Annotated in this window: 322 protein-coding genes, 3 tRNA genes and 4 pseudogenes (1 of these 329 only partly in view); 169 read left to right on the forward strand and 160 right to left on the reverse strand. The window is 62.6% G+C overall.

Annotation, left to right across the window (positions count from 1 at the left end):
- From NKJ88_RS01150 to NKJ88_RS01180, 7 genes are all read right to left on the reverse strand, one after another.
- Nucleotides 1-796: the 5' portion of an ABC transporter substrate-binding protein gene (locus tag NKJ88_RS01150; protein WP_352443391.1), read on the reverse strand. The gene continues 320 nt to the left of window position 1, outside the view; 796 of the gene's 1,116 nt are visible here — the first part of the coding sequence; its start codon is at nt 794-796; the stop codon falls past the left edge of the window.
- Between the two features lie 73 nt (nt 797-869).
- On the reverse strand, nt 870-1,805 hold the full coding sequence (locus tag NKJ88_RS01155; protein WP_352443392.1) for an SMP-30/gluconolactonase/LRE family protein: 936 nt from the start codon (nt 1,803-1,805) through the stop codon (nt 870-872).
- A gap of 25 nt (nt 1,806-1,830) precedes the next feature.
- Nucleotides 1,831-2,898, reverse strand: a complete 1,068-nt coding sequence (locus NKJ88_RS01160; RefSeq protein WP_352443393.1) for an ABC transporter permease — start codon at nt 2,896-2,898, stop codon at nt 1,831-1,833.
- A gap of 19 nt (nt 2,899-2,917) precedes the next feature.
- Entirely contained in the window at nt 2,918-4,414 is a 1,497-nt protein-coding gene (locus NKJ88_RS01165; protein ID WP_352443394.1) for a sugar ABC transporter ATP-binding protein, read from the reverse strand.
- Between the two features lie 79 nt (nt 4,415-4,493).
- On the reverse strand, nt 4,494-5,378 hold the full coding sequence (locus NKJ88_RS01170; RefSeq protein WP_352443395.1) for an NAD(P)-dependent oxidoreductase: 885 nt from the start codon (nt 5,376-5,378) through the stop codon (nt 4,494-4,496).
- Entirely contained in the window at nt 5,375-5,953 is a 579-nt protein-coding gene (locus NKJ88_RS01175) for a gluconokinase (protein ID WP_352443396.1), read from the reverse strand. The genes NKJ88_RS01170 and NKJ88_RS01175 overlap by 4 nt, the downstream gene beginning before the upstream one ends.
- A complete protein-coding gene (locus NKJ88_RS01180) occupies nt 5,922-6,659 on the reverse strand; it encodes an SDR family oxidoreductase (protein WP_352443537.1) in 738 nt (245 codons plus the stop codon). The genes NKJ88_RS01175 and NKJ88_RS01180 overlap by 32 nt, the downstream gene beginning before the upstream one ends.
- 169 nt (nt 6,660-6,828) lie before the next feature.
- On the opposite strand from NKJ88_RS01180, the gene NKJ88_RS01185 reads away from it, so the two are divergent.
- The gene (locus NKJ88_RS01185; protein ID WP_352443538.1) at nt 6,829-7,749 is read left to right on the forward strand and encodes a 2-hydroxyacid dehydrogenase; all 921 of its coding nucleotides are present in this window, start codon (nt 6,829-6,831) and stop codon (nt 7,747-7,749) included.
- A gap of 14 nt (nt 7,750-7,763) precedes the next feature.
- Nucleotides 7,764-8,795, forward strand: a complete 1,032-nt coding sequence (locus NKJ88_RS01190) for an L-idonate 5-dehydrogenase (RefSeq protein ID WP_352443397.1) — start codon at nt 7,764-7,766, stop codon at nt 8,793-8,795.
- Between the two features lie 40 nt (nt 8,796-8,835).
- On the opposite strand, the gene NKJ88_RS01195 is transcribed toward NKJ88_RS01190, so the two are convergent.
- Both NKJ88_RS01195 and NKJ88_RS01200 read right to left on the reverse strand, forming a co-directional pair.
- Nucleotides 8,836-9,246 (reverse strand): heme-binding protein, encoded by a 411-nt coding sequence (locus NKJ88_RS01195; protein ID WP_352443398.1) that lies wholly within the window; start codon nt 9,244-9,246, stop codon nt 8,836-8,838.
- A gap of 44 nt (nt 9,247-9,290) precedes the next feature.
- Nucleotides 9,291-10,331: a LacI family DNA-binding transcriptional regulator gene (locus NKJ88_RS01200; RefSeq protein ID WP_023763031.1), complete on the reverse strand. Its 1,041-nt coding sequence runs from the start codon at nt 10,329-10,331 to the stop codon at nt 9,291-9,293.
- Between the two features lie 593 nt (nt 10,332-10,924).
- Here NKJ88_RS01200 and NKJ88_RS01205 point away from each other — a divergent pair.
- Nucleotides 10,925-12,112, forward strand: a complete 1,188-nt coding sequence (locus NKJ88_RS01205; protein WP_352443399.1) for an acyltransferase family protein — start codon at nt 10,925-10,927, stop codon at nt 12,110-12,112.
- A 783-nt stretch (nt 12,113-12,895) separates the two neighbouring features.
- Here NKJ88_RS01205 and NKJ88_RS01210 read toward each other — a convergent pair.
- The 5 genes from NKJ88_RS01210 to NKJ88_RS01230 all read right to left on the reverse strand — a co-directional run bounded on the left by NKJ88_RS01210 (nt 12,896) and on the right by NKJ88_RS01230 (nt 17,410).
- Nucleotides 12,896-13,597 carry an IclR family transcriptional regulator gene (locus tag NKJ88_RS01210; protein ID WP_023833417.1) on the reverse strand — a complete coding sequence of 234 codons (702 nt, stop codon included), beginning with the start codon at nt 13,595-13,597 and terminating at the stop codon, nt 12,896-12,898.
- A 196-nt stretch (nt 13,598-13,793) separates the two neighbouring features.
- Nucleotides 13,794-15,266, reverse strand: a complete 1,473-nt coding sequence (locus tag NKJ88_RS01215) for an aldehyde dehydrogenase family protein (protein ID WP_352443400.1) — start codon at nt 15,264-15,266, stop codon at nt 13,794-13,796.
- A 25-nt stretch (nt 15,267-15,291) separates the two neighbouring features.
- Nucleotides 15,292-16,071, reverse strand: a complete 780-nt coding sequence (locus tag NKJ88_RS01220) for a MoaF C-terminal domain-containing protein (RefSeq protein WP_352443401.1) — start codon at nt 16,069-16,071, stop codon at nt 15,292-15,294.
- On the reverse strand, nt 16,068-16,481 hold the full coding sequence (locus NKJ88_RS01225; RefSeq protein ID WP_352443402.1) for a carboxymuconolactone decarboxylase family protein: 414 nt from the start codon (nt 16,479-16,481) through the stop codon (nt 16,068-16,070). Before NKJ88_RS01225 ends, NKJ88_RS01220 begins: the two co-directional genes overlap by 4 nt.
- The gene (locus NKJ88_RS01230) at nt 16,478-17,410 is read right to left on the reverse strand and encodes a fumarylacetoacetate hydrolase family protein (protein ID WP_352443403.1); all 933 of its coding nucleotides are present in this window, start codon (nt 17,408-17,410) and stop codon (nt 16,478-16,480) included. Before NKJ88_RS01230 ends, NKJ88_RS01225 begins: the two co-directional genes overlap by 4 nt.
- A gap of 320 nt (nt 17,411-17,730) precedes the next feature.
- Here NKJ88_RS01230 and NKJ88_RS01235 point away from each other — a divergent pair, with 320 nt between their 5' ends.
- The 9 genes from NKJ88_RS01235 (at nt 17,731) to gabD (ending at nt 26,883) form a co-directional block, all read left to right on the forward strand.
- Nucleotides 17,731-18,291 carry a VOC family protein gene (locus NKJ88_RS01235; protein WP_352443404.1) on the forward strand — a complete coding sequence of 187 codons (561 nt, stop codon included), beginning with the start codon at nt 17,731-17,733 and terminating at the stop codon, nt 18,289-18,291.
- Nucleotides 18,292-18,350: 59 nt separating this feature from the next.
- Nucleotides 18,351-19,181 (forward strand): MoaF C-terminal domain-containing protein, encoded by an 831-nt coding sequence (locus tag NKJ88_RS01240; RefSeq protein ID WP_352443405.1) that lies wholly within the window; start codon nt 18,351-18,353, stop codon nt 19,179-19,181.
- Nucleotides 19,182-19,279: 98 nt separating this feature from the next.
- A complete protein-coding gene (locus NKJ88_RS01245) occupies nt 19,280-20,392 on the forward strand; it encodes an ABC transporter ATP-binding protein (RefSeq protein ID WP_352443406.1) in 1,113 nt (370 codons plus the stop codon).
- A 47-nt stretch (nt 20,393-20,439) separates the two neighbouring features.
- Nucleotides 20,440-21,489: an ABC transporter substrate-binding protein gene (locus tag NKJ88_RS01250; RefSeq protein WP_031239689.1), complete on the forward strand. Its 1,050-nt coding sequence runs from the start codon at nt 20,440-20,442 to the stop codon at nt 21,487-21,489.
- A gap of 55 nt (nt 21,490-21,544) precedes the next feature.
- Nucleotides 21,545-22,729 carry an ABC transporter permease gene (locus tag NKJ88_RS01255; RefSeq protein ID WP_352443407.1) on the forward strand — a complete coding sequence of 395 codons (1,185 nt, stop codon included), beginning with the start codon at nt 21,545-21,547 and terminating at the stop codon, nt 22,727-22,729.
- Between the two features lies 1 nt (nt 22,730).
- Nucleotides 22,731-23,525, forward strand: coding sequence for an ABC transporter permease (locus NKJ88_RS01260; RefSeq protein ID WP_352443408.1), 795 nt, complete (start codon nt 22,731-22,733; stop codon nt 23,523-23,525).
- A gap of 29 nt (nt 23,526-23,554) precedes the next feature.
- A complete protein-coding gene (locus NKJ88_RS01265) occupies nt 23,555-24,676 on the forward strand; it encodes an ABC transporter substrate-binding protein (RefSeq protein WP_352443409.1) in 1,122 nt (373 codons plus the stop codon).
- A gap of 74 nt (nt 24,677-24,750) precedes the next feature.
- On the forward strand, nt 24,751-25,338 hold the full coding sequence (locus NKJ88_RS01270; protein ID WP_352443410.1) for an NADPH-dependent FMN reductase: 588 nt from the start codon (nt 24,751-24,753) through the stop codon (nt 25,336-25,338).
- Between the two features lie 90 nt (nt 25,339-25,428).
- On the forward strand, nt 25,429-26,883 hold the full coding sequence (gene gabD, locus NKJ88_RS01275) for an NADP-dependent succinate-semialdehyde dehydrogenase (RefSeq protein ID WP_352443411.1): 1,455 nt from the start codon (nt 25,429-25,431) through the stop codon (nt 26,881-26,883).
- Nucleotides 26,884-27,332: 449 nt separating this feature from the next.
- Here gabD and NKJ88_RS01280 read toward each other — a convergent pair whose 3' ends face one another.
- Complete coding sequence (locus tag NKJ88_RS01280) at nt 27,333-27,548, reverse strand: helix-turn-helix transcriptional regulator (RefSeq protein ID WP_032998854.1); 216 nt, start codon at nt 27,546-27,548, stop codon at nt 27,333-27,335.
- 129 nt (nt 27,549-27,677) lie between these two features.
- Nucleotides 27,678-30,725: a Ti-type conjugative transfer relaxase TraA gene (traA, locus tag NKJ88_RS01285; RefSeq protein WP_352443412.1), complete on the reverse strand. Its 3,048-nt coding sequence runs from the start codon at nt 30,723-30,725 to the stop codon at nt 27,678-27,680.
- Nucleotides 30,726-30,897: 172 nt separating this feature from the next.
- On the opposite strand from traA, the pseudogene NKJ88_RS01290 reads away from it, so the two are divergent.
- From NKJ88_RS01290 to NKJ88_RS01300, 3 genes and pseudogenes are all read left to right on the forward strand, one after another.
- Nucleotides 30,898-31,224 (forward strand): annotated as a pseudogene (locus NKJ88_RS01290) (conjugal transfer protein TraD).
- 1 nt (nt 31,225) lies between these two features.
- Nucleotides 31,226-31,474 carry a conjugal transfer protein TraD gene (locus NKJ88_RS01295; protein ID WP_352443413.1) on the forward strand — a complete coding sequence of 83 codons (249 nt, stop codon included), beginning with the start codon at nt 31,226-31,228 and terminating at the stop codon, nt 31,472-31,474.
- A gap of 363 nt (nt 31,475-31,837) precedes the next feature.
- Nucleotides 31,838-32,284, forward strand: a pseudogene (locus NKJ88_RS01300) (Ros/MucR family transcriptional regulator); the annotation flags it as partial.
- Between the two features lie 172 nt (nt 32,285-32,456).
- Here NKJ88_RS01300 and NKJ88_RS01305 read toward each other — a convergent pair.
- Nucleotides 32,457-32,768 carry a DUF736 domain-containing protein gene (locus NKJ88_RS01305; RefSeq protein WP_352443414.1) on the reverse strand — a complete coding sequence of 104 codons (312 nt, stop codon included), beginning with the start codon at nt 32,766-32,768 and terminating at the stop codon, nt 32,457-32,459.
- Between the two features lie 588 nt (nt 32,769-33,356).
- On the opposite strand from NKJ88_RS01305, the gene NKJ88_RS01310 reads away from it, so the two are divergent.
- Both NKJ88_RS01310 and NKJ88_RS01315 read left to right on the forward strand, forming a co-directional pair.
- A complete protein-coding gene (locus NKJ88_RS01310) occupies nt 33,357-33,590 on the forward strand; it encodes a thermonuclease family protein (RefSeq protein ID WP_352443415.1) in 234 nt (77 codons plus the stop codon).
- On the forward strand, nt 33,532-34,038 hold the full coding sequence (locus tag NKJ88_RS01315; RefSeq protein ID WP_352443416.1) for a thermonuclease family protein: 507 nt from the start codon (nt 33,532-33,534) through the stop codon (nt 34,036-34,038). Before NKJ88_RS01310 ends, NKJ88_RS01315 begins: the two co-directional genes overlap by 59 nt.
- Here the strand turns inward: NKJ88_RS01315 and NKJ88_RS01320 are convergent.
- Nucleotides 34,035-35,360, reverse strand: a complete 1,326-nt coding sequence (locus NKJ88_RS01320; protein ID WP_352443417.1) for a S8 family peptidase — start codon at nt 35,358-35,360, stop codon at nt 34,035-34,037. The genes NKJ88_RS01315 and NKJ88_RS01320 overlap by 4 nt on opposite strands.
- Nucleotides 35,361-35,431: 71 nt before the next feature.
- On the opposite strand from NKJ88_RS01320, the gene NKJ88_RS01325 reads away from it, so the two are divergent.
- From NKJ88_RS01325 to NKJ88_RS01340, 4 genes are all read left to right on the forward strand, one after another.
- Nucleotides 35,432-40,669: an nSTAND1 domain-containing NTPase gene (locus NKJ88_RS01325; protein ID WP_352443418.1), complete on the forward strand. Its 5,238-nt coding sequence runs from the start codon at nt 35,432-35,434 to the stop codon at nt 40,667-40,669.
- A gap of 40 nt (nt 40,670-40,709) precedes the next feature.
- Nucleotides 40,710-41,303 carry a hypothetical protein gene (locus tag NKJ88_RS01330; RefSeq protein WP_352443419.1) on the forward strand — a complete coding sequence of 198 codons (594 nt, stop codon included), beginning with the start codon at nt 40,710-40,712 and terminating at the stop codon, nt 41,301-41,303.
- Nucleotides 41,304-41,623: 320 nt separating this feature from the next.
- Entirely contained in the window at nt 41,624-41,947 is a 324-nt protein-coding gene (locus NKJ88_RS01335) for a hypothetical protein (RefSeq protein ID WP_352443546.1), read from the forward strand.
- Nucleotides 41,848-42,678, forward strand: coding sequence for an adenylate/guanylate cyclase domain-containing protein (locus NKJ88_RS01340; protein WP_352443420.1), 831 nt, complete (start codon nt 41,848-41,850; stop codon nt 42,676-42,678). Before NKJ88_RS01335 ends, NKJ88_RS01340 begins: the two co-directional genes overlap by 100 nt.
- A gap of 100 nt (nt 42,679-42,778) precedes the next feature.
- On the opposite strand, the pseudogene NKJ88_RS01345 reads toward NKJ88_RS01340, so the two are convergent.
- The 9 genes and pseudogenes from NKJ88_RS01345 to NKJ88_RS01390 all read right to left on the reverse strand — a co-directional run.
- Nucleotides 42,779-43,429 (reverse strand): annotated as a pseudogene (locus NKJ88_RS01345) (nSTAND1 domain-containing NTPase); the annotation flags it as partial.
- 25 nt (nt 43,430-43,454) lie between these two features.
- Nucleotides 43,455-43,940: a S1 family serine peptidase gene (locus NKJ88_RS01350; RefSeq protein WP_352443421.1), complete on the reverse strand. Its 486-nt coding sequence runs from the start codon at nt 43,938-43,940 to the stop codon at nt 43,455-43,457.
- 594 nt (nt 43,941-44,534) lie between these two features.
- Entirely contained in the window at nt 44,535-45,809 is a 1,275-nt protein-coding gene (locus tag NKJ88_RS01360; protein WP_352443422.1) for a S8 family serine peptidase, read from the reverse strand.
- Between the two features lie 45 nt (nt 45,810-45,854).
- A complete protein-coding gene (locus NKJ88_RS01365) occupies nt 45,855-49,076 on the reverse strand; it encodes a hypothetical protein (RefSeq protein WP_352443423.1) in 3,222 nt (1,073 codons plus the stop codon).
- A complete protein-coding gene (locus tag NKJ88_RS01370) occupies nt 49,076-52,099 on the reverse strand; it encodes a hypothetical protein (RefSeq protein ID WP_352443424.1) in 3,024 nt (1,007 codons plus the stop codon). Before NKJ88_RS01370 ends, NKJ88_RS01365 begins: the two co-directional genes overlap by 1 nt.
- Before the next feature lie 5 nt (nt 52,100-52,104).
- Nucleotides 52,105-53,199, reverse strand: a complete 1,095-nt coding sequence (locus NKJ88_RS01375) for an AAA family ATPase (protein ID WP_352443425.1) — start codon at nt 53,197-53,199, stop codon at nt 52,105-52,107.
- Nucleotides 53,200-53,211: 12 nt separating this feature from the next.
- Complete coding sequence (locus NKJ88_RS01380; RefSeq protein ID WP_352443426.1) at nt 53,212-54,813, reverse strand: trypsin-like serine peptidase; 1,602 nt, start codon at nt 54,811-54,813, stop codon at nt 53,212-53,214.
- 275 nt (nt 54,814-55,088) lie between these two features.
- Nucleotides 55,089-56,183, reverse strand: coding sequence for a hypothetical protein (locus NKJ88_RS01385; protein WP_352443427.1), 1,095 nt, complete (start codon nt 56,181-56,183; stop codon nt 55,089-55,091).
- Nucleotides 56,184-56,189: 6 nt separating this feature from the next.
- Complete coding sequence (locus NKJ88_RS01390; protein ID WP_352443428.1) at nt 56,190-58,424, reverse strand: DNA/RNA non-specific endonuclease; 2,235 nt, start codon at nt 58,422-58,424, stop codon at nt 56,190-56,192.
- A gap of 391 nt (nt 58,425-58,815) precedes the next feature.
- Here NKJ88_RS01390 and NKJ88_RS01395 point away from each other — a divergent pair, with 391 nt between their 5' ends.
- Nucleotides 58,816-59,901 (forward strand): peptidoglycan recognition protein family protein, encoded by a 1,086-nt coding sequence (locus NKJ88_RS01395; RefSeq protein WP_352443429.1) that lies wholly within the window; start codon nt 58,816-58,818, stop codon nt 59,899-59,901.
- Between the two features lie 88 nt (nt 59,902-59,989).
- On the forward strand, nt 59,990-60,286 hold the full coding sequence (locus tag NKJ88_RS01400) for a helix-turn-helix domain-containing protein (protein ID WP_352443430.1): 297 nt from the start codon (nt 59,990-59,992) through the stop codon (nt 60,284-60,286).
- 586 nt (nt 60,287-60,872) lie between these two features.
- Here the strand turns inward: NKJ88_RS01400 and NKJ88_RS01405 are convergent.
- The 3 genes from NKJ88_RS01405 to NKJ88_RS01415 are packed head-to-tail and all read right to left on the reverse strand — an operon-like array spanning nt 60,873 to nt 66,731.
- Entirely contained in the window at nt 60,873-64,634 is a 3,762-nt protein-coding gene (locus NKJ88_RS01405; protein ID WP_352443431.1) for an AAA family ATPase, read from the reverse strand.
- Complete coding sequence (locus tag NKJ88_RS01410) at nt 64,631-65,674, reverse strand: hypothetical protein (RefSeq protein WP_352443432.1); 1,044 nt, start codon at nt 65,672-65,674, stop codon at nt 64,631-64,633. Before NKJ88_RS01410 ends, NKJ88_RS01405 begins: the two co-directional genes overlap by 4 nt.
- Before the next feature lie 10 nt (nt 65,675-65,684).
- A complete protein-coding gene (locus NKJ88_RS01415; RefSeq protein ID WP_352443433.1) occupies nt 65,685-66,731 on the reverse strand; it encodes a trypsin-like peptidase domain-containing protein in 1,047 nt (348 codons plus the stop codon).
- 537 nt (nt 66,732-67,268) lie between these two features.
- Between NKJ88_RS01415 and NKJ88_RS01420 the strand changes: the two genes are divergently transcribed.
- The 7 genes from NKJ88_RS01420 to NKJ88_RS01450 all read left to right on the forward strand — a co-directional run bounded on the left by NKJ88_RS01420 (nt 67,269) and on the right by NKJ88_RS01450 (nt 72,021).
- Complete coding sequence (locus tag NKJ88_RS01420; RefSeq protein WP_352443434.1) at nt 67,269-67,604, forward strand: lysozyme family protein; 336 nt, start codon at nt 67,269-67,271, stop codon at nt 67,602-67,604.
- Nucleotides 67,605-67,608: 4 nt separating this feature from the next.
- A complete protein-coding gene (locus tag NKJ88_RS01425) occupies nt 67,609-67,815 on the forward strand; it encodes a lysozyme family protein (protein ID WP_352443435.1) in 207 nt (68 codons plus the stop codon).
- Nucleotides 67,816-67,853: 38 nt separating this feature from the next.
- Nucleotides 67,854-69,302 carry a GDSL-type esterase/lipase family protein gene (locus tag NKJ88_RS01430; protein WP_352443436.1) on the forward strand — a complete coding sequence of 483 codons (1,449 nt, stop codon included), beginning with the start codon at nt 67,854-67,856 and terminating at the stop codon, nt 69,300-69,302.
- A 37-nt stretch (nt 69,303-69,339) separates the two neighbouring features.
- Nucleotides 69,340-69,690, forward strand: coding sequence for a hypothetical protein (locus NKJ88_RS01435; RefSeq protein WP_352443437.1), 351 nt, complete (start codon nt 69,340-69,342; stop codon nt 69,688-69,690).
- Nucleotides 69,691-70,623: 933 nt separating this feature from the next.
- Nucleotides 70,624-71,022 carry a hypothetical protein gene (locus NKJ88_RS01440; protein ID WP_352443438.1) on the forward strand — a complete coding sequence of 133 codons (399 nt, stop codon included), beginning with the start codon at nt 70,624-70,626 and terminating at the stop codon, nt 71,020-71,022.
- Between the two features lie 2 nt (nt 71,023-71,024).
- On the forward strand, nt 71,025-71,405 hold the full coding sequence (locus NKJ88_RS01445) for a hypothetical protein (protein WP_352443439.1): 381 nt from the start codon (nt 71,025-71,027) through the stop codon (nt 71,403-71,405).
- Nucleotides 71,406-71,748: 343 nt separating this feature from the next.
- On the forward strand, nt 71,749-72,021 hold the full coding sequence (locus NKJ88_RS01450) for a pyocin activator PrtN family protein (RefSeq protein WP_502904717.1): 273 nt from the start codon (nt 71,749-71,751) through the stop codon (nt 72,019-72,021).
- Between the two features lie 314 nt (nt 72,022-72,335).
- On the opposite strand, the gene NKJ88_RS01455 is transcribed toward NKJ88_RS01450, so the two are convergent.
- The 7 genes from NKJ88_RS01455 to NKJ88_RS01485 form a co-directional block, all read right to left on the reverse strand.
- Complete coding sequence (locus NKJ88_RS01455; protein ID WP_352443440.1) at nt 72,336-72,566, reverse strand: type IV toxin-antitoxin system AbiEi family antitoxin domain-containing protein; 231 nt, start codon at nt 72,564-72,566, stop codon at nt 72,336-72,338.
- A gap of 76 nt (nt 72,567-72,642) precedes the next feature.
- Entirely contained in the window at nt 72,643-74,094 is a 1,452-nt protein-coding gene (locus NKJ88_RS01460) for an SMODS domain-containing nucleotidyltransferase (RefSeq protein WP_352443441.1), read from the reverse strand.
- Nucleotides 74,091-74,951: a hypothetical protein gene (locus NKJ88_RS01465; RefSeq protein WP_352443442.1), complete on the reverse strand. Its 861-nt coding sequence runs from the start codon at nt 74,949-74,951 to the stop codon at nt 74,091-74,093. The genes NKJ88_RS01460 and NKJ88_RS01465 overlap by 4 nt, the downstream gene beginning before the upstream one ends.
- 404 nt (nt 74,952-75,355) lie before the next feature.
- Nucleotides 75,356-75,853 (reverse strand): hypothetical protein, encoded by a 498-nt coding sequence (locus tag NKJ88_RS01470; protein WP_352443443.1) that lies wholly within the window; start codon nt 75,851-75,853, stop codon nt 75,356-75,358.
- 755 nt (nt 75,854-76,608) lie between these two features.
- Nucleotides 76,609-77,763: a GNAT family N-acetyltransferase gene (locus tag NKJ88_RS01475; protein ID WP_352443444.1), complete on the reverse strand. Its 1,155-nt coding sequence runs from the start codon at nt 77,761-77,763 to the stop codon at nt 76,609-76,611.
- Nucleotides 77,760-78,752: a sterol desaturase family protein gene (locus NKJ88_RS01480; protein WP_023691685.1), complete on the reverse strand. Its 993-nt coding sequence runs from the start codon at nt 78,750-78,752 to the stop codon at nt 77,760-77,762. The genes NKJ88_RS01475 and NKJ88_RS01480 overlap by 4 nt, the downstream gene beginning before the upstream one ends.
- Before the next feature lie 203 nt (nt 78,753-78,955).
- Nucleotides 78,956-80,962 carry a heparinase II/III family protein gene (locus NKJ88_RS01485; protein WP_352443445.1) on the reverse strand — a complete coding sequence of 669 codons (2,007 nt, stop codon included), beginning with the start codon at nt 80,960-80,962 and terminating at the stop codon, nt 78,956-78,958.
- Between the two features lie 16 nt (nt 80,963-80,978).
- Between NKJ88_RS01485 and NKJ88_RS01490 the strand changes: the two genes are divergently transcribed.
- Together NKJ88_RS01490 and asnB (NKJ88_RS01495) are read left to right on the forward strand one after the other, a co-directional pair.
- A complete protein-coding gene (locus NKJ88_RS01490) occupies nt 80,979-82,220 on the forward strand; it encodes a glycoside hydrolase family 5 protein (RefSeq protein WP_352443446.1) in 1,242 nt (413 codons plus the stop codon).
- Between the two features lie 223 nt (nt 82,221-82,443).
- Complete coding sequence (gene asnB / locus NKJ88_RS01495; RefSeq protein WP_352443447.1) at nt 82,444-84,333, forward strand: asparagine synthase (glutamine-hydrolyzing); 1,890 nt, start codon at nt 82,444-82,446, stop codon at nt 84,331-84,333.
- Between the two features lie 18 nt (nt 84,334-84,351).
- Here the strand turns inward: asnB (NKJ88_RS01495) and NKJ88_RS01500 are convergent, their stop codons facing one another.
- The gene (locus NKJ88_RS01500; RefSeq protein ID WP_352443448.1) at nt 84,352-85,470 is read right to left on the reverse strand and encodes a glycosyltransferase family 4 protein; all 1,119 of its coding nucleotides are present in this window, start codon (nt 85,468-85,470) and stop codon (nt 84,352-84,354) included.
- Nucleotides 85,471-85,638: 168 nt separating this feature from the next.
- Here NKJ88_RS01500 and NKJ88_RS01505 point away from each other — a divergent pair, with 168 nt between their 5' ends.
- Entirely contained in the window at nt 85,639-87,078 is a 1,440-nt protein-coding gene (locus NKJ88_RS01505; protein ID WP_352443449.1) for a lipopolysaccharide biosynthesis protein, read from the forward strand.
- A 40-nt stretch (nt 87,079-87,118) separates the two neighbouring features.
- Here NKJ88_RS01505 and NKJ88_RS01510 read toward each other — a convergent pair whose 3' ends face one another.
- The 3 genes from NKJ88_RS01510 to wecB are packed head-to-tail and all read right to left on the reverse strand — an operon-like array spanning nt 87,119 to nt 90,403.
- Nucleotides 87,119-87,922 carry a WecB/TagA/CpsF family glycosyltransferase gene (locus NKJ88_RS01510; RefSeq protein ID WP_023725122.1) on the reverse strand — a complete coding sequence of 268 codons (804 nt, stop codon included), beginning with the start codon at nt 87,920-87,922 and terminating at the stop codon, nt 87,119-87,121.
- Nucleotides 87,919-89,256: a UDP-N-acetyl-D-mannosamine dehydrogenase gene (wecC, locus tag NKJ88_RS01515; RefSeq protein ID WP_352443450.1), complete on the reverse strand. Its 1,338-nt coding sequence runs from the start codon at nt 89,254-89,256 to the stop codon at nt 87,919-87,921. Before wecC ends, NKJ88_RS01510 begins: the two co-directional genes overlap by 4 nt.
- The gene (gene wecB, locus NKJ88_RS01520; RefSeq protein ID WP_023737705.1) at nt 89,249-90,403 is read right to left on the reverse strand and encodes a non-hydrolyzing UDP-N-acetylglucosamine 2-epimerase; all 1,155 of its coding nucleotides are present in this window, start codon (nt 90,401-90,403) and stop codon (nt 89,249-89,251) included. The genes wecC and wecB overlap by 8 nt, the downstream gene beginning before the upstream one ends.
- 609 nt (nt 90,404-91,012) lie before the next feature.
- On the opposite strand from wecB, the gene NKJ88_RS01525 reads away from it, so the two are divergent.
- Nucleotides 91,013-92,053, forward strand: a complete 1,041-nt coding sequence (locus NKJ88_RS01525; RefSeq protein WP_023686303.1) for a glucosamine inositolphosphorylceramide transferase family protein — start codon at nt 91,013-91,015, stop codon at nt 92,051-92,053.
- Between the two features lie 42 nt (nt 92,054-92,095).
- On the opposite strand, the gene NKJ88_RS01530 is transcribed toward NKJ88_RS01525, so the two are convergent.
- Nucleotides 92,096-93,199 carry an acyltransferase family protein gene (locus tag NKJ88_RS01530; protein WP_352443451.1) on the reverse strand — a complete coding sequence of 368 codons (1,104 nt, stop codon included), beginning with the start codon at nt 93,197-93,199 and terminating at the stop codon, nt 92,096-92,098.
- Between the two features lie 160 nt (nt 93,200-93,359).
- On the opposite strand from NKJ88_RS01530, the gene NKJ88_RS01535 reads away from it, so the two are divergent.
- The 5 genes from NKJ88_RS01535 (at nt 93,360) to NKJ88_RS01555 (ending at nt 99,650) form a co-directional block, all read left to right on the forward strand.
- Nucleotides 93,360-94,715, forward strand: coding sequence for a VpsF family polysaccharide biosynthesis protein (locus NKJ88_RS01535; protein ID WP_210164146.1), 1,356 nt, complete (start codon nt 93,360-93,362; stop codon nt 94,713-94,715).
- Nucleotides 94,716-94,933: 218 nt separating this feature from the next.
- A complete protein-coding gene (locus NKJ88_RS01540) occupies nt 94,934-96,532 on the forward strand; it encodes a GumC family protein (protein ID WP_352443452.1) in 1,599 nt (532 codons plus the stop codon).
- Between the two features lies 1 nt (nt 96,533).
- A complete protein-coding gene (locus NKJ88_RS01545) occupies nt 96,534-97,640 on the forward strand; it encodes a glycosyltransferase (protein ID WP_023671792.1) in 1,107 nt (368 codons plus the stop codon).
- Between the two features lie 169 nt (nt 97,641-97,809).
- Nucleotides 97,810-98,538, forward strand: a complete 729-nt coding sequence (locus NKJ88_RS01550) for a N5-glutamine methyltransferase family protein (protein ID WP_502904718.1) — start codon at nt 97,810-97,812, stop codon at nt 98,536-98,538.
- Nucleotides 98,535-99,650: a hypothetical protein gene (locus NKJ88_RS01555; RefSeq protein ID WP_023671790.1), complete on the forward strand. Its 1,116-nt coding sequence runs from the start codon at nt 98,535-98,537 to the stop codon at nt 99,648-99,650. The genes NKJ88_RS01550 and NKJ88_RS01555 overlap by 4 nt, the downstream gene beginning before the upstream one ends.
- A gap of 134 nt (nt 99,651-99,784) precedes the next feature.
- On the opposite strand, the gene nadE is transcribed toward NKJ88_RS01555, so the two are convergent.
- The 4 genes from nadE to asnB (NKJ88_RS01575) are packed head-to-tail and all read right to left on the reverse strand — an operon-like array spanning nt 99,785 to nt 104,580.
- Complete coding sequence (gene nadE, locus NKJ88_RS01560) at nt 99,785-100,789, reverse strand: NAD(+) synthase (protein ID WP_023751291.1); 1,005 nt, start codon at nt 100,787-100,789, stop codon at nt 99,785-99,787.
- The gene (locus tag NKJ88_RS01565; protein WP_023683447.1) at nt 100,786-102,333 is read right to left on the reverse strand and encodes a class I adenylate-forming enzyme family protein; all 1,548 of its coding nucleotides are present in this window, start codon (nt 102,331-102,333) and stop codon (nt 100,786-100,788) included. Before NKJ88_RS01565 ends, nadE begins: the two co-directional genes overlap by 4 nt.
- Nucleotides 102,334-102,356: 23 nt before the next feature.
- Entirely contained in the window at nt 102,357-102,620 is a 264-nt protein-coding gene (locus tag NKJ88_RS01570) for an acyl carrier protein (RefSeq protein ID WP_023671787.1), read from the reverse strand.
- 22 nt (nt 102,621-102,642) lie between these two features.
- Nucleotides 102,643-104,580 carry an asparagine synthase (glutamine-hydrolyzing) gene (gene asnB, locus NKJ88_RS01575; protein ID WP_023725130.1) on the reverse strand — a complete coding sequence of 646 codons (1,938 nt, stop codon included), beginning with the start codon at nt 104,578-104,580 and terminating at the stop codon, nt 102,643-102,645.
- A 631-nt stretch (nt 104,581-105,211) separates the two neighbouring features.
- Between asnB (NKJ88_RS01575) and NKJ88_RS01580 the strand changes: the two genes are divergently transcribed.
- Nucleotides 105,212-106,081 (forward strand): hypothetical protein, encoded by an 870-nt coding sequence (locus NKJ88_RS01580; protein ID WP_023671785.1) that lies wholly within the window; start codon nt 105,212-105,214, stop codon nt 106,079-106,081.
- Between the two features lie 207 nt (nt 106,082-106,288).
- Here the strand turns inward: NKJ88_RS01580 and amaB are convergent, their stop codons facing one another.
- The 12 genes from amaB to NKJ88_RS01640 form a co-directional block, all read right to left on the reverse strand.
- A complete protein-coding gene (gene amaB / locus NKJ88_RS01585) occupies nt 106,289-107,803 on the reverse strand; it encodes an L-piperidine-6-carboxylate dehydrogenase (RefSeq protein WP_352443454.1) in 1,515 nt (504 codons plus the stop codon).
- Nucleotides 107,804-107,978: 175 nt separating this feature from the next.
- On the reverse strand, nt 107,979-109,253 hold the full coding sequence (locus tag NKJ88_RS01590) for an RNA polymerase sigma factor (protein WP_023707663.1): 1,275 nt from the start codon (nt 109,251-109,253) through the stop codon (nt 107,979-107,981).
- Entirely contained in the window at nt 109,250-109,624 is a 375-nt protein-coding gene (locus tag NKJ88_RS01595) for a YciI family protein (RefSeq protein WP_023671781.1), read from the reverse strand. The genes NKJ88_RS01590 and NKJ88_RS01595 overlap by 4 nt, the downstream gene beginning before the upstream one ends.
- 82 nt (nt 109,625-109,706) lie before the next feature.
- Nucleotides 109,707-110,807 carry a DNA topoisomerase IB gene (locus NKJ88_RS01600; RefSeq protein ID WP_023686314.1) on the reverse strand — a complete coding sequence of 367 codons (1,101 nt, stop codon included), beginning with the start codon at nt 110,805-110,807 and terminating at the stop codon, nt 109,707-109,709.
- A 238-nt stretch (nt 110,808-111,045) separates the two neighbouring features.
- Nucleotides 111,046-111,633 (reverse strand): hypothetical protein, encoded by a 588-nt coding sequence (locus NKJ88_RS01605; protein ID WP_023823339.1) that lies wholly within the window; start codon nt 111,631-111,633, stop codon nt 111,046-111,048.
- The gene (locus tag NKJ88_RS01610; protein ID WP_023823338.1) at nt 111,630-112,328 is read right to left on the reverse strand and encodes a glycosyltransferase family 2 protein; all 699 of its coding nucleotides are present in this window, start codon (nt 112,326-112,328) and stop codon (nt 111,630-111,632) included. The genes NKJ88_RS01605 and NKJ88_RS01610 overlap by 4 nt, the downstream gene beginning before the upstream one ends.
- Entirely contained in the window at nt 112,325-112,507 is a 183-nt protein-coding gene (locus NKJ88_RS01615; protein WP_023823337.1) for a glycosyltransferase, read from the reverse strand. The genes NKJ88_RS01610 and NKJ88_RS01615 overlap by 4 nt, the downstream gene beginning before the upstream one ends.
- Entirely contained in the window at nt 112,500-113,435 is a 936-nt protein-coding gene (locus NKJ88_RS01620; RefSeq protein ID WP_352443455.1) for a glycosyltransferase family 2 protein, read from the reverse strand. The genes NKJ88_RS01615 and NKJ88_RS01620 overlap by 8 nt, the downstream gene beginning before the upstream one ends.
- Before the next feature lie 101 nt (nt 113,436-113,536).
- Entirely contained in the window at nt 113,537-114,421 is an 885-nt protein-coding gene (locus NKJ88_RS01625; RefSeq protein ID WP_023725136.1) for a transglutaminase family protein, read from the reverse strand.
- A gap of 1 nt (nt 114,422) precedes the next feature.
- A complete protein-coding gene (locus NKJ88_RS01630) occupies nt 114,423-116,834 on the reverse strand; it encodes a circularly permuted type 2 ATP-grasp protein (protein ID WP_023725137.1) in 2,412 nt (803 codons plus the stop codon).
- Nucleotides 116,835-116,840: 6 nt separating this feature from the next.
- Nucleotides 116,841-120,200: a transglutaminase family protein gene (locus NKJ88_RS01635; RefSeq protein WP_352443456.1), complete on the reverse strand. Its 3,360-nt coding sequence runs from the start codon at nt 120,198-120,200 to the stop codon at nt 116,841-116,843.
- A gap of 248 nt (nt 120,201-120,448) precedes the next feature.
- Nucleotides 120,449-121,645: an acyl-CoA dehydrogenase gene (locus NKJ88_RS01640; RefSeq protein WP_027049851.1), complete on the reverse strand. Its 1,197-nt coding sequence runs from the start codon at nt 121,643-121,645 to the stop codon at nt 120,449-120,451.
- 106 nt (nt 121,646-121,751) lie between these two features.
- On the opposite strand from NKJ88_RS01640, the gene NKJ88_RS01645 reads away from it, so the two are divergent.
- On the forward strand, nt 121,752-122,663 hold the full coding sequence (locus NKJ88_RS01645; RefSeq protein WP_352443457.1) for a LysR family transcriptional regulator: 912 nt from the start codon (nt 121,752-121,754) through the stop codon (nt 122,661-122,663).
- Between the two features lie 11 nt (nt 122,664-122,674).
- On the opposite strand, the gene NKJ88_RS01650 is transcribed toward NKJ88_RS01645, so the two are convergent.
- The 9 genes from NKJ88_RS01650 to NKJ88_RS01690 form a co-directional block, all read right to left on the reverse strand.
- A complete protein-coding gene (locus NKJ88_RS01650; protein ID WP_023820690.1) occupies nt 122,675-122,857 on the reverse strand; it encodes a hypothetical protein in 183 nt (60 codons plus the stop codon).
- A gap of 65 nt (nt 122,858-122,922) precedes the next feature.
- Complete coding sequence (locus tag NKJ88_RS01655; RefSeq protein WP_352443458.1) at nt 122,923-125,244, reverse strand: Tex family protein; 2,322 nt, start codon at nt 125,242-125,244, stop codon at nt 122,923-122,925.
- 114 nt (nt 125,245-125,358) lie between these two features.
- Nucleotides 125,359-126,540 (reverse strand): serine hydrolase domain-containing protein, encoded by a 1,182-nt coding sequence (locus NKJ88_RS01660; RefSeq protein ID WP_352443459.1) that lies wholly within the window; start codon nt 126,538-126,540, stop codon nt 125,359-125,361.
- Nucleotides 126,541-126,573: 33 nt separating this feature from the next.
- A complete protein-coding gene (locus tag NKJ88_RS01665) occupies nt 126,574-127,770 on the reverse strand; it encodes a serine hydrolase domain-containing protein (protein ID WP_352443460.1) in 1,197 nt (398 codons plus the stop codon).
- 62 nt (nt 127,771-127,832) lie between these two features.
- Entirely contained in the window at nt 127,833-128,867 is a 1,035-nt protein-coding gene (locus tag NKJ88_RS01670; RefSeq protein WP_023671767.1) for an ABC transporter substrate-binding protein, read from the reverse strand.
- A gap of 23 nt (nt 128,868-128,890) precedes the next feature.
- The gene (locus NKJ88_RS01675) at nt 128,891-129,691 is read right to left on the reverse strand and encodes an ABC transporter permease (protein ID WP_023671766.1); all 801 of its coding nucleotides are present in this window, start codon (nt 129,689-129,691) and stop codon (nt 128,891-128,893) included.
- Nucleotides 129,684-130,604: an ABC transporter permease gene (locus tag NKJ88_RS01680; RefSeq protein WP_023696888.1), complete on the reverse strand. Its 921-nt coding sequence runs from the start codon at nt 130,602-130,604 to the stop codon at nt 129,684-129,686. Before NKJ88_RS01680 ends, NKJ88_RS01675 begins: the two co-directional genes overlap by 8 nt.
- A 2-nt stretch (nt 130,605-130,606) precedes the next feature.
- Nucleotides 130,607-131,707 (reverse strand): ABC transporter ATP-binding protein, encoded by a 1,101-nt coding sequence (locus tag NKJ88_RS01685; RefSeq protein ID WP_352443461.1) that lies wholly within the window; start codon nt 131,705-131,707, stop codon nt 130,607-130,609.
- Nucleotides 131,708-131,863: 156 nt separating this feature from the next.
- On the reverse strand, nt 131,864-133,543 hold the full coding sequence (locus NKJ88_RS01690; protein WP_352443462.1) for an amidohydrolase: 1,680 nt from the start codon (nt 133,541-133,543) through the stop codon (nt 131,864-131,866).
- Nucleotides 133,544-133,820: 277 nt separating this feature from the next.
- Between NKJ88_RS01690 and NKJ88_RS01695 the strand changes: the two genes are divergently transcribed.
- Together NKJ88_RS01695 and NKJ88_RS01700 are read left to right on the forward strand one after the other, a co-directional pair.
- Nucleotides 133,821-134,474: a TetR/AcrR family transcriptional regulator gene (locus NKJ88_RS01695; protein WP_023804754.1), complete on the forward strand. Its 654-nt coding sequence runs from the start codon at nt 133,821-133,823 to the stop codon at nt 134,472-134,474.
- Between the two features lie 24 nt (nt 134,475-134,498).
- A complete protein-coding gene (locus NKJ88_RS01700; protein WP_352443463.1) occupies nt 134,499-135,530 on the forward strand; it encodes a histone deacetylase family protein in 1,032 nt (343 codons plus the stop codon).
- Between the two features lie 87 nt (nt 135,531-135,617).
- Here the strand turns inward: NKJ88_RS01700 and NKJ88_RS01705 are convergent, their stop codons facing one another.
- Both NKJ88_RS01705 and NKJ88_RS01710 read right to left on the reverse strand, forming a co-directional pair.
- A complete protein-coding gene (locus NKJ88_RS01705; RefSeq protein ID WP_352443464.1) occupies nt 135,618-136,811 on the reverse strand; it encodes a TMEM43 family protein in 1,194 nt (397 codons plus the stop codon).
- A 64-nt stretch (nt 136,812-136,875) separates the two neighbouring features.
- Nucleotides 136,876-139,782, reverse strand: coding sequence for a M16 family metallopeptidase (locus NKJ88_RS01710; RefSeq protein ID WP_352443465.1), 2,907 nt, complete (start codon nt 139,780-139,782; stop codon nt 136,876-136,878).
- Between the two features lie 507 nt (nt 139,783-140,289).
- On the opposite strand from NKJ88_RS01710, the gene NKJ88_RS01715 reads away from it, so the two are divergent.
- Complete coding sequence (locus tag NKJ88_RS01715; protein ID WP_023683473.1) at nt 140,290-141,000, forward strand: helix-turn-helix transcriptional regulator; 711 nt, start codon at nt 140,290-140,292, stop codon at nt 140,998-141,000.
- Nucleotides 140,997-141,767 carry a helix-turn-helix transcriptional regulator gene (locus tag NKJ88_RS01720; protein ID WP_023728367.1) on the forward strand — a complete coding sequence of 257 codons (771 nt, stop codon included), beginning with the start codon at nt 140,997-140,999 and terminating at the stop codon, nt 141,765-141,767. The genes NKJ88_RS01715 and NKJ88_RS01720 overlap by 4 nt, the downstream gene beginning before the upstream one ends.
- Nucleotides 141,768-141,804: 37 nt before the next feature.
- Here NKJ88_RS01720 and NKJ88_RS01725 read toward each other — a convergent pair whose 3' ends face one another.
- Genes NKJ88_RS01725 through motA form a run of 6 tightly spaced genes read right to left on the reverse strand, consistent with a single transcriptional unit; the run spans nt 141,805 to nt 146,656 of the window.
- Complete coding sequence (locus NKJ88_RS01725; protein ID WP_023671756.1) at nt 141,805-142,242, reverse strand: BspJ family T4SS effector nucleomodulin; 438 nt, start codon at nt 142,240-142,242, stop codon at nt 141,805-141,807.
- Entirely contained in the window at nt 142,239-143,321 is a 1,083-nt protein-coding gene (gene flhB / locus NKJ88_RS01730; RefSeq protein ID WP_023683475.1) for a flagellar biosynthesis protein FlhB, read from the reverse strand. The genes NKJ88_RS01725 and flhB overlap by 4 nt, the downstream gene beginning before the upstream one ends.
- 13 nt (nt 143,322-143,334) lie before the next feature.
- The gene (locus NKJ88_RS01735) at nt 143,335-144,351 is read right to left on the reverse strand and encodes a flagellar motor switch protein FliG (protein WP_023725152.1); all 1,017 of its coding nucleotides are present in this window, start codon (nt 144,349-144,351) and stop codon (nt 143,335-143,337) included.
- A gap of 38 nt (nt 144,352-144,389) precedes the next feature.
- On the reverse strand, nt 144,390-144,779 hold the full coding sequence (gene fliN / locus NKJ88_RS01740; RefSeq protein ID WP_023714014.1) for a flagellar motor switch protein FliN: 390 nt from the start codon (nt 144,777-144,779) through the stop codon (nt 144,390-144,392).
- A 33-nt stretch (nt 144,780-144,812) separates the two neighbouring features.
- Nucleotides 144,813-145,745, reverse strand: coding sequence for a FliM/FliN family flagellar motor switch protein (locus tag NKJ88_RS01745; protein WP_023714015.1), 933 nt, complete (start codon nt 145,743-145,745; stop codon nt 144,813-144,815).
- 35 nt (nt 145,746-145,780) lie between these two features.
- Complete coding sequence (gene motA, locus NKJ88_RS01750; RefSeq protein WP_023671751.1) at nt 145,781-146,656, reverse strand: flagellar motor stator protein MotA; 876 nt, start codon at nt 146,654-146,656, stop codon at nt 145,781-145,783.
- A gap of 144 nt (nt 146,657-146,800) precedes the next feature.
- On the opposite strand from motA, the gene NKJ88_RS01755 reads away from it, so the two are divergent.
- The 32 genes from NKJ88_RS01755 to NKJ88_RS01910 all read left to right on the forward strand — a co-directional run bounded on the left by NKJ88_RS01755 (nt 146,801) and on the right by NKJ88_RS01910 (nt 177,611).
- Nucleotides 146,801-148,612 carry a DUF1217 domain-containing protein gene (locus NKJ88_RS01755; protein ID WP_023686338.1) on the forward strand — a complete coding sequence of 604 codons (1,812 nt, stop codon included), beginning with the start codon at nt 146,801-146,803 and terminating at the stop codon, nt 148,610-148,612.
- Nucleotides 148,613-148,619: 7 nt separating this feature from the next.
- The gene (gene flgF, locus NKJ88_RS01760) at nt 148,620-149,345 is read left to right on the forward strand and encodes a flagellar basal-body rod protein FlgF (protein ID WP_023671749.1); all 726 of its coding nucleotides are present in this window, start codon (nt 148,620-148,622) and stop codon (nt 149,343-149,345) included.
- 4 nt (nt 149,346-149,349) lie between these two features.
- A complete protein-coding gene (gene fliI / locus NKJ88_RS01765) occupies nt 149,350-150,771 on the forward strand; it encodes a flagellar protein export ATPase FliI (RefSeq protein WP_352443466.1) in 1,422 nt (473 codons plus the stop codon).
- Nucleotides 150,758-151,624, forward strand: a complete 867-nt coding sequence (locus NKJ88_RS01770; protein ID WP_023673646.1) for a hypothetical protein — start codon at nt 150,758-150,760, stop codon at nt 151,622-151,624. The genes fliI and NKJ88_RS01770 overlap by 14 nt, the downstream gene beginning before the upstream one ends.
- A gap of 85 nt (nt 151,625-151,709) precedes the next feature.
- Entirely contained in the window at nt 151,710-152,090 is a 381-nt protein-coding gene (gene flgB / locus NKJ88_RS01775; protein ID WP_023683310.1) for a flagellar basal body rod protein FlgB, read from the forward strand.
- Nucleotides 152,091-152,092: 2 nt separating this feature from the next.
- Nucleotides 152,093-152,509 carry a flagellar basal body rod protein FlgC gene (flgC, locus tag NKJ88_RS01780; protein ID WP_023686341.1) on the forward strand — a complete coding sequence of 139 codons (417 nt, stop codon included), beginning with the start codon at nt 152,093-152,095 and terminating at the stop codon, nt 152,507-152,509.
- Nucleotides 152,509-152,844 carry a flagellar hook-basal body complex protein FliE gene (gene fliE, locus NKJ88_RS01785; protein WP_023686342.1) on the forward strand — a complete coding sequence of 112 codons (336 nt, stop codon included), beginning with the start codon at nt 152,509-152,511 and terminating at the stop codon, nt 152,842-152,844. The genes flgC and fliE overlap by 1 nt, the downstream gene beginning before the upstream one ends.
- An 11-nt stretch (nt 152,845-152,855) precedes the next feature.
- A complete protein-coding gene (gene flgG, locus NKJ88_RS01790) occupies nt 152,856-153,644 on the forward strand; it encodes a flagellar basal-body rod protein FlgG (RefSeq protein WP_023686343.1) in 789 nt (262 codons plus the stop codon).
- Between the two features lie 6 nt (nt 153,645-153,650).
- The gene (flgA, locus tag NKJ88_RS01795) at nt 153,651-154,178 is read left to right on the forward strand and encodes a flagellar basal body P-ring formation chaperone FlgA (RefSeq protein ID WP_023686344.1); all 528 of its coding nucleotides are present in this window, start codon (nt 153,651-153,653) and stop codon (nt 154,176-154,178) included.
- Entirely contained in the window at nt 154,175-155,416 is a 1,242-nt protein-coding gene (locus tag NKJ88_RS01800; protein ID WP_023683306.1) for a flagellar basal body P-ring protein FlgI, read from the forward strand. Before flgA ends, NKJ88_RS01800 begins: the two co-directional genes overlap by 4 nt.
- A 3-nt stretch (nt 155,417-155,419) precedes the next feature.
- The gene (locus NKJ88_RS01805; protein ID WP_027049841.1) at nt 155,420-156,001 is read left to right on the forward strand and encodes a MotE family protein; all 582 of its coding nucleotides are present in this window, start codon (nt 155,420-155,422) and stop codon (nt 155,999-156,001) included.
- Nucleotides 155,998-156,702, forward strand: a complete 705-nt coding sequence (gene flgH / locus NKJ88_RS01810) for a flagellar basal body L-ring protein FlgH (RefSeq protein ID WP_023691727.1) — start codon at nt 155,998-156,000, stop codon at nt 156,700-156,702. The genes NKJ88_RS01805 and flgH overlap by 4 nt, the downstream gene beginning before the upstream one ends.
- Before the next feature lie 17 nt (nt 156,703-156,719).
- The gene (locus NKJ88_RS01815; protein WP_023673655.1) at nt 156,720-157,220 is read left to right on the forward strand and encodes a flagellar basal body-associated FliL family protein; all 501 of its coding nucleotides are present in this window, start codon (nt 156,720-156,722) and stop codon (nt 157,218-157,220) included.
- On the forward strand, nt 157,217-157,948 hold the full coding sequence (fliP, locus tag NKJ88_RS01820) for a flagellar type III secretion system pore protein FliP (RefSeq protein ID WP_023686348.1): 732 nt from the start codon (nt 157,217-157,219) through the stop codon (nt 157,946-157,948). The genes NKJ88_RS01815 and fliP overlap by 4 nt, the downstream gene beginning before the upstream one ends.
- A gap of 210 nt (nt 157,949-158,158) precedes the next feature.
- Nucleotides 158,159-159,043, forward strand: coding sequence for a flagellin N-terminal helical domain-containing protein (locus tag NKJ88_RS01825; RefSeq protein ID WP_023683303.1), 885 nt, complete (start codon nt 158,159-158,161; stop codon nt 159,041-159,043).
- 281 nt (nt 159,044-159,324) lie between these two features.
- The gene (locus tag NKJ88_RS01830; protein WP_023683302.1) at nt 159,325-160,209 is read left to right on the forward strand and encodes a flagellin N-terminal helical domain-containing protein; all 885 of its coding nucleotides are present in this window, start codon (nt 159,325-159,327) and stop codon (nt 160,207-160,209) included.
- Between the two features lie 189 nt (nt 160,210-160,398).
- The gene (gene fliF / locus NKJ88_RS01835) at nt 160,399-162,039 is read left to right on the forward strand and encodes a flagellar basal-body MS-ring/collar protein FliF (protein ID WP_023686350.1); all 1,641 of its coding nucleotides are present in this window, start codon (nt 160,399-160,401) and stop codon (nt 162,037-162,039) included.
- A 3-nt stretch (nt 162,040-162,042) separates the two neighbouring features.
- On the forward strand, nt 162,043-162,669 hold the full coding sequence (locus tag NKJ88_RS01840; protein ID WP_023686351.1) for a hypothetical protein: 627 nt from the start codon (nt 162,043-162,045) through the stop codon (nt 162,667-162,669).
- Nucleotides 162,670-162,700: 31 nt separating this feature from the next.
- A complete protein-coding gene (locus NKJ88_RS01845) occupies nt 162,701-164,047 on the forward strand; it encodes a MotB family protein (RefSeq protein WP_023686352.1) in 1,347 nt (448 codons plus the stop codon).
- Nucleotides 164,044-165,474 carry a MotC family chemotaxis protein gene (locus NKJ88_RS01850; RefSeq protein ID WP_352443467.1) on the forward strand — a complete coding sequence of 477 codons (1,431 nt, stop codon included), beginning with the start codon at nt 164,044-164,046 and terminating at the stop codon, nt 165,472-165,474. The genes NKJ88_RS01845 and NKJ88_RS01850 overlap by 4 nt, the downstream gene beginning before the upstream one ends.
- Nucleotides 165,471-166,856, forward strand: coding sequence for a flagellar hook-length control protein FliK (gene fliK, locus NKJ88_RS01855; protein ID WP_352443468.1), 1,386 nt, complete (start codon nt 165,471-165,473; stop codon nt 166,854-166,856). The genes NKJ88_RS01850 and fliK overlap by 4 nt, the downstream gene beginning before the upstream one ends.
- Complete coding sequence (locus NKJ88_RS01860) at nt 166,789-167,376, forward strand: transglycosylase SLT domain-containing protein (protein WP_502904721.1); 588 nt, start codon at nt 166,789-166,791, stop codon at nt 167,374-167,376. Before fliK ends, NKJ88_RS01860 begins: the two co-directional genes overlap by 68 nt.
- A 220-nt stretch (nt 167,377-167,596) precedes the next feature.
- Nucleotides 167,597-168,265 carry a response regulator transcription factor gene (locus NKJ88_RS01865; protein ID WP_023683295.1) on the forward strand — a complete coding sequence of 223 codons (669 nt, stop codon included), beginning with the start codon at nt 167,597-167,599 and terminating at the stop codon, nt 168,263-168,265.
- Nucleotides 168,266-168,356: 91 nt separating this feature from the next.
- Nucleotides 168,357-169,610, forward strand: a complete 1,254-nt coding sequence (locus NKJ88_RS01870) for a flagellar hook protein FlgE (RefSeq protein ID WP_023671890.1) — start codon at nt 168,357-168,359, stop codon at nt 169,608-169,610.
- 176 nt (nt 169,611-169,786) lie between these two features.
- Nucleotides 169,787-171,241 carry a flagellar hook-associated protein FlgK gene (gene flgK, locus NKJ88_RS01875; RefSeq protein ID WP_352443470.1) on the forward strand — a complete coding sequence of 485 codons (1,455 nt, stop codon included), beginning with the start codon at nt 169,787-169,789 and terminating at the stop codon, nt 171,239-171,241.
- A 3-nt stretch (nt 171,242-171,244) separates the two neighbouring features.
- Complete coding sequence (locus tag NKJ88_RS01880; protein ID WP_352443471.1) at nt 171,245-172,288, forward strand: flagellar hook-associated family protein; 1,044 nt, start codon at nt 171,245-171,247, stop codon at nt 172,286-172,288.
- Nucleotides 172,289-172,318: 30 nt separating this feature from the next.
- Nucleotides 172,319-172,666 carry a flagellar biosynthesis regulator FlaF gene (gene flaF, locus NKJ88_RS01885; protein WP_023671893.1) on the forward strand — a complete coding sequence of 116 codons (348 nt, stop codon included), beginning with the start codon at nt 172,319-172,321 and terminating at the stop codon, nt 172,664-172,666.
- Nucleotides 172,663-173,106 (forward strand): flagellar biosynthesis repressor FlbT, encoded by a 444-nt coding sequence (gene flbT / locus NKJ88_RS01890; RefSeq protein WP_023683290.1) that lies wholly within the window; start codon nt 172,663-172,665, stop codon nt 173,104-173,106. Before flaF ends, flbT begins: the two co-directional genes overlap by 4 nt.
- Complete coding sequence (gene flgD, locus NKJ88_RS01895; RefSeq protein WP_023683289.1) at nt 173,106-173,513, forward strand: flagellar hook assembly protein FlgD; 408 nt, start codon at nt 173,106-173,108, stop codon at nt 173,511-173,513. Before flbT ends, flgD begins: the two co-directional genes overlap by 1 nt.
- Before the next feature lie 24 nt (nt 173,514-173,537).
- Nucleotides 173,538-173,804: a flagellar biosynthesis protein FliQ gene (gene fliQ, locus NKJ88_RS01900; RefSeq protein WP_023671896.1), complete on the forward strand. Its 267-nt coding sequence runs from the start codon at nt 173,538-173,540 to the stop codon at nt 173,802-173,804.
- 71 nt (nt 173,805-173,875) lie between these two features.
- On the forward strand, nt 173,876-175,744 hold the full coding sequence (gene asnB / locus NKJ88_RS01905; protein ID WP_352443472.1) for an asparagine synthase (glutamine-hydrolyzing): 1,869 nt from the start codon (nt 173,876-173,878) through the stop codon (nt 175,742-175,744).
- Between the two features lie 223 nt (nt 175,745-175,967).
- Entirely contained in the window at nt 175,968-177,611 is a 1,644-nt protein-coding gene (locus NKJ88_RS01910) for an MFS transporter (protein WP_023804741.1), read from the forward strand.
- A 23-nt stretch (nt 177,612-177,634) separates the two neighbouring features.
- On the opposite strand, the gene NKJ88_RS01915 is transcribed toward NKJ88_RS01910, so the two are convergent.
- From NKJ88_RS01915 to NKJ88_RS01950, 8 genes are read right to left on the reverse strand one after another with little or no spacing between them, the layout of a single operon-like run.
- A complete protein-coding gene (locus tag NKJ88_RS01915; RefSeq protein ID WP_081726812.1) occupies nt 177,635-178,003 on the reverse strand; it encodes a cupin domain-containing protein in 369 nt (122 codons plus the stop codon).
- Nucleotides 178,004-178,061: 58 nt separating this feature from the next.
- Nucleotides 178,062-179,447 carry an NAD(P)/FAD-dependent oxidoreductase gene (locus tag NKJ88_RS01920; RefSeq protein ID WP_352443473.1) on the reverse strand — a complete coding sequence of 462 codons (1,386 nt, stop codon included), beginning with the start codon at nt 179,445-179,447 and terminating at the stop codon, nt 178,062-178,064.
- A 50-nt stretch (nt 179,448-179,497) separates the two neighbouring features.
- The gene (locus tag NKJ88_RS01925; protein ID WP_352443474.1) at nt 179,498-180,613 is read right to left on the reverse strand and encodes an ABC transporter ATP-binding protein; all 1,116 of its coding nucleotides are present in this window, start codon (nt 180,611-180,613) and stop codon (nt 179,498-179,500) included.
- Nucleotides 180,610-181,407, reverse strand: coding sequence for an ABC transporter permease (locus NKJ88_RS01930; protein WP_023710963.1), 798 nt, complete (start codon nt 181,405-181,407; stop codon nt 180,610-180,612). The genes NKJ88_RS01925 and NKJ88_RS01930 overlap by 4 nt, the downstream gene beginning before the upstream one ends.
- The gene (locus NKJ88_RS01935) at nt 181,407-182,279 is read right to left on the reverse strand and encodes an ABC transporter permease (protein WP_023710962.1); all 873 of its coding nucleotides are present in this window, start codon (nt 182,277-182,279) and stop codon (nt 181,407-181,409) included. The genes NKJ88_RS01930 and NKJ88_RS01935 overlap by 1 nt, the downstream gene beginning before the upstream one ends.
- A 22-nt stretch (nt 182,280-182,301) precedes the next feature.
- On the reverse strand, nt 182,302-183,378 hold the full coding sequence (locus tag NKJ88_RS01940; protein ID WP_023686368.1) for an extracellular solute-binding protein: 1,077 nt from the start codon (nt 183,376-183,378) through the stop codon (nt 182,302-182,304).
- A gap of 37 nt (nt 183,379-183,415) precedes the next feature.
- Nucleotides 183,416-184,069: a helix-turn-helix domain-containing protein gene (locus NKJ88_RS01945; RefSeq protein WP_027049833.1), complete on the reverse strand. Its 654-nt coding sequence runs from the start codon at nt 184,067-184,069 to the stop codon at nt 183,416-183,418.
- Nucleotides 184,066-184,422: a hypothetical protein gene (locus tag NKJ88_RS01950; RefSeq protein WP_245260023.1), complete on the reverse strand. Its 357-nt coding sequence runs from the start codon at nt 184,420-184,422 to the stop codon at nt 184,066-184,068. The genes NKJ88_RS01945 and NKJ88_RS01950 overlap by 4 nt, the downstream gene beginning before the upstream one ends.
- Before the next feature lie 170 nt (nt 184,423-184,592).
- On the opposite strand from NKJ88_RS01950, the gene NKJ88_RS01955 reads away from it, so the two are divergent.
- A complete protein-coding gene (locus tag NKJ88_RS01955) occupies nt 184,593-184,907 on the forward strand; it encodes a hypothetical protein (protein ID WP_156033727.1) in 315 nt (104 codons plus the stop codon).
- Between the two features lie 39 nt (nt 184,908-184,946).
- Here the strand turns inward: NKJ88_RS01955 and NKJ88_RS01960 are convergent, their stop codons facing one another.
- Nucleotides 184,947-185,246 (reverse strand): putative quinol monooxygenase, encoded by a 300-nt coding sequence (locus NKJ88_RS01960; RefSeq protein WP_023683279.1) that lies wholly within the window; start codon nt 185,244-185,246, stop codon nt 184,947-184,949.
- Nucleotides 185,247-185,369: 123 nt separating this feature from the next.
- On the opposite strand from NKJ88_RS01960, the gene flhA reads away from it, so the two are divergent.
- Genes flhA through NKJ88_RS01975 form a run of 3 tightly spaced genes read left to right on the forward strand, consistent with a single transcriptional unit; the run spans nt 185,370 to nt 188,591 of the window.
- A complete protein-coding gene (flhA, locus tag NKJ88_RS01965; protein ID WP_023671908.1) occupies nt 185,370-187,457 on the forward strand; it encodes a flagellar biosynthesis protein FlhA in 2,088 nt (695 codons plus the stop codon).
- The gene (fliR, locus tag NKJ88_RS01970) at nt 187,454-188,206 is read left to right on the forward strand and encodes a flagellar biosynthetic protein FliR (RefSeq protein WP_023710960.1); all 753 of its coding nucleotides are present in this window, start codon (nt 187,454-187,456) and stop codon (nt 188,204-188,206) included. Before flhA ends, fliR begins: the two co-directional genes overlap by 4 nt.
- Before the next feature lies 1 nt (nt 188,207).
- A complete protein-coding gene (locus NKJ88_RS01975) occupies nt 188,208-188,591 on the forward strand; it encodes a hypothetical protein (protein ID WP_352443475.1) in 384 nt (127 codons plus the stop codon).
- A 141-nt stretch (nt 188,592-188,732) separates the two neighbouring features.
- Here the strand turns inward: NKJ88_RS01975 and NKJ88_RS01980 are convergent, their stop codons facing one another.
- The gene (locus NKJ88_RS01980; RefSeq protein WP_023671911.1) at nt 188,733-189,497 is read right to left on the reverse strand and encodes a Stf0 family sulfotransferase; all 765 of its coding nucleotides are present in this window, start codon (nt 189,495-189,497) and stop codon (nt 188,733-188,735) included.
- 230 nt (nt 189,498-189,727) lie between these two features.
- Here NKJ88_RS01980 and NKJ88_RS01985 point away from each other — a divergent pair, with 230 nt between their 5' ends.
- Nucleotides 189,728-190,687 carry a glycosyltransferase family 2 protein gene (locus tag NKJ88_RS01985; protein WP_023823311.1) on the forward strand — a complete coding sequence of 320 codons (960 nt, stop codon included), beginning with the start codon at nt 189,728-189,730 and terminating at the stop codon, nt 190,685-190,687.
- On the opposite strand, the gene NKJ88_RS01990 is transcribed toward NKJ88_RS01985, so the two are convergent.
- The 3 genes from NKJ88_RS01990 to NKJ88_RS02000 form a co-directional block, all read right to left on the reverse strand.
- Nucleotides 190,617-191,294, reverse strand: a complete 678-nt coding sequence (locus tag NKJ88_RS01990) for a polysaccharide deacetylase family protein (protein ID WP_023823310.1) — start codon at nt 191,292-191,294, stop codon at nt 190,617-190,619. The genes NKJ88_RS01985 and NKJ88_RS01990 overlap by 71 nt on opposite strands.
- An 82-nt stretch (nt 191,295-191,376) precedes the next feature.
- Nucleotides 191,377-192,480, reverse strand: coding sequence for a glycosyltransferase family 4 protein (locus NKJ88_RS01995; RefSeq protein ID WP_023823309.1), 1,104 nt, complete (start codon nt 192,478-192,480; stop codon nt 191,377-191,379).
- A gap of 203 nt (nt 192,481-192,683) precedes the next feature.
- Nucleotides 192,684-194,024: a glycosyltransferase gene (locus NKJ88_RS02000; RefSeq protein ID WP_352443476.1), complete on the reverse strand. Its 1,341-nt coding sequence runs from the start codon at nt 194,022-194,024 to the stop codon at nt 192,684-192,686.
- 236 nt (nt 194,025-194,260) lie between these two features.
- Between NKJ88_RS02000 and NKJ88_RS02005 the strand changes: the two genes are divergently transcribed.
- Entirely contained in the window at nt 194,261-195,343 is a 1,083-nt protein-coding gene (locus NKJ88_RS02005; RefSeq protein WP_023671916.1) for a glycosyltransferase, read from the forward strand.
- On the opposite strand, the gene NKJ88_RS02010 is transcribed toward NKJ88_RS02005, so the two are convergent.
- Nucleotides 195,285-196,535: a glycosyltransferase family 4 protein gene (locus NKJ88_RS02010; RefSeq protein ID WP_081726809.1), complete on the reverse strand. Its 1,251-nt coding sequence runs from the start codon at nt 196,533-196,535 to the stop codon at nt 195,285-195,287. The two genes, NKJ88_RS02005 and NKJ88_RS02010, sit on opposite strands and share 59 nt — an antisense overlap.
- A gap of 282 nt (nt 196,536-196,817) precedes the next feature.
- On the opposite strand from NKJ88_RS02010, the gene NKJ88_RS02015 reads away from it, so the two are divergent.
- The 4 genes from NKJ88_RS02015 (at nt 196,818) to NKJ88_RS02030 (ending at nt 198,877) form a co-directional block, all read left to right on the forward strand.
- Nucleotides 196,818-197,390, forward strand: a complete 573-nt coding sequence (locus NKJ88_RS02015; RefSeq protein WP_023671918.1) for a rod-binding protein — start codon at nt 196,818-196,820, stop codon at nt 197,388-197,390.
- A gap of 13 nt (nt 197,391-197,403) precedes the next feature.
- Nucleotides 197,404-197,820, forward strand: coding sequence for a hypothetical protein (locus NKJ88_RS02020; protein WP_023671919.1), 417 nt, complete (start codon nt 197,404-197,406; stop codon nt 197,818-197,820).
- Nucleotides 197,821-197,848: 28 nt separating this feature from the next.
- A complete protein-coding gene (locus NKJ88_RS02025; protein ID WP_352443477.1) occupies nt 197,849-198,397 on the forward strand; it encodes a hypothetical protein in 549 nt (182 codons plus the stop codon).
- A gap of 195 nt (nt 198,398-198,592) precedes the next feature.
- The gene (locus NKJ88_RS02030; protein ID WP_023683274.1) at nt 198,593-198,877 is read left to right on the forward strand and encodes an SCP2 sterol-binding domain-containing protein; all 285 of its coding nucleotides are present in this window, start codon (nt 198,593-198,595) and stop codon (nt 198,875-198,877) included.
- Between the two features lie 69 nt (nt 198,878-198,946).
- On the opposite strand, the gene NKJ88_RS02035 is transcribed toward NKJ88_RS02030, so the two are convergent.
- On the reverse strand, nt 198,947-199,489 hold the full coding sequence (locus NKJ88_RS02035) for a GNAT family N-acetyltransferase (protein ID WP_352443540.1): 543 nt from the start codon (nt 199,487-199,489) through the stop codon (nt 198,947-198,949).
- A 144-nt stretch (nt 199,490-199,633) separates the two neighbouring features.
- Complete coding sequence (gene odc2, locus NKJ88_RS02040) at nt 199,634-200,767, reverse strand: ornithine/lysine decarboxylase (protein ID WP_023747155.1); 1,134 nt, start codon at nt 200,765-200,767, stop codon at nt 199,634-199,636.
- Between the two features lie 540 nt (nt 200,768-201,307).
- Between odc2 and NKJ88_RS02045 the strand changes: the two genes are divergently transcribed.
- The 4 genes from NKJ88_RS02045 (at nt 201,308) to NKJ88_RS02060 (ending at nt 205,348) form a co-directional block, all read left to right on the forward strand.
- Nucleotides 201,308-202,507, forward strand: coding sequence for an amidase (locus tag NKJ88_RS02045; RefSeq protein WP_352443478.1), 1,200 nt, complete (start codon nt 201,308-201,310; stop codon nt 202,505-202,507).
- A 2-nt stretch (nt 202,508-202,509) separates the two neighbouring features.
- A complete protein-coding gene (locus tag NKJ88_RS02050; protein ID WP_023686387.1) occupies nt 202,510-203,409 on the forward strand; it encodes a LysR family transcriptional regulator in 900 nt (299 codons plus the stop codon).
- An 89-nt stretch (nt 203,410-203,498) separates the two neighbouring features.
- Nucleotides 203,499-204,167 carry a DUF1007 family protein gene (locus tag NKJ88_RS02055; RefSeq protein WP_352443479.1) on the forward strand — a complete coding sequence of 223 codons (669 nt, stop codon included), beginning with the start codon at nt 203,499-203,501 and terminating at the stop codon, nt 204,165-204,167.
- Between the two features lie 8 nt (nt 204,168-204,175).
- Nucleotides 204,176-205,348, forward strand: a complete 1,173-nt coding sequence (locus tag NKJ88_RS02060) for a nickel/cobalt transporter (RefSeq protein ID WP_502904722.1) — start codon at nt 204,176-204,178, stop codon at nt 205,346-205,348.
- 10 nt (nt 205,349-205,358) lie between these two features.
- On the opposite strand, the gene denD is transcribed toward NKJ88_RS02060, so the two are convergent.
- From denD to NKJ88_RS02080, 4 genes are read right to left on the reverse strand one after another with little or no spacing between them, the layout of a single operon-like run.
- On the reverse strand, nt 205,359-206,342 hold the full coding sequence (denD, locus tag NKJ88_RS02065; protein ID WP_352443480.1) for a D-erythronate dehydrogenase: 984 nt from the start codon (nt 206,340-206,342) through the stop codon (nt 205,359-205,361).
- Between the two features lie 11 nt (nt 206,343-206,353).
- Nucleotides 206,354-206,560 carry a hypothetical protein gene (locus NKJ88_RS02070; protein WP_023686390.1) on the reverse strand — a complete coding sequence of 69 codons (207 nt, stop codon included), beginning with the start codon at nt 206,558-206,560 and terminating at the stop codon, nt 206,354-206,356.
- A gap of 58 nt (nt 206,561-206,618) precedes the next feature.
- A complete protein-coding gene (locus NKJ88_RS02075; protein ID WP_023744207.1) occupies nt 206,619-207,590 on the reverse strand; it encodes a cation diffusion facilitator family transporter in 972 nt (323 codons plus the stop codon).
- 15 nt (nt 207,591-207,605) lie between these two features.
- Nucleotides 207,606-208,292, reverse strand: a complete 687-nt coding sequence (locus NKJ88_RS02080) for a GNAT family N-acetyltransferase (protein ID WP_352443481.1) — start codon at nt 208,290-208,292, stop codon at nt 207,606-207,608.
- An 83-nt stretch (nt 208,293-208,375) separates the two neighbouring features.
- Between NKJ88_RS02080 and NKJ88_RS02085 the strand changes: the two genes are divergently transcribed.
- On the forward strand, nt 208,376-209,560 hold the full coding sequence (locus NKJ88_RS02085) for a pyridoxal phosphate-dependent aminotransferase (protein WP_023823300.1): 1,185 nt from the start codon (nt 208,376-208,378) through the stop codon (nt 209,558-209,560).
- A gap of 12 nt (nt 209,561-209,572) precedes the next feature.
- Here the strand turns inward: NKJ88_RS02085 and NKJ88_RS02090 are convergent, their stop codons facing one another.
- Nucleotides 209,573-210,334, reverse strand: coding sequence for an SDR family oxidoreductase (locus tag NKJ88_RS02090; RefSeq protein ID WP_023823299.1), 762 nt, complete (start codon nt 210,332-210,334; stop codon nt 209,573-209,575).
- Nucleotides 210,335-210,688: 354 nt separating this feature from the next.
- A complete protein-coding gene (locus NKJ88_RS02095) occupies nt 210,689-211,426 on the reverse strand; it encodes a tellurite resistance TerB family protein (RefSeq protein ID WP_023671935.1) in 738 nt (245 codons plus the stop codon).
- A gap of 204 nt (nt 211,427-211,630) precedes the next feature.
- Between NKJ88_RS02095 and NKJ88_RS02100 the strand changes: the two genes are divergently transcribed.
- Entirely contained in the window at nt 211,631-211,993 is a 363-nt protein-coding gene (locus tag NKJ88_RS02100; protein WP_023701047.1) for a YybH family protein, read from the forward strand.
- A gap of 23 nt (nt 211,994-212,016) precedes the next feature.
- On the opposite strand, the gene trhO is transcribed toward NKJ88_RS02100, so the two are convergent.
- Nucleotides 212,017-212,943, reverse strand: coding sequence for an oxygen-dependent tRNA uridine(34) hydroxylase TrhO (gene trhO / locus NKJ88_RS02105; protein WP_023686394.1), 927 nt, complete (start codon nt 212,941-212,943; stop codon nt 212,017-212,019).
- Nucleotides 212,944-213,117: 174 nt separating this feature from the next.
- On the opposite strand from trhO, the gene NKJ88_RS02110 reads away from it, so the two are divergent.
- Complete coding sequence (locus NKJ88_RS02110) at nt 213,118-213,756, forward strand: 2-dehydro-3-deoxy-phosphogluconate aldolase (RefSeq protein ID WP_023747148.1); 639 nt, start codon at nt 213,118-213,120, stop codon at nt 213,754-213,756.
- A 138-nt stretch (nt 213,757-213,894) separates the two neighbouring features.
- Here NKJ88_RS02110 and NKJ88_RS02115 read toward each other — a convergent pair.
- The 3 genes from NKJ88_RS02115 to NKJ88_RS02125 all read right to left on the reverse strand — a co-directional run bounded on the left by NKJ88_RS02115 (nt 213,895) and on the right by NKJ88_RS02125 (nt 217,843).
- Nucleotides 213,895-213,968 (reverse strand) — tRNA-Gln (locus NKJ88_RS02115).
- A 120-nt stretch (nt 213,969-214,088) separates the two neighbouring features.
- The gene (gene mepK / locus NKJ88_RS02120; RefSeq protein ID WP_023817275.1) at nt 214,089-215,915 is read right to left on the reverse strand and encodes a peptidoglycan L,D-endopeptidase MepK; all 1,827 of its coding nucleotides are present in this window, start codon (nt 215,913-215,915) and stop codon (nt 214,089-214,091) included.
- Nucleotides 215,916-216,304: 389 nt separating this feature from the next.
- Nucleotides 216,305-217,843, reverse strand: a complete 1,539-nt coding sequence (locus NKJ88_RS02125) for a sigma-54-dependent transcriptional regulator (protein WP_023825450.1) — start codon at nt 217,841-217,843, stop codon at nt 216,305-216,307.
- Between the two features lie 145 nt (nt 217,844-217,988).
- Here NKJ88_RS02125 and NKJ88_RS02130 point away from each other — a divergent pair, with 145 nt between their 5' ends.
- From NKJ88_RS02130 to NKJ88_RS02185, 12 genes are all read left to right on the forward strand, one after another.
- Nucleotides 217,989-219,827, forward strand: a complete 1,839-nt coding sequence (locus NKJ88_RS02130; protein ID WP_023671941.1) for a M3 family oligoendopeptidase — start codon at nt 217,989-217,991, stop codon at nt 219,825-219,827.
- A 412-nt stretch (nt 219,828-220,239) separates the two neighbouring features.
- On the forward strand, nt 220,240-220,956 hold the full coding sequence (locus tag NKJ88_RS02135) for a helix-hairpin-helix domain-containing protein (RefSeq protein WP_023671943.1): 717 nt from the start codon (nt 220,240-220,242) through the stop codon (nt 220,954-220,956).
- A gap of 163 nt (nt 220,957-221,119) precedes the next feature.
- Nucleotides 221,120-222,265, forward strand: coding sequence for an aminodeoxychorismate synthase component I (locus NKJ88_RS02140; RefSeq protein WP_023671944.1), 1,146 nt, complete (start codon nt 221,120-221,122; stop codon nt 222,263-222,265).
- Nucleotides 222,214-222,876, forward strand: a complete 663-nt coding sequence (locus tag NKJ88_RS02145; protein ID WP_352443482.1) for an aminotransferase class IV family protein — start codon at nt 222,214-222,216, stop codon at nt 222,874-222,876. Before NKJ88_RS02140 ends, NKJ88_RS02145 begins: the two co-directional genes overlap by 52 nt.
- A 52-nt stretch (nt 222,877-222,928) precedes the next feature.
- Nucleotides 222,929-223,852, forward strand: a complete 924-nt coding sequence (locus NKJ88_RS02150; protein WP_023671946.1) for a heme-dependent oxidative N-demethylase family protein — start codon at nt 222,929-222,931, stop codon at nt 223,850-223,852.
- Nucleotides 223,853-223,854: 2 nt separating this feature from the next.
- The gene (locus NKJ88_RS02155) at nt 223,855-225,093 is read left to right on the forward strand and encodes a hypothetical protein (RefSeq protein WP_023671947.1); all 1,239 of its coding nucleotides are present in this window, start codon (nt 223,855-223,857) and stop codon (nt 225,091-225,093) included.
- A gap of 127 nt (nt 225,094-225,220) precedes the next feature.
- Nucleotides 225,221-226,666, forward strand: a complete 1,446-nt coding sequence (locus NKJ88_RS02160) for a homospermidine synthase (protein ID WP_352443483.1) — start codon at nt 225,221-225,223, stop codon at nt 226,664-226,666.
- Nucleotides 226,667-226,854: 188 nt separating this feature from the next.
- Nucleotides 226,855-227,232, forward strand: a complete 378-nt coding sequence (locus NKJ88_RS02165; RefSeq protein WP_023671949.1) for an Omp10 family outer membrane lipoprotein — start codon at nt 226,855-226,857, stop codon at nt 227,230-227,232.
- Nucleotides 227,233-227,429: 197 nt separating this feature from the next.
- A complete protein-coding gene (locus NKJ88_RS02170; RefSeq protein ID WP_352443484.1) occupies nt 227,430-229,457 on the forward strand; it encodes a 5'-nucleotidase C-terminal domain-containing protein in 2,028 nt (675 codons plus the stop codon).
- Nucleotides 229,458-229,612: 155 nt separating this feature from the next.
- Complete coding sequence (gene hemH, locus NKJ88_RS02175; protein ID WP_352443485.1) at nt 229,613-230,677, forward strand: ferrochelatase; 1,065 nt, start codon at nt 229,613-229,615, stop codon at nt 230,675-230,677.
- Nucleotides 230,678-230,835: 158 nt separating this feature from the next.
- Nucleotides 230,836-231,786, forward strand: coding sequence for an SPFH domain-containing protein (locus NKJ88_RS02180; RefSeq protein WP_023671952.1), 951 nt, complete (start codon nt 230,836-230,838; stop codon nt 231,784-231,786).
- 37 nt (nt 231,787-231,823) lie between these two features.
- Nucleotides 231,824-232,288 carry an NfeD family protein gene (locus NKJ88_RS02185; RefSeq protein WP_023671953.1) on the forward strand — a complete coding sequence of 155 codons (465 nt, stop codon included), beginning with the start codon at nt 231,824-231,826 and terminating at the stop codon, nt 232,286-232,288.
- A gap of 87 nt (nt 232,289-232,375) precedes the next feature.
- Here NKJ88_RS02185 and NKJ88_RS02190 read toward each other — a convergent pair whose 3' ends face one another.
- Nucleotides 232,376-233,371: a KpsF/GutQ family sugar-phosphate isomerase gene (locus NKJ88_RS02190; RefSeq protein ID WP_352443486.1), complete on the reverse strand. Its 996-nt coding sequence runs from the start codon at nt 233,369-233,371 to the stop codon at nt 232,376-232,378.
- 150 nt (nt 233,372-233,521) lie between these two features.
- Between NKJ88_RS02190 and NKJ88_RS02195 the strand changes: the two genes are divergently transcribed.
- Nucleotides 233,522-235,306 carry an outer membrane beta-barrel protein gene (locus NKJ88_RS02195; protein WP_352443487.1) on the forward strand — a complete coding sequence of 595 codons (1,785 nt, stop codon included), beginning with the start codon at nt 233,522-233,524 and terminating at the stop codon, nt 235,304-235,306.
- Here NKJ88_RS02195 and galU read toward each other — a convergent pair whose 3' ends face one another.
- Nucleotides 235,307-236,212: a UTP--glucose-1-phosphate uridylyltransferase GalU gene (gene galU / locus NKJ88_RS02200; protein ID WP_023671956.1), complete on the reverse strand. Its 906-nt coding sequence runs from the start codon at nt 236,210-236,212 to the stop codon at nt 235,307-235,309. It abuts the gene before it with no gap.
- A 207-nt stretch (nt 236,213-236,419) separates the two neighbouring features.
- Here galU and NKJ88_RS02205 point away from each other — a divergent pair, with 207 nt between their 5' ends.
- Both NKJ88_RS02205 and NKJ88_RS02210 read left to right on the forward strand, forming a co-directional pair.
- Nucleotides 236,420-237,643, forward strand: coding sequence for a lytic murein transglycosylase (locus NKJ88_RS02205; RefSeq protein WP_023686412.1), 1,224 nt, complete (start codon nt 236,420-236,422; stop codon nt 237,641-237,643).
- A gap of 104 nt (nt 237,644-237,747) precedes the next feature.
- Nucleotides 237,748-238,953 (forward strand): SGNH/GDSL hydrolase family protein, encoded by a 1,206-nt coding sequence (locus NKJ88_RS02210; protein ID WP_023755025.1) that lies wholly within the window; start codon nt 237,748-237,750, stop codon nt 238,951-238,953.
- Here the strand turns inward: NKJ88_RS02210 and NKJ88_RS02215 are convergent.
- Together NKJ88_RS02215 and gltB are read right to left on the reverse strand one after the other, a co-directional pair.
- Nucleotides 238,950-240,404 (reverse strand): glutamate synthase subunit beta, encoded by a 1,455-nt coding sequence (locus NKJ88_RS02215; RefSeq protein WP_023686414.1) that lies wholly within the window; start codon nt 240,402-240,404, stop codon nt 238,950-238,952. The two genes, NKJ88_RS02210 and NKJ88_RS02215, sit on opposite strands and share 4 nt — an antisense overlap.
- Before the next feature lie 140 nt (nt 240,405-240,544).
- A complete protein-coding gene (gene gltB, locus NKJ88_RS02220) occupies nt 240,545-245,296 on the reverse strand; it encodes a glutamate synthase large subunit (protein WP_352443488.1) in 4,752 nt (1,583 codons plus the stop codon).
- 509 nt (nt 245,297-245,805) lie between these two features.
- Between gltB and NKJ88_RS02225 the strand changes: the two genes are divergently transcribed.
- Nucleotides 245,806-246,855, forward strand: a complete 1,050-nt coding sequence (locus NKJ88_RS02225; RefSeq protein WP_023695704.1) for a threonine aldolase family protein — start codon at nt 245,806-245,808, stop codon at nt 246,853-246,855.
- Between the two features lie 17 nt (nt 246,856-246,872).
- The gene (locus NKJ88_RS02230; protein ID WP_352443489.1) at nt 246,873-247,769 is read left to right on the forward strand and encodes an MBL fold metallo-hydrolase; all 897 of its coding nucleotides are present in this window, start codon (nt 246,873-246,875) and stop codon (nt 247,767-247,769) included.
- Here the strand turns inward: NKJ88_RS02230 and NKJ88_RS02235 are convergent.
- Nucleotides 247,766-248,530 (reverse strand): sulfite exporter TauE/SafE family protein, encoded by a 765-nt coding sequence (locus tag NKJ88_RS02235; protein ID WP_352443490.1) that lies wholly within the window; start codon nt 248,528-248,530, stop codon nt 247,766-247,768. The two genes, NKJ88_RS02230 and NKJ88_RS02235, sit on opposite strands and share 4 nt — an antisense overlap.
- A 157-nt stretch (nt 248,531-248,687) precedes the next feature.
- Nucleotides 248,688-249,155, reverse strand: coding sequence for an Hsp20 family protein (locus NKJ88_RS02240; RefSeq protein WP_352443491.1), 468 nt, complete (start codon nt 249,153-249,155; stop codon nt 248,688-248,690).
- Between the two features lie 458 nt (nt 249,156-249,613).
- Here NKJ88_RS02240 and NKJ88_RS02245 point away from each other — a divergent pair, with 458 nt between their 5' ends.
- The 4 genes from NKJ88_RS02245 (at nt 249,614) to NKJ88_RS02260 (ending at nt 252,095) form a co-directional block, all read left to right on the forward strand.
- A complete protein-coding gene (locus tag NKJ88_RS02245) occupies nt 249,614-250,573 on the forward strand; it encodes an alpha/beta fold hydrolase (RefSeq protein ID WP_352443492.1) in 960 nt (319 codons plus the stop codon).
- 167 nt (nt 250,574-250,740) lie between these two features.
- Nucleotides 250,741-250,902 (forward strand): hypothetical protein, encoded by a 162-nt coding sequence (locus NKJ88_RS02250; protein ID WP_023695699.1) that lies wholly within the window; start codon nt 250,741-250,743, stop codon nt 250,900-250,902.
- A 3-nt stretch (nt 250,903-250,905) separates the two neighbouring features.
- Nucleotides 250,906-251,139: a DUF1127 domain-containing protein gene (locus NKJ88_RS02255; RefSeq protein ID WP_023671199.1), complete on the forward strand. Its 234-nt coding sequence runs from the start codon at nt 250,906-250,908 to the stop codon at nt 251,137-251,139.
- A 125-nt stretch (nt 251,140-251,264) separates the two neighbouring features.
- Nucleotides 251,265-252,095 (forward strand): helix-turn-helix domain-containing protein, encoded by an 831-nt coding sequence (locus NKJ88_RS02260; protein ID WP_352443542.1) that lies wholly within the window; start codon nt 251,265-251,267, stop codon nt 252,093-252,095.
- Nucleotides 252,096-252,107: 12 nt separating this feature from the next.
- Here the strand turns inward: NKJ88_RS02260 and hisN are convergent, their stop codons facing one another.
- Both hisN and NKJ88_RS02270 read right to left on the reverse strand, forming a co-directional pair.
- Nucleotides 252,108-252,881 (reverse strand): histidinol-phosphatase, encoded by a 774-nt coding sequence (gene hisN / locus NKJ88_RS02265; RefSeq protein ID WP_352443493.1) that lies wholly within the window; start codon nt 252,879-252,881, stop codon nt 252,108-252,110.
- 336 nt (nt 252,882-253,217) lie between these two features.
- Entirely contained in the window at nt 253,218-254,159 is a 942-nt protein-coding gene (locus NKJ88_RS02270) for an N-formylglutamate amidohydrolase (RefSeq protein WP_023671196.1), read from the reverse strand.
- 164 nt (nt 254,160-254,323) lie between these two features.
- Between NKJ88_RS02270 and cpdR the strand changes: the two genes are divergently transcribed.
- Both cpdR and NKJ88_RS02280 read left to right on the forward strand, forming a co-directional pair.
- Nucleotides 254,324-254,686: a cell cycle two-component system response regulator CpdR gene (gene cpdR / locus NKJ88_RS02275; protein ID WP_023671195.1), complete on the forward strand. Its 363-nt coding sequence runs from the start codon at nt 254,324-254,326 to the stop codon at nt 254,684-254,686.
- 114 nt (nt 254,687-254,800) lie between these two features.
- A tRNA-Val gene (locus tag NKJ88_RS02280) sits at nt 254,801-254,875 on the forward strand.
- A gap of 207 nt (nt 254,876-255,082) precedes the next feature.
- Here NKJ88_RS02280 and NKJ88_RS02285 read toward each other — a convergent pair.
- The 7 genes from NKJ88_RS02285 to NKJ88_RS02315 all read right to left on the reverse strand — a co-directional run bounded on the left by NKJ88_RS02285 (nt 255,083) and on the right by NKJ88_RS02315 (nt 260,400).
- Entirely contained in the window at nt 255,083-255,370 is a 288-nt protein-coding gene (locus tag NKJ88_RS02285; RefSeq protein WP_352443494.1) for a DUF982 domain-containing protein, read from the reverse strand.
- A 75-nt stretch (nt 255,371-255,445) separates the two neighbouring features.
- On the reverse strand, nt 255,446-255,868 hold the full coding sequence (locus NKJ88_RS02290) for a DUF982 domain-containing protein (protein WP_352443495.1): 423 nt from the start codon (nt 255,866-255,868) through the stop codon (nt 255,446-255,448).
- A 65-nt stretch (nt 255,869-255,933) separates the two neighbouring features.
- On the reverse strand, nt 255,934-256,398 hold the full coding sequence (locus NKJ88_RS02295; protein ID WP_023671192.1) for an Hsp20 family protein: 465 nt from the start codon (nt 256,396-256,398) through the stop codon (nt 255,934-255,936).
- Nucleotides 256,399-256,804: 406 nt separating this feature from the next.
- The gene (locus tag NKJ88_RS02300; protein ID WP_023710933.1) at nt 256,805-257,011 is read right to left on the reverse strand and encodes a hypothetical protein; all 207 of its coding nucleotides are present in this window, start codon (nt 257,009-257,011) and stop codon (nt 256,805-256,807) included.
- 81 nt (nt 257,012-257,092) lie between these two features.
- Nucleotides 257,093-258,061, reverse strand: coding sequence for a GDP-L-fucose synthase (gene fcl / locus NKJ88_RS02305; protein WP_352443496.1), 969 nt, complete (start codon nt 258,059-258,061; stop codon nt 257,093-257,095).
- Nucleotides 258,062-258,070: 9 nt separating this feature from the next.
- Nucleotides 258,071-259,141: a GDP-mannose 4,6-dehydratase gene (gene gmd, locus NKJ88_RS02310; RefSeq protein WP_352443497.1), complete on the reverse strand. Its 1,071-nt coding sequence runs from the start codon at nt 259,139-259,141 to the stop codon at nt 258,071-258,073.
- Between the two features lie 104 nt (nt 259,142-259,245).
- Entirely contained in the window at nt 259,246-260,400 is a 1,155-nt protein-coding gene (locus tag NKJ88_RS02315; protein ID WP_352443498.1) for a dihydrodipicolinate synthase family protein, read from the reverse strand.
- A gap of 229 nt (nt 260,401-260,629) precedes the next feature.
- Between NKJ88_RS02315 and NKJ88_RS02320 the strand changes: the two genes are divergently transcribed.
- From NKJ88_RS02320 to NKJ88_RS02385, 14 genes are all read left to right on the forward strand, one after another.
- The gene (locus tag NKJ88_RS02320) at nt 260,630-261,688 is read left to right on the forward strand and encodes a LacI family DNA-binding transcriptional regulator (protein ID WP_023740951.1); all 1,059 of its coding nucleotides are present in this window, start codon (nt 260,630-260,632) and stop codon (nt 261,686-261,688) included.
- Nucleotides 261,685-262,695 (forward strand): Gfo/Idh/MocA family protein, encoded by a 1,011-nt coding sequence (locus NKJ88_RS02325; protein ID WP_023828235.1) that lies wholly within the window; start codon nt 261,685-261,687, stop codon nt 262,693-262,695. Before NKJ88_RS02320 ends, NKJ88_RS02325 begins: the two co-directional genes overlap by 4 nt.
- Nucleotides 262,692-264,293 (forward strand): acyl CoA:acetate/3-ketoacid CoA transferase, encoded by a 1,602-nt coding sequence (locus NKJ88_RS02330; protein WP_352443499.1) that lies wholly within the window; start codon nt 262,692-262,694, stop codon nt 264,291-264,293. The genes NKJ88_RS02325 and NKJ88_RS02330 overlap by 4 nt, the downstream gene beginning before the upstream one ends.
- Nucleotides 264,286-265,062 (forward strand): enoyl-CoA hydratase/isomerase family protein, encoded by a 777-nt coding sequence (locus NKJ88_RS02335; protein WP_023828237.1) that lies wholly within the window; start codon nt 264,286-264,288, stop codon nt 265,060-265,062. Before NKJ88_RS02330 ends, NKJ88_RS02335 begins: the two co-directional genes overlap by 8 nt.
- A gap of 10 nt (nt 265,063-265,072) precedes the next feature.
- The gene (locus tag NKJ88_RS02340; protein WP_352443543.1) at nt 265,073-266,584 is read left to right on the forward strand and encodes an aldehyde dehydrogenase family protein; all 1,512 of its coding nucleotides are present in this window, start codon (nt 265,073-265,075) and stop codon (nt 266,582-266,584) included.
- Between the two features lie 58 nt (nt 266,585-266,642).
- Nucleotides 266,643-267,896 carry an ABC transporter substrate-binding protein gene (locus NKJ88_RS02345; RefSeq protein ID WP_027049809.1) on the forward strand — a complete coding sequence of 418 codons (1,254 nt, stop codon included), beginning with the start codon at nt 266,643-266,645 and terminating at the stop codon, nt 267,894-267,896.
- A 253-nt stretch (nt 267,897-268,149) separates the two neighbouring features.
- Nucleotides 268,150-269,100, forward strand: coding sequence for a carbohydrate ABC transporter permease (locus tag NKJ88_RS02350; protein ID WP_023683220.1), 951 nt, complete (start codon nt 268,150-268,152; stop codon nt 269,098-269,100).
- Nucleotides 269,097-270,056, forward strand: coding sequence for a carbohydrate ABC transporter permease (locus NKJ88_RS02355; protein WP_023671181.1), 960 nt, complete (start codon nt 269,097-269,099; stop codon nt 270,054-270,056). The genes NKJ88_RS02350 and NKJ88_RS02355 overlap by 4 nt, the downstream gene beginning before the upstream one ends.
- Nucleotides 270,057-270,076: 20 nt before the next feature.
- The gene (locus NKJ88_RS02360) at nt 270,077-271,192 is read left to right on the forward strand and encodes an ABC transporter ATP-binding protein (RefSeq protein ID WP_023671180.1); all 1,116 of its coding nucleotides are present in this window, start codon (nt 270,077-270,079) and stop codon (nt 271,190-271,192) included.
- Between the two features lie 5 nt (nt 271,193-271,197).
- Complete coding sequence (locus tag NKJ88_RS02365) at nt 271,198-272,700, forward strand: GMC oxidoreductase (protein WP_023671179.1); 1,503 nt, start codon at nt 271,198-271,200, stop codon at nt 272,698-272,700.
- Nucleotides 272,697-273,458, forward strand: a complete 762-nt coding sequence (locus NKJ88_RS02370) for a 3-ketoacyl-ACP reductase (protein ID WP_023671178.1) — start codon at nt 272,697-272,699, stop codon at nt 273,456-273,458. The genes NKJ88_RS02365 and NKJ88_RS02370 overlap by 4 nt, the downstream gene beginning before the upstream one ends.
- Before the next feature lie 12 nt (nt 273,459-273,470).
- Nucleotides 273,471-275,099 carry a GMC family oxidoreductase gene (locus NKJ88_RS02375; RefSeq protein WP_023671177.1) on the forward strand — a complete coding sequence of 543 codons (1,629 nt, stop codon included), beginning with the start codon at nt 273,471-273,473 and terminating at the stop codon, nt 275,097-275,099.
- Between the two features lie 20 nt (nt 275,100-275,119).
- On the forward strand, nt 275,120-275,437 hold the full coding sequence (locus NKJ88_RS02380; protein WP_023683219.1) for a Dabb family protein: 318 nt from the start codon (nt 275,120-275,122) through the stop codon (nt 275,435-275,437).
- An 89-nt stretch (nt 275,438-275,526) separates the two neighbouring features.
- On the forward strand, nt 275,527-275,907 hold the full coding sequence (locus tag NKJ88_RS02385) for an MFS transporter (protein WP_023683218.1): 381 nt from the start codon (nt 275,527-275,529) through the stop codon (nt 275,905-275,907).
- Nucleotides 275,908-275,936: 29 nt separating this feature from the next.
- Here NKJ88_RS02385 and NKJ88_RS02390 read toward each other — a convergent pair whose 3' ends face one another.
- The 14 genes from NKJ88_RS02390 to NKJ88_RS02455 form a co-directional block, all read right to left on the reverse strand.
- Nucleotides 275,937-276,782: an EamA family transporter gene (locus tag NKJ88_RS02390; protein WP_023683217.1), complete on the reverse strand. Its 846-nt coding sequence runs from the start codon at nt 276,780-276,782 to the stop codon at nt 275,937-275,939.
- A gap of 7 nt (nt 276,783-276,789) precedes the next feature.
- The gene (locus NKJ88_RS02395; RefSeq protein WP_352443500.1) at nt 276,790-277,698 is read right to left on the reverse strand and encodes an endonuclease/exonuclease/phosphatase family protein; all 909 of its coding nucleotides are present in this window, start codon (nt 277,696-277,698) and stop codon (nt 276,790-276,792) included.
- Between the two features lie 88 nt (nt 277,699-277,786).
- A complete protein-coding gene (locus NKJ88_RS02400; protein WP_023814633.1) occupies nt 277,787-279,340 on the reverse strand; it encodes a cation:proton antiporter in 1,554 nt (517 codons plus the stop codon).
- Nucleotides 279,341-279,488: 148 nt separating this feature from the next.
- Nucleotides 279,489-280,553 carry an ABC transporter ATP-binding protein gene (locus tag NKJ88_RS02405; RefSeq protein WP_023686439.1) on the reverse strand — a complete coding sequence of 355 codons (1,065 nt, stop codon included), beginning with the start codon at nt 280,551-280,553 and terminating at the stop codon, nt 279,489-279,491.
- Nucleotides 280,554-280,583: 30 nt separating this feature from the next.
- Entirely contained in the window at nt 280,584-281,375 is a 792-nt protein-coding gene (locus NKJ88_RS02410) for an ABC transporter permease (RefSeq protein ID WP_023671171.1), read from the reverse strand.
- The gene (locus NKJ88_RS02415; RefSeq protein ID WP_023825180.1) at nt 281,372-282,286 is read right to left on the reverse strand and encodes an ABC transporter permease; all 915 of its coding nucleotides are present in this window, start codon (nt 282,284-282,286) and stop codon (nt 281,372-281,374) included. Before NKJ88_RS02415 ends, NKJ88_RS02410 begins: the two co-directional genes overlap by 4 nt.
- Before the next feature lie 63 nt (nt 282,287-282,349).
- Nucleotides 282,350-283,456, reverse strand: a complete 1,107-nt coding sequence (locus NKJ88_RS02420; protein ID WP_023671169.1) for an ABC transporter substrate-binding protein — start codon at nt 283,454-283,456, stop codon at nt 282,350-282,352.
- A gap of 239 nt (nt 283,457-283,695) precedes the next feature.
- The gene (locus tag NKJ88_RS02425) at nt 283,696-284,868 is read right to left on the reverse strand and encodes an iron-containing alcohol dehydrogenase (protein WP_023683212.1); all 1,173 of its coding nucleotides are present in this window, start codon (nt 284,866-284,868) and stop codon (nt 283,696-283,698) included.
- Between the two features lie 18 nt (nt 284,869-284,886).
- Nucleotides 284,887-286,272, reverse strand: coding sequence for an aldehyde dehydrogenase family protein (locus NKJ88_RS02430; RefSeq protein ID WP_352443501.1), 1,386 nt, complete (start codon nt 286,270-286,272; stop codon nt 284,887-284,889).
- A 13-nt stretch (nt 286,273-286,285) separates the two neighbouring features.
- Nucleotides 286,286-286,705: a type II toxin-antitoxin system VapC family toxin gene (locus tag NKJ88_RS02435; protein ID WP_031196520.1), complete on the reverse strand. Its 420-nt coding sequence runs from the start codon at nt 286,703-286,705 to the stop codon at nt 286,286-286,288.
- Nucleotides 286,702-287,157, reverse strand: a complete 456-nt coding sequence (locus tag NKJ88_RS02440; RefSeq protein WP_352443502.1) for a DUF7662 domain-containing protein — start codon at nt 287,155-287,157, stop codon at nt 286,702-286,704. Before NKJ88_RS02440 ends, NKJ88_RS02435 begins: the two co-directional genes overlap by 4 nt.
- A gap of 90 nt (nt 287,158-287,247) precedes the next feature.
- Nucleotides 287,248-288,618: a glutamine synthetase family protein gene (locus NKJ88_RS02445; protein ID WP_023671164.1), complete on the reverse strand. Its 1,371-nt coding sequence runs from the start codon at nt 288,616-288,618 to the stop codon at nt 287,248-287,250.
- A gap of 90 nt (nt 288,619-288,708) precedes the next feature.
- Complete coding sequence (locus NKJ88_RS02450; RefSeq protein ID WP_023825178.1) at nt 288,709-290,316, reverse strand: amino acid permease; 1,608 nt, start codon at nt 290,314-290,316, stop codon at nt 288,709-288,711.
- A 23-nt stretch (nt 290,317-290,339) separates the two neighbouring features.
- Nucleotides 290,340-291,158 (reverse strand): N-formylglutamate amidohydrolase, encoded by an 819-nt coding sequence (locus NKJ88_RS02455; protein ID WP_352443503.1) that lies wholly within the window; start codon nt 291,156-291,158, stop codon nt 290,340-290,342.
- Nucleotides 291,159-291,305: 147 nt separating this feature from the next.
- Here NKJ88_RS02455 and NKJ88_RS02460 point away from each other — a divergent pair, with 147 nt between their 5' ends.
- From NKJ88_RS02460 to NKJ88_RS02470, 3 genes are all read left to right on the forward strand, one after another.
- Nucleotides 291,306-292,133, forward strand: a complete 828-nt coding sequence (locus NKJ88_RS02460; protein ID WP_023832906.1) for a MurR/RpiR family transcriptional regulator — start codon at nt 291,306-291,308, stop codon at nt 292,131-292,133.
- A 170-nt stretch (nt 292,134-292,303) separates the two neighbouring features.
- The gene (locus NKJ88_RS02465; RefSeq protein WP_352443504.1) at nt 292,304-293,467 is read left to right on the forward strand and encodes an efflux RND transporter periplasmic adaptor subunit; all 1,164 of its coding nucleotides are present in this window, start codon (nt 292,304-292,306) and stop codon (nt 293,465-293,467) included.
- Nucleotides 293,464-296,595, forward strand: coding sequence for an efflux RND transporter permease subunit (locus tag NKJ88_RS02470; protein ID WP_023704042.1), 3,132 nt, complete (start codon nt 293,464-293,466; stop codon nt 296,593-296,595). The genes NKJ88_RS02465 and NKJ88_RS02470 overlap by 4 nt, the downstream gene beginning before the upstream one ends.
- Nucleotides 296,596-296,775: 180 nt before the next feature.
- Here the strand turns inward: NKJ88_RS02470 and NKJ88_RS02475 are convergent, their stop codons facing one another.
- Genes NKJ88_RS02475 through NKJ88_RS02485 form a run of 3 tightly spaced genes read right to left on the reverse strand, consistent with a single transcriptional unit; the run spans nt 296,776 to nt 299,271 of the window.
- Complete coding sequence (locus tag NKJ88_RS02475; protein ID WP_023825174.1) at nt 296,776-297,813, reverse strand: zinc-binding dehydrogenase; 1,038 nt, start codon at nt 297,811-297,813, stop codon at nt 296,776-296,778.
- 11 nt (nt 297,814-297,824) lie between these two features.
- The gene (locus NKJ88_RS02480) at nt 297,825-298,109 is read right to left on the reverse strand and encodes a zinc-binding dehydrogenase (protein WP_196813644.1); all 285 of its coding nucleotides are present in this window, start codon (nt 298,107-298,109) and stop codon (nt 297,825-297,827) included.
- A complete protein-coding gene (locus tag NKJ88_RS02485) occupies nt 298,030-299,271 on the reverse strand; it encodes an acyl-CoA dehydrogenase family protein (RefSeq protein ID WP_352443505.1) in 1,242 nt (413 codons plus the stop codon). Before NKJ88_RS02485 ends, NKJ88_RS02480 begins: the two co-directional genes overlap by 80 nt.
- A gap of 127 nt (nt 299,272-299,398) precedes the next feature.
- Here NKJ88_RS02485 and NKJ88_RS02490 point away from each other — a divergent pair, with 127 nt between their 5' ends.
- The 4 genes from NKJ88_RS02490 (at nt 299,399) to NKJ88_RS02505 (ending at nt 301,997) form a co-directional block, all read left to right on the forward strand.
- Nucleotides 299,399-300,214: an SDR family oxidoreductase gene (locus NKJ88_RS02490; RefSeq protein WP_023710918.1), complete on the forward strand. Its 816-nt coding sequence runs from the start codon at nt 299,399-299,401 to the stop codon at nt 300,212-300,214.
- Entirely contained in the window at nt 300,211-300,726 is a 516-nt protein-coding gene (locus NKJ88_RS02495) for a MaoC family dehydratase (protein WP_280940371.1), read from the forward strand. The genes NKJ88_RS02490 and NKJ88_RS02495 overlap by 4 nt, the downstream gene beginning before the upstream one ends.
- The gene (locus NKJ88_RS02500) at nt 300,723-301,757 is read left to right on the forward strand and encodes a phosphotransferase family protein (protein WP_352443506.1); all 1,035 of its coding nucleotides are present in this window, start codon (nt 300,723-300,725) and stop codon (nt 301,755-301,757) included. Before NKJ88_RS02495 ends, NKJ88_RS02500 begins: the two co-directional genes overlap by 4 nt.
- 81 nt (nt 301,758-301,838) lie before the next feature.
- Nucleotides 301,839-301,997, forward strand: a complete 159-nt coding sequence (locus tag NKJ88_RS02505; RefSeq protein WP_352443507.1) for a hypothetical protein — start codon at nt 301,839-301,841, stop codon at nt 301,995-301,997.
- Nucleotides 301,998-302,008: 11 nt separating this feature from the next.
- Here the strand turns inward: NKJ88_RS02505 and NKJ88_RS02510 are convergent, their stop codons facing one another.
- Nucleotides 302,009-302,845 carry a hypothetical protein gene (locus tag NKJ88_RS02510; protein WP_352443508.1) on the reverse strand — a complete coding sequence of 279 codons (837 nt, stop codon included), beginning with the start codon at nt 302,843-302,845 and terminating at the stop codon, nt 302,009-302,011.
- A 112-nt stretch (nt 302,846-302,957) separates the two neighbouring features.
- Here NKJ88_RS02510 and NKJ88_RS02515 point away from each other — a divergent pair, with 112 nt between their 5' ends.
- Together NKJ88_RS02515 and NKJ88_RS02520 are read left to right on the forward strand one after the other, a co-directional pair.
- The gene (locus tag NKJ88_RS02515) at nt 302,958-303,602 is read left to right on the forward strand and encodes a TetR/AcrR family transcriptional regulator (protein WP_023671149.1); all 645 of its coding nucleotides are present in this window, start codon (nt 302,958-302,960) and stop codon (nt 303,600-303,602) included.
- A gap of 186 nt (nt 303,603-303,788) precedes the next feature.
- Entirely contained in the window at nt 303,789-304,022 is a 234-nt protein-coding gene (locus NKJ88_RS02520) for a DUF680 domain-containing protein (protein WP_023671148.1), read from the forward strand.
- 123 nt (nt 304,023-304,145) lie between these two features.
- On the opposite strand, the gene NKJ88_RS02525 is transcribed toward NKJ88_RS02520, so the two are convergent.
- From NKJ88_RS02525 to NKJ88_RS02550, 6 genes are read right to left on the reverse strand one after another with little or no spacing between them, the layout of a single operon-like run.
- Nucleotides 304,146-304,373, reverse strand: a complete 228-nt coding sequence (locus NKJ88_RS02525) for a hypothetical protein (RefSeq protein WP_023671147.1) — start codon at nt 304,371-304,373, stop codon at nt 304,146-304,148.
- Between the two features lie 52 nt (nt 304,374-304,425).
- Complete coding sequence (locus NKJ88_RS02530) at nt 304,426-305,010, reverse strand: sarcosine oxidase subunit gamma (RefSeq protein WP_352443509.1); 585 nt, start codon at nt 305,008-305,010, stop codon at nt 304,426-304,428.
- Nucleotides 305,003-307,996: a sarcosine oxidase subunit alpha gene (locus NKJ88_RS02535; RefSeq protein WP_352443510.1), complete on the reverse strand. Its 2,994-nt coding sequence runs from the start codon at nt 307,994-307,996 to the stop codon at nt 305,003-305,005. The genes NKJ88_RS02530 and NKJ88_RS02535 overlap by 8 nt, the downstream gene beginning before the upstream one ends.
- Complete coding sequence (locus NKJ88_RS02540) at nt 307,993-308,304, reverse strand: sarcosine oxidase subunit delta (RefSeq protein ID WP_352443511.1); 312 nt, start codon at nt 308,302-308,304, stop codon at nt 307,993-307,995. The genes NKJ88_RS02535 and NKJ88_RS02540 overlap by 4 nt, the downstream gene beginning before the upstream one ends.
- 12 nt (nt 308,305-308,316) lie before the next feature.
- Entirely contained in the window at nt 308,317-308,739 is a 423-nt protein-coding gene (locus tag NKJ88_RS02545) for a hypothetical protein (protein WP_023817240.1), read from the reverse strand.
- Nucleotides 308,739-309,992 carry a sarcosine oxidase subunit beta gene (locus NKJ88_RS02550; RefSeq protein ID WP_023817239.1) on the reverse strand — a complete coding sequence of 418 codons (1,254 nt, stop codon included), beginning with the start codon at nt 309,990-309,992 and terminating at the stop codon, nt 308,739-308,741. Before NKJ88_RS02550 ends, NKJ88_RS02545 begins: the two co-directional genes overlap by 1 nt.
- A 202-nt stretch (nt 309,993-310,194) precedes the next feature.
- Here NKJ88_RS02550 and NKJ88_RS02555 point away from each other — a divergent pair, with 202 nt between their 5' ends.
- The 8 genes from NKJ88_RS02555 (at nt 310,195) to NKJ88_RS02590 (ending at nt 316,393) form a co-directional block, all read left to right on the forward strand.
- A complete protein-coding gene (locus NKJ88_RS02555) occupies nt 310,195-310,563 on the forward strand; it encodes a YrdB family protein (RefSeq protein WP_352443512.1) in 369 nt (122 codons plus the stop codon).
- Between the two features lie 134 nt (nt 310,564-310,697).
- A complete protein-coding gene (locus NKJ88_RS02560; RefSeq protein ID WP_352443513.1) occupies nt 310,698-311,456 on the forward strand; it encodes an SDR family oxidoreductase in 759 nt (252 codons plus the stop codon).
- 105 nt (nt 311,457-311,561) lie between these two features.
- Nucleotides 311,562-311,948, forward strand: coding sequence for an SET domain-containing protein (locus tag NKJ88_RS02565; protein ID WP_352443514.1), 387 nt, complete (start codon nt 311,562-311,564; stop codon nt 311,946-311,948).
- A gap of 176 nt (nt 311,949-312,124) precedes the next feature.
- A complete protein-coding gene (rpsU, locus tag NKJ88_RS02570) occupies nt 312,125-312,403 on the forward strand; it encodes a 30S ribosomal protein S21 (protein ID WP_023671138.1) in 279 nt (92 codons plus the stop codon).
- 203 nt (nt 312,404-312,606) lie between these two features.
- Nucleotides 312,607-313,461 (forward strand): tetratricopeptide repeat protein, encoded by an 855-nt coding sequence (locus NKJ88_RS02575; protein ID WP_352443515.1) that lies wholly within the window; start codon nt 312,607-312,609, stop codon nt 313,459-313,461.
- A gap of 259 nt (nt 313,462-313,720) precedes the next feature.
- A complete protein-coding gene (locus tag NKJ88_RS02580; protein WP_352443516.1) occupies nt 313,721-314,194 on the forward strand; it encodes a DUF992 domain-containing protein in 474 nt (157 codons plus the stop codon).
- A gap of 89 nt (nt 314,195-314,283) precedes the next feature.
- The gene (locus tag NKJ88_RS02585; RefSeq protein WP_352443517.1) at nt 314,284-314,763 is read left to right on the forward strand and encodes a DUF992 domain-containing protein; all 480 of its coding nucleotides are present in this window, start codon (nt 314,284-314,286) and stop codon (nt 314,761-314,763) included.
- Nucleotides 314,764-314,956: 193 nt separating this feature from the next.
- On the forward strand, nt 314,957-316,393 hold the full coding sequence (locus NKJ88_RS02590; RefSeq protein WP_352443518.1) for an MFS transporter: 1,437 nt from the start codon (nt 314,957-314,959) through the stop codon (nt 316,391-316,393).
- 120 nt (nt 316,394-316,513) lie between these two features.
- Here the strand turns inward: NKJ88_RS02590 and coaBC are convergent, their stop codons facing one another.
- The 3 genes from coaBC to ubiE form a co-directional block, all read right to left on the reverse strand.
- Complete coding sequence (gene coaBC, locus NKJ88_RS02595) at nt 316,514-317,980, reverse strand: bifunctional phosphopantothenoylcysteine decarboxylase/phosphopantothenate--cysteine ligase CoaBC (protein ID WP_023744160.1); 1,467 nt, start codon at nt 317,978-317,980, stop codon at nt 316,514-316,516.
- A gap of 67 nt (nt 317,981-318,047) precedes the next feature.
- Nucleotides 318,048-319,622 carry a 2-polyprenylphenol 6-hydroxylase gene (gene ubiB, locus NKJ88_RS02600; protein ID WP_023825169.1) on the reverse strand — a complete coding sequence of 525 codons (1,575 nt, stop codon included), beginning with the start codon at nt 319,620-319,622 and terminating at the stop codon, nt 318,048-318,050.
- Nucleotides 319,623-319,653: 31 nt separating this feature from the next.
- Nucleotides 319,654-320,430: a bifunctional demethylmenaquinone methyltransferase/2-methoxy-6-polyprenyl-1,4-benzoquinol methylase UbiE gene (gene ubiE, locus NKJ88_RS02605; RefSeq protein WP_023691856.1), complete on the reverse strand. Its 777-nt coding sequence runs from the start codon at nt 320,428-320,430 to the stop codon at nt 319,654-319,656.
- A 134-nt stretch (nt 320,431-320,564) separates the two neighbouring features.
- On the opposite strand from ubiE, the gene NKJ88_RS02610 reads away from it, so the two are divergent.
- The 3 genes from NKJ88_RS02610 to NKJ88_RS02620 all read left to right on the forward strand — a co-directional run bounded on the left by NKJ88_RS02610 (nt 320,565) and on the right by NKJ88_RS02620 (nt 322,980).
- Entirely contained in the window at nt 320,565-321,536 is a 972-nt protein-coding gene (locus NKJ88_RS02610; RefSeq protein ID WP_023825167.1) for an adenosine deaminase, read from the forward strand.
- A gap of 121 nt (nt 321,537-321,657) precedes the next feature.
- On the forward strand, nt 321,658-322,287 hold the full coding sequence (gene upp / locus NKJ88_RS02615; protein ID WP_352443519.1) for a uracil phosphoribosyltransferase: 630 nt from the start codon (nt 321,658-321,660) through the stop codon (nt 322,285-322,287).
- Between the two features lie 129 nt (nt 322,288-322,416).
- The gene (locus NKJ88_RS02620) at nt 322,417-322,980 is read left to right on the forward strand and encodes a TIGR02281 family clan AA aspartic protease (protein WP_023695614.1); all 564 of its coding nucleotides are present in this window, start codon (nt 322,417-322,419) and stop codon (nt 322,978-322,980) included.
- Between the two features lie 9 nt (nt 322,981-322,989).
- Here the strand turns inward: NKJ88_RS02620 and deoA are convergent, their stop codons facing one another.
- The 6 genes from deoA to NKJ88_RS02650 form a co-directional block, all read right to left on the reverse strand.
- A complete protein-coding gene (gene deoA, locus NKJ88_RS02625) occupies nt 322,990-324,309 on the reverse strand; it encodes a thymidine phosphorylase (protein WP_023683185.1) in 1,320 nt (439 codons plus the stop codon).
- Nucleotides 324,309-325,127, reverse strand: a complete 819-nt coding sequence (locus NKJ88_RS02630; RefSeq protein ID WP_023686468.1) for a purine-nucleoside phosphorylase — start codon at nt 325,125-325,127, stop codon at nt 324,309-324,311. Before NKJ88_RS02630 ends, deoA begins: the two co-directional genes overlap by 1 nt.
- 12 nt (nt 325,128-325,139) lie before the next feature.
- A complete protein-coding gene (cdd, locus tag NKJ88_RS02635) occupies nt 325,140-325,532 on the reverse strand; it encodes a cytidine deaminase (RefSeq protein WP_352443520.1) in 393 nt (130 codons plus the stop codon).
- 107 nt (nt 325,533-325,639) lie between these two features.
- On the reverse strand, nt 325,640-326,611 hold the full coding sequence (locus NKJ88_RS02640; RefSeq protein ID WP_023683182.1) for an ABC transporter permease: 972 nt from the start codon (nt 326,609-326,611) through the stop codon (nt 325,640-325,642).
- Nucleotide 326,612: 1 nt separating this feature from the next.
- A complete protein-coding gene (locus NKJ88_RS02645) occupies nt 326,613-327,752 on the reverse strand; it encodes an ABC transporter permease (RefSeq protein WP_352443521.1) in 1,140 nt (379 codons plus the stop codon).
- Nucleotides 327,749-329,281 (reverse strand): ABC transporter ATP-binding protein, encoded by a 1,533-nt coding sequence (locus NKJ88_RS02650; protein ID WP_352443522.1) that lies wholly within the window; start codon nt 329,279-329,281, stop codon nt 327,749-327,751. Before NKJ88_RS02650 ends, NKJ88_RS02645 begins: the two co-directional genes overlap by 4 nt.
- 218 nt (nt 329,282-329,499) lie before the next feature.
- On the opposite strand from NKJ88_RS02650, the gene NKJ88_RS02655 reads away from it, so the two are divergent.
- Nucleotides 329,500-329,706 (forward strand): SlyX family protein, encoded by a 207-nt coding sequence (locus tag NKJ88_RS02655; RefSeq protein WP_196813645.1) that lies wholly within the window; start codon nt 329,500-329,502, stop codon nt 329,704-329,706.
- A 13-nt stretch (nt 329,707-329,719) separates the two neighbouring features.
- Entirely contained in the window at nt 329,720-330,130 is a 411-nt protein-coding gene (locus NKJ88_RS02660) for a hypothetical protein (RefSeq protein WP_352443523.1), read from the forward strand.
- Between the two features lie 318 nt (nt 330,131-330,448).
- Here NKJ88_RS02660 and NKJ88_RS02665 read toward each other — a convergent pair whose 3' ends face one another.
- The 3 genes from NKJ88_RS02665 to NKJ88_RS02675 all read right to left on the reverse strand — a co-directional run bounded on the left by NKJ88_RS02665 (nt 330,449) and on the right by NKJ88_RS02675 (nt 332,876).
- A complete protein-coding gene (locus NKJ88_RS02665; protein ID WP_023683177.1) occupies nt 330,449-331,438 on the reverse strand; it encodes a BMP family lipoprotein in 990 nt (329 codons plus the stop codon).
- A gap of 251 nt (nt 331,439-331,689) precedes the next feature.
- Nucleotides 331,690-332,013, reverse strand: coding sequence for a hypothetical protein (locus NKJ88_RS02670; RefSeq protein WP_023683176.1), 324 nt, complete (start codon nt 332,011-332,013; stop codon nt 331,690-331,692).
- Between the two features lie 116 nt (nt 332,014-332,129).
- Complete coding sequence (locus tag NKJ88_RS02675; RefSeq protein WP_352443524.1) at nt 332,130-332,876, reverse strand: DUF2569 family protein; 747 nt, start codon at nt 332,874-332,876, stop codon at nt 332,130-332,132.
- 360 nt (nt 332,877-333,236) lie between these two features.
- Here NKJ88_RS02675 and NKJ88_RS02680 point away from each other — a divergent pair.
- From NKJ88_RS02680 to NKJ88_RS02705, 6 genes are all read left to right on the forward strand, one after another.
- Nucleotides 333,237-333,326, forward strand: a tRNA-Ser gene (locus NKJ88_RS02680).
- A 282-nt stretch (nt 333,327-333,608) separates the two neighbouring features.
- Entirely contained in the window at nt 333,609-334,568 is a 960-nt protein-coding gene (locus tag NKJ88_RS02685; protein ID WP_352443525.1) for a LysR family transcriptional regulator, read from the forward strand.
- 163 nt (nt 334,569-334,731) lie between these two features.
- Nucleotides 334,732-335,745 (forward strand): amino acid ABC transporter substrate-binding protein, encoded by a 1,014-nt coding sequence (locus NKJ88_RS02690; RefSeq protein WP_023671115.1) that lies wholly within the window; start codon nt 334,732-334,734, stop codon nt 335,743-335,745.
- 171 nt (nt 335,746-335,916) lie between these two features.
- A complete protein-coding gene (locus NKJ88_RS02695) occupies nt 335,917-337,104 on the forward strand; it encodes an amino acid ABC transporter permease (RefSeq protein WP_352443526.1) in 1,188 nt (395 codons plus the stop codon).
- A gap of 18 nt (nt 337,105-337,122) precedes the next feature.
- The gene (locus NKJ88_RS02700) at nt 337,123-338,247 is read left to right on the forward strand and encodes an amino acid ABC transporter permease (protein ID WP_502904723.1); all 1,125 of its coding nucleotides are present in this window, start codon (nt 337,123-337,125) and stop codon (nt 338,245-338,247) included.
- A 49-nt stretch (nt 338,248-338,296) separates the two neighbouring features.
- Complete coding sequence (locus NKJ88_RS02705) at nt 338,297-339,529, forward strand: MalY/PatB family protein (protein ID WP_352443527.1); 1,233 nt, start codon at nt 338,297-338,299, stop codon at nt 339,527-339,529.
- A 161-nt stretch (nt 339,530-339,690) separates the two neighbouring features.
- Here NKJ88_RS02705 and NKJ88_RS02710 read toward each other — a convergent pair whose 3' ends face one another.
- The 4 genes from NKJ88_RS02710 to NKJ88_RS02725 all read right to left on the reverse strand — a co-directional run bounded on the left by NKJ88_RS02710 (nt 339,691) and on the right by NKJ88_RS02725 (nt 347,338).
- Entirely contained in the window at nt 339,691-344,217 is a 4,527-nt protein-coding gene (locus NKJ88_RS02710) for an autotransporter outer membrane beta-barrel domain-containing protein (RefSeq protein WP_352443528.1), read from the reverse strand.
- Between the two features lie 215 nt (nt 344,218-344,432).
- Entirely contained in the window at nt 344,433-344,588 is a 156-nt protein-coding gene (locus NKJ88_RS02715) for a hypothetical protein (protein WP_156940817.1), read from the reverse strand.
- 470 nt (nt 344,589-345,058) lie between these two features.
- Nucleotides 345,059-345,352 (reverse strand): hypothetical protein, encoded by a 294-nt coding sequence (locus tag NKJ88_RS02720; RefSeq protein WP_023704064.1) that lies wholly within the window; start codon nt 345,350-345,352, stop codon nt 345,059-345,061.
- A 192-nt stretch (nt 345,353-345,544) separates the two neighbouring features.
- A complete protein-coding gene (locus NKJ88_RS02725; RefSeq protein WP_032996227.1) occupies nt 345,545-347,338 on the reverse strand; it encodes a PAS domain S-box protein in 1,794 nt (597 codons plus the stop codon).
- A 155-nt stretch (nt 347,339-347,493) separates the two neighbouring features.
- Between NKJ88_RS02725 and NKJ88_RS02730 the strand changes: the two genes are divergently transcribed.
- Entirely contained in the window at nt 347,494-347,862 is a 369-nt protein-coding gene (locus NKJ88_RS02730; RefSeq protein WP_023726520.1) for a response regulator, read from the forward strand.
- A gap of 428 nt (nt 347,863-348,290) precedes the next feature.
- Here NKJ88_RS02730 and NKJ88_RS02735 read toward each other — a convergent pair whose 3' ends face one another.
- Nucleotides 348,291-348,449, reverse strand: coding sequence for a hypothetical protein (locus NKJ88_RS02735; RefSeq protein WP_023726519.1), 159 nt, complete (start codon nt 348,447-348,449; stop codon nt 348,291-348,293).
- A 130-nt stretch (nt 348,450-348,579) separates the two neighbouring features.
- Nucleotides 348,580-350,580, reverse strand: coding sequence for an AI-2E family transporter (locus NKJ88_RS02740; protein WP_023726518.1), 2,001 nt, complete (start codon nt 350,578-350,580; stop codon nt 348,580-348,582).
- A gap of 185 nt (nt 350,581-350,765) precedes the next feature.
- Between NKJ88_RS02740 and NKJ88_RS02745 the strand changes: the two genes are divergently transcribed.
- Nucleotides 350,766-350,999, forward strand: coding sequence for a hypothetical protein (locus tag NKJ88_RS02745; protein WP_023671105.1), 234 nt, complete (start codon nt 350,766-350,768; stop codon nt 350,997-350,999).
- 237 nt (nt 351,000-351,236) lie between these two features.
- Nucleotides 351,237-352,277, forward strand: coding sequence for an aminopeptidase (locus NKJ88_RS02750; protein ID WP_502904724.1), 1,041 nt, complete (start codon nt 351,237-351,239; stop codon nt 352,275-352,277).
- Nucleotides 352,278-352,306: 29 nt separating this feature from the next.
- On the opposite strand, the gene NKJ88_RS02755 is transcribed toward NKJ88_RS02750, so the two are convergent.
- Nucleotides 352,307-353,512 carry an ROK family transcriptional regulator gene (locus NKJ88_RS02755; protein WP_352443530.1) on the reverse strand — a complete coding sequence of 402 codons (1,206 nt, stop codon included), beginning with the start codon at nt 353,510-353,512 and terminating at the stop codon, nt 352,307-352,309.
- Between the two features lie 145 nt (nt 353,513-353,657).
- Here NKJ88_RS02755 and NKJ88_RS02760 point away from each other — a divergent pair, with 145 nt between their 5' ends.
- The 7 genes from NKJ88_RS02760 to NKJ88_RS02790 all read left to right on the forward strand — a co-directional run bounded on the left by NKJ88_RS02760 (nt 353,658) and on the right by NKJ88_RS02790 (nt 360,668).
- Nucleotides 353,658-354,923 (forward strand): ABC transporter substrate-binding protein, encoded by a 1,266-nt coding sequence (locus NKJ88_RS02760; RefSeq protein WP_352443531.1) that lies wholly within the window; start codon nt 353,658-353,660, stop codon nt 354,921-354,923.
- Between the two features lie 93 nt (nt 354,924-355,016).
- A complete protein-coding gene (locus NKJ88_RS02765; protein WP_023700958.1) occupies nt 355,017-355,952 on the forward strand; it encodes a carbohydrate ABC transporter permease in 936 nt (311 codons plus the stop codon).
- A complete protein-coding gene (locus NKJ88_RS02770; RefSeq protein ID WP_023671100.1) occupies nt 355,945-356,850 on the forward strand; it encodes a carbohydrate ABC transporter permease in 906 nt (301 codons plus the stop codon). Before NKJ88_RS02765 ends, NKJ88_RS02770 begins: the two co-directional genes overlap by 8 nt.
- Nucleotides 356,851-356,932: 82 nt before the next feature.
- Nucleotides 356,933-358,039, forward strand: coding sequence for an ABC transporter ATP-binding protein (locus NKJ88_RS02775; RefSeq protein ID WP_023691879.1), 1,107 nt, complete (start codon nt 356,933-356,935; stop codon nt 358,037-358,039).
- Between the two features lie 39 nt (nt 358,040-358,078).
- The gene (locus NKJ88_RS02780) at nt 358,079-358,843 is read left to right on the forward strand and encodes an SDR family NAD(P)-dependent oxidoreductase (RefSeq protein WP_352443532.1); all 765 of its coding nucleotides are present in this window, start codon (nt 358,079-358,081) and stop codon (nt 358,841-358,843) included.
- Between the two features lie 26 nt (nt 358,844-358,869).
- The gene (locus NKJ88_RS02785; RefSeq protein WP_352443533.1) at nt 358,870-359,856 is read left to right on the forward strand and encodes a sugar phosphate isomerase/epimerase family protein; all 987 of its coding nucleotides are present in this window, start codon (nt 358,870-358,872) and stop codon (nt 359,854-359,856) included.
- Nucleotides 359,856-360,668 (forward strand): SDR family NAD(P)-dependent oxidoreductase, encoded by an 813-nt coding sequence (locus NKJ88_RS02790; protein ID WP_023737593.1) that lies wholly within the window; start codon nt 359,856-359,858, stop codon nt 360,666-360,668. The genes NKJ88_RS02785 and NKJ88_RS02790 overlap by 1 nt, the downstream gene beginning before the upstream one ends.
- A 308-nt stretch (nt 360,669-360,976) precedes the next feature.
- Here NKJ88_RS02790 and NKJ88_RS02795 read toward each other — a convergent pair.
- Nucleotides 360,977-361,163 (reverse strand): annotated as a pseudogene (locus tag NKJ88_RS02795) (hypothetical protein); the annotation flags it as partial.

The following is a 361,163-nucleotide window of genomic DNA, read 5'->3' on the forward strand; positions in this document are numbered from 1 at the left end:
CCATGAAGTCGAAATAAAGATCGTTGATCGCCAGTGAATGCGTCCAGGCATCGCCGTACTTCTGCAGCAGCGAAGTGGTCAGCTGCGGCATGCGCTGAGAGGTCTCGGCGATCGGCGTGTCGACATATTCGAGCACCTTGCCGCCCAACCGCTCGATCTCCGCCTTCATCTTGTCGGCTTTGGCGATGGCGATGGCGTAGGTCGAATCGGTGAAGATAACCACGCCGGGCTTGCCCTTGGCATCGGCATAGGCCCAGTCGGCCGCCGCCGTGGAGACTTGCATGGCGTCGGTCGACACGTTTGCGAACACGCCGCTTTTCTCGTCGGGCCCGATCACCGGTCCGGCATGCCAGGAGACCAACGGGATACCTGCGGCCTCGGCCTGTTCCAGCGCCGGCGCCTGTTCGACCGCGTCAAAACCGTTTATGACGATGCCATTCGGCTTCAACGCCATGGCCTGGCCGAAGGCAGCGGTGCGGCCGCCGATCGAGCCGGCGCCGTCAATCACCTTGACCTCCCAGCCGATCGCCTTGGCCGCTTCCTCGACGCCGTTGGTAACGCCGAGAATGCCGCCGTTCTTGAGGTCGCCGGCGAGCACGACGATCGTCTTGCCTTGCTGCGCCTTAGGACCGGTGGTCGGGCCATCCCAGGTCGTCACTTTCTGTGCATATTTCCGGACGACCGCGATCGCGTCGGCCATCGCGTCCGCCCGAGCCTGGCCCGCCAACAGGGCCGGAGCAGCGATCGCGATCGCCATCAAGGCGACGGATGATTTCAGGAATGTTCTGCGTTGCATGTTGGTACCTCCCTTGGTTTCAAGAAACTGCATGGTCTTTCAAAACTCGGTTTTCGAATGGAGTTGCGGCATTTCACCGGCTGATGTCACCCGCCACCGGACCAACGCCAGCCGGATGTGCGTTGACGTAGATGGCGTAGAGGGATGTCTGCGCGGTGATGTAGAGGCGGTTGCGCTTGGGGCCGCCGAAACAGACATTGGAAACGAGCTCGGGAACCAGGATACGGCCGATCAGGGTTCCGTCCGGTGCATGGACGCGCACCGAGTCGGCGCTGGAGGCCCAGATGTTGCCGTCGCGATCGACGCGGAAGCCATCGAAGAGGCCTGCCCCACACTCGGCGAAGATGCCGCCTGCGCGCGCCGACCGGCCATCGGCGGCAAGGTGATAGGCCTTGATTGCGCGCGGCAGGCCGGGCACGTGGCTGGCGCCACTGTCGGAGACATAGAGGGTCATCTCGTCAGGCGCGAATGCCAGGCCGTTCGGCTGCACCATATCGGTGATAACGGCGCTCACCTCACCCGAAAGCTCATCAAACCGGTAGACATGGGAGCCGCCGATCTCCGCTTTGGCGATCTCGCCCTCGTAGTGGCTTTCGATGCCGTAGACCGGGTCGGTGAACCAGATCGTCCCATCGGATTTGATCACCACATCGTTTGGCGAATTGAACCGCTTGCCGTCGATGGCTTCGACCAGCGGCTGCCAGCGCCCGTCATGTTCGAGCCGGGAGACGCGCCGGCCGCGATGCTCGCAGGCTACGACGCGGCCTTCGCCATCAAGCGTGTGGCCGTTCTGGTTGTTACAAGGGGTTTCGAAGACGCTGACCGAGCCGTCGCTTTCGTCGTAGCGCAATAACCGGTCGTTGGGGATGTCGGACCACAGCAAATGCCTTGCCGAGGGAACATAGACCGGCCCTTCGGCCCAGCGGCTGCCGGTCCACAGCCGTTCGAGCTTGGCATGCCCGATCGTCAGCTTTCGGAAGCGATCGTCCAGAATTTCGTAGTCGCTCATGTCGTGATCCCCTAGGCTCGACTTGTCACTTCGAGGACTGCGCTACGGCCTTGGTCCTGGTCCTGGTCCTGGCCCTGTGCGCGGCGCCGCGCTTGCGCTGGGCGTAGCCGGCAATGCCGATGGCGACGAGCAGCGTGACGCCGTTGAACAGCGGTTCGACGAAGAACGAGCCGCCGAACTGCTGAATGCCGGAAATGCCGACCGCCAGGATGATGACGCCCGTCATCGTGCCCCAGACATTGACGCGCCCGGGCTTGATCGTGGTCGAGCCGAGAAAAGCGCCGACGAGTGCCGGCAGCAGATATTCCAGCCCGACGCTGGCCTGGCCGATGCGCAGCTTGGACGCCAGCAGCACGCCTGTCAGCGCCGTCAGGAAGCCCGACGAGATGAAGGCGCCAATGACGAAGCGGCGCACCGGAATGCCGTTGAGCGCAGCCGCCTTCGGATTGGCGCCGATGGCATAGACGTAGCGGCCGATCGGCAGATATTCGAGGATGATCCACAGCGCGACGGCGATGGCCAGGACATAGAGGCCGGTAATCGGCAGGCCGAACACCATCGTGCCGTTGAGCGCGTAGAAGCCGTCGGGCAGCACGCCGACCACTTGCCGGCCGCCAGTGTGCCAGAGTGCGAGCGCATAGAGCACGGTGCCGGTGCCGAGCGTGGCGATGAAGGAGTCGATGCGGGCGACTTCCACCAGCAGGCCGTTGAGGAAGCCGGTCGCAGCACCGAGAAGCAGCACGATGATCACCGCCAGCGGCCACGGAACGCCGAACATGGTCTGCAGGCTGATGGCGAGGATGTGCCAAAGCACGATGCCGTAGCCGACGGTGAGGTCGATGCGACCCGACGCCATCGGGATCATCGCCGCCAGCGACAGCAGCGCGATGATTGCCTTGTCGGAGATGATCGAGCGCAAATTGAGCAGCGTCGGAAAGGTGTTCGGCAGCAGGATCGAAAACAAAAGGATCAGCAGCGCCGTCAGGATCACCAGCCCGTAGACCGGCAGCAGCCGGATGATCTTCTGCCCCAACGGCAAGCCCGCCATTTCGCCACGGGTTGGTTCGAGTGCGCTGGATTCGATCGATTGCATGAGTTCGCTCCCAGAAAGATCAGGCGGCTTCGGAAGCCGATGCCGCAATGATCACGGCGGATGTGGTCAGGTCGCTGCCGGTGAGTTCGCGCACGATATGGCCGCGCGAAAACACCAGGGCACGGTGGCAGATATGGGCGATCTCCTCGAAGTCGGTCGAAACCACGACGACGGCGAGGCCGGCTTCAAGCGCGCGTCCGATCAGCCGGTAGATCTCGGCCTTGGCGCCGACATCGACGCCGGCGGTCGGATCTTCGGCGATCAGCAATGCGCGGCCGGTGTGGAGCCAGCGCCCGACGACCACCTTTTGCTGGTTGCCGCCGGAAAGCGCCTCGATCGGCAGGTTCGGATCGTTGGGGCGCAACCCGACCGAGCCGCCGATCACTTGCGCTAGCGCAGCCTCCTTGTGAGGCGCCAGGAACGAGAACAGGCCGCGCTTGCCGGCGCCGGGATTGAGAAAACTGTTTTCGCGGATCGACAAGGAGGCCGCAATGGACTCCTCGGTCCGATCGCGAGCGATGAGCCCAACGCCGGCCGCCATCGCCGCGATCGGGCTCGACAGGTCGGGCGTAGCGCCATTGATCGTCACCGAGCCCGAAAAGGCCTGGCAGCCGAACAGCGTGCGGCCGACCAGTTCCTGTCCGGCGCCGCGCAATCCGACCAGACCGAGCAGCTCTCCCTTGCGCACGTCGAACGACACCGGACCTGCGCCGGCGCAGACCAGGTCGCGAACAGCGCACACCGTCTCGCCGGCCTGCGTCTCAGCCTTGGTGAAAACCTGGCTTACCGGACGGCCGACGATCATCTCGACCAGCTCGTCCGGCTTGGTCTCGGCGACCTTCTTCTGGCCGACCAGTCTGCCGTCGCGCAGCACGGCGACGCGGTCGGCGATGCGGAAAATTTCATCGAGGCGATGTGAGACATAGATCATGCCGACGCCACGCTGCTTGAGCGGACGGATGGCGTCGAACAGGCGATCGACCTCGTCGGCCGGGAGACTGGCTGTCGGCTCGTCGAGCACGAGCACATCGGCCTCGGTGGCCAAAGCGCGAGCGATGGCGACCAGCGATTTTTCGGTGCGCGTCAGATCCTGGACGCGCGTCGTCGGATCGAAATCGCAGCCGACCAGCTTCAACGCCTCGTGGGCCCGGTTTTCGGTGGAGTGCCAGTCGATGAGACCGGAGCGCAGCGAAAATCCCTGCGCCAGGCCGACATTTTCACCGACCGTCATCCATTCGATCAGGCCGAGATCCTGATGAATGAAGGCGACCGACTGACGCTGGTTCGGCCGTGGCGGGCGGTGGTGATAGGGCTCGCCACGAAACAAGATGCTGCCGCCATCGGGACGGTAGATGCCGGCAAGCGTCTTGATCAGCGTCGACTTGCCGGCGCCGTTCTCGCCGAGCAGTGCCAGGATCTCGCCCTTGTGCAGATCGAGCGACACGTCGGAGAGCGCGCGGGTGCCGCCGAACTCCTTGGTAATCGACTTGAACTCGATCAATTTTTCCTCAGACACAAGCGTTCCTCCCAAGATCGCCAAATGATGTTATCGATAACATTTCTGAGCGTCAAGCGACAAAATCAGGCCTAGCCGCTTAGCTGGTCTTGCCGTCGAGCAGGCGCATCATTTCGGCCGAATCCCTGGGTCCGAGGCCGGCGGCGCAGAGCAAGCGGTGGATCTCAACCACCTGCCCGGTCATCGGCATCGGCGTCCTGGTCTTCAACGCAAAGGCCTGCAGCGAATCCAGGTCCTTGAGCATGTTGTCGATGCGGCCGGTGGCTGAATAATCGCGGGCGGCAAACTTTGCCATGAACTCCTGCATGATACTGGAATCGGCGCGTCCGCCCTTGAGCGCCGCCGGGATGGCCTTCGGATCGACACCGCCGGCCTCGGCAAGTTTCACCGCCTCTGCGACGGCCTGGAACAGCACCGCGCAGAACAGCTGATTGATCAGTTTGGTGGTCTGCCCTGCCCCGCTCGGGCCCATCAGCGTGTAGTTGGCGCAGAGATGCTGCATCACCGAGCGCGCCTGTTCGAAGTCTGCCGCCTCGCCGCCGGCCATGACGGTCAGCCGGCCAGCCAGCGCACCGGGAACGCCGCCCGAAAGCGGGCAGTCGAGCCATTTCATGCCGGTCTCGGCCGCGAGCTTCTTGGCCATTTGCGCAGTGTCAGCCGGGTCGATCGACGACATGTCGATCAAAAGCTTTTCCAGCGACGCAGCAGCCGCGACACCGGCATCGCCGAATACCACCGAACGCACTATATCGGCGTGGTTGAGACTGAGGATGACGAAGTCGCTCGCCCGCACTGCCTCGGCGACCGACGCCGCGCCAGCCGCACCCTTCGAGGTCAGGGCGGCGACCTTGGCCTTGTCCAGATCGAACACAGTGACCGCCTGCTTGACCTCGATCAGGCGGGTGGCGATCGCCGTTCCCATGATGCCGGCGCCGACAACGGCGACTTTTGTTGGTTGCGTCATTTCAACGTGCCTTTTTCCTTGATCCCGGCAGGGTCGACCCAAAGTGCACCCAGGCCCTGCAACACTCTATCGGCAATCGTGTCGACAGGCGCGTCGATGTCCACCGTGACCACCAGCGGCTCGTCGCCTGGATGCTCCAGTGTGGCGAACTGGCTGTCGAGCAGCGCCGGTGGAAAGAAGTGGCCGCGGCGCGCGGCTAGCCTGGCTTGCAGCAGCGAATGCGACCCCTCCAGGAATACGAAAACCAGCGACTCGCCCGCCGCATCGCGAAGCCTATCGCGATGGGGTTTCTTCAACGCGGAACAGCTGACGACTAGCCCGCGACCCTCCTCACGCGCCTGGCGCAAGGCTGCGCCGACCAGATCCAGCCAAGGCAATCGATCGCAGTCGGCAAGCGGTATGCCCGCCGACATCTTTTCGACATTGCTGCGCGGATGCAGCGTATCGCCTTCAACGAAGGCAAGGCCAAGCCGCGCGGCGATCTCGACGCCAACTTTGGTCTTGCCGCAGCCGCTGACACCCATCACGACGATGAGCGCGGGTTCAAAGGCAGGTCGTGATGCCACCGTCGACATAGAGCGTTTGTCCATTGACAAAGGATGAGGCCGGTCCCGCCAGAAAGATCGCCGCGCCGACCAGTTCGCCGACATCGCCCCAACGACCCGCCGGTGTGCGGTTGGTCAGCCACGCCGAAAATTCGGGATTGTCGACCAACGCCTGGTTGAGCGGTGTCTTGAAGTAGCCCGGCGCGATGGAATTGACCTGCAAGCCATGCTTGGCCCAGTCGGCGCACATGCCGCGCGTCAGGTTGCGCACCGCGCCTTTCGTGGCCGTATAGGGCGCTATGTTGCTCCGTGCCAGCTCGCTCTGCACCGAGGCGATGTTGATGATCTTGCCACGCTTGCGCGGGATCATGTGCCGCGCCACCGCTTGCCCGACGAAGAAGACGCTGGAGATGTTGGTGCGCAGCAACTCGTCCCATTTGTCGGCGGGAAAATCCTCGAGCGCCGCGCGGAACTGCATGCCGGCATTGTTGATGAGGATGTCGATGGCGCCGATCGTCGTCTCGGTCTCGGCAACGCCATTCGCCACCGCCGCATGATCGGTGACGTCGAAGACGGCGCTATGGACCTTGTACCCCTTGGCCGCCAGCGCATCCGCGGCAGTTTTGATCTTTTCGGCGCTGCGGCCGTTGAGGACGATTTCGGCGCCGTGCTGCGCCAGCCCCTCCGCCAAGGCAAGGCCGATCCCTTGCCCCGAACCCGTGACCAGCGCCCGCATGCCGGCCAAATCGAACAACGAACTGCCCAAACGCTCCTCCTGAGCAATGTTTCCTGGAGCGGCCACGATTTCCAACGTACCTGCCGCCAGTCCATATTGACATGAATGTTATCGATAACATAGTCAATTGGAAAAATGCACAGGAGATGACGCCGTGACCGACATTTTGATGACAGGTCCCTATCCGGATTGGGACATGGCAGATCTTGAGGCGAAATATCGCGTCCACAAACTTTGGCGGGCCGAGGACAAGGACGCACTGTTCTCAAGCCACTCCGGCGCGATCCGCGCGATCGCTACGCGCGGCGAGCTTGGCGCAAGTGCTGCGCTGATGGCGAAGCTGCCGCAGCTCGAAATCGTTTCCTGCTACGGCGTCGGCACCGACGCCATCGACCTTGCGTACGCCAGGGCGAACGGCATTCGTGTCACCAATACACCTGATGTTCTAACCGAGGACGTAGCCGATATCGGCATCGGGCTGCTGCTCGCCGTGGCGCGAAAAATCCCGCAGGCCGATGCCTATGTACGCGATGGAAGCTGGCGCAAGGGCAATATGGGGCTGGTCACGCGTGTCTGTGGGAAAAGGCTGGGCATTGTCGGCATGGGCCGCGTCGGTGCGGCGGTGGCGAAGCGCGCCGCTGCCTTCGACTGTACAATTTCCTATTTCGACACCCGCAAGCGCGACGACCTTCCTTACAGGTTCGTCGGCGATCTGCTTGAACTGGCGCGCGACAGCCAATTTCTGATCGTAACGCTCGCCGGCGGCGAAAGCACGAAACACATGATTAATGCGTCGATCCTGGCAGCGCTCGGAGCGGACGGTATCGTCATAAACATTTCGCGCGGCAGCACGATTGACGAGACGGCGTTGCTCGCGGCCCTGGAATCCAGCGCCATAAAGGGTGCCGGGCTCGACGTGTTCTGGAACGAGCCAACCATCGACGAGCGCTTCCTGAAGCTTACCAATGTCGTGCTGCAACCGCACCACGCCAGCGGCACGGTGGAGACCCGCGAGGCCATGGGTCAGCTCGTCCGCGATAATCTCGCCGCCCATTTCGGTGGACAGACCTTGCTGACACCGGTCGTCTGAGAAAGGATCCCATCATGAAGTCGATCGTCATCCATGCGGCAAAAGACCTGCGGGTCGAGGAGACCGATCCGGGCTCCCCTGGCTACGGACAGGTCGAGATCGCGGTGGAAGCCGGCGGCATCTGCGGCTCGGACCTGCACTACTACAATCATGGCGGCTTCGGCGCGATCCGCCTGCGCGAACCGATGATCCTCGGCCACGAAGTTGCCGGCACAGTGAAGGCCATCGGCGGCGGTGTTTCGACACTTGTTGTCGGCGATCGCGTCGCGATCTCGCCCAGCCGACCATGCAATGCCTGCCGCTACTGCCTGCAAGGCATGCAGAACCAATGCCTCAACATGCGCTTCTATGGCAGCGCCATGCCGATGCCGCACATCCAGGGTGCGTTCCGCCAGCGCCTGATCGCCGAGGCGTGGCAGTGCCACAAAATAGCCGACCACGTTTCCATCAATGAAGCCGCTTTCGCCGAGCCTTTTGCGGTGACCCTGCATGGCATGAATCGCGCCGGCTCGCTGCTCGGCAAGCGGGTTCTGGTCACCGGCAGCGGGCCGATCGGCGCGCTTTGCATCCTCGCCGCACGGGCCCACGGTGCGCGCGAAATCGTCGCCACCGATGTCATGGAGGGCGTGCTGGCGAAGGCCCTGGAGATCGGCGCCGATCGCACCATCAACGTCGCGACCAACAGCGAAAAGCTAGCCGCCTACAATGTCGACAAGGGTAGTTTCGACATCATGTTCGAGGCATCCGGCAATGAACGCGCGGTGCGTGCAGGGCTCGATGTCCTGAAGCCGCGCGGCGTGCTCGTGCAGCTCGGTCTCGGCGGCGATCTGTCGATCCCGCAGAACCTCATCGTCGCGAAAGAGATCGAGATGCGGGGCACTTTCCGTTTCCACGAGGAGTTTGCGCTCGCCGTCGACCTGATCAATCGCAGCCGGGTGGATGTCAAACCGCTACTGACGGGCATCTATCCTCTCGACGAGGCGGTCGCGGCTTTCGACATCGCCGGTGACCGAAGCAAATCCATGAAGGTTCAGATCGCGTTCTGAATATGCTTCGGTTGCGCCGGAGGCGCATCGGCACATTGCCTTAAATCGCGTCGGCGCCGATCGCCGCCAGCGCGGCGCGTGCCACGTCGAAATCCTGCTCGCCGGTTCCCGAACCGACACCAATGCCGCCCGCAAGGCGGCCATCGAAGCGGATCGGCAGGCCGCCAGGCAGATTGGTGACGCCGCCTTGTGAAGCGATCCCGGCCAAGGTTGCTGCTTCGGGCGCCATGTCGCCGGTGGCAGCGTTAATCGACGCCGCCGTGCGCGCCTTGGCCCACGCGGTGTGCAGGCTCAGGAACCGTGCGCCGTCCATATGCAGGCTGGCGAGGTCTCGCCGCTCGCATCGACGACCACAAGACATTGCGGCACGCCCATCGTCACAGCGCGCGGCCCCGGCAGCGACGGCTTTCAAGGCGCCGTCATGTGTGAGGCTGATGGTCTCGCGAAACATCGCTATTGGGCTGCCCTTCGCTGCGTTTGAATCGATGAAAGAACTCAGGTGCTTTCGCGCTCGACGACGCGATAGCCGGTGAGCACGATTTCTTGGCCGTGTCGTTTCTCGTCGCCTCGGATCACCTGGATCAATCTGCGGGCGGCCTGTTGCCCGATCCCGTAGCAGTCGACATTCACGGTGGTGATGCCGGGATGGCAAAAGGCGGCTACCTCGTAGTCGCCGAAGCCGGCAATTGCGATGTCCTGCGGGATCCGCATGCCCCGGCGCTTGCATTCCATCAGTGCGCCGAAGGCCGAAAGGTCCGAAACGCAGAGTACGGCTTGCGTGTCCGGCCAACGCTCCAGCATGCTGACGACGGCCTGGCCGCCCTGCTCGATGGATATCGGCGGCACGCCAAAGGAAACGAGGCGCCCGGTCGGCAGGCCGAGCTCCTCGATGGCTCTGACAAAGCCTTCGCGCCGCTGGCTGCCGCGCGTGTCGCGCGAGGTCGTGCCACCGATGTAACCGAATTTTCGGTAACCCTTCCTGGCGAGCGTCTTGACGAGAAGCCCCATCGCCTCCTCGTTGGAGAAACCAACCACTTGATCGATCGGCTTTACCGGCAACTCCCAGGTTTCGACCACTGGAATGCCGGCGCTTTTCAAAAGGCGGCGGGCGCGATCCGTGTGAGCGCCGCCGGTCAGGATGATGCCTTCCGGCCGCCGACGGAGCATCGCTTCGATGAGCTTTTCCTCCTTCTCGACCGTATAGTCGGTGTAGCCGAGGAGAAGCTGGAGCCCCGTGCTCTCCAGTTCATCCGTAATGCCGCGCGCCGTGTCGGCGAAGTTGGAGTTGTTGAGTGACGGAACCATCGCGGCAACAAATCCAGTCTTGCGCGAGGAAAGGCTGCCGGCCGACTGGTCAAGCACATAGCCGAGGTCGTTGACCGCGACCATGATCTTTTCCCGCGTCGCCTTGGAAACGCGACCGCCTTCCTTCAGGGCCCGCGAAACCGTCATGGTCGACACACCCGCCCGCAGCGCCACGTCGACCATCGTCGGAGCGTAGCTCTCGCTCGGTTTCGATGAGGCTGCCTTGGCCATCAGCGCTCTCTATCGGCCGGCCGCGCCGGCCTGACAGAGGTAAGCGCCAGACACTCAGTCACGGGGTTTGTCTGGCGTCCGGCCGCGTCCATGCACCACCTCTCAGAATCGGGTCGACTTCGAGATGTTATCGATATCACCGCGAGCTGGCAACAGCCGTCATGTCCGCCTTGGGTTTCGGCCTCTGGAGATTTCCCTCCCAATTCCAGACTGCCATTTATGCGACTTTCGAAGCACAAATCATGAACATAGGATGATGGGGTATTCGGTTCAAATTCGCCGGTGGCGTCAGCTTCGCGCCTCAGATAGGTCTTTGAGCTGGCCCCAGCGGAATCCCAAAAGCAGAGCGCTCAAATAGGACCCTGGCTAACGGAGAGCCGTCCAAACACGGCTCACAAGCTGTCGAGCAGCAGTGCGCCCAATTGTCGCCGTTTGGCGCGGCTGACCGTCCCGGCCTTCAGGGCCACGTGGCCTCGTCCGAAACCCACTTATGGAGCGCGGCGATACGAGGGTCGGTCCAGCACTCGTAACCGCAATTCGTCATCGCTCACCGGGTTGACAATCGCTCCTCAGGCGCCATGCTGCAGTGCAACATGGCTAGCTACGAAACCAGCATCATCAAGTCTTCGCGCATCGAATGCCTGGACGGGCTTCGCGCGCTTGCGGCGATCTGGGTGCTGGTCGGGCACTGCATGCTTTTGACCGGCTGGCAAATTCCGATCGTCGGCGAGCCGGATCTCGGCGTCGACCTGTTCATCATGCTGTCCGGCTTCCTGATGGTGTTCCACTATCAGCTGCGCCAGGAAAAGGAGCCTTGGCAAAGACCGGAAACCTGGCTGAAATTCTGGACGCGCCGCTATTTCAGGATCGCGCCGCTGTTCTATGTCATGCTTTTCCTGGCGCTGGCGCTTGGCCCCTATCTCTACGATTGCAGGATCATCATCGACGATTTCCTCTCCAGATCGCACCAGGCGCCGGAACGCTACCTCGACGGCAGCCTGAAGAACATCGTCGCTCATCTCACGTTCCTGTTTGGGCTGGTGCCGAACCTCGCCTATCGCACGCCGCTGCCTGACTGGAGCCTGGGGCTGGAGATGCAGTTCTATGCCGTGTTCCCGGCCGTCATGCTGCTGGTGCGCAGGCTGGACTGGATCAGGAGCGCCCTTGTGGTCGCGGCGGCCGGCTGCGTCATCGTGTTTGCGATGCGGCTGTTGTCGATCCATTTTCCGATGCCGTCCTTTCTGCCGCTGAAGGTGCAGATATTCCTGTGCGGGATGCTGCTGGCCGGAGTCGTGCATCAAACCCGACCGAGGCCGTTCCGCTATCTGGCATTGGCCATGCTTTTGGCGGCGCTGCCCTTTGGCGGCGACCAGGGGCTGGGCAAGCTTCTGGTGCGCGAAGCGCTGGTGGCGGGCTTCTTTGCGCTGGTTCTCTACCGCATGCTGCCTGGAAGGGCGGGAACACTGGCGCGAGCGATCGCCGTGACGCTCAGCAACCGGTTCTTCCACCTGATGGGCGAGCTTTCCTTCAGCATCTACCTGATCCATCTGCTGGTGCTGCAGCCCGTCGCGGCGTTCGTCATCAGTGAGTTCGGCCACGAACTGTCGCCGCCGCTGCGCTTCGCCATCGTCGTTGCCGTTGTGCTGCCGACGGTGACGTTGCTGTCCTGGATCACCTACACTCTGATCGAGGTCCCCGGCCAGAAGGCGGGCCGCTTCGTCGTCCAGCGCTTTGGCCGAAAGAGCGGCGCGCCGGCGCTGGAGAAGACCCCGGCGGAGTAGGGCGCAAAGCCAGCCAGTTCCCTAGATTGAATTTCACCTACGACTGTGTCGCGCCCTCTTGTGTGCGGCGAGTTGAAAGCCGATGCCGCAGCAGGGACCGGATATTCTTGTGTAGATCTAATTGGCGACAAGCGCGAGGCCACGAGAACGAGACAGGGCCAGATCAGCTTATCGTCAACTGTCGCTGTGACGAAATTTTTCCGAAGTTCAGCTTAAGACAGTGCGCCGACTCAGCCAGAACGGGCAGGCAAACCCTTACCCTGCGCTGGCGCAATGTCGCGGCGCTTCCCTGTTGTGGTCGATAAGGCAACCGAACCGATGGTCAAGATGAACATAGGGGCTGACCAGGCTAAGCGCTGGCGAGATGAAGCGGTACGCGGGAAGAAAGGCGCTTGTCGCCCGCAACCTCTTCATGGGCAGTGATCTTGGCGGTGATAATCATCTTGGCTGGTCTGATCGCGCACAAGGCGCACATCCTGCTGTAGCCTTCTGATCAATGGATTGCGCCAGCCCTCGACCGGGTCCTGGCATCTGCAAAGCAAAAGCCCGCCGCGTCTGGGTGGAGAGCGGCCGGCCTTCGTATTGCCGAGAGTTGAGCGCTCCTGTGACATGCAACTTTCGCGTTGGTGGACCAGTGCGGGCACGTTCGACGAAAGGCAGCGATGCGCCCAATGCCGGCCATTCCCACCGGTGCTTGCGAATTCCCGTAAGCGGTCAAAGGACGCCTGCCCGAACGGTCGTGTTCGAGTAGTTGAACGCGGTTCAACGGTGTAGCTGCGGGAACTACAAGTGGCTGGTAACATTGGCGGCTAGTTCAAGAAGCTTTGGCGTCAGGGCCGGTAGCGTGTCGGCCCTGGTGCTCGGCACCAATATGCCTAGGCTGGCGTTGCAGCGGCCGTCCGGCTCGATCAGCGGGGCCGCGACGCCATGCACCCCCATCTGGAGTTCGTCATGCGAAATCGCGTAGCCGTCGCGCCGGGTCTGCTCGATACGTTCCAGGGCGACAACGGGATCGGCGGCTTTCTTGACGATGCGGGCAATCGTCTTCTGATCTTGGAAGGCGAGCATCGCCCAACCGCTGGCGCCAAGGTGGAGCGGGTGACGCGAGCCCGGAACGTGCTGCACACGAACGAGATGCCTGTTGCCCAGCGCTTGCTCGGTCACCACTGCCTCGTCCTTGTTGAGGAAATGCAGCACCACCGTTTCGCCAACGGCATTTGCCAATGTGCCCATCAGCGGCCGGGCTATGGCTGAAATGTCGCGGTCGAGCTGGCGGACCAGCTCGTTGACCGCGCTGCCCAGCATGTAGCCGTCATGGCCGCGGCGGACGTAAGCCCGCTGCTCGAGCGTGACGAGTAGCCGATAGGCCACGGTCCGGTTGATGTCGCAGCCACGCGCGACATCGGCCGCGCTGACGGGACCCTTCTTCGCGACGGCTTCGAGGACTGTGAGCATCTGGTCGCCGGTCAGCGATATCTCAGCCAAGGGGGGTACTCCAATCGTCCGGGGCAAATCATGTGTCGGTCACGTCCATCGTCGCGCCACGGCGCCGAGCCGCGATCGCTTGCAACAGACTCATGTATTATCGGACTACGATCGTCCGATAATCGAGACTAGTCTGAACCTCGAAAGCCTTCAATATGCCACTCGTCGCGCTCACTCGCGGCGGTGGCGCGCCGCCTCATGAAATGACCGACACCGTTTTCTCGACCGTATTGGCGAGAACGCCGGACCAACCGAGCTCCGACCCAAGCCCGCTGGTCTTGACGCCAAGCCAAGGCAGGGCCGGGTGCGGCGGACCCCAGGCGTTGACCCAGACCGAGCCCGTTTTGAGCTGCCGCGCAAACCGGTTGGCGGTAGCAAGGTCTCGCGTCCAGACGACCGAGGTCAGGCCGTAATCCGTCTGATTGGCGAGCTGCAGGGCCTCTTCATTGTCGCGGAAGCGGATGATGGTCCCAACCGGCCCGAATATCTCCTCGCGCGCGATGGTCAGGTCGTTGTCGCCGGCAAACAGAGTGGGCGCGTAGAAAGAGCCGGGACGGTCAATGCGGCTGCCGCCGGTCAGCAGGCGGGCGCCTTCGGCCTTGCCCTTCCTCACATACCCATCGACCCGTTCGAGTTGCCTTTCGCTGACAAGTGATCCCATCTGCGTGTCCAGCGCGAAAGGATCGCCGACGACGACGCTCTGCGCCGCCGCGACCAGTCGCTCGGTCACTTCGTCGGCGATCGCCTCGTGGACAAGCACACGGCTCCCAGATGCGCAGGTCTGCCCCTGATTGGCGAACATCGAGATCGACGCGCCTGGGATGACACGATCGAGATCGGCGTCACGGCACACGATCTGGGGCGACTTGCCGCCGAGTTCGAGCGTGACTTTTTTCAGGGCTTCCGAGGCGATTGCGGCGATCCGCCGGCCGACGCCGGGGCTGCCTGTGAAGGAGATCTTGTCTATGCCGGGATGCCGCACCAGCGCGTCGCCGGCGACCGCACCGCTGCCGGTCACCAGATTGACGACACCAGCCGGGAAGCCCGCCTCTTCGATCAATTCGACCAGCCGGATGGTGCTCAGCGAAGCATCCTCGGCCGGCTTGATGACCACGGTGTTGCCGGCGGCGAGCGCCGGCCCCAGCTTCCACGACGCGATCATCGTCGGCGCATTCCAGGGCGTGATCGCGCCGACCACGCCGATCGGCTGGCGCAGCGTGTAGGAATGGCGCTGCCGGCCATCGAAGTCAGGCAGGTCGAAGGTGCTGCCGCCGATCTTGTCGGCCCAGCCGGCGAAATGACGGAAGGTGTCGGCGGCGAGTGGGATCTCAAACATGAACGGCTCGAAATAGGGACGCCCGATGTCGATGGCTTCCAAATAAGCGAGGTTCTCGCGGTTGGCCTCGACAAGGTCGGCCAGCCGCCACAGCAATCTGCCGCGATCGGCTCCCGACAGCCGAGACCACGCGCCTGTCTCGAACTGCGTGCGCGCCGCGACCACGGCGGCGGATACGTCAACCGACGTGGCCATGCTCAGGGCTCCGAGCGGCTGGCCGTTGCCGGGATTGATGATGGGGTGAACCGCGCCATCCGCCGCCGCCCGCCACCGTCCACCGATATGGAGTTCGGTACGCGGCAACCGCCTCGCCGTTTCACTTAGTCCGCTCATGCGCTTCCTCCCGGCAACGGCGACGTCAATACATGGTCTCGTTGACCAAGACGCCGGTGGCGCCGACGATGACCTGGCTGATGAGACGTGTGTCAGCATCCCAGCCGACCAGCCGGCCGGCCGATTTCGGTGCCGCGTTGAGGTCGATCACCAGGGCGCCGTTGAAAGGCGTGGCGCGGTCGGACCAGGTGAACAGATAGAGTTTTTCGGCGATCTTGCGCACGGAAGTCGGTTCCACCGCGCCCATTCCGGCCTCCGGCCCGATGATGCCGTGCCAGACATAGAGTTCCGGTTCGATATAGATATGCTCGAAGAAATGGGTCGGGCCGTAGGTCCAGTGGATGCGCTTGCCGACCAACTCCTTGGTCGGCTCGAAGCGCTCGCCGATCTCGCCGTCGATGCCGGCCTCGATGATGAGGCTGCGTTCGGCCACCGTTGAGGTGCCTGCCATCATCACCGAGTGAACGATCACCGCGCGTTTGCCGGCAAGATCGAAAACGACCATGTCGTTGGAGTTGCTCTGCGGATGATTGATCGTCGCAGCCAGCAACCCTTGCCGCACTTCGATCGCTTCGTAGCTCGCCTCGCCGACCGGATAGGCGACGTTGGCGGCCGGCTCTGACGTCCAGCGCACGGTCTTCTCGTCGAAGCTCATCGAGAGCGGCGGCCGGTCGGCGAAATGCAGAACCTGCGTCGTTCCGACGAGCGACTGCGTCGCGTCGAGCCGCAGTGCATCATGGCCCGGAAACAGTTTGTCCGGTGTGACGGTGTCGAGGCGTTTGTAGTTCTCGGCGATCTGGCTCATGGCTTTTGACCTTTCGAAGGTGCGTTGGGGTGGGTTTCGGGGCTCTCCAGGACCTCCTGCGCGATGCGGAAGGATTCCACGCCGGCAGGAACGCCGGCGTAGATCGCGAGCTGGAACAGGGCGTCGCGGATCTCATCTGGGGTGACGCCGTTACGCAGAGCGCCACGCAGGTGCAGCGCAAGCTCGGCGTTGCGGCCGAGCATGCCGAGCATAACGATGTTGAGCAGGCTGCGGTCGCGCCGGCTGAGCGCCTCTCGCCCCCAGGATGCGCCCCAGCAATATTCGGTGACCAGTTCCTGGAACTCGCGGCCGAATTCGCCCGCTTTGTCGAAGGCGCGCTGCACATAGTCCGCGCCGACAACTTCCCTGCGGATCTTCAGCCCCTTGTCGAACAGCGCCGATTTGCTCATGCCGGCGTCCTTTCATCGACGACCGGGTTGCTGAGCGTGCCGAGGCCCTCGATCTCGACGGAGATGACATCTCCATGGGTGAGAAAACGCGGCGGCTTGCGGGTGAACCCCACGCCGGCCGGCGTTCCCATTGGGATGACGTCGCCGGGCTCCAGGTCGATGAATTCGGAAAGGTGTTCGATGATCGCAGGGATATCGAACAGCATTTCACTGGTATTACCCGACTGCACCACCTCACCGTTGAGCGTCGTGGTGATCTGCAGCGCATGCGGGTCGGTGATCTCGTCGCGCAAGGCGAGATAGGGACCAAACGGTCCGCTATGGGCGAAGTTCTTGCCCGCCGTGTATTGCGAGATGCGGAACTGGTAGTCGCGCACGGTCACATCGTTGAAGATCGAATAGCCGGCGACGTGGTCGAGCGCGTCCTGTCGCGAAATATAGCGGCCGCTCTTGCCGATGATGACGGCGAGCTCGCCCTCCCAATCGAGTTGATGGGAGACACGCGGCACCACCACCTTGCCGCCGGGGGCAACGAGTGTCTTGGCGAAACGGGCGAAGATGATCGGGATTTCGGAGATGGGGCGCCCGGCCTCCTCGGCATGCTTGCCGTAGTTGCGGCCGACGCAGATGATCTTGGGCGGGAAGGGGATCGGCGGCAGCAGGCTGACGGAAGCCGCCTGAACCAGGATCGCGTTTCGGCGCGCATCCGTTTCGGCCAATCCCGACACGGTCTCGACGAGACGGCCCAGGGCCGTCAACGCCGCCTCGCCGGCCTCCAGAAAGCCGATGCTGTCCAGCGCCCAGCGCTCACCCGAAGGCACGTCCTGGGGAAAGGCGCTATTTGCCTGGGCGAGATCGATGATCAGGTCGCCATGGACCGCGCCGAGGTGTGGCCGGTCGCCTGATGTGTATGTGACGAGCTTTGTCATTGCGCTCCCTGTGGTTTGCCGGAATGACGACGAAAGTATTCCGAATATCGGACATTTGTGGTTCGATATTCGGTACCATAGGGAGCTTTGTGGAAGCGGTCAAGGTGCGGCGCAAGCTTGGCCGTGAACATGCCTCACCCCTGCTGACAGCAGGCCGACAGACCTCTGAGGCCTTGTTTTCCTCGGCTTTCAGGGCTTTTCCGCCTCCCCGGTCGTTCGGCGAGCAAGCCCCCTTGACGTCAGGCCGAAGCTAATCTAGTTTTCGAATAACGAACACAAATCGTCCGATTATCGGAACACATTATAGGAGAGGAAGCACAATGACTTTGCGCGTTGGTCGGCTCGGACATGTGGGGATCGCTGTCCGGGATATGGAGCGGTCGGTGAGCTTCTATACGGAGGTTCTGGGAATGCAGCTGACCGAGCAGTTCAACTACGGAATGGATGAGGTCGGGCACGGCGTGGCGGTGCTGTCGGGATCTTTCGTCAGAAACGACTCCACGCATCACTGCCTTTCGATCTTCACGCTGAGGAATGCAGTCGAGCCACCCGCCCAGCATGCTTTCGGCCTGCACCACATTGCCTTTGAGATGAATAGCTCGGACGATCTGCTGGCGCTGTACCGCCGTTTCGAGGAACGCGGGATCGCCATCGTCAATGCGCGCAAGGGTGGCCCCGGCAATCAGCCGCGCTTCTACGGACGCGATCCCGATGGCAACCTGCTAGAATTCTACTGGAGCATCGACCAGATCGGCTGGGACGGGATTCCTCGTCCGTATCCGCCTATCGAGGAGATCGAACTGGAGAGCTTCGATTTCGAGGCTTTCGAGCGCGATCGCGAGCGTATGGCCGCAGCCGCCAGGGCCGCAAATAAAGCCTGAAAAAAGGACAGCGCGAGCGGCCGAGAGGCGGCGCCGTGCATTGAGAATGGGGAAGACCGATGGTCACCAGTGCCGTTTCATCCGCCGCCGCCCATTGGCCGCAGATCGGAGACATCCTGCAGAACCATTCCGGCGGCAGGCCGGACCCGACATCCGATCTCGCCGGCAAATCCTTTGGGATTTCCCTCAATGATGGTGGTAGGCTCGACCTTGCTTTCAGCACGGCGGAATTCCTGTCCTGGAGCGCCGCGGGCGCTGGCGGGCATGAGCGGCAGCCCTATCAGGCCTTCCGTGTCCGCGATGGCATGTATTTCGTCGACTTCATCGATGCCAACGACGAGATGAGATCGATCAGCCTCTGGCTGGACCTGGCGCGCAATGCCGCCCTCCTGATCGAAGGCTCGGTATCCGATCGCACGGCCGAAGACATGAATCTTCTCACCCGCGTCGAGAAGACCGGCGCGCAGAGCGTGCCGACGCTGACCTATCGTTCAGGCGGAATAGGGCGGTCCCTTCCGGATTTCCCGCGCACCGAGAAGCTGTTCGGAAAGTTCTTTCGGTACGAGTACAGTGATACGCACGTCTACGACCACTACTACGTGAACCCAAAATACTATTTCTGGTACTGCTGGCATGGTCCGGATGCCGGTATCGGCGAATTCGACGAGGCCGATTACTTCGAGCTGGCCGACGATGTCTATCTGATCTGCTGGCGCGAGAAATTCCTGCCCTGCCTTGCCGTCACTATCGAGGACCTCAGCACGATGCGGTCCATCGGCAAGGTCTTCGGCGCCGATTCTCATACATGGCGGACCGGGAACAGCACCGTGGGCGCGACGATGAGCATCATCGCGGCCATCCCGCCCGGTCCTGCGGGGTCTCCTGCCTAGCACGCCGGCCTTGAGGCGCGCTGCAGGAAAGGCGGAGCGAGCGACGAGAAACGGCAAGGCCGTTTTCGCGTTATGAACCTTGGAAAGAATCGCTGGAGATGACTCAGTCCGACACGACAACAACAGGGCCGTCGCCGCCGCCGATCGTGCGCTTCAGCGGCGTCTCGAAACACTACGGCGCATTCCGGGCTCTGCATGACATCGACCTGGAGATCCAGCGCGGCGAGTTTTTGACCCTGCTTGGACCATCGGGTTCGGGTAAGACGACCTCGCTGATGCTGTTGGCGGGCTTCGACACCCCGACATCAGGCACGATCGCGATGGACGGCACGCGCATCGAAGGCTTGCCGGCGCACAGGCGCGACATTGGCGTGGTGTTCCAGAACTACGCGCTGTTCCCGCATCTCACAGTGGCCGAGAACCTGGCGTTTCCGCTCTCCGTGCGCCGCGTGCCGAAGGCGGAAATCGGCGAGCGGGTCGAGAAGGCCCTGAGCCTTGTCCATCTCGACGGCATGGGCGGGCGCAAGCCGTCGCAATTGTCGGGCGGACAGCAGCAGCGCGTCGCGCTCGCCCGCGCCATCATTTTCAAGCCCCGGCTTATCCTGCTGGACGAGCCGCTCGGCGCCCTGGACAAGAACCTTCGCGAGCATATGCAGGCGGAGCTGAAGCACCTGCACCGGCAACTCGGCATCACCATGGTGTTCGTCACCCACGATCAATCCGAGGCCCTCAACCTCTCGGACCGGGTCGCGGTCTTCAACAAGGGCCGGCTCGAACAGATCGACGCTCCGGAGCTGCTGTACGAACGGCCGTGCACGCCCTTCGTCGCTTCCTTCATTGGCGAGAACAACCTGCTCGACGGGCGGATCGAGGCGCTTGCCGCCGGCCAGGCCGCGATTCGGCTGGATCGAGGGACCGTCCTCACCATGAAAGTCGCGGGACAGTCGGCCATCGGCGATCGCGTCAAGGTCGGCATCCGGCCCGAGCATGTGAAGGTCGGCGGCGGCGAAGGCGCATTCGCCGCGACGGTTGCCGAGATCTCCTACCTCGGCGACGCACGCCGCGTCGCCGTCGAATGCGACGGCATAGGGCGCATGGCGCTGAAACTTCCAACAGGGGCCGAAGCCGGCCAAATCGGCATCGGCGACGAAATCCGGGTCGTCATACCGGAGACGCTTTGCAGGGCACTGCCCGTTACAGGCGGCGAATGACGCTCGCGATGCATTTGAAAACCACCAACCAAGAAAGGGGACTGATCATGAAAACAAGAACCAAAATCCTTCATGCGGCACTTCTGGCATCATTCATTGCGCTGCCCGGCATCGCCGTAGCACGCGATCTTACCGTCGTGTCGGCGGGCGGCATCTTCCAGGATGCGCAACGCGAGGTGTATTTCGATCCCTTCCGCAAGGAGACCAGCATTCCGCTCGCGGAAGACAGCTGGGATGGCGGCATCGGCGTTCTGCGCACCAAGGTCGGCGCCGGCGAAGCCAACAACTGGGACGTGGTTGAGGTGGAAGCCGAGGAGGAAGCACTCGGCTGTGAGGAAGGTCTCTTCGAGACCATCGATCCGGCCACGGTTGGCGGCGTCGATCGCTACATCGCCGGAAGCGTCACCGAATGCGGCGTTCCCGCCAACGTCTTCAGTATCGTGCTCGCCTATGATGGCGCGGTGTTCAAGGATGGCCCGAAAACATGGGCTGACGTATGGGACACCAAGAAGTATCCAGGCAAGCGCGCCTTCCGCAACGGACCGAAGTTCACCCTCGAGGCCGCGCTGATGGCCGATGGCGTCGCACCGACCGATGTTTACAAGACGCTGCGCACCAAGGAAGGCGTGGACAAGGCTTTCAAGAAGCTCGACGAACTCAAGCCCAATATCGTCTGGTGGTCGTCGGGCAACCAGCCGATGCAGTTGCTGGGTTCGGGCGAGGTGGCGATGACCACCTCGTACAATGGCCGCATCCGGGGCGCCAACGCCGAGAACAAGCGCGACTTCAAGATCATGTGGAGCGGCAACGTCCTCAACATGGATTCCTGGGTCATCCTCAAGGGCTCGCCCAACAAGGACAACGCCGTCAAGCTGCTGGAGTATCTCGGCCGCACCGACCGCCAGGTCGAATGGCCAGCCAAGCTAGGCTACGGCGTCGGCTCCGTCGCGGCGCAGGCCGCCCTGCCGGCCGATGTGGCGACGACGCTGCCGACATCGCCGGAGCACATTGCCGCCGGCCTCACCGTCGACGCCAATTTCTGGGTGCAGAACATCGACGCCCTGAATGAACGGTTCACCGCCTGGGCGGCGAAGTAACGGCAAGCATGGCGGCGGACTCCCTGTCCGCCGCCGGCCCGCGGAGGTAAAGATCATGGCCATCGAGAAAACAAGGCGGCGACGGGCGCTCGGTGCGAATGCCGTGGGCATTGCCCTGGTTGCCCCGCTGGCGCTGTTTCTCCTTGCCGCGTTCTTCATCCCGCTCGCCGGTATGCTGTTTCTGTCGGTTGACGACCGCGAACTTGCCGCGGTGATGCCCAGAACGGTCGCGGTATTGGCAGATTGGGACGGCGCCGACCTTCCGCCGGCGGCCGTGTTCGAGGCGGCGGGCAGGGATCTGGTCGATGCGCGCACCGCAAAGGTCGCCGGAACCGCCGCTCGCCGTCTCGGCTACGAGTCAGGCGAGTGGCGAACGATCGTCCAATCGACCGCGCGTGCCCTGCCGCGCGACAGCGCTGCCGTTTCCGATTGGAAATCCGCATTGACTACAGCCGATGCCGCATGGGGCAAGCCAGATATCTGGCATGCGCTTGCGCGGGCCAAGGGGCCGCTCACCGGTCTCTACCTCAAATCTGCCCTGGGCCTGCAGGGCGGGCCGGACAGCGCAATCTATGTCAATGTGCTGGCGCGGACCTTCGGGATCGCCCTGTCGGCAACGGCGATCTGCATCGTCCTCGCGCTGCCTGCCGCCTACCTCTTGGCCAGTGTCGGTCAGGTGACGGCCAATTTCCTGATGCTGGCGCTGCTGTTGCCATTGTGGACGTCGGTTCTGGTGCGCTCGACGTCCTGGCTGGTCATCCTGCAGAAGAACGGCATCTTCAACCAGGTGCTGATGGGGCTCGGGATCATCGATGCCCCGCTCGAGCTCGTCTACAACCGCGTCGGCGTGCTGATCGCGCTGACCCATATCCTGCTGCCATACGCGGTGCTGCCGCTCTACGCCTCGATGAAGGCGCTGCCGCGCTCGCAGATGCAGGCGGCGCGATCTCTAGGCGCCGGTCCGCTCAACTCGTTCTTCCGGATTTACCTGCCGCAGATCCTCCCGGGCATATCAGCCGGCGGGCTGCTCGTCTTCATCCTGGCGCTGGGATACTACGTCACGCCGCTGCTGCTTGGCGGTCAGGGCGACCAGATGCTGCCCTTCTACATCGCCTACAACACGCTGCAGGCGCTCAACTGGGGGCTGGCGGCCGCACTCGCCAGCATTCTGCTGTTCGCGACGGTGGTCCTGTATTCGTTCTACGTGCGGCTTGTCGGCGTGCAGCGGGTGGGGATCTGACATGCTCGACAGTACGCGCATCTGGCTGTGGGGTGCCCGGCTCGCCGGCGTGCTGGTGCTGGGATTCCTGCTTTTGCCGATTTTCGCCATCGTGCCGCTCTCCTTCAATGGCGGCTCGATTCTGGCCTATCCGCTCCAGGGCCTGTCGCTGAAATGGTACGCAGCCGTCATCTCGACGCCACGCTGGGTCCATGCGGTGGGTAATTCCCTGATCGTGGCAGTGTCGACGGTCGCCATCGCAACGCCGCTCGGCACCCTTGCCGCGCTTGGTCTCGACCGGATCAACCTGCCTGGCAAATCCCTGCTGATGGCGCTGTTGATCTCGCCTATGATCGTGCCGGTCATCATCACCGCCGTGGGGGTCTATTTCTTCTTCGCGCCGCTCGGACTTGCCAACAGCCTGACCGGCCTGGTGCTGGCCCATTCCGTCATCGCTGTCCCGCTTGTGCTGGTTACCGTCAACGCTTCGGTGAGCCAGTTGGACAAAGGCTTGCTGCGGGCCGCGCAAAGCCTTGGGGCGCCGCCCATAACGACCTTCCGCCGGATCACCATTCCGCTCATCCTGCCCGGCATCGTCTCCGGTACCATCTTTGCCTTTGCCGCTTCCTTCGACGAGGTGGTGATTGCCCTCATGATCACCGGGCCTGGCCAGAAGACCCTGCCGCGAGAGCTGCTGAGCGGCACGCGCGAAAACCTCGATCCGACCGTGCTCGCGGTCGCCACCATATTGATCGCCATATCGGCGGGCCTGCTTCTGCTGCTGAACTTCGTTCAACACCGGTCGGCCAAGCATTGAACCTGAGTTAAACCTGGAAGGAAGATTGCATGAACATGAACCGAAGAACGGCCCTGGGCCTGGCGGCGAGCGCGAGTCTGCTGGCAACTGCCGGCAACGCACTGGCCGCCGGCGTCTATCCCGAGAGCCGCAGCCTGGATCAGCTCTACAAGGCAGCGCTTGCCGAGGGCGGACGCGTCATCGTCTATGCCGGAGGCGACACGCCCGGCCAGCAGGACGGCACCAAAAAGGCGTTTGAGCAGAAGTTCCCGGGTGTGACGCTCGACGTCATCGTGGACTATTCCAAGTTTCACGAAGCCCGCATCGACAACCAGATCGCCACCAAGACACTGGTCCCCGACATCGTTCAGATCCAGACGCTGCAGAACTTTCCGCGTTGGAAGAAGGAGGGCGTTCTCCAGCCCTACAAGCCGATAGGCTGGGACAAGGTCTTCCGCGCCTTCAAGGATGCGGACGGCGCCTATACAGGCGTCTTCGTCGACGCGTTCTCCAACCTCGTCAACTCGAAGCTGCTCCCGGATCAGGCGACATGGCCGCGAGAGGCGAAAGACTATCTGCGCCCTGAATTCAAGGGCAAGATCGTGCTGACCTATCCGACCGACGACGATGCCGTGCTGTTCTGGTTCAAGCAGGTCGTCGACAAATACGGCTGGGACTACGTGGCGCAACTCGCCACGCAGGAGCCGATCTATGTGCGCGGCACGCAAGCGCCGACGGACATGGTGGAAGGCGGCCAGGCCACCGTCACCTTCTCGACCGATGGCGGGCTGGTGCCGTTCCCCGGCACGGTCTCCCGCTTCGTCCTGCCAAAGGAGGATCCGTTCGTCGCCTGGCCACAGCAGGCCGCCATCCTCAAGGGGGCAAAACACCCCGAGGCCGCCAAGCTCTATCTGAGCTGGTTGCTCGACAAGGAGACGCAGAAGAACGTCTGGTACATGTGGTCGGTGCGCACCGATGTTGCGCCGCCGGACGGCTACAAGCCGATCTGGGAGTACAAGAACGGCGATCCGACGGCTTTCGGAAAATTTCTTGCCGACCGTGCCGCCGTCGAAAGCTTCCGGTCCCAGATAGCACTCTACCTCGGCGAGCCAAAAGGCGAACCCTCGCCAGGGCACCCCGGACTGCATCCCGACAAGGCGCTGCCGCACTAGAGGCCGTCAGGGTATCGGGTGGACGGGCCGGTGGCGGACCTCCGCCCCGGCCCCACGTTTGCAACAGGTGAGCCATGAATATCGTCGTCATCTGCGGGAGCCTGCGTAAGGCCTCGTTCAATATGATGCTTGCGCGGAACCTCGCTGCACTGGCGCCAAGCGACATGCGGCTCACGCTGCTCGATGGCCTGGAACGCTTTCCGCCCTACTGCGCCGATATCGCGCAAACCCCTGAGATCGTCACGAGATGGGCTGACGCCATCGCAGCCGCTGATGGCGTCATCGTGGTGTCGCCCGAATACAACCACTCCGTCCCGGGCACGCTCAAGAATGCGCTCGACTGGCTTTCCCGAGATACTAACAACCCTTTCGCCAGGAAGCCCGTTGCCCTCCAATCGGCTTCAACGGGGATGCTCGGCGGCGCGCGCATGCAGTACCACCTCCGTCAGATCATGGTCTTCTTCGATGCGCGCTTGCTGAACAAACCTGAATTTTTCGTCAGCCACGCCGCCTCCAGGTTCGCCGCCGACGGAACCCTTCGCGACGAAAACACCGCTGAAGCAATAGCCGGGCATTTGGCCGCTTTTCGGCTGTTCGTGCGCGACCATCAATCTGAAAGACCGTGGGGCTCCAATGACGTTCAACAGGCGGGCGCCGGCTAACCGAACGTCTGCGAGGCTGGAGGACTGACACATCGAAACGTCTCCAGCAGATACGCTGCAGACGACGTTGGGAACAGGAGGACACGATCCATGCAACTCAAGGACAAGACGCTATTCAGGCAAGCAGCCCTGATCGGAGGATCGTGGGTTGAAGCCGATGCCGCAAATGCCATTGAGGTCAATGACCCTGCTTCAGGCGAGGTGATTGGCATCGTTCCCAAGCTTGGGGCCGCGGAGACGAAAGCCGCCATTGTGGCGGCCGAGAGGGCTCAGAAGGAATGGGCGGTGCGCACCGCGAAGGAGCGAGCCGGTGTCCTGCGTCGTTGGTTCGAACTGATGATGGAGAACCAGGGAGATCTTGGACGTATCCTCACACATGAGCAAGGCAAGCCGCTGGATGAGGCGAAGGGGGAGATCGCGTACGGCGCCAGTTTTGTGGAATGGTTCGCGGAAGAAGCACGCAGGATCTACGGCGATATTGTTCCCGGGCATCAGCGAGACAAGCGTATCCTGGTGATGAAGCAGCCGATCGGCGTGGTGGCGGCGATTACACCTTGGAATTTTCCCAACGCCATGGTCACACGAAAAGCCGGCCCTGCGCTGGCCGCCGGCTGCGCCATGGTGCTTAAACCTGCCTCGCAAACCCCGTTCTCCGCAATCGCTCTTGGCGTCCTTGCGGAGCGGGCCGGCCTTCCAGCCGGGCTGCTTAGCGTCATTACCGGTTCGGCTCGCGAAATTGGCGGGGAGATGACCAACAACCCTATGGTGCGGAAACTCACCTTCACCGGTTCTACCGAGATCGGCGCTGAGCTGTATCGCCAATGTGCTCCGACCATCAAGAAACTCGGGCTGGAACTCGGCGGGAACGCCCCATTCATCGTGTTCGACGACGCCGATCTCGATGCGGCGGTCGAAGGAGCGTTGATAGCGAAATTCCGCAATAACGGTCAGACCTGCATCTGCGCCAATCGCTTCTACGTGCAGGATGCTGTCTATGATGCTTTCGCCAACAAACTTGCCGCCGCTGTCGGCAAACTGAAGATCGGGAACGGGTTCGAGGAAGGGGTTGCGCTCGGGCCGCTTATTGATGCACCCGCACTTGTCACGATCGAAGCGCATGTCTCGGACGCCGTTGCGAAAGGAGCACGCATCGTCCATGGCGGGCGGCGCCATGGGCTGGGCGGCACGTTCTATGAGCCTACCGTCCTTGCGGACGTCACCCCGCGAATGTCCGTCGCCAAGGAGGAAACCTTCGGTCCGCTTGCCCCGCTTTTCCGCTTTGCGGACGAGCCGGACGTAATCTCGCAAGCCAATGACACTGAATTCGGCCTCGCCTCTTACTTCTACGCCAAAGATCTGTCGCGAGTGTTTCGCGTCGCTGAGGCACTTGAATACGGAATGGTCGGCGTCAACACCGGGCTGATCTCCACAGCCGAGGCGCCCTTCGGCGGCATCAAGGCCTCCGGTCTGGGCAGGGAGGGGTCGCCCTACGGCATCGAGGAGTTCACTGAAATCAAATACGTGTGTCTCGGTGGCATCACCTAAGAAGGCGTGGCGAGTTCCTCGCGATTTGTTGCTGCAGCGGCTTCCGACCCCCTGAAGCAACAGCAAACGCTCGGGGCCACGTTTCCGAAAGCGAAGCTTCATTCGCCGCGCTGTCGAGACCAAGGGCGCGGGAAAAGATAGAACCTTTCGTTGACTGCAACAGGCTCGATCACTCGAGCACGGGTATCGCTGCATTCGTGTCCAATGCCTGCTTCGGGCTGCGTGTGCGAGTTGAGCCGGATGGCTTTCGGAAAAAGCAACAACCAGCCGCATCTCTGTCGGGGAGTGCGCGTCTTCTTGGTCGAACTCAATCGTCTAAATGGCTGGCTGGCTGCTATTCGTTTTGCGACCTCCGAAGCGGACAGCCCGCTTGCGGCCCCTTCCCAGTCGTTGAACTTACATCAGAGAGGACTGTTCAACGATGGGCGCAACCTGCCACTCCACCGCCACTAGTCGCTGTTTTTTCGTGATGCATTGGTGTGCCATGAGACAGGATCAGCGACCCACCGATTGATGTCCGACTCCCTCCATCCCGCACCGTTTAAGCTGATCTTGACCTGGGCCGGGAACGTGCCTTCGCCGATTTTTCGGTACATCGTCGAGCGGGACAAGCCGGTCCGCGCGAGGACGGTCTTAAGGCGAATGATACGATCCAGTTCAGGCATGGCTGCCTTGTCTTTCGCTGAGAGCATTTGGCACCTGCTGGAACCAGACAGGACAACCCAAGGTCGCCGCGCAATCAGATTTGTCATCGCGTCGATCTGGGGCGTGAAAACGGCGGCGAATCGGAGGGTTTAGATTCCTATGCCACGGCCGCTGCCAATGCCGTGGTTGAAAGCGAGTTCCACACCCAGACGCCGGCCGGATTCGACCTGGATGCCAAGCGCCTTCTTATGATTGGCCAGTAGGGATTCAAGTTGAGGATCGCGTTCAAGGCTCTTGGCCATATCGGACATGGCCGAACGCGTTGACTTGTAGCCGGACATGTCGCCGGTCTGATATTGCTCCCGTCCCGTCCGATCGAGCTTTTGCCAGCGTTCGACGAAACGGTCGGCGCGGCGGCCGGGATCGATGTCCATCCCGGTGCGGATTTCCGTTTCAAGCTGGAGAGCAAGCACGATTCGATTGACGCGGCCGGCACCCGCTTCACGAACCAGCTCGGGATTTTTCACATAAGCCGCTTCAGCATCGCGCCAGCCATACGGCCGCACCTTCTCGAAGGCGCTACGTGCATCCCTCAACTCGCGCATCTGCTCGGGACTGCCCAGCCCATCCGCATTTCCGTTGTGCGATGTCGCGTCGAGAGCGCGTGCGTGACGAACAAGCGCCTTCGTACGAGCGCTTCGCAACGCCGCTTCCGCGTCCACCGGCACATTCGCGGCGCGTGGCACTCCGGTGGCGAGATTTCCTCTGCCGGGCGTCGCGTCTGCATCTCCGATCCGCACCCCAACACTCTCCCTTCCCGGCCCAGGTCCACGTTCCTGCATGGGCTCGCCGTCTGCGGGCGAGCGCAACCCGTCCAGCAATCCGCCGATCCTGTCGCGCAGCTTCTCCGGAACGATCCGGCGCACAATCTCGACCACGCGCTCGCGGAACGTGATGCCGCGCCGCTCGGCATAGCTGTGCGCTGAGTCGACCTGCTTGTAATCCAACGCCATGTCCTTGGCGCGGTCCCGTGACAGCGTGCGGTCCAGCCGGTCCCGCGTACTGAAGTCGTCGCCGCCATAATGCAGCTCCATGCTGTCTCGATGCCGCGACAGTGCGACGTAGCTGCCATGCGCATCCATGCCCGGCGTGGCGAGCACATGGGTCCGGTCGACGGTCATGCCCTGCGCCTTGTGAATGGTTGCGGCATTGCCGTGGTCGATGTGCGCGTAGTCTTTCAGGTCGAACCGCACCGACCTGCCATCATCGGTGCGCACGGTCATGCCTTGTTTGCTGACTTCTTCCACAATGCCGAGCGTGCCGTTCTTGACGCCAAGCCCGCGCTCGTTGCGCAAGAACATGACCCGGTCGCCGCTGGCGAAGTTTCTTGGGCCGCGTTCCACATCCACCTGAACCTCGTCGCCGAGATCGCCAGCAGCGCGCATGCGCTCGCGCGCTGCCTGGTTCAGGGCGCGCACCTCGTCGTTTGTGTGGGTGAGAATGATCCGGCTTGCCTCTGGATGGGCCTGCCTGTCGCGATCCCAGCGCTCGACGAGTTCACCTCGCGCCTCATTGCGCGTTGCAGCCTGATGCACCATTCCTTGCGCGTCATAGGCGCCGATCGCGGCGCCGATCCTGCCGGTTGCCAGATCGCGCGTGGCATCACGCTGCCAGTCCTCGCGCTGCCGGCGCACCTGACCGATTTCGACGCCGCCGTGTCGCTCGCGAATCGAGCGGAATGCAGCGCCGGCTTCGATTGCCTGCAATTGCTGCGGGTCGCCGACGAGGACGATTTTTGCGCCAACGTCCGCCGCATGGGAAAGCACGCGCTCCAACTGGCGCGTGCCGACCATGCCGGCCTCATCGATCACCAGCACATCGCGGGCGGTGAGCAGATCGCGGTTCTGTCCCCAGCTATGTTCCATACTGGCGATGGTGCGTGACAAGATGCCCGATCCGCTTTCGAGATTCTCGGCGGCAATGCCGGAGAGTGCCGCACCTCGAACCTCGTAGCCCGCCGCTGCCCATGCTTGGCGCGCAACGCCAAGCATGGCGCTCTTGCCCGTTCCGGCAAACCCGACAACGACACCAAGACCGCGACCATCGGTGATATGCGCAAGCGCATCGGTCTGCTCACGTGACAGGACAAGCCCGCGTTGCGCAGCCCGCGCCAGCGCTGCGTCGCGATGTGCCTCACTCACCGCGTGTCGCTCGTCCAAATCGATACGCTCCGCAGCGCGGTGAAGGCGCTGTTCGGTCTCGATCATCTGCCGGGTGGTAAAACGGTCTTCGCCGCGTCCGTCCTTGCCGAGTTCGACCAGATCGGGTGCGTTGCTGATGGCTGCCACCACCTCGTTGAACTGCTCCATTCCGTCGCTGTGGCGATGCGAGAACTTCGCAATGTCTTTTCGGGTGAAGGTCGATTGCTGATGCGTGATGGCATCGAGCGCCAGGGATGGATCGGCAATAATGCGCGCACCATTGTTGCGTGCGATCTCGCGATGCAGTTCGGCGCGATCTGCTTCAGTGTCGCCAGCGTCCAGGCCACTGCTCTCGATGCGTTGGGCTGGCGCACCAATCTGCGTCTGCGGCTCCAGGGCAATGCCCTGCGCTTCCAGGCTGCGATGATCGATGCGCACGTCGATGTCCAGTTCGGCCAGCCGTTCATTGGCCAGCTCCGCCCACCGCTCGCGCCAGCGCTCAACCATCTGGGTAGCATTCCAGTCTCGAACCTTCGGACCAAATCCGTTCTGGTCCACGGACCGCATGGTCAGCATGACGTGGGCATGCGGTTTGGGGCTGCCATCCTCCGCCCTGTCCCAATGCACATTGAGATCGGCCACCATGCCCCGGCTGACAAACTCGACTTGTACAAAGTCGCGCGCCAGTTCGATGCCTTCCGCCTGGCTGAGTTCGCGCGGGAGCGCAAACTCGACCTCGCGGGCAAGCTGCGCATCCTTGCGGACTTCGAACGCCTCGACATCGTTCCACAGCCGTTCGCGGCCGCGCCAGGCTTCGGGTGCATTCGCAGGCAGCATCACTTCGGAATGGACGACACCACGTTTGGCTGAAAAATCATGGCTGCGTTCGATCCGCGCGTCACGCAATCGCGAAGCCGAGCGGTATGCGGCCGACGCCACGGCGCTTGAGCCTGCCTTGCGGCCAATGACCTTGACGTGAAGATGATAGATCGCCATCGCGACAGGATCATTTACACGTCAAAGCGCACGTCGGCACGACGTATAAGCGCGCCCTCCCTCGAAAAAATCTCGGGATGGACCAGCCCGTCCCGGGCTGTCTCGGCAACGCTGAAGCCTTCCGGCGGACGCTCGCCTATCATTGCTGTATAGACAACCGACGGAGACAGCCATGCGCAAACCACGAGACTTCGACGCGGAGCTGAAAGCGCTGGAAGAAAAAGCGCGCGAGCTCAAGACGCGAAAGATGCAGCAGCTTGGCGAACTGGTGATCGCCACCGGCGCCGATCAGCTCAGCAGCGACGAACTGGCCGGTGCACTGGTCGCAATTGCCGAGACGAAAGACATCTCAAAGCGTGAAGCATGGGCTAAGCGTGGGGTGATGTTTTTCGAGAGCAGGTCCCGGCGAACTGCTTCGGCATCTTAGCGCAACCCACGCGGCACTCAAGCGCAACAAGGCAGCACACAATCGCCGGCAAGCGGCTCTGGCTCGCAATGACATGCGCACCTGGCAGGTCGAGCGACGCCAGCGCACGCGACAGCTCATCGAACTTGGCGGTCTCGTCGTCAAGGCAGGCATCGTTGATCTGACCAACGACGATCGCACCACCATGTACGGCGCGCTGCTTTGGATCGCCGCCAAACTGCAGAGCGATGAAGGCGATCATGCTCGGGACCTATGGAATGCGAAGGGGAAGCTGGCGTTTGCATCGGAATGGCATGAAGACCAAAAGAGCCAGCGAACATAGCGGTGGTCGCCGAGCGGCGAACGATCCAAGCCGCCCATTAAGTCACACTTGGCCAACAACCACTCCTACACGGTCGAGCGGAGCGGATGGAAATTGATGGCCATTGTTGCTGCAGTCGGCCGCCTTGCGAGCCTGCGGCCCTGCTCTGCACAGGCGGCATTGGCGGGGAAGCGAGGGGAAGTTCCTCGCTTCCCATCGAGTCGACAAGGGTATCCGCAGGCGATCAGAACGATGAAAGCGAAGCTTACTCTTATAGTGTTGTGCAAGAGATTTGGATTTTACAGAGAAACGTACTATTCCTCGGTGGCGGCACGGGGAAATCAAACGTCGCTCAATTCGTCCGACACAATAAGAGGAAGTTATATGACCACTGCTCTCCAACAATACGGCCAGCTGGATACCGTGTCGATAGCGGCCGACATCGTCGCCGCCTATGTGTCGAACAATCCACTACCGGTCGGCGAGTTGCCGAAATTGATCGGCGATATCCATGCCGCTCTGAAAGGCATCGGCACGCCGGCGGTAGAACCTATGATCAAGCAGGAGCCGGCAGTATCGATCAAGAAGTCGGTGACGCCGGACTTCATCATCTGTCTGGAAGACGGAAAGAAATTCAAATCGCTCAGGCGGCATCTTCAGCATTTTAACCTCACCCCTGACCAATACCGGCAGAAGTGGAACCTGCCTGCCGATTACCCGATGGTGGCACCGAACTACGCGGCCACCCGCTCGGCTCTGGCGAAGGCATCAGGGCTCGGGCGCAAGGCGGCTGCGCCTCCTGCCGCGGCGGAAAAACCAAAGCGGGATGCTCGCTCGGCAGCAGCGAGAACAGCTGCGGCAGCCATCAAGTCACCAGTGAAGAAGGCGCGCAAGGCACCGGCCAAAGCGTAGCGCGCTGGACCTGGCGGACGACGTGCCAGGCTGTGTAGGACCTGAACATGGCAAAGCCCCGCCTTGCGGCGGGGCTTCGTGTCAAGTCGGATCACTCTGCGGTGCGGCGGGACCAGATGAGCGAAAAGTCGCCCTCGGTGTCTGTCTCGACCAGGCTCGCATAGATCGGAGCGGGGAAGCTGGGATCGTCGAGCTTGACGGAGTGGTAGTCGCGGCCCTCGCGCGAGGTCTTCTTCCATGCCGCCCCGAACTCCGTGGCGCCGGCGAAGATTCGGAAGTCGGGCTCCTTTTCATTTTCGCCATCGGCCGGAGAGAACGTCACCGTCTTGACGTTGAGGTTGAGGGTCTTGACCGAACCGGAGAAGCCGTTCGCGGTGCGCGAGAATGTGCCGATCGTAGCCATTTTGGTGGTTCCTTCTGTTTTCTCGGGCCGCGCCCGTCGCGGCCTCGATGGTGGTCGTGAGACCGGAGACGATCGGTCCGCACCCACCGGGGTCCCCGTTGCGCTTGCGCAATGGGGTGGTCCTTAGGGGCTGAAACGAAGTGGAGGATGGCGACGCGAGGCTTCCTTGAACCGCGAGGAATGGACGCGCAGCGGCCAGGGGAAAAAACGCAGCGGCGTCGTTGCGGGGAGACGATCGAGACTGAGTGAGGCGAAGGCGGTCTTCGGTCAGACCCAATCCATTCGAGGACGCCCTGGGTGTGGCTTAGAACGAACCGGCGAGAGGAAACGCCAGTATGGCTACAATCGGTTATGGCCATCATCGTCCGCGCCGAAACGCTTCTACGCTTCGGCCAAAAGACGTTAGCTCAACCGCCAGGACAGTGTCAGTCACTACTCCAACCGGTGAAGAAGGGACGCCCGATTTCCCTGATCTTTGGGCTGCACCATCGCGTTCGGGGCGGTTCGAAAGCGTCCGAGAGATTGCTGAGGCAGCGGCTTCCAAGCCGCCCAATGCCGTGAGGATTTCCGATCTCACGGCTTATCTTGGTGACTGTGGTTGCCGCTGGCGCGCTAGTCGCGCAGACCGCCATCCAGCACAGCGAAAGTTTGCCGGATTTCAATGCATCGAACTGGTTCGGCTCGAAGCCGGCGCCGATCGCAGGCGTTGCATCGGTCATCGATGGCGACACGATCGAGATCCATGGCGAGCGAATCCGCTTCAATGGCATCGACGCGCCCGAGAGCAAGCAGTATTGCGACGACGGCAAAGGCGCTCGATAACTTCCTCGCGACCTCCAAGCCCGTGCAGTGCTCCTTTGTCTCCTGGGATCGTTACGGCCGCTTCGTAGGCGATTGCAGACGTGCTGACAGCACCAGCGTGGCATCTTGGATGGTGAAGCACGGCCACGCGCTGCATTGGCCCCGCTACAGCCTCGGGGCCTATGCAGGGCAACAGGCGAAGGCAAGGGCGGCAAAGGTCGGACTCTGGGTCGGAAAGTTTCAAGCGCCTTGGGATTGGCGTGCGGGGCATGCGGACAGGGCTCCAGCGATTAGCCAGCCTCTCGGGATCATCAACAACCAGGTGGCGCAGAGCTATTCCTGTCAGCCGTGGCGAACCTGCCCGCAGATCAGTTCGTGCGATGAAGCGAATTGGTATCTGGCCAATTGCTCTTGGGGTAGCAAGCTCGATCGCGACAAGGATGGCATTCAGTGTGAGAGCTTGTGCTAAACCGCTTTCTGCGGTGCTCGGACCATTCCCGCTCCACGGTCGACAAAGTCGAGTCCGGGAACAAAGCGGTTCAGATTACACCCTGCCAGCAACTGGGCGCGAACCGTTTCGCCGTTTGCTCGGCCATTGACTGTTTCGGCCCACTCCCACCAGAGAGCGGCGACACCGGCGACATGTGGGCATGCCATGCTTGTCCCACTATCGAGGCGTAGTTTGTCATCGAGCGCTGCGGAAAGAATATCGACTCCGGGCGCGCAAAGCTTCGGATTGATGTTGGAGAAGGGCGCTATGTGCAAGCCGGCAGAGGAACGACTCGCGGCACCCACCGAAACGATGTTTGGTGAGGCCGCCGCCGGCACACTGACGTCAATCACGAAATCTGGATTTTCGTCCCGTAGACTTTCATTCCCTGACGCTGCGACGATCACCATGCCTTTTCTGTCAGCCGTTTCTACTAAAAGAAAGTCGACAAGTGTCCGGAACAAGGCAATGTTTTCGCGATAGGCTTTCAATGCTTTAGATGTGGCGATTTTCTGTGGGTTGCCGCTGTCTTGCAAGCGCTGCTGCAGTGCTGGAAAGTCAAAACCAAGAGACATTGAGACAATATTCGCGCCTTCGCTATGTGCCCACTTCAATGCTTCGAGGACAGCAGATATGTTACCGCGACCATTGTCATCAAGCACCTTTCCGACGAGAATATCTGTGACCCCTCGTGCCACCCCAATTCTTTTTCCGTCGACATCGCGACCGAAAATAGTTCCTGCGCAGTGAGTACCATGGCCATGATTGTCCTGATCTGCGCCCGATGTGAAATTCTTTTGGGTTAGGTTTGCGCCGACAAAAGCGGGATGCTCTCCCCGAATCCCGGTGTCCAACACTGCGATCTTGACGCCAGCGCCAGAGAGGTCGGCGGAATTGCTACCAAGGACCTCAAGAACCCCCCATGCATCCTTGGCTTCCGACGAAACGCTGCGGCTCGCCGCAGACCTGGCCTTGCCGGCATGGATCGGTTCAATGAGCGAGAGCGGCATGTTGAGTGCCAGCAGACTGTTTGGATCCCTTCTTGCGTCTGCCGCCTGCCGCTCGTTAAGACTCGCCGTGTCGACGCTATGAACATGTCTTAAGGGTCTTTCGAGTCGCTTTGCAACAAGCGTCTCACCCGCGTTTGGATGTGATTCGCGTATGCTGCCAAGCATCTCATCGACTGACGGGTCCGGAAGAATGGCTCTTTTTCCGTCCGGTCCAAGTCGAAGGATCACATAATCGAGGTCTGCCAGGATACGTCTCCGTGCAACCAGATTTACACAAAGGAATTTCTGCAAGTACTATTGCCAGTTGGAGTGTTCAGGTGCAACGATTGTTTAGTCGGGTTGTTTCGACCCGGGGGTGACAAATGTCGGGAGTCTGGCAGGAGAACATTGTTCGCCTCTGTTCCGCCGATGGGCAGGCGCTCGGGACCGGGACGCTTGTGTCGACGCGGCAGAACGGGTTGTGCGTCCTGACCTGTGCGCATGTTCTCAACGCGGCCCTCGGTCGCGATGACTACTCGCAGGCCAGGCCCGGCGACGAAGCCGAATTCCTTTTTGATCTTCCGGCGAGATCGCGCGATCGCAAGTACCATGCGAAGCTGCTGGAGTGGTCGCCGCCGCGGCTGGCGATCGAACGGGTTGCGCAACCGGTAGGCGACATTGCGCTTTTGAAGATCGTTGAAGACATCCCGGCGAGCGTGCGGCCCTACTCGGCCGATGATCTTGTCGTTGACGAACTTGAAGATCGCTTGGTACGAAGCTTCGGCTTCTCGCAGCCTAACGGTGAATTTGCTGCGGGCCGACTGCTTGGTGGCGATGTCGGTGGCTGGGTGCATTTTACTGCCGATAGCATACAGGAATCGTTTATAGCCCCAGGCTTCAGCGGGGCGCCGCTTCTAGACGAGGAGCGCCGGTTCATCCTTGGAATGGTAGTTGCGGTCGATGACGATGCCGACAGCCGGATAGCCTATGCTCTTGGTACTCAGCTGATCTGGACAGCGTGCCCGCAGCTGGCGCGGCCATATCGAGGCCTGCGGGACTTCGGAGAGCGCGATCGGGCGTTCTTCTTCGGCCGCAAGATCTTCGTCGGCAAGCTGCGTGAGAAGCTCCGGACTTACCCGATAGTCGGCGTTGCCGGAGCATCGGGTTCGGGCAAGTCCTCCGTGGTCAAGGCCGGGCTGATCCCGGAGCTGCGCAAAGAACGCAACTGGACCGTTCTGAAGATGAGGCCGGCCGCCGATCCGTGGGCTGAGTTGGCGAAGGAGTTGATGCCGCTGCTGCATGAAAGGCTGCCGCTCGGCGAAGGGCTGGGCAAAGAGGAGGAGCTGACACAGAAGCTGCGGGACGATCCATTGCATCTTGGCACTTGCCTAAGAGGCATTGCCAAGGCACAGCGCAGTGACCAGATCCTGCTCTTCGTCGATCAGTTCGAGGAATTGTTCACGCAGGCCGGCCACGAGCCGGAGCAGCCTGCGGGCCGAGACGCAGTAAAGGCGAAGCGTCCGGACTTCCGCGACCTGATGATACGGACGGCTTGGCTCAAGGGGTCGCCATCGATTCAATGGATCTACACGTTGCGGGCCGACTTCGCTGGCCAGGCCTACCGTCACCCTGCTTTCGTCGAAGCACTTAAGGATGGCGAGGAGAAACTCGCCGACATGAACGGGACTGAGCTTCGCCAGTCGATCGCGGCACCGGCTCGCAACCTGATGGTCACATTCGAGGATGGTATCGATGGGGGCCCTTCGCTCAGCGAACGCATTGTCGACGCGGTGGAGGCCAGGCCGGGCTCGCTGCCGCTGATGGCGCACCTTTTGGAGAAGCTTTGGGAACTCCTCGAGCGGCGACAGATCACCCATGCGGCATATGACCGCCTGGGCGGCCTCGAGGGCGCACTCGACCGTCATGCCGATGAGGTCTTTGACAGGCTCTCCGAGGAACAGAAACTTAGTGCCCGGCAGCTCATGTCGCGGCTGGTGAAGGTCGAGGAGGGCAATGAGGCGACCCGGCGGGTGTCCACGCGCGAGCAACTGGGCGAGGACCTGTGGGAGGTGGCAGGCCTGCTCGCAGAGCCCGGCAGCCGGTTGCTGGTGATCCGCGGTACCGACGAAGGCGCGCGGCAGGCGGAGGTCCGAGAAGTTGACCGGCAGGCACGGCGGCAGACCGTCGAGGTGGCGCATGAGGCGCTACTGCGCAATTGGGGAAAGTTCCGCGACTGGCTGAAGCAGGACCTTGCCTTCCTGCTCTGGAGGCAAAGGCTAGGGCAGCGGTTAACGGACTACGACGAAGCGATTGATAAAAGCGGTGTCCGCCTCTTTGGCACCCCGTTGCAAACTGCGCTCGGTTGGCTCCAGACTCGAAGGAACGATCTGTCGAAAAACGAACAGGAGTTCATCGAAACATCCGCCCTTGAAAGCGACCGCGCCGAGGCGGAGCGCCGCGAACAGGAGGATAAACTTAAGCAACAGCAGGTTGAGATCATAAAGCGACAACGCCAATTTATCGTTGTCGCAATTGTTCTCGCAGCATTAGCTGTCGGCTTTGGTGTGTACGCGGTCACGCAAAGATGGTCTGCCGACGACGCGCTTCGGCAAGCTTTGATCACGCAATCCCAAATGTCTGTCAGGCTGTCAGACGAGCAGCTTGCCGCCGGCAATCCAAATGAAGCCCTAGCCACCGCCCTTACAGGTTCGCAAACAACGGATTTGAATGATTTCGATAGACCAATAGTCCCTGACATCGCGGTAGCGGTTTCAAGGGCTGTCGCCCAGCAGAATGTTAGTGAGTCTTTGCGGGGGCATTTGGACTCTGTCGTCAAAGTTTATCCAGGGCCTGAAGGCACATTCGTCCTTACCGTTGGAGCAGATGCGACTGTCAGTTTTTGGAAACAAAGAGAGGGCTACCCCCACCGCTTGATAAAAACTGTCCGAGTCCTAAACGACATCCTAGCAATATCTGCGACCAAACACCTGGTCGCCTTCTTGTCAGAAGACCGTACTGTCGGCTTATGGGATCCGTCCGAGAACGAGTCAAAAATAGATTATCTTAAATCTAACAATTCTCCCAAGAGGTTAGTGCTGAGTGACAACGGGGAGCTTCTTGCTGAAGCCGGAAGCGATGGTCAAGTTGTCGTGTGGAACGTGCCTAGTAAGAAGGTCATATGGCAGGCGCCGTCTCCGGTCTCTGACATTACATTCATGGCTATTGATCCGGCCTGGCCATGTTTAGTGGCCGCTACTGCGGGAGGGAGAATCCTAAAATGGGACCTGAAGAGTGCGGTCGAGCCCTCCGTGCAGGCAGCATCGGGCCACCTGATCGATGGTAGCTTTGTGCGCCACGGCCAATTCATATACACGACAGATGACGGAGGAGTTTGGTCGACACCGGTGTTAACCTGGTCAGCGACGACTAAACTGGGCAGCCACGACCGATTGGCAACTTCGATTGCCGTTTCTCATGACCAGAATCTTGTTGCTACAACTTCGATCGATGGCACGGCTTTGATATGGAACGCTACAAATCTTAGTCGCTGGAGACGTCTCAGGCCACACTTGACTTCTTGGATCAATGCCTCCGCCTTTTCACCTGATGGAACTAAATTAGCTCTTGCGAGCGACGGCAGCAACATTTCGATTTGGGATCTTGGGTCTGACGACCGCTACCCTTCTGAAGTGGCTATTCTACGCGGTCATTTGGGAACTGTGCTCGACCTCCGTTTTAGTCCAGATGGAAAATGGCTTGCAAGTGGTTCCACGGATGGCACGGCGCGACTGTGGAAAATACATACGAACGAAACACCTTATCTTCGCCAAGCGCACACCGGCCCCGCGCTACATGTACAATCTGCCGGGGGTGACTTCATTCTTTCAGCGGGACTCACAGATAAAGAGCTGCGGGTGTGGGCGTCGGACGGCCCCTTCCCCATTCGTTCAACTCAACTTCATTATGTACCGAGCGCTCTCGCCCTTTCCGCGGACGGTACGCGCGCTTTCGTAGGCACTCGGGCGGGAGAGCTCATTCTCTTTACAAAGTCGATACCGTCACAGGTGGTATTCTCCAAGGACAACGGCGTAGTAACGTCCCTCGCCCTTTCGCCGGATGGTAGCCTGTTGGCTGCCACTGGGCTTTCGGGCCATCTGCTACTCTGCCAGGTCCAGATCGCAAAACCCAAATGTGAAAATTTGACAGAACTGCCGGGTTGGGGAACCTCAGTCACGTTCAGCCAAGATGGCCGGTGGCTGGGCGCCTCTTCGAATGCAGCTGACGCCAGGACCGGGATCGGATTGATATGGAACTTGGTGCAACATACGAGTGGCCCCCTTTTGATTGGGCACATGGAAAGGGTATCATCAATCCGATTTGATACTTCTGGCAATAAGGCGGTTACGATATCGTGGGATGGGACGGCTCGTATTTGGGGTACTGCGACTGGGAAGGAGCTTGCCCGACTTGTAGGACACAAAGGCAATATAGTCTCAGCCGCTTTCAGCCCTGACGGCGAAATGTTGGCCACAGCGTCTTACGATAGAACTGTTCGACTATGGCTCGTTGGAGGCCTGAACGAGTCCTCTTCCACGAAGATGATAGACGCTACGAACGTACTCACAGTTCAGGGCGCTGATCTAAACAAAGTTGAATTTGACGATAGTAGTACGCTCGTTGCAAGTTCCTCGACCGATGGAACTGTGCGGATTTGGTTTGCTCGCAGCGGGGAGCTCCGATCAATACTGACGGGCGATGGATCACCGCTAGTTAGCATGTCAATTTCTCCTGACGGTCGACAAGTGGTGGGAAGCAGTCAGGACGGCGCCCTGTTGAAATGGGACCTTTCAGCAGTTCTTTCCCTACCAGACGAACAGCTAGTGTCATTCGGGCGAAGTGTGGTGCCCCTGGCGGGCGCTATTACTGCAAAGGACGAAACTCCATTGTTAAAGGATCACTTGTCATCGTCGGAGGCGCATTGCAGATTTGAGAAGCCGGCGTCGCTTGGCTTGCCTCCTCATTGGGTATTGGGATCAAACAGAGCTCGCGAGTTGCTGATAATTCCGGAGGCATGCTCGCGCTTCGCAGGCGCGCTGAACTCAGGTTCCATCGCCGCTGCGCGGATTGCCGAGGCCGAAGGGGACTATGAGACGGCCAAGCGCGATTATAGCTCGGCGCTGAAAGAGGGCAACGACGAGGGGCATGTAGGCTTAGGGGATCTTGCGTTTCTGTATGGCGTCGATTTGGGCACCGCATCGGATGTCGAGCGTGAATACACCTTGGCAAGAGACGCAGGCGTAGACAAAGCGGCATCACGTCTCGGCTGGCTTATGATCAATGACATTCCAAAAGCAAAGGAGTATTTTCGCGAAGCTGCAAAGCAACAAGATGCAGATGGCTATGCCGGGCTCGCCTGGATCCACGAGCAAGCAAACGCTTCTCTAGGGGATCTTTCCGAAGCCTTCTCTAACTATGTCATAGCCCAGCATCTATACGAAATTAATGGAGAGACTTCTTTAGCAAATATGATCGCAGATCGACGTGCGATGATAGCACGGCTCTTAGAGCCTAATCTGGCAGCTAAATTGCTCGTCTCATCGAGGGCGCAAGCCAATGACTAAGTTGGCACGCTTATTTTTACTTTTGGTCCGGGTAAGTACCATGACGGCCGGCTTTTTGACGAGTCTACTTGGAGAGGCATCTGAGATCCGCCTCCCCCATCAAAATGATCCGAATGATCTGAGGGCAATAGATCCAAGAAATGTACTTTCGAATGAGCCCCTCAATTTGTACATGTTTCTTGGAAAACACTTCTCATCGGTATTGCCGGGCACAACCTGGAATCAGCTCCCGGTCGCGGAGGAATACAAAAATGATTCCATCAGGTACGCCACGATCGACGGACTTAGAGAGTATACCAAGAATTGGAAATTTGCTGATAGAGATTTTTGTGTTTCTAACTATAGCTTATTTGTGATATTCTTCAATAGAGGTTATGTGTTCAAAGTAGAACTCCGGTTTGTGAGCGACGATTTCTTGGGAGATTCCGAGAACGACACCAAGCAGTATTGCTTTGACGAAAAACCGCTATTTGATGTGTTGCACAATGAAACGGGAGGCTCCCTCGTCGCAAAGGATGGAGGAAATGAGGTTATTGAAAGGACGAATAAATACGTCAGAATACTGACGACGGATTTTCATAGTGCCGATCTTAGCTGGGCCCTCCTAGGGGCGCCTGGCGCGGGCGCTCCTTAGCACGACATCGCTTGGCCTCGAGGATGCCCATCGGGACCTCCGGATTTCCCGCAGAATTCGACGAGGTCGTTCCTCCGTCATGCTCGGTATGACCCTCACCTCGGGTAGTAGCTCTCTCTGGAGCTTCACCATAGCAAGCAAACAAGGCGCGGTCTTGGTTCAAGTTCTGGTACATCGCGACCAAAGCCTCCCTCGCGCCGGGTGGTGTCTCCGTTTGAATTCCGGCTTATGACGACCCGTCCTCAACGTTCCGGCTCGTGGACTCGGCCGGCGGTCGCCCGTACAATCCTTGCACTGTTGCTCTTGAAAGCATGCACTACATGCCCGAAGCACGCGTCCTACGCCGCCTCGCCGCAATCCTGGCCGCTGATGTGGTGGGTTACACTCGGCTCATTGGCAGGGATGAGGTCGGCACTCTTGACGCACTGAAGGAAATCCGAGCCGGGTTGGTCGACCCAAAGATGGCGGAGCACCAAGGCCGCATCTTCAAAACGGCTGGCGACGGCATCCTCGCCGAGTTTCCAAGTGTCGTGAACGCCGTGGCTTGTGCCGTAGCTGTGCAGCGGGCCATGTCGGACCGCAACGCAGACTTGCCGGGGACCGAAAGATACAATTCCGAATTGGTATCAACCTCGGCGACGTAATCGTCGAGGACGACGATCTGTTCGGTGACGGCGTGAACGTGGCGGCGAGGCTCGAAGGCATCGCTCCCGTTGGAGGTGTCATGGTTTCGGGCACAGTGCGAGATCACCTCGGAAACCGTCTTGACCTGCAATTCGACGACAACGGTGAGCAGATACTTAAAAATATTGAGCGCCCCGTGCGAGCTTATGCGGTGCGCCTCGACGGTCCCGGAGCGACCCGCGCTTCGCCGGCATCGCTTTCGGATAAGCCCTCCATCGCGTTACTGCCGTTCGTCAATATGAGCGACGACCCCCAGCAGGACTACTTTGCGGATGGGATTACAGAGAACGTCATCACCGGATTGTCTCGGTTTCGCGATCTTTTCGTCATCGCGAGCAATTCGACGTTCGCCTACAAGGGCAAAGTCACGAAGATCCAGGATGCCAGCCGGGAACTGGGTGCCCGCTATATCCTGGAGGGCAGCGTACAGAGGTCGAAGGACCGTGTCCGGGTTACGGCCCAGCTCATTGACGGCAAGACTGGTCGGCATCTTTGGGCAGAGCGCTACGACCGAGGCATCGATGATATCTTTGCCGTGCAGGACGATGTCACCGAAAGAATAATTGGCAGTTTAGCCACAGCGCACGGAGGCCGACTGTTAAGGGCGTGGCACGAGCGCCCGGAAGTCGCGGGGACACGGAACTTCCAAGCGCTGGACTACTTCGTGCGAGGTATGGAGGCCATAGACTGAGGAACCTCGTGACGTGGTCCACGAAGAGCTGGGGATACTGGTATTGCGAGCCGTGGTTGGCGTCGGGGTAAAGGATCAATTGCGCATCGGGCAGATGCTGTTGCAGGTGATAGGAATTGATGGTCGGCACGATGACGTCCGTGCTGCCGTTCACCCCCAGGACGGGCTGCTTGATGTCCATCAGATAGGCGAAGCGCTCACCTTTGGGTTGACCCCATTCGCCGATCGCCGCCATTTGTGCCGGTGCGACCACGTCGCTGATATTTACGCCGCGATTGACGGTGCGCGCGCGGTAGCGATCGAGAAATTTGCGGGCGGCGGCTTGGCTCTTCTCTGACTGCGTGAAGAACACATCAATCCAAACCTCGCCGCGAACCTTGCCGAAAATCGCCTGGGCTTCCGGGGTGAGGCCTTGCCTGCCATCGCCATTGCGAGGCGCCGTGCCAACCAGGATCAGGCGGCGGACGAGGTCCGGCCGGGCTTGCGCACCAGTTGCGCGACACCGCCGCCCATGGAAAAGCCAAGGAGGTCTATGGTCTTTCCAATGCGTCATTGTCCGCGCCGTGATCGCGATTGGTCCGAAAGTCAGAGCTTTCAGCACGGTCCAGCTGCGTTCCTTTCGCAACTCGGGGATCAGCCCCGCCTTGATCACCGAGGATTTACCCGAACCCGATGCTCCGGCAACCCCGACGATCGGGTGCGTGCGGAGCTTCTCGCGCAGCTTGCCGACAAATGTCTTGCGGCCGAAGAAGAACGCTCGATCGCGCTAGCCGAAGTCAAGCAGACCCCGATACGGTCGCGCCAGCTGCGGGCATGCCGTCCAGATCAACTGAGTACCACGGCAAAGGCCACCGCCTGTCGGCATCGTCATCAACCGCCACCACCATGCCGAGGATGAACCGGCGCTCATCATCGAGAAGCGGCGCCCCGCTGAAACCTGGGGCGACGAACGATTCCTGAGCGCTCTCAGCCGCAAAATGCACCCAACCACCGACATCGCCGCCGAGCAGCCGTCCTGCGGCAAACGCGCCATTTGGTTGAGAAAAACCGAAGCTCCGCACCAGGCGTTCTTCAAGCTCGTCAACAATAAGATCATCAGCCGAATAGGGCCGTACGCTCGCTGGATTATCCTCAGCGATATTCAGAAGTGCAATGTCACCTACCGGCTGCGCGACCCGCTCGACCGCCAGCAGCGGCGGCCACCACTCCAGCACCTTCGCATGATACTTGCGATCACGGGATCTCGCCGGAAGATCGAACATAAAGTTCGCTTCATCGCCTGGTCTGTCCGGCGAATAGTCATCGCGGCCGAGAGCTGCGTTGAGAACATGCGTCAGGACACACAGGCCTTTAATGCCTGGTCATTACAAGTGTTCCGGTCCCAAGCGCCTGTCCGTCGCCCGAACAGAGGCGAACAATGTTCTCTTGCCAGACATCCGACATGCGTCACGCCCCGTCGCCCAAGGCTGAAAACAACCTGAAGAAGCAACCGTTGCACCTCAATAGTCAAACTGGCAATAGTAGTCGCGCAAAAATAAAACGGCATCGTCCAAATCAAGTGGAAACTCGTATCCATCCGTCGGGAAGAATCAGCAATGCGCCGCAGATCAGCAAGGGGAATAGGCGGCTGAACTCGTCTGAGCGAGACAAATCTCTCCACGTTTGTTTTGAAGAGGGGCCGTTGACCCCACGCTCCGAGTGATTGGTCAATATGCGCGTAGACGCTGCCTGGCGTCACCTCTCCAAGAAGATTTGCAGCGGCACCTCCACCGGAAGCGTGAGATACGCCGCCGCCAAAGCGCCGAAACGCGTGGAATAGAGAACGAAATGCGCCCTGCCCCGCAGCGGCCGGTGCGTCAGGGCGCCTTGACCTGGCCCCTCCCGCGACTGACGATCGGCACGTTGGGCGCGAAGCGCGCTGCCGAGGCGGTGGCGATCACGCTGGAACGGATCGAGAGGCCGCTGTCCTGATTGTTGTTGATGCGTTCGTTCTGCCACCACAGCACGGCGGCACCCGCGGCATGCGGGCAGGCCATGCTGGTTCCGTTCATCGCGATGAGCCCGCCGCCGGCCCTGGCCGAGACGATGTCGACGCCCGGCGCGCTGAGGCGCGGGCCGACATTCGAGAACGGCGCGATCTCGAGCGCGGCATTGGCGTTGCGCAGCGCCGCACCCACCGAGATGATGTCGGGTGAGGCCGCGGCCGGCACGCTGACCCCAACGACGTTCTTCGGGTTCTCATGCGCCCGGCTTTCATTGCCCGACGCCGCCACGATCACCATGCCGTGGCTCCCGGCGTTCTCCAGCAGCAGGTCCGCCACGCAGAGTTCGAACTGCTTCAGTGTCTCGCGATAGGCGACCAGCGCGATGGAGGTGGCGAACGGCACGGCCTGCCCGCTCTTCACCAGCCGCTGCACCATGCCGGGGAAGTCGAAGCCGATCGACATGGAGACCACCTCGACCTTGTTCTCCGCCGCCCAGCGCAGCGCATCGAGCACCGCCTTGGTGGTCCCCCTGCCATTGTCGTCGAGCGCCTTGGCGATGAACACGTCCGTGACGCCGGGCGCGACGCCGATGCGCACGCCGTCGACCGGGCCTCCGAAGACCGTGCCGGCACAATGCGTGCCGTGGCCATGCTTGTCGGCGAAGTCATTCGGATCGCCGCTGGTGAAGTTTCGCCCGGTGATCTTCTTGTTCTTGAACGCCTCATGGCCGCTATCGATGCCGGTATCGATGACGGCGACCCTGACGCCGGCTCCGTCGAGATTTGAAAGGTCCGCGCCGATGCTGGCGATGCCCCATGACATCTTGCTCGCCTTGGCCTCGCCTATCGCGTCGGCCGAGACCTGCATGCCGAAATCGGCCGCCGCGCGCGGCTGGATCAGCATCACCGGCATGTTCGGGATGGCGATCATCCCCGGCTCGTCGTTCTTGGCCTGCGCCTGCTCGGCCGTCAGCACCGCCGAGGTGACCGACAGGATCGGTGGCGGAGCTGGCGCAGCCGCCCCGGGCGCGCTCTCCAATACGTCGCCGAACACGCCTTCCTCGGCGCCTTGCAGATTGTCCGTTCTGGTCGGTCGCTCGATGATGACGTATTCGAGTTCAACCGGTGGCCGTTTGCGCGTTGCCATGATTTCCTCCTCGTTCAACCCTGCGGTGCCTGCCGCCACGGGCAATCAGTTGGTCTGCACGCCGGCTGGCCGTGCCGGCGTCGGGCGGCCGCATTCGATATAGCCGTCGCGCGAAATGGCGTTCGGGCACCACGTCTCAAGCACGCGCACATAGGCTGCCGCCGTTTCCGGCGCGAGCTTGCGTACCTCTTTCAGGAAAAAGTCGGTCTCCAGGAGCGGAACCTGCACCGCCGTCCGGTATGCACCTTCGCGCAGATAGATTTGCGCCGGAATCTGCATCCCGACCCCGTTAGTATCGATGGCCGAGACGAGCAGCCCCAGCGAGGTGCCGTGAGTCCGCACCAGCGCAGCCACCTCGGCCTGCGCGTCCGCGAGGCTCGAATGGGAACCGAACACGATCACCGCCGGGACGGTATCGCGTGAGCCGGTCTGTTGGTTGAGGAAGGCGGTGTCGGGAAACGTGCCCGGAGCATCGTCCAGCCGGCGTGCGACCATTTTCGGTGTGTCGGCATGCGAGGCGAGCCGCGCCAGCGGCAGTTCGGCGACAAGCCGCGCGCGGGCAAGGTCGACGACGCGCAGTCGCCCTTCGAGGCTGGCGGCAACGACCTTCGTGCCGTCCGGCGAGATGGCGAGATGGTCGACCACCGCCCCGTGCTCGGGCAGTTCGAAGCTCTGCGGCGCAGCACCGGTCAGGTCGACCAGCACCAGGGAATTGTGGGCATCGCCGGCGACAAGGAAGCTGCCGTCAGGCGCGATGTGGGCTGTAACGGCAGGCGTGTCGAGGCCGATCTCAACGAAGCGGAAGAAGCTTTCACTGCGGCCGGACGTAAGCTGAGCAGTCTCTGGCGCTGAAATGTTGGCGACATAGAGCTTGCCGTCGCGCGTCCGCAGCATCAGCTTCGAGCCGTCGGCGGAGAATTTCAGACCGTCGCGGTCCGGCGGGCCGACGGGCGTGGTGGCCAGCGCGAAATCAACCCCGTCGCCGCGCTGCTCTGATGACGCGACCAGCACACCCCGGTCGCCAAGGCCAACCGTTGCGACTATACGGCCATCCGCGCTGACGCGCAGGTCGTCCAGGGCCTGACCGCGCGGCCTCGCTTCGACGATCGCCCGGCCGGTTTTCAGATCGATGACCTCGAACGACCATTCGCCCACACGACGAGCCGCGAAATCCCCCGATTCGGCGAGGCGGGCGAGACCCCCGCCGCGGCTTTCGAAAGTTGCAATGAGGGAAAGCGTCGTTGTCGCATAAAGCCGGATGCCGCCCGCGTTGGTCGTGACGGCGATACGCCTGCCGTCGGAGCTGAATGCGATATCGCCCTCGCCCATCCTGTTCGAAATGTCCGACGGTCCTTGCGCAATCAGCGCTCGGGTTGCCGTGTCATAAAGTCGTAGCGGGCCTTCCGCCATGAGGACCGCGAGGGTGTCGCCCCGCGGGCTGAAGGCCAGTGCGCCGTTCACGGAACCGCTCACGCCGAGGTCGACAGGGTTCGCGTCCTGCGCCGTGAACACGAAGATGCGGCCTTCGGTGGTCTCGATCGCGCCGCGCGTGCGGGCGCGGTCAAGGATGACGCGGGTGATCTGCCCGCCCTTACTCTGCGCTAGCGTCGTCGAAAGCGCAGTGATCGCACGCTGCGCGGGTGTGCGCATTGCACCGCCGAGAAAGACCGCTTCCGCCACACCCGGCAGTTGGATAAGTTCGTCGCCGTCGGTGAAGGGCTGGTCGAGCGTCGTCTCGCTGGTGATCCTATAATCGTCGCCGGTGACCTTTTCCAGAAGGTAGCCGGACTTCTCAAAGCCGGTGTTATCGCTGCCGGGCTCTTTGTGAATGATGGTCTGGCGTCCGTCCTGGCTGATCCCAACGAGCTTGAGCTCCCTAAAGCCGCTATATTCGAACAGCGACCAGTTGGTGGCCGGAATGCCTGCTTGCGTGGTGCTGTAGGTGAAATTGTCCCCGCCCTCCTTGGTTTGCGGCCCACCTGACCCGTCACGGACTGCGGTCACGCGATAGACGACGACGCGACCGTCGACCCCTGCCGCCGCAATCACCGGATTGTCGTTGGAACCGCTCGCGGCGACGGCGACCACCGGTTCCCCCAGATTGCCGACATGCGATAGCGACACGCTCTCAAGGTCGCCAGATGCCGGCACAATAAGATCAATGGCAACGACTTGCCCATCTCCCGTGCCGGCGGCCGCGAGCGTGCCATCCGGCGTGGCAGCCACCGCGCGCACGTCCGACAGGTTGCCGATCTCGCCGACCTCCTCCACCTTGTCGTTGGTCTCGGAAACACGGTATTGATAGAGGCCGGTCGTTGGCGTCTGCGGCGCGACCTGCTGCTGCTGCTGTTGCTGCTGGTTGGCCATGACTGTCCGGCGTCCGGCGACGACGGACACTGTGTCACCGCTCCCGATCGCAAAAAGCCCGTCATCGGCCTCCGAATCCGCCGCCCCGACGGATAGAAACACGCGGCGTAGCGCGGCGGGCGGTGCCTCCGGATCGAATTGTTGAGTGAGATCGGCGCTGAGAGTGACGCGGAATATCGGCTCTGTTCGCAGCCCCGTCGCGCTTGGTGCGCCAACGATGCCCACGACCGGGCGCTGGGACGTGGCCGAGGAGGTCATCTGGCCCGTGCTCGGGAGATACGAATAGAGGGCGCCGCTGGCCGTGCCGATGGAGATCTGATCGTCGGACACCCAAACGAGGCTCGTAACCGTTTCGTGCGCCACTTCGGCCCGCGCGATTTTGCCGTCCAGCACCGTCTCGGCGTTGCCCACGAGCCATCGGACGCAAAATCCCGCCACCAGCGCACCGACAAGGACAAAGCCGATCGCCGGCACGTGCCGCGCGAGGCGAAACACTCTGCGCAGGCCGGCACCCAGGCGCTGCCGGAGCCCGTCGAGGACATTCGCCGGCCGGTTGGCCCGCCTGTTCGGCGCCAATGGCTGAGGCTGCCCGGCGCGGGCCTGTAACGGCGCTTCTTGTGCGGCAGGCGTCTCGGAAGGCGGCGGCGCCAGATCCGCCGACGCCCCATCCGGAGACGGCGGTGCATATGTCTCATTCGGATCGGTTGCAGACAAAACGGTTGCCAGATCGGGCGTCGCCGTTTCTGCCGGCCCGGATTCAGTCACCGTTTCCAGTTCGGGACCGCTTTTCTGCGTCTCGTCAAGGCTCCACAGCTTTTCCGGCGCGTCGGTGCTCTTTTGCGCCGGCTGGCGCTGCTTCTGCTCAAGCCCTTCAGGTTCCGGCCTGTCCGATTCCGGCATCATCCGACCACATCGCCCAGATCGCGCGGCGCCGTCGTCGAAAGGTCGTCCTCCGCATCGAGCCGCGTCCTGGCCCGCACTTCGGGGGCACGGCGGGCGAACCAGCCGAGGCTCATCAGCCGCCGGTAGACTGCCACGCCCAGCATGCCGAGCACGGAGACGGCCGCGACGGCGATAAGTGGCAGCCAGGCGCCCGGTGCATGCGGTGCTGCGGCACTCGACGGCCAGAACGACAGCATCGCCCAACACCACAGACCGACCGCCGCGACCACGGCGAGACGCAGCAGCACGATGTTGCGCGCCCGCTCGATGAAGATCGCACTCGAGGCCGGCAGATGCAGCGTCGGCACCACCTCCGGCATGTCGCGCAGCATGAAGTCGGCGATCACCTCGTCGGGAGCGATCTCAGTGCCGTGCTCGTCGGGCAGCCAGACGGTAAGCGCCCGCTCCCTGCCGGTTTCGCTGCGCTGCGGGCGCCGGCCCGGCAGCGTGGTGGCCGCAGCTTTTTCGGCCGCGCGCGCGCTGCGCAGCATTGCCGCCAATACGTCGCCGATGGCGGCGCGCTGCCATGGCTCCAGCGCCGAGAACAGGCTTTCGCGCAGCCATTGCGGCATGCGGCCTTGCCGGAACCATGGCAGCAGGCAGAGTTTCGCCAGGCGCTCCTCGTCATAGATCGCGCCGCGCGCGCCATGGAGTCGGTTGCCGAGATAGACTGTGATCACATAGCGCAACTGCGGATAGCCGGCGCAGGCGGCCAGCCAGTAGAAGCCATCGGCGCCCAGCCACTGTCTCAGATCGGCGATCAATTCGTCGCGGATCTCGTCGGCCGGCGTGATGTCGGACAGCATCGTGTAGTCGTCGTCGCGGACGAGGTCTGGACGCCGCGGCGTCGAATGCGTGGCACCGAGCAGGCCGGCTGCGGCCTTGAGCCAGCCCTGGATGCGCTCGACCAGTTCCTCAAGGTTGCCGCCCGAGACCGGCGCGGGCGGGCGCCAGAGCGCAAGCCGCCGCGTGCCGAAGCCGGCGGCAAGGTCGTGGAACCCTTCGGCCGTCGCGCGCCCGATCGGCGCGGCGAGCGCCGCCGACAGGTTCATCTCGCGCTCGCCCCATTCGGCCATCGGCAGCGGCGTGAGCAGCATGCGCGCCGGCCAGGCGCGCAGGAGATCGGCCACGAATTTATAGGGGCGCTCGGTGAAATAGTCGACGAGATCATGGCCGTCGGTCACCAGCACGAGCCGCGCGTCCGGATGCAATTCACGCAACGCGCGCAGGTCGAGCGGTCCCGACTGGGTGCTGCGCGCACTGGCACCGACCAGCGTGCGCGGGTCGGGGCTATACTCGTAGACGTTGAGCGTGAGCCCGCCGGTCTCGAGCGCCTCGATGAACCTGGCGACGCGCTCACGTTCATGATCGTTGTCGCGGTGTCGCGGCACTAGGAACAGGAACTCCGCCGCGCGGCTGCGGGTCGCGAAGACGGGCTGGGCGAAGCCGCCGCGCTGCAGCGTCGCCGAAATGCTGCGCCTGACGTCGAGCCGCTTGGATGGCACCGGCGGATGCCACGAGATCTGTCGCGCCAGCCGGCGCTGCGGCTTCGGCGCCGTGCTGGCGAGCTCGCTCGAAGCGATCGGCGTCGGCGTGCCGCGCAGATCCTCCGGCGGGTTGGTGAGGGCCGCCCGCATTGCGCGCGCACCCGTGGCGACCGCCCAGCCGAGCACCGGCACGAGCGGCAGGAACAGCAGCCAGCGCGGCCAGTCGGGCCAGCGTTCGGCGACCGGCTGCATGGCGCCTTGAAGCACCGGCTGGTTGAGCGCCTTGGCGATCTGGGCGGTGAGTTCGCCGACGCTCAGTGGCACCTCTTGCTCGCTAAGGTCGACCCCGAACTCACCAGCGAGGCCAGCCCTCAATTCACTTTCTTTCTCTCCGTCTTCGTGGTTGAGATCGTTGAAGCTGGTATCGTCTGTCAGCTTGCTCGGGTCGACGCTGTACATCTGGGCGGCCTCGCGGCGCACGATGTCGGCCACCTCGCCATACCGAAATGCCTGTATCCTTGCATAGAGCTTGGCCTGCGCGCCCTCTGCATCGTCGGGCGTCTTTTGCGTCGCCACGTCTATGCCCAGTTTCAGGCGCTCGCGGTCGAGCCCGACCGCCAGATCGGTCTCGGCGGCGGCGAGCGAATACTGGCCGAGCGCGTAGGCGCCGGCGAGCGTCGGCGGGATCGGCTCGTAGACCGGCAGCGGCCAGCGCTTCAGCATGGCCTGCAGGAACAGCGCCGGCTCGCCCACGAAGTCGGCTTCGCCGGCATAATATTCGGCGAGCGTGTAGGGCGAGATGCTGAAGCCATACTGCTCGGCGGCGGCGATCGTCACATCGAGGAAGTGCAGCCGGGCGGATCGTGCAGGATCCGCCGGCTGTGACGGATCGGTCTGCGCGCCAGGCGAAGCATTTGTGTGCGGCGTCACGCTCGCGCATGCCGGCGGACAGGTGCGCTGTGTGGCCGGCCCGGTGTCGGGCCCGAACTGCTTCCACAGCACCGGCAACAGAATGACGCCCGCGAGCACGGCAATGGCCGCGCCGGTCTCCCGACGGAAAAGGACGTGCTGGAGAGCATTCCAGACGTCGCGCCAACGGATTCTCGGTGGTGGCGGTGGTAGCTCCGGGGGCGGCTGCTTTTCCGGCGGCAGCGGAACCTCCGCTGCGCCGATCTCCGGTTCGAATCTGCCGGGCAAATTCCCGTTATCCAGCGTCCTGTCGAGCGCCTGTACCGATTCGCGCGTTTCGGCGAGCACCGGCGCGAGGTAGCGGCGCCACAGATCCTTGGCGGTCTCCTCGCCGGCGCGGCGCCAGCATGCGCCGGCATTCAGCCCGGTCATGGTCATGACGGCGTCGGCACGCTGGCGCGGCGAGACGTGCCGCAAGGTCGCGCCGAGGCCCGCCGCGATCCGCTCGCGCTCATAGGCGACGAAGAAGGCGTCCAGGGCGGCTTGCGTCCAGGCAAAGCGATAGGGTGCAGCACCGGCTTGCATGGGCGTCAGCCGCTCTCGAACGAGGTTTTCCCGGGCAGCAGGTTGCGCAGGATCTCGCGGTCGTTCTTCAGCTTAGCGAGCGCCACGGCCGCCGCCTCGAGCCGGACGCCGAGCTCCGGAGGTTGCTGGCCCGTGGGCGACGCCAGCAGGAAGGCGGCGTCAACGATCTCGGAGACGCCTGCCTTCTTGTCGACCGGCTGGTTGCGGAACTTGCCGACGAGGTCGAGCAGCTTCGTGCGGTCGCCGACATCGAGCACCAGATCCTGACCCGTTCGCAGGAAGCGCCGCTTGAGGTTGTTCTCGATGATGGCGTGCAGCCGGTCGACATCGGGAAACTGGATCTCGTGGAACACGCAGCGGCGCAGGAAAGCGTCGGGAAGCTGCCGCTCCTCATTCGACGTGATCACGATGATGGGCCTGAGCAGCGGATCCTCAGGGAAAGCCGGCGTCTGCGGCCGTTTGCGCTTTGTGCGCCCTTCCACATTAGGATCGGCGGCCGCATTGCTGCTGCCGAGTTCCGGCACGTTGAACTGCAAGCTCTCGATTTCGGAGAGCACGTCGTTGGGGAAATCGCGCGACGCCTTGTCGATCTCATCGATGATGACCACGGAGCGCTGCGGCGGCAGCGCCCCCTCCTGCTCGCTCGGATGCTGGTAGGCGCGTTCGCCGCCGAGCATCTGGCGCACGTCGGCGTAAGGCTGCGCGTCGAGGATCGCCGCGCCGAGCGCCTGGTATTCGATGTAGTTCGCCACGTCGGTGCGCCCGTCGCCGGCCGCGCCGCGGAAATTGGCGTCGCGGAAGCGCCCGATCGCGTCGTAGGTGTAGAACAGATCGCGCGCTTCCGAAACGGAACGTGTCGAGAAGAAATACAGCCGCGATATGCCGAGGCGCCGGGCGATCGCGTAGCCGAGTTCGGTCTTGCCGCCGCCAGGCTCGCCCGACACGAGCAACGGCCGCCCGAGCCCGATCGCCACGTCGACGGCGGCTTCAAGCTCGGGATTGAACACGTAGCCCGTGCCTCGATAGGCTTCGTCCATGCCGTTCGCGGTCAGCGGGACACCCTGGTCCTGCTTCTTGTCGGAGAACGAGCTGAACCACATGGTCGTGTTCCTCTACCTGGTGTCGCGGCAATATTTGGACGTGACGTATCGAAAAAGCTTCGGTTCGAGTGCCATGAACGGCATCTTGCCGCCGCGGAACAGCTTCCCCACGTCATCGGCAAGTTCTTCTCTGTTTATCTTATACGCGCGGTCGATGGTCGACATCCATTTGCCGAGCTTGTTGCTTTCGATATCATCGAGGCTCAGGCATTGGCCGCAGCCGGCTGGCGGGCGTGTCCAGAAATCCGCGACGGAGGCGCGCAGCCTGGCCCTCGGATCGCGCCCATCGCCTGAGTGTCTGTTGTCTTCGTAGACGAAGAAAACCTGGAACTCGGCGTTCTTCGCGAGCGGCACGCATCGCCGCCCCACCTCGGTCACCAGCAGGCGCTCGCGCTCGAAATCGAACTTGTCGAACGTCTGGCCGATGGCGAAGATGGTGCCTTGGGTCGACCGGATCTCGCGTTCGATTTGCCGTGCGATTTTCTCGGCGGCGGCAGTCGGGGGCAGGCTGGTGTCGAGCGTGACGGGACCGTCCAGCCACCCGTTCTGCGACCATCCGGTGTTGAGAAGGCGAGCGAGGCGTTCGTCGATTTCGGTTCTTGGCAGCCCTTCCAGCGCAAGGCTTGCCTCGCGCAACCGCGTCATGAAGAATGCCTGGCCATCGATGCGTCGGCAGGCGATAGCGTGGACAAGGCTCTGCTTTTGCCGCCGCGAATCGATGATGTTCCATTCGGCATCGTCGCGATCGAACAGCGCCATGGCGCGGTTGTGCCGTCGTCTCAGCACATCCTCGGCGATCGTTTCCGTTCCCTTGGCCAGTTCGACATCGGCGGCTTGCTGCGGCAATGTCTCGTCGTAGATCTTCCTGTTTTTGCGGAAGAGCTGCGCCGCTATGGCGCCGAGCGGGATCGCGCGCTGGCCGGGCGGCCGCTTTACATTCTTGAGCGCCGAACCCGGATCGCCGGCATGGTGCAGTGCGACCGGTTCCAGATTCTTGCCATAACAGATCGCGCCCGAGGAGCCGTGTACCGTCTCCGCATTGTGTGTCACCCGCAGTTCGCCTGGGTCGATGGAGATGATCGTGCCGCGCGACGGCACGTCGGGCAATGGCAGGCTCGAGACGCCCTGGTTTCCGATCGTGCAAGGATGATGGTAGATGTCGATGGGTGTATCCTTTGCCGGCCGCATCTCGGGTTTGGGCAGTACGAGCCAGCCGCGCCTTGCCGGCCGCGTGCCGTCGGGCCAGCCGGCGGCATAATCGGCAGGCAAAGGCAGCTCGCCCACCCTCTCCGCGAGCCGGATTACGGCGTAATCCAACTTTTCCGGATCGGCTGGCATGTCGGCGTTCAGATCTTGAAACGAATAGCTGGACATTGCTACGTCCCACACTTGCGCCAGTGGGATCCTCCGGCCCGTCTCTGGTGCGAAATAGTCGAAGTGCACGCGCGCGTCGGCCTGCCGCGTCGGGTCGCGCCGAAGCTTCTCGACCACGTGGTAGTTGGTGAGCACCAGATCCGGGCCGATCAGCGCGCCGGTGCCGTAGACACCGGCGAAATCCTCCAGCGCGCAGGTCCAGCTCCTGCGCTCCGCCCGCAATGTCGCCTCGTTCGCCAAACCCGCCCCCGCCTGACCCTACGCGGGTCATTCCGACGAGAACAAACCGCGCCGGTAATACTTTCAGCCATAAGAACAGATTAGGCAACCGGTAATGCGCGAATCTGCAACGTCGAAATAGACCAAACTTAACCAGCATGGCGAAGACGTCCAGCCCGACGCCGCTCAGGCGGAGATCGCGTGATAGCTTCCCGGCTCAAGAACCGTCATTCGTCACAAGTGTCCGCGAGACAGACCGATCGAACGCCGATATAGCTTCGGTGCGCCGTCCAGGCTCACCTGGCAGTCCGGGACTCGATGTTGCTTGGTTCGAACTTGCCGCCACAAATCGGGATCCGTTGATAGCCTGTCGCGTGATAGAGCACGTCGCTCCTGACGAGCTTCGACGATTTCAGATCGAACGCGAAATACCCGGCGGCCGCGCCGCCGCTGCATGACAATTGGTCTCCGGTAAAAAGCGTTGTGAAAAGATGCTTGCGCGTGCGGTAGCTGCCGCCCGCGCTGATGACGGTCGCCGACAGGAACAGCCGCGTGGCCTCGCCCTCCATCAGTGCCAGATATTCGGCGCCGAGCAGAAGCTGAGCCAATGCGCTGCTTTTTCCGGACTCCGGATCAACTTTGATCACCGCTTTGATCGCGGCGTCGACGGTGGCGAGCAACGCGTTGATCCGTGCCGTGGATGCCTCATCGGCCGGCATTGCCGCGACATGATTGCGAAGGCTTCGCAGGTCGTCAAGCAGGGCCATAACTGTCGAGACAGGCGCCCCGGCTCCACCAATGCTCATCGGAAAATATCCCGGCACCGACACCGGGATATTTCTTGCGATCAACTGCCCCGCAAGCGCCGGGTAGAGCGCGCTCTCCTTCAACTCGACGCTCCTGCCGAAATAGGCGGTTTCCGCCTTGAAGAAGGAAAGCAGAGTGGTGAGGCTTTGAACGGCAAGCGATGCGCTGTCCAGACCGGCTGTTATGGATTCCAGGCCGGGCACGGCCTCGGTGGGCGGCTTGACTTGCTTGAGCAGCGAAATCAGCTCCGCCCTCAACTCGATCACACGAGCGCTGAACCCGCTATAAACCCTTGCGGCGAGGATCAACTCGTCGCCGCCGATGATCAGCAGGCTGGGTTTTTCGGCCAGGCCGCTGATCTCGCTGGCGATCTGGCCCGCGATCTTCCGCAGCGCGCCGAGCGCCAGGATATCGACCTCGATCTTGACGTTTTCGTCGATTGCCGTCCCGCCGGCGGGAACGTCTGGAGGCGTGGCTCGCGGAGCCGGGTCGTCCGGCGGCGGGGCATCGTCTCCGGCGGAATCGGCTTCTTCGGATTTGCCTGTGCTCGCTATGACGCCCCCCAATTTCAAATCATTCGCCAAGGCCCGTCATTTGGTTCTGCCGGCACGCTTCTCCTTCACCGCTGCGGCCACGCCCGAGGAGTCACGCACCGCCTTGCCGCCGGCCTTTGCAAACTGGTCCGCCTCCGCGACGGACTTGTCGAATTTGACGAGCGGATTGCGGGACGCGATTTCCGAGATGGAAATCATGTAGCGCTGCCACACCGGATCGACCACGAACTCCAGCGGCACGTTGGACAGATCCTGGCGCAGCACGAAGCCGAAGCTCTGGAGCTTGCCGTTCTCGCTGGCGACGATGACTTTCCAGAATTCACGCGGAATCTGCGCTCGCACCGGGCCGGCGTCGTCGACGCCGAGGAATACCGGGTCGTCATCGGCAAGCACCGGTCCGGCGAAAATGGAGAGCCTGCTCGCCCCGGCCTGTTTCATCACGTAGTTTTCAAGATCGCCCCAATTGTTCACGCCCTGTGCCGACTGGTTGTAGACCGCGACCTGCGGTGAGCAGTTGGTGACGTGGAAGGTGTCGCCATTGGCGAACTGCACCTCCTGAAAGCTCCTGCCCCAGGCAACGTCCTCGCGCCGCACGATATGGCCGCGGTCGAACGCGCCCTTGTCCTTGGTGTAGAAGCGGTCGGGAAGCTGGAACGCAGGGTCGACACGCGGGTCCGGAAACCACTTTTCCATGTCCTTCTCGCCAAGGCCGCCGAGTGTCTTGCGATCGTAATCCTTACCCGGTTCGGGCCGCTTCGCCGCACTGCTCGCATCCAGGTTCGACGCCGTGAAGAGGGCGATGCGCCGCTTCCTGTGGAGGGCGAGCGAGAAATGGTGGTAGGGGATGAGCGGTTTGCCGGCGATGCTCACGACGGCATCGGGTTGGGCCGGGTCCGGTGGCGGCAAGGCAACGCCGAGAAACATGGCGTCGTAGCCCTTGCGCGTCGAATAGTCGGCGTCGTGGGTCGGCGACACCGCCGCTTCGGTATCAGGTGTTACTTGCGAGACAGGGCCGGCGACGACCACGGGCACTCCGCCGACGCGAATGCTGATCTCGATCGGTATCGTCCAGCTGGCGCTTTGACCATGCTGAAGCACACCAGCCACGGAGGGAACGGCCCCATCGTCCGGCTTCGGCGATGGCTTCTCATTGTCCGGGTCGGCGCGATCCCACCACTTTTGCCACGGAGGCGTTCCGCCCCTGGCGGCTGGCGCGAAGTTGACGCCGGCATCGACGACGCGTCCGTCGCGCGCAAGCTCGCCCGTTGGGACGCAATAGTTGCGGTCGAGATAGACGCCGGCGAAATGCAGCGCCACGATCTTTCCGTCCTTCGGGTCGTAGACGCCGGATCCCGAATTGCCGCCGAGCGTCGAACTGTCGTGGCACAACGCGGAAACGGTCTTGCCGAAGCTGTCGATAGAGCCTCGCGGCATGATCAGGCCGGGCTGGAGACGCTTGACGTTGTACAGACCATGGAAAACCTGGTTCTGCACCCCGGGGTCATTGCGCGGATCGAAGGCCGGATAGCCGATCACGGCGATCTCGGTGTTGACGAGCTCGTCCGGCGCGCGCACGGAAAGCTCGAGCGGAACATGATCCGAGCCGAGCCCGTCGACCAGCAACAGGGCCATGTCCCAATAGGGATGGATCATGACCACCTTGCGTACGGCGAGGACGGTGGATGCCACGCTGTCGCGTTCGCGCACGAAGTCGATGCCGGCCGAAAGGCCGCTCTTGAATGTCAGCTTGCGGTCGCCCAGCCCGGACGTGAAAATCTCGGCGACATGCCTGTTGGTCATCAAAAGGTTCTCGCCGACAACGAAGCCGGTGCCTCCGTAAGGAAGGCTCGGATGGTGCGGAAGCTCGATGCGGCCGACCGAGAGAATTGCCTTTTTGATGCTGCCATGCAGGGCTGCATCCGTCGAGAACTTGACCCACAAGGGATGGTCGACGACGAAATCGCCGTTGACGATGTCTATGGCCGGCCGCTTGTCGGGAATGATGATCGCTTCGGTGACGAAACCCTCTTCGCGATTGAGCTCCTCGTTTCTGTCGAGTTTTTCGATCGCGCTCTTCACCAGCGCGGCGTCCCTGTCCGAGAGAGACCCGCGCTCGGCAATGGACGTCGCCTCCGCGGATGCCGCCTCCGGCCCTCCCAGCACCGTTGCTTCCGGACGGGTCGATTCCAGTCCTTCTTCAACCGGTGCACCGGCCGGGGGTCTGATCTGCGACAGATAGCGTTGCAATTTTCCTGCAGGCGTCGAATTCATGGAATCCCCCCTTCTGTCCCGCCTCGATTGCCGCGGGTCATCAACAAAACCGACCTGCTCACCCGCGGTCGGCTGCTCCAAAGGCGACCTGATACAATCTCAGGCCCGCAGTACAAATGCAGGTGGGCGGAATGCGTAAGCTTGCGAATTTTGCCAGAAGTTACGCAAACGATAAATCAGGCATATCCAAATTGCAATGTTACGACGCTCATTCGAAAGGATCCATATATTTTACGTAAAAAGCTTACAAGTCATGGACTTAGTTCATGACATCATGGATAAAATATTTCCCACGACAGATATTGCAAATTTGAATCATGGGATGCAAAGTAGTGGTGGAATGGTTGGATAGCAGGTGGTAGCAACCATTCCATGAGGGACAGATTCTTTCGTGCGAATTGTTGTCAGGCGGCGCAAATGCTGCTGCGGGGAGTCTGCCGGTGCAGATCAGCCTGCGCAGGTTGGTGCGGCGGTTCTCTTCGATCGCGGAGCCCCGCACGAATGCGCATATCGTAGCAGGAGAGCGCATCCCGGCCTTGCGGTGCCACAAGGTGTTTGCCCACGCCTCGTGCAGGATGAGCACACGCCGCAATCCAATCGGCAAGACAGGTTCGCTCGGCGCAGGCCGGGCATGAAGGCAGGAGGAACGGATCAAATGGCGCGTTGTCCCTTTGCAGTATGGAAACCGATAAGCGGCTCTTCCGGCACCAATCTCGGCGGGCCGTTCAAGATCGTTCATCACACGACCGAAGGAAGCTCCGCACAGGGCGCTTTCGACGCCTTCCAAGCGCACCACTCCGATCCGCATTTCACTGTCGATGCGACCAAGATCTATCAGCACATCGACACCGGCGAAGCCGCGCGGGCGCTGAAAAATCTCACGGGCGGCGTACAGACCAATCGCGATTCCGCCGTGCAGATCGAGGTCGTCGGCTTTGCGCACAGGCCAAAAACGCGCGCGACGCTCGAAAATGTTCGCAAGCTCTGCCGCTGGATCGAAAGCACGCACGGCGTCCCCAAAGTATGGCCGAATGGCCCGCCAAAGCCGGCGGTGGATGGCCACGATCCGGGCGGCCATAACCGCAACGCGGCCAATTGGGACACCAAGGGCGGCCACTACGGCCACAGCAATGTTCCGGAAAACACCCATTGGGACCCCGGCTACACCAAGACGGAAGTCGACTTCCTGATGCTCGACAACACCGAGGGTTTGGAAAGCCCCGAATTCAGCACGATAATCCTCGAGGATCCCGGCATGAAAAACGATCATTCCCGCATGCCGGACCACGCCGACCCCGAGGGGGTCTCCATGGAAATGCCTGGCAAAACAAAGCCTGCTGCAAAAAGGAAGTCGGCGCCCCGCAAGAAGGCCGCTGGCAGCGACAGGAAAACCGCCGCGGCAACGACAGAGAAGGTCGCCGTGAGCAAGAAGAAGCCTCCCCGCAAGGCTGTTCAGAAAAGCCCGAAGAAGACGTAAGTGGCCGGAAACCGGGGCAATTGGCGAAATATGGCGCTGGGCTGCGAGCTACGATGTTGGCTGGCTCCATTGCGCGGAAGTGGCCAGCATGAGCGTCTCGTCCTTCCACCAGCATTTTCGGGCGATCACGTCGCTATCGCCGCTCCAGTTTCAGAAGCAACTGCATCTGATTGAGGCGCGGGGGATGATGCCGTCCGAGGGACAACCGGTGAGCAACGCGGCCTGTGCGGCTGGCTATGAAAGCGTGCCGCAGTTCACGCGCGAGTATGGGCGTGTGTTCGGCGTGCCCCGCTCCGCGACATCAATCAGGCAAAGGACCGCATTATGCACGCGGCGTGACAGCCGCGTTACTGGCAACGGGGCCCTCGCCTCTTGTTCGGCCTAGATGTGCGCATTCCTGCCCGACAGCTATGGGGCCGAAGAACGAACCCGCTGCGCGGGACGGGCGCGTAGATCACGAACCGGACGTCGCTCGCATTGAGGATAGTTCGGCAGCGGCAGACCATCACGGGCTTCTTCAACAAGGAGCCTGACCCTGCCCAATCCTCAGTCCACTTCGTCAGCGGCTGATCGACGACATGAACAGGCGTTTCTCACGGGAGACGCAGAGCAAACTATCTCCGTGACATCGGACGCCCGGCGACATTTCTTGGGCGATCACCAGACACAGCAACCGCCGACGACTTGCGCCGGTTCCAGATCGAGCAAGCAGGACGACGGCGTTCCCGTGCGGACCATGAACACCATCGTGTCGGCGCTGCGCTTCTCCATGCATACGGTCGATCGTCCTGTCTGGCGCGCAAGCTCGTTCGTCTGGCGCATCCGCCGCGGACGCCGAAGCTCGGCTTCAGTAAATGGCTGGCCGTCGATGCCAAGGTGGCGACGGCGCTGCTCGACGGCTCACCCTTCATTGCGAGATTATCGAGACCGTCATTGAATCCTGACGCGCGGACAGGGTCGTTTCAGCAGACCTAGCCGACAGGGTCGATTGACGTATGTGGGGCCACGATAGGGCGCATCCAGTTGGACAGAGAGCGAGCTGTTTCCCGATCCATTTCCAGTCTGCCGACTAAGTATTGTGTTGCATTCGCTACGTCGGCGGCGGATGCATGCGCCTTGGGGAGATAGGGCTGGATGTCAGGGTCCGCATGGGCCCAACCCTCCAAGACGTTGCCCAGGCCTGCCGCGGTGGTTGCGTCGAGCGGTCCAATGCCAACCAGACGCACCACGCGCTGCAGTAACGCAGGGTAGTCGCCACCGACCTGCGCTGCCAATCGACGCGCAAGCTCCGGGGCCCGAACGATCAATTCGTCCGGCAGGCGGCTGAACACCCTCACGGCGTTGTCACTGAAGGTGTCGCTGGAAATTTCGGGGATGCTGATAGCCTCCAAGGAGGCGGTATTGGCCTCCACCTGAATGAGGTCGTCGCCAAGCGTCTCTCCCAGGTTGCCCAGTTCTGCCAGCGCTTGCAGCACTCCTCTGGTGTCGCCGAGATGACGCCGCACTTGTACCAATTGGTCAAGAGCAGCTTCAATGTCCTCCGATTCCTTGCTGGTGCGCGCAGCCACCACGGCCATGCTGGCCAGTGATTCCGCCTGCGGATAGTGGCCCACCGCAGAGTGGGTGATGCTTTCGAGCAGGTACAGCCGGCTCCCCGGCAGGCGCTCCGAGCGGCTACCAAGAACCGCAAGTGCGGCTTGCGCCAGGCCGAGTTGCAACAGATCGCCAGCGCGTTTCTCGGCGTAACGCTCCCATTCCAGCTGCGTCGCACCGGCCGTGACCTCGCCGGCGCTCACGCCTACGCGGTTGGCTAGATACAGGCGAGCCCTGCCCTCCAGCTCTTCCACCGCATTGCGCAGCATGGGTTCAACGCCCGTCAGCCAGCGAGGGTCAATATCGTCAGGCGCCTCGTCCAACCAGAGACGATGGTAGATTTCTTCCGCCCGGTTCTCCGGCCCGGGCCGTTGCGCAAAATACGCTACGGCGGCGGCATGGATCTGCCCGCGTCGCTGGGCGCTGCTTCTGTCCTTCCGGAAGCCTTCTAGCACCGTCCGCCTCAGGTCAGGACGAATGACCAGTCGATCCACGTCCTGCCCCTGGCTCACCAGGGCCGTCTCGTTTGCCAATTTCTCGAATAGTTCTTCGGCCTCCCCGGCTTGCGTAACGTCGAGCTGGCACGGGCCGGCCAATACCTCCTGTATCAGCTGGGAGGTGATGTAGCGCAGGACTAGGCCCGGTATCGCGATCTGCTTGACAGCGTTATCGTGCAGGTGCTCGGCGATTCGTTCGTAGAGCTGCCCCTGAACGATGGCATCACCGATGCGCTGCCACAGGTCCTCCTCACCCAACTCGTCGTTGCCCGCGTCGGTCTCGCGCCGCAACATGTCCGCCGCGAGGCGCAGCGACAGCGGATTGCCTCCCACCACCCTGATCATGCGCTCGATCAGTTCACTCTTCCTGGCAAGCGCCGGCGGCAGGTGGTTACCCAGCAGCGCCTCTGCTGCCGCCTTGGGTAATGGCTGCAGCGGGAGCTGATCGAGGTGAGCATCTTCTATCTCGACCCGGCCGGCCAAGATCGGGCGCAGTGGCGGCACCATTCCTTGCAGGCGTCCGACCAGATCGACGAGCGATGGCATCGCGTCCGGCGTTGCGTACTGAACCTCTTCCAAAGTGTCGAAGATAACCGGAATCCTGGCCATTGGCGAAGCCTGCGCACTGCTAAATATCGCTGCCAGTTCGTCCAAGAGGTCATCGACCTGGGACGGGTACAACGGGAGGGTCGGCTGTCGTGTTCGGCGACCTCGCTTGGTTCGCCTGGTCAGCCTTCGCCTGCCCTCCCAGACCTCCAACAGCCCATCCAGTTGCTGACGCAACGAGGAAAGTTGCGGGGCGATCTGTCTTGCGATGGCGAGCAGAATGCCCAGATGGTCGCGTGCATCGAGTTCGGGCCGGTCGAAATCGAGATAGACGAACGGTCTTTCGATATCCAGACGCTTTGGATCGCGGTTCGAATAGTCGAGGATGAAATGCGCGATGAGTGCGGACTTGCCCATGCCACCAGGGCCGTGGACGAACAGCGGGCCGGGTCCACCGGTGGTGTCAGGGCCTTCGACATAGGCAATCAGTCGCGCAAGTTCTGTGTCCCGGCCGGCAAAGAAGCCGCGTGTGAGGTGCCGGAAGGGGGCAAGGAGCTTTGCCCGCTCAAGATCGATGTGCAGACCGGCGAGTGGCGGCAGTTGAAGATTTGTTCGGCTCAGCCAGCCGGCCGCCTGTAGGACCGAGCGCAATCGAGCTGGATCCTGCCTGTCGGCCAGGGTCACAGGATCCCCCGCGATCAGCGCGCCCAGCGCCACATTGACGGGATCGGATGGCGTCCCTGGGTTGTTTTCCCGTGCCCGTTGCAGCGCCTTCCGGTTTGACAGCCGTTCCAGTGCCCTCACCCTTATCCGGTCGGGAAGCCGCCAAGCGCGGCTCGCGTCAGGCAGATTGACTGGCGTACTTTCGATGATGACCTGAGCGCGTCCATGGTCGGACGCCGGCTCAGTCGGCACCAATTTTTCGGGGTCAAATGTCGAGGAGACCGCCGCCGCCTCAGCCCAGGCCCAGCGATCCTCGTCCGACGGATCTTCATCGGCATCATCGCTCCACACGTCGTCCGCCGTATCCACCGTGAACTCAAACTGCTTGACGCGATCGTCGAGCTCGCCGGAATGAGCGCCGTGCGAGGCAAAGGCCGGATCGCGCGTTATACCGGAGGTCAGATCCCAGCGAAAATGCTGTTCATGCAGCTGAGCGACAAACGCCGCGATCGGAATCCCCTCATTGACGTCTTCCTTGGAGCTGGTCTGCAGATGAACGCCCAACAGTCTCCACTCGATGTCGAAGCAGGGCGCACCGGTCGCACCGGGCCGGGTTGCGGTCCGATACTGCAGCATGCCCCCTGCGGTCGATACCAGACCCTCCGTATCGATCGCGACGCGAACGTCCTGGTCCTGGTGATGCTGCACGATTATCACCGCGGTGCCCGCGGCGCTCGCTGCCGGGCCATGAGGGACAATCCAGCCGCGGCCGCGCGACTGCGTCAGCGTGCCGCCTGCTTGAATCTCTCTTCCGGCTTGTCGGTCCAGTTGCATAACCACCAGGCCACTCCGCGACACGAAGATCGGGTCGGGCAGGACGGTATATGGCGCTGGCGATGGTCCCGTCAGCCCGGCGAATGATACGACGGGGGCACCACCGGCACTGAACCGGCCGTCAGGTCCCAGGGGAGCGACAACGACATGGGTCATAACTTGGTCAGGTCCGACAAGGAACCCGGTTCCCGATATCCCCGTGTGGCCTGCAGCACCACTCACGACGCAGACTTGCTGGCGAATCTCGGCGAGGCCGCTGGTCCAGGGACCCACCTGATTGGGACCGAGTTTGTCACGAACCATTTCTACCAGATTGTCGGTGGCCGGCAGCAGCCCGACAGCTTCGTTCAGTGATTGAAGCCTCTCGCTTCTCGGATTGGCCTCATAAGCGACACGCAGCAGATCCTCCAATCGGCCGATGTCTGCAGCGTGGCGCACGATTGCGCGAACCTGCACCTCATAGGCCGAAAACGGGCTCACGATCTCTCGCACTTTGAGGTTCAACCGGCTGGCGAGCAAACTCTCCAGGAACTGGGAGTCGAAGGAGTCCGCAAGTGCCTCTGCAAACTCCTGCTCGCGCTGCGTTGAAAGCCTGATCATTTGCCCAACTCCCGCAGAAGATCCCGCACGAACCTGAAGCAGTCATTGAGCGTGCGGCCTGGGGTCCTGTGGAAGTCTTCTGCCTTTTGCTGGATGACGGCGGGGCTGACGGACCATTTGCGCGCGACTGCTACCTGCATGATGGCGCCGACCATGTGATCTTTGGTGAAAACCTGAGCCTCGTCGCGCAAGGCGATGTCTTCGAGCTCTGCAGGCAATGGCGCTCTGAACCGCGTGAAGACGATCCGCAGTTCATCGTGCAGTTCCTCATCGGCGTATTTGGCCAGGCGGATGAGGAAGCTGGCCGTCCCATCCGGCAGCGGGACGTCGAGCACGCTGCCGTCGGGCAATAGCGTTACCGGAAAATCGTCGAAGACCAGCACCCGTGGTGGGCCGTCTTTCAACTTGTTGTAGATGATGGTGGCGAGCTTGCCGGCCCAGCGCTCAGCCGACTCGTTGCCGATGGGCGGCAGATCGGCGGGTGCGCCGATCCGTTCCAGTATTTCGGTAGCCAGTTCGTTTGGCCTCAGACATGTGGCGAGGCTGAACTTATGGGCTTCGAAGCCCCTGGAGGGCGCTACATGGTTGATCAGATAGAACGAGTACGACTTGCCGGTCTTGGCCGCTCCGTCGATGAGCAGAATCGGAGCACCGTTGACGCTCGTCATGGACAGCAGATGGGCCCGGAGATCGCTCCGGTTGACGAACGGCCGGCCCGATCCGAGCAAAACCTCATCCACGGCGTTTTGGCTCGTGGGCACGATGACGTTGCGGTCGATCTCGCCGAGCAGTGCCGCCAATTCCTCGCGAGCCGGGAACCTGGCCACCAATGCCGCGACCAGCAGTCGTAGCCAGTTCTCCGCGTTTGCAGTGCGCACCACCGCCTGGAGCTCGTTGATGTAAGTGGCTCCGGCGACTGGCACGATTGTCACCCAAGTTCCGGCGCCGCGCAGCCCGTCGATGAAATTGATCGCATTCAGGCGCTGTAGAAGCCCGGCTACCAACCCTACCAATACTGTTTGTCGCTGCTCAGAAATCATGGCGCTAGCATCAACCCATACCGTTGGCTTGCATCCGCTCGAGCACGCGGCTGATGCGGATGCCTTCGTTCTTCGACACCGGCGGCATGCCCGCGACTTCCACAGCCCGGCCGCCGGCGTGGTGGAGGCCGATTAGCCGGCCGACCCGGTCGAGGACTGGGGCTCCGGAGGATCCGGGCTGCGTGTCGGTGATGTACTTGATGGTGCCGTCGGTCACGTCGCTGATCGTATTACGCACGAAACCCAGCCGTTGCTGTTGCCCGCCAGGGTGCTGCAGGATGAATGCTGTATCGCCCACCTTCGGCGTCTGCGGGTCGTCAAGCGACAATACCGGCCAGCCGGCATTCATGCCTTGTACCGCAACCACAGCCCAGTCGTCGCCCTTTTCGCCGACAATGTTGTCGACCGTGCCCGCGAGCGAGGTGACCGCAAGGCTCGCTCCCGTGGCGTCTACATCGAATCCGAAGTCCGCCTGGACACGAGTCGCCTTCTGGCCCTTGGGGAAAAGCACGTGGTGATTGCTCAGGACGTGGTCGCCGCCGATGCGGAAGCCCGTACCGAAGAACGAGCCAAAGTTGTTCTCGACGCGTAGCAGGCAGATCGCTGGAGCCAGCTCGACCATCTTGGTAAGCGTAGCGATAAGCCCGGGGAGCCTACCGGTAGGCATGGTCAGGTCGTCGTGAAACAGGAGCGCCTCGGGAGCGGTGACGCCGTCATCGAATCCGGGATCATCCTGGCCCACGGGTTCGGCGCTGACCGGAGCCTCGTCACCGCCGAGCAGCGAATCGAGAAAGGGCGCACGCGGATTGTTCGGGAACTGATCTCGCGTCGCCTTGACTGCGGCGCGCACCGTGCCCTGCGCAGCGAGCTTGCCGAGCAGTTCGAACCAGAGGTTGAGGGCGTTGTTCCCAGGCGTGATTTCCAGCGGATCGACACCGAAGGGGGCAACGAACGGCACCGCTTCGCGCTCCGACCGATAGAATCCCGCCATCGCCCGGACGAGTTCCTGCGCGCGCAACTCGTGAATAGGAAATGGAAATTGATCAACGATCGCCATTGTGCCTTGTAACCCCTCCAACCGCCCCGCAGCCACACGGACTATGCCCCGCCCGGCAGCCGCAGTTCCGCGTGCTACGCAGCTGCCTTTTCACGTCATTCGTCGCCGGCGCGCTTTGCACCTGCCTCACATGGCAACTTCCATGCCTCGCCGTTCCTCAAACTGATCGGCCGCAAGCAGCACCGGGTCGAAGCGAGCCGAAGGTAAGCCAACCCGTTGCCGTCGAGTACGCGCGCGACCACAACTGCCAGAAGCGAGAAACGCAATAACTGTTCGAAACGGGCGCTCACAGCAACTTGGATTGAGAGCGTCTCATAGGGTCGTGGTCGACTCAAGTGGAATCTATAATAACGAATCCAAAAGACACGCGCCGAAATAAGAATCACCACATTGACTCCGCATCACTCTAGTGGTCAACGTTCCATCGAACGAAGTTTTGCGCGGAATCTTGAATTTTTTGATCCTTTTTATGTAGATCTCCCTGTGCTTGGAGGGGGTTACCTTCGGCTTTGCGGATCCGTCAGGAAGGAGCGACAAATGCCCAATTCAATCAATCCGACGGTCGAATCCGAGTTCGAAGTGCAAGATCGCAACGAAATGGCCGGCTTTCGCGAGCAACCTTCGGGGCTCGAATCAACTCCACTCGACCGCCCGTGGAGCGACGTCATCTCGCGCAAGGCCTATGATTTCGTCTTGCGCTGGGAGACCGGCGGCCGCGCTTACCATGAGCAAGTCATTAAGGGCCGACCAGTCTGGCCGGAATATTCCTCGGGCATCACAATCGGCTGTGGGTACGACCTGGGCTATCACACGCTGCCACAGTTCCAAGCTGACTGGGGGCGCGTATGCCACAAGCCGAGTTCGAACGGCTAAAACCGTGCATCGGCTTCCCGCCGAGCCAAACCGGTCCGCCAAGGGCACCAAGGCCAAGCACCTGGTTCGCGCACTCAAGGATATCGTGATCGCATGGGACGTGGCAGTCGAGCAGTTTGACCATTCGAAGATGTCCAAGCTCGTCGGCGACCTCTACGGCGCGCTCGACAATCTCGACAAGGTGCACCCGCACAGCCGGGGGCACTTCTGAGTTTGGTATTGTAGCGACAGCATCGGAGGGAGGAGAACGTGGAACGCATAAGCCTTGATGAGCTCAACGCCATGCTCAGCGATCCGGCAATACCGGAAAGCGCCCTTCGCCCTTATCTCATGCTGGATCCGATCGAGAGCCAGGGCTATCGTCCGCAGGTAGTTCCGAACCCGGCCACGGTCGTCTATGCCGAGACCGAGGCAGCAGTCGCGCTGGCTTCGCTTAACGGCGTGTCGCGATGGCGTCGCCAGATGCTCTACCGCCGGAAGATCCAAGGCTGGGCGGGATTGCGAGTCGTCGAAGAAGGCGATTCCTGGTTCCAGTATCCGTTCCTCATTGACGACGTGGTCGACCACCTGTTCGAGCCCTGGGCGATCTATTCGTGCAGCGGCGCCGGCGACCTGCTCAGCGACATGGCCCGGCAGGATGAGGTGGTCGTCGCGGTGCTGGCCGAAAAGCCCGATGTCGTGCTGCTCAGCGGCGGCGGCAACGACCTGCTCGGCGACGGACGGCTAGCGCGCTACCTCAAGCCGCACACGGCAGGGATGAGCGCGGCGGATCATGTGACGGAGGCGTTCGCTGCTCTGTTGGCAACAATCATCGACATCTACCGCGAGATGATCGCCAAGACGATTTCGGCCGGGGCGAAACGCGTCGTCTGCCACAGCTACGACTATGCGATCCCGAATGGCGGGCCGTGGCTGGGTCGGCCGATGATCAAGCTCGGCATCATCGATCGGCCGCTTCAGCGCCAGATCATCCGGATCCTCATTGACCGCTTCCACACTGCCCTGACCGAGATGGTCACCGATTTTGGCGGCGTCGTGGTGGTCGCGGATTGCCGCGGGACCGTTGCCGACAATGAGTGGTTCGATGAATTGCATCCCACGAGCTTCGGCTTCGGCAAGGTGGCCCGGATCATCCGTGCCAAGACTGAAGGCACCCGCATCGAGAGTCTCGAAGGCGTGGCGCCGGAGGCCATCGAAGCCAGCAGGCCGCTGCCGGTGGGCGATGTGGCCGCGGTGGAGGCGCTGCTCAGTGCCGACGAGGCAACGCTCATCGCCGAGATCGGCCGCCGCTCGGAGATCCTCCGCTACGCGCCCGATGCAGCTGACAGCTATACGTTGGGGCTAACTGCCGGGTCGGTTGAGGAATCCTTTGCGTCGTTCTTCAGCGAGGTCGGCGCCAAGGTTTTCGACCGCTGGCACCACGAACTTTACAAGCTGCTGTGCGGCGATGGCGGCGACTCGGCGACGGAACGCGACAAGCTGCGAAGCGCACTGAAACTGGAGCAGGCCGCCCTGATAGGAGCGATCAGTACGGCCCTCATCGCCATATCAGTGCCAGTCTTTATTGCACCGCTCGTCGCCGCAGTGATCGTCAAGAGCGGCATAAGCCCTGCCTGGGAAGTGACGTGCAAGGTCTGGGGAGAGAAGCTGGATGGGCTGGCGCCGACAAAGGCTGCTCCCGTCGGTTCCGCACATTGAGCCTCAGTATGGCCTTCTGTGGGATTAAAGGAACTCAATGCTGTCGCAGAAAAAAATAGACAGACTTGCTGAGACCGTATTGGGTGTTCTTGGTCCGCATCCCAATTTTCGGAACTTTGTTAATACCGTCCGTCCTGGATTCTGGGACGAAATAGTTCCAGTCGATGCTCCGCCAAAGGTCGCCGCAACTGAGGTGCTCAGGATTGCAGGAGAACGCGGCTGGCTTGCCGATTTTTTGAAACCCTTGGTTGAACGATTTCCATCCCGCGGCGAATCTCGGATGCTCGTGCAGAGCTTAAACTTTCAAATATTCCTCCAACTGACTCCCCTCTTCCCAACGGTAGTGACACCACTAGGCGTCGAAAATTTCGCTTATCGATCGGCGTAATCACAGCTATATTTTTTTCTGCAGCAGCTGTTTACATAGAAACCGATTCATCTTGCCGCTTTTCGAATACGTGCCAAAGTTTCACTTTTACTGATTTAAAGCCAAGTGTAATTTTGGGGGCGAGAAACTTGGTTTTTACTTCTAACAGCCAGGCCGTAGACGGCAGAGATATATGGGACTTTCAAGATCACCGGCCCGTGACGGCCGATGATGTGACTCTCGGCGAGGCCGCTGTGGCGGTACGACTTGGACGCGATGATGATATGGCGGTCATAGCTGCTTTTGCGCGGCGCGGAAATCAAATTTGCATAAAGTACTTGGACCTTCGCCTCCGAAATGGAGATGGAATTGAGATTAAGCGAGCTCCGTCGACCCCTGATTTAGAAGCTTTCACAATAAAGTACGGTGACAACCTCGGGGTAGCTGCCATTCGGCGCAAGGACTTCACGTTTCTCTGGGATCCGTCAACCAGCTTGGATAGTAGAGGCTGGCATTTAGCCAAGCCTGTGATCCCAGCTGAGATTGTAGACGGGAAGTGCTCATGAACCTGGCGCGGTCCCGGGCGGCTCGCGTCCCCGAGTTGTCCGTCCGTACGACCAATGCGACGGTGCTCATTTGTCGCGGAGGCTGCTGCACTGACGCCGCTCCTCGAGAGCGAAGCCGCCGCTATTACGCGTGGCTGCCTCGCTGGGCCGACCGTTATCGCTCGCGCGCTTGCCGCGGGCCGCGCGAGCGTCCGGGCCTTGGCCGGGCGCCTCGACAAGCTGCCGGCGACAGAGCTTGCGGAAAGTACGCTGCGGGCCCACGCGGTCGTCACTCCGCCGCCCGAGGTTCCAGCTTTCGCGCATCTGGAACACCCCGCCGAGATCGACTCGATGGCACGAGAGCTCGCAAACGTCCGTTTCATCACAGGCGGCACGCCTGCAGGGGGAATTGGACGACGATCTGCGCCGTGAGGTCGACCACGCCCTCGACGATACCGCAAGGACGATGGACAGGATGCGGTCCGCCTGCGTGAAACCGGCAGCCTTGCTCGTGCCCGGCCAAATACTGTGGACCCTCATCGATCGCGGCGCAGCGAGTAGGAACCTTCCTGCCTTCGCACGCACGTTGTGCGGGGGTCTGTCGCACGAGTTTGCGAGCCGTGCTGAAGCGAAGCCGGGCGTCGTCTTTACCGCCGCTTCGGATACGGCATTTGCTCTTAAAGATGCGAATGAGTTGCTTAAAGTGCCAGTGTTGGAAAATTACCTCAAGAGCGGCGAGGACCTTACTATCACCTTGCGGCCTGCGAGGCCCGTGGGCGGGAGATCAATGCCGCATCGGAAAAGCTGAGCATGCAGGTTGGCGAAATAGCCAGACGATACGAAGTCAAGCGGAACTGGATAGCGGGCGTCGCCATAATCCCGATCGTTAACTTCTTTGTTGCGATTTGGGCCCTGCGTCTCGTCCGACGGCTCAAGCCGCTCGTGGCGAGCGGAGAACCGCATTACGTCCGAGTTGGCGGCCATGTCCGCTGGATGATGCTTGCTGCCTCGTCCCTCTCCATCGTTGCCGGCGTCGCGGTCGTCACCGACCCTATTGTCTCGGCCACCTTGCAAATCGTCGATGAAATTTGGCTTTTGATGGCGGGCATGAGTTATTTTGTAGCCCTTGTTCTGTTCATCGCCAGTTTGAGTGCCGCGTTGCTGCTCAGGCCAGCAGCCACAACACGGTGATATGCCATGGCGGCGAGTTGTCGATCTTCAGGCCGTCTTGGGCAGAGTCGACGTACGTCGGGGCTCCACGCGTTGCTGAAATCGCGCATAATCAACGATGAGCGGCAACCGGCCACGGCGGCCGAAGAGGGTAGATTGGCGCCACGCTCGGCCGCAACCAGATCATCTTTTTCCATGCCAAAATGCTGACGCGTCATTGTGCGCAAATCGCGTTTTTTCACTGCGAGCTTGCTCGCCGTACTTTCCTTGCACACGTTTTGAACGACCGCGCTATCCATTTGGCGTCGATTGCTCCAATTGCACTTCGCTGCAACTCCGTTGATCATCCCTGGGATGGCTGGCGGTGAGCAAAGAAATTGAACACGCTCTTCCTACTCATGGCGCAAAGGGACGCGTGATTGTCCCCGCCGAGACCGTATGCAAGGATTATTTTTCCCACCTGACGCTCACCAAGTTCTTACGCAAAGTGAGCATTGGAGAAATTGAGCTGCCGCTAACCCGAGCAGAAAGAAGCCAGAAGAGTGCCAAAGGCGTTCATCTTCAGGACCTAGCTTCATACCTCGATAGGCGCCGCGAAATCGCACTGTCTGAAATGCTCGCCTTCCGTGGTAGCTAGCGGTCCATGGCCTTTTCGCTTGGAGTTCAGCAGTACCGGATGACTGGGTGCTCCCTCCGCCATTCGTGGCTCTTCCCCCTAAAATACGCGCGATATTGCCCAAGCACTCCCGACAAGTACAACAACAGTACAACTTAGAGGAATCTATGCCGCTTAGTTGTTGAATATGCGTTGCTTTTCGTCGCGTTTGTCCAGTCCATCATTGAACCGACGTGGATCTCACGGCCGCGTCGCCGATTTCTCGCCATTGTTTCCATTCGCGCGATCGAACCGCTGCAGACATTGCCATTCTCCGGGGATTAGCCAAGATCGGATCATGCCGCCTTCTGATCTGTGGCGCGATAGAGTCCGTAGCCGACCTTGATGAGCAGGCCCTCATCGCACATCCGGGTCAGGTAACAGCGGGGAATGCCAATGTCCGTGAGATCGCACGTTCGTACCACTCCTCGTTCTTGGGCCAACGCGACCGCGCGCGCTCTCAGCGACGGTCGCGGACCTCCGGCAAGGCGCAGTGCCTCCGCACGATCCCGGTCACGTTTACGCATAGTCGGCAGCTTTGGCGTAGAAGGGAGTAGTGGAATCGGCAACTCGTAGTTCGCATCTTCGCCGACCCCGGCGAGCCTATGCGATAGCAACAAGAAAGGGTTCGCTCTTCCCAATCAGGACGTTTCCACGTTTCCGGACGACGAACGCTTCAGCCACGTGAACGCCACGGTATTGCAGTTTTTCCCATCGGTCCCCGCGGGTGCTTGAGCGGTAGAAATCTCCCCGCATCGCATTGTGAGCCTTGGCGACCCGGTCAGTATTTGTGATCCTCCACTGCACATCATACTCTTCGCCAATCAATGGCAGTCCATTAGACGTCGTGGCTCGAAACTGAATCCAGCGGCCTGCCGGCAGCACGTCCAGAGCGGCTACGTCTCCCAACTTGTTGTACCCTTCGGATACATATAGCTCTGCCTTGATCGTCACGGACATAGACGGGGTGTCGGCGACTTGCCATATCGGTCTGACCATATGAGGCAAGCGCCTGATGCTCTTCGGGACAATTATTGGTCCGAAGCGTTGAAGGAGCGCAATCATATCGCCGGAAGTGTCTGAGAGCACCCCAAACACTTGGCGCGCGGTAGCGATGGCCGATTTCCCGACCTCTACCGCCTCCTCGAGAACCTCATCCTTCGCGAATTGCTCGCCGAAAACCCGCCGCCACTTGCCGATACTTTCACTTCGATCGGTCTCGTCGAATGCATCATCGATCCAACCCCTGTATCGGTGGATGACGTTTCGCAAATTGTCGTACTGATCGTCCGTGAGATCGGCAGCAAAATCTTCGCCATGTAGGCACGGATTGTTCACCGCCGGCTTGACCTCGCGGGCTTGAAGCCAATCGTCCAGGCGGCCAAAAATCGTCTTCAACGCCGTAGGCGTGTCTGCGACGTGCGTCGAGTTCTGGTCAAGCGCGGAAATGCGCTCGCCGAGCAGAGTGGTCAACATAATTGATGTGCATTTGAAGGTGCTTTTGATATCGCGCAGATATTTGATCAGACGCGTGACCTTTCGGAAGCTATTGCTCCCCGACCAGGAATTTCGCTGAATTAGCCATGAAGTGTACGCTTCCGGTGCTGAGTTCTCGAACTCGCCGGTGTCCCTGTTGCAAACTTCGATACTGCCCGCATAGGCGCGGCCGAGCACGCATGGTGCGACATCAATCTTCTTGTCATTCGCGTACGTGATTGTGACGCAGTGAGACCAGCGTCTCACCTTCTCGCCATAAGTCGAGCTCGATTTGAATTCCCGATACAACTCGTCGATATATTTCGTCGTCTCCCAGCCCTGTACCGGCGCCACCATCACCAGCAGGTCGGCGTCGAACTCCCCTGCGTCGACAGGCTTGATGATCGTTTTGTGAGCCCAAGATCCCTGCCCGACCCATCTGATGATCTTCGGTTCCCAGTCGCTTGCCCTGACAAAACTCTTGATGGCATCGATACTCGTCTCAAGGCTGTCGACGCGCGTCGAATTGAGATTGACCTCATCTTTGAGGAAATCTTTGAAAAGGTCGACGTGCTTCATGCAGCGGCCGGCGCGTTCTGCGCAATTTGGCGAAGATTCGCCATGTACTCGGCCCAGAGACGATTTAGACGTACCTCGGAAAACTCGTAGGCGAAGGGCACACTTTCCGGAGCGGTCTCAACGGCAACATTGTATTCACCCATCAATAGAAGGACGTCAGTCGGCGGAAAACCATTTTGGCGGGCAAGTTGCAGGCGCATCCGCACCGTCTCAATGTCTCTCGCTGCGGCGCGGTGGCTTAAGAAAGCCCCCAGCACATCGGACGACATAGCGAACACCAAAAGTGCCAAGAATACTCGCAAGATCGTCAACGTCGTCGCGTGGCTGATAAATGGCAGGGCAGCGAATGCTATTGCAGCAAATGCGATTGCAAATATGATCAAAATGCCAAGCATCGCGAACGAACTCATTCGCTGCATGTGCGCGCTGTAGAACGCCGATTCCTCTATCATTTCCCCAAGTCGGGCTGAACCGACGGGGTACTGACTTCCATAATAGTCGCCCTTTTCGTAGGTCTTGGCTGTCTCTTCACTGACCGTCATCGCTCGCCTGAAAGCCAGCGTCGCACCAGGGGAGAGGTCACCTCCAAGACCTCCAATCAAAAGGGCTGCACGGCGTGCTGTTTGTGCTGCAGTTCTGGCGCGTTGATAGATGACGAAAGCTACCCACCAGAGAACAAGCAGCAAAGCGCTGGCAATCGCCAGCACGTATATCCAAAGATCGTCAGTCACCAAGACGGAAGCTGCGGCCGGAATGGCGACCGCAAGCTGGAGAATGAAGAGTACAACTCTTCGTTTCGCGGATTTCGCGAACTCGGCACGTTGGTAACCAACCAATGTTTCGGGCTTAATAGACAACGTACCCTCCGAACGACATTATTGCGCAGCCCACTGGCAGCGCCGAACGGAATAGTAGATCATGAGTCGGGGCGCGAACGCTATGCCGGTGAGATTCTACTAACCTTTTAGGGCAAGCCAGCCATTTTGAGCCCGATCGCGGCCACCGAGTCCCACGCGGCAATCCTCGACCAGCCGGCGCCTGACTGCCTTTCGACATACTTTAAGCGGCGCAGGGCTCGAGATTCCACAATTCGAGCAAACGGGCCAACCCGACTCGACTCTTCGACAGTCTGCGCGCATCGTCGCGCATTAAGGGGAGAAGGACATGACCGAAGACAAGAAGGACTCGCCGCCGCCGCCGCCGCGGGAACCGCCTCCCCCGCCGCCAGATTGGGGCGGGAAAAAGAGTGAAACGGAACCTCTCAAATACCGCTGAGGATCATACGAATAGCGCCAATCGCGATTCCGGCGATTGGCGCAGCGATGCCTAGTCTTTTTGCCCACGAAAGCGCACTCGCGCCCCGTTTGTTCGTGGCTCGGTTCATGTCCTGCACAGCCTTAGTTTGCTGAAGATAGGTGCGAAGCACGAGCTCCTCACTCACCAACTCATCAGTGGTCCATTGCCAAAATTCCGCTGCCCGCCCAGGTAGTCCCATGTCTGATGGAACCATGGCCCGCAGGCAGAACCAGCATGCCATAGCGAGCACGAGCGCTATGGCAGCGGTCGAGGGCCCCGCAAAATGTAACAACGGATCTACACCGAGAAGCCCGGATGCTGCAGCGACTGCCGTGGCTACTCCTACGGTAACGTACACCCGAAACAACGCCATAGCTTGCCGGTCTGTAAAAATGATTAGGTTGATCAGTGCGGTATCGCGAGCTCGAGCATCGTCCAAGATTGTTTTCAGGTCCACTTTCATCGAACTCTCCCAGGCCAGAGGCGTGCATCCTGTTCCTATTCGTGACGAGGGCAAGAGGGCGCGGCCGAAACCTCACCGTTTCTCCTCTCATTCCGCCGCTTCTAGCCCCTCGTTGCGGCCCACTAAGCCGCATGGATCGCCGAGGTCGAAACAGTCGACGTCCTGTCCCTCAGGCGCACGCGTGCGCAACGCGAGCTTCTCCTCGACGGCCGCATCTACGACTAATCGGGGCACCTGATGCACCCCGCGGCGCCCGCAGTGGGCATGCCTACCCTAGCGACCGCGACTCCCTGGGCGTGTTCGTCATCGGCGTGCCGGTTGGCGACATTGTTGGAGTTGGCGTAGACGGACGAGACACCGACCTGCTGTCACGCCGCGTACCGGCGGTAGCAAAAGAACGCCTCTTCGATGGTGGGTCTCGCGATGTAGCGGTCTCCCGCTACCAGCCTACCTAAAGTGTTGAATCACAGTAAAACGCGGACCTATGGTAGGCGCCCTGTCCGAAAAAATCTTCAATGATTTTCAGGACCTAGCCTGCTACCGTTGTGACGCCAACGAACGTGTTGCGACGCTTCGCAGACGACAAACTGCGCCTCGAGAGACGTGATTTGCGAGAATTGGCTGAAGCCTCCACCTGCGGACCACATTCGGTCCCGATTCCGAGGCGCAATAGACGCGGATTTTCGAATGGCGCGCCCATGTCGCACGCCAAGCCCTCAACGCTCGGCGGCTTATGCCCGAGTTATCCAGCTAAATTAAGCAGTCTCATCGGGCGGGCGCTCTGGATTCGCCGACGCCAATCCGCGTGTGCGTACGCGGATCGTCTGACAGATACGATCAGCGAGAGAAGCGAGCGCGCCCTGCACAGTGCGTGCCCCAAGAACGGATTGGAGGGTAACGGCCTGTGTTGCAAACCTATGTTTGAAGGCCTCTCCGCCACAGAGGAAATCGACCAATCCCAAGCCGTGATCAAACGACCACTGTATATACTCCGTAATCAGGACCGCACCCGGCGACGCTCGGCTAAAATCAGGGTCGTAGGTGGTAACGAATGCCATCATGACGTTGTGCTGGACGATGTTGATGGAAACCGCGACCATCGCACCATTGCATTCAAGTACGAAAATGCGCAGCACACCGGCGCGTGACAGCGCGTCCACCAGGGCGGCAAGAACCGGCTCGCCCTCTTCGAAAAGGTCGGATTCACGCGTGTGCTTTTCCAGCCATCTGCGCTTCAGCGCCGACAGTCGCTCCAGCAATCGCTGCAGCGGCTCGTCGGCCGACAGGAGGCGGAATTTCACTTCGCCTGTTTCTTCCAGTATCTTGATGCCGCGCCGATAGTTCTGGCGCATCTTTTTCGGCTGGTCCGCCAGCCATGCTGCTCCGCTGGCCCACTGTCCAGCGACGCGATAACTGACTTCCTCCCGGTGATTGGCGCGAAGCTTGACGCCGCTGGAAGAGCCCGGTGTAAAAATCCTGCGGGCTGCCGCATCCGGCGACAGACGATTGATAAAAGCAAGATCGAAGCCACCCGCCGAACAGATCCGGTTCCAGAGGTTCTGGAGGGCCGATAGGGAGCATTCCGGCGCGACAAGAATATCACCATAGTCCGTATAGCTATTGGCGGCCCATTCGAGGAGCCGAAGTCCTTTTCGTCTGCCGATCGCCAGGGGAATGACAGCGACCAGCCTGTCATCGCTCCATACCAGGCCGATCCGCAGCGAGCGCCGGTCGCGGTCGCGCACGGTGCTCCACCATGCCGAAACCCAGGCATGGCTCTGAAAGATCAGTGCATCGGTACGATGCCATAGGTCTACCCATTCGGTTTCGATGGCGGCCAGGCGATCCGTCGAACTGACGATTTCCAGTCGCTCCGCACGAACAGCGTCAATCGAAGCCATTTTGTTCATGGTTGGAGACGGTCCTGCGGCCGCGCGACATCGATGCGCTTTTGAAAAAGTCGCACGATATGGTTTGCCATTTTCTTGAGCGGCAGCACGTAAAGTCCAAAAAGCGACTGATAGTCGCGTACGTCGCGATCTATCAGTCCAAACTTGAGGTCTTCGTCCGGATCCGGGATGAACTGCGTTCCGAATATGCGATCCCAGAATGAAAAAAGCAGCCCGAAATTCTTGTCGTAGTGGCGAGGGTCGACACTGTGATGCACCTGGTGCCAGTGCGGACACAAGATGACGCCGTTCAACCGGCCGAAGGAAATCTTCAGATGCGTGTGGCGAACAAAGTCCATCATGAGAATGTTGCGAATGACATAGACGTTGATGCCAAATATGGCGATCTCGACCGGATTAAGCGCAATCAGGCTCCACAAGCCGAAACTGATCCCCGGTATGACGCCGTCCCAGATCCGGTTCATCAGATCGTCCAGGGGGTGAACCCGGTCCTTGGTGATCCCAACCATCACTTCGGCCGAATGATGCACCTTGTGCAATTCCCACAGGAACGGAAAACGGTGCTGGGCAACGTGATATAGGTAGTAGGAGATATCGTAAGCAACGAGCATGGTTGCGGTGAAGAGGATGATCGTCACTGGGCCGGCGGGGCCGGGTATCAGCGGTTGCGAGATGCTGAAGAGCCAGCCGACTGCCTGGTTTGTTGCATATCCCGTGGCGGCAACGAAGGTGACACCGGCGGGAATGAGCAGGAAGGGCATCACCAGCCTTTTCGTGATCCAGAACAATGCGTCCGCTCGCGCCGATGGGTGCATGATGACTTCCGCGGGAAAGGCGAAGTCGAAAAAGTCCCGGAAGGATTTCTGTTCGACCGTTCGCCAGTAGGCGACCACCGCGCTCCCCAGCGCCGTGAGCAACAGGAGACCGAGTGTCAGCAGATTGATGTGTGAGAGTTTTTCCACGATCACTCTGGCGAATTCCGAAAACATCGATGCAGTGGCTCCTAGGTGGTGAAATGGTGATCCGGCTCGTCGCGAAGCACATATTGCCAGGCCCATCATATGCTGCCCGCAACTGTGTATCGGGATGCGACTGGCAGAACAATCATGGCCAAATTAGCAGATCAACGGTGTCAAAACCGCTAAATATCTGAACGTAATTAATGTCGAACGCTGCGCCTGCAACCTGCCCGTTATCGGGTCTGCGGCGGACTTGGCGCGAGCCGGATGACTACTCCCTTTTCGCCTACTTGGCCACGCCATGCGAGGCGTTCGGCTGGCTGCCTTGCACCAAAACGCGGCGAAACCCAGCCGCCTTGGCCCGGTGTGTCGCCGCCGGAACGGATGTCGATCGCTGCGTCTGGAAAGTGGATAGTCATCAAAGGTTCAGCGCCGCGCAATATCGTGACAATGTTTCCATCCCTGTTGGCGTGGAGGTCGGCGGCGAGTTGGAAGACGATCTCAGCGACGCGGCTGCCGCCGAGCAGTTGGTCGGTCACGAGGATGCCGTCGCCATCGCGTGTCACGGCGCGTTGATGCACAACGCCGAAGCGGCCTTTGTACCCGTCATGTCGGGCACACAGCCTCCAGTGCGGCCCCGGCTCGCTCTCCACCAATGTCGCAACCGCCTTGTGCGACCAGTTGAACGCCCCGGAGATGATGCTTTGGCTTTTACCCTCTAGGTTCAGCGTGTTGTGCGCCGGCGTCGAGCGGAACCAGTCGCGCCAGCCTCCCCCCGAACCATAGAGCCATGTGCCGGGGTCGACCAGCACCGGATCGCCGTCAATGCACAGGGTGAGCGACAGCGCGTCGGCATGACCGTGCGCCGCTATCGAAAGGTAGCCCAGCGGGCCGTGGTCGTATGTCAGATGGACGTTGCGACCATTCATCTCGCCGCGCCAGACGGAGAGCCCGCCTTGCGTGAACGTATGCAATCCATCCGGCACCGGCGCCGGCCGCGGTGGCGCGCCGAAGAAAAGCGCGCGAAAATCGCCGGGCTCCGGTGCCCTGCCCGGCATCCGTAGAAAACCATGGATGGCGGCCGCGACCGATCCGACATAATCGGTTTCGCCCCCCAGCGTGATCACGCGGCCTTCATCATTGTCGCCGAAGCCGCTGGCTTTCGGCGGGAGCCAGCGTGCGAAATTGGCGAAAGCGGCCAAACGCGCTTCGACGGGCTGGGGAAAAGGCAGTCCGGCCTGGCGCGCCGCCGCAGCGCACAGCAGGAAAAGCTCGGCACTGAAGGCGGCGTAGGTCGGGGTCTGCTCGGCCCCGGCGCCATCGGCCAGGATCTGTTTGAGCACCTCAGCCAGGAGCGACTCGCGAGCCACCTCGGCCCCGAAAGCCAGACCGATCAGATATTCGCCAGCCAGTTCCGCGACGAGATGGTTGTTGGCGGACGAAAAACGGGAGGGAAACCGCGGCAGCCAATAGGCGCTTGCCGCCAGTATTTCACCGACTTTTTCTCGTGTCGCCGCGCCAAGCCGGTCGCCGACGAGGTCGAGCGTGACAATCAGGCTGATGGCTCGTAGCGCGACCTCGATGCCCGAGGCCCAGCCAACGCCCCGAAATGGTGGGTTGGCGAAATGCCAGCTCTCGATCGCCGCCTCGATGGCCGCACGGGATTGATCGTCGCCGGCGAGGAGCAGATGGGCAGCCAGTGGCGGCAGTTGCTGCAGCCGGTTCATTTCCCAGACATATTTTACATCGCCACGGTCGGTGGCATGGCGAAAATCGATATCGAAAGTATGGGTCTCGGGGCCCGGCCAAAGCCGGCCGGTCACCGGATCAAGACGCCAGAGCTCGGGGGGAAAGAGAGTATAGGGGTCTCGCTGTGGCCAGGTCTGCCCAAGGGCTGAAAACTGGCCCCGAAGAGTGTTTTGCGCAGCCGCCTCGATAGCTTGCCGCTGGGCTGGTGTCGCAGCGGCCGGCACAGCATTCCGCAATCCGTGCAGCACCGGGTGCAACTGCGGCGACGCATAGCGCTGCCAGCCGTTGTCGCGGCGGCGCGAAACGGTCCTCCGGCGCTGCTCGTCCAACCGATGCAATATCTCGGCCAACTCCATGCTGCGCAATCGGTTGAAATACCACCCGACCCTCATCCGCGCTCCGCCAAGATTTTGATCCTCATACACCATCCCGTCGAAAAAGCGTGTGGCGGCATCCTCTTTTCCGTTCCCGCGGTTAATATCTTCGGCCATGACGCGGAGTTTTGCGATGAGAAAAGTTGTCTACGTCATAGCGTGCGCGCTTGGCATGGCTATGTCAGCCGAGGCGGCGCCGATCCCGCTTGAGCGCGGCGTCGGCGTCCATGAATGGCTCAACTGGTCGCCGGTGGAGAAAGATGGTTCCTACAAATGGCCGCCCTATCGCAGCGAGAAGGAATGGCTTGCGGGCGGCAGGCCGCTCACCGATTGGCCGGACGGCGACCAGTTTGATCGCATTCGATCCATGGGCTTCGACTTTGTCCGGCTGAGTGTCGACCCTGGCCCTCTGCTTGCCAGCGAGGGCGCCAAACGACAACAGGCGCTGGACATGCTTGCCGCTGCGGTGCAGCGGGTCGTTTCAAGCGGGCTCAAGGTGGTTTTCGATCTGCATGGCGTCAGCCAGGTTCCGGCTTACAGCATGGAAATGATCTATGGCGGGGCCGACAGCGAGGGTGTTGCCCGCTATCGCAAAATGGTAGTGGCGGTGGCTGCCATGCTGATCAAAATTGGCGCCGACAAGGTCGCCCTCGAGCCCTATAACGAGCCCGCCTACTACCCTTGCGATTCAAGCGGCAGCGATGACTGGCAGCGGATCATGGCAGGCACGGTTCGCGATATTCGCGGCGTCAGCAGCGAACTCACCATCGTCGCGACCGGCGCCTGCGGCGGGAGCACCGCCGGACTGGTCAACCTGGACCCCAACTTCGACGACCCCAACGTCTATTACAGCTTCCACATGTATGATCCGCACAGCTTCACGCACCAGCGGGCCGATGACAAGAACGCTTTCTCCTCCGGCCTTCCCTGGCCTGCCGACGCCAGCACGCCCGAAGTGGTCGCCGAAACCCTCAAGGCGCAGATGGACGCCGCCGGCTTGAGCCAGATCGAAGAGGTGATGAACATGGCCTCGGCGCGTGAAACGATCGCCCGATACTTTGAGCAGAATTGGGGGCAGAGCCAGCTCGAAGCGGGTTTCCGTCAGGCGGTCGACTGGGCTGAAGCCCATGGCATAGCGAGCCGACGCCTGTTCGTGGGCGAATTCGGCGTTATCGTGATGTCTGCGGATGGCCGCATGGGAGCTTTCGATGCTGATCGCCTGCGCTATCTCATGGCAGTGCGCAGAGAGGCGGAACGTTTCGCGATGCCGTGGTCGGCCTGGGAATTCTCCAATCCTTACGGAATGAGTGTTATCCAACCCAAGGGGCCTGCGAACCCGGACCGGGAGATGTTGCGGGCACTAGGCCTGCGATAACTCGTCATCGGGTCAGGATCGGTTCGAGCGGTCTGCCTGGTTGCTGGCGATCAATCGCGTGGAAACCCAAGGACTGTCGTCTCCAGTTGCAGCCGAGAGGGCCTGATCGAACCAAATCAGGCTCAGTTTTAAAATCACTCCACCGAGCAGCTATTTAATATATTCGCTGTAGATTGGTGTCCTCGATCATACGCAAACAAGGGAAAGAGGGCCAAGGGAAAGAATGTGCGGAATTGCCGGCTGGATTGGGCGCAGGGTCGAGAAGCCACAAGATCGGGCCGTCGGGATGTCGAATGCCTTGCAGCATCGTGGTCCCGATGCCGAAGGCATCGAACTCTTGGACCTGAATACAGGCGAGGACCAGTTGGCATTGGTGCATCGCCGCCTGGCGATTATTGACTTAAACGCCGATTCAAATCAGCCGATGCAGACCGAGGACGGACGGCTCCGGATTATTTTCAACGGCGAAATATACAACTACATCGAGCTGCGTGAGGAGTTGATCGGTCTCGGTCACCGTTTTCGCACACGCTCCGACACGGAAGTGCTGCTCAGGGCTTATGACCAGTGGCGCCTGGCCATGTTCGACCGATTGAGCGGGATGTTCGCTTTTGCGCTGTGGGACGCTCAACGGCGCGAATTGATCCTCGCTCGCGACCCCTTTGGAAAAAAACCCCTTTACCTCATGCAAGGCAGAAATTTGCTGTCGTTTGCCTCGGAGATCAGCGCGTTGTTGTCTGCGCAGCCAGATGGCCAGCAGCTCGATCTGGATGGAGTGCGCGAGTATCTGACCTGGCGTTACGTGCCTGGACCGCGGACGCTTTTCAAACAGATCCGTAAGCTCAACCCGGGAAGCTACGCTGTGTGGTCGCAAGGGGAAGTAACGGAAACGCGCTATTATGCGCCCCCGGATCAGACCGATCTGACAGCGGATATCGATCCAGGAACCGCCAAGCGACGATTTCTGGAATTGCTCGACCGTTCTGTCGAGATCAGGATGCGCAGTGATGCGCCGTTTGGCGCCTTTCTATCCGGAGGGCTCGACTCGTCGGCAATCGTTGCCCTGATGACCAGGCACAGCGACAACCCGATTCGTACGTTTTCGGTCGGTTTCAGCGAACAGGCTTACAGCGAGCTTCCATTCGCCCGGCGCGTCGCCGATCATTTCAAGACCGATCATTGCGAAATCGTCATCCAGGCGGATGACCTGATGAATCATCTGCCTAAGATGGTCCGCCATCGGGGGGCACCTGTTTCACAAAGTACGGACATTCCAATTTACCTGATGTCGGTTCGAGCCTCGCGGGACGTCAAGATGGTGCTTACGGGCGAAGGGGCGGACGAGATTCTCGGCGGCTACCCCAAACATCGCGCAGAGTCTCTGGCGGGTGTCTACCGGTCACTTGTTCCAGCGTCGCTTCACAACAATCTCCTCGCCCCTTTGATGCGCGCATTGCCCGGCGCATCGGCCAAGTTCGACATATTTGCCCGAAGCGCGGGTGAACGGGACTTTGCAACCCGGATGATCTCCTGGTTTGGAGCCATGACGGCGCGGGAACGCGATTCGCTCCTCGGTGGGTTGGCCACTTGCGGCCATGACCGCAACGATTTCCCGTTCTCTTCGAGTGTGACGGAATCCCATCTGCGCCGTGTGTTGTTTTTTGATCAGACATCGTGGTTGCCCGACAACCTCTTGGAACGGGGCGACCGGATGATGATGGCCGGTTCAATCGAGGGGCGAATGCCATTCCTTGATCGCGATCTGGTTTCCTTCGTCAGCCAGCTGCCCGATCGTTACAGGCTCGGTCTCCTGGGCAGCAAACAGATCCTGCGCGACTGCATGGCCGGCATGGTTCCCGACGAGGCCCTCAACCGGCCAAAGATCGGCTTCAAGGTGCCCGTCGCCGAATGGTTCCGCGGGTCGATGAGCGATTATGTACGAGACCATCTGTGTTCGTCCCATTCGGTCATCCGTAGCTATTTGAGCGCCAAGAAGCTGGACCAGATTGTCACGGAGCACGCCGAGCGCGCCGCGGACCACGAAAAACTGATATGGGCGCTTTTGAACCTGGAGATATTCCACCGCGAATTCGCGCTTGGCCCGCCGCAGTGACGACAATGAAGGACAGCGTCAGCGCTTGACCGATCGCGCCTCGGACGCGACCGATCTCCAGACATCGCAGATCGCGTCGACAAACGGTGCAAGCTCAAGCCTTTCCCGGTGCACCGCCATGGCGGCGGCGCCAAGCCGCGCGCGCAGCGCCGTATCCTCGACCAGCCGAGTTAACGCCTCGGTCAACGCCGCCACATCGCCGGGCGGCACCAACAGACCGGATTGTTCGTGGGTGATGATGTCCTCGACCGCGCCAACCGGGGTGGCCACGACAGCCAGGCCGGCCGCCATGCCTTCGATCACCGACATTGGCAGATTTTCGGCGAACGAGGGGAGCACCAGAATATCGGCCGAAGCGATCAGTGATGCGACCTCGTCAGGTCCCACCCAGCCCGGAAAAGCAATACGGTCGGCAATCCCTAGAGCGACCGACCTCGCTCGTGCCGGCTCGACCTCACCATCGCCGGCGATCGTGGCACGCCAACCCCTGAGATGTTTCATCCGCTCCAGCGCCTCGCCCAACTGCGGCACGCCCTTTCGCTCGCCGATGCGGCCGAGGAACAGGATGTGCACGTGATCGCCTCCGCCGACATGCGCCAGGGAAGGAACTGCCGTGGCGTTGGGAACGATGACAATATTGCCGTCGTTCGCCGGTGCCCGGCTGGCGACGAAATCGCGCCAAAGCCCCCCCAGGACAATCACCCGGCCGGCATGCTCGAACAGAGCCCTGATACGGCGGCTCATGAAACTATGATCATCTTTCCAGAATGTCTGATACTGCGCCCCATGCAGATGAAGGACATATGGTATCGACAACAGCCTGGCGCAGGCGGCGATCATCATCTTGCGATAGGTGCTGCCGGAGACCGATATATTGATGTGAATGACGTCGGCGCGTCTGTCGAGGCGGGCCGCAAGCATCCGCGCGCAAAAACCAAGCATGTAGAAGATCGAAAGCCCGACATGTCCCGGGCCACGGCTGGAAAGCAAGCGCAGATCGATGTCGGCGATCTCTTGCCGTTCGAACTCCTGCTTCAGCGCCCCCATGATCCGGTCGATGCCGCCTTGTCCCGAAACGCCCGAGGGCGTTGCGACCAGGACATGTATTTTTCTATTGTGGGCGAGACGCTGCAACATGACACCATTTGGATTGCGGATGCCGGGTGACCGTAAAGCAAAGGTTCCAAAAAAGATTTACGACAAATCTTTTGGTTCAAACTGTATCCGTTCACCCTTTGCCGTCATCATGCTGGAATTCCCGTCGGTCAACGATTAATCGACGGCAAATTTTCCGGGAACAACCCTTTGCTGCTCCGTTCCACACTCATCTATGGCCCAGCTATTCTGCTGACGCGGGTTTCCGCTCTGCTCCTGCTGGTCGTCATGACGCGGCTGATCGACCAGACCGAGTATGGCCTGCTGACCCTGGTGGTCACCGTGGGCGAAATGACGGATGTTGCCGTTACCAACTGGCTGCGCATTGCCTTGCTGCGGCTTGGCGGAAAAGGCGACGTCAGCCGTGGCAGCCTGATGCTTGCCGGACAGGTATTACTTGTCACCACGGTGCTGGCCCTGATCATATCCGTGATCGCCTCGGCGGTGATCGTGCCGGAGCGCTGGATCGAATTTGCAATCGCCGTCTGCAGCTATCTGATTGCTGGCTCCATCAGCCGGTTCGCGTTGACGGTGCTGCAAATGCAGCAGCGTCATTCCCTCTATTCGATGCTTGAATATCTGCGCGGCCTGCTGCAACTCGCCTTGCCGATCGCCGCCATCCTTATCTTCCAACGCTCGTTTCTGACGGTATCGCTCGGCTCGAGCCTCGCCGTGCTGATTGCCGGCATCGTGGCGTGCGTGGTGGCATCCGGGCGCGTTATTGGCGGCCCGCCGCGCTTCACCCACAAGGAGTTTTTTGCCCTCGGCGTGCCCCTGGTCATCATGGCGCTGGTCGGTTTCGGTCTCAACAGCGCTGAACGCGTCTTCCTCAAGCTCTACTACGATGCCGGCGCGGTGGCCGTCTTCGCAGCCGCCTACGCATTGGCTCGGCAGCCGATCGATATGGTCGCCAACGCAATCAACATGGGCGCATTTCCAGAAGTGATCAGCCGCTTCGACGAAGAGGGATCCGAGGCGTCCGGGCGGTTGTTGTCGCAACTCATGGCCTTGATGATACGCCTTTGCCTGCCGGTCGCAGCAATGCTTATCGCGCTCAGCGGCGACATCACGCGACTCCTGCTGCCCGCGGAATATCATGGTCGCTTCGGCCTGCTGTTCCCGATCATCGCCTTCAGCGTTCTTTGTGCCAATCTCACAAGCTTCGTTTATGGCGTCGTGGTGCACGCACATAAGCGGCCGTGGTTGCTGATCATCGCCAATTCCTTCGGCTCGGTGGCAACGATTTCACTGTCTTTTCTGTTGATTCCCACCATGGCGGAGGTTGGCGCGGCGTTGGCGTTGGCGGGCGGATCGCTGGCAGGTCTTGCAGCCTGCATCGTCATCGCCGAGAGGCTCACGCCGGTGCCGGTGCCCTGGCGCGACATCGCTGTCTCGGTCATCATTTCTATCTGCACCGGACTGGCCGCCAGCCTTGCCAGCACTGCGCTGGGCAATATGCCGGCGATCTTTCCGCTCGCGGCGGGCGGTGTCGCCGGCGCTGCGGCTTTCCTGGGACTGACCTGGTTGTTTCACCCCGCGGCCGTGACGCAGTTCATCGGCAAGCTAAGGGCACGGCTCCGGATCGCATAAATCCCGCGCAATGAGGCATGCTTGTCTGAAAGTCGCGAGCCTACGGATTGACGTTTCGGCGTCCCCGGCGAGACCAGAACTCACGCCACAGCAGCAGTGCATAGGCGGTGTTGGTATCGTAGTAGCGGCGCCACAAGCGTCGCGGCTCCTGTGCCACGCGAAACAGCCACTCCAAGCCCGCCGCCTGAACCAGTTTCGGTGCCCGGGCGACCTTTCCACCATAGACGTCGAAGCTGCCGCCCACGCCCATGACGAAGCTCGGAGCGAGTACGTCGCGATAGCGCTTGAGAAAGCGCTCCTTGCTCGGCGTCGGCATCGCCACAAACAGGCAGTCGGCACCTGAAGCGTTGATGGCCTCGACGATCGCGGCCTCTTCCTCCGCCTTGAAATACCCATTGCGCCGGCCGGCAATGGCCAGGCTCGGATGATCTCTGGCAAGTCGGCTTTCAACTGCGTCGAGAATGTGCTGTTCAGCGCCCAGAAGGTAGGGGCGATAGCCACGCTTGGCGCACAGCGCAAGCAGGTTGATCATGACGTCGACGCCGGTCACACGCTCCGGCAACTCGACGCCGCAGAGCCGCGCGCCCCAAAGCACGCCTTTGCCGTCGACATTGACCATATCCGCCCCGACGACATCCTCGCGCAGTTCGGCATTCTTGCGCATGTTCACAAGCTTGGCGACGTTCACGACAACATGATGAAGCGGTCGCCGCGTCGCCATCGCCTCGTCTGCGATGGCCAGCGTCTCGGCCATGGTCAGCGCATGGATGGTCGCACCGAGAAACTCGCGGCGGCGTGATGCCAATAGGGAGTGTTGCGCCCATGCCGGGTCATGCGAGTTCATGCCGCTTCTCCGGTGCGAGCGAGAGACTGCGAGCGTTCCGTTTCGGATTTCTTGCCTTCGATGCGGGCGTCGGGCTTGCGCGCCTTGCGCCAGGTCCACAGGCCCCGTGTGTCGACGAGCTTCTTGTCCTTGAGCGCTTCGGGATCGATCAGATTGAATTGTCGATGGTCGACCAGCAGGACGACGATATCGGATTGGTCAATAGCGGAAAGTGCATCGGTGAACATGACGCCGCTGCCCTCGAGCTCGTGTGGCAACTGACGCGCATTGGGCTCGGCAGCGACGATCTTGATATTGGGAATCTTGGACAGAAGCTTAACAACCTCGACAGCCGGGCTCTCGCGCATATCGTCGATATTGGGTTTGAAGCTGAGGCCAAGACAGGCGATCGTCTGCTTGCGGGTCGGGTCGAGCAATGCCTCGATGTCCCTGACCACCGACAAGGGTCGCTCGGAATTGATGCGCCGTGCCGAACTGATCAGCCGCGTATTGTTCGGTGCGGCGTCGATGATAAAATACGGATCGATCGCAATGCAGTGGCCGCCCACGCCCGGGCTCGGCTGCAGGATGTTCACGCGAGGATGCCGGTTGGCGAGATCGATTACCTCCCAGACGTTGAGCGACAGATCCTGGCACACCGCCGCAAGCTCATTGGCGAAGGCGATATTGACATCGCGGAACGCATTTTCAGTCAGCTTAACCAGTTCCGCGCTTTCGGCCTGGGTTATGAACAGGTCGCCGGCGACGAAGCTTGAATAGAGTGCCGCTGTCCGCTCCGAAGACTTTCGGGACAGTCCGCCGATCGAGCGATCATTGTTGATCAGCTCGGTCAGCACCTTTCCCGGCAGCACGCGCTCGGGAGAGTAGGCGACCAGGACGTCAGCTTCCTCGCCATGCGCAACGGGAAATTTGAGATCGGGTCGCAGTTCCGCGAGCAGCGCTGTCATGACACGCGTCGTACCGACCGGCGATGTTGATTCCAGCACCACCAGGTCGTCCCGTTTTAGCACCGGAGCGATGCTTCGCGCTGCCGCAAGCACGTAGCTGACATCCGGCTTGCGGTCCGGGGTGATCGGAGTTGGAACGGCGATAATATAGGCATCGGCCGGCTGAGGCGTGCTGAATGCCTTGAGCTTGCCATTGGCGACAACTTTCTGGATCAAACCATCCAGGTCCGGTTCGATGATGTGGATTTCGCCGCGGTTGACCTTCGCGACCACCGCCTCGTTGATATCGACACCGATGACATCGAGTCCGCGGCTGGCAAAAATGGCACAGGTCGGCAGGCCGATATAGCCCATGCCGATAACAGAAACGGTTTTGATTTCAGCCATGATTCAGCAATTCCTCAACGATCCGGCTCGCAGCTTGGCCATTGCCGTATGGATTGTGCCTCTCCGCCATGCCGCGATAGACGCTCTCATCATCGAGCAGGCTATTGGCATTGGCCAGAATTTTTTCGATATCGGTGCCGACCAGCCGGGCAGTACCAGCGGCGATCCCTTCGGGTCGCTCCGTGTTTTCCCGCATCACCAGCACCGGCTTGCCGAGTGAAGGCGCCTCTTCCTGCACGCCGCCGCTGTCGGTCAACACCAGGTAGCTCTGTTTCTGCAGGTACAGGAACGGCAAATAGTCCTGCGGGTCGATCAGGTGGATGTTCGGCACCGTCCCGATTTCGGCCTCGACCACGGAGCGCACATTCGGGTTGGGATGGACCGGGTAGATGATCTGCACATCCCTGCGCGCCGACAATGCCTTCAGCGCGGTGCAGATTCTCTGGATGCCGCCATCGAAATTCTCACGGCGATGACCGGTGACGAGTATCATTTTCTTGGTCGGATCGATGAAGGGGAAACGAGCGGCGAGCTTGGCGTTCATCAACTTGTCGGCATCGATCTCGCTGGAGAAATGCAGCAGCGTGTCGATCACGGTATTGCCGGTTACGAAGATGGTGTTCGCAGCCTTTCCTTCGGCGATGAGATTGTCGCGCGCCTCGGTGGTCGGCGCAAAATGCCAGGTGGCGATGTTGCCGGCAATCTTGCGGTTCAGTTCCTCCGGAAAGGGAGAGTTGATGTTGTGGCTGCGCAATCCCGCCTCGATATGGGCAACCGGAATGCGCTTGTAGAAGGCAGCTAGAGCCGCGGTCATCGCGGTGGTTGTGTCGCCCTGGACGATGACGATGTCCGGCTTCGCCTTCTCCAGCACCCCCGCCATTCCGAGGAGCACGCGCGAGGTCACGTCGAACAACGTCTGACCTGGCTGCATGATGTTGAGATCGTAGTGCACCGGCAGGCCCGTCAGTTCGATGACCTGATTGACCATCTCGCGATGCTGGCCCGTCACACATATTTCCGTGGTGAAGCCTGGATGGGCGAGCGCGGCCCGCGCCACCGGAAAACATTTGAGCGCCTCCGGCCTCGTGCCGAACACGATCAGCAGTTTTCGCCTTGAGGGCAAGTTCGGATGTGAAACGGCGTTCATGGTTGACCCTGGTCACCGAAAGCGTGGGCGCCCGGCTGACATGTGCTTTCAGCCTAACAATAGCGCCCTGAACCGCCTTCGTATTCAAAAAAATTAACGTATGATTAACGCTAGAGTCCGCAGCCCCCCTTGGGCAACCCTTGCCAGGAACTGTGGGGAAAGATACCAGAGCAAAGCCATTTTTTGCTTTAACGAGAATAACTTGGGTTGACTAATATTTTAATCATCGGCCACGCCGTCGCATCCCGGCGCTGGGAAAATGAGCTTTTCATGCGGTTGGGTGCGGCAGGTTATGTGGTCTCGAGTTGCCACGCGCCGGCGCCGGCGCCAACCGCTCGGGGGCTGGACACTGTCTTGGCGATCGAGAGCCGGCGTTTCGGTCCCTCGCTGGCGGGCCGGTCCGAGCCGTTGCCGCCCATCGATCGCGGCCCTCCGGACCTCGTCATAGATCTCACTGCCAGCGCAACGGGGCAAGACGCGCCAGTCCTGAGGCTCGAATTTTGCGGTCGCAACAGCTTTCCAGCCGGCGTTGCCGCAATGTTGGCGAGCGGACAATTGCCTGAACTTGGCGCTCGCCTCGATGGCGTTGTCGTGGCCCAGGCTAGACCGATGCTGGCAGACAGGCTCTGGCTATCTCGAAGCTGCAACGACCTGCTCGCCGGCGCCATGTCGCTGATCATGCAAACCGTCGCCCGCTTCTTTGCGGGCAAGCTTGTGCCGGTAAGCGACAACCCGGTGCCGATCCTGAAGAACGACAGTTTTGTTCGACACTATGTGCCCTTTTTCGGCAGGGCTTTGATCGATCGCGCCGTGCAAAAAATCAGGCGGGGACGACGCCCCTTCTATTGGCAGGTTGCCTATCGGGTGATCGACGGACCAGGCATCGCCGAAACCGGGCAACTCGACGGCAAACCGTTCACAGTCCTGCCGGACGATGGCCAACGCTTCTATGCCGACCCGTTCGTCTTCGAGGCCGACCGCCGCCATCATCTGTTTGTCGAGGAATTCCCCTACGCGACGAGTCGCGGCGTGATTTCCGTCGCCGAGCTCGGTGACGATGGCACTTTCGGTGTTCCAAGGGTTGTATTGGAGGAAGCGCACCACCTGTCTTATCCGCAGGTGTTCGCACACGATGGCGAGATTTTCATGATCCCCGAAAGTGGTTCGGCTCGCGAACTTGTGCTCTATCGCGCCGCGCAGTTTCCCGACCGCTGGGTCCGCGACACGGTGCTGATGGCGGACAGGGATTTCAACGACGCGACGCTGCTCGAATCCGACGGTCGCTTCTGGCTGGTTGGAACGGAGCGGTTCGGCTACGGCAGCGCGTCGGACACGATGGCGGTCTATTGCGCACCCTCGCTGCGCGGGCCATGGGTCGCCCATCCGCTCAATCCCATTGCCGTCGATCATTCGGCCACCCGGCCGGGCGGCGCCTTTATCCGCCACGACGATGCCCTGGTGCTGCCGGTGCAGAACGGATCGAGGGCCTATGGCGGTGGTCTGGGGCTGATGCGGCTTGAGCGACTCGACGCGTCCGATGTCCGTTTTGCCTCGCCCCGGCCGATCGGCGCGGGTCCGGCATGGGCACGCACGGGCATTCATACGCTTAACCGCGCCGGCAATGTCGAGGTCGTGGACAGCGCGGGCTGACTGAAGCGCTGAAAGCCGTGACCGTCCCGTTGCTTGGCCTGCTTATTTGTTCTCCGTGGCAATATGAGGAAGCGGTGTGTTTCTCGTCTTCCTTTTGCCGTTCAGGGTCTGAAGAATCGGCTTCTCGATCATCTCGTAAATCACCACACTGACGAGGCAGGCTGCCACGATGCTGACCACCGACACCAACAATACCGTTGTCGGATGCTCGTATCCGACGGTGCGTCTGGCCAGGTACGCCACAGCGCCGATCACGAAGATATGCGACAGATAAAGCGCGTAGGAAGCGTCGCCCAACTGCTCGAGAAGGCTCCAGTGCTTGAGTTTCGGCTCCAGAATGAGGCTGAGATGAAGTAGGCCCGCCGCCCACATTGCTTGTCCCGCGAAGCTGATCTGACCCAAGAGCGGCGTACCGTCATCGACGAATGAAAGCACCCCGCCCGCAGCGGTCATTACGCCGAATATCCAAGCATGGCGTATGTCGGAAGTGAAATCACCGTCCAAATAGCGCCGCCCTATCCACATACCGATGACGAATGCCACCGGAGAAGGGTTGAGATAGAACTGGATAACAGGGTTGGTGGGAGCCAGCCACAGCCCGGCTATCCACATCGCAATGAAAAAGACCGTCAGCACAAATACGCGCGAGGTCACGGACAGGAATGCGAACACCGCAAAAGCGATATAGAAAAATACCTCGTAATTGAGCGTCCAGCCGAGTGAGAGGATTGGACTGGCGCTATCCCGTCCAGGCGCTTCGTGAACAATGAAGAGGAGCGACTGAAGATAGTGGGGCCACGTAAAGACGGTCTTCTGGAAGAGACTTGGCGCGAGCGCCGCCAGAACCGCGGCGAGGCTGGTGAAAAGCCAGTAAAGGGGGATGATCCGGATTGCTCGGCGTTTCAGGAAGGTGGCAGCGGAAAACGGACCATCTCCCGTAATATGGACCATTATGAAACCGCTGATGACAAAGAACAGAACGACGCCCAGGCGGCCCGCCGTCACAATAATCAGATTGTCCACGCCAATCTGATAGGAAAAGGCGTGTGCGAACAGAACCAGCAAGGCGGCGCAGGCGCGAAGATACTGAATCGAATAGAACTTCTTCACCTTGATCTCCTGCGCTTTGCCGGCGCCTGATGCCATTGTGCCGTCCACAGGCAGCGCGTCGGGCGCCGTGCAAAGCATCGCCATCAATACGACCGGCCAATTAAGTGTGGGTTACCGACTTCATGAAATAGCCCATGCCGGGCATCGCCACTGTTAAGATCGGGTTATCCATATTCCTTTACGTTCTTGCAGGAGAATGTACCCGGGGGTGCGTTCGTCCCCTGCCATCTCAATCGCAAGCCGCAACGCTGGTCAGATAATCGTGAGTGTCACCCCCACAGAGCAACAGTTCGTGACCGCGCAGGCCAGCCGCCAAGACGCCCTCACACTCCTGTTCTTTCTCCTCGCGGCCTTCGCTTTCCTGCTCCGCTCGACCATCTCTCCGCAATTGATGAATATGGTGATGTCCTATTCGACGGAGGGGGGGTCGTTTCCCGAAAAGCTGCATATCGGGACCTATGCCATCTTTCTGCTGCTTGTCGTCATCGCCACGACCCGGCCAATTCGGCTCGAAGGCGATGAAGTCAGGCTGTTCAAGGCGACATTGTTATATTCGCTGCTGCTGTTGTGGCTGGTGCCTTATCTCTTCGTGATAGGCCGTGCCGGCTCGGCCGGCTTCATAATCGATTCCTATCTGGTCTCTTGTGCCGCGGCGATGATCATGCTTGCCCTGGGTGACCATGTGCGCAGGGCGCTTGGCAATGTCATCGTCGGCATGATCGTCCTCAGCGCCATCATCGGAACGATCGAGGCCGTCACCCAGCATCGATTCCTGCCCTATCCCCTCGTTGAGCTGGACTTTCGGCCGATCGGACTGTCGGCCCATCCGCTGGCGCTGGGCGCGCTTTGCACCACCGCCATAGGTTTCGTTGCATTGACGCGGTGGCGTATCTGGGTGTGCGCGCTTTGCATCTTCATTCTCTTCATCGGCACGGCCGCTTCGGGCGCGCGCACCGCCCTGCTGCTCGCTTGCGGCGAGATCCTGTTCCTGCTCGTGTTCCTGCCTTGGCCGGACTTGTCACCCAGACATCAACGCCAGGCCAAACTCCTGGTGCTGATGCTGACGCTGGCCGGTGGCGCCATACTGATTGCGATACTCTTTTCGGCGGGGCTGCTGAACCGCTTCAGCAACACGCTCTTTGATCAAAATTACGACGCGCGCGTCAAGATCTACGATGTATTCAAGTTCGTTGAATGGAGGGACATCCTGCTTGGCATGAATCCCAACGAGTTGTTGAAGATCGTCAACGAAAAGCTCAACCTCCCCTTCATCGAAAGCACGCCGGTCGTTCTTACGCTTTTGTTCGGCCTGCCGATCGCCCTGCTCTTCGCGTTTGCTTTCTTCCGGTTCCTTTTCAAGCTCCTGCGCAATACGCCTCGGGCCGCCCATATCGCAGCGGCCGCGTCCATTCTCGCGGCATTGTCAAACAATGCCCTTTCTTCGAAGGCGCCGGATATCATGCTGCTCGTCATCTTGTTGCTCGCTTATCGAAAGCCGGATGGGCGCCTCGGCACGCCCCTTCAAGGCCAACCAGCATCAACAGCGACATGACGCCAAGCCCGCTCCTTGCGGGTGCCCTCGCGACGACCTCTTGTATTTCCATTTGAAACGCCTGCACGCTTTGCCAGGCTACGACGGGCGTGGCAGAATACCGACCAAGGGTGGATAGATCGCTGTTCCGGAACGCGCCTGACACGCCTGGAAAATGAAATGTTAACGATGTTTCCGTAAAGCAGGCTGTGCGTATTGAATATTAAAGGGTTAGCATGATGTCCGCCGCTTCCGGTCCTCCTCCAGCCGCGGCCGCCGCCGGCATTAGCCCCTATGAACGGATCGAAAATGCGCGGCGCGCCAGCAGGCCAAAGCCGCAACAAACCGCGCCGATCATGGCACATGCGGCGGCACCCGCTGTAACGTCGGCCCCTGTAACGTCGGCCCCTGTGTCGCCTGCACCCGTGGCGCCGCCTGTAGCCGAGCCCGTCACGACGGTGACGCTCAACAAGATCGGAACCTTTCTCGAACTCGATTTCGGGCGTCTGTTTGTCTGGCTGCGCGCCGGCCTCGCTCTGGTATGCCTGCTGGCAATCGCCGGCGGGATCATCGGCGGTGCCTACGCTCTGCTGAGCAAGCAGCGCTACACCGTGACCACGGACATCCTCATCAATCCCGCCAATCTTCAGGTTGTTCCGAATGATCTTTACCCGCAATCGGCCCAGGTCGATGGACAGCTGCTCAGCGCGCGCAGCAAAGAGCGCATCTTGACCTCGGGCAGCGTGCTTTCACGTGTTGTAGACGATCTTGACCTGGCCAGTGACCCGGAGTTCTTCGACGCGGACCGAAGCCGCACAGGGACGGACGGCGCCAAACCCGACCCAAAGCTTACCGCCCTGAAGAACCTGGCGGAACGGGTTAGCAGCATCGCGGATGAAAAGTCGTTTGTCACGACCTTGATGGTATCGGCGGAAACCACCGCTAAGGCGATCCTGATTTCGCAGGATATCGTCAAGACTTTCCAGGAAGAGCTGGCCAGCGCCGAGGCTTCCGGCGCCAGCCGTGCCGCGGCCGCGCTGGACGGGCGGCTGGGCCAGCTCAAGAGCGATGTGCAGGCGGCCGAAGAGAAGGTCGAGGCCTATAGGCGCAGCCACAATCTGGCCACCAGCAATGGGCAGCTTGTTTCCTCGCAAACCATGACCCAGCTCAACGGCCAGATCGTGGAGACGCAATCGCGCGTCATCGCCGCGCAGGCAAGTTACGACGCCCTGCTTGCCGCCGGCGCAAACGGCACCAATTCCGGTCCCGCCACGTCGGAGGCGCTTGTGGCGCTGCGCGCAACGGCCAACGGCCTGCGCCAGCAGATCGATTCGCAGTCGATGACCTTTGGCCCCCGTCATCCGTCGATCGTCAGGCTGAAGACGGAGTACAACACGGTCAGCGCGCAACTCAGCGCCGAATACGCGCGCACCCTGCGCCTGGCGAAGGTCAATCTCGATGCCGCCAAAACCTCGTCGGCCTCCCTCAATGCCAAGATGAATGACTTGAAGGGCAACGTGTTCTCGGATAGCGATTCCGAGGTCGCCTTGCGTGAACTTGAACGTGACGCCGCGTCGAAGACGGCTATCTATGAAAGCTTCCTGTCGCGGGCACGCCAGATAACCGAGCGCGAACAGATCGACAGCACCAATGTGCAGGTGATTTCCACCGCAGTGCCGCCAAAGGGCCGTTCATGGCCCCCGCGCACGGTCGTGATGATCGGCCTGGGGGCCATTGGCGGCATGATCCTTGGCATGTTGCTCGCCATTACCCTGGGTATCGTGCGCGACATGCGTCTTCCGCCGAACCGCCCGGACGTCATTGCCAGCCGCGCCTGAAATGGCGAAGCGGATTGTCTTTCACATTGCCAGCCTCAGGGGCGGCGGCGCCGAGCGTGTGTTCGTCCTGATAGCGAACGAGCTGGCATCGCGCGGCCACAACGTCACGCTTTTTACCTGGAACGCGCAGGGGCCCAATGCCGCCCTGCTTTCGCCTGCCGTGCATCTGGTCGATTTCGGCCTCCCCATTCGCGGCGAGGGTTATGGCAAGTGGGCGACATTGAAAGGCATCGTGCGAAGCGCGGGCCTGCTTGGCCGCCTTTCTCCCGACGCGATCTACAGCGCCCCGGAATTCGCCAATCTGGTCGTGGCGCTGGCGCTTTCCCTCGCGCGAAGCAGGGCGCGGTTCTTCCCGAGTTTCCACGCCGCCGCCTCACTGCCTTCCGGCAGCCTTGGCGCGAAAATGGCGGTCTGGCTTTCGGCCCTGGTTGCGGCCCGCGCCACCAGGGCCATCGCGGTTTCTGAGGGTGTCGGCGGCGATCTTGTGGCCCGAGGCTTCCCGAAATCCAAGGTCGTGGTCATCAACAACCCGCTGCCGCCGGCTGCGGCATCCCAGCAACGCTCCTACGCCTGGCAGGCAGAGCTCGCGGCGATGGGCGACGGCCCCATCATCATCACCGCCGGACGCCTGGTGCCCGTTAAGGATCATTGGACGTTGCTGCGGGCCTTCGCTGTGCTGCGCGCCGGCCGCCGGGCCCGGCTTGTCATCTTCGGCGAGGGTCCGCTGGCCGACGAGCTGCGCGCCTATGCCGAAGAATCCGGTATCGGCGCAGACGTTCTGTTTGCGGGCTATGTCAATGATCCGGCGGCCTGCTACGCCGTAGCTGACTTGTTCGTCCTATCATCGACCAGCGAGGGCTTCGGCAATGTTCTGGTCGAGGCCATGGCAGCGGGGATTCCGGTGGTCTCCACGGACGCGCCGCACGGCCCGCGCGAAATACTTGATGACGGCCGCTTCGGCGCCCTGGTGCCGGTCGGCGATGCCGCGGCCCTGGCAGTGGCGATGGCCGGAATGCTCGACCAGCCGACAACCGCCGCGATCCTGAAAAGCAGGGCGGCGGATTTCGAAATTGAAAAGATCGGAGACCGGTACGAGGCGTTGCTCTGAATTAGCGCATGGATCGGCTTGCGGCGGCACAGGAATCCGCCATTGATGGGACAGGACGCCGCCAACATAGGCCGGTTACTCCCAATCCAATCATGATCTTTAACATCAATTTACCCGGAGTTGGTAACAACAGGGAACCCGCGTTTTATCCTCAGGATAGGGATTTTCCTTGCCGCAGCATCACAGCCTTCCTGCCGGCCGTGCAAACGATCGCAATTGGCCGCGATTGCACCGCTTCATGCGGGTTGAGCTGGAACTCGCGCCTGACGTCCTGGTGCCGCGAGCCGAAACGGAACTGCTTGGCCGGACGGCCGCGGCCATTCTTGGCGAACAGGCGCACGAAACGATCCTGATCGACATGTGCTGCGGCAGCGGCAATCTTGCCGTGGGCATCGTCAGCGAATGTCCTCGGGCTCGGGCATGGGCGGCGGACCTGACCGACAGCACGGTTTCGCTTGCCCGCCGCAATGTTGTGCGCCTCGCCCTGCAGGACAGGATCAAGGTCCGGCAAGGCGACCTATTTGCCGCGATCGAGGGTGACGGCCTCCGCGGCGCTGCCGACATGGTTGTGTGCAACCCGCCCTATATTTCCTCATCCCGTCTCGATAGCGAAAGCGCGCATCTGTTGGAGAACGAACCTCGGGAAGCTTTCGACGGCGGCCCTTACGGTATTTCGATCCTCCAAAGGCTGGTCCGGGATGCCGCAGCTTTCCTCAAGCCAGGCGGATGGCTGCTATTTGAGTTCGGCGAAGGTCAAGATCGGCAGATAGCAACCCTTTTATCGAGAACGAAATCCTACGAAACCCCAACCTTTGCCGTGACGGCCGACGGCCAGCCCCGTGTCGCCTTGGCGCGCAAACATGGTGGCCGGGTTCCCGGAACCGGGAGCCCGGCGTGAGCGTCGTCCGCGCCCTCGATCAGGCCGACCTTGCGGCCGTCGCGGGCATGTTTCAACGCATGCTGCGCAAGAAGCGGGGGCCAGCGCCGGCCTCCCTCGTCGATTACATGAGGCGGTTTTATCTGGACGCACCCGACTGGGGCAGCGGGCTCCGTTCGCTTGTCCATGTCAATGACGCCGGCCAGGTTTCCGGGTTCGTCGGCGTTCATGCGCTGCCAATGAAATTCAACGGCCGGCAGCTCTACGCTGCCATCTGCAGCTCGCTGATGGTCGAGGATCACGAGACCGATCCGATGGCCGGTGCCCGCCTGTTGAAGGCCTTCCTCGATGGTCCGCAGGACATCTCCTTCAGCGAAACCGCCAATGATACGTCCGTGAAACTGTGGACGCGGCTTCGCGGCGTTGTGCTGCCGCAATACAGCCTTGACTGGGTTCGCGTGATGCGGCCGGCGACCTTCATGCTCAGCCTTTTTGCCAATCACATGAAGCTTGCCTGGATGTTCAACCCGCTCGCCCGGATCGTCGACCGGCTCTACCTTCGCAAAATGAAGGGCAGTCAACGACGCTGGACCGGCGTCGTCGCCAACGCATCGAGCCGGGGGGCATTTCGGGCCTCCGAGATCGACAGCGGCAGCTTTGCGGGGCTGCTGGAGCCGCTTTGCGCCCAATTTCCGCTACGTCCGCAGTGGGCGGAAGGTCAGCTCAACCATATTCTGGGCGATGCGGCGCAAAAGCCGGATTTCGGAGAGCTTGTCTACGTGTCGGTGGCATCGCCGAACGGCGCCAATGTCGGCGCTTTCGCCTATTACGCGCGACCGGACGGGATCGGCCGCGTGCTGCAGGTCCTCGCTCTTCCCGGCCAGGCCGGGCCGGTGATCGATTGCCTGGTCGAGCATGCCGCCCGGCGCGGTGTCTCCGGCTTGCGCGGCCGCGTCCAGCCCGCGCTTCTGGACGCCATGCTTGTAAGACGCATAGCCTTCATACCGGTCGCCTCGACCGTCGTGCATTCACGCGATCCCGAGCTTCTCGATGCCATGAAGAACGCGCAGGTCTTTCTGAACGGGCTTGCGGGCGAGCAGTGGAGCCAGTTGATCGGCGGCCGCTTCACCTGAAGCGTTCCGCCTACAGCAATTCCAGGAAAGGGTGCGCGGCTTTCCGTCCGGAATTGCGTAAAGACAAGAGCTTAGTATTTCTTTCATGCATGTCGTATCGCAAGACCGGATCACTTTTGCTCGATATGCATAGGTCAGGAGCCGACTTCGTCCACGCCGTCAACGAGCTGCGGGCGCAGGTGCAGATAGCGCGTTGCCTTTCGCTTGGCGGCGATGTCGGCCCAGACGCGTTCGATCTGTGAGGCGGTCAATCCCGCCGCTTGCCCTACCACCTCGGCGGACACGCCGTTGTTGAGGCCGTAGAGACACAGATCCATCCGATCGTAAGGCAGGGAGAAGTAGAATTCTTCCTGCGTCTGCGCCAGCGAGTAGGTGTCGGTGGTCGGCGGCCGGTTGCGGACCTCTTCCGGAATGCCGAGATAGGCGGCTAGCGCATAGACCTGCGTCTTGTAGAGATGCGCGATCGGCTTGACGTCGGCGGCGCCGTCGCCGTTCTTGACGAAGAACCCCTGGTCGTATTCCAGCCGGTTCGGTGTGCCGAGCACGGCGAAGTTCAGCCGGTCGGCATGATAATATTCGAGCTGCTTGCGGGTGCGCTGCTTCATGTTGGTGGCGGCAACGATGCCGAGATAGACAGCCACCGGCATCCGCAATTTCGTCTGCTTGCCTTGCGGGTCCTGCACCACCAGCGACGAGATGTTGTAGCCCTCGCCTTCGAGCACGTTCGCGATCACGATCTTCGAGGCCCAGCCCTTGCCATAGTCCGGGACCAATTCGCGGATGAAGGCGTCGCGGCGTTCATAGCAGCCCATTGCCCGCAGGGTCGGCCCGATATCCTCCACAACGGCCTCGACGCCGAAAGTGTCGGCGACCAGATGGCCGAGCCGCAGGCTTTCGGGGTCGGAATCGCTTTCCGGCATGAGGACGCACAGCACATTCTGGTGGCCGACGGCCCGCGCGGCCAATGCAGCCGAAACGCTGGAATCTACACCGCCCGAAAGACCGAGCACGAGTCCGCGCTTGCGAATGCCGCGCAACTGCTCGCGCAGGGCCGCCACGATCCTGTCCGTTTCGGCGGCGGGATCGATGGCCAGGGCTTGCGTGAAGGCCGGCGCATCCTGGGTTGAGCCGATGTTCATTGCTCGGCCTCCATCATCTCAGCCGCGAGCCGGCGGCTGACCTTGCCCGACTCCGTCTTCGGTAATTCGCTCCGGAACTCTATGATTTTGGGGACCATGAAATCCTCCAGGTGGCGCGCGCAGTGACGAATGATGTCCTTTCCGCCAAGCGCCGGATCGGACCGCACGACGAGCGCGCCAATCGCATGCCCCAGCACCGGATCCGGCACGCCGACGACCACCGCTTCCGCGATACCTGGATGGGCGTGGAGCACGGCCTCCACTTCCTTGGGGGCGACCTTCTCGCCACGCGTCTTGATGATGTCGTCCTTACGCCCGACAAAATAGAGAAAGCCGTCCTCGTCGGTCTGGAACAGGTCGCCCGTATAGAGCACCTTTTCCCAAGGGTTAGGCCCCGGCCGGAGCGCTCGTTCCGTCGCGGCCTTGTTGCGCCAATAGCCCTGCATCACGTGCGGACCGCGGATGACTAGCTCACCTGCCACGCCCGCCGGCACGCGTTGTCCAAGGTCGTCGACGACAAAGGCTTCCGTGTTGGGGATGGCTATGCCGACCGACCCTGGCCGGCGGTCAAGTTCCTCGGGTGGCAAATAGGTGCAGCGCTTGCATTCGGTCAGCCCATACATCGAATAGATCCGGACGCCGGGCAGCAGCGAGCGCAGGCGTTCTATGTGGGCTGGCGGCAAGGCGGCCGCGGTGTTGGAAATATAGCGGAGGCTGGGCAGGAAACCCGGCGCCAGATCACGCATCTGCAGGATCATCGCCGCCATGGTAGGCACCAGCGGAAGGCCGGTGACGCCCTCTTTGCGGATGCGTTCGAAGATCTCGTGCGGGAAGGCGAAGGACTTCTCGAGCACCAGCGTGGCCCCGAGCCTGACTGCCATCAGCAACTGGTAGAGGCCATAGTCGAAGGCAAGCGGGAGGACGTTCAGGATGATGTCGTCCGGCGCGTTGCGCAGATAGGTGGCGATCGACCCCGCGGCGGCGTCGCAATTGCGATGCGTCATCATCACACCCTTGGGCCGGCCGGTCGAACCTGACGTGTAGATCAGCATCGCAAGGTCGACGTCGATGCCGCGATGGTTTACCTCCGCGCCATCGAACGTCAGGCAGTCAGTCAGGGACGCGGCCCCTGCCGGGCATTGCCCGTCGGCCCCAGGGGTGGAAGCCACGAAGATGCCGGGCTTGCCTTGCGATGCGCAGGCTTCGGTGACCACGGGCATCAGCTTCGCCTGCGTCAGGACCGCCCTGGCGTCGCAATCGGCGATGACGTAACCGAGCTTGTCGGCCTTTGTGGAGGGGTTGATCGGACTGAAGGTCGCACCTGCCTTGAGTGCGGCAAAGATCGATACGGCGGCCTCCCAGCAATTGTCCATGAAGATCAGAACGCGGTCGTCGCGCCTGATCCCATTCATGAAGAGAGCGGTGGCCAGCCGGCTCGAAAGGTCGTCGAGTTCTTCGTAGCTCAGCCTTTTGCCCTTGGTGACCAATGCCGTCTTGGCCGGGTGGGCAGCAGCCTTCGCCACCAGAAAATGCTCGATCCGCACGGGACGTTCCTCGCCGTTGGCGCTTACGCTGCCAGCGTTTGTGCTCTCGCCTCGATGAAGGACGAGATGCGGTCAAGCGAGTCCAGGTTGGCCGGAACGATGTCGGCATCCACCATCGCGATGCCGAAATTGTCCTCGATGAAGGCCACCAGCTCAAGTACCGCAGTCGAGTCGATAATGTCGTTCTCGATCAGCGAGGCTGAATCCGACAGTTTGTAGGAGGTGTCGCCGAACAGGAAGTTGTCGACGATAAAGCTTCTGACCCTGTCCTTGATTGCCGTCATCATGTCTTTCCTTTTCCTCGCCGTCTCAGGCCGCTCTTGCCGCGCCGGCCGCTTGGCCGGCGAAATTCTTCTGCCACAGCTGCGTCGACAGAATGCCGACGAAGGCGGCGTTGTCGCGAAATCCGGTCGCGGTCTCAATGCGGCATTTCTCGTGGAGCTTGGCCACCGCCTTGGCGTTGAACAGGCCGCCGGCGGTAATGCTCGCCTCGCCCAGGCAGTCACGAACATAGTCTAGTTCCTCCGCCCCGACGAAGGAGCGGGCCTCCGGGGCGCGGTAAGGTTGCTTGGTGCGTTTACCGATCGCCGCCGGAAGGTGGTGCCTGGCCACCTTGCGCAATATGTGCTTCTCCATCAAGCCTTTCAGTTTCATCTCCGGCGGAAGTCTTGCCGCGAACTCTACCACGCGATGATCCAGGAAAGGAAACCGCCCTTCGATGCCGTGCGCCATGGCCATCCGATCGCCTTGGCTGGAGAGGATGTAGCCGGGCAGGAGGAAGCGGGTTTCGAGATATTGCGCCTGATGCAGCGGATGCCATAGGGAAAACGCCTCGGGTAGGCGGCTGGTCAGCTCTTCAGCTGCGTCATAACCCTTCAACGTCGCGCGCAGGTCGCCGGAAAAGAAGATTTTCGCCGCCGCCGTGGTCTTGAAGCGTGGCCGATGCGAGAACAGCGGATCGTCGAGGGCAGCGTTGCTGGTGCCGAAGAAGGCAGCCAGATACTCCACCGATTGCTGTTGCAGGCCCGGCAGATACGGGTAAAGCCGGCGGAACAGCTGCGGCCTTATGCGCGATGTGGGCTGCCGCCCGCAGAACCGGCGGACACGCGCCTCCTTGAAGACGTCGTAACCGGCGAAGACCTCGTCGGCGCCTTCACCCGTCAGCACCACCTTCAGGCCGGCCTGGCGAACCAGGGCGGACAATTTGTAGAGTGGCGCTGGCGCCGTGCGGATGATCGGCCGCTCGGCAAAGCGGATGACGTCAGGAAAGACGCTGGCGATATCGCGGGCGCCGCATTCTATGGCGTGGTGGCGCGTGCCGAGCGCCGAGGCCATTTCGGTCTGAAAGGCGCTTTCGTCATGCTCGGCGCTGTCGAAGGTTACGGAAAATGTCTCCAGTCTCCGAGGAGTCATGCCGGCGGCAAGCGCCGAAACGAGCGACGAATCGAGCCCTCCGGAAAGATAGGAACCGACCGGCACGTCGGCCCGCATGCGAAGCCTCACCGCATCGGTCAGAAGGGCTTGCAATTCCTCTGCCGCGTGGTCCTCGTTCGTGATCTTCGACGGCTCATCACGATGCGGATAGTCCAGGTGCCAGTACCGTCTGACCGTGACCTGCCCCTGCGTCGCGATCATCACACTTGCCGGTTCCAACTCGTGGATATTGCGGAATGCCGTGCGCGGAGCGATCGGCGCCCACAGCGTAAAGATCTGATCCAGCGCAATCGGATCAATTTCAGCGGAGACGCCCGGGACCTTCAACAGAGCTTTGATCTCCGAGGCAAAGTAAAGCACCCCGTCCTTACTTGTGTAGAAGAGCGGCCGGACACCCATCCGGTCTCGTGCAAGCACCATTCGTCGCTGCCGATTGTCCCATATCGCCAAGGCGAAATCACCGTTCAGGAGAGACAAGCAGTGTTCGCCCATCTCCTCATAGAGCTGAAGGATGACCTCTGTGTCGCTCGACGTCCGAAAGTGTCGGCCCTTGGCGATCAGCCCTTCGCGCAGTTCTATGTAGTTGAAAATCTCGCCGTTGAACGCAATCGTCAAATTGCCGGCCTCGTCGGACATCGGTTGCTGGCCGTCTCCGATGCCGATCACCGACAGCCGCGCATGCCCGAGCCCGGCATCGGGTGCTACGAATTTCCCTTGCTCATCCGGCCCACGATGGGCAATTGCGGCTACCATGTGCGTGAGCAAAGCTTCCGCATCCCGGATTGACCCGAAATAACCCCCGAATCCACACATCCCTTGAACTCATATTGAACGCTAAGGTACGGAACATAACCTCGATAGTGGCATCTGAGGTTAATCCGATAATTTCACCGAGCATGTGGTTAACAAGAAGTTTGCCACGATGTGGTCTCCCGTGGCTAGGACACGATGGCTCTCCATCACCTCGCGTTGCGTGTGTGGAAAACAATTTTGAGGCCGAGCCCTTCCAGGGCGTGCGGCCGTAATAGCCGGAACGATAGCCCAGGCGCTCCAACGTGGCGAACCGCCCTGGATACAAACGGACCGCGCGCAACGTGCTGGCGATCTTGAGGCAAATTCAACCGCAGGCTGCCGGGCTGACTATTATTGCGGTAGGTTTTTCAACGGTTGCAATGGCTTAGCGTTTTCCGACACGCCCTAGGCGCGAACGGACCAGAGCGTTTCCAAAAAAGTGTGACACGGTTTTCTCTGCAGAAGCGCGCGGCGCTTCTCAAGCAATTTGCCTCGAAATCAAGAGATGACGGGGGTTTCAACGTGTCTGTGGAACGGTTGATCGCTCTAGGCCTTTTGTCCGGGTTGGCATGGCCGGACACGGGCGGCTAAGGCTGGAAATGTGATTGCACGTCTTCGCTGCCGGGGGGGGGCTGGCCGGAGGACGAGGAGGATGGCGCTGAATTTCGAATATATTGCCGGCCATCCGGCGCTGCACCGTCATGTCGAGGCGCAGTCGAAGGCGCTGCTGCATATCTATGAAACGAGCCCACGCCTGGCCGCCGTGTTCGCCACGCAACAGCGCTGGTTGCTGGCTCACACCGGCCTAGCCCTGCATTTCGCCCGCGACCCGCGCGATCCCCGCACGGAACTGACACTGGCCCGCTTCATCGATGCCGTGCTTCACTATTCCGTCGCTAGCCGCAACACGGCCGAAGCCTTCATCAAGGAGATGCTGCACTATCACATCATCGAATACCTGCCGCACACCGGTGACGGACGAGCCCACCCGTTTCAGGTGACGGCAGCGACGCTGAAGGAATTCGACGGCTGGGTGGTTGCGCATCTGCGCACGCTCGACGGTCTCGACAGCGGCAGCCGCCTCGCCGCCTTTCTCGAGCAGCACGGCATGATTTCCAGGCTGCAGCCGCTGGTGGCGGAAGGCCTGCTCTCCTCCAACCCTGTGCGTGAGCCCAAGCAGACGTTTTCGCTGTTCATCTGGCTCAACAATGGCGGCATCGTCATGGATTGGCTGATGTCCGGCATCGATCCCGACAATGCCGCCCTCGACCGGATCCCGACCAGCGTGGTTTCGATCGGCGAATTCGCCAGTTGGCTAAAACTCTCGCGCACCCATCTTGCGCGCAAATTGCGCGACGCCGAAAAGCTCGGCAGCGTCGGCTGGCTGGGCCGGCGCGGGCATTCCGTAATGTGGGTCTCGAACAGCTTCTACCAGGAATACATGACCGTGCAGGCCGCCAAACTTGCCGTCATCGATGCCGCGTTCGAAGCCTGCCGACCGGCGTCGCCGCACGCTGGCTGAACGTTCGGCGCAGACGCTGTTGCGCAGCCGATCGTGCCGACCGCGAGGACCCGTCCGGGCGCATGGCCGAGGTGGCCTTTCCGCCGTCGGGATACGGACATCTGGACAGCGGGGGCGAAGCCTGAAAGCGGAACGATCCGCGCGAGCGGCAGCGATCCGCCCGACGGGTTCGGGTGGATCAACTGGTCAAAAGCCGGGCGCAGCATCTCAATCGATGTCGAATGACACGCCCTGCGCCAGCGGCAGCGCCTTGGAATAGTTCACCGTGTTGGTGGCGCGGCGCATATAGGCCTTCCAAGCATCGGAGCCGCTCTCGCGCCCGCCGCCGGTTTCCTTCTCGCCGCCGAAGGCGCCGCCGATCTCGGCGCCCGACGTGCCGATGTTGACGTTGGCGATGCCGCAATCCGAACCATCGACGCCGAGGAAGCGCTCGGATTCCTGCAGGTCGCGGGTGAAGATCGACGACGACAGTCCGGCGGCGACCGCATTGTGCTCGTCGAGCACGGCATCGAAATCGGAGTACTTCATCACATAGAGGATCGGCGCGAAGGTTTCTTCGGTGACGGGAGCCACCTGCTTCGGCATTTCGACCAGCGCCGGATGCACGTAATAGGCATCGGGATGGCCATTCTCGACCCGCGAACCGCCGGTCAGCTTGCCGCCGTGAGCGGTGGCTTCCTTGAGCGCCTTCTGCATGGCGTCGAACGCCGCCTTGTCGATCAGCGGCCCGACGAGCGAAGACGTCTCCAGCGGGTTGCCGACCGAGACGCTCTCATAGGCCTTCTTCAGCCGCGGCAGCAGCGTGTCATAGACGCTGTCATGCACGAACAGGCGCCGCAGCGTCGTGCAGCGCTGGCCCGCGGTGCCCATGGCGCCAAAGGCGATGGCGCGCAGCGCCATGTCGAGATCGGCGGTCGGGCAGACGATGCCGGCATTGTTGCCGCCGAGCTCGAGCACGGCGCGGGCAAAGCGCTTGGCCAGCCGCGGGCCGACATCCCGGCCCATGCGGGTCGAGCCGGTGGCAGAAACCAGCGCCACCTTCGGGTGGTCGACCAGGATCTCGCCGACGGAGCGGTCGCCAATCAGCACCGGTGCCAGGCCCTGCGGCGCATCCGCGCCGAAGCGCTTGACCGCGCCGGCAAAAATCGCCTCGCAGGCGAGCGCCGTCAGCGGCGTCTTTTCCGAGGGCTTCCACACCACGGCGTCGCCGCAGACCAGCGCCAGCGCCGCGTTCCACGACCACACCGCGACCGGGAAGTTGAAGGCCGAAATGACGCCGACGACGCCGAGCGGATGCCAGGTCTCCATCATGCGATGTCCCGGACGCTCGGTGGCGATGGTCAGACCGTAGAGCTGGCGGGAAAGGCCGACGGCGAAATCGCAGATGTCGATCATTTCCTGGACTTCGCCGAGGCCTTCCGACGGGATCTTGCCGACCTCGATCGACACCAGCCGGCCAAGCTCGGTTTTGTGCGCGCGCAACTCCTCGCCGAGCAGCCGCACCAGTTCGCCGCGCCGGGGACCCGGCACCATCCGCCAAACCTGGAACGCCGTGTGCGCGGCATCGATGGTCTTGGCCGCATCGGCCGGCGAAATCGTCTTCAGCGCCGCGATCTGTTCACCCGTCACCGGACTGCGCACGACGAGGTCGCCGCCGGTCAGCGCGTCCTTGGCCACACCCAGTTTCGCCAGAAGTTCTGCCGTTTCCTTCGCTATCGTCATTTTTGTCCCTTTCAGATCCGCTCGCCATCATAGGGCGGCGGTCGAGCCTTGGCGCCATTGTCGCCCGCATACCGCGGGCGCTGTCATGGCGTGCCATTACTCGTTTCAGGGGAAAATCGCCACCCCGGCATGGTCCAAGCCGGGATTGCACGATTGAGCCACAGGAGGAACAGGCTTAGTGCGCTGTCTTCGCCGGCGCCTTCACGGCTCCGTCTCGCATCAGCCGGTCGATATGCATGCGGATATGGGCGGCTTCCGCTGCCGTGTTGGCCAACGCAATGGCGCGATCGAAGGCGACACGCGCCTCTTCGCCACGGCCGAGTTGCATCAACAGACCGCCCTTGAGGCCGAAGAAGTGGAAATAGCCGGACAGCCTCTCGCCAAGCGGCTCGATCATGGCAAGGGCAGCTTCCGGCCCGCGCACCTTGGCGACCGCAACCGCACGGTTCAGCGTCACCACCGGCGAAGGTTGCATCGCCTCCAGCAGGCTGTAGAGCAGGTCGATCTCTGTCCAGTCGGTCTCCTCGGGGGTTGCCGCCCGCGCATGAAGGGCGGCGATCGCCGCCTGCACCTGGTAGGGTCCGGGCTTCTGGTGGCGCAGGGCCTTGTCGACCAGCGCCAGGCCTTCGTCGATCATCTTGCGGCTCCACAGCGAGCGGTCCTGGTCGTCGAGCAGCACGATCTCGCCATTCTCGTCGAAGCGGGCCGGCGCGCGCGCATGCTGCAGCAAAAGCAATGCCGTCAGGCCCATGATCTCCGGCTCGGTCTGGAACAGCCGGAGCAACAGGCGCGCCAGCCGGATCGCCTCCTCGCAAAGCGGCGCACGCGCCGGCGCCTCGCCGCTGTTGGTGGAATAACCTTCGTTGAAGATCAGATAGACCATGGCGGCAACGGCGGCGAGCCGCTCCGAGCGCTCGACCGCGCCGGGCGTCTCGAACGGCACGCCGGCATCGGCAATGCGCGCCTTGGCGCGCGTGATGCGCTGTTCCATGGCGCTTTCGCCGACCAGGAACGCACGCGCGATCTGCTTGACGGTGAGACCGGAGACGATGCGCAGCGCCACCGCGATCTGCTGCGTAGGCGGCAGATCCGGATGGCAGCAGATGAACAAGAGCCGCAATATGTCATCGCGGTAGTGCGCGCCGTCCAGCCGTTCGGCGATATCGCTCTCGGCATCTTCCAGGTCCGAGATCTGGTCCTCTTCCGGCATCGGCGCCTGCTTGGCGCGCTTGCGCACCGCGTCGATGCCGGTGTTGCGGCCGACAAAGATCAGCCAGGCCGCAGGATCGCGCGGCGGCCCGTTCTGCGGCCAGTTCTTGAGTGCCCTCAGGCACGCGTCCTGGAAAGCTTCCTCCGCCGTATCGAGATTGCGGAAATAGCGCAGCAGCGCACCCATAGCCTGCGGGCGGGCAGCGCTGATCGCCGAGCTTATCCAGGCGAGGTCTGTCATGTGGCTACTCTGGTTGGGTTGAAGACGGAAACCGGTCGGATCTCATAGGATCCGCCGCTGGGATTGACCTCGGAAAGCTCGCGCGCGAAGTCGACCGCTTCGTCGAGATCGGCGCATTCCAGCGTGTAGAAGCCGAGGAACTGTTCCTTGGTCTCGGCAAACGGGCCGTCGATGACGACCGATTCGCCCTTGACCTTGCGCAGCGTCGTCGCGGCGGTGGTGGGCAAAAGCCGCGCCACCGGCCCAAGCCGGCCGGCTTGAGCGTATTTTTCCTGCACATGCATGAGCTTTGCCATGACCTCGTCATCCTGTGCCTTGCTCCAGGAGGAGACGACATCTTCGGAGGCATAGCAGAGGATAGCGTAGAGCATGGGACGTCCTTTTCTGTCTCAAAGGACGAAACAGTAGGGCCTGTGCCGACATGGCGTCGACAAAAAAGTTACGCCATTTTTGTCAGCCTTCGCTTGCCTTCAACCATCTCAGCACAAGAGCCTCTTCATCATCGAGACCGTCGATCGCTCGCTTGCGCTTGTTGGCCTCGGTCATTTCGCTAAGCAGCCGCCCTTCCACCCAGGCTTCAAAAACCTGTGGATGGATGTAGCATTTGCGGCAGACGGCGCGTGTGTTGCCGAGCCGCTCGGCCACCTTGTCGATGACCGCGTTCATCACACGCTTGGTCTGCGCCTGGCTTTCGGGAAGCTCCGTCCGCGCAAACAGCGACGCGGCATGGATGGTGCCGCCCCAGGTGCGGAAATGCTTGGAGCTGAAATTGGCGCCGATCGCGTCGCGGATATAGCGGTTGACATCGTCGGAGCGCACTCCATGCCTCTCGCCGTCCTCGTCGAGATATTGGAACAGTTGCTGCCCCGGAATATCCTGCGCGCCGCGCACGACCCGGGCGATGCGGCGGTCGACCAGCTTCAACTTCCATTCCTTGCCGGACTTGCCCTTGAAGGCAAAGCGCAGGCTGGATCCCTTGATGTCGACGTGACGGTCGCGTAGCGTCGTCAGCCCAAAGCTCTTGTTGTCGCGGGCATAGGCGGCATTGCCGACCCGGATCATCGTGTTGTCGAGCAGCCAGACAATTGCCGCCACGACGCGCTCGGCCGGCAGGCCACGGCGGCGCAGATCGGCATCGATCCGGCGGCGCAGCTCCGGCAGGCTTTCGGCAAAGGCGACAAGGCTGGAGTATTTGGCGCCATCGCGCTCGGCGGCCCACAGCGGATGGTAGCGGTACTGTTTGCGCCCGCGCTGGTCGCGGCCGGTCGCCTGGATGTGGCCGGCGGGATCGGGCGAGATCCACACATCCGTCCATGCCGGCGGAATGGCCAGCGCCTTGATGCGGGCAATGGCTGCCGCGCCGACGGCCTGTCCTTTCGCGCCCTTGTAGGAAAAGCCTTCGCCCGCCTTCAGGCGCCGGATCCCCGGCTCGCTGTCGCTGATATAGGTGAGCGAGGCCTGTTCGGCAGCGGTCTGCGCGCCGTTCTTCGGCGCTCCATCGTCCCCCTGTCCGGCAGCCGACCGGCCGGATGGCGTCCCAGATTTGTCAAGCATGCCCGCTCCACGAAATTTTTCTCGTAGATAAGCGCCAAGCCGACTGCTGGTTCCACCCCGTTGCTATGGAATGTGGTCGGGTCCACCAATGGTGGCACCAGCCGGCACGGCCATCCAGAGGCCGCCATCGTCGACGTGAGGCGGATGGTAGTCGCGCCCGGGCGGAATCTGTTCGAACACGGCCCCTGCCTCATCGGCAAGGTAGTCATAGCCCACATCCTGCAGGAGCCCCTTTGGATCAAGGTGGTGGTAGAGATTGCGGCGGGCGATCCGCCGCTTCGGCTCCATCATCTTTAAATGATAGAGGTTGAGCCCGCTGGTTGCGGGCCTTGAAACCAAGATCGGGAGGATACCAGAGCCCGTGCAGGTCCTCTGGTCGGTACTTCGCCGGATCGTAGGCTCTGAACAGACGATACTGGAACTTTTCGGCCCACATCCCGTCGACCCGGTACTCGGTCGGCGAATACAATTCGCGGAGCCGGAACCCCCAGGCCATGCGCCTGTAATCCCCCGTCAGCTGTCCGATCCGCTCCGCGGTACCGCGTTCCAGCCGCTCATCGGGATCAATAGCCAGGATCCAGTCGGCGGCAGCTTCATGCGCTGCGTCGAGTAAGATCCGCCGCCGCTGCGGCTCGCTGCTGAACACGCCGGTCGCCCCGCGATCGTCATAGGCAATCCAGCCGTCAACGACCGGATCGATATTGGTGATCAGATCGGCAACCAGATGCGCGTCATAACGATAGCTGAAAACTGCGACCGTTCTCTGGCGCGTCCAGAACAGTCGGCTCCGTCGCCAGCGTCGAGGCTTGATTTGGCTCGTTATCATTTTCTTGTTGCCGCTTTCACGCGATTTCGCACGCCAATATAGACACCCACGGATTTGACCAGCAGGGCAAGCCAGACAATTGGCATCGACATCATCGCGAAAGTTCGATCCCGATCGGAAAGCCCGATCTTCGCCAGCTTGCGGGCATTCCGCCGATCGCGAAACGTGTCGCGAAAACACCGAAACGGAGTGTTCAGGGCAGACGCTGCGAGGTAATCGCCGCGGCGACAGCCGCGCCTGTACTGATCGGCAAGCAATCTGGACAGCCGGGTTTCGTTGCGATGAACGGTTTGCACCTTAGGCTCCCACACCGGCTGCAGTTCCTGCGGCAGCCGCCCCAGGAATTCGGTGTCTTCGGCAGCAGGCATGGTTTCATCGAACAAGCCAAATTCATCGAACAGCCGCCGATCGAACGACACGCCGTAACGCAGCGCACGATCCGACGGCAGACCGGGAAGCCGTCGCATGAACATGATCAGATGAGCCGCACAGGCGATCAGATTGCGCGGATGGCTATTCACCATCGCGCTCGCCACGGCGCGGTCGCCAGCCAGATGCCGCTGCATCCGTGCCTCGGCCCAGCCCGAACAGGCGAGGCAATCATCGGCAAGAAAGGCAACGAAAGGCGCTTTGGTGGCCGCAATGCCGAGATTGCGGGCTGCGCCTACAAACAGCCTTCGACCGGCCTCGATCACTGGCACCTTGACCCGGCGCCGGTCAGCAGCGCCAGGACCTCGCCTCCGCCCGAGTTGACCACCATGATCTCGAGCGGCTCATCCTGATCCAGCAGGGATGTCACCGCCTCGACGATTTGAGCCGGCGCGCGATAGCCGATGACAATGACGGCAAGCTGCGGCGGGGCTGATTCAGGCACGTTGCAACTGGACGTGCGGAGAGGAAAACCAGCGCCGCAGCGCCAGCTTCAGCTGGTAGCGCCTGCAACGCCAGGTGTTCGACCGCACCTTCGGCGCCGCCGCCGCGATCCTCAGGAACCGCGCCGCCGTCTCCAGATCGCCGCGCGCATAGTGAACCCGGGCGATCTTGAGGGCGACCAGCCCCTCCCTGGTCTTTAGCGACGACAGTGGGATGCCACAGTCAGTCAGCTCGCGCAGCGCCAGCCGCCAGTCGAGAAAGCGGCGCACCGGCCTGGTGATGAAGCGATCATCAGAACGCACTGCCGAAACGTGGTAGATCATGACGGGATGCACGATCAGGGCAAGCGACGCCCTGCCCATCAGCCTGGACCAGAACAGCGTGTCCTCGTCATAGGCAAGCCCGGTCGGGAAGCGCGTGTCGCCGACGACGCGCCGGGAAACCAGCGCACTGCCCACGGCGATCGAGCGAATGTGACCTTCCAGATAGGCCGAGGCATTGGCTATACCATCTTCTATGTAGCCGGCTGGAAGCTTGAGGTTCCGGTTCTCGCCATCGGTGCGCCGACGGTAGGCGCCGATCACCATGTCGGCGGCCGGCTGCGCCCCCGCCCGGACCAGCATCGACCGCAGCCCGCCCTCCAGATGCAAGTCGTCGGCGTCGATCAGGTAGATCCAGGAGCATTGCGCCTGCGCCAGCGCCACATTGCGGGAGCCGCCCGCGTCCCGGCAGTTGCTCATGAGCAGGCGCAACGGCAACGAGAATTGCGTGGCGGCATTCAGCGCGGCTTCTGCCGTCCCGTCCGAGGAGGAATCGTCGACCAGCAGCACCTCGCCGATAACCTCGGCTTCGGAACGAAGCGAGGCCAGCGTGGCCGCTATGGTTGCCGCCGCATTGTGCGCCGGGATGATGACACTGATTGCCGTCAATACCGAACTCCGCATCAGCATGCCTGCCGACCGATCCTCCCCGAAGTTTCAACCGAGCATAACGGGCATCGCCGTTGTTGAGAAGCTGTGCTTCGAGGCTGTCAGGCCTTCTCGAGCGCGACCGGGATGACGTCGACGGCCTGGTCGCCGACCTGGCCGCCGGTGGTTTTCAGCACGCCGACGATCGGAGCCACGTCGGAATAGTCGCGGCCATAGCCAACGGTGATGTGGTCGTTGCTGGCCCGCATGCCATTGGTCGGGTCGAATTCCTGCCAGCCGGCATCGCGCCCACACCACACCTTGACCCAGGCATGCATGGCATCGGCGCCTTCGAGCCGCGGCTTCCCTTTCGGGGGAATGGTGCGCAGGAAGCCGCTGACATAACCCGCAGGAATACCTAGCCCGCGCAGGCCGGCGATCATGATGTGGGAGAAGTCCTGGCACACGCCCCGCTTCAAACCGAAGGCATCGCTGGCCCCGGTACGCACCGTGGTCGCTTCCCCGTCATAGGTGAAATCGCGGTGGATGCGGTTGCACAGATCGATGGCCATGCCGACCGTCGAGCCGCCGGCGCTGTCGCGGGCATAGGCGGTGATCGCCGCATCGATGCCGGCATGATCGCTGGCGGCGAGAAAGTGATGCGGTGCATCCGGCGCCAGTGACCGTACGGCGCCGAGTTCTTCCTGCAGGCGCTGCAGATCGGGCGACACGTCGAGCCCAGGCTCCGGCCGTGACACCGACACGCGCGCGCTCATTCTGATGTCGAGCCCGTCATGGACGTCGCGAAAGGCGATCGCGGTGACATTGTTGCCGAAGAAATCGGCAAAATCCGTGCGCTCCGATGGGGTCGGCACAAACGAAAGCGAGGCCGCGATCACGCGCTGCACGCCGGCAATGGTCGGCGGCAATACACGCACCTGATGCCGGCTGCCGCCGGCCGCGGCGTCATAATCGTAGCTGAGATGAAGCCTGATATCGTACAGCATGTTAACCAAAATACGCTTTAGCCAGGCTGCTATAGAGGTTGCCGATCTCAGTTGCGAGATCGTCCAGCACCTCCGCCGACATCTCCGATGGCTCCATGACGGCAATTGCCGTGTTGAGCTGCAGGATTTCCTTGGCCGCGACCGACATATGCCCCTCCGGCCCAACCGATGGCAACAGGCCGATCTCCGCCTTCAGCCGTTCGAGCTGGAACAGGATCGAGCGCGGGTTGAGTGGGTCGAGCGCCAAGAGGTCGATCACCGTGCGCCGTCCGGCCCGCACCGGATATTGCCGGCGGTGGGTCATGACGCTGTCGCCGATCTCCAGCATCATGTCGAGCGAGCCGTCCGGCGCACCGGACCTTGTCAGTCGGGCTAGCGTACGGGCGATCTGGATGCCGCGCTCGATCCGCCGGCCGATCTCGAGGAAACGCCAGCCGGTGAAACGGTACATATTCTCGTGCAACAGGCCAGAGAAACCGGCGAGCTTGCGCAGCATGACCGTCATCGCCCGTGTCGCGTCGTCACCCGGCGCCACCGTGGTGGCGAACTGATGAATGGTCTTCGACAGGTCCTTCAGCGCCAGCCAGCCATCGGGCGAAAAGCGGTCGCGGATCTGTCCGGCGCTGTAGACGGCGCTGTCCAGCGTGCCGATCAATCCGGGCGGAATGGCCGCTTCGAGATCGACGCCGAAGGGTTCGAGATAGTCCCTGATATCGGCGAGCAGCAGCATGTCAGGATCGGACGTCTCGGCCAGCCGCACATGATAGGCGCGCAGGATGCGAACCGTATCCTCCGAGCGCTCGATATAGCGGCCGAGCCAGGTCAGGTTTTCCGCCGCGCGGCTGGGCAGGCTGCCCGGCATGGTGCGGACAAAGCTGTCATGCTCCTGCGGCAGCAGCGTCTCGCGCTCGACCGACCGGTCGCTGACCACCCAGACGTCGGCCGCCTGGCCGCCGCGCTGCATGGCGATGGCCGTCGGGTCGAGCGAAAGGCCGACACGGGCGAAACCGCCCGGCATTACCGTCCAGCCATCGGGCGTGCGCGCCAGATAAACGCGCAGGCTTGCCGGTCGCGGTTCCAGCCAGCCGCCGACATAGACCGGCGTCGTCGACAGCGTCACCGCTTCCTGGCCGACGAAACCGCTGCCATCGCTCTCGATGCGCGCGATCAGCGCGATGCGTTCCTCCGGCGTCAGTGCCGAACCGAGCCTGGTCTGGCCGTCATCCTCGAAGGCCAGCCGCGTCGACAGCGCCGGACCGATCACCATGCGATCGATATTGGCAAGCACATGCGCCCGTTCGGTTGCTTGCCCGCACCACCAGGTGGCCACGCTTGGCAACAGAAGCTCTTCGCCGCGCAATGCGCGCGAAATCTTCGGCAGGAAGGCGAGCAGCGCCCGGGTTTCCATCAAGCCCGACCCCAGCGCATTGACCGTAGACACGGTGCCGCGGCGGATCGCCTCGACCAGCCCCGGCGTGCCGATATGCGAGTCCGACCTCAGTTCCAGCGGATCGGCAAAGGCGGCATCGAGCCGCCGCCACAGCACGCTGATCGGCATCAGCCCGGAAACCGTGCGCACCATCAGCTTGCCGCCGGAGACGGTCAGATCCTCGCCCTCGAGCAGCATGATGCCGAGATAGCGGGCGATATAGGCGTGCTCGTAATAAGTCTCGTTGAGCGGCCCCGGCGTCAGAATGGCGACGCGGCCGTCATTCTCCTTCGCCATGCCGATCAGCGCATCGCGAAAGCGGCGGAAGAAACCGGCCAGGCGATGCACATGCATCTCGCCATAGACGTCGGACAAAGCCCGCGTCGTGGCGACGCGGTTTTCCAGCGCAAAGCCGGCGCCCGACGGCGCCTGCGTGCGGTCGCCCAGCACCCACCAGCTTCCATCCGGCCCACGACCGAGCTCGAAGGCGCAAAAATGCAGGAAATGACCGCTGGCCGGCATGGTGCCGACGACGGGGCGCAAAAATTCGGGGCTCGCCGCAATCAGGCCTGCCGGCAGGATTCCCTTCTCGATCAGCCGGTTCGGGCCATAGATATCAGCGACTATCTCCTCGAAAAGCTCGGCGCGCTGGACGAGACCGGCGCTGATCCCGGCCCATTCCTTGTCTTCGATCAGCAGCGGGATATGCGCCAGTGGCCATTCGCGCTCGTTGGCGCCGGCCTTGTCGTAGACGCGATAATAAACGCCGGCGTCGCGCAGATACTGGTCGGCGCGGGCAAAGCGCTGGCCCAGCTTTTCGGGACCCAGCTCCTCCAGCGCCTCGATGAAGGGCGCCCAGGCCGGACGCGGATGGCCCGAAGCATCGACCATCTCGTCGACGACGCCGTCAATCGGCTGGTAGTGCTCCAGCAGACTGTGCCTCAGCGGCTTGCCGCGGACCTTTTTCTGATTCCCCTTTGCCATCGCTGATCAGAGTCTTGCTGGCCGCCTGAGGTCAAGGGTCATGGGGAAGTCTTCAGAGGCTTCTTCATTGCGCAGCACATAGGCCGACGGCGTATGGCCGCGCGGCTCGAAGCGGGCGAGACGCCTCGCCTCGGCCTCATTGCCGTTGACCGGGAAAGTGTCGTAGCTGCGCCCACCTGGATGCGCGACATGGTAGACGCAGCCGCCCACCGCCCGCCCCGACCAACGGTCGTAAATGTCGAAGACCAAAGGCGTGTTGACCGGCAGCGCCGGATGCAGGCCCGACGAAGGCTGCCAGGCCTTGAAGCGCACACCCGCCACTGCGACCTCGCGATTGTCGGTGACCTTCATCGGCACGATTCGGCCATTGCAGACAATGGCATGACGTTCCGGGTTGAGGCCTTCGGTCCTGACCTGCAGCCGTTCGACCGAGGAGTCGACGAAACGCACGGTGCCGCCGATTGCGCCTTGCTCGCCCATGACATGCCACGGCTCCAGCGCCTGCCGCAGTTCCAGCTTGATGCCGGCATGCTGGACTTCGCCGCAGAACGGAAAGCGGAACTCCAGCTGGGCATCGAACCATTCCGGCCGGAATTCGAAACCGTTGAGCTTGAGGTCGTCGAGCATGTCGAGGAAATCCGCCCAGACATAATGCGGCAGCATGAAACGGTCATGGAGCGAGGTGCCCCAGCGCACGAAGCGGCCATCAAGCGGGTTGTTCCACGCACGGGCGATGATGGCGCGCACCAGCAATTGCTGCGCCAGCGACATGCGCGCATTGGGCGGCATCTCGAAACCGCGGAACTCGACAAGCCCAAGCCGGCCGGTCGGGCCATCGGGCGAAAACAGCTTGTCGATGCAGATTTCCGAGCGGTGCGTGTTGCCGGTGACATCGGTCAACAGGTTGCGAAACAGTCGGTCGACCAGCCAAGGCAGCGGTGCGTTGCCCTGGCCCGGATGCGGCACCTGCGCCATCGCGATCTCGAGTTCGTAAAGCGAGTCGTGCCGCGCCTCGTCGAAGCGCGGTGCCTGGCTGGTCGGGCCGATGAACAGGCCGGAGAATAGATAGGACAGCGACGGGCGCCGCTGCCATTGCAGCACCAGGCTCTTCAACAGATCGGGCCGGCGCAGGAACGGGCTGTCATTGGGCGTCGCGCCGCCGACGACGACATGGTTGCCCCCGCCGGTACCGGTGTGGCGGCCGTCGATCATGAACTTGTCGGCGCCAAGCCGCGTCTGCCGTGCTTCCTCGTAGATCGCCGTCGTCGTCGCCACGCAGTCCTGCCAGTTGGCAGCCGGATGGATGTTGACCTCGATGACGCCGGGATCGGGTGCCACCCTGATGACGTTGAGGCGCGGATCGTGCGGCGGTCCATAGCCTTCGATATGCACGGGAAGGCCGATCGCCTTGGCCGCGTTTTCTGCGGCTGCGACGAGCTCAAGATAGTCTTCCAGCGCCTCGACCGGCGGCATGAACACGCACAGCCGCCCGTCGCGCGGCTCGACCGAAAGTGCTGTACGCACCGCGCCGCCGATCTCGGTGATCTCCTGCTCCACCCGGTCTTGCTGGCCGGTCGCCGCAGTGAACGATACCGCCTGCTGGCGCCGCGCCATCTCGTCGGCGCCTTCCAGTTCGGCCGGAGCCGGTTCTGGCAGTATGGCTTCCCGCGCCGGCAGCGGTCCACGCGGCAGCGACGGATCGACCGGCACGATATAGGGGAACTGTGCCCGCGGCACATAGGGCAGCGTGCCCAGCGGCAGGCGGTAGCCGACCGGGGAATCGCCCGGCACCAGGAACAGCCGCCCGCGCCGCGTCTTCCACTTCTCCGAGCGCCAGCGCGGGTCCGATGCCTGGCTGTTCCAGCGCTGGACCGGCAGCACATAGCCGGACGGCTTGGTCAGCCCGCGCTCGAACACTTTCGCCATGCGGCTGCGCTCTTCGGGGTCTTCCAGTTTGGAGTTGGACGGATCGACATTGTCGGGCAGCTTACCTTCCTTCAGCAGCCATTCGGCCGGGTCCTCATAGGCCTCGCTGACCATCGCCTTGTCGATGCCGAGTTCGCCGGCGATTGCCGTCAGCAGGCTTTTCGCCTGCTGCGGCCCGACCTTCGCATCGCTCTTTTCGTGTGCGATCAGCGACGGATCGCTCCACACCGGCTGGCCGTCGGTGCGCCAATACAGCGAGAAGGTCCAACGCGGCAGGCTCTCGCCCGGATACCATTTGCCCTGGCCGTAATGGAGGAAACCGCCCGGCGCGAAGCGCTCGCGCAGTTTCCGGATCAACGCATCGGCCTTTTCGCGCTTGGTCGGGCCGACGGCGGCGGTGTTCCACTCGGCGGACTCGAAATCGTCGATCGACACAAAGGTCGGCTCGCCGCCCATTGTCAGCCTGACATCACCCGCTTGAAGTGCGGCGTCGACCTTGTTGCCCAGCGCATCCAGCGCCTGCCAACTCTCATCCGAAAACGGCTTGGTGATGCGCGGATGTTCGGCAATGCGGTCGACACGCATGTCGAAGCCGAACTCGACATTGGCAAAGCTCGCCATGCCGGAAATGGGCGCGGCGTTGCGGAAATGCGGCGTGGCCGCCAGCGGCACATGGCTTTCGCCGGTGAGCAGGCCGGACGTCGGATCGAAGCCGATCCAGCCGGCGCCCGGCAGATAGACCTCGCACCAGGCGTGCAGGTCGGTGAAGTCGACGGCGGTTCCGGCTGGGCCATCGAGCGCGACCAGATCGGGCTTCAGCTGGATCAGATAGCCTGAGACGAAACGCGCGGCGAGGCCGAGATTCCTGAGAATTTGCACCAGCAGCCAGCTCGAATCCCGGCACGATCCCTTTTTCGCGGCCAGCGTTTCCTCCGGCGAGAACACGCCGGTTTCCATCCGCACGATATAGGCGATCTCCCGCTGCAGCCGCGCATTGAGGTCGACGACGAAATTGACGGTGTTGGTGGCGCTACGGTCGATGGTTGCGAGGAAAGCCGACAGCAGCGGCCCCGCCGGCTCCGGCGTGCGGTAGATGGCGAGATCGTCCCTGATGTCTTCGGGGTACTCGAACGGGAAGGTCTCGGCCGATGGCTCGACGAAGAAATCGAACGGATTGTAGACCGTCATGTCGGCGACGAGGTCGACCTCGATCTTCAATTCCGTCACTGGTTCCGGGAAGACGAAGCGGGCCAGGAAATTGCCGTAGGGGTCCTGCTGCAGATTGACGAAGTGGTTCGCCGGCCCGACCTTGAGCGAATGGCTGAGCACCTTGGTGCGGGAATGCGGTGCCGGCTGCAGCCTGATGACCTGGGGCCCGAGAACCACCGGCCGGTCATATTTGTAATGGGTCAGGTGGTAGACGGCTGCCAGTATTGCCATGGGGCCCCGGAGATCGGCGTTTCTTCAGCCGAACCCTGACACATCTATTGGCCATTCTCCAAGCAGAGATGTTGCGCTGCACCTAAATTAAGCAGCCGAAGCCGGCTACGCTGTGTCGAGATTCAGGTCAGGCCGAGTCGAAAATGGCTGATACCGAGAACCGGAGCAGAGCGTACTTTTGGCACGCGAGCACCGGAAGCGCAGGTATCGGCCATTTGCAGGCCGGCCTCACTTGAATTCGGCACAGCTTAGAAAAACGCCTGTATCCCCGTCTGCGCCCGTCCCAAAATCAGCGCATGCACGTCATGCGTGCCTTCATAGGTGTTGACCGTCTCCAAGTTCTGCGCATGGCGCATGACGTGGTAGCCGATCTGGATGCCGTTGCCGCCATGCATGTCGCGGGCCTGGCGCGCGATGTCGAGCGCCTTGCCGCAATTGTTGCGCTTGACGATCGAGATCATTTCCGGGGCCATCTTGCCTTCATCCATCAGCCGCCCGACGCGCAGCGAGCCCTGCAGGCCCAGCGCGATCTCGGTCTGCATGTCGGCGAGCTTTTTCTGGAACAGCTGCGTGCCGGCGAGCGGCTTGCCGAACTGCTTGCGGTCGAGTCCATACTGCCGGGCCCGGTGCCAGCAATCCTCGGCGGCGCCCATCGCGCCCCAGGAAATGCCGTAGCGGGCCCGGTTGAGGCAGCCGAATGGGCCGCCGAGGCCCCTGGCGTTGGGCAGCAGCGCGTCTTCGCCAACCTCGACGCCTTCCATCACCACCTCGCCGGTGATCGAGGCCCTAAGGCTGAGCTTGCCGCCGATCTTCGGCGCCGACAGCCCCTTCATGCCCTTCTCCAGCACGAAACCGCGGATTTCGTCCTTGCCGTTGTCGCCCTTCAGCTTCGCCCAGACCACGAACACGTCGGCGATCGGCGCGTTGGATATCCACATTTTCGAGCCGGAAATCTTGTAGCCGTTCGCCGTCTTCTCGGCCCGCGTCTTCATGCCGCCCGGATCGGAACCGGCATCCGGCTCGGTCAGGCCGAAACAGCCGATCCATTCGCCCGAAGCCAGCTTCGGCAGGTATCTCTTGCGCTGCTCTTCCGTGCCATAGGCATGGATGGGGTACATCACCAGCGACGATTGCACCGACATCATCGAGCGGTAGCCGGAATCGACCCGCTCGACCTCGCGCGCCACCAACCCGTAGGTGACGTAATTGGCGCCGAGCCCGCCATATTCCTCAGGGATGGTGATGCCGAGCAGGCCGGCCTCGCCCATCTCGCGAAAGATGCCGGCATCGGTCTTTTCCTCGAGATAGGCCTCCTCGATGCGCGGCGCGAGCTTGTCGGCGGCAAAGGCGGCCGCGCCATCGCGCACCATGCGCTCATCCTCGGAAAGCTGGTTCTCGATCAGGAAGGGGTCTTCCCAAACGAACGCGTTCTTGTCGGCGGCCATGGCTTCGCTCTCTCCCAAAATCTTGAAGTGCTCGGGCTTATCCGCCTTCGCTTCGGAAAAATCAAACAAAATTGCATCACCGATCAATGAGGTTTAGTAATGGATCATGAACGTCCAACGCCGGCTTTTGCCCAGCACCAGCGCCCTTGCCGCGTTCGAGGCCGTGGCCCGCCTTGGCTCCTTCACCGCTGCCGCCCAGGAACTCGATTTGACCCAAGGGGCCGTCAGCCGCCAGATAGCCCTTCTGGAGGAACAGTTCGGCCGCCGGCTGTTCGAGCGCGACAGCCGCAATGTTCGGCTGTCCACGGCGGGCGAAATCTATGCCGAAGCCGTGCGGGCGGCACTCGGGCAATTGCGCGACGCCGCGCTCGGATTGATGAGCAATCGGCATAGAGGCATGCTGAACCTCGCCATACTGCCGACCTTCGGCACGCGCTGGCTGATGCCTCTGATCCCGGATTTCGTCGCAGAAAACCCTGACATCACCATCAACTTTGTCACCCGCATCGGCCGCTTCGACTTCGCCCGCGAGCGGCTCGACGCCGCCATCCATCATGGCCAGCCCGACTGGCCGGACGCCGACTCCACGCTTCTGATGCGCGAGACCGTAATGCCGGTGGTTTCGCCCGACTTCCTTGCCAGCCGCGATATCACCACGGCGGCCGACATCAGCCGCCTGCCGCTGCTGCACATGGCGACGCGTCCCGGGGCCTGGGGCGAATGGTTCGAGGAACAGGGCTTGAGCGCACCGATCGGACCCGGCATGCAGTTCGAGCAATTCGGCACCGTTGCCCAAGCCTGCATGGCGGGGCTTGGCGTCGCGCTCCTGCCGCAAGTTCTTATCGCCGGCGAATTGCAGCGCGGTCAGCTCGTGCCGGCGCCGGGACAGCCGATGCAAAGCCGCAGCGCCTACTACCTCGTCGTCCCGAACGACAAGCGCGGCCACCCGCCCGTCGTCAGTTTTCGCGACTGGCTGCTGGGCCAGGTTGAGAAGGAACCGGCCGTTCTGGCCTGGTAGCTACTTCCGCTTCATCGGCACGGTTTCCGGCTGGAAGCGCAGCGTTTTTGCGACTTGCGTTCGGCAACTTTCGCATCGAGCTTGCTTTTGATCCGGGCGAAAGCCTGGTCTCCATCGACCGAACTGCCACTCGCCATGCCCTCGTCCCAAAGACGCCCCAACTCTTGGACACTCACTTTCTCGAAACTTGCCATATCGCGCGTATCTCCACACAAGGATGGTAGATAACGCTCTAGCGATTGCAAGGAACCATTCGAGGCTACTTCCGCTTCAAGGCATCGGCCAGTGCTGCGCCAAACGCGCCTTGCTGTGCCGGTCGTTCCGGCTGACGCTGCGGCATCGGCGAAGGTTGCGCCGGCTTGCCGCCGCCATTGTCGCGCGGCCCCTTCGGCGTCCCGCCCTCGCCGCCGTCCTTGCGCATGGACAGCGCGATGCGCTTGCGCTTGATGTCGACATCGACGACCCGCACCTTCACCACGTCGCCGGCCTTCACCACCTCATGCGCGTCCTTGATGAAACGATCGGCCAGTTGCGAGACATGCACCAGCCCGTCCTGATGCACGCCGATATCGACGAAGGCGCCGAAGGCAGCGACATTGGTAACGGTGCCTTCCAGAAGCATGCCGGGCTTCAGATCCTTGATGTCGTCGATGCCATCGGCAAAGGTTGCGGTCTTGAAGCCGGGGCGCGGGTCGCGGCCGGGCTTTTCCAGCTCGGCAATGATGTCGCGCACCGTCGGCAGGCCGAAGCGTTCGTCGACGAAGACTCGCGGATCGAGCGCCTTGAGCGCTGCGCTGTCGCCCATCAGCGAGCGCACATCGCGGCCGCAGGCAGCGACGATCTTCTTGGCCACGCCATAGGCTTCCGGATGGACCGACGAGGCGTCGAGCGGCTCGCTGCCATTGGCAATGCGCAGGAAGCCTGCGGATTGTTCGAACGCGCGCGGTCCAAGCCGCGCCACCTTGAGCAGTTCCTTGCGGCTGGCGAACGGCCCGGTCGCATCGCGATGCGCGACAATGGCATCGGCAAGCGACGCGCCTAGGCCTGACACGCGGGCCAAAAGCGGCGCCGAGGCGGTGTTGAGATCGACGCCGACAGCATTCACCGCGTCCTCCACCACCGCCTCCAGCGAGCGGCCAAGCCGGTACTGGTCGACATCATGCTGGTACTGGCCAACGCCGATCGATTTCGGCTCGATCTTGACCAGTTCGGCGAGCGGGTCCTGCAGGCGCCTGGCGATCGACACCGCACCGCGCAGCGACACGTCGAGCCCGGGAAACTCAGCCGCCGCTGTCGCCGAGGCCGAATAGACCGAGGCGCCGGCCTCGCTGACGATCACCTTGAGCGGCTTTGGCCCACCATCCGAAGGCATGTCGGACAGCATGTCGGCGACCAGCTTTTCAGTCTCGCGGCTGCCGGTGCCGTTGCCGATCGAAATCAGCTCGACCTTATGCTGGCGGATGAGTGCTGCGAGCTGGGCCTGTGTGCCGCGCACATCGTTCCGCGGCGGAAATGGATAGACGGTCGTCGTCGCCAGCACCTTGCCGGTGCCATCCACGACAGCGACCTTGACGCCGGTGCGGATGCCGGGATCGAGTCCCATGGTCGGCCGCGAGCCGGCGGGTGCTGCCAGAAGCAAATCCTTGAGGTTGCGTGCAAAGACATGGATCGCCTCTTCCTCCGCACGCTCGCGCAGGTCGCGCATCAAATCGAGCGTCAGGTGCAGCGAAAGCTTGATCCGCCAGGTCCAGCCGGCCACTTCCATCAGCCAGCGGTCGCCCGGCAGGCTGCCGCCGATGGCGTAGGCATTGGCGATCATCCGCTCGACCGGCTTCACCGGCGAGGCATCGTCGGCATCGACCTCGATGTCGAGCGACAACACCTCTTCGTTGCGGCCGCGCAGCATGGCCAGCGCGCGGTGGCTCGGAACATTTGCCCAACGCTCGACATGCTCGAAATAGTCGGAGAATTTCGCCCCGGCCTCCTGCTTACCGTCGACGACACGGGCACGCATGAAAGCGCGCTCCTTCATGTAGGTGCGAAGCTTGCCGACCAGATCGGCATTTTCCGCAAACTGTTCCGACAGGATGTCGCGTGCGCCTTCCAGTGCGGCCTTGGCGTCGGTCACATCCTCGGTCACATAAGCCAGCGCCGCCTCGGCGGGCACCAACGACCGGTTGGCCAAAATAGCCTCCGCCAATGGCCCCAGCCCGCGCTCCCGGGCGATCTCGGCCTTGGTGCGGCGCTTGGGCTTGTAGGGCAGGTAGATGTCTTCCAGTTCAGCCTTAGTGGCGGCAGCCACAATTTTGGCCTCTAGTTCCTCGGTCAGCTTGCCCTGCTCGCGAATCGAACCAAGGATCGTATCGCGGCGCGCATCGAGTTCGCGCAGATAGGCCAATCGCTCGGCAAGGTCGCGCAATTGGGTGTCGTCGAGCCCGCCGGTGACCTCCTTGCGGTAGCGCGCCACGAACGGCACCGTCGCGCCCTCATCGAGCAGCCCTATAGCTGCTGATGCCTGCTCCGGCCGCGCCCCGATCTCTGCCGCGATGATGGATGCGATGCGTTTGCTGTCTGCTGCCATGCTGGTCCCTGTCGCAAAGAGCGGCGACCATAGGCGCTGATGTCCGTCACGCCAACCGCAGTGTTCTCAAGCGTCAAAGAGGTCCACAGGAAAGCGCCTTGCTTTGGCTCGTCCTCAGACCATCCCGCTCAGCGCCTCGAAAAAGGCAACGATCTCGCGTTCGAGCGGATAATCTTCAGGCACCGGCTGCGACCCCATTTTTGCAATCACCACTTCCGTCTTCGGATCGACGTAGAGCCATTGGCCGTGGATGCCGATGCCGCAGAAAGCACCGTTTGCCGCACCCGTTTGGTACCACTTGTTGCGATAGCGGCCCTTCGGGAACAGATGCACCATCGTGCCGCGCTGCCAGGCCTCCGCGCTGCCGCCGGCAACGGTCGTATCGCGCACCCAGCCTTCCGGCACGATGCGCCGGCCATTGGCCGTGCCGCCCTGCCGCATCATCTCGCCGATACGCGCCAGGTCGCGCGGCGTCACCGAAATGCCGCCGGCGGTGCGCGCCGTACCTTCCATGTCGACGCCGATCGAAGCCTCGCTGACAGCACCCAGCGGTAGCCACAGTTTCTCGCGCATCAGGTCCGGGAAGCGCTGGCCGGAAGCTCGTTCGAGCAGCAGGCCGAGCAGATCGGAATTGGGCGAACGGTAGCGGAAGGTTTTGCCGTGCGGTTCTTCGAGCCGCTGCAAGGTCAGAATGAATTCGCGCAAGCTTTCAGTGCCGCCGCCCGGATTCCACAGCGTAGCGCGACGGTAACGGGCAAAGGCGCTTTCGGGATCGAGATAGGCCTCCTCGAAGTCGAGGCTGACGCTCATATCGAGCACATGCCGGCAGCTTGCATCGGCATAGGCCGAACCGGCGGCTTCCGGAATGTACTGGGTCACCGGCGCTTCCGGGTCGAACACGCCCTCGCCTTCCAGTATTCCGGCGATGATTGCGGTGACCGATTTGCTGATCGAAAAGATGATGTGACGGGCGCCGAAATCCATATTGGGCGCGAACCAGTCGCCGATGACCTTGCCAGCCTTCATCACCGTCAGCGCGTCGCTGCTCGAACGTGTGAGGAATTCGGCCACCGTTTCCGGGGCGCTGGCGATCGAAACCTTTTCGCCGAGCAGGCCGCTCAGGTCCCGCACCGGCGCTTCGACGCTTCCCGGCGTCGCCGCCACGGGAGCGGTCGGCACCAGTTCGCCAAGGTTCTGGAACGACCAGCGGTTGAAGGGGTTTTCGCGCCACTTGGAGAGCAGCACCTCATTGCGGGCAAAGCCGTAGCGGATCTCGAACGCAGTCTTGCCAGTCATGAACGTTTCCTCGGAGGGATGATTTGTTGTGGGTCAACCAAGCGCCTTGGCGATGGCGTGCACCGCCTTCAGCGTTGCCACCGAATAGGCGACATTGCTGAAATCCGGATAGCTTGAAAGCTTGACCACGACCATGCCGGTGTCCCAGTCGATATGGATCATCTGCCCGAACACGCCCCGGCACATCAGTGCGCGTGAGCGCGGGTTTTCGATCCAGAACTGGTTGCGGTAGCTGCCCTCCGGCAGGCTCGGATTGAAATCCGGCGCATGCCTGCCGTTGCGCGTCGCCTCGATCCAGTCGGCCGGCACGATGCCGCGGCCATTGTCGAGGATCAACTGGCCGAAGCGGGCGTAGTCTCGCAGCGTCGCGTTGAAGCCGCCATCGGCCAGCGCATAGCCGGCGCTGTCAACCGTGAAGCAGGCGCTCTCGTCGGCGCCGAGCTTTTGCCACAGCTCCTCGGACACCAGCTGCGCCAGCCGTTTACCGGTGACCCGCTCCATGATGAAGGCAAGCACGTCGGTCTCGATCGAGCGGTACTCGAACGCGGCGCCATGCGGCCGCACCTTGTCCTTCAGCTGCAGGATCAACTCGAACAGATGCGGCGGCCATTGGAAATCCGGATCGCTGTCCGGCGGCACCGGCTTCCAGCCGGTGGCGACATCGACCTGGCCGATATCGGAATAGCGATCGGTGTATTCCTCGGAAAAGCGAACACCCGTCGTCATGTCAAGCACATGCTGCACGCTGGCGCCGTCCCAGCCGGTCGCGCCGAGCTCCTGCAGATAGGCGGTCACCGGTTTGGCCGGGTCGATCAAGCCGCGCCCAACCAGAATACCGAACACGGTGCCTGTTACCGACTTCGCCATCGACTGCGACAGATGCAGCGTGCGCTCGGCCATGCCGTTGAAATAGCGCTCATAGGCGACCTTGCCGTCTTTGAGCACCAGGAAGCCGTCCGTGTAGGTCTCGTCGAGCAGGCCAACGAGCGTCGTCGGACGGCCCTTGCTGTCTTCCACCGGCAGCGCGTCGAGATCGGTCCCTGCGCGCTCAAGACGATGGCGATGGCCATTACCGCGCCAGACCTCGATGGTCGGCAGGAATTCGCGGATGTGTTGGAAGGCCCAGCGATTCCATGGCGGCCGGTCCCAGTCGAGCTTCGGCAGCACCATTTGAGGCGGCGAGCCCTGCATGATCGACGGCCGCGGATCGCTGTTGCGATAGGAGTCCATGAAAGCCATTCCGGAAAAGAAAAGACCCGGCGGCGCATGCCGCCGGGTCTGTCAGACTGCGGTTATTTCTGCAGTTCGGTCCAGATCTTGGTGTAGATGTCCTGGATCTCAGGCGCGCACATCTTCTGGAATTCGCCTTGTGCCTTCGCAGCCTCCGGAATGACGACTTCCGGGGCATCCTTCATATCGGCCGGCATGTACTTGTCCGAGCCGGTAATGGCGTTTGCGTAGCGATGGAAGGCCGAGAGGCCGGCCGCGTTTTCCGGATCCATGATGAAGTTCTGGAACAGCTTGGCGTTCTCGACATTTTTGGCTTCCTTGAGAACGACGACGTTATCGCTCCACAGGCCGTAGCCTTCCTTCGGATAATTGTAATGGATGGCCGGATTGGCCAGCCGCTGACGCAGCGCCGAACCGTTCCAGTCGCTGGTCGCCTTGAAGTCGCCGGCGCCCATCTTTTCGATGGTGTTGTATTCCATGGCGATCCAGTTCGGCTTGGCCGCGACAAGCGTGTCGCGCACCTTCTTCAGCACCGTCTTGTCGTCGGTGCACTGCTGGCCGCCGACATATTTGATCGCCGCGAAGATAACGTCATTCATCTCGGGAACGACATTGGTCTTGCCCTTCAGCTCGTCCGGCGTGTTGAAGATGATGCCCCAGCTGTCGGCTGGTCCCTTGTAGGCATCGGTGTTGACGACGACGCCGACGGTGCCCAGCGCCCACGGCACGGAATATTTGCGGCCGGGGTCGAAGTCTGGATTGGCCCATTCCGGCGCCACGTTCTTGAAGTTCTCCATCTTGCCCGGATCGGTCTCCTGCACGAGGCCCTCCTTGATCCAGATCGGCACGTAGGTTTGCGACGGAACGGCGATGTCGAAGCCGGTGCCGCCCTGGCGTACCTTGGCGAGCGCCGTATCGTTGGAATCGTAATCGGTGATCGTCACCTTGACGTTGTATTTGGCTTCGAACTTTTTGATCACATCGGGGCTGGTATAGTTGCCCCAATTGTAAATGTTCAGCTCGCCATCGGCGCGGGCCAGGCTCGTCGTTGCGAGCAGCGCCAACCCGATGGCGGCTGTCGTTGTTTTCCAGTTCATGGTTTTAGCTCCCATTTGTCGGTTCAGTCTCTTTTCCTGCTGACGAAGAAAAACAACGTGACGATCGCGACCGAAAGCAGCAGGAAGGCGGTCGATATCGCGTTGATCTCAGGCGTGATGCCGCGGCGGATCTGGCCGAGCATGTAGGTGGGCAGCGTATCCTGGCCGCCCGATTTGACAAACTCGGTGATGACGACGTCATCGAGCGAGATGACGAAGGCCAGCATCAGTCCGGCCAGTATGCCGGGCCACAAAAGCGGCAGCGTGATGCGGCGGAAGGTCTTCCAAGGCGTCGCGTACAGATCGGCGGCCGCGCGCTCCAGCGTCAGGTCCATGTTTTCCAGCCGCGCCCGGATCGGCAGATAGGCGAACGGGATGCAGAACGCCGTGTGGGCGGCGATCAGATAGCCAATGCCGGAATAGCCGGTGAAGATCTTGATGCGCGAGAAGAAGATCAGCAGCGCCACGCCGGTGACGATCTCGGGCACCATCAGCGGCTGGTTGATCGCCGCATATTTGAAGGTGAGGCCCGGATAGGACGCGGTGCGCGTGGTGGCAAGCGCGGCCATGGTGGCAAAGATTGTCGACAGCACCGCAGCGACGGCGCCGATCTGGAACGAGCGTAGCGTCGCGTCGATAACTTGCACGTTCTGCCAAGCCGACTGGAACCAGCGCATCGAAAAGCCGCCCCATTCGGACGTCGAGTTCGCCGCGTTGAAGGCATAGGCGACCAGCACGATGATCGGCAGATAGAGCACGATAAAACAGGTCGCAGCGATCACCGTGAAGCCGGTCTGGTGCTTGATGGAAAAGTTCTTAGCCATGCCGCGCCCCCGACTTGCCGGCATTGCGCACATAGGCAAGCAGCGCCACCATGACGATGATCATCACCGTGATCGACAGCGCCGAGCCGAGCGGCCAGTTGCGGCCTTGGCCGAACTGCAATTCGATCAGGTTGGACAGCATCATATTCTTGCCGCCGCCAAGCACGCTCGGCGTCACATAGGCGCCAAGGGCTGGAATGAAGACCAGGATGGAGCCGGCAATGACGCCGGGTTTGACCAGCGGGAAAATGATCTTCCGCAATACCTTGAAACGGGTCGCGTAGAGGTCGTAGCCCGCCTCGACGAGGCGAAAATCAAGCTTCTCCATGCTGGCATAGATCGGCAGCACCATCAGCGGCAGGTAGACATACGCCATGCCGATCAGGATCGCCGTGTCGGTGAAGAGAATCTGGACCGGCGCTGAGACGATACCAAGCTTGATAAGGATGGTGTTGATGATGCCTTCGTTGCGGATGATCTGCAGGACGGCGAAGGTGCGGATCAGAAGGTTGGTCCAGAACGGAATGGTGATCAGGAACAGCCAGAGATCCCTGGTTTTCTCACTGCGCGTCGCCATGAAATAGGCGGTTGGAAACCCCAATGCCAAAGTGGCGATCGTCGTTATCACCGCCAGCTTGATCGAGCGCCAGAAGATGGTGACATGCGCTGCCGCAAGCGAAAGCGTATCGTCGAAAATGTCGCGTTCCATGAACACCGACAGCCAGGCATCGGGCGAGAACTGCCACTTCACATCGCCATAGGGGCCAGGCGTCAGGAACGAGTAGATCAGCACGATCAGCAAGGGGCCGGTCGCGGCGAGGAAGATCACCAGCAAGGCTGGCGCTGACAGCAGCCAGCGGTCGCGCACATCGCGTCGCTGCGCTGCCTTGGCGACTTGTTCCGCGGTCGCCATGATCAGTCCTTCAGCACTTGCGCGGCGTCGTTGCCGATCATGATGCCGATCTGGCCGCCCTGCACGAAGCCGTCACCGGCGCCGCGGCTGTTCTGACGCCGCACGATGAACGGCTCGCCACCGGCAAGGCGCAGATGGAAGTGCGTGTCGGTGCCGAGATAGACGATGTTTTCGACGGTGCCGGACAGCGAAGCGCTCGGGCTGGCCGTGCCCAACTGCGCATGCTCTGGACGCACGACGATGGTGACCTTGCCCCTGGGGCTGAAGCCTTCCGGCAGCGAGGCTGGGATTTCCACACCAGACGGCAGCTTCACCGTCGCCCGGCCACCAGTCGCGCTAACCACATCCGCCTTTAGGAAGTTCGACTCGCCGATGAAGTCGGCGACGAAACGCTCGGCCGGCCGGTCGTAGATGTCGCGCGGCGAGCCGACCTGCAGGATCTTGCCCGACGACATCACCGCGATGCGATCCGACATGGTCAGCGCTTCCTCCTGGTCGTGGGTGACGAAGATGAAGGTGATGCCGGTCTCGTGCTGCAGCCGCTTCAATTCGATCTGCATTTCCTTGCGCAGCTTGTAGTCCAGCGCCGAGAGCGGTTCGTCGAGCAGGAGCACCTTGGGCTGCGGCGCCAGCGCCCGGGCGAGCGCCACGCGCTGCTGCTGGCCGCCGGAGATCTGGCTGGTGCGGCGACCCGCCAGCGCCTCCATCTTCACCAGTTTCAGCATCTCGGCGACGCGCGCCTTGATCTCGGCCTTCGGCTTGCCCAGCATTTCCAGGCCAAAGCCGATATTGTCGGCGACCGTCATATGCGGGAACAGCGCGTAGGATTGGAAGACGGTGTTGACCGGCCGCTTGAAGGGCGGCAACGGCGCGATGTCCTGGCCGTAGAGGAGGATTTCGCCGGCGGTTGGAAAGTCGAAGCCGGCAATCAGCCGCAGCAACGTGGTCTTGCCGCAGCCGGATGGTCCCAGCAGGGTGAAGAACTCATTCTCGCGGATGGATACCGAGACCGTATCGAGGGCAGCGACCTGCCCCTCACCCGATCCGAAAATTTTACTGACGTTTACGACTTCAATTGCATTCCGATCCGGTTTTTCCGGCACGATACGCCTCACTGTTCACCCCGCTCTTGCTGGCGGAGCTTTTCCCCTGTTCGATGTGACCACACGGCCGGTAGGTTGGCAAGTCCGGCATTGAATCACAGTTCAGTCGGTCATTTCGTCTTGCAAGCGGCAAGCTGTGCAAGCCGCATGCCATTGTCAGGCCTGGTAGGTGACCTTGCCACCGCAGACCGTCGTCACCGGTCGCAGCTTGTGCAGATCGGCCGGCGCCGTCTTCTCGATATCGGCCGACAAAACCACCAGATCCGCCATGTAGCCGGGTTTCAGAACGCCTTTGCGATGCTCGGCGAATTCGGCATAGGCGCCCTCGACCGTGTAGGCGGCAATCGCTTCCTGCAGCGAGAAACTCTGGTCAGGATCGCCTTCTGCCCATGGTTTGCGCTGCACTGCCGCCTGAATGCTCAGGATCGGGTCGATCGCCGCCACCGGCCAGTCCGAGGCGAACACGACATGGGCGCCGGCGCTTTTCAGGGTGCGCCAGGCATAGCTCAGCGGCCAGCGGGCCGGCCCGATGCGTGACACCGTCGGCTCCAGCGGAAAATCCATGGCGCCGGGCGGATGCGACGGCTGCATCGAGGCGATGACGCCGAGTTCGGCAAAACGCGGCACGTCGGCTGCTGTGGTGACCTCGATGTGCTCAACCCTGTGCCGGCTGTCGCGCTTGCCATTGACCTTCTGCGCCGCCTCGTAACCGTCGAGCACTGCGCGTACCGCGCCGTCACCGATCGAGTGCACGGCGATCTGCAGCCCGCGTTTGTCGATAGCCACGGCGAGATCGATAAATTGCTGCGGCGTGAACAGCGGCTCGCCGACCCAGTCGGGACGATCCGCATAAGGTTCGACCATAACAGCGGTCCAGGAATCGAGCACGCCGTCATAGAACACCTTGACCATGCCCGATGACAGCCACTCACTGTGGTAGCGCTCGGCCATGACGGATGCCTTCTCCAGCACGTCGAGCGTCATGAAGTTCTTGTAGTGGAATGGAATCTTGACGCGGCAGGGCAATCCCTCCTCGGCCTCGATCTCGGAAAGCAGTTCGAGCTGGTAGAGATTGCCGTCCATGTTCTGGATCGAGGTGATGCCGTGGCGCGCGCACCACGCAAGCCCGCGCCGCATTATGTCACGGTCAGCGGCCCGCTCGGCGGCCGACGGCGTTGGGTCCGGCTCGCCGCCGGTCGACAGCCCCAGCCGCACCCGGCTTTCGCCGGCAAGGTCGAGCACCGGACCGAAGGCCTCGCCCTCGCGCAATTCGCCCGCGGCCAGGCCGTCGTCACCCATCACGATCTCGTTGCCCGGACCGAGCGTGCGTCCCTTCAGGATGCCGGCCATCTCCAGCGCCTTGGTGTTGGCCCACATCGTATGGTGGTCGGGCGCCGCCATGCAGAAGGGGCGGTCGGGCAGGATGGCGTCGAGATGATGGCGTGTCACCCGCTCGTCGCCGAGCACGGTGTAGTCGACGCCCTGTCCCACAAGCATTTTCGCCTCGGGCCGCGTCGTTGCGTAGTCGCGGATGGCGCTTTGAAGCGCCTCGAATCCATGGATACCGCCGAGTTGAAGATGCGCGAGCTCGGCCCCTCCCGAGAACAGATGCATGTGGGCTTCGATGAAACCGGGCAGGACCGAACCGCCCTTGGCGTCGATCACCTCTGTGGTCGTTCCCTTGAGTTTTTCTATGGCGGCGTGGTTGCCTATGGCGATGATGGCGCCGTCCTTGACGGCAATCGCCTCGGCGGCGGGATTGTCATCGTCCATGGTCCGCACGCGACCATTGATGACGATCAGATCAGCATTTTGACCCGCACCCGTGACAGACATCGCGACTCCGCGCTTTTGACGACTGGCTGAGACCGACAACCCTCTTGTCCGACAAGCTGTCACTCCGCCGGAGCGGCTTTATCGGACGAAAACTGATGCCAGTGCGCTGTTTCGAAATTCCCCTTGTGATCTCTCAAAACAGCGTGGATAAAAGAATGCGACTAATTATTCGCGTTTGTCAACGTGCCGAATTTCGAATGTATTGTGGACAACACACCACGCCAATGTTGAGACCGGGACCTGTGTTGAAACCGGCAGGGAACGAAGGCATCAATCCGTGAAGCGCAGTCTCAGCCGCGAAACCAGGATGGCGCTCGAACCGCGCAAGCAGCCGCGGCAGGAACGGTCGAGCAAGGTGGTCGACCGGATACTCGACGCGGCTTTGATCCTGACGCGGGAGCAGGGAACCAAGACGCCGACGACGCTCGCCATTGCCCGGCGCGCGGGCCTGTCGGTCGGTTCGGTCTACCAGTACTTTCCCAACAAGGAAGCCATTCTCCTCGACCTCGCCCGGCGCTGGCTGTCGTCGTTTCCCGAGGTGATCGCCAGGCGCATCGAGGTCACCCCACCCACCAACCGCGACGAGTTTCGGCAGGAGGTGCGCAAGCTCTTCATCGATACCTCCAGAATATATCTCGAAAACGCCACCCTGATGCCGGTGATCGAGGCGATATCCGGCAATGCCGACCTCAGGCCGATCCAGGACGAATATGACGAGCAGATCATCGCGCTTTACGCCGCGTGGCTGCAGCATGTGAACCCGGCCCTTGAAGACAAGATCGCCAGCCGGCTCGGCGTGCTGATGATGGATGTCGGGCACGCCTGCCGGCTTGTGGGGTTGAAGCGGGATCGCAAGACATACGACCTCATCGAGGACGATGTGGAAAGAATGTGGCTCGCTTTGGTCACCCCCTATCTCAACCTTGAGTGATTTCGCTATTTCGAGAGGAAATTCATGAAGACTGTCTATTCGCCGCTTCATGCCGGCCATGCCGGCCAGATGGAACTGGTGACATCAGCCATCGTGCCGGGTTTCGAGAAGCCATCGCGGGCCGAGTTCATCAAGGCGCGGGTCGAGAGCGAGAAGCTGGGGCCGATCATCGGACCGGTCGAGCACGATCTCACAGCCGCCAAGCGCATCCACAAGGCCGACTATATCGACTTCCTGCCAACCGTCTGGCCGGCGTGGAAGGCCGCCGGCCTCGAGGGCACGGCGATGCCCTTCACCTGGCCGACGCGCGGCCTGCGCGGCGACGTGCCACCCAAGCGCGTCGACGCCTTGCTCGGCTACTATTCCTTCGACGCCGGCGCCACCTTCGTCGAAGGCACATGGACCGCGATCAAATCGTCCTATGACGTGGCGCTGACGGCGGCGGCCTTGGTCAAGGGTGGCGAGCGGTCGGCCTTCGCGCTTTGCCGCCCGCCCGGCCATCACGCCGGTGCCGGGTTCATGGGCGGCTACTGCTACATCAACAATGCTGCGGTCGCCGCGCAATGGTTCCTCGATCAGGGCGCAAAACGCGTCTCGATCCTCGACGTCGACTATCACCACGGCAATGGCACGCAGGAGATCTTCTATGAACGGGCCGACGTGCAGGTTCTCAACCTGCATGGCGATCCGATGGTGGAGTATCCGTTCTTCCTCGGCCATGCCGATGAACGCGGCGCCGGCGCCGGCGAAGGTTTCAACGTCAATTATCCCATGCCCTTCGGCACCAATTGGGACGCCTGGAACGCCTCGCTGGAGGATGCCTGCGTCAAGCTCGCCGCCTACGCCCCCGATATCGTCATCGTCTCGCTCGGCGTCGACACCTTCGAGAAGGATCCGATCAGCCAGTTCAAGCTGAAAAGCCCGGACTATCCGAAGATCGGCCGGCGCATCGCAAAGCTCGGCCTGCCGACGCTGTTCGTGATGGAAGGTGGCTATGCCGTCGAGGAGATCGGCATCAACGCCGTCGGCGTGCTGACCGGCTTCGAGGACAAATAGGAAAGCGATTCCAGGATAAGTGTGAGGCGGTTTTCCGGCCGGAATTGTGCCAAAGAGATATGGGGCGGCTCCGGCCGCCCCGACCATCTAGGCGGCCGCAGCCGGGTTGGGTGCAACCACCGGAACGGCTGGCCTTCGCGACCGGCCGATGCGGTAGACAATCACCGCCGCAATCACGCCTGTCGCCAGGATGGCCACCGCCAGCAACGGCCGGTACCAGAACCAGGCAATCGCAATCGTCACCGTGCCGACTAGGATCGCCAGAACGAAGGCGATGATGCCGGTGCCCATCCGCGCCATGCTGCCGAGGAAGGGTATGACGTCGAGGATCACCCCGATCGGGCTGAGGAACAGCGCAAAGCCGATGGTCAGCAACAGCAAGCCGGCGCCGCGCAGCAGCCAGGTGATCAGCGTGTTGGCGCTGACGGCGTCGGCGAACATCTTTTCGGCCGGGACGTTGCCGGTGTCGACCATCAGCAGCGCATCGCCGGCTTGCGTCTGGTAGGGCTCGAAGCGGCTGTCGGCCTGGCGCGCGATGATGCTGATCACGCCCAGCGGCGCCAGTTCGTAGCCGATGCGATAGTCACCCAAAGCGGGCGTCGTGTTGTCATTGCCGAGAAAAATCTTGCCATCGACGATGCTGAGCGGTTTCGTTCCGGTATAGGCAGCCTTTATCGCCGCCGACTGGTCGGCTGAGAGCGAATAGTCCTTGTCACCCTCGATACGGTCCAGCACTGGCGTATCGAGATCGAAGGCGACAAGCTTGCCCTCGGGAATCTGGAAGGTCCGGCCGTGGATTTCCATCGGCGGATTCTGGTGGCCGTCCGGCTTCTTGAAATCGGAGGAGTCGATCTGGCTGTCGTCCCACACCTTGGAATAGCTGTAGGTGGTCACCGTCTCTTCGCCACCGCCGAGCTTCTTCGTCGTCTCCGACTTGGACTCTTCCTTCCACTGATACATCTCGACGCTGCGCGACAGCCGCAGCCCTTGCGCCGCAATGCCGAAATCCGGATCCGCCAGGCCGCTGTCCGCCGTCACCAGTCCGCTGACATGAACCAGCTTGCCGTCATTGGCGGTATCGACGCTGTCGGCGCCGACCGAAACCACCGCTCCAGAACCTTCGGCCAGCGAGCGCGCCGTCTGCACGGCGCGGCCTTCGTTCCAGAACAGCCCGATCACCATCAGCACGATCAGGATAAGGCCGAAGATGACCCCGCCGACCGCGCGCTTGATCCGCCCGAACCACGAGACGGACGTTACTTCCCGAAATGAATCGCTCATCGTTTCCCCCGAAACAAAGTTATCCCAAAATTACAACGCGGCCGGCGGCTGCGCGTTTAGCCCGTCAATCGGCGTGGATCTGCGCGCCGCAATCCCTGTCGCCGGCGCAGGCGTGCACCGCGCGTGTCGTGCCGCCATCGCCAACCCGCCACGGCGAGGCAGACAGCGGCGCCCGGCGATTGCCCCCGAAAAGATCGAGCGCCCGCATCGCCGTGTCTTCGCCAGCCTCGTCACGCTTGACGATCTCGACGTCCTTGAGGCCGATCGCGGCAAGCTGCGGCATCACCACATCGGGGTCGCCCGCTACCACGATCAGCGACGGATCGAGCGACGCCAGGGCCAGCGCCTGTTTCTGAACCGCATCGAGCGTCAGCTTTGTGCGCGCCGCCATGCGGGTTTGCTGGTCCTCCAGCGTCGATCCGCTGCCAACCGCGCCAATCAGCGAGGAGAACAGACCAGCCGACGTCTCGGCCGATCCAGCCAGCGCCCGGCGATAGACGGTCACCGTGCGGTCGACTTCGTCCTGCGCCACCGGCAAGGTGGTCAGGCCGGCAAATCCTTTCAGGATTTCGGTAATCGCCGGCCCGGTGTTGGCGCGCTCGACGGTGGTTGCCACGACCAATCCCGAGCCGGCCTTCATCGGGCTCATCAGATAGCTCGACACGCCATAGGAGTAGCCCTTCTCCTCGCGGATCACCGAATTCAGCCGGCTGGAGAAATCGGCGCCAAGCAGGTTGGAGACCGCGGTCGATTCAGCGCGCTCGCTCTCGTCGGTGCCGGGCGCCGGCCGCGCCACGAACAGCGCCGACTGGCTGGCGCCGGGTTCGGGCACCAGCAGCACTTTCTGTCCCCCGTTGAAATGCGCCGCCGGCGACGGCTCGACGGCATAGCCGGCGGTGTCGCTTGACCACGCGCCAAATGCTTTTTCAAGGCTGGCGGCGACGCTCGCGACCGGCATCGGGCCGACGCTGTAGAAGGTCACCGCCTTCGGCGTGAACTCCGCCTTGAATGCGTCCCTCGCCCCGTCGAGCGAGATCGAGGCCAGCGCCTTTGCCGACCAGTCCACCGCTGCCTTGCCCGGCACCTGCGGGATCAGCGTCGCCTTTGCCACGCGGCCGGCAACGCCGGGCAGATCCGCCTCGCGGCCGTTCAGCCAATCGACCGTCTGCGCCATCAGCACCGTCCATTCGGTCCTGTCGAAACGAGGCTTCAGCACCGCGTCGGCGAGCAGGCCAATACCCTGGTCGAGCTTTTCCGGCGGCACGCCAAGCGTCATCATCGTGGTCAGCGTTCCGGCCTGGTGGCCGACGCCGGCGCCGATGTCGCTGGCCGCCTTGGCGAAGTCAGCCGAGCCGCGATCGGCGGCCCCGCGTGTCGCCATGCTTGCTGCAAGCTCCAGCAATCCCTCCTTGCCTTCCGGCACGCTGTTCCAGCCGCCGGCGGCACTGGCCGCGACATACACCATCGGCGCTTCCGGCATTGTGTAGTGGACGAGTTTGATGCCATTCGAGAGCGTCGCCGTTTCCATGGCGGGCAGTGTTGCCGAAGGCGCTTGCCCGGCCGCATGCTTCGGAATGTCGATCGCCGCTCGCTCCGGCGCGGTGAACGGCTGCGGTGTGCCGGACGACCCGATCAGTGCATCGGGATAGCCGCCGCGCGGGCCGGGCTTCAGCACCAGTATGCTGGCGTCTTCCGGTTTCAACAGCCGCTTCATCGTTGCCTCGACGCCCGCCACGCTGGCGTCCTTCACCCGCGGGTCGTCGACCAGCGCGCTCTGCGCATCGCCGAGCACGTCGGCATTGTAGGAGACGACGCCGGCGCGATCCTTCAGTGCTTCGCTGCCGAGCCGCGCTGCCTGCAAGATGCCGGTGCGCGCACGCTCGACATCGACCGGATCGAGCGGGGTCTTCAGGAAATCCGCAAACGCCGTTTTCATCGCGCTTTCCAGCGCTTCCGGCGCCACACCTTCGGCGGCACCCGCCTCGAAGGTAAAGCGGCCACCGAGCAGACCGCCGGTCCAGCTCGCGCTGGCATAGGTGGCAATGCCCAACTGCGAAACCAGCCGGTTGCGCAAAAACCCATATTCGCCGTTGCCGAGCAGTTCGGCGGCAATGCTGAGCGCACCATTGTCGGGCGACTGCGCCACCGGGCCACTGAAGCCGACCACGACGATGGGGCTTGGCACACGATCCTCGAGCACCAGCTTGAGCCGGGCCTGCGTCGGTGCCGGCACGGCGGGCCGCGCCACATCGGCGCCGCGCGCCACGCGGCCGAACGTGTCGGCAATCAGCGCCTTGGTGTCGTCGATCTCCAAGTCGCCGACCAGCACCAGCACCGCATTGTTGGGCAGATAGTAGCTGTTGAAGAAACCCCTGACATCGTCGAGCGTCGCCGCATCGAGATCGGCGACCGAGCCGATGACCATGCGGCTATAGGGATGCGGCTTCGGGAACAGCCCGGACCAGAAAGCTTCCCAGCCGGATGCGCCGGCCTTGTCGAGCACGTTCTGGCGCATCTCGTTCTTGACCACCGAGCGCTGCAGATCGAGCTTGGCCTGAGTCACCGAGCGGCCGAGATTGGCCATGCGGTCGGCCTCCAGCGACAAGATCATCGGCAGTGACGACGACAGCCCGTCGACGTAATAAACCGTGCCGTCTTCGGTGGTCCAGGCATTGATCTCGTTGCCGAGCGCGGCGTGCGCGCCGAACACGTTCGGCCAGGCCGGCGTGCCGGAAAACATCAGATGTTCGAACAGATGCGCAAAGCCCGAGCGTCCCGCGGGTTCATTCATCGACCCGACGCGGTAGCGCAGGTTCATCACCACCTTCGGCACGCGATGGTCGGGCACCAGCACCACCTGCAGCCCGTTGTCGAGCGCATAGGTAACGGTCGGCTCAGCCTTGGCGGGCGCTGCCATGCCGGCAAGAGCCGCAAGCACCACCGTGAACGCCAGGAAAACCTGCTTCATCATGACCCCCGATGCTGATGGCCGCGAGCAAGCGCCGCCAAATCCGCCGTATGACCGAAGGGATGCCCACCCCTGCCGGCTGCCGAGACCCTATCGGAATCGATCGGCCCTCGATACGGCAGTATCGCAACACCCTCTGGCTTTTTCGTGTCGGCGTTTCAGGCCTTTTGCGGCGGAAAAGGCCGCGAAAGCAGCCCCTGAGTCGCTTGAGTCCAATAATATTGATTTTGTCAAATCGCGTTTGATGTCGGATTCATCTGCGGGTAGATTAGACCCGAATCAGCCGGTCCTTGGGGGGCGCGGCGACCACCCAAAGTCTCAAGTTCCGGCCAATGACCGGCACCAGACGCGGACGGCTTCGCGTTCCCTGAATGGATTCGGCGATCAGCGCGACCGCCGCGCCGTGTGAGTGCTTCGTAAACGTGATGCGTCTTCAAGTTCGGCCGCTGCTAACCCCAGCGTCCGGGCTCAAGAAAAGACTCCGGCCATGACATACAACCAAAGCATCCAATGAGCAGTTCCGCCGCGCTTCTCCAATCCGATACGTTAGGCTCGCGCCTCGAATCGCGCGGCGATCTCACCTCCTTTTTCATGCAGCTTGCCGCCGAGATCGGCGCCGACAGCTACATGCTCGTCGCCATCGTCCACGACCAGGACCGCAACGACGCCCGCATCGTCTCATCCAACTGGATCTTCGACGCCATTGAACTGATCGGCAAGCGGCTGATCGCCGGCCTTGCCCAGGGACCGCTGACCGTTGCACCTGGCATCCGCCCGAGGCCCCTGGTCGCCGCCGCGGCACCCGACGCCGGCGGACTGCTCACAGGCGAAGAGGCGCGCCTGCTCGACGTGCTTGGACATGCCGAAGTCTATTCACTGCGGCTCAATGTCGGCCGCCAGCGGCTGTTTGCGCTTTTCTCGGCGGCCGAGGCCGGCAGTATCGACCAGCCGGCGCTGATGAAGGCTCAGTTGAAGTGCTGTTACGCGCTGTCCGCCATCCCGCAATTGATCGCCGCCGTCGCCATGCAGGACCCGCTGTCCGACCGCGAGCGCGAATGCCTGTTCTGGGTGTCTGAAGGCAAAACCACCGATGAGGTCGCAGTGATCCTCGGGGTCTCGTCCAACACCGTCAACAGCTACATCACCCACGCCATCCAGAAATTCGCGGCCTCGAACCGCGCTATGGCCATCGCCACGGCAATCAGGAGCGGCATCATTTGAAACACGCTGACATCAAGGCGGCTGCGGAGGCTCTTTTCAACGAGCAGCGCAATCCGTTCGGCGCCTTCTCCATCGGTTCCGAGACGCACCATGCCGTCACCATCCCGGACGCGGTGCGCCGCTGCCGCTGGATCGCCGTCGACATCAACGCGTCGGCGTTTGGCCTCTATTTCGTCAGCCCCTCGCCGGAACGGGCGCGCCTGGTGCCGAGCTTCGATTCCGACTATCCAGCCACTGCTGTTGCGACCAAATTCATCGCCGGCGCCAATGGCGAGGAGATGGTTCGCCACAGCGGCGCCTCGACAGCGCCGCGCTGGTGGGCCGATGACGGCATCGCCGGCTCGGACGCCGTCTTCCAGAACCTCGCCTGGGCGGAGCGGACGGCGCCGCTGGCGCCGGGCACCAACGGCATTGCCTTTCCCGTCCATGCCGATCGCGGCCATTGCGGGCTGGTGGTGTTCCTCGGCTCGACGATCGCTCTGCCGGAGGACACGCTCTACGAAATCCACGCCCGCTGTTTTTCGCTGTTCGCCGCCGTCGCCCGCATTCGTCCGAACGATGCCGGCCGGATGCGGTCGATCTCCAAGCGTGAACTGGAGTGCCTGAAGCTGACCGCCAACGGCAACACCAGCGAAGAGATCGCCAGGCTGCTGAAGCTGTCGGTCCACACCGCCAACCAGTATCTCACCCAGTCGACGCAGAAGCTCAACGCGGTCAACCGCAACCAGGCGGTGGCCAAGGCGCTGCGCCTGGGTCTGATCGAGTGATCAAAGCCGCGTCCGGCGATTGGGATAAGACAAAAGATCAGCGATAGGCGAGCGGCTCGGTCCGGCGAATGCGCGCCTCTTCGATGACCGTCTCCAGCAAGGCGGTGTTGTGCTCGGGGTCTTCGCCTGGCTTCTCGAACGACACATAGTTGACCGCGACCGAAGACCTCTCCTCGCTCAGCGTCAGCTGGAAATAGACGGTGACGCCCGGCGGCCGAAGCTCGAGATCGAGCACGATGCGCGGGCTGCCGCTCCAGTCGACATGTGCCTCTCCGCCATGGCCGAGCCTGAGCGTGCCCGGCAGGAAGAACAGCTCCACCGCCGAATCCACCAGATCCGACAGGCAAGCGAAATGCTCGAGCCGGATGAAAGCGATGTAGTCGGCGACATCGATCAGCCGCAACTCGTCGACCACCTGCTCGATGGCCTTGGCGACGATGAGTTCGCGGGATTTTGCGTGCGGTTGGCGGTTCATGAAATTTGTCTCCGCTCAGCCTTTTTGGAGTAGACGATCCGCACCAGTTCGGCGACGGCCTGGTAGAATTGCGACGGGATCACGCTATCAACCGAAACTTGCTTGTACATGGAGCGGGCGAGCGCCACGTCCTCGAAGATCGGGATGTTGTGCTCCTTGGCAATCTCGCGAATCTTGAGCGCCACAAGGTCCTGGCCCTTGGCCAGCACCATGGGTGCTGAATCCTCGTCGCGGACATATCTGAGCGCGATGGAAAAGTGCGTCGGATTGGCGATGATCAGCGTCGCGCGCGGCACCGCCGTCATCATCCGCTTGCGCGCCCGGTCACGCGCCAGCGAGCGCAGCCGCGACTTGATGATCGGGTCGCCCTCGGACTGTTTGAACTCGTCCTTGACCTCCTGCTTGGTCATCCGCAGATCCTGCTTCCAATGGAAGCGCGACCAGACGACGTCGACCGCCGCGATCAGCCCCATAACGAAGACGATCGCCACCAATATGTCGACGGTGATGCTTTTGATGACGAGGCCGAAAGCGACGGGGTTGGTGATCATGCCGGCCAGGAGCTGGCGGTAGTCCTGCGACAGCGTGAAGTAGAGCACGATACTGGCGAAGCCGAGCTTGCCCAGCGATTTCAGGAATTCTACCCAGCCCTGAATACCGAACATCCTGGTCCAGCCTTTGGCTATCGAGATGCGCGACAGTTGCGGCCGGATCCGCTCGCCGACGACTTGCGGCATGTTCTGCAGCACCGAGGCGCCGATGCCGGCCACCACCAGCAGCACCAGCAGGCTGACGACGGCGTTGCCTATTTCCATCATCACGGTCTTGTAGAGCGCGATGACGTCGGTCTCGGTGTCCATCGGCCACGCCTCGGGCTTTTCCAGGAACATCGACAGGAACATGCCGAGATCAACGACCGCGTCCTTGGCGTAGAAGACGGTGAACACCAGTATGGCGATGAAGGACGCCAGAAGTGCGGCCTCTCGCGAATGGGGCAGCTTGCCCTGTTCGACGGTGTCGCGGATCTTCTTTTCGGTCGCGTCTTCGGTTTTGGAGTCTTTGTCCGCCGCTTCAGCCATTCAGCGCTCGGCGTTAAGCCGCTTCGCTCTGCTGCGATGAGGGCAGTTCGAAAGCCCCCTCGCGCGAAAGCCGGATTGTCGCCACCGCGATGTTCTTGCGCGCCGTCATGATGTCGGCAAGCTGAATGCCTTCCGAGCCCTGTCCGAGCTCGGACTCGATCATGCGCCGCGACCGTGCGCCGATCGCCGAGAGCGCCGATTCCGTCAATGCGGGTGGTGCACCGCGCAGCGCCAGCGTAATCAGTTCGGTCGACAGCCCGTCGAACAGAAGCACCCGCGCCTTCTGCGTCAAAAGCGGCAGATCGTCGAAGGCAAACAACCTGGAGCGGACACCGCCGAGGTCCGGCGTGCCGGCCTCTTCCAGATCCTGCATGACCTCTTCCAACTGAGGCTTGTCCATCTCGTTGAGCATACTGGCGACGCGCGCCTGTCCCGCCGAGATATCCTTGGTCGCGGTCTGCGCCAGCACGCTGGCGCGCAGCTGGTTCTCGATGATCCTGGTGGCCGCGTCCGGAATGGTCGCCATCGTCACCATGCGCTTGATGATCTCGCTGCGCATCGGCTTTTCCATGGTCAGCAAAATGTTGGCGGCGGCTTGCGGCGCAAGCTTCGACAGCACCATGGCCGCGGTCTGGGGATGCTCGGCGGCAAGGAACGTGCCCAGACGCGTCGGCTCGAGCTTTTCCAGCTCCGGCCAGATCGGCGGTGGTCCTTCCGGCGCAACCTCGAAGCGCTTGTCGCCCATGATGGCGCTCATCTCTTCGGGCGACAGCGATTCATTGAGGATCGTGTCCATCCGGTCGGCGGAATCGAGCAGGCCCGCACCTTCGGTGAACTCGGCCTCGAATTCGGCAACGATGCGTTCGAGGTCGCTTTGCGGAATGGTGCGCAGCAGCCGCGCCCCTTCGATCAGTGCCTTCAGTTCTTCCTGCTTGAAGAATTTCAGCAGCCGGCTGGCCGAAGGCTTGCCCATCGCCACCAGGATGGCGGCGGCCTTTTGCGGGCGCGTGAGCGTCACCGGCGTCGTCATGGCATCCGCTCCTGCTGAGACCGCATGTCATTCATTGCTCAAGCGCCCTTGGTCGCCGCGATAATTTCGGTCAGCCTGATGCCAAAGCGCGACGGATCGCTTTCCAGCACGGTGATTTCGCCGCGCGCGATCTTGCGGCCGTTGACCACGACATCGACCGGTTCGCCGATGCGCCGGTTGAGCGCCACCGTCGAGCCCTTCTGCAGCGCCATCAGGTCCGACACCGACATTTCCGTGCTGCCGAGGATGATCTGCACATCGACGGGGATGCTCATGATGATGTTCGAATTGGCGCCGGACGTGGCAGCCCGCAAGGCGGCGTCGGGGCGCTTTTCCTCCTCCTGGAGGACACCGCGCAATTCCTCGATGGCGCGGTCGAGCTGTTCGTCCGGCTGGTCGATATTGGCTTCCACCTTGGTCTTGGCCATCAGTCGTCTCCAAATGCTTGGGCTTGCCCGGCGTCAGCCCGGCATGAGCCCATCGATAAAATCCTGACCGGCATCGTAAGGATGCCTGATCCGGACGGTGTAGTTCTGCCCGAGTTTACCGAACTCGCAGACAAACAGCGTCTTGTCGCGCGCGCTCAGCTTGGCCTGCGACTGCGCGGTTTCCTCGAACTCGATGATCTGGCCCGGCTCGAAGCCGGCGAGGTCGCCGAGCGTCAGGCGTGCCAACGGCATGGTCGCTTCGAGCGTCACCGTCGAGCGCATCACTTCTTCGGAAAAACGTGCCCGCCAGTCGGAGGTCGTGCCTTCGCTGTCGTGGACATCGGCGATACCGCGTGTGGCAAGCAGAATGCGCTGCGGGATCATCACCGTGACCGTTCCGCTGTCGGTCGGCGTCGAGATGCCGAAGACGATGCGCACCGCCGCGCCATCGCGCAGCACGCGGCGCTTGGCTTCGCTGCCCGAAAGCGCCCGCGGCACCGGCAGCCGCAGCTCGAGCGAGCGCCGGCCCGATCCGTTCAACGCCTGCGCAACTTCCTGGAAGACCGTGGTCGCGACATCGGTCTCGATCTGCGACAGAGCGCGCTCGATCGGCGAAACCGGCTGATCCGGATCGCCGCCGAACAGCGCGCACACCATCACGGCGATGGCCGGCGCATCAGCCACCAGCGTCATCGCATCCGAAGACGTCGGCGATGCTATGATGGCCATGGCAAAGGCATCGCCGGCATTCGTGCGGGCATCGGGAACACGGCTGATCTCGACCGCGCGCAGGTCGACGGTGACCGGTGCGCCGAGTTCGCCGGCCAGGCTCTTCTGCAGCAGCGGCAGGGCGCGCTCGCCCATCGAGCGCCCGGTGCCGATGACATGAGCGGCCTCACCGCTGTCACCGACCAGACGCTCAATGATCAGCGAGCGGGCTTGCGAGGGGCTGCCAGGACTTGTCATGACGGCGTGCGGTCCTGTCTGTCGTCATGCATGGCTCAAGCCGCTTTCTTCTCGGCGGAAGCTGTGTTCATCGTGCTTTGCTCGACGGCATCGATCGTCGGCCGCTCATAGGACGAGATGGTCTTGCGACCGAACTCGATCGCCACCTGCGGCAGGGCGCCGTTCATGTAGGCAAGCAGCGTCTGCTTGACGATGATATAGAGGCGGTTCTTCTTCTCGCGCACCGTCTTGATCTTGGTGGCGACCGGCCCGACCACCGCATAGGACAGGAAGATGCCGAGGAAGGTTCCGACAAGGGCAGCGCCGATCAGGCCGCCGAGGATTTCGGGCGACTGGTCGAGCGCGCCCATCGCCTTGACCACGCCGAGCACGGCGGCGACGATGCCGAGCGCCGGCAGACCATCGCCCACCGCCACCAGCGCATGGTAAGCCTTCATCTTGTCGGACTTGATGGTCTGGATTTCCTCGTCCATCAGCGCCTCGATCTCATGCGAGCGGGCATTGCCGATGATGATGATGCGGCAGTAGTCGCAGATGAAATTCGTCAGGTCGTGGTTCTTGAGCACGGTCGGGAACGCCTGGAAGATTGCCGACTCCTCCGGATTGTCGATATGCGCCTCGACCTCGCTGCGCGACTTCGAGCGCAGTTCGCGCATCAGGCTGTGCAGCACGCCCAGCGTCTCCAGATAGTCGCGCTCTTTCGGCACCGCCTGCTTGAACGCTTCGAGGATACCCCTGCCGGTGTCCTTGACCGTCTTCATCGGGTTGGCGACGAGAAAGGTTCCAAGTGCGGCGCCACAGATGACCACCGCTTCCCAAGGCTGCATCAGCACATGCAGATGGCCGCCCATCGCCATGAAGCCGCCGAGAACACAGCCGAGCGTCACCACAAGTCCGATCAGAATGCCCACGCCAGATCCTTCCGCATCACGTCAGGCCTAACCGATAGCCCCCGTGCCTTGTGTGAGGCTTGAATCATGCAAGGTGAGGCGATTCAGCCTCGCGCAAGCAAGTCCGCATAGTCTTGCTTTTGAAGCTGCGACCGGAGGCATGTCGTGTTGAGCACTTTTACCAGCTACCAGCTCATCGCCAGGGACATCCCCAAGGCGATCGACCGCATCGAGGCGGAGCCGATCACCAAGCGCGACACCGACTACTATCTCGCGAACATCGGCAGCGTGAAATCGATCGACGATTTCGTCAAGAACGACCGGCTGTTCAAATATGCCATGAAAGCCTTCGGTCTCGGCGACATGGCTTACGCCAAGGCCTTCATGGTCAAAGCCCTGAAGGAAGGGGTGTCGGATTCCGACAGCTTCGCCAACAAACTGAGCGACAAGCGTTATGCCGAGTTCGTGTCGGCCTTCAATTTCGCCGCACTTGGCGCTAATGCCACGAGCTACAATTCGGCACAGCAGGGCGTGACCAACAATTATGGTCTCCAGGTCTCGGTCGGCCCTTCGCAGAACGGCTTCACCTACTACAAGGGCGAAACCTCGTACTACCTGAGCAACATTTCCAACGTAAAATCGATCGACGACCTGATGGGCAACGATCGCCTGCTCACCTATGCGATGGCCGCGTTCGGCCTGGACGCCGACGCCGAGCCGGCTGCGACCGTGCGGGCCATGCTGGAAGGCGGCGTCACCGACCCGAACAGCCCCGCAAACACGTCGACAAACAAGGGCTATGCGGCTTTCGTCGCGGCTTTCGACTTTGCCCAATATGGCGACCAGGCTACGGCGCGCGACGCCGTCCAGCAGGCGGTGCCGAAGGCTGTGATCGGCGGAACCGGACTGTTGCTCGTCAAGCCGACCGCGCAATACATCAAGGGCGAGGCCGACTACTACGCAGCCAACATCTCCAAGGTGAAGTCCATCGAAGACCTGCTGAAGGACAAGCGCCTGCTGACCTTCGCCATGGCTGCCTATGGGCTTGATGCATCGACCCAGACGACGAAGCAGATCCGCACCATGGTCAATGGCGGCGTCACCGATCCGTTGAGTCCCGCCAACCTGTTGACCGACAAGAGCTACGCCAACTTCGTCAGCGCCTTTGATTTTGCCCAGTATGGCGATCAGACGATCACGCGCGACGCGGTGCTGAAGACCACGCCGAAGCTCTACACGACCGAGTCCAGTCTTGGCCTCATCAAGCCGAATGCGGACGCCGTCCAGGCCGAGACCAGCTACTACCTCGCCAACATCACCAAGGTGAAATCGGTCGACGACCTGATGGCCGACAGCCGCCTTTATAACTATGCTCTGTCCGCAAGCGGGCTCGATCCGGCGACCACCAACAAGGATCTCGTCCGTGATGTCCTTGAGGGCGGTGTCCGCGATCCCGCCAGTGTCGCCAACAAGCTCTCCAACAAGGCCTATGCCAGGCTCGCCACCTCGTTGAATTTCGAGGCCTACGGCGAAGCGGCAACGACCCGCAGCCCGTCGCAGCAGCCGGTGGTCGACAAATACATGCGCCAGACCCTGGAAGAAGACGCCGGCAAGACCAATGAGGGCGTGCGGTTGGCGCTCTATTTCGAGCGCAAGGCCTCGACCATCACCAACTGGTACGACGTGCTGGCCGACACGGCCCTGGCCAGCGTGGTACGCACCGCCATCGGCCTGCCCGATTCCTTCGCTGCCGCAGATATCGACAAGCAGGCGCAGGCCTTCGACGCAAAGCTCGACCTCACCGATTTCACCGACCCGGCCAAGCTCGAGAAATTCCTCACCCGCTTCACCAGCCTTTGGGAAATCAATCATCCGACCTCGACCGCCCAGACATCGATCGGTGTGCTGTTTGCGCAGCCGACCACCGTCGGCATCTCGACCGATCTGATGATGGCCATGCAGAAACTGAGATTCTGAGAACACCATGCAGGACAGCCTTTACGTCGCCCTTTCCTCGCAGATCGCGCTTGAGCGCCGTCTCGACACCATCGCCGATAATGTCGCCAACGCCTCGACCATCGGCTTTCGCGCCACCGGCGTGAAGTTCGAGGATGTCGTCTCCGGCAGCGGCCCCAAATCGGTGTCCTTCGCCTCCTCCGGCAAGACCTATTTGTCCGGCGCGCATGGCGCGATGACGCAGACCGGCAACCCGTTCGACTTCGCCGTCCAGGGCGATGCCTGGTTCGGCATCGACACCCCGGCCGGCACCGTGATGACGCGCGACGGACGCTTTTCGATGAACGAGAACGGCGAGTTGATGTCGCTCGAAGGCCATCCGGTGCTCGACGCCGGCGGTGCGCCGATCCAGCTCGACCCGCGCGACGGCCCACCCAAGGCGGGCGCCGACGGCTCGCTGCGCCAGGGCGACAAGCTCGTCGGCGCCATCGGCCTGTTCAATTTCGATCCCGGCCCGAATTTCGTCCGCTACGGCAATTCTGGCATCGTGCCCGCGCGTGCGCCGGAGCCGGTCACCGACCGTTCCGATCTCGGCGTCGCGCAGGGCTATGTCGAGGAATCCAACGTCAATCCGGTGCTGGAGATGACGCGCCTGATCATGGTCCAGCGCGCCTTCGAGAACACGGCGGCGCTGATGCGCCAGACCGATGCCTCGACCGACGACGCCATCAAGACGCTCGGCTCCAAGTCGTAGCAGCATGTCGAGCAGCAAATCATCGATACGCGCGCTTGAACGGCAACCGGAGACAGCACCGGAAAACCGGCTGGCTGCGCTGGAGCGGATCTGGCGCCGCTTCGATGACACCGAGACGTTGCTGCGGCGCGGCGGCCGTGTTTCGGAGGTTTCGCCAACGCATTACAAGGTGCGCGGCCTGTCTGAAGTCGCCAGGCTTGGCGACCTCGTCGAACAGCGCGGCAATGCCGGCACGCGCCGCGGCGAGATCGTCAGGATCGGCCGCGACGAAGTCGTCATCGCCCCTTTCGAACGCAGCGCCGACGCCGGCATCGGCGACGCCGTGTTTCGCCGCGGCCCGCTGACGGTAACGCCGCATGCTTCGTGGCGTGGGCGCGCCATCGACGCGCTGACCCGCGTCATCGACGGCGGCCCGCCGCTGATCAGGATCGGCGAGGCTGCGAGCGGCGACGGCACAACGCCCGGCGCCATGGCGCGGCAGCGCGTCGGCACCGCCTTCACGACCGGGGTCAAGGTCATCGACATCTTCACGCCGCTCTGCCTCGGCCAGCGCCTCGGCGTCTTTGCCGGTTCCGGCGTCGGCAAGTCGACGCTGCTCGCCATGCTGGCCGGCGCCGACGCCTTCGACACCGTGGTCGTGGCGCTGATCGGCGAGCGCGGCCGCGAGGTACGCGAATTCCTCGAAGACACGATCGGCGCAGAGAGCATGGCCAAGACGGTCGCCGTCGTCGCTACCAGCGACGAGAGCGCCATGATGCGCCGGCGCGCGCCGGATACCGCCATGCGCGTTGCCGAACATTTTCGCGACCAGGGCCATCGCGTGCTGCTGGTGCTGGATTCGATTACCCGCTTTGCCCATGCGCTGCGCGAGGTAGCGACCGGCACCGGCGAGCCGCCGGTCGCCCGCGGCTATCCCGCTTCGGTTTTCACCGACCTGCCCAAGCTGCTCGAACGCGCTGGCCCGGGCGCTGAAGGCCCCGGTATCAAAGGACAGGGATCAATCACTGCCATCATCTCGGTGCTGGTCGACGGCGACGACCACAACGACCCGGTCGCCGATTCGGTACGCGGCATTCTCGACGGCCATGTCGTGCTCGACCGCGCCATTGCCGAACAGGGCCGCTACCCCCCGGTCAATCCGCTGTCGTCGATCTCGCGCCTCGCCGACAAGGCATGGAGCCCCGAGCAACGCATGCTGGTGACCAGGCTGAAGTCGATGATCTCGCGCTTCGAGGACACGCGCGACATCCGCCTGCTCGGCGCCTATCAGGGCGGCGCCGATGCCGAGCTCGATATTGCCGTGCGCCAGGTGCCGCTGATCTACGAGGCGCTGACGCAGTCGCCCAGGGATCGCGCCTCGAGCGACGCATTCTCCGACGTCGCCCGTCATCTGAAAGGCAAGCAAAGTGTCGATGCAGGAGACTGAGCTTCAGTACACCGAGCGGCTTTTGCGCGAGATGATCGCAGAGGCCAGTGCCGCCGAGGAAGCCCGGGCCAACGAAGCGAGAGCTGTCAGGGCAAAGGCCGATCTCGACAAGGCCGCCAAGGCTGAGGCCATTCTGGCCAGGGCCGCCAGGCCATTCTTGCCCAGGGTAGCCAGCGTAGTCGAGTCCACTGTGCCTCGCTTGGCCGAGCCTGCCTTGCCCAGCGTCGTCAAGCCTGAATTGCCAAGGACCCCTCGCGCCGGCCCCAAAGAAGCGATCGAGACCAGTCGTGACTCGCTTCTCGACGGGCTGTTCCCGGTCACCGAATGGCCGCAGCCGCCAAGGCCGCAATATCCCAGGCTCGACAAGAAATCCGACCGCCGCAGCGATATCGTCTTTGCCGCGCTCGGCATCACGCTTGGCCTGATCTGCGCGCTGTTTCCCTGGTATATCTTCTTCAATCAGGACCAGTTCGGCGTGCAGGCGATCAAGTTCGGCGGCAGCGGCACCAATGCAGGGCGGGTCAGCGGCGGCTCGCAGATGGAGAACAGCGGTCAGCCGCTGACGGCAAACGATGTTCCCGATGTCGACCTGTTCGCCACCGGCACGCTGCAGGACCCCGAGGACAAGACCCAGCCTCCCGGCGTCGACGAGCAGCCCTTCCCGGCGGACGCCAAATTTCGCATGGTTCATGTCGCCAATGGCCGCGCCATGATCGAGGACGATGCCGGCCTGTGGATCGTCCAGCGCGGCTCGAAGCTGCCCGATACCAGCGTCGTCTCGTCGATCGAGCAACGGGGCGGCAAGTGGGTCATGGTCACCAGCACCGACCAGGTGATCGAACTCTCCAAATAGCGGCACACCGGATTTACCCCCGAGCCGCGCAAGGTCCGCGCAAGACTGGCAGCCTAGTCTTGTACGTACCAGCCCGGAGATCCCCATGGAGCCCGTCAATCTTTTCGATCTCGCCGCCAAGCAGTCGCAATGGCTGTCGGTGCGCCAGTCGGCCATTGCCGGCAACATCGCCAACGTCAACACGCCGGGCTACACCGCCGGCGATGTCGAGCCGTTTGAGAAGGTGCTCGACCGCACGGCAGTGTCGCTGACCGCCACCCAGGCAGGCCACCTCGGCACTGCCGCCACTAATGCCGGCTTCACGGTCAAGCCAGAAGAGACGACCGGCGCCATCATGCCCTCGAAGAACACGGTCGTGGTCGAGAACGAACTGATGAAGGCCGGCGAGGTCCGCCGCTCGTTTGAACTCAACACCGCGATCGTCAAGGCCTTCCATTCGATGATGATGATGGCGGTGAAGAGCTGACCATGGACGCCTTGACCTCAGCCCTCAAGATCGCCGCGTCCGGCCTCAGCGCCCAGTCGGACCGCTTGCGCGTCGTCTCGGAAAATCTCGCCAACGCGCAGTCGACCGGCAACACCCCGGGCGCTGACCCCTATCGCCGCAAGACCATCAGTTTCGTCTCGGAACTCGACCGTGCCTCCGGTGGCACGACAGTTGAGGTCAACTCCATCGACCGCGACCCCAGCGACTTTCCCGTCGAATTCCAGCCCGGCAACGAGGCCGCCGACGACAAGGGCTACGTCAAGATGCCCAATGTCAACGTGCTGGTCGAGATGGCCGACATGAGCGAGGCCAACCGCTCCTACGAAGCCAACCTTCAGGTCATCAAGCAGGCGCGTGATCTGATCTCCATGACCATCGACCTGATGAGGAACCAGTAATGATCAGCGGCATTGGCGGTATCGGATCGCTTCCCCTCAAGCCGGAGATCGGTGGCGCCGATACCACGACCGACCTGTTCCAGGGCACCAGGGCGCCGATGGCCGGCAGCGAAATCGGCGCCACCTTCGCCGAAGCGCTGAGCCAGGCTGCTTCAAAGACCGTCAACACCTTGCACAACGCCGAGCAGGTCTCGATCCAGGCGCTCAAGGGCGACGCCGATACCCGTCAGGTCGTCGACGCCGTCATGAGCGCCCAGCAGGCCCTGCAGACCACGATCGCCATCCGCGACAAGGTCGTCTCCGCCTATCTCGAAATCAGCCGTATGGGCATCTGAGGAGACTTGCCGTGAAAGCACTCGCCATCGCAGCGACCGGCATGAATGCCCAGCAGACCAATCTGGAAGTGATCGCCAACAACATCGCCAACATCAACACCACCGGCTACAAGCGCGCGCGCGCCGAATTCTCCGACCTGCTCTACCAGGTCGACCGCACGCAGGGCGTGCCCAACCGCTCCAATTCATCGCTGGTGCCGGAAGGCGTGTCGATTGGCCTTGGCGTCAAGACGACGGCGGTGCGCAACGTCCATACCCAGGGCGAACTGACCTCGACCGGCAACAGTTTCGACATGGCGCTGACCGGCCGAGGCTGGTTCCAGATCGAGGGCGCCGACGGCGGCACACTCTACAGCCGCGCCGGCGCCTTCAACACCAACGCCACCGGCCAGCTGGTGACCGTCGACGGCGCCAATGTCATCCCGGCCATCACCGTGCCGACCGATGCCATCGAAGTCGTGGTCAACAAGACCGGCCAGGTCTTTGCCCGCATCGACGGCCAGACCGACCTCCAGCTGCTCGGCCAGCTGCAACTCGCCAACTTCGCCAATGAAGCCGGCCTGGCGCCGCTCGGCGATAATCTGTTCCAGGAAACGCCGGCCTCGGGCCCGGCCAATGTCGGCGTGCCCGGCGATCCCGGCTTCGCCTCGGTCGAGCAGGGTTATCTCGAGGCCTCCAACGTCGATCCTGTCAAGGAAATCACCGAGCTGATCTCGGCGCAGCGCGCCTATGAGATGAACTCCAAGGTCATCCAGGCCGCCGACGACATGGCCTCCGTCGTGTCCAAGAACATCAGGTAAGGTTTGATGCTCTCTCCGGCCTCCCGCTCCGCGCTTTGCCGCACCGCGCTGATGCTCGCGCTGGTAGCCGGCGGTGTGCCGGCGTTTGCCCAGGAGAGCGCAGACCAGCAGACCAGCACCCACGTCGCGAGCAGTCAGGCAACCGGCGAGATCGTTCTGATCCCCAACCGGGTCATTTATCCCGGCGAGATGATCGACACCGGCGTGCTGAAACCGGTGACGCTGCTCCCCGGAAAGCACAGGCCGGATGCGGTCGCCACGCAGGCCATGGAACTCCAGGGCAAGGTCGCCAAGCGCACGCTGCTGCCCGGCCGCTACATCCCGGCCGCCGCCATCCGCGACGCCTGGCTGGTCGAACAGGGCGCCGCCGTGCAGGTCTATTTCATCGCCGGCGACCTCACCATTTCGGCTACGGCGGTGTCGCTGCAGCCGGGTGCCGCCGGCGATTTGATCAAGGTCCGCAACACAGACAGCGGCAAGATCTTTTCCGGCACGGTGATGGCGGACGGCACCGTCCGGGTCAGCGCGTCATGAGACGCGGAGCTGCCCTTCTGCTCGCGACCGTTGTCGGCCTGCAGCCGGCGCTGGCCGACGGTCTTACGCCGAAGCAAAAGCGCGATCTTGCCGGCCAGAATGGCGGCGCTTTTGTCGATCCCGAATACGATCCGGCCACCACCAACCGCATGTTCAGGGTCTCCAACGGCCCAAGCTCTCTGCCACCCGGCCAGGTCGCATCGCGCATCAAGGACATTGCGCAGCTGCAGGCTTCGCGCGACAACCAGCTCGTCGGCTACGGCCTCGTCATCGGCCTCGCCGGATCGGGCGACAGCCTGCGCAATTCGCCCTTCACCGAACAGTCGATCCGCGCCATGCTCGAAAATCTCGGCATCGCCACCGAAGGCGGCAGCGCGCGGGCCAAGAACGTCGCCGCCGTCATCGTCACCGCCAACATGCCGCCTTACGTGCAGTCGGGCGCCCGCATCGACATCGACGTCTCCTCGATGGGCGACGCCACATCGCTTGCCGGCGGCACGCTGATAATGACGCCACTGAAGGCGGCCGATGGCGAGATCTATGCTGTCGGGCAAGGCTCGGTCATCGTTTCCGGCTTCACTGCCCAAGGCGATGCCGAAAAGCTGACGCAGGGCGTGCCGACGGCCGGCCGCGTGCCCAACGGCGCCATCGTCGAGCGCACTGTGCGCGCCGAATTCGAGGACCAGGCGCTGCTCACCTTGCAATTGCGCAACCCCGATTTCTCCACTGCCGTCCGCATCGCCGACGCCATCAACGGCTACACCTCGCAACGCTTCGGCATGCGCGTGGCGGCGGAGCGCGATGCACGCACCGTGCAGATCAGGCGGCCGAAGAATGTTTCGGCGGCGCGCTTCTACGCCGAGATCGAGAATTTGGTGGTCGAGACAGACACGCCGGCACGCGTCGTCATAGACGAACGCACCGGCACCATCGTCATCGGCAACGAGGTCAAGATCTCGCGGGTGGCGATCAGCCACGGCACGCTCACCGTGCGGATCACCGAGCAGCCGAAGATCGTCCAGCCCGAACCGTTCTCCAAGGGCGTGACAGCGGAGGAACCGTTCACCACCATCGACGCCACGCGGCCTGACGCCCGCGTCAATGTGCTCGACGGACCGAACCTCGAAACGCTGGTGTCGGGCCTCAACCGTCTCGGCGTCAAGCCGGACGGCATCATTGCCATTTTGCAAGGCATCAAGTCGGCCGGCGCTTTGCAGGCCGATCTGGTTCTCCAATAGGCCATGCCGATGATCGATTTCTTTTCCCAAAAGCAGCACCGCCGCAGCGCAGCCTTGGCAGCTTGCGTCATCGCCGCCACCGTCCTTGCCGGCGGCACTGTCCGCGCGGAAGAAGCGGTGCGGCAGGTTCTGCCTGGCGGGCAACAGCCGGCGGCAGTGCAGCAGCTGGTCCGCGAGAAGGTGCCCGATGAAAGCGAGATCCAGCGCTTCTGCTCCAACATCGCCGACGCCGCCCGCGACCGCCGTTACGCGCTGCAGGCCGAAGAGCTGAAGCAGCTGCAGGCCGGCATCGACCTGCGCATGAAGGCGCTGGACGACAAGCGCGCCGAATACGAGCAATGGCTGAAACGGCGTGAAGTCTTCCTGGCCCGCGCCGAGGATGGCGTCGTCAAGATCTATGCCGGCATGAAACCGGATGCCGCGGCCGAGCGCCTGGCCATGGTCAACGCCGATCTCGCCGCCGCCATCCTGATGAAACTCGATTCGCGCAAGGCCGGCGTCATTCTCAACGAGATGGACCAGAAGGCAGCGGCCACACTCACCGGCATCATGGCCAGCGCGGCCCGAAGGGTAGATCCGTCATGAAGTCGCATATTCTCGCCCTGGTCGCCACGGCTTCACTTGCCGGCTGCGCCTCCGACCCCAGGGAGATCGGCAGGGAGCCGGCGCTGTCGCCGGTCGGCACCGGCATTACCGGCAGCGTCAATGCGCCCTACTCCTATCCCGAAACGCCAGCCGCGCCGGTGAAGAAATTCTCGCTGTGGGACGACCGCCAGAGCCGGCTGTTCACCGACCCGCGCGCGCTGCGCGACGGCGACATCCTGACCGTCAGGATCAAGCTCAACGACAAGGCCAACTTCAAGAACCAGAACGATCGCAGCCGCACCGCCGGGCGCAAGCTCGGCTATGACGTCAACCTCGGATGGGAAGGTGCCACCACCAGCGGCAAGGGCGACGCGGGGCTGAGCTCCACCACCGAAACCAATGCGGACGGCGAAATCAAGCGCTCGGAGAACCTCGAGCTCAACGTCGCCGCCGTCGTCACCGAAGTCCTGCCCAACGGCAATCTGATGATCCGGGGCTCACAGGAGGTGCGCGTCAATTACGAGCTCAGAGTGCTGACCATCGCCGGCATGGTGCGTCCATCCGATATCGGCGCTGAAAACACCATCTCTTATGAACGCATCGCCGAGGCGCGCATCTCCTATGGCGGCCGCGGCCGCGTCAGCGAAATCCAGCAGCCCGCTTACGGTCAGCAGATCCTCGACCAAGTCCTCCCCTTTTAGGACTGGAGAACGGCGCCGTGGCAAATGTCGAACAGGTTCAGCAAAAAAAGGGCCCGTCGCTTGTCATCCAGCTTGCGATGCTGCTGGCGGTGACGGGCGCCGCGATCGGCATGGGCTGGATGTCCGGCGGCTATCTGAAGGGCGTCGGGGGACCGGTGCCTGTGCCCGCCGCACCGGAGAACCAGTCCAATGCCGAGCAACCGAGCAAGGCGGCCGAACATGCTCCCGGCACCGGGCCGACGCTTGTCCAGCTGGCGCCGATCACCACCAATCTGGCTTCGCCTGCTGACACCTGGATAAGGCTGGAAGCGTCGGTGGTCTACGATGCGCCGCAGCCGCCGGAACTTACCGAAAGCATTCACCAGGACCTGCTTGCCATGGTCCGCACCCTGAAGATGCATCAGATCGAAGGCGCCAGCGGCTACCAGCATTTGAAAGCCGACCTCGAGGAGCGCGCCGCAATCCGCAGCGGTGGCCATGCCAAACAGGTTCTGATCAGGACATTGCTGCTCGAATGAGAAAACTCGTCCTCGCCGCCGCGATCGTCGTCGCCGCCACCTCTGTCGCCGCCGCCCAGCAGCTCGATCTCGGCGGCATCGGCAAGGCCGACGGCGCCACCGTCGGCTATATCATCCAGATGTTCGGTCTGATCACCGTGCTGTCGGTGGCGCCGGGCCTGTTGATCATGGTGACGAGCTTCACCCGCTTCGTCATCGCCTTCTCGATCCTGCGCGCCGGCATCGGCCTGCAGTCGACGCCGGCCAATCTGATCCTGATCTCGCTGTCGCTGTTCATGACCTTCTACGTCATGGCGCCGACCTTCGACCAGGCCTGGAACACCGGCGTCAAGCCGCTGATGGACAACCAGATCAGCCAGACCGAGGCGTTCGAAAAGATTTCGGACCCGTTCCGCACCTTCATGCTGCACAATGTCCGCGACAAGGACTTCGACCTGTTCGCCGATCTCGCCCGCGAACGCGGCCAGGTCGTTGCCAGGGACACCGTCGACCTGCGCATCCTGGTGCCGGCCTTCATGATCTCCGAAATCCGCCGCGGCTTCGAGATCGGCTTCCTGATCGTGCTGCCGTTCCTCGTCATCGACCTGATCGTCGCCACCATCACCATGGCCATGGGCATGATGATGCTGCCGCCGACCGTCGTTTCGCTGCCCTTCAAGATCCTGTTCTTCGTCCTCATCGACGGCTGGAACCTGCTTGTCGGCAGCCTGGTGCGCTCCTTCACCTGACCGTCCGCGCGCCGTTGGCGCCTTGCTAAAGTTTTATGCAATATATTTCCGGTTAACCGTCCCGTTTAGCCCTTTGGTAGGGACTTGCCCGCATATTGCTCGCAGATGGCGGGTGATCGGGTCTCACGATCATTGGCATGATGCCGCTCCGTCATACCGGAAAAGCCGGTATGTCAAAAACACCCTGTAAAAATCAAGGTACGAGTAGCCATGTCCAGTATCATGACGAACGCCTCGGCGCTGACCGCGCTGCAGAGCCTGAACAACACCAACAAATCCCTCGAGCAGACGCAGGCCCGCATCTCGACCGGCTACCGCGTTGCCACCGCTTCCGACAACGCCGCTTACTGGTCGATCGCGACCTCGATGAAGTCCGACAACAAGGCCAACTCGGCCGTGCAGGACGCCCTCGGCCTCGGCGCCGGCAAGGTTGACACCGCCTACACCGCCATCAACGACGTCAAGGACCAGGTCGACCTGATCAAGACCAAGCTGGTCACTGCCCGTAGCGCCTCGAAGGAAGACCAGCAGAAGATCGCGACCGAAATCAACGCCATCCAGGCGCAGATCAAGTCCTCGGTCGCCAACGCCAACTTCGCCGGCTCGAACCTGCTGCAGAACGACGCTGCCGCTGCGTCCGACCTGAAGATCGTTGCGGCTTACAACCGTACCGGCGCGACCGTCACCATCGACACCATCGACGTCAAGGCAGCCGATACGCAGGTTCTCGATGTCGCCGGCACGGGCGGCATCGTCGGCGGCCTGCTCGCCGCTGCCTTCTTCGACCCGAGCACCACGGCGGTTACCCCCGCCGCCATCGACACCGCGCTCGGCACTGTTGAAACCGCGCTTGCCAAGCTGTCCACCGGCGCTGCCTCGCTCGGCGCCGCCAAGTCGCGCATTGACACCCAGAAGAGCTTCCTGTCGAACCTGTCGGACTCGATCGACAAGGGCGTCGGCGCGCTGGTCGACGCCGACATGAACAAGGAATCGACGCGGCTGCAGGCCCTGCAGGTCCAGCAGCAGCTCGGCATCCAGGCGCTGTCGATCGCCAACGGCAACTCGCAGTCGATCCTGTCGCTCTTCCGCGGCTGATCTCTCGACATTACGACTGACACCATCCGTCGGGCCGCGCCAACAGCGCGGCCCGATTTCTTTTGCGGCTGTTGATTGTCTTGCTGAATGGCTGCCGATTTTTGCTCTTGGCCAGCGCCCTGAATGGCTTGGTTTAACAGGCCGTTAACCATATCCCGGTAGTCATGGTTAACCATTCCATGGCGGGCAGACCATACGGTCGATGGGCTTATGCCTACCCCCTTGATGAAGTTGATCCGGCGTGTTCGGGACACGCCAGTGTTTGAAAAGGGGTAAATATCTTGGCTAGCATCATGACGAACGCTTCGGCTCTGACCGCGCTGCAGAGCCTGAACAACACCAACAAGCAGCTTGAAACCACCCAGTCACGCATTTCGACCGGCTACCGCGTCGCCACCGCCAGCGACAACGCCGCCTACTGGTCGATCGCCACCACGATGAAGTCCGACAACAAGGCGCTTTCGGCCGTTCAGGACGCGCTTGGCCTCGGCGCCGGCAAGGTCGATACCGCCTACACCGCCATCACCGACATCAAGGACCAGGTCGACCTGATCAAGGCCAAGCTGGTCACTGCACGCAGCGCCAGCAAGGACGACCAGCAGAAGATCGCGACCGAAATCAAGGCCATCCAGGACCAGATCAAGTCGTCGGTCACCAACGCCTCCTATGCCGGCTCGAACCTGCTGCAGAACGACGCTGCCGCGACCTCCGACCTGAAGATCGTCGCGTCCTATAACCGCACCGGCACGACCGTCGCCATCGACACCATCGACGTCAAGGCGGCCGACACGCAGGTTCTCGATCTTCCCGGCACCGGCGGCATCGTCGGCGCTCTGCTGGCGACGACCTTCTTCGATCCCAGCACCACCCAGGTCCTCCCGGCGGCCATCGACACCGCACTCGGCGCCGTTGAAACGGCGCTTGCCAAGCTGTCCACGGGTGCCGCCTATCTCGGCGCCGCCAAGTCGCGCATCGACACCCAGAAGAGCTTCCTGTCGAACCTCTCGGACTCCATCGACAAGGGCGTCGGCGCGCTGGTCGACGCCGACATGAACAAGGAATCCACGCGGCTGCAGGCCCTCCAGGTCCAGCAGCAGCTCGGCATCCAGTCGCTGTCGATCGCCAACGGCAACTCGCAGTCGATCCTGGCGCTGTTCAAGCAGTAAGCCTGACCCGGCTTTCTCTTCCTTGAATAGGCCGCGCCAACAGCGCGGCCCTTTCCTGTATGGGTGTGTTTTGACGCATGTCGTTGACCCGGAACCGCTGCACACTTCCGGGCGACATGCTCTATCATCTTCGCACAAGCTTCGCGGTCTAGTGTTCCCACGGAATATCATGCTGGGAGCGCTTGAATCGTGCCGCAACAGATCCAGAGCATCATCTCGAATCTCAGGGCATTTGGCGTCAGGCGCCTTGCCATGCTGGCCGGCATTGCCGCATTGGTGATGGCCGTCATCGGCATCGGCTCGGTCTATCTCAACCGCCCGGCCTATGAGACGCTCTATGTCGGGCTCGATCGCTCCGACGTGAACCAGATCGGCCTGGTGCTCGGCGAAGCCGGCATCGGCTTCGACGTCGGCTCCGACGGCACCTCCGTGCTGGTGCCGGCCGGCACCACCGCGCAGGCGCGCATGCTGCTCGCCGAAAAGGGCCTGCCGACCAGCGCCAATGCCGGCTACGAACTGTTCGACAATGTCGGTTCTCTTGGCCTGACCTCCTTCATGCAGCAGATCACCCGCGTGCGCGCGCTGGAAGGCGAGATCGCCCGCACCATCCAGTCGATATCCGGCATCAAGGCCGCCCGCGTTCACATCGTCATGTCCGAGCGCGCCAATTTCCGCCGCGACGAACAGCAACCCTCCGCCTCGGTGGTCATCCGCTATTCCGGCATCGACGCCGAAAAGAGCGCCATGTCGATCCGCCATCTCGTCGCCGCCGCCGTGCCGGGCCTGTCGGCCGACAAGGTTACCGTGCTCGATTCCAACGGCAACCTTCTCGCCGCCGGCGACGATCCCTCCAACACAAGTGCTGCCCGCACGCTCGGCGTCGAGCAGACCGTCGAGGCGCAGATCGGCGACAACATCCGCCGCGCGCTGACGCCTTATCTCGGCCCCGACAATTTCCGCGCCAGCGTCAAGGCCGATGTCAACACCGACACCCGCCAGACCGAAGAGACGATCTTCGATCCGGAGTCACGCGTGGAGCGTTCCGTGCAGTCGGTGCGCGCCAACGAAAACAGCAATCAGAGGCAGGCCTCGACCCCGGCCACCGTCGAGCAGAACCTGCCCGAGACCCAGGCGACCAGCACCGATGGTCCGCAGACGTCATCGGAGAATGATCGCAAGGAGGAGATCACCAATTACGAGATCAACTCCAAGAAGATCGCCACAGTCTCGAACGGCTATTCCGTCACCAAGATGTCGATCGCCGTCGTCGTCAATCAGCAGCGGCTGATGACCATCCTCGGCAAGGACGCAACGCCCGAGCAGATCGCCAAGCGCGTTGCCGACATCCAGAAGATGGTGGCTTCGGCCACCGGCTTCGACGACAAGCGCGGCGACATCATCGATGTCTCGGCCGTCGAGTTCATCGACGGGCTCGACGGCGAGGCGGTCGAACAGCCGGGCATAATGGCGTCGATCGGAACCCATGCCGGTACGATGATCAACGCCGGCGCTTTCATCGTCGTGGTGTTCCTGGTCGCCTTCTTCGGCCTGAGGCCGATGGCCACCGCGCTGAGCGCGCGGCCGACGCCGGCACTTGCCGGTCCGAGCTTCGACGACGTCCAGCGTTCACTGCCGACACCCGAAGCCGCCAGCGCCGAACAGGCGCCGGCTGCCTTGCCCGGCAGCCGCCCAGGCCCGACTCCACTCGACGATCTTCGTCAGAAGATCAGGCCGGCGCCGCAGGAGCGGCTTGCCCGCATGGTCGACATCAATGAGGAGCGCACCGCGCAGATCCTGCGCAAATGGGCGGCCCAGGAAGCAGCGGTATAGACCATGGCCTCGGCAGCGCTTTTCGACCTTTTGCCGGATTTCGGCGCACGCAGCCAGCGTGCCGGCCAGCCCTCGCTCGCCGCCATGGCCGAGCCAAGGCCGGAGACGTCGGCGCCGCAGGCCGACATCGGCGCGCTGATCGCCGAAGCGGTCATCGATGCCGAAGCCGCCCTTGAAGCCCGCCTTGCCATCGCCCACCAGGCAGCGCTCGAGGCGCAGAGACAGGCCAACGCCGATGAAGCAAAGGCCTTTCTAGAAAGTTTCGGCGGCGATCTCGGCGCGGTCGTCACTGCCCGTATCGAGATCATGGAGGCCAAGGTCAGCGACCTCGTCGGCGCCACCATTGCGCGCATCATTGGCGGCCTTGTCAGCGACGATCTGCAGAAGCGTTCGCTGGAAACCCTTGCCGGCACGATCCGCGAAGCCGTCGGCGACAGCGAGGCGGTGCGCATCGCCGTGCGCGGACCGCTGTCATTGTTCGAGACGCTGAAGGCTTCGCTCGGCCCACGCGCGGCCAATCTCGATTTCGTCGAGGCGCCCGGCTTCGACCTTACCGTCGCCATTGACGAGGCGGTGTTCGAAACCCGCATTGCCGAATGGTCGGCCGCCTTGTCGGAGGCCCTGTCATGAGCGAGGGCCCTCTTACGAACGAGTGGACGTCATGAGCGTTGTCGAGGCCGCAGACGCCAGGCATGAGATCATCATCGTGCGGCGCAACCACGACGACCACGACGACGCCCACCATGGCGGCGTCTGGAAGATCGCCTTTGCCGATTTCATGACTGCCATGATGTGCTTCTTCCTCGTCATGTGGCTGATCAACGCCGCCAACGAGCAGACCAAGGCAGCCGTCGCCAGCTACTTCAATCCGGTCAAGCTGGTCGATCGCAACGCCAGCCGCAAGGGCCTCGAAGACCTCGGCGATGGCCCGAGCAAGGTCGGGCTGACGGCGGACGACCCGCGGGACAAGACCAGCAAGGCCGGACAGGACGGCGTCGGCGGCGCCGGTACTTCCGACAAGAAGCAATCGAAGGAATCGGCGCCAAAGACGGATCTTTCCGACGAGCATCTGTTTGCCGATCCCTATGCGGTGCTGTCGGAAATCGCCACCGACACCGGCGTCATGCAAAATGTCAGCGAGAAGGGCGATGGCGGCGCGCAGGCGTCCGGCCCGGCTACCGGCGCATCCGGCGGCCAATCCTACCGCGACCCGTTCGCGCCGGATTTCTGGTCGCAGCAGGTGGCTGCACCAGGCGCCGAAGCCACCGCCGAACGCACCAAGATCGAAGGCGATCCCCTGAAGCCGGGTGACAAGGCGGCACAGACGCAAGTGGCGGAGGTGAAGGCCGTGCCGGCCGCGCCGCCAGTGGCCGCGGCGCCGCTCGAGCCGCTGGCGAAATCCGTTTCCGATAAGCCGCTGACCAAGGCTGAAGCCAAAGCAGAGGCCAAGGCTGAAGCAGCGAAGGCCGAAATTGCAAAGGCCGAAGCCGCCGAAGCACAACCCGCACCCAAACCCGAAGCCGCGGAAAAAGCGCCGACGGCCGCCACTGTTAGAGCCGCGGCGCAGGTCAAGCAGGAACTGGCCGAGGCCTTCAAGCCAGGCGACAAATTGCATAATGGCGTCTCCGTCGAAGCCACCGACAAGGGTGTCGTCATTTCGATCACGGACCAGTTCGATTTCGGCATGTTCGAGATCGGATCGGCGGTGCCTAGGCGTGAACTGGTGCTGGCGATGGAAAAGATCGGCCGCATCGTCAACGAGCAGAAAGGCACGATCAGCATCAACGGCCACACCGACGCGCGGCCGTTCCGCAGCGACACTTACGACAATTGGCGGCTGTCCACGGCGCGCGCCCATTCCGCCTATTACATGCTGGTGCGCGGCGGCGTCGACGAGCGCCGCATCACCGAGGTCGCCGGCTTCGCCGATCGCGAGCCGAAAATTGCAGCCGACCCGATGGCGGCCGCGAACCGCCGCATCGAAATCCTGATGGCGACCGACGGATGAGGCGCGCCGCCATCATCGGCCGCGCCGTCGGGCTGCTGCTGCTGAGCGCTGTCCATCCGCCATCGGCCTTCGCCGAGGACGGCTTGCAGCCCTATCAGCTGGTGCGCTCGCTGCAGCTTGTGCAGGACCGCATCGCCGCCGGCGATCACGCCGCGCTGCCGATGCAGGCCAAGCTGCTCGAAATGGCCGACACAAGGCTGCGCGCGGCGGACGCAGATGATTTCAGCGACCCGAAGAATTTTCGCGCCTTGCTGGTCTATGGCATGAGTGGCGGCAACCCCGTCACCGTCGAGGCGGCGGTGTCGCGCGCCAAGACCGACCCGCAAAGCCTGACCATCGCCAAGGGCATTGTCGATTATCTGAACGGCCGGCAGGCGGCTGCGATCGAGGCGCTGAAGCCGATCGATCCGATGACCCTGCCCCCCGATGTCGGTGCCTTTCTGGCGCTGGTCAAGGGCTCGCTTCTCGCCACCGAGCAACCGGTCAGCGCGCTTGCGCTGCTCGACGATGCTCGCCTGCTCAGCCCCGGCACGCTGGTCGAGGAAGCAGCACTGCGCCGCTCGGTCGGCATCGCCGCCGCGCAAGGCGACGGTGCGCGTTTCGCGCTTGCCTCAACCCAATACGTCGAAGACTACCTCTATTCGCCCTATGCCAGCCAGTTCGCCGACGCCTTCGTCTCCGGCGTCATCACGCTGCACATGGCGATCAGCCAGGACAAGCTCGCCGACATCACCGCAATGATGGATCCAGAACGCGAGAAGGTGATCTATCTGCGCATCGCCCGCCGCGCCGCGATCGACGGCTTTGCCGATCTCTCCGCCTTTGCCTCGGCCAGGGCTGAACGGGGCCGCGACGGCATCCACAATCAGGACGATCCGCGCGCCCAGCTCTATTCCAGCCTGTCCACGGTAACGTCCGGCACCATCGGCGAGGTCCGCGCCAAGCTGGACAAGATCGATCGCAACCAGCTTTCGCAAAGCGACCGCGACCTGCTCGATGCCGCGCAGGCCGTGGCGGGTGAAGTCATCGCCCCGCCGGCGCCGCTGCCTGCCGAAAAGCCCGCACCTGCCGCGGCCAGGCAGGAGCCGGTCAAGACCGCGGCCGTGGAAAGACCCGACGAGCCAGAGCTGCCGCCGGTCGAAGGCGCGATGCCGGAACAGCCAGCCGCCACAACGTCGAGTGAACAGCCCGCAACCGACCGACTGAAGGCGGCAAGTGAACCGGCCGCGCAGGCACCAAGCACGCCAGAGGCAAAGGCGGCGGAAACGCCTGCAGTCGCCCCGGCCAGCGATGCGGCTCCGGTCGTGCCGGCATCGGTGCCGGCCCCCGCCGCAGTAGAGCCTACCGATCTCACCGACGCCGCCATGGCGAGGACGCGTCGCCAGCTCGATTTGATCGACCAGATGCTTGGAGCAGCCCCGAAATGACCACCAATGTTGGCCAGGCCCTGCCGGCTCCCGCGCACGCCGGATCGAAGCAGTCGGCCTCAAACGCCAAGGGCGGCGACAAAAGCTTCGGCGACATGGTGCGCGGCGACGACGATGCGCCGACACCGATAGGCCAGGGAGCAATTGAGGCCGCGTCGCACGAGCTGCGTTGGGCCAAACGCAGCCCTGCCGGTCCCGGCAAAAGCGAAATCCCACACACCCAGTCTGGCAAAACGGGGACGAAATCCGCTGCCGGCAAGGCCGCAAAAGAACACGCCGATAGTGGCCCGGACAAAGCATCCAAGGACGCTGAGGTGGCCGGACGAGACGCGGATGCAGGATCGCTGCAGGATCATTTGCCACTGGTGCTGGCGCTGCACGATATCAGGCATTTCTCAACGGTCCGGACAAGCGGGAACGGCACCGCGACGAATGGACAGACTGGGCAACCGGCGCCCGCTGGCGAGGCCATTTCTGCACAGACGTCGCCTCTGAAGAGACACCGCGCAGCGTCCGGCATTGACAACAGACTCGACACGACGACGCGATCGGAACGGGCCAAGCCCGGTACCAGCGTTTCCGCACAGGATCAGGGGCAAAAGCTGCCCGCGATCGGGCTCCAGTCCGGCAAACTGCCGCATCAGGATCGTCCGACGCCTCCTCTACCGGCGGACCAGACGGCAAGCGACGTTTCGGCACCCGAGGCAAAACGGTCCGCGCCGTCGGCGAAGGCCGTCGATGGAGCCCATTCCGCGGCATCGTCCACACCGGGGAAACAGGCGCTATCCGCTGCGCGCGTCGACATTGTCGCCGAGCAGAGTTTCCCGGCCCCGGCGCAAAGCCCGATGAACCAGACGACTTCGGCGCTTCTCGACGCGCTGGCTTCGGACAACGGCCTGCGGCAAGCGGTTTCGACGCCGTCGACGACCGCCCAGACGGCCGGTTCTGTTGCCGTTCCGACACATATATTGAAGATCGAGCTTCACCCGGCAGAGCTCGGCATGGTCACCGCCAGTCTGAGGCTTTCCGGAGAACAACTTTCGATAGAATTGAAGCCCGAAACCCATGAGGCTTACCGCCGTCTCGCCACCGACAGCGACGCCATCGTGAAGTCGTTGCGCGGGCTCGGCTTCGATGTCGACAAGGTCACCATCCTGCAACCCTCGATAGCGATCCACGCAGCGGCCCGCAGCGATGCAGCGAACTCGCAGCCAATGCCGCAAGGCCGCGACCAGTCCGCTTTTCAGCCCGGAAACTCGAGCGGCAACAATACGGGTTCGGGCGGCCACCAGTCGGGAAGAAACCGCAATGACGATGCCCAGGAATTCGGCCGCGCTGGCGCGCCTGCTCGCGAGCGTGCTGGCGACGATATGTTTATCTAGCCTCGCCACCAAGCCGGCCACCGCCGCCACCAACCCTTGCGAGCCCGAGATTTTGCGTGCCGCCGATCGCTATGGCGTGCCGGCCGGCATCCTCTATGCGGTCGGACTGACCGAGACCGGCAAGAAGGGTAGCTTGCAACCTAACGCATTGAATATAGAGGGAAAAGCGGTATTTCCAAGGAGCCGCACCGAGGCCCTGGCCGCCTTCGAAGCAGCCCGACGCGAGGGCAAGACGCTGATCGACCTCGGCTGCATGCAGATCAACCATCACTATCACGCCGCGCATTTCCGCAGCGTCGACGACATGCTCGACCCGCGCCAGAATGTCGACTATGCCGCGCGCTTCCTGGCCAGCCTGCATGCGCGTCATGTCAGCTGGTCGATGGCCGTCGCCCGCTACCACGCCGGCCCCGACAATGACCCCGCGCAGAAATTCTATGTCTGCCGCGTCATCGCCAATATGGTCGCCACCGGCTTCGGCAAATGGACCCCGAACGCCCGCAACTTTTGCAACCCTTAGGTGAATCATCTCTTGCGAACGGCTGCAGATCCACGCCCGGCGGGTGACGTGCCACGTCACCCGTTCGGCAACCAACGATACAACCTCCTGATTGCGGTTATTTCGAAACTCGAAATAACTCCCAAGAAAATAGCTACAAGAAATGATGGTTGTTCAGGATTCCCGGCACCGGTTACGGCTCTTCCCACGGGGCAGATGATCTGATTCGGGGGCGGGGCCGATGATTGTAATCGTTGACGAGCGAGAGCTCGTAACTGAAGGCTACAATTCACTTTTCGATCGTGAGGGCGTTGCCTGTGCAGGCTTCGCGTCCGGTGAATTCGGCGAGTGGGTGACATCGGCCGCCGACACGGATTTGCGATCGGTCCGAGCCTTCCTCATTGGCGACTGCCGCGAAGGCGCCATCTCGCCACGCCAGATCCGCGACCGCACCGGCGCTCCGGTCATTGCGCTGAGCGAACAGCACTCGCTCGAGAATACGCTGCGGCTGTTCGAGAGCGGTGTCGACGACGTCATCCGCAAGCCGGTCCATATTCGGGAGATCCTGGCCCGCATCACCGCCATCCGCCGCCGCGCCCATGAGGACGTCAGCTACACCGAGATCGGCGCCATGCGCATCTTCATGGATGGCCGCGATCCCGAGATCGATGGCCAGCCGCTGCCTCTGCCGCGTCGCGAACGCCGCATCCTCGAATATCTGGCGAGCAACCGCGGACGCCGGGTCACCAAGACCCAGGTCTTCAACGCCATCTACGGCATCTTCGACGAAGAGGTCGAGGAGAACGTGGTCGAGAGCCACATCTCCAAATTGCGCAAGAAGCTGCGCGAAAAGCTCGGCCAGGACCCGATAGATTCCAAGCGCTTCCTTGGCTACCGGCTGGTGTTCTGATGGCGGTCTGCGCCAGCCTCGCGCAAGACAGAAATTATATCCTCGCGACCACAGATGGGCCCAACGATGTTGGGCATTGAGGAGACGTTCGATGAGCCTTTACGGAATGATGCGGACCGGCGTTTCCGGCATGAACGCGCAGGCCAACCGCCTTTCGGCGACAGCCGACAACATCGCCAATTCCGACACCACCGGCTACAAGCGATCCTCGGCCGAGTTTTCGACGCTGATCATGCCGCAGGTCGGCGGCGCCTATAATTCCGGCGGCGTCAACACCACCATCCGCTCGGCCATCAGCGCCCAGGGCGTGCTGCAGTACACGACCTCGGTTTCCGACCTTGCGGTCAACGGCAACGGTTTCTTCGTCGTCCAGGACCCCAGCGGAACGCCTTTCCTCACCCGCGCCGGCGCATTCGTTCCCGACGCTCAGGGCAGGCTGGTCAACGCCGCCGGCTACCAGTTGATGGCATACAGCTACGCCAACGGCACGCCGGCAGCCACCGCCAACGGCTTCGAAGGGCTGGTTCCGGTCCAGATCTCCGACCAGGAAATGACGGCGACGCCCAGCACCACAGGCAATTTCAACGCCAATCTGCCGGCTGGCGCCACGCCGCCCGCCGGTCCGCTGCCTTCCACCAACAGCCCGACCGCCGAATACACGTCGAAGTCCTCGATGGTCACCTACGACAATCTCGGCAACAAGAAGCTGCTCGACGTCTATTTCACCAACACCGGCACCGGCGCCTGGTCGGTCTCTGTGTTCGACCAGTCCCAGGCGACGCCGGGCACATCCTTCCCCTATACGGGCGGCGCGCTGGCCACGGCCAACCTGACCTTCGACACCACCACCGGCAAGCTAACCGGCGCGGTCGACAGCATAACGATCCCCGTACCGGGCGGTGCGTCGCTCGACCTCGATTTGTCCAAGCTGACTCAGCTCGGCACCGGCTTCACAGTCTCCGAAGCCAAGGTCAACGGCAACGCGCCCAGCACGATCGAAAAGATCCAGATCGGCGAGGACGGAGTCATTTACGCCCAGTATCAGGACGGCTCGACCAAGCCGCTGTTCAAGATCCCACTGGCCGACGTCCAGAGCGCCGACAACCTCACCGCACTGCCTGGCAATGTCTATGCGCAGTCCACCGACTCCGGCACCGTGCGCATCGGCTTCGCCAATGAAGGCAAGCTCGGCAGCATCATCTCCGGCGCGTTGGAAAATTCCAACGTCGATATCGCCGAGGAATTGACCAACATGATCGCGGCGCAGCGCAGCTACACCGCTAACTCGAAAGTGTTCCAGACCGGTTCCGACCTCATGGATGTCCTTGTCAACCTGAAGAGATAAACGACGGGCGCCAGGGGAATGAACCCAAACCAGAGCAGCGCGGTGCGCGGATTTCGAATTCAAGGCCACACCGGCAAACCGGCCGGGGTGGTCTGGAATTGCAGGTTTCCGAACGCCGACACCGCCGACAGGGCAGAGACGTCATCCCCTCCCCACTGGCCTCGTGAAAGACCCGCATGTCGCTGACTTCCGCATTGACCATAGCCCAACAGTCGCTTCAGACCACATCGAAGCAGACCAGCGTCCTTTCCCGCAATATTGCCGACGCCAGCAACCCCGACTATGCCCGCCGCACGGCGGTCGTCGTCAGCAGCGCGCCCGGCGCCCGCACGGTCGAGATCCAGCGCGCCACCAACGCCCTGCTCTTTCGCCAGAACCTCAGCGCGCAATCGGCATGGAGCGGCCAGAGCACGCTCTACAGCGGAATTGACCGCCTCGCCGTTGCCGTCAACGGCGTCGACAACGCCTCCTCTGCCTCGACCGCGATCGGCAAGCTGCAGAACGCGCTGCAGCTTTATGCCGCTACGCCATCCAACCAGAATCTCGGCTCCAGCGTCATCGACGCGGCCCAGCAGGTGGTGCGCGGGCTGAACGACGGCACCAACGCGATCCAGGATTTCCGCACCCAGGCCGATGGCGAGATATCGACGGCCGTCAACGATCTCAACTCGTTGCTCAGCCAGTTCCAGGCCGCCAACAAGGCCGTCATTTCCGCAACCCGATCGGGCACGGATGCATCCGACGCGCTCGACCAGCGCGACGCATTGCTGAAGAAGATCGCGGACTATGTGCCGGTGTCGACCTTCACGCGTGGCGACAACGACATGGTCATCACCACCAGGGACGGCACGACGCTGTTCGAGACCATTCCGCGCTCGGTGAGTTTCACCCCGTCGACGGGCTACACGGCCGGCACACCAGGCAACACCATCTACATCGACAATGTGCCGGTCAGCGCCGGGGCTGGCGGCAACACCAGCGCCGACGGCAAGCTCGCCGGGCTCATCACCTTGCGCGACGGCGTCGCGGCGACGATGCAGAGCCAGCTCGACGAAGTGGCGCGCGGCCTCATCACCGCCTTTGGCGAAACAGCACCTTCGCAGCCCGACCGAACCGGCCTGTTCACCTGGTCGGGTGCGCCCGCCATTCCGGCCGCCGGCACACTGATCGACGGCCTTGCCGGCTCGATCAAGGTCAACGCCGCAATGGACCCGAGCGTCGGCGGCAATCCGGTGCTGCTGCGCGACGGCGGCGCCAATGGTGCGGCCTATATCGCCAACACCGCCGGCGACGCCTCCTATTCGCAGCTCTTGATCGGCTATGGCGACAAGCTCGACAAGCCGATGCCGTTCGACGCTGCGGCCGGCATCACCGTGACGTCCAGCGTCTCCGACTACGCCGCCAATGCCATTGGCTGGTTCGAAGGCCAGCGCCAGCAGGCCTCGAGCAACGCCGACGCCAAGGAAGCGCTGGCATCGCGCACCGCCGAGGCGCTGTCCAACGACACCGGCGTCAATGTCGACCAGGAGATGTCGCTGCTGCTCGACCTCGAACACACCTATCAGGCCTCGGCGCGCATGATGAAAACCGTCGACGACATGCTGTCGGCCCTGCTCGATGCCGTAGGATAAGCCATGAAAGCCACATCCGTCTCATCAGCCGCCCTCTCCAACGCCGCGCGCTATCAGCAGATGCGCATGCAGGCCGAACTGGTCAAAGCCACCAAGGAATCGACGACCGGCACCGTCGCCGATGTCGGTCTGGCGCTCGGCGCGCGCACCTCGCAGGCGGTCACCTTCTCGCGCGACCTCGACCGGTTGAACGCCATCATCGATTCCAATTCGCTGGTCACCGCGCGGCTGTCCTCGACGCAGGCTGCGCTTGGCCAGCTTTCCGACACTGCGCAGAATTTGCTGACCGCACTGACCGCCGCCGGCAATTCCTCGAGCACCATCACGCAGCAAGCCGGCAAGGCCGCCGTGCAGCAGATGACCTCTATCCTCAATGCCAGCGTCAACGGCGAATATCTGTTTGCCGGCACCAACACCGACGTCAAGCCGATCGACGATTTCACCGCCGCCGGCTCGCCGGCCAAGGCGGCGTTCGACGCTTCCTTCTCGTCGTATTTCGGCTTCACGCAGACCGATCCGCTCGCCGCCAACATCACCGCCGCCCAGATGGACGGCTTCATCACCAGCAATGTCGTGCCGCAGTTCATGGGCGCCGGCTGGCAGGCCAACTGGTCGAACGCCACCGACCAGCAGATCGTCAGCCGCATTTCGCTGGGCGAAACCACCCAGACCTCGGCCAGCGCCAATGAAGACAGCATCCGCAAGCTCGCCATGGCTTCCGCCCTGGTCACCGGCCTGCTCTCCGGCAACATCAGCCAGGCGGCGAAGACCACCGTCGTCGGTCGCGCCCAGGCGATGGTCGGCGAGGCGCTGGGCGGACTCGGCCAGTTGCAGGCCGAGACCGGCCTTGCCGAGAAGCGTGTTTCCGACGCGAGCGACCGCATGAAGACGCAGGTCGACCTGTTCGAGCGCCATATCCTCGATCTGGAGGGCGTCGATCCGGCCGAGGCCGCCACCCGCGTCGCGGATCTGACGCAGCATATCGAGACGTCCTTCGCGCTGACCGCGCGCCTGCAGCAGATGAGCCTGCTGAACTACCTGACCTGACAATCTCAACCGCAACGGTAGAGCCAAACGATGTACCAATTCTCCTACGCCGACATCCAGACCGACTCCGTTGCCGATGCGAAAGATCGCGAGCGGCAGCTTTTGACCCGCTCGATCGAAATGCTGGCGGCGGCGGCGGCGGTCGGCCACACCTCGATGGAGGCAGTCGAAGCGCTGCACTTCACCAACCGGGTCTGGACCACCTTCGTCGAGGATCTCGGTTCCAGCGACAATGTCCTGCCCAAGGAACTGCGCGCCAACCTCATCTCCATCGGCCTGTGGCTGCTGCGCGAGGCCGAGGACATCCGCCAGGGCCGCACCGACAATTTCGAAGGGCTGATCGAAGTGTCCCAGATCATCCGGGACGGCATTCAATGACCAACACGCTGAAGATATCGCTGAAGCCGAACGAGAAGATCTACATCAACGGCGCCGTCATCCGCGTCGACCGCAAGGTCACCGTCGAGCTGATGAACGACGTACAGTTCCTGCTCGAGAACCATGTCATCCAGGCCGACGATGCCTCGACGCCGCTCAAGCAGCTCTATTTCATCCTGCAGGTGATGCTGATGAACCCGGCCGGCGCCATCGAGGCGCGCGCCATGTTCCGCCGCTCGCTGCCCTTGCTTTTGGCAAGCTTCGAGGATGAGCAGATCAGTGGCGCGCTGAAGCAGATCGACCGCATGGTCGGCGAAGACCATATCTATGAAGCGCTGAAGGCTATCCGCGCGCTTTATCCGCTCGAACGCCGCGCACTTGGCGGCAATGACGATGTTCAGGGTGCGAAGCGCCCGCTGGCCGTGGGAGCACAATACTGATGAATGTGGACATGACGACGACGATCCCCACGGGCGCCAACCAGGGTACCCAGCAGACGTCGAAGACAGCGGTCGACTACCAGTCGTTCCTGAAGCTGTTGATCGCCGAGATGAAGAACCAGGATCCGACGAAACCGATGGATTCGACGCAGTACGTCGCCCAACTCGCCACCTTCTCGCAGGTCGAGCAATCGGTGCAGACCAACACCAAGCTCGACCAGATCATGCAGTCGTCGGCGCTGTCGCAGGCCGATGCCCTGATCGGCCGTTCGATCACCTCGGCCGACGGCAAGACGACCGGCGTCGTGGCCTCGGTCAGGCTTGCAAGCAACGGCGTGATCGCCGTGCTGCAGAACGGCACCGAAGTGCCGGTCGGCGCGGGCGTTTCGATAAAGCCGGCCAGCTAGACAGTTCCATAGAGGCGCGCTCACATGAACGAGGCCGACGCCCTAGACATCGTCCAGTATGCGGTGTGGACGGTGCTCGTCGCGTCCGCGCCGGTGGTGCTGGTTGCCATGGTGGTCGGCATCGGCATCGCGCTGATCCAGGCCCTGACCCAGATCCAGGAAATCACCCTGACCTTCGTACCCAAGATCGTAGCCATCATGCTGGTCGTGGCGCTGACCGGTCCGTTCATCGGCAGCCAGATATCGGCCTTCACCAACGTCATCTTCGAACGCATCGAAAACGGGTTCTAGGCAGCGCTTGCAGGCGGCTGTGTTCCGGCTAGATTGCAGGCCATGACTCAGGCAGAACTCACCGGCAGGCCATGTGCGGAATAGCCGGCGTCTGGCGCAAACGAAACCCGATCGACGCCAACGACCTGTCGGATGTCGCCAGCATGATGCAGGCGCTGGTACATCGCGGCCCCGACGATCATGACAGCTGGCACAACAATCGGCTGGCGCTCGGTCACCGCCGGCTTACCATCATCGATCCCTCGCCCGCCGCCCGTGAGCCGATGCTGACTTCTTCCGGCGATGGCGTTCTCGTCTACAATGGCGAGGTCTACAATTACCGCTCGCTGCGCGAAACGCTGCAGGCGCAAGGCGTCGTCTTTCGAACCATCTGCGATGCCGAAGTGGTTCTCGAAGCCTTGCATCACTGGGGTCCCGAAAAAGCCGTGCCGCTGTTCGACGGGATGTTTTCCTTCGCCTATTTCGACGCTCGCAGCAGTGCGCTGTGGCTTGCGCGTGACCGTCTTGGAATCAAGCCGATGTCGGTGGCCGACACGCCGGAGCGAATCCTGTTCGCCTCGGAGGACAAGGCGATCCTCGCCTGCGACGGTTTTCCGCGCGACATCGACAGCCGCGAGATCACCTTGCGGCTTGCCTGGCAGAGCCGCGATTCCAGCTACAGCCTGTTCGACCGCATCGAGCGCCTGCCGCCCGCCGGCCTGTGGAAGATCACCGATGGCGTTATCGAGAAGCGCCGCTTCTGGCATGTGCTGGACGTGCTGGAGACCGCGCGCATTACCGGCGATGCATCCGCTGATGCTGAACACATGGCGACGCTCGAGGCGTTGCTCAAGGACAGCGTCGGACTTCACTGCATCGCCGATACCAGCGTTGCCACCGCCTGCAGCAGCGGTGTCGATTCCGGCCTGATAACGGCGCTGGCAAAGCGGTTCAGGCCGGAAGTCCACGGTTATGTCGTCGACCCGCAGCTCGGCAACAGCGAGGCCGAAGACGCCGAACGCACCGGCCGCCATGTCGGCGTGCCCTTGCGCCGGGTGCCGGTCGACAGGAACCGGTTTTTCGAACTTTGGCCAAGGGTAATCTGGCATCTTGAAAGCGATGGCTGGCACGCCAGCCATGTCGCACTGCTGGCGCTTGCCGAACGATGCCGGGCCGATGGCGTCAAGGTGCTGCTCACCGGCGAAGGCGCAGACGAATTGTTTGGCGGCTACCCCTTGCAGGCCTTGAGCATGAAGAAGTGGCGTTCCTGGTCGTGGCCCCGGCGCCTGGTCCATTCGAAGCGCTCGCTCGACCGGAGATTCGAGCAACAGCGTCATGCCCCCTACAAGGTCTCGGCTGGAAGCCACTCACAAATGGATCGCAGCATGGTCCTGCGTGCTTTGTCGCCGGAGCTGAATTTTCTGCAAACCGAGATCTTCGACCGCCTGGAGCCGGTTATGCCGCCCGCGGATCGCGCCTTTCTCGGTAGTTGCCTCTACGACCTCTATTCGCATCTGCAGGACATCCTGCACCGGCACGACCGGCTGAGCATGGCGGCGTCCGTGGAACTGCGGGTCCCGTTCCTGGAAAACCGCCTGATCGACTTCGCCATCCATTTGCCGAGGCGGCAGAAATACCGCGACAAAACAGGAAAATGGCTTTTGCGAAAGGTCGCTGAAAAGCATATTCCGCGCCAGAACGTCCATGCGCGCAAGATCGGCTTCGAGATGTCGTCGCAATTTTCGGCCGGCACGGAGACTTTGCTGCGCGGCGGTTTCCTGCGCGATGCTTTGAAATGGCCCGCCGCGAATTTGGAGGACATGGTCCAGCTCGCGCGGCGCGAGCAACCATCCAGGCTGCGGCTTGTCGGCATGGAGCTTTTCCTGCGCCTTCACGCCGGCGGCGAGACGCCAAGCACGCTGACCGAAGCCTTGCATGCCGCTGCCCGGGACAGAAGCTGACTTCGCGCGCGGCCGACAGCCCCGCGCAGTGGACCAATGAGAACATCGCTCTGGGTAGCGGACCCTTCCCGGCTGACGTATTTTCGCCTTGCTATCCTGTTGTTGGACCATGATCTTTTTCGAAGACGCGTTCGCCCTTTTGGATGTCGTGCTCTATTTCAAACGGATGCCATGATTGTCGTCCCGGCGGACGAAACCAGCACGTGAAGGTGGGACAGGTCCAATGATCGATGACGAGCCGGACAGCGAACGCGTCTCGGCGCTGGCGCCGTTCCGGCACGGCATCTTCCGCGCCGTCTGGTCGGCCAGCCTGGTGTCGAATTTCGGTGGCCTGATCCAGGGCGTCGGCGCCGCCTGGATGATGACCACCATCGCCACGTCGCCCTATCAGGTGGCGCTGGTCCAGGCCTCGGCCACTCTGCCGATCATGCTGTTTGCACTCGTCGCCGGCGCCATCGCCGACAGCTTCAACCGGCGCAAGGTGATGCTGATCGCCCAAATCTTCATGCTGGTCGTCTCTGCACTTCTAACGCTGTTCACCTGGAACGGCTGGATGACGCCGTGGACGCTGCTTGCCTTTACCTTCCTGATCGACAGCGGCACGGCGCTCAACAACCCGTCCTGGCAGGCATCGGTCGGCGACATGGTGCCGCGCAACAAGCTGCCGGCGGCTGTTGCGCTGAATTCGCTGGGCTTCAACCTGACGCGCAGCGTCGGCCCGGCGATCGGCGGCATCATCGTTGCCGCCGCTGGTGCGGCTGCTGCCTTCGCCGCCAATGCGCTGAGCTATATAGGTCTCATCATCGTGCTCTTCCGCTGGAAGCCGGAGCTGCCGGTCTCGACGCTGCCGCGCGAGACGCTGGGCGCCGCCATGGGCGCCGGCCTGCGCTATGTCGCCATGTCGCCCAACATCGGCAAGGTGCTGGTCAGGGGCTCCGCCTTCGGCTTCAGTGCCGGCGCGGTTTTGGCGCTGCTGCCGCTGGTGGCGCGCGACGTCGTCAAGGGCGATGCCTTGACCTACGGCATCATGCTCGGCGCCTTCGGCATCGGCGCCGTCGGCGGCGCGCTGATAAGCGTGCGTCTCAGACAATTGCTATCCAGCGAGACGATGGTGCGGATGGCCTTCGCCGGCTTTGCCGTCTGCGCCTTCAATGCCGCCATCAGCCTCAATGCCTGGCAGACTGCGGCGGGTTTGCTCATCGGCGGCGCCTGCTGGGTGATCGCGCTGTCGCATTTCAACGTCACGGTGCAGATGTCGACGCCGCGCTGGGTCGTCGGCCGGGTGCTGTCGGTCTACCAGACGGCGACCTTCGGCGGCATTGCGCTGGGCAGCTGGATCTGGGGCGTCGTTGCCGATGCGCATGGCGCCGAAACCGCGCTGATTGCGGCGGCCATCGCGATGCTTGTTGGCGGCGCCATCGGCCTGTTCCTGCCGCTGCCGCAGCAGACGACTCTCAACCTCGACCCGCTCAACCGCTTCAAGGAGCCGCATCTCGGCCTCGACCTGAAGCCGCGCAGCGGCCCCATCGCCATCATGATAGAGTACATTATCCGCGACGAAGATGTGCCCGAATTCCTCGCCACCATGGCCGAGCGCGGGCGCATCCGCCGCCGCGACGGCGCCCGCAACTGGACGCTGGCTCGGGACCTAGAAAATCCCGCAGTCTGGATCGAACACTACCACACGCCGACCTGGCTGGAATACATCCGCCACAACCGGCGCGCCACCCATGCCGACGGCGTCGTCGGCGAGCGGGTGCGGGCGCTGCACAGCGGCGACGAACCGCCGCGCGTGCGCCGCCTGATCGAGCGCCCGACGACCGCCGGCACCGCGCTGGTCTCGCCGAAGGGGCCGATCGATCACTGAGCTCGCCATAGCCGTAGCGCCGGTCAGCCGGCGCTCTGGATCATGTAGAGCTTGCGCGTGGTCTCGCGTATCAGCCACTCGCCCTTCCAGCCCTGCGGCAGGACGAGGAGATCGCCCGGACCGAGTTCCCGCACCTCGCCATCGATGCGGCTCAGTTCCACGCGCCCCGAAATGATGTGGCAGATCTCCGACGAGTCCGAACGATCGGCGGTGAAGCGGCCGGGCGTGCATTCCCAGATGCCGACATCGACAGTCCCGTCCGGCGATTGAAAGAACGAGCGCACGGCCTCGACCTGATCGCCTTCAATCGAGGTTGGCTTAGGAGAGAACGCGCCGATCTCGGCCTTGGCGAGATCGTGGAAGGTCGAAAGATCGATCAAGTCTAGCTCCATGGATAAGAGCAATTCCAGGAAAGGGGTCTGCCCCGGAATTGCGTGAGAACAAATGGCTTTAGTGGCCGGTGATGCTGTCGGCCAACGCGGCCAGCTTCGAGGTGCGCGCAAGCCCTGCCGCCTCGCGGCCATCGGCAATGCGATAAAGCTGGTACATCGAATGCACGCCCAGCCAGCGGAAGGGCTCCGGTTCCCATGGCCTGACCTTGCGGTTGACCCAGGGCAGCTTCGTCAGCTCGGTGTTTGCCCCGAGAACAAGGTCAGCCAGCGTGCGCCCCGAAAGGTTGGAGCTGGACACGCCGAGGCCGACATAGCCGCCGGCCCAGCCGATGCGGGTCGCGGGATCGAGGCCGACCGTGGTGCACCAGTCGCGCGGCACGCCGAGCACGCCGCACCAGGCGTGATCGATGCGGCATCCCTTGGTCTGCGGCAAGAGCGTCGTCAGGATCGTGTGCAGCTGGTCGATCGTGGCCTGCTGCGTCTGGCCGTTGACGTCGGTGCGCGAGCCGTAGCGATAAGGCACGCCGCGTCCGCCCATCGTGATGCGTCCCTCACGCGTGCGCTGGGCATAGCAATAGGCATGCGCCGCATTGCCGAGCAGTTCGTGCCCTTCCCAACCGATGTCGCGCCACAGGTCGGCAGGCAGCGGCTCAGTCACGATCTGCGCGCTGTTGAGCGCCAGCCAGGTCCGCTCCTCGCCGGGGATGCCTGATGTAAAACCCTCGGTCGCGCGGATGATCGTCTCCGCCTGCACCGTACCGCGGTCTGTCGTCACGCTGCCCTTGGCGATGCTCGTCACCGTCGTCTTCTCATAGATCGGCACGCCCAGCCGCTCGACGGCATCGGCAAGCCCACGCACCAGCTTGGCCGGCTGCACCCGCGCCTGGCCATGGACGACGAAGCCGCCCATGACGTTACGGATGTTGATGCGCGTGCGCGTTGAGGCGGCGTCCAGCATCTCGACGCGGTTCGGGTCGACATCCCAGGAACGGATCGTCTCGCATTCTTCGCACACGCGCTCCAACTGCGCTGCGTTGGTGGCCACCGTCAGATTGTCGACGCGGCGAATGTCGGCGTCGATGCCTTCCTCGGTCGCGACCCGGATCACTTCATCAACGCAGCCTGCCATCGCCGCCTGCATCGCCATCACGCCTTGCCGGCTCGATGTCTTGAGATATTTTTCGCGCGACCAGCTGAAGCCGCCCGACAGCCAGCCGCCATTGCGCCCCGAAGCGCCGAAGCCGGCAAATTCGCGCTCGACGATCACGACGCGCAGCGATGGCTTCGCCTTTTTCAGATAGTAGGCGGTCCACAGGCCGGTATAGCCGGCGCCGACAATGGCGACATCGGCCTCGATGTTTCCAGGCAAGGGCGGGCGCGGAACGGGAACCGCCCCCAGATCCGCATACCAGAACGATATGTCGCCGTTGCGCTTGGCTTGCATGGAATGACTTTCAGATGGGATCAGGCCAGATGGGATCAGGCCAGATGGAATCAGGTGAGTGTGGTGTCGGCGCTTGCGTCGTCCGCCAGCAGCTTGGCGTCGCTGCCGTCGAAGCAGAGCTCGACCTTGTCGCCGAGGCCAAAACTCTCGCCGGTCACCGGTGAGCGCACGATCGCGGCCGAGCCGTCGGCGAGCTTAACTTCGTATTTCGATTCCGAGCCGAGATAGATGGCTTCCGCGATCGTCCCCGACAGGCGGTTGGCGCCATTGGCAGGACTTTGGCCGGCTCTTCGGATCGCGAGCTTTTCGGGACGCAGCAGCATCACCGGGCTGGCTTCCCCCGACAGCTTACGCGGTACCGTCACCGTCTCGCCGGCGATGCTCAGCGCGGTGCTGTTGCCATCGCTGCGCGCCTTGCCGCGCAGCACGGTGGAATCGCCGATGAAGCGGCCGACGAACAGCGTTGCCGGCTCGTCATAGAGCTGGCGGCCGGTGCCGACCTGCTCGATGCGCCCGCGGTTGAACACGGCGATGCGGTCCGACAGCACCAGCGCCTCTTCCTGATCGTGCGTGACATAGACGAATGTGGTGCCGAGTTCGCGATGGATGCGCTTGATCTCGAGCTGAAGCCATTCGCGCAGCTTCTTGTCGAGCGCGCCGAGCGGCTCGTCCATCAGGAGCAGCGGCGGGTCGAAGACGATGGCGCGTGCCAACGCCACGCGCTGCTGCTGGCCGCCCGACAATTCGCTGGGATAGCGATGCGCGAAATCGCCCATCTTGACCATGTCGAGCGCCCTTGCCACGCGTGTCTGCCTCGTCGCCTGGTCGACGCCGCGAAGCGTCAGCGGATAGGCGACGTTGCGGCCGACGCTCATATGCGGGAACAGCGCGTAATGCTGGAAGACGACGCCGATGTTGCGCTTGTGCGCCGGCACGCCGACGACGCTTTTTTCCCCGACCAGAAGCTTGCCGCTGGTGACATCGGTGAAACCGGCAATCACGTTGAGCGTCGTCGTCTTGCCCGAGCCGCTGGGGCCGAGCAGCGTCATGAACTCGCCGGGCTCGATGCGCAGCGACACGCCGTCCAGCGCCTTGAAGCCGCCATAGGCCTTGCTGATCGCTTCGAGATCGATCGCCGCGCCCTTGCTTGTCGGCTTCGGATTCATTGGCGTCCTTTCCCCTCGCGGCCAAGAAGGAGCATGCCGCCGCCGATCAGGATCGTGGTCGCGAAAAGCAGGATCGTGCCGACAGCCGCCACCGTCGGATCGGCGTCGCGCGTGATCGAGGCAAAAATTTGCACCGGCAATGTCTTGAGATAGGGGTTCGTGATGAACAGCGACACGACAATCTCGTCGAACGAGGTGGCGAAGGCGAACAGCAGGCCGGAGAGCACGCCCGGCGCGATCAGCGGCAGCGTCACCGTGCGAAACGTGGTCAGTGCGCCGGCGCCCAGGCTCGCGGCGGCTGTCTCCAGCCGGCGGTCGAACACTTCGAGACTGGCCGAGACCGCGATCAGCACGAAGGGCAGCGCAAGGATGGTGTGGGCCAGCACGAAGCCGAGCAGCGTGCCGACGAGCTGCGTGTCGAGATAGACGGCATAGATGCCGATCGCCAGCACCACGCCCGGCACCACCATCGGCGTCAGCATCAGCATACGCAAAAGGTTCGCCGGCCGCGCCTTCATGCGGTCGAGGCCGAAGGCGGCAAGCGTGCCGAGCACCGTCGCCAGCACCGCCACGATCGAGGCGACCTTCAGCGAATTCAGGAAGCTGTTCGACCAGTCCGGATTGGTGGCGAAATTCTGGTACCACTGCCAGGAAAAGCCTTGCGGCGGAAACGCCAGCGATTTGTTTTCGTTGAACGACATCGGCACCACGACCAGCGTCGGCGCCACCAGCCATATCGCCACCAGCAGGCAGACGAGCCCGAGAAGAACGCGGGTGAGCGGCTTCATCTCCATCAGCGCCGCCCCGCTTCCCGATGACTGGACCGCATCACAGGTGCTGCCAGCGCCAGCAGCACGAAGGTGGTGACCAGCAGAACGACGCCCATGGCGCCGCCCCTGCCCCATTGCAGCAGGCTGAGCACCTGCGTCTGCACCAGCGTCGACAGCATGGTCGAGCGCGGGCCGCCGAGCAAAGCAGGCGTGATGTAGAAGCCGAGCGACAGGATGAAGACGATGATCGCGCCGGCATAGACGCCGGGCAGCGACAGCGGCAGATAGACGGTGAAGAACGCGCGCGACGGCCGCGCACCGAGGCTTTGCGCCGCACGCATCAGCCTGAGGTCGATGCCTTGCATCACGGAATAGAGCGGCAGGATCATGAACGGCAACAGCACCTGCGCCATGCCGATGACCACGCCGGTCTGGGTGCGGATCAGCTTGACGCCGCCGAACCCGACCGAGCGCAGCAACGAATTGATGACGCCCGAATCCTGCAGCAGGATCACCCAGGACAGCGTGCGCACCACACCACTCACCCAGAACGGGATCAGCACGCAAAGCACAAGCACCAGCCGGACGCGCGGCCCGACCGCGGTCATCAGATAGGCATAGGGATAGGCCGCGATGACGCAGACCAGCGTCACCCAGGCCGAAATGACGAAAGTCCGCTGCAGCACTGTCAGGTTGACCGGCGCGCCGAAGAACCAGGCATAGTTCTGCAGCCCCCACTCAGGTTCCGACAGGCTGCGCAGCACGATGGTGAGCAGCGGATACCCGATCACCGCGACGAGCAGGATGAGCGCCGGCGCCGTGAGCGCGAACGGCCGCCATGCCCGACCCGACCGCGCATGGGCGGCGGGTTGGGCGATGGGTTCGGACGCGCTCACGGCCTGGCTCTCACTTGGCTGTTCAGTTGCCGGCCATCAGCGCCGACCACTTCTCCTGCGCCACCGGGAAGTTCTCGACCCAGAACTTGATGTTCTGCTTGTAACCCTGCTTCTGGCGCTCGGGCGTGTTGGTCAGGAAGGCGGCGACCGACGCATCGACCTTGGGCTGCGCGTCATTGTTGATCGGCGTATAGGAGGTCTGCTGCGCCAGGATCTCCTGCGCCCCCTTGCCGAGATAGGCATTGAGCAGCGCATAAGCCGCATCCGTATCCTTGACGCCGACCGGAATGGTCATCTGGTCCATCACCACCAGCCAGTCCTGCCAGGCCGGCGCATATTTGGCGCCGTTCTTCACCGCCGTCATGGCACGTCCGGTCCACATCATCAGCATGTCGGCTTCGCCAGATTCGGCAAGCTGCTGCGATTCAGCGCCGGTCTTCCAATAGATCGTGTCGGGACCGAGCTTGCGGATGACATCGATGGCCTTGTCGATGTCGGCCACCGTCATCGCCTTCGGGTCGCCGCCAGACGCCTTCAACGCCTGCTCCAGCAGGCCGCCCGTCGGGTCGCCCGAACCGTCGAGCGCGCGCGTGCCGGGGAATTTTGCCGTGTCGAAGAAATCGGCCCAGTTCTTGGGCGGGTTATCCCCATACTTCTCCTTGTTGTACATCAGCACGACGCCGTAGTTCATGGCCGGCACCGAGCATTCGCCGACCTGGCCCTCGGGCACCTTGGAGACGTCGAGCTTGCTGAAATCAAGCTTCTGGAACAGCTTGCCGCAATAGACGTAAGGCGGCAGGTCGGCGGTGTCGACGACGTCCCAGGTGACGTTGCCGGATTCGACCTGCGCCTGCAGCTTGGCGATCTCTGTCGGCCCGTCATTGAGCAGCGTGGCGCCGGACTTTTCGACGAACTCCTTGAGCGCGGCGGCCTGGCCGTCCTGGTAGATGCCGCCATAGGAGACGAGCGTCAGCGTCTTGCCCTTGAGCGAGCCTTCCTTGACCTCACCCGCGACAGGCTTTTCCTGCGCGAACGCTGCGGTTGCCAGAACGCCGAGCGCCAGCACGGCGCCAAGGCCAAGATGTCTTGTTTTCAGCATGATTATTGTTCTCCCATTTGACCCGCATGGATTGAACCTACCTGGCTGCGAGCGGTTTCCAGGCCCTGTATTGATCGAGTTCGGCGCGCACCGAAGTCGGTGGCGCAATGATCCACATCACCTCGGCTCGGCCACTGCCGATGTTCTCTGAGCGATGTGCTGTCGATGTCGCGTATTCGATGCTGTCGCCCTCTTCCAGCACATGCCTGACATCGCCGAGCGAAACCTCGACGATGCCGCGCAGCACGACGAGCATCTCGTGCGCGTCGCCATGGGTGTAGAGCGCTGGGCCGGTCGAGCCGCCGATTTCGAACTCGCCGACATAGACTTCCATGTCGCTTAAAGGGGGACGCGAGAGCAGCATCTTGCGGCAGCCGTCGCTGGGCGGCAGGCTCGGCCGCTCGCTGCGCAGCAAGACCCCGCGCTGCCCGGCGGCACTATCCTCGAACAGCATCGCCACGCTCACCCCAAGCGCCGAGGCCATCTGGTTGAGCGAGGCGGTGCTGGCGCCGGTCAGGCCGCGCTCGAGCTGGCTGATGAAGCTGGCGCTGGTCCCGGTCAGCTCGGCGAGTTCGCGCAGCGAAAGCCGCCGGCCGAGACGCAGGCTCTTCAGCCGCTGGCCCAGCATCTGATGGGCATGCGTCGCCGTCGAGGCGACGCCATTCTTGACCGGAGCCTGGTCGGTGCTCATCCCGTCTTTTTCTCCCACTGAACAATTTGTACAGTGACACTGTACACGTGGCAAGCGCCGGGACATTTTAAAATGCCGGCTGAGGCCTGTTCTTCGCCCGACAGGTCGCGCCGCGCCTTGTCGAGTCCTCGGCGTAGCGTCGCATCAGATGGCCCTCGGTCAAAAGCCGACAACGGCCCGGTTGTCGAAATTCTCGACCACCGCCAGTTCCTCGGCGACGGCGCGCTGGAGGTTCCGGCGGCGGACTGGACGTTCATGCTCGGCACCAGCACCGCATCCGTGAACTTGGCCAGCGCCAGCACCGGCGTGTCACCATCGGACGGATCGCTGTGCAGTTCGGCGACGATCAGCACGCCGACATAATGCCGGCTGCTTGCGGCGCCATTCTGGTGCTGAGGCGCAGTCAGGCTTGCCGCCCCGCTTCAATTCCCCGCGAGCGTGTCGAGGTATATGAGCGATCGCTTACGCAATCGACGCAGCTGTGTTATTTTTGGCCGTCTCTATTTCCCTCAAGGAGGAGAAGATGAGTGCGCGGGGATTTTTTTCATTAGCTGTTGGCATGATTTTTTTGAGCTCGTCTGCGGTGAGCAATTCAAGCATGGATATGCCGGTTAGGTCTGTTGTGTCACACCCGATGTCTCTTTTTTTGGCGGGAGGCAATCCGGAAAGCCAAAGCCGGCCGGCAAAGGAATTTATCCAGACTGCACAACAAGATGTTTGCTGTCCTGGCGGCTACCCTTGGTATCGCAATTCGACGAACACCTGCTACGGCAGCTATGAAGACTGCCACGATACCGATGGCGGCGGATGGTCCTGCAGACAGGTCAACGCCTGCTAGACTTTCTTGGGCCCACGCCTTCTTGACTGTGCCCGGTCCTCAGATCGGCTTCGGCTCGCCGGCCTCATAGAGCATGAGGTTGCGCTCGCCTATGCCGAGCGATGCCCAGCTCGCCCGCCAATCGGCGATGTGAGGCGAGCGGAAATGCGCGTCGAGCGCGGCCCTGTCGCTCCACACCTCGGTTACATGGATGAGCCCGACGTCGAGCACGTCCTGCGCGTAGGAGTATTCGATGCAGCCGGGCTCCGCACGGCTGCCCAGTATCATGCGCCGCATGGCCGGCCTTGCCTCGTCGAGCCGTTGCGCAGGCAGGCGAATGGTGCCGATGATCACCAGCATGATCTCTCTCCTCAAGGCCTCTGTCGTCCTGGCAAGTAACCAGTCCTCCCACCCTCGCGCAAGCTTGACCGGTTAGGCTCGAAGGGCTGTCGCGTGCTCGGCAGGCTTGTGATTGGGGACGATATGGCCGTCAGCGAAAGCTTAGCGACAGGAACAGTGGCCAAGAACGGCCGCGATGTCTTCTTCGCCATCGGCATCGTCATCATCCTGGCCGTGCTGTTCCTCCCGATCCCGGCCTTCCTCATCGACATCGGCCTCGCCTTCTCGATCGCACTGTCGGTGCTGATCCTGATGGTGGCGCTGTGGATCCAGCGGCCGCTCGATTTCTCGTCCTTCCCGACCGTGCTGCTGATCGCCACCATGCTACGGCTATCGCTCAACATCGCCACCACGCGCATGATCCTGTCGCACGGCAATGAGGGCACGCACGCCGCCGGCTATGTCATCGCCGGCTTCTCCAAACTTGTGATGGCCAGCGATTTCGTCATCGGCCTGATCGTCTTCATGATCCTGATCGTGGTCAACTTCATCGTCATCACCAAGGGCGCCACCCGTATTGCCGAAGTCGGCGCCCGCTTCACCCTCGACGCCATCCCCGGCAAGCAGATGTCGATCGACGCCGACCTGTCCGCCGGCATGATCGACGACAAGACAGCGCAACTGCGCCGCCGCGAGCTGGAAGAGGAATCCTCCTTCTTCGGCTCGATGGACGGCGCCTCGAAATTCGTCCGCGGCGACGCCATTGCCGGCCTCATCATCACCGCCATCAACATCGTCGGCGGCATCGCCATCGGTTACATCAGGCACGGCATGGGCATGGGCGAAGCCGCCGATGTCTTCATCAAACTGTCGGTCGGCGACGGCCTCGTCACCCAGATCCCGGCGCTTATCGTTTCGCTCGCCGCCGGCCTGCTTGTTTCCAAGGGCGGCACGCGCGGCTCGACCAACCAGGCGGTGTTCGGCCAGCTCGGTGCGCATCCGCGCGCGCTCTATGTCGCGGCCTCGCTGCTCGTCCTGCTCGGCCTGATGCCCGGCCTGCCGTTCTTCCCGTTCTTCACGCTAGCCGCCGGCATGGCCGGCCTTGGCTACGTCATCCCGATGCGCGCCAACCGAGAGGCTGCCGCCGCCGAAGCGATCAAGGATCTGGAGAAGGCGAACAAGGTCGAGGAAGAGAAGAACTCGGTCAAGGCTTCGCTGACCACCGCCGAGATCGAGCTTCTGATCGGCAAACAGCTGTCGACGCGGCTGCTGGTGTCGCATCAGGAACTGGTGTTCCGCATGGCCAAGATGCGCAAGAAATTTGCCACGCAATATGGCTTCGTCGTGCCGGAAGTGCGCGTCGCCGACGATTTCGGCATCCCGCCGAAAAGCTATCAGATCAAGGTCCACGGCACCGTCGTCGCCGAATACCAGATGCGCGTCGGCGAGATCATGGTGCTGCTCGGCAACCGGGATTTGCCCGACGTTCCCGGCGAGGAAATCCGCGAGCCGGCCTTCGGCATGCGCGCCTTCTCGGTGCTCGAAACCTTCGCCGAGGATCTGAAGCGCGAGAACTATACCTTTGCCGACAACATGTCGGTGCTGCTCACCCATTTGTCCGAGGTGATCCGCAACAACCTGCCGCAGCTTCTGTCCTACAAGGACATGAAGGCGCTGCTCGAGCGCCAGGATCCGGAATACCGCAAGCTCGCCGACGAGATCTGCACCTCGCACATCTCCTATCCCGGCCTGCAGGCGGTGCTCAAATTGCTGCTGGCCGAACGCGTATCGATCCGCAACCTGCATTTGATCATCGAAGCTATCGCCGAGATCGCGCCGCATGTGCGCCGCACCGAGCAGATCGTCGAGCATGTCCGCATCCGCATGGCCCAGCAGATCTGCGGCGATCTCTCCGAGGGCGGCATGCTCAAGGTGCTGCGCCTCGGCAACCGCTGGGACCTCGCCTTCCACCAGAGCCTCAAGCGCGACGCCAAGGGCGAGGTGCGCGAATTCGACATCGACCCGCGCCAGCTGGAGGAATTCGGCCAGGACGCGACCAAGGCGATCCGCAAGCATCTCGAGGCCGGCGAGCGTTTTGTCCTCGTCACCGCGCCCGATGCTCGCCCCTATGTGCGCATGATCATCGAGCGCCTGTTCACGACGCTTCCCGTTCTCTCCCATGTCGAAATCGCCAAGGGCGTCGAGATCAAGGTGCTCGGGACGATCTCGTGAACATACTGTCGCAAGGCCTCGTCATCGCCGCCTTCCTCGCCTTCTGTCGCATCGGCGCCTGCTTCATGCTGATGCCGGGCCTGTCCAGCGCCCGCGTGCCGGTCCAGGTCCGGCTGTTCGTGTCGATCGCCGCCACCGGTGGCCTGCTCGCCTTCCTGTGGGACAAGATCTTTCCCTTCGTCGATGCGCGTCCGCAGGTGCTGGCGCCGATGATCATCTCCGAACTTTTGGTCGGCGGGCTGATCGGCGCGATGACGAGGCTCTACATGGAGGCGCTGCGCTTCATGGGTTCGGCCATCGCCATGCTGATCGGCTATGGCGGCACCGGCGGCCCCGCCATCGAGGAGCCAGAGCCGCAGGCGGCCCTCGCCGCCATCATCTCGTTTTCAGCGTTGCTGCTGCTCTTCGTCTTCGATTTCGACCACGAGATCATCCGCGCTCTGGTCGCCTCCTACACGGTGGCGCCGGTCAACGTCTTCTTCAATCCGCAGGCCGCCCTGGTCGATCTCACCGACACGGTGTCGGACGCCTTCTTCCTGGTCATCCGGCTCGGCAGCCCGTTCATCGCCTATGCCATCCTGGTCAATTTGACGATCGGCTTCGTCAACAAGCTGACGCCGCAGATTCCGGTCTACTTCATCTCACTGCCTTTCGTCATCGCCGGCGGCATGATCATCTTCTACTTCGCCATCGGCACCATGCTGTCGCTGTTCGTCGACGGCTTTGTCGATCTGACGCTGGCGAGGTGAGATGAGCACGCGCAAGGAACGGCTGAAGAAACTGGTCAAGGTGCAGGAGCAGCTGAAGGCCCTGCACGAGACGCGCCATGCGGCCTTCCTGGCGGCAGCGGCAACCGCCGAAACCGAGGCCAGGGAACTTGTCCAGCATTTCGACGCCGACCAGTCGATGGCGGTGCTGTTCCCTGACCTCTACCATCGCCGCATCGCCAATGCGCTGGTCCGGCAGGAAGCGAGCCTGGAAGGCGCCAGGCAGGAGGTCACGCTCATCGCCACTGCGACGGCGCGCACCAACATGGTCGAGCGCGCCTACAAGGACGTGCGCCGACAGGACGAACGCGAACGCTCCGACCGCGACCGGCTCGATCTGATCGCGCAGAGGCGAGGCGGCGAGTAGCTGCGGTTCCAGTAAATGCAAGCATTTCCGGCGGCCTGTCGACAGGCTGGCTTGCGCGCATTGGACGTTCCGCGGTTTACCGCGATCTTAAACGCGTCAGCTTCGAGCGAGATGACCTCTGCATCTGCGCAGCCCGATATCCTACGAATAGGCTTTGGTTAGTGGCCGCTTTTTGAAGAACCGCCGAAGATTGGACAACGTCCTTACAGCTGGTCTCTCCTCAAGCAGCAGATCAATAATCCCGTTGGCTGCGGCATCCGATCGAAAACGCTCTGCCCATTCTTCTGTCAGGCCATCGCGCTGGATCTGAATCGAAGAAGCCGGTCTCTCGGCGGGAGCTCCAACACCCATATGCTCAGCGACCGCTTCCAAAAAAGGTGTCGGATCCTCAAACATCTCCTCATAGACGACATGCTTGTGGGGCAGCCCAAGCATGTCGAGATATTTCGACCAGAACGAGTACCCATCTTCAAGAGAAATGCAGGCTCGGGAGATCTCCGCGAAATCGTAGGCGGCTTTCGCTCCCGTTCCCCTTGCTCTGTTGGTCCATTGCCTGGAAACACTGGCGCGATAGTACGAAATGGCCTGTCGGAGCCGGTCTCGCCGTTCAAGGAAAATCAACCCGATTTCGTGCTTCTTCAGCGTTTCAAACAGAAAGTCTTTCTCAAACGTTTCTCGCGTTTCACGCAGATGGCCAGGGAACAGCTTGATGGCGAAACGCCCGTTTTCTGACAATCCGGCCTTGAGGACGGCGCTTTCCAGCTCGTCATAAGAGCGGGCCACGAATTTGAGATGGTCTGGATCCAGCCATTCCCCGAAACACCCCATGGAACCTGTGGCATTCGCAAGGCTTCCAAGCCATTCGGAGCCGCTTCTCGGTACGGTTAAAAGCGCAACGCCCTTCAAAGAGTATCTCCTCCAACAGCAATGGGTTTATAACGGCGTTCCTCGCAGAACAAATCTCAATTTGCCGCTAGGCAAAGCCGAACGCCCGAAAAACAGTCGCCGGCCGGCGAGCAAGCGAACCGGCGCGCTCCTGTTCACCGGAAAGTTGCCGCAAGAAGGCGCCCGCGCCAAACTGCGGCTTGACCCGAACCTGCAAATCGCAACTGCTGATGTCGGGTGGGGGCATACGGATGAAAGACATTTCAGTGATCATCCCTGCACACAATGCAGGGCGTTCGATCGCTTCGACGATCCGGTCGCTGGCTTCGGAAGCCGACCTCATCGAGGAAATCCTGATCGTCGACGACGGATCGACGGACGGCACCGCTGAAATCGCCGAACAGACCGGCCGGCAAAGCGGGCTTCCGGTGTTGGTCAAACGGGTGGACCGATTTCAGGCGGGCGCCGCCCGCAATGTCGGCATAAAGACAGCCGTCTCGCCATGGCTCTACTTCATCGACGCCGACGACATCCATATGAAGGATGGGCTGCGCAACTTGCTGCGCAAGGGGACCGAGCACGGGAGCACCGGAATAGTGGTCGGCTCCTATATCAGGCGCACAGATGGCGTTGACCGGCTCATCGACGCGCCAGCCGGATATGGTCCATCAAAGCTCGAAAACGCAGGCAATTATCTCATCGACAAATGTGAGACGATCAATGTCGGCGCTGCCCTGATCAGAAGCCTGGCGATCGGCACAGTCCGCTTTCCCGAAGGCGTCGCCTACGAGGAGGACACACTGTTCTGGGCAAGGCTGTTGACCCAGGCCGGCGTCGACAAGGTGCCCAACCCGGTGCTGACCTACCAAATATCGACTGCACGGGCCGACAATCGGCTTTTGGTCCAGCCCGCTACGCAGTTTTTCATTTGGCGCAAGGCATTGCGCGAGCTTGGCACTGTTCGGATCGACGAGGATACATTGCGCAGGCGGGAAGCTCTTCTGGCCATCAAGATTGCCCGCGTCCATTACCTCCACGGCAGTTTCCGCACAGCCGAACGATTTCTCATGATCGCCAGGCCTTTGCCGAAGACCGCAAGGACGCAATGGCGGTTCTGGCGGTATCGGCTCAAGCTATGGCTCAATCGGTCGACGAGAACGCCTGAAGGGCCAGGTCGGTCGCACGAAGCGTCGCCGGATCTTCGAATGTAATCGGGCCGGCTTTCTTCAGGAGCGTGATGAACAGGTCGAAATTCTCGGCGGTTGTGGGCAGGCTATCGTGGGTGAGGATAACGCAATCCCGCTTCGCTCGAACTTCGCGAAGCGCGCTCCTGATCCACCCCTTCGGCTGGCGGTGAGGATCCCAATCGTTTGGATCCACATCCCACAGAAGGGTGCGATGCCCGAGTTCATCCGCAATCTCTGAAACGACCCTGCTCAAAGCCCCGAAGGGCGGACGAAAAATCTTCCCTCCCGGCGTGAATGCGGAAATCAGGCTACCGGTGCTCTCGATCTCCTGGCGAACTTCCGCTGGTTTAAGCTCGGTCAGACGGCGATGCGAAAACGTATGGTTTCCGATCCGGTGTCCCGCATCGAAGACGCGCTGGACGATGGCCGGATGAGCGGCCACCTTTTCTCCAATCACGAAGAACGTAGCCTTGATCCGATGAAGGTCGAGCACCTTCAAAATCTGCTCGGTATGACCGGGCTCCGGACCATCGTCGAGCGTAAGCCAGACGCGCTTCGGCAATTTCTCGGCGTCACGCTTCCGGGCGTCAAACGGTGATGAGAAGCGTGGGATTTTCATCTTGCCGGCCATGCACCCCGAAATAGTCAGGTTTCTGCTCCAATGCCCAGCCCCCCTGAAAGCAACAGCCTCGGCTCGGCGCATGTGGCCGTGTCTACCAAAGCTCTCCGACAAACAGGCGCGCCGCTTCCTCGTGCCCATCGGATAAGGAGGGATCGCCGCCGAAAGCTTTGGCATGTGACGACCATGCTGCTTGCTGGCCCGGTGCTCGTGCCATGGCGATGGCTTCGACGAGCGCCCGAAAAGAGTACGCGCCGGCGATGACGACGCCGGCATCGGCCTTTTCGACCAAGGGAGCAAACCCGCACGTATCGGTGGTGATCACCGGAAGTCCATTGGCAAGGGCTTCGACGATGACCGTTCCCGTGGTTTCGATTCGGGCAGGATGAATGAGGAGATCCGCCGCCGCCATAACAGCCGGTATGTCGTCTCGGACTCCAATGATCTTTGTTCGGCCCCGGGCGTGTATTGTCACCTTCTGGATCAGGCGGCTGCCCATGCCGCTGACAGGCACGACGCCCACCACCACCCAGACCGAGTCGGGAAATGCCTCCAGCGCGGCCGCCACCCTGTCGAAGCCCTTTACCCAAGCCGAGGAGCCGATCGACAGCCATACCTTGCTGTTTGCCGCAATGCCCAATTCAGCCCGGATGCGTTCACGCGTTCCGTCAGTGCGTAGATGCGGCATTCGCCTCGCCGGATCGAGATTGGGCGAAATGCGTCGAAACCGACTCTCCGGCGTTTTCCAGACGCTCTGATACTCATTTTGCTGGCGCTCGGTCAGCATGATGAGGCTGGTGCGCGAACTTGGCGAAAAGCAAAGCTGCTCCAGCCGCATCTGGGTTCGGTGGCGTGGTGAAAAAGGGCGCCACGCGCCTGTCTTGATCTTCGCGTAAGAGCGATCGCCGGAATAATAGATGTCGAGCATCGGAAGCTTGTTGAAACCGATGATCCGGTCAAACCCCTGGCGATGCGCCTTCAGCGCGGCGCCAAGCGCGATATCCCTTCCGGGATTGGTGCGATTGTTGGCTTCTACAATCTGGATCGAACAGCCGGGGTCTGCGATCGACCCGCGTATTTCCGTGGTCAGGATCGTAACCTCATGCCCCGCCGCCACGATATTCCTGGCGATAGAGAGGCAATCCCGTTGCAGCCCGCCGAAAGTCGACAGGTTGCTGATCGCTATCCCGAAGCGCATTCACCAGCCCTCGGAACGGAAGTAATCCCGGCAAAACACTATATTTGGCCCCCACAGTCGAAACGCTTTGAAAACAAAGGAATGCGACAAAAACAAGAATGTAGCGTTCACGCTTTGGTGAAAAAACCTCGGAGTTTTCGAGGCTTGTGAGGGGCTCCGGTATGCAATGGTGGATCGCGACCAACTGCGTGAAACACGTTGGCTTATAGGTACGCTATCGGCGTGTTCACTGTTGCATCGGCGTCCAGTCCGGATTTCGATGTCTGCGCAGTGTCCGGATCGACCATCGACCTTGCCAACGCTGCCAGATTGGAACGCACCTGTTCCGCGCCGTAAAGTTGGCGTGCCCGTTCCTCCGCTGCAGCGCCGATGCTGGCCGACCTTTCATCGCTGCTCATCAACTCGACCATCGCTTCGGCAAAGGCCCCTTCCTCATTGGCAAGGACCACTTCCTTGCCATCGATGAAACCGAGCCCTTCCGCTCCGATGGAAGTTGAAACGACCGGTCGGCCGTACAGCGCAGCCTCAATGATCTTGATCCGTGTGCCGCCGCCACGCTTGACCGGACAGACAACAACCCTTGCCCTCGCATAGGCAGATGAAAGATCCGTAACGAATCCTAGCGTCTCTACCCCTGCGCCGGCGTCATCTATTCCAAGTTCGCGGCCGCCATCACCGGCGATGAGGAGCCGCGCTCGCGGCAGCCGTGCCCGGACCAGCGGAAAAACCTTTCCAACAAGCCAGAGGATAGCCTCGGCATTCGGTGGATATCGGGTGTAGCCGACAAAAAGAGCCGTTGGCTCGGAAGGCATCGGGGAACGGCCGGTCATCACGGCAGCATTGGGTGCGACTTCGATGCGGGCGCCCGGCGAAAGCTCTTCGACGATTTTGCGATCATGCTCGGAACACACGAGGCCCACCGTCGCAAACCCCGCGACGAGTCTTTCTGTTCGGCGTGCGACCGCGGACACCAGGCTCAGTTTAAGGCGTTTCGCGGGAGAGCGCTCCATCTGGCGAGACCTGCCAAGGGCGACATGTTCGAGGTCATCGAAGTCGACCAGCACCGGAGGCAAATCCATCACCGTGCGGATCAGAGCCGCTGTCGACGCCAATCGATGCGCCAGGATGAGGTCAGGCTTCAACTCGCTGATCGCCTGCTCAAGCCGGGAAACTTCCGCCATACGGCTGGACCGCATCGTGACCCGGCCCTCCGTGAAACTGACTGCGCCGCGCGTCGCGGCGATCACGTCGCGGATGCCAAGATCGCGCGGCCAGCGCCGGAACCGAGACGGCAGAGCGGGCGGTGAAATCAGTATTATCCGCCCGGCAACAGACCATGACCGCCGAAAATCCTCGACGGATTGACGTTGCCGGTCTTCGTTTTCGGACCAGTGCAACGGCCACATGAAAACGAAATCGACGGAACCGATACTACTCAGCGCGTCGGCGTGACGCCGGAGCCTCTGGAAGACGCCATGGACCATCTGTTCCGGCTGGTAGGGAAAATACTCCGACACGATCAGGGTTTTGATTGATTGCGTCACTTCGAATTTGCCCGGTTGCGGAACTGAGGTTGACGGGCTCTTTGCCGAGTAAAGGCGACGCTTGTCCCTGCCGTCCAGCCACCCTGTAAAGCGCCACCATGAAAGGCGATTGTCTCGTAAAGATGGCGCTGGGAGCGGTCCCCCGTTCCGCCGCCGTTGCAACGTGGTTTCGCAGCAGGCGGAAGAAGCGCTGCGGTCCGTAGGCAGGCGCTGCGGCTTGCAAAGCGGCGCGAGGAGTGACAAGCCTGCCGGTGAACCTGCTGTCCAGGGCCTGCAAGGCGCAACAGCGCGTCGTGGCACCGGCTTTCAACGCAAGAGCCCTTATGTCAGAGCGAGCCTGCACGGTCATCATTCCAACCTACAATCGCCTGCCTTATCTGCTGAAGGCGGTCGCCTCGGTTACGGCTCAGACGTTCGGGGACTGGGAGCTGCTCATTGTCGACGACGGAAGCACGGACGACACCTTGGCCGCTATCACTGCGCTCTCTCTGGCCGAGCCACGTCTGCGCATTCTGCGAAACCCCGGCACGAGCGGACCGGCCGGCGCGCGCAACGCCGCGATTCGCGAGGCGCGCGGACTGTATATCGCATTTCTGGACAGCGATGATCGGTGGGACGACGACAAGCTGGCGCAATTCATTGCGGCGGCCAACACCCGGCCCGACGCGATCCTGATTGGCAGCGACTATCGCATGGTCGACGAGCTTGCCGACACGTCCATGACCGCCTGCGACATGATCTTCGGTACCATGATGCCGTGGTGGGAAACCTATGATCGGACCGCATCTCTTCTGCCATGCCGGGAACTCAAGGCGGACCGTTCCCTGCTGGCCCGCTCTGATGTCGTGCTGACCACGACCATCGCCGGATACCTTTGGATTCACACCTCCTCGACGATGGTTCGGCGCGACGCGATACTGGCGGCGGGAGGGTTCGATGAAAGCCTCGCCCGCACCGAGGACATCGACCTTTGGCTGCGGCTCAACACGCGCGGACCCTTCGTCTATATCGACCGGCAATTGGCGACCTATGACGTCACTGGGCGCGATACGGCAGAAGGCGAACGCTACCAGACGCATTCAGAATCACGACATCACGACGAATACACGGAGTGGAAGCACCATCTCGCGCTCATGCTGCGCATTCGAAAACAATACCGGCTTTCTCCAGCGCTTAACGCTCTGATGGAAGACCGGCTCGACTATTTTGACAAAAATTGTGCCAGGGCCGCCTGGCGGACAGGCCGGAAAACCCTCTGGCTCAAGCACTGGATTTCGAGCCTGCGGCGGGCGATCGGGCTTGTGCGTTCCGATAGGTGAGAACGCGCGGAAATGGCTGCGGCAGGCCTGAGCCATCGAGCGGGATGTCAAGTGCCCTAAGGACCGCGGGCAAGCGTGCGCTGCGTGAGAAGCTGGTCGCCACGGTCTGCGCGGCAGCCTGACCAAGACGGCTCACCGTCGCTGCTTCGGCGTCCAGAAATTCCTTCAGCTTTTCGCCCAACAAGCTCGCCGTCGATATGTCGGACACAAAGCCGTTACTGCCGTCCTTGATCAGCTCCAGCGCGCTCGCCATGGGATGGGCGACACAGGGTAGGCCTGTGGCCATCGCCTCCAGCAGGCTGAGGGAAAAACCCTCGACTGAGCTGGCCAGTACGAAGAGGTCAAGCGCATGGTAGATCGCACGCGGATCGTTTTGCCAGCCGAGCAATTTGATCCGGTCAGCAGCTCCGGACGAGCGCACTTTGTTTTCCACTTCGGAGCGAAACCAGCCATCCCCGGCGATGATCAGAGCGACGTTGGCGGCGGACCGACTCGCGCGAAGAGCCGAGAAAGCATCAATCAGGACATCGATATTTTTTTCCGGCCCGAACCGGCCGACATAGCCGATCGTTCGCACATCGTCTGACAGTCCAAGCCGTTCGCGCGCTTGGCGCCTTTCATTGACAGTCGGTGGTGCGAAGATGGGGTCTACCCAATTAGCACAGACGCGGACCTTGTCGGGAGCCATGCCAAACTCTTTCGTCGCGATCTCTGACAATTCGCTCGACACGCCGATGGTGCGTTGGACGCAGGCATTCATGACCGCGCCATATCTGCGCTTTGAAAACATGGATCGCCACGCGGCCTCGCGCGGCCTGTGTTCGATGGTGTAAATTCGCCGGCCCGCGGCCTTGGCCATGAGCAACTCGACGACAGGCGTTTCCGCGAAAGCACCACGGCAGAAAATGATATCGTGGCCGGGATGCCTGACCAGCACAGACCACCAAAGGATGTATCTTGAGATCGGGAACCGTCTCGGTTTGACGATGAGCCTTTGATAAGAAAGGCCCTCGACAAGCTCTACATCGATTGTCTCAGGGGAAAGGAGCTCGGAAAAATAGTCGGTGTTGACGGAAATGATCTTGACGGGAAACCCAAGCGAAGCGGCGGTGTGGGCCACGTCGGCGGTATGGATATGAAGACCGCCAGGATCCCCGCTCCCGCCGACAAACAAGAGGCGTCTTCTTTTCACTTTGGGATCTCACTGAATCCGCCACTCTGGCGGTGATAAACCGCACAACGGGTGCGGTAAAGGATTGGGCCGGGATTACAAGTGGGATAGCCGCCTCGTCGAACAGGCTTCGGTAAGCAGGCCTTCACCGTCCGGGGTCATTGAAGACCACCCGTGTGGACGGCCGCTATTGGCGCGTAGCAGACGAGCTGACAGCATTCCGCCTCCCCTCTCCCTCGCAAGCCTGCCACAAGCTTGTTGCGGCATGGTCGCTCAGGAAACCCGGCAAAGAGGCGGACTTTCTTGGCGATTTCTCCACCCAGTGACATCGTTCTCGATGTTGCCCGAGCCGTCGACCCGGCGGATATCGAGGCTGCCCGTGCCGCGCTGGCCAAGCGGGCCAACGGCGTTGGCGGTAATTTTTCTGTCGACATGGCTGCTTCGGTCGATGCCGGCTCGATCCTGTCGCGCGCTACCGCCGACAAGGCCGCCGCAAATGCCGATCCCGCCAGCAAGTTCAAGAAGTTCGAGGCGATGGTCTTGCAGACCTTCATCCAGAACATGCTGCCCAAGGACACCGAGGGCGTCTACGGCAAGGGGCTGGCCGGCGACATGTGGAAATCGCAGCTTGCCGAGCGTGTCGCCGACGTCATGGCCGAGCGCGGAGGCATCGGCATCGCCAAATCGCTGCTCGCCGACCACTACAAGGACGGCAAGCGCACCGTGCCGATCGGCCCGGTGTCAACCGGGCCGCACAAGACCGAGATCGACCAGCAGACCCGGCTGTCCACCTCGCTGGTCGAGGAATTGCAGCGCAAGGCCGCACGGTCGATGACCGGCGACGAGACGACCATCAAAACCGAAATCAAGATCTAGACCAGGATTTTCAATGGCCGATTTTTCAAAATACTCTTCCAACCTGCCGGCGCGTACGTCCGAAGCGCCGATCCCGTTTGCACGGCCGGGCAACCTTGCCGCCATCATCGGCCGCATCGAGGAAGCGGTCGAGGAAGAGACGGCCGGTTTGAAGAACGACACCAGCTATGACCTCAAGGCCTCCAACGCCCGCAAGAGCCGCTACCTCTATGAGCTGACCCGCGCCATGAAGGGCGCCAACGAGATCGAGTTCCTGGAACAGCATCGCGACAGTCTGGCGCGGCTGCGCCAGAAGCTCGCGAAAAACGAGGCTGCAATCCTCGCCCACCTCAACGCGGTCAACGAAGTCGCCACGCTGTTGAAGAACGCCATTCAGCGCGCCGAAGCCGACGGCACCTATTCGGCCGGCGAATTCGGTTGGGCGAGCTGATGATTTCGGCAGCAGGCGGGAACAACCGGTGATCAAATTCGTCGCCGCCGCGATCTGGATCTGCGCCGCCACGCTTGGCGCGGTGTTCTATTCGTTCCAGGCGGCCGGTGAGCGCGGCGTCGGCGAGACGCCGAAACCGATGCTGGGTGGCCTCGACTACGTCAAGACCGACATCATCTCGGTGCCGCTGATCCGCGATTCCAAGATCGACGGCTATTTCCTCACCAAGCTCGTCTACACGGTCGAGCCGGCCGAGATAAAGAAGATGTCGATCCCGGCCGAAGCGCTGATGACCGATCAGGTCTATTCCTATCTCTACTCCAATCCGCAGATCGACTTCACCAAGAAGGAAACCATCGATCTCGATGCCTTCCGCAAGGCCATACGCGACACCGTCAACGCCCGCGTCGGCGCCGACCTGGTGCATGAAGTGCTGATCGACCAGGTCAACTTCCTGACCAAGGACGAAATCCGCGACAACGCCATGCGCCGCCGCAAGGATCCGGCCACGCCGACCGAACCGGCCCCGGCGGAATCGGCCCAGGCCGAGGCGGCGAAGCCCGCTGCTGAACACTAACCTTCGTCGCAGGGCGAATGTTCTCTGCCGCATTCCTTCCGACTGAAACGAGACGACGCATCGCGCGTTGACGTTTACGTCAACTCGAAGCTATATGCGCCAAGCGACCAGGATCGCGGTACGCGCGAGACAGTGACTTCGGCGGAGGCCGGTCACTGAAGCGCGGCAAAACACAACGAGACCAGGAGAACAGTCATGAGCGTTCAGGATATTGCCGAGAAGATGAGGTCGCGCGTGGCGAGCGCCGGGTTCGAACATTCCGTGAAGTTCGATACCGGCAGCAACGGCGTCATCGTCATCGACGGCGCAACCGTCTCGACCACCGACGCGCCGACCGACTGCACCATAAAGCTGTCGCTCGACGATCTGGATTCGCTGATCGCCGGCGACCTCAACCCGACCATGGCGTTCATGTCCGGCAAGATAAAGGTCGAAGGCGATATGTCGGTCGCCATGGCGCTCAGCCAACTGATCGGCTGAGCCCTTCGCAAAAACAAAACGCCGCCCTCGCTGAAATGCAAAGGACCGGCGGCGTTTGTTTTTGACCAATCAGGCGGCCAGCGACAGCCTCTGTGCCTTGAGCTTGCGACCTGCAGCCCTCAGCGTGCCATGCGCGCCGTCGAGCGCACCCTCGATCAGTTCCAGCGCCAGCAGGCGGTGCCGCTCGTACGGACCAGGCATGGCGAGCGCGCCGGTCTTCTCCGCCGAGAAGCCGAAGCGGCCATAGTAAGGCGCATCGCCGACCAGCAGCACCGCGGCATGGCCGAGACGCGCGGCCTCGGCCAAAGCATGGCGCATCAGCGCCGAGCCGATGCCGGCGTTCTTCAGCGCCGGATCGACGGCGAGCGGTCCGAGCAGAAGTGCTCCCGGGCCACCCTCGCCCAGACGCACGTCCCACAGCCGCACCGTACCAGCAACCGCGCCGGCTGCATCGCGCACGATAAAAGCGAGGCCTTCGGAAGGCCGGCGGCCACGCCGCAGCTTCTCCGACGATTTCTTGCGCCGCATCGGCCCCATAGCGCGATCGAGCAACGCTTCACGCGATGCAATGTCTGCCGCAGTTTCGGCGACGATGGGAATGCCGCCGGCCATCTCCCCCTCGAGGGGGGAGAATCCAATGCCGTCAATGTAATTTACAATGTCCATTTCCGCGATCCTTCACGAGCGGAGCTTGTTCCACAGGCGAACCCGGGCGGACGCAAACGTCCGCCTGGGGTGATCTGAAGGCCGAAGCCGTCAGATCACGTAGGATCGGAGAGGCTCGAAGCCGTTGAAGGCGACCGCCGAGTAGGTGGTCGTGTAGGCGCCGGTGCCTTCGATCAGCACATCGTCGCCGATGGTCAGCGACAGAGGCAGGGGATACGGCGTCTTCTCGTACATCACGTCGGCCGAATCGCAGGTCGGGCCGGCGAGCACGCAAGGTGCGGTCTCCGAACCGTCATGGCGGGTGACGATCGGATAGCGGATCGCCTCGTCCATCGTCTCGGCCAGACCGCCGAACTTGCCGATGTCGAGGAACACCCAGCGCACATTGTCGTTTTCGGCCTTCTTCGAGATCAGCACGACTTCCGACTTGATGACGCCGGCATTGCCGACCATGCCGCGGCCCGGCTCGATGATGGTCTCAGGGATCGCATTGCCGAAATGCTTGCGCAGCGCCGAGAAGATGGCCTGGCCGTAAGCCTGGGCCGCCGGCACATCACGCAGATAGCGCGTCGGGAAACCGCCGCCCATATTGACCATCTTCAGGACGATGCCTTCGTCGGCGAGCGTGGCGAACACCTTCTTGGCGTCGGCCAGCGCACGGTCCCACGCCGTCAGGTCGGTCTGCTGCGAGCCGACATGGAACGACACGCCATAGGGGTCGAGGCCGAGCGTCCTGGCATGGCGCAGCACGTCGACGGCCATCGCCGGCACGCAGCCGAACTTGCGCGACAGCGGCCACTCGGCGCCTTCGCCGTCGGTCAGCACGCGGCAGAACACGCGGGCGCCGGGAGCGACGCGGGCGATCTTGTCGACCTCCTCGACGCAGTCCACCGCAAACAGCCTGATGCCGAGCTGGTAGGCGCGTGCAATGTCACGCTCCTTCTTGATGGTGTTGCCGAAGGAGATACGGTCCGCCGGCGCACCGGCGTCCATCGCCATCTCGACCTCGGCAACGGAAGCGGTGTCGAAGGACGAACCCATCGCAGCAAGCAGGCGCAGGATTTCCGGCGCCGGATTTGCTTTCACCGCATAGTAGATCCGGGAATCGGGCAGCGCCTTTTCGAAGGCGCGGAAATTGTCGCGCACGACATCGAGGTCGACGACGAGGCAGGGGCCGGACGGACGTCGGGTGGCGAGGAAGTCAAGGATGCGCTGGGTGGCCATGGGGTCTCTCCATAAACGCCTTGCGGCGCGCAATAAGGCTGCGGACGCGGGGCTTTCGGCCTCGCGAACACGCGGTCAAACAAAGGCGGGACGGAAATCCATGGAACCAGCCGGTGGAGACCCCGGAACCATGAAACGCCATCTCGCGGCGGTGAACCTTGGCCTTGCCCGGCCTCGGTTCGCTTTGTCTGCCTTGGCTTGGATGGGAGACCCGTCCGCACTGCCGGCAATGAAGGTGTGCCTCTTCAGTAACCCCGGTCTTTGGACGACCGGCAGAACACCAGAAAGGCCCGCACCGTCGTTGCTTCAAGGTGTCCTCGGGCTGGCGGTTGGCCGCTAGACCGACTGGAGGGGTTAGCTCCAGTTACCTTACCGATTTCCCTCACCATTCGAGGATCGGCGGACACCCACAGGCACGTGCGACTTTGGGCAAGCGCGATATAAGATCGAAAGATTTCACAATCAATAAAAATCGTACTCCAGGTTGTAAAATTTCCGGCATCGAACAATGCTGGGCCTACTGTATACGGATATCGAACGATGCCAGGCACGCACGGCCCGCTCAACGCCCTTCTCGACCTGCGTCGAATGCCGGTGGCCAATGCGGAACTGGGGCCACTGGCCGGGCTGCGCCTGGCTGTGAAGGACATTTACGACGTCGCCGGCTACCGCACCGGTTGCGGCAATCCGGTGAAGTTCGCCGAGTCCCACGCCGCGTCCAGCACGGCACCGGCCGTGCAGATGATTCTCGACGCCGGCGCGCGTTTCATCGGCAAGACGCAGACCGACGAGTTCGCTTTCTCGCTGATGGGCCAGAACGCGCATTTTCCGTTTCCGGTGAACCCGGCCGCTCCCGATCGCGTCACCGGCGGTTCGTCCTCCGGATCGGCGGCGGCGGTGGCCGGCAAGCTTGCCGATATCGCCACCGGCTCCGACACCGGCGGCTCGATCCGTACCCCGGCGAGCTTTTGCGGGTTGATCGGGCTGCGCACCACGCATGGCCGCATTTCGCTTGAAGGCACGATGAAGCTGGCGCCGAGCTTCGACACATTCGGCTGGTTCGCCGACGACATCGAGACCTATGAGACGATCGGCAAATTGCTGCTCGGCCGCGACCCGCATCCGTATCCGCTCACCCGGCCGCTTTCGATCCGCTGGCTGGACGCTTTCGTGGCCGGCCCCGCCGAGGCAGCCGAATACGCCAGGATGAGAGCGCTGGCCGCCAGTCTTGTCGGTGAGCCGGCGCCGGTGGAGTACAGCTTCGCTTCCTTCCCCGACGAGCTCTACTGGTGCTTTCGCCGCCTCCAGGCCGCCGAGGCCTGGCAGCAGCATGGCGCCTGGATCATTTCTGGCGAGCGCGATCTCGGGCCGGGCGTCGAGGAGCGCTTTGGTTTTGGCCGCACGATCGACGAAAAGACCGCGCGGGCCGAGGCGGTGCGCCGCCTGACCTTCCGCTCCGAGCTAGCCGCGCTGCTCGGCCAGGACGGGTTTCTTGTCCTGCCCACCGTTCCAGGCCCCGCACCTCTGGTCAAAAGCGAGCCGCAGCAGCTCCAGGCCTACCGCGAAAGGGCCTTGCATCTTTTGTGCCTTTCGGGTCTTTCAGGCTTTCCGCAAATCACCCTGCCGCTGGGCTCGGTTGACGGTGCCCCTTTCGGCCTCTCGCTGCTCGGCCCTCCCGGCAGCGACATTGCCCTGATACGGCTCGGCCGGCGAATTCTCGATGCGGCACGAAAGGCCTGATGATGGATACACTGACCCGCATGCGCGCCTTCATCGACGTCGTCGAGGCCGAAGGCTTTTCGGCGGCCGCGCGCAAGATCGGTCGCTCCAAGGCGCTGCTGTCGAAATATGTGCGCGAACTCGAGGACGAACTCGGCGCGCTGCTGCTCAACCGCACCACGCGGCAGTTCTCGTTGACCGAGGCCGGCCATACCTATTACAGCCGCGCTTCGGAAATCGTGCGCGAGGTCGACAGCCTGGCCGACGCCGTGCGCGAATCCTCCGGCGACGTGCGCGGCAGGATCAAGCTGTCGGCGGCGCGCACCTTCGCCGACGCGCCGATAGGCCAGTCGCTCATCGACTTCGCCAAACAGCATCCCGACATCGTGCTCGACATCCATCTCGACGACCGTTTTGTCGATCTGGTCGAGGAAGGTTTCGATCTTGCCGTGCGCATCTCGCGCCTGGAGAACTCATCGCTGATCGCCCGCCGCCTGGGGCCGTTTTCGATCAAGCTTTGCGCCTCGCCGGAGCTGATCGCCAAGCACGGCAAGCCGACGCGCCCGCAGGATCTCGCCAACTTGCCCTGCATCGTCGACACCAATGGCCGCTCGCTCGCCAACTGGCGCTTCAGGGGCGATGGCGAGGAGTCAGTCAGTGTCAACGTATCGGGTCCGATCGAGGTCAACAGCCCGATGGCTGCGCGAGCCGCCGCCGTGTCCGGTCTGGGCTTCACCATCCTGCCGGATTTCATCGCCGCGCCCGACCTCGCATCCGGGCTGCTGGTGTCCTTGCTCGACGACCGCATCCAGTCGGGCAGCGGCATTTTCGCCGTCTACCCGCACCGCCGCTATCTGCCGGCCAAGGTCCGTGTCTTCGTCGATTTCCTGGTGCAATGGTTCAGGAACCGCGAGAGCGCTTGAGCCGGTCCTGCCGTGCCGCGGTCCCAATTTCGCCCCGTTTCTGGTAACCTCTCGAAATCTCTCCGAGGCCGATGGAACAGCGACCGAGAATGCATCTGAAACGGCACGCAATCATGCTGGCTTCGGCCTTGGCGGCGCCTTTTGCCGCCGTTGGAGCGGCTGGCGCGCATCCTCATGTCTTCGCCGAGGCCCGCCTCGACGTGATCCTCTCTCCGGATCACCAAAGTGTGAAAGCGCTGCGTCACCTCTGGCGTTTCGATGATCTGTTTTCGAGTACGGTGATGATGGAGTTCGACAAGAACTCCGACCTGAAGCTTGACGACAAGGAGCTGAAGGATGTCGCCGACACCGTTCATGCCTCGCTGGCCGAGTTCAATTATTTCCAGCTCGTCACCGTCGACGGCAAGGACGTGCCTATGACGCCGCCACCGCATCTGATGGCCAATTTCGACAACGACCAGTTGATCATCCTGTTCGAATCCGAACCCAAGGTGCCGATCAAGCTCGCCGGCAGGATCGATTTCGGCGTCTACGATCCAACCTTCTACACAGCGATCGACTTCACCGAGGATAGCAACATCACGGTGGAAGGCCTGCCCTCGAACTGCACCAAGAGCGTCATCCGGCCTGATCCAGACGAGGCGATCAAGGAAAACCAGAAGACCCTGACGGACGCGTTCTTCAACGACCCGACAGGCACCGACATGAGCAAGATCTTCGCCACCAAGCTCGAACTGAATTGCCCGCCAGAAGGATAGATCCGGTGATGAAACCGTCCCTGCGTTTGGCATTCGGCCTCGTGGTCGCTGCCCTGCTGATGACGCACTTTCTCGGGCAGGCCCATGCCCAGAGCTCACTCGGCATCGGTGTGAATGACGGCATGGCGCCCACCACCGGCCCGTTCGCCCACATCCTGATGTGGATCAATCTGCGCCAGCAGGAATTCTACCGCGCATTGGCTGCGGCGATGAAAGCAATGCGCGAGGACGGCAGCAAGATGTGGCTGCTGATCGGCCTGTCCTTCGCCTACGGCATTTTCCACGCCGCCGGCCCCGGCCACGGCAAGGCGGTGATCTCGTCCTACATGGTGGCCAATGAAGTGGCGCTCAGGCGCGGTATCCTGCTGTCCTTCGTCTCGGCGCTGCTGCAGGGCCTGACCGCGATCCTGGTGATGCTGCTTGGCTATTTCGTCCTGCGCGGCACCGCCATCTCGATGACCGACGCAGCCTGGTTCATGGAGATCATGAGCTATGTCTTCGTCACTTTGTTCGGCGCCTGGCTGCTGTGGCGCAAGCTCGGGCCTACGGTCCTGCGCTGGTTCGGCAAGGCGCCCGCCTACAACCTGTCGGCAGCCCACGCCGGTCATTCCCATGGCGGCCATTCGCATGCCGCTCACAGCCACGCGGCGCATGCGCATTCGCATGCCTTGCATGTGCATCACGACCATTCGCATGATCATCACGATCACGCTGCGCACGACCACGACACACACGATCATTCCCATCACGACCACGCTCATCACGATCACGCCGCTCACGATCACCCAGCCGGCGAGGTCTGTGATACGTGCGGCCACTCACATGCGCCCGATCCGGCGCTGCTGTCGGGCGACCGCTTCGACTGGCGCACGGCCTGGTCGGCAGTAGCCGCCGTCGGCGTCCGCCCCTGCTCCGGCGCGCTGATTGTGCTGAGCTTCGCTTTGCTCAACGGCCTGTGGCTCGGCGGCCTGCTCTCGGTGCTGGCGATGTCGATTGGAACCGCCATCACAGTCTCGGCGCTGGCAACGATCGCAGTCACCGCCAAGAACTGGGCGGTCTATTTCGCCGGCGATGGCCGCATGGGCAACCGCATTCACACAGTCGTCGAGATCGGCGGCGCCGCCTTCGTCTTCCTGTTCGGACTGTTGCTGTTGTCGGCGAGCCTGTCCGGAACTGTATGACCTCGGCGGGTCAGGCCTGACCCGCGATCTTTCCGCCCAGCTCATCCTCGATATGCGCGCGGATGATTTCATCGAAACTTTTTTCGGCGCTGAAGCCGAGGTCTCTTGACCGTCGCGCCTCGAAGCGCGTCGGCCAACCCTTGACGATCGCCCAGATCGTCTCGTCGGGCTCCTCACGGATCAGGCTCGCCACCTTGGTGCCCGCAATGCGTTCCAGCGCCTCGATCTGCTCGCCGACGGTGACGGCAACGCCCGGCATGGTGAGGTTGCGGCGCGGCCCGACAGCGGCACCGTCGAGCCCGGCGGCATGGATCAGGAATCCGACCGCAGAGCGCGGGCTGGCATGGGTGTGCAGCACCGAGCGCGGCACCGGCAGGATCGCCTCGTGGCCGCTCAGCGGCTCGCGGATGATGCCGGAGAAGAAACCTGACGCCGCCTTGTTCGGCTTGCCGGGCCGCACGCAGATGGTCGGCAGCCTTATGCCGATGCCGTCGAAGAAGCCGCGCCTGGAATAGTCGGCCAGCAGCGCTTCGCTCATCTGCTTCTGCGTGCCGTAGGAGGTCAGCGGCGTCGGGTGGAAATCGTCCGGGATCACATCCGGGAACGGCGCGCCGAACACCGCGATCGACGAGGTAAAGACGAGGCGCGGCGAAAAGCCCGCCAGCCGCACGGCGTCGAACAGCGCCCGTGTGCCGTCGAGATTGACGCGGTAGCCGAGATCGAAATTGGCTTCCGCCTCACCCGACACGATGCCGGCGAGATGGAACATGACGTCGGGGCGTGAGGCGACCAGGCTCTCGGCAGCACCGGCGTCGGCAAGGTCGCCGGTATGCGTGGCGATGCTGACGCCGTCCATCGCCGGCGCCTGCGGCGGCACGATGTCGTGCAGGTCGAGCCCGGTGATCATGCGGCCGTTGAGCGTGCCGTCCTTGGCCAGCCGGTCGACAAGTTTGCGGCCGACCATGCCGGCGGCGCCAGTAATCAGGATGCGCATTTCAAAGCCTCTTATTTGCCCTTGTTCTGGCTGCGACCCCGCAACCAGAACACCAGAAAGAATGCCAGCACGAAGGCGATGCCGACGATGCCGGCAAGTACGGTCGAGACATTGCCGACGGCCAGCATCACGGTCGGCAGATAGAACGCCGCGATGCCGAACAGCAGCATGATCCAGGCTGCGGCAATCAGCGCGTTTCGCGTGTCGCGATCCATCATGCCGTCCCGCCACAGCGGGAACTCGTCAACTCGGATGCCAATGCCATGAAATTCCCTGTCAGTGATAATGGCCGTGATGCGGTGGCGCACCATGGTCGTGGTCATGATCGTGCTCGTCATGGCTGTCGGCGCACTGGCCGAATTCCGGTTCGACCGTCGCGTGGCTGATGCCGTGTTCGGCGGCGAGCCGCTTCTTGATGGCGCTGACCGCCTGGTGCGGATCGACGCCATCGTTGAGGCAGGCATGCAGCGTCGCCATGTTGCTGGAGCCGTCCAGCGACCAGACATGCATATGGTGCACCTCGCGCACGCCCTTGACGGTGCCGGCAATGTCCTTGGCGATGATGTCGCGGTCGAGGCTTGCCGGTACGCCTTCGAGAAGGACGTGGGCGGCTTCGCGCATCAATGACCATGCGGTGGACAGGATCAGCACCGAGACCAGCACCGACAGAATCGGGTCGATCGGCGTCCAGCCGGTGGCCAGGATGACCAGCGCCGCCACGATCGCCGCCGCCGAACCGAGCAGGTCGCCCAGCACATGCAGGATGGCGCCGCGCATGTTGAGGCTGTCGTGGTCGCCGCCATGCAGCACGAAGAACGAGGCGAAGTTTACCAGAAGGCCGGCGATCGCCACCACCAGCATCGGCCCGCCCAGCACCGGCGCCGGCGTCATCAGCCGGCCCCAGGCTTCGTAGACGATCCACAGCGCAATGGCGAAGATGGCGATGCCGTTGGTGTAGGCGACCAGCGTCTTGACCCGGCCGAAACCGTAGGTCAGGCGCACTGTCGCCGGCCTTCCGCCAAGATGGAAGGCGTACCAGGCAAGGCCAAGCGCGATCGAGTCGGCGAGCATGTGGCCGGCGTCGGCCAGCAGCGCCAGCGATCCCGTCAAAAGGCCGCCAAGCACTTCGGCCACCATGAAGCCGGCGGTCAGGCAGGCTGCGATCAGCACACGCTTCTTGTCGGTCGAGCCATGCACATGGCCGGCGCCATGCCCAGCATGCGAACCATGATCATGGCTGTGCGCCATCGGAAAAAACTCCTGTTACGCGCCGAACTCGGCGCGGAAATCCTCGAGCCGCCGCTTCTGCCGGCCTTCGCCATCGAAATTGGCAGGATCGAGCCATGCCTCATAGGCTTTGCGCAGCGCCGGCCATTCCTTGTCGATGATCGAGTACCATGCCGTATCGCGGTTTTCACCCTTGACCACAAGATGCTGGCGGAAAATGCCCTCGAACTTGAAGCCGAACCGTTCCGCCGCGCGCTTCGACGGCTCGTTGCGGTTGTTGCATTTCCACTCGTAGCGGCGATAGCCGAGCTCGTCGAAAATGTACTTCATGAACAGGAACTGCGCTTCGGTCGCTGCCGGCTTGCGCGAGATCAGCGGCCCCCAATAGATGTTGCCGATCTCAATGACGCCATAGGTGGGATCGATGCGCATCAGCGTCTGTCGCCCCGCGACCCTGCCGCTGGCCTTGTCGATGACGGTGAAGAACAGCGGATCCTCGCTCGCCTCGACCTTGTCCAGCCATGGCTGGAAATCGGCGCGGGTTTGCGGCGGATAGTCGGGCAGCCAGGCAAAGCGGCCGTCAATGTCAGGCACCGACGACGCCTCGTAAAGGCCGTCGCCATGCTTTTCGGCGCTCAGCGGTTCGAGCCGGACATAGCGGCCGTCAATGGGCTTGCGCTCGGGCCGCGGACGCGCTTGCCAATCTTTGAGATTTTCCGACACGCAAAACTCCAATCCGTTTGACTTTTGTGAGCAGACGCTCACAAAAACGCGACCTAACAGCAAGAACCACACGGACGGGAAAAATGCTCCACACGATTTCGGCCTTCGACCGCCTCGGCGAGGAAAACGCCTTTGCCGTGCTGGCGCGGGCGACCGCACTGGCTCAACAGGGCCGCGATATCGTCAATCTCGGCATCGGCCAGCCCGACTTCAAAACGCCGCAGCACATTGTCGACGCAGCGATCAAGGCGCTGCGCGACGGTCACCATGGCTACACCCCGGCCAACGGCCTGCTGGCGACGCGCGAAGCGGTGGTGCGGCGCACGCTGGCCACCACCGGCGTCGAGGTCTCGCCGGAAAATGTGATGATCCTGCCCGGCGGCAAGCCGACCATGTTCGCGGCGATCCTGATGTTCGGCGAACCCGGCGCCGAGATCCTCTATCCCGACCCTGGCTTTCCCATCTATCGCTCGATGATCGAGTTCACCGGCGCCGCGCCCATTCCGGTGCCGATCCGCGAAGAGAACGGCTTTGCCTTCTCGGCCGAGGAGACGCTGGGGCTGATCACCTCGAAGACGAGGCTGCTAATCCTCAACTCACCGGCCAACCCGACCGGCGGCGTCACGCCGCGCGCCGAGATCGAGAAGCTGGTGGAGGGGCTGCAAGCGCATCCGCAGGTCGCTATCCTCTCCGACGAAGTCTACGACGTCATGACCTATGACGGCGAGACGCATTTTTCGCTGCTCAATTTTCCGGAAATTCGCGACCGGCTGATCGTGCTCAACGGCTGGTCGAAGACATGGGCGATGACCGGCTGGCGCATGGGCTGGTCGATCTGGCCGAATGGCGACAAGGGCGGGCATCTCTACGACAAGGTCCGCAAGCTGGCGGTCAATTGCTGGTCCTGCGTCAACGCGCCGAGCCAGTTCGCCGGCATCGCCGCCATCGACGGCCCGCAGGACGATGTCGACAAGATGATGCGCGCCTTCGACAACCGCAGGAAGATCGTGGTCGAGGGGCTGAACGCGCTGCCCGGCGTCTCCTGCATTACGCCGAAAGGCGCATTCTATGCCTTCCCGAATGTTTCGAAGACCGGCTGGAAGGCCAAGAAGCTCGCCTCGGCACTGCTCGAGGAGGCCGGCGTGGCGCTGATCGGCGGCCCCGATTTCGGCATTCTCGGCGAAGGCTACATCAGGCTTTCCTACGCCAATTCCGAAGAGAACATCTTGCACGCGCTGGAGCGGATCGAGGCGTTTTTGAAGAGGTAGGCCTTCGGCTGTTCACCCACGCCCCACGAACGGCATCTTGGTCGCCATCACGGTCATGAACAGCACGTTGGCGTCGAGCGGCAGGCTGGCCATGTGGACGACGGCGTCGGCGACGCGTTGGACGTCCATCACCGCCTCGGCGGCGATGGTGCCATTGGCCTGCGGCACGCCGACCGTCATTGCGTGCGCCATATCGGTCAGCGCGTTGCCTATATCGATCTGGCCGCAGGCGATGTCATAGGGCCGGCCGTCGAGCGCCAGCGTCTTGGTCAGCCCCGATATGGCGTGCTTGGTCGCGGTGTAGGGCACCGAGCCCGGCCGTGGCGCATAGGCCGACACAGAGCCATTGTTGATGATGCGGCCGCCCATTGGCTTTTGCTTGCGCATGACGCCGAAGGCGGCGCGGGCGCATAGGAACGATCCGGTGAGATTGACTCCGACAATATCGTTCCAGACCTCGACCGGGATCTCGTCGATGGGCGTCGACTTGTAGCTCATGCCGGCATTGTTGAAGAGCAGGTCGACGCGGCCGAAGGCTGCGGCCACCGTCTCGAACAGGTCATCGACTTCGCCGGCCTTGCTGATGTCGCAGGCAACCGCCAGCGCCTTGGCGTCCGTTTTCCCGGCCTCGGCAATGGCGGCATCGAGCACCGCTTTGCGGCGGCCGCAAAACACCGTGTTCCAGCCCGCCTTCAGCAGCGCCGTGGCGACGCTCTTGCCGATGCCGGTGCCGGCGCCGGTGACGATGGCGGTTTTCTCTGGGAGGGCTGTCATGGATTTTGCTCCTGCGCGCCGCGCATCCCGGCACAGATCGGGGTGCATCCGAATGCACCGACCCATCGCAAATGACGGGGATCATGGCAAGCCGGACACTGTGCATGTCGCTCAAAGTGGCCCCGGTTGTGAGAGAACGACATGCATCAGGACAAAAACATGAAGCGCGACGCACTTTATGTGATCGGTCCAACAAAAAGGGGCGGTCATTGGCGACCGCCCTGATCTGAACCGGGCTTGGGAGGAGGAAAGCCCGATCCGACTGACTAAAATCATGCGCTTCCTCGGTAAACGAGACGTTAACGCATTTTTTCCGGCCTCGGCCCCCCTGCCCCAGGCGCGCGGCTGCGTTGTCTACCAGCGCGGGTTCGGCGCCGTGCCTGACGGAACCGGCACCTTGGCCGCCGACACCGTCGCCTCGACATGATCGACGAGCGCATCCGGCAGGCCGAGCCGGCCGGCGAGCAGGTCGAGATAGCCGCGTTCGGCGCGCGTATCGGGGTCGATCGTCAGTCGGGACGCCGTGTAGAGCTCGAGCCTCTGCTCATCGGTCTTGGCGCCTGCGACCAGCGTATCGAGGTCGAGCGGGCTGTCCAGCTCCGCCATCAGAAACTTTTCCGCTTCCGTGCCGATGCCGGCCAGACTGAGCTTGCCAGCGATCTTTTGGCGTTCCGCGTCATCGACATGGCCATCGGCCTTGGCCGCCGAGATCATCGCCCGCACCAGGGTCAGCGTGAACTCGTCCTCGCCCTGTGGCGCCTGTGAAGGATGAAAGCCGGTGTCGGCGGGCGGCGGCAGCAATTCCGGCTGGCCGGCCGCCGGCGCCTGCTCGGGTGCATTGCCGGCCTTGTAATTCTGGTAGGCCTTGTAGGCGAGACCGCCGATCGCAGCCAGTCCGCCGAGCTTCACGGCCGTGCCGGTGACCTGCCGTCCCGTGCCGGTTCCAAGCAGCACCGCGGCCAGCGCACCGGCGGCCAGCGGATTGTCCTTGGCCATCTGCACAGCCTGCCCGGCCTTGTCGCGAACGGTGCCGGTTGTGCCGGGAACTTGCGAGCCGAGCAGATCGTCGAGAAGCTTCTTGGGGTCGAACATGGTGCCTCCAGAAAAGGGCCCGCACCAACGTGGACGGGCAGGTTTTGGACGTTGCAGACGTAGGTCCCGCACACTGACATTACAATGACGGAGGCGCGCTTTGCTATCGGCGCCGGCAATGCCGCAAATCGGTGATCGGTGTGTCGATACCGGCCTCGGCTTGCGCTAATGTCGCCGCCGCATTGTCGAGGGAGGAACCTTGCTGTGACCGATCAACCTGGCCGGGAACCGGCGCGCGATCCGCAGGATCTGGAACGTTTGTTGATCGACCGGCAGTGGGCCGGAGACATTGACGGCATGGTGGCGTTGTTCCAACCCGATGCCGTCATCGACACCGGAGCAGCCGAATTGACGCGTGGCCACGAGGCGATCCGCGCTTTGTTCGAAGCCTTTGCCGCGAGCGGGCGAAAATTCCAGCGCGGCGAGCAGCGCCCGGCGGCCATCAACGGCGACCTCGCGTTGACGTCGACCAGGCTTGCCGACGGCTCGATAACCTCAGAGGTCGCGCGCCGGCAGGCCGACGGCACATGGCTGTGGGTGATCGACCGCTATTCTGTCGTGTGGTGATCCAGTCAGGGCGTCGGCGGCACTTAACTGCCGATATGTCCCCTGCCTTGCGCCTGCGCAAGTTCGACCTGGCGCTGGCGCTCGGCATAGCGGGTGCGATCCTCATCCGAGCGTGCCTCGTAGCAATGCGGGCATGACACGCCGGTGGAAAAATGCGGCGACAGCCGGTTCTCCGGCGTCAGCGGATGCCGGCAGGCGCGGCAGAGTTCGGCCTCGCCTTCGGTCAACCCATGCGACACCGAGACCCGCTCGTCGAAGACGAAACACTCGCCCTGCCACAGGCTGTCTTCGGCCGGCACCTCTTCAAGATATCTGAGGATGCCGCCCTTGAGATGGAACACATCCTCGAAGCCGAGCGACTTCACATAGGCCGTCGCCTTTTCGCAGCGGATGCCGCCGGTGCAGAACATCGCAACCTTGCGGCCGTCGAGTTGGTCGCGGTGTTTTTCCACCCAGGCCGGGAATTCGCGAAAGCTCGACGTGCGCGGGTCCACCGCGCCCTCGAACGTCCCGATCGACACTTCGTACGCGTTGCGTGTGTCGATGACGATGGTGCCGGGGTCCGAGATCAGCGCGTTCCAGTCGGCCGGCGCGACATAGGTCCCCGCACCCGTCGCCGGGTCGAGGTCTTCGACGCCCATGGTGACGATCTCGCGCTTCAGCCGCACCTTCATGCGATGGAACGGCATTTCGGCGGCAGTGCTGTATTTGACCTCGAGATCGGCAAGACCCTCGATGGCCTCGAGATAAGCGATCAGGTCGGCTATGTCGGCTTCGCTGCCGGCGACCGTGCCGTTAATGCCCTCCTGCGCCAGAAGCAGCGTGCCCTTGATGCCGCGCCCGCAGCAGAAGGCGGCAAGCGGCGTGCGCAAGACCCGCAGCGCGTCGAAGTCGCCCAGCCTCGCAAATTTGTAGAGCGCGGCGACGCGCACGGGTTCATGGTTGGTCATCGCCAAGCCACTAGACCGTGGTCAAAGCGGATTCAAGGCAGAGCTAAAGACACTTCGTCGGTATTCGCCCGCAGGCTCGTTGGCCGACATGTGACATCGCGGCAGGCCGGGTTTCGTGGACTCGGAATCGGCCTTCTGCTAATCGGTTGAAATCACCCAGGGAGAGAAAAGCCAATGCCCAGCAAGACCGAAAAGCTCCTGTCGCTGCTCAATGGCCAGCCGGTCATTCCGGTGCTGAAGATCGCCAATGTCGCGGACGCCGTCCCGCTCGCCCGGGCGCTGGCCGCCGGCGGCCTGCCGGCGATCGAGATCACGTTGAGAACCGCCGATGCGCTGGAAGCGATCCGCCGCGTGGCCGGTGAGGTCGAGGGCGCCATTGTCGGCGCCGGCACAATTCTCGATGCCAAGCAGTTCGACCAGGCAGCGGCGGCTGGCTCGAAGTTCATCGTCAGCCCCGGCATCACGCGCGAGTTGCTGGCGGCGGCCAAGGACAGCGACGTTCCCTTGCTGCCCGGCGCCATCACGCCCGGCGAGATCATGGCTGCCCGCGAGGCCGGCCTGCGGTTCCTGAAATTCTTCCCGGCCGAACAATCCGGCGGCATCGCCTCGCTGAAGGCCTTTGCCTCGCCGCTGGCCGACGTGAAATTCTGCCCGACCGGCGGCATCTCGGCCAAGAACGCCGCCGACTATCTCAGCCTGTCCAACGTTATCTGCGTCGGCGGCTCGTGGGTGGCGCCGGACGAGTTGGTCAAGGCCGGCAAGTGGGATGAGATCGAGGCGCTCGCACAGACCGCGAGCAAGCTCGGAAAATAACCTCCGCTACTTTGTCTTTGCGCAATTCCCAAGGGAAGCGCTCCGCGCTTTTCCGGGAAAATCACAGTGTTCCCGGAATTGCACTCGGCACAAAAACCCGCCAGCTGCGCCGACCGGGTTTGCTACGCGTTGAGATTTTGGTTCCCGCTCATGGGCTCGAACCACGATTCACGCCTTCAAAGGGCGCTGTCCTACCATTAGACGAAGCGGGAATGCAGCTTGGTGGTTAGCATTCTGTGGCGATGGAAGCCAGTGCTCGAGATCTCGCTAAAAACAAAAGCCGCACAGGTTGCCCAGCGCGGCTTCGAGTCGATAACGCCCCGGTCACGCCCTTACTTCGTCTGGAAGCGGGCGACCGAAAGGAATTTTACGGCATTGCCGGTGAAGCGGTTGGCATCGGCCATCTGGTTGTCCGCCTGAAAGCCTGCGGTGTAGACCTCGCTCGGCGGCGTATGCACGATGTTGTAGGCATAGCGCGGCGCTGTCGTCGGGCTGGAAACGGTGGCGATGTTGTCGCCGCTGCTCAGCGCCCAGCGGGCCGCCTGCGGTTCGGCCGCCATCACCACTGCCTTCGGTCCTGGCTTCAGGTCGCGGGCCGAAGCCCTGGCTTCCTTGCGTGTCGTCTTGACGCCGGCGCCGATCACCGAGGCTGGATCGGTACCGGCGGGACGGGCAGCAATAGCGCCGCGCGGCGATGCGGCATCGACACCTGACGGATCGTTGAACGCCGAGCGCGGCTCAAGCGACGCAACCTGATAGTCGTCGGTAGCACCGGCTGTATCGGCGGCGCTGGCCTGTTCGAGAACCGCCTTGACCTCGTCCGGACGCTGCGACGGCAGCACCGAGAACGCGTCGGTTGCGGTCTGCTTGTGGGCAGCCGTATCGGCCAGCGCCAGCAGAACGCCCTTGTCCTGCGGCGCAAGCTCAGCCGGCGGCGAAGAGCGGTCGGGACGCCAGGTCGGCAACGGGACGTTGACCGCGACCTGCGCCGGAGCGGCAGCTTGATCGGCCCCCTGGTCGGCATTGCTCGCATCGGCCGTGCCGAACGGCACATTGGCCGGCGCCTGCGCCGTCGCCACCGTCTGTTCGGTGGTGGCATCGGCCACGCCGAACGGCACGGTCTCAGGTTGTTGCGCGCCGACATCGGCCTTCGGCCGCGGTGCGAAAGCGGGCAGCGGCACTTCCTTGGCGGGCAGCGCGGCGATGATCGTCTCCGGCGTGTCCTGCGGCTCCGCATCGTCAGCGCTGTCGTCGGCAAGCTGCGGAATGTTGGCGCGCTTGGCGTTCTGCGGCGACACGATCGCGATGCCAGGCAGATTGCTGTTGTTGTTGCTCGTGGCAGCCAGCACCGGCTTCACGCTTCTCGGCGGCGGCGCGGCGGTAGCGACATCGGCGCTGTCGTCGGCTTCGTCTTCACCGCCACCGCCAAAGAAAGCGGACAGGAAGCCACCGGATTTCTTGGTGCTGCCGCCTGCGCTGGCCATCATGATGGCAGGAGAACCGGCGCCCTTGCGCGCCTTGTAGGAGGCGAGCGCCTGGTCATAACCCGGCAACGGCCTGCCGTCGCTCGGCACATGCAGCGTCTTGCCATTGGGAAACAGGCTGACCAGTTCCTGGCGGCTGATGCCTGGCCAGTGCCGCACATTGCCGACGTCCATGTGGACGAAGGGCGAACCCGACGACGGATAGTAGCCGACGCCGCCGCCCTGCATCTTCAGGCCGATGTTGCGCAGCTTCTTCAGCGGCACACCCGGAATGTAGAAGTCCATCGCCTTGCCCAGCATATGCTGGCTTTCCTTGGCGACACCGCGGCTGCGGCTGCGCAGCATCGAATTGGTCGACGGCGAGCGATAGCCGCAAACGACCTGGATATAGTCGGTGGCGCCGGCCTGCCGATAAGCTTCCCACACCAGATCGAGCAGGCGCGGATCCATCTTGGTCGGTTCGTTGCGACGCCAGTCGCGCAGGATGATGTTGATCTTCCTGAGGCCTGCCGGATCGTAGCGGCCATTGCGCTTGTAGACGATCTCGGCCTTTTCGTGCGTGTGGAGGTGATAGAGCTTGAGCGAGCGCGTTTCAGCGCTGGCGCCGGCAGCAGTAGCGGCAAGGAAAGCGAACGCAACGATCACCGCTGCCAGCCATCTCGGCCAGACGCCCATGTGATCGCGCCGCCCGTTTCTGTGTCGTTCGACTTTGTTCAAATCAAAAGGCCTTGCAGGCTGCCGTTTGTCCCCGGATTTGTCCAAACGGATGCGTGGTTCTTACATCCGAATATCGATCCTAATGGTTAATCATCGCTTATTGAAGCCGAAATGCGGTAACACCGTGGCGATATCCCGTCAAAAATAATACACAGGATTTCTTGGTAAACTGCTGGTTTAGATCAAGATTCAGCCTTTTCCCGCTACACGATCTGTTACCGCTGGCCTTAATGCGTGAACAACGCTGTCCGCATCAGTCATATTCCCGCCCCAACCCTTATGCAGCGCCGGATGTGGCATGGCAAGCTGGTCCCGGCCTTGCGTTGGCAAGCTGTGGAATTCGGCGTTCAGGAGGCAAGGCGGTCGAGGCGGCCGGTTTCCGGGTCGATGCCGTATTCCTTGAGCTTGCGGTAGAGCGTCGAGCGGCCGATGCCGAGACGCCGCGCGACCTCGCTCATCTGGCCGTTATAATGGTCGATGGCGAGCTTGATCATTTCGAGTTCGACATCGGCCAGCGCACGCACATTGCCACGCTCGTCCAGCGCCCGCAGCGTGCCGAAACGCTGAAGCAGCCTCGCCGGAGGGGCGGGCTCGGCAGCTGCAGTACCGGCGTCGTCAGTCTGCGCGCCATCGCCTTGCGATCCGGTGCTCAAGGCCATGCCGGGGTCCGACAAGGACGCATCGGCGTCGAGATTGACGGTGCCGTCGACCTGCGCCCGGATCTGCGGAAATTCGTCAGTCGTGAGCACATCGCCTTCGGCAAGCACCGAGGCCCTGAACACGGCGTTTTCCAGCTGCCTGATGTTTCCCGGCCAATCATAGGCCTGCAGCATGGCCAGTGCGGCATCCGAGATGCCGTGCAGGCGATTGCCCGCCGGCGCCACCTTGTCCATGAAATGCTTGACCAGATAGGGGATGTCGTCGCGGCGGTCGCGCAGCGGCGGCACGACGATCGGGTAAACGTTGAGCCGGTAGAACAGGTCCTCGCGAAACTTGCCGTCCTTGACCTGCTGCAGAAGGTTGCGGTGCGTGGCCGAGATCAGCCTGATGTCGACCCTGACGGTGGAACGGCCGCCGACCGGATCGACCTCGCCATCCTGCACGGCGCGCAACAGCTTGACCTGCACGTCGAGCGGCAGGTCGCCGATCTCGTCCAGGAACAGCGTGCCCGAATGCGCCTCGACGAACTTGCCGGTATGCTTTTCGGTGGCGCCGGTGAACGAACCTTTTTCGTGACCGAACAGGATCGATTCGACCAGATTGTCGGGGATGGCGCCGCAATTGACGGTGACGAACGGTTTTGTGCGGCGTTCGCCGCTGCCCTGGATGGCGCGCGCCACCAATTCCTTGCCGACGCCCGATTCGCCCTCGATCAGGATCGGGATGTTGGAGGCCGCAGCCTTCTGGCCGAGGCGGATCACCCGGTCCATCGCCGGGCTATGCGTGATCATGTCCTTGAATGTCAGGTGGCCGCCCCGACGCCGCGACGTGCGCTTGACCTCGTCCTCGACCGCCTCGACCTTGAGCGCGTTGCCGATCGCGGTCTGCAGCCGGTCGGGAGACGCCGGCTTGACGACAAAATCGAAGGCGCCGTGGCGCATCGCCGAGACCACCGTTTCTATGCCGCCCTGCGCAGTCTGCACAATGACGGGAACAGTGATGCCGCGCTCGCGCATCGCCTTCAGCACGCCGATGCCGTCGAGGCCCGGCATGACAAGGTCGAGGATGACTGCCGAAATATCCCTCGCATTGGGTCCGTCAAGCGCGCTCAGACCGGCCTCGCCGCCATCGGCAACGATGGCGCTGTGGCCGAATTTCGTCACCGCCGCTTCGAGCAGCCGGCGCTGCACGGGATCGTCATCGACTATAAGAATGGAACCTGTCATGACTGATTTGAGTTGCCCGCCTGGGAAATTCCCATGGATCATCTTGGCACAGGGTTCTAAACAAGGTTTCAAAAAACCCGGTGAACGAATTCCTTAGGATTTGACCGGCTTGTCCTTTCCCCTTGATTCCAGAAGGTAATTGTTGATGAGCAGGATTCTCGGTCGGCAGCTTGCGGCGGTAGCGTCCGGTCAGGGCGCGGCGGAACTTGGCGACCTGCCGGAATGGAATCTCGCCGATCTTTATTCCGGCATGGAGGCGCCCGAACTGAAGCGTGACCTTGCCAAGGCGGCGGCCGACGCCGTCGCCTTCGAGAACCGCTGGAAGGGCACACTGGCTGCGGAGGCCGGGCGCGGAAGCGCCGGCAGGCTTGGCGAGGCGCTGACAGCCTATGAGGCGCTGGAGGAACTGATCGGCCGCATCGTCTCCTATGCCGGCCTGATCTATGCCGGCAACACCGCCGATCCGCAGCGCGCAAAGCTCTATGGCGACATCCAGGAAAAGATGACCGACGCCAGCGCGCATCTTCTGTTCTTCGCGCTGGAACTGAACCTGATCGATGACAAGGCGCTCGAATCCGCCCTCGCCGCCGACGCCGGCTTTGCCCATTACCGGCCCTGGGTGCTCGACCTCAGAATGGACAAGCCCTACCAGCTCGAGGATCGGGTCGAGCAGCTGTTCCATGAGAAGTCGATCACCGGGCGCGGTGCCTGGAACCGGCTGTTCGACGAGACGATGACCGATCTGCGTTTCGACATAGACGGCGAGGAACTGACGCTGGAGCCGGCGCTGAACCGCCTGCAGGACGCCGATGGGGAGGTCCGCCGCCGCGCCTCCGAAGCGCTGGCCACAACCTTCCGCAAGAGCCTGCGCACCTTCACGCTGATCACCAACACGCTGGCCAAGGACAAGGAGATTTCCGACCGCTGGCGCGGCTTCGAGGACATCGCCGACTCACGCCATCTCGCCAACCGTGTCGAGCGCAGCGTGGTCGACGCGCTGGCATCGGCCGTGCGCGAGGCCTATCCGCGCCTGTCTCATCGCTACTACGCGATGAAGGCGCGCTGGCTGGGCATGGAGGTGATGAACCACTGGGACCGCAACGCGCCCTTGCCCGAAACGCCGCAAGCGGTGATTCCTTGGGATGATGCCAGGAACACTGTGCTATCGGCCTATCAGCGCTTTTCCCCCGACATGGCGGAGATCGCCCGCACCTTCTTCGACCGCAACTGGATCGACGCGCCGGTCAGGCCCGGCAAGTCGCCCGGCGCCTTCGCCCATCCGACCGTGCCTTCGGCGCACCCTTACGTGCTGCTCAACTACATGGGCAAGCCGCGCGATGTGATGACGCTGGCGCATGAACTCGGCCACGGCGTGCATCAGGTGCTGGCCGGCGGCCAGGGCGCGCTGATGGCTTCGACGCCGCTGACTTTGGCCGAGACGGCCTCGGTGTTCGGCGAGATGCTGACCTTCCGTTCGCTGCTCGACCAGACCACCGACAAGCGCCAGCGCAAGGCGATGCTCGCCCAGAAGGTCGAGGACATGATCAACACGGTCGTGCGCCAGATCGCCTTCTACGAGTTCGAACGCAAGGTGCATGCAGAGCGCAAGAACGGCGAACTGACCTCCGACAAGCTCGGCCAGTTCTGGCTCGAGGTGCAGGCCGAAAGCCTGGGGCCGGCGATCAAGCTGCGCGAGGGCTATGAGGTCTTCTGGACCTACATCCCGCACTTCGTCCACTCCCCCTTCTACGTCTACGCCTATGCCTTTGGCGACTGCCTGGTGAACTCGCTCTACGCGGTCTACCAGAACGCTGAGCATGGCTTCCAGGATAAGTATTTCGAGATGTTGCGCGCCGGCGGCACCAAGCATCACTCGGAGCTTCTCGCGCCCTTCGGCCTCGACGCCACCGACCCCGCCTTCTGGCAGATCGGGCTTGGCGTGATCGGCGGCCTGATCGACGAGTTGGAAGCGCTCGACAGTTAATGCGCGCACCCATTGGACCGATGGCGCAGAGTGGCAGGTTCAGCAGCGGCCTCGACTTTGCAGAATCGCAGAACAGTTTAGCCGGAATGCATGTGACGGCAGCTCTGTTCTTGTTCTAAATATCTGTTCTTGAATAACTCTCCGGCGAAAATTCCGTTAGCTTTCCCGAAACCGTATGATAGCTTTCCGACTGAAGCTCAGCCGGGCGCGCGGCTTAAGGCCGGACAGTATCCCGGCCCATGGCAGCGGTCTGACGAATGCGACAGCGACGGTTGGCAATGGGCGGAAAGCCGAACGCCGACACTCGACGACAGACCGGCTGTTCCCTGAGCCGCCGAACCACATTGGATGATCCGATCTGCCAAGGTCATGACTTGGGACGGCGGCGGACGGATCCGACTGGAGAGAGACGATGACCTTCTTTTACATTGTCCTGGCGTTCCTTGTAGGTGTGTTGGTTGGCTGGTTTATCTGGGGCCGGCTGCGCGGCGAACTCGACAGCCTGCGCGGCGATCTCGACCGCACCCGCAGCGAGCGTGACAGACTGCGCGCCGACGCCGATCGCCTGACTGGCGAACTCGACGCCTGCGGCAAGACCCGCGCCGATCTCGAACGGCGGCTGCGTGAAACATCAGCTCCATCCGCCAAGCCTTCAAGTTCGGCGCCGGCCGCCCTGGTATCGACAGCGGCAACGGCCAAGTCCGCCCCGGCCGCGAAACCGACCCCCGCCAAACCCGCCGCGGCCAAACCAGCTGCGGCCAAATCCGCGGCCGCAAAACCAGCGGCCAGCAAACCTGCCGCCGCCAAGGCCGCGCCCAAAGCCGCGGCTTCAAAGCCCGCCGCCGTCCCGAAGAAGGCCGCCCCGGCAGCTGGAAAGGCCGACAATCTGCGTCGCCTGATCGGTATCGGCCCGGTCAACGACAAACTGCTCAAGGGCCTTGGCGTCACGACCTACGCGCAGATCGCCGGCTGGACCGCGGCCGACGTCAAGCGCATCGAGGACACGCTGAATTTCGACGGCCGCATCGCTCGCGAAAAGTGGGTCGAGCAGGCCAAGCTGCTTGCCGCCGGCGACGAAAAGGAGTTCGCACGCCAATTCCCGAGCGCCGGGACCGCCAACAACAGCTGATCTGTCATCGGCAACATAAGCAGAAGGCGGCGCTCTCGGGCGCCGTCTTTGTTTTTGCATTCGCCACTGTCTTTGCGCCCTGCGACGCCGCTCCCTCGATTGCACGCCGCCCGGCCCCCATATAGAGCGGTTCTGGCGTCATCGACCGCAGTACCCGAGCCCCATGCCCCTGCCCTCTGCCATTTTCCGCAACGATGAAAGCGGCCGTCAGTTGGTCTTCGACCACCCGGCCGACATCATCATTGCCTATGATGCCAAGGATTTTCTGCCGGCGCTGGCGGCTGCGCAGGCGGCGAGCGATGCCGGCAAATGGCTGGCCGGCTATTTCTCCTACGAAGCGGGCTATCTGCTCGAACCGAAACTCGTGCCGCTGCTGCCTGAAGGCCGGCGCGCGCCATTGGTTTGTCTGGGTGTCTTCAATGCTCCGGCCGAAGAGGCCGTGCCGCGCAACGATGCGCCGGCCACCAATGGCCCCATCTTCGACGCCAGGGCCAGTTGGTCCGCTCAGGACTACGCCAAACGCTTCGCGCGCCTTCACGACCACATCCGCAAGGGCGACTGCTACCAAGGCAACCTGACCTTTCCGGTCCGTGCCCAATGGTCGGGCGATCCGGTTGCTGCCTTCGACGCACTGACAGGACGCCAGCCGGTCAAGTATGGCGCACTGATTTCGCTCGGCGATCCCATCATCTTATCGCGTTCGCCCGAGCTGTTCTTCGAGATCAATGCCTTAGGCATGATCGAAACCCATCCGATGAAGGGCACCGCACCGCGCGGCGCGACCAAGGCCGAGGACGCGCGGTTGAAGTCCTTCTTGCGCAGCGACGAAAAGAACCAGGCCGAGAACCGGATGATCGTCGATCTCCTGCGCAACGACATCTCCCTGATCAGCGAGATCGGCACGCTGGAAGTGCCGGAACTGTTCCGCATCGAGAGCTACCCGACCGTCCATCAGATGGTGAGCCGTGTGCGGGCGAAGCTTCTGCCTGATCTCGGCATCCGCCAAATCTTTGGCGCGCTGTTTCCCTGTGGCTCGATTACCGGCGCACCGAAAATCCGCGCCATGGAAATCCTGCACGAGCTGGAAGAGACACCGCGCGACGTCTATTGCGGCGCCATCGGCTGGATCGCGCCTGGCGGCATGATGCGCTTTTCGGTGGCGATCCGCACCATATCGCTCTTTTCCAGTGGCGAGGCCGTTTACAATGTCGGCGGCGGCGTCGTCTTCGATTCGACGGCGCAAGAGGAGTATCAGGAGTGTCTGCTGAAGGCGCGCTTCGCGACGGGGACACCGCCGATTTCGAGCTGATCGAGACGATGCGCTGGGAGCCCGGCCAGGGCTTTCTGCGCTTCGAACGCCATCTCGCGCGCCTTTACGGCTCGGCGGAAGAACTCGGCTTTGCCTGCGATCCGCAGCCGATCGGCGAGGTGCTGGCGAATACTATCGGGGCGCAGCAGACGACGCTGCGCACCCGGCTCGCCCTGCAGCGCAATGGCGAAGTGACCGCCTCGGTCCAGCCCTATGAGCCGTTCGCCGCCGACAAGGTCTGGCGGCTGCGACTGGCGCGGGTGCGGCTCTCTTCCTCGGACGCGCTGCTGCGCCACAAGACCAGCCGGCGACAGATCTACACCCACGCCCGCTCCGAATATCTGATCACCCAGGCCGACGAAGTGTTGCTCGCAAATGAGCGCAGCGAAATCTGCGAAGGCACCATCACCAACGTCTTCGCCGATTTCGGTGATGGCATGCTGATGACACCCAGGCTCGACTGCGGCCTGCTGCCTGGCGTATTGCGCGCCGAGCTGCTGGACGAAGGCCGCGCCCAAGAGGCGATCTACAGCTATGACGAGTTGAAATCCGCCAAAACACTGTTCGTCGGCAATTCTCTGCGCGGCTTGATCCCGGCAACATTGGCCTGATACGAAGCGGCTGCGAGAATAACCGCCGGCATTGGACACTTTCTAGCGAAGCATGAATTCTCGTCAGCCCACGCACACGCCCTATGATGGCTCCTCAAAGCTCTTCACCATCGGGCTGAAGCCGCTCGAACTCGACAAGTGGATCGAGGTCGACCGGTATCTCTTCGACCATCTCGCCGAAAAGCGCCGGCTGTATGCCGAAATTCCCGACAAGGTGTTTGTCGAGGAAGACGGCACGCGCGACGCCCAGCGCGAAGTGCGCGGCCTCCTCGAAGCACATCTGCTGTCGAGATTTCCCGGGATGTACCGGCGCACCAATGCCGGGGTTGAGGTCATTGGCGCCAAAGCCGACTCTGACGCCACCTTCCCCGATGCCCCGCTGGTCGCAGCGTCGCTGCTCGTCCAGGAAGACCTGATCCTGATGCGCCGTGACGACACCGGCTGGCGGCTCGCCGCCGGCTCGCTGTGTTTCCCGTCATCCTGGTCGCTGGTCGAGAAATTCGGCCGGCCGCTGCAGCAGATCCACGCACCGGTGCCGGGCTTCGGTCCGGGCACCAGGCCGGCCGAGCTCATCAACCGCATGTTCGACGGCCTGCAGGGTCAGGCTGTCGAACGCTTCAACTGGTCGATCCAGGCCGACGACGCGCTCTATCATCCGCTCTCCAATGTCGAGCGCATCGACCGTGCCACCAGGCGCCCCTCGCGATTTCCCGACGGCGACGTAAACGCCCACGCCTTCATCCGCGTCGAGCGCCAGACGCTGCGCAAACTGTCCGTCTCGCGCGACATCCTGTTCACCATCCGCATCCATCTCGACCCGTTGAAAGTGCTGGCGCGGCATCCCGACCGGGCAACGCTTGCCGCCTCTTTCGCGGCGCAATTGCAGGCGCTGGATGAGGCTCAACTCGACTACAAGGGGATGACATCAGACCGTGACCGGCTGGTGCAACGCCTGCAAACCATGGCTCAGGAGTGACGATGGTCCGACATGTTCTGAAGCTAGCCGTCCTGCTCGGTGCATTCCTGGCGTTGCCGGCAACAGCGCATGCGGAACCGGTGACCTATGCGGGGAAGCTCGGCAACATCGACATCGTCGTCGAGTTTACCGGTGATCCGGCGACGGCTGGAGAGGCACTGGCGGCGCGCTATTTCTACCGTTCCAAGGGCGTCGATATTCCTCTGCAGGCGAAGTCGAGCAAGGGCGCCACCTTTCAATTGGCCGAGGAAGAAGCCTGCGATGCCAAGAAGTGCGGCGACGGCCAGGCTCCACCCATCGGCGCCGTCTGGCGGTTGAGTTCCGCCGACAAGGGCAAGACGCTGGAAGGCACCTGGACGGCCAAAAAGACCCTGCCGCTGAAGCTGACAAGGATCGCCAGCCGTGCCCAGACGGAGACGCCGGCGACGACGCCACGCGATCTCTATGATTTCACCGACATGACATTCTCGGGCGACGATGCGCCGATCACCATGGCGGCATCGCCCTACGACTATCTCAAGCTGGATTTCGCGCCCAAGGCAGACGCCAAGGAAGGTTGGCCGGATGCAGCCTACAACTATGTCACCGATCCGCGCACCAAATTCGCCAGGCCGCGCATCGTCGATCTCGCCGGCAGTGCGCCGATCGAAGCCGCCAATGCCTTGCTGCAGAACCGCCATTGGCATGACAGCCTCAGCGCCTTGACGTGCGCGGCGCTGCAATATGCCGGTTTCCACGACGGGCCGCCGATGGAGGGCATGGACGACGATTCGCTTGGCGGCTATGAAGACACGACGTCCAAAGTTACGTCATTGACGCCGAAGCTGATGAGCTGGTCGGAATCCGGCAGCCTCTATTGCGGCGGTGCGCATCCGAACAACTATTCCGACGCCTATGTCATGGACGTGCGCCGTGGCGCCTTGCTTACCCTTCAGGACATGTTTTCCGATACGGGCGACGGCAAGCCAGGCCCCTCGCTGGCCGCCTTCGTCAGGGAAAACCGCAAGAAGCCAAGCGACCAGACCGAGGTGGATTACGAGGCCGAATGCGGCATCGACGATTTGATCAGCGACTATCTCGGCGCCAGCCTGAAGCGCGATGGCGACAGGCAGGTTCTGGTCTTCGGGCTGCAAGGTTTGCCCAACGTCATCCAGGCTTGCGGCGACGATCTCGTTGAAATGCCGGTCTCCGAAGCACAAGCGCTGTTCACACCGGAATTCGCGAAACTGCTCGAACCGTAGGCGCATCTGCGCCGTCGGGAACTAACCTTATCCCTGCTTTTCGCTTTATTGTGACAATGATCTATGGTTTGTCGCGCGGCGGTCGAACGGCCGTTTTGGCGCGTTGCTTGAAGGAGTGCTCGATAAAATGGCGAATGAAAACTGGCCCGTTTACGGTGAAATCACCGGCCCTGTCGTGATGATCGGCTTTGGTTCGATCGGACGGGGAACGCTGCCTCTGATCGAGCGCCATTTCAAATTCGACAAGTCTCGCATGACGGTCATCGACCCGCTCGACACCGACCGCAAGCTGCTCGACGAGCGCGGCATCGCCTTCGTGCAGGAGCACGTGACCGAGAAGAACTACAAGAAACTGCTGACGCCGCTTTTGACCAATGGTGGCGGCCAGGGCTTTTGCATCAATCTGTCGGTCGATACCGGCTCGGTCGACCTGATGCGGCTCTGCCGCAAGCTCGGCGTGCTCTACATCGACACCGTCGTCGAGCCGTGGCTCGGCTTCTATTTCGACGCCAAGGCCGGCAATGCCAGCCGCACCAACTACGCGCTGCGCGAAGCCTTGATCAAGGAGAAGCACGACAAGCCCGGCGGCGCTACCGCGGTTTCGACCTGTGGCGCCAATCCGGGCATGGTCTCGTGGTTCGTCAAGCAGGCGCTGCTGAACCTTGCCGGCGACCTCGGCCTCGAGTTTTCCGAACCCGCGCAGGACGACCGTGACGGCTGGGCGAAGCTGATGAAGAAGGCCGGCGTCAAGGGCATCCACATCGCCGAGCGCGACACCCAGCGCACCAAGAAGCCGAAGCCGATGAACGTGTTCTGGAACACCTGGTCGGTCGAAGGTTTCATCTCGGAAGGGCTGCAGCCGGCCGAGCTCGGCTGGGGCACGCATGAGAGATGGATGCCGAAGAACGGCAAGGAGCACAAGCATGGCTCCAAGGCTGCGATCTATCTCGAACAGCCCGGCGCCAACACCCGCGTGCGCTCTTGGTGCCCGACGCCGGGCGCGCAATACGGTTTCCTGGTGACGCACAATGAGGCGATCTCGATCGCCGACTTCTTCACCGTGCGGTCGAAGAAGGGCAAGGTGCAATACCGCCCGACCTGCCACTATGCCTATCACCCCTGCAACGACGCCGTGCTGTCACTCCACGAAATGTTCGGCGCTGCCGGCAAGCCGCAGCCGGTCCACCATGTGCTTGACGAAAACGAGCTGGTCGACGGCGTGGACGAGCTTGGCGTGCTGCTCTACGGCCATGCCAAGAACGCCTACTGGTACGGTTCGCAGCTGTCGCTGGCCGAAGCCCGCAAGCTGGCGCCCTACCAGAACGCTACCGGCATGCAGGTCACCTCGGCCGTGCTCGCCGGCATGGTCTGGGCGCTGGAAAACCCCGAAGCCGGCATCGTCGAGGCCGACGAGATGGACTACAAGCGCTGCCTGGAAGTGCAGTCCCGGTATCTCGGACCGGTCAAGGGCTACTACACCGACTGGACGCCGCTCGATAACCGTCCGGGCCTGTTTCCCGAGGACCTCGACAAAAGCGACCCGTGGCAATTCCGCAACATCCTCGTTCGATAGCGGTTCCATACCCCTGCCTCACTGCCTTGCAATCGCCCGGAAATCGGGCGATTGAAGGGATGCGGACGAGAGCAGTGTGCATCCATTTGGACGCACGAGGGACGGCTCTGGAAACTTGAGGCCACGCACATCGTGTTCCCCAAAACGTCGTTTGACGATTGGGCCGATGCGTCAGGAGAGGATTTGATATGACGATTGCGCGCAAAATTCTTTCTGCGGGAGCGGCGGGCGTTCTTGCGACGATGCTTGCCGCCTGCACCACCGGCGGCTCCGACGGGCCACCGATCTCATCGCAGGCGCGAGGCGTCGAAGGCTCATGGCTGAACGCCGAAGGCAAGGCGGTCTCGACATTGAACGGCGGCGTCTTCACCACCGTTTCGGCGGAGACCGGTGAGAAATTCGCTGACGGCAGCTACACCAAGACCGGCGCCACCTCGGTCGAGATCAACGGAACCTCGCTGATCCGGCAGCAGCCAATCGCTTTCAACTGCCTGCTGGTGTCCATAAACCAGCTGAATTGCACCAGCTCCGCCGGGCAGAACTTCGTGCTGACCAGGCGCGGCTGAACCTTTCCCATGCGGCTTTGCGGATGGCGGCGCCGCGATGCCGCCGCCTCTTTTATGCCGGCAAACCGATGCCGGTTATCCGCCCTGATTCTTCTTGCATCGCCACAACCGCGATGTGAACATACCCGAAATGCTGGCTGTTATCCTGCAGTCGGGCAAGAGCGTTAAACGCCTTTGATCATATCCGGGAGACGAAGATGAAGAAGCTCGCCGCCATTGCCGCCCTCTCTGCCTCGACACTCGGCCTGTCGGCCGCACCATCCTTTGCCGACTACACGTTGAACATCCTGCATTTCAACGATTGGCACAGCCGCATCGAAGGCAACAACAAATACGAGTCGACCTGCTCGGCCGAGGAAGAGACCAAGGGTGAGTGCATCGGCGGCGCCGGCCGGCTGGTCACCGCGATCGCACAGGAGCGCAAGAAGCTCGAAGGCCAGAACGTGCTGCTGCTCAATGCCGGCGACAGCTTTCAGGGATCGCTGTTCTACATCACCTACAAGGGCACGGCGGAGGAGGAATTCCTCAATCAGATCAAGCCCGACGCGGTGACGCTCGGCAACCACGAATTCGACGATGGCGAGAGCGCGCTGGTGCCTTATCTCGACAAGGCGAAGTTCCCGATCGTCAGCGCCAATGTCGTGCCCAACGACAAGTCCGGCGCCGCAGGCAAGATCAAGCCGTCGATTGTGCTTGAGGTCGGCGGCCAGAAGATCGGCATTGTCGGCGCCGTGACCAACGACACGCCGGAACTCGCCTCTCCCGGCCCCAACATTACCATCGAGGACGACGTCAAGTCGATCACCGCCGAGGTCGAGAAGCTGAAGGCGCAAGGCGTCAACAAGATCATTGCCGTCACCCATATCGGCTACAGGCGCGAGCGCGATGTCATCGCCAAGGTCCCGGGCATCGATGTGGTGGTCGGCGGCCACAGCCATTCGCTTCTGTCCAACACCGACCCGAAGGCTGAAGGCCCCTACCCGACGATGGTCGACAACCCCGACGGCTCCAAGGTGCCTGTGGTGCAGGCCGCGTCCTATTCGAAATATCTCGGCGAATTCAAGGTCGTGTTCGACGACAATGGCAACGTCAAGGAAGCCAGCGGCGACCCGATCTTCCTCGACAAGTCGATCACTCCCGATCCGGCCGTTCTTGCCCGCATCAAGGAGCTTGGCGCGCCGATCGAGGCGCTGAAGAACAAGGAAGTGGCCGAGACCACCGAGGCCATCGACGGCAGCCGCGAAAGCTGCCGCACCAAGGAATGCGCGATGGGCAACCTCGTCTCCGACGCCATCCTCGACCGCGTCAAGGGACAGGGCGTCGAGATCGTCGTCTCGAATGGCGGCGGCCTGCGTGCTTCGATCGACAAGGGCACCGTCACCATGGGCGAGGTGCTGACCGTGCTGCCGTTCCAGAACACGCTGGCGACCTTCCAGATTTCCGGCAAGGATCTGGTTGCCGGGCTGGAAAACGGCGTCAGCCAGGTCGAGGACGGCGGCGGCCGCTTCCCGCAGGTGGCAGGTCTCAAATACTCCTTCGACAAGTCGGTCGCGCCCAATGCCGGCCGAGTCAAGTCGGTCGAGGTGATGCAGAACGGTGCCTGGGCGCCGATCAATCCGGACAAGGACTATCTGGTCGCCACCAACAATTACGTCCGCCAGGGCGGCGACGGCTACAAGGTCTTCGCCGAGAAGGCCAAGAACGCCTATGATTACGGCCCCGGCCTCGAACAGGTGGTTGCCGACTATCTCGCGGCGCACCGGCCCTATACGCCGAAGCTCGACGGCCGCATCACCGAGGTCGCGGCAACCGTAGCGGCTGCCCCGGCCGCCGAGCCGGCAAAACCAGCCGAACCGGCACCTGCTCCAGAGGAACCGGCAAAACCGGCCGAGGCTGCACCGGCGGAGCCGGCGATGCCCGCATTGCCGGCAGGCTCCGGCGACATCACCACCACGCCGCCGACTGTCCCGGCGGAAACCGCCCCGGCAACGCCGGCTCCGGCCGAACCGGCAAAACCGGCCGAAGCCGCACCTGCTCCGGCAAAGCCGGCTGACGCCGCCCCGGCCGAAGCCAGCCATGTCATCGTCGCCGGCGATACCTATTGGGATCTCGCCAAGAAGGCCTACGGCGACGGCGCCAAGTGGAAGGTGATCTCTGAGGCCAACAAAGGCTACGAACCACGCCGGCTTCCTGTCGGCGCGACCTTGACCATTCCGGCGAAGTAACCTCGCTTCGCACTTGCGACCAGCAAAACCCGTCCGGGTAACCGGACGGGTTTTTGGCTTTCAGGGTAAGGTGCGGCCAGACGCGGCATTGAAAACTCGCGCCGCATCGCTAGGTTCGCCCGACATCGTCGGTTTCGCGGTGTCGGGAGACCTTCATGACGCTTTCCACGCCTGTCGACCCCAAAGCCGCGAAAGCGCTCGACCCGCTGCCGGCCGGACATCCGCCGGTAAAGGCAGGCAAGATCGGCGTCATGTTGGTCAATCTCGGCACGCCGGACGGTACCGATTTCAAGCCGATGTGGCGCTATCTCCGCGAATTCCTGTCCGATCCGCGCGTCATCGAACTCAACAAGGCGATCTGGTATCCGATCCTCTACGGCTTGGTGCTGACCACCAGACCGAAGAAGTCCGGCGCCAATTACGCCAGGATATGGAACCGCGAGAGGAACGAGTCGCCGCTGCGCGCCTACACCCGCGCGCAGGGCGAAAAGCTGGCCGCAGCGCTCATCGACCTACCCGATGTCGTGGTCGACTGGGCGATGCGCTACGGCAACCCCTCGACCGCGAGCGTCGCTCAAAGGCTGGTCGAGCAAGGCTGCGACCGCATCCTGTCGTTCCCACTCTACCCGCAATACTCCGCGACCACCACCGCGACCGCCAACGACCAGCTGTTTCGCGCCTTGATGAAGATGCGCCGCGCGCCTGCCGTGCGCAGTGTTCCGCCCTACTATGACGAGCCGGTCTACATCGAGGCGCTCGCCCATTCGATCGAACGGCATCTGGCAACGCTAGACTTCGAGCCCGAGGTGGTCATCACCTCCTATCACGGCATCCCGAAGCCCTATTTCGAGAAGGGCGATCCCTATCACTGCCACTGCCAGAAGACGACACGGCTGTTGCGTGAACGACTGGGGTGGGATGAAAAGAAGCTGATCATCACCTTCCAGTCGCGCTTCGGCGCCCAGGAATGGCTGCAGCCCTACACCGACAAGACGGTCGAGAAACTGGCGAAGGACGGCGTGAAATCGATCGCCATCGTCAACCCAGGCTTTTCCGTCGACTGCATCGAGACGCTGGACGAAATCGGCCGCGAGGCGGCCGAGACCTTCCATCACGCCGGCGGCGAGAAATTCGCCCACATCCCGTGCCTCAACGACAGTGCAGAAGGCATGGCGGTGATCGAGGCGATGGTGCGGCGCGAGCTGTCGGGCTGGGTCTGAGGCCGCCACGTTGCGGCGATCGATCGCCGCAGTTGCGCTATTCCATGCACTAATAATCAACGATCACCTGATTGTAACATTATTGAAACACACCTAAGTGTTTGGTGAAGTCGGTTGCATGGAATCAACGCCATGGCCGGCATCTGAGGGAGATTCAAATGGACTTCAGTGGTTTCGGTATTGCGATTGGTGCGCTTGCCTTTCTGGTATTGGTGCTTCTTATCAAAGGCATCCGGACAATCCCGCAAGGCTATAATTATACGGTGGAGCGCTTTGGTCGTTACACCAAAACACTAAGCCCCGGCCTCAACCTGATCGTGCCGTTCGTCGACCGAATCGGCGCCAAGATGAACATGATGGAGCAGGTGCTCGACGTTCCGAGCCAGGAAATCATCACGCGCGACAACGCCATTGTGGGCGTCGACGGCATCGCCTTCTACCAGATCCTCAATGCGGCCCAGGCCGCCTACCAGGTCGCCGGCCTGGAGAACGCCATCCTCAATTTGACGATGACCAACATCCGTACCGTCATGGGCTCGATGGACCTCGACGAACTGCTGTCGAACCGCGACGCCATCAACGAACGGCTGCTGCGCGTCGTCGACGAAGCGGCGCATCCGTGGGGCATCAAGATCACCCGCGTCGAGATCAAGGACATCAATCCGCCGGCCAACCTCATCGAATCGATGGGCCGTCAGATGACCGCCGAACGCAACAAGCGTGCGCAGATCCTCGCCGCCGAAGGCCTCAAGCAGTCGCAGATCCTCGAGGCCGAGGGCCGCAAGGAAGCCGCCTTCCGCGACGCGGAGGCGCGCGAACGCTCGGCCGAGGCCGAAGCGCGAGCCACCCAGGTTGTATCGGAAGCCATCTCCAAGGGCGACGTGCAGGCACTCAACTACTTCGTGGCGCTGAAATACACTGAAGCGATGGGCAAGATCGGCACCGCCAACAACAGCAAGGTCGTGCTGATGCCGATGGAAGCCTCGGCGCTGATCGGCACGCTCGGTGGCATAAGCGAGATCGCCAGGGAGGTGTTCCGCAGCGAAGGCACCGCCGGCGCCGCCAGGCAGGCCGCCCGCCCTCCGGTGGTTCGCCCAAGCGAGAATTGAGGCTAGCTGAGAACTGAGATCATAGGAGCGCACTCCCATGTTCGACCGCATCATTTCCGAACTTGGTCCGTGGAACTGGATGGTTCTGGGCTTCGTCCTCTTGGTGATGGAGGTCATCGCGCCAGGAATATTCATGCTGTGGATCGGCATCGCCGCATTGGTGATCGGTGTGATTTCCCTGCTCGTCTGGGACGCAAGCTTCTGGGCCTGGGAAGTCCAGGTCCTCGCCTTCCTGGCGCTGTCGCTGGTCTCGGCCTTTGCCGGAAAGAAGCTGGTTGGTGGGCGTAATACCCCTAGCGACCAGCCGCTGCTCAACCGGCGCGGCGCGCAGTTGGTCGGCAGGATGGCAACGCTGGCCGAGCCGATCAAGGACGGTCGCGGCCGCATCAAACTCGGCGACACACTGTGGCGCGTCTCCGGTCCCGACCTGCCGGCCGGCACGCAGGTGCGCGTCGTCAGTTCGGCCGACACCGATCTGGAACTGACCGTCGAGGCAGTTTGACATTTCGAAAGCGCATGGCGCTTTCGATCCGGAAAATCAGGCCGCGTCGCGTAGGGCTTCCCGAACGCGACGCGTCCTTTGATTTTTTCAGGCGGCGCCGATGCGCAGCAGGTCGTGCAGATGAACCAGTCCCACGAGCCGCCTGCCTTCGACCACCATCAGGCTCGTAATGGCCGAATTGTTGATAATCTGCAGCGCCGTCGCCACCAGCGTGTCCGGTGTGGCCGTCTTCGGCTTTTTCGTCATCACCTGATCGACGCTCATTTCCATGAGATTGCTGCCGATGTGACGCCTGATGTCGCCATCGGTGATGATGCCCACCAACGCGCCATCCGCCGTCGCGATCGCCACGCAGCCGAAGCCCTTGTTCGACAATTCGAGGATCGCCTCGCGCATGCCCGTGCCGGAAGCCACCAGCGGCAGCCTTTCGCCGACATGCATGATCTCGTGGATCTGCGTGAGATTGGCGCCGAGCTGGCCGCCGGGGTGGAACGTGCGGAAATGGTCGGGCGTGAAGCCCCGCGCTTCGAGCAGCGCTATAGCCAGCGCATCGCCGACCACCAGTTGCAGCAGGGTCGATGTCGTCGGCGCCAGACCGTGCGGGCAGGCTTCCGGCGCGGACGGCAGGAGCACCACAACGTCGGCCGCGCGCGCCAGCGCCGAGGCCGCGCCCGCGGTAATCGCAATCAGCGGGATCGAGAAGCGCCTGGAATAGGCGACGATTCCCATCAATTCCTTGCTCTCGCCGGACCATGACATGGCGATGATGGCATCGTCTCTGGCGATCATGCCAAGGTCGCCATGATTGGCCTCCGCGGGATGGACGAAGAAGGCAGGCGTGCCGGTCGAAGCCAGACTAGCCGCGATCTTAGTGCCGATATGGCCGCTTTTGCCGACGCCGGTGACTATGACGCGGCCATTGATGCGCGACACCATGTCGACGGCGCGGGCGAAAGGTTCGGCCAGTTCGTTCTCCAGCGCGGCGGCCAATGCCGCCACGCCGGCCTGTTCCGTGGCTACCGTTCTCAGCGCCGAGGCGACCGAAGCCTCCAAAGGCTTCTTTTCTTGGGATCCCGCATGCATGGCTGATGCGATTAGCGCTTTGCCGTTCGCCTGTCCAACAGAATTGCCGTCCAGCCATGTCGTACAGGCACACCTTCAACCCTCCGTTAACCATCCCCGTTTACGGTTCGGTAAGTATGGCGCGCTTGCGCCGCGCAAGCAGTGGTGACGATGTCGCGGGCCCAGCCTCAAGAGAAAAAAGGTCGAACGGGCAGAGCGTTTTGCGCTCTGCTTCTGGCGACGAGCGTGCTCGCTTTGCTGCGGCCAACTGCGCTTCATGCCCAGGAGACCGAGCTGCGCGGCGAAGTTTCGGAATCGGCGATCCTGTCCGACCAGCAGCGCCGGGCCAGGCAATTGAGCAAGGCCAACAGGCAGGTCAAGCCCGCCCCTGCCGACACCGCCCCCACGGGAAACACGCCAACCGCTTATGTGCCGGCCAGCGATGGCGCCTTGCCTGACGACACCGACCCGTCACAGGCCGGCGCAAACAGCATTTTCGACCCGCCGGCGACCATCGACGATTCGTTCGCCGACAAGCCGCCAACCGTCCAGCCACGCCGTCCGTCGACGGCAAAGCAACGCGCCGCCGCGGATGCAGACAAGGCCAAGGACAAAACCAAGGCTGCCGACAAAAAGAAGCCTGGCAAAGCCACGGACCAGACCACCACCGGAACGACTCCGGACGGCACTGCGGCAGGCGACGCCGATCAGGACACAGCCAACCGCCGTGTCCTCACCGTCGGCGGTGTCGACCGACGAAAGCTCGACCCCGGCGCCGAGCGCACCGACGCCATCGAGGGCCAGAAGAAGAAGCTCGAGGACGACCCGTACGCGGCAACCGGCATCAAGGTCGGCTCGTTCCTGCTGCGGCCGACGCTCGAGCAGGGCGTTGCCGTCACGTCGAACGCCGATTCCAGCGCTGGCGGCAAGTCGGCGGTGCTGTCCGAAACGGCGCTGCGTTTCTCCGCCGCCTCCGATTGGCGCGAGAATTCGGCGGTCATCGACGGCTACGGCAATTTCCGCAACACCATTTCGGGCCAGAAGATCAATGAGGCACGCGGCCGTATCCAAGGCACGTACAATGTCGACCTCGACAATGAACTGCGCGCCATCGCCAAGCTCGGCTACGAGATTGCGCCGGAATCGGCCTCCGCGCCCGACGCCATTGCCGGCGTCAAATCGCAGCCGATCCGCCAGACGGTCGACGGCAGCCTCGGCGTCGAGAAGGACGTCGGCAAGATGCGCTTTGCGCTGACCGGCGCCGTCTCCCACGACATCTATGGCGATGCCGAACTTACCGATGGCACCTCGCTGTCGCAGAAGGACCAGGACAACACGCTCTACACCGCAACGTTGCGGACCGGCTATGAAATTTCCCCGGCTCTGACGCCCTTTGCTGAGATTGAGCTCGGCCGCCGGGTATATGACCAACGGATCGACAACAAGGGCTTCGAGCGCTCTTCGACCCGGCTTGGCGCGCGCGCCGGTATCGAAGTCGACATGGGCGAGAAGCTCAAGGGTGAGTTCTCGGCCGGCTGGCTGAGGGAGGCGATCGACGACAAGAACCTGGAGGCGATTTCGGGAGCCACCATCAATGCCGACCTCAAATGGTCGCCCGAGCGCGGTACCATCATCGGCCTCACCGGGCGAACCACGGTCGAAGGCACGACGAATGCCGGTAAGAGCGGCGACATCCTCTATTCCGGCCGCCTCACCGGCGAGCGGCAGATCCGCGCCGACCTGACCGGCAACGCAGCCCTTGGGCTCGACTGGCGCAATTACACCGGCTCCGACGGCCATGACATGACGCTGAGTGCAGAGGCCGGGCTGACCTGGTGGCTGAACCGCTATGTCGGCCTCACCAGCCGCGCCCGCACCGAAAAGCTGACCAGCAATCTGCCCGGGCGCAACTACACCGCCAACAGCATCTATTTGGGGCTGAAGCTGCAGCGGTAGCTAAAAAGCAGCGCCGCGACGCTCGGACGGCTTCATCTCATCGAGCAGCGTGCGGATGACGCCGGCCATGTTCTCGTTCATGTCGCTGCGCCACAGCGCGAAGGCGACATTGGCCTCGACGAAGCCTTCCGGCGAGCCGCAATCGAAGGTGCGGCCCTGAAAGTGGTAGCCAAAGAAGGGCTGCTGCTTTTCCAGCTTCAGCATCGCGTCGGTGAGCTGGATCTCGTTGCCGGCGCCCTTTTCCTGGCTTTCGAGGATCTTGAAAATCTCGGGCTGCAGGATGTAGCGGCCGTTGATGTAGAGATTGGACGGCGCGGTGCCGGTCTTCGGCTTTTCGACCATCTCGGTGATGCGGAAGCCGTGATGCGTGTCCTCGCCGCGGCCGACAATGCCATATTTGTGGGTTTCGGCCGGATCGCATTCCTGCACCGCGATGATGTTGTTGCCGGTCTCCTCGTAGAGCTCGACCATGGCCTTCGTGCAGCTCTTCTCCGACTGCATGATCATGTCGGGCAGCAACAGCGCGAAGGGTTCGTCGCCGACCAGTTCGCGGGCGCACCAGACGGCGTGGCCGAGCCCCATCGGCACCTGCTGGCGGGTGAACGAGGTCTGCCCCGGCGCCGGCTGCAGCCGCTGCAAGCGGGCCAGCTGATCGTCCTTGCCGCGCTGTGCCAGCGTATCATAGAGCTCGAACTGGATATCGAAATGGTCTTCTATGACCGCCTTGTTGCGGCCGGTGACGAAGATGAAATGTTCGATGCCGGCCTCGCGCGCCTCATCGACGACATACTGGATGACCGGCCGGTCGACGACGGTCAGCATCTCCTTGGGAATGGCCTTGGTGGCCGGGAGAAACCGTGTGCCGAGACCGGCGACCGGGAAAACTGCCTTGCGAACTCGCTTCATGCGTCAATTATCCGTTTGAGGGCGTGCCCGGCAATCCCGCCTCGCGACATTTTCGCGCCGGAATTGTGGATTATCGGGCCATTGAGGGAAACATCAACCGGTAAAGCATCCAGGTGTCTTTTCGTTCCAGGCGCCGCCTATGGTAAACCAATTGCTAACCCGGTTCGGCGATGAATGGTCTTTCCTGAGATAGAGAAAGGGGAAAATATGTCCGTTCGCAGTGCCGCAAAACTCTTTACCAGCGTGCTGACGGCGGCCAGCCTCTCGCTCGCCTTGCTGATGCCGGCCGGACCGGCCTTCGCCGATGCCGGTTTTCGGCAATGGGTCGCCGGCTTCCGCGCCACGGCCGTGGCGGGCGGCGTTTCCGGCGGGGTCTACGACCGAGCGTTCCGGGGCATCAATGAGCCCGACCCGGTGGTGCTGGAAAAGGCACGCACCCAGCCCGAATTCACCGCACCTGCCTGGGACTATTTCGACAACCGCGTCCACGACCAGTCCGTTGCCGTCGGCCAGCAGATGGCCAAGAAATGGAAGCCGTGGCTGGAACGGATCGAGGCGAGGTTCGGCGTCGACCGCTACATCCTGCTCGCCATCTGGTCGATGGAATCGAATTATGGCGAGATCCTCAAGCGCGACGACATCATGCGCAATGTCATCCGCTCGCTGGCAACCCTCGCCTATGGCGACCCGAAGCGTTCGAAATTCGCCCGCACCCAATTGGTCGCCGCGCTGAAAATCCTGCAGACCGGCGACATCGACGAAAGCCACCTGATGGGCTCCTGGGCCGGCGCCATGGGCCAGACCCAGTTCATCCCGACCAGCTACCAGCATTATGCCGTCGACATGGACGGCAACGGCAAGCGCGACATCTGGAATTCGGTCCCCGATGCGTTGGCGACATCAGCCAATCTGCTGAAGAAGAATGGCTGGCAGGGCGGCAAGACCTGGGGCTACGAGGTCACCATTCCGGCGGGCAAACTGCCGGCCGGCTCGAAGACATTGGCGCAGTGGCAGGCGCTCGGCGTCGCCAGGGCCAATGGCAAGCCGTTCAAGAACGCAACCGACAAGGCGACCCTGAAAGTGCCGGACGGCCGCGGCGGACCGGCCTTCCTGATGATCAAGAACTTCTCCGTCATCAAGGCCTACAACAACGCCGACAAATATGCCCTGGCCGTCGGCCTTCTTGCCGACGAAATCGCCGGCTCTAATGGTCTGGTGCAGGACTGGAAGCGGCCTTTCACCAAACTGTCCTTCGAGGAAAGGCAGGAGTTGCAGAAGCGGCTTTCGCAGCACGGACTTTACGACGGCAAGTTCGACGGCAAGATCGGTGACGGTACGAAAACCGCCATCATGACCTATCAGGCAACGGTCGGCTTGACCCAGGACGGGTATCCGAGCATGGAAGTGCTCAAATGGCTCAGAAAGAAATAGAGCCGGCGACGGCAGCGCGCATCTGTGACGCGCAAGGGATGCCGTAGCATCGGTCTGTGCATGATCCCCTGCGAGGGCCATGCACCAAGGGATGGAGAGGGTGCTTGGTTTCGGCAACGCGTATCCGTGTGATCGTTTTCCGCTTGCCGATCCTCGTTCTGGCCATCGTTGTCCTGGCGACGGGACTCGCCGGCACTTTCCACACACCGGCTTTGGCGCAGGAACAACCGCAGAACCGCGGCTGGTCGCTGCGCGACCTTCTGTTCCCGCGCCGCAGCGAACGCATCGAGCCGCCGCTCGACGTCCGCAAGGCAAAGCCGAAGGTCAAGAAGAAGCCCCGTGCACCCGTTGAACCTTCCGCTCCGATTGTCGAGAAGACACCGGATGCCCGCGTCGTTCTGGTGATCGGCGATTTCATGGCCAACGGCCTGGCCGAAGGCCTCGAAACAGCCTTTGCCGACAATGCCAACGTCAGGATCGTCGAGCGCGCCAACGGTTCTTCGGGTTTCGTGCGCGATGATGTCTACAACTGGCCCGAACAGGTCAAATCGCTGGTCGAGACCGAGAAGCCCGCCGCCGTGGTCGTCATGCTGGGCTCCAACGACCGCCAGCAGATGCGCGTCAACGATGTGCGCGAGCAGCCGCGCTCCGAGAACTGGACCAAGGAATACGAACGCCGGACCGAAGCCTTGGGAAAGGCACTGGCGGCGACCAAGGTGCCTTATCTGTGGGTCGGCATGCCAGCCTTCAAGACGCCGAAGATGACCTCCGACATGCTGGCATTCAACGACATCTACCACTCGGCTGCCGAGAAGAACGGCGGCGAATTCGTCGATGTCTGGGATGGGTTCGTCGACGAGAACGGCGCCTTTGTCTCGACCGGCCCCGACATTAACGGCCAGGCCGTGCGGCTGCGCTCCGACGACGGCATCAACGTCTCGAAAGCCGGCAAGCGAAAGCTCGCCTTCTACACCGAAAAGCCGCTGGCCAAGATCCTCGGCCTGGCAGCGCCGGGAAGCGTGGTGACGGCTGCCGCACCGGCCGGCGCCCCGGTCGAGGCGCCGTCGCTGCCCGCCGCCCCGATCGTGGTCGACCGCACCGTTCCAATGCTGCTCAACGATCCGGCGCTCGACGGCGGGACCGAGCTTCTCGGTGCGGCGGCGGCGCCGAAAGCCAATCCGGATCTGCCCGGCGAAAAACTAATCCTCGAAGGCAAGGCGCCCGAGGCCTCGCCCGGTCGCGCCGACGACTTCTCCTGGCCGCCCAAGGCCGCTGCCGCGACGGATACGACGACGGCGATCAACCGTTAACGGGGGAGTACCGTCGACCCCATCAGCGCTTCATCGATCGAGCGCGCGGCCTGGCGGCCTTCGCGGATCGCCCACACAACCAGCGACTGGCCGCGGCGCACATCACCTGCGGCGTAGAGCTTGTCGACGCTGGTCTTGTAGTCGCGATCGTTGGCTTCGACATTGCGGGAACGGCGGCTGTCGGTGGTGATTTTCATCTCACCGTCCAGCTCTTTCGCGACGCCGGCGGCAGCCGGTCCGGCAAAGCCGATGGCGATGAAGGCGAGGTCTGCACGGATGACGAATTCGGTGCCGGGGATAGGCTTGCGCTTCTCGTCGACTTCGCAGCATTTGACGCCGGTCAGCTGGCCGTCCTCGCCGATGAATTCGAGCGTCGCCACCTGGAATTCGCGCTCCGCACCTTCGGCCTGTGAGGACGAGGTGCGCATCTTGGTCGCCCAGTAAGGCCAGACCGAAAGCTTGTCTTCCTTCTCCGGCGGCTGCGGGCGGATGTCGAGCTGGGTGACACGCACCGCGCCCTGGCGGAAGGCGGTGCCGACGCAGTCGGACGCGGTATCGCCGCCGCCGACGACGACGACATGCTGGCCGCCGGCGATGATCGGATGCGACGGCCAGGCCACCGACTGGATCGGCTCGCCGCCGACGCGACGGTTCTGCTGCACCAGATAGGGCATGGCGTCATAGACGCCGCCGAGATCGTCGCCCGGAATATTGGCCGGACGCGGCGATTCCGAACCGCCGCAATAGAGCACCGCATCATATCCGGCGAGCAACTCTGCCACCGGCTTGTCGACGCCGACATTGACGCCGCAATGGAAGGTCACGCCCTCGCCCTGCATCTGCTCGATGCGGCGGTCGATATAGTGCTTCTCGATCTTGAAGTCGGGAATGCCGTAGCGCATCAGCCCGCCGGGACGGCTCTCACGCTCATAAACGCTGACCTCGTGGCCGGCGCGGCCAAGCTGCTGCGCCGCCGCCATCCCTGCCGGGCCGGAGCCGATGACAGCGACCCGCTTGCCCGTCTTCTTCTCTGGCGGATAAGGCCGGATATGGCCGGTTTCATAAGCCTTGTCGGCGATTGCCTGTTCGACAGTCTTGATGGCAACCGGAATGTCCTCGAGGTTCAGCGTGCAGGCTTCCTCGCAGGGCGCGGGGCAGATGCGGCCGGTGAACTCGGGGAAATTGTTGGTCGAATGCAGGTTGCGGATCGCATTGTCCCAGTCGCCATTGTAGACGAGGTCGTTCCAGTCCGGGATCTGGTTGTGGATCGGGCAACCGGTCGGCCCGTGGCAGAACGGGATGCCGCAATCCATGCAGCGCGCCGCCTGTTTCTCGACCTCCTTGTCCGACATCGGCAGCGTGAATTCACGAAAATGCCGGATGCGGTCGGAGGCCGGCTGGTACTTGTGCACCTGCCGGTCGATTTCGAGAAAGCCTGTTACCTTGCCCATAGTCCAGTTCCTGCTGTCCAGATGGTGCGGTTTTCGCACCCGTTAACCCCTTGAGGCAGCCGTGGCAACCTTGCATCCGAGGTCAAACTGTCGCTGAAAGTTCCGCCGGGAAGCCTGCGCCTCCCGGCAAGTCGAAAAACCTATTCCGCCGCCACGCCCATGCGCATGCGTTCCATCTCGATCAGCGCGCGGCGGTATTCGACCGGCATGATCTTGCGGAATTTCGGCCGGAAGGTCGTCCAGTCGTCGAGTATCTCGCGGCCGCGTACCGAACCGGTGAAATGGACGTGGTTCGAGATAAGCTGGTAAAGCCGTTCCTCGTCATGGGTGGTCATGTCGCCCGAGACGTCGACGCGACCCTTGTGGTCGAGGTCACCGCCATGATGCAGCAGCCTTTCCATCAGATCGTCTTCTTCCGGAACCGGCTCCAGCTCGACCATCGCCATGTTGCAGCGCGCGGCGAAATCGCCGGCCTCATCCAGAACATAGGCCACGCCGCCCGACATGCCGGCAGCGAAGTTGCGACCGGTCTGGCCGATGACGACGACGATGCCGCCGGTCATGTATTCGCAGCCATGATCGCCGACGCCTTCAACGACGGCGGCGACGCCCGAATTGCGCACCGCGAAGCGCTCGCCGGCGACACCTGCGAAATAGGCCTCGCCCTCGGTCGCGCCATAGAGGACGGTGTTGCCGACGATGATCGATTCCGCCGCGACGATCCTGGACTCCTCCGGCGGCCGGATGACGATGCGTCCGCCCGACAGGCCCTTGCCGACATAGTCGTTGGCCGCACCGACGAGATCGAACGAGATGCCGCGCGCCAGGAAGGCGCCGAACGACTGGCCGGCGGTGCCGGTCAGCTTCACCTGGATCGTGTCCTCGCGCAGGCCCTTGTGCCTGAAGCGCTTGGCGACTTCGCCCGACAGCATGGCGCCCGTGGAGCGATCGACATTGCGGATGTCGACCTCGATCTTGACCGGCTGCTTGCTTTCGAGCGCGGGCTTCGCCAGTTCGATCAGCTTGCGATCGAGTACATCGTCGATCGGGTGTTTCTGCCGTTCGGTCCAGTGCACCGCCTCATGCGGCGCGTCCGGCTTGAAGAACATCTTGCCGAAATCGAGCCCACGCGCCTTCCAATGCTGGATCATCTCGCGCTTTTCCAGCAGGTCGCTGTCGCCGATGATCTGGTCGATATGGGTGTAGCCCATCTCGGCCAGCAGTCCCCTCACCTCTTCCGCAACATAGAAGAAGAAGTTGATGACATGCTCGGGCGTGCCCTTGAAACGCTTGCGCAGAACCGGATCCTGCGTCGCGACGCCGACCGGGCAGGTGTTCAAGTGGCACTTGCGCATCATGATGCAGCCGGCCGCGATCAGCGGCGCGGTCGAGAAGCCGAACTCGTCGGCACCGAGCAGCGCACCGATGATGACGTCGCGCCCCGTGCGCAAGCCGCCATCGACCTGCAGCGCAACGCGCGAGCGCAGCCCGTTCAGCACCAGCGTCTGGTGCGTCTCGGCTAGGCCCATTTCCCACGGGCTGCCGGCATGCTTGAGCGAGGTCAGCGGCGACGCGCCGGTGCCGCCATCATAGCCCGATATGGTGATGTGGTCGGCGCGTGCCTTGGCGACGCCGGCCGCAACCGTACCGACACCGACTTCCGACACCAGCTTCACCGAGACATCGGCCGCCGGGTTGACGTTCTTCAGATCGTAGATCAGCTGCGCCAGATCCTCGATCGAATAGATGTCGTGATGCGGCGGCGGCGAGATCAGGCCGACGCCAGGCGTCGAGTGCCGGACCTTGGCGATGGTGGCGTCGACCTTGTGGCCGGGCAGCTGGCCGCCCTCACCGGGCTTGGCGCCCTGCGCGACCTTGATCTGCATGACATCGGAATTGACGAGATACTCGGCGGTGACGCCAAACCGCCCCGAGGCGACCTGCTTGATCGCCGAACGTTCGGGGTTCTTGCCGCCGCCGGGCAGCGGCAGATAGCGGTCTGCCTCTTCGCCGCCCTCGCCGGTGTTCGACTTGCCGCCGATCTGGTTCATGGCGCGCGCCAGCGTCGTGTGTGCCTCGCGCGAGATCGAGCCGAACGACATCGCCCCGGTCGAGAAGCGCTTGACGATGTCGGCCGCCGACATCACGTCCTCTATCGCCACCTTCTTGCGGCCGGTCTCTTCCGAAAGCTTGATCCTGAACAGGCCGCGTATGGTCTGGGCACGGGCCGTCTCACTGTCAATCTGCGCGGAATACTCCTTGAACGTCTCCCACGAGCCCTGGCGCACGGCGTGCTGCAAGGTGGCGACGGCGTCGGGCGACCACATATGGGCTTCGCCGCGCATGCGGTACATGTACTCGCCGCCGACCTCGAGGCTGTTGCGCAGCACCGGATCGTTGCCGAAACCGTCGGTGTGGCGGCTGAGCGTCTCAGCCGCCACCTCGTCCAGGCCGACACCTTCGATCAGCGTCGCTGTGCCGGTGAAGTACTTCTCGACGAAATCTGACTTCAGCCCGATGGCGTCGAATATCTGCGCGCCGCAATAGGACTGGTAGGTGGAGATGCCCATCTTCGACATCACCTTGAGGATGCCCTTGCCGATCGACTTGATGTAGCGCGAGACCACCTCGTAGGCGTCGACCTCAGCCGGCAGTTCGCCACGCTTGTGCATGTCGAGCAGCGTATCGAAGGCAAGGTAGGGGTTGATCGCCTCGGCGCCGTAGCCGGCGAGACAGCAGAAATGATGCACTTCGCGCGGCTCGCCGGATTCGACAACCAGGCCGACCGCGGTGCGCAGACCCTTGCGGATCAGATGGTGGTGCACCGCAGCCGTCGCCAGCAGTGCCGGAATGGCGATACGGTCGGGACCGACCTGGCGGTCGGACAGGATGATGATGTTGTAGCCGCCGGCGACAGCGGCTTCCGCCCGCTCGCACAGACGTTCGACCGCGCCCTGCATGCCGGACGCGCCCTCGCTCGACCCGTAGGTGATATCGATGGTCTTGGTGTCGAAACGGTCTTCCGTGTGGCCGATCGAGCGGATCTTTTCCAGATCGCCATTGGTCAGGATCGGCTGGCGCACTTCGAGCCGCTTGCGGCGCGAATTGCCAACCAGGTCGAAGATGTTCGGCCGCGGCCCGATGAAGGACACCAGGCTCATCACCAGTTCCTCGCGGATCGGGTCGATCGGCGGGTTGGTGACCTGGGCGAAATTCTGCTTGAAGTAGGTGTAGAGCAGCTTCGACTTGTCCGACATCGCCGAGATCGGCGTGTCCGTGCCCATCGAACCCACCGCTTCCTGGCCGGTGGTCGCCATCGGCGACATCAGCAGCTTGGTGTCTTCCTGGCTGTAGCCGAACGCCTGCTGGCGATCGAGCAGGCTGACATCCTTGCGCAGCGCGCGCGGCTCGACCGGCTTCAGATCCTCGAGGATCAGCTGCGTGTTGTTGAGCCAGGTCTTGTAGGGATGCCTGGTGGCGATCTCCGACTTGATCTCCTCGTCGGAAATGATGCGGCCTTTGGCGAGGTCGATCAGAAGCATGCGGCCGGGCTGCAGCCGCCACTTCTTGACGATCCTCTCCTCCGGCACCGGCAGCACGCCGGCCTCTGACGCCATGATGACGCGGTCGTCGTCGGTGACGATGTAGCGCGCCGGGCGCAGACCGTTGCGGTCGAGCGTGGCGCCGATCTGGCGACCGTCGGTGAAGGCGACCGCGGCCGGCCCGTCCCACGGCTCCATAAGGGCTGCGTGGTATTCGTAGAAAGCCTTGCGGTCGGCATCCATCAGCTTGTTGCCGGCCCAGGCTTCCGGGATCAGCATCATCATGGCGTGGCTGAGGCTGTAGCCGCCCTGGAATAGGAATTCGAGCGCATTGTCGAAGCACGCCGTGTCGGACTGGCCGTCATAGGAGATCGGCCACAGCTTGGAGATGTTGTTGCCGAACAGTTCGGAATCGACCGAGGCCTGGCGCGCCGCCATCCAGTTGTTGTTGCCGCGCACCGTGTTGATCTCGCCATTATGCGCGACCATGCGGTAGGGGTGCGCCAGCTTCCAGGACGGGAAGGTGTTGGTCGAGAAGCGCTGGTGGACAAGGATCAGCGCGGTCTCGAAACGCGGATCCGACAAATCCTTGTAATAGGCGCCGACCTGGTAGGCCAGGAACATGCCCTTGTAGACAATGGTACGCGCCGATAGCGACACACAGTAGGCGCCGATATCCTTGTTGTTGTTCTCGGCGTAGATACGGCCGGAAATCACCTTGCGCAGCAGGTACAGCCTGGCCTCGTATTCCTCGTCATCTGGAATGTCCGATGTGCGGCCGATGAAGACCTGGCGATGGAACGGTTCGGAGGCCGCAATATCGGGCGCCTTCGACAGCGATGAATTGTCGACTGGCACGTCGCGAAAGCCTAAAAGCGGCAGCCCTTCTGACAGCGCCGATTCGGCGATGATCTCTTCGATATGGGCGCGCAGTGCCGCATCCTGCGGCATGAACCAGTGGCCGACGCCGTATTGGCCTGCCGCCGGCAGTTCGACGCCCTGGGCCGCCATCTCTTCGCGGAAGAAATGATCGGGAATCTGCACCAGCACGCCGGCGCCGTCGCCCATCAGCGGATCGGCGCCGACAGCGCCGCGATGCGTCAGGTTTTCGAGCACGAAGAGCCCGTCCTTGACGATCTGGTGCGACTTCACGTTCTTCATGTTGACGATGAAGCCGACGCCGCACGCGTCATGCTCGTTGCGCGGATCGTAGAGACCCTGCGCGGCCATACCGTTGCCGGTCAGGCCGTTGGTGGTTCGGCCTTCTTTGGTCAGAACGGTATTTTTAACGGCTGCCGCTTTCGTCTGCGCGGCCTGGCCGATAATCGCAGATGGCGTCAGTTCCGTCATCGTCCTGTCCTCCGTTCCGGCCCCTTGCACGTCTAGCATTTGGGGCGCTGGTCTACCTTGGGAAGCGACTGGCTTCCGCTCTCATTCTTGCGGCACGTCTTTTCGAAATCCTTGGCGGACCGTGCGGTGCACCGCCGGTTCGTATCCGGTATCGTACAGGCCACAGCCGAGCCGTCTACCCGTCGCTCGCGGCAACGGCCGGAGTGGCCCAAATGATACGCCAATCCAGCCTGACTTGTGCGACAAAATAAGACAGCACTACTGTCCTAAATTTTTATGGCAGAAATCCTGGGCGCACACAAGACCGATTCACCAAATTCTTGGACGTTTGGCGACAGAAAATTACGTCGGGCGCTGTTGAAACGAAATTTCGGTCCCGGCACTCCTTCGTGATCGCCTTTGGCTTTAGCGCTTTTTCAGCCCTTGGCCCTTGCGCGTCAAACCCCGAAACGGCCATGGTCGCGCTCTTGTCGCAACCAGACTTTCTCAACCAGGCAGGGACTTTCCTGATGTTCTTTGCATCCGACAACTGGGCGGGCGTCCATTCCAACATTGCCGCCGGGCTGTCAGCCAATGCTGGCGGCTTTTCGACCGCCTATGGCGATGGCGATCTCGACCGCGCCGTCTACCAGCGTTTCAGCGAGATCTTCGAACGCGAGGTCGCGGTGTTCTTCGTCGCTACCGGCACGGCGGCCAACTCGCTGTCCCTGGCCGCTTACAACAAGCCCGGCGGCATTTCCTTTGCGCACCGCGAATCGCACATCATCGAGGACGAATGCGGCGCGCCGGAATATTTCAGCGGCGGCTCGCGTCTCCATGCTGTCGACGGCGCCCTGGGCAAGATCGATCCGCACAATCTTGAACGCGCCGTCGCCCGTTTCGCACCCGAAATCGTCCATTGGGGACGCCCGACGGCCGTCTCGATCACCCAATCGACCGAAGTCGGCACAGTGTACGGGCTCGACGACATTTCCACCATTTCGGAGATCGCCAAACGCTTTTCCCTGCCGCTGCATATGGACGGCGCCCGTTTTGCCAACGCATTGGTCGCGCTTGAGACGACGCCGGCCGAAATGACCTGGAAGCGCGGCGTCGATATCGTCTCGTTCGGCGGCACCAAGAACGGCTGCTGGTGCGCCGAAGCGGTGGTGCTGTTCGATCTAGACCGCGCCAAGGAGCTGTCCTTCCTGCGCAAGCGCGCCGCACAGCTGTTCTCCAAGTCGCGCTTCATCGCAGCGCAGTTCGACGCCTACTTCACGGACGGCCTGTGGCTGGACATGGCCCGTCATGCCAATGCCATGGCCGCGCGCCTGGCGGCTGCGATCGAGGATTCGGCAACGGCTAAGCTCGCCTGGTTGCCGCAGGCCAACGAGGTGTTCGCGGTGATGAAAAAGGCGGAAGCCGAAAGGCTGCAATCCGTCGGCGCCGCCTTTTACGACTGGCACAGGCCGCGCGGCTTCGACGGCCATGTCGGCGACGACGAGTTGCTCTATCGCTTCGTCACGAGCTTTGCCACGACTTCAGATGAGGTCGATCGCTTCGGCCAGATGATCGCCTGACCCGCGAGACCGCGCCAATGACAAAGCCACCTGTCGGCTCAACCATGCGGCTGGTTCGCCCGGCGCCAAACGTGCTTGGCTTCTACGATGGCCGCGTTGACGGCGTTCGCGCCTGGTCGGACGAGCCGAACTGGCTGGACGACGGCGCCTATGCCCTCGGCATCTGCACCTATGCGATCGTCGATGGTTCGCAGGCGCTTGTCTACGACACGCATATTTCGCTGCCTCACGCGCGCTTCGTCAGGCAGACGCTCGAAGACATGGGCGCAACATCGATCCGGGTCGTGCTCAGCCACTGGCATGACGATCATATTGCCGGCAATGAGGTGTTTCAGGATTGCGAGATTATCGCCAACACGCTCACCGCCTCGGCGCTCGCGAACAACCGGGCTGAGATCGAAAGCGGTGTTCCACCGATCAAGCCTCTCGTGCTGCCGAACAGGACCTTCGCAGGCAGTCTTGACCTCGCCGTTGGATCGATCGCCGTCGAACTGCGTCAGGTCGAAATCCACAGCCATGACGGCACGGTGCTGTTCATGCCCGAAACCGGCCTGCTCCTGGCGGGCGACACGCTCGAGGATCCGATCACCTATGTCAGCGAGGCGGATCGGCTGGCGCAACATCTGGTCGATCTCGAACGCATGGCCGGCTGGTCGATAGACCGCATCTTGCCCAATCACGGCTCGCTCGAAGCGATTGAGCGAGGCGGCTACGACAAAGGCCTCATCGCCGCGACGCAAGCCTATGTCCAAAAACTGCTTCGCTGCCGGCGTGAGCCTGATCTTGCGAAGCAGGATCTGAAAACCTTCGGCGCCGACATGTTCGCCACCGGCGAGGTCGAGTACTTCGCGCTGTACGAGCCCGTCCACCGGCAAAACGTCGAGGCCGTTCTCGCAACCGGCACCGGTGGCTAAGCAAGGAAAGGCCGCGCCAAAAGCTCAAGGCCAAGCAAGATCAGGAAAATCAGAAACCAGCGCCGGAAGGTCGCCGGGCTGATCCGCTGCCGGAGCAACTGTCCGAGCCACATGCCGAGCAAGGCCGGCGCAACCGCCAGCGACGACATGGCGACATGCCCGACCTGGAACGCGCCGTGCGAGGCAAGGCCGGCAGCGAGCGCGATCGTCGACACGGTGAAGGACAGGCCGAGCGCCTGGATCAGATCGTCACGGCTCAAGCCCAGCGCCTGAATGTAAGGTACAGCGGGCACGACGAACACGCCGGTGCCGCCGGTGACGAGGCCGGTAAGGAAACCGACGATGGGCGACGACCAGCGCTCGGCTGACGCGGGAACCGTCAACTGCCGCGCCAGCAGCGTATAGACGGCATAGACGATCAGCGCCGCCCCGAGGCCGGCCGTCGTCCATTTGACATTGTCGCTGGCCAGCAGCCATGAGCCGGCCAGCGTGCCGGCGACGATGCCGACCATCATCAGCCACAGCCGCCTGAGGATCCATCCGAAGCTCGGGCCGGCAAACAGCTGCCAGATATTGGTGACGAAGGACGGCACGATCAGCAGCGAAGCCGCGGCGACCGGCGGCATGATTGTGCCCAGCAGCCCCATCGCCAACGTCGGCAGTCCCATACCGGTAACGCCCTTGACGATGCCGGCCAGCAGGAAGGTCACCGCAATGGTTGCCGTTAGGGCCAGGGAAAAATCAGCCGAGAGATCAGACATCGCCCTTCATGGGAAGACGGCGCCCGCCGCAAAAGAGCCAGAACTCTTCGGTTGGGGTGACAGAGGCTGCGGCGAAAAAAAGCGGCGCCTCGCGGCGCCGCTTTCGTCTCGGGAGGAGACGCTTTTAACCTTGGGCGTTGTGACGCCGCCGTCTTGATCACGCGGCGTTCTTGGCCTCGATCTGCTTGGCGTTGGCCGAAGAGGCGGTAATCGCGATCTTGCGCGGCTTCAGCTCCTCGGGGATGTTGCGCTTAAGGTCGACGAAAAGCAGGCCGTTCTTCAGCGTGGCGCCGACGACCTCGACATGGTCGGCAAGCTGGAAGCGGCGCTCGAACGAACGCGAGGCAATGCCGCGGTAGAGCAGCTCGGAGCCTTCGCCATTGCCCTCTTCATTGCGCTCACCCTTGACGGTCAGCACGTTGCGGTGGGCTTCGATCGAAATCTCTTCGTCCGAGAAGCCGGCAACCGCCATCGAGATGCGATAGGCGTCCTCGCCGGTGCGCTCGATGTTGTAGGGCGGATAGGTCTGCGCGCCATCGGGCTGGGCCAGCGAGTCGAGCATGGTGAACAGGCGGTCGAAGCCGACGGTCGAGCGATAGAGCGGGGAAAAATCAACGTGACGCATGAGGTGTTCTCCTGTTGAGCAACATGTTTGCGTGTGGCCGGTGCGAAACCCTGGAAAGGCGTTTCGGGTGGACCAGCAGCCCCGACATCGGCGGCTGCATCCGACATTTGGGGAGCGCAAAAGCGCATTTCAAGGATTTTTGAAGAGCGCCAATCGAGGCGTCGATGAACGGCAGATGAACCGCTGCTTCGGCGCCCGTTCAGCCGGCCGGCGCTAGAGTGCCCCCAGGATAAAGAACCAGGCGGCGCCGGATGAAAGCGCCGCGACGAGGCCGACCGGGTGTAACGTCCCTTCCTCCCGGATCGACAGAGGCCGGAAGCACGCCGCCGCAGGCTGCTTCCGGCCTTGCTTGTCGTTCGTCCGCCCCCTTGGCGTCCTCCCTTTGCTTTTCATCCATTGGCGTCTATCACCGTGCCGACGCCCTGCCGGGTGAGACACCACGAAGACGCAAGCGCCTAATGACGGATCTCTTCCATCCCACGCCAGGCAATCCGCCGCCGCAAAATGTCGCCGGCGGCTTTTTCACCACGCGCGACGGCAAGAAGATCCGCTACGGCCTGTTTGCCGCGGTCACTCGGCCGCTGAAAGGCACCGTCGTGCTGCTGCCCGGCCGCAACGAGTGCATCGAGAAGTATTTCGAAACCATCCGCAACCTGACCGACCGCGGCCTCGGCGTCGCCACGCTCGACTGGCGCGGCCAGGGCGATTCCGACCGGCTGATCGCCGATCCGCAACGCGGCTATGTCCGCTCTTTCTACGATTACACCGGCGACCTCGAACAGTTCTTCGAGGATATCGTGCTGCCCGACTGCCGCGGCCCGTATTACATCCTCGCCCATTCGATGGGCGCCGTGATCGCGCTGCTCGCGGCGCCGTCGATGGTCAACCGGGTGCGTCGCATGGTGCTGATTGCGCCTTTCCTGACGGTGCCCGACTCGCCCGTGTCGGCAAAAACCGCGCGCCGCGTCTGCTCGGTATTGTGCTTTCTCGGCCTCGGCCGGCTCTACGCCGCCTGGGGTCCGCGTCCCAGGGAAACCCTGCCCTTCGCCCTCAACAAGGTGACATCGGACCCCGGGCGCTATCAGCGCAACACGAAAATCTACGAGCACTATCCGCAACTGGCGCTCGGCGGGCCGACGATCCGCTGGCTGCAGGCGGCAATCAAGGCAGGCGAAGCCATCAGTGAGCCCGACTTCATAGCCAGGATCCAGGTGCCGCTGCTGATGATCGCCGCCGGCGCCGATCAGGTCGTCTCGACCAAGGCCGTGGAAGCCTATGCCAGGCGTCTGCGCCTCGGCTCGCTGCTGATGATCGATGGCTCGAAACACGAGATCCTGCAGGAGGCCGATGTCTATCGCGAGCAGTTGCTCGCCGCCTTCGACGCCTTCATACCCGGCAACGACGACCCGACAGCCTGATGCCGCCGGCGCTGCATGTTGCGGCGCCTTGAGCTTGCGTCGCCTGCTGACAGCCTTCTGTCAGGAGCAGCGCCGGCAGCACCCAAAGAGCTAAAGATTCTGACAGCCGGTGCCGCCCCGGAATGCTCATCTCTCCGGGTCGAACCGAACGCCAAGGAGATGACGTCATGACCGAGAAAACCTGCGCTGCCTGCGATTGCCAGCTGGACGCCAACCCGATCCGCGTCAAGGTCGGCGGCAAGACCGTCGAGGTCTGCTGCGAGGAATGCGCGATTGCGCTGAACGAAGCCGGCGCCTCAGTGGCCGGCGCCGGCAACGGGGAAGCCTGAGCGATGCGCCCCGATCATGCAGCGCAATGCCTCGCACATCAGCCGACAACTCAAACCGCGACGTTCCGGCGGTCCTTGCGGACACAAGGCATCGCGGCGGCCAACTGGATCGGCCGTCAACTGGAAAGGCGCCGAAGCCGCCTTGCCTTGCTCGAAATGACCGACGAACAGCTCAAGGACATCGGACTGTCGCGCAGCGACGCTCACTGCGAATACATGCGCCGTTTGTGGGACTGAGCCATGGCCGTACGAAGGGCCCGACAGGTGAAGTCTCCTGACAGGTTTGGACAAGCCAATCGCCTAATGTGCCGGAGCAGCTTTCGGCGCAAGGGTAGAATGCAACGGCCATGTCTCAGCTCACCATGTCGCAGTTCACGGTACAGACGCTTCTGGACACCGGCACCGTCAGGGTGAGGGATGTCCTCTGCAGCGGCGAATGCCGGCACAAGAGCGAAGAAGAGTGCACCGCTGCCACGCATCTTGTGTTTCCCTATCGCGGCGTCTTCGTGCGCCATGTCGGCCGCAACGATGCGGTCGCCGAAGCCAACCAGTTGTTGTTCTTCAACAACGCCGAAGGCTACCGGATCAGCCATCCCGTCGAGGGTGGCGATTCCTGCCTCGATCTCGTTGTCGAGGAGGCGCAACTGCAGGAGTTGACGCCGAAGGAGCAGTTGCGCTCGGGCAGCGCCGTGGCGTTTCGTCGTCAGCGCCGCCGCATCGACCCGCGGGCTCAGGCGCTGGTGGCGGTGCTGCGCCACAGCCTGAGCCGCAACATTGCCGAAACGCTGGAGGCCGAAACCCTGGCGCTGACGCTGGTGCGGCGCTCCCTCGGCGAGCGCACCTCGCATTCCGCCGGCGCCAGCGCTGGCCGGCAGAAGCTGGTCGATCGCGCCAAGCTCGTCCTGTCCTCGGATCTTTCGCGGCGCTGGACGCTGGCCGAGATCGCCGCTGAAGTCGGGGTATCACCGGTTTATCTCACGCAGGTTTTCCAGCAGGTCGAGGCGATGCCGCTCTATCGCTACCATCTGCGCCTGCGGCTGGCGCGCGCGCTCGACCTGCTTGGCCGCTACGACAATCTGACCACGCTCGGCCTGGACCTCGGCTTCTCCAGCCACAGCCATTTCAGCTCAGCGTTCAGGCAGGTCTACGGGCGAACGCCGGCGGAATTCCAGCGCTCGATCAAGCCGCGCTGATCGGGTCGACTATCAGCCCCGCAGGGCTGCCATTGCAGCCGCATGAAGCTCCGGCGTTGCGGCGGCCAGGATGTCGCCGCCCTTTTCCGCCGGACCGCCCTCGAATGTGGTGACGACGCCGCCGGCCTTTTCGATGATCGGGATCAGCGCCACGATGTCGTAGGGTTTCAATCCGGGATCGGCGACGATGTCGACGCTGCCCGAGGCAATCATGGCAAAGGCGTAGCAATCGGCGCCGTAGCGGGCGAGCTGGATCTGTTTCTCGAACGCGTCGTAGCGGGTGCGCGCCTCGCCCTTGAAAAGCGCCGGCGTGGTGGTGAACAAGGTCGCCTCGTCAAGCTTCGTCGTCTTGCGGGTCGACAGCTTCCGCGGCCCGCCGGGGCCTTCGTAGTGGGAGCCGGAAGCGTTGGCGTAGAACAGCTCGCCGGTGAAGGGCTGCGCCATCATGCCGGCGACGGCGTCACCGTCGACCGTCAATCCGACCAGCGTTCCCCACACCGGCAAGCCTGAGATGAAGGCGCGGGTGCCATCGATCGGATCGATCACCCAGACATGCCTTGAGGAGATGTTTTCGCTGCCATGTTCTTCGCCGAGGATACCGTGATCGGGATACTCAGCCGAGATCAGCGCCCGGATGGCGCGCTCGGCCTCGCGGTCGGCCTCGGTGACCGGGTCGAAACTGCCTTTTTCCTTGTTGGCCACCGCGCCCTGTGCGCGGAAACGCGGCAAGGTTTCAGCCGCCGCCGCTTGCGCGATCCGGCGCATGAAATCGATGCTGATGTCCACGTGATTCTCCCGCATTGCAGAGTGCCAACCGGTCTGGCGGCACTTTCCCGCCAAAACAAGCCGGTTTATCGATTTATCAGAGACATCATCGTTGCCGAAATGTCACACATCGGGACCATCGAAACGCATTTTCACATCAGAGTGAATTAAAAAAGCGTGGGATCGATTGACATTTGTGCATCGCACAATAAATTTGTTCTCGGACAGGTTTTCCTGTCCATGCCCTCCTTGGGCGTTTCCTCCCTAGACTTCGACCGTGTCGTGCAAACGATGCGGTCTTTTTTTACGCTGCGGGATGGCCAGCGCGGGATCTCATGAACAGCCGCCGCCCCGGCGTCATTCGGCGGCCAGCGGCAGGTCGACGAAGTGGTGGTCGGGCATCGCCATCAGGTCGGCCGAAAAGCGCGCCATATCGTCGGCCAGCGCATCGAAGCCGGCCGATTTCTGGAACGTCCGCTCATTCATGTAGAGGCCGCGATTGACCTCGATCTGCAGCGCATGCAGATGGCGCGCCGGCCGGCCGTAATGCTCGGTGATGAAACCGCCTGCATAGGGTTTGTTGTGGGCGACGGTGTAGCCCATGCCGATGAGCAGGCCGATCGCCGTCTCGGTCAGGGCCGCCGTGGCCGAGATGCCGAAACGGTCGCCGACGATGAAATCCGGCCGCAGGCCGCTGTCGCCCACCCTGATGCTCGCCGGCATCGAATGGCAGTCGATCAGCACGGCATAGCCGAACCTGGCATGGGTTCTGGTCAATAGCCGCTTCAGCGTCTCGTGATAGGGTTTGTAGACCGCCTCTATGCGCTGGACGGCCTCCGCCAGCGGCAGACGGCCGGAATAGATGTCGAGCCCCTCACCCACCAGCTTGGGCACCGTGCCGAGCCCGCCGGCGACGCGCGCCGAGCGGATGTTGCAGAAGGACGGCACCGGCTCGGCGAACATGCGCGGGTCGAGTTCCCAGGGTTCGCGATTGACGTCGAGGTAGGCGCGCGGAAAATTCGCCGCCAGCATCGGCGCGCCCAGCACCACCGCGCTGCCGAACAGCTCGTCGACATAGCAATCCTCGGAGCGGCGGATGGCGTTCCGGTCGAGCCGCGCCATGGCCAGGAAGCGGTCTGGATAATAGCGGCCGCTATGCGGTGAGTTGAAGACGAAGGGAACGCGCTGCTCGGCGCCCGATCGGATTTCGAAGGGTGGAACGACCGAAAAATCTTCGGCTGCCGTCGTCAATTTGAACGAACCCGGAAACAGCAATGCATCATGATGGGAAACTGCCACCTCATCGGCCGCATGTCCAGCATTTCGGCATGTCAGGAACCCCGTCAAATCAGGATTAATGCCGCCAACGTTCACTTGATGTTTACCGTCAGCTCCTCATATACAGGATGGTTAACGGGCTTGCCGGACGGCAGGCTTGGCTGGGGTGATTCGGACGGGACAAGATGGCACGCATTCTGCTGGCGGAAGACGACGACGACATGCGCCGGTTCCTGGTCAAGGCACTGGAGCGGGCCGGCTACCACGTCAGCGATTTCGACAATGGCGCCAGCGCCTACGAGCGGCTGCGCGAAGAACCTTTCTCCCTGCTGCTGACCGATATCGTCATGCCGGAGATGGACGGCATCGAACTCGCCCGCCGCGCCACCGAGATCGATCCCGACCTGAAGGTGATGTTCATCACCGGTTTCGCGGCCGTCGCGCTCAACCCCGATTCCAAGGCGCCGAAAGACGCCAAGGTGCTGTCCAAGCCCTTCCACCTGCGCGATCTCGTCAACGAGGTCGAAAAAATGCTGCAGGCCGCCTGAAGCACGCACAGTGTGATCTCGCCGCTTCGTCGGCGGCGCGACAAAACGAGCCTTTCTTTCCCTTTCCGGCTATTGACGCGCTGGACCAAAAATGGTGTATGCGCGGCTTCGGATGGGCGTGTAGCTCAGCGGGAGAGCACTGCATTGACATTGCAGGGGTCACAGGTTCAATCCCTGTCACGCCCACCATCCTTTCAATAACTTAGCCAAGCCCGTTTTTGGCTGACCCCTTCGACGACTTAGCCGGTAAGGCGGCCACCGCTTGTGGCAGCCGCCTCGTGTTTGTGGACATTCTAATGCATGGCGCTCAAAAGTGGCCCCGGTTTTGAGACGACGACATGCATAAAAACAAAGACCTAAAGCGCGTCGTCTGAGTCCGTTCAAACGCGACGCGCTTTAGACGTGGTGCGGGCTTAGCGTCCTTGAAGGCGCAGGCTCGATGCCGTCCTCCATAAGAATATCCTTCTTGCGAGCGAACGCGACGAAGACGCCTCGTGCTGTCTCGGGTTCCACATCGCCAATCAGAGCGGCTTTGCAAGCGCGAATAGCAGCTCTCTGCTCCGGGCTGTTGCCACACCATTCGGATGCGAATTGATAGGCATCTGCGACCGTGTTGAGTTGGCGGGGATAGCCCAATCCCACCCACACCCGGACTGGCTTTTCAAAAGGTTTCGATAGCATCATGACCTCCTTTCCTAATGCATGTCACCCAGAAGTATGCCGCGGTTCTGGGACAACGACACCGTTTCGCGACGCGCTTTAGGCAGTCACTCCTCCGCCTTCGCCACCTCTGCCCATCATCCACGGCATTGTCGTGGATACTTCCTCAAGGATTCTGGCTGCTTTCGCAAAACCGCTGAACGCGTCTCTGGCTCCGGAAAGCGGATAATCGCTATCGAAAGCTCGCTGGCAGGCCCGCAATGCGGTTTGGTGAATGGGGCCGCGCCTGTCCTTCGGCCATTCATAGAGGAACTCCAGAGCGTCCTCGAGACACGTGATTTCCTGAACAAGGTTGTCGCCGCTTTTCACGAAAACGGCGCTGTCAAACATCCGATCGTTCATATGATCCTCCAATTTGAACGAACCATTGAGTTTCATGGTTTGCGCGGTCCAGGCCAACTGCAGGCGCGCGACAGAGGCGCGCCAGTACGTCCTGCAGTGATCATCTTCGTTTCTCCGCAATCACAGCCTCCCGGCCGAAAACCGGGAGGCGGACCCGCAGTTCAAAGTGTGACAGATCGACAGGATTACGCGGCTTTACGCGCGCGGTCCGTGTCTTGCGTGATCTGAGTGGCGGCCGTCGGCGTGTCGCCCACGCCGATGCTAATGCGGCGCGGTTTCAGCTCTTCGGGAATCTCACGGACGATGTCGATCGAGAGGAGGCCATTCTCCAGTTTGGCTGCCTTGATCTTCATGTGGTCGGCAAGCTTGAACGTCTGCCTGAAACTGCGATAGGCGATGCCCTGGTGCAGCAGCTGGCGTCCGCTCTGATCATCAGCCTTCTGGCCTACCACGACCAGTTCGGGTCCATGCTGGGTCAGCTCAACCTCATCCTGGCTGAAGCCTGCGATGGCCATCGAGATACGGTAATCGTTCTCGTCGACCTTCTCGATGTTATAGGGCGGCCAGTCTGGACGCGTGCCGCTGTCGAGCATGTCGAAAAGCCGGTCGAAACCGACGGTGGTCCGATAGAGGGTATCAAAGGTTCTCATAGCCACATCCTCCTTGAAGCAACATGGGTACAAGGACGCCGCCCCGTGCGGCGCCGCCATTTTTTGCCGAGCCTTATGGCCTTGGCGGAAATCGAATTAGGAGGCGCCCCAAATGAGTTCAAGAGCATCTCGAATTTTTTTTAGTAGCATCCTTCGCATCGACGGAAAGCGAAATCTGAGTTTCTACGGGACCTTCCCTTCGAACAGTCGAACAGCCCCTTGAAGTACATATCCGGCGGGAAGTTTTCGCGCGATCTGCGCGACCGCATCGTCTACTGCCCCGCCGTCCCGTTTCGTATTCAAATGCCGGCCAGCAAGGAACCGGGTAGCGGCCTTCCGATCCGTAAATCCACCCTGTCGGGGGCGAAACGTCCCGGCACGTGCCGGGACGTTTCTGGCTCGCGGATCACTGTGGCCGCGGATCGGGCCTGTCGGGCTTGTCATGAGGGGTGTTGTTGCCTTCACGGCACGGTGTGCCGATGCCGCAGCATTTGCCGTTGTAGGTGACACCGGGCTTGGTCTTCTCGCATTCCCTCGGCGGTGCCGTCTGACACCCTGCCAGCACCGAAACCGCGATGGCGGCGAGAAATGCGTTTCTTGAAGTGATAAACATTGACGTTCTCCTTGATGGACCGTGTTTGCTACACACCGCTTGGTCGCGGGCGGCAGCGAAATGGTTCAAGGAAAATTGGAATCAGGCCGCGCCGAGGCGGACATCACCCTTCTCAATATGGTTGAGAAACCACGCATATGTCTGTTCCAATCCATCGCGAAGCGCGTAGCGCGGGCGCCATCCCGTCGCAAACAGCCGCGAAACATCCATCAACTTGCGCGGCGTGCCATCTGGCTTGGTCGTATCGAAGGCGATATCAGCCTCGACGTCGGCGACCGATGCGACGGTCTGGGCAAGCTCGGCAATGGTGACATCCTCGCCCGAACCGACATTGACGTGGCTGTCGCCGGCATAATTCTTCAACAGCCAGACCAAGGCATCGGCGGCGTCGTCGACATGCAGGAATTCACGCCGTGGCGTGCCCGAGCCCCAGACCTCGAGGCTGTTGCCGCCGCTCAGCGCCAGTGCATGCGCCTTTCGCATCAGGGCCGGCACGACATGGCTGGACTGGAGATCGAAATTGTCGCCAGGACCGTAAAGGTTGGCCGGCATCGCCGAGATGTAGTCGACGCCATGCTGGCGCCGATAGGCCTGGCACAGTTTGAGCCCGGCGATCTTGGCGATCGCATACCATTCATTGGTGGGTTCGAGCGGACCGGTCAGCAGCGCGTCTTCCCTGATCGGCTGCGGCGCGAGCTTTGGATAGATGCAGGACGAGCCGAGAAACAAAAGCTTGCCGACCTCGCTGCGAAAGGCGCCGTCAATGACATTGCCCTGCATAACCAGGTTTTGCTGCAGGAAATCGACAGGGAACCGGTCATTGGCCAGGATACCGCCGACTTTGGCGGCCGCCATCACCACCGCATCCGGCCTGTGCTCGGCCATCCAGCGCCGCACCCCTGCCTGGTCGAGCAGGTCGAGCCTGTCGCGCGATACGGTGAGTATCTCGCAGTCCTCGCTCGCCAGCCGGCGCACGACGGCCGAACCGACCATGCCGCGATGCCCGGCGACGAAGACACGCTTGCCTTTCAGATCAAATGTCGCATCCATGAACCTGCCTCACGCAGAACGGCTGTTCTGCCGCGTGCCGCCGGCGGTGCGCGCCAGATCGGCCTGCACCATTTCCGCCACCAGATCCCTGAAGCCGGTCGTGTGCGACCACCCCAGCCTGGCTTTGGCCTTGGCGGGGTCGCCGAGCAGCAGGTCGACCTCGGTCGGCCGGAAATAGCGCGGATCGATGCGCACCAGGACAGTGCCCGAACCGGCATCGACACCGACTTCATCGACACCCTCGCCTTGCCAGCGGATGGTGCGGCCGGTCTCGGCAAACGCCAGCTCGACGAATTCGCGCACCGAATGCGCCTCGCCGGTCGCCAGCACGAAATCGTCGGCTTCGCTGTGCCGCAGAATGCGCCACATGCCCTCCACATAGTCGCGCGCATGGCCCCAATCACGCTTGGCGTCGAGATTGCCGAGATAGAGCGTGTCCTGCAGGCCGTGATGGATCGAGGCGACGGCCCGCGTAATCTTGCGGGTGACGAAGGTCTCGCCGCGTGTCGGGCTTTCGTGGTTGAACAGGATGCCGTTGGCGGCGAACATGCCGTAAGCCTCGCGGTAGTTGACCGTGATCCAGTAGGCGTAAAGCTTGGCCGCGGCATAGGGCGAGCGCGGATGGAAGGGCGTCGCCTCGCTTTGCGGGACCTCGCGCGCCTTGCCGTAAAGCTCCGACGTCGATGCCTGATAGAAGCGCACCGACTTCTCCAGGCGCAGGATGCGGATCGCCTCGAGCAGCCTGAGTGTTCCCAGCGCATCGGCATTGCCGGTGTATTCCGGCGTCTCGAAACTCACCTGGACATGACTCTGGGCGCCGAGATTGTAGATCTCGCCGGGCTGTGTCTCCTGCACCAGGCGAATAAGGTTGGTCGCGTCGGTCAGGTCGCCATAATGCAGGAAGAAACGCGCACCGCGCTCGTGCGGATCGACATAGATGTCGTCAACGCGCTCGGTGTTGAACGAGGACGAGCGGCGTTTGACGCCATGGACAATATAGCCCTTCTGCAGAAGCAATTCTGCGAGATAGGCCCCGTCCTGCCCGGTAACCCCGGTGATGAGCGCCACTTTTTCCGTCATTGCCGCTCCGTCCGCATCCAATCCCGGCAACCGAATACAGATTTGGCGCGAGAACGCAAATCCCCCATACGGGGGACAGGTTTCAGCCAGCGATTGTGTCGTTCTCAGGCACCTGCAACCGCGCAGAAATGCTTCATCCTGGCCAGCGCAAGCTCGGGATCGGCGAGCAACCCTGCCTGGTCGGCAAGGCGGAAGATGTCGGCATAGTGCAGGATGCCGCGCGCCGACTGCATGCCGCCGACCATGGCGAAATGGTCCTGATGGCCGTTGAGCCAGGCCATGAAGACGATGCCGGCCTTGTAATACTCCGTCGGCGCCTCGAAGATCTTGCGCGACAACGGCACTGTCGGCGCCATCAGCGCGTCAAATCCGGCGCGGTCGCCGTCAGCCAGTTTCGCGAGCGCCGCACTGGCGACCGGCGCGATGGCGTCGAATATGCCGAGCAAGGCGTGCGAGTGCCGCTTCCCGTCGCCGGCAATCAGTTCGGGATAGTTGAAATCGTCGCCGGTGAACATGACGACGCCTTCCGGCAACCGGTTGCGCAAGGCAACTTCCTTGCCGGCATCGAGCAGGGAAATCTTTATCCCCTCGACCTTGCCGGCATGGCGCTCGATGATGGCGACGACGGTGTCGAGCGCAGCCTCGAAATTCCCACTGCCCCAATATCCCTGCAACGCCGGATCGAACATGTCGCCCAGCCAGTGCAGGATGACCTTGCCGGATGCCTGGCTGAGGATGCGATCGTAGACCCTGATATAGTCGTCCGGATCTTTTGCGACCGCCGCCAGCGCCCGGCTGGCCATCATGATCGCGTTGCCGCCCTCGCCTTCGATGAAGGTGAACTGCTCCTCATAGGCGGCGATCACATCGTCGAGCGTTCTGGCAGCAGCCGGCGCCAGATGATCGGTGCCCGCGCCCGAGGCGAGGTCTGCGCCTTCGACGCTGCGCGCCTCGGCGATCGAGCGGCGGATCAATTCCTGCGCATTCGCCCAGTCGAAACCCATGCCGCGCTGGGAGGTGTCCATCGCCTCGGCGATGCGGAAGCCAAGCCGCCACAAATGATGCCGAAACGCCATCGTCTTGTCCCAATCGACCGCAGGCTTCGACCAGGGGTCGGTCATCGCGAAAGGATCGGCGACGACATGGGCGGCGGCATATGCGATGCGCGGGAAAACCGCACCGATTACGGGCTCGACCGGACTGCCCGCGAGCTTGTAGCTGACGCGGCCGCCATTCTGCGTAGGCAGGGTGATATCCATGGCAACCTCCGTTTTCGGCATCCTATAAATGGAACGTTCCAATAAATCAAGAACCTTTATGATTGCGGCGATTGAACCGGTCCAAATGCCGAAGAAGGCTAAGAGTCCTTGCTAGGAACCACATTCACCACCTTTTCGATCTCCGCAAGAATCCCGATTGACTCTCGGTTGGCAGAGTGATTAGAACGTTCCAATAGATTTGCCCATTTAAGCGGAGGAAACCACCGACATGGCCAGCCGGGCCAAGGCAACGATCCTGGACATCGCCCGCGAGGCTGGTGTGTCCAAATCGACGGTGTCGCTTGTGCTGCAAGGCTCAGGGCTGATCCGGCCTGAAACCGCGGTCAAGGTTCGCAAGGCGATCGAGGATGTCGGCTATGTCTACAACCGCGGCGCCGCCAATCTGCGCAAAGCCCATTCCAACGTCATCGGCATGGTCATCAACGATCTCACCAACCCCTTTTTCGCCGAACTGGCGGTCGGCATGGAGCGCGTCTTCCAGTCAGCCGGCATCGTGCCCTTCATCGCCAACACCGCGGAGAACCCGGTGCGCCAGGAAGAAGTGCTGAAGTCGCTGATGGAACAGGGCGTCGCAGGCCTGATCGTGTCACCGGCGCGCGGCACCACGCCGGGCGCCTTCCGTCGCCTCGAGATGGCGGGCGTGCCGGTCGTCTTCGCCATGCGCCGCCTGCCGGACAGCCGCATCCCGGTGATCGCGCCTGACAATCATCGCGGCGCGTATCTCGCCGCCGCCCATCTGATCGGCAAGGGCCATCGCCGGCTGGCCTTCTTCGGCGGCACCTCCGACCTAGTCGTCTATCAGGAGCGCCTGGGCGGTTTTCGTGAAGCTTGCGAGACATTGGGCATGGCCAGACGCGACGTGCTTGTCGTCGAAGGCGAGACCAGCCGCAGGGGCGGCATCGCCTGCCTGGAAACCGCCCTTGCCATGGCCGAGCCGCCGACGGCGGCGCTGTGCTTCAACGACGCCGTCGCCTTCGGCGTCATGCTGGCGCTGCGCAAGCGCGGGCTGGAGCCCGGCGCGGATTTCGCCGTCGTCGGCTTCGACGACGTGGTCGAGGCCGAGCATTATATGCCGGCGCTGACCAGCGTCTCGGTGGACACACCCGGCCTCGGCGAACGCGCCGCCCACGTCATGCTGAAGATGATCCAGTCGCGCATCACGCATGCCGAGGACCATATCGGCGCCGTCAATCTGGTCGTCAGGGACAGCTGCGGTCCCGATCGCGGCGCCCAGGACACATCAGCAGGAATGGGAGACGCGGCATGAGCGTCAAATGGGGACTGATCGGCGCCAGCACGATCGCCAAACAGTTCATGATCAACGCCATCCGCGCGCAAGAGGGTGGCGAGATCGCGGCGGTGATGAGCTCCAGTCCGCAGCGCGCCAAGACTTATGCCGCGGAACAGAATATTCCGCTTGCCGTCTCGACGCTGGACGACCTGCTCGGCGCCGAAATCGACGCCGTCTACATCTCGACCACCAATGAACTGCATCTCGAACAGGCGCTGGCCGCGATCAAGGCGGGAAAGCATGTCCTATGCGAAAAGCCGCTGGCGCTGACCAGCACTGACGCGCGCACCATGGTCGCCGCCGCCAAGGAAGCCGGCGTGGTGCTTGGCACCAACCATCATCTGCGCAATGCCGGCGCCCACCGCGCCATGCGCGACGCCATATCAGCCGGCCGCATCGGCAAGCCGATTGCCGCGCGCGTCTTCCATTCCGTCTATTTGCCGGAAAACCTGCAGGGCTGGCGCATTACCAAGCCTGAGGCCGGCGGCGGCGTGGTGCTCGACATCACCGTGCATGATGCCGACACGCTGCGCTTCGTGCTCGGCGACGACCCGGTCGAGGTCTCCGCCTTCACCCAGTTGGCCGGCATGGCCAGCAGCGGGCTGGAAGACGGCGCCATGTGCATCTGGCGCTTCGGGTCAGGCATCATCGCCCAGTCGCATGAAGGCTTCACAACCAAGTTCGCCGATACCGGCTTTGAGGTGCATGGTTCCGAAGGTTCGCTGATCGCAAAAAATGTGATGACGCAGAAGCCAGTCGGCTCGGTGCTGCTACGCACCGCCAAAGGCGAGGAGGAACTGAGCTTCGACCGAGAAGACCTCTACGCCAGGTCGCTGCGCCAGTTCCATGCCGCCATGCGTGGAGAAGGCCAGCCCTCCGCCACCGGCGAGGACGGCGTCTGGTCGCTGGCCTCAGCCGAAGCAGCGTTGCAGTCGGCAAAGTCCGGCAAGGCCGTCACTATCGATCCGAAAGGTGTCGTGTGAGCAAGCTCGTCTCCGCCGCTGAAGCAGCAAGCCTCATCAAGGACGGCATGACCGTCTCCGTCTCGTCATCGAGCGGGCTCGGCTGCCCGGACGCCGTGCTCGCCGCCATCGGCGAGCGCTTCGACGCCGAAGGCCATCCGAAAGACATCACCACGCTGCATCCGATCGCCGCCGGCGACATGTATGGCATCAAGGGCATCGACCATCTGGCCAAGCCCGGCTTGTTGAAGCGCACGCTCTGCGGCTCCTATCCCTCAGGCCCCTCCTCGTCCGAGCCGCCGCAGATATGGAAGATGATCGGCGACAATTCGGTCGCCGCCTACAACGTGCCCTCCGGCATCCTGTTCGACATGCACCGCGAGGCCGCCGCCAAGCGGCCGGGCGTGCTGACCAAGGTCGGCCTCGACACTTTTGCCGACCCGCGCCACCAGGGCTGCGCCATGAACGCGGCGGCAAGCGAGCCGATCGTCTCGGTGCAGCAGTTCGACGGCGAGGAATGGCTCTATTTCCGCTCGATCGTGCCTGACATTTCGATCATCCGCGCCACCACCGCCGACGAGCGCGGCAACCTGACCTATGAACATGAAGGCGCCTATCTCGGCGGCCTTGAACAGGCGCTCGCCGCCCGCAACAATGGCGGCATCGTCATTGCGCAGGTCAAGCGCGTCGTCGAGAACGGCACGCTGAAGCCGCATGACGTGCGCGTGCCCGGCGTCCTGGTCGACCACATCGTGGTGGCGCCGGACCAGTTGCAGACGACGTTGACGCCTTACGACCCGGCGGTTTCGGGCGAGATCTTCCGGCCGTTGTCCAGCTTCCGCAACGCTGAGATGAACGTCCAGAAAGTAATCGCGCGCCGCGTCGCCATGGAATTGCGCGACGGGATGGCGGTCAATATCGGCTTCGGCATCTCGGCAAACGTGCCGCGTATCCTTCTCGAGGAAGGCCAGCACGGCAAGGTCACCTGGGTGATCGAGCAGGGCGCCGTCGGCGGCGTGCCGCTGCTCGACTTCAAGTTCGGCTGTGCCTCGAACGCCGAGGCGATCATGCCCTCGCCGCACCAGTTCATCTATTTCCAGGCCGGCGGCTTCGATGCCTCGCTGCTCTCCTTCTTGCAGATCGACCGCCATGGCTCCGTCAACGTGTCGAAACTCTCGGCCCTGCCACATGTCACCGCCGGGGCCGGCGGCTTTATCGACATCACGGCACGGGCGAAAAAGATCGTCTTCTCCGGCTTCTTCAATGCCGGCGCCAAGCTTTCGCTCGCCGATGGCGGCATCCGCATCGACGCGGAAGGCAAGGTCAAGAAGGTCGTCAACGAGGTCGAACACATCTCTTTCTCCGGCAAGCGCGCCGTCGCTCAAGGCCAGGACATCACCTACGTCACCGAGCGTTGCGTGATGAAGCTGACGCCGGACGGCCTGATGGTGACGGAACTTGCGCCGGGCGTCGACCTCGAGCGCGATGTGTTGGCTCAGTCCGAAACACCGCTCGGCGTCGCCAACGACCTCAAGGTGACACCGGCGGCGCTGTACCAGGATCGGCCGATCGGCCTGTCGCTGAATGGCGGCGCTTCTCTCGGAGGCGCGCATGGCTGAGCGCCTCGTCACCTTCGAGCAGGACGGCGCCATCGGTATCGTCACGCTGCGCCGGCCGGAGAAGTTCAACGCGCTGGACATTCCAATGCTGCGCGCGCTCGAGACAGCGCTCGACGAAGCCGAAATGGCTGAAGGCGTGCGCGTCGCGCTGATCCGCGGCGAAGGCAAGGGCTTTTGCGCCGGCGGCGATGTCGAGGCCTGGGGCGAGATGAGCGCTGCCGACTTTCAGGTGCAATGGGTGCGCTACGGCCACCGCGTCTTCGACCGACTGGCGCGGCTGCGGCAGCCGACCATCGCGGTGCTTTCCGGCCATGCGTTGGGTGGCGGGCTGGAGCTGGCAGTCGCCTGCGACTTCCGTGTCGCCGAAACGCAGGTGAAGCTCGGCTTTCCCGAGACATCGATCGGCGTCGTCCCCGGTTGGTCCGGCACGCAGCGCGCCGTGCGCCGCTTTGGGGCCCAGATCGTGCGCCGCATGGCGCTCGGCGGCGAGCTCTTTGCCGCCTCCGACGCGCTTGCACTCGGCGTCGTTGACCGCGTGGTCGAGACCGGCCAGGCGCTGGCAGAGGCCAGGACTTGGGCCGAAAAAATCGCCGGGCGCGGGCCGCTCGCAACCGAAGCCGCCAAGCTGATGATCGCAGTCGCCGAAGGCGAGGAAAGTGCGGCCGCCACCGAGGCGCTCGCCAGCGGCTTCGTTGCGCTGACCGGCGACCTCAAAGCCGGCGTGAGCGCCTTCAAGGCCAAGCAGAAGCCGGCCTTTTCAAGATCCTAGAGAAAGCATGATGAACGCACCGCTCAACATTTCCATGCCGGCCGAGGCGTCCAAGGCGCCGAAGGCTTACAAGCTCCTGATCGACGGCAAGCATGTCGATGCCCGTGACGGCCGCACGATTGCGCGCAACAGCCCCGGCCATGGCTTCACCGTTTCGCGCTATGCGCAGGCCGGCGAGGCCGAGGTGGAGGCGGCCATGCAGGCCGCGCACAAGGCATTCGAGACCGGCCCGTGGCCGCGCACGAAGGCGGCCGAGCGCGCCGCCATCCTGCTCAAGACGGCCGACCTGATCGAGGCCCAGCTCGAAGACATCGCCCGACTCGATGCGCTGGAATCCGGCAAGCCGATCGCCCAGGCGCGCGGCGAGATCGGCGGCGCCATCGACATCTGGCGCTATGCCGCCTCGCTCGCCCGCACGCTGCACGGCGAAAGCTACGCCAATCTCGGCGACGCCATGCTGGGCGTGGTCCTGCGCGAGCCGATCGGCGTCGTCTCGATCATCACCCCGTGGAATTTCCCGTTCCTGATCGTCAGCCAGAAACTGCCCTTCGCGCTCGCCGCCGGCTGCACCGCGGTGGTCAAGCCGAGCGAAATGACCTCGGCCTCGACCTTCGTGCTCGGCGACATCCTGATGCAGGCCGGCCTGCCCGCGGGCGTCGTCAACATCCTGGCCGGCCTCGGCGCCGATGTCGGGGGGCCGATGGTCAGCCATCCGCTGGTCGAGATGGTGTCGTTCACCGGCTCTACCCGCGTCGGCAAGATGACCATGGCTTCCGCCGCGCAGTCGCTGAAGAAAGTCTCGATGGAGCTCGGCGGCAAGAACGGCCAGATCGTCTTCCCCGATGCCGATCTCGAGGCGGCCGCTGACGCAGCAGTGTTCGGCGGCTTCTTCAACGCCGGCGAATGCTGCAATGCCGGCAGTCGGCTGATCGTGCATGAAGCCATCGCCGACGATTTCCTCGCCACTGTCAAGGCCCTGACCGCCAAGGTAACGGTCGGCGACCCACTCGACGACCGAACCAAGGTTGGCGCGATGATATCAGCCGACCATCTGACCAAGGTCGCAGATTACGTTGCGGCAGCAGCAAAAGACGGCAGCAATGTCTATAGCGGTGGCGGCCAATTGGCGTCCAATGCCGGCCAGTACCTCGATCCGACCATCATTCGCGGCGTTACCGAAGACATGGCTATTGCGCGCGAGGAAGTGTTTGGCCCGGTGCTCTCCGTGCTGACTTTTGGATCGATTGAAAAGGCGTTGCACATCGCCAACAACACGCCCTATGGTCTGTCTGCAGGGGTGTGGAGCGCCAGAATCGACACTTGTATGTCGGTGGCGCGTGGTGTGCGTTCGGGGACCGTTTGGGTGAACACATTCATGGAAGGCTTTCCCGAGTTGCCATTCGGGGGCTACAAGCAGTCCGGCATCGGACGCGAACTCGGCAAACGCGCTGTCGAGGATTATACCGAGGAAAAGACAATCCAGTTTCATCGCGGCCAGCGCACCGGTTGGTGGGTCGGCTGAGTTTGGAAGAACCCGGTGGGCTTCCACCGGTCGTGTAATGCAACAAGGGAGGTAGAACATGTTGCGCAAACTGCTTATCGGAACGGCTCTGGCGACGGCCTTTGCTTTCTCGGCCCATGCCGAAGACGTCAAGGAAGTGCAGATGCTGCATTGGTGGACGTCGGGCGGCGAAGCGGCTGCTCTCAACGTCCTCAAGGGCGACCTTGCCAAGGAAGGCTATGCCTGGAAGGACGTGCCGGTGGCCGGTGGTGGCGGCGACGCCGCCATGACTGCGCTGAAGGCGATGGTCGCGGCCGGCAATTACCCGACCGCGTCGCAGATGCTCGGCTACACCGTGCTCGACTATGCGGCGGCCGGCGTCATGGGCGACCTGACCGAGACGGCGAAGAAGGAAGGCTGGGACAAGTCGGTTCCGGCAGCCCTGCAGAAGTTCTCCGTCTATGATGGCAAGTGGGTCGCTGCTCCAGTCAACGTCCACTCCGTCAACTGGCTGTGGATCAACAAGGCGGTGATGGACAAGATCGGCGGCACCGAGCCAAAGACCTTCGACGACTTCGTCGCCCTGCTCGACAAAGCCAAGGCGGCTGGCGTTATTCCGCTCGCCCTTGGCGGCCAGAACTGGCAGGAAGCCACCATGTTCGACTCGGTTGTGCTGTCGACCGGCGGACCTGAGTTCTACAAGAAGGCCTTCAACGACCTCGACGACGAGTCCCTCAAGTCGGACACGATGAAGAAGTCGTTCGACAACCTCGCCAAGCTCGTCACCTATGTCGACCCGAACTTCTCGGGCCGCGACTGGAACCTTGCCACCGCCATGGTCATCAAGGGCGATGCCCTGGTGCAGGTGATGGGTGACTGGGCCAAGGGCGAGTTCAACGCCGCCAAGAAAACGCCGGGCACCGACTTCCTGTGCTATCGCTTCCCGGGCACGGAAGGCTCGGTGGTCTACAACTCCGACATGTTCGGCATGTTCAACGTTCCGGACGACCGCAAGGCCGCCCAGGTCGCGTTGGCCACCGCCACCCTGTCGAAGAGCTTCCAGTCGGCCTTCAACGTCGTCAAGGGTTCGGTTCCCGCCCGTACCGACGTTCCGGACACCGACTTCGACGCGTGCGGCAAGAAGGGCATCGCCGACCTGAAGGCTGCCAACGAAGGCGGCACACTGTTCGGCTCGCTTGCCCAGGGCTATGGCGCGCCTCCGGCGGTCGCCAATGCCTACAAGGACGTCGTTTCGAAGTTCGTCCACGGTCAGATCAAGACCTCGGACGAAGCCGTGACCGAACTGGTCAAGGCAATCGACGACGCCAAGTAAGCCCTGGCCGGCAAGACACCTTTCCCGCTTCGGCGGGGAAGGTTCGCCTCAGGATTGGCCGGCTGGCGCAATTCCAGGAAAAGTGTGAGCGGTTTTCCGGCCGGAATTGCGTAAAAGAAAGAGTTAGAGAGGTTCGCCGTTTCCGTGAAACGGTGAAACCCTCTTGAACACCATGCCGACCAGAGACCCGTATGCACGGGGCCGCCTTGCCTCCTGACGGCAGAGCACGGACGACCCTAACGGGAGGAGCCTCATGAGCAGTGTAGCGACGACCCAGATCAAGCTGACACCCGAGCGGTCTCGCCCCTCCGTGCGCGCGCGATTGCAGGACGCGCTGCCGAAGATCGTGCTGGCGCCGAGCTTCGCCATCACCATCGTCTTCGTCTATGGCTTTATCATGTGGACTGTCTATCTGTCCTTCACTAATTCCAAGACCTTCCCGTCCTATGTCATTACCGGACCACGCGCGTATCTACGGCTGTGGGGCTGGACGTTCGACTCCGACCCGCCATCGAGCTGGTACACGTCGATCGTCAATATGGGCATTTTTGGCTTTCTCTACATCGCCATCTGCCTGGCGCTCGGCCTGTTCCTGGCCATCCTGCTCGACCAGAAGATTCGCGGCGAAGGCGTGTTGCGGCCGATCTATCTCTACCCGATGGCGCTGTCCTTCATCGTCACCGGCGTCGCCTGGAAATGGTTCCTCGACCCCGGCCTCGGTCTTGAGCAGACCTTGCATCAGTGGGGCTGGACGAGCTTCCATTTCGACTGGATCAAGAACAAGGATTTCGTCATCTACACGGTGGTCATTGCCGGCGTCTGGCAGGCCTCCGGCTTCATCATGGCGATGTTCCTGGCCGGCCTGCGTGGCATTGACGGCGAGATCATGAAGGCGGCGCAGATCGACGGTGCCACCACCTTTCAGCTCTACCGCCGCATCGTCATTCCGCTGCTGCGGCCAATCTTCCTGTCGGCCTTCATCGTGCTCGCGCACCTTGCCATCAAGTCCTACGATCTCGTCGTGGCGCTGACCAGCGGCGGCCCCGGTGGCTCGGCCTGGCTGCCGTCCAACTTCATGTATGAGTACACCTTCAAGCGCAACGAAATGGCCGTCGGCTCGGCCAGTGCCGTGATCATGCTGATGACCATCGTCGCCATCATCGTGCCCTATCTCTATTCCGAACTGCGGGAGAAGCCGCGATGAGCGCTGTCGCCACCCCTGCCCGCCCCGCTGCTTCCCAAAAGGCCTCCGGCGGCATGAGCACCAAGACCCTCAACCGCATCGTCATTTACGGGCTTCTGGCGCTGTTTGCGCTGTTTTATCTGATGCCGCTGTTCGTCATGCTGGTGACCTCGTTCAAGACCATGGACGAGATCCAGAACGGCAACATGCTGGCGTTGCCCACGGCGCCGACCTTCGACCCGTGGCTGAAGGCCTGGGGCGAGACCTGCGTCGGCCTCACCTGCGCCGGCATCAAGGGCTATTTCTGGAACTCGATCAAGATGGTGGTTCCAGCCGTACTGATCTCGACCATGCTCGGCGCGCTCAACGGCTACGTCTTGACCAAATGGCGTTTTCGCGGCGCCACGCTGGTGTTCGGGCTGATGCTGTTTGCCTGCTTCATTCCGTTCCAGTCGGTGCTGCTGCCGATGGCGACCATTCTCGGCAGCTTGGGACGTTTCGGCGTGAAGCTGCAGAATGCGACGGGTACGAGTTTCGGTCTCGGCAATCCGACGGTCAACCTGGTCTTCGTCCATGTCGTCTACGGCATCGGCTTCACCACGCTGTTTTTCCGCAACTATTACGAGGCGTTCCCGAACGAACTGATCAAGGCGGCGCAGGTCGACGGCGCCTCCTTCTTCCAGATCTTCCGCCGCATCATGCTGCCGAACTCGATGCCGATCTTCGTCGTCACCGTCATCTACCAGTTCACCAACATCTGGAACGACTTCCTGTTCGCTTCGGCTTACGCCGGCACAGGCGACTCCATGCCGATGACGGTGGCGCTCAACAACGTCGTCAACACCTCGACCGGCGTCGTCGAATACAACGTCAACATGGCGGCCGCGATGATCGCGGCTCTGCCCACTCTGATCGTCTATGTCGTCGCCGGCCGCTATTTCGTGCGCGGGCTGATGGCTGGCGCGGTCAAGGGCTGATCAATTCGGAAGGAACGACCATGGCTTTTCTGGAAATTGATGGGCTGAAGAAGCGCTTCGGGAATGTCGAGATCCTGAAGGGCATCGATGTCGAGCTCGAAAAGGGCGGCTTCCTGGTGCTGGTCGGCCCGTCCGGCTGCGGCAAGTCCACCTTGCTCAACACGATTGCCGGCCTGGAGCAGATCACCGAGGGCGAAATCCGCGTCGACGGCCGCGCCATCAACGATCTGCACCCATCCAAGCGCGACATCGCCATGGTGTTCCAGAGCTATGCGCTCTATCCGAACATGACGGTGGCCGGAAACATCTCCTTCGGCATGGAGATGCGCGGCGTGCCGGCCGACGAACGCCAAAAGGCGATCGACAAGGTGGCCAAGGTCCTGCAGATCGGCCACCTCCTGCAGCGCAAGCCGAGCCAGCTTTCCGGCGGCCAGCGCCAGCGCGTCGCCATGGGCCGGGCGCTGGTGCGCGACCCCAAGCTGTTCCTGTTCGACGAGCCTTTGTCCAACCTCGACGCCAAATTGCGCGTTGACATGCGCATCGAGATCAAGCGCCTGCATGCCACCACCGGCACAACCATCGTCTACGTCACCCACGACCAGATCGAGGCGATGACGCTGGCTACCAAGATCGCCGTCATGCGCGACGGCGAGGTGCAGCAGTTCGGCACCCCGGCCGAGATCTACAACAACCCGACCAATTTGTTCGTCGCCGACTTCATGGGTTCGCCAGCGATGAACCTGATCCCGGCGACCATTGCCACGTCGGGCAATGCGCTGTCCGTCGTGTTGGAGCGCGAGGCGCGCGAGCCGATCACGCTGCCGATGGCCAACGCGCCAGCGGGTCTTTCGGCATTCCAGGGCAAGCCGATCATCTTCGGCGTGCGCCCGGAAGCGCTGACCGATCCGGAAGGTGCGGAACGCAACGCCTCCAACATTGCCACTGCCGACCTGCACATCGAAGTGGTCGAGCCGGCAGGGTCCGACACGTTCGCGGTGACCAACCTCGGCGGCAAGGGCGTGGTGGCGCGGTTGCGGGCCGACGCCAACATCCAGCCGGGCACCAGCACGCCGCTCGCCTTCAACCTGACCAAGGCCGTGTTCTTCGATCCGGCGACCGAACACCGCATCCGCTGATCGAGATGGTCAGCCCCGATATCGTCATCATCGGCTCCGGTATCGGCGGCGCTACGATCGCCTCCGGTCTGGCGGGCAGCGGTGCCTCGATCCTGATGCTGGAGCGCGGTGAGCCCTTGACGGCAACGCCGCATGCCCGCGACACGCGCTCCATCTTCGTCGACGGCCACTACCGTCCGAAGGAGATGTGGCGCGAGGCCGGCGGTGCGGCCTTCAACCCCGGCAATTACTACTATGTCGGCGGCAATTCGAAATTCTACGGCGCGGTGCTGATCCGCTACCGCAAAGAGGATTTCGCCGCCATGGAGCACTTCGGTGGCGTCTCGCCGGCATGGCCGTTTTCCTACGATGAATTCGAGCCTTGGTATTCGAAAGCCGAGCAGCTGTTTCGCGTCCGCGGCTCGCTCGGCGAGGACCCGACCGAACCGTTCCACTCGATCCCCTATGCTTTCAAGCCGGTGCCCGACGAAGCGCCGATTGCCCGCGCCCGCGCTGAGTTGAAAGCCCTCGGCCTGCATCCGGCCTCGCTGCCGCTCGGCGTCGACATCGACAACTGGCTGAAAGAGGGCAAGACCGGCTGGGACGCATTCCCCAATACCGCCCAGGGCAAGGTCGATGCGCAGACCGGACCGCTGACGGCTGCACTCAAGGACAGCAATATCCGACTCGAAACCGGCTGCCATGTCGAATATCTCGAAGCGTCGTCCGACGGCAAAAGCATCGCTGCCGTTCACTACCGTCAGAATGGCGAGCTGAAGAAAGTCGCGCCGAAGCTGGTCATCCTGTCCGCCGGCGCGGTCAATTCCGCCGTCATCCTGCTGCGCTCGCCTTCATCAGACGGTAAAGGCCTCGCCAACAGCTCCGACCAGGTCGGCCGCAATTTCATGAACCATAATTCGAGCGCCATGCTGGCGATCGATCCGCGCCGCAGGAACGACAGCGTCTACCAGAAGACGCTGATGCTGAATGACTACTATCTCTCCGACGGCAAAGGCGGCAAGCCGCTCGGCAACGTCCAGCTGCTCGGCAAGATCGACGGCAACATGTTGAAGGCCAACGTCAAACGCGTGCCGAAATTCGCGCTCGATTACATGGCCGGTCACGCCGTCGACTGGTATCTGATGTGCGAGGATCTACCCGATCCGGAAAGCCGCATCATGGTCGACGGCAAGGACATCGTCATGCAATGGCGGCGCTCCAACATGCAGTCGCTGGACGGGCTGACCAGGGTGATGCGTGAGAACTTCCGCGCCTGCGGTTATCCCATCGTGCTGTCGCGTCCCTTCGACAAGCGCACGCCCTCGCACCAGTGCGGCACGGTGAAAATGGGCGACCATCCGGCGACGTCGCCGCTCGACCCTTTCTGCCGCGCCTTCGACCACCCGAACCTGTTCGTTGTCGACGCCAGTTTTTTGCCGAACTCGGCCGCCGTGAATCCGGCGCTGTCGATTGCGGCACAGGCGCTGCGCGTGGCCGAGCATATTCGCCGAACGGACCTCGCGGCATGACCCGCCCCGCAGCAATCGTCACCGGCGGTGCGCGCGGCATTGGGCTCGCCTGCGCCGAGGCGCTGGCCGGGGACGGCTTCGACATTTTGATCGCCGACCTTGCCGAACAAGCGCCGGACGAACTGGCCGCCAACATCACCGCACGGGGTGCGGAGTTCGCCTATGTCCGTTGTGATATCGCCAACCTCGAGGATCACACGGCCCTCGTCGACGCCGCCATACGTGCCTTCAGCCGCATCGACTGCCTCGTCAACAATGCCGGCATCGGCGCCGTGGTGCGCGGCGATCTGCTGGAGCTGAAGCCCGAGAATTTCGACCGTGCGCTGGACGTCAATTTGCGCGGCACAGTCTTCCTTAGCCAGGCCGTCGCCAAGGCGATGCTGGCGGCTCCCAGCAATCATCCGCGCTCGATCATCACCATCACCTCGGTCAGCGCCGATATGGCCTCGCCGGAACGCGCCGACTACTGCATCTCGAAAGCCGGCCTTTCGATGTGGGTGAAGAACCTGGCGCTACGGCTTGCGCCGGAAAACATCGGCGTGTTCGAACTGCGGCCGGGCATCATTCGCACCGACATGACCGCGAGCGTATCAGCCAAATACGACGCGCTTATCGACAGCGGCCTGGTGCCGGCAAAACGCTGGGGCGAAGCATCGGACATCGGCGCCGTGGTGGCGACGCTTGCCGCCGGCAAGCTCGGCTTTTCCACAGGCTCGATTATCAATGTCGACGGCGCGCTCTCCGTGCCTCGACTGTAGGTGGATAGGGTTATGACCGACTACATCATCGTAGGTGCCGGCCCGGCCGGCTGCGTTCTGGCCAACCGGCTGAGCGAGGATCCAGCGAACTCCGTGCTGCTGCTCGAGGCCGGCGGCAAGGACTGGCACCCCTACATCCACATGCCGGCGGGCTTTGCCAAGATGACCAAGGGCATCGCTTCCTGGGGCTGGTCGACCGTGCCGCAGAGGCACATGCAGGACCGCGTCTTCTGGTATACGCAGGCGAAGGTGGTCGGCGGCGGCTCGTCCATCAATGCCCAGATATACACGCGCGGCAACGCTCGCGACTACGACGCATGGGAGAAGGAAGAGGGCCTCGCGGGCTGGGGCTATCGCGACGTGCTGCCTTATTTCAAGCGCGCCGAGAACAACCAGCGCTTCGCCAACGATTTTCACGGCGACCAGGGGCCGCTCGGCGTGTCGAACCCTATTTCGCCGCTGCCGATTTGCGAAGCCTATTTCCGCGCCGGCCAAGAGATGGGCATCCCCTTCAACCCGGATTTCAACGGCGCTAGCCAGGAAGGCGTCGGCTACTACCAGCTGACCCAGAAGGACGCCCGGCGCTCATCCGCTTCGGTCGCCTATTTGAAGCCCATCCGCGCCCGCAAGAACCTGACGGTCCGAACCGATGTGCTGGTCACCCGCATCGTCGTCGAGAAAGGCCGCGCCACCGGCGTCGAGATCGTCGACAAACCCGGCGGCGAGAAGACCATCATGCGCGCCGAGCGCGAAGTGATCGTCTCGTCCGGCGCCATCGGTTCGCCGAAGCTGTTGATGCAGTCGGGCATCGGCCCGGCTGATCACCTGAAATCGGTCGGCGTGACGCCGGTGCATGATCTGCCCGGTGTCGGCTCCAACATGCAGGACCATCTCGATTTGTTCGTCATCGCCGAATGCACCGGCGACCACACCTATGACAACTACGCCAAGCTGCACCGCACCGCGTGGGCCGGCTTGCAGTATCTGCTGCTGAAGAAAGGGCCGGTCGCCTCCAGCCTGTTCGAGACCGGCGGCTTCTGGTACGCCGATCCTACCGCCGCCTCGCCCGACATCCAGTTCCATCTGGGACTCGGCTCCGGCATCGAGGCCGGCGTCGAGAGGTTGAAGAACCCCGGCGTGACCTTGAACTCGGCCTTCCTGCGCCCGCGCTCGCGCGGCACGGTGCGGCTGAGCAGCGCCGACCCGGCCGACCACCCGCTGATCGATCCCAACTATTGGTCGGACCCTTATGACCGCGCCATGTCGATCAAGGGCCTCAGGCTTGCGCGCGAGATCATGCGGCAGAAGGCGCTTGCACCTTACGTGTTGCGCGAGGTGCTGCCCGGACCATCGCTCGCCAGCGACGACGAGCTGATCGACTATGCCTGCCGCACCGCCAAGACCGACCATCACCCCGTGGGCACCTGCCGCATGGGCCATGACGATATGGCGGTGGTCACACCGGACCTGCGCCTGCGCGGCATCGAGGGCCTGCGCGTCTGCGATGCCTCGGTGATGCCGCGCGTGCCTTCCTCCAACACCAATGCGCCGACCATCATGGTCGGCGAAAAAGGCGCCGACATCATCCTCGGCCGCGAGCCGCTTCCGCCGGCGGTGTTCTCCGGCAATCGGGCCGCATAGCCACTTAGGAGAACGAACCAATGATCAGACACTGCGTCTTCGTACGCTTCCGCAGCGATGTGCCCGCCACCGAGCGCACGGCAATCCACGCCGATCTCGAAGCACTGCGCTCTGTTGTCGACGGCATGGACACGGTCCATTTCAGCACCAATGTCAGCCCGGAGCCGTTCGCGCGCGGCTTCAGCCATGCCTTCACCATCGACTTCCGCGATGCCGCCGCCCGCGACGCCTATCTCGTGCATGAAGCGCATCAGCGCGCCGGCGCCCGATTGGTCGCAGCGCTTGAAGGCGGCACCGACGGGCTGATGGTGTTCGATCTCGACATTACGAAAAAGTGACCGCGCTTCTTTCGAAAGCCGGCTGACGCCTGTTCTCTTTTGCGCCCCAAGGAACATATCGTTCCCCGGGGGCGTTTAGGAGGAACGTCGTGGCTCTCACCGCGCAGAAGAAGAAAACCGTCCTTGCCTCCTTCCTCGGCTGGACGCTCGACGCTTTTGATTTCTTCCTTCTGACGTTCCTGCTCACCGATATCGCAACCGAATCCAACACTGACGTCCCGGCAGTCTCCAAAGCGTTGTTCCTGACGCTGGCGACACGCTTCATCGGCGCCTTCTTCTTCGGCAGGCTGGCCGACAAATATGGCCGCAAGCCCATTCTGATGCTCAACATCGTAAGCTATTCGGTGATCGGCGCGCTGGCTGCCTTCTCGCCCAATCTCGTGGCTACGCGCTGGCGCTGTTTGCCGGCGTGGTCGCCGTCTGCATCATCGTCGTCATCCGCTTCAGTCCGGAACGGCGCGGACAGGTGATGACGGTGCTCGGCTGAAGTATCAGGCTCTCAGCCCAGTCTGAGGGCCACGACACCGGCGACGATGCTGAGCGCGGCGGCGCCGCGCCAGCCTGTCATCTTCTCGCCGAGCGCGAAAACCGAGATCATCATGGCAAACAGGATCGACGTCTCGCGCAACGACGCCACCGAGGCGATCGGCGCCTTGGTCATCGCCCACATGACGATCCAGTAGGCCGCGCCGCTGAGCACGCCGGTGAACAGGCCTGCCTTCCAGTCACGCGCCAGCACGGGCAGCGCCTTGGGCCCGCGAAAGATGAGGCACAGCACCAGCGCCCACGTGGCATCGCAGATGAACAGCCATGCGGCATAGCTCGTTGCCGTTGCGGCCAGCCGCGCGCCGCTGCCGTCGGAGAGCGTATAGCTGGATATGAAGATCGAAGTGCCGAGCGCAAAGCCGACCGCGCGCACATTGATCCGCTCCAGATGCGCGCCGCCGCGAAACGACATCACCAGCGTGCCGGCCGACAGCAGCAGGATGCCGAGGATGGCGAACGGCGCCGGCATCTCCTGCACCACGACAACGCCCCCGAGGGCGGTCAAAAGCGGCGCCGTGCCGCGCGCCAGCGGATAGGTCTGGGCGAAATCGCCGGCCTTGTAGGCGCCGATCAGGAAGGTCCGGTAGCCCATGTGAAAGAGCACCGAGGCGATTATAAAGGGCCATACCGCGGCCTTTGGAAACTCGACGAAGGGCAGCACGAACAGTGCGGCAAAACCCATGCCCAGCGTCATCAGCGTGATCGACAGGAAGCGATCGAGATGCACCTTGACCAGCGCGTTCCAGATCGCGTGCATGGCGGCGGCGGCAAGCACCGCGAAAAAGACGAAAAGCGTCATTGAGGGCTCACCGATCTCCCGAGCTCAAAGGCGTTTCGAGATCGATATCGATCCGGACCGGAAAATGGTCTGAAGCGATCTCGCCTATATCGGCACTGACCGAGCGCACACGGTCCGCGAACATACCGCCGACGAAGCAATGGTCGAGCCGGCGTTTTGCCACTTTCCCGTCTATCGTTTTCACATGGGTGTGGAAATCGGCAGCCGGCTCGCTAGCGACGGCAGCGGCATCAACAAAGCCGTCGAGATAAGCTGCCCCGCGATGATAGGGCGTGCTGCCGACGATGCGGCTGTATTCGGCGCTGCCCGGCTCCATGTTGAAATCGCCCATCCAGATCGCAGCTGTCGGGTTTTCCGGCTCGGCCTCGCCACTGGTCCAGTTGCGCGAAGGCTCATCGTCCGCGCCGCTCCACGGGCCGCCCTCGGACGGCGCGCGGCGATGCTCGGCCAAGAGATAGTCGATCTGCTCCAGACGCTCCTCCGCCGCGATATGGGCGAGATGCAGCGACAGGACCCTTACCGGTCCGGCCGGCGTGCGGATCATGCATTCGAGCGCGGCGTTGCGCGTGTTGAGCGGCCGCAGCGTGCGGCGCATGGGCAGCGCGTGCAGCCGCGACCAGGCGATCGGCAGCTTCGACAGCAGCATGGTGCCGAACTGGCGGCGGCGGTTGACGACCCGGCCGTCGCGCTGCTCACTGGCGTCCATGTCGAAGGCCGGGCCATAGACCCAGTGATAGCTAGGCAGCAGCTTGGACAGGACCTCCGGCTGGTCGTCCTCATTGGTGCGCTGCCAATGCCGCTCGACCTCCTGCAGCGCGATGATATCGGCGCCGTCGACCAGCTTGGTGCAGCGCGAAAGATCGTAACGGCCATCGCCGCCGAACCCGTACTGGATGTTGTAGCTGACCAGCTTCATTGCTTATCCGGCTCAATTTCGCTTTGGCAGTAGCGGTTCGGCAGATGGGTTGCAATGTACCGGCACGACGGCGGAACTGGGCCAGCGTCTATGATGTGGTCAGCGGCTGGAACCGGCCCGCCGGCGATGCCGCCAGTTCGGCCCAGTCGATCTCTTCCTCCAGCCGGTGGTAGGCTTCGTCGCCGATCGTGCCGTTGCTGCGCAACTCCTCGAGCGTGTCGCGCTGGCGGTTGATGGCATAGAGGCGCAGCCGGTCGTATTCGGTCGCGGCCTGAGCGTCCTCCGGGTTTTCCGCAATCAGGCGCTGCGCTTCATACTGTTCGCGCACGACGGCGGCGGCCGCAGATGTCTTGCGGCTCAGCACGTCCAGTGCTGCCTGCATGATGGCGACGCGCGCTTGCGCCACCTCATTGTCGACGGTTCTATCGGGGTCGAAGTTGATCCAGCGCAGCAGCGGCTTCAGCGTCATGCCTTGCAGCACCAGCGTGCCCAGCACCACCGCGAAGGCGGCAAGCACGATCGGGTCGCGGCCGGGAAAATCGGCCGGCAGCGCAATGGCGACCACCAGCGTCACCAACCCACGCATGCCGCACCAGCCGACAATGACGGCGCCGCCGAATGTCGGCAATTCCCGCCTTGCCTCTTGGCTGCCGAAGCGGGCAAGCCACCGGATGATCGCGACGTAACTCGCCACCCAGACAAGGCGCGCGACGATAACGACGACCAGCACCGTTGCGGCGAAAAGGAATGCTTCGCCTTGCCCGTCGCCGGCCAGCCTGCCAACGATCGTGCGTGCCTGCAGGCCCATCAGCACGAAAGCCAGCACGTTGAGCACGAACACGGCCGACTCCCAGACCGAATAGGTGCTGACGCGGCGTCTCGCCGACGACTGGCGCGGCGCCCTGCGCGCAATGGTCATGGCATAGACGACGATGGTGATGATGGCGGAAAGGCCCAGCCTGTCGGCGATGATCCACACGGCGAAGGTTCCGGCAAACTGCACCACCGTGCTGCTCGCCGCATCCTCGATGCGGCCGAGCGCCAGCAGCGAGACGCGGCCAAACAGATAGCCCGCGATCACACTGCCGATCGTTGCCAGCAGGATCACCGGAACGGCGTTGCTGAGCATGATCGTGCCAAGCGCCGCCGAAACCGCCAGCCGGTAGATCAGCAGCGCCGTGGCATCGTTGAGCAGGCTCTCGCCCTGCAGGATGGCGGTGATGCGGTGCGGTACCTTGAACTGGCTGAGCACGGCGGATGCGGCCACCGCATCCGGCGGCGCGACGATGGCGCCAAGCGCGATTGCCGCCGCGATCGGCAGGCCGGCCATCTTCCAGCCGACGAAGGCAACCACCACGGTGGTGAAGACGACGGCGCCTAGCGCCAGCAGCGCGAGCGACAGCCGGTAGCGCTTGAGGTCGCGCAGCGACGTGTCATAGGCGGCGTCGAGAAGCACCGGCGCGATGAACAGGGCAAGCGCCAGTTCCGGATCGATCTCGATTGTCGGCGCACCGGGTACGAAGGCGATCGCGACCCCGGCCAGAGCCAGCAGGGACGGATAGGGAATTTCCAGCCGCCGCGACAGCGCCGTCAGCGCGACGGCTGCCAGGAGCAGGATGAGGGTAAGTTCGAATAGCGCCATGGCCTATCGTAGCGGCGAAGCGGCATCATGGGCAGTGGCTGGATGGCAAGATGCTGTTGATTATCCAGCACTCGGGGTCCGGCAATGATACGGCCGTTCATCGCGCCAGCTCGAATCGACCGCCTCGGTCGCGCCAAAATGCTGCTTGCTAGTGCAGCACCAGCATATCGCTTGATGAGAACGATATGTCGGCCTTCTCGCCGACCGCGGGCGGTGGCGTTGCCGGGCTGTTGAAGGTGTCGAGCGACACCGTGTTGCCGCCGATGCCGACGCGAACGCGAATGACTGAGCCGAGGAAGTGCACTTCGGAGATTTCGCCCGACAGGCTTGAATCGCGACCGGGCTGGCGTCCGAGCGAGATCGCCTCGGGACGCAGCGCCAGCGACAGCGTGTCGCCCGACTTCGAGCCGTTGAGCTTGCCCTTGAGCGAGACTTCCTGCGTGTTGACTTGCACCGTGCCGGCCGCGGCGTCAGTGACCTTGCCTTCGAGCACGTTCAGCGTGCCGACGAAGTTGGCGACGAACTTGGTCGCCGGCCGGTTGTAGATCTCGAACGGCGTGCCGACCTGCTCGGCCTTGCCGCCATACATCACCGCGATGCGGTCGGAGATCGACAGCGCCTCTTCCTGGTCATGGGTGACGAAGATGGTGGTGATGCCGAGCTTCTTCTGGATCGAGCGGATTTCCTCGCGCAACGACACACGTACCTTGGCATCGAGCGCCGACAGCGGCTCGTCGAGCAAAAGCAGCTTCGGCTTCGGCGCGATGGCGCGGGCCAGCGCGATGCGCTGCTGCTGGCCGCCGGAGAGCTGGTAGGGATAGCGGTCGGCCATCTGCGGCAGCTTGATGATGTCGAGCATCTCGGCCACGCGTCTGTCGATGTCCGCCTTGGGCATGCCGGCGACCTTCAGGCCAAAGCCGATGTTTTGCGCCACCGTCAGGTTGGGGAACAGCGCATAGGCTTGGAACACCATGCCGACATTGCGCTGGTTGGGCTTTAGCCTCGTGATGTCCTTGCCTGCGACGACGATCTTGCCCGCCGACGGCTCTTCGAAACCGGCGACCATGCGCAGCACGGTGGTCTTGCCGCAACCCGATGGCCCAAGGAAGGAAACGAACTCGCCCGGCTCGACATCAAGATTGAAATCTTCGACCACGGTGGTGGCGCCGAAGGATTTTCGCACATGCTGGATGGAGAGGAATGGTTCGGCCATGGCTTTTTCTTTCGATCAGTACTTTGTCGATCAGTTCGGGCGGTTCGCCGATCTCGGCGCGAAACGGGACAGGATCTGGATCAGCGACATACAGCCCCAGGTGATGGCGAAGGCGATGATGGCAAGCGCCGCCGGCTCATAGGCGCGGTTGGCGCCAACGTTTTGCAGATAGGGGCCGAAGGCGGGCCGGTTGAGCAAGCTGGCCATGGTGAATTCGCCAATGACGATGGCGAAGGTAAGGAAGGCGCCCGACAGCACGGCGATCAGCACATTGGGCAGGATCACACGACCAATGATCGTGCCCCAACCGGCGCCAAGGATCTGCGCCGCTTCGGTCAGCGTCCTGACGTCGATGGTGCGCAGTCCGGTATCGACCGCGCGATACATGTAGGGCAGCGCCAGCATTGCATAGCCGATGACCAGCAAGGCATTTGTGCCCATGTCGGTCGCCAGGAACGGCAGCGGCGAATTCGAACCGTACATCCTGATATAGCCGAAGACGATGACGATGGCGGGAATGACCAGCGGCAGCAGCGTGATGAACTCTACGATCGGGCGCAGTTGCGGCAGGCGCAGTCGAATCCAGTAGGCGGCGGGCACCACGATCAACACGCCCAGAATGATGGTGAAGATGGCGGCAAGCACTGAGTAGCCAAAGGTCGCCTGAAAACGAGGGTCGCCAAGCACGATCTGATAGGCGTCGAAGGAATAAGCGCCGCGCCGCATGCGCAAGGAAAATTCCACCGTCGCGATCAGCGGAATGAAGAAATAGGCCGCGCCCAGCCCGAAGACGACCCAGGCCCAGAATTTTCCGGACTTCATTTCAGCCACCTCTCCGAGCGCGTCCGGAACCAGATGTAGAAGACATTGGCCAGCCCGGTGATGACGATCATGCCGAAGGCGATCGCATAGCCGAGATGGGCATTGTGCAGCACGTCACCGCGTATCTGCGCATAGAGCAGGATCGGCACGATGTTGAGTGAAGAGCCGGTCAGCGCATAGGCGGTGGCGATGGCGCCGAAGGCATTGGCGAAGAGCAGGATGACCGTGCCGAGGAAACTCGGCCAGATCACCGGGATGACCACCATGCGCCAGTATTGCGTCTGGGTGGCGCCAAGCGTCGCCGCAGCCTCGCCCCACTCCTTCTTCAAGCCGTCGATCGCCGGCGTGATGATGACCACCATTAGGGGAATCTGGAAATAGACATAGGTCAGCGTCAGGCCCCAGAACGATAGGATGTTGAAGCCGTGCGCATAAATGTTGAGACCGAACACGGTGTTGAGCAGCACCGTGGCGAGACCGAGGCGTCCGAGCGTGGCGATGAAGGCGAAGGCCAGCGGTACGCCGGCGAAATTGGAAGCCACGCCGGAGAATGTCAGCGTCGCCGAACGTATCCACTCCGGCAGGCCGCCGCGCACGATGGCGATGGCGATGCCGAGACCTGCGAAGGCGCCGATCAGCGACGAGGAAAGGCTGACCTTGAGCGAGATCCAGTAGGCGGCGACAATCGATGGCTGCGCCAGTGCTGCTATGTTTTCGAACGTGAATTCGCCGGCATCGTTCTGGAATGCACCCAGCATCAGATAGAGCGTGGGTAGGATCAGGAACATGATGGCGAAGATGAAGAATGGCGCAACGCCGAGCCATTGCGTCGGCAGTCGCATTGCACGCGCCTCGCTGGGGGGCGCGGTCTTCCCGGCAACTGCTTGATCGGAAAGCGAGATATCTGTCATGCGCCGGCTGCCCTCTCCGAGGAACACCGGGCGGCCGCGAGGCCGCCCGGTTGGTTTCAAGCCTTACTTGACGTTGGCGCCGACGACGGCATCCCAGTTCTTGGTGACGGCTTCCTTTGCCTTGCCCTGCTCGTCCAGCGTCGGGAACACCGCGGCAGCGTAAGCCTCGGCCGGCGGCAGCTTGGCCATCACGTCCGCCGGGAGCTTGCCGTTCTTGGCAAGATCGTTGAAGCGGATCGGGTGGCAATAGCCCTTCAGCCAGCCGATCTGGCCTTCGTCGGAGTAGAGATACTCCAGCCAGAGCTTGGCAGCGTTCGGATGCGGTGCGAAAGCACTGATCGCCTGCACATAGACGCCGGCAACGACACCGGTCTTGGGCACGACGACGTCGACGGGCGGATTGCCCTTCAGCGTGTCGCGACCGGCAAGTGCATTGTAATCCCAGGTCACCAGGATCGGCGTCTGGCCTTGTGCCAGGGTCGCCGGTTTGCCGATGACCGGCACGAAATTGCCGGCGGCGTTAAGCTTCTTGAAGAAGTCGAGACCAGCAGTGCCAGCAGCTTCGCCGGCAGCCGCACCACCGGAAATGCCGGCCGCGTAGACGGCCTGGATGGCCTGGTTCGAGGCGCGCGGGTCGCCGGCAAGCGCCACGGTGTTGGCGAATTCCGGCTTCAGCAGGTCAGCCCAGTCAGCAGGCGCTTCCTTGACGAGGTCCTTGTTCACCAGGAAGGATAGAACGCCATAGTAGTCGCCGGTCCAGTAACCATCGGCATCCTTGGCGCTGTCGGGGATCGAGTCCCAGGTCGACACTTTGTAGGGCTGGATCAGGCCGTCAGCCTTGGCGGTCGGGCCGAAGGACAGGCCAACGTCGATGACGTCGGGCGCCTGCGGGCCCTTGTTGTCCTTGTTGGCCTTGATCGCCTCGACCTCGTCGCCGGAGCCGGCATCGGGGTTGAGTTCGTTGATGGTGATCTCAGGATACTTTGCCTTGAAGCCGTCGATGACGGCCCCGTAGCCGCACCAGTCATGCGGCAGCGCGATGGTCGTGAGCTGGCCTTCCTTCTTCGCAGCGGCAACCAGTTCATCCATGGACTGGGCCGACGAGATAGCAGAGGTCGCCATGAGGGCGACGGCCGAAAGGGAAAGCACTTTCCCTGTGAACTTGAACATGTGTTCTCTCCGTTGAACTGGCGTCCTGGACGCCTGCGATGCGGTATCGGTTTCATATGACAGCCAGATGAAAGCTTTTTGAAACTGGCCCCCGGCGGTACGAAAAGTTAACTCTTTTTAACCGGCTGTAGCAATTAGCCTCGACTTAATTTCCCGGCTAATGGTTTATTGGCTTGCTTTTTGCCCCCTTGCCCTTCCTTTCCCTTCGTTTTTAGATCACGTCCGGCGCAGAAACCGCCTCAGACAGTGCCGGCGATAGTGTTCTCGAGCAGCGTCAGCGCCGCCTTTTTGGTCAGCCTGACCGGGTTGCCGCCGGCGGTCGGATCGACCACCGCCATGTCGGCGATCAGCCCTTTGCGCTTCTTGTCCATGTCGAGCCCCTTGATCAGATCGGGCAGCGCATGCGGCACCTTCAATTCCTTGCGCAGCTTGATGATCGCTTTGGCAAAGCCGTCGAAGCCACCCTTGATGCCGCAATAGGCAGCGAGCCGGGCAATCCGCTCCTCGATGGAGTCGCGATTGAAGGCCAAGACATAGGGCATGAACACCGCATTCGTCATGCCGTGATGGGTGTCGTAGAGCGCGCCGATCGGATGCGACAGCGAGTGGATGGCGCCAAGACCCTTCTGGAAGGCGGCAGCACCCATAGCGGCCGCACTCATCATGTGGGCGCGCGCGACAAGGTCCTTGCCGTTGGCGTAGGCCTTGGGCAGGTTCTCGAACACCAGGCGCACACCTTCCACCGCAATGCCGTCGGCCATCGGGTGATAGCCCGGCGCGCAATAGGCTTCGAGGCAGTGCGCCAGCGCATCCATGCCGGTGCCGGCGGTGATGAAGCCGGGCATGCCGACCGACAGTTCCGGATCGGCAATGACGATTGCCGGCAAAAGCTTCGGATGGAAGATCACCTTCTTAGTGTGCGTCGCCTCATTGGTGATGACGCCGGCACGCCCGACTTCCGAGCCTGTGCCGGCAGTGGTCGGCACGGCTATGATCGGCGCGATGGCATCCGAATTGGCGCGCGTCCACCAGTCGCCGACATCCTCAAAGTCCCAGATCGGCCGCGTCTGGCCAGCCTGGAACGCGATCAGCTTGCCGAGATCGAGCGCTGAACCGCCGCCGAAGGCGATGACGCCGTCATGCTTGCCCTTCTTGAACACGGCGATCCCGGCGGTGAGGTTGGAATCGACCGGGTTCGGCTTCACCTCGGAGAACACGCCATAGGATACCTTGGCGTCGTCGAGGATTTTCAGCGTCGAAGCGACGACCGGCAGTTTCGCCAACCCCGGATCGGTGACGAATAGCGGCCGCTTAATGCCGGTGGCAGCGAGCACCTCAGGCAGTTCCTTGATGCGCCCGGCGCCGAAGCGGACGGTGGTCGGGTAGTTCCATTTGGAGATCAGCTTGGACATGTCTTGTCTTTCAAAAAATCAGATGGCTTCGCGCAGATGGAAGGATTTCGGCCGGGTCAGATTGTCGTAGCCGAGCGCCGAAAGGGCGACGCCTTTGCCGGTGTCCTTGACGCCGGTCCAGACCAGCGCCGGATCGAGGTAGTCGCAGCGGTTCATGAACACGGTGCCGGTCTCGACGCGGTCGCCGATCGCCACCGCATGCTCGATATCGTCGGTCCAGATCGAAGCGGTCAGCCCGTAGGGGCTGTCGTTCATCAGCGCGATCGCCTCCTCGTCGTTGCGCACCTTCATGATGCCGACGATCGGGCCAAAACTTTCCTCGCGCATGACGCTCATCTGGTGGTCGACGCCGGTCAGCACTTCCGGCGCCAGATAGGGCGAGCCGGCCTTGTCGTTAGCCACCTTCATATTGATGTGTGCGATTGCACCCTTGCGCAGCGCCTCGGCCTTCTGCTCGCGGATCAGGTCGGCAAAGCGCGCCTGCGCCATCGGCCCCATTGTCGTCGCCTGTTCCAGCGGATTGCCGACGGCATAATTCTTCGTCTCGGCGATGAAACCTTCGACGAACTGGTCGTAGACCTTCTCATGCACATAGACGCGCTCGATGCCGCAGCAGCACTGGCCGGAATTGTAGAAGGCGCCGTCGACCAGATTGGCCACCGCATGGTCGAGCTTGGCGTCGGGCAGCACATAGGCCGGGTCCTTGCCGCCGAGTTCGAGTCCGAGCGTCATGAAGGTGCCGGCCGCCGCCTTCTCGATGGCGCGGCCGCCGCCGACCGAACCGGTGAAATTGACATGGTCGATCTTGCCCGAGCCGAGCAGCTTCTCGGTCTGGGCATGGTTCAGCACGACATTCTGGAACACGCCCTTGGGCAGCCCAACCTTGTCGAACGCCTGCTGGAACCGTTCGCCAACCAGCAGCGTCTGCGCCGCATGTTTGAGGATAACGGTATTGCCGGCCATCAGTGCCGGCACGATGGTGTTGACGGCGGTCAGATAGGGATAGTTCCACGGCGCGATCACCATGACGACGCCGAGCGGATCCTTCTTCACATAGCGTCGGAAGCCGTCCTTCGGGTTGGATGCCGGCACGGATTTCAGCGCGGCTTCAGCGATCTCGACCATGTAATCGGTGCGCTCCCTGACGCCGCCGAACTCGCCGCCATAGCGCACCGGTCGCCCCATCTGCCAGGCGATCTCCGGCACGATCTCGTCGGTCATCGCGACCAGCGCTTCGAGCATCGCCAGCATAAATTTGCCGCGCTCGACGATCGGCGTCAGCGCCCACTTCTCCTGCGCCGCCTTGGCGCGCTCGACCGCGGCATTGATCGCCTGGTCGGTCGCGATCGGCCGCTCGGCGTAAATCGAACCATCGATGGGCGATTTGAGTTTTACGGTTTCCAAAGGATACTCCAAGTTAGCAGGCTAGGGTGCGCAGATGGCCATTGCGGCCATAGCGAAGGATGGGCTCGTCACGCGTCACCAGAACCATGTCCAACGCTCTCGCACTTGCCATCAGTATCCGATCCATGGGATCACCATGAGGCGGACCGGGCAGGTTGGATGACGCAATCAGAATGGCTGGTGAGATAGCGCTGAGCTTTGCCGACATTCGCTCGATGAATCGCTCCACGAAGTCGAGTGGCGCCAATGGCAGATTGAGCCGGCCCTTGGCTACGCCAATTCCGATCTCCCATGCCGACATCGGCGAAAGATACAGACGGCCGTCATAGGCCGCTTCCGAAATCTCCCGGCTTGCGTGCGGATCGATCAGACTATCGTTGGCGACAAAGATCATCGCACATGTATCCAGAAGCAGGTTTGGCTCTTCGCTCATTTACGCACCGCAAGTTTGCCGTCACGCGCGTCAGCCTCACCGCCCAGATAGCCCCGGTCCCATGGCTCGTCATCGAAAGGTTTGGTGATATCAAATCCGGCTTCGATTGTTATCAGGCCCTTCATGAAACCAAAACCGGGGTGGCGATCCGCGCGCGCCTCCTTTGGCGCGGCAGGCACGCTACCACTGGGCGGCGCCGAAGTGGGTACTTTGCGAACGCGGCGAAATACCAGTTTCCCACTCCCTATATTGACGGATTCGGTCTCGAACCCAGCCTCAAGCCACTCCCTTGTCATGGGATTGTTGCTCGGATTGTTGCTCCACCATGCAGGGTATTGCTTCGATGCGGGCAGCGGCAGATTGAGCACTCTCTCGATTTCGGCGAATGACATCGGAACGCGATCGACATTTTGGGCAATGAGAAAGTCCTTGAGCGGCGCATATTTGGACATTGCAAACTCCTCAATGTAGCGCACTGCAGTTTACAGGTACCATATGGTACTAACTTCACTACATTGTCAACATTAAAGCTGTATAAAGTTTTAATACCGCTCGAACCCCCTGTGCAGTTCCCAATCCGTAATGCGGCGGTCGTATTCGAACTGCTCCCACTTTGCGGTGTGGACATAATGTTCGAGCACATCGTCGCCGAGCGCCTGCTTCAGCATCTTCGACTTGGCCAGCGTCTCGGTGGCGTCGCGCAGCGTCTTCGGGATCTCCGGCAGGCGCGAGGCCTGGTAGGCATCGCCGACGAACGGCTTCTGCAGTTCGAGCTTCTCGTCGATGCCGGCAAGGCCGGCGGCGATCAGCGCCGCGAAAGCGAGATAGGGGTTCAGGTCGGCGCCGCCGATGCGGCATTCCATGCGGATGCCCTTGGTGCCCTCACCGCACAGGCGGAAGCCGGCGGTGCGGTTGTCCTCGCTCCACATGATCTTGGTCGGTGCGAAGGTGCCGGCCTGGAAGCGCTTGTAGGAGTTGATGTAGGGAGCCAGGAACCAGGTAAACTCCCTGGCATATTTCAGTTGCCCAGCCGCCCATTGCTGGCCAAGCGTGGACAAAGTCCAGTCCGCCTTCTTGTCGAAGAACAATGGCGTCTTGCCATCGGCGCTCCACAGCGAATTGTGGATGTGGCTGGAATTACCGGCGAGCCCGTAATTGTATTTCGACATGAAGGAAATCGACTTGCCTTCGGACTCGGCAATCTCCTTGGCGCCGTTCTTCAGGATGACGTGGCGGTCCGCCATGTCGAGCGCCTCGGCATAGCGCACATTGATCTCTTCCTGCCCCGGGCCCCATTCGCCCTTGGAGTTTTCGATCGGAATGCCCGCCGCTTCCATCTCGTTGCGAAGCCGGCGCATGACGCCTTCTTCCTTGGTGGTGATGCCGATCTGGTAGTCGCCGATATAGGGCGACGCGGTGTCGAGCCCCTGCCAGTGCTTCTTGCGGGCGGAATCATAGGTCTCGTTGAACAGGTAGAATTCGAGCTCGGAGGCGAAGTAGCCGATATAGCCGCGTTCGGTGAGCCGCTTGACCTGCTTTTTCAGCATCGCGCGCGGCGAATGCGGAAGGTCGTCATGGGTGTGGTGGTCGAGCACGTCGCAGATCACCAGCGCGGTCTTTTCCAGCCACGGAATCCGCCGCAGCGTGGCAAGGTCCGGCTTCATGACGAAGTCGCCATAGCCCTTCGACCAGCTTGCCGCCTTGTAGCCCGGCACCGGCTCCATATCGATGTCGGCGGCGAGCAGATAGTTGCAGCCATGCGTCTCGTCATGAGCAGAATCCACAAAGTACTGCGCCAGGAAACGCTTTCCCGCGAGCCGCCCCTGCATGTCGACGATGCAGGCCAGCACCGTGTCGATCTCGCCATTGGAGACCGCTTTCTTCAACTGATCGAACGAGAAATTTCCGGCCATTCCTTTGGCACTCCAGCTAGCCGCTTGGGCTTGTCACTTTGAAAGGGAAAAAGCCGTGGCTATCGAACTCGCCACGGCTTTGATTGTTGCTCAGGCAGATTCGCCGACAGCCTTTTCAGCGGCTGCAATGATCGCCTTGCGCTTGGCGATTGCCGCCTCGCCGATTGGCGGACCCTGGAAACGCCGGTTTTCAATGGCGAACCAAAGAATTGCCAGGATGATGGCGAAGCCAACCGAATAGTACCACAGGCCCGGCACGAAGCTTGTGGCGGCAACCGGCGGATTGGCGGCAGCGTCGCCCGGTGTGCCGGGGATCGACACGACGAAGGCATGACCACCGATCGTGACCAGGACGGTTCCGATCATGACAATGACCGCGAAGACTTTTGACAAACCGCCCAGACGGAAGCTGCCAAAGGTGGTCCAGGTTTTTCCTTCGGCAAAGAAACCCGCAACAATCGGCATTGCATATGAAATGTAGAGATACATAGCGCAGCCGGTCGAGAGCGCGGCAAAGGCATTGAGTGGCGTCGTCACGGCGGTCAACACGACCGCCATGATGGCGGAGAACCAGATCGCCGCCACCGGCGTGCGATATGTCGGGCTGACCGAGCTCAGCAGGCCCGAGAATGGCAAGCCACCATCACGCGCAAACGCATAGATCATCCGTGATGTGGACGTCACGGCGGCTAATGCGCAGAGGAAGTTGGAAATGATCACACCGATCAGCATCAACTTGCCGATAAACGACGTCATGATGGCTGCGATGAAGAGATTGTTGAAGGAACTCCAGCCGGAGGCGGCGGCGGCATTCAGATCCGGGATGGCCATGATCATGACAAGGATCAGCACAAAACCGAACACGCCGGACCAGAAGACTGAATGCAGCATGCCCTTGTGCACCGTGTCGCGCGCATTGACTGTTTCTTCCGCCGTGTGTGCGGACGCGTCAAAGCCGGTAATGGTGAACAGCGGATAGAGAAGGCCGATGATGATCGCCATCAATGGACCGGTTTGCGGGGAAACGCCACCACCAGAAGCCCCGGTGTTGTTTACGAAGGTGAACGCCTTGCCGATGTCCAGGCTTGGCGCCGCCATCAGAAACATGATGATAAGGATGACGGTGACCCCGAGGATCAGGTAGCCGGAGAAATCCGTCAGTATGGTCGTCAGCCTGATGCCGAAGTGGTTCAGCAGGGCTTGCGCCGCGGTGATGACGGCGACCGATAGAATTTGCGTCCCCATCCCCCAGCCGGAGACGTCCCAGCCGAGTACCGAACCGAAGAACAGATCACGCGTGATGAGATAGAGAAACACATTCACGGCCGGGATGACGAACAGCAGTCCCAGCAGATTGACGTAGGCCGTTGCCCAACCCCAGAACCGGCCGCCCAGGATTGACGACCAGTGATACAGGCTGCCTGCCGTCGGGTAGGCTGACGCGATCTGGCCAAGACAGGCCGCAACGACAAGCGCATACGCGCTGCCGATGATCCAGCCGATGGTCAGTGAGAATGGACCGCCCGTCGAAAGCGCGATCGGGAATGATCCAAACCCGCCGGACAGGATGCAGATGATCGAAAACGAGATCGCAAAGCTTTGGAATGCTCCCATGCGCCGCGATAGTTCCTGGGCGTAGCCCATGCTGTGAAGGACCTTCACGTCCTCCGATGTGTCCGTGTGTATCGGTGCTGCCATTTGAAGTCCCCTTTTTAACGTTCTTAGCTGGCCGATTGAACTGACTTTCCCATTGCGTGTCGCCGGGAACCCTTGGCCTCCTCGGGTTTCAGGTCAGAAAAAATGCCTGTGAGCAGATCCGCCCATTTCCGCTGCCCGGTCTCGCCGGAGATCTCGTCGTTGCGGATTTCGATCATTGCGCAGGCAAGGCCGCGCGAGCGTGCATGGCGCTCCAAAGTGAAATAGACGCGGTCGGCCGGCGAATAGGGCTCGTTGATGCCGACACTGACGCCGGAGAGCCGCTGCAGCGCCGCTATCAGCGGCGACGCCAGCCGGCGGTCGTCATCATGGATGATGCCGATATGCCAGGGCCGCTTCTTGCCCTTGTAGACGGGGGTGAAGGAATGCACCGACACCAGACGGGTCTCCTGCCCACGCGCCTGCCGGTCGTCGATGATCGATGCGATCGTGTCGTGGAACGGCCGCCACGACAAAGCGATGCGCTCGGCGCGCTCACTGTCCGACAGGCCGGCATTGCCCGGAATGGCCGTCGTCTCGCTGACGGGCGGCACCAGGTCCGGTGCGTCGAGCGGACGGTTGCAGTCGATGATCAGGCGCGAGATGCGGGTTTCGATGAGCGTCGCATCGAGGGCGGTCGCGATGCGGCGGGCCACCGGCAGCGCGCCGGGGTCCCAGGCGATGTGGCGGGAGAGGTCCTCGGCCGGCAGGCCAAGCGTGCCGAATGCCGACGGCAGGAAGTTGGAAGCGTGGTCGCAGGTCAGCACGAAAGGGCTGGACCCGCCGGGGTTCGTCACCCCTACGGTATCAGACGATGCAAGGCTGGCGGGCCGTGCTCTCTCCATAGTCTGCCGTCCCCTGGGGAGCGCTGTATCTTATGTTACGTATTTTGCCTCATTGCGTCCCTGTGGATGATTTCATACAGTTTGTCCGGCTTTGTCAAACGCGATTTCAGGGAAGCGGTCTGGACGGGCTCAGGGGTGGGGAAAACGATGATTTCCAGCATTGCCGAACTGATTTCGGACCGCATCGGCACGATGCCGGCCGGCGAGCGCCGCGCCGCGCAGACACTGATTGCCAACTATCCGCTGATCGGGCTGAAGACGGTCGCCGAGTTCTCGACCGCCGCCGGCGTATCGTCGCCGACAATCCTGCGCTTTGTCTCGAGGCTAGGGTTCCAGAACTATCCCGAGTTCCAGTCGGCGCTGCAGGACGAACTGGCGGCGCAATTGCAGTCGCCGGCATCGCGCACGCTCAATCCGGCCTCGCCAGGCAGCAGTGCCGTGTCGCCAATGCTGGAGGCGACGCTGGACAATATGCGCGAGACCTTCAGGCATCTCTCCGACAGGCAGCTTGCCGACATCGCCGCAAGGCTCGCCGAACGGCGCGGCAAGACATTCCTGATCGGCGGCCGCTTCACCGATCCGTTGGCGCGCTACATGGCCGCCCACCTCGCCATCATCCAGCCCGACGTTTATCACCTCGCCGGCCAGGAGAGCATCTGGCGCGACCGGCTGATCGACATGGGCAAGCGCGACGTGCTGGTGATCTTCGACATCAGGCGCTACCAGGACAGTCTGGTCCGCTTTGCCGAGACCGCGCATCAGCGCGGCGTGCAGATCGTGCTGTTCACCGACCAGTGGCTATCGCCGATCGCCCGCTTCGCCCGCCATGTCATTGCCGGACGCACCGCCGTGCCTTCGGCGTGGGACTCTTCCGCCGCTCTGTTCGTTGTCGCCGAGACGCTGATCGGCGCCGTCACCAGGCAGCTCGAGGCCGACAGCGCCAGGCGCATCCGCGACCTGGAAAGCCTGCGCTGACACGCTCAATCCCGGCCGCAGGTGCGCAAAATTACGCAGATTTAATGTGCATGGAAGCGGCAGAATTGCCATAAAGCCATGATATTGCGGCGGCTTCGCACATACCGGGTGCGTCGCTGCGCGTTTTTTGCTTGGTGAAACCGGTAGACGTTTTGCCAACCGGAGTGTCGATGGTCGCCTGGAAACAGATCGTTTTTGCGCTTGTGATCCTGGTTGCGGCTGTCCTCGCCTGGGCGCGATTCTTCCCGGGCGCGCCGGAGGTTCTGGCACGCTGGGGCATCGACTGGACCTATGCTTCGGCGCCCGCCACAACCGGTGCGGTCGACACGACAAAACAGGCAGGCGGCCGCAACGCTGCCGGCCGCCCGGCAAATGTCGTCGCCTTGCCTGCGGCCACCGCCACCATCAACGATCGCCTGCAGGCGATCGGCACCGGCCGCGCCAACGCCTCGGTGACGGTCAACCCGTACAGCTCCGGCCGGCTGGTTGAATTCCTCGTCCAGTCCGGCACCCGCGTCGACAAGGGGCAGATCATCGCTGTTCTCGATTCCGAGACCGAGGTGATCTCGCAAGATCGTGCCAAGCTCGCCTTGCAGGATGCCCATGACAAGCTCGAGCGGGTGAAATCATTGAGGGCCTCCAACGCCGCGACCCCGGTCGCCGTCGCCGATGCCCAAGTGGTGCTGGCCGGCGCCAAACTGGCGCTGCAGGATGCCGAACTCGCCTTGCAGCGTCGTTCGATCGTCGCCCCTATCGCCGGCACGGTCGGCATCCTGCCGATATCGGCCGGCAATTACGTCACCAGCCAGTCGGCGATCGCCACGCTTGACGACCGCTCCTCCATCCTGGTCGATTTCCTGGTGCCCGAGCGCTTCGCCGCCGCCGTCAAGGTCGGCGCGCAACTGTCGGCGACGCCGATCGCAAATCCGAGCAAGGCCTATACCGGCACTGTGTCGGCCATCGACAACCACATCGACGAAAAGAGCCGCACTCTGCTGGTCAAGGCTGCAATCGCCAATCCAGCGGATTCGCTGCGCGCCGGCATGTCGTTCGGCATCACCATGCGCTTCCCCGGCGACACCTACCCGGCCGTCAGCCCGCTGGCGATCCTGTGGGGTTCCGACGGCGCCTATGTCTGGCAGATCGAGGACGGCAAGGCCAGGCGCGTTCCCGTGCGCATCATCCAGCGCAACACCGAGACGGTGCTGATCGACGCCGAGATCGAGGATGGCGACATGGTTGTGACCGAGGGCACCCAGAGCGTCAGCGAAGGCGGCGCGGTCCGCATCGCCGGCCAGGATCAGCGCGCCGCGGACGCGGCCGAAGGCTCATGACCGCGCCTGTCAGCACCGCCAGCGAAACCGGCTTCACCGCTCTCTTCATCCGCAGGCCGGTCATGGCCTTCGTGCTGAACACGCTGATCGCAGTGGCCGGCCTTGCCGCTTTCTACGGCGTCGAAATCCGCGAACTGCCCGATGTCGACCGCGCCGTGGTCACCGTGTCGACGGCTTTCGAGGGTGCCGCCGCCGAAACCGTCGACCGTGAACTGACCGACACCATCGAGGGCGCGGTCGCCCGCGTCTCCGGCGTCAAGTCGATCTCGTCGACCTCTTCCTTCGGCCAGAGCCGCGTCACCATCGAGTTCAACGACGGCGTCGATTTGAACGTCGCCGCCTCCGACGTGCGCGACGCGGTCGGCCGTGTCGCCAACATGATACCGGAGACCGCCGACCCGCCGCGCATCGTCAAGGCCGACGCCAATTCCGATGCCGTGATGCGACTGGCCGTCACCTCCGACACCATGTCGGTGCAGGACATGACGGTGATCGTCCAGGACCAGATCGAGGACGAACTGGCTGCCGTGCCCGGCGTCGCCGACGTTCAGGTCTATGGCGACCGCGACAAGATCTTCCGCATCGATGTCGACCAGAACAAGCTCGCCAGCCTCGGCTTCACTGTGGCCGATCTGAGGGCAGCGCTTGCGTCGGTCGCTTTCGATTCACCAGCCGGTTCGATCACCACCACCAACCAGGATCTCATCGTCCGCACCACGGCCGATGTGACGACGCCGGAAGAATTCGAAAACATCATCATCGGCGGCACGACGCGCATCCGCGACGTCGCCACCGTCACGCTCGGTCCCGACATCGGCCAGACCTCGTTGCGCTCCGACGGCAAGACCGGCATTGGCCTTGGCATCATCCGCCAGGCGGAATCGAACACGCTGGATATTTCCACCGGAGTGAAGGCAGCCGTCGCCAAGCTGCAGGAAAACCTGCCCAAGGGCATGTCGATCAAGATCACCAGCGACGACGCAGTCTTCGTCAACGGCGCCGTGCACGAGGTCGAGATCGCGCTCGGCCTGTCGATCTCCATGGTGCTGATCGTCATCTACATCTTCCTGCTCGACTGGCGCGCGACGCTGATCCCTGGTCTGTCAATGCCGGTCGCCATGATTGGCACCATCGCCGCCATCTATCTCGCCGGCTTCTCCATCAACATCCTGACGCTTCTGGCGCTGGTGCTGGCAACCGGCCTTGTCGTCGACGACGCCATCGTCGTTCTGGAAAACATCGTGCGACGGCGCAACGAAGGCATGGGGCCTCGTGCCGCCGCCGTGCTCGGCGCCCAAGAAGTGTTCTTCGCAGTCATCGCCACGACGCTGACGCTCGTTGCCGTTTTCGTGCCGATCTCCTTCCTGCCGGGACAGACCGGCGGCCTGTTTCGCGAATTCGGCTTCGTCCTCGCCATGTCGGTGCTGCTCTCCTGCGTGGTGGCGCTGACGCTGTGCCCGATGCTGGCCTCGCGCATGTTGACCGGCGCATCGCTCCACCATGAAGGCGGTCACGGCATTGGCGCGCGCGTCGGTGGCGCGCTGAACGCGGCCTACAAGCGCGCCCTGCATGCCTGCCTCGGCGCGCCGTGGATCGTGCTGCTGGTTGCGGTGCTGTTTGCGGGCGTCGCCTTCAGCCTGTTCGGCACCATCCGCCAGGAACTGACGCCGAGCGAGGACCGCGCCGTCGTGCTGTTGCGCATCAACGCGCCGCAAGGCGTCAGCCTCGATTACACCACGCAGCAGATGCAGAAGATCGAGCGGCTGATCCAGCCGCTGCGCGATTCCGGCGAGATCGTCTCGACGTTCGAAAACGCCGGCCAGAACGGCGCCTACAATTCCGGCTTCATGGTGATGACGCTGGCGCCGTGGGACGAGCGCACGCGCAGCCAGCAGGAGATCATGGCGCAGATAAGCCAGCTGACCCGGCAGGTGCCATCCGTGCGCATCTTCCCGGTGCAGGCCAATAGCCTCGGTATTCGCGGCGCCGGCAACGGCCTGCAATTCGCGCTGGTCGGCAACGACCGCAAGGCGCTCGGCGACGCGGCGGTGAAGATCATCGCCCGGATGCAGGCCGATCCGCGCTTCCAGACGCCGCGGCTTTCCATCGACCCGACGCAGCCGCAGTTGGCGGTGGCCATCGACCGCGAGCGCGCCTCCGATCTCGGCATCGACATATCGGGGCTCGCCAACACCTTGCAGGCGATGCTCGACGGTAACGATGTCGTCGATGTCTACATCGCCGACCGCAGCTATGGCGTGAAGCTGGTCTCGACCACCAACCCGATCAATGATCCGACCGATCTGGAAAACATCTTCCTGAAAACCGCCGACGGCCGCTTCGTGCCGATGTCGACCATCGCCACGCTGACCGAGCGCGCCGTGCCGCCGTCGCTGACCCGCGAACAGCAGCAGCCTTCGGTGGCGATCACCTCGAACCTGAACGGCAATTTCGCACTTGGTGACGCGCTCGGCGTTGCCGAGCAGATCGCCGCCCCGCTGCTGCCGCCGGGCAGCCGAGTCCTGCCGCTGGCCGAAGCCGCGACGCTCGGCGAGACCAACAGCGCCATGATCACCATTTTCGGCTTCGCGCTGGTCATCATCCTCCTGGTGCTCGCCGCCCAGTTCGAAAGCTTCGTCAGCGCCGTCATCATCATGGCGACGGTCCCCCTCGGCCTCGCCTGCGCAATCTTTGCGCTGCTTTTGTCAGGCACCAGCCTCAATGCCTACAGCCAGATTGGCCTCGTGCTTCTGGTCGGCGTCATGGCCAAGAACGGCATCCTCATCGTCGAATTCGCCAACCAGCTGCGCGACCGCGGCCTCGGCGTGCGCGAGGCGATCGAGCAGGCCTCGATCATCCGCCTGCGGCCGGTGATGATGACGATGATCTGCACCATCCTCGGCGGGGTCCCGCTGGTGCTGGCCGCCGGCGCCGGTGCCGAAGCGCGCATCGCGCTCGGCTGGGTCATCGTCGGCGGGCTGGGTCTCGCCACCGTCTCGACGCTTTTCCTGACCCCGGTCGCCTACCTCCTGCTCGGCCGCTTCGTCACGCCGAAGACGCATGAGGAAGCGAGGCTGAAGCGGGAGCTTGAGGAAGCGGCGTACGCCAATGTCGAGCCGGCGGAGTAGCTCCGCTTACCCTCCCCCTTGTGGGGAGGGTCGGACCGCAGGTCCGGGGTGGGGGTGCAGCGCCAACTAACGTCGGTCCAGCGCTCCCGCGAATAACAGAGGTAGGAGCCAAGACCCCACCCCGACGAAAGAGCAAAATTGCTCTTCGTCGACCCTCCCCACAAGGGGGAGGGTAGAAAGTCACGGCCTGATAAACACCTTCCCGTTCGGCTTGGCCAGCTCCGCCGGGACCTTCGCCATCGCCTCATCCAGCGGTAGCACCGCCGTCACGTCGGTTGACCAGCGCCCATCCGAAAAGCGCTTCTGTGCTTCCATGATCGCCGGGCCGCGCTTGTCGCGGAACTGGCGCATCCATTCGACCAGCCAGAAGCCTTCAATGTGCTTGTGTTGGAAGATCATCTGGCCGGGCTCACGGATGACAGTGGTGTCCGGATCGAGCCGTCCATAGATGATCCAGCGCGAGCGCTTCGGCATGGCGTCGAAGATCGCCGAGGCCACCGGCCCGGTCACGGCATCGAGGAAGATGCGCGGCTGCTCGGCCTTGACCACATCGCGTAGTGCTGCCTTGAAATCCGGCGCCTTCTCGTTGAGCACATGGGCAGCCCCGATCTCCTTCAACAGCGGAATCTGCTCGTCGCGGCGCACGGTGACGATCGGCCGGAACCCAGCCTCCTTGGCGAGACCCGCGATCAGCTTGCAAAGCTGGCTGGCGCCGGCGGTCATGATGAAGGCTTTTTCGCCCGTCTCCTTGACGATGTCGAACATGGCGAGCGCCGTGAGCGGGTTGACGATCATCGCCGCGCCATCCTCGTCGCGGACCGTGTCGAGCAGCGGAATGCAGCCGGCAGCTTCGGCAACTGCATAGTCCGCCCACGCGCCCCAATTGGTGACGCCGGTGGTGAAGGCGATGCGCTTGCCGATCAGGCTTTTCGCATAGGGCTCGTCGCCGCTGGCAACGACCGTGCCGACACCCTCGAAGCCGGCCGGCTGGCCCTTGGCGCGCGGCTGACCGTACTGGCCCTTGATGAACATGACGTCGGACGGGTTGATCGAGGCGAGGCTGACCTTGATTAGAACCTGGCTCGGTCCGGGCGTCGGCACGCCGATGCTGCCAAGCTTGAGGTACGGCTCCATCGCCTCCAGCGCACTGCCGGAGGGCGTCCTGGTGTAGCCGTCGCCGGTCAGCAGCAGTGCTTTCATGTCTGAGGGGATCGCCATGGCGGGGCTCCTTACAGTTTGAGGATGAGCTTGCCGGATGCGCCACGGCCAAGCACGCGCGTCACCACGGCGGCGGCATCGGCCAGCGGATAAGTGCCTTCGATGGCCGGCCGAACCTTGCCGGCGAGATGCCAGCCGACCAGCGCCTTCAGATTGTCGGCATGGACGAGCTGGTCGAGCGGCGCGAAATCGCGGGCGATAATGGCCTTCATCCGCTCAGACCTTTTCCTGCGTGTATTTCCTGAGTTCCGTACGCGCCACCTGCCGGCGGTGCACCGCGTCCGGCCCGTCGGCAAGGCGCAGGGTTCGCAGATGCGTCCATGAGCGTGCCAGCGGCGTGTCCTGGCTGATGCCTTGCGCCCCGAACATCTGCACGGCCTCGTCGGTGACCTTGAGCGCGACGCGCGGTGCGATGACCTTGATCTGGCTGATCCAGGGCGCGGCTGCGCGCGCATCGCCCTGGTCGATCATCCACGCCGCCTTGAGGCAGAGCAGCCGCGCCATCTCGATCTCCATGCGGCACTCGGCGATGATATCGAAATTGGCGCCGAGCTTGGCCAATGGCTGGCCGAAGGCCTCGCGGCGCACCGAGCGCTGGCACAGCAGCTCCAGCGCCATTTCGGCTTGGCCGATGGCGCGCATGCAATGGTGAATGCGGCCGGGGCCGAGCCGCCCCTGCGCGATCTCGAACCCCCTGCCCTCGCCGAGGATCAGGTTTCCGGCCGGCACCCTGACATTGTCGAAGCGGAGGTGCATGTGGCCGTGCGGCGCGTCGTCATCGCCATAGACCTGCATCGGTCGAAGCTTGATCACGCCCTTGGTGTCGGACGGCACCAGGATCATCGAATGGCGGCGGTGCTGCGGCTCGGCTTCGCCGCCGGTGCGGACCATGACAATGTAGATGGCGCAGCGCGGGTCCCCGGCCCCCGACGCCCACCATTTCTCACCGTTGAGTGCATAGTCGTCGCCTCGCCGTTCGCAGCGCATGGCGATGTTGGTGGCGTCGGAGGAAGCGACGTCCGGCTCGGTCATCAGATAGGCCGAGCGGATCTTGCCCTCGAGCAGCGGCTCAAGCCATGCCTGCTTGTGGTCGTCCGAGCCGTAGCGCTCCAGCACCTCCATATTGCCGGTGTCGGGCGCCGAGCAGTTGAAGGTCTCGGCGCCGAGATGCGCCTTGCCCATCTCCTCGGCGAGGTAGGCGTATTCGACCGTCGAGAGACCATAGCCGCGCTCGGACCCGGTCAGCCAGAAATTCCACAGGCCGCGCTCCTTGGCCGTCTTCTTCAATCCCTCGAGGATCTCGGTCTGCCGCGCGGTGTAGACCCAGCGGTCGCCGCCCTTGCCGACCTCGCTCAAAAACTCATGATCGAGCGGCATGATCTCATCGCGCACCATGGTGGCGACGCGGGCGTGGATCGGCTTCAGCCGCTCGGTCATGCCGAGATTCATGTCCGCCATCGGTCTCCAACCCTTTCACGCATCTGGGGCACTTTACCCGTGGCAAGGATGACCGTACTTCGGGTAGCCTTGTCAACGCGAGCCCTTTCGCCCCAGACCGTGAGCAGAGAGGCGCGGAGGAATTGCGATGAGCTATCTGGAAGAACTGTTCTCAGTCGCCGGCAAGACAGCGCTGGTGACGGGAGCCGCGACCGGCATCGGCCGCATGGTGGCGACCGCCTTGGTCCAAGCCGGCGCCACCGTGATGATCGCCTCGCGCAAGGGCGAGGATTGCATCAAGGTCGCCGCTGAGTTGAACGGGCTCGGCGGCTCCGGCAGTGCCGAAGGTTTCGCCGGTGACGTCTCGAGCGAAGCAGGCATTGCCGCGCTGGTCAGCGAGGTCAAGGCGCGCACCGAGAAGCTGCACATCCTCGTCAACAATGCCGGCATATCCTGGGGCGCCTCGCTGGAGGATTTTCCCTATAGCGGCTGGGCCAAGGTGTTCGCCGTCAACGTCACCGCCGTCTTTCATCTGACGCGCGAATTGCTGCCGCTGCTGGAAGCCGCGGCCAGCGATGCCGATCCGGCTCGCGTCATCAATCTGGGCTCGGTGATGGGCACGCAGCCGCTGGCCGACGACGCCTATTCCTATACCGCGTCCAAGGGCGCCGTTCACCACCTGACGCGCACGCTGGCGATCGAGCTGGCGGCGCGGCGCATCACCGTCAACGCCTTCGCCCCCGGCCCCTTCCAGAGCCGGATGACCGCCTTTGCCACCGGCACCGACGAAAAGGCCAGACATGTCGGCAGCCATGTGCCGATCGGACGTATCGGCGTGGCGGATGACATCGGCGGCGCAACGCTCTATTTGTGCAGCCGTGCCGGTTCCTATGTCACCGGCGCCATCCTGCCGATCGACGGCGGGCAGTCGGTGCAGCATGGGCTGACATTGTTCAAGGAATGAGCCGCGGTCGGCGGCAAGGGGAGGACACCGCAGTGGAACCGATCAGTCTCGATGTGCTTCTGGCCAGCGTCGGCAAGGAAGTCGGCGTCTCGCCATGGCGCGAGGTCACACAGACCATGATCGACCAGTTCGCCGACGCCACCGACGACCACCAGTTCATCCATTGCGACCCCGAGCGGGCCAAAAACGAGACGCCGTTCGGCGGCACCATCGCGCATGGCTTCCTGTCGTTGTCGCTGCTCTCGGCGATGACCTTCGAGACCATGCCGCCGCTGGAAAAGGGCAAGATGGGCGTCAACCACGGTTTCGATTCGCTGCGCTTCCTGGCGCCGGTGAAGACCGGTTCGCGCATCCGCACCCGTTTCGTACTGGCCGACGTCAAGGTCAGGCCGTCGGGCTGGGTGCAGACGGCGCACGACGTGACCATCGAGATCGAAGGTTCGAAGAAGCCGGCGCTGACCGCGCGCTGGCTGACGCTGACGCTGATCGAGCGTGAGCCGGAGACCGCATGAGTGGCGACGCCAACGCGCTGGACCAGACGGCACTAGCGCTCTATCTCGAGGCGCACATCCCGGGTTTTGCCGGGCTTTCGGCAATCGAAAAATTCAAATCCGGCCAGTCGAACCCTACCTATCTGCTGACCGCGGCCAGCGGCCGCTATGTCCTGCGCGCCAAGCCGCCGGGCCAGTTGCTGAAATCGGCGCATCAGGTCGACCGCGAATTCACGGTCATGAAGGCGCTGGCCGGCACCGCCGTGCCGGTGCCGGCGATGCTGCATCTGTCGGCGGAGGCGACGCCGATCGGCCGCATGTTCTACGTCATGGATTTTCTCGACGGCCGCATCTTCTGGGATCCGGCAGTGCCGAAGGCCGCTGGCAACGATGAGCGCGCCGCCCTCTACGATGCCATGAACGCCACCCTGGCGGCCCTGCACGACGTCGATGTCGAGGCGGTCGGGCTCGGCGATTTCGGCAAACCCGGCAATTACTTCGAACGCCAGCTGGCACGCTGGACCAGCCAGTACCGCGCCTCGGAGACCGGCACGGTCGCCGACATGGACCGGCTGATCGCCTGGCTGGAGACGCATATGCCGGCCGATGACGGCCGGATATCCCTCGTGCATGGCGACTACCGGCTGGACAACATGATCTTCGCGCACAATGAGCCGAAAGTGCTGGCCGTGCTCGACTGGGAACTGTCGACGCTTGGCCACCCCTTTGCCGACATCGCCTACCAGTGCATGCAATGGCGCTTGCCGCACGCCTCGGGCTTTCGCGGTCTTGGCGGCGTCGACTGCGCCGCCCTCGGCCTGCCCTTGGAGGAAGCCTATGTCGCGGCGTATTGCCGTCGGCGCGGGCTGGCCGGCATCGACAATTGGAGCTTCTTCCTCGCCTTCTCCTTCTTCCGTTTGGCTGCCATCTGCCAGGGCGTCTACAAGCGGGCGCTGGACGGCAACGCCTCCAACCCCGAAAAGGCCAAGACCTATGGCGAAGCGGTGAAGCTGCTGTCGCACCTTGCCGCCAAGCTGATCGATCGAACCTGACTCGACAATGAGATATTGTGGTCGGCGCGATTTGATGACAGATCGGATCAGTTCCGTTCCCCGACCGGGGAGCAAGCCCACATGGAGGTGGTGGCAACCGGCCTGGAAACAGGACGCAAACCGATCACCGTCTGTAGACTGAGCATGATGCCGAAAAGTGTGAAGCGGTTTTCGGACGACATCATGCTCTATCTATTTGATTTAAGAGCCGGTTTCAGATTTCAGGTCAATTCGACCTGAATCATTCGGCTCTAGCGCGCGTCGCTGGAAATGAACTTCATGTGCCGGCTGACTTGCAGGGCGATGTAGACGACCAGCGAGCATCCGATCGGAAACACGATCTCAATGAGGCCGGTGGCGACAGCCTGCGGCAATGCCAGCGCAATGTCCTTGGCTGCGGCAGTCTCGATCGTCAGCGCCGTGATCCCGCCGCCGAACACCGCGCCGGCCAAGGCACCCGCCAGTATGAAATGCAGCGAGCGAGGTTCTTCCTTGGATGCCAGCGAAGCCAGCATCCAGCCCAGCAAACCATACTCGATCGCCCGCAACATACCGAGCGTAGTGAGCGACAGGATCACGGGCTTTGCCGATACATCAAGCGCGCTCACCATCACCTTTTGCGTACCTTTGGCGATGCCCATGGCCAGCGGCCCCGAGATCATCGCGATCAGGCCGCCAAGCGAGGCTCGCACCTTGGTGATCGCCGTGCCGAGGCTGACGCCGGCGCAGACGAAGAATGACCAGGTCACGCCTTGCGCCAAGTCTATCAGAACCCGGGTCGGGGCCGGGTGCGAACCTGCCGCAAATCCGGCAGTCAGAATAAGCGCTTCCATGGCGAAGCCGATTGCGATCGCCAGCCATGCGACTATCACGACCCGCCTGAGCGCCAGCCTTGCGCCATGAGAAAGTGGATGTGCGCCCGGCAGCCCGGACGAAAGCTCTATCGCAGCCATAGAGGCCCCCCAAAACCGAATTTTCTTGCAGAGCCGCCAAATAGGCTTTGTTTGTAACAGTCCGATGTTGCCTGCGTGCGCCCAGGTTACACATGCTGTGACATAGATGCTGGCGAAATAGGCCAGAACGGGCACGACTATTCGAGAGAAGCTTGGGGGTCGCTTTTTGATGTGCCTGACAGCGCCCTTGCCCGTTTCCGTACAGCGTATATATTTAGCGATGCACACCAACCAAAGGCACCGGATCTTGCCACTGAGCGTCCAGAAACGCCGCGAGAAACAAAAGGCCGAACTGCGTTCCGAACTCCTCGACGCAGCCCACAAGCTCGTCAAGGAAGAGGGCTATGAAGGCCTGACCATCCGCAAGTTGGCCAAGCGGGTCGGCTATGCCCCGATGTCGGTCTATTCGTACTTCGCCGACAAGCAGGACATCCTGTTTGCGCTGGCCGAGGATGCCTTCGAAACACTTGCCCGCCGCATCGAGGAGCATCCTTCCGACGATCCGATCGAGGCCTTGCGTGCGGTGATGACCGAATATGCTGCCTTCGGGCTCGGCAATCCCAACGAATACCGCACCGTGTTCATGACCGAAAAGACCAAGCTGCCGGAAGGCAGAAGCTATGAGGACATGGAAGAGGCCAACCCGGCGATGAAAGCGCTGATATCCAGGGTCGAGGCCTGCGTTGCCGCAGGCAAGCTGCAGGGCGATCCGCGCGCCATCGCCACCATGCTTTGGGCAGTCGGCCACGGCACCATCTCGCTTTTGATCACGTTCCCGTTCTACCCCTTCGGGGATCCGCAGGCTTTCGTGACGCGGATGTGCGATTTCACACTCGCCACGCTCAGCACTCAGAATGTGCCGCCGCTGACCGAGACCCCGGTCGACTGCTGAGCATCCCCGCCCCTCCAATTCAACGTCCGGCCTGACAGCTTCGGCTGTGTCAGTGCGCCGCAATTTTCGGCGTTCAAAAAGATTTTTCGTACGCGTACGTTTTCCGACTTGAAAACCCATCTCGGTGGACGTATGTGTACGTTGTATCGTACATGTACGAAAAAAATTTAACCGATGGAGACAGACATGAACAAGACCCTTCTCGCTCTCGCCACCGTGCTGGCTCTCTCCGGCTCGGCTTTCGCCGCCAACAACACACACTCGACCAAGCAGGCCCCCGCCGCCACCTGCGTCGACACCACGACCAATGCCAAGCTCGATTGCGCCGTGACCGGCTCGGTCGAAAAGTCCGACGTCAAGGCCAAGAGCCCGCGTCTCGGCATCGAGATCAACCCATGGATCGTGCCGAGCACGTTCTAAGTTGATCGGGCTCGACCACAGCACAACGACTAATTTAAGGGCGGCAGGATAATCCCGGCCGCCCGTTTTTTCCTCAGCGCAAGCCGGCTTTTCCTGAGTTCAAACCTGGCGTAGCCGAACGGGTTATTTCTTGCGCGGTTTGCGACCCGGCACCGTCTTGGCCTTGCCGGGTCTTGCCGGCGCGCCTGGGATGGCGGTCGAGGTGATCGACACCGGATCGCTGGCCGGAAACGTGTCCTCGAGGCCTTCCTCGAGTTCCTCTTCGGCAGTCACCTCGTGATGCTGCTCATGTTCGAGTGAGCGCACGGCGGACGTCTTGCCAGCTGACTTCGGCGGCGCTTTCGACGGCATCGTATGTTCTCCCTGATGAGGGAAGCAGAACGGCTTGACCCGTCAAACGTTCCTACGCCGCCGCGTCGCTGGCTGCTTCCGACAGGAAAGTAAAGACATAGTCCGAAAAGGAACGCCAGCACTCGACCCGGAAGGCATCGGCTGCCGTGCGCAGCAGCAGGATTTCGCACTTGCCGAGAATGGTGCGCGACGCCGCGCGCACCGGAAAAGCCTCGAGCGACAAATCCTGCGGGCAGCCTGCATTGATCGCGGCGGCCGCCGCTGGGCCGGTGACGGCGAAGGCGACGTTGCGGTGCGAGATGCCGACCGCCGAATGCAATGCGGCAACCCCAGCACGATCGGCCAGCGGATCCTTGCCAGCCTCATCGATGACCAGCCACTCGTCAGGGCCAAGCCACAGCGCCGTGCGCCCTGTCTTCGACGCCGAAGTTTTCGGCTGCTTCGGCAAGGTCAGGCCGAGCGCCTTCGACAGCGCCGCGACGGAAGCCTCCGGCGCGCGCAGCGACATGCGCTCCGCCGGCGGCAGCACCTCGACCTTGACATCCGTTGCGGAAACGACGCGCCCAGCCAGGGCCGGGCGGCGCTCGACCGACGGCGCTGCAGCTGGGGCCGTCTTCTTTGCAGCAGCCTTAGCCATTGAGGCGCCCTCCCGTCTCGTCGAAGAACACCATGCCGGTAACCTCCACTTCGATCACCCCGTTCGGCATCGGCACATAGAGCGTGTCGCCCATCCGGTCGCGGCCGCCGGCAACCAGCGCCAGCGCGATCGAGCGACCGCAATTTTCCGACCAATAGCTGGATGTGACGTGACCGATCATCTTCATCGGGATCGCCTGCTTCGGGTCGGCGACGATCTGCGCGCCTTCCTCAAGCACCACTTTCGGGTCCTTGGTCTTCAAGCCGACCAACTGCTTGCGGCCCTTGGCGACCAGATCGGGCCGCGTCAGGCCGCGAATGCCGACGAAATCGGTCTTCTTCTTGCCGACCGCCCAGTCGAGCCCGGCATCGTTCGGCGTCACCGTGCCGTCCGTGTCCTGGCCGACGATGATGTAGCCCTTTTCGGCGCGCAGCACGTGCATCGCCTCGGTGCCGTAAGCAGTCGCGCCATGCTTCTGGCCTTCGGCCCACAGCGCTTCCCAAACGGCCTGCCCGTAGTCTGCCGGCACATTGACCTCGAAGCCGCGCTCGCCGGTGAACGACATGCGAAACAGCCTGGTCGGCACGCCGCAGATCTTGCCTTCGCGCACCGACATATGCGGCAGCGCCTCGTCCGACATGTCGACGCCTTCGACCAGCGGTGCAATGATGTCTCGCGACTTCGGCCCCTGCACGGCGATGACCGCCCATTGTTCGGTGATCGACGTCAGCCAGACATTCAGATGCGGGAACTCGGTCTGGAGATAGTCCTCCATGTGGTTCATGACGCGCGGCGCGCCACCCGTTGTCGTCGTCACATGGAAACGATCCGGCGCCAGTCGGCCGACGACGCCGTCATCATAGATGAAGCCGTCCTCGCGCAGCATGATGCCATAGCGGCAGCGGCCGGGCTCAAGCTTCTCCCATGGATTGGTATAGAGCAGTTCCATGAACCTGGCCGCATCCGGTCCGACCACTTCGATCTTGCCCAGCGTCGAGGCATCGAACAGGCCGGCATTGCTGCGCACAGCGACGCATTCGCGGTCGACCGCCTTGTGCATGTCCTCGCCGGGTTTGGGGAAATACCAGGCGCGCTTCCACTGCCCGACATCCTCGAACACCGCGCCTTGAGCTTCCGCCCAGGGATGGATCGCGGTCTTGCGTGTCGGGTCGAACAGCGGACCGCGCGAATGGCTGACGATCGCGCCGAAAGTGACAGGCGTATAGGGCGCGCGGAATGTGGTCAGCCCGACCTCGGGGATCGGCTTGCCAAGCGTCTCGGCGGCAATCGCCAGGCCGTGCATGTTGGACGTCTTGCCCTGGTCGGTCGCCATTCCGTTGGTGGTGAAGCGCTTGACGTGCTCGATCGAGCGCATGCCTTCATGCACCGCCTGGCGGATGTCCTTGGCGGTGACGTCGTTCTGGAAATCGACGAAGGCCTTGACCGTCTTGTCCGGCCCGGCGCCGGGCGCCGCGCCCAGCATGCCGCGCGACCAGCTTTCCGACGCGTCGACCTTCGGCTTAACGCCCTTGGCCACTTTGCCGCCCGCATCCTTCGCCGCCTTGGCGCCGGCCGCATAGGCCTCATCGATGGACGCCGAGAGCCCATCCGTGCCGTTGCAGGCGCCGACCGAAACGCAGTCCTGCGCATAGATGCCCGGCACGAAGCGCTTGGTCTCGTCATTGAAGGCGACCTTGCCGCGCGACTGCGAGAACAGATGCACCGACGGCGTCCAGCCGGCCGACATCAGGATGGCGTCGACCGGAATGGTGCGCTCGCCGCCGCCATTTTTCGGCTGCACCGTCATCGAGGTCACGCGCAACTTGCCGCCGGCGCGGATCACCGCGCGGCCGAAATTGACCTCGATCCCGAGCGCCCTCGCCTCGTCGATCACAGGTCCGGTCGGATGGTCGCGCAGGTCGACGATCGCCGCCACGTTGACGCCGGCCTTCTTCAGGTCGATCGCGGCGGAGTACGCCGAGTCATTGGCGGTGTAGAGGCCGACATTTTTGCCGACCGCGACACCGTACTGGTTGAGATAGATGCGCGCCGCCGAGGCCAGCATGATGCCGGGCCGGTCATTGTCGGCAAACACCATGTGGCGTTCGATGGCGCCGGTCGCCAGCACCACGCGCTTGGCGCGTACCTGCCACAGCCTTTCGCGCGGCAGATCGCGGCCGGGGTTCTGCAGATGGTCGCTGACGCGCTCGACCAGGCCGACGAAATTCTGCGCGTAGTAGCCGAACGCCGTCGTGCGCGACAAAACGCGGACATTGTCCATGGCGGTGAGCTTGGCCACCGCGCCTTGCGCCCAGGCATAACCGTCCTGGCCGTCGATCTTCGCCCCGCTCTCGAAGCGCAGGCTGCCGCCGAAGCTGGCCTGTTCATCGGCGAGGATGACACGCGCGCCGGTTTCGGCAGCGGCGAGCGCTGCCGCAATGCCGGCCGCACCGCCGCCCAGCACCAGTACGTCGCAATGCGCATAGCGCGACGAATAATGGTCGGGATCTGGCTTGTCAGGCGAAAGGCCGAGGCCGGCCGCGGCGCGGATCTTCGGCTCGTAGAGGCTCTTCCAGGCTGCCTTCGGCCACATGAAGGTCTTGTAGTAGAAGCCGGCCGAAAATAGCGGCGATGCAATGTCGTTGACCGCGCCGACGTCGAAGGCGAGCGACGGCCAGCGGTTTTGCGAGTTGGCGACGAGCCCGTCATAGAGCTCCTGCACCGTGGCGCGGATGTTGGGCGCCTTGCGTGCCGCGTCGCGCTTGACCTCGACTAGCGCGTTGGGCTCTTCCGCTCCGGCCGACAGGAAGCCGCGCGGACGGTGATACTTGAACGAACGTCCCACCAGATGCACGCCATTGGCAAGCAGCGCCGAGGCCAGCGTGTCGCCTTCGATGCCGGTGTAAGACTGGCCGTCGAAAGAGAACCGCGCGGTCTTGGCCTGGCTGAGACGGCCGGCGCTTTGAATGCGGAACGCGCCGCTCATTTGGATGCCACTTCGTTGGAGCTTTTGGGCAGCTTGGACGGCTTCGGCTCGCCGGCTTTGTAAGTCATGACGAACTTGTCGGTGACGGTGTCGCGCACCGCATTGAAGAAGCGTGCGCAGCCATGGATGTGGCGCCAGCGCTCATAGATGATGCCCTTGGGGTTCGAGCGGATGAAGAAGAACTTTTCAAAATCGTCGTCGCTCTCGCCCGCCATGTTGGCCGAGCGCGCAATATGCGCCTCGCCGGCGTTACGGAACTCGAGCTCCGGGCGCTCTTCCTCGCAATAGGGGCAGCGGATGAGAAGCATTATCGTTCGTTCCTACAATTCGCCGTGGCCGACATGCGCGCCGGCCGGTTGGTTGCAAAGCCTCTGGCCCATCGCCGCAAAAGGCGCGACGAGCCGAATGCGCTCCTCCACGCTTGCGGCGGGGCGAAACAGCTCGCGATACGCCATGTTGCCGATCGTGAGCTGAAACGGATCGGTCGTCACGATGACGCTGCGCGGCTCGAATGTGTCGTCCTCGACGAGATCGGAGGGCCTGTTCTCCATGAAGATGACCACCTTCTGGCCACCACTCCACACGCATGCCAAAATGCCGGCGTCGATCGAAAACGGCCAATTGGCTTCGTTGTCGGCGCGGCTGATCGGCTGCGTGCGCACTTCGTCCGGTGACGGAAAGTGGAACAGGTCCTGCTCCCCCGCCAGCACCAGCGGCACCGCTACAGCCAACTCCACCATCATCAGTGCGCCACCGCCGCCGCCGCTGCCTCGTCGATGAGGCGGCCGGTACGGAAGCGCTCGATGGTGAAGGGCGCGTTGATAGGATGCGGATCGTCCTTGGCAACCGTGTGGGCAAAGACATGGCCTGAGCCGGGCGTTGCCTTGAAGCCGCCCGTGCCCCAGCCGCAATTGACGTAGAGGCCGGGCACCGGCGTCTTGGCCAGGATCGGCGAACGGTCGGGCGTCACGTCGACGATGCCGCCCCACGAGCGCAGCATCTTCATGCGGGTGAAGATCGGGAACATCTCGCAGATGGCGTCCAGCGTATGCTGCAAAATGTGCAGGCCGCCGGTCTGCGAATAGGAGACATACTGGTCGGTGCCGGCGCCGATCACCAGCTCGCCCTTGTCGGACTGCGAGATGTAGGCGTGCACCGTGTTCGACATCACCACGCAAGGCACCACCGGCTTGACCGGCTCCGACACCAGCGCCTGCAGCGGATAGCTTTCCAGCGGCATGCGCACGCCCGCCATGTTCATGATCACCGAGGAGTGGCCTGCAGCCACCACGCCGACCTTCTTGGCGCCGATGAAGCCGCGCGTCGTGTCGACACCCATGACCGCGCCATTGGCCGCCCGCTTGACGCCGGTGACCTCGCAATTCTGGATGATGTGCACGCCGCGCGCCGAAGCGCCGCGCGCATAGCCCCAGGCCACCGCATCGTGACGCGCCGTGCCGCCTCGCCGCTGCAAGGCGGCGCCGACGACGGGATAGCGCGCCTGCCTGGAAATGTTGAGCGGCGGGCAGAATTCCTTCGCCTGCTCGGGCGTCAGCCATTCATTGTCGATGCCGTTGAGACGGTTGGCATGGACATGGCGCTTCAGCACCTGGATGTCGTGCACATTGTGCGCCAGCATCATGACGCCGCGCGCCGAATACATGACGTTGTAGTTGAGTTCCTGGGAGAGCCCATCCCACAGCTTCAGCGCATGGTCGTAAATGCCGGCGCTCTCGTCGTAAAGGTAGTTGGAGCGGATGATGGTGGTGTTGCGCCCGGTGTTGCCGCCGCCTAGCCAGCCCTTTTCCAGCACCGCGACATTGGTGATGCCGTGAACGGTGGCGAGATAGTAGGCGGTGGCCAGGCCATGACCGCCGGCGCCGACGATGATGACGTCATATTCCTTCTTCGGTTCCGGCGAGGACCATTGTTCCTCCCAGCCCTTGTGGCCGCGCATGGCCTCGCGGGCGATGGCGAATACCGAATATTTTTTCAACGTTCCAGCCTCGCAAATGGCGGTGGGGTATTTTACGCAGCCCCGGCGCGCGAGGTGTATCACTAGCGAAACGGCGCTTCCACCCTTGCGCTGTTTGCGACGGCGCTTGCCGTTTTGCGCCGCGGTGGAAAAGACCTGCCCGCGCTGGCAGGCATGGCTGCGTTCGGACACACTGGCGATCGCGAGACTCTGGAGGACGGATATGGGCAACGCCTGGTGGAATCTGACGTTGCGTTTCCTGCTGGAACTTGCCGCCTTGCTTGGCCTCGGCTTTGCCGGCTGGAGCCTCTCCGGCGGATGGTGGCGCTGGGTCCTCGCCTTGGCCTTGCCGTTCATTGCAGCTGCGCTGTGGGGAACCTTTGCGGTGCGCGGCGACCCAAGCCGATCCGGACGCGCGCCGGTTCCTGTACCAGGCGCAGTCAGGCTGGTGCTTGAACTGGCCATCCTGTTTGGCGGTGCAGCCGGATTCTATGCCGCCGGTCACACGACCACGGGCGTTGTCATCACGCTGCTCATCGCCGTCAGCTACGCATTTTCGCTCGACCGCCTCGGCTGGCTGCTGAAGCAATAGTCCGGCGCGCGGCGCTTGTGCCGCTGCGAAGCCATTCAGCAAGTCGAGCACGTATCGGGTGGCTAGCACCGTCTCGAACTGCGATCAACATCCCGGTTGCCGGCACAGCCGGCGCGATGAAAGGATGTAAGAAAATGTTCGCACTCGCCAATAAAACCGCCATCGTCACCGGCGCCAGTTCCGGCATCGGCCGCGCCACCGCAAAACTCTTCGCCGAAGAAGGCGCCAGGGTCGTCATCGCCGCCCGCCGCCAGGCCGAACTCGATGCGCTGGTCGTCGAAATCGAGGACGCCGGCGGCACGGCCATCGCGCTTGCCGGCGATGTCCGCGACGAAGCCTATGCAAAAGCCCTCGTCGATCTCGCCGTCGAAAAATTCGGCGGGGTCGATATCGCCTTCAACAATGTCGGCTCCGTCGGAGCGATGGGTCCGGTTTCGGAACTGTCGCTGGACGGATGGCGCGAGACGCTCGACGCCAATCTGACCAGCGCCTTTCTCGGCGCGAAATACCAGGTGCCGGCGATGGTCGAACGCGGTGGCGGATCGCTGATCTTCACCTCGACCTTCGTCGGTCACACAGTCGGCATGCCGGGCATGACCAGCTATGCCGCGAGCAAAGCCGGACTGATCGGCCTGACGCAGGTGCTGGCGGCCGAATACGGCCCCAGGGGGGTGCGGGTCAACGCGCTGATGCCGGGTGGCACCGACACGCCGTCGGCAACATTCAAGACGCCGGAATCACGCGCTTTCGTGGAAAACCTGCATGCCTTGAAACGTGTCGCTGTGCCTGAAGAGATCGCCCGCGCTGCGCTCTTCCTGGCATCGGATGCGTCGAGCTTCACCACAGGAGCGGCGCTGTTTGCCGATGGCGGCGTCTCGATCACCCGGACGTGAAGCATTTCGCGGGTCATCGCCCGCGCCGATCAGCCATAGAACCCGAAACCGGACTTGCTTTTTCCACGCGATTTGGCGATTCGGTTTCGGGTGAGGAGGACGGACATGCTGCTGATCAGGACCTATGTCGCCCAGAGCGCAATCGAAGGCGTCGGCGTGTTCGCCGCCGAGCCGATCAGGAAGGGCGCCTCGATATGGCGGCTCGATCCGGATTTCGACCGGCTGATCCCGATGGACAAATACGAGGCGGCGCCGCCGCACCTCAAGGAATTGCTCGACCGCTATGCCTATCCGAGCCCCGACCGTCCCGGCTTCATGGTCTATGAAGTCGATAATGGCCGCTTCATGAACCACGCCGAGCGGCCGAACACGGATTTTTCGCATTATGGCGGCGCCACCGCCACTCGAGATATATCAGCCGGCGAGGAAATTACCTGCGATTACGGCGAATTCTTCGAGGATTTCGCACGGCTCCATCTGGCCAGCGCCTAGTTGGCGCCCTATCTCGGGGCTGCCGTGGCAAATTGGCGGTTGTCCTTCATTTCCAGTGTGGACAGCGCGGCCTGATTCTGCTATCAGCCGCCACAATTCGTGGTGTAAAGCGCCGCGGAGGCATGTGGCTATGGCCACTTGCCTGTTGATATCAAACCCGAAAGACAGGATTGCCCGTGCAGGTACTCGTCCGCGACAATAACGTTGATCAGGCGCTTCGCGCTCTCAAGAAGAAGATGCAGCGCGAAGGCATTTTCCGCGAAATGAAGATGCGCGGCCATTACGAGAAGCCTTCCGAGAAGCGCGCCCGTGAAAAGGCCGAAGCCGTTCGCCGCGCCCGCAAGCTGGCCCGCAAGCGCGCCCAGCGCGAAGGCCTGCTGCCGATGACGCCGCGCCCGGTTGCTGCCGGCGCCGCCGGTGGTCCTGGTGGTGCTCCGCGTCCGCCGCGATTCTGACGCCAATTTTTCGTCCTTTTCGAAGGATACTCAGAGGTGGCGCGATGCGGAATCGCCGCCACCTTTTTGTTTGGAGCGCCGCCATTCTGTTGGAGGCCGTTCCCTTGAACGCGCAAACGGCGTTCTAGATTTTGTTACGAGAATCTGTGACCCGGCCCGGAGGGGGACCTGGACGGCGAGGCTGAAGTGAGGACAGGGCAGACATGAACGCAATCGGCGTAGAGCGCAGAACCACAATGCGCGGTTTGGCCCTGGCGGCAGCCCTGATGTCCGGCCTGGTGCTTGCCAGTTGCCAGAGCGTTCCGACCGGCGAATTCAACAACATTGACAAGGCGCAAGGCTCGAGCGAGAACATCTCCTCGCTGTCGGCGGTGATCCAGCGCAATCCGCAGGATCCGGAAGGCTACAATGTGCGCGGCTCGGCCTATGGCCGTGGCGGCCAGTATCAGGCGGCGCTGAAGGATTTCGACACCGCCATCCAGCTCAACCCGAATTTCTACCAGGCCTATTCGAACCGGGCGCTGATCCAGCGCTTCCTCGGCAACCAGGCGGCCGCCCTTGCCGACTACAACCGCTCAATCCAGATCAATGCAAATTATGACGCCGCCTATATCGGCCGCGGCAACCTCTATCGCAAGGCCGGCCAGACCCAGCAGGCCTTCAACGATTTCCAGAAGGCGATCCAGCTCGACACCACGGATGCCCGTGCCTACCACAATCGCGGCCTGATCTATCAGAGCCAAGGCCAGCACAAGTTTGCCATCGAGGATTTCTCGACCGCCATCTCGCTGGCGCCGGACGCCGCCGAACCCTACAACGGCCGCGGCCTCTCCTATCTCGCCATGAATGACGAGGACAACGCCTTCTCCGACTTCAACATGGCCATCAAGCTCGACGGCAAGAACGCCGAAGCCTGGTCCAACCAGGCGCTGATCTACGAGCGCCGCGGCGACAAGGTCAAGGCCTCGAAAGCTTACCGCGAAGCCGTCCATCTCGACCCGACCTACCAGCCGGCCAAGGACGGCCTGTCGCGCACATCGGGCGTCACCGCCGGCTGAGATGCGGCCGGCGCGCCGCCATCGGCGGCCTTTTATAACAAACGTTCCATTTCTGATGCAGTGCGCCGCGTGAGCGGTTTCTCCCCGGGAAAGCGCAGAGCGCTTCCGCTAGGATTGCGTATCCAGAAAACCCCACTATCACCCAATCTTAACCACCGGGGGCAAAGCGTTAACCCCTGCCTTGATCGCGCCAAGTTTTCAGCGGAACGCTCCGGGCCATTCAACCGTTGTTGAAGGCATTTTTCGAAAGGACTGACCCATGATCAAGAAAATCATCTGTGCCGCGGCACTTGCCACGACGCTGCTTGCCGTTCCCGCCAGCGCCGGCAAGCTTCAGCTCGGCACGCTCGATTGCACCATCGACGGCGGCGTCGGTTACGTCGTCACGTCGAACAAGGGCGTCGACTGCACGTTCCGTCCTTATCACCATGGGCCGTCCGAGAAATACACGGGGATGATCTCCAAGCTCGGCGTCGATCTCGGCCAGACGCATCAGGGCCAGCTGGTGTGGGCGGTTCTGGCCGCCACCCGCGGCCATGACGAGGGCGACCTTGCCGGCCATTATTACGGCGTCAACGCCGAGGCGAGCGTGGTGACCGGCGGCGGCGCCAATCTACTGGTCGGCGGGCTCGACGGCGCCTTTGTGCTGGAGCCGCTCAGCGTCCAGGCGCAGACCGGCGTCAATGTAGCGGTCGCCGTGACCTCCCTGGAGCTGATCCACTCGTTCAAATAAGCATCGGCAAATAAGGATCGACTGATCCCTCTACGCGCGGCGCGGAACAGGTTACTGTTTCGCGCCGTATGCTTTTTGGGGGATCCGCCGTGCTGAAACCAGCCATCGCCGCCGCTATCACCATCATCTGTACCGCCCAGGCCCAAGCGCAAGACCAGGGCATCGAACTCGGTGTGCTCGATTGCGCCATCGGCGGCGGCACCGGCTTCGTTTTCGGCTCCAGCAAGGATCTGAGCTGCACCTTCACGCCGGCCGACAAGAGCTTTTCGCCGGAAGCCTATTTCGGCGCCGTCAACAAATACGGGCTCGACATCGGCACCACCAAGCAGACCGTCATGCAATGGCTGGTGCTGGCGCCGCTGAGGAACATCTATGCGCCCGGCGCGTTGGCCGGCGACTATATCGGCGCCAGCGCCGAAGTGACCGCGGCGGTCGGCGCCGGCGCCAATCTCCTGGTCGGCGGCTCCTCGCAGGCCTTCACCCTGCAGCCGCTCAGCCTGCAGACGCAGACCGGTATCAACATTGCGATCGGCGTCAGCCAGTTTCAGCTGCGCAGCATTGAGAACTGACCGGCGCATCAAGCGGAGAGGCTTCCGGCCAATCTCGACCGTTTGCACTTCGATAAAAAGCCACTTGAGCTCAACTGCGCTTGAGGTTTTACAACTCGCCTGACTGAAACAGCGCGCATGGCCCCGCCGGAAAGCCCGACTGGCTTCTGGCGCCATGCGCCGGCATCGAGATATGCAAAGGCAGGGTAAAAGAATGACTGGAATCACCAGCAACAAGGTCGACTGGCGGGCATTGTGGGCAAGCGGCGACCTCGCGCGCTTCTGCTTCATCAGCCTCGGCATCCTGCTGCACGCCACCAACGAGACGATGGTGGCGACGGTCATGCCGGCCATGGTCGGGGACCTCGCCGGTGTGCAGTTCGTCGGCTGGTCGCTGGCCGTCTACGAGCTCGGCGCCATTGTCGCCGGCGCAGCGGCCGGGCGGCTGGTCAGCTATGTCGCTCTACGCTCCAACGTCACGGTCGCCGCCCTGCTCTATGCCGTGGGCGCACTGATCTGCGCCACCGCGCCGTCCATGCCGGTGTTTCTTGGCGGCCGTCTGGTCGAGGGTCTCGGCGGCGGTGCGCTGGTGTCGCTGGCCTTCGTCTCGGTCGAGCGGCTGTTTAACCGCAGCATCTGGCCACAGCTGTTCGGCATCATGTCGGCGATCTGGGGCGTCGCCGCCTTCAGCGGCCCGATGCTCGGCGCGATCATGGTCGAGCTCCTGTCCTGGCGCTGGGCCTTCGGCGTCTTCGTGCTGGGTGGCATCGCCATGGCATCGGCAAGCTTCATCGTCCTGAACACGCCGGAAGCGGCGAAGCCGCAAGCCGCCGCCGGCACATCGCCGCCCTTCCCCTTTGCAGCACTTGGCTGCCTCGCCATCGCCGTCGTGCTGATCGCCACCGCAGGCGTCGACGTCGCCTTGCTTCGATCGTCGCTGCTGCTGGTCCTCGGCCTCGCCGGCCTGGCGCTGTTCGTTTTCGTCGACGCCATGAAGCCGCAATCGCGGCTGTTCCCGTCGGGCCTGTTCTCATGGCGCTCGCCGGTCGGCAGCGGCATGAGCATGGTTGCCGCCTTCTCGGTGGCGACAGTCTCTTTTTCCATCTACGGGCCGCTTCTGCTTACCACGCTGCACGGCATCCCGATCCTGACCACAGGCTACATCATCGCCGCCGAATCGATCGCCTGGTCAATCCTGTCGATCGCCGTCGCTAATGCGCCGCTGCAGCGCGAACGGCAGATCCTCGTCATCGGCGCGCTGATGATTGCAGCCGGCCTCGCCGGTTTCGCCTATGCCATCCCCGCCGGCTCGATCCCGGTGATCCTGCTCTGCGCTTTGTTGCAAGGCGGTGGCTTCGGCGTGTCATGGCCCTTCCTGACCCGCATCATCGTTGCCTCGGCCCGCGACGGCGAGCAGACGATCGCCTCGGCCGCCGTGCCGACCATGCAGCGCATCGGCTACGCCGTGGGCGCCGCCATGGCCGGCATCATCGCCAATGCCAGCGGCTTTTCGGACGGGCTGAACCGCGAGGCAGCAGCGCACGTCGCCGGCTGGCTGTACCTGGCCTTCGTGCCACTTGGCATTGTGGGTTGCCTGGCGGCGTTGAAAATGGCTTTGGCGGCACGCCGGCCGCAATTGGCGACAGGCTGAGGGCACGGCGGATCGAGAATTTGGCGACAGCATTCCGCCGGCGCTGTCGGCGTCAAATGCCCTCGGCCACAAGGCTGCCTGCAAGACCATGGCCTGCCCGATTGCGGAACCGGCGGCCGCTCAGGCTTGCAAACGCTCGGCGATGAGCGCGGCGAGCCGCGCCGCCACCTCGTCCTTGCCCATCTCAGGCCATTCCTCGACGCCGTCCTTCGAGACGATGCGCACCTTGTTGCGGTCGCCGCCCATGACGCCGGTGGGGCCGACGCCGCTTTCATGCGAGACATCGTTGGCGACAATGAAATCGGCGCCCTTCTTCTTCAGCTTGGCCTCGGCATTGGCAATCAGGTCCTGCGTCTCGGCGGCGAAGCCGACAACCAGCCCCGGGCGTTGCCCGTGATGACCGACGCTGGCGAGAATGTCGGGGTTTTCGACCATTTGCAGCGCCGGTGGGCCCTGGCCCGCCACCTTCTTGATCTTCTCGCCGGCCGTGCCAGCGGTGCGCCAGTCGGCGACGGCAGCTACGAAGACCGCGGCGTCCGCCGGCAACAACTGTTCGACGGCCGCTTTCATCTCGGCCGCGGTCTCCACATGCGTCGTCACAACGCCGGCCGGATCGGCAATGCCAACCGGACCGGAGACCAGGCGTACATCCGCGCCCAGTCTTGCCAGCGCTGCCGCAATCGCATGGCCCTGCTTGCCCGAAGAGCGGTTGGCGATGTAGCGCACCGGGTCGATCGGCTCATGCGTCGGCCCCGAGGTGACGATGATCCTGCGGCCGGCCAGCGGCTTCGGCCTGCTGTCGAGCAGTGCCTCGATCACTGCCACGATCTCCAGCGGCTCGGCCATGCGGCCCTCGCCCGCCTCGTTGCTTTCCGCCATCTCGCCCTTGGCCGGGCCGACGAAGGCGATGCCATCCTTGGCGAGCGTCGCCCGGTTGCGGCTCGTCGCGGCATGCGACCACATTTTCGGGTTCATCGCCGGCGCCATCAGCACCTTCTTGTCGGTGGCGAGCAGCACCGTCGAGGCCAGATCGTTGGCATGGCCGTTGGCGAGCTTGGCCATCAGATCGGCAGTGGCCGGCGCCACTACCAGAAGGTCGGCCTCGCGCGACAGGCGGATATGGCCGACATCGTGCTCGTCATTGCGGTCGAACAATTCGCTGAAGACATGGTCGGCCGAAAGCGCGCCGACCGAAAGCGTGGTGACGAACTCCTGCGCCGCCGATGTCATCACGACGCGCACCGCCGCACCGCGCTCGCGCAGCCGGCGGATCAGGTCCAGCGCCTTGTAGGCGGCGATGCCGCCGCCGATGATCAGCAGGATGCGCTTGCCGTCGAGGGTTTTGTGCGTTTTTGTGGATTGACCTCGCTCGGGCAGATCGATGTCAAAACCTCCATGAGGCTCAACCAAGCGGCGGATTGTTGCATAGAGGGTTTCGCTCTCGGGCATGCCGGCTTCCGCCGACAGCACGCTTTTGGCAAGCGCATCACGCGCCTCTTCCTCCATCGACACCCCGCGCGCCGCAGCGCGCTCACGCAATTTCTGCTTCACGTCGTCAGCTAGATTGCGGACAGTAATGGTGCCCATGACTTGCTCCGCGACATCAATAGCGCGACTGCAACGCTAGCACCACCGTTGCTAGCGTTGCAAGCGATCAGAGCAGCTTCCACGCGATGTAAACCAGCGTCAGCGCGATCACCCACAGCGCCAGCCGGCCCGAGCGGGTGTAACGGGCTTCGGCCTTACCGATGGCGCGCGATGTCGCTTCGTCGAAGCGCAGGCCGTGTTCGGCCATAAAATCGATCTCGCGCGACAGCCGTTCGGTGCGGGCGGCAAGATCGGGCGCTTGGCGGGCCAGCGCCAGCAGCGCCTTGGCGCCGTCGCGCGCGTCCATCAGCAGGCCGCTCGGGCCGAGATTGCCGGCGATCCACTGGCCGACCACCGGCTCGGCCGTCTTCCACATGTTGAAGGCCGGGTCGAGCGTGCGCGCGACGCCTTCGACCACCACCATGGTCTTCTGCAACAGGATCAGTTCCGACCGCGTGGCCATATCGAACAGTTCGGTGACCTCGAAGAGCAGCGTCAGAAGCTTCGCCATCGAGATGGTTTCAGCCGGCTGGCCATGGATCGGCTCGCCGATGGCGCGGATCGCCTGCGCGAAAGCCGCGACATTGTGCTGACGCGGCACGTAGCCGGCCTCGAAATGCACCTCGGCGACGCGCAGATAGTCGCGCGTGATGAAGCCGTAGAGGATTTCGGCGAGGAACCGGCGCTCCTTCTTGCCGAGCCGTCCGGCAATGCCGAGATCGACGGCGACGATATTGCCATTGGCCTCGACGAACAGATTGCCTGGATGCATGTCGGCATGGAAGAAGCCGTCGCGCAGCGTGTGACGCAGGAACGACTGGATCAGGTTGGTGGCGATCGCCTTCAGATCGTGCCCCGCCGCCGCGAGGCCGGCGATGTCGTTCATCTTGACGCCGTCGACCCATTCCATGGTCAGCACATCGCGCCCGGTGCGCTCCCAGTCGACCGACGGCACGCGGAAGCCCGGATCGTCCTTGGTGTTTTCGCCCAGTTCCGAAAGTGCGGCCGCCTCGAGGCGAAGATCCATCTCGATCTTGGTGGTCTGCGCCAGCGTCTCGGTCACCTCGACCGGCCGCAGCCGGCGCGACGACGGGATGTATTTCTCCTGCAGCCGGGCGGCGAGGAAATAGCTTTCGAGATCCTGGAAGAAGCGGCGGCGCACGCCAGGCCGGATCACCTTCACCGCCACCTTGATATCGACACCGTCATGCATGGCTTGCGCGGGATGAACCTGGGCGATGGAGGCCGCCGCGACCGGCCCGCCGAACTGCGTATAGAGTTCGCCGATCTTGCGCCCGAGCGAGCCCTCGATCGCCGCCACCGCTTCCGCCTGCGAAAAAGTGTGCATCTTGTCCTGCAGCATGGCGAGGTCGAGCGCCATGTCGTTGCCGACGACATCAGGCCGCGTCGCCAGGAACTGGCCGAGTTTGACGTAGGAGGGTCCGAGCCGGACCACCGCCTTGGCCAGCCGGTCGCTGCGCTCATAAGCGAGCGCGCGGCGGCGGGTAAACAGCCGCGCCATGCGCCAGCCGAATTTCGGCAGGCCGCTGAGTTCGTCGCCCGGCAGTGCTGCGATCACGCCCTCGCGGACCAACACCCAGCCGGCCCGTGCGAGCCGAAAGGCGGCGCCGACGCTGCTCATCGTCTACCCTGCTGCTGCAAACTGTCCGGCCTCAAAGCTTCCAGCCCGAATGAAGCGCTGCGATGCCGCCGGAATAGTTGCGGAACGACACGCGCTCGAAGCCCGCGCGGGTGATCATGGCAGCAAAGTTCTGCTGATTGGGAAATTTGCGGATCGATTCGACCAGGTAGGAATAGGGTTCGCCCTCGCCCGTCACCATCTTGCCGATCTGCGGAATGGCGTTGAACGACCAGGCTTCGTAGACCTTGTCCAGCAGCGGCATCTCGACCTCGGAAAACTCCAGGCACAGGAACCGTCCGCCGGGCTTCAGCACGCGAAAGGCTTCCGTCAGCGCGACATCGATGCGCGGCACGTTGCGGATGCCGAATGCGATGGTGTAGGCGTCAAAGGTGCTATCGGTGAAAGGCAGTTCCTCGGCATTGGCCTCGACGAAATCGGTGTTGCCGGACAGGCCCTTTTTCTCCGCGCGGTCACGGCCGACGCTAAGCATCGAGCCGTTGATGTCGAGCACCGTGGCATGCGTGTTGCCATGGCTGGCGTCTACAATGCGGAAGGCGATGTCGCCGGTGCCGCCCGCCACGTCAAGCACTTTCCAGCCCGGACGTTTCGGCGGATTGAGCCATGTCACCATGGCATCCTTCCACAGCCGGTGCAGCCCGGCCGACATCAGGTCGTTCATCAGGTCGTAGCGGTTCGCCACCTTGTGGAAAACCTCATTGACCAGAGGCTGCTTGTCGCCTGGCCCTACCTTCTTGAAACCATAGGAGGTTTCCATGCCGCCCGCGGCCGTGGTTCTCTCAACTGACATTATTTTGATCCGTCATAAAACCGGCGGGACCATAGCCGATCGATGGTGCGGGCGCTATTGTTTAAGGCGCGGTGTTCGGCCGCGCTTCCAGGTGGTGGGCTTTACGGCCTGGACTGATGAGACGGGATAACTGCATGCCTTTGAAAGCGGAACTGCACTGCCACATCGAGGGGGCAGCGGCGCCCGAACTCGTCGTCCGCCAGGCGCAGAAATACGGCAAGGACACCTCGCTTTATATCCAGAACGGCTCGTTCGTCTGGCACGACTTCACCTCTTTCCTCGCGGCTTACGACTTTTCCGCCGACCTGTTCCGCTCCGAGGAGGATTATGCCCGCCTCGCCGACCATTATCTGACCAGCCTTGCCCGCGACGGCGCCATCTATTCCGAGGTCTTCACCTCGCCCGACCATGCCGTCAGGGCCGGCCTGTCGCCCAAGGCCTATACCGATGCGCTCGGCGAAGGCATGCTGCGCGCCAAAGCCAAGACCGGCATCGAGGGCCGCATGATCGTCACCGGCGTACGCCATGTCGGCGTCGAGTCGATCGAGCAGGCGGCGCGCTTTGCGGCGCGCTGCGGAAATCCGCTGGTCACCGGCTTCGGCGTCGCCGGCGACGAGCGCATGGGCGAGATGGAGGATTATGTCAGGGCCTTCGAGATCGCCCGCGAAGCCGGCCTCGGCATCACCATCCATGCCGGCGAGCTGACCGGATGGGAGACGGTGCAGGCCGCACTCGACCATATCCGCCCGTCGCGCATCGGCCATGGCGTGCGCGCCATCGAAAACCCCGATCTGGTGCGGCGCATCGCCGATGAGGGCATCGTGCTGGAATGCTGCCCCGGCTCCAACATCGCGCTCAAGGTCTACGACAGTTTCGCCGATCACCCTTTCCCTGCGCTGCAGGCAGCCGGCTGCAAGGTGACGCTGAACTCCGACGACCCACCCTATTTCTGGACCTCGCTGAAGCGCGAATACGACATCGCCGCCGAGCATTTCTCCATGAATGAAAAAGCTTTGACCGCCGTCACCAGGACGGCGATCGAAGCGGCTTTCGTCGACAGGAAGACGAAAAGCGCGCTGCTTGCCCGGCTCGATGCGAAGAGGTGACTGGTGACTGGTGATTGGTTTGCCGGCGGTTCGGCCTGTCAACGGCAATGATCGATCCATCGGGACTCGCAAACCTGCTCACTATTCACTATTCACTATTCACCATTCACTGGAGCAACCCATGCAGGGCGTCACCGTCGTCGACCACCCGCTTGTCCAGCACAAGCTCACCATCATGCGCAAGAAGGAGACGTCGACCGCTGGTTTCCGGCGGCTGCTGCGCGAGATCTCGCTCCTGCTCGGCTACGAGGTCACCCGCAACCTCGAACTGACGACGACGACCATCGAAACGCCGATGGAAACCATGGAAGCGCCGACGCTGGAGGGCAAGAAGCTGGTCTTCGCCTCGGTGCTGCGCGCCGGCAATGGCCTGCTCGAAGGCCTGCTCGACCTGGTCCCGGCGGCCCGCGTCGCGCATGTCGGCCTCTACCGCGATCACGAAACGCTGGAGGCGGTGGAATATTTCTTCAAGGCGCCGAGCGATCTCGCCGACCGGCTGGTGATCGTCGTCGATCCGATGCTGGCGACCGCGAACTCGGCCATCGCGGCCATCGACAAGCTGAAGGAGCGCGGAGCCACCAACATCCGTTTCCTTTGCCTGCTGGCGGCGCCAGAAGGCATCGAGCGCTTCACCAAGGCGCATTCGGATGTCCCGGTCTTTACCGCTTCCATCGACCGCCAGCTCAACGAGAAGGGCTACATCATGCCCGGCCTCGGCGATGCCGGCGACCGCATGTACGGAACCAAATGACGGCGGCTGGCAAGGCCAGCTGACATCCAGTCGTTTACCGCCCGTTTACGCAAAGCCGCGGTTTCGGGTTGGCGTTAAAGCGGCACACATCATACGTGGGCAAGAATGGGCCTTCACGAAGGTCCATTCATGCTGCGCAAGCTTGTCATTCTGGGCGTGTTCGCCGGAACGTCGGCATCGATCCCGATCGTCTATCAGTCGAATCCGCAGATTCTCGACAACCTGTTGAAGTCGACCGTCGCCGGCAAGCCGTCCGCGCAGCCTCAGCCCGAACTGAACATGGCCTCGGTTCCCGGCAAGCCGGCCGCACCGCTGCCCACCGGTCGCAAGGTCCTGGTGGCGGCCGACGAGCGCGGCCATTTCACCTCCGCCTTCAAGCTCAACGGCCGCCAGGTCGACGGCATGATCGACACCGGCGCCACTTTGGTCGCCATCAACACCTCGACGGCGCGCCGCATCGGCATCTCGCTCAACCCGTCGGACTTCAACCAGCAGGTCAACACCGCCAATGGCGCGATCAGGGCCGCCGTGGTCAACATCGATCGCCTGCAGATCGGCAAGATCAGCGTCGACAACGTCCAGGCGGTAGTGCTCGACGACAAGGCTCTGCGCACCAACCTCATTGGCATGAGCTTTTTGCAGCGGCTGGCAAAATACCAGGTCGAAAACGGCACACTGTTGCTGGTGCAGTAGCGCGTTCCGCTACCCGCGCGGCAGCACGCGCCGGATGACAGTCTTGTCGGCGGCTGGTTTCGACGCCCCGATCGTATAGGCCGAAAGCACGGCGGCTGCGGCCGCTTCGGCCTCCACTTGCGTGCGGGCGTGGACCAGCGCCAGCGGCTCGCCGGCCCGCACCTCGGCGCCGAGCGGCAGCAGCCTGGTGATGCCGACCGCATGGTCGATCCTGTCGTCCGGCCGCGTGCGCCCGCCACCGAGCCCGACCACAGCAAGGCCGATATCGCGGGTGGCAATAGCGGTGGCAAAACCGTTGCCTGTCGCCTTGACCGCAAACTCCACCGCCGCTTTCGGCAGGTATTTTTCCGGCTTCTCGACGAAATCGGCGGGACCGCCAAGGGCTGCGACCATACGCGCGAAGGCGGCTGCCGCGCGGCCGCCGGCCAGCGTCTCGGCCGCGCGCCTGAGACCGTCCTGATTGGACGACGCCAGCCCTGCCGATTGCAGCATTTCGGCGGCCAGCGCCAGCGTCACATCCTCCAGTCGCTTGTCGCGGAACCTTCCGGTGAGGAAATCGACGGCGTTGCGCACCTCGACCGCGTTGCCGGCCGCCGACGCCAGCGGCTCGTTCATACCGGTGACCAGCGCCGAGGCCTTCAGGCCGGCGCCGTTGGCGATCTCGACTAGGCTGTTGGCCAGTGCTGTCGCGTCGCGCGACTTCTCCATGAAGGCGCCATTGCCGACCTTGACGTCGAGCACCAGCGACCGCAGGCCGGCCGCGAGTTTCTTCGACAGGATAGAGGCAGTGATCAGCGGCACCGATTCCACCGTTCCGGTCACATCGCGGATCGCATAGAGGCGACGGTCGGCGGGCGCGAGATCGGCGGTCTGGCCGATGATGGCACAGCCGGTCTCGAGCACCGTCTTGCGGAAGCGCGCGATATCCGGCTGGCTGATATAGCCTGGGATGGCATCCATCTTGTCCAGCGTGCCGCCGGTATGCCCAAGGCCCCTGCCGGAGATCATCGGCACATAGGCGCCGCAAGCGGCGACGATCGGCGCCAGCATCAGCGAGACATTGTCGCCGACGCCGCCGGTCGAATGTTTGTCGGTGACCGGACCCGGCAGGTCCGACCAGTCGAGCACATCGCCGGAATCGCGCATTGCCAGTGTCAGCGCCACCGCCTCGTCGCGGTTCATGCCGTTGAAGAACACGGCCATGGCGAAGGCGCCGACCTGGCCGTCCGAGACGCTGCCCGAAGTCACGCCCGCGACGAAGGCCGAGATCTCCTGCGGGGACAGTTTCTGGCCGTCGCGCTTGCGGCGGATGATTTCCTGCGGAAGCATCAGGCAGCGCCCTTCGGCTCCGGCAACCCATCCTGGAACACATGCGCAAGGATCGTCGCCAGCCGTGCGCCGCCGATCGGCGCCATGTCCTTGGTCTCCTGGTGCGACAGTTCCGCCCCGGTCATCCCGGCGGCGAGATTGGTGATCACCGAACAGGCGGCTACGCGAAGCCCAAGGAAGCGGGCGAGAATGACCTCCGGCACGGTCGACATCCCTACCGCATTGGCGCCCATGACGCGCGCCATGCGGATTTCAGCAGGGGTTTCGAAACACGGACCGGAAAACCACATATAGACGCCCTTGTGCAGCGCCGTCCCTGTCGCCTTCGCCGCCCGTTCGATCGCCGCGCGCAAGCCGGCATCATAGGCTTCGGTCAGGCCGACGAAGCGGCGGTCGCTCGGTTCGCCGATCAGCGGGTTGGAGCCGGAGAAATTGATGTGATCGGTGATCAGCATCACCGATCCTGGCAGCATGTCGGGATCGACCGAGCCGGCGGCATTGGTAAGGATCAGCTTGGTGATGCCGATGCCGGCAAGCACCTCCAGCGCCGGCCGCATTGCAGCAGCAACGCCGTGCTCGTAATAATGGGCGCGGCCGGACAGCATCAGCACCGGCGTGCCGGCGAAAAGCCCCGCGACCACCTCGCCGGCATGGCCAGTCACCCCGCTGCGGGGGAAACCCGGCAGGTCGGCATAAGAGATGCGCACGGCATTCTCGACCTGGTCGACAAGCCCGCCAAGGCCCGACCCCAGCACCATCGCCGTTGTCGGCGCTAACCCGTCCAGCCTTTCGACGAGGTGGTCCAGAGCTTCCTTCATATCAGCCAACTCTCACTTCAAAATGTCGCCACGAAACCCGTAGGGCAGCATGTCGCCCATCGTCACGGTCTCGACCACGCCGGTGTTGTCGCAAAGATAGAGCTTCGTGTCCGGCCGGCAGAACTCCGCCAGCCTTTGCCGGCAGCCGCCACAGGGCGAGCATTTGGCCATGCGCGAGGCAATGACGGCGATCTCGACGATCTTGCCGCCGCCGCCCATGATGTAATGGCCGAGCGCCGTGGTCTCGGCGCACCAGCCTTCCGGATAGGACGCGACCTCGATGTTGGCGCCGGTGAAGACAAGGCCGTCTTCGGTGCGCAACGCCGCACCCACCGGAAACTTCGAATAGGGCGCGTAGGCCTTGGCCATGGCCTCCTGCGCGGCTTCGAACAGATCATGCGACATTCAGGTGTTCTCTCCGACGATCGTGGTCAAAACCCGGCGCTTTGCGTTTTCGTGGCGCCTTTCGAGCACCAGCCGCATGCTCGACTCAGTGCTCCTGGGCGCCCGGATCAACGTTCCTTGACATACGGCACGCCGCCGGCGCGCGGCGGGATCGCCTTGCCGATGAAGCCGGCAAGCAGGATCACGGTCAGCACATAGGGCAGCGCCTGCATGAACTGCACCGGCACCTTGCCGATCAACGGCAGCGGCGAACCCTGCAGGCGGATCGCCGCCGCGTCGAGGAAGCCGAACAGAAGACAGGCGAACATGGCGTTCACCGGTCGCCATTTGGCAAAGATCAGCGCCGCCAGTGCGATGTACCCCTTGCCCGCGGTCATGTCCTTCACGAAGCCGCCATTCTGCACCATCGAGAGGTAGGCGCCGGCAATGCCGGTCAGCACACCGGTGCAGATCAGGGCCCGGTAGCGCAGCCAGGCGACCGAGATGCCGGCGGTGTCGACGGCGGCCGGGTTCTCGCCGACGGCGCGTAGGCGCAGGCCGAAGCGGGTGCGAAACAACACCCACCAGGTGAACGGCACCATGGCGAAAGCGAGATAGACCAGGATCGAATGGCCAGAGAGCAGCTCGGAATAGATCGGCCCTATGATCGGCACGTCGTGGATCGCGGCAGCACCAGGCAGAGTGATGGCCTCGAAACGCTCGCCCGGCTGCAGCGCCGGCGTGCGCCCGCCCTGCTGGAACCAGGCTTGGCCCAGAATGATGGTCGAGCCGGCGGCGACGAAGTTGATGGCCACACCGGAGACGATCTGGTTGCCGCGATGGGTGATCGAGGCGAAGCCGTGCACCAGGGCAAAGGCGACCGACATCACGATCGCCATGCCGAGACCGAGGAAGGCCGAATGGAAGACCGAAGCGGCGGCCGCACCTGCAAAGGCGCCGACCAGCATCTTGCCTTCCAGCCCGATGTCGAAAACGCCGGCGCGTTCCGAATAGAGGCCGGCGAGGCAAGCGAGTAGCAGCGGCACCGACAGGCGTATGGTCGAGTCCAGGATCTGCACGATGGCGATGAAGACGTCCATCTCAGGCGCCCTTCCCTTTGACCGCTTCGATGCCGACCGACCTTGGACTGAACGAGGCGAACAGCGCCTGGACGTAGGGCCGGAACATGTGCTCCAGCGCACCGGCAAACAGGATGACCAGGCCTTGGATGATGACGATCATGTCGCGGGAAATCGCCGGCATTTCGAAGGCAAGTTCGGCGCCGCCCTGGTAGAGCATGCCGAACAGGATCGCCGCCAGCACGATGCCGACCGGATGCAGTCGGCCCATCAGCGCCACGGCGATGCCGACGAAGCCGGCGCCGGAGACGAAATCGATCGCCACATTGTGCTGGTCGCCCATCACCGGGTTCAGCGTCATCATGCCGGCCAGCGCGCCCGAAATCATCATCGCGACGATGATGATGCGGGTCTCCGAAATGCCGGCATAGCGCGCCGCTTTCGGGCTGTGGCCATAGGTGCGCATCTCGTAGCCGAGCTTGGTGCGCCAGATCAGCAGCCAGACCAGGAATGCCATGAGCAGCGCCAGCAGGAAGCAGATGTTGAACGGCGCCGAGCGGATCTTGGCGCCGAACAGTTCGATGATCCAGTTGAGCTTCGGCAGCTCGGCCCCGGCGAGGAAGTTGCGCGTCTGCGGTGCCTGCGACGCCGCCGGCTTCAATGGCCCGACCAGGAGATAGACCATGATCGAGGCCGCGATGAAGTTGAACATGATGGTGGTGATGACGATGTGCGACCCGCGCTTGGCCTGCAGATAGGCCGGAATCAGCGCCCACAGCGCACCGACGGCGGCTCCGGCGACGATCGCCAGCGGAAAGGTCAGCCACCACGGCAGCACAGTGTCGAAGGCGAGGCAGACCACGCCCACGCCAAGGCCGGCAATATAGGCCTGGCCCTCGGTCCCGATGTTGAACAGGCCGCAATGTGCGGCCACCGCCACTGACAGGCCGGTGAAGATGAAGGTGGTGGCATAGAACAGCGTGAAGGCAATGCCGGTTCCCTTGCCGAAAGCGCCCTCGACCAGGATGACGGCGGCACGAAACGGGTTTTCGCCGACCAGCATGACGACGAAACCGGCAACGATGAAGGCCACCGACAGATTGATCAGCGGGATCAGCCCATAATCGGCCCAGGCCGGCAGCTTGGCGTAAGGCGTGCTCACTCTGCCGCCTCCTGGCGATCGACGCCTGCCATCAGCAGGCCAAGCTCGCCTTCGGTCGCCTCGGGGCCACGTTCGCCGACGATGCGCCCGGCAAACATCACCAGGATGCGGTCGGACAGCGAACGGATCTCGTCGAGCTCGACCGACACCACCAGCACCGCCTTGCCCTGGTCGCGCATGGCAATCAGCCGCTTGTGGATGAATTCTATGGCGCCGACATCGACGCCGCGTGTCGGCTGGCCGACGATCAGAACACCGGGGTCCTGCTCCATTTCTCGCGCCAGCACGATCTTCTGCTGGTTGCCGCCGGAGAAATTCGCCGTTTTCAGACGCGGATTGCCGGGCCGGATGTCATATTTCTCGATCTTGTCCTTGGCATCAGCCATGATGGCGTCGATGTTGAGGAACGGCCCTTTCAGGTAGCGCGGGTCGTCATGGTAGCCGAGGATCGAATTCTCGTTCTCCTCGAAGGCCAGCACCAGGCCGACATGATGGCGGTCCTCCGGCACATGGGCGAGCCCACGGTCGCGCAACTCGCCGGGATCGGCGGCCCCGGTCAGGTCTATCGGCTTGCCATCGAGCATCACCGAGCCGGAAACCGCGCGCCTGATGCCGGAAATCGCCTCGATCAGTTCGGACTGGCCGTTGCCGGCGACACCGGCAATGCCGACGATCTCGCCGGCGCGGATATCGAAGGAGATGTCGTCGACCATGATGACGCCGCGCTGGTCTTTCACCGTCAGGTTCTTGACGGCGAGCTTGACCGCGCCGGCCTCCGTCTCGCCCTTTTCGACCCTCAGCAGCACGCGCCGCCCGACCATCAGTTCGGCCAGTTCGCCGACTGTCGTCTTGCTGGTCTCGCGCGTCGCCACCATCGTGCCCTGGCGCATGACCGAGACATTGTCGGTGATGGCCATGATCTCGCGCAGCTTGTGGGTGATCAGCACCACCGTTTTCCCCTGGTCCTTCAATTGCCTGAGGATGCGAAACAGATGGTCGGCCTCGGCCGGCGTCAACACGCCCGTCGGCTCGTCGAGAATCAGGATTTCGGCGCCGCGATAAAGCGCCTTCAGGATTTCGACACGCTGCTGCAGGCCGACCGGCAATTCCTCGATGATGGCGTCGGGATCGACTTCCAGCCCGTATTCGCGCTCGAGCCGCTCCAGTTCGGAGCGCGCCTTGGCGATGCTCTTTTTCAACAGCGCATCGCTTTCGGCGCCGAGGATGATGTTTTCCAGCACGGTGAAATTGTCGACCAGCATGAAGTGCTGGTGCACCATGCCGATGCCGAGCGCGATGGCGTCGTTGGAGGTCTTGATCGACGCTGGCTTGCCGCCGACACGGATCTCGCCGCTGTCGGCCTGGTAGAAGCCGTAGAGGATCGACATCAGCGTCGACTTGCCGGCGCCGTTCTCGCCGACGATGCCGTGGATGGTGCCGCGTGCGATCTCCAGATTGATGTCGCGATTGGCGCGAACGGCGCCAAAACTCTTGTTGATGCCGATCAGTTCGATTGCGGCTTGCGCCATGCAGCCTGTCCCACTCTTATTTTTTTATCGCTTGGTCAAAACGCCTAGCATGATGCCCCACCCGTGCCAATTGGCGGCGCAGTGGCCACTCTCGACAAATCCCGGTGCGCTTGTCAATTTCGAACGTGGCCGCAGACCTTCACATTCACTAATATGCAAGGCTCAACAGTCGCATCATGCTGCAACTGCGTGCACCAGGACCTGGGGAGTTTCGAATGATCATGCCTGTCGACCGGCTGACGACGCTGGAAATCCGCGCCGCTGAACAGGAAAAGACCATCGAGGAACTGTCGGGCCAGATCGCCGAACAGTGGACGGCGATCGAGCGCATGCAGCGCAAGCTCGATGCGCTGACCGGGCGCTTCATGGCGCTGGAGGAACAGTCGGCCCCCGAAGTGCCGATAACCAAACCGCCGCACTGGTAGCAAGGAGAAGCCGATGGCCGGTGAAAGCGATCGCGTTGCGCGGGCGGGCGACTATGTGCTTGGCCTGATGAACGATCGCGACCGCGAGCGTGCCGAGCGCGACCTGGAGATCGATCCCGCCTTCCGCGACACGGTGATGCGGCTGGCCGAGCGCATGCATGTCCTCGACCGTGGTGCGCCATCGGGCGGCAGCGATCGCTGGCGGCTGATCTCGCAACGCATCGCCGAACTGCCGCAGATGCGTGTGGTTGGCCAGGACGAAGCGAAGCCGGTGATCGGCAGACTGGAGCGGAAGCCCTATGGCGTCGGCGTGCATTCGCTCGGTGGCCGACGCGGCGCCGTCATCGCCATCGCGCTGATGGTGGTGTTTGCGCTGGGTTATCTCTTGGGCTTGTTGTCGACCGGCGGTGCGCTTCTGCCCTGACGTCCAAGGCAATCGCATATGGATTCTTGCGAAGAAGGACCCGCAACGCCGGAACTGCCGATCTCCCCCCTTGCGGGGGAGATGGCCGGCAGGCCAGAGGGGGGTGTCAAGGATCGCCAACCTGAATGGCTCCAGAATGAAAACCGTAATTGGCTGTTAGGCCGAGGGACAGCACCCCCCTCTGCCTTGCCAGGCATCTCCCCCGCAAGGGGGGAGATCGGACGTCGCCGAGACCTCCGCCAATCCTCAACGTCCTTTAAAGCCCTCAAACAAACCGCCGGGCTTTCACCCGGCGGTTCGTAAGCGAATTCTTATCAATCAATACGGGCAGGCGTTGTCGGCGGTGTAGTCGTGCACCTGGATCGTGCCGGCGATGATGTCGGCCTTGGCCTTTTCGACGGCAGCCTTCATCTCGTCGGTGACCAGCGCCTTGTTGTTGTCGTCCATGGCGTAGTCGACACCGCCTTCCTTGAGGCCGAGATTTTGCAGGCCGCCTTTGAAGGTGCCGTTCTTGCCGTCCATGAAGGCGGTGTAGACGGCCACGTCGACGCGCTTCAGCATTGAGGTCAGCACCTTGCCGGGCTGCAGGCCGTTCTGGTTGGAATCGACGCCGATGCCGAGCTTGCCGGCATCCGCCGCCGCCTGCAGCACGCCGACGCCGGTACCGCCGGCCGCGGCATAGACCACGTCGGAGCCCTGGTCGATCTGTGTCTTGGCGATCTCGCCGCCCTTGGCCGGATCGTTCCACGCCGCGGGCGTGTCACCGGTCATGTTCTGGATGACATCGGTCGCACCGGCCGCCTTGGCGCCGCCGACATAGCCGCATTCGAACTTGCGGATCAGCGGAATGTCCATGCCGCCGATGAAGGACACCTTCTTGGACTTCGAGGCCATCGCCGCCAGGATGCCGACGAGATAGGAGCCTTCGTTTTCCTTGAACACGAGCGAACGGACATTGGGCATATCGACGGCATCGTCGATGATGGCGAAGTTGAGATCGGGATATTCCTTCGCGACCACCTTCAGCGCATCTTCCCAGGCAAAGCCCGCCATGACGATCGGGTTGCGGCCGTCCTCGGCGAAGCGGCGCAGCGCCTGCTCGCGTTGCGAGGCGTTCGACACTTCGAACTCGACATAGGCGGTGCCGGTCTCGGTCTTGAACTTTTCGGCGCCGTGATAGGCAGCCTCGTTGAAGGATTTGTCGAACTTGCCGCCGAGATCGTAGAGGATGGCCGGCTGGACATCCGCGGCGAAAGCCGGAAGAACCATTGCGGTTGCGGCCAGGAGGCCGAGAACGATACGTTTCATGTGATCCACACCCTGTCGGTTATTTTTTCCGTTACGCGCCGCCCGCCTGCCCGGTTCTCCGGCAGGCATGCGGCATCAGCCAGGAGTGTACTCCCCTCCCGCTCAAGGCAATCTGGCACGGCCCGAAACAAAATTCACGCGGAATTTTGACCTTTTGGAAAAGCATGCCCCCCGTTGGAAAAACATGCCCAATGCGGTGACAGCTGTGGACGATTGCCGCGTTGTCGTCGCAAGTCCGCTGGGACAACCCATCAGCCCGGCGCGAATTCTCCGCCGCGCCGCCGGCGCCGGTAGCCGATCGCATAGAGGATGAAGGCAAGCACCGCGAACACGGCAAACCCCGGCTGGGCAAGCACCCAGGCGATGCCGCCATCCCATATCATCGGATTGACCTTGGCGCGCACGAAGGTCTCGAAGGCCGCGCGGGTGTCGGGCGAAACCGCCAGCCAGCTCGAATTCAGCGGCGTCATGACCAATGTGGAAGCCGCCACCGAGCGCGTCGCGTCGAGCACGGCCATGATGACGGCGACCGAGAGTGCGATCATGGCCGCGAGGCGAAACAAAAAACGCAACATCGAAATCTTCCCCGATCCTCAAGTTCCTCCCGAGGACCTTCCGGTCAAAGGCGAGGAATAGAATGCGCACGCCCAGCGTGCAATCGCCATACGCGAATTTGAAGCCCATCGCCCGCCTATATGGCCACCTTTCGGCTCCGCCGATGGACGAGCCAGACGCCGAGGATGCCGCCGCCAATGGCCCCGACCACCAGCCCGGCAAGGCCGATGAACACCGCGAAGTAGCCGCAGCCGCCTTCGAAACAGCTGATGTCGGTGGCTTCGGCGATCCCCGCGCCAAGCGCGAAGCCGGCGACAGTGCCGACGACGGCGCCGAGGATGATGCCGGCCAGGGCGGCGACGATCGAACTAAAGGCTGACGGTGCCTGCGCTTCCGGCCTTGCATAAAAGGCCTTGGCCTCGTCGCGGCGGCGCAGCAAGTAAATGCAAAAAAGGCCGATGACGATTTCGGTGGCGGCGATCGCAAGCTCCCTGGCGGAGACGGTGAAATCGGGCACGGTCAGCGCATAGACCTGCTCGGCCAGCCGCCAGGCGATGGTGGTGATCTGCCAGATGGTGAAATGACGCGGAAAGCGCGCGGAACGGCTGAAGGCGAGGCCGAGCAGATAAAGCCCCCACACGATGGTGACGATGTCGAAGGCCAGTTCGCCAAGCACGAAATAGAAGATCCTGTCCGGCACGCCGGAACTCTCCAACAGCCACCGCGCCGAGACCAGCCAGTAGACCGACCATGCCATGACGAAGAGGAGCCAGACCACGGGCACGAAGGACAGCCCGCTGTCCGGAGGCCCTGCGGGCGTCAGCCCGCCTGGCATGCCTCCGGCCGGCGTTCCGCTGGCCGGCTGTTCATTGCTCGATGTCATGTCTGGACGTTGCCCCCGCAAAGCCTCCGCCGCACTCGACAGGTGGCGAGGGGCGAAGTCAAGCGCGGCCGGCCCTGCCCCCTTGCCCGTGCACACCATTCAGGACCGAAGCGCCTTAGAAGCGGAGGCGTTCAACGCCCCGCGAAACGATGCGTGGCCGGCAAAGCGAATAGACTGCCGTTATGGCTTGGCATTCGGCGCCGGATCGACTAGATGAGCCCCGCGCCTGTTTGATTGACGGGCGCCGGGAAGGGCATCCGCTGGTTGGCGGTGTCCATCAAGCGGGTCTTCCCGCAAATCCCAAAGGGATGCATCTCCCCAACCCGCGTGGCAAAACCGGCCGGGCGCGAATGCAAGGACGGAGAGGTGGCCGAGTGGTTGAAGGCGCACGCCTGGAAAGTGTGTTTACGGGAGACCGTAACGCGGGTTCGAATCCCGCTCTCTCCGCCACTATCAAGCCATTGAAACCGCTGCGATTTCCCATCCCAGCGGGTGCGGCTGACTTTACTTCACATGCTCGCCCTGGGTTCATGGCGGATTGCCGGCTTGCCCGCCAAGCCAGGCGCAGAAATGCCGCTGAGCCATGCGGCGGTCGTCGTCACCTGGTCCGCCAGAGTTTCAAAGGCGTAGCGCCGAACCTCTGTCTTCACTCTTCGTGCCCCATCTGTCACCGTCGCAACCAACGCGGTAGTGCCGCCTGGTGCGATCTCAGGTCGCAGATGAGGTAATTCCATGAATTATAACGATATCGACCTCAATCTATTGCGGGTCTTTGACGTGATGATGCGGGAAAGGAGCGTCACGCGGGCGGCTACCGAATTAGGCAGAACACAATCCGCTGTAAGCCACTCCCTGTCGAAGCTTCGGTATCTATTGCAGGATGAATTGTTCACCAGAGATGGCGGCGAGATGCGGCCAACTCCCCGGGCAGTTGAGCTGCTGTCGAATATTTCCGCCGCACTCGCAACGATCCGCGCATCGATCGACCGGCATCAGATCTTCAATCCAGCAACGACGCGACGCAACTTTCGCGTTGGACTTACAGATTATCATGCCATGGTTTTCATCCCGGGCCTCATTCGAGAATTTTCCAGGCAAGCTCCTGGCGCGACGCTGAACGTCATTCCCGCAAACGGACCCGAAATCGGTTCATCGGTCTATCTGAGACAAGTTGACTGCGCGCTGACGGGAGCAGCGATACGCGACGACCCAGGTCTCTTGAAGGTGGAGCTTGGCCAGGACCGATTGTTTTGCGCGGTGTGGAGCGGAAGCAAGATCGCCAGAAGCGCAATGACGCTGGAAACCTATCTGGCCAGTTCTCACCTCCAGATTTCCGCAGATGGCCTGGCGGAAGGCCTCGCCGATGCCGCCCTCAAACAGATGGGTCTTCGCCGCAATGTCGTTGCGACCATCTCGAACTATCCGGTGCTGCCCTGGGCGCTTCGCGGCACTGAACTGATCACCCATTGCGGTGATGCCATCCTGCAAATGCTGGACGAGAGGAGTGAGGTGACGTTGGTCCCGCCACCCCTTCCGATATCGAATGTGAATGCCTGGCTTATTGTTCACCGCCAGATGGCGAATGACCCGGGAACCAGGTGGCTCCGGGAAATCATCGTGGGAATCTACAACGAATCGCGGACCAAGAGACACCAAGGCACGGTCGGAACACCGGGATCCGCCGTAAAATAGATCGCGCGCGCTATCGCCTGTTGCACCCTCGAACGCCTTTGTACCTGCGAGCGGGTGCCGCGCAATTATGAGGGGCGCTCATTTTGACCATGAGAACAATCGATTTGACGAATAGTTCACCTGGAGAGCACATTCCCTTCAACAATAACAGGGGAATGCCGAAATGAGATCAACGTTCAAGGGCCTACTTGCCCTCGCTATCGCGTGCACCGCCTCCTCGGCGTGGTCCGCAACCCTCGACAATGTCAAGAAAAATGGCGTGCTGACCTGTGGCACAAATTCGGCCACGGCTGGCTTCAGCCTCCCCGACAATGAAGGCAAATGGACCGGATTTGTCGTCGATTATTGTCGCGCCGTGGCCGCTGCCGTGCTCGGGGATGCGCAAAAGGTCAAGTTCATCCCATTGACGCCAAAGGATCGCTTCACCGCCTTGCAGTCGGGAGAGATCGACATTCTCGCGCACAACGCAACCTGGACATCGTCCCGCGATACGTCGCTAGGCATACTGTTTGCCGGCACGTATTTCTATGACGGCCAGGGGTTCATGGTGCGCAAGGCCGACAACATCACGTCGGCCAAGGGGCTCGACGGCGCATCGATATGCGTCACCCAGGGCACCACGACCGAGTTGAACCTTGCCGACTATTTTCGCTCGCAGTCGATCAAGTACACGACGGTTGGTTTCGCGGACGAGGAAGCTGTGGTGAAGGCTTATGAGGAGGGGCGTTGCGACGTCTTGTCCGCAGACACCTCCACCTTGAACGCGTCGAGGCTTCGCATGGCCAAGCCGGACGACAGCATTGTTCTTCCCGAGCTGATCTCCAAGGAGCCGCTTGGCCCGGCGGTGCGGCAGGGTGACGACCAGTGGTTCAATGTGGCGAAGTGGACGCTCTACGTCATGGTGGCCGCGGAGGAATACGGGGTCACCTCCAAGAACGTCGATGCCATGAAATCGTCGGACAATCCCAGCATCCGCCGCCTGCTTGGCGTGGAAGGCAGCATAGGCAAGGACATCGGGCTCGGCGATAACTGGCCGGTCGAGGTGATCAAACAGGTCGGCAATTACGGCGAAGTGTTCGATCGCAATGTCGGCAAGGATTCGCCGCTGAAAATGGAGCGCGGCATGAACGCGCTCTGGAACAAAGGCGGCGTTCAGTACGCTCCGCCGATCCGCTAATGCATGTCGCTCAAAAATGGCCCCGGTTTTGAGACAACGACATGCATACCGAAGACCCTAAAGCGCGTCGCCTGAGTCCGTTCAAACCCGACGCGCTTTAGGCAAAGGCATGGTTGCAAGGCGCTGGCGTGTTACCGTCAGCGCCTTGCACGGACCCGATAGGAACAGCCCATGTCCCATTTGTCGCTTCCCGCGCCGTCGCGCAGGAGGTTGTCGCTGCACGATACGAAGGTGCGGGGCATCTTCTACCAGCTCTTGCTCGCCGGCTGCCTGCTGGCCTTGGCCCTGGGCATCGGCATGCAGACTGCATCGAATATGCGGGTCCGGGGGATTCCGCTCTCATTCGACTTTTGGAATGAGTCTGCCGGCTTCGACATCAATCAAACCCTGATACCGTACGATGCATTGTCCAGCTACGGTCAGGCGTTCTGGGTGGGAGTGGTCAACACCCTCTACGTCAGTCTCCTCGCAATCCTGTTCGCGACCTTGCTTGGCTTCGTCATCGGCGTTGCCCGCCTGTCGCCGAACTGGATCGTTTCGAAGGTGGCGACCGCCTATGTCGAGCTTGTGCGAAATGTTCCGTTATTGCTGCAGCTGCTGTTCTGGTACAACGCCGTCCTCAAGCCGTTGCCCTCGCCGAAGGCGTCCATCGCCATGCCCGGCGGCATCTACCTCAACAATCGCGGCCTCATCGTTCCGGAGATTCATTTGCATCCGGGAGCGGGTCTGGTGGGCCTGGCATTCGTTGCGGCCATTTCCTGCTGCGTTGCATTCTGGTTTGGCGCCAGGAGCGTCCAGAGACGGACGGGCAGGCAGCTGCCGGTGCTTCTGGTCAGTCTGGCGACCTTGATAGGATTTCCGCTGGTCGTATTCCTGGCGGCTGGCGAGCCGGTCTCGTTCGTCGCCCCGCAGCTACGGGGTTTCAATTTTCAAGGCGGGCATCAGCTCTATCCGGAGTTTGCCGCTCTCCTGATCGGTCTGTCGGTCTACACCGGTTCATACATCGCCGAGATCGTGCGAGGTGGAATCCAGGCAGTGCCAAAGGGCCAGACCGAGGCTGCGCATGCGCTGGGGCTGGCGCCGGGCAAGACGCTTCGTCTGGTCGTCGTTCCCCAGGCGCTGCGCATCATCATTCCCCCTTTGACAAGCCAGTATCTCAATCTCATCAAGAACTCGTCGCTTGCCGTGTTCATCGGCTATCCCGACCTCGTTCAGATCTTTGCAGGCACGGTGCTCAACCAGACCGGAGCCGCCGTCCAGGTCATGGCGATTACCCTGTCGGTCTATCTCGTTATCTCCCTTGCCACGTCATTGGCCATGAACGCGTGCAACCAACATTTTGCAATCGTTGAGAGGTGACGGGTGAGCGATCAGTCCATGCGTTCGCCAATTGTGATCAGCGCGCTCATACCAGCCATGGCGCCTCCCGCGGACGTTCGACCGGGTCCAGTGAGCTGGATGAAAAAGAACCTGTTTTCGACGCCGTCTTCAGGCGCGCTGACAATATGCTTTGTCCTCCTCGCCGCGTGGCTGCTGCATCACTTCCTGAGCTTTGCGATCTTCAAAGCGGTCTGGAGCGGCGGCCACGAAGCTTGCCGTGCGAACAGCCAGGGGGCTTGCTGGCCTTTCATCGCCGAGAAGTTCGACTACCTGCGATACGGCGCGTATCCGGTTTCCGAGCGGTGGCGCGTGGACCTTGCGCAGGCGATCGGCGCCATCCTCATCGTTTGGCTCCTGTGGACGAAGGCTCCGCGGCGCAAAATGGCGGCGTTGCTGTTCTTCCTCGTCTTCCCCGTGGCCGCGTTCGTTCTCGTGCGCGGCGTTGCCTGGCTTCATTTGCCTGTCATCGATACGACGCTCTGGGGCGGTCTCTTGATCACGTTGCTGATGTCGATCGTGGGTATCGTCTTCTCGCTTCCGATCGGGGTTATCCTGGCGCTTGGACGCAGGTCGGAACTCCCTTTCGTCAAGACGGTTTGCGTCACGTTCATCGAAGTCGTCCGCGGCGTGCCGTTTATCACAGTGTTGTTCATGGCGAACTTCATGATGCCGCTCTTCGTCCCGGATTATCTGACGCCTGATCGTCTGTTGCGCCCGCTCATCGCGATAGCGTTGTTCTCGTCCGCCTATATGGCCGAGGTCGTGAGAGCCGGCCTTCAGGCGATCCCGAAGGGCCAGTACGAAGCGGCCAAGGCGCTCGGGATCGGCTACTTCGACATGATGCGCCTGATCGTCCTCCCTCAGGCGTTGACGATCGTCATACCGAGCATCGTCTCGACCTTCATCGGTCTGTTCAAAGACACGACTCTGGTCGCCATCGTCGGCATCGCGGATTTCCTGAAGGCCATCGAAACGGCGCGCGTCGATCCGAACTGGGCAGGCCCGACGATCTCATCAACCGGCTACCTCTTTGCGGGGCTGGTCTACTGGAGCTTTTGCTTCGGCATGTCGCGTTACTCGCAATATGTGGAGCGCCAAATGGCGCGTGGCCACAAATCCTAGGAGGCGCTGATGATGCCACAAGCAATGCCCGCGGCAAGGTGACTATCAAATGGCTTGTGCAGACACGCCCGCATCGGCGCTTGGGCAACGACATATCGCGGGAATAGATTTCGACCAGATCCACGACCGTCAGCAGTTCGGATCCGTCAAATGGGCCAACCAGTGGGACGAGTTCTCTCCTCAGGTCGAGGGCCAGGACCTGCTGTCGCTGTGGACGGCGGATATGGATTTCCGCGCTCCGGAAACCGTCATCGCGCGACTGCGCGAGGCCGCGGAGCATGGCATTTACGGCTACACACGCCGCGATTCGCGCCACTATGAGATCGTGCAATCGTGGTTCGCGCACCGGCACAACTGGTCGCCGAAACTGGAGACCTTGCTTCCCGCGCCGGCGATCATGCCGTCGGTGGCTGCGATACTGCGAACCTTCACCAAGCCCGGTGACGGCGTCATTGTGCAGTCGCCCGTGTACTCGCCCTATTTCGAAGTGGTTCAGGGAAACGGGCGGGTTCTGCTTACGAACCGGCTGAGGCTGCAGAACAACAGATATGAGCTCGATCTCGAGGATTTCGAGAAACTGGCGGCCGGCGGTGCCAAGGCATTCCTGCTGTGCAATCCTCACAACCCTGCCGGAATGGCCTGGACACGCGAAGAATTGGCGGCGCTCAACGACATCTGCGAGCGCCATGGGATCCTGGTCATATCCGACGACATTCACTGCGACATAAGGTTGTCGGATCGCCCCCACATCGTCTTCTCCTCCATCTCGGAAGATGCTGCCGAGAAATCGTTCATCTGCACCGCTCCAACGAAGACTTTCAATCTTGCCGGGGTTCCTTCGGCAACCATTTCGGTAGCCAGCAAAAAGCGCCGCGAGGCGCTTCTTGCCGCAATGCAGGCGTCATTCATGGTGAATGCGAACTTTTTCGGCCGCCTGGCCCTGGAGGTTGCTTACAGCAGCGGCGCGCCGTGGCTCGACCAACTCACGCGCTACATCGCCGGCAACATCGATCTGGTTTGCGAGTTCGCCGGTGAACACCTTCCAGGCATCACGCCCATGCGGCCCGACGCATCGTTTCTGGTGTGGTTGGATGCGTGCGCGCTCGATCGCCGAGTGGGTGGAATTCAGAAATTCTTTGTCGATCGGGCCGGGGTTAATCTCTATGACGGCCGCGTCTATGGGCCTGGCGGCGAAGGCTTCATTCGCCTGAATGTCGGCTGCCCGCGTCCTCTGTTGCGCCAAGGACTGGAGCGCATGTCCAGCGCGCTGGCATCCCTGTGATCGACCGCCAGGGTGCTTCGGATGCGAGCCTGGTACTTGATGCCGGCAGCCGGTAAGGAAACGTCCGAGGGCGACGAGCCGGGTGGCCCGCAAGTCCGGATTCCATAGCCGTGCCGGACACGACCCTCAAGCCAAAGTCGACATGTCCAGCTTGATCGCCGCTACCATTTCACAGCGAACCCGAGCTTGGCGCCCAGGGCGTGGCTATCGCCAAAATCCTTGAGGCTTGTCCGCGCTGTCCCTTCTCCGAAGACGGCGTAGCGACCGTCCGCCCAGCTCAGCGAGCCACCAAGGCCGACACCGCCCCACAGCGCCTGATTTTCGCTGACCAGTTTCGTGCCAGACACATCGACATCATTTCCGTCGAGGAAGTCGTAGTAAAGGTTGCCGAGCCCGTAAATGTGCGTGCGGCTGACTTGCCCCGCATCGTCCACCCACTGGTCTTCATAGTCCGCGGAGAGGCCGAGGCGGCCGACGAGACTGTTGCTGCTGCCGGGCGACACGACGGCGCCAAACGGGTCGGTGAACGCGTCGAAGTCGACCGAGGAATAGGCAAGCTGGGCCTGCGGCGTCAGCGACCAGTTGCCGTTGAGGGCGATCTTCTGTCCGGTCTCGATGCTCAGCCCGTAGCCGAAACCGTTGTTGCCGTCCGCAAGCGTGGTGCCCAGCGTGGCCGACCGGATGTCACTGTCATACCATGTCGCCTCGGCCTGCGCGTCGACGTAGAAGCCACCGCTGCCGAACCAGGTGAGCGTGCTGCCGACGCCGTAGCCGGTGGCAGCGATCGACCCTGCCCCGAAGATCGAGGAGACGTCCGACGACGCGGTTCCGTAGTGGGCCGTAATCCCTCCGATCAGGGTACCGGCGTCGCTTTCGTGCAGCAGGCCATCGACGCCGGCCTGCAGCTTCCAGGTGGTCACGTCATAGTTCGTGCCGGAGGTCGACGTCTCCGGCTTGATCTCGGCATGGGCAGCTTCGATGCGCGCCCATATCGCCTTGCCGTCGACCGAGCCCTGGCCTGGCAGGTCCGCACCTTGCGGCGTAGCACCCTCGCCCCACGACCGATTGCCAATGCGTTGCTGCATGGTGCCCAGTTCGTTGAAGGCCTGCAGCACCCCTTCATAGGCCTCGTACAGCGGCACGCCGGGCGAATAGAGTGGCTGCGGATCGGGATCGCCGTTGACCAGGGCCGAGCGCAGATACCAATCGCCATCGGCCGGTGTGCTGACGCCGTTCTTGTAGAGCCTGTATGCGTAGGCGCCCGCGACGACCGCTGCATCGCCTTCGAAGGTATAATTGCCGTCGAGCGAGAAGCTGCCGTTCGAGACGCCGCCGACGTCGACGATCTTGATGCCTCCGACCGTTTGGGCGCCCGACCCGCCGAAATTGACGACCTGAAGGGTACCCGTCCCTGACGTGTTGCCGGCGATCACCAGCATGTCTGTCGGCGAACCGTCACCACCGAGCGCAGCGTTGAGAACGACGGCGCCGCTATTGCCGACATAGTCGCCGCTTACGGTAAGTGTGTCGCCTGGGACGCCACCCGCGATGCGCACCGTTCCGGCGTTGCTCAGCCCCGCAATCGTCTGGGACGTGCCGGCAAGATCGAGCGTGGCGCCCGAGGCGACGGAAAACTGCGAGGAGGAACTGAACGCGTTCGCAGCGCCCGCGGCAAGCGTGCCGCCGCTGACCGTAGTGGCGCCGGTAAAGCCTGAGTTGTCCAACGCAAGCAGCAGCGTGCCTTGGCCGTCCTTGATGAACGTACCGGCGCCCGAGAACACGCCGGCATAGCTGGCGGAGGCGACTTGGTCGAATGTGAAGGAGGCGCCGGCGCCGATCGCGACATCGCCACCGAAGCGCTCGGCTGCCGAGACGAGGCCGCCTTGATTGACGGTCCAGTCCAGCAGCGACGTGCCTGACAGCGTCAGCACGCCGGCGCCATCCTTCATCATTGCGCCGGTGCCGGAGATATCGCCGGCGAAGCTGGCGTCCGCCGCCTGGTCGAACACGACAGTGCCGGAATTGCCGATGTCGCCACGAATCGAGGTTGCATCGCCGACCAGCGTGCCAGCGCTGACCAACGTGTTGCCGCCATAGCTGTTCGTTCCCGTAAGCGTCAGCGTGCCGGCGCCGGTCTTGGCAAGGCTGCCAGCGCCAGAGATCGCACCGGACAAGGTCAGGTCGGCCACAGTGTCGAAGGTGCCGCCGGCCGACGAAAGCGTGACGTCGCGCGCCGAGCTGAACGCCGCTGTGTTGCGCAGCGTCCCGCCGGAGAGCGTTAGGCCGCCAGCGGCAACGCCGAGATTGTTGTCGGCTGAAACAGATAGCACGCCGCCCAGGACGGTGGTGCCGCCCGTGTAGGTGTTGGCGCCGGACAGCACCAGCGTGCCCGCATCGGTCTTGGTCAGGCTGCTGGTCCCGGTTAGCACGGAGGCGATGGTGGCGGTGTAACCTGCTCCGGCCACCGTGCCGTCGCCGACCCGAATGATGCTCTCGCCGCCAGCGCCATCAAGCGTGATGGCGTCGCCTTCGATGCGGTAGCCATCGGCGGCGAATTGCATGCCCGTAATCGCAAGCGCGCCGGCGCTGCCGTCGGCGATGACGGTGCCGCCGAGCGTCTGGAAGATGGCGAAGCCGGGCTGCGGCTTCATCGCGCCAGTTACCAGGCCGGTGCTCGTCGTCCAGTTCAGGCTTGTCGCCGTCCACGTGCCGTTGCCGCCGTCGACCAGATCATTGTTGGCATTGCCGGCCGCGTCACCATCCCAGAAGAGCAAGTCGGTGCCGACGCTGCTGACGAGATTGACCTGGTTGGCGACGGAGGTCTGCACCGTCAGGTCGGCGGCCGTGACACCGGCCGGCAGATTGCCGAGCTCGAGACCATTGTCGGTGAGTGCGCCGCCATAATTGATTAGCCGGTAGACGCCAGGCCCGAAGCCGCCGACATCGGTGATGTTGAGGCTGCCGTCCAGCGTCAGCGCGCCGGTCACCTCGATCAGGTCGTTGACACCGCCGCCGACAATGCCCGCCTGGCCGAGCTCGTAGTCGAGCATAGAACCGGAGCTCAGGCTGAGCGATCCGACCGTAAGCGTGCCAGGGCTGGACCCCGGCGCCAGCACACCGCCATCGGCGACGATCACCGCGCCGCCGATCGAGCCGGAGCCGCCCAGCGTGCCGCCGCTGTTGACCGTCGTTTCGGTGCTGCCGAGCGAGCCCTCGACGATAAGCTTGCCGCTGTCGACGGTGGTGCGGCCGGAATAGTTACTGTCGCCCTTGAGCACCAGGGTGCCGGCGCCCTCCTTGTAGACGCCGCCCACGCCGCTCAGCTCGCCATTGGCGGTCAGCGTCGTACCCGCCGCCGCGCGGAAGTAGCCATAGGCGGAAGTGAGGTTGACATCGCGGCTCATGGCGAAGCTTGCTGTCGTGCCGAGTTCGCCGCCGTCGAGTGTCAGCAGGCCCGTCGCGGCACCCAGATTCTGGTCCGACGCGACCGAGATGCTTTTGCCGGTCCCGACCTTCGTGCCGCCGCTGTGGGTGTTGGCACCGGTCAGCGTCAGCGTGCCGAAGCCTTCGATGTCGACGCTGCCCGAGCCGGAGATATTTCCGCCGAAGGTGTGGGGGCCGAGGTCGAGAAACGAGACAGCGCCGTTGTCCAGGATGTCGCCACGGATCGCCACGGTGTTGCCGGCAAGCGTTCCTGCATTGACGATGTTGCCACCCGTATAGCTGTTGGACAAATTGGTGACGTTGAGGGTGCCGGCGCCGCTCTTGACCAGTGTGCCGGTGCCGGTCACCTGGCCTGACACGTCCAACTGCGTGCCTGCCACCGTGTCGAACCCGCCGGTCGAATTGATCAGGACATTGCGATTGGTGGCGAAGCTGGTGGTCGTGCGCAACGTGCCGCCGTCGAAGGTCAAGCCGCCCGAGAGGGCGCCCAGATTGTCATTGTTCGAAATCTGCAGGATCCCGCCGGACAAGGTCCAAGGCGTGACGGCAGTTGTCGTCCCCGTTAGGGTCCAGGTGCTGTTTCCGGTTTTCTCGTAGAACCCAAACCCGTCATATTTGGCGCCAGCGCCGATCTGCGACACACCGAAACTGGCGCTGATATCGCCACCCAGCTTGAATGTATCCGCGGCGCTGAAAGCGACCACATTGCCTGCGATGGTGGAGCCGGCCTGAATCTCCAGCGAATTGACGCCGCCGGTGAACTGGATGGCTTTGCCGGCTGCCGGCGTTCCGCCACCGGTGCCGACGGCACCGCCGCTGATCGTACCCGCATTGATGACCGCGATGTTGGCGCCCTTGATCCCTGCGGCGCCATCGCCGCCTGCCAAGGAGCCCTGACCGCCACTGCCGCCAACGATCGTCGCACCTAGCTTGTTGATGACGGTTCCACCTGAAAGCAGCAGAACAGCGGCGCCACCGTCCCCACCGCCGCCGAGAACTGTTCTTCCACCGGCACCCCCGAGCAGATTCCCGCTGTTCTGGATTGTCCCGCCGCCCATCAGGACGATGGCAGCTGCGCCGCCGCCAGCACCTGCTTGGACCCCAATTGTGGAAAGACTCGTGCCGCCGGTAACGCTGCCGCCCGCCTCTACAAACACGTTTGCGGACGAGAATATGCCGACGCCGCCGCCACCGCTGCCGCTGTTGCCATTGGTCCCACCTCGGCCGCCAGTGCCACCACTCACCGATCCTGTGCCAGTGACTGTAACGTCGGCCGTGGCACTGACGCCCACACCGCCACCGCCACCGCCGCCGCTCCTGACGACGCCATTCGTGCCAGGGGAGCCCAAAGCGCCGGCCCCGCCGCTGATGCTGGTTGCAATGGTCCCGTCTGTCGAGATGACCAGACCCGTAGCACCAGTGGCACCGGCAACGCCATTTGGGTTGTTGGCTGTCCCACTTACCGCTCCCGATCCTCCTGGCGCCCCGTCACCCGTCGTGAGGTCAATGCCGCCACCACCGCCACCAGCGGTCGCGCCATTGGCGGCATTCTGACCCGTGGCACTCGCGAGCGCGCCGTCAACGCCACCTTGTCCAGCGCCTGCGCTGCTGCCATTGCCGCCATCGGCCCGAGCTGGCGCGGCGCTCAGCGCAAGGGCAACAGTTAGGATCGTCAAGGCGGAAGTGCCGGAGCGAAGCGACACGACTTGCGGCAAGCGCGCGAGATGCAAAACCCAAAACCCATCACGCGCAATCCGCTCCGCCATGCCTAAGCTCCCTGATTCCTGAGTGCGCGAAGGCAGCATGAAAGCTATTCGCCCGCAAGAAGTTTATAGTCGTGAGAGCTACCAAGAAGCTAACGGTGATCAGTAAAATGAAGTCTGCGACTTTTGAGCGACAGAAAATAGTCAATATTAGATATAGCTTATTAAACGGAGACCTTACGGAATCGCGAGAACAATCTCGCTGCATGAATTTATGCGGAAACGTTCGGACCTCCTGGGCCCAGCCGATCCCATCGGGCGGAGGTGAGTTTCGCCTCTACGGGGGCGATGAGGCGCTAGGCTGCCCCTTGGGCGACCCTCACTATCCTGCAAGAAGTGATTCTGTAATCGACTCCCACTCTGCGTCTAGCTTGCCAGTTGCCACAGGCTGCCCGGCGCGGCGGTACCAGTAGGCTGCATTAGAAAGGTCGCCTTCTTTGCGGTGCAGATAGGCATGAACCCATACAGAGGCCGGATCAGATTCGTTGGCCTGCACACACTCATGCGCCCGCTCCCAATCGCCCTGTCTATCCCACCATAGAGCGTGGAGCGCCATCCCAAGATTCGCCGGGGGCTCTACACCCTGAAGGGTCGCACGGAACTCGTCGATGTCCATAGTTACCTCGCCTCTGGCTACGCCGGTCCTGTCCCGTTCCGTGCAACGAAATGCGCCCTCTGCCGGTGATTTGCTCTGTCGACTTTAGCAATGGCTCTGGCGATCCTCAGCGGAAACGGGGTTTTCGCTCGGCAAAGGCCGCATCAAGGGCTTCCAATTGACGAATGCTCGTTGCAGGGCTGCTTCCTGCTTCTAAGCTTCTTGGACGACAGAAGCTGCCACGGAAACCGAAGGCGCTTCCAGGCTCCATGTTATGCCATGCGGACCGTGTTCGAGAATTCCCTGCCCACTAACCGCTGCGGGCGCGACCCGCTTCAGCACCACGGTTCCAAAGCCACCTTGTCCGACAGTCTGAACCTGCGGACCATCGCTTTCGACCCAGGTGAGGTGAAAGAGCCTCGAACCCCCGGAACCGGTGATGCCCCATGTGACCGAAATCCGGCCCTTGTCCCCTGAGAGCACGCCATATTTGGCCGAGTTGGTCGCCAGTTCGTGGAAGGCAATCCCGAGATACTGAACTGCGTTGGGACTGAGCACCAATGATGGGCCCGACATTTCGATCAAATCCCCCCGCGGGAAAGGCTCGACCTGGGCCGCCAAAAGGTCGCTGATCGTGGCACCCTTCCAATCCGCCGATACAAGCAGGTCGTGAGATCGTGACAACGCCATGATGCGCTCGCGCACCTGGGTTTCAAATTGTTTTGGCGTCTCCGATCGCTTGTTGGTCTCCCGGATCATTGACAGGATGACCGAATACTGGTTTTTCACCCGGTGGTTGACCTCGCGCATCAGCATGCGGATGCGATATTCATTCTCCTTCGTCGACGTGATGTCTCGCGCTATCTTCGATGCGCCGGTGATCTGCCCGGTTGCGTTACGCACGGGCGATATCGTCAGTGAAACCGGAACCAGGCTGCCATCCTTGCGCTGGCGGGTCGTTTCGAATGGTTCGACGCGCTCGCCGCGGCGAATGCGTTGGAGAATGCGGGGTTCCTCGTCCTGATGGTCTTCGGGGATCAGCATGGTCACCGACCGGCCAATCGCTTCGTCGGCGGTGTAGCCGAAAAGCCGTTCGGCGCCCTGGTTCCAGCTTTTTATGATGGTGTTGAGATCCTTGCTGACGATCGCGTCAAATGAGGATTCCACGATCGCTGAGAGGTGCTGCCTGGTTTCTTCGGCACGTTGGCGGTCCGTCAGGTCCAGCAGCATGTTGACGGCGCCGATCAGAGCGCCGTGCTCGTCCCGCAGCGGTGTCGGGTAGGGCAGGAACGGAAAAAACGATCCGTCGGGACGTTGCGCAACAGCTTGCTGATTGCGGACCGGCCTGTTCTCCTTGAGCGCGATGGCCATCGGGCATTCATCGTGCGGCAATTCCTTGCCGTCGGCAGTGAACAGCTTGAACGTCACGCACCATTTATCCTTGCCGATTTCAGGCTCCCTGCCTGCCAGATCGGCCGCGGCGCGGTTGTAGTAGGTGATCGTCCCATCCTGATCGGTCGTGTAGATGGCGACGGGTAGGCCGTCGAGTATCTGGTGATAGGTACTGTCATGCTGCCTGAGCTCCGAGCGGGTGTGCACCAAGTCGGTTACATCGACCGTGAAGCACCGGGTGTTGATCAGCTTGCCGTCCCGGAAATGTCCGCTTGAGGTGACTTCGACGTGTTTGATCGATCCATCGCTGGCCCTCAATCGCGCCGGATATCTTACGATCTTCTCGCCATTGGCAAGGCGACCCAAAATGTCCTCTATGACGTCCCGGTCGGGATAGAACTCGGCGATGTGGCAACCGAGGTAGTCCTCTGCGGGATAGCCGAGAAGGTCGAGCTCAGCCTGGTTGGCATGCACGATTACGCCGTCTGCGTTCACCAGATGGAGGGCAACGGCGCCGTTTTCGAAGAAATCCTTGTAATCGAAATCCAGACCGTCATTGCTGGACACCCCCGGGTTTTCGAAGGCGACAACATTCGCCTGTGTTGCTTCATGCATCCCAAACACCTTGTCCAGTCCAACCAAATATAATGCGGCTTGGATCAGTTGGTTCCCATTGCTCGCGGTCTCGACCCGCTGCGTACGGGAACCGGACCCTAAAAGGGTCGTAGCCTCGACTCGTCTTCCATCTACAAACGTGCGATCATCCGCGCATGGGCAAACCCTTGGTCCTTGTCGTTGACGACGAAGCCTTGATAGCACTGGATATGGAGTCCACTCTTTCGGAGGCGGGCTTTGCCGTGGCATTGGCGGCGACATGTTCCCAGGCGAAACGTTTTCTTGCGGACCATACCCCCGCCGCAGCGATCCTGGACGTCAGGCTGTCGGACGGCGAGGCTGTTGACGCGGCAAAAACCTTGGCAGGGCGGGCGGTTCCTTTCATCGTCTATTCCGGCCTGGGGCTCGAGGAAACCCCCGAAGCGTTCTCGTCTGGCGTAAGAGTGATGAAACCCGCCGGACCTGCAGAGGTGGTCCGGGCTCTCAAAGCGATGACCGCCGCGCAGCATAAGGCGACGGGATAGCCGTGCTCTGAGCACCTTTGGTCTAAATTAGCCAGGCGCTGCCGGAGCAGCTGCCGCGCCTCACGGAGCAGCGAATTGCGGCCGGTGCCGATCAGGCGAACAAGGTCGCGCCCGCGATCCTCGGTGATGCCGGTCTCCCTGGCAATTGACAGCACCAGTGCTTCTTCCCTTCCACTTTCTTAGGGTCGTGCCTTGCCCGTGCTGGCATGCCTTCTCCATCGGCTCAACGCCAAGATCTGCGAGAGACTCATTCCTCGACGCACGGTCAACCTCTTTGTGCCGCGTTTGAGCGGCGGAGATAGCGGCTCAATTTGCATTACCCGGATCCATCCTGGCACAGCCAAGAGGCCGGTCCGTTCGCACGATAATGCGCCCCGCGCAGGGACGGCGCCAGCATGGGCCAGATCGACCAGGCAGATTGAGCAGTCCTATGTCTCTCCGAACTCGGTTTCGTTTCTTGACGTCGGGTGCCGCTCATAGTCAACGGGCGGCGGCAGGAGCACGACTTCGGTCTCCTTGCGGCCGAACTCTCTGCCGATCTGGAACGCTGCATAGATCGCGCCAAGGCGGATAAGGAATCTAAGCATGGGGGGTCTCCTTCGATGTTAGGAACCGCAAGGCCGCGAGATTGTTCCATGGCTTGCGAGTGGGGGACGATCTTGCCGTCTCACCAGGCATTCCAGCGCCGGCGCGGCAATCTGAGACATGGCGGTGCGGCTAGGCTGTTGCGGCCGTTGCCTGGGCCGGGATCCGTTTTCGAGGGGCCGGACGGCGTCGATCGCGGCGTTTCGAAACGACTTTGAGGGGAACGGCCGGCGCTGGAGAAAGTGCGCCAAGCACAGCGTTGACCATGCCGTGCGCTACGAAATCGGCGCTGATGTCGGCGGCCAAAGCTTGCCTTTCTTGCCCGACATCGCCCTGCTCCGCGTCTGACCAGAACACAATCCCAATTCTCAAACCTGCCTTGGCGCGCTTCAGTCTCCGGACCAGAAAGCGGGCATGCTTGAGCGAATCCCGGTTCAGGAAACCGACCACGACGGTGTCGATCGCCTCTAGTTCGAGACGACGAATACCTGCCGGCTCCATATCGACAAAACTGGCCTTCGCCACCGTAGCACCTTGCACCTCCAGCACCTGAGCGAGCATGGCGGCAGCGGCATCGTCGAGTTCGCCGCGACCGCCGGCACAAAGCACCGACATGTCCTTGCCGTCGGGCAGCTCGATCTCTTCCTCTTCGACGCCATCTGTTTCCCTGATCGCGCTCCCTTCCGCGGTGGTTGCCGGCGCGTCTTCCTCGCTTGCCTCTTCCTGTGCATCGTCGGCAAGATTTGCCACAAGAATTTGGGCGCTCGCCGCCACCTGCCTTCGCTGTTGATCGCCCATCACGCCACGCATGCGGTCCTGCTCGCCCAACAGGAGAGCAGGAATGGCGACAGTGTCGTAGAAATCGATCAGGTACTTCTCCTCGAGGATCTCCTCGGCATGGTCAGTGGCCTCGTCGGGATCGCCGGCCAGGAGCCGTTGATAGAGCCGGGCGTGAGCTTCAAGGACGGGCTCGTTGCCAAACAGGACGTCGAGAAATTCGAACTGCGGAACATGTCGCCCGAGGACGACGAGGCAAACTGTCAGCGGCGTCGAAAGGACCAGGCCGAGCGGCCCCCACAACCATGTCCAGAAAATTGCCGCAACGATGATTGCCAAAGGAGAAAGTCCCGTGCGCGAGCCATAGAGCCACGGTTCGATGACGTTGCCGGTTACCAATTCCATGACGACAAACAGTGCGGCGGTCCACAGCACCAGCGACCAGCCGGGCGCAACCGCCAAGGCCAGAAACAAGGGCAGCAGCATGCCGATAACAGGGCCGATATAGGGAACGAAGCGCAGCGCCAGTGCCAGCAACCCCCACAGCAGCGCGTTGGGAATGCCGAGCACCCAAAGGCCAATTGCGATTGGTATCGCGTAGACGATGTTGACCACCAATTGCATGATCAGATAACGGCCAACCCGTTTGCCGGCATCCTGCAATGCCTGCGTTGTGCGATGGAGGTCGCCATAGCCGACGAGGCGGATAAACCGGTCGCGCAGATCCTCGCGCTCAAGCAACATGAAGATGACGACGATGATGATCAGGCCAGCTGATGCCAGCGGGCTGATCAACGGTCCGATGATGTTCTGCAATACCTCCAGAGGTCTCTCGCGGGCGACGATCTCGACGGGAACAGGCTCGCGCCGGGGCTTGTCGGCCGCAGGCGGCGCCACATCCTGCTTGTCGATCTCCTGACCGACACGCTCGATCACCCCGCTCAGCCTGGCAATTATGCCGCCACCAACGCCCGTCTCCTTGAGGGAACGCACCTTGGTCAGAATGTTTGTCTGGTAGACGGAAATGTTCTGAGCAAGCTCGCTTACCTGGGTCGCAACAATGAAGCTGAACAGGCCCAGGGCCGCGAATGCGCCAATCACGCTCAGAAGCACTGCGGGCAGCCGAGGCAAGCCGACACGCTTCAGTGCGGAGACCATCGGCACCAGAGCAAAGGTCAAAAGCAGCGCGATGGCAATGGGAAGGAACACCTCACGACCGAAATACAGCGCAGCTACTGTCGTGACGATGGTTGCCACGGTAGGCAGAGCTGTGCGCGGATGGGCATTGCCTGCCGCAAGAATCCGTCCTAGCCCCCGCTCGGACGATGAGATGTCGTTTCGACGATTGGCAGCCACGTGATTCCCCCCGTTTCCTAGCGATAGTTAGACCCATTCGCCTGCCGGGCAATGTTTAGCAGGGCCGAATACATACGTTTTGCGGTTTTGCGCCCTGGGCGCTGTGCTCTGACGGTTCAGTCGATATCGTCGGAGCCGCAAATCTGTGGTAAAGCCGCCGCCCAACCAACCAAAGGACGACATCTGTGAGCGAACCGACTGTGGCCGAAGCGACCGAAAGTATCTATGCCTCGCTGCGGGCGGACAATGCCGACATCGACGCCCATATCGCGACGCTCAAGGCTGCGCTGACACGAGAGGGCGCAAAACAGGCGGTGTTCGATCCGGCAAAATTGGCGCAGAACAACCGCTCGGGCCGTAAGTTGATGCAGGCTTATTTTCGCCAGCGCGGCGTGAGCGTGAGGTTTTCGGACCAGTAGCGCGCTGCAGCTTGGGGAACGGCGTCCCAACGGACGGTCCGTATCTCGCCCGCTCCGCCCTGCGGTGGACTTTCGTCAATCCTAGGCGAATGCCCGCATTGCCCTGCCCAGGTCGGTGTCGCCCCCTGCCCCTGCAGCTCTTGACGGAAACCGGTGCCTCCTGTTTGAGGTGGACCAGGACGTTTGCTGCATGGGGAGATGGGCAAGGGTGGGCAAACAGTGAAGCGCGTTCTTCAGATGCTTGCCGCGGCGATCATCGCGTCCGGGGCGACCGGCTGCACGAGCATTTCCTACTACGCGCAGTCGTTGCAGGGTCACGCGCAGATCATGGCCGCGCGCAGGAATGTCGGGAAACTCATCCTTGACCCTTCGACGCCCGAGGCATTGCGCGCGAAATTGACGTCGGCCAGCGCGATAAGACGGTTTGCGACGGATGAACTGGCATTGCCCGAGAACAACAGCTATCGCAGCTATGTCGACATCCATCGCGACGCCGTGACCTGGGCCGTTTTTGCCGCGCCGCAATTCTCGCTCGCGCCACGAACATGGTGCTTTCCGGTTTTCGGCTGCGTTCCATACCGGGGTTATTTCTCCCGGAAATCCGCGACTGAGGACGCAGTCGAACTTCAAAGACAGGGGCTGGACGTCTATGTCTCGGGCGTCACCGCCTATTCCACGCTTGGCTGGTCGAGTGACCCGCTACTGAGCACCATGCTGCGTCAGGACGACACCTATCTCGCCAGCCTTGTTTTTCATGAACTGGCGCATCAGCGCCTCTATGTGGATGGCGATTCCGCATTCAACGAGGCATTCGCCGTTGCCGTTGAAACCAGCGGCGTCAGGGAATGGCTCCGCGCCGCCGGCGACCGGGCCGGATTGCGCCGATACGAAGCCGACCGCAAACGCAGCGCCGATTTTCTCGGACTGGTGGCGAAGACGCGCGACGAGCTAAGGCAGGTCTATGGTAGTCCCCGCACCCCGGAAAAGATGGCGGCCGCCAAGGCAGCAACCATCGACCGGTTGCGGGCGCGCTACCGGCAGATGCGCGACAAGCACTGGGCGGGATACCGGGGATACGACGCCTGGTTCGCTGCCCCGATCAACAACGCCAAGCTCGCGGCAACTTCTGTCTACGGTGAACAGGTTCCGGCCTTTCTTCGCTTGTTCGACCTGTGTTCGGGCGACTATCCAAGGTTTTACGCTTCTGTCCGGCGGATCGCGGATTTGCCCAAATCGTCACGCGCCGAAGCGCTCAAGGCTGCGGACACGTGCAATTGACTTGAACAAGCACAGGCTGGTCCTGACGATCACCCCAGCGACAGTTCCTTCGTCTGGTGTCTCAAAACGAGGCCGACCGCGCCCAGCAAGGCATCGTTCTCGGTGTGCCTGCCAACGATGATGCGCGTGCGCAGCGCGGGAGCGACATCCCGGGACTTGATCAGCGTGTGGCGTTCATAGGACGCGATCAGCGGCGTCAACAGAATGTCCCCTGCCAAAGCCATGTGGCCGCCGATGATGATAAGCGGCGGATTGAGCACCGAGCCGATCAGGCCGAGACCCCGGCCGGCGATCTCGGCGGTATCCTCGATCATCCGCAACGCCCTGACGTCGCCCTGCTCGGCCATGGCGATGACATCGTCCATGGTGACTTGCCGCCCAACGACACGCGAAATCTGTTCCAGCGGCCGGGTAAAACTCGCGTAGAGCTCCAGGCATCCGCGATTGCCGCAGCGGCAAAGGTCGCCGCCGGGATCGATGCTGATGTGCCCGAATTCGCCGGCGCCGCCGGCGACGCCCGTCACCAGCCGGCCATGCTGGACAATGGCCCCGCCGACACCCAGATCGATCTTGAACAGCACGAAATCGTCCTGGCCGACGGCCGCACCCCACATCAGCTCGGCAATGGCCGCGCAGTTGCTCTCGTTGTCGGCGAAGATCGGCTGTTCCAGAACGGGTCCGAACACATCTCGTATGTTGACGCCGGCCCATGTTGGAACCATGCTTGCGCGCAGCACCACTCCATCGCGGCTGACAGGGCCGGAGACGGAGACACCAACCCCCAGGAGCCCCGCCATCGGCAGACCATTTTCCCTGTAGGATTGGGCAATCGCCGATTTGACCGCCTGGGCCGCCTGTTGCGGCTGGTAGTCCAGCGCCATTGGAATATTTTGTTCGGCAATGACGGAATGCGAGACATCGGCGACGATGAGCCGTATCTGCTGAAGAGCCAGGTGAATGCCGACGCAGGTGCCCGCTGTCGGATTGAGCGTCACCGCCGCGGCTGGCCTGCCGATGCCTCTGATGCCGTCGCGGCTGGTCGGGGCTTCGATCACCATTCCAGACTTTTTCAAGCCGTTAAGCGCGGTTGACACCGTCGAGCGCGCCAGACCGGTGGCACGTGCAATCTGCAACGCGGAAAGTGCGCCGCGCTCGCTCAGGCAGCGCACGATCATGCTCTCCGGCGACGCGGAGGGTCTGTCGATCAGCCAGGTTCTAAGCGAAGGTTTTGTCATGGCTCAACATAAACATCGTTGACTGATAGCTCCAATATGTCATCTTGGAAAGAACTCGAGATTGACGCATCTCGCCGGCGGCGGCTTCAAACCGCGGCCATAAGCGGTCGAGACGAACCGTGCAACACGATATGGGAGTGAAACGATGAAGTCCGTCATGACCGCGCTTGCGGCCGCTGCTGCGTGCACATTTTTCGCCGGGGCAGCCTTCGCCGAACCCAAGACGAACCTTTTGCACCAGTGGGCGACCGGATCGGACGCCCAGGCGATCGCCAAGCTCGGCAAGATGTTCACCGCCAAGGGCGGCAAATGGGAACAGACCTCGATCGCCGGCCACACGGCCAACACGTTGGCCAAGCTGCGCGCCGATGTGATCGCCGGCAATGCCCCGCCTGCCGTGCAGCTCAAGGGCCCTGAGATCGCCGAGTGGAACGAGACCGGCATGACCGCCGATCTCGACGAGTTGGCGGCCTCGGAAGGGTGGGAGAAAGTGGTGGCGCCGGAATTGCTTCCGGTGATGAAGCCGACCGGCAAATGGGTCGCCGCGCCCATGAACATCCACCGCATCAACTGGCTCTGGGCCTCGCCCAAGGTCATGCAGGCGGCCGGCGTGGCGGAAATGCCCAAGACCTGGGCCGAGTTCAATGCCGCCTGCGACAAGATCGTCGCCACAGGCAAGATCTGCATCTCGCATTCGACCGCCGACTGGACGGATTCGACGGTGTTCGAGGTCGTGCTCTACGGCCAGGACATCGATCTCTACCGTAAGGCCTTTGTGGAAGGCGATGTCGAGTCCATGCGCAGCCCGGGAATGGTCAAGGCCTTCACGCAGATGCGCCTGATGACGAGCAAATACATGGATCCGGGCATGGTCGGCCGCGACTGGGATTCGATGTCGGCGCTGGTCGGCAAGGGCGACGCGGCGTTCCACATCATGGGCGACTGGACGATCGGCCTTTTGACCGCCGCCGGCTTCAAGGAAGGCACCGACTATGTCTGCGCCCAGGCGCCGACCGATTGGGGCAAACCCGGCTTCATCCTCAACTCGGACTCGGTCGTGTTCTTCAAGCAGAAGGACCAGGATTACATCGACGGCCAGAAGCTGCTGGCCAGCCTGATCCTGTCGCCCGACTTCCAGACGGTCTTCAACCAGGCCAAGGGCTCGATCCCCGCACGTCTGGATATCGATCTGTCGAAGGGCTTCAATCCGTGCCAGCAGCTCTCGCAGAAGGATCTGCAGGCTTCGATCAAGGACGGCACGCTGGTCCGCTCGATGGCGCACAACATGACCATCCCGCAGAAGATGCGCGGCGCGATCATGGACTCCATTACCGAGTTCGTGGCGACGCCGGACATGTCGCCCGAGGATGGCGCCAATGCGATGGCCGACGCGGCGGAAGCACAGAAATAGATGGCAATAGCCGGGCGCCATCCGCACCCGGCCGTCCGCCATCCCGGTCCCGCGCTCCGCCAGTCCTGTGCTCTGCCAATCTCCGTGCTCTGAATGTCAAATCACGACCTGATCCTGTCGGTACCGGCGCCCGCCCGCCCCTGGCGCGAGCGGCTGGGCTCCGCGATGCCCTTGCTGGTGCTCGGCCCCTCTCTCGTGGCGAGCTTCGTCTACGTCTTCGTGTTCACCGGCTGGACGCTCTATATCTCGCTGTCCAACTCCTCGCTGCTGCCGACCTACGGCTTCGTCGGCCTGGACAACTACGCGTCGCTGTGGGCGAACCGGCGCTGGAACATCGCCTACAACAACCTGTTTTTCTTCAGCGCTTTCTACATCGTCGGCTCGATGGCGGTGGGACTGCTGCTGGCGATCCTGATCGACCAGCGCGTGCGCGGCGAAGCGGCCTGGCGCACGATCTTCCTCTATCCGCTGGCCGTCTCCTTCATCGTCACCGGCACGGTCTGGAGCTGGCTCTACAATCCGACCGACGGCATCCAGGCCATGGTGCGCGGTTTCGGCTGGGCGAGCTTCAGTTTCGCACTCGCCAGCGACCGGCACTATGCGATCTACGCGGTGATCATCACCGGTGTCTGGCAGGCCTCGGGCTTTGCCATGGCGCTGTTCCTGGCCGGCCTGCGCTCGGTGGATCAGGACCTCGTCAAGGCCGCGCAGATCGACGGCGCATCGACGTTCCGCATCTATCGCAAGGTGCTTCTGCCAACCATTGCGCCGATCTTCCTGGCGGTCGCCGTCATCCAGATCCAGTTCGCCATCAAGACCTTCGACCTCGTGGCGGCCCTGACCAAAGGCGGCCCGGGGATCTCGACCACCTTCCCCGCCATCTACGTCTATGACCTGATGTTTCAACGCGGCCAGATCGGCGAAGGTGCGGCCGCCGCCATCATGATGCTTGCCGCTGTTGCCGTGGTGCTGGTGCCCTATTCATTCTGGGTGGTCTGGCGCCGGCGCAAGGAAGCCGGCCATGGCTGACGTCTCCCTGGACCAGTCGCTCGACCGTCGCGCTGCCGCAGTCGCGTCGCGCCGGCATTTTCTCACCCGCTTCGCCATCTATGGGCTGCTGGTCGTCTTCGCGGCGATCTACCTGGTCCCGTTGCTGGTGGTGGTGCTGAATTCATTCCGCGACCAGCAGGAGATCGCGCGCAACGGGTTGATCTCGCTGCCGCGCAGCTTCCGCCTCGATGCCTGGGGCCAGGCCTGGAGCACCTATTGCATCGGCGGCACCTGCGAGGGCATGCAGCGCAACTTCTACAACTCCCTGAAGATGACGATCCCGGCCACGATCATCTCGACGGCGGTCGGCGCGATGAACGGTTACATCCTGTCGAAATGGCGCTTCAGAGGTTCGGAAGCTTTGTTCACCTGCATGCTGCTCGGCGTCTTCATTCCGGGCCAGATTTCGTTGATGCCGTGGGCGTTCATCCTCGGCAATCTCGGCCTCAGCAATTCGGTCTACGGGCTCGTCCTCATCCACGTTATCCAGGGCATTTCGTTCACCACTTTGTTTTGCCGCAACTACTACGTCAGCATCCCCGACGACCTGATCAAGGCGGCGCGCATCGACGGCGCCGGCTTCTGGCGCATCTTCCGCAAGATCATTCTGCCGCTCTCCTCGCCGATCCTGATCGTCACGGTGATCTGGCAGTTCACCGGCATCTGGAACGAATATCTGTTCGGCGTCGTCTTCACCTCCGGGCAGCAACAGCCGATCACGGCAGCGCTCGTCGCGCTGACGGCAAGCGGCACCAATGTGCGCGCCTACGATGTCATGAGCGCCGCCGTGCTGATCGGCGCGCTGCCGCCGCTGCTGATCTATCTCTTCGGCGGCAAGTATTTCGTTCGTGGCCTGACCCAAGGGGCGATCAAGTGAGGCGCCGTCAAGTGAGGCGCGATCCAGTGAGCGGAGCCTGTCTCCTGTCGCCGATCGTCCCGTCCGCCAAGAAGGGCATCGCATGTCGACATTGACCATCCGATCGCTGCGCAAGAACTTCGGCGCGGTCGAAGTGCTGAAGGGCATCGATCTCGAAGCGCGGAACGGCGAGTTCATCGCGCTGGTCGGACCGTCCGGCTGCGGCAAGTCCACTCTGCTGGCGATGATCGCCGGGCTCGAATCTGTTACCTCCGGCGAGATCCGCATCGACGGAAGGCTGGTCAATTCGGTGCCGCCGAAGGACCGCGACATCGCCATGGTGTTCCAGTCCTACGCGCTCTACCCGACGATGACGGTGCGCGAGAACATCACCTTCGGCATGGAAAGCCGCCGCGTCCCGAAGCCGCAGCAGGACGAGGCCGTCAAGCGGGTTGCCGCTTTCCTTCAGATCGAACCGCTGCTTGGCCGCAAGCCCGGACAGCTCTCGGGCGGCCAGCGCCAGCGCGTCGCCATGGGCCGGGCGCTGGTTCGCGATCCCAAACTGTTCCTGTTCGACGAGCCGCTCTCCAATCTCGATGCCAAGCTGCGCGTCGACATGCGCACCGAAATCAAGAAGCTGCATCACCGCGTCGGCAAGACCACGGTTTACGTGACCCACGACCAGGTCGAGGCGATGACGCTGGCGTCGCGCATCGCCGTGATGCACCAGGGCGAGGTCCAGCAATTCGACGATCCCGCCACGATCTACAACCGTCCGGCCAACATGTTCGTCGCCGGCTTCATGGGCTCGCCGGCGATGAATTTTTTGGCCGCGGAACTGAGCCAGGAAGGCGGTCACGCCACTGTTGTGTTGCAGGCCGCCGATGGCAAGACGGCCAGCCTGCCGATCGTCCAGGCGCTCCCATCCGATACGCCGCGACAAATCATTCTCGGCATCCGGCCGGAGCACATCTACCGCTTCGATCCGGATCTTGCGCGCCGCAAGCCGGGTATCGCGCAAATCGATGCCGTGGTCGAACTGGTCGAGCCGACAGGTGCGGAGACCATGGCCGTCCTGCGCCTGGGCGGCAAGGAGATCACCGGCCGTTTCGACCCCGACGGCACGCCGCTTATGGGCGAGACGGTGACGCTCGGCATCGACATGGCGCGGGCGTGCCTGTTCGACCCGACGACCCAACGCCTGATCTGACCCGATCTGACCGAAGCTTGATCTGAAAAGAGTTCCGCCTTGTCCTTCGCCACCTATCCGAGCCTGTCCGAGCGTGTCGTGCTGATCACCGGCGGTGCGTCGGGCATCGGCGCCGACACGGTCCGCGCCTTCGCCGCCAATGGCGCACGAGTGGCGTTTCTTGATCTGCAGCAGGAGGCCGGCGAGGCGCTCGCGCGGGAACTCGCCACGGCAGTGCACGCGCCCCTGTTCCTGCGCTGCGACGTGACCGACATCCCTGTCCTGCAGGCCGCGATCGGCACGGTGCGCGAGCGCCTCGGGCCTGTCGCAGTGCTGGTCAACAACGCCGCCGATGACAATCGCCTCTCCGTCGCCGACGTGACGCAGGAATATTGGGACCACGCCCAGGATGTGAACCTCAGGCACCACTTCTTTGCCGCCCAGGCCGTGCATCCGCACATGCAGGAAGTGGGCTTTGGTTCGATCGTCAATTTTTCCTCGATCGCCTGGCGTTTCGGCGCATCAGAGATGGCCCCCTATGCGGCGGCCAAAGCTGCCGTTATCGGGCTGACCTTCGCGCTGGCGCGGGCGTTTGGCCCCGACAACATCCGCGTCAACGCCATCGAGCCGGGCGCCGTCATCACCGACCGGCAGCGGGAGCTTTGGTACAAGACCCAAGGTTCGGTCGACCAGGTCGTGCAGCGCCAGGTGATCCGCAAGGTTCTGCTCGGCGAGGAGATCGCGCGCACGGTGCTGTTCCTCGCCGCCGACGACAGCCGCATGATCACCAAGCAGTCGATCACCGTGGATGCCGGCCTGAGATGACCACACCTGACTCAAAGGATCGCTTCATGCTCGAGGTCGGCCTGAACCCCTACGGCCTGACCTATCATCTCGGCCTCCAGGGCCGCGGCACGCCACGCGCCAATCCGCAGCCAGCGGGGCTCGAAGGTTTCATCGCGCTCGCGACCGAACTCGGCGCGCGCGTGCTGGAGATCTGGGTGCCATGGCTGAGCGAGCTTTCCGACGACGCGGTGATCGCGCTGCGCGAACGGCTCGCCGGCCTTGGCATCACGCCGGTCGTCAGCGGCGGCCTGCTGGTGGGCGAACCGCTCGACGATGCCTTTCGGGCCGCTCGCCTGCTCAAGGCCAAAATCATCCGGACGGCGCTGACGCCCATTCTCTGCGGCGACCGCAACGCCGCCGGCGAAAAATGGAGCGAGTACGCCGGCATCATTCGGGGGCGATTGGTGGAGTGGGGTCCCCGCGCGAATACCGAAGGGTATGTCCTTGCGATCGAAAACCACCAGGACTTTACCAGCCGGGAACTCGTCGATTTCTGCGCCCTCGGTGGTGACAGTGTGGGCGTCACCTTCGACACCGGCAACACGTTCCCGGTCGGCGAAGCGCCGCTCGATTTCACGCGCGCGATCGCCCCCCATGTCCGCCATGTCCACCTCAAGGATTACCGCGTGCAGTTCACGACCGAAGGCTATCGGCTGATCCGTTGTGCCATCGGTGACGGTGCTGTGCCGTTCGCCGAGCTGTTTGCAATTCTTGGCCAGCACCACGATCGCATGACCGCCGTTCTCGAACCGGGCGCCTTGGAGGCCCGGCATGTCCGCTATCTCAGCGACGACTGGTGGCGAGGCTATCCCCCGAAGACGGCGCGCGAATTTGCCGCCTGCCTGGCGGCAGCCCAGCGCAACCGGCTGCCCGACGATGCCGACACCCGCACCCCCTGGGAGCGCGAAGACGACGTCTCACTGGTTTCCTATGAGCTCGACATGATCCGGCGCAGCGCCGCCAACATGCGCAAACTGATGGAGAAGATCTGATGACGGCACGTGAACTCGATGGATTGACCGCCTTCGTAACCGGCTCCGGCCGTGGCCTCGGCCGCGTGATGGCCGAGCGCCTGGCCGAACTCGGCGCCAATGTCGCGATCCACGACATGGACGAGGAAGCGCCGGCGAAGTACGGCGAGTTTGCCAATCTCGGCGAAGTGGTCGAGCGCCTGAAGCGGCACGGCACGAAGGTCACGTCGGTGACCGGCAACATCGGCGACCAGAAAGCGGTTGCCGAGATGAAGCGCAGGATCGAGGCCGATCTCGGCGACGTCCATGTGCTGGTCAATTGCGCTGGCGGCGACATCGGCGCCAAGGGCGGCAAGCCGAACCCGAACAACGCCCTCGACATCGAACTGGACGACATCCGCGTGCTCACCGAGAACAATCTGATCGGCACGATGCTGGTCTGCCAGGCCTTCGTGCCTCCGATGAAGCAGCGCGGCGGCGGCTCCGTCATCAACATCGCCTCCGCGGCGGCACATCTCGGCTGCTCGCCCGAGGTCGTTTACTCCACCTTGAAGGCCGCGGTCGTGCATTACACGCGCTGTCTCGCCAAGGAACTGATCGACGACGGCGTGCGCATCAACGCGGTCAGCCCCGGCGCCACCAAGACGGCACGCTTCCAGGCGACCCGCGTGGTCGATCCGGAGCGCATGGATTCCAGCAAGAAGTCGCTGAACCGCTATGCCGAGCCGGAGGAGATCGCCGAGGCGGTGGCGTTTCTGGCTGGCCCGCGGGCGCGGTTTATCAACGGGCAGGTGCTGCGGGTGGATGGCGGGTTTACGATTTTTCCGGGGTGATGGGCGGGCCTCGAATTTCAATTTCGGGGCCGAAAGCGGAAGGTCCGTTTTCGGGATTCCTGGGTTAAATTGCCCCCTCACGCCTCGAGCTTTTCGCAGCGTCAAAACGGCTGTGGAGGGATTGGCAGGCTATACCGCTGACGAAGCGCACATGTGACGCACCAGAGGTCCACTAAGCAATGGTGAACGTCATTTCTGAAGTCGCAAGCAACTCGGCCGCCCTACTCCATAAGGTCAGCCATGCCTTCGCGGAGCCGACGCAATCTCTGCTGGAGCCTGCATGCTTCTTCAGGCGCGAGCGCTGTGTCTCAGTGCGGCATGAATCCTTTTCTCAGCCAAGCCAATATCTTGCTCCCATTGAGGACCCTGCGGACACGCCCGGCGGCCCAGCCAGCCTGCATGGTGGCGCCGGTGTGGCAACTGCAGACGATCTCATGCAACTGCCAATCGGAGAGTTCGAAGAAGCGTCTGGCTTCCCCGTAGGTATCCGATTGC

The organism is Mesorhizobium sp. M0016 (assembly GCF_040324035.1).
Classification (GTDB): Bacteria; Pseudomonadota; Alphaproteobacteria; order Rhizobiales; family Rhizobiaceae; genus Mesorhizobium.

Coding starts and splice junctions, on each gene's coding strand:
- NKJ88_RS01155 (WP_352443392.1), bottom strand. CDS start 1,805: ATGAGCGACTACGAAATTCTGGACGATCGCTTCCGAAAGCTGACGATC.
- NKJ88_RS01160 (WP_352443393.1), bottom strand. CDS start 2,898: ATGCAATCGATCGAATCCAGCGCACTCGAACCAACCCGTGGCGAAATG.
- NKJ88_RS01170 (WP_352443395.1), bottom strand. CDS start 5,378: ATGACGCAACCAACAAAAGTCGCCGTTGTCGGCGCCGGCATCATGGGA.
- NKJ88_RS01175 (WP_352443396.1), bottom strand. CDS start 5,953: ATGTCGACGGTGGCATCACGACCTGCCTTTGAACCCGCGCTCATCGTC.
- NKJ88_RS01180 (WP_352443537.1), bottom strand. CDS start 6,659: ATGCGGGCGCTGGTCACGGGTTCGGGGCAAGGGATCGGCCTTGCCTTG.
- NKJ88_RS01185 (WP_352443538.1), top strand. CDS start 6,829: ATGACAGGTCCCTATCCGGATTGGGACATGGCAGATCTTGAGGCGAAA.
- NKJ88_RS01190 (WP_352443397.1), top strand. CDS start 7,764: ATGAAGTCGATCGTCATCCATGCGGCAAAAGACCTGCGGGTCGAGGAG.
- NKJ88_RS01195 (WP_352443398.1), bottom strand. CDS start 9,246: ATGTTTCGCGAGACCATCAGCCTCACACATGACGGCGCCTTGAAAGCC.
- NKJ88_RS01200 (WP_023763031.1), bottom strand. CDS start 10,331: ATGGCCAAGGCAGCCTCATCGAAACCGAGCGAGAGCTACGCTCCGACG.
- NKJ88_RS01205 (WP_352443399.1), top strand. CDS start 10,925: ATGGCTAGCTACGAAACCAGCATCATCAAGTCTTCGCGCATCGAATGC.
- NKJ88_RS01215 (WP_352443400.1), bottom strand. CDS start 15,266: ATGAGCGGACTAAGTGAAACGGCGAGGCGGTTGCCGCGTACCGAACTC.
- NKJ88_RS01220 (WP_352443401.1), bottom strand. CDS start 16,071: ATGAGCCAGATCGCCGAGAACTACAAACGCCTCGACACCGTCACACCG.
- NKJ88_RS01225 (WP_352443402.1), bottom strand. CDS start 16,481: ATGAGCAAATCGGCGCTGTTCGACAAGGGGCTGAAGATCCGCAGGGAA.
- NKJ88_RS01230 (WP_352443403.1), bottom strand. CDS start 17,410: ATGACAAAGCTCGTCACATACACATCAGGCGACCGGCCACACCTCGGC.
- NKJ88_RS01235 (WP_352443404.1), top strand. CDS start 17,731: ATGACTTTGCGCGTTGGTCGGCTCGGACATGTGGGGATCGCTGTCCGG.
- NKJ88_RS01240 (WP_352443405.1), top strand. CDS start 18,351: ATGGTCACCAGTGCCGTTTCATCCGCCGCCGCCCATTGGCCGCAGATC.
- NKJ88_RS01245 (WP_352443406.1), top strand. CDS start 19,280: ATGACTCAGTCCGACACGACAACAACAGGGCCGTCGCCGCCGCCGATC.
- NKJ88_RS01250 (WP_031239689.1), top strand. CDS start 20,440: ATGAAAACAAGAACCAAAATCCTTCATGCGGCACTTCTGGCATCATTC.
- NKJ88_RS01255 (WP_352443407.1), top strand. CDS start 21,545: ATGGCCATCGAGAAAACAAGGCGGCGACGGGCGCTCGGTGCGAATGCC.
- NKJ88_RS01260 (WP_352443408.1), top strand. CDS start 22,731: ATGCTCGACAGTACGCGCATCTGGCTGTGGGGTGCCCGGCTCGCCGGC.
- NKJ88_RS01265 (WP_352443409.1), top strand. CDS start 23,555: ATGAACATGAACCGAAGAACGGCCCTGGGCCTGGCGGCGAGCGCGAGT.
- NKJ88_RS01270 (WP_352443410.1), top strand. CDS start 24,751: ATGAATATCGTCGTCATCTGCGGGAGCCTGCGTAAGGCCTCGTTCAAT.
- gabD (WP_352443411.1), top strand. CDS start 25,429: ATGCAACTCAAGGACAAGACGCTATTCAGGCAAGCAGCCCTGATCGGA.
- NKJ88_RS01280 (WP_032998854.1), bottom strand. CDS start 27,548: ATGCCTGAACTGGATCGTATCATTCGCCTTAAGACCGTCCTCGCGCGG.
- traA (WP_352443412.1), bottom strand. CDS start 30,725: ATGGCGATCTATCATCTTCACGTCAAGGTCATTGGCCGCAAGGCAGGC.
- NKJ88_RS01295 (WP_352443413.1), top strand. CDS start 31,226: ATGCGCACCTGGCAGGTCGAGCGACGCCAGCGCACGCGACAGCTCATC.
- NKJ88_RS01305 (WP_352443414.1), bottom strand. CDS start 32,768: ATGGCTACGATCGGCACATTCTCGCGCACCGCGAACGGCTTCTCCGGT.
- NKJ88_RS01315 (WP_352443416.1), top strand. CDS start 33,532: ATGGCATCGACGCGCCCGAGAGCAAGCAGTATTGCGACGACGGCAAAG.
- NKJ88_RS01325 (WP_352443418.1), top strand. CDS start 35,432: ATGTCGGGAGTCTGGCAGGAGAACATTGTTCGCCTCTGTTCCGCCGAT.
- NKJ88_RS01330 (WP_352443419.1), top strand. CDS start 40,710: ATGACGGCCGGCTTTTTGACGAGTCTACTTGGAGAGGCATCTGAGATC.
- NKJ88_RS01335 (WP_352443546.1), top strand. CDS start 41,624: ATGCCCGAAGCACGCGTCCTACGCCGCCTCGCCGCAATCCTGGCCGCT.
- NKJ88_RS01350 (WP_352443421.1), bottom strand. CDS start 43,940: ATGTTCGATCTTCCGGCGAGATCCCGTGATCGCAAGTATCATGCGAAG.
- NKJ88_RS01360 (WP_352443422.1), bottom strand. CDS start 45,809: ATGGCAACGCGCAAACGGCCACCGGTTGAACTCGAATACGTCATCATC.
- NKJ88_RS01365 (WP_352443423.1), bottom strand. CDS start 49,076: ATGCCGGAATCGGACAGGCCGGAACCTGAAGGGCTTGAGCAGAAGCAG.
- NKJ88_RS01370 (WP_352443424.1), bottom strand. CDS start 52,099: ATGCAAGCCGGTGCTGCACCCTATCGCTTTGCCTGGACGCAAGCCGCC.
- NKJ88_RS01375 (WP_352443425.1), bottom strand. CDS start 53,199: ATGTGGTTCAGCTCGTTCTCCGACAAGAAGCAGGACCAGGGTGTCCCG.
- NKJ88_RS01390 (WP_352443428.1), bottom strand. CDS start 58,424: ATGAATTCGACGCCTGCAGGAAAATTGCAACGCTATCTGTCGCAGATC.
- NKJ88_RS01400 (WP_352443430.1), top strand. CDS start 59,990: ATGAGCGTCTCGTCCTTCCACCAGCATTTTCGGGCGATCACGTCGCTA.
- NKJ88_RS01405 (WP_352443431.1), bottom strand. CDS start 64,634: ATGATCAGGCTTTCAACGCAGCGCGAGCAGGAGTTTGCAGAGGCACTT.
- NKJ88_RS01410 (WP_352443432.1), bottom strand. CDS start 65,674: ATGATTTCTGAGCAGCGACAAACAGTATTGGTAGGGTTGGTAGCCGGG.
- NKJ88_RS01415 (WP_352443433.1), bottom strand. CDS start 66,731: ATGGCGATCGTTGATCAATTTCCATTTCCTATTCACGAGTTGCGCGCG.
- NKJ88_RS01420 (WP_352443434.1), top strand. CDS start 67,269: ATGCCCAATTCAATCAATCCGACGGTCGAATCCGAGTTCGAAGTGCAA.
- NKJ88_RS01435 (WP_352443437.1), top strand. CDS start 69,340: ATGCTGTCGCAGAAAAAAATAGACAGACTTGCTGAGACCGTATTGGGT.
- NKJ88_RS01445 (WP_352443439.1), top strand. CDS start 71,025: ATGCAGGTTGGCGAAATAGCCAGACGATACGAAGTCAAGCGGAACTGG.
- NKJ88_RS01455 (WP_352443440.1), bottom strand. CDS start 72,566: ATGCGTAAACGTGACCGGGATCGTGCGGAGGCACTGCGCCTTGCCGGA.
- NKJ88_RS01460 (WP_352443441.1), bottom strand. CDS start 74,094: ATGAAGCACGTCGACCTTTTCAAAGATTTCCTCAAAGATGAGGTCAAT.
- NKJ88_RS01470 (WP_352443443.1), bottom strand. CDS start 75,853: ATGAAAGTGGACCTGAAAACAATCTTGGACGATGCTCGAGCTCGCGAT.
- NKJ88_RS01475 (WP_352443444.1), bottom strand. CDS start 77,763: ATGAACAAAATGGCTTCGATTGACGCTGTTCGTGCGGAGCGACTGGAA.
- NKJ88_RS01480 (WP_023691685.1), bottom strand. CDS start 78,752: ATGTTTTCGGAATTCGCCAGAGTGATCGTGGAAAAACTCTCACACATC.
- NKJ88_RS01485 (WP_352443445.1), bottom strand. CDS start 80,962: ATGGCCGAAGATATTAACCGCGGGAACGGAAAAGAGGATGCCGCCACA.
- NKJ88_RS01490 (WP_352443446.1), top strand. CDS start 80,979: ATGAGAAAAGTTGTCTACGTCATAGCGTGCGCGCTTGGCATGGCTATG.
- asnB (WP_352443447.1), top strand. CDS start 82,444: ATGTGCGGAATTGCCGGCTGGATTGGGCGCAGGGTCGAGAAGCCACAA.
- NKJ88_RS01500 (WP_352443448.1), bottom strand. CDS start 85,470: ATGTTGCAGCGTCTCGCCCACAATAGAAAAATACATGTCCTGGTCGCA.
- NKJ88_RS01510 (WP_023725122.1), bottom strand. CDS start 87,922: ATGAACTCGCATGACCCGGCATGGGCGCAACACTCCCTATTGGCATCA.
- wecC (WP_352443450.1), bottom strand. CDS start 89,256: ATGGCTGAAATCAAAACCGTTTCTGTTATCGGCATGGGCTATATCGGC.
- wecB (WP_023737705.1), bottom strand. CDS start 90,403: ATGAACGCCGTTTCACATCCGAACTTGCCCTCAAGGCGAAAACTGCTG.
- NKJ88_RS01525 (WP_023686303.1), top strand. CDS start 91,013: ATGCTGGCAGACAGGCTCTGGCTATCTCGAAGCTGCAACGACCTGCTC.
- NKJ88_RS01530 (WP_352443451.1), bottom strand. CDS start 93,199: ATGGCATCAGGCGCCGGCAAAGCGCAGGAGATCAAGGTGAAGAAGTTC.
- NKJ88_RS01535 (WP_210164146.1), top strand. CDS start 93,360: ATGTACCCGGGGGTGCGTTCGTCCCCTGCCATCTCAATCGCAAGCCGC.
- NKJ88_RS01540 (WP_352443452.1), top strand. CDS start 94,934: ATGTCCGCCGCTTCCGGTCCTCCTCCAGCCGCGGCCGCCGCCGGCATT.
- NKJ88_RS01545 (WP_023671792.1), top strand. CDS start 96,534: ATGGCGAAGCGGATTGTCTTTCACATTGCCAGCCTCAGGGGCGGCGGC.
- nadE (WP_023751291.1), bottom strand. CDS start 100,789: ATGAACATCGGCTCAACCCAGGATGCGCCGGCCTTCACGCAAGCCCTG.
- NKJ88_RS01570 (WP_023671787.1), bottom strand. CDS start 102,620: ATGATGACGGCAATCAAGGACAGGGTCAGAAGCTTTATCGTCGACAAC.
- asnB (WP_023725130.1), bottom strand. CDS start 104,580: ATGTGTGGATTCGGGGGTTATTTCGGGTCAATCCGGGATGCGGAAGCT.
- NKJ88_RS01580 (WP_023671785.1), top strand. CDS start 105,212: ATGGCGCTGAATTTCGAATATATTGCCGGCCATCCGGCGCTGCACCGT.
- amaB (WP_352443454.1), bottom strand. CDS start 107,803: ATGACGATAGCGAAGGAAACGGCAGAACTTCTGGCGAAACTGGGTGTG.
- NKJ88_RS01590 (WP_023707663.1), bottom strand. CDS start 109,253: ATGACAGACCTCGCCTGGATAAGCTCGGCGATCAGCGCTGCCCGCCCG.
- NKJ88_RS01595 (WP_023671781.1), bottom strand. CDS start 109,624: ATGCTCTACGCTATCCTCTGCTATGCCTCCGAAGATGTCGTCTCCTCC.
- NKJ88_RS01600 (WP_023686314.1), bottom strand. CDS start 110,807: ATGCTTGACAAATCTGGGACGCCATCCGGCCGGTCGGCTGCCGGACAG.
- NKJ88_RS01605 (WP_023823339.1), bottom strand. CDS start 111,633: ATGATAACGAGCCAAATCAAGCCTCGACGCTGGCGACGGAGCCGACTG.
- NKJ88_RS01625 (WP_023725136.1), bottom strand. CDS start 114,421: ATGCTGTACGATATCAGGCTTCATCTCAGCTACGATTATGACGCCGCG.
- NKJ88_RS01630 (WP_023725137.1), bottom strand. CDS start 116,834: ATGGCAAAGGGGAATCAGAAAAAGGTCCGCGGCAAGCCGCTGAGGCAC.
- NKJ88_RS01635 (WP_352443456.1), bottom strand. CDS start 120,200: ATGGCAATACTGGCAGCCGTCTACCACCTGACCCATTACAAATATGAC.
- NKJ88_RS01640 (WP_027049851.1), bottom strand. CDS start 121,645: ATGGCCGCCGACAAGAACGCGTTCGTTTGGGAAGACCCCTTCCTGATC.
- NKJ88_RS01645 (WP_352443457.1), top strand. CDS start 121,752: ATGAACGTCCAACGCCGGCTTTTGCCCAGCACCAGCGCCCTTGCCGCG.
- NKJ88_RS01650 (WP_023820690.1), bottom strand. CDS start 122,857: ATGGCAAGTTTCGAGAAAGTGAGTGTCCAAGAGTTGGGGCGTCTTTGG.
- NKJ88_RS01655 (WP_352443458.1), bottom strand. CDS start 125,244: ATGGCAGCAGACAGCAAACGCATCGCATCCATCATCGCGGCAGAGATC.
- NKJ88_RS01660 (WP_352443459.1), bottom strand. CDS start 126,540: ATGACTGGCAAGACTGCGTTCGAGATCCGCTACGGCTTTGCCCGCAAT.
- NKJ88_RS01665 (WP_352443460.1), bottom strand. CDS start 127,770: ATGGACTCCTATCGCAACAGCGATCCGCGGCCGTCGATCATGCAGGGC.
- NKJ88_RS01670 (WP_023671767.1), bottom strand. CDS start 128,867: ATGAACTGGAAAACAACGACAGCCGCCATCGGGTTGGCGCTGCTCGCA.
- NKJ88_RS01675 (WP_023671766.1), bottom strand. CDS start 129,691: ATGGCTAAGAACTTTTCCATCAAGCACCAGACCGGCTTCACGGTGATC.
- NKJ88_RS01680 (WP_023696888.1), bottom strand. CDS start 130,604: ATGGCGACCGCGGAACAAGTCGCCAAGGCAGCGCAGCGACGCGATGTG.
- NKJ88_RS01690 (WP_352443462.1), bottom strand. CDS start 133,543: ATGTCTGTCACGGGTGCGGGTCAAAATGCTGATCTGATCGTCATCAAT.
- NKJ88_RS01700 (WP_352443463.1), top strand. CDS start 134,499: ATGAAGACTGTCTATTCGCCGCTTCATGCCGGCCATGCCGGCCAGATG.
- NKJ88_RS01705 (WP_352443464.1), bottom strand. CDS start 136,811: ATGAGCGATTCATTTCGGGAAGTAACGTCCGTCTCGTGGTTCGGGCGG.
- NKJ88_RS01710 (WP_352443465.1), bottom strand. CDS start 139,782: ATGATGAAGCAGGTTTTCCTGGCGTTCACGGTGGTGCTTGCGGCTCTT.
- NKJ88_RS01715 (WP_023683473.1), top strand. CDS start 140,290: ATGAGCAGTTCCGCCGCGCTTCTCCAATCCGATACGTTAGGCTCGCGC.
- NKJ88_RS01725 (WP_023671756.1), bottom strand. CDS start 142,242: ATGAACCGCCAACCGCACGCAAAATCCCGCGAACTCATCGTCGCCAAG.
- flhB (WP_023683475.1), bottom strand. CDS start 143,321: ATGGCTGAAGCGGCGGACAAAGACTCCAAAACCGAAGACGCGACCGAA.
- NKJ88_RS01735 (WP_023725152.1), bottom strand. CDS start 144,351: ATGACGACGCCGGTGACGCTCACGCGCCCGCAAAAGGCCGCCGCCATC.
- fliN (WP_023714014.1), bottom strand. CDS start 144,779: ATGGCCAAGACCAAGGTGGAAGCCAATATCGACCAGCCGGACGAACAG.
- NKJ88_RS01745 (WP_023714015.1), bottom strand. CDS start 145,745: ATGACAAGTCCTGGCAGCCCCTCGCAAGCCCGCTCGCTGATCATTGAG.
- flgF (WP_023671749.1), top strand. CDS start 148,620: ATGCAGGACAGCCTTTACGTCGCCCTTTCCTCGCAGATCGCGCTTGAG.
- fliI (WP_352443466.1), top strand. CDS start 149,350: ATGTCGAGCAGCAAATCATCGATACGCGCGCTTGAACGGCAACCGGAG.
- NKJ88_RS01770 (WP_023673646.1), top strand. CDS start 150,758: ATGCAGGAGACTGAGCTTCAGTACACCGAGCGGCTTTTGCGCGAGATG.
- flgB (WP_023683310.1), top strand. CDS start 151,710: ATGGAGCCCGTCAATCTTTTCGATCTCGCCGCCAAGCAGTCGCAATGG.
- flgC (WP_023686341.1), top strand. CDS start 152,093: ATGGACGCCTTGACCTCAGCCCTCAAGATCGCCGCGTCCGGCCTCAGC.
- fliE (WP_023686342.1), top strand. CDS start 152,509: ATGATCAGCGGCATTGGCGGTATCGGATCGCTTCCCCTCAAGCCGGAG.
- flgA (WP_023686344.1), top strand. CDS start 153,651: ATGCTCTCTCCGGCCTCCCGCTCCGCGCTTTGCCGCACCGCGCTGATG.
- NKJ88_RS01800 (WP_023683306.1), top strand. CDS start 154,175: ATGAGACGCGGAGCTGCCCTTCTGCTCGCGACCGTTGTCGGCCTGCAG.
- NKJ88_RS01805 (WP_027049841.1), top strand. CDS start 155,420: ATGCCGATGATCGATTTCTTTTCCCAAAAGCAGCACCGCCGCAGCGCA.
- flgH (WP_023691727.1), top strand. CDS start 155,998: ATGAAGTCGCATATTCTCGCCCTGGTCGCCACGGCTTCACTTGCCGGC.
- fliP (WP_023686348.1), top strand. CDS start 157,217: ATGAGAAAACTCGTCCTCGCCGCCGCGATCGTCGTCGCCGCCACCTCT.
- NKJ88_RS01825 (WP_023683303.1), top strand. CDS start 158,159: ATGTCCAGTATCATGACGAACGCCTCGGCGCTGACCGCGCTGCAGAGC.
- NKJ88_RS01840 (WP_023686351.1), top strand. CDS start 162,043: ATGGCCTCGGCAGCGCTTTTCGACCTTTTGCCGGATTTCGGCGCACGC.
- NKJ88_RS01845 (WP_023686352.1), top strand. CDS start 162,701: ATGAGCGTTGTCGAGGCCGCAGACGCCAGGCATGAGATCATCATCGTG.
- NKJ88_RS01850 (WP_352443467.1), top strand. CDS start 164,044: ATGAGGCGCGCCGCCATCATCGGCCGCGCCGTCGGGCTGCTGCTGCTG.
- fliK (WP_352443468.1), top strand. CDS start 165,471: ATGACCACCAATGTTGGCCAGGCCCTGCCGGCTCCCGCGCACGCCGGA.
- NKJ88_RS01860 (WP_502904721.1), top strand. CDS start 166,789: ATGCCCAGGAATTCGGCCGCGCTGGCGCGCCTGCTCGCGAGCGTGCTG.
- NKJ88_RS01865 (WP_023683295.1), top strand. CDS start 167,597: ATGATTGTAATCGTTGACGAGCGAGAGCTCGTAACTGAAGGCTACAAT.
- NKJ88_RS01870 (WP_023671890.1), top strand. CDS start 168,357: ATGAGCCTTTACGGAATGATGCGGACCGGCGTTTCCGGCATGAACGCG.
- flgK (WP_352443470.1), top strand. CDS start 169,787: ATGTCGCTGACTTCCGCATTGACCATAGCCCAACAGTCGCTTCAGACC.
- NKJ88_RS01880 (WP_352443471.1), top strand. CDS start 171,245: ATGAAAGCCACATCCGTCTCATCAGCCGCCCTCTCCAACGCCGCGCGC.
- flaF (WP_023671893.1), top strand. CDS start 172,319: ATGTACCAATTCTCCTACGCCGACATCCAGACCGACTCCGTTGCCGAT.
- flbT (WP_023683290.1), top strand. CDS start 172,663: ATGACCAACACGCTGAAGATATCGCTGAAGCCGAACGAGAAGATCTAC.
- flgD (WP_023683289.1), top strand. CDS start 173,106: ATGAATGTGGACATGACGACGACGATCCCCACGGGCGCCAACCAGGGT.
- fliQ (WP_023671896.1), top strand. CDS start 173,538: ATGAACGAGGCCGACGCCCTAGACATCGTCCAGTATGCGGTGTGGACG.
- asnB (WP_352443472.1), top strand. CDS start 173,876: ATGTGCGGAATAGCCGGCGTCTGGCGCAAACGAAACCCGATCGACGCC.
- NKJ88_RS01910 (WP_023804741.1), top strand. CDS start 175,968: ATGATCGATGACGAGCCGGACAGCGAACGCGTCTCGGCGCTGGCGCCG.
- NKJ88_RS01915 (WP_081726812.1), bottom strand. CDS start 178,003: ATGGAGCTAGACTTGATCGATCTTTCGACCTTCCACGATCTCGCCAAG.
- NKJ88_RS01920 (WP_352443473.1), bottom strand. CDS start 179,447: ATGCAAGCCAAGCGCAACGGCGACATATCGTTCTGGTATGCGGATCTG.
- NKJ88_RS01925 (WP_352443474.1), bottom strand. CDS start 180,613: ATGAATCCGAAGCCGACAAGCAAGGGCGCGGCGATCGATCTCGAAGCG.
- NKJ88_RS01930 (WP_023710963.1), bottom strand. CDS start 181,407: ATGGAGATGAAGCCGCTCACCCGCGTTCTTCTCGGGCTCGTCTGCCTG.
- NKJ88_RS01940 (WP_023686368.1), bottom strand. CDS start 183,378: ATGCTGAAAACAAGACATCTTGGCCTTGGCGCCGTGCTGGCGCTCGGC.
- NKJ88_RS01945 (WP_027049833.1), bottom strand. CDS start 184,069: ATGAGCACCGACCAGGCTCCGGTCAAGAATGGCGTCGCCTCGACGGCG.
- NKJ88_RS01955 (WP_156033727.1), top strand. CDS start 184,593: ATGAGTGCGCGGGGATTTTTTTCATTAGCTGTTGGCATGATTTTTTTG.
- NKJ88_RS01960 (WP_023683279.1), bottom strand. CDS start 185,246: ATGCTGGTGATCATCGGCACCATTCGCCTGCCTGCGCAACGGCTCGAC.
- flhA (WP_023671908.1), top strand. CDS start 185,370: ATGGCCGTCAGCGAAAGCTTAGCGACAGGAACAGTGGCCAAGAACGGC.
- NKJ88_RS01975 (WP_352443475.1), top strand. CDS start 188,208: ATGAGCACGCGCAAGGAACGGCTGAAGAAACTGGTCAAGGTGCAGGAG.
- NKJ88_RS01985 (WP_023823311.1), top strand. CDS start 189,728: ATGAAAGACATTTCAGTGATCATCCCTGCACACAATGCAGGGCGTTCG.
- NKJ88_RS01990 (WP_023823310.1), bottom strand. CDS start 191,294: ATGGCCGGCAAGATGAAAATCCCACGCTTCTCATCACCGTTTGACGCC.
- NKJ88_RS01995 (WP_023823309.1), bottom strand. CDS start 192,480: ATGCGCTTCGGGATAGCGATCAGCAACCTGTCGACTTTCGGCGGGCTG.
- NKJ88_RS02020 (WP_023671919.1), top strand. CDS start 197,404: ATGGCCGATTTTTCAAAATACTCTTCCAACCTGCCGGCGCGTACGTCC.
- NKJ88_RS02030 (WP_023683274.1), top strand. CDS start 198,593: ATGAGCGTTCAGGATATTGCCGAGAAGATGAGGTCGCGCGTGGCGAGC.
- NKJ88_RS02035 (WP_352443540.1), bottom strand. CDS start 199,489: ATGGCCGGCGGCATTCCCATCGTCGCCGAAACTGCGGCAGACATTGCA.
- odc2 (WP_023747155.1), bottom strand. CDS start 200,767: ATGGCCACCCAGCGCATCCTTGACTTCCTCGCCACCCGACGTCCGTCC.
- NKJ88_RS02045 (WP_352443478.1), top strand. CDS start 201,308: ATGCCAGGCACGCACGGCCCGCTCAACGCCCTTCTCGACCTGCGTCGA.
- NKJ88_RS02050 (WP_023686387.1), top strand. CDS start 202,510: ATGGATACACTGACCCGCATGCGCGCCTTCATCGACGTCGTCGAGGCC.
- NKJ88_RS02055 (WP_352443479.1), top strand. CDS start 203,499: ATGCATCTGAAACGGCACGCAATCATGCTGGCTTCGGCCTTGGCGGCG.
- NKJ88_RS02060 (WP_502904722.1), top strand. CDS start 204,176: ATGAAACCGTCCCTGCGTTTGGCATTCGGCCTCGTGGTCGCTGCCCTG.
- denD (WP_352443480.1), bottom strand. CDS start 206,342: ATGCGCATCCTGATTACTGGCGCCGCCGGCATGGTCGGCCGCAAACTT.
- NKJ88_RS02070 (WP_023686390.1), bottom strand. CDS start 206,560: ATGATGGATCGCGACACGCGAAACGCGCTGATTGCCGCAGCCTGGATC.
- NKJ88_RS02075 (WP_023744207.1), bottom strand. CDS start 207,590: ATGGCGCACAGCCATGATCATGGTTCGCATGCTGGGCATGGCGCCGGC.
- NKJ88_RS02085 (WP_023823300.1), top strand. CDS start 208,376: ATGCTCCACACGATTTCGGCCTTCGACCGCCTCGGCGAGGAAAACGCC.
- NKJ88_RS02090 (WP_023823299.1), bottom strand. CDS start 210,334: ATGACAGCCCTCCCAGAGAAAACCGCCATCGTCACCGGCGCCGGCACC.
- NKJ88_RS02095 (WP_023671935.1), bottom strand. CDS start 211,426: ATGTTCGACCCCAAGAAGCTTCTCGACGATCTGCTCGGCTCGCAAGTT.
- trhO (WP_023686394.1), bottom strand. CDS start 212,943: ATGACCAACCATGAACCCGTGCGCGTCGCCGCGCTCTACAAATTTGCG.
- NKJ88_RS02110 (WP_023747148.1), top strand. CDS start 213,118: ATGCCCAGCAAGACCGAAAAGCTCCTGTCGCTGCTCAATGGCCAGCCG.
- mepK (WP_023817275.1), bottom strand. CDS start 215,915: ATGGGCGTCTGGCCGAGATGGCTGGCAGCGGTGATCGTTGCGTTCGCT.
- NKJ88_RS02125 (WP_023825450.1), bottom strand. CDS start 217,843: ATGACAGGTTCCATTCTTATAGTCGATGACGATCCCGTGCAGCGCCGG.
- NKJ88_RS02130 (WP_023671941.1), top strand. CDS start 217,989: ATGAGCAGGATTCTCGGTCGGCAGCTTGCGGCGGTAGCGTCCGGTCAG.
- NKJ88_RS02135 (WP_023671943.1), top strand. CDS start 220,240: ATGACCTTCTTTTACATTGTCCTGGCGTTCCTTGTAGGTGTGTTGGTT.
- NKJ88_RS02140 (WP_023671944.1), top strand. CDS start 221,120: ATGCCCCTGCCCTCTGCCATTTTCCGCAACGATGAAAGCGGCCGTCAG.
- NKJ88_RS02150 (WP_023671946.1), top strand. CDS start 222,929: ATGAATTCTCGTCAGCCCACGCACACGCCCTATGATGGCTCCTCAAAG.
- NKJ88_RS02155 (WP_023671947.1), top strand. CDS start 223,855: ATGGTCCGACATGTTCTGAAGCTAGCCGTCCTGCTCGGTGCATTCCTG.
- NKJ88_RS02160 (WP_352443483.1), top strand. CDS start 225,221: ATGGCGAATGAAAACTGGCCCGTTTACGGTGAAATCACCGGCCCTGTC.
- NKJ88_RS02165 (WP_023671949.1), top strand. CDS start 226,855: ATGACGATTGCGCGCAAAATTCTTTCTGCGGGAGCGGCGGGCGTTCTT.
- NKJ88_RS02170 (WP_352443484.1), top strand. CDS start 227,430: ATGAAGAAGCTCGCCGCCATTGCCGCCCTCTCTGCCTCGACACTCGGC.
- hemH (WP_352443485.1), top strand. CDS start 229,613: ATGACGCTTTCCACGCCTGTCGACCCCAAAGCCGCGAAAGCGCTCGAC.
- NKJ88_RS02180 (WP_023671952.1), top strand. CDS start 230,836: ATGGACTTCAGTGGTTTCGGTATTGCGATTGGTGCGCTTGCCTTTCTG.
- NKJ88_RS02185 (WP_023671953.1), top strand. CDS start 231,824: ATGTTCGACCGCATCATTTCCGAACTTGGTCCGTGGAACTGGATGGTT.
- NKJ88_RS02190 (WP_352443486.1), bottom strand. CDS start 233,371: ATGCATGCGGGATCCCAAGAAAAGAAGCCTTTGGAGGCTTCGGTCGCC.
- NKJ88_RS02195 (WP_352443487.1), top strand. CDS start 233,522: ATGTCGCGGGCCCAGCCTCAAGAGAAAAAAGGTCGAACGGGCAGAGCG.
- galU (WP_023671956.1), bottom strand. CDS start 236,212: ATGAAGCGAGTTCGCAAGGCAGTTTTCCCGGTCGCCGGTCTCGGCACA.
- NKJ88_RS02205 (WP_023686412.1), top strand. CDS start 236,420: ATGTCCGTTCGCAGTGCCGCAAAACTCTTTACCAGCGTGCTGACGGCG.
- NKJ88_RS02215 (WP_023686414.1), bottom strand. CDS start 240,404: ATGGGCAAGGTAACAGGCTTTCTCGAAATCGACCGGCAGGTGCACAAG.
- gltB (WP_352443488.1), bottom strand. CDS start 245,296: ATGACGGAACTGACGCCATCTGCGATTATCGGCCAGGCCGCGCAGACG.
- NKJ88_RS02225 (WP_023695704.1), top strand. CDS start 245,806: ATGTTCTTTGCATCCGACAACTGGGCGGGCGTCCATTCCAACATTGCC.
- NKJ88_RS02230 (WP_352443489.1), top strand. CDS start 246,873: ATGACAAAGCCACCTGTCGGCTCAACCATGCGGCTGGTTCGCCCGGCG.
- NKJ88_RS02235 (WP_352443490.1), bottom strand. CDS start 248,530: ATGTCTGATCTCTCGGCTGATTTTTCCCTGGCCCTAACGGCAACCATT.
- NKJ88_RS02240 (WP_352443491.1), bottom strand. CDS start 249,155: ATGCGTCACGTTGATTTTTCCCCGCTCTATCGCTCGACCGTCGGCTTC.
- NKJ88_RS02245 (WP_352443492.1), top strand. CDS start 249,614: ATGACGGATCTCTTCCATCCCACGCCAGGCAATCCGCCGCCGCAAAAT.
- NKJ88_RS02250 (WP_023695699.1), top strand. CDS start 250,741: ATGACCGAGAAAACCTGCGCTGCCTGCGATTGCCAGCTGGACGCCAAC.
- NKJ88_RS02255 (WP_023671199.1), top strand. CDS start 250,906: ATGCGCCCCGATCATGCAGCGCAATGCCTCGCACATCAGCCGACAACT.
- NKJ88_RS02260 (WP_352443542.1), top strand. CDS start 251,265: ATGTCGCAGTTCACGGTACAGACGCTTCTGGACACCGGCACCGTCAGG.
- cpdR (WP_023671195.1), top strand. CDS start 254,324: ATGGCACGCATTCTGCTGGCGGAAGACGACGACGACATGCGCCGGTTC.
- NKJ88_RS02285 (WP_352443494.1), bottom strand. CDS start 255,370: ATGATGCTATCGAAACCTTTTGAAAAGCCAGTCCGGGTGTGGGTGGGA.
- NKJ88_RS02295 (WP_023671192.1), bottom strand. CDS start 256,398: ATGAGAACCTTTGATACCCTCTATCGGACCACCGTCGGTTTCGACCGG.
- NKJ88_RS02300 (WP_023710933.1), bottom strand. CDS start 257,011: ATGTTTATCACTTCAAGAAACGCATTTCTCGCCGCCATCGCGGTTTCG.
- fcl (WP_352443496.1), bottom strand. CDS start 258,061: ATGGATGCGACATTTGATCTGAAAGGCAAGCGTGTCTTCGTCGCCGGG.
- gmd (WP_352443497.1), bottom strand. CDS start 259,141: ATGACGGAAAAAGTGGCGCTCATCACCGGGGTTACCGGGCAGGACGGG.
- NKJ88_RS02315 (WP_352443498.1), bottom strand. CDS start 260,400: ATGGATATCACCCTGCCTACGCAGAATGGCGGCCGCGTCAGCTACAAG.
- NKJ88_RS02320 (WP_023740951.1), top strand. CDS start 260,630: ATGGCCAGCCGGGCCAAGGCAACGATCCTGGACATCGCCCGCGAGGCT.
- NKJ88_RS02325 (WP_023828235.1), top strand. CDS start 261,685: ATGAGCGTCAAATGGGGACTGATCGGCGCCAGCACGATCGCCAAACAG.
- NKJ88_RS02335 (WP_023828237.1), top strand. CDS start 264,286: ATGGCTGAGCGCCTCGTCACCTTCGAGCAGGACGGCGCCATCGGTATC.
- NKJ88_RS02340 (WP_352443543.1), top strand. CDS start 265,073: ATGAACGCACCGCTCAACATTTCCATGCCGGCCGAGGCGTCCAAGGCG.
- NKJ88_RS02345 (WP_027049809.1), top strand. CDS start 266,643: ATGTTGCGCAAACTGCTTATCGGAACGGCTCTGGCGACGGCCTTTGCT.
- NKJ88_RS02350 (WP_023683220.1), top strand. CDS start 268,150: ATGAGCAGTGTAGCGACGACCCAGATCAAGCTGACACCCGAGCGGTCT.
- NKJ88_RS02355 (WP_023671181.1), top strand. CDS start 269,097: ATGAGCGCTGTCGCCACCCCTGCCCGCCCCGCTGCTTCCCAAAAGGCC.
- NKJ88_RS02360 (WP_023671180.1), top strand. CDS start 270,077: ATGGCTTTTCTGGAAATTGATGGGCTGAAGAAGCGCTTCGGGAATGTC.
- NKJ88_RS02365 (WP_023671179.1), top strand. CDS start 271,198: ATGGTCAGCCCCGATATCGTCATCATCGGCTCCGGTATCGGCGGCGCT.
- NKJ88_RS02370 (WP_023671178.1), top strand. CDS start 272,697: ATGACCCGCCCCGCAGCAATCGTCACCGGCGGTGCGCGCGGCATTGGG.
- NKJ88_RS02375 (WP_023671177.1), top strand. CDS start 273,471: ATGACCGACTACATCATCGTAGGTGCCGGCCCGGCCGGCTGCGTTCTG.
- NKJ88_RS02380 (WP_023683219.1), top strand. CDS start 275,120: ATGATCAGACACTGCGTCTTCGTACGCTTCCGCAGCGATGTGCCCGCC.
- NKJ88_RS02390 (WP_023683217.1), bottom strand. CDS start 276,782: ATGACGCTTTTCGTCTTTTTCGCGGTGCTTGCCGCCGCCGCCATGCAC.
- NKJ88_RS02395 (WP_352443500.1), bottom strand. CDS start 277,698: ATGAAGCTGGTCAGCTACAACATCCAGTACGGGTTCGGCGGCGATGGC.
- NKJ88_RS02400 (WP_023814633.1), bottom strand. CDS start 279,340: ATGGCGCTATTCGAACTTACCCTCATCCTGCTCCTGGCAGCCGTCGCG.
- NKJ88_RS02405 (WP_023686439.1), bottom strand. CDS start 280,553: ATGGCCGAACCATTCCTCTCCATCCAGCATGTGCGAAAATCCTTCGGC.
- NKJ88_RS02410 (WP_023671171.1), bottom strand. CDS start 281,375: ATGAAGTCCGGAAAATTCTGGGCCTGGGTCGTCTTCGGGCTGGGCGCG.
- NKJ88_RS02415 (WP_023825180.1), bottom strand. CDS start 282,286: ATGACAGATATCTCGCTTTCCGATCAAGCAGTTGCCGGGAAGACCGCG.
- NKJ88_RS02420 (WP_023671169.1), bottom strand. CDS start 283,456: ATGTTCAAGTTCACAGGGAAAGTGCTTTCCCTTTCGGCCGTCGCCCTC.
- NKJ88_RS02425 (WP_023683212.1), bottom strand. CDS start 284,868: ATGTCCAAGCTGATCTCCAAATGGAACTACCCGACCACCGTCCGCTTC.
- NKJ88_RS02435 (WP_031196520.1), bottom strand. CDS start 286,705: ATGAGCGAAGAGCCAAACCTGCTTCTGGATACATGTGCGATGATCTTT.
- NKJ88_RS02440 (WP_352443502.1), bottom strand. CDS start 287,157: ATGTCCAAATATGCGCCGCTCAAGGACTTTCTCATTGCCCAAAATGTC.
- NKJ88_RS02445 (WP_023671164.1), bottom strand. CDS start 288,618: ATGGCCGGAAATTTCTCGTTCGATCAGTTGAAGAAAGCGGTCTCCAAT.
- NKJ88_RS02450 (WP_023825178.1), bottom strand. CDS start 290,316: ATGGCAGCACCGATACACACGGACACATCGGAGGACGTGAAGGTCCTT.
- NKJ88_RS02455 (WP_352443503.1), bottom strand. CDS start 291,158: ATGGAGAGAGCACGGCCCGCCAGCCTTGCATCGTCTGATACCGTAGGG.
- NKJ88_RS02460 (WP_023832906.1), top strand. CDS start 291,306: ATGATTTCCAGCATTGCCGAACTGATTTCGGACCGCATCGGCACGATG.
- NKJ88_RS02465 (WP_352443504.1), top strand. CDS start 292,304: ATGGTCGCCTGGAAACAGATCGTTTTTGCGCTTGTGATCCTGGTTGCG.
- NKJ88_RS02470 (WP_023704042.1), top strand. CDS start 293,464: ATGACCGCGCCTGTCAGCACCGCCAGCGAAACCGGCTTCACCGCTCTC.
- NKJ88_RS02475 (WP_023825174.1), bottom strand. CDS start 297,813: ATGGCGATCCCCTCAGACATGAAAGCACTGCTGCTGACCGGCGACGGC.
- NKJ88_RS02485 (WP_352443505.1), bottom strand. CDS start 299,271: ATGGCGGACATGAATCTCGGCATGACCGAGCGGCTGAAGCCGATCCAC.
- NKJ88_RS02490 (WP_023710918.1), top strand. CDS start 299,399: ATGAGCTATCTGGAAGAACTGTTCTCAGTCGCCGGCAAGACAGCGCTG.
- NKJ88_RS02495 (WP_280940371.1), top strand. CDS start 300,211: ATGAGCCGCGGTCGGCGGCAAGGGGAGGACACCGCAGTGGAACCGATC.
- NKJ88_RS02500 (WP_352443506.1), top strand. CDS start 300,723: ATGAGTGGCGACGCCAACGCGCTGGACCAGACGGCACTAGCGCTCTAT.
- NKJ88_RS02505 (WP_352443507.1), top strand. CDS start 301,839: ATGGAGGTGGTGGCAACCGGCCTGGAAACAGGACGCAAACCGATCACC.
- NKJ88_RS02520 (WP_023671148.1), top strand. CDS start 303,789: ATGAACAAGACCCTTCTCGCTCTCGCCACCGTGCTGGCTCTCTCCGGC.
- NKJ88_RS02525 (WP_023671147.1), bottom strand. CDS start 304,373: ATGCCGTCGAAAGCGCCGCCGAAGTCAGCTGGCAAGACGTCCGCCGTG.
- NKJ88_RS02530 (WP_352443509.1), bottom strand. CDS start 305,010: ATGGCTAAGGCTGCTGCAAAGAAGACGGCCCCAGCTGCAGCGCCGTCG.
- NKJ88_RS02535 (WP_352443510.1), bottom strand. CDS start 307,996: ATGAGCGGCGCGTTCCGCATTCAAAGCGCCGGCCGTCTCAGCCAGGCC.
- NKJ88_RS02540 (WP_352443511.1), bottom strand. CDS start 308,304: ATGCTTCTCATCCGCTGCCCCTATTGCGAGGAAGAGCGCCCGGAGCTC.
- NKJ88_RS02545 (WP_023817240.1), bottom strand. CDS start 308,739: ATGATGGTGGAGTTGGCTGTAGCGGTGCCGCTGGTGCTGGCGGGGGAG.
- NKJ88_RS02555 (WP_352443512.1), top strand. CDS start 310,195: ATGGGCAACGCCTGGTGGAATCTGACGTTGCGTTTCCTGCTGGAACTT.
- NKJ88_RS02560 (WP_352443513.1), top strand. CDS start 310,698: ATGTTCGCACTCGCCAATAAAACCGCCATCGTCACCGGCGCCAGTTCC.
- NKJ88_RS02565 (WP_352443514.1), top strand. CDS start 311,562: ATGCTGCTGATCAGGACCTATGTCGCCCAGAGCGCAATCGAAGGCGTC.
- NKJ88_RS02575 (WP_352443515.1), top strand. CDS start 312,607: ATGAACGCAATCGGCGTAGAGCGCAGAACCACAATGCGCGGTTTGGCC.
- NKJ88_RS02580 (WP_352443516.1), top strand. CDS start 313,721: ATGATCAAGAAAATCATCTGTGCCGCGGCACTTGCCACGACGCTGCTT.
- NKJ88_RS02590 (WP_352443518.1), top strand. CDS start 314,957: ATGACTGGAATCACCAGCAACAAGGTCGACTGGCGGGCATTGTGGGCA.
- coaBC (WP_023744160.1), bottom strand. CDS start 317,980: ATGGGCACCATTACTGTCCGCAATCTAGCTGACGACGTGAAGCAGAAA.
- ubiB (WP_023825169.1), bottom strand. CDS start 319,622: ATGAGCAGCGTCGGCGCCGCCTTTCGGCTCGCACGGGCCGGCTGGGTG.
- ubiE (WP_023691856.1), bottom strand. CDS start 320,430: ATGTCAGTTGAGAGAACCACGGCCGCGGGCGGCATGGAAACCTCCTAT.
- NKJ88_RS02610 (WP_023825167.1), top strand. CDS start 320,565: ATGCCTTTGAAAGCGGAACTGCACTGCCACATCGAGGGGGCAGCGGCG.
- upp (WP_352443519.1), top strand. CDS start 321,658: ATGCAGGGCGTCACCGTCGTCGACCACCCGCTTGTCCAGCACAAGCTC.
- NKJ88_RS02620 (WP_023695614.1), top strand. CDS start 322,417: ATGCTGCGCAAGCTTGTCATTCTGGGCGTGTTCGCCGGAACGTCGGCA.
- deoA (WP_023683185.1), bottom strand. CDS start 324,309: ATGCTTCCGCAGGAAATCATCCGCCGCAAGCGCGACGGCCAGAAACTG.
- NKJ88_RS02630 (WP_023686468.1), bottom strand. CDS start 325,127: ATGAAGGAAGCTCTGGACCACCTCGTCGAAAGGCTGGACGGGTTAGCG.
- cdd (WP_352443520.1), bottom strand. CDS start 325,532: ATGTCGCATGATCTGTTCGAAGCCGCGCAGGAGGCCATGGCCAAGGCC.
- NKJ88_RS02640 (WP_023683182.1), bottom strand. CDS start 326,611: ATGGACGTCTTCATCGCCATCGTGCAGATCCTGGACTCGACCATACGC.
- NKJ88_RS02650 (WP_352443522.1), bottom strand. CDS start 329,281: ATGGCGCAAGCCGCAATCGAACTGATCGGCATCAACAAGAGTTTTGGC.
- NKJ88_RS02660 (WP_352443523.1), top strand. CDS start 329,720: ATGGCCGGTGAAAGCGATCGCGTTGCGCGGGCGGGCGACTATGTGCTT.
- NKJ88_RS02665 (WP_023683177.1), bottom strand. CDS start 331,438: ATGAAACGTATCGTTCTCGGCCTCCTGGCCGCAACCGCAATGGTTCTT.
- NKJ88_RS02670 (WP_023683176.1), bottom strand. CDS start 332,013: ATGTTGCGTTTTTTGTTTCGCCTCGCGGCCATGATCGCACTCTCGGTC.
- NKJ88_RS02675 (WP_352443524.1), bottom strand. CDS start 332,876: ATGACATCGAGCAATGAACAGCCGGCCAGCGGAACGCCGGCCGGAGGC.
- NKJ88_RS02685 (WP_352443525.1), top strand. CDS start 333,609: ATGAATTATAACGATATCGACCTCAATCTATTGCGGGTCTTTGACGTG.
- NKJ88_RS02690 (WP_023671115.1), top strand. CDS start 334,732: ATGAGATCAACGTTCAAGGGCCTACTTGCCCTCGCTATCGCGTGCACC.
- NKJ88_RS02695 (WP_352443526.1), top strand. CDS start 335,917: ATGTCCCATTTGTCGCTTCCCGCGCCGTCGCGCAGGAGGTTGTCGCTG.
- NKJ88_RS02700 (WP_502904723.1), top strand. CDS start 337,123: ATGCGTTCGCCAATTGTGATCAGCGCGCTCATACCAGCCATGGCGCCT.
- NKJ88_RS02705 (WP_352443527.1), top strand. CDS start 338,297: ATGGCTTGTGCAGACACGCCCGCATCGGCGCTTGGGCAACGACATATC.
- NKJ88_RS02715 (WP_156940817.1), bottom strand. CDS start 344,588: ATGGCAGCAGCGCAGGCGCTGGACAAGGTGGCGTTGACGGCGCGCTCG.
- NKJ88_RS02720 (WP_023704064.1), bottom strand. CDS start 345,352: ATGGACATCGACGAGTTCCGTGCGACCCTTCAGGGTGTAGAGCCCCCG.
- NKJ88_RS02725 (WP_032996227.1), bottom strand. CDS start 347,338: ATGCATGAAGCAACACAGGCGAATGTTGTCGCCTTCGAAAACCCGGGG.
- NKJ88_RS02730 (WP_023726520.1), top strand. CDS start 347,494: ATGGGCAAACCCTTGGTCCTTGTCGTTGACGACGAAGCCTTGATAGCA.
- NKJ88_RS02735 (WP_023726519.1), bottom strand. CDS start 348,449: ATGCTTAGATTCCTTATCCGCCTTGGCGCGATCTATGCAGCGTTCCAG.
- NKJ88_RS02750 (WP_502904724.1), top strand. CDS start 351,237: ATGCTTGCCGCGGCGATCATCGCGTCCGGGGCGACCGGCTGCACGAGC.
- NKJ88_RS02755 (WP_352443530.1), bottom strand. CDS start 353,512: ATGACAAAACCTTCGCTTAGAACCTGGCTGATCGACAGACCCTCCGCG.
- NKJ88_RS02760 (WP_352443531.1), top strand. CDS start 353,658: ATGAAGTCCGTCATGACCGCGCTTGCGGCCGCTGCTGCGTGCACATTT.
- NKJ88_RS02765 (WP_023700958.1), top strand. CDS start 355,017: ATGTCAAATCACGACCTGATCCTGTCGGTACCGGCGCCCGCCCGCCCC.
- NKJ88_RS02770 (WP_023671100.1), top strand. CDS start 355,945: ATGGCTGACGTCTCCCTGGACCAGTCGCTCGACCGTCGCGCTGCCGCA.
- NKJ88_RS02775 (WP_023691879.1), top strand. CDS start 356,933: ATGTCGACATTGACCATCCGATCGCTGCGCAAGAACTTCGGCGCGGTC.
- NKJ88_RS02785 (WP_352443533.1), top strand. CDS start 358,870: ATGCTCGAGGTCGGCCTGAACCCCTACGGCCTGACCTATCATCTCGGC.
- NKJ88_RS02790 (WP_023737593.1), top strand. CDS start 359,856: ATGACGGCACGTGAACTCGATGGATTGACCGCCTTCGTAACCGGCTCC.